The sequence below is a fragment of the Bradyrhizobium sp. WBOS08 genome (assembly GCF_024585125.1).
Taxonomy (GTDB): Bacteria; Pseudomonadota; Alphaproteobacteria; order Rhizobiales; family Xanthobacteraceae; genus Bradyrhizobium; species Bradyrhizobium japonicum_B.
On sequence record NZ_CP028988.1, the window covers coordinates 2490909 to 2946461 of the forward strand.

Below are 455553 nucleotides of genomic sequence, written 5' to 3' on the forward strand. Positions count from 1 at the left end.
TGACGCGCGCCGCCGAGCTCGGTCGTGGCGCTTTCACCCATATCGGCTCGGTCGAGCAGGTGGAGGAGCGCATGCGCGGCCTGTTCGCCAAGCTCGAAAACCCGGCCGTGACCGGCCTCGCCGCGAAATTCTCCGAGGCCAACGCCGACGTCACCCCGGCGATCATCCCGGACGTCTATCGCGACGAGCCGCTGGTGCTGGCGGCAAAGCTCGACAAGCTCGCAGGCGCGCTCGAGATCAGGGGACGGGTCGGCGACCGTCCATGGTCGGTGACGCTGCCGCTGCAACAAGCCGCCGAAGGCAAGGGCCTGTCGAAACTCTGGGCCAAGCGCAAGATCGGCGACGCCGAAGTGGCGCGCGCCATGCGGGAGCTCGCCCCCGAGGAGGCGGACAAGGCGATCCTGGCGCTGGCGCTCGACCATCAGATCGTCACGCGCCTGACCAGCCTGGTCGCCGTCGACAAGACGCCGAGCCGCCCCGAAGGCGCGCCGCTCAAGCTCAGCGAATTGCCGATCAACCTGCCGGCCGGCTGGGATTTCGAGAAGGTGTTTGGCGAACGGCCGCAGATCCCGGCGCAGTTGCGCGAGCGCCATGCCGATGCAGCCGCCTCACCGGCCGCGCGGCGCCCGACGCCCGCAGCGCCCGATGCGATCCGCCTGCCCAAGACCGCGACCTCGGCCGAGCTGAAAATGATCGCGGGCCTGATCCTGATCGTGCTCGCCCTTGTCCTGTTCGTGTTCAACCGGCGTCGGCTCTTGCTCACCAACACCGCTTGAGAGAGGAGCTCCCCGACTCCTCTGTTAGCGCGCGCGGCTGCCTGTCCCGTCACCAACGGCCGCGCGCGCCTTTTTCTCAAGGTCATTGCGAGCGCAGCGAAGCAATCCAGGCTGCCTCCGCGGAAAGTCTCTGGATTGGTTCGCTTCGCTCGCAATGACGAGTGTAGAAACAATGCCCCGACTCATATCTCCTCTGGTTCTGGCCCTGATCGGCCTCTTCCTGTTCGGTGATGGCGCCTACATCCACGCCAAGGCGTGGCTCGCACAGGTGCTGCTGGCGCGGGCGTTCGACCGAAGCGTTGCGACGGGACAGGCAGTGAAGCCATGGTCCTGGGCCGACACCTGGCCGGTGGCGCGGATCGAGGTCAGGCGAATCGGCGCCAGCGCCATCGTGCTGGAAGGCGCGAGCGGACAGGCGCTGGCTTTTGGCCCCGGTCATGTTCAGCACACGGCCGATGCGGGTGAGCGCGGGACCGCCGTCTACGCCGCCCATCGCGACACTCATTTCCGCTTCCTGCGCAATGTCGTCCTTGGCGACGTCATCGATGTCACGCGTCGCGACGGTCGACATTTCCGCTATCGCGCGGATTCTGCGGATGTGGTCCGTTTCGATGCATCGGGCATCGAGGCCACCACACAGGATTTCGAGCTTGTTCTCGCGACCTGCTGGCCATTCGACGCGGTCACCCCCGGTCCCGAGCGCTACGTCCTCCATGCAACATTGATCGGGGCCGACACTTCGCCTGCCGCGCCGACGACACGCGGCAGCATCGCTCATTCCACCACGCGGCATACCCCCGTGGTTGCCAGTCCAACGGACTCGCCATAGAACGGAGTGGCACTCGACCAAGAAGAACAACAGGTGAGGTCACGGCATGGAAGCCCAGGTGTCCGCTGCGTCCGCGTTCCATCCATGGTCTCCGCCGTCCGATGCCAGCGACATCGTCAAGGGCATCCACGCGATGCTGCACCCGCGCAACATCGTGCTGGTGGGCGCGACCGACAAGCCTGGCAATTATGCCGAGCGCATCTGGAACAATCTGGTCAAGTACGGCTACGAGGGCGGTCTCTATCCTGTCAACGCCAAGCGCGACACCATCTGGGGCGTTCCCTGCTACAAGGACTTTGCGAGCCTCCCGGAGAAGCCCGATCACGTTCTGGTGCTGGTGCCGGCGCGTTTTGCGGTCCAGGTGATCCGCGACGCCGCGGCGGCCGGCGCGCGCTCGGCCACGATCGTCACCTCCGGCTTCAGCGAGCTGCAGGATGAGGAAAGCCAGAAGCTCGCCGCCGAATTGCAGGCGGCCGTGCGCGAGACGGGGCTTGCGGTCACGGGCCCGAACTGCCTCGGCAATCTGAGTGCCGGCGAAAAGCTCTTCACCAACATCGACGACCGTGTCGTGACCATGGAACAGGGCACGGTGGCGATCGCCGGCCAATCGGGCGCGATCGTCATGGCGATCCGCCAGGCGCTGGAGGATCGCGGCGTCGGGGTCGGCTACATGGTGACGACAGGCAACGAGGCCGGGCTCGAGACGCCCGACCTGATGCGCTATTTCGCAGAGGATCCGAGCGTCAAGGTGATCGTCGTCTACCTCGAAGGCGTGCGCAACACCAGGGCGTTCCGCGATGCTTGCAAGGCGGCGCGCGCCGCGAGCAAGCCCGTCATCGCGCTCAAGCTCGGCGCCTCCGAAGGCGGCCGCGCCGCCGCAATGGCGCACACCGGCGCACTCGCGGGCTCGATCGAGACGTTCGACGCCGTTGCAACGCGCGAAGGCGTGATCCGGGTCGGCGGGCTCGACGAGCTGATCGAGACCACCGAATGCTTCGTCCACGCGGCCGTGCCCAAAGGCGACCGGCTCGCCGCCGTCACGCTCTCGGGCGGCAAGCGCGGCATGCTGATCGACGCCTTCGACGCAGAAGGCCTGAAGTTCGCGCCGCTGAGCCCGCATGTCAGCTCGGAGCTGGCGAAGATGCTCGGGCCGGGCTCGATCGTCGGCAATCCGCTCGATGCCGGCTTTGCCGCGGTCGTCGATCCCTCCGTCTATATGAAGTCGATCAAGCTGATGATCGACGATCCCGATATCGACATCGTCATCATCGATGCCGAGCTGCCGAAGGCGCCGCACGAGCTGCGCGAGCGCAATTTGCGCATCGTCAACGAGATGGCGAGCAAGGGCGGCAAGCCCGTGATCTATATCAGCGCGATGTCGATCGGCTTCACCGAATTCACCAAATCCCTGCGCAAGTCGCTGCCGCATCTCGCGGTGATGCAGGGCATGGACCGGGCGGTGACCGCGATCAAGTCGCTGCTCGCCTACGCCAAGCTGCGCAAGGAGGTGCCCGACATCGTCTCGAGCTCGAAGCCCGCCGCCCGCGCCGTGCTGGAGAAGGCGCTGAAATCGGCAAGCGGTGCGGCGCTCGACGAGATCGCCTCGAAGAAGCTCCTGAAGGCGTATGGCATACCGGTCTCGAAGGAGGCGATCGCACAGACGGCGACGGAAGCCGCAGAGATCGCCAAGCAGATCGGCTTTCCGGTCGTGGCCAAGGTCGTCAGCGCTGAGATCCTGCACAAGTCCGACATCGGCGGCGTGGTGTTGAACCTGAACAGCGCGGCCGAGGTGAAGAAGGCGTTCGCCGATATCACGGCCCGGGTGAGCAAGTTGAAAGGCAAGCCGAGGCTCGATGGTGTCCTGATCGCGCAGCAGGTCAAGGCCGAGCTCGAGCTCGTGGTCGGCGCCTCCCTCGATGCCGAGATGGGGCCTGTGGTGCTGTTCGGCACCGGTGGCATCGACATCGAACTGATGAAGGACGTTGCGCTCGCCGGCGCGCCTTTGGACGAGGCCGAGGCGCGGCTCCTGATCGGCCGTACCAAGGCCGGCATCAAGATGCGGGGCTATCGCGGCAAACCGGCCCTGCACGAAGCCTCGGTGGTGAAGGCGCTGGTCGGCCTGTCCAATTTGATTGCGGATGCCGGCGACCGGATCGCCTCGATCGACGTCAACCCGTTCCTGATCAACACCAGGACGGGCGTAGCCGTCGATGCCTTGATCGTGCTGAACAATGCCGCGGCAAGGCGCGCGGCCGGGCATTGAGGCTGTAGGGCGGATTAGCGCCAGCGCAATCCGCCAAATGGCAGGGCTAATGAGGCGAACATGGCGGGTTACGCTTCGCTAACCCGCCCTACGTACCATCATAGCCTCCTTCCAACTTCCCTGCTTTGGCCGTAAAACCTCCCCGTATGGCACGTGCGAGCAATCTGGTGATCGGAACGGCGACGCTGGCGGTGATCGCCGTAGCGCTCGGCGGCGTGCTCGGCGTGCAGAAATGGCGCACCATCCAGAGCCGCAGCCAGCTGCGTGTGGTGTTCGAAGGCGGCTCCGCCAGCGGCCTGCGCCGCGGCGGGCCGGTCAATTTCGACGGCGTGCCAGCCGGCCAGATCCGCTCGATCAAGCTGGAGAGTCCGCGCCGGATCGTGGCGCTGGTGATGCTCGACAACACCGCACCGATCCGCAAGGACACTGTGGCGGGCATCGAGTTCCAGGGCCTGACCGGCGTCGCTGCGATCTCACTGATCGGTGGCGCGCCCTCCGCGCCACCGGTGCCGCTGGACTCGGACGGCGTCCCCGTCCTGACCGCCGATCTCAGCGACGCCGAAACCATCGTCGAAACCCTGCACAGCGTCGACCGCGCGATCGTCAGCAATGCCCCCGCAATCAAGGAGGGCCTGAGCACGTTCGAAAATTATACCGCCGATCTCAGGAGCAAGGGCACCGAGATCGATTCCGTCATGGCCAAGGTCGACAGCGCCTTCGCGGGCTTCGACAAGGCGGTCACGAAGATCGAGGGCGTGGTGCCCGGCTTCGTCGACGGCAAGGCCGACGAGCTGTTCGAGAAAATCAAGGGACTGCACGAGCTTGCCGACACCATGAAGAAGAAGTCGGCGGGTTATCTCGAGGACATCCGTCGCTCGCTGCTCGATGTCAGCGAAGCCGCCAACAAGATGAGCGGGACGCCGGCGCCGCCGCGGCCCCCGCGCAGGCCCACGGAGCAGAAGCGGTAATTCCTCTTTCTTACCCTGCCCTGGAGGGCAGGGCTATCGCATATGAGTTTTCGGAAGTGCCTGAGCAAGCGCCTCGTCCTTCGAGACGACCGCTTCGCGGTCTCCTCAGGATGAGGCTAAGTGGCACCGCGCTCGCCGAAGCTGTTGCCGCGCAAATGGTCCTCATCCTGAGGGCCCGCCGAAGGCGGGCGTCTCGAAGGATGGCTGCAGACGAGTTTCCCGCCGCGTTTCCTTATACGCGATTGCGCTGCCCTGGAGGGGGAGGGTGGCAGTCCCCGCTTAGCGACGTTCGAGGGACTCACACTCCAAGATCACCGACGCGGAATCCGTCAACAGCTCAGTAGTTGCTGGCCGCCGCGCCGTTCGGAATGCCGTCGATCGGACATTCGTCAGTGCCCGGCGTCGCGCGGGTCATCGCCTCGACCATGTCCCGCGTGCCTTCGGGATCCCTGATCCAGTTCTTGTAGAAATCATAGGGGCACGCCGCGACGCCGCGCGGGCTGTCGCCGGAATTGATCATGCCGGTGTAGCCGCGGTGGACCAGCTTGTAGAGATGGTTCTGCGACTGGCCGTTGCGGCGCGCATCGCGGATCAGGTGTTTCGACAGCTGGGCATATTGGATGCCGTAATCCTCCTCGCCGCATTCGCCGAGGGTGCGACCGTCGAAGCCGATGATGGCGGAGTGGCCGAAATAGGAATAGACGCCGTCGAAGCCGGCGGCATTGGCGACGGCGACATAGACGTTGTTGGCCCAGGCCATCGCCTTGGAGATCATGACCTGCTGCTCCTTGGCCGGATACATGTAGCCCTGGCAGCGCACGATCAGTTCGGCACCCTTCATGGCGCAGTCGCGCCAGATCTCCGGATAATTGCCGTCGTCGCAGATGATCAGGCTGACCTTGAGCCCTTTCGGCCCCTCGGACACATAGGTGCAATTGCCGGGATACCAGCCCTCGATCGGCACCCAGGGCATGATCTTGCGGTACTTCTGCACGATCTCGCCCTTGTCGTTCATCAGGATCAAAGTGTTGTAGGGCGCCTTGTGCGGATGCTCCTCGTGGCGCTCGCCGGTCAGCGAGAACACGCCCCAGACCTTGGCCTTACGACAGGCCTCGGCGAAGATCGCGGTCTCCTCGCCGGGTACCATGGATGCCGTCTCGTACATCTCCTTGGAATCGTACATGATGCCTTGCGTGGAATATTCCGGGAAGATCACGAGGTCCATGCCGGGCAGGCCGAGCTTCATGCCGACGATCATATCGGCGATCTTGCGGGCGTTCTCGAGCACCTCGGCCTTGGTGTGCAGGCGGGGCATCTTGTAATTGACGACCGTGACGCCGACCGTGTCGTTGCTGCTGGAGATGTCACCGTGAAGCATGTTGAGCGCTCCTGTACCTTGTCTGCTTGATGCTGGCGTGTCGCGTTAGTGGCTGATCATCCAGGGGCGCGCCGTCGGAAAGCCCTTGGCGCCGCTTCTGGACTTGGTCATCAGCCGCGCCGGTTTCTTCTTGTCCGACGAGCCCTTGTCCTTCACCGTCTTGCCCGACGAGCAGCAACCGCAGCCGGGCCCGTGCGAGGCCTTGTATTGCGCCAGCGTCTGCGGCGCGTGCGAACTGCGCTCGTTGACGGCATGCGCCTTGCGCTTGTCGGCCGGCATGCAGAAGAAATTCGGGGCGGTCAGGATGACGCGGGGCGCCATGGTCTCGCAGTGCGGGCAGCTCTGCGGATCGTCGCATTCGGCCATCGGGCGCAGGTCCTTGAAGGGACCGCAATCGTCACAGAGATATTCGTAGACCGGCATCGCATCACCTACGCTGTTGCCTGTTCACACAACTCGCTGCCGCCGCGCGTGTGGAGACAGCCCCTCACCCCAACCCTCTCCCCGTAAGAGCGGGGAGAGGGAGCGCAAGCGTCACTTGTCCGGCGAGATCGGCATCTGGATGTCGCCGGTGATGTGCTTGATGGGCCCTGCCGCCGACGGCATCACGTCGAAGTCGAAGATCTCCGTCGGCAGCCACAGCGTGGCGCAGGCGTTGGGCACGTCGACCACGCCGGAGATATGGCCCTGGCACGGCGCGGTGCCGAGGATCGAATAGGCCTGGGCGCCGGAATAGCCGAACTTCTTGAGGTATTCGATGGCGTTGAGGCAGGCCTGGCGATAAGCGATGTGGACGTCGAGATAATGCTGCTTGCCGGCTTCGTCGACCGAGATGCCTTCGAAGATCAGATAGTCCTTGTAGTTCGGCGTGATCGGCGACGGCTTGAAGATCGGGTTCTTGATGCCGTACTTCGACATGCCGTCCTTGATCACTTCCACCTTCAGGTGCAGCCAGCCGGCCATCTCGATGGCGCCGCAGAAGGTGATCTCGCCGTCGCCCTGGCTGAAGTGCAGATCGCCCATGGAGAGACCTGCGCCCGGCACATAGACCGGGAAGTAGATCTTCGAGCCGCGCGAGAGATCCTTGATGTCGCAATTGCCGCCATGCTCGCGCGGCGGCACCGTGCGCGCGCCCTCCGCACCGATCTTGGCCTTGACGTCACCCTTGGCGCGGCCGCCATGGGCGGTCGGCGCGAACGGCGGATTGGCAAGGCCGGGAACACGGGTCGGGTTGGTCGAGATCAGCTCGGCCTCGCGCTTGTTCCAGGTCTCCAGCATCTTTGGATCGGGCAGGCAGCCGATCAGGCCGGGATGGATGAGGCCTGCGAAGTTCACGCCGGGCACGTGGCGCGACGAGGTGTAGAGGCCCTTGATGTCCCAGATCGACTTCTGCGCCAGCGGGAAATGGTCGGTGAGGAAGCCGCCGCCGTTCTGCTTGGAGAAAAAGCCGTTGAAGCCCCACAGGCTTTCCTTAAGCGGACCGACGTCGAGCAGATCGACGACGAGGAGGTCGCCGGGCTCGGCGCCCTTGACGCCGATCGGTCCGGACAGGAAGTGCACGATCGACAGGTCGATGTCGCGCACGTCGTCGGCGGAATCGTTGTTCTTGATGAAACCGCCGGTCCAGTCATAGGTCTCGATGATGAAATCGTCGCCTGGATTGACCCAGGCCACGATCGGGATGTCGGGGTGCCAGCGGTTGTGCACCATGTCGTTGTCATAGGCCGACTTGGTGAGATCGACCTTGATCAGTGTCTCTGGCATCGAGAGGCTCCCCTTTTGCACGGTTGGTTAGACGGACAGATATTTCGAGACCTGTGCGGCATCGACGGCATCGCGCGGATCGTCGCGCACGATCTCGCCGTTCTCGATCACCAGCACGCGGTCGGCGATGTCGAGTGCGAAGCTCAGGACCTGCTCGGACACGACGATCGAGAGTCCCTTCTCGTCGCGGATGCGCTTCAGGGTGCGCGCCATCTCCTTGATGATCGAGGGCTGGATGCCTTCGGTCGGCTCGTCCAGCAGCAGAACCTTCGGCTTGGTCGCGAGCGCACGCGCGATCGCCAATTGTTGTTGTTGCCCGCCGGAGAGATTGCCGCCGCGGCGGCCCTTCATCTCCAGCAGCACCGGGAACAATTCATAGATGTCGCCGGGCACCTCGGAGCCGCCGGAGACGACGAGCCCGGTCTCGATGTTCTCCTTCACCGTCATGGTCGAGAAGATCATGCGGCCCTGCGGCACATAGGCGAGGCCCTTGGCAACGCGCTCAAAGCTCTTGAGGTTGCCGAGCTCGGCGCCGTCCATGGTCACCGAGCCGCTTTTGGCGGGCAAAATGCCCATCAGCGACTTCATCAGCGTGGTCTTGCCCATGCCGTTGCGGCCCATGATCGCCACGATCTCGTTGGGCGCGACCTTGACGTTGAGCCCGTGCAGCACCTCGCTCTGGCCATAGGCGACGTGGAGATCGGAAATTGCCAGCATCGATTGCTCCTAGGCTCGCTGTTGCTTCACCTCTCCCCACCGGGGAGAGGTCGGCGCGTAGCGCCGGGTGAGGGGGCGCAGGCCTGATGAGAAAGCGAAACCCCTCACCCGAATTGCTGCGCAATTCGACCTCTCCCTATGGGAGAGGTGGACCGCCGTCGCCGCGCTCGGATCGATCGACATCGTCATCTCAATGCCCCAGGTACACTTCGACGACCTTGGGGTCGTTCTTCACCTTCTCCATCGTCCCTTCCGAGAGGATCTGGCCCTGGTGCAGCACGGTGACCTTGTGCGCGATGTCTTCGACGAACTTCATGTCGTGCTCGATCACCAGCACCGAGCGGTTCTTGATGATGCGGTTGAGCAATTCGGCGGTCTTGGCGCGCTCGGACACGCTCATGCCGGCGACGGGCTCATCGAGCATCAGGAGGTCAGGGTCCTGGATCAGCAGCATGCCGATCTCGAGCCACTGCTTCTGGCCGTGGCTGAGCTCGTCGGCGTAGGTGTTGAGCTTGTCCTTGAGGAAAATCATCTCCGCGACCTCCTCGACCCGGTCCTTCACCAGCTGATCGCGCTGGAAGGTCAGCGAGCCGAACACGGTGCGGCCGCGCGGGAACGAGATCTCGAGGTTCTCGAACACGGTGAGGTCCTCGAACACCGACGGCGTCTGGAATTTGCGCCCGACGCCGGTCTGCACGATCTCGTTCTCCTTCATTTTCGTGAGCTCCTTGCCACGAAACTGGATCGAGCCCGAGGTCGCCTTGGTCTTGCCGCAGATCAGGTCGAGCACCGTGGTCTTGCCGGCGCCGTTGGGACCGATGATGACCCGGATCTCGTTCTCCTCGACATAGAAGGAGAGATCGTTGACCGCCTTGAACCCGTCGAACGAGACGGTCAGTCCGGAGACGGCGAGCAGGAAGTCCTTGGGCTGGTGTCCAACGAGCATGATTGATCCCCTCACTCTGCCGGCGCGCCGTCGGCGACCGAATTGTCGCTCCAGCCCGGCTTTGCCTTGCGCGAACCGAACAGCCGATCGATGCGCGGCTGCACGTAGTCGGCCCAGAGTCCGGACAGGCCGTTCGGGAAGGCGAGCACGACCGCGATGAACAGCGCGCCGAGACCGAACAGCCAGAGTTGCGGAAAGGATTCCGACAGGCTGGTCTTGGCAAAATTCACCAGGATGGCGCCCCAGATCGCGCCGAAAATCGACATCCGCCCGCCGACCGCGGTGTAGATCACCATCTCGATCGACGGCACGATGCCGACGAAGGACGGCGACATGAAACCGACATTGAGCGCGAACATGGCGCCGCCGATCGCGGCGAAGACCGCCGCCATGCAGAAGGCGAAGATCTTGAAGTTGGCGACGCTGTAGCCGGAGAAGCGGACGCGGTCCTCCTGCTCGCGCATGGCGACCAGGATGCGGCCGAGCTTGGTCAGGCGGATGAACTGCGCGATGCCGATGCAGGCGAACAGCAGCACCACTTCGACGAAGTACAGGATGACCTTGGCGTGGTCGGGCCGGATGTCCCAGCCCTTGAGCGTGCGCAGGTCGGTCATGCCGTTGATGCCGCCGGTATAGCCCTGTTGCCCGACGATCAGGATGGTGAGGATGGCGGCGACGGCCTGGGTGATGATGGCGAAATAGGTGCCGCCGACACGACGCTTGAACATCGCAGTGCCGATGATCAGGGCGAACAGGCCGGGCACCAGGATGATGGCGAGGATGGTGAAGGTGAGGCTGTGGAACGGCTGCCAGAACAGCGGCAGTGACGTGATCTGATTCCAGTCCATGAAATCGGGGATGCCGGGCGTCGACTGGATCTTGGTGTTCTCGACGCTCGAGGCCTCGAGCTTGAGGAACATCGCCATGCAATAGCCGCCGAGGCCGAAGAACACGCCCTGCCCCAGGCTCAGGATGCCGCCATAGCCCCAGCACAGCACGAGGCCGAGCGCGACAAAGGCGTAGGTGAGGTATTTCGCGACCAGATTGAGGCGGAATACATCCAGCGTCAGCGGCAGGATCACGAACAGCACGGCGGCCAGCGCGATGAAGCCCATCAGTTCGGATCGGTTGAAGAAGCGTGAGTTGATGATCATGACTTGCCTGCTTCTTGTTATTTGCGGACTTTGAGGGCGAAGAGGCCCTGGGGCCGCAGCATCAGGATGCCGACGACCGCGAGCAGCGTGAGCACCTTGGCCATCGAGCCCGACATGAAGAATTCGAGCGTCGATTGCGTCTGCGAGATCGAGAAGGCGGAGGCGATGGTGCCGAGCAGGCTGGCGGCGCCGCCGAACACGACGACCAGGAACGTATCGACGATGTAGAGCTGCCCCGACGTCGGCCCGGTCGAGCCGATCATGGTGAAGGCACTGCCGGCGATTCCGGCGATGCCGCAGCCGAGGCCGAAGGTGTAGCGGTCGACCTTCTCGGTGTTGATGCCGACGGCGCCGGCCATGATGCGGTTCTGCACCACGGCACGGACCTGGCGGCCCCAGCGCGACATGTAGAGCACGTAGGCGACCGAGACAGTGATCAGCACGGTGAGGCACATCACGAAGATGCCGTTGATCGGCACCTCGATGCTGTCGGTGACCTGGAGCGAACCGAGCATCCATTGCGGCAGCTCGACGCCGACCTCGCGGGCGCCGAACACGGAGCGATAGGCCTGCTGCAGCATCAAGCTGAGGCCCCAGGTGGCGAGCAGCGTATCCAGCGGACGCTTGTAGAGGTGCCGTATCAGCACCCACTCCACCACCATCCCCAGCGCGCCGGAGGCGAAGAAGGCGAGGATCATGGCGAGGAAGAAGTAGCCGCTGAACAGGCCCGGCAAATAGGCCTGAAAGAAATTCGAGGTCATCCAGGTGACGTAGGCCCCGAGGATCATGAACTCGCCATGGGCCATGTTGATGACGCCCATCTGGCCGAAGATGATGGCAAGCCCGAGCGCCATCAGGACGTAGACCGAGAACAGGATCAGCCCGGCAAAGCCCTGCATGACGAAGATGGAGCCGAGATCACCAAGCGAATAGTCGCCGAACATCGATGTCCTCCGTCGGGGATAAGGGTCCCGCGTCGCGATGCAGAGTCGCGACGCGGGGTCTTGCGGCATGGACTTGCGATCCACGCCAGGGAGCGGCTTGGCCTGTGGGAGAAGCGCGACGGATGTCGTCGCTTATTGATAGCCCTTCGGGAACGGATCCGGCTCGACGAGATCGGCGGTCTCGTAGATCAGCTCGAACTGGCCATCGAGCTTGGCGCGCCCCACCCGGGTCTTCGACCACAAATGATGGTTCTCGTGGATGCGCACATAGCCTTCCGGCGCGCCCTTGAACTCGACGCCCGGGGAGGCCGCCGCGATCTTGTCGACGTCGAAGGAGCCGGCCTTCTCGACCGTCAACTTCCACAGCCACGGGCCGAGATAGGCAGCCTGGGTGACGTCCCCGATCACGGTCTTCTCGCCCCACATCTTCTTGAACGCCGAGACGAAAGCCTTGTTGTTCGCATTGTCGAGCGACTGGAAGTACTTCATGCAGGCATAGGCGCCCGCGATGTTCTCGCCGCCGATGCCGTCGATCTCGTCTTCGGTCACCGAGATCGTCAGCAGCGCCTGCTTGGAGAGATCGATGCCGGCCGCCTTGAGCTGCTTGTAGAACGCGACGTTGGAGCCGCCGACGACGTCGGTGAAGATCACGTCCGGCTTGGTCAGCTTGATCTTGTTGATGACCGAGTTGAACTGGGTCGAGCCCAGCGCGTAATATTCCTCGCCGACGACCTTGCCCTTCAGCACGTTCTCGACGTGCTTGCGCGCGATCTTGTTCGAGGTGCGCGGCCAGATGTAGTCCGAGCCGATGAAGAAGAAGGACTTGGCGCCCTTCTCCTTGGCGATCCAGTTGAGGCCCGCCAGAATCTGCTGCGTCGCTTCCTGGCCGGTGTAGATCACGTTCTTGGACTGCTCGAGGCCTTCGTAGAACGTCGGGTAGTAGAGCATGCCGTTATATTGTTCGACGACCGGCAGCACGGCCTTGCGGGAGGCCGAGGTCCAGCAACCCATGATCGCCGCAACCTTGTCGTTGACCAGGAGCTTCTTCGCCTTCTCGGCGAAGGTCGGCCAGTCCGACGCACCGTCCTCCTGGATGAACTTGATCTTGCGGCCGAGCACGCCGCCCGCCGCGTTGATCTGCTCGATGGCGAGCTTTTCGGCCTGGATCGAGCCGGTCTCGGAGATGGCCATGGTGCCGGTCGCCGAGTGCAGGATGCCGACCGTCACCTCGGTGTCGGTGACGGCAAGACCCGTGGTGTTGACCGCCGAGGTCGCCGGCGCCTGGGCGAATGATCCCCGCGGCAGCATCGTCATGGCCGGCACGGCGGCCATTCCCATCAATAATTTGCGCCGAAACGGCGATAACAGGCCCTTGTTTCCTTCGTCCGACATGAGCACCCCACTTTTTGTTCGAGACCACGCGATTGGTGCGGTGAGGATGGCGCGGATTGGGGCAGCGGGCGCATACGCAAGATCGCGTATACTGCACCGCAAAATGCCGACGTAGGCTCTTGGTACGGAATTTGCGAGGGGTTCCGGGTCCGTATCGGCAGTGGGGTAGAGCGTGGCAGGGCGGCAGCGAATAGACCGCGTCAGGCGCCAGTACAACCAATGGGTCGCCAACCAGACGCTGGAAGACTACGCGCTGCGCTTCACCGCGAAGAGCGCGCGCCGCTGGTCCGCCGCCCGGGTCGCCAACACCGCGCTGGGCGCGATCTCGTTTCTGGCGATGGAGGCGATCGGCGGCACCATCACGCTGAACTACGGCGTTACCAACGCCACTGCCGCCATTCTCGTCGTTTCCCTCATCATCTTCTGCTGCGGCGTTCCGATCGCCTATTATGCCGCCAAATGCGGCATCGACATCGACCTGCTGACGCGCGGTGCCGGGTTCGGCTACATCGGCTCGACCGTCACCTCGCTGATCTACGCGTCCTTCACCTTCATCTTCTTCGCAATTGAAGCGGTGATCCTCGCGTCCGCGCTGGAGATGTGCTTCGGGATTCCGCGGCCGATCGGTTATCTCATCAGCGCCGTCGTCATCATCCCGCTGGTGGCTTACGGCATCACGCTGATCAGCCGCTTCCAATTGTGGACGCAGCCGCTGTGGATCGTGCTGCACATCATCCCGTTCGCGGCGATTGCCTGGCACAACCCGCATTCCTTTACGGAATGGCGCAAGTTTTCGGGCGAGCACGGCGATCTCAACGGGCATTTCGATCTGCTGCTGTTCGGTGTCGCGGCCTCGGTGGTGTTCTCGCTGGTGGCGCAGATCGGCGAGCAGGTCGATTTCCTGCGCTTCCTGCCGCGCGACCGCCGCGCGTCCAGGGCCTCCTGGTGGATGGCGCTGATGAGCGCAGGCCCCGGCTGGATCGTGCTGGGCGCGCTGAAGCTGCTGGCGGGCTCGTTCCTCGCCTTCTTCGCGCTGAGCCACGGAGTGCCGCCCGAGGGGGCCGCCGAGCCCGCGCACATGTATCTCGAAGCGTTCCGCTACGTGCTGTCGCAGCCCGATCTTGCGCTGGCCTTGACCGGAACGTTCGTGATCCTGTCGCAGGTGAAGATCAACGTCACCAACGCCTATGCCGGCTCGATCGCCTGGTCGAACTTCTTCTCGCGTCTGACCCACAGCCATCCCGGCCGCGTCGTCTGGCTGGTCTTCAACGTCATCGTGGCGCTGCTGCTGATGGAGATCGGCGTCTACAAGGCGCTGGAGCAGACGCTGGCGCTTTATTCCAATGTCGCGATCGCCTGGGTCGGTGCGCTGGTCGCCGACCTCGTCGTCAACAAGCCGCTGGGCTTGCGGCCGCAGCAGATCGAGTTCAAGCGTGCGCATCTCTACGACGTCAATCCGGTCGGCGTCGGCGCGATGACGATCGCGACCATCGTCTCCATCAGCGCCTTTTACGGACTGTTCGGCCCCACCGCGAAGGCGTTGTCGGCCTTCATCGCGCTCGCCGTCGCCTTCATCGCCGCACCATTGATCGCATGGGCCACGGACGGCAAGTACTACATCGCACGCAAGCCGAAGCGGAGCTGGCAGAACATCGAATCGATCCAGTGCTGTATCTGCGAGCACGCGTTCGAGCCGGAGGACATGGCCTCCTGCCCCGCCTACGCCGGGCCGATCTGCTCGCTGTGCTGTTCGCTGGACGCCCGTTGCCACGATCTCTGCAAGCCGCACGCGCGGATCCAGGCGCAGGTGTCGGAGACGCTGGGCAAGCTGATGCCGCAGCCGATCTACGCCCGGATCAACTCGCAGCTCGGCCACTATATCGGCGTGTTCGTGGTCTCGGCGGGTCTCGTCGCGCTGGTGCTCGGGCTGATCTATCTGCAGACATCGGCGAGTGTGCATGGCGAAGATGCACTCGTCTCCGACGTGCTGTGGAAGGTGTTCTTCTCGCTCAGCATCATCATCGGCGTGGTCGCCTGGCTGTTCGTGCTGGCGCAGCAGAGCCGCCGCGCGGCCGAAGCCGAGACGCGGCGGCAGACCACGCTGCTGATCCAGGAGATCGACGCCCACAAGCGCACCGACGCCGAGCTCCAGCGCGCCAAGGAAGTCGCCGAATCCGCCAACCTCGCCAAGAGCCGCTACGTGGTGGGCCTGAGCCATGAGCTGCGCTCGCCGCTGAACGCGATCAGCGGCTATGCCCAGCTGCTGGAGCAGGATGCGACGCTGAGCGCCAAGCCGCGCGACCAGGTCCGCGTCGTCCGCCGCAGCGCCGACCACCTCTCCGGCCTGATCGACGGCATTCTGGACATCTCCAAGATCGAGGCAGGGCGGCTGTATCTGTCGCGCGACGAGGTGCGCCTCGGCGAATTCCTCGACCAGCTCGTCGGCATGTTCCGTTTGCAGGCCGCGGCCAAGGGCATCGACTTCGTGTTCCGGCGGCCTCCGCACCTGCCTCTGGTGGTCTATGCCGACGAGAAACGGCTGCGCCAGGTGTTGATCAATTTGCTCTCCAACGCCATCAAGTTCACCCAGAGCGGCAGTGTGCAGTTCGTCGTGCACTATCGCAGCCCCGTGGCCGAGTTCGAAGTGATCGACACCGGCCCGGGCATCCGGGCCGACGACCTCGAACGCATCTTTGCGCCCTTCGAACGCGGAGCGCTCGGCGTCTCGCAGCCGCAGACCGGCACCGGGCTCGGCCTGACCATCAGCCGCCTGCTGGCCGGGGTGATGGGCGGCGACATCAAGGTGACGAGCACGGTCGGCACCGGCTCGACCTTCAAGGTCAAGCTTCTGCTCTCGGAGGTCACCAATCCGCAGCGCATCGCGCCGGTGGAAGCGCCGGTCTCCGGCTATCACGGTGCGCGCAAGACCATCCTCGTCACCGACGATGATCCCGTGCATCGCGACTTGTTGCGCGAGGTGCTGACGCCGCTCGGCTTCATCCTGCTCAGCGCACCCGATGGGCCTGGCTGCCTCGCACTGGCGCAACATTGCCGGCCCGATCTGTTCCTGCTCGACATCTCGATGCCGGCCATGGACGGCTGGGCCGTGGCGGAGGCCTTGCGCGCGAGCGGCCATCACCAGGCGCGGATCCTGATGGTGTCGGCAAGCGCACTCGAGGCCCACGGCGCGCCGCTGGCGCTGCCCTTCCACGACGGCTACCTGATGAAGCCGATCGACATCCCTCGGCTATTGGAGACGATCCGCCAGCTGCTCAAGATCGAGTGGCAGTACGGTTCGAACGAGATCGCGGTGCCGTTCTGGCGTCCCGAGACCGGTTCAAGACCGCCGGCGCGGCACATCGAGGCGCTGATCGGACTCGGCCAGATCGGCTACGTCAAGGGCATCCAGTTGAAGCTGGACGAGATCGGCAGCGAACATCCGGAGCATGCCGACTTCGTCGCGCAGATGCGGTCTTTGGTCGACCGCTTCGATCTCGATCAGTACATGGACACATTGAAGACATTGCATGCGCATGAGCATTGAACCGAAGAAGCGCGACGTCGCGCTCGTTGTCGATGACTCTCCGGAGACGCTGCGGCTGCTGACGGACGCGCTCGACGGCGCCGGCATGACGGTGATGGTGGCGCTCGACGGCGCAGCCGCGATGCGCATCGTCGACCAGATCACGCCCGACATCGTGCTGCTCGATGCCGTGATGCCCGGGATCGACGGCTTCGAGACCTGCCGCCGGCTCAAGCGCGATGCGGACCTTGCCAATGTCCCTGTCATCTTCATGACGGGCCTCGCGGAAACCGAGCACATCGTGCGCGGGCTCGAGGCCGGCGGCGTCGACTACGTGACCAAGCCGATCGTGATCGAGGAGATGCTGGCGCGGATCCGCGTCCATCTCGGCAATGCCCGGCTGACGCAGAGCGCGCGCGCCGCGCTCGACGTCTCCGGCCGTTTCCTGTTCGCGGTCGACCGCCAGGGCAAGGTGCTGTGGGCGACGCCGCAGGCGCAGAAGCTGATGTCCGACCACCAGGGCACACAGGCCGACGACTTCGTGCTGCCGCCATCACTGCTGCAATGGCTCGATCAAGCCAAGGCCAAGGGCAGCTCGAAGTCGCAGGCGACCTCGTTACCCGACAATCCGCAGCTCCGGCTCTATTACATGGGCGAAACGGCGCCGAACGAGTTTCTGCTGCGGCTCTCCCGGGAGTCCGGCACCGCGCTGCCTCCCGAGTTCACCAGCGAGCTCGGCCTCACCACCCGCGAAGGCGAGGTGCTCGCCTGGCTCAGCAAGGGCAAGACCAACCGCGACATCGCGCAGATCCTGGGCCTGAGCCCGCGCACCGTCGACAAGCATCTGGAGCAGATCTACGCCAAGCTCGGCGTGGAGAACCGGACGGCGGCGGCGGCGATCGCGTCGAATGCGACGAGGCGGAATTCGTGAGAGGCTCTGCAGGTGAGTTGGTGCGCCCCTTCACCCAATGACCGGTGTCGTCCCGGACAAGCGCGCCTCAAGCGCGCGCCGATCCGGGACGACAGCGGAGTGTGTGGCGAGCGTCGCCGGCTCCTACAGAGACAACCCCTCACCCGTACACGAACGCCTTGTCGTCAAGATCGGTCTTCGGAATCTCGTCCTTCTCGGTCCAGTAATCCTGGCTGTGCTGCCATTCCGGCTTGTCGCCGCGCTTGGGCAACAGGTCCATGTTGCGCATCATGTAGCCGGGATTGAAGTTTTCCGGATCGATCCAGGGCAGGATCGGCATGTTGTGGTCTTCGGGACGCAGCTTGACCTCGACCTTCCTGGCGCCCTTGGCCTTCATGTGCCCCAGCAGCCGGCAGACGAAATCCGCGACGAGGTCGACGCGCAGCGTCCAGCTGGCGCGGAAATAGCCGAACACCCAGACCATGTTGGGAACGCCCGTGAACATCATGCCGCGATAGGTAACGGTGTCGCCGAAGGCGAGCGGCTTGCCGTCGATCTCGAACGCAATATCGCCGAGCGCCGCGAGATTGAAGCCCGTCGCGGTGACGATGACGTCGGCTTCGAGCAGCTTGCCCGATTTCAGCTGGATGCCGTTCTCGACGAAGCACTCGATCTCGTCGGTGACGACAGAGGCCTTGCCGCTGGCGATGCCCTTGAACAGGTCGGCATCCGGCACGAAGGCGATGCGCTGGCGCCACGGTCGGTAGGTCGGCGTGAAATGCGTCTCGACATCGTAATCGGGACCGAGAACGGCGCTGATCTGGCCGATCAGCTCCTTCTTCACCTGCTCGGGCTTGGATACGCAGAGCTTGGTGAAGGCGTCCTGCTCGAACAGGATCTTGCGCCGCACGATCTCGTGGATCCAGGCTTCGTCGACCTGAAGCCGGCGCAACTCCTCGGCGATCTCGATGGCGTTGCGGCCGAGCCGGAAATAGGTCGGCGAGCGCTGCAGCATGGTGACATGCGCGCATTTGTCCGCGATGTTCGGCACCAGCGTCGCCGCAGTGGCGCCCGAGCCGATCACGACCACTTTCTTGTTCGTGAGGTCGATGTCGTCAGGCCAGGTCTGGGGATGGACGATGCGACCCTTGAAGCGGTCCATGCCCTTCCATTCCGGGGTATAGCCTTCCGAATGGCGGTAATAGCCCTGGCACATCCAGAGAAAGTTCGCGGTGAACGTCCTTGCTTCGCCGGTGTCGGTCGTCACCGCCTCGATGGTCCAGAGATTCTGCTCGCTCGACCAGCTCGCGGAATTGATCTTGTGCTTGTAGCGGATGTGCTTGGCGATATCGTTCTCGTCGATCACCTCCTTCATATAGGAAAGTATCTCATCGGCGGTCGCAATCGGCGGGCCGACCCACGGCTTGAAGCTGTAACCGAAGGTATGGAGATCGCTGTCGGAGCGAATGCCGGGATAGCGATGTGTGCTCCATGTGCCGCCGAATGTCTCCTGCGTCTCCAGGATGACGTAGCTCGTGCCCGGAAGCTGCTTCTGGATGTGATAGGCGCTGCCGATGCCGGAGATGCCGGCACCGACGATCAGCACGTCGAAATGTTCCGAGGCTTGCTTGTTTGTGGCGTGACTGCGAACAGCGACATTCATTGTTGCTTCTATGCCTTGCTTGTTTTTGTGGCCGCCCTTGACGGGCGACGCGTTTCCTCCGCGACCGGCATGATCACCCGGCGCTCTTCCGCTTCAAAATGACATAGATCAAGTCGCGGTCAAATCACAGCGCCGCGCCCCAGCCCCGCGCGGTCTGCAAGATCCAGTCGCGGTACAGCGTGAGCGGCGTGACGCCGGTCATTCCGCCGCAACCGGCCGCACCGTTCGGCCCCGTGGACCAGCTGACGAGCCCGACGAGGAAGGCGCCATTCGGCTTGTCCTCGAACACAGGACCGCCGGAATCGCCGGTGCAAGCGCCGATTCCCCCGCGAACACCGTTGGTTACGGGATCGACCAGCCTAATCTGGAGCGTGCCGGGCTGGCCCGTGGCAACGAGCCCGGCCACACGCGTGATGCCGCCACTCTTGCCGTCACCGTGGACCGTGACGCCAATGCCGGCGATGACGAATCGGCTGCCGACCCGGATTGGGATCGTCGGCGTGCCGACCGTCACTGTGGATTTTCCCTTGAGTGGAATTTCCAATTGCAGCAACGCCACGTCGGCGGTGGCGCGGTGCGACTGCATCGCCTGCATGTTGAAGTTCGGATGGATCGCGACCGTGCGCACGTTCAGCAATTGCGGCGTACCGTCGGCGCCGCGATCGACCACCTTGTAGTCCGCGCCAGGCTGCACGCAATGCGCGACCGTCAAGACCACGCGCGGTGCAATCAGGCTGCCGGTGCAGAAATTGCCGCGCGAGCCGACGATGGTGACGATCGCGCGCGCGACACCATCGGCCTGCGGCGTGCCGCCGCCGACGATGGCATGAGCTGAGCCGACGGTCAGCAGCGCAGCGATGACGAGAGTTGCAAGCTTCTTCATGGGAACACGCTTCGGCGTCGTTGACGGCGGGAGATGGCTTCGGACTGGCCCTTGCCGATAGCGCATGCTAGCCGTCTTGGAAAGGAATTGACGAGGGCAGGACATTGGCGATCGAGGCTGTGATCTTTGATTTTGGCGGCGTGCTGACGAGCTCGCCCTTCGAGGCGTTCGCGCGGTTCGAGACGGCGCGCGGCCTGCCCGTCGACATCATCCGGCGCACCAACGCCGCCAACCACCTGGAAAACGCCTGGGCCAAGTTCGAGCGGGCCGAGGTCGACATCGAGACGTTCGATCGATTGTTCGCCGAGGAATCTCGCGCGCTTGGCGCCGAGGTGCGCGGCCGCGAGGTGCTGCCGCTGCTGCAGGGCGAGCTGCGCCCGGAGATGGTCGAGGCCCTGAAGCGCATCAAGGCGCAGTTCAAGACCGGTTGCATCACCAACAACCTTCCGGCCAATGCGATCGGCAGCCTGACCGGGCGCTCGCTCTACATTGCCGAGGTGATGGTGCTGTTCGACCATGTGATCGAATCCGCCAAGATCGGCCTGCGCAAGCCCGACCCGCGCATCTACGCGCAGATGGTAGACACATTGAAGGTCGATCCAAAGAACTGCGTCTATCTCGACGATCTCGGCGTCAACCTCAAGCCCGCGCGCGAGATGGGCATGACCACGATCAAGGTGACGAGCGGCGCACAGGCGATTGCGGAGCTGGAGAAGGCGACGGGGCTGACGCTGGGGTAGGCCACAAATACTGTAGGGTGGGCAAAGCGCAGCGTGCCCACCACTGGCAAATCGTGGGCACGGCGCAAGAGCGCCTTTGCCCATCCTACGAGAGCTATTCCGCCGCGGCGGCGATCCGCTCCGGGAATGCTGCCGCGAGCGAGGCTCGATCCGGCTTCAGCACGCCGCGCTCGGTGATGAGACCTGTCACAAGGCGCGCCGGCGTCACGTCGAAGGCGTAGTTCGCGACCGGCGAACCCTCCGGCACGATCCGCACCGTCTCCAGCCGGCCGTCGGCGGTGCGGCCGGTCATGTCGGTGACCTCGACGCCGCTGCGCTGCTCGATCGGGATGTCGCGGATGCCGTCATGGACGGCGAAATCGATCGTGGGCGATGGCAGCGCGACGTAGAACGGCACGTTGTTGTCGTGGGCGGCGAGCGCCTTCAGATAGGTGCCGATCTTGTTGCAGACGTCGCCATTTGCGGCGACGCGGTCGGTGCCGACGATGGCGAGATCGACCATGCCGTGCTGCATCAGGTGGCCGCCGGTATTGTCGGGGATCACGGTGTGCGGCACGCCGTGATGGCCGAGTTCCCATGCGGTGAGCGAGGCGCCCTGGTTGCGCGGACGCGTCTCGTCGACCCAGACATGGATCTTGATGCCGCGCTCATGCGCAAGATAGATCGGCGCCGTCGCGGTGCCCCAGTCGACGGTGGCAAGCCAGCCGGCGTTGCAATGGGTCAGCACGTTGACCGCCTCGCCCGGCTTCTTTGCCGCAATCGCCTCGATCAGCTTCAGACCGTTGCCGGCGATGCCGCGATTGATCTCGACATCCTGCTCGACGATCTCGTCGGCGCGCGCATAGGCGGCCTCTGCCCGTTCATCGGGATCGATCGGCGTCAGCGTCGCACGCATCTCGTCCAGCGCCCATTTCAGATTGATCGCCGTCGGCCGCGCCACGACGAGCGTGTCATAGGCCCGTTTCAGCCCTGCGTCGGAGGCATCCTCGCGCATCGCGAGCGCCATGCCATAAGCCGCGGTGGCGCCGATCAACGGCGCGCCGCGCACCAGCATGTCGCGGATCGCGACGGCCGCGTCTTCGCACGAGGTCAGCTTCGCGACGACGAACTCATGCGGCAGCCGGCGCTGATCGATCGCGCCGACCGACCAGCCGTCACGCTCACGCCAGATGCTGCGGAAGTGCTTGCCGTCGACCTTCATGGCATTCTGCCTTTCGTATCACGCCCGCAGCACGCGTCCCGCCACCGCGTCGAGCTTCTTGAGCAGCTCCGGATCGCGCGCCTCGGGCGCGGTGATCAGTGCGGTGTCGAGCGCGCGGTCCGAGCCGATCGGGCACGGCTCGTGCTCGCGCGGGAAATCCCTTGCCAGCCGCGCCACCAGCGCCTTCGCCTTGTCGGCGTTGGAGCTCAGCACGCGAATGATGTCCTGCACCGTGACGGCATCGTGGTCGGGATGCCAGCAATCGAAATCCGTCACCATCGCGACCGTGGCGTAGCAGATCTCCGCCTCTCGCGCGAGCTTCACCTCGGGCATGTTGGTCATGCCGATCACGGAATAGCCCAGCGTCTTGTAGGTCATGCTCTCGGCATAGGTGGAGAATTGCGGCCCCTCCATGCAGACATAGGTTCCGCCGCGCGCAATCGCGATATTCTCGGCTTCGGCCGCCGCCGCAAGGTGGATGCGCAACCGCGGCGAGACCGGATGGGCCATCGACACATGCGCGACGCAGCCCTTGCCGAAGAATGAGCTCTCGCGCTTGTGGGTACGATCCACGAACTGGTCGACGAGGACGAAGGTGCCGGGTGGAAGTTCCTCCTTGAACGAACCGCAGGCCGACAGCGAGATCAGGTCGGTGACCCCGGCGCGCTTGAGCACGTCGATATTGGCGCGATAGTTGATATCGGAGGGCGACAGCCGATGGCCCTTGTCGTGCCGCGGCAGGAACACGATCGGCAGGCCGGCGATAGCGCCGCGCCGCAAGGGAGCCGAGGGCTCGCCCCAGGGACTTCCGATCACCTCTTCGCGCGCATCCTCGAGGCCCGGCAGGTCATAGATGCCTGAACCGCCGATGATGCCCAATACCGCCTGCGCCATGCCTGCTCCACACTGTTCGCCACGTGCGACATGGTTAAGCTATGCCAGTTTTGCGGCGGCTTTGGAACGGGCTGGTGCAGTGATCCCGGCGTCGTGAGGAGCGCGGGTGCCGCTTCCCACGCAGTGCGCCCGGCCTAAGCCGCGTTCGCCAGCTGCAGCTGCGCCGCCACCATCCGCTCCAGGGTCTCGACGGACTGGAAATTCTCCGGCGTGATCTCCGACTGCGGGATCGTGAAGTCGAACTCGGCTTCGACCCCGAGCATCAGATTGACCATGTCCATCGAGGTCAGGCCGGCGTCGACCAGCTTGGCCGATGGCGTGAGGTCGGCGCTGAGCGAATTCTGCTCGAGGATGCCCTTCACCAGCTTGATGATGCGGTTGCGCAATTCGGTATCAAAGGCCTGCATCGGCAAATTCCCGTCTGTCGTCGGAGGTGGACCAGCTCCGGCTACGATGGGCGCGGCCCGCCGGTCCTGCAATGGGAGGCACCAATACTTCGCGTTTGTTAGTAAACGATGACTCAGATTGTCTGGAATTCGAGCTTCTTCCAGAATCCTAACGCAATGCTCGAAAAGCGGGAGGTGCAAACAACCCGACCTTAACTGTTCGTTCGGAATTTGGCTTTGTTTACCCTCTATTTGATCGACGAATTTGAATTAAATCCGTAGCCTCGTCTCACAAGCAAAGATGACCGGAGGATCGCTTTCAGCGGCGTCGCAATGACGCCGGCGATCTCGAACGGCAACCGGAGGCGGACGAGTATGAACGTGCGTGAAGCAATCCTCACTGTCGACGAAGCACAGACGAGCTTCCTCGAGCAGGGTCCCTCCCTGATCGAGCGCGCCGCCCGAACCGCCGCTGCTGCGGCGGCCGACGCCGACGAGGTCGATCGCGACGCCCGTTTCCCGCACAAGGCTTTCGAGGCCGCCCGCGAGCAGAAGCTGCTCGGCGTCATGATCCCGGTCGAGTTCGGCGGCTTCGGCGCTTCCATCTACGACGTCACCGATATCTGCTACACGCTCGGCCGCGCCTGCGCCTCGACCGCGATGATCTACGCGATGCACCAGACCAAGGTCGCCTGCGTGATCAGGCACGGCCACGGCATTCCCTGGATGGAGACCATGATGCGCCGGGTCGCCCGCGACCAGTGGCTGCTCGCCTCCTCGACCACCGAGGGCCAGAACGGCGGCAACATCCGCGCCAGCGCCGCCGCCGTCGACCACGCCGGCGACACCATCTCGCTGGTGCGCGACGCCACCGTGATTTCCTACGGCGCCGAGGCCGACGGCCTCGTCACCATCGCCCGTCGCGCCACCGATGCGGCAGCCTCCGACCAGGTGCTGCTGGCACTCGCCAAGGACGATTATTCGCTGAAGCGGACGCTTGGCTGGGAGACGCTGGGCATGCGCGGCACCTGCTCGACCGGTTTCGAGCTGAAGGTCGACTGCCCCGCCGATCGCGTCTTCCCGGAATCCTATGACAAGATCCACGCCCAGACCATGACGCCCTTCGCACATCTGTGCTGGTCGTCGGCCTGGGCCGGGATCGCCGCAGCAGCCGTGACCCGCGCACAGGCCTTCATCCGCAAGGCAGCCCGCAGCTCCGGCGGCCAGATGCCGCCCGCCGCGGCACATTTCACCGCCGCCAAGATGTCGCTGGCAAGACTGCGCGCGCTGCTGTCGGCCAATATCGACGCCTTTGCCCGCGCCGAGCACGACGAGCGCGCCCTCGGCTCGCTCGACTTCCAGTCCTCGATCACGCTTCTGAAGGTGCAGGCCTCCGAGCTGGCGGTCGAGACCGTGATGCATGCGATGCGCACGGCGGGCCTCTCCGGCTACCGCAACGACGGCGAATTCACCATGGGCCGGCACCTGCGCGACGTGCTGTCGGCTCCGATCATGATCAACAACGACCGCATTCTCGCCAATGCCGCGACATCGACGCTGATGAGCGGCGTGCCAACAAGCCTTCGTGACTAAGTCCTCGGCGACCGAACCAACAAGAACAATTTTGAGATAGCAGGATACCGGACCATGAACATTGCCATCCTCCCCGATTCGCCGACGACCGCGCCGCAGGCGATCGATCCGCTCGATCATCTCGCCGACAAGCTGTTCCATCGCATGGGCGCCGACGGAGTCTACGCCCGCACCGCGCTCTATGAAGGCGTCGTCGAGAAGCTGGCCGCGCTGATCACGGGCCATCGCGAATCCGGCACCGAAGTGATGCGCTTCCCGCCAGTGATGAGCCGGGCTCAGCTGGAGAAATCCGGCTACCTCAAGAGCTTTCCGAACCTGCTCGGCTGCGTCTGCGGCCTGCACGGGACCGAGCGCGAGATCAACGCCGCGGTGAGCCGCTTCGATGCCGGCGGCGACTGGACCACCTCGCTGTCGCCCGCCGACCTCGTGCTGTCGCCAGCAGCCTGCTATCCGGTCTATCCGATCGCGGCGAGCCGCGGGCCCCTGCCGAAGGGCGGCCTGCGCTTCGACGTCGCCGCGGATTGCTTCCGCCGCGAGCCGTCGAAGCATCTCGACCGGCTGCAATCGTTCCGGATGCGCGAATATGTCTGCATCGGCAGCCCCGACGACGTCGCCGATTTCCGCGAGCGCTGGATGGTGCGCGCGCAGGCGATCGCCCGCGACCTCGGCCTCACCTTCCGCGTCGACTATGCCAGCGACCCCTTCTTCGGCCGCGTCGGCCAGATGAAGGCGGTGAGCCAGAAGCAGCAGCAGCTCAAGTTCGAGCTTCTCATTCCGCTGCGCTCGGAAGAGCAGCCGACAGCCTGCATGAGCTTCAACTATCACCGCGAGCATTTCGGCACGACCTGGGGAATCCAGGATGCCACCGGCGAGCCAGCCCACACCGGCTGCGTTGCCTTCGGCATGGACCGACTCGCGGTCGCCATGTTCCACACTCACGGCACCGACCTTGCGGCCTGGCCCGCCAAGGTTCGGGGCGTGCTGGGCCTGCAGCCGCTGGCACCGGCCGATGCCCATGTCGCTGCCCATGTCGAAGGCTGGCGCTAACCGAACGAGGCCTGTCATTTCCACGGGTAAGACGAGCGTGATCCACACCAAGGTCCGATGCCGCGAGATCACCGAGTCCGACGCAGACGCGATCGCGGACTTGCTGACGCGCGGCTTCGTGGGCCGCTCGCGCAACTACTGGATCCAGGGCCTGCGCCGACAGGCCTTCCGGCCCGTGCCGGAGGGCTATCCGCGCTTCGGCTACATGCTCGACAATGACGGCACGCCGGTCGGCGTGCTGCTGCTGATCTATACGGCACGCAGGAATGGCGAAGAGACCGCCATTCAGTGCAACCTGTCCAGCTGGTATGTCGATCCGGCCTATCGCAACTATGCTCCGCTGCTGACCAAGATCGCCCAGCGGCACAAGGACGTGACTTACTTCAACATCAGCCCGGCGCCGTGGACCTGGCCGATCATCGAAACCCAGGGCTTTCGTGCCTATTGCCGCGGCATATTCTTCTCGGTGCCGGCTCTGGCGCGTGTCCCGCGCTGGACCGAGATCGAGGTCATCTCGCCTCACGCCAAGGCGATCGAGGGGCTTTCCGAAGCTGAAACCGAGCTGCTGATCCAGCATGCCCGGTACAATTGCCTCAGCCTGGTCTGCCGCACGCCACAGGGAACGTTTCCCTTCATTCTGCAACCCGTGCGCATCCGCCGCGGCTTCATCGCGCCGCCCGCGATGAAGCTGATCTATTGCCGTAACGCCGCGGAATACGCCGCCTGCGCCGGCCGGATCGGCCGGCTGCTGCTTCGGCTCGGCAAGATCGCGGTCGCGGTCGATGCCAACGGGCCGATTCCCGGTCTTGTCGGTATTTATACCGAACGGCGCGGTCGCAAGTACTTCAAGGGCCCGCACCGGCCGCAGCTCGGCGATCTCACGGACACGGAACTCGTGTTGTACGGGCCCTAGGGAAGGCGCTTCGGACCAAGCCACCGCTGTCGTCTCTGCGCAGCGACGACAGCGGAATTTGCGACGCGATGGCGGCCAAATCTCGGCGGCCAAGTCTCGCCTGCGCCTGTTCATTTCCGACACTCTCTCCATCGCCGGTCACCCTCCGTAAACTACCGTGCTTAAGGGAATTTTCCGGCCTCTTCGCTACGCTCAGTGGTTGAATTAGGTTGCGTTAATTGCTCGCCGAGATCCCGCCAATCCCATGACGTCGACCTGCGACAACGAGCTTGGTGCACGCCGCGAGCTGGTCCCGGAGGCCCTGGTCGCGCTGAGCCAGCTTGCGCTCGACCACATGGAGCAGGGCGTCTGCGTTTACGACGCGGACAACCGGGTCGTGCTGGTCAACCAGCGTTACCTCTCCCTGTTCGATATGTCGGCCGACGTCGTGCGGGTGGGCACGAGCTACCGCGAGGTGCTCGCGCACAGCGCCGGGCGCGGCAACTTCCCGCCAAGCGAGCTCGACGCGCTCTACTCGGCGCGGATCGCACGGATCGCAGCGGGAAAGCCGTTCCGGACCGAGCAGCGGCTCGCGACCGGCTTCGTCATGTCGCTCGAGTTGAAGCCGCTTCCCGGCGGCGGCTGGATGACGATCTGCGACGATGTCACCCGCCTCGCCCGGCTCGAAGCGGAATTGCGCGTGCAGACCGAGCGCAGCCAGCACGCGCTCGCCAACATGTCGCACGGCCTCATCATGTACGACGCCGACAGCCGCGTCGTCGTCTGCAACGAGCGTTTCCTGAACCTCTACAACCTCGATCCCGGGGTCGTGAAGCCGGGGGTCCCCCATCGTACGGTGCTCGACCATTGGGTGTCGCGCGGCAATTTGTCAGGCATGCCGGCCGACGAATTCCACGATTCCAGATTGGCGGACGTGCGTCTCAGACGGACGAAATCGCTGCTCGTGATGCGTTACGACGGCCGCATGGTGCAGACGATCTCCCGCTTCCTGCCCGACGGCGGCTGGGTGACCGTGCACGAGGACGTCACGGAGCGGCTGCAATACGAGGAAACGCTGCGGCAACAGAACGTCATGCTCGATGCGGCGCTGGAGAACATGGCGCACGGGCTTGCTTTCTACGACAGCGACATGCGGCTTCGGATCTGCAACACCACCTACCGCAAGCTCTACCGATTATCGCCGGAGGAAACCAGGCCCGGCACGCATCTGGCCGAGCTGATCGAGCGTTCGATGGCGAACGGCGCGTTCTCGTCCGAGTACAGCCCCCAGCAGATCCTGGAAGACGCCCGCACGCGGATCGCGAGTCACGATTCCTCGCCGATGCGTCGGCGCATGTCGAACGACACCGTGGTCTCGGTACGCTATTGCGCCCTGACCGAGGGCGGGTTCGTCGCCACCTATGAGGATATCACCGAGCGGGAACATGCGATCGGGGAGCTGAGCGAGCAGTACCGCCGCTTCGACGCGGCGCTCAACAACATGAGCCAGGGCCTGTGCATGCTCGATGCGAACCTGCGCGTGATCGTCTGCAATCGCCGCTATATCGAGATGTTCGGCCTGTCGCCTGACGTCGTGAAGCCGGGCGTCTCGATGCGCGAGATCATGGAGCACAGCTGCGAGCTGGGCCTCCATCCTGACATGACGGGAGCCAGGCTTTATGCCGATTACGTCGAACGGCTGCGCGAAGGCGAGCACACGCTGCACCGGCATTTGAACGACGGCCGCATCATCAAGCTCAACCACAAGCGCATGGAGCAAGGCGGCTGGGTCGTCACCTATGAGGACGTCACCGAGCGTCACAAGGCCCAGGCCCGCGTGGCGCACATGGCACGGCACGATTCGCTCACCGACCTGCCCAATCGCCTGCTATTCCGCGAGAAGATGAGCGAGGGGCTGAACCAGGTCGCGATCGCCGGCGGCGCGATGGCGGTGCTGTGCTTCGACCTCGACAATTTCAAGACCGTCAACGACCGCCTCGGCCACGCCGCGGGCGACCGCCTGCTGCGCTGGGTCGCGGCGCGCCTCACGGAGAATGTCGGCGAGCACGACACCGTCGCACGTCTCGGCGGCGACGAATTCGCCGTCCTGCAGCGCGGACCGCAGCCGCAATCGGCGGAGAAGCTCGCCAGACGCCTGGTCGAGGTCATCGGCCGCCCGCCGCCGCTGGAGAACCAGTCGATCCATGTCGGCGCCTCCGTCGGCATCGCGATCGCGCCCGACCACGGGCTCGATGCGGACGAGCTGATGAAGTGCGCCGACCTCGCGCTCTACCAGGCCAAGGCCAAGGGGCGCGGCGCCTATCAGCTGTTCGAGCCCGAGATGGAAGAGGAGGCACGCAGCCGTCACGCGCTGGAGCAGGATCTGCGCGGTGCGCTGGAGGCGCGCGAATTCCACCTGGTGTTCCAGCCGCAGATGCGGCTCGATTCGTCGGAGCTCACCGGCTTCGAGGCACTGCTGCGCTGGAAACATCCCTCGCGCGGTCTGGTCTCGCCGGCCGAATTCATTCCGATCGCGGAAGAGAACGGGCTGATCGTTCCGATCGGCGAATGGGTGCTGCGCAGCGCCTGTGCGACTGCGGCGTCCTGGCCCGACGTCAGCGTCGCGGTGAACCTGTCGCCGGTGCAGTTTCGCTCGCGCGGATTGGTGGCAATGGTCACGAGCGCGCTCGCTGAAGCCGGCCTGCCGCCGCAGCGGCTCGAGCTCGAAGTCACCGAAACGGCCCTGCTCGACGATAGCGAAGCGACGATCGAGATCCTGCACCAGCTTCGGGCGCTGGGAGTGCGCGTCAGCCTCGACGATTTCGGCGTCGGCTATTCCTCGCTGAGCTACTTACGCAAGTTTCCGTTCGACCGCATCAAGATCGACCGCTCCTTCGTCGGCACGCTCGGCGAGAGCCCGGAGAGTGTTGCCATCGTCCGCACCATCGCAAGCCTCGGCTCCGTGCTCGGCGTCGAGACGACGGCCGAGGGTGTGGAGACCGAGGAGCAGCTCGATTTCGTCCGCGAATGCGGCTGCACCGCGGTGCAGGGCTATTATTTCGGCAAGCCGTGCCTCGCATCGGAGGTCGGCCGCACGATCGAGACGCTGAACACGGTCCGAAAGGTCGCCTGAGCCGCGCGCCGTCCGCCGACGGCGCAAATTCCGTGTCTCGGCAAGCGCCGGAACGACGGATTGTCGCACGCCCCGTTTCCGGCATGATTGGCTCCCCGACTGTGCACCGCGACCGCGCAATGCGCTTTTCTTCTCCCGTGAATTCGAGGACAATCCCGTCGCAACAATGAGAAACTGCGGCCCGAACGGGCCGCTGCGAGGGAGGTGTTCCGATGTCGGGGTATGGGCTGAGGGCGGCTGCATTTGCCGCTATGCATGTCGTCATGGGTGCGTTGGCCGCAACCAGCGCTGGGGCGCAAGACTATCCGACCAAGCCGATCACGCTGATCGTGCCGTGGCCGGCCGGCGGATCGACCGATATCTCGATGCGCGCAATCGCCGACAGCGCCTCGAAGGTGCTGGGGCAGCCGATCGTGATCGACAACAAGGCCGGCGGCGGCGGCACGGTCGGTCCCGCGACCATGGCAGCGGCGGCGAAGCCGGACGGCTACACCATCTCGCAGATCCCGATCACGGTCTTCCGCCTGCCCTTGATGCAGGAGGTGTCGTGGGATCCGGCCAAGGACTTCAGCTACATCGTCCATCTCACCGGCTACACCTTCGGTGTGACCACCAGCGCAGAGTCGCAGTTCAAGAGCTGGAAGGACGTGGTGGAGTTCGCGAAGGCGAATCCGGGCAAGGTGACCTACGCCACGCCGGGCGCCGGCACTTCGCTGCATATCGGGATGGAGCAGATCGCGGGAATGGCCGGCATCAAGCTGACGCAGGTGCCGTTCAAGGGAGGTGCAGAGACCAATGCCGCCGTGCTCGGTCAGCACACCATGCTTCAGGCTGATTCCACGGGATGGCGACCGCTGGTCGATGCCGGCAAGCTCCGACTCCTGATGGTGTGGACCGGCGCCCGCTCGCCGAATTATCCTGATGTGCCGACACTGAAGGAACTCGGCTACCCCATGGTCTATGATTCCCCGTTCGGCATCGCCGGGCCGAAGGGGATGGATCCCAAGATCGTCGCCAAGTTGCACGATGCCTTCAAGAAGGCGCTCGAGGACCCCGCGGTGATCGCGACGCTCGCCAAGTACGACATGGTGCCGAACTACAAGAACACCGAGGATTACAAGAAGTTCGTTGTCGAGGTCACCGAGTCCGAGCGCAAGGTGATCGACAAGCTCGGGCTTGCGAAGAAGTAGGGCCGAGCTGCTTGTGTCCCGGACGCGCTGCAGCGTGCAACGCTGCTGCGCAGAGCCGGGACCCATCTTCTTCGGCGGCACCGATGGGCCCCGGCTCTGCAGCGCACCGCTTCGCGCTGCGCTGCGTCCGGGGCACGTGAGAGAATCGATGAACAATCAAACCAACGTCAAGCTCCGCCTCAACAATTCCGAGCTCTGGGGCGGGCTGATCGGGCTCGCGCTCGGCGGCTTCGTGATCTGGTCGGGCATGAAGCTCAAGCTCGGCACCATCAACGATCCCGGCTCCGGCTACGTGCTGTTCTACACCGGCATCCTGATGTGCGTGTTCGCAGGCGCCATCATCGTCTCCGCGGTCACCGACGGCGGCCCGACGCTGGCCTCGCGCTGGGAGAACGTGCGCTGGAGCAAGCCGCTCCTGCTGATCGGCTGCCTGGTGGCATTCTCCGTTGCGCTGGAGCCGCTCGGCTTCCTGCTGTCGTCGATCCCCTTGATGCTACTGTTGTTGCGGCTGATCGATCCCGTGCGCTGGATACTGGCGATTCCGGTCGCCATGCTGACGCCCATGGGCATGTGGTGGGTGCTCAAGCGGCTGCTGCTGATCCAGCTGCCCTCTGGCATGTTCGGAATCGGCTGACCTCATGGATACGCTTCTCAACGTCGCCCACGGATTCGGCGTCGCGGTGCTGCCGATCAATTTGCTCTATTGTTTCATCGGCGTCTTCATCGGCACGCTGGTCGGCGTGCTGCCGGGCATCGGACCGATCTCGGCGATGTCGCTGCTGCTGCCCGTGACGCTGTCGGGCACGCCGGAATCCGGCATCATCATGATGGCCGGCATCTATTACGGCTCGATGTATGGCGGCTCGACCACCTCGATCCTGGTCAACATCCCCGGCGAAGCCGCTTCCGTCGTCACCTGTATCGACGGTCACCAGATGGCGAAACAGGGCCGCGCGGGCCCGGCGCTCGGCATCGCCGCTTTCGGCTCCTTCGCCGCCGGCACGTTTGCGCTGGTCGCCTTGATGCTGGTGGCACCGAAGCTTGCCAGCATTGCCATCGCCTTCGGCCCGGCCGAGTATTTCAGCCTGATGGTGCTCGGCCTCGTCGTGCTCACCTTCCTCACGCAGGGATCGATGCCGAAGGCGCTGCTGATGGCGTGCATCGGCGTCGTACTCGGGCTGGTCGGGCTCGACAGCATCACCGCGCAGCCGCGCCTGACCTTCGGCCGCATGGAGCTGATCGACGGCATCGGCCTCGTCCCCGTCGTGATGGGCCTGTTCGGCGTTGCCGAGGTTCTGCTCAACACCGAGCAGGCCATCAAGCGTGACATCATCAGCACCAGGATCACTCATCTCCTGCCCAACAAAGAGGACTGGAAAGCGAGCGCGGGTCCGATCGGCCGCGGCACGATCCTCGGCTTTTTCCTCGGCATCCTGCCGGGCGGCGGCGCGGTGGTGTCGTCATTCGCCTCCTACGCGCTGGAGAAGCGGCTGTCGAAGACGCCCGAGCGGTTCGGGCATGGCGCGATCGAAGGCGTCGCGGGGCCGGAAGCGGCGAACAACGCCGCGGCGGGCGGGGCCTTCATTCCGCTGATGACGCTCGGCATCCCCCCGAACGTGGTGATGGCGCTGCTGTTGGGCGCCTTCGTCATTCACGGCCTGCAGCCGGGACCGCTGCTGATCACGCAAAACCCCGGCCTGTTCTGGGGCATCGTTGCCAGCATGTATATCGGCAACGTCATGCTGCTGATCCTGAACCTGCCGATGATCGGCATGTGGGTGCAGCTGCTCAAGCTGCCCTACAACATCCTGTTTCCGCTGATCATCCTGTTCACGATCCTCGGCGTCTACTGCTCCAGCAACAACGTGTTCGACGTCTATGTGATGATCGCGTTCGGGATCATCGGCTATTTCATGCGCAAGCTCGGCTACGAGCCGGCACCGCTGGTGCTGGCCTTCGTGCTCGGACCGATGATGGAGAACAACCTGCGCAAGTCGCTGATCCTGTCGCAGGGCGACCTGTGGACCTTCGTGCAGCGGCCGATCTCGGGCGTCTGCCTTGCGTTCGCAATGGTGCTGCTGATCGCGCCGCTCCTGCCGTCGCTGCGCAAGAAGCGCGAGCTGGTGGCGCTGGACGAGGGGGCGTGATTTCGTAGGGTGGGCAAAGCCCACGCGTCTGTTGCCGTATCGAAAAGAGCGTGGGCACGGCGCAAGTGCGCCTTTGCCCACCCTACGACATCTCAGCTCGCCGCAGGCAGCGCGCTCTCCGTTGAAACGCCCCACGGCCGCTCGGCCGAGGCAAGCCCGATCAGGCGGCCCTGGATGTAATCGCAGCCCCAGTCGCGCAGCATGCTTGCGGCTTCCTCGTCCTGCACCCATTCGGCGACGGTCTTGATGTCGAGGCGGCGGGCGAGGTCGATCAGGGTCTGCACGAAGGCGCGGTCGTCGGCGGAATGGGTGATGTTCTGCACGAAGGCGCCGTCGATCTTGACGATATCGACGCCGAGCTTGCGCAGGTTTCGAAACGAGGTGTAGCCGGCGCCGAAATCGTCGATGGCGATGCGGCTGCCGAAATTCTTCAGCCGCGTGACGAAGCCGCGGACGTCGTCGATGTCCTGGATCGCGACCGTCTCAGTGATCTCGACGATCAGCCGCTCGGCGACGCCGGGATGGGACAGCATCAGCGACTCGATCCCCGCCCACCAGTCCGGGTCCATCGTCGTATCCGGCGAGATGTTGAGGCTGAGGCTGACATCGGGCGCGGCGGCGAGCTCAGCGACCACGAGCTCGAGCACGCGATGATCGACCAGGCGGATCAGGCCGAGCCGTTCGGCGACCGGCACGATGTCGGGCGCGAGCAGCACATGGCCGTCACCCTGGTCCATCCGCACCAGGCATTCGTGGAACGCGCGCTCGCGCGAAGCGGCGGACACCACCGGCTCATAGGCGAGCCTGATGCGGCGCTCGTTCAGCGCGGTGACGATCTCGTCGGTCACGCGGATATTGACGCGGCGCTGCGCGTCGCGCGCGGCGTCCGGACGCCACGCAGCGAACGAGCCGGCGCGGCGGCGCTTGGCGGCGTCCAGCGTCTCGTGGGCGCGGTTGACGGCCTCGTCGGTGTTGCGGGCATAGCGCGGCAGGCTGACCGCGCCGATCGAGGCGGTGACCGAGACCGGGCCGGATTTAGTCGGCACCACCTCGTCGCGGATGCCGGCGAGGAATCGCTCGGCGGCGACGTTCATGTCGTCGACGGTGCAGTTCTTCAGGATCAGGCCGAACTTGTTGCCGGAAAAACGGCCGAGCACGTCGCCGCCACGCAGCCGCGCGCGGATGCGCCTGGCGACGTCGAGGATCACCGCGTCGGCAACGTCGAAACCGAAAGCGTCGTTGACGCGGGCGAGGTGATCGATGCCGACCAGCATGAAGGCGGCGGTGGAGCGGAAGCGGGTCGTCTCCTCGATCGCCTCGGCTAGCGCCGCGATCAGATGCGCGCGGTTGAGCTCGCCGGTCAGCGGATCGAGCCGGGCCAGCTTCGTCAGCTCCTCGTCACGGGCATGACGCTCGTTGTTGATGCGGACCGAGCCGATCGCGCGCGTGGGGCGGCCGTCGGGACCGGCGAACCAGCGGCCGGTTTCCTCGATCCAGATCACGGGATCGGCGGCGCTCATGCGGACGCCGTACTCGATGCGGTAGGGCGTGCCGTCCGCGCCATGCACGGCGGACGTCTGCGCCAGCGCGGCGGTCCGCAGCGCCGGCCCGGGCTCGATCAGCTTGGCGAATTCGGCGCCGGTCGCCAGCCGCTCGGCAGGAATGCCGGGAAAAACGCTGGCGACCTGGTCACCCCAGACCATGGCATCGCTGGCGATGTCCCAGGCGAACACGGCCTGACCGAGCGCGGCCAGAATGTCGGAGGCTTGCGGCAATGCAGGGGTCAAAATCGCCTCGTTTCGGGACAGCGGGAAGTCCTGAGTCGGCACAGGATAGAGCCAGATTCGCTGCCGACCCTAGGCAAAGTTCATAAACAATTTGGAAACCACGTTCCCAAAGCACCCAGGAACCAATTAAGCTCGACCGGCATAGGCCTTGCGAGACCATCACATGCCCCGGCGCCAATGTCCCAGAACGCGCCAGTTCGAGCAGATGAACGGTGTTGCGATGGTGAACGCGGACGGATTGGAAGAGACGGAGCGGCAAGCCGGCACGGCCCTCGTGCCGCTGATGCCGACCTTGCGCTGGGTCCGCAAGGCGCCGCTGCCACGTCCCGATCCGAGCTTCGTCGCCCAGCTCATCGCCAATGCCGAGCAGCTGCCCCAGACGAGCCGGTTCCGCCGCGCCTCTTCTGAAGACGCGCAGATGGCCTATGGCAGCAAACGCCCGCTGCAAAGCGTCAGCGCACGGACACGTCAGGTGGCTTAAAGGCTGGTCAGCGCGGCGGCGTGTCGGAGGACGGCGGCGTGCCGTTACCCGGCTGAAGCTGCGGCGAGGCAATTTCCGGCGAAGACGCGCCCTGCACGGGCTTGGGCGCAGGATGATCCATCAGCACGGATTCGGCGACGGATTGCGCCGAGGCTGCGGGAGGCTCGACCGGTGCCGGCTGCGGTGCAATCACCGGCTCGAACTTGCGTTCGGACGCCACATCCTCCGCCGGCGCGTCGGCCTGCCGCTTGGCCTTGCGCGGCGCCGGTACCGCGGTCTCGGCGACATAGGTGACGCGGCGGCGCGTGCGCTGGGCAATGCCAGCGAAGAAGTCCGCCATCGCCAGCAGCACCAGCAGGAAAAAGGTGGAGTTGCCGAATTTGGGCCACATCACGAATTCGGCTGCCGCCGCGCCGAAGACGATCAGCGACAGCAGATGGTCCATCAGGAATTTCGATCCGGGCCGCGCACCCTTGACCACTTCCAGCAGCAGCAGAACCACGCCGAGCGCGAGCAGGAGATCGGCAAGCGTGACCGGCCAGGTCTCGCCCGTGATCATCGGTACCCTGAACAACACGTCCGTGAAGGACACGGTCGGCATCAGGAAGGCGATGATGTTGTAGACCGCGAGCGGAATCAGAAGCAGCGGGAAACCGACCATCGGCAAAACGCCTCTCGATCATGATATCCGGACAGAACAATGCAGCGGCGAAGCATTCGCTCCGCCGCCGTCACCGTCTATCTCGTGGATGGGCCGAAACCAGGCAAGCCAGATCATCCTGCCCGAAGAAGGATCCTGACCTCAGGACTCTTTCTTCTTCAGGACCTGCCGGCCCTTGTACATACCGGTCTTGAGGTCGAGATGGTGCGGACGACGGAGCTCGCCGGAGTCCTTGTCTTCCACATAGGTCGGCTTCTTGATGGCGTCTGCCGAGCGGCGCATGCCACGGCGCGACGGCGAGGTTTTTCTTCTCGGAACGGCCATTTCAATATCCTCTAGGGATTGGTGTCATCAGGGCATCGTCCGGAGGGGACGGCTCAGCACCCGCAATACGAGGCGAGCTGAATGCCGATCAAGGCCGGGCTTATAGAGGAAGGCTGGCCGTAAAGCTAGGCTCTTGGGCCGGAAAATAAGCCCGGAACGGGCTCAAAATCAGCGATTTTCGCGCCAGCAGGTCGCGAGCGAACTCGCCTGGCCCCGCGCCATGTAGGTGGCCGCTAGCCGCCGGACGCCAGGGCCCGGAGTTTTAGCGCTGCGTTTGACGGGATTCGGCAGGATCGAGGCCAGGAGCGCCGCCTCCCGGGGTGAAAGGTCCTCCGCCGACTTGCCAAAGGCATGGGCGCTGCCAGCCTCGACGCCAAACTGGCCCTGCGGACCGAGCTCGGCGATGTTGAGGTAAATTTCCAGGATCCGCGGCTTGGGCAGGACGAGGTCGATCCAAAGGGCCAGCGGGAATTCCAGTGCCTTGCGGACGAAATCCCGCCCCTGCCAGAGGAACAGGTTTTTTGCGACCTGCTGGGTGATGGTGGAGGCGCCCCGGAACGGCGTACCGTCCTCCTGCGCATCATCGATCGCCTCGCGCAACGCGCCCCAATCGATGCCGTGATGCTTGCAGAAATGCGCGTCCTCGGCTGCTACCACTGCCCGCGGCAGATAGGGCGACATCGCGGCCAGATCGATCCATTCCCGCTGCATCGGCGCGCCGCGAAGCGAGCGCCAGGCCATCAGCGTCGAGACGGGATGGCCAGCGCGGTAGAATGGCGCGATCACATAGGGCGCGAGCAGCGCAACCGCGAGCACCAGAAGAAGGATTTTGACGACGCGCAAATCGACCTTTCCGGCGCAAGCTGAACCACGGCCACGGGCTGGAGCATTAAGTCTGTGATAATTCGGGCCTTTTCCAGCACTTTTTAGGCCTTCCAAACGATTGACTGAGGCGGGCGCATAAAGGATTGTCCCGCCGAATTTTAGTTCTGGAGCCCTCCTTGATGACCGGCACGTCCCCGTCCGATTTCGCCAAACGTCTGGACAAGACCGCTGATGATACCGAGGCCCTGCTCGGGCGCCTGCTGTCGGACGATATCCTGCACGATGAGATCGCCCGGCCCAAGCGACTGATGGACGCAATGCGCTATTCGAGCCTGAACGGCGGCAAGCGTTTGCGGCCGTTCCTGGTGGTCGAGAGCGCGGCAATATTCGGCGTTCCGCGCGAAGCGGCGCTGCTCGTGGGCGCGGCGCTCGAATGCATCCACTGCTATTCGCTGATCCATGACGACCTGCCGGCCATGGACAATTCGGACCTGCGCCGCGGCCGCCCCACGCTGCACAAGAAGACCGATGACGCCACCGCGATCCTCGCCGGCGACGGTCTCCTGACGCTCGCCTTCGACATCGTCACCCGCGACGAGATCCATCGCGACGCCAACGTGCGCCTGCTGCTGACGCGCGCGCTGGCGCGCTGCGCCGGCATCGGCGGCATGGTCGGCGGCCAGATCCTCGATCTCGCCGGCGAGGGCCGCTTCGGCGGCAACGAGCCGATCGATGTCGCCCGTATCCAGCAGATGAAGACCGGCGCCCTGCTGCGCTACGGCTGCATCGCGGGCGCGATCCTCGGCCAGGCCTCGCAGAAGGAATATCAGGCGCTCGACGATTACGGCCGCGCGCTCGGCGAAGCCTTCCAGATCGCGGACGATCTGCTCGACGTCGAGGGCGATGCGGCAGCGCTCGGCAAGCCGGCCGGCGCCGATGCCGCGCTCGGCAAGACCACGTTCGTCACCCAGCTCGGCATCGAAGGCGCCAAGCAGCGCGTGCGCGACCTGCTCGCCCGCGCCGACAGCGCCGTCTCGATCTTCGGCGACCGTGCCGCCGTGCTGCAGGCCGCCGCGCGCTTCGTCGCCGAGCGGAAGAACTAGCAATTCCGGGCTCCTTCACCTCTCCCGCTTGTGGGAGAGGTCGGCGCGAAGCGCCGGGTGAGGGCTCCCTCTTCTTGGGGGTTCTCGGTTGTGGAGACACCCTCTCCCCCGCCCTCCCCCGCAAGCGAGGGAGGGAGCGCACCGCCACTGTGGCGACAACGAGAGTTGAGCGAGAGGGCAGAAGCCATCATGGCCAACGGCAAGGAAGACCCTGTCCTCGCCCGCTTCCGCAAGATGTCGCGGCCGGTGCGGCTGATCTATGCGCGGCCGCGGACCTTCATCGCGGTCGGGGCCGGGATCCTGGTCGGCCTGCTGCTGCCGGGCTCGTACCGGCTGGTGACGCGGCTCCTGTTCGGCTGGGACGCGCTGATCGCGGTCTATCTCGTGCTGGTCTATGCGATGATGCTGTGCAACGACCACCACCACATCCGCCGCGCCGCCGCGATGCAGGACGACGGCCGCTTCGTGATCCTGCTGGTGACGGCGATCGGCGCCTTCGCCAGCATCGCGGCAATCGTCTCCGAACTCGGCACGCCCCACCGCGGCGTGCTGGAGTTGAGTATCGCCATCACCACCATCGCTTTGTCGTGGGCCGCCGTGCACACGACCTTCGCGCTGCATTACGCGCATGACTATTACCGCAGCACCACGCCGGGCGGCCTGCAATTCCCAAGCGGCGACAAGGAAGACCACGCCGATTATTGGGACTTCGTCTATTTCTCGTTCGTGATCGGCATGACCGCGCAGGTCTCCGACGTCGGCATCACCGACAAGACGATCCGCCGCACGGCCACCGCGCACGGGATCGTTTCGTTCATCTATAACACAGCCTTGCTGGCCCTGACGGTGAACATCGCAGCGAGCGCTATCTCGGCCTGACGTCGTCCGAGCTTTGCCGGACGACGCTCTCGACCACGCATGCCCATGCCCCTCAGCGACACACCTCGACATTGGCGTCGACGTGGGGGCCACCGCCGCCGCGATATTCGAGATGGCAGCCGCGGTTGACGGGACGGCAACCGAGGCTGTTGCAGAATATCTGCCCGCCGCCGGACGGACGGCTTGCACCAGCCGCCGCAGTCATGCCGGCCGCGGCACCATAGCCGCCCGCCGTGCCAGCGGCCGCACCGCCGGCCTGACGACGCTGCCGGGCGGGGCGCTCGTCACCGACGTCGCGCTTCGCCGTCGCCGGCTTGGCCGGCTTTGCCGCGCGCTGCTTCTCGCACTCATTGTCGTCGTTGACCGCATAGCCCTCGCGGCAGACGATCTTCGTGCATTTGTCGCCGTCGGCCTTAAAGCCGTGCTCGCAAACCAGCGGACAGACCCGCGCCGGCTTGGCCTTGACGGCATCGAGCGCGTCGGTGCTCGCGACCTTCACGTCGAGCTTGGTGCCGGCATAGCGATTGAACTGCGACAGCGAGCGCTGCGAGGACGTATTCCAGTTGCCGTCGGCCGAGCCCGAGAAGCAGCCGACGCGGCCGAGCTCGGTCTGTACCGACCGGTTGAGATCGGCCGGCGCGGTCGGCGGCGTCAGCGAGGCGACATTGGTGCCGGCCGGGCTCGCCGTGCTGGCCGGCGCGGCGCTCGGGGCCGCGGCGGCAAGGTTGACGCGTTGCTGCTCGGCGGCGGCCGCCTGCTGCTGCGCCTGCTCCTTCGCCTTCTGCGCGGCAAGCTGGGCCTGCTCGGCGGCTTTGGCGTCGGCCGTAGCCTTGGCCTGCGCGTCCTTCTGGGCGCCGAGGGCCGCGAGGCGATCGCGCTCGGCCTCGGCCTGCTTCGCCTTCGCGATGGCCGCTGCGTGGGCCTGCTCGGCACCGAGCTTTTCGACCTGGAGCTTGGCGAGATTCGCATAGAAGCCATCGGGGTGCTGGGCGAGGAAGGCGTCCCATGCCGCCTTGTTGCCAACCTGCAGCGCGAGCTCATAGTCGCGGCGGATATCGGCCTGCGGGTTCGCCACCGGCGCGACGGGCGCAGCGGCCACCACCTTGACCGGAACCAGCGGCACGTCCTCGCCGCCGAGCGAGCCGTAGACGAACGGCTCCTGCTTGTTGGCGGTCGACTTGAGCACCTCGTCGCGCACGAAACCGAAGGCGCGGCGGACATCGAGGCCCGGCGTCGTCAGATATTTCGACAGTGCCACCGTAAAGGGGCTATTGGCGCCGTCGCCGTCCTGGGCGGTGAAGCCGGCCTTCGCCGAATAGGCGATCAGCGTGTTGGGGCTGGTCGGCTCGACTTGTGCGAGGCCGCGACCCATGGCGCGCGAGGCAATCGTGCGCTTCATCCTCTTGGCGAACGGATTGTCGCGGCAGGCGTCCAGGATCACCAGGCGGAGCTGCTTGGCGGGCTCGACGGCGACGAGAACGCGGTCGAGCGAGAGCGCCTCGTCATAGACGTCGGTGTCGCGCTCGAGCTTGGCGTCGACCGGGATCAGATAGTTCGAGCCCTCGACCTCGATGCCGTGGCCGGCATAGTAAACCACGGCGATGTCGGCCGTGCGGGTCGCGTCGGCAAAATCGCGCAGCACGCGCCGGGTGTCCTGCGCGGACAAATCGTGCCGGGAATCGACGATATCGAAACCGGCCTCCTTCAGCGTCTTGGCTATCACCGCACCGTCATTGACGGGGTTGGTGAGCGACGGCGCGTGCTGATACGCCGAGTTGGCGAGCACCAGCGCGACGCGCTTTCCGGCGAACGCGGGATCCGCGCCGAACAGCAGCGCGGCGGCGAGGAGAAGCGGGTAGAGTCTGAGCAGATTGCGCATGACACGACTTCCGAAGTTCGGGGCGTCTCGAGCCCTCTTTGGGACCGCTTTAGCAGGATCTGGTGGCGATGCTTGTGATGGAGGTCACGAAGACCGCACCGACCAGCTGCCCGACGCCCCCTATGTTTGTCGCGCCAGACCGGCCGGGGTTCGCTGCCAGGCCGGCGTTCCGGCCGAGTTCCCTCAGCCGTCACCGATATGCCCCCGATATTGCGGCAGATTGTCCGTAATTTCGTGCCAGGGCGCCTTCGAGCCTACGAAAATATGGGCGCTCGGCTGGATCGAAGGGGCATCGACCAGGGCTCCCATGGCGACGTGAACCCATTGTCCGTCGCGCACCCGGGAGTAAAGCAGCGAGCCGCATCGCCGACAATGGGCGTCATGGGCGGTGGCGTCGCCGAAAATGAGGCGCTGGTCGTCACCCCTGACGATGCGGAGCTCGTCCTGCGGGATGCCGGCGAACGGCTTGAAGGCCGAGCCGGTGGTGCGGCGGCAATTGGAACAGTGACAGTTCATCGCATAGGAGAACGCGTCGGCCACCTCGAAGCGGACGGTGCGGCAGTAGCATTCGCCGATCAAGATACGCGCGTTCGAATTTTCTGATCCGGTCATGGCAAGCCTTGGCGCAAATGGCTGACACACCCATAGCGCATTTTGATGTCTACGACTAAGTTCGCCGCAAGCCATCATGCAAAAGGGTGATCCATGAGCCAGAACCGTTCGAGCGTCGAAGCCGTCGTGCAATCCTATTTTGACGGCCTTTACGAGGGCGACGCCGAAAAGCTCGGCGCCATCTTCCATCCCTCGGCTGACTTGCGCTGGGTCGAGAAGGGCGAGTTGCAGGTGCTGACTGTGCCCGACTGGCTCGATCGCGTGCGCAAGCGCCCCTCCGCCAAGGCCGAGGGCAAGCCGCGCGAGGATTTCATCGTCACCATCGACCGTTCGGACGAGAAGACTGCCTTCATCAAGGTCCGGTGCCAATTGCCGCCGCGCTACTTCACCGATTATTTGGTGGCGATGAAGCTCGCCGACGGCTGGCAGATCGTGTCGAAATCATATCGGTACGACCTGAGGGAGTGAGGGAGTCTTCCCCCGTCTAACTCGCGAGGCACTCGCCTCCACGTTCATCAGTACGAGCCCAACTCTCGCCACACGTCATTGCGAGGAGCTCTTGCGACAAAATTGCGTGGCAATTTTGCGCAGATGCGACGAAGCAGTCCAGAATCCCTCCGCGGATCTATTCTGGATTGCTTCGCTGCGCTCGCAATGACGACGCGGATGATGCGTGCGTCATCTCTTCCCTCCCCGCTGACCCGAAAGTCTCCCATGCCGCTCGATCGCCGTTCTCTGCTCGCCTCGCTCTGCTGGATGGCTGCGTCTCCCGCGCTTGCCGCGGAGGCGCCGCCCGAGTTCGGAGCCTACGAGCGCGAGAGCGGCGGGCGGGTCGGGCTCCATGCGGAGAACCTTGCGACCGGCGCAAAGCTCAGCTGGCGCGCCGATGAGCGCTTCGTCATGTGCTCGACCTTCAAGGCCTCGCTCGCCGCCTGCGTGATGGCGCGGGTCGATCGCGGCGAGGAGCAACTCGCGGCCATGATCCGCTACGGCAAGGCAGACCTGCTGGACTATGCGCCGGTCGCCAAGCAGAATCTCGCGGCCGGCACGATGTCGGTCGCCGACATGTGCAAGGCGATCGTCGAGCTCAGCGACAATACCTGCGCCAATCTGCTGCTGGCACGGATCGGCGGGCCGGCTGCCCTCACCGCATTCTGGCGGTCGATTGGCGATACCACCTCGCGGCTCGATCATGACGAGCCGGAACTCAACCGCTCGCTTCCCGGCAATCCCCAGGATACCACGACGCCGGCGGCGATGGCGGGCAATTTGCGCCGCCTGGTGGTCGGCGAAGCGCTGTCGCCGGCCTCGCGTGCCCTGCTCATGGAGTGGATGGTGAACTGCAAGACCGGCGCGAACCGGCTGCGCGGCGGCCTGCCCGCAAGCTGGACCATCGGCGACAAGACCGGCAACAACGGCAAGGATGCTGCGGGCGACATCGCGGTCGTCTGGCCCAAACCCGACACGCCGATCCTGATCACGGCCTACGTCCAGGGCGGCGCGCCGAATGCGGCGCAGATCGAGGCCGTGTTCGCGCGGATCGGCCGGACGGTGGCTGAGCGGCTGGCGTAAGCCGCGCATTGACGCAGCGATCGCTTCCGGGTCAAGACAGATTGTCATGGAAGCGAAGTTTCAGATTTTCCTCATCCTGCTTGCCGTATTGGCAGGCGTGGCGTTGGCCGCACGCCGCTTCAACATCGCGCCCGCGATCCTGCTGATGCTGGCAGGCGTCGGCCTCGCCTTCGTGCCTGGCATGCCCCAGGTGGAATTGCCGCCGGAACTGGTGCTGCTGATGGTGCTGCCGCCGCTGATCTACTCGGCGAGCGTCGCCATGAGCTGGCGCGAGTTCAGGAAGAATCTGCGCCCCATCGTACTGCTTGCGGTCGGCGCCGTGGTCTTCACCGCGGCGATGGTGGCCGCCGCGACGCATTACATCATCGGCCTGCCCTGGACCATCGGCTTCCTGCTCGGCGCCATCGTCGCGCCGCCCGACGTGGTGGCGCCGCTCGCGATCGCGCGCCGGCTCAACATGCCGCGGCGGCTCCTGGTCATCCTCGAGGGTGAAGGGCTTGCCAACGACGCCACCGCGCTGATCCTCTACCGCTTTGCGCTAGCAGCAATCATGGTCGGGCACTTCTCGCTGCCGCTTGCGGCCGGCGAATTCCTCCTCATCGTCGCCAGCGAGATCGCCTTCGGGATCGGCGTCGGCTGGCTCTCCCTTCGCTTCCGCAAATGGTCGAGCGATCCGCAGGTCGAGCTGACGCTGTCCTTGATCACGCCCTACGTCTCCTACTGGCTGCCCGAGCATATCGGCGGCTCCGGCGTGATCGCAACCGTCGCCTGCGGGCTCTATGTGAGCTGGAACGGCCCGCTGCTGATCTCGTCCGCGACGCGGCTGCAAGGCATCTTCTTCTGGGACCTTGTGATCTACCTGATCGAAGGCGTGCTGTTCCTGCTCACCGGCTTCCAGCTACGCGCGCTCTACGAGAAATCGAAGTCATTTCCGCTCGACGACATCCTGATCGCAACCGCCTTGGTCCTGATGATCGTCGTGATCGCGCGCTTCGCCTGGCTCTATCCGGCTACCTATCTGCCGCGGATGCTCAGCAAGCCGCTGCGCCAGCGCGATCCGGCGCCACCATGGCAATGGCCGTTCGTGCTCGCCTTCACCGGCGTGCGCGGCGCGGTCTCGCTCGCGGCCGCGCTGGCGCTGCCGTTCACGTTGCCCAACGGCGAGGCCTTTCCCTATCGCGACCTGATCCTGTTCGTCGCCTTCGGCGTCATCTTCGTCACGCTGATCGGCATCGGCCTCACGCTGCCGCCGGTGGTGCGCTGGCTCGGTGTCGCGCAGGCCGGCCGCAACGAGCACGCCGCCGAGCACGAGGCCGAGATCGCCGCGCGCCGCCAGGCCCTCGACGCCGCACTGAAGTCGCTCGAGGCCATGGCAGCGGGACAGGAAGTCTCCGACGAGGTGATGCGGCTGCTGCGTGCACGTCACGAGATCCGCGTCAACCAGCTGCCGGATTCACTCGACCCCGGCCACCACGACGTGTCCACCGCCGGCACCGCGTTGACTCGCGACTTGATCGCCGCCGAACGCAAGTTCATTCACAACCTGCTGCGCGACGGCCAGATCACCGACGAAACGCGGCGGCGGATCGAGCGCGACCTGGATCTGGAGGAGGCAAGTTTGGCGAACCGGGAATATCGGGGCGGGCCACTGTAGCTTTTCGTCATTGCGAGCGCGGCGAAGCAATCTGCCGCCTCTCGCAGAACTGCCTCATCGCGGCCGCGACGGCTCCCGCGACGGCCTCGTGCCGTTCCGGCGAGTTCATCTCCATTTCCTCGTCGCGGTTGATGATCGAGCCCGCCTCCAGCAGCACCGCGGCGCTTCGCGTCCGCGACAGCACGACGAGCCCGTCATAGCGGTAGACACCGACATCCTTGTCGAGCAACTGGCGGCGATAGCGGCCCATCACCGGCAATGTGTACTGGCTGGCATAGTGCAGGCCCTGCTCCTTCAGCTGCCCGCCGATCATCCGGGCCAGCATCAGGCTGGTCGCAAAGTGCGGATTCTGCCGCGACACGAACAGCGAGTGGCCCGAAAAGCGGTCGCTGAAATAGCTCTTTGCGCCGTCGAATTCCCAGGTCTCGAGCAGCTTGTCCGGCACCGAATCGTGGTGAACCGAGAGGAACAGATCGGCCCGGCCGTCATTCGCGGCACTGACCCGCTTGAACAGGCTCGGCCGCGCCTTGCCGTCCGTGACGAGCAGGCGCGTCTCGGCAAAACCTTCAGACTGGAGCTTCGCTGTTATCAAACTGGCGAGGCGGAAGTTGAAGCCGAACTCCGGATCATTGCGCGCGCTGAGCGCGCCGTAAGAGTCCGGCGTGTGCCCGACATCCACGACGATCCTGAATCTCGGCATCTCGCATCTGGCCGGTTGCGACGGTCTCGGCTTGGGTCTGGCTATCTTTCGCGCGGCAGCCGCCTCGCTGGCGTCGACAAGGACGAGCGGCGACAGCAGGATCGACGCGACCAGCCCGGCGATGATGCTGCGCGATTGCCCCAAGCCCTGCTCCGCCCCTGCGATCCGCGGGCGACCGACGAAGCCCGCGATTTGGCTTCGGGAAGTTTGGCGCGGGAATCGGGGCGGGTCAACGCAAGATAGCGCGCGTGTCACGAAGAGCGATCAAACCGGCCGCTCGCCCTTCACTGTCACGCGCGTGCCGGAGCGGGTGTGCGGCCAGTAGTCCCACATCGCGCGGTGCTGGGTGCAGCGGTTGTCCCAGAACGCGATCGCGTTCTCGGTCCAGCGGAAGCGGCACTGGAACAGCGGGTTTTCGGCATGCTGGTACAGATAGGCAAGCATCGCGTCGCTCTCGTCGCGGGGAATGCCGTTGATGTGGCGGGTGAAGCCGCGGTTGACGTAAAGCGCCTTCTTGCCGGTGACCGGATGCGTGCGCACCACGGGATGCTCGGCGTGCGGATAGCTCGGTCTGTCGGCAACGCCGTAATTGGCGTAGAGCCCGCGATAGATCGGCTCGCCGTCATGCAGGGCGGTGAGGCCGTCGAGATAGGCCTTCATGCGGTCCGACAAGGCGTCGTAGGCCGCGTACATATTGGCGAACAGCGTGTCGCCGCCGCGCGGCGGACATTGCTTGATGTAGAGGATCGAGCCCATCGGCGGCTCGAGATCGCAGGACACGTCGGAGTGCCAACCCTCGCCGTTGGCCCGCGGCGAGTTCCTGTCGGCGTAGATCTTCATCAGGGCCGGGTCTTCGTCCTCATGCGGCGCGGCGGGATGAAAGTGCAGCTCTCCGAACTTGCGGCCGAAGGCGAGATGCTGCTGCGGGGTAATGTGTTGGTCGCGGAAGAAGATGACGAGATTTTCGGCCAGCGCGCGGTGGATCTCGTCCATCTGCCGGTTGGAGCGTGCGTCGCCCTCGACGAGCGCACCGATGTCGATGCCGAAGATTTCCGCGCCGATGATCGGCGTAAGCTTTTCGACCGCGATGGTCTCATACGGCGCGCCGTCTTCAGCGGTGTGGCGATAGCGCGGGCCCTGCTTGCCGGCGAGTGAGCTCATGGCGTGTCTCCCGATCTGTTCTTCGTTGGTGTTGATCCTAGGCTCTGAATGAGCAAAGGCGAAACGCGCCTTGACACACTTCTAAAGCTTTAATAGTGTTCTGACCGATGGAGGTCGTCCGATGGGTAAATATGAGCGTCTGGGTGAATTCCTGAAGTCGCAAAGGACCAAGGAGGTACCTTTGACCTTTGCCGAAATCGAACGGATCATCGGTAGCAAGCTGCCCCCCAGCTCTCCTCAATATCCGGCCTGGTGGAGCAATAACCCCACCAACAACGTGATGACGAAGGTGTGGCTGGCCGCGGGCTTTCGTACCGAGCAGGTTGACACGAAGGCTCGCAAGGTCGTGTTTCGGCGGGTTGAATTGAGTTCTGCAGAACCGCCGCCTTCGCGTGCCAAGAAGCCCGGCCGCCATCCGCTGTTCGGCGCCCTCAAAGGATTGGCACACATCCCATCGGGCGTGGATTTGACCCAGCCGGCCGATCCAGATTGGGGCAAGGTCTATGAGTGAACCTGCGCCTCTGCTGCTCGATACGCATGCCGCGGTTTGGATTGCAGAAGACAAGCCCATCGCCTCGGAGGCGAGCGAGGCGATCGAAGCCGCCTATCGCGCGGGAACTGCAATCTTCGTGTCCGCAATTACCGCATGGGAAATCGGCTTGCTCGTTGCACGCAACAGGCTGGGCCTCTCCACGAGACCAGAACTCTGGTTTCAGCGGCTGCTTGCCGTCGAAGGAGTCCAGCTCGCCGAACTCACGCCCGATATCCTGATCGCGTCATCATTCTTGCCGGGCGAGCCGCCACGCGACCCTGCGGATCGCATTATCATTGCGACCGCTCGCGACCTTGGCGCGAGCGTGATTACGCGGGACGGATTGCTGCTGAGATATGGCGAAACAGGACAGGTCAGCACGATTACATGCTGACCTGAACGCCTACTCCGCCGCGGTCACCGGCAGCTTGGCGCCCTGGCCGTAACGCTGCTCGATATAGTCGATCACCAGCGCCTTGAAGTCGGCGGAGATGGTGGGGCCGCGCAGCGTGCGGAACTTCTTGCCGTCGACGAAGACGGGCGCGGCCGGCGCTTCGCCGGTGCCGGGCAGCGAGATGCCGATATTGGCGTGCTTGGATTCGCCGGGGCCGTTGACGATGCAGCCCATCACCGCGACGTTGAGCTCCTCGACGCCCGGATATTTCGTCTTCCAGTTCGGCATCTCGTCGCGGATGAAATCCTGGATCGAGCGCGCCAGCTCCTGGAACGTGGTCGAGGTGGTGCGGCCGCAGCCGGGGCACGCCGCGACCAGTGGCACGAAGGTGCGGAAGCCCATGGTCTGCAGCAGTTCCTGGCCGACCTGCACTTCACGGGTGCGGTCGCCGCCGGGCTCAGGCGTCAGCGAGATGCGGATGGTGTCGCCGATGCCCTGCTGCAACAGGATGCCGAGCGCGGCCGAGGACGCCACGATGCCCTTCGAGCCCATGCCGGCCTCGGTCAGGCCGAGATGGATGGCGTAATCGGAACGGCTGGCGAGGTCCTGATAGACCGCGATCAGATCCTGCACCGCCGAGACTTTTGCGGACAGGATGATGCGGTTCTTCGGCATGCCGAGCTCTTCGGCGCGCGCGGCCGAGAGCAGCGCCGACTGCACCATGGCCTCGCGCGTCACGGCGCGCACGTCGCGCGGATTGGCGGAGGCTGCGTTCTCGTCCATCAGCCTGGTCAGGAGCTCCTGGTCGAGCGAGCCCCAATTGGCGCCGATGCGCACCGGCTTGTTGTTCTTGTTGGCGATCTCGATGATGTCGGCGAACTGGGTGTCGCGCTTGTCCTTGAAGCCGACATTGCCGGGATTGATGCGATACTTGGCTAGCGCCTCGGCGCAGGCCGGGTAGGCCGCGAGCAGCTTGTGGCCGATATAGTGGAAGTCGCCGATCAGCGGCGTATTGATACCGCGCTTGGCGAGGCCGTCGCGAATATGCGGAACGGCGGCCGCGGCTTCCTCGCGGTCCACCGTGATGCGGACCATCTCGGAGCCGGCGCGCGCGAGCGCTGCGACCTGGGCGATGGTACCGTCGATGTCGGCGGTATCGGTGTTGGTCATCGACTGCACGACGATCGGCGCACCGCCGCCGACGGCGACGTCGCCGACCTTGACCTGGGTGGTACGATGGCGCGGCGCAGGCCCCGCGATGTCGGAATCGATGCTGGTTTCGGGCGTGTTCATGGGGTCCAAATATCAGGTTTTGGTGACGTTCAGCAATGCATCAGCTGGCGCCGCAGCCGTTGAGCTCGGACGGTTAACCAGAAAAAGCCCAGCAATTACAAGGAGGGCGGCCGCCCCGAATGCCAGGCTTAGGGTGTCGTGCATGATGAAATAGCTACCCACCACGCCAAACAAAGGGGTGATGAAGGTAAAAGCCGACAATTTGCTGGCCGAATAGGTCTTCACCAGCGCGAACCAAAGCGTGAACGTGGTTCCAACGACCCAGATCGCCTGGAACGCCATCAGGCCGAGCGACAGCGGCGACGGCGTGTGCGTGATGCTCTCATCGAACAGCCAGGCCGCGAGCCCCAGGATCGGGATCGAGATGGCGACCTGATAGCCCAGCGCCTTCTCGGGCGCGGCAAACCGCAGCCGCGTGCCCTTGGCCACCAGCGTGGTTGCCGCCCACAGCGCCGCGCCGCCGACGATCATGAGGTCGCCGAGCAGGACATGCGAATCGACATTGGCCTGCGGCACGCCGATCGCAAGCGCGACGCCGGCAAAGCTGATGGCGAGGCCCAGCCATTGCGAGGCACCGAGCCGCTCGCCGAGCACCTGATAGGAGCCGAGCGCAACGAAGAACGGCGCGGTGTAGAGGAACACCACCGCGCGCGAGGCCGAGGTGAGGCGCAGCCCCTGGAAGATCAGCACGAATTCGATGCCGAACATCAGGCCGGCGATCAGGCCCGGCTTCCAGGTGTGATCGTTCTCGAAGAATTTGACGCCGCGAAACGTGCCGATGATGAAAAGCACCGGCAGCGCGCCCGCCGAGCGGATCGTGGCCTGGAGCATCGGCGGGATGTCCGGCAGCACCAGCTTCACCGCGATCTGGTTGAACCCCCAGGTCAGGCACAGCATGAGCATCAGGGCGATGGCGCCGGCACTGAGGGGACGTGCGGCGGAGTGATTGGCTTGTGGTGAGGACATGTCTTCCCGAAAAACCGGCTTTGCGCCGTTGTTGCTCTATGCAGCTTTCTGGCAATGGGTGCAGACGCCCGTGATCTCCACCACGGACAGCTTCGGAGCAAAGCCCGAGCTGCGTGCCGCGGCATTGAGATCCCCGGCGAATGAGGCCGACGGGATCTCGCCGACCAGGCCGCAGCGCTCGCAAATCAGGAACGCGACCGCCGAGGTCGCGTCGTGGTCGTGGGCGGCACAGGCGAGGTAGGCGTTGCGGCTTTCGATGCGGTGGACGAGACCGTTGGCCATCAGGAAATCGAGCGCGCGATAGACCGTGATCGGCGCCGGCCGCGACATCGACTTGGCGAGTTCGTCAATCACCTCATAGGCGCCGAGGGGGCGGTGGCTGGAGAGCAGCGCTCCCAGCACCTGGCGGCGGATCGGCGTGAATTTCTGCGCGCGCTGCTCGCAAACTTCCTCGGCATGCGCCAGCGCATCCGCGGTGCAGCGGCCATGATCGTGATCGGGCGCGGGAAATGCCGGCTTGGCGAGGGTCATGCAGCGATAATCTTAGCATCCGGGCGGGGGAACCCAAAGCGCGACCATGCAAACGGCTGCCAGCCATGCTGATGCTGCGGGGCAGCCCCTCCGAACCCGCCATGGGAATAATCATAAGCTTGCTTATTATATTCCGAGCTTATTGGAGACCAAGCTCATGAGCCGCGGGTCCGTCGACCAGAACTTCCTGTTCACGCTGGGCGAGCTTTACCGCCTGTTGCGGGTCTATGCCGACAAGGAGGCAAGGCGGTTCGGCATCACCCGCGCGCAATGGGCAGTGCTGGCCAAGGTCGAGCGCAGCGAGGGCATGAAGCAATCGGAACTCGCCGAGCTGCTTGAGATGCAGCCGATCACGCTGACCCGCATGATCGACAAGCTCTGCGACAATGACTGGATCGAGCGCCGCAGCGACGCTTCGGACCGCCGCGTCAAGCGCCTCTATCTCAGGAAGGCCGGCCGGCAATTGCTGGGGCGGATGAGCGGGTTGAAGTCGGAGCTGACCGCCAACGCGCTCGATGGCATCACACCGGCGGACGCCCACCGCCTCGTGATCCAACTCGAGACCATCAAGGAAAACGTGCGCACCGCGATCCAGGCATCCGGCGCTGAGCAGGCACGCAAGGAGCAGCGTTATGGCTGACCAAGTCCTCAAGTTCCAGCCCGAGCAGAAGACTGACGGCGGCAAGCCTACCAAGAAAGCCGGCACCGACCCGCGCCGCCGCCTGGTCGCAGGCCTGCGCCGCTATCGCCGCTTCCTGCTCCTGGTCGTGTTGCCTGTTGCCGCCGCGATCGGCGGCCTCACCTTCTACCTGCATGGCGGCCGCTATGTCGGGACCGACGACGCCTATGTCGGCGCCCAGAAGGTGCTGGTGACGCCCGACATCTCCGGCAAGATTTTGAAGGTGATCGTGAAGGAAGGCCAGTCGGTCAAGCGCGGCGACGAGCTGTTCGAGATCGACCCCGTCCCGTTCCGCCTCGCGGTGGACGAGGCCAAGGCGCAGCTCGCGCAGGCCCGCACGACGTATGACAACCTGGTCGCCAACATCAAGATCTATGGCGATATGCTCGATCTGGCCCAGCAGGGCATCGATCTGAAGAAACGCGATGTCGAGCGCAAGCAGGCGCTGGTAAAGAACAATTTTGGCTCGCAGCTCGACCTCGACAACGCCTCGACTGCGCTGGTCACCGCCGGCGGGCAGGCCCAATACATCAAGCAGCAACTCTCCAACGCCAAGACGCAGCTGCTCGGCGACCCCGAATTGCCGCTGGAGCGATTTCCGCCCTACGCGCAGGCGAAGGCCAAGCTGGACGACGCCCAGCGCAACCTCGACCACACCGTGCTTCGCGCTCCGATGGAAGGCGTGGCGACGCAGGTCGAGCAGATCCAGCTCGGACGCTACGTCGCGGCGGGCACACCGGTGTTCTCCATCATCGACGTCGCCCATCCCTGGGTCGACGCCAATCCGAAGGAGAGCGACCTCACCCATGTCACCGAGGGGCAACCCGTCACGCTCGAGGTCGACGCGTTCCCGAACCATGTCTTCAAGGGCAAGATCGGCTCGCTCTCGCCCGGCACCGGCGCGCAATTCGCGATCCTGCCGCCGCAGAACGCCACCGGCAATTTCGTCAAGGTGGTGCAGCGCGTGCCGATCCGCATCTATTTCGACGAGACCGACAAATACGTGCGGAAGCTGAAGGCCGGGATGAGCGTCTATGCCACCATCGACACCGGCCATCGGCGCTCGCTCGCCGGCCTCTTCGGCCTGTCTGCGACCGCGAGCCAGGACAAAGACTAAACCAACAAGACAAAGACTGATCCGATGTCCGGTCCCAACGCCAATCTGATGGTCCCCGGCCTGCGCCGGAACATGGTGACGATCTGCGCCATGACCGCGACCATCATGCAGGCGCTGGACACCACCATCGCCAACGTCGCCCTGCCCTACATGCAGGGCACGCTGTCGGCCTCGCAGGACCAGATCAACTGGGTGCTGACCTCCTACATCGTCGCCGCCGCAATCATGACGGCGCCGGTGGGATGGATCGCCAACCGGTTCGGCCGCAAGCGCATCTTCATCATCTGCTCGGCCGGCTTCACCATGGCGTCGGTGCTGTGCGGCCTCGCGCAAGACATCAACCAGATGGTGCTATTCCGGCTACTGCAGGGTGTGTTCGGCGCCGCGCTGGTGCCGCTGTCGCAATCGGTGATGCTCGACTATTACACGCTGCAGGAACGCGCCAAGGCGATGTCGATCTGGGGCATGGGCGTGATGATGGGCCCGATCATGGGACCCTCGCTCGGCGCATGGCTGACCGAGACCTATTCTTGGCACTGGGTGTTCTTCGTCAACCTTCCGTTCGGTGCCATCACGGTGCTCGGGCTGATCGTCTTCATGGACGAGACCGAGACGAACATCAGCCTCAAATTCGACTGGTTCGGTTTCGCCGCCTTGGCGGTCGCGATCGGCGCGCTGCAGCTCGCCCTCGACCGCGGCGAGCAATTGGGCTGGCTGGAATCGAACGAGATCCTCGCCGAGTTCATCGTGTCGGCCGTCGCGTTCTACTTCTTCCTTGCGCATTCCTTCACGACTTCGACCCCGTTCATCCGCTTCGCGCTGTTCCGGGACCGCAACTTCGTCACCGGCTGCATGTTCATGATCGTGATGGGGCTCGTGCTGTTCTCGACCATGGCGCTGGCCTCGCCCTACATGCAGAACGTGATCGGTTATCCCATCATCACCGCCGGCCTGCTGTTGGCGACCCGCGGTATCGGCACCTTCTTCGCCATGATGCTGGTCGGTCGCATGATGCGCTATTTCGAGGCGCGCACGCTGATCATCGCCGGGCTGGCACTGACGGCCGCCTCGCTACTCCAGATGACCGGCTGGACGGAACTGACCCAGGTGCCGGAAATCGTGATCGTCAGCGTCGTCCAGGGATTTGGCTTCGGCCTCGTCTTCGTTCCGCTCTCGACCGTGGCGTTCCTGACATTGTCGAACGAGCTGCGCACCGACGGCACTGCGATGCTGACCCTGATGCGAAACGTCGCCAGTTCGGTCGGCATTTCCGTCGTGATCGCGCAATTGACGCAGGGCACGCGATGGACCTACGCGATCCTCTCCGAGCACATCAATCCCTTCAATCACGCGCTGCAGATGCCCGGCGTCAGCGGCCTGATCAATCTGTCGACCGACGCCGGCCGCGCCATGGCGGACAGGATGGTCAACGTGCAGGCGCAGATCATCGCCTTCTCCCACGATTACCAGCTGGTGATGATCTTCGTGCTCTGCACCATCCCGCTCGCGCTCCTGATCGGCTCGACCAAGGCCACGCTGCGCAAGCAGGCGGCCGGGCCGGAACATGCGGTGATGGAGTAATTGGCAGATCTCCTGCCCCGGACGCCATCAGCGCGTTTACGCGCGTCTTCGCCGCGCTATGGCAGCACACAAGTGATGCGCTGCTGAGCCGGGGTCCATGCCACGCGGCACGCTGGGTCCCGGTTCTGCGGCGCACCGCTACGCGCTGCACGGCGCCCGGGACACGAGAGCCTTACAACAATTCCTCGCAGCCCAAATCGTCCACCGCCGCCATCACCCGCTCCAGGTTATTCCACCAGATCACCGGCGGGATATCGATGCTCCATTGCCAGACCGGCCGCGTGATCTGCCAGAGCACCGCCCAGCGATAGTCGCGATCGAGCGCGCCGCGCGTGTAGCCGGTGATGCCACCCTCGATCAGCGCGCCGTGGTAGAGATTGAGCAGCGGGCGTTCGAGCGCCTGCCGGCGCTCCGGATACCAATGCATCGCCATCATGTAGGCGAGGTCGTGGGTTGGAACGTTGATGTTCCACAGATCGAAATCGAAGATCCGCACGGTGTCGGCGACGCCCGCGCGCGGCAGCAGGAAATTCCAGACATGGGCATCGCCATGGGTGATGCTGAGGTGGCGGCGTGAATGGTAGCGCTGGGACAGCCGATCCGATTGATCGATCAGGCGCCGATAGAGCGTGCGCCGCTCCTCGCTGAGGCGATCACCGAGATAATCGGCAAAGCGGTCGTAATGTCCGGCGAACGTCTCCATGCGCTCCGCGCTGTCCTCGGGGCTGGCGAAGGTGCCGACGGCATCGCCGAGGCCCGGATGGTCCCACCACGCCGCGTGCCAGCGCGCGAGCGTCGTCACGATCGCGATCGCCTGATCGCGCGATGGCGGCAGCGGCCAGGCCGCCGCGATGGCGTGGCTGTCGGTGAGGTCCTCGAGCAGAAGATGCCAGGCGAGGCTGTCCTCGTCGAAATGTCCGTCGAAGCAGCGGGGCACGAGGCCTGGCGGCATGCTCGGCGTCAGCTGCGTGTAGTATTCCACCTCGCGCCGGCCGCCATTGGCAAGTTTCTCGGCGAAGGCGGAATTCGCGGTCTTCAGGATCAGCGATTGCGGGGCGCCGGCGGATTCGCCGACATAGCGCAGGCCAAGCCGGATGATGTGCGACACCAGGGTGTCGCGCTGGTGCAGCACCTTGACCTCGCGCACCGCGCCGGCGTCCAGCACGCCGCCGCGGCGCAGGGCGGCTGTCAGTCGGGCGGGCTCAACGACCGCCGGCAATTGTGGAGATGTCATGAACCACGATGCCCCTGTCCCGCGCCATCCTGCACGATTCGCACTCCCGGGCACCAGCAGCCGAAATGCCGCCGGGCTCAGGCTGCCGCGGTCGAGTCGCGCACGGTCCGTACCACGACCGAGCGCAGCTGTTCGAGATTGGCCGCCATGCCGGCGATAGCCTGCCTGACCTCCGCTGCGCGCTCGTTCACGGAGGCGGCGTCGCGGCTGACATCGCCGATCTTGGCCGAGACCTCCTTCGCCGCAGACGCCGATTCGGAAATCGACCGCGTGATCTCCCGCGTCGCGGCGTCCTGCTCTTCCATCGCAGCGGCAACAGAGGTCGCCACGCCGTCGATCTCGACGATGTGGCCTCCCATCGTCTCGACGGCATCGACCGCGGCCTGCGTCGAAGCCTGGATCTCGGCAATCAGCCGCGCGATCTCCTCGGTGGATTTGGCGGTCTGGTCCGACAGGGATTTCACCTCGGCGGCGACCACGGCGAAGCCGCGGCCGGCCTCGCCGGCGCGCGCCGCCTCGATCGTGGCGTTGAGCGCCAGCAGGTTGGTCTGGCCGGCAATGCCGCCGATGAGGTCGGAGACCTCGGCGATCTTCTTCACCGATCCGGCCAGCGCCTGGATGGTCGAACGCGCCTGCTCGCGGCCGGCGACCGCCGATTTCGTGACCGTGCTGGTCCGTGCGACCTGGCTTGCGATTTCGCGGATCGAGGCGCTCAGTTCCTCGGCCGCGGCCGAGACGGTCTGCGAACTTCCGAGGGCCTGGGTGGAGGCTGCGGCGACGGCCTGCGACTGCGCCGAGAGCGAACTTGCAATCTCGGACAGGCTGGTGGCAGCCCGCTCCACGCCTTGGCTCGCCGCGCTGGCGGTGTCGACCGAGCGGCCGGTCTCACGCTCGACGGTCTCCGCCATCTGTTGCAGCGCACCACGCTTGGCCAGCGCCGCCTCCTGCTCCTGCCGCAACTGTTCCTCGCGCAGGCGGGAGTTCTCGACCGCGGCCTGCTTGAACACCACGAGCGCACCCGCCATCGAGCCGACCTCGTCCTGGCGGTGGGCAAACGGAATGTCGGCGGCGAGATCTCCGGTCGAAAGCTTCTGCATCGTGGCCGTCATGCGCACGATCGGGCGCACCACGCCGACGGCAACACCGAGCAGGCCGGCGGCAACAAAGGCCAGGACGGCGGCGGCGACGCCGAGGAGGATCCAAAGCATCGAGCTGTCGCGGTCCGCGGCCAGCTTCTCCATGGCGGCATTCTGCTTGTTGGCGCTCTCGACGATGCTGTCGATCACGGCGCGATGCGCGGTATAGGCCTCCTTGACCTGGGCATAGGCGCGCTCGGAGGCGGCCGTGTCCTTGGCCTTGAGGGCCGGCAGGAGCTGGTCGGACGCCTTCCAGAACTTCTGCACTTCGGCGTCGGATTTCGACACCAGCGCCGTCTTCAGGTCGGCCGCGAGGCTGGAGGAGACCCAGAAGGCCTTGCGCTCGTCGTAGTCCTTGCGGAGCTGAACCAGGCGCTCGCCGTGGGCCGCCAGCTGATCCGGCTCGCGCATGGCCAGGGTCGCCTCGAGATAGGCCTCGATGATATATTCCGGCGGCGGCAGGATGTCCGCGATGAGGTCGTTGCCCAGCTTGATGTCGGAATAGAGCGGCCCCCCGACCTTGAGCTCACGGAGCGTATAGAGGCTGGTGGAGACCACCGCCGCAAAGCCGATCGCGAGAACGATTCCGAATGCGATGATCGCGGAAGACAGCGACAAACGAATTTTCATGAAATAATCCAGGGCGCGCGCCGAAACCACGTGCAGCCTAGATCAATGTGGTAAATACGGACTTGCACCCCGGGGCGGTGCTGAAAGAAAGGCTCCGCAAGACTACGGCAATTGGTCGCCGGTCAGTCGGTTTTAGGTCAACGGGACTGACGCACCGGTAACCAGCGAGACGCCTGCGGCCGGAGACCAAGGCCGCTTGCGCTGGATGAGAACTGCGGTGCCGGCGATCTGGCGTCAGCGGCACCGTTGGCCTCACACGTCGAAGAACACCGTCTCGTTGTCGCCCTGAAGCCGGAGGTCGAGCCGGTAGACCGGCTTGCCAACCTCCCGCACGGCAATCAGCGTGGCGCGGCGATCGGCGGGCACCAGCGCCAGCACGGGATCGGCGGCGTTGCCGGACTCGTCGCTGAAATAGATGCGGGTGTAGAGATGCCGCAGCATGCCGCGGCCGAACACCGCGAGCAGGATGTGCGGCGCCTGCGGCTTGCCGTCGGGATCCGGCACCGCGCCCGGCTTGATGGTCTCGAAAGCGTAATTGCCGTCCTTGTCGGTGCCACAGCGGGCGAAGCCGCGGAAGCTCGCATTCGGCAGCGCGCGCTTGTCCTGCGGGTCGGCGAAGCGGCCTTGCGCGTCCGCCTGCCAGATCTCCAGCATGCAATCCGGCACGGCGACGCCGTCGCCGTCGAACACGCGGCCTTCGATCCGGACGCGATCGCCCGTGACGTCGGGGGTCAGCGTCGAGTTGGTGAATGCGTCGTTCCAGGCGTATTCGCCGGCCGGTGTCAGGCCGTATTTGAAGAACGGACCGACCGTTTGCGAGGGCGTGATCCCGTCGGGCTTCACAGAGTCTTGCACTTAGTGGTTCTCCATGGGGGTGGCGTTCTTGCCGCGCAGCACGATGTCGAAGCGGTAGCACAGCGCCCATTCGGGCTGGGTGTTCTCGAGATCGAACGAGGAGACCATGCGCGCCCGCGCCTTCTCGTCCGGCACCGAGTTGAAGATCGGGTCGAACGGAAACAGCGGATCGTTCGGAAAGTACATCTGCGTCACGAGGCGCGTGACGAAGGAATGGCCGAACACCGAGAGATGAATGTGGGCCGGCCGCCAGGCGTTGTGGTGATTGCCCCAGGGATAGGCGCCGGGCTTGATGCTGACGAAGCGGTAGTAGCCGCCGGCATCGCTCACGGTGCGGCCTGCGCCGGTGAAGTTCGGATCGAGCGGCGCCGGATGCTGGTCGCGGACGTGAACGTAGCGGCCGCAGGAATTGGCCTGCCAGATCTCGACCAGCGAGTTCGGCACGCCGCGGCCGTCCTCGTCGCGCACGTGGCCGTGGACGATGATGCGCTCACCGAGCGGCTCGCCGCTGTGCTGGCGGGTGAGATCGTTGTCGCCCTCGCGCACGGTCTCATGGCCGTAGACCGGACCGGTGAGCTCCGACAAGGTATGACGCATCGGGATCAAGGGCTTGTTCGGCGCACGCTTGATCGAGCTCTTGTAGTCGGGCGACAGCGGCAACGGATGCGCCTTGTTGCTGTCGGTGGGATAGATGAACGTCATCGGCGAACTCCTCCCCGGCCATGTTGCTCCGGCCGGTCGGTCAATGAATACCGCCGATCATTATAGGATATAACTAATTTGGGGAAGCCGGTTTCGCGGGCTTTCCGAAGCTGTCATTGCGGGCCAGCCCGCAGGGCTGAACCCGGAATCTCGAGATCCCGGGTTCAGCCCTGACGGGCTGCCCCGGGATGACGGAACGCTGCGCGCCCGGTCAGTTCAGCTTCTCGATCGCGACCGCGACGCCCTGGCCGACGCCGACGCACATGGTGGCGAGTGCGAGCTTGCCGCCACGCTTTTCCATGCCGTGGACGGCGGTGAGCGCGAGGCGCGCGCCGCTCATGCCGAGCGGATGACCGAGCGCGATGGCCCCGCCATGCGGATTGACGAAATCGGCATCATCGGCGACGCCGAGCTGGCGCATGCAGGCGATGCCCTGGGAGGCGAAGGCCTCGTTGAGCTCGATCAGGTCGAAATCGCTGATCTTCTTGCCGAGGCGTTCCATCAGCTTGCGGGTCGCGGGCACCGGGCCAATGCCCATGATGCGCGGCGGCACGCCGGCCGAGGCCAGGCCCAGGATGCGGGCGCGGGGCGTCAGGCCATGCTTCTTCACAGCGGCCTCCGAGGCCAGGATCATCGCGGCAGCGCCGTCATTGACGCCGGAGGCGTTGCCGGCGGTGACGGTGCCCGGATTGCGCACGATCGGCTTCAGCTTGGCGAGGCCCTCCAGCGTGGTCTCGGGACGCGGATGCTCGTCCTTGTCGACGGTGATGGGGCCGGCCTTGCCGCCGGGAATGGTGATCGGCGTGATCTCTTCCGCAAAATAGCCGGAGGCGATCGCCTTGCCGGCGCGCTGCTGCGAGCGGATCGCGAAGGCGTCCTGGTCGGCGCGCGAGACCTGGAATTCCTCGGCGACGTTCTCGCCGGTCTCGGGCATGGCGTCGACGCCGTACTGCGCCTTGAGCAGCGGATTGATGAAGCGCCAGCCGATCGTGGTGTCGAAGATCTCGGCCGAACGCGAGAAGGCCTCCTGCGCCTTGCCCATCACGAACGGCGCGCGGGTCATCGACTCGACGCCGCCGGCAATGGCGAGCTCGATCTCGCCGGAGCGGATGCCGCGGCCCGCGGCGCCGACCGCATCGAGGCCGGAGGCGCAGAGCCGGTTCAGGGTCTGGCCGGGAACCGAATCCGGCAGACCTGCGAGCAGGAGCGCCATGCGCGCGACGTTGCGGTTGTCCTCGCCCGCCTGATTGGCGCAGCCGAAGAAGACCTCGTCCACCTGCGCCCAGTCGAGATTGGGGTGCTTGGCCATCAGCGCCTTGATCGGGGCGGCGGCGAGATCGTCGGCGCGCACCTTGGCGAGCGAGCCGCCGAAGCGGCCGATCGGAGTCCGCACGGCATCGCAGATAAAGACGTCACGCATCGTTGTTCTCCCTGAATGCCGCGGTTCGGCCCAAATTCTTCAATGACGGCGGAGTTTTAGGAGGGCGCCCGCGGCAGGTCAATTGACGGATTCGCAGGTGGCGTATTCGGAACTCCCTGTCATTCCGGGGCGCGCCATTTGGCGCGAACCCGGAATCCATTTGTCCGCGCGACCTGCGGCCCGATGGATTCCGGGCCTGCGCCTGGCGGCGCATCCCGGAATGACGACCGAGAATGTGGCAACCGCGTGCAATACACGGACAACGTGGAAAACCTGCTCTCTCCGGCCAAAGCGATAGGAGCAGGTGCCGAAATTTTGTAGGTTGCGCCGCCCATGACGATGCAGCAGCCGATACAAGTTCCGCCCCCCGACGAAGCGCCCGCACCGCCGGCGGAAGCCGCCGCGCGCGTCACGCCGATGATGGAACAGTATCTGGAGATCAAGGCGGCGCATCAGGGCCTGCTGCTGTTCTACCGGATGGGTGATTTCTACGAATTGTTCTTCGAGGACGCCGAGATCGCCTCCAAGACGCTCGGCATCGTCTTGACCAAGCGCGGCAAGCATCAGGGCGCCGACATCCCGATGTGCGGCGTGCCGGTCGAGCGCTCCGAGGATTATCTGCACCGCCTGATCTCGGCCGGTCACCGCGTCGCGGTCTGCGAGCAGACCGAAGATCCTGCCGCCGCGAAGGCGCGCGGCAACAAGAGCGTGGTGCGCCGCGGCGTGGTGCGGCTGGTGACGCCGGGCACGCTGACCGAGGACACGCTGCTCGACGCCCGCGCCAACAATTACCTGCTGGCGATCGCGCGCGCCCGCGCCTCCGGCGGTGGCGATCGCTTCGGCCTTGCCTGGATCGACATCTCGACCGCCGAGTTCATGGTCACCGAATGCGCGATCGGCGAGCTCGCCGCGACGCTGGCGCGCATCAACCCGAACGAGGCGATCGTCACCGACGCGCTCTATAACGACAGCGAGCTCGGACAGACCCTGCGCGAGCTGCCGGCGGTGACGCCGCTGACCCGCGACGTCTTCGACGGCGCCACCGCCGAGAAGCGGCTGTGCGACTACTTTGCCGTCGCGACCATGGACGGGCTGGCGCAGCTCACGCGGCTCGAGGCAACCGCCGCGGCCGCCGCAATCACCTATGTCGACCGCACCCAGGTCGGCAAGCATCCGCCGCTGTCGCCGCCCGCGCGCGAGGCCTCCGGCGCGACCATGGCGATCGATCCGGCCACCCGTGCCAATCTCGAGCTGACGCGGACGCTCGCCGGCGAGCGGCGGGGATCGCTGCTCGATGCGATCGACTGCACCGTGACCTCGGCAGGCTCGCGCCTGCTGGCGCAGCGGCTGGCGGCGCCGCTGACGGATGCGCCCGCCATTGCGCGCCGGCTCGATGCGGTCAGCACCTTCGTCACCGATTCGGCCGCGCGCGAGGACATCCGCAGCATCCTGCGCGGCGCGCCGGACATGTCGCGGGCGCTGGCCCGTCTCTCGGTCGGTCGCGGCGGGCCGCGCGATCTCGCCGGCATCCGCGACGGCATCATCGCCGCGGACCAGGTGCTGACGCGGCTCTCCGAACTGGATGAGCCGCCGCACGAGATCGCGGCGGTCATGGCAGCGCTGCAGAGGCCGTCGCGCGAGCTCGCGGCGGAATTCGCCGGCGCGCTCGACGAGCAGCTGCCGCTGATCAAACGCGACGGCGGCTTCGTCCGACAGGGCTATGAGCCCGCCCTCGACGAAGCGCGAAACCTGCGCGACGCCTCGCGCCTGGTGGTCGCCTCGATGCAGGCCCGCTACGCCGACGCGACCGCCGTCAAAGGCCTCAAGATTCGCCACAACAACGTGCTCGGCTATTTCGTCGAGGTCACGGCGCAGCACGGCGACAAGCTGATGTCGGCGCCGCTGAACGCGACCTTCATCCATCGCCAGACGCTGGCGGGCCAGGTGCGCTTCACGACCTCCGAGCTCGGCGAGATCGAGGCCAAGATCGCCAATGCCGGCGACCGTGCGCTCGGACTGGAGCTCGAGATCTTCGAGCGGCTGTCGGCGAAGGCGATGGCGATCAGCGACGATCTGCGCGCCGCGGCGCACGCCTTCGCCCTGCTCGACGTTGCGACATCGCTCGCAAAGCTCGCGGTCGACGATCATTACGTGCGGCCGGACGTGGACGATTCCCTCGGCTTTGCGATCGAGGCCGGCCGCCATCCCGTGGTCGAGCAGGCCCTGAAGCGCAATGGCGAGCCGTTCATCGCCAATGCCTGCGATCTTTCGCCCGCGCCCGGCCAGAAATCCGGCCAGCTCTGGCTGCTGACCGGTCCCAACATGGCCGGCAAGTCGACTTTCCTGCGCCAGAACGCGCTGATCGCGCTGCTCGCCCAGATCGGCAGCTTCGTGCCGGCCACGCGCGCGCGGATCGGCATCGTCGACCGCCTGTTCTCGCGCGTTGGCGCCGCCGACGATCTCGCCCGCGGCCGTTCCACCTTCATGGTGGAGATGGTCGAGACAGCGGCGATCCTCAATCAAGCCGGCGAGCGCTCGCTGGTCATCCTCGACGAGATCGGCCGCGGCACCGCGACGTTCGACGGCCTCTCGATCGCCTGGGCCGCGATCGAGCATCTGCACGAGAGCAACCGTTGCCGCACCCTGTTCGCTACGCATTATCACGAGCTGACCGCGCTCTCGGCCAAGCTGCCGCGGATGTTCAATGCCACCGTGCGGGTGAAGGAATGGCAGGGCAATGTCGTGTTCCTGCACGAGGTGCTGCCGGGCTCGGCCGACCGCTCCTACGGCATCCAGGTGGCCAAACTCGCCGGGCTGCCGCCGGCGGTGATCACGCGCGCGAAGTCGGTTCTCTCCAAGCTGGAGGCACAGGACCGCGGCCAGACCGCGCGCGCGCTGGTGGACGACCTCCCGCTGTTCGCCGTGCCCTCGCGCGCCGCCGCGGAAGCCGCCCCGCCGAGCGAAGCCGAGCTGTTGATGGACGCGGTGAAGGCGCTACATCCCGATGAGATGTCGCCACGCGAGGCGCTCGAAGCGCTCTATGCATTGAAGGCCAAGCTGCCGAAGCAGTGACGGTGCCGCAGGGTGGGCAAAGCGAAGCGTGCCCACGCGCATCTGCTGGATCGCGAAGAGATGGTGGGCACGGCGCGCGAGCGCGCGCCTTTGCCCATCCTATTGTCTATCCTATGCCCGATTGGCCATCGCGGCGGCTTCCGCCGCAGCGCGCTGCATGCTGGTCGACATCTCGTTCGTCACGGTGCTCTGCTCCTCGATCGCCGCGGCCGTCGACGTCACGTATTCGCTGACGTTGTTGATGGCCTGCTTGATCGAGCCGAGCGCGCTGACGACGTCGCCGGAAATGCCGTTGAGGCTGCCGATCTCCGCGCCGATCTTGTCGGTGGCCTGCTTGGCCTGGTTGGCGAGGCTCTTGACCTCCGAGGCGACCACCGCGAAGCCGCGGCCGGCTTCGCCCGCGCGCGCCGATTCGATCGTGGCGTTGAGCGCGAGCAGGTTGATCTGTCCGGTGATGTTGTTGATCAGCTCGACGATGCCGCTCATTGCCTGCGCCGCTTCCGTGAGGCGCTGCGCCTGCGCGTCGGCGGTGGCGACCTGATCCACCGCGCTCATCGCGGTCTCGCGCGATTTGGTCATCGCCTCGGAGATCTCCCGCACCGAGGCGTTGAGCTCCTCCGAACCCGCGGCGACCGATTCCATCATGCCCCGCACCCGCTCGTTGCCCATGCGGACCAGCACCTGCCTGGTGACGTCGGTGGCGTATTTGACGACCTTGAACGGCTTGCCGTTGAGATCCATGATCGGATTGTAGGAGGCCTGGATGTAGACTTCCTTGCCGCCCTTGCCGATGCGCTTGTATTCCGCCGCCTGGTATTCGCCGCGGTTGAGCGCCGCCCAGAACTCGCGATAGGCGCTGCTGTCGCGCTCGCCGGGCTCGACGAACATGCTGTGATGATGGCCCTTGATCTCGGCCAGTGAATAGCCGAGCGCGCCGAGGAAGTTGGCGTTCGCGGTGATGATCGTGCCGTCCATGTTGAACTCGATCACGGCCTGGGCCTTGTCGATCGCCGCGATCTGGCCGGCGAGATCGGCGTTCTTCAGCTTCTCCGCGGTCACGTCGGTCGCGAACTTGACGACGCCGTAGGGCTTGCCGTTCTCGTCGAGCAGCGGGTTGTAGGAGGCGAGGATCCAGACCTCGCGGCCGCCCTTGCCGATGCGCTTGAACTCGCCGGCCTGGTAGTCGCCGCGGTTGAGCTTGGCCCAGAACTCGCGATAGGCGGCGCCGTTGCGCTCGGCCTCGGCGACGAACAGGCTGTGGTGCCTGCCCTCGATCTCGGACAACGAATAGCCGAGCGCCTTGCAGAAATTCTCGTTGGCCGTGACGATGGTGCCGTCGAGCCTGAACTCGATCACGGCCTGGGCGCGGCCGATGGCGGCGATCTTCGAAGCATCCGTCATGCTGCGGATCTTCTTCGCGGTGATGTCGGTCGCAATCTTGGCGACCATCACCGTCTTGCCGTTGCCGTCGAGCACCGGATTGTAGGATGCCTCGATCCAGACCTCGTGGCCATCCTTCGCGATCCGCTTGAACTCCCGCGCCTGATACTCGCCACGGTTCAATGCCGCCCAGAACGCCTTGTACTCGGCGCTGTCGCGCTGGTCGGCCGGCACAAACATGGAATGATGCTTGCCCTGGATCTCGTCGAGACGATAGCCGAGGGCGTCGAGGAAGTTCTTGTTGGCCGTGACGATCGTGCCATCAAGGTTGAACTCGATCATGGCCTGCGAGCGGCCGATCGCATCGAGCCGTGCTTGGGCATCAACCTGGGACTTGCGACCGAACATCAGGGAATCTCCATCTCGAAATTACGTGTACAGCTCGTAAGGGAAGTGACCGCGGCGGCGAAACAGCCGTACTCAAATCTACAATTCCCGCGAGTCCCCTGCACTCGGATGCAGCTCGGACGAGTTCACGCCGATGACGGCGGAAGCGGATACGCGATCATTCGTAAGGCAAAAGCTCGAACAAAGTTCTAATAGACGTATCGGAAATCGGCGGTGCCGTAACGACTCTGCCTACGTCGCGATCACCGCGACGGACGGCGCAGTTTGAAATGACGCATCTCATTCAACGGCTTACGAAGTTGCCGCGCTGCATGCCGGACACGGACTTTTCGCAACCGGCGGCGCGCCGATCCGTAGTCTTACGGCTGCGACGTCTTGTGCTTCGCTCGCCGATTGATGCCCCACAGCGTCAGATTCCAAGCAACGCAGGTGCCGAGCGCGAGGCACAGGCCGACGGCTGATCCGAACGACACCACCGCCACGTGCAGGACGGCGATTGCCGTACCGAATCCGAGCAGGCCCCACGCGGAGTTGGCGAGCACGGCGGCTGTCGGCGGGCCGCCAATGCGCGGATGCAGGATCACCATGATGCTGGAGAACACGACGGGATACAGCGCGATGATACCGCTGATGCGAGGTCCGACCCAGCCCGAGGTCGAGACCACGATGGCGACGAGCGTCGCCACCAGCGCAGCCCGCATCGGAACGTCATACCAGCGGCGCGTCACCAGCGGCATCTTCACGTGGCGGTAGCCGGCCAGCAGCGGAATGCAGATGCCGAAGGCGATCAGGTTCGCGGCCAGCCCGGCGGTGAGCGACCATTCGAACTGACGGACGATCGACGCAAGCACGATCCAGACCGCGACCGCGCTGCCACAACTCACCACGAGATCGTACCGCTGGGCCAGCACGACATAGGTGAGGCACATGAAGATGGTCGCCGCATTGATCGGAAGACTCGCCAGCGCGCCCTGCGCGACGAAGGCGGCGTCGTGATCGAGCGCGAGGAAGACGTAGGACGGACCGGCTGAGATCGGCAGAGTCGCGACCAGCGCGCCGATCACCGGCCCCGCGCGTTCGGTGATGATCGACGCCGTCACGACGAACGTCGCCGCGATCGCCATGCGCAGGAGCAGGAGGAGGATGAAATGGAGGTCGGGGGACATTCTGTCTGTCATTCCGGGGCGCGCAAAGCGCGAGCTCTGGTGCGAAATTGCGCACCTGAGAATCCATAACCACAGCCGGAGTGGTTTATGAGCTGAAGCTACGGCCGTCTGAAATCACGACGGCCTGGGGTTATGGTTCCCGGGCTCGCGCCAGGCGGCGCGCCCCGGGACGACACCGATGTTGTGCTGCGTCTCGCGCCTCACATCCGCTGCATCGACACCGAGACCTTCGGGCCGTTCTTGATGGTCTGGTAGACCACGCAATAGCGCTCGGTCAGCTTGAGCAGGAGATCGAGCTTGTCCTGCGGCGCGTCGGTGTCGACCTCGAAGCGCAGACGGATCTCGGCGAAGCCGACCGGGGTCTCCTTGTCGATGCCGAGCGTGCCGCGAAAATCGAGATCGCCCTCGGCATAGACGTTGCCGGTCTTCATGGGCACCTCGATCGCGGTCGCAACCGATTTAAGCGTGACGCCGGCACAGGCGACCAGGGCTTCGAGCAGCATGTCGCCGGAGCAGAGTTCGAGACCGGAGCCGCCGGTGGCCGGATGCAGGCCTGCCATCGCGATGGTGCGGCCGGTCTCAACCTTGCACGCGATGCCTTCGCTGTCGGTGGAGCCCTTGGCTTTCAGTGTGATCAGCGCGGTCTTGGGATCGGTCTTGTAGCGCTCCTTGATCGGAGCCTGCATCTGGCGCAGTTGGACGGCGTCCATCTTATTCTCTCCCGGAAAAATTACCCTTCGATGTACCGGCTCGAAGCGAAATTGTCACCACCACATGGCCTGACCGGGACCCTGGGTTGCGTCACGGTCGGGCACGCTGCGGTCGAGCGAGCGATCGAGTGACGTCAGCACACTCCGCTTGAAATTCTCGAACAGCGGCGAATTGCGGTCGCGCGGCCGGCCCAGATTGACCTCGATCCGGTCGAACAGCCGCCCGGGACGTGGCCGCATCACCAGGACGCGGTCGGCCAGCACCACGGCTTCGTCGACGTCGTGTGTGACGAGAACGAGCGTCGGCCGCGTGTCGGCCCAGAGATCGAGCAGATGATCCTGGAGATCCCTGCGGGTAAAGGCATCGAGCGCGGAGAACGGCTCGTCGAGCAAGAGCACCTCGGGCTGCGGAACCAGCGCGCGTGCGATCGCGACGCGTTGCGCCTGCCCGCCCGAGAGCTCGCGCGGCCAGGCCTGCGCCTTGTCGGCGAGTCCCACGCGTTCGAGCGCGCGCGTCACCTTCTCGCGCCGCTTCGCCGCCGGCAGATCGGCAAGTCCAAAAGCGATATTGTCGGCGACGCTGAGCCAGGGCAAAAGCCGCGGCTCCTGGAAGATGATGCCGATCTTGGCATGCGGCGAATTGATCGCCTCATTGTCGAGCGCCACCGTGCCCGAGCTGGCGCGATCAAGGCCGGCGATGGCGCGCAGCAATGTCGACTTGCCGCAGCCGGAGCCGCCGATGATGGCGATGATCTCGCCTTGCCTGATCTCGGCGGAGAAGCGCGCCAGCGCCTCGACGCCGTTGGGATAGGTCTTGCTGACCCGATCGAGCGCCAGCATCGCGTCACGCTCCCTTGGTGCGGCCGAACGCGTCCTGCCAGCGCAGGAAGGGCGCGGCCGCGACCTCGATCAGCCAGTCGGTGAGCTTGCCGAGGATGGCGAAGATCACGATGGCGGCGAGGATCTGCGCGGGCTTGCCGAGCTGCTGGCCGTCGAGCAGGAGATAGCCGAGGCCCTCGGAGGCGCCGATCAGTTCGGCCGCAACCACGAACATCCAGCCGAGACCAAGCCCGACGCGCAAGGATACGACATAGGCCGGCAGCACGGCGGGCAACAGGATGCGGCGGATCATCGCGAAGCCGGAAAGGCGGAAGGTGCGTCCGACCTCGACGATCTTGCGATCGACCGAGAGGATCGCTCCCATCACGCCGAGATAGACCGGGAAGAACACGCCGACCGCAATCAGCGCGACCTTCGAGGTCTCGAAGATGCCGAGCCAGAGGATGAACAGCGGCACCCAGGCCAGCGACGGGATGGCGCGCAGCGCCTGCACGGTCGGATCGAGCAGCCGCCGCGCCAGCGACCAATAGCCGGAGATGGCGCCGAGCAGCGTGCCTGCGACCACGCCTAACGCGAAGCCGAGCGAGACCCGCCACAGCGTCGCTGCGATGTGGCGGACCAGCTCGCCGGAGCGGGCAAGCTCAGCGATGGTGGCAAAGACGCGCGAGGGCGGCGGCACCAGCCGCCCGTTGGACCAGCCGAGCCAGACCACGAGCTCCCAGCCGAGCGCGAGCGTCAGCGGCAGCAATATCCCAAGCAGCGGCCGCGCATAGCGCGACAGCCGTGAGGGCGCATCGCTCTCGGCCGGTTCCGAGGTTTGTTGCAAAGCTGGCGCGTCGGAGATCATGGTCATTAGCAAGCGCGTCTGGTCGGGGAATGCAAGGGCGTGCGGCCATCTCCGCTGTCGCCCCGGACAAGCGAAGCGCCGATCCGGGGCCCATAACCGCAGGGAGATGTGGTTACGGGGACTCGGAGTGACCATCTTCGCGCAACAACCACGCCCTGTGGTTTTGGGTCCCGGGTTCGCTTCGCCCCCCGGGACGACAGCGGAGTTTGTTGCGCGCGGCTTGCCCTTTCCCTGCGAACTAATTCGTCGGCAGCGGGACCTGGTCGTCGATCAGGGCATCCAGCGTCGCCTTCACGTCGACCTTGGCGTCGACGACGCCGGCCTGCTGCAGCGCGAGGCCGGCGGCAAGGATCGACTCGCGCTGCGGCGCGCCGATGCGGCTGTGGGTGAGCTCGGTGCGTTCCTTCAGCTGCTTGTCGACGACGGCCTCGGGAAGCCTGGTCACGGCGATGAAGGTCTTCTTCAGCTCGTCGTAGTTCGCCAGCGAATACTTTCGCGCTTCCTCGTACACGGCGAGCACCCGGCGGACGGCATCGGGATGGTCCTTCAAGAATTGCTCGCGCACATTGAGGATGCCCCAGGTGTTGGCGTCGGCCTTGCGGTAGAACAGCTTTGCGCCTTCCCCGACCTCGGCCTGCGCCATCATCGGATCGAGGCCGGCCCAGGCGTCGACGTCACCGCGGATCAGCGCCGTCTTGCCATCGGCGTGCTGCAGCAACACCGGCGTGATGTCCTTCTCGGTGAGACCGGCACCAAGCAGCGCACGCACCAGGAAGATGTGCGGATCGGTGCCGCGCGTCACGGCGACGCGCTTGCCCTTGAGGTCGGCGACGCCGGCGATCTTGGAATCCTTCGACGTCACCAGCGCAGTCCATTCAGGGCGCGAATAGACATAGATCGACTTGATCGGGTTGCCGTTGATCTTGGCTACCAGCGCCGCCGAGCCCGCGGTCGAGCCGAAATCGATCGAGCCGGCATTGAGGAATTCGAGCGCTTTGTTGGAGCCGGCCGACTGCACCCAGGTGACCGTGATCCCGTCCTTGGCGAACTCCTTCTCGAGCAGTCCCTTCTGCTTCAAGACCATCGACACCGGATTGTAGGTCGCCCAGTCGATGCGGATTTCCTTGAGCGGATCCGCCGCCTTGGCCGCAGGTGTCACGGCGAGCGCAAACGCTCCCGCCAGCAGAATGCGTCGTGTCATCCAGATCATGCCCAGCCTCCTCCAAAACTTGATTGTTTTTCAAGGAGTTATATCTGAAAATCAACGAGAAAATACGTCCTCCGAAGGCCCGCCGGCCGAGAACAGTCTTGCCCGAAGCCGCGGCTTTCCAGCATGGAACGACTATTGCCAGAGAATGGCGGGTGACAGCGCCCGTCACCTCTTATATCCGGTGAGACATGGACAGCATCGCGACTGAGCAGAAGACCGGGGTGGACGATCGATTCGACACCGCGCGGATCACCGCCGCGGTCGATGCGCTTGCCGAAAAGCATCAGGGGCGCGAAGACGCGTTCCGCACCGCCATGGCGCAATTGCTCAAGGCCGAGCTGATCGCGGCGCGCGCCGCGGCACAGGAAATCCTTTTGAAGGACCGCCACGGCCGCCGCTGTGCCGAGCGGCTGTGTCACGTCCAGGACGAGATCATCCGCATCCTGTATTCGGCGGCGACCCGTCATCTCTACCGCTCGCCGATCCCGAGCGGCGCCGAGCGCATGGCGGTGGTTGCGACCGGCGGCTACGGCCGCGGCCTGATGGCACCCGAATCCGACATCGATCTGCTGTTCATCCTGCCCTACAAGCAGACCGCCTGGGGCGAGCAGGTGGCGGAGGCCATCCTCTATTGTCTCTGGGACATGGGGCTGAAGGTCGGCCACGCCACGCGCTCGGTCGACGAATCGATCCGGCAGGCGCGCGGCGACATGACCATCCGCACCGCGATCCTGGAGACGCGCTTCCTCACCGGCGACAGGCCGCTTTATGACGAGCTGGTCGCGCGCTTCGACAAGGAGGTGGTGCAGGGCACCGCCTCGGAATTCGTCACCGCAAAGCTCGCCGAACGCGAGGAGCGGCATCGCCGCGGCGGCCAGTCGCGCTATCTGGTCGAGCCCAACGTCAAGGACGGCAAGGGCGCCCTGCGCGACCTGCACACGCTGTTCTGGATCGCCAAATACGTCTACCGCGTGCGCGACACCAGCGAGCTGGTCGAGCGCGGCGTGTTCGACGCGCAGGAATATCGCAGCTTCCGCCGCTGCGCCGATTTCCTCTGGTCGGTGCGCTGCAATCTGCATTTCTACTGCAACCGCGCCGAAGAGCGCCTCTCCTTCGACCTCCAGCGCGAGATCGCGGTGCGGCTCGGCTACACCTCGCATCCCGGCATGCAGGACGTCGAGCGCTTCATGAAGCACTACTTCCTGGTCGCCAAGGAAGTCGGCAACCTCACCGCCATCCTCTGCGCCAAGCTCGAGGATCAGCAGGCCAAGCCTGCGCCGGTGCTGAGCCGGATGATGGCGCGGCTGCGGCCGAGCACGGTGAAGCGGCGCGTCCCCGACAGCGACGATTTCATCGTCGACAACAACCGCATCAACGTCGCCGCGCCCGACGTCTTCAAGCACGATCCGGTCAATCTGATCCGCATCTTCCGTCTCGCGCAGAAGAACAATCTCGCCTTCCATCCGGATGCGATGCGCGGCGTGACGCGTTCGCTGGGCCTGATCAACGCAGGCTTGCGCGAAAATCCCGAGGCCAACCGGCTGTTCATGGAGATCCTGACCTCCGACAACGCCGAGATCGTGCTGCGGCGGATGAACGAGACCGGCGTGCTCGGCCATTTCATCCGCGCCTTCGGCAAGATCGTGTCGATGATGCAGTTCAACATGTATCATCACTACACCGTCGACGAACACCTGATCCGCTGCATCGGCTTCCTCCAGGACATCGAGCGCGGCGGCGTCGAGGAGTTCGCGCTCGCCAGCGATCTCATGCGCAAGACGAGGCCCGAGCACCGCGCGGTGATCTATATCGCCACGTTGCTGCACGACGTCGCCAAGGGCCGGCCCGAGGATCACTCGATCGCCGGCGCCAAGGTGGCGCGCCGGCTCTGTCCGCGGCTCGGCTTCAGTCCGGCCGACACCGAGCTGATCGCCTGGCTGATCGAGGAACATCTGACCATGTCCACGGTCGCGCAGTCGCGCGACCTGTCGGATCGCAAGACCATCGAGAATTTCGCCGCCGTGGTGCAGTCGGTCGAGCAGATGAAGCTCCTGACCATCCTGACCACGGCCGACATCCGCGGCGTCGGTCCCGGGGTCTGGAACGGCTGGAAGGCGCAGCTCTTGCGCTCGCTGTACTACGAGACCGAGCCGGTGCTCACCGGCGGCTTCTCGGAGGTCGATCGCGGCAAGCGCCTCGCGGCCGCCTATGCCGAATTCCGCATGGCCTTTGCCGAATGGCCGGCGGACGAGCTCGATGCCTATATCGGCCGGCACTATCCGGCCTATTGGCTCAAGGTCGAGTTGCCGCGCAAGATCCGCCACGCCCGCTTCGTCCGCTCGAGCGAGCAGGCCGGCCACAAGCTCGCGATCAATGTCGGCTTCGACGAGGTGCGCGGCGTCACCGAGCTGACGATCTTCGCGGCCGACCATCCCTGGCTGCTCTCGATCATCGCCGGCGCCTGCGCCTCGGCCGGCGCCAACATCGTCGACGCCCAGATCTATACCACGACCGACGGCCGCGCGCTCGACACCATCTCGATCTCCCGGGAATACGACCGCGACGAGGACGAGGGACGGCGCGCCACCCGCATCGGCGAGATGATCGAGGACGTGCTGGAAGGCAAGCTGCGGCTGCCGGAGGTGGTGGCGCGGCGCACCGTGCGCAGCAAGGCGCGGCCCTTCGTGATCGAGCCGGAAGTGACCATCAACAACCAATGGTCCGACCGCTACACGGTGATCGAGGTCTCCGGCCTCGATCGCCCCGGCCTGCTCTACGAGCTGACCACCGCGATCTCGAAACTGAACCTCAACATCGCCTCAGCCCACGTCGCGACCTTCGGCGAGCGCGCGCGTGACGTGTTCTATGTCACCGACCTCCTGGGCGCCCAGATCAACGCGCCGACCCGCCAGGCCGCGATCAAGAGCGCGCTGACCCACGTGATGGCCGGCGACAAGGCGGTTCAACCGGCGGCGTAGACTTTTGTCATTCCGGGCGCCGCGCAGCGGCGAGCCCGGAATGACGCGGAGAGAAGACCTAAAGCTCCACCCCCTCGTGCCTTAGCAGCCACCTCTTCCGCTGCAGCCCGCCGCCATACTTCACCAGCGAGCCATCCGCACCGATCAGCCGGTGGCATGGCAGCACCACACTGATGGGATTGGAGCCGTTGGCATGGCCGACGGCGCGAATGGCTTTTGGCGTCTCGATCCTTGCGGCGAGCGCGCCGTAGCTCATCGTGGTGCCGGCAGGGATTTGCGCGAGCGCGGTCCAGACCTTCTGCTGGAACTCGGTGCCGGCGATGCGCCATGCGATGCCCGAGAGCTGGCCGAGATCGCCGTCAAAATAGCCCGACAGCGCGATCCGCATGGCCGCGGGCGCGGGCTGGTCGCTCAGATCCACCACACCGTAATGCAGGCGCAGAAGCTCGCGCATGCGGTGCTCGTAGTCCTCCCAGTCGAGGGCGCGCAGGGCGCCTTCGGCATCGGTGACGAGCAGGGCGATCCCGATCGGCGTCGTCAGGCGATCGAGGCCGAAGCTCACGGAAGGTTTGGTTGATCGACTGGCCATTGCGTCACCATTGCATCGAAACGCGCCCGCCCATCGCACTTGCCATGCCGGCCGTGCTAACGTCCACCCGAAAGCTGACGCTTTTGGGGGAGCTTATCTTGATCCTGATCGCCAATGTCCTGGTGGCGCTGGTCGCCGCGCTGCACGTCTTCTTCCTGATCCTGGAGATGTTTCTCTGGGACAAGCCGCAGGGCTTGAAGGTATTTCGCAACACGCCGGAGAAGGCCGAGATCACGAAGGTGCTGGCCGCCAATCAGGGCCTCTATAACGGCTTCCTCGCCGCCGGCCTGATCTGGGGCCTCGTCCACGGCAATCCGACCTTCGCATTCCAGATCAAGACGTTCTTCCTGCTTTGCGTGATCGTGGCCGGCGCCTATGGCGCTGCGACCGTCAGTTCACGCATCCTGATGGTGCAGGCGCTGCCGGCGGTGATCGCGCTGGCTGCGTTGTTCCTGGCTTAGTCTGTCGCCTGAGACGCTGCGGCGCGGCGTCGCGATCCTTGCGCGGCGCTGCGCCTTCCTCCACAATCTTCGGCAGCGATGGCGACCGTTGCAATCAACGGACAAAGACCATCGGCCGAAAATTCCGTCAGGAGGAACGTTCCGATATGAATAATCGCAGAGCCTTCATGGCTGCCACGGCGGCATTCGCCCTCGCAGTCTCGACCAGCCAGGCCCTCGCCCAGAAGAAATACGACACCGGCGCAACTGACACCGAGATCAAGATCGGCCAGACCGTGCCGTTCTCCGGCCCCTACTCCGTCTATGCCAATATCGGCAAGACCCAGGCCGCCTATTTCAAGATGATCAACGATCAGGGCGGCATCAACGGCCGCAAGATCAACCTGATCCAGTATGACGACGCCTACTCGCCGCCGAAGACGGTGGAGCAGGTGCGCAAGCTCGTCGAGGGCGACGAGGTGTTGTTCACCTTCCAGCTGATCGGCACCGCCGCCAATGCCGCCGTGCAAAAATACCTCAACGGCAAGAAGGTGCCGCAGCTGCTGGCCTCGACCGGCGCCGCGCGCTTCAACGATCCCAAGAACTATCCCTGGACCATCGCCTACAATCCTAACTACGTGTCCGAGGGACGGATCTACGCCAAGTACATTCTCAAGGAGCATCCGAACGCCAAGATCGGCGTGCTCTACCAGAACGACGACATGGGCCGCGACTATCTCGCGGGGCTCAAGAGCGGCCTCGGCGACAAGGCCGCCAGCATGGTCGTCGGCGAGGTCTCCTACGAGGTCACCGACCCGACCGTCGACTCCCAGGTGGTCAAGCTGAAGTCGATGGGGATTGATCTGTTGTTCGACGCCTCGACGCCGAAATTCGCGGCGCAGGCGATCAAGAAGCTTGCCGATCTCGGCTGGACCCCCGTGCACATCCTCGACATCAATGCGAGCCCGGTGTCGGCGACACTCAAGCCCGCCGGGCTCGACATCTCCAAGGGCATCATTTCGACCAATTACGGCAAGGATCCCGGCGATCCCCAGTGGAAGGACGATCCGGGCGTGAAGGCCTTCTTCGCCTTCATGGAGAAGTATTTCCCGGAAGGCGACAAGCTCAACACTATCAACACCTACGCCTATTCGGTGGCCGAGTTGCTGGTGCAGGTGCTGAAGCAATGCGGCGACGACCTCTCGCGCGAGAACGTCATGAAGCAGGTCGCCAACATCAAGGGCTACACGCCGAGCCTGGCGCTGCCCGGAATCAAGATCAACACCGGGCCGAACGACTTCCGCGTCAACAAGCAGATGCAGATGATGAAGTTCAACGGCGAACGCTGGGAGCTGTTCGGACCGATCATCGAGGACACGGGGCCGTCGGGCTAGCAGCGGTTTCGTAGGCCCACCGTCTCTCCAAGAGAGAATCGGTGGGCACGCCCCGGGATGCGCATTCGCGCATTCCGGGGCTTTGCCCACGCTACGAGCTAGGAAGGTATCTCCCCGAAATTCTTTCCGACCGGCAGCACGGCGTGCCGGATCAATCGCGAATCCTCCACCGCTGCCTGCCGATGCTTCACCGCCTCGCGATAGACGGGGTCGCGGATCATCTCGACGAAGGCGGCGACGCTTGGATATTCGGCGATGAAGCAATGGTCCCAGCGTTCCTCCGCTGGGCCGATCAGCATCAGCTCGAACTTGCCCTGCCAGACGATGCGGCCGCCGAGGCGCTCGAACACCGGGCCGCTCTCGCGGCCATAGGCCGCGTAGGCTTCCGCGCCGCTCGCCTTGCGGCCGTCCGGATAGGCCGCCTCCTTGCGCAACCGCACCAGGTTGAGCATGTGGATCGGGCCGGGACGGTCGTTGTCCCGGAACTGCGCGAAGATCTCCTTGGTCGGATCGATATGGCCCATGCGTGCTCCCTCTTTTTTGTGGCAACGATCCTAGCTCCGGCGCCAAGTGAGCGGAACTGCGGGGTGCGAATGCCCCACCTCCTAATCGCGCGTTAACGCCGGGGTAACCGGGCCTTAAACAGCGACCGCTAGCGTCTCGGCGGGGCAGGCTGACCGGGCGTTTTGCGTATGGCGTGGGGAAAGAAAAAGGGTGGGCGGAAGGAGCCGCTGTTCGGCTTGCCCGCGGCGCTCGCCGATCTGCGCCTGACCCCGGCGGACCGCGTCCCCGGCGGCGACGATAAGCCGAAGAAATCAGCGAAATTATCACCCAAGCGCAAGAGCGAGGATTCCGGCGACGAGCCGCCGCGCGAGCGCAAGGCAGCCGGCAGCCGCAGCGGTGCCAAGCGCCGCGCGAAGTCACGCGGCAGGTTCGGCCTCGGCCGCCTCGTCTATTGGGGCGCGGTGCTGAGCCTGTGGGGCGCAATCGCGGTGGTCGGCGTCGTGATCTATGTCGGCGCCCATCTGCCGCCGATCCAATCGCTGGAGATTCCAAAGCGCCCGCCGACGATCCAGATCGTTGGCATCGACGGCAGCATGCTGGCGCAGCGCGGCGAGATGGCCGGCGCCAATGTCGCGCTGAAGGACCTGCCGCCTTATCTGCCGAAGGCGTTCATCGCCATCGAGGACCGCCGCTTCTATGCGCATTTCGGCATCGATCCCGTCGGCATCGCGCGCGCCCTCGTCACCAATTTGCTCCATCGCGGCGTCTCGCAGGGCGGCTCGACGCTGACCCAGCAGCTCGCGAAAAACCTGTTCCTGACCCAGGAGCGCACCATCCAGCGCAAGCTGCAGGAGGCGGAGCTCGCGATCTGGCTGGAGCGCAAGCATTCCAAGGACGAGATTCTGGAGCTGTACCTCAACCGCGTCTATTTCGGCTCGGGCGCCTACGGCGTCGAAGCCGCGGCGCAGAAATATTTCGGCAAGTCGGCCAAGAACGTCACAATCGCCGAAGCGGCAATGCTCGCCGGCCTCGTCAAATCGCCCTCGCGCCTCGCACCGAACCGTAATCCCGAAGGCGCAGAGGCGCGCGCGCAGATCGTGCTAGCGGCGATGGCCGATGCAAAGTTCATCACCGACGCGCAGGCCAAGGCCTCGATCGGCCATCCCTCCTACAACGTGAAACCGGCCGGCGCCGGCACCGTCAACTACGTCGCCGACTGGATCGGCGAAGTGCTGGACGACCTGGTCGGCCAGATCGACGAGAGCATCAAGGTCGAGACCACGATCGATCCCAAGCTCCAGAGCGTGGCGGAAGCCGCCATCATCGACGAACTCGCGGCCAAGAGCCTGAAGTTCAACGTCAGCCAGGGCGCGCTGGTGGCGATGACGCCCGATGGCGCCGTCCGCGCCATGGTCGGCGGGCGGAACTATTCCGACAGCCAATACAATCGCGCGGTCACGGCAAAACGCCAGCCGGGATCCGCGTTCAAGCCGTTCGTGTATCTCACCGCGCTGGAACAGGGCCTGACGCCCGACACGATGCGACAGGACGCGCCGATCGAGGTCAAGGGCTGGAAGCCTGAGAACTACACCCATGAATATTTCGGCGCAGTGACGCTGACGCAGGCGCTGGCGATGTCGCTCAACACCGTCGCGATCCGTCTCGGCCTCGAGGTCGGGCCGAAGAACGTGGTGCGCACCGCGCACCGGCTCGGCATCTCGTCCAAGCTCGAGCCCAACGCCTCGATCGCGCTCGGCACGTCCGAAGTCTCGATGGTCGAGCTGGTCGGCGCCTACGCGCCGTTTGCCAATGGCGGCTTCGCGGTGGCGCCGCATGTCGTGACGCGGATCAGGACGCAGAGCGGCAAGCTGCTCTACATGCGCCAGCCGGAAGAGCGCAATCCGGTGATCGATCCCCGCTATGTCGGCATGATGAACGCGATGATGCGGGAGACGCTTGTTTCGGGCACCGCCAAGAAGGCGGAGATCCCGGGCTGGCCGGCGGCTGGCAAGACCGGCACCAGCCAGGATTATCGCGACGCCTGGTTCATCGGCTACACCGCCAATCTCGTCACCGGCGTCTGGCTCGGCAACGACGACAACTCGCCGACCAAGAAGGCCACCGGCGGCGGCCTGCCGGTGGAAGTCTGGTCGCGCTTCATGAAGACCGCGCACGAAGGCGTGCCGGTGGCCAACTTGCCGAGCGCACCGGGCGGCTGGGGCCTGTCGAACCTGGCGCAGGCGGCATCGCAGGTGTCGCCGCCGACAGCCCCCGCACCGGCAGCGGCCAACAATGGCGGCTATCGCCCGCCGCCGACGCGCGCCAATGCGCGGCCGGAGGCTGCGGCCGGGCTCGATGGCTGGCTGATGGACCGGTTGTTTGGCGGAAATCGATAGTCGCAGGCCGAGGGCGTTCGGGCCTCAGAACTAAAAACTGCGAAAACAACCCCATGCACAGTAGCCGGTGATAGCAAAATCAACGGCTTGCGTGGGCGGCGCTGCGAGGAACGAACCTCGCGCTGCGAGCCCGCTGTCATTCCCCGCGAAGGCGGGGAATCCAGTACGCTGCGGCTTTTCGGTTCAATAACAACCGCCTCGGATTACTGGATCGCCCGGTCAAGTCGGGCGATGACACCTTTCAAGACGCTAGCAGCCGCGCCCTAATCCTCGACGCCGTAGCGATGCAGATCGTTGCCGTAGGTGTCGAGCCACTTCTTGGCGCGCTCCATCGACGGGCAGACCTTGCCGCAGACGCGCCAGAATCGCGCCGAATGGTTCATCTCGACGAGATGGGCGACCTCGTGGGCGGCGAGATAGTCCAGCACGAAGGGCGGCGCGAGGATCAGGCGCCAGGAGAACGACAGCGAGCCGGCCGAGGTGCAGGAGCCCCAGCGGCTGGACTGATCGCGGATCGAGAGGCGCTTGACCCTGACACCGAGCTCGGCGGCATAGGCTTCCGACGAGCGTTGCAGATCCTTGCGCGCTTCGCGCTTGAGGAAGTCGCTGACGCGGCGATCGACATGCTCGAGCCCACCGGCGACGCAGAGGATGCGTTCACCGCTATCGCGCAGCTCGGTCCACACCGTGCCGCGCGTGCCGGCGCGATGAACGATGCGATGCGGCGTGCCGCGGAGCGGTATCACCGTGCCCGGCTGGAACGGTGCGGCCTTCGGCAAGCGACCGAGGCGCGCGGCAATCCACGCACCGTGGCGCTGCGCGAAGTCCTTCGCTTCGGCGAGCGTGCCGCGCGGCGGGATGGTGAGGATGGCTTCGCGATCGCTCGGATGAATTCTGAGCGTGTAGCGGCGCGCGCGCCTGTGCCGGCGCAATCGGATGGCAAAAAATTGCGATCCGTGGGTGATGACGAGGGTCTTCGGTTCGTGGGGCCGCCGATAAAGGAGTGCGCGAGTGGCCATGTCTGTCAGTCCGGGGGGCAGGAGGGCGCCCGGATTCTGCCATAACCGCCGCCATGGGAAGCGCTCGGCGCAAAAACAAATCATTTGCCCAATATACAGCGGTCAGGCGTCCGGGAGACCCTACAGACTGGGGTTGGAACCGGCTTTTTTCGCCCGCGCTGGATGCATGCGACACCCCCAAGAGGTGAGCGCTGACTCACTCCTATAAAGCTACCTAAATACCGCGAATCTGGCGGAAACTCAGGCTCGCCGGAGCCATCAGCCAGGCCTGGATTCGCGACGGGAAAGCCGAAAACGCGACTTATTCGGCGGCGCGCGCCTGCAATGAGGACGGATTTGCCGCCGAGACCATGAAATCATGAATCCGCGGCACGATTTCCGACTTGAAGCGTGAGCCGTTGAACACGCCGTAATGTCCGACGCCCTTCTGGACGTAATGAACGCGGCGATGATCGGGGATCGAGCTGCACAAATTGTGCGTCGCTTCGGTCTGACCGAGGCCGGAGATGTCGTCGTTCTCACCTTCCACCGTCATCAACGCAACGCGCGTGACCTTGGAGGGATCGACGCGTGTTCCGCGATGGCTCATCTCACCCTTCGGCAGCGAGTGCTTCACGAACACGGTGTCGACCGTCTGCAGGTAATATTCGGCCGAGAGATCCATCACCGCGAGGTATTCGTCGTAGAACTCACGGTGCTTGTCGACGAGGTCGCCGTCACCCTTCACCAGATTGGCGAAGAGCTGCTTGTGGGCGTCCATGTGCCGGTCGAGATTCATGCTGATGAAGCCGTTGAGCTGCAAGAATCCCGGATAGACGTCGCGCATCATGCCCGGATGCGGAAACGGCACCTTGGTGATGACGTGGTTTCGGAACCAGTCGATGCCGCGCTCCTGGGCAAGGTTGTTCACCGCGGTCGGATTGCGACGGGTATCGATCGGCCCGCCCATCAACGTCATCGAGGTCGGCACGAACGGATCGCGCCGCGCTTCCATGATCGAAACCGCGGCGACCACGGGCACCGAGGGCTGGCACACCGCCATGACGTGGGTGTTGCCGCCGAGCACGTGCAGCATCTCGATGACGTAATCGATGTAATCATCGAGATCGAAGCGGCCGTCGCTGAGCGGAACCATGCGGGCATCGGCCCAGTCGGTGATGTAGACTTCATGCGCCGGTAGGAAGGCCTCGACCGTTCCGCGCAGCAGCGTCGCGTAGTGACCGGACATCGGCGCCACGATCAGCACGCGCGGCTGCGGGCTGCGCAAGGGCCGTGCGAACTTGCGATCGAAGTACAGCAGCCGGCAGAAAGGTTTTTCCCAGACCGAGCGGATCTCGACCGGAACGCGGATGCCGTTGACCTCGGTGTCGTTGAGGCCCCATTCCGGCTTGCCGTAGCGGCGCGTGGTGCGCTCGAACAATTCGCAGGCCGCGGCGACCGACTTGCCGACCTCGGTGCGCGCCCAGGGATTGAGCGGATTCTGAAACAGCAGTTTGGTCGCGTCAGTGACGGCGCGCGCCGGATTGAGAGAGGCGTGCGCCATCTCGTACATCCAGTACATCGGCGTCGTCAGGACCGGACTGCCTTCAGCCGCCAGGGGCGGCGCGCCGCCAAACTCACCAATGGGCATCGCTATATTCCTCTTCGCATCGCAGCATACTGCCGAATGCGTAATATTGCGTCAATGCATGGTTCCGTACATCTACGTAGCCGAAGCGGGCAAACCAGCCTAAATCCACGAGAAAGTGACGCTATTCGCCGCCCGACAGCAGCGAGCCGTGTTTTTTGGCGCTGCGCAGAAGAGCAAGGAATGCCCCAAAAGATGCAACCAGAAGCACGGCATTGATGGCCAGTGCGTCCAGCATCAGGTCGGCGCGCAAGGTGTTCTCGATCAGCAGCGCGCGCATTCCCTCGAACACGTAAGTCGGCGGCAGCGTCCAGGCGACGTATTGCAGCCAGGTCGGCAGCACGCTGACCGGATAATAGACGCAGGTGAGCGGCAAGATCGCGAACATGAGGGTCCAAACGATGCTCTCGGCGCCAAGGCCGTTTCGCAGCACCAGGCCCGAGACGAAGATGCCGACCGACCAGCTCGTGAAGATCAGGTTGCAGAAGAACGCGATCAGCGGCAGGCCGAGCGCATAGACGTTGAAGTGAAACAGGAACAGCGCCAGCAGCGTCATCGGGATCACCCCGATCGCGAGCCGGATCAGGCTCATGACCATCAGCGAGAGCAGAAATTCGATCGGCTTGAGCGGGCTCATCATGAGGTTGCCGAGATTGCGCGCCCACATCTCTTCCAGAAACGAGATCGAGAAGCCGAGCTGGCCGCGGAACAGGATGTCCCAGAGGATGACGGCGCCGATCAGCGTGCCGCCGGCGCGCGCGAAGAAATTGGCGTTCTCGGCGATGTAGAGCTGGAGGAAACCCCAGGTGATGACCTGGAGCGCCGGCCAGTACAACAGCTCGAGCAGCCGCGGCCAGGACGACAGCAGCAGGTACCAGTAGCGCAGGATCATCGCACCGATGCGGTGCGCGGAGATGCCGTGGTGGAGGGAGGCGTCGGTCATGGCGGGCTGCCGTAGCTCGCAAGAAATCTCGTCATTCCGGGGCGCGCGGAGCGCGAGCCCGGAGTCCATAACCCCGAGCGGCAGTTATGGAGCGGGACAGGCAACTCCGAGTCTTCGCCGAATTCAATCCTGTGGTTATGGATCCCGGGCTCGCGACTGCGTCGCGCCCCGGGATGACAGCATTGGTCGAGACGCGAGAGTTTCCTCACCTCACCGCCTCCTTCACCCCGTTCACCCGGCCGCGCGCGACGTCGAGAAACACCTCCTCCAGCGTGGTGCGGTTGTAGCGGGCCATGATCGCCGCGGGCGTGTCGTCGTCCTCGATACGGCCGCGCTTCATGATGATGACGCGGTCGCAGAGCCGCTCGACCTCGAACATGTTGTGCGACGCCAAGAGGATGGTGGCGTTGTTGTCCTTGCGATAGCGCTCCAGGTGCGCCCGCACCCAGTCGGCGGTGTCAGGATCGAGCGAGGCGGTCGGCTCGTCCAGCAGCAGGAGCTCGGGCTGGTTGATCAACGCCTTGGCAAGCGCGACGCGGGTCTTCTGCCCGGCGGACAGCTTGCCGTTGGCGCGATCGATGAAGTCGGTGAGATCGAGATCGTCGGCGAGCTCCCTGATGCGGCCGGCGAGGTTCTTCACCGCATAAAGCTTGCCGAACACGGTGAGGTTCTGCCGCACCGTGAGCCGCATCGGCATGTCGACATAGGGGCTTTCGAAGTTCATCCGGCCCAGCACCGCGGCGCTCTCCTCGGGCATCCGATGGCCCAGCACCTGGACGCGGCCGGAGGTCGGCAGCACCAGGCCCATGATCATCGCGATGGTCGTGGTCTTGCCGGCGCCGTTGCCGCCCAGAAGCCCGGTGATGCTGCCGCGCGGCAGCGAAAAGGAGATGTCGTCGACGGCACGGGTCTGCTTGTAGACCTTGACGAGATGATCGACCGCGATCGCCGCGGACGGGCTGCGATCCGCGACAGTCGGCCGGCTTGAAGCCTCGTCATTCTCGGTCATGCTGACCGTTCTTCTGCTATTGCGGCAGGGAGCGCAAGGCTTGTAATCCGGTGGTTCCGCGAGCCCCGCGTTTGTGACTTTGGAAGGCGCCGCCACATTGGCCGACATGACCGAAATTGCCGCTTCGAACTTCCGCCACCCGCAGCGGCATATCCGCCTGGACACGATCCTGCGGCTGCGCTGGCTCGCGGTGCTGGGCCAGCTCGCTGCGATCTTCATCGTGGCGCAGGGGCTGGAGTTCGACGTCGAGATCTTCCCCTGCGTCAGCATCATCGCCTTGTCGGCGGCGGTGAACCTGGGGCTCCAGACCGCGGTCAACCCGATGCGGCGGCTGGAGCCGGTGCAGGCGGCCGGCCTGCTCGCGCTGAACATCGTGGAACTTGCCGGTTTGTTGTACTTCACGGGCGGCTTGCAGAACCCGTTCTCGTTCCTGTTCCTCGCGCCGGTGCTGATCTCGGCCACGGCGCTGCCGGCGCGCTTCACCTTCGGCCTCGGCCTGCTCGCGGTCGCCTGCGCCTCAGTGCTGTTCTTCTTCCACCTGCCGCTGCCATGGGATTCAGACGATCCGCTGGTGCTGCCGCCGATCTATCTGGTCGGCGTCTGGCTCTCCATCGCGCTCGCGATCGGCGTCACCAGCCTCTACTCCTTCCAGGTGACCGAGGAGGCGCGCAAGCTCGCGGACGCGCTGGCCGCGACCGAGCTGGTGCTGTCGCGCGAGCAGCATCTGACCCAGCTCGACGGCCTTGCCGCTGCCGCCGCACACGAGCTCGGCACGCCGCTCGCCACGATCTTCCTGATCTCGCGCGAGCTGGAAAAGACGGTGAAGGACGCCAGCATCGCCGCCGACCTGAAGACGCTGCGCGAGCAAACCCAGCGCTGTCGCGACATCCTGAGCAAGATCACCCAGCTCTCCTCCATCGGCGCGCCGTTCGACCGCATGAAGCTGTCGGAGTTGATCGAGGAGGTGGTGGCCCCGCACCGCGATTTCGGCGTCGAGATCAAGGTGCGGATCGCGGTCGCCGTCGTGGCCGAGCCGGTCGGCTCCCGCAATCCGGCGATCCTCTACGGCGTCGGCAACATCGTCGAGAACGCGGTCGATTTCGCTCGCACCACCGTCGAGGTCAACGCGTGGTGGAACAAGGACATCATCGACCTCGTAATTTCGGACGACGGTCCCGGCATCCCCCCTGACATCCTGAACCGCATCGGCGAGCCCTATCTGTCGCGGCGGCGAACCGTGGACGAGGGCGGCGGTGAACGACGCGGCCTCGGATTGGGCGTGTTCATCGCGCGCACATTGCTCGAACGCACCGGCGCCAAGGTCTCGTTTACCAACCGGACCTTTCCAGAACACGGTGCCGTGGTCCAGATCAGTTGGCCGCGAGAACGATTTGAGGCGATTGAGGCTATCGAGACCCTCGAAGAAACAATAGGGTAGGGTATGATCCGGAAGCGCCTTCAGCACGTTTCCGACATGATCACGCTGAAACCGGGAATCGCTGGCGCGATGAGCATCAACCGCGCTTGTGTCCGCGACCTTGCGTCGCACAACGGGGCCGATCGACTATCGGCGGCCTTGGCACCGCCCGATAGCAAGGCCATATGTCAACGCGTTGGAGAGAGGACGAAACCTTGAACGCCATCGCCGAACTGAACGAACAGGCCGACCGCTCGCTGCTCATCGTGGAGGACGACAAGCCATTCCTGGAGCGCCTGTCGCGCGCCATGGAAACGCGCGGCTTCACGGTGACCTCCTGCGATACCGTCTCGGACGGTCTTGCGCAGATCGGCAGGGCTGCGCCCGCATTCGCCGTGGTGGATCTGCGGCTGGGCGACGGCAACGGCCTCGACGTGGTCTCGGCGCTGAAGAAGAAGCGTCCGGATGCGCGCGCGATCGTGCTGACCGGCTACGGCAACATCGCCACCGCCGTCACCGCGGTGAAGATGGGCGCGGTCGATTATCTCTCCAAGCCCGCCGATGCCGATGACGTGGTCGCGGCGCTGCTGTCGACCAATGCGGAGAAATCCGAGCTGCCGGCCAACCCGATGTCGGCGGACCGCGTGCGCTGGGAGCACATCCAGCGCATCTACGAGATGTGCAACCGCAACGTCTCGGAAACGGCGCGCCGGCTCAACATGCACCGCCGCACCCTGCAGCGCATCCTGGCCAAGCGCGCGCCGAGGTAACGGTGCCGCAGGTAACGGTGTCGTAGGGTGGGCAAAGGCGCTCTTGCGCCGTGCCCACCATTCTTCTCCGCATTCAGGAAAGACGTGGGCACGCTTCCGCCTTCGCTCTTCGAGCTACGGCGGACAAGTCGCTTTGCCCACCCTACGGCAGCCGCGTTTGCGGTGCCGCTACTCCCAAAACTCCGCATGGCCTTGCGGATCGACCAGCCGGTTGAGCCGCAAGCCTGCCGCCATTGCGAACCGCACCGTCATCTGCTTGCGCGTGGCGGCGGCGAGCTTGTGCTCGGGCGCCTCGCAATGCAGGTGCGCGCCATAGGCGTCGGCGACGATCAGGCCGGTGTCCTGCGGAAAGATCTCGCACGGCAGGTCCTGCGTGAAGGCAAAGAACAGCCGGTCGCAATGGGCGCGGTATTCGTGCCACTTCTGGTCGGCACGCAGATCCTCCACCGACGATTTGATCTCGACGATCCAGATCTCGCCGCGCTCGTTGAGCGCCACGAGATCAGCGCGCCGGCCCGAGGGCAGCGGCAATTCGCTGATGCAGGAGAAGCCGAGCGACCGTAAGAGCCGCGACGTGCCGCGCGCGATCGCGAGCGCCGTCTCGGATTGGCGGCGATCGGGCGGTGGAACGAGGGAGAGGTTGCGGGCGGTGCTGTCCATAGGCCGGAGGATAGCCGATTCCGCTTGGGGCGGACACTGTTCGATTGGGGGCGCGCTGTTGCCGCACATTCGGTGTCATCCCCGCGAATGCGGAGACCCGGGACGACAGCTAGGGTGGAGCGACGATCACGCCCTCATTGCCGCGCAAATCCAGCACGCCTTCGATCTGCTCGCCCTCGCGATCCAGGAAGGTCGACAGCAGGATCCTGCTGCCGAAGCGGACTGCGCTGGTCGTCACGGTGACCGGTTCCGCACCGAGATTGAGCGCCACGATCACCGCCTTGCCCTCGGTCTGCCGGCGGTAGATCAGCAGATCGCCTTGCGCGGCGATCGGCTCATAATCGCCCGCGACCAGCGGCGGGCAACTCTGCCGCAGGCCGATCAGGCGCTTGTAGAGGTTGAGGATCGAATGCGCATCGGCTTCGAGATTGGCGACATTGTCACGCACATGGTGCTCGGGCAGCGGCAGCCACGGCCGCACGGCGGAGAAGCCGGCGAATTCGGAGGCGTCCCATTGCATCGGCGTACGGCAGCCGTCGCGGCCGACGCCGATGCCGGGCACGTTCTTCTCGAAGGGATCGCGGACATCCTCCGGCGCGATGGCCACCTGGTGCATGCCGATCTCGTCGCCGTAATAGAGCGTCGGCGTGCCGCGCAGCGTCAGCAGCAACATTGCGGCGACACGCGCCTGCTCCGTGCCGACGCGGCTTGCAACGCGAGGTCGATCGTGATTGCCCAGCACCCAGTTCGGCCAGGCGCCGCGCGGCAGCGCCTTCTCATAGTCCTCGATGATCTTCTCGATCGATCGCGCGCTCCAGAAGGTCGAGAGCAGCGCGAAGTTGAACGGCATCTGCGCGCCGGTGAGGTCGTTGCCGTAATAGGCCATCAGGCGGTGGAGCGGCAGATAGATTTCGCCGATCAAGACGCGCGCGCCGTAGGCATCCGTGACGCGGCGCATTTCGGCGATGACATCGTGCACCTCCGGCTGGTCGGTCGAATATTGCGTCAGGATCTTCTCGTTGGGCGGCCGGCCCTCGACGTAATGCGGGTTCGGAGGATTGTCGCGAAACTCGGCGTCCTTGACGAGATGCCAGATCACGTCGACGCGGAAGCCGTCGACGCCCTTCTCCAGCCAGAACCGCATCACGTCGTAGATCGCGTTGCGGACGTCCGGATTGCGCCAGTTCAGGTCCGGCTGCTGGGCGAGGAAGGCGTGGTAGTAATATTGGCCCGTGGCCTCGTCGAATTGCCACGCGCTGCCGCCGAACTCGGACAGCCAATTGTTCGGCACGCCGCCGTCATGCGCGGGATCGCGCCAGATGTACCAATCGCGCTTGGGATTGTCGCGCGAGGCGCGGCTCAGGGCGAACCAGGGATGCTGGTCCGAGGTATGGTTCGGCACGAGATCGAGGATCAGCTTCAGGCCGTTGTCGTGAACCGCCGCGATCAGCGCATCGAAATCGGCCATCGTGCCGAACAGCGGCTCGATGCCGGTATAGTCCGAGATGTCGTAGCCGAAATCGGCCATCGGCGACGGAAAGATCGGCGACAGCCAGATCGCGTCGACACCGAGCGATTTGACATAAGGCAGCCGCCGCAAGATGCCGGCGAGATCGCCGACCCCGTCACCGTTCGAATCTTGGAACGAGCGCGGGTAGATCTGATAGAAGATGCCGTCGCGCCACCAATTCTCGTTGTCGTGAGCCATGCCGGAAGACCACCCAAAATCTGCCTCTCGCGCGGGAGAACGCGACAACGCCGCCCCGGTTCAAATTGGCAGGCCAATTGGGACGGCGATGTGACTATTGTTCCGCGGTCCGGCACGAATCTTTTGCTTGGCGGCCTGGCAAAAATCGGCATTGTGGCGCCATGACCGAGCAAAATGACACGACAGCCAAGGCCGGCGCGATCATCGTCCCCGTGACGCTGTTCGAGCAGAACTGCACCATCATCTGGAGTGAGCCGTCCAAGAAGGCCGTGGTGATCGATCCCGGCGGGGACGTGCCGAAGATCCTGGACGCGATCAAGCAGACCGGCGTCACCGTGGAGAAGATCTGGCTGACCCACGGCCATATCGATCATGTCGGCGGCGCAGCCGATTTGCGCGACGCGCTGAAGGTGCCGATCGAGGGTCCGCATGAGGCGGACAAATTCCTGCTCGACAACGTGGTCGAAAGCGGCGCGCGCTTCGGCATGACCGGCGTGCGCAACTTCGCGCCGGACCGCTGGCTCGACGAGGGCGACACCGTGTCGATCGGCGATCTCAACTTCGACATCTTCCACTGCCCCGGCCACTCGCCGGGCAGCGTGGTGTTCTTCAACAAGGAATTACGGTTCGCCCATGTCGGCGACGTGCTGTTCGCGGGCTCGGTCGGGCGCACCGATTTGCCCGGCGGCAGTCACGCGACCCTGATCAATTCGATCATGACAAAGCTGCTGCCGCTCGGCGACGACGTCGGCTTCATCTGCGGCCACGGCGCCGGCTCCAGCATCGGCCAGGAGCGGATGACCAATCCGTTCATCACCAGGGAGATGTGAACGTCGCGGCAAACTCCCCGTCATTCCGGGGCGCGCGACAGCGCGAGCCCGGAATCCATAACCACAGGACAACGTGGTTGCGGGGACTCGGAGCGACGCTTGCGCGTCTCATTTCGTCCTGTGGCTATGGGTCCCGGGCTCGCGACTACGTCGCGCCCCGGGACGACCCGCGGGGCTACTTCATCAACCCCGCGGCGGTCAGTGCGCGCGTGATGATCTGGCTGAGATCGAAGCCGCGGGCGCGCTCGCGCTTCGGTTCGGCCGGCTGCTCGGCGATCGCGGCGCGGATCGTGCGGGCGAGATGCGGCGCGGGCGAGAGCGCGGGCTTGGTGTCCGCAGGCTTGGCGTCCGCCTTGGCGGCGTCCGCGATCCAGGCGGTGAGGCCGAAGAACTTGGCGATGTGGTAGGACGAGGAAATGCCGGCCTCGATCAGGAACGCGCCTTCGGCGCCATAGCGCTGGTCATTGTCGGCGAGCCCCAGCGGCGTGCCGTGCGCCATGTCGGTGATGGCGTAACACTCGACCAGCGTCTCGCCGTCCTTGCCCCACCAGGCCTGCCGCGGATGACCGTCGACGATGGTCTCCGCCATCGGCGCGTCCGGCAGATCGTGCAGATCGAGCCATTGCTTGACGATCTCGTTGGCATTGCCGGGATTGACGGTGCGGTCGGCACTGCCGTGCCACACCGAGATTTTCGGCCAGGGACCGCGATGATCGGAAGCGTTGCGCACGAGATCGCCGAGCTCGCGCGCCGGACGCACCGGGGAATGAAACATGCCCTCGAGCGCCTCGCGCAGGTTCGAGGCGATGCCATAGGGCAGTCCCGCGATGACCGCGCCGGCCGCGAAGACCTCCGGATAGGTCGCGAGCATCACCGACGTCATGCCGCCGCCGGCGGACAGGCCGGTGATGAAGACGCGCGCGGGATCGATGCGATGTGCCCCGACCATGTGCGCGATCATCTCGCGGATCGAATGCGCCTCGCCGCTGCCTCGCGCCGTGTCTTCCGGGTTGAACCAGTTGAAGCAGGTATTGCCGTTGTTGATGCGCTGCTGCTCGGGCATCAGAAGCGCGAAGCCATAATGCTGGGCCAGCGTCGACCAGCCGGCGCCAAGATCGTAAGCCGCCGCGGTCTGCCCGCAGCCATGCAGCACGACGACCAGCGCGCGCGGCTTCTGCAATCGCGCCGGCACGAAGGCGAACATGCGCAAGGCGCCGGGATTGTCGCCGAAGCCGGTGACCTCCTGCAACGGACTTGATGTATCCGCGCCGCGACCGAACTCGGCAAAGCGCAGACCGTCCAGCCTCGGCAGACGTCTCAATAGATCGATATTCTTGGCGAGCGACACGGCAACTTCCTGGTGGGCGACGTTTAACGTCCAGCCAAACCAGATAGTTGCTGCATTGCAAAATAAAAAGACCGTGCGCTGTCAATTCACCGGGAATCACGGGAAATGCTGCGGAAATCGGCACGCATTAACCGCATTGGCGCAACTTCATGCCGATGCGCGGCGCAGCCACGCCAGAAATGCGGCGCAAATCATGATTAATGTCACAAACAGTCCGAGCGAAGCAGCAGCGCCGCGTCGACCGCGATGGTGGGAATGGCGCCGTTCACGATCAAGGCAGCGACGCCGAACATGAACCGGGCGGCCGCGACGATTCGCCAATCCAGGTACGGTTCGTGCGCTCGTCATCTCTCTCCGCACGCGATGAGAGGAAGACGAAGCATCTCGCTTCGCTCAACCGCATGCCTGCATTCCGCAGCACGGGACATGGCGCGATTGCGTTTGCTCCCTCCGGCACGTAGCCTTGCCGGCTCAACAAACAGAAAATCAAAGCCGGAGAAACGCCATGGCGCGCCTCAAGTTCGGAGCCTTTCTTGCCCCGCATCACCCGATCGGGGAGCATCCGATGCTCCAGTTCCGGCGCGACCTCGACCTCGTCGAGCAGCTCGATGCGCTCGGCTATGACGAGTTCTGGTGCGGCGAGCACCATTCATCCGGCTGGGAGATGATCGCCTCGCCCGAGATGTTCCTGGCCGCGGCCGGCGAGCGCACCAAGCGGATCAAGCTCGGCACCGGCGTGGTGTCGCTGCCCTATCATCATCCCTACAACGTCGCCCAGCGCATGGTGCAGCTCGACCACATGACCGGCGGCCGCGCCATCTTCGGCTCCGGCCCCGGCGCGCTCGCCTCCGACGCCCACACGCTCGGCATCGACCCGATGACGCAGCGCGACCGCCAGGACGAGGCCATCGGCATCATCCGCCGGCTCTTCAACGGCGAGCGCGTCACCGCCAAGAGCGACTGGTTCACCATGAACGACGCCGCGCTGCAGATCCTTCCTTTGCAGGAGGAGATGCCGTTCGTCGTGGCTTCGCAGATCTCGCCGTCGGGCATGACGCTGGCCGGCAAGTACGGCATCGGCATCATCTCGCTGGGCTCGATGACGACGCAGGGGCTGATGTCGCTGCAGCAGCAATGGCAGTTCGCCGAGGATGCCGCCAAGAAGCACGGCACCGAGGTGAACCGTGCCGACTGGCGCGTGCTGCTGACCTTCCACATCGCCGAGACCCGCGAGCAGGCGCGCAAGGAGGCCGGCGCCGGCCTGATGCGCTGGCACAACGAATATAATGTCGGCACGCTGCAGCGGCCGGGCCTCACTGCGTTCTCCTCGCCCGACGAGGCCGTAGACAAGACCGCCTTCGTCGAGGGCGCGGCCTCCACCATCGGCACGCCCGACGATCTCGTCAAGACCATCAAGAACGTGATGCAGGTGTCCGGCGGCGTCGGTGCCATCATCGGTTTCGTGCATGACTGGGCCAATCCGGAAGCGACGCGCCGGAGCTGGGACATGGTGGCGCGCTACGTCGTGCCGGAGATCAACGGCTATATCGACGGCCTGCGCAGGTCGCAGAAATTCGTGATCGAGAACCGCGCCATCTTCGAGCGCGCGGGCCAGGCGGTGATGGCCAAGATCATGGAGAACGAGAAGGCCGCCGAGGCGCTCAAGGTGACCGGCCCGGGCCGTGTCGCCATCCCCGCCGTCAACGCCCCGGACCTGCAGAAGGAGGCGGCGAAGCGGTAGTGTGACGATCTCGTGCGCTAGACGACCGCAGCCCATCGCGGCCGGATCGTGCTATGTTCGCGGAGCTTGGCTTAACCGGAGCAATCGTCATGTCGATGCAGAATGTGGCCGCAGCAGCGCCCGACTACACCGCGCCCAAGCGCAACGCCTTGACGCACATTCCCGGCGATGAAGGCTGGCCGATCATCGGCAAGACCCTCCAGGTGCTGGCCGATCCAAAAGGCCATGTCGAGGCGAATGGCGTCAAATACGGTCCGGTCTACCGCACCCATGTTTTCGGCGAGACCAATGTCGTGCTGCTCGGGCCTGAGGCCAACGAGCTCGTGATGTTCGACCAGCAGAAGCTGTTCTCCTCGACCCACGGCTGGAACAAGGTGCTCGGCCTGCTGTTTCCGCGCGGATTGATGCTGCTCGATTTCGACGAGCATCGGCTGCACCGCAAGACGCTGTCGGTCGCCTTCAAGTCCGGCCCGATGAAATCCTACCTCGCCGATCTCGACCGCGGCATCGCCGCGCGGGTCGCGCAGTGGAAGGCCAAGCCCGGCGAGATGCAGCTCTACCCGGCGATGAAGCAGCTCACGCTCGATCTCGCCGCAGCCTCGTTCCTCGGCGCCGACATTGGGCCTGAGGTCGACGAGATCAACCGCGCCTTCGTCGACATGGTCGCCGCTGCCGTCGCCCCGATCCGCCGCCCCCTGCCCGGCACGCAGATGGCGGCCGGCGTCAGAGGGCGCAAGCGCATCGTCGCCTATTTCCGCGAGCAGATTCCGCTGCGACGCGGCAATCACGGCGGCGACGATCTGTTCTCGCAGCTCTGCCGCGCCACCCACGAGGACGGCGCGCTGCTGACGGAGCAGGACATCATCGACCATATGAGCTTCCTGATGATGGCGGCGCACGACACGCTGACCTCGTCGCTGACCTCCTTCGTCGGCGAGCTCGCCGCCAACCCGGACTGGCAGGACAGGCTGCGCGCGGAAGTTCTCGCGCTCGGGCTGGCGCCGGGCGCGCCCAGCAGTTTCGACGACCTCGAGAAGATGCCGCTGTCAGAGATGGCGTTCAAGGAAGCATTGCGGATCAAGCCGCCGGTGCCCTCGATGCCGCGCCGCGCGATGCGCGATTTCACCTTCAAGGGTTTTACGATCCCCGCCGGCACTGCGGTCGGCGTCAACCCGCTCTATACCCACCACATGAAGGAGATATGGCCGGAGCCGGACCGCTTCGATCCCATGCGCTTCACCGAGCAGGCCCAGCGCGGCCGCCATCGCTTCGCATGGGTCCCGTTCGGCGGTGGCGCGCATATGTGCCTCGGCCTGCACTTCGCCTACATGCAGGCGAAATGCTTCGCGCGGCACTTTTTGCAGAACATCGAGGTGTCGCTGGAAGAGGGCTACAAGCCGGACTGGCAGATGTGGCCGATCCCCAAGCCGCGCGACGGCTTGCGGGTGCGGGTGAAGGCGATCTAGCTTTTTCGTGTCCCGGACGCGCGAAGCGCGAGCCGGGACCCAGGATCGAACGGCACATTCCAGAATGGAAAAATGGGCCCCGGCTCTGCAGCGCATCGCTGAAGAAGCGCTGCGCTGCGTCCGGGGCACGAGGTCTCGTAGGGTGGGCAAAGGCGCGAAGCGCCGTGCCCACGTCTCGTCGCGTTGGAAGGGATAGGTGGGCACGGCGCGCGCCTTTGCCCACCCTACGGCACCGTCATCTGCCGCTCCTACGCCCCCTGATCGAACGCCTTGCGCAAGGCCACATAGCCCTGCTGCTGCTGGCTCCAGTTGCGGCCGCCGGTCATGGCGCCGTCGACGACGAGATCGTGGCCGTTGATGAAGCTGGATTCGTCGCTGGCCAGGAACACCGCCGCATGGGCGATGTCGTCAGGGAGGCCGGCGCGCGGGATCGGCTGCGCGGTCTTGTAGACCTCGCGCATCACCGCCGGGGTCTTCTCTGCGGCATCGGTCGAGAGCCCCAGCGCCTTGCCGAAGATGCCGGTCGCGATCGCGCCGGGCGAGATCGAGTTGACGCGCACATTGGACTCGCCGAGCTCCATCGCCACGCATTTGGTGAGATGGATCACCGCCGCCTTGGCCGCGCTATAGACCATCGAGGACGAGAAGCCGGCGAGGCGGCCGGCGATGCTGCCGTTGTTGATGATGCTGCCTGCCCCCTGCTTCTTCATGTAGGGCGCGGCGTGCTTCATGCCGAGCATGACGCTGCGCACCAGCGTCGCCATGGCCGCGTCGAACCGCTCGGCCTCGAGGCCCTCGATTCCGCCGGTCTGCGCCGGCCCGCCGGCATTGTTGAACAGGCAGTCGATCCGACCGAATTTGTCCACCGCGAGCGCGAGCAACGCCTGCATCTGCGCTTCGACCGTGACGTCGGTCTGGCGGAAGATGCAGTTGGCCCCAAGCTGCTTTGCCAGCGCCTCGCCTTCCAGTACACGCCGGCCCGCGATCACAATTTTGGCACCTTCGGCAACGAAGACTTCCGCAGTGCGCAATCCGATCCCGCTCGTCGCTCCCGTGATCACCGCAACCTTGCCGTCCAGCCTGCCCATGGAATGTTCCTGTTTTCAAACGATTTGACGCCAAATGGCGAAGCCCGGCCGCTGCCATGGCCGGAGCCGCCACTATTCCTGCCCGCTTCCGCCGAGGCAAGCTATGCTTGCGCGCGCGGCATGCGTAACATCCTGGTGGGCCGCGCGCCTTTCGAATGCCTATCGCAACTGGGCCGCGCATGGGGAAGCTGATCGACGAGTTCCGCAAAGGCTGGCAGGGGACGGCGCCGCCCTCGCTCGGTCTCAGCATCTCCTTTGCCGTCCTCTGCCTGTTGGCCGCGACCCTGGTGCGCTGGGGACTCGCCCATGTGCGCCCCGACATCTACTTCACGCCGTACTTCCCGGCCGTATTCTTTGCCGCCGCACTCGGAGGTTTCCGGATCGGGATCGTGACCGCGCTGGTCGGCGGCGTACTGGGCGTGGTCGTGAATTTCGGCGATGCCTTTGCCGATCGTGCACGGTTTGCCCTGCTCGCGCTCTATTGGGCAGTCTGCGCGCTCACCATCTGGGGCGTCGAGCATTATCGCACCATGCTGGCGGAGCAGCGCCGGATCTCCAAGCGCCTGATCGAGGAAGAAGAGTATCGCAAGCTGCTGGTCGACGAGCTCCAGCACCGGTTGAAGAACAAGCTGTCGACGGTTCACGCGGTGCTGCACCAGGTGCTGCATGACCAGCCGCAGGTCTGGGCCCGGGTCGATCCGCGGCTGCGCTCGCTGGCTGCGACCGACGATCTGATCTCGCGGGTCGACAAGTCCGGCTGCGACATCCGCGATCTCCTGATCTCGGAGCTCGGGCCTTACGGCCATGTCCGCTTCACCCTCAATGGCGAGCGACTGTTCCTGCCGCCGAGGCTCGCGGTCACGCTGTCCTTGATGTTTCACGAGCTCGCCACCAATGCCGGCAAGTATGGTGCGTTCTCCGCACCGCGCGGCCTGTTGCAGGTGTCGTGGACCGTCAGCGACGACCGCCTGACCATCACCTGGGACGAGACCGAGGGGCCGAGCGTGGACAAGGTCTCGGAGCCCGGTTTCGGCACCAAGCTGCTGAAATCGGCCCTGTCGGCGTTCGACGGCAGGACCGAGATCTCCTACCTGAAGACCGGGCTGCATTGCATCATGCAGTGCCGAATTCCGCGAAGCGAATAGCAGCGCGCGCCAAGCGAAACTGCATCCGCGCCCTTCGCCGGCTTTTCGCAGGCGCCATTGACGCTCTGTTAATGACGATCGTCAGCGCACCCCGCAACGCCGCAAGTTTCCGCCAAAACAGACCCGTATTTCTCCGGACCCCTTAACCAAACTTAAGAGGGAACCGCGCAAGATCGCGGCCATTGCAAAGCGCGCTGAAACAACAAGATTCATGACATCTATGAACGACAACGAATATTCCGGCGCGACTGAAGCCGAGCTCGGTTTTCTCAAGGAAATCGTTAGAATGCTGCCGGCCGGCCTGACCGTGCAGGATGCGGATGGCGAGCTGCTGCTGGTCAACGACGCCGCGGCCGCGCAGCTCGGCATCGACGGCAGCCGTCCTTCACCTGATCTGGCACCGCGCCGCGAGGCCTGTCGCCGCGCCCTAGGCGCCGGTCAGGCCGTCGTCATGGAGGAAGCGCTGCACGGCGGCGCCGCACGCCAGGTACTGCTCACGACCCATCGCCCCGTTCGCCTCGCCGGACGCGAGCTCCTGATCTCGGCGTCCTCCGACATCACCGAGCAGAAGAATTTCGAGGACCAGCTGTTCCGCTCGGCCTATTTCGACGAGCTGACGGGGCTGCCCTCGCGGCGCGTGATCGAGCATCGCGCCAACAGCCTGCTTGCGGAGAATGGCGGCGGCGGGCGTTTCGCGCTGGCCTTCCTCGACGTCGACAATTTCAAGCATATCAACGACTATTACGGCCACGCCGTCGGCGACGCGCTGCTGGTCGAATTGTCGAAGCGGCTCGGACGGGACCTGCGCGATTCCGACATGCTCTCGCGCATCTCGGGCGACGAATTCCTGCTGCTGCTGTCGCCGATCCAGAGCGTGGAGGAGGTGGCCGAATTCATGCAATCGACGCTGGAGCGGCTGACGGCGCCGTTCTTCATCGACAATTCGGAGGTGTTCGCCTCCACCTCCGTCGGCATCAGCCTCTATCCCGATCACGGAAGCAGCTTCGAGGCGCTGCGCCAGAACGCCGACATCGCGATGTACCGCGTCAAGAACGACGGCAAGGGATCGGCGGCCTTCTTCGACTCCAGCATGGAGCGCGAGGCATTGGCACGGATGAAGATCGAGCAATCGCTGCGACTGGCCATCCTCGAGAAGCGCTTCTGCTGCGCTTTCCAGTCCAAGGTCGACATCCGCACCGAGGCCGTGAAGGGCATCGAGGCCCTGGTCCGCCTGCGCGACGACGAGGGCGTGATCCAGGCGCCCGGCTCGTTCATCAATCTCGCCGGCGAGCTCGGCCTGATCGACGAGCTGACCCATCTCGTGCTCGCCGAGATCGTCAAGTCGATCGACGCGATCAACGCGACGTTCGGCGCCGACGCGACCATCAGCATCAACGTCGCCGCCAAGCAGGCCGGCAACCCCGAATTCATGCGCAGCTTTGCGCGGGCGCTGGAAGAGACCGGCTTTCCACAGCGCTTCATGATCGAGGTGACGGAAGACGCCTTCGTCGCCAAGAATCATTTCCAGGCCGAGATCCTGCCGATGTTCCGCAAGCTCGGCGTCGGCATCTCGATCGACGATTTCGGCACCGGCTATTCCTCGCTCTCGGCGCTGGCCGACATCACCGCGGACGAGATCAAGATCGACCGCTCCTTCATCACCGACATTCACAAGCGTCCGCGCAGCCAGGGCATCCTGCGCGCGATCGAATCCTTGAGCGAAGCGCTCGGTATGACCGTGATCGCCGAAGGCCTCGAATCCTACGAGGAGCTCGCCTATCTCCAGGCCGCGACCAAGATCCGCTACGCGCAGGGCTATTACTTCTCGCGGCCGATCTTCCTGGAGGAGCTGAAGCTCGCAACTCCGCTCTCCAGCGAGGCGCGGGCCAACGTCGCGAGCCGCCCGACCCAGCAGAACCGCCAGGGCTATTCGCGGGCGAGCGGGTATCGGCGGTAGGGGCGCAAGCGCCGCTCCATCTCGGTGTCGTCGCCCGGCTTGACCGGGCGACCCAGTATTCCAGAGACAGTCGTTGTTGAATCGATAGGCCGCGGCGTACTGGATGCCCCGGTCAAGCCGGGGCATGACAGTGGCGGGTGTGGCCCGCACCTCAACCCCACCATTTCCTCCTTTGAAATTGCTGGCCTTTTGCTAATACACAGGCGGACTTCCCGTGGGATTTGTCATGTCCGCTTCGTCCTCGATCAGCAATCCTGCCTATCTCCGTGCGCGCGCGATGGAGACGCTGTTCGAACGGCTGGAAAAGCTTTGCGAGGGCGCCATCGCGATCGACCGCGGCGGGCGGGTCGTCTACGTCAACGAAAAATATCTCGCAGCGCTCGGCCTCGATCGCACCAGCGAGGCCATCGGCCGGCCGATCGAGGAGGTCATCCCCAACAGCCTGATGCGGAAGGTGGCCGAGACCGGGGAGCCGATCCTGCTCGACATCATGGAACTCGGCGGCGAGCAGTTGGTCGTCACGCGGATGCCGATCGAGGACGAGAGCGGGACGGTGATCGGCGCGATCGGCTTCGTGCTCTATGACCACCTCGAAAGCCTGAAGCCGCTGCTCGCCCGCGTCGCCCAGCTCGAGAGCGATCTGCGCCTGGCGCGCCGGCAATTGTCGAACGCGCGCGCGGCGCGCTTCACCTTCGCCGACTTCGTCGGCACCACGGCTGGCATCGCACAGGCCAAGGCGCTGGCAGGCCGCGCCGCGCGGCAGAGCGTCACCGTGCTCCTCACCGGCGAGACCGGGACCGGCAAGGAGATGCTGGCCCAGGCGATCCACAATGCCTCCTCGCGCGCAGACAAGCCGTTCGTCAGCGTCAATGTCGCCGCGATTCCGGAGACGCTGATCGAATCGGAATTCTTCGGCACCGCACCGGGCGCCTACACCGGCGCCGATCGCAGAGGACGCGAAGGCAAGTTCCGCATCGCCGACGGCGGCACGCTGTTCCTCGACGAGATCGGCGAGATGCCGCTACAATTGCAGGCCAAGCTGCTGCGCGTGCTGCAGGAGCGCGAGATCGAGCCGCTCGGCTCGGACAAGATCTCCAGGGTCGACGTGCGCGTGGTCGCGGCGACCAATGTGGACCTGCGCAAGCGCGTCAGCGACGGCGCGTTCCGGCCAGACCTTTATTATCGGCTGAACGTGCTCTCGATCGACCTGCCGCCGCTGCGCCAATGCCTCGACGATCTCCCTGACATCTGCGCCCGGCTGCTCGAGGACATCAGCGCCTCCGGCGACTACGTCAAGGCGAAGATCACGCCGAGCGCGCTCGCCGCGCTCGCACGCTACGATTGGCCCGGCAACGTCCGCGAACTCCGCAACATCCTGGAGCGCGCGTTGATCCTCAGCGATTCCGGCCGGCTGACCGGCGAGGACGTCGCGCGCATACTTCCGGTCGGCACCGAGGTCAGGCCCGCGCCATCCGAGCGACCGGCCGGCCTCGTCGTGCCCTATGCCGAAGCCGAGGCGGAGTTCGAGAAGCACACGCTCGAACAGGCGCTCGCCGCCAGCAACGGCCATATCTCCGAGGCCGCCAGGATGCTGCGGATCTCGCGCGCGACCTTCTACAAGAAGCTCGCCAAGTTCGGCCTCGCCTCAGGGCAGGCCTCCGTCTGAGTTTCGAGACACGGACCCGTCCGGAGTCTCGGATTCCTGACACGGTGCCCGGCTACTCTTTCGGCTCCAACCATGCCGCAATTGCCTGGATTCGACAGCCTTTCGCGGGCCAAAGGTATCTGGCGCAAACCTTGCTCGTTGCTGCCCGCTCTCGCGGGAGCACGCTGTTCCAGGGCCGGTCCCTGCGATAGAATCAACGCAAAACAATATCGGCATACGGTCGAAGGATCGGGAGGACCACCGTGAGCCATCATCCAGCTCTGCCCTATTTGCGCAATTCCGAGAAAGGCAAGGTCGTCACGGCGACTGAGGCGGTCATGCTGATCCGCGACGGCGACACGGTGGCGACCGGCGGCTTCGTCGGCATCGGCTTTGCCGAGGAGATCGCGATCGCGCTGGAGGAGCTCTATCTCTCCAATGAGGGCGATCCGCCCTATACGCAGGGCAAGCCGCGCAATCTGACGCTGGTCTATGCAGCGGGCCAGGGCGACGGAAAGCTGCGGGGTCTCAACCATTTCGCGCATGACGGCCTGGTCCGGCGCGTGATCGGGGGGCATTGGGGGCTGGCGCCGAAATTGCAGCAGCTCGCGGTCACCGGCCAGATCGAGGCCTACAACCTGCCGCAGGGCGTCATCACGCATCTGTTCCGCGACATCGCCGCGCACCGGCCCGGCCACATCACCCGCGTCGGCATGGGCACGTTCGTCGACCCCCGGCAGGGCGGCGGCAAGCTGAACGCGCGCACCACCGAGGATCTGGTGGAGCTGATCACGCTGCGCGGCGAGGAGTGCCTGCTCTACAAGACCTTTCCGATCAACGTCGGCATCATCCGCGCCACCACCGGCGATCCCGACGGCAACCTCACGATGGAGAAGGAGGCGCTGACGCTGGAGGCGCTGGCCATTGCCATGGCCGCGCATAATTCCGGCGGCATCGTCATTGCCCAGGTCGAACGGGTGGCGGAGGCCGGCAGCCTCAATCCGCGCCAGGTCAAGATCCCCGGGATCCTGGTCGACTGCGTCGTGGTGGCGAGGCCGGAGAATCACTGGCAGACCTTCGGCACCCAGTACAACCCGGCGTTCTCGAGCGAGATCCGCGTCCGTGCCGCCTCGCTGCCGGTAATGCCGGTCAGCGAGCGCAAGATCATCGCGCGGCGCGCGGCGCTCGAGCTCAAGGCCAACAGCGTCGTCAATCTCGGCATCGGCATGCCCGAGGGCATCGCCTCGGTCGCCAACGAGGAGCGGATCATCGACCTCATCACGCTGACGGCGGAGCCCGGCGTGATCGGCGGCATCCCGGCGAGCGGCATCGATTTCGGCGCGGCGATCAACACGCAGGCCGTGATCGACCAGCCCTATCAGTTCGACTTCTACGATGGCGGCGGGCTCGATGCCGCCTTCCTCGGGCTCGCCCAGGTCGATCGCGCCGGCAACCTCAATGTCAGCAAGTTCGGGCCGAAGCTCGCGGGCGCCGGCGGCTTCATCAACATCAGCCAGAACGCCAAGGAGGTCATCTTCGTCGGCACCTTCGGCGCAGGCAAGCAACGTATTGCAGTGGAGAACGGGAAGCTCGTCATCGTCGACGAGGCCAAGTCGCGCAAATTCGTAGGCAATGTCGAGCATGTCACCTTCAGCGGCCCGTTCGCCGCAGCCCGCAAGCAGCGCACGCTGTATGTCACCGAGCGCTGCGTGTTCGAGCTCAGGCCCGACGGCCTCGCACTCACCGAGGTCGCGCCCGGCATCGACGTCGAGCGCGACATCCTGCGCCTGATGGATTTCAAGCCGCTGATCCCGCGCGACCCCGCGTTGATGGACGAGCGCATCTTCCGCGAGGGCATGATGGACCTGCGCGAGCGCCTGCTCACCATTCCGCTCGACCAGCGCTTCACGCTGGACGAGCAGCAAAACCTGTTCTTCGTCAATCTGGAGCGCCATCCGCTGCGCAGCAGAGCCGAGATCGACACCATCGCTGCGATCGTCGAGGCGAGGCTCGCGCCGCTCGGCCGCCGGGTCTACGCCATCGTCAATTATGACAATTTTTCCATCCTGCCGGAGCTGATGGACGATTATTCGGCCATGGTGCGCCGCCTCGTCGACCGCTTCTATTCAGGCGTGTCGCGCTACACCACGTCCGGCTTCCTGCGCATCAAGCTCGGCGAAGCCCTGGAGAAGCGCGGCGTCGCGCCGCATATTTTCGAAAGCGCGGAAGAAGCGCAGTCCGACTGGCGCCACGTCGAAGGCGCCGGCACCGCGCGCGGCATGCAGCAGGCCCAGACATGATGCATGCTCGCGCGGCTGTTCCGCGTCGCCGGAAGGTTCGATTGCAATGTTCGTAGCGTTGTGCAAATCGCTGTTGCCAGAAGCTTACCATCAGGAGGAACCATCGTGCGTCGATCACTCATCCTAACAACAACCATTCTCGCGCTCGCCGCGGGCACCGCCGCACGGGCCGACGATCTCAAGATCGGACTGATCTACGGCAAGACCGGCCCGCTCGAGGCCTATGCCAAGCAGACCGAGACCGGCCTGAAGATGGGTTTCGAATACGCCACCAAGGGCAGCATGACGCTCGACGGCCGCAAGATCGTCATCATCACCAAGGACGACCAGGGCAAGCCGGACCTTGCCAAGGCCGCGCTCGCCGAAGCCTATCAGGACGACAAGGTCGATATCGCTATCGGCACGACCTCGTCGGCCGCCGCGCTGGCGATTCTGCCCGTCGCCGAAGAGAACAAGAAGATCCTGATCGTCGAGCCCGCGGTCGCGGACCAGATTACCGGGGAGAAGTGGAATCGCTACATCTTCCGCACCGGGCGCAACTCCTCGCAGGACGCGATCTCCAACGCGGTCGCGATCGGCAAGCAGGGCGTCACCGTCGCAACGCTGGCGCAGGACTACGCGTTCGGCCGTGACGGCGTCGCCGCCTTCAAGGACGCGCTCGCCAAGACCGGCGCGACGCTTGCCGCCGAGGAATATGCCCCGACCTCGACCACCGACTTCACCGCGGTCGGCCAGCGCCTGTTCGACGCGCTGAAGGACAAGCCGGGCCGCAAGGTGATCTGGGTGATCTGGGCCGGCGCCGGCAATCCGCTGGCCAAGCTGCAGGACATGGACCCGAAGCGCTACGGCATCGAGCTCTCCACCGGCGGCAACATCCTGCCGGCGCTCGCGGCCTATAAGGGCCTGCCCGGCATGGAAGGCGCGACCTATTATTTCTACGACATCCCGAAGAATCCGGTGAACGACTGGCTGGTCGCCGAGCACCAGAAGCGCTTCAACGCGCCGCCGGACTTCTTCACCGCCGGCGGATTCGCCGCCGCGATGTCCGTCGTCGCCGCCGTCACCAAGGCGAAGTCGACCGATACCGAGAAGCTGATCACGGCGATGGAGGGCCTGGAGTTCGACACGCCGAAGGGCAAGATGGTGTTCCGGAAGGAGGACCATCAGGCGCTGCAGAGCATGTATCACTTCAAGGTCAAAGTCGATCCGAACGTCGCCTGGGCCGTGCTCGAACCGGTGCGCGAGCTGAAGATCGAGGACATGCAAGTTCCGGTCAAGAACAAGCGCTGATTTTTCTTGCTTCACCTCTCCCGCTTGCGGGAGAGGCCGGGAGAGGGCTCTCACCTCTTGGGGGTTCTCGCCTGCGGAGATAGCCCTCTCCCCAGCCCTCCCCCGCAAGCGGGGGACGGAGCGCACCGCGCCCGCGGATATATCGCCGTTTCCTCATTTGTAGATTCTGAATGCCGCTCACCCTCGAAACCCGCGACCTCACCATCCGTTTCGGCGGTCATGTCGCGGTCAACAACGTCTCCTGCACGTTTCGTCCGGGCGAGCTCACCGCGATCGTCGGGCCGAACGGCGCCGGCAAGACCACTTATTTCAACCTGATCTCGGGCCAGCTGCGCGCTTCGCACGGCAGCATCCTGTTCGACGGTGCCGACATCACTCAGCTTTCCGCGCCGCTGCGCACCCGCGCCGGACTCGGACGGGCTTTCCAGCTCACCAATCTGTTTCCGAACCTCACCGTGGAAGAGAACGTCCGCCTGGCGGTGCAGGCGGCCAACGGCACCCATTACGACATGCTGCGGCCATGGATGGTGCGCCGCGACCTGATCGCGCGCGCCGATGCCATCCTCGACCAGGTCGCGCTCGGCAGCCGCCGCGGCGTCGCCGCGACTGCGCTGTCACATGGCGACCAGCGCAAGCTCGAGGTCGCGCTGATGATCGCGCTCGAGCCCAAGGTTTTCATGTTCGACGAGCCGACCGCCGGCATGAGCATCGACGAAGTGCCTGTCGTCCTCAACCTGATCGCGCAGCTCAAGCAGGACAAGAGCAAGATCATCCTCCTGGTCGAGCACAAGATGGACGTGGTGCGCTCGCTCGCCGACCGCATCATCGTGCTGCATAACGGCCAGCTGGTCGCCGACGGCCCGCCGGCCGAGGTGATCGCCTCGCCGATCGTGCAGGAGGCCTATCTCGGCGTTGCGCCCAAGAGCGCTGCAGAGAGTGTCGCATGACCGATTTGCTCAAACTCTCCGGCGTCCACACCCATATCGGCCGCTACCACATCCTCCAGGGCATCGATCTCACCGTCCCGCAAGGACAGGTCACGATGCTGCTCGGCCGCAACGGTGCCGGCAAGACCACGACGCTGCGCACCATCATGGGGCTGTGGCAGGCCTCGAGCGGCGAGATCAGCCTCGGCGGCGAGCGCATCGAGGGCCGCGCCACGCCCGACATCGCGCGGCTCGGCGTCGGCTACGTGCCGGAGAGCATGGCGGTGTTCTCCGATCTCACGGTGAAGGAGAACCTCGTGCTGGCGGCGCGCGACGGCCCGCTCGACGACAGCCGGCTCGACTGGATCTTCGGCTTCTTTCCGGCGCTGCGCCGGTTCTGGCTGTCGCGCGCGGGAAGTCTCTCGGGCGGTCAGAAGCAGATGTTGTCGATCGCGCGCGCCATCATCGAGCCGCGCCGGCTGCTCCTGATCGACGAGCCGACCAAGGGCCTGGCGCCCGCGATCGTGATGGCGCTGATCGAGTGCCTGAAGGAAATCAAGCGCAAGGGCGCGACCATCCTGCTGGTCGAACAGAACTTCTTCGCCGCCCGCGAGCTCGGCGACAACGTGCTGGTGATGGACAACGGCACCATCGTCCATCGTGGCGAGATGGCGGCGCTCGCCGCCGACGTGCCGCTGCAGGAGCGGCTGCTCGGCCTGAGCCTGGAGACACATCAGTGACCGAACTTGCCGCAAACGATCCCCTGCCGAAACCGAAGCGCGATCTCGCGCCGATCCTGCTGCCGGTCGCGCTCGCGCTGCTCATGATCCCGTTTGTAGGCTCGACCTCGACCTGGCTGACGCTGACCGCGGCGAGCCTTGCGATGGGCATGATGATCTTCATCATGGCCTCCGGGCTGACGCTGGTGTTCGGCCTGATGGACGTGCTCAATTTCGGCCACGGCGCCTTCATCGCCGTCGGCGCCTATGTCGCGACCCTGGTGCTGGCCCCGTTCGCGGCTTCGATTCAGGCCGATTCGCTGTGGATGAACCTCGCGGTGCTGGCACCGGCCGCGCTGCTGTCGATGGCGGTGTCGGGCGCCCTCGGCCTCGTCGTCGAGCGCGTGCTGATCCTCCCCGTCTACGGCCAGCACCTGAAGCAGATCCTGATGACGACGGGCGGCCTCATCGTCGCCGAGCAGACGCTCTATGCGCTGTGGGGACCGCAGATCATTCCGATGCCGCTGCCGGCCTCGCTGCGCGGCTCCTTCATCATCGGCGATGTCGCGATTGCCAAGTACCGCGTGCTGGCGATGCTGATCGGCCTCGGCATCTTCATCGCGATCCAGCTCGTGCTCAATCGCAGCAAGCTCGGCCTTCTGATCCGGGCCGGCGTCGAGAACCGCGAGATGGTGGAGGCGCTCGGCTATCGCATCCGCCGCCTCTTCCTCGGCGTGTTCATGACCGGATCGGCGCTCGCCGGCCTCGGCGGCGTGATGTGGGCGCTCTACCGCGAGCAGGTCCACGCCTCGATGAGCGACGACCTCACCGTGCTGATCTTCATCGTCGTCATCATCGGCGGCCTGGGATCGATCGGCGGCTGCTTCATCGGTGCGATCCTGGTGGCCATGGTCGCCAATTACGGCGGCTTCCTGGTGCCGAAACTCGCCCTCGTCTCCAACATCCTGCTGATGGTCGCCATTCTGATGTGGCGGCCGCGCGGCCTCTATGCGGTGACCAGCCGATGATGATCCTCTCCGGCGATCCGCCGCGCAGCCGTGTCCTCACGCTCGTCCTCGTCGTCATCATCCTGGCGCTGGCGGCGACGCCGTTCCTGTTTCCGGGCGCCAAGGCGCTGAACGTCGCGGCCAAGATCTGCGTCTTCGCCGCGCTGGTCGCCTCCTATGACCTCCTGCTCGGCTATACCGGCTCAGTGTCGTTCGCCCACACCATGTTTTACGGCATCGGCAGCTACGCCATCGCCATCGCGCTCTACGGGATGGGCCCGAATTGGGCCGCGGTCGCAACCGGCATCGTCACCGGCCTGCCACTCGCAGCCCTGCTCGCGCTCGCCATCGGGCTGTTCTCGCTGCGGGTTGCGGCGATCTTCTTTGCCATGATCACGCTCGCGGTCGCCTCCGCGTTCCAGGTGCTGGCCTCGCAGCTGTCCTGGCTTACCGGCGGCGAGGACGGGCGCAGCTTCCGACTGCCGGAATTGCTTCGGCCGGGCACGGTGCTGATCCCCAAGGACATGTTCGGCCTCGAAATCAACGGCCGCATCCTGACCTATTACCTCGTGTTCGCCGGCTCCGCGTTGATGATCCTCGCTTTGCTCCGTGTCGTGAACTCGCCGTTCGGGCGTGTGCTGCAGGCGATCCGCGAGAACCGCTTTCGCGCCGAGGCACTCGGCTTCCGCACGGTGTTTCACCTGACATACGCCAATTGCCTCGCCGCCCTCGTCGCCGCCGGCGCCGGCATCCTGAACGCGCTGTGGCTGCGCTATGCCGGCCCCGATACCTCGCTCAGCTTCTCGATCATGCTGGACATCCTGCTGATGGTCGTGATCGGCGGCATGGGCACGATCTACGGCGCGATCATCGGCGCCAGCATCTTCATCCTCGCCCAGAACTATTTGCAGTCGCTGATGGGCGTCGCCTCCAACGCGGCCTCGGAGGCCGGCCTGCCGCTGCTGCCCGGGCTGCTGCATCCCGACCGCTGGCTGCTGTGGCTCGGACTATTGTTCATCGCCAGCGTCTACTTCTTCCCGACCGGCGTGGTCGGACGGCTGCGCAATCCCGCGGGCGGCAAGAGCGCCGGCAGTTCGCATTAACGCACGATTCATGATGCAGCGCGGCGATTGCCGTGCGCGCAGCACAACCGCGAGGCGATTCCCGCCCGGCTAGGCATGACTGCGGTCGCGCAACTCGATTAATGCTTAGGTAACTGGCTTTCCTAAGGTTTAGGCCATTTGTGCGGTGTATTCGTGTTCCTCCAGGGAGGGGGAATGCGCCAGGTCTTTTCCACGGTGGCCGCCGGAACGTCTCTAGCCGCAAGGAACGGCTGGGAGGCCTTGATGCGCCGTGGTCCCGTCCTGTGGTTGACCCTGTGCGGCGTGTTGCTGGTCGCGGGCATCTTCGGCGTGACGGCCATGGCCGTCGGCGAGTTTCGCGAGCGCACGCTGTCCAATCGCGAGCGCGAGCTCGAAAACACGGTGCAGCTGATCGCGCGGCACTTCGACCAGCAATTCGAGGATTCCGACGTCGTCGCCGCCGATCTGATCGCGCAGATGAACCTGGCGGAGATCAACTCCCCGGAGACGTTCCGCGAGCGCATGTCCGGGCCTGCGGCGCACCAGATGCTGCGCGGCAAGATCAGCCCGGTGTCCTATCTCGGCGATATCGCGATCTACGATGCCGACGGCGAGCTGATCAACTGGTCGCGGGCCCAGCCGCTGCCCAAGGTCAACGTTTCATCCCGGGCCTACTTTCAGACATTCAAGACGAACCCGCGGTCCGAACCGGTGCTGCTAAAATCCGTCCGCAGCTTCATCATCAACAAATGGACCACGATCGTCGCACGCCGCTTGAACGGCGCGGACGGCACTTTCCTCGGCGCGATGGTCCGCCGGATCGACCCGGACAGCTACCAGAACTATTTCGCATCCGTCGCGCTTGCCGAGGGCACGGCCATCTCGCTGTTCGATCGCGAGGGCAAGATGCTGGCGCGCTATCCGCATCGCGAGGAGCTGATCGGGCGGAACTTCAAGGACGCGCCGCTGATGCAGAAGGTGCTGGCCGAGGGCGGTCTGCAGACGCTGCGGGGCAACAGCCCGATCGACGGCGAGGCGCGACTCGGCTCGGCCGCGTCGCTGACGCATTTCCCACTCGTTATCCTCGCCACCAACACCACGGCGGCGGCCCTGACAGATTGGCGGCAGCAGACCAGTTTCATGGTGGCCACCGCCGCAATTTCGGCCACCATCATCGCGCTGATCCTCTACCTGATCATTCGCCAGATCAATCGGCAGAACCGCGAAGCGCAGGAACGGCTGGAAGCGGAGCGGCTGCGGCTCGACACCGCCCTGAACAACATGACGCAGGGGCTGATCCTGTATGACGCGGGCGGCACCATCGTCACCTGCAACCGCCGCTATGCCGACATGTTCGGTCTCTCTCACGACGTCATCAAGCCCGGCTGCCACATCCGCGAGGCGATGTATCATCGCAAGGAGTGCGGCGCCTTCGACGGCGACGTCGAGGCGTTTTGCGCCGACGTGATGCGGGTGGTCGCCGAAGGCACGGTATCCACGAGAACGCATCAGCTGGCCAACGGCCGCGCCTTCCAGGTCATCAACACCCCGCTGGCGCAGGGCGGATGGGTCGCCACGATCGAAGACATCACCGAGCGTCGCCACCTGGAACAGGAACGCGATCGCAACCACACCTTCCTGCGGGAGATCATCGACCATATCCCGTCCCGGATCACCGTGAAGGACGCCCGGACGCGACGCTATCTCCTGGCGAACCAGGTGGCCGAGGAACAGCTCGACGAAACTGCGGAGACGATCGTCGGCAAGAGCGCATTCGACCTTTACCCGACGGAAGCCGCCGAAATCATCACCCGGGACGACGACAAGGTGCTGCAGTCGCCGAACGGGCTGTTTCTGGACGAGCACGTCTGGCACACGCCGGCTGTCGGACCGCGCTATATCACCTCGACCCGGATCGGCATCCGCGACAAGTCCGGCGAGCCGCGCTACATCATCAATGTCGTCGACGACGTCACCGAGCGGCGCCGGGCCGACGAGAAGATCGCGCATATGGCGCATTACGATGCGCTGACCGACCTGCCGAACCGCACGTTGTTCCGCGAGCAGATCGAGCGTGAGCTGGCGAAGGTCGCGGGCGGGGATCAGTTCGCACTGCTCTACATCGACGTCGACGAGTTCAAGGGCATCAACGATTCGCTCGGTCATCACGTCGGCGACGAGCTCTTGAAGGCGATCGCAAGCCGTCTGCGCGGCTGTCTCAAGGAGGGCGATCTGATCGCACGGCTGGGCGGCGACGAGTTTGCGGTGATCCAGACCGGGATCCAATCCTCCGCCGAGGTGCTGGCCTTCGTGACCCATATCTACCAGGCGATCCGGCAGCCCTATCATTGTCTCGGCCATCAGCTCTCCACCGACGCGAGCATCGGCATCGCGCTGGCGCCGCAGGACGGCACCGATCTCGACCAGCTCGTCAAGAACGCCGACCTCGCGATGTACGGTGCCAAGGCCGAAGGGCGCCGCACCCATCGCTTCTTCGAGCCGGCAATGGATGCCTGCGCCAGGGCGCGCCTGAGCATGGAGCAGGATTTGCGCCAGGCGCTGGTGGACGGCGGCTTCGAGATTCACTATCAGCCGCTGGTCGATCTGCGCTCAGGCGAGGTCACGGGCTGCGAGGCGCTGCTGCGCTGGCGCCATCCCGAGCGCGGCATGGTGTCGCCGGCGGAGTTCATTCCGGTCGCCGAGGACACCGGCCTGATCACCGAGCTCGGCGACTGGGTGCTGCGCATGGCCTGCAACGAGGCCGCGACCTGGCCGACGCATATCCGCGTCGCGGTCAACGTGTCGCCGGTGCAGCTCAAATGCGACACGCTGGCGCTCCGGATCGCAGGCGCACTCGCCGCCTCCGGCCTCGACCCGCGCCGGCTCGAGCTCGAGATCACCGAGGCCGTGCTGATCCGCGACGACGAGGCTGCGCTCTCGATCCTGCACCAACTCCGCTCGATCGGCGTGCGCATCGCGCTCGACGATTTCGGCACCGGCTATTCCTCGCTCAGCTATCTCAAGCGCTTCCCGTTCGACAAGATCAAGATCGACCGCTGCTTCGTCGCCGACATCGCGGAGGCGAGCGGTTCGCCCGTGATCGTGCAGGCGGTGGTGAACATCGCCGCCGCGAGCAGCATGACCACGGTTGCCGAGGGCGTCGAGACCGAGGCTCAGCGTGAGATGCTGCGCACACTCGGCTGCACGCAGATGCAGGGCTATCTGTTCAGCGCGCCGAAGCCGGCCGCCGAGGTGCGCAAGCTGTTCGGTCCCGGCGATGGCTTGCCTGGAGCCGTGCCGGTGGCGGCGGTGGCCTGATCGCGAAGCGATCGAGGCCGCCGAGCAGGACATCTGAACGAACTTCGGGCGAGACGTCGGCCAAGTCCTCGACCCGAACGGGTGCTGGCCAGAGCTCGCCAGCCTCGGCCGCCAAGCTACAGCGGTTCCGGGCGCTTTCCGGCGCAAGACGGCTCAAGGCCCATTGCGGCGAGAAGCGGTTGCTCCCCCTTCGGCAATCGGCTAAATGAACCTCGACTAGCACCCGTAGCTCAGCTGGATAGAGCGTTGCCCTCCGAAGGCAAAGGTCACACGTTCGAATCGTGTCGGGTGCGCCAGATAACCGGTTGTAGAAACTGGTGTTTCGCTCGACGCTCTTCGCCTCATCTCGCGCGAAAATCAATTCGTCACAGCCCTGTCACGGCTGGCGAAAGTCATGCCAACCATCCGAAAGAGAAGCGAGACTCGGCAAGCTGAGGTGGGCCGAGTGGTTTATCCCGCGCTGTCCAAGAAGGAACGATCGACAGACCGCGCTGCGCACCGACATCAACGAGCCTGAAGCGTCTAACGATTGCCGACCTGCTGAGACGCTGCGAGCAGGACATCACACCAAGAATGCGGGGGCGCGGTGTTCGAACGTTCGCGCATTGGGCAGCTGCTCGTCATCGAATGCCGGGTCTGTTGCCCTCCCCTTCCTGCGCGAGCGCGCCTTCCGTCTTTGACCCAAATCAACAGGGTGCCAGCCTGAGTGCGGCAATCTTCATGAGCGTCACGGAGGTGCATTATGTCCATCACCCAGCCGGATATGACCCAATTTCCCAGCCCCAACAGCGCCCGTCAAATCGATTCCGCCGCGTGGGCAGTGTTCTTCATCTGGGTGGGCGTTGTCATGCTCGCCGGTGTTCCTTGGGCTTGGTTTCTCATTGTCAGCAGCTTTGTGGTGCTTGGCGCACAGGTGATGCGGCGGATGTCCGGCCTAGAGATAGAGGCGTTTGGCATCTCAGTTGGGCTGATCCTTTTCGCAGCGGGCGTATGGGAGCTTCTTTCGCTGCAATGGCCGCTTATGCCAATCATGATGATCTTGTTAGGTGTATACTTGTTGCGGAAAGCACTTTCGCCAAGGTCGGCGTGAGCGCGAGCGCCGCAGCCAAATCGGAGGTCTGCCACGGGTCAACGCGACTCACCAATATAGCGGCCGGTGCAGTTCTCAGTTCAACCGCCAGATCGCCGCGTTGAGCACGCCGGCAAAACCGACCCAGGCCGCATAAGGCACGAACAACGCCGCCGCCAGTCTGTCACGTGACAGCTCGAGGCCGATATAGGTGACGATCGCGACGAACAGGCAGATCAGGATGGCGAGCGCGGCGCCGATCTGGTGCATCGTGAACATGACAGGAGACCAGGCGAAATTGAGCGCCAGTTGCATCGCCCAGGCCAGCATCGCTTTGCCGGAGGGGTCACGCCGAAAGGTCCGCCAGCCCGCGATGGCGATCATGACGTAGAAAATGGTCCAGGCCACCGGAAACGCCCAGTTCGGCGGCACGAAGCCCGGCTTGGCGAGGCCGGCATACCAGTCGCCCGGCGGATTGGTCGCGCCGATCAGCCAGCCCATGCCGACCACGCCCACCACGAAGACCAACAGCTGCAGCATCCCTCGCCTCGCGCTTCTCATGGTGCAATTGTATCATGTTTCCATGAGCGAATCCGACACGGTAGCCGGCGAGGCCTCGCCGGTGCGCAAGATCATCCACATCGACATGGATGCCTTCTACGCGTCGGTGGAACAACGCGACAATCCGGAGCTGCGCGGAAAGCCGGTTGCGGTCGGAGGCTCGGCGGAGCGCGGCGTGGTCGCGGCCGCCAGCTACGAGGCGCGCAAGTTCGGCGTTCGCTCCGCCATGCCGTCGGTGACGGCGAAGCGGCTATGTCCCGATTTGATCTTCGTCAGGCCGCGCTTCGAGGTCTACAAGGCGATCTCCAAGCAGATCCGCGACATCTTCGCCGAGCACACGCCGACCATCGAACCGTTGTCGCTCGACGAGGCCTATCTCGACGTGACGGAAAATCTGCAAGGCATCCCGCTGGCGCGGGACATCGCGCTGCGGATCCGCGAGAAGATCAAGGCCGAAACTGGCCTCAACGCGTCGGCCGGCATCTCCTACAACAAGTTTCTGGCCAAGCTCGCTTCCGATCATCGCAAGCCCAACGGACAGTTCGTGATCGCGCCGGAGATGGGACCGGCTTTCGTCGAAACGCTGCCGGTCGGCAAGTTTCACGGCATCGGGCCGGCGACTGCCGCGAAGATGAATTCACTCGGCCTGTTCACCGGCCTCGACATCCGCAACCAGACGCTGGAATTCATGAATGCGAATTTCGGCAAGTCGGGCGCCTATTATTACTGGATCTCGCGCGGCGTCGACGAACGGCCGGTTCGGGCCAACCGGATTCGCAAGTCCATCGGCGCGGAGAACACGTTCTCGACCGATCTGGCCGAATATGACGCGCTGGCCGCCGAGCTCAGACCTCTCGTCGACAAGGTCTGGCGCCATTGCGAGGCGACCGGCAATCGCGGCCGCACCGTCACGCTGAAGATCAAGTTCGCCGACTTCGAGATCATCACGCGCAGCAGGTCCGTCCCGGCCGCGGTCAGGGGCCGGGACGATCTGGAGCGGCTGGCCTGCGGCCTGCTCGAGGCCGAGATGCCGCTGGGAAAGCGCGTCAGGCTGCTGGGTGTCTCGCTGTCCGCCCTCCAGGCCGGTGACGACGCGGAGCCGCAGCTGACGCTCGGCATTTGAGCGAGGCCGCTCACCGGAAACGCAAGGTGATCGAGAACAACTGAGGACGTCCCTGCGTGGCGAGAGCCCTCACCCGCCGCGCTCTGCGAGCGCGTCGGCCTCTCCCGCAAGCGGGAGAGGCCGAGCAAGCCTGGGCAGCACCCGTGTCACACTCAATGCCGCATGTGCTCGAACACCACGATCACGCCGGTCGGCTCGGGCTCGTGCGCCATCAGGCGGGTCAGGTCGGAATCGCCCCAATCGGCGAGGCTGACGACCTCGCCGCTCTGGCGATCGGCGCTGGGCGACGCAGTGGGCTCGAGCACCTTGAGGCCCATCTCGTCGACGAAGAAGGTGTGCTCGCCGAACATGCTGTTGAGCTGCGGCATGGCGGGATGTTCGTCAGGCAGCACCTGGGCGCCGAGCTGGTTGACGGTCTGCTTCACCTGTTCGGATGTGAGCTTCATGAGCTGCTCCGTTCTGTCTCCGGTTTCATTGGCCTCGGCGGGAGCGCACGTTCCCTGCGCCTTTGTCCGCCTGGCTCAAGCCCGAACAGGTGCTCGGGACAAATGTTCCGGCGAAATGCATTTTGTGATCCCGCATTCGCATCTGCCGCGCTCACGGCACGAGATCGCCACAGGATGCACACGATCTGTCGGTGAGCTATGCTCACAGACTATTCGCTGCGGTTCTCGCCCACCGACAGCGCGCAGATGCGCGATAGATAAGTGTAGGGCAGGCCGGTTTCCTCGGCCCAGGCGTTGAATTGCGCCTGCACCTTGGCGAGATCGCCCTTCGACTTGACCTCTTCTGCAATGTCGAGACCGGCATCGCGCAGGCAGACGACGACGTCCTTGGACGTCACAAAGCCGTCCCAGCCGACGAAGCGCAGCAACATCTGGCCGGTGTTGCCGCCGAGACGGCTGCCGCGCCTGGTCAGGAGATCGAGCAGGCCGATCTGGTTGGACGGCGGCCATTTCGCCAGAAACTTGCCGAAGCTGCCATGCTCCTTCGCGATCTCCTGGACGAACGCGGCGTTGTCGCGCACCGACATGATCTTGGCGCCGTTGCGCACGATGCGCGCATCGCGCAACAGGCCTTCCCAATAATCTTCCGGCTGGAAGCTGAGCTTGGCCGGCTGGAAGTGCAGGAAGGCCTCTTCAAAGCCATCCCATTTCGAATCGATCACGCTCCAGGCGAAGCCGGCGCAGAACACGCGCTTGGTCATCTCGGCCAGGATGCGATCGTCGCCGAGCTTGGCCAGACGCTTCAGGTCGGGCCTTTCCGGCATCAGCTTTTCCAGGGCCTTGGGCCCGCCCTTGCGTTTCTCGGCACGGGCGCGAATGGTCTTGAATGAGGGCATGCGGACACGAGCGGTTGAGGGCCCGTCACGACATCAGAATTCGCGTCACAGGTCCAGCACCGCGGAGGTGAAGTGCGTGATGATGATGCGCCCAGGGCGCAGATTGTCGGGTGTGCGTCCCAGGGGCGCACCCTCCGAGAGCCCGCGCACGGCCGAAACGGTTGATTTCGCCTCAAAGTTGCTATTGGATGTTGCAGTAGTAAACTGGCATTAGTCGCCGCTTTCCCTGGACTGTGATCGATTGCGCGATCCGGTTGCACCTCCGCCCGTATCGTTTTCCGACGGAGCGGAACGACGAGCGGTGTCGCAGCCCAATAATGTGACTTATTCCTGCAATGTCCTTTGTCTCCGTCGCGTTCCTCTGTCTCGTCCCCGCGACCTTCCTGCTATACCACGCGACTTCCAGGCTCCCGGTCCAGAATCTCATCATATTGGCGGCAAGCTACGTATTTTACGGCTGGTGGGACTGGCGCTTTCTGCCCTTGCTGATCGGAATTTCCATCGTCAATTACGCTGCGGCGATCCTGATCGCCGCGACCCCTCACGAACACACCCGAAAGCTTCTGGTTTTTGCCGCGGTCGCGGCGGCGATGCTCGTTCTCGCGATATTCAAATATTTCAATTTCTTCGTCGATTCGTTCGCGACGCTTGCGCAGCGCGCGGGGCTCCGTGCGAACCTGCCGACATTGCACATCGTCTTGCCGCTCGGCATCTCCTTCATCACCTTCCAAGGCATCGCCTATGTGGTGGACGTCTATCGCGGCAGACACGTCGCGGAGAGAAGCCTCGTCAAGTTTCTCGCCTTCAAGGCGTTCTTCCCGCAGCTCGTGGCGGGACCGATCGAAAGAGCCAGCAATCTCCTCGATCAATTTTCCAAGCCGCGCCAATTCACGGCCGACCACGCCGAGCGCGCGCTCTGGCTCCTGATTTACGGCTATGCCATGAAGATCGTGGTGGCGGACAGCCTGGCGGTGATCGTCGACACGCTCTTCATTCCGGATCAGCCCTTTGGCTGGTCGGTCGTGCTCGCCACGATCGCATTCGGCATCCAGATCTATGCCGATTTCAACGGATACAGCCTGATCGCAAAAGGCGTTGCACTGCTGTTCGGCTTCGAGCTGATTTGGAATTTCCGCTACCCTTATTGGTCGGTTTCGATCAGTGAGTTCTGGCGACGCTGGCACATCAGCCTCAGCACATGGCTGCGGGACTATCTGTATATCCCGCTCGGGGGCAACCGCCACGGCGCGGCGATCACGAACCGGAATCTGATGCTGACCATGGCATTGGGAGGCCTCTGGCACGGCGCATCCTGGACTTTCGTTCTTTGGGGCCTGCTTCATGGCGCCGCTCTCGCGCTATGGCGCAGGGTACCGGGCGGAGACGCGCCGTCGTCTAAGGTGGCTCGCGCCGCTGGCTGGGCCGTGACGATGCTGGTCGTGTTTGTCGGCTGGTTTCTCTTTCGAGCCGCCAATTGGACTTTGCTGGTCGGCATGCTGAGCGCTCTCGCGAACTGGGAATGGGCGCCGGTGCACAGCGCCATCGTGCTGGCAATTCTGTCGTTGGCCGGCCCGCTGATGCTCCTGGAGTGGCAGCTGCAGTTGCGCGGTGACTATTTCCTGCTTCACCGACCTGCGTGGATGAGATATCCGCTGTTTGCGGCTCTGGCGGCCCTGACGATCGCGGCGTCCGGGCACGTCAACGCGACCTTCATCTACTTTCAGTTCTAGCCATGCTGAAGCGCACGATCCAGGCGATCGAAAAATGGCCGCTGAGCAGCGCGGTGCAGACCGTGGCACGCGAATTTGTTCCGGTCGCTGTGTTGACTGCACTCATCCTCGGTAGCGCGCACTACATCTATCAGCAGAGCAGGCATCAATGGTCGCGCGGGATCGAGACCTATATCGTCCTCGAACAGATCAGGCGTTCGGAGCGGCTGCCGACCTCCGACCTCGCTTTTCTCGGCGACAGCTCGTGCCTTTTCGGAGTTCACGTCCCGACCCTCTTGCAGGCGTTTCCGGGATCGAACGTCGAATCGTTCTGCACCATCGGGTTCGTCGGCCCGGATGGCTACGCTGCCATGCTCGACAAGATGATCGCCCGAGGACGCCAACCGAGGAAGCTCGTTCTGGTTTTCAGTCCGGTCCAGTTCGAGCGCGATCCAAGATGGAACGAGTGGCCGGCGTTCATCAGGACGGACCATTTCGAAGCTCCTTCCGTCCTGACCTTTCCGGCCGGCGGGCTCGAATATATCCGGCTGCTGATGGAGCGAGCGGTGTACAACCCGCTCCCGGGCGCTTATGCGGTCTACTACGGCGGCAAGGACCAGTTCATTTCGACCATTTGGCGCGAGCACGGCAGCGCCATTGAGCCCAACCGGATGCTCAATGAACCTTCGCTGAAAGCTTTCAGGGCCACGCTGGCCGGTCACACTCTTCTCAGGCCGCTACCCGACTCAAAACCGTTCGTGATGAACGCGGAATTCGAAAAGGCACTCGACTCTCTGTCCGCAACGCTTTCGAAGCTCGATCGCTCAAAGGTCTATCTCGTGATCGCGCCGGTCAATTCGGTCAATGCCCAGGGCGGCCCGCAGAGCTTCCACACCGACGCCGGAAGGAGAATTGCGCATCGGCTTGGCCTTGATCCATCGCAGTTCCTGGATACCCCGGCCGTCATGCTGGATATCCTCTTTGCGCATTATCCGTCGCATTTTCACCGGTGGGGACGGATCATCTACACCGAGCAGCTTGCCAGGACACTGGCCGATCGGGGAATCCTGGAATCCGCCGGCAACTGACCGTCTGCGCCGCTGAAAGCGCGTCACACACGGGAGAGTGACGGCACCTCCTCCGGCAGGATCGCCTGGAGGCCGCCAAAGCGGCGCTCGCGGCCGTGGAAGGAGGCCAGTGCCGCGGCGAGATCGCCGGCGTCGAACTCGGGCCACATCCGCTCGGTGAAGTGCAGCTCGGCATAGGCCCCTTCCCAGAGCAGGAAGTCCGAGAGCCGCTTCTCGCCCGAGGTGCGGATGATGAGATCGACGTCGCGCAGGCCCGCTTCGCCGGTGACGAGCTGCGAGAAGGCTTCGCGGGTGAGGCTGGTCAGCGCCGCCGTCGCCGCCGCGGCATTGAGGATGGCATCACGCGCGGAATAATCGACCGCGATGCGCAAATGCAGCGTGGCGCCGCCGGCGGTGGCCTGTTCGGCCTGCGCGATCGCGCTGGCGATGCCTTCAGGCAGGCGATCGCGGCGGCCGATCACGGTGAGCCGCACGCCGTTCTTGACCAGGCTCTGCACCTCGTTGGCGAGATAGAACCGCAGCAAGGTCATCAATGCGGCCACCTCGGCCTTCGGCCTCCGCCAATTGTCGGTGGAGAAGGCGTAGAGCGTCAGCGTGCCGATGCCCTGCTTGGGCGCGGCCTCGACGATGCGGCGGATGGTTTCGACGCCGGCCTCGTGGCCGCGCACGCGCGACAGGCCGCGCCGTGTCGCCCATCTCCCGTTGCCGTCCATGATGATACCGACATGAAGCTTCTCGCTATGGGACGCATCACTTTGCATTGCAAAGTCTCCGGTCAAAAAAGGGGAAGGATCAGGTCGAGACGATGCCGAGGCGGCCGAGCGGCGGCGCCTCGCGGCCGGCGGCCCTGGCGGCGTCGCGCACCAGGCGTTCCAGCACGGCGAGATAATCGAGGAAACGGCGGCGCCCGGACTTGGTGAGGCGGCAGGTGGTGTGCGGACGGTTGCCCTCGTAGCCCTTGGTCACGTCGACGAGGCCGGCCTCCTGGAGCACGGCAAGGTGCCGGCTGAGATTGCCGTCGGTGAGGCCGCACAGCTGCTTGAGGTCGGCAAAGGCCAGCCCCTTGGGATGCGCCATCAGCGAGGTCAGAAGCCCGAGCCTCGCCTTCTCGTGGATCACGCGGTCGAGCCCTTCGTAGGAGAAGGGTGCGCTGTCAGTCTTCGACATCATGGTCTCCGGATGCGACATGCAGAATGGCCGCCATCAGCGACTGCCCGATCAGGAAGGGCAGGCCCATGGTCCATGGCGACAGCGTGTGGGTCTGGCTCGCGATCACCACCACCGAAAAGCCGGACACGAAATACCAGGCGCCGGCGAGCGCCACGGGGCGCGGCAGCGAGCGGACGGAGGCGAAAATGCCGATCGACACCAGGATCTGCCACAGGCCCGGCAGCAGCCACAACGTCTCGGCCGCGAACTTCCACATCACCACCGCGAGCAGCACGCCGGCAACGCCCGCGGGCAGGAACTGCTCTACCGCCTGGTGGATCATGGCGTCGGCGAGGCCGGAATGATGGCGGCGCGAACGTGCCCGCATCTCGATCCCGATCATCAGGACGGACAGCGCGGCGGCGACGAACCAGCCGGCGAAGAAGCCGAGCGGCTCACCCGTGGGATCGCCGAGCAGCCAGAATTGCAGCACCGCCGTGATGAGCGCGACGGCACCGGTCGCGGCCATCGTCGCCGGGCCGTAGCCGCGGAACGCCGTGCCGGCCGCGATCTGGCTGCGGATCGCCACGATGTCAGCCAGGGCCTTGTCGAGATCGCGCATTGGCAACGCCGAAGCCTCGTTCCGCTCACGCCTCACGGGACTGCAGCCCCGTCACTTTGTATTGCAAAGCTTACGGCATCGCAAAGTAAATGCAAGTCCGAAAGTTGCGGGTAGAATGATGAAAGTCGGAGCGAACAACTGACGGTTGCGCCTCACCTGCGCTCACGGATAAGATGGGTGCAAGGACGTTCCCGGGGGCTGGTATGTGGTTGAGGTCGCTTGTCGTTGCGTTGTTGTCACAATTGGCTCTCGCCGGCACCGCCGATGCGAAAGGCCCCTTTGGCAGCCTCAAGATCGGCAACTGGATCGGGGGCGCCTTCAGCAACGATGAGACCGGCGCCTTCTCGCATTGCGCCGCCACGTCGCCCTATGCGAACGGCGTCATCCTGGTCGTGAGCCAGAATTCCGCCGGCACCTGGTTGCTGGCCTTTGCAAGCCCCGGCTACAACTTCAACAAGGGCGAGAACGCTGCCATCGACGTGACCTTCGATGGCCAGGAGCAAGCCAGGCTGTACGCGACGGCGTATCAGCCCAACATGCTCACGGCCGTCATGCCGCTCAACGTCGTGCGGACGTTCCAGAAGGCGAGCCTGATGGTGGCGACCGCCGGCCGCACCGTTCTGAACTTCGATCTGACCTCGACCGGCCCGGTGATCGCGGCATTGGCCAATTGCGTGACCAGGGTGAAAGCCGACGGGCTCGACAAGGCCGGCGACTTCACCAAGGGTGCCGCGAAGCCCGCAGCCACGGCGGAGAAGCAGGGCACCCCGCCGGTCAAGTCCGCCAAGTCCAGGAGCGGCACCGGCTTCGTGGTCAGCGCCAACGGGCACATCGTCACGAACCACCATGTGATCGAGGGCTGCGGCGACATCAAAGGCAATCTCACCGGCGAGGCCGCGACGGCGCTGCGCGTCGTATCCAGCGATGCGAACAACGATCTCGCCCTCCTGCAGGCGCCATCGACAGCGACGTTCAAGGAGTTTGCCCGCATCCGTGACCGTTCGATCCGCTCCGGCGATTCCGTCGTCGCGATCGGCTTTCCCTATCGCGGGCTGCTGAGCTCGGATTTCACGGTGACAACCGGTATCGTGAGCTCGCTCAGCGGCATGCGCAACGATTCGCGCTTCCTGCAGATCAGCGCGCCGGTGCAGCCGGGGAACAGCGGAGGACCGTTGTTCGACACCGGCGGCCAGGTCGTCGGCGTAGTGACCGGAAAGCTCGACAATCTGCGCATCGCGGTCGCAACCGGCAATATCCCCGAAAACATCAACTTCGCCATCAAGACCGGCGCGCTGCGGGACTTCCTCGACAATTCCGTGGTGCCTTACCAGACCGGTGAACCCAAGGGCGAGCTGAAGACGACGGACATCGCCGCCAACGCCCGCGCCTATACGATGCTGATCTCGTGTATCGGCACGGAACAGGCGGACGCGAAGCGGTAGACGGTCCACGCCCGGTATCGCGCGACGGGGCGGCCGCGGGTGCCCATCCCGGATCGAGGAAACGAAGCGCGCAAGAAAAAAGCCCTGCCGAACGGCAGGGCTTCATTCCCGGTCGTCACGGGATCGCTACTCGACCTTGAGGCCGGCGAACTCGACCACCTTCCGCCACTTCTCGGTCTCGGCCTTGATCTCCTCGCCGAACGCTTCCGGAGTCTGCGGCCGCGGCTCGCCGCCGAGCTCGACCAGACGCTTGGCCATGTCGGGCTCCCTCAGCACCGCGTTGACCTCGGCGTTCAGCTTGGCGATGATGTCCTTCGGCGTGTTCTTCGGTGCACCCATGCCGAACAGCGCGCTGGCCTCGTAGCCCTTCACGGTCTCGGCGACCGTCTGCACGTCGGGCAATTGCGGCGAGCGCTCCGCCGTGGTGACGCCGATCGCACGAAGCGAGCCGGAGCGGATGTGCTGGATGATCGAGGGCATGTTGTCGAAGATCACCTGCACCTGACCGGCGAGCATGTCGGTGATCGCCGGCGCCGCACCGCGATAGGGCACGTGCTGCATCTTGCAGCCGGTCATGGCCATGAACATCTCGCCGGAGAGGTGCACCGAGGTGCCGTTGCCGGACGAGGCCATGTTCACCTTGCCGGGATTGGCCTTCACATATTCGATGAACTCGGCGACGTTCTTGGCCGGCACGTCCTTGCCAACGGTCATCACGTTCGGCACACGCTGGAACGAGGCGACCGGCGCCATGTCGTTGACGAAATTGAACTTGAGATTCTTGTAGAGCGAGGCGTTGATGTAATTGGCCGGGTTGACCAGCTGCAGCGTGTAGCCGTCGGGCTCGGCATTGATGACCGATTCGGTGGCGATGTTGTTGCCGGCGCCCGGCTTGTTCTCGACCACGAATTGCTGGCCGAGCTTCTCCGAAAGCCGCTGGCCGATCAGCCGCGCCAGGATGTCGGTGGCGCCGCCCGGCGGATAGCCGACCACCCATTTCACGGGCCGGGCCGGATAATCGGCGGCAAGGGCCTTCGACAGCGGGGTGGCTGCAAGCGGACTGGCGGCGAGCAGGCCCAGCGCGGTACGGCGAGTGATCATCTCAAGGGTTCTCCCAGTGTTGTTCTTGAAGGTCGAATAGCTTGTAGGTCGAGCCGATCGGGTTGTAACAAAGGTCGTCGCGGGCGGAAAGTGCGCGGGACGCATCATGACGAAAGGATGAGAGATGACGGTCAAGGTTCATGCCCTGGATCATCTCGTGATCAATGTCAGCGATGTTGCGGCGACAGCGGAGTGGTACCGCAAGATTCTCGGCATGGAAGTCAAGGTATTCGATCCCGGCGGCGGCAAAGCGCCGCGGACTTTCCTTCAATTCGGTAACCAGAGGATCAACGTGCGCCAGCGCGATGCCGACAGGGTGGAGTGGTTCACCGCCGACCAACCGACCGCCGGCAGCGAGGATCTGTGTTTCCTTACCTCGGCCACACCGGACGAGGTGGTGGCGCATCTGGATGCACACGGCGTCGCGATCGAGGCCGGTCCAGGCCCGCGGCAAGGCGCCCGCGGCACGCTGCGCTCGGTCTATTGCCGGGATCCCGACGGCAGCCTGATCGAGATTTCGTCGTACGAGGATTGAGGCCGACAGGACCGCACCCGCCCCAAACACCGTCGTTGCGAGGAGCGAAGCGACGAAGCAATCCAGACCGACTCGGTGGAGACAGTCTGGATCGCTTCGCTCGCAATGACGGCCGAGGGAACGCGGACGACATACGCCTCCCGATTTGCACCCCGCCTCATCCGATGGCAGGAAGACGCAATAATCGCATGACAGCCGCCATCAAGATGCAGGCTGCACGGGGAGGAGCCATGCCGCTTCAACAAACCACTGCCGGAATCGTAGGCCCGTTCGACGGGCTCGACGTGCCCTGGTTGCTCAAGATGCGCGCCGAGGTCCGGCGCGATCATCCGTTCCTGATCTGGGCGCCGTTCGATGCGCCGGCGCGGCGCTGGAGCTATGGCGAGTTTCACGAGCGGGTCGGCGCGCTGGCGGCGGGGCTGGCACGGCGCGGCGTGAGGCCGGGCGAATATGTCCTCATTCATCTCGACAATTGCATCGAGGCGATGCTGGCCTGGTTTGCCTGTGTCGAGCTCGGGGCCATCGCGGTCACCACCAACACGCGCTCGGCACCGGCCGAGATCGCGTATTTCGCAGATCATTGCGGCGCGGTTGCCGCGATCACCCAGCCCGCCTATGCGGAACTCGTCGCGCAGAACTGCCGCAACATTCGCTGGATGGCGGTGACCTCACATGATGCCGGAGCGGCGCCTGCGCAGGCGGTCTCCCGCGGCGACAGGTTTGAGTCGCTGTTCGCCGACAGCGCCGATCGCCCCAGGCGCCCGACCGATCCGCTGGCGCCATGCAGCGTGCAATACACGTCGGGCACGACATCGCGACCCAAAGCGGTGCTGTGGACCCACGCCAACGCGCTGTGGGGCGCCAAGATCAACGCCGCGCACGAGGACCTGCATGCGAGCGACGTGCACCAGACCTACCTGCCGCTGTTCCACACCAATGCGCTGGCCTATTCCATGCTGGCCACGCTGTGGGTCGGCGCCACTTGCGTGATCCAGCCGCGCTTCTCCGCGAGCCGGTTCTGGGGCGTCGCGCGCGAGCACGGCGCGACCTGGACCTCGACCATTCCGTTCTGCATGAAGGCGCTGCTCGAGCAGGAGATCCCGAAAGACCACAAATTCCGCCTGTGGGGCACCGCGATCAACGAGCCGCCGGCCTTCGCCGCCTTCGGCATCAAGATGATCGGCTGGTGGGGCATGACCGAGACCATCACCCACGGCATCGTCGGCGAGGTCGACCAACCCAACGTCCCGATGTCGATCGGCCGGGCCGCGCCCGAATACCAGATCCGCATCACCGGCGACGACGGGCGGCCGACCGAGGTCGGCGGCACCGGCAATCTGTCGATCAAGGGCATTCCCGGCCTGTCGCTGTTCGCCGAATATCTCCACAATGAGAAAGCCACGCGCGAGAGCTTCGACGAGCACGGCTTCTTCCTCACCGGCGACCGCGTCGAGCGGCTCCCGAACGGCTCCATCAAGTTCGGCGACCGCGCCAAGGACATGCTGAAGGTCGGCGGCGAGAACGTCGCGGCCTCCGAGATCGAGCAGGTGATCGCGCTGGTAGCGGGCGTGCGCGAGGCCGCCGTGGTGGCGAAGCCGCACCCGATGCTGGACGAGGTGCCGGTGGTCTTCATCATCCCCTTGGGCGGTGTCGCCGGCGCCGCGCCCGACCTGCATGACCGGGTGATGGAAGCCTGCCGCAAAGGCCTTGCCGACTTCAAGGTGCCGCGCGAGATCAGGCTGGTCGACGACATGCCGCGCTCGACGCTGGAGAAGGTCGCGAAGGCGGAGCTAAGGAAGATGGTGGGGTAGCGACGTCGCCGAACGGCACACTGCGTAGGGTGGGCAAAGCGAAGCGTGCCCACGCATTTTTCGCGATCGAGAGAGATGGTGGGCACGGCGCTACGCGCCTTTGCCCACCCTACGGCAGCCGAGAATGCCGAACTAGAACGACCCCAGCGCCACCGGGCGGAACGCCTGCAGCAGCTGCTGGTCGAGCTTGCCGCTCATGCCTTCCATCATGGCGAACGCACGCGAATGCGTGAATGGCATGCGATAGGCGCGTTTCTCGACCAGCGCGGCGTAGATGTCGACGATCGTCGTCAGGCGCACGATGTCGCTGATCTGGTTCGACGACAGCCCGTTCGGATAGCCGCTGCCGTCGAGAAATTCGTGGTGATGCAGGATCACGTCGAGCATCTCCGGCGGGAAGCCGCCCTGGGCGGCAAGCGCGTCATAGCCGCGGCGCGGATGCTGGCGCACCTCGGCCATCTCCTCGTCGGTGAGCTTGCCCGGCTTGTCGAGCAGCGCGGAGGGAACGAAGGCCTTGCCGACGTCGTGAAGCAGCGCGGCGCGGACGAGGCGGCGCTGATCGTCCTCGCGCATGCCGAGATGCTGTGCGAAGGCGACCGCGAAACCGGTGACGAACAGGCAGTGGCGATAGCTGCCGACATGATGGCAGCCGACCGTGGTGAGCCATTCGCGCAGCGAGGAATGCTTGATCGCCTTCAGGATCTTGCTTTCCGCCGCGATGACGTCGTCGAAGGTCAGGGGCACGCCGAGCGGCAGCTTCTCGAACATCTTCGCCAGCACCGCATGCGCCGCCTCGACGCCGCGGTTGAGCGTCTTGCCGCGATCGGTCGCGTCATAGGCCGCGGTGTCCGGGAAGGCGGCGCGAATGCGCTGCAGGATGGCCTCGGCCTGCAGCGGCCGCGAGATGGTGTCGGTGGCGCCCAGCGCCCAGGCCTGCATGGTGCCGTGATGGAGGGCGTCCGCGAGTACGAACAGCCGCGGCATCGAGCGATAGGCATCGCCGCGCAGCTTGTTGCGCACCCGCTGCACGCTTTCGGGCGAGCGCAGGTTGATGTCGACCACGAGGCCGGAGAGATCGCGCGAGGGCTTTTCGGGGATGTCCTGCGTCGTCACCGTCGAGACGTCGCCGACCGCCTTCAGGATGCTGGCGAGCTCGGAACTCTCGTCGCTCCGGTCGGAGGCGAGCAGAAGCCGGCGTTTGGCGGCGGATTTGGCTGGCGCGTTCATGGCTTCCCCAAAGCATGGGATCGGGATTTGGCATCAGCCTAAGCCGGATCAGGTTCTCCGGCCCTTAAGAGGCGTGCTCAATGGAACCTTGGGGAATTCGGTGCAATTTTACGGGTTTTGGTTCCGATACGGGGCCTGAAATCCGCAAAAACAACCCCATGCACAGTAGAATGGCATTGAAAACAAAGGGCAATTTCTCGCGCTTTCGCGCCCCCTACGCTGCCATTCGCCGCTAGAGTGAGCAAGAGACAAGAGGGACGGAAACCATGCCGGGGATCAATCGGGACGGCGTCAATATCTATTACGAGGTTCACGGCGAGGGACCGCCGCTGCTGCTCACCCATGGTTATTCCTCGACGTCGGCGATGTGGCATGGCCAGGTCGATGCGCTCGCCAGGGAGCACAAGCTGATCCTGTGGGACATGCGCGGCCACGGCCGGTCCGACTATCCCGACGATCCCCGCGCGTACAGCGAGGCCCTCACGGTCGGTGACATGGCGGCGATCCTCGATGCGGTCGGTGCGGAGCGCGCGATCATCGGCGGATTGTCGCTCGGCGGCTACATGTCGCTCGCGTTCTATCGCGCCCATCCGGAGCGGACCCGCGCGCTGCTGATCATCGACACCGGGCCCGGTTTCAAGAAGGACGAGGCGCGCGAGGCCTGGAATGCGCGGGCGCTCGCCACCGCCGACCGGCTCGATCGCGAGGGCCTCGAGGTCCTGAAATCGGCAACGCCCGAGCGCGCGGCCGCCAGTCATCGCAACGCCAAGGGACACTCGCTCGCCGCACGCGGCATGCTGACCCAGCGCGATGCCCGCGTGATCGAGCTGCTGCCCGACATCAAGGTGCCCTCGCTGATCGTGGTCGGCGCCGACGACACGCCGTTCCTGGCCGCGTCCGACTACATGGCCGCAAAAATCCCCGGGGCACAAAAGGTCGTGATCCCCGCGGCCGGTCACGCCGTCAACATCGATCAGCCCAAGGCTTTTCTTGACGCCGTCTCGGCTTTCCTGAAGAACTTGCCTGAAGAACCTGCGGCATAGGCTAGGCAATCCGGGACGCAAGACATGATGCGAGCGATCTTCGCGGCCGTCGCAACGACTGCGATGCTGTCGTCGTCGGCGCAGGCCGAGCCGTTCGGCGCGGCGCCGCCGCGCCGGCCCTTCGTCGCGACCTTGTCCAACAACGTTCCGCTCGCCTTCGGCATGGATACCGAAGAGACCGCGCGCGCCCTCGGACAGAAGCTGCAATATGTGCGCGGGCGTCCCGGCAACGAGATCTATCTCGCGCTGCGCAACATCGGCGGCAGCGGCCTGATTCCCTACCGTCACCGCCTATTCCTGCAATTCCGCCAGGGGCGTCTGGCGGGATGGAAGGAGGATTACGGCGAGAACTGGATGTGGGAGTAGGTGTTGCCCGCTGCGGCATCTCGGCCTTCCATCCTTCGAGACGCGCGCGAAGGGCGCGCTCCTCAGGATGAGGGGAGAGACTGAGTTCGTAACAACCCAAAAGGACAACCCGCGTGGGACAGGACATCAAGCTGACGGCCTCCGACAATTTCCAGATCGGCGCCTATCGCGCTGATCCCTCAGGCACGCCAAAGGGCGCGGTGGTGGTGATCCAGGAGATCTTTGGCGTCAATCACCACATCCGCGCGGTCTGCGACCGCCTCGCCGGGGAAGGCTATGTCGCGATCGCGCCGTCGATCTTCGACCGCACGACACCGAACTTCCAGTCGGGCTATTCGCCCGATGAGGTCGCCGAAGCGCGCAAGTTCGTTGCCAATCCGGACTGGGCCGCGATGCTGCGCGACACGCAGGCGGCGATCGACGCGGTGAAGAGCATCGGCCCGGTCGGCATCATCGGCTTTTGCCTGGGCGGCAGCATCGCCTTCGTCGCGGCGACGCGATTGACCGGCCTGAAGGCCGCGATCGGCTATTACGGCGGCGCCGTCGTTCGCTTTGCCGAGGAGACGCCGAAGGTGCCGACCCAATTGCATTTCGGCGAGAAGGATGCGGGCATCCCCCTGACCGACGTCGAGACCATCAAGTCGAAACGGCCGGAGGTCGAGGTCTTCGTCTATCCGGGCGCGCAGCACGGCTTCCATTGCGACGAGCGCGCCAGCTACGACAAGGCCAGCGCCGACATCGCCTGGCCGCGCAGCATGGAGTTCTTTGCGAAGCATTTGAGATAGGACTTGCGTTTCTCTTCTGTCATCCGGGATGCGCCGCGAAGCGGTGAAGGCCCGCAATCCATGCTCCCGATCGTGGTTATGGAGTCCGGGCTCGCGCTGCGCGCACCCCGGAATGACGTGAGGAGAGCGGGAATCGGGTGGCTGCAGCGCGGCGCGCGGCGATAGAGCTGGCGGATCAAAGCCAACTCACGCCGGGAGATCGCCATGCAGCAAGCCATCACGCATCTCGTCATTCGCAATCCGTTCGGAACCATGGATGTCCCTTCTCCCGACGATTCCGAGGTGATGGATTATGCCGCGACGGCCTCGCTGCCCGGCGATGCCGCGGACGACAATGCGGCGTCGTGGGCAGCGATCGCAGCGCGATCCGATCCGCTCGAAGGCATATGGGCGAGCCGCTGGAACGGCGGGGCCGATCCGACCATTGCCGGCGATACGCCGGACAAGTGGAAACAGGGGCGTGCGGACATTCGCATCGCGGCCGGCCGGGTCTATCTGCGCTTCGACTGGGACAATGGCCGCCGGCACGGGCTGATCGACGCCGCGCGCGAAGGCGCAGCTCGCCTGGTCGGAAAATACATCAACATGACCACGCCGGCGATCACGCGGCCATGGGTCGGCCTGGTGATCGACGCTAGCCGGATCGACGGATGTTTTCCGAACGGCCGGCTGGATTTTCGAAGGTAGGAATCTGGTGACGTCCCCCGCCGTCATTCCGGGATGCGCCGACAGGCGCAGGCCCGGAAACCATCGTGAGGCAGCGTCGGTGGAGAAATGGATTCCGGGTTCGCGCTTTTGCGCGCCCCGGAATGACGAGAAGAGAGAGTTCGGCTGAAACCTAGAACCAGCGCTCGCCGACGAACACGGTGTCGCCGGGGTTCAAGGGCGTGCCGAGCGGCACCACGGCGCGCATGGATCCGCCGCGCTCGGTGTGGGTGACGGTGACCACGTCGCGCTTGGCGCGGGGCGAGAAGCCGCCGGCGATCGCGACCGCGCTCTCGACCGTCATGTTCGGCACGTAAGGATATTGGCCGGGCGCGGTGACTTCGCCGAGGATGAAGAAGGGACGATAGGACTCGATCTCCACCGCGACCGAAGGCTCGCGGATGTAGCCGTTGCGCAGGCGCGCGGCGATCTCGCCGGCAAGTCCGGCGGTGGTGCGGCCGCGGGCCGGCACCGCGCCGATCAGCGGCATGGTGATGGAGCCGCCGGCATCGATGGCGTAGCTGTTGGTGAGACCTTCCTGGCCGTAGACCACGACGCGGAGCTTGTCGCCGGCGTCGAGATGGTAGGAGGCATCATAGCGCACCGGCGCCGCCATCGGCACAGCATAGCCGACCGGCATGGGGGCGGGCGACGAAGCGAAGGAGTTGCGCAGCGCGCCGATGGCGCCGCCGCCGTCGGCGACAACAACCGGCTGCGGCGCATTGTAGGGCTGGCCATAGGCCATGGAATCGAGGTCGGCGCGCGGTGGCATGACCGCGACGGGGCCCCCGGTCTGCATGCAGCCGCCAAGGGTCAGCGCGGCGGACGCTGTCAGGACCACTGCCGAGATCGACGATCGAAACGCGCGTGCAACTGGCACCGGACCTATCCCTCGAAACGAGACAGCTCCAGTGATGCACCGGTTATGGTTAATAAAGCGTTTGCGGGGAGCGCTGTGACGCGACGCGGCTCGATGCAGACACGATACGCCCTCTCTCCCGCTTGCAAACGGAAGAAGTGCACCGAGCTTGCGCTTGCCTTAAGCGCCTACGCCGACACCGATCGGGCGGGACACGCCGGTGCCGCCAAAGATCAATCCCGGGAATAGCCGATCAGCGGCTTCCGCGGCCGGAACAGGATCATCAGCAGGATGCCGAGAATGCCGAGGACGGCGAAGACCGGCTGATCCAGCAGCAGGCGGATCACCGAAGTCCAGAGCCAGGGCGCCTTGGCCTCGACCCAGGTGCGGAAGGCCGACTGGCTGGCCTGGTTGATGTCGTTCCAGAACTGGCCGAACCGGGTGAACCTGAGGGTCTGATCGGCCACCCAGCGGGCGCCGTCATAGACCATGAAGATGAACCCGCCGGCGAGCAGCAACAGCCCAATCAGTCGGAAAAAGCCGCGGATCATGCCTCACCTTATTTGGTCGTCCGATCGGAGGACCTGGACAAGACGCCGCCAGCCAATAACCGGGCGACGGCAGAAATTCAACCTCTTCAGGGCGTTACAGTGCCTCCTGGGGCGCCATGGGGCCGCTTTTCCAGCCCGGAAAGCGTTGACGGTGCCGAAGAGCCTCTCTATAAGGGCGCCAACTGGCGGTGGGCGCAATCCTGCCGCCGCTGTTCTTTGAGCAGTTGCAGGCCACTTGAGCTTAGGGCTCCTTGAGGCCTCATGTTCCCGGGACAGCCCAGCAACCGAACACCCTAAATCCGAGCGTCGATTCCGCGGTCAAGCAAGCCGGCGCTACCCGACCAAGACGCGACCGGTACCCGCAAAGGATATTGAGACCATGGCCAATACCACTTCCGCCAAGAAAGCGACGCGCAAGATCGCCCGCCGCACCGCCGTCAACAAGTCGCGCCGTACCCAGATGCGCGGTGCCGTGCGGACCGTCGAGGAAGCCATCGCGACCGGCGACCGCGCCGCGGCCGTGAAGGCACTGGCGAATGCCGAGCCGGCCTTGATGCGTGCCGCGCAGCGCAACATCATTCACAAGAACAACGCCAGCCGCAAAGTCTCGCGCCTCACCGCGCAGATCGCCAAGCTCGCCAAGTAAATTCGTCAAGTAAGCTCGGCAAGCAAGCTCGTCAGGTCAGCCTGCAAGTCACGGCTGGCCGACCGGTCGACGGATCGATCGCACATCGCACGCGTCAAACAGCCCGGCACCGCGCCGGGCTTTTTTGTTGCCTGTCATGATACACGGAAAGCGGACACGCACGATCGACGCTCGACCGGCGGGCTCGCAGCGCCTGCACCATTCTTCGTTCCGTAGTTCTACCTGCCGATGTTCTGCAACAGCAGTCTTGCAACCGCGCAGACCTTCACCGCGTTGCGAAAACCACTGTGCCGCGGGCTCGAATTGAATCCGCAAGCAACGAAAGTTCTACACACCGTAGATTCACCGGAACACACACAGCGTGGGAGTTACCCTGCGAAACGAGACTCAAAAAACGATGTCTCGCTAATCACTTATCGACATAGCGACCGCAAGCATTTGGAAAATTCGTCCGCGCGTCGGGCGCATGAAGATTTTGTTAAAAAATTTTGGCGGTGGCGGAGAATTGTCACATGAGGTGCGGCGTTCTCGATTCTGCGCACGAATCCAAAAACTTGCTCCGAAGCCTGTGCACAAGTCGCGCGCGACGTTAACCGACGTCAAGTTTTTTTGGTGGCTCAAGTGTGAATCAATTCGTTGCGAGTCTTTCCGCTTAGTGTATTCCTTAGGTCGTCAGCGGCGCCCACGATCTTCAGACCAGCGCGGTTTAGGAAACGGGGCGAGCGTGCAAATCGGCGGCGGTGTGCACGTAGGCGACGCTTCAAAAAGCGATGTCGGTTCACAACCCATAGCAATATGGGAATGGTAGCTGTTTGTCTGAATGTCTCCAAGCGGGATCTTCCCGCCTTGTGCCAGGCGCATATGAGGGACATCGCAAAGCTATCCCGGCACGCAAGGTGGCGAAGTCGAGCGGACATTCGAACGGGCAGGCATCCGCGACATCGTACGCCGCGGCTGTCTTTTGGACACGCAGGACCTTGTCGTGAGCAATCACGGCAGGACGGGGAGGTATCATGTCTTACGGACTCAACGCGGTATTGAAACACGTCTTCTCTTCGAACGATGCCGGTTTAGATCAGTCCGACCTCCAGCCTCCCGCGTGTGACGGAGCGCCGAGTACGCGCTGACCTCGCGAACCCTCCATCTCTGACATCGCTGACCGGACGCGGCGTTCGCGCCGAACGGCGGAGCCATGTCTGACGATGGACTCGCTCTGAGGTCGCCCCATGACAGAACCCCTGACGGCAGGAACTCTGCATGGCGCTCACCACGCAACTAAATCTCTCAAGAGAAGTTTTCTGACGATGACAATGGAACAGGATCGCTGGTCACGCGTGAAGGGTCGGCTGCGCTCGAGCGTTGGCGAAGACGTCTACACGAGCTGGTTTGCACGCATGGATCTGGAAGGCGTGCAGGAGGAGAGCGTGCGGCTCTCGGTGCCGACGCGCTTCCTGAAGAGCTGGATCCAGGCCCATTACGCCGAGCGCGTGCTGTCGTGCTGGCAGGCCGAGATGCCGGAAGTTCATCGCATCGACCTCACGGTGCGTTCGGCCGTGCGCCCGGTGACGCAGCCGAAGGACGCGCCGGCGCCGGTCGAGACGCGGCGCGTGCCCGCGCCGGAGCTGCGCTCGACCGCAACCGCGCCGGTCTCGGCCAATCACGACGCGCTCGGCGGCTCGCCGCTCGATCCGCGCCTGACCTTCGCGAGCTTCGTGGTCGGCCGCTCCAACACGCTGGCGCATGCGGCTGCGCGTCAGGTCGCGGAAGGCCGCCGCGGCGATCCCGTCATGTTCAACCCGCTCTACATCCATGCCGGCGTCGGCCTCGGCAAGACGCATCTGCTGCAGGCCGTGACCTGGGCCGGCAATTCCGGTAACGAGCGCAAGGTGCTGTACCTGACTGCGGAAAAATTCATGTACGGCTTCGTCGCCGCGCTGAAGACGCAGACGGCGCTGGCCTTCAAGGAGGCGCTGCGCGGCATCGACGTGCTCGTGATCGACGATCTCCAGTTCCTGCAGGGCAAGTCGACCCAGGCCGAGTTCTGTCACACGCTGAACGCGCTGATCGACGCCGGCCGCCAGGTCGTGATCGCGGCCGACCGTCCGCCGTCCGACCTCGAAAGCCTCGACGATCGCGTGCGCTCGCGGCTCGCCGGCGGCCTCGTGGTCGAGATGGGCTCGCTCGGCGAGGAGCTCCGCCACGGCATCCTCAAGTCGCGCGTCGCGGCCGCCCGCACCCATCATGCGACGTTCGAGGTGCCCGAGGAGGTGCTGCATTATCTGGCGCGCACCATCACCCATAACGGCCGCGACCTCGAAGGCGCGATCAACCGTCTGCTCGCGCACTCCAAGCTCAACAACCGGCCGGTGACGCTGGAGATGGCGGAGCACGAGGTGCGTGACCTGGTGCGGCCGCAGGAGCCGAAGCGGATCAAGATCGAGGACATCCAGCGCGTGGTGGCGCGGCAATACAATGTCAGCCGCTCCGACCTCTTGTCCTCGCGCCGCACCGCCAACGTGGTCCGGCCACGGCAGGTGGCGATGTATCTCGCCAAGACGCTGACCCTGCGCTCGCTCCCGGAAATCGGCCGCCGCTTCGGCGGGCGCGACCACACCACCGTGCTGCACGCCGTGCGCAAGATCGAGGCGCTGGTCTCCAAGGACACCGCGCTGTCGGAGGAAGTGGAGTCGCTGAAGCGCCAGCTCCAGGAATAAACGCCTAAGGCGATCCTGCCACCCTGCCGCCGCCCCGGCCTCGCCCGTGCGGCGGTTTTCGTCTGGGCGGTAAATCGTGGGAATCGTGCGGAACTGGCCCCCAATCCCTTGAATCGGATGGCTTTCCGCGCCACCTTGCGCGACCCTGACAGCTTTGGTCATATCGGCTGGATGATCCGGCTTTTCGGGGTCTTCGGTGCCGTGGCGCGCGTCCCGCCGCCCGGCGTTTTCCAACGTTGTTTCCTTGGGGATCGGGCGAGTAGTGCAATGAAGGTTACGGTCGAACGCGCGCAACTGCTGAAGTCGCTGGGCCATGTCCACCGCGTCGTCGAGCGCCGCAACACGATTCCGATCCTCGGCAACGTGCTGGTCCGGGCCGAGAACGCCAAGCTGTCGCTGAAGGCGACCGACCTCGACCTCGAGGTGACGGAGACGCTGCCTGCGGAAACCGCAACGGCCGGCTCCACCACCGTGCCGGCCCACATGTTCTACGACATCGTGCGCAAGCTGCCGGATGGTTCGCAGATCGTGCTGGAGGCCGACGGCGACCGCGCCGTGCTGGCGATCCGCGCCGGCCGCTCGCGCTTCACGCTGCAGACGCTGCCGGAGAACGACTTCCCGGATCTGGCCGCCGGCGAGATGTCGCATTCCTTCTCGCTCGCCGCCAAGGACATCAAGCGGCTGATCGACCGCACCCAGTTCGCGATCTCCACCGAGGAGACGCGCTATTACCTCAACGGCATCTATCTGCACGCCGCCGGCACGGCGAAGGCCGCCACCCTGCGCGGCGTCGCCACCGACGGCCACCGCCTCGCCCAGCTCGACCTGGTGCAGCCCAAGGGCGCCGAGGGCATGCCCGGCGTGATCGTGCCGCGCAAGACCGTCGGCGAGGTGCAGCGCCTGATCGAGGACACCGACGCAGAGATGACGATCGAACTGTCGCAGGCAAAAATCCGCTTCACGATCGGCAACGTCGTGCTGACCTCGAAACTGATCGACGGCACCTTCCCCGATTACGGCCGCGTCATCCCGCAAGGCAACGACAAGGAGCTCGTCGTCGACAAGAAGGATTTCGAGAACGCGGTCGACCGCGTCTCCACCATCTCCAGCGAACGCGGGCGCGCCGTCAAGCTGTCGCTGTCGCCGGGCAAGCTGGTGCTGTCGGTGACCAATCCGGATTCCGGCAGCGCGACCGAAGAGCTCGAGGTCGAATACGCCTCCGACGCCCTCGATATCGGCTTCAACTCCCGCTACCTGCTCGACATCGCCGCCCAGATCGAAGGCGACGTCGCAACGCTCCGCCTCGCCGACCCCGGCTCGCCGACCCTGGTGCAGGACCGCGACGACAAGAGCGCGCTGTACGTGCTGATGCCGATGCGGGTGTGAGGATGAAGCAGCGGCTTTTCCTCTCAACAAGAGCGCGATCCGCATTGCTGTGCCCTCTCCCCTTGTGGGAGAGGGCAGTTCCGCTGGAGGACATAGACTCGGTCGGGTGAGGGGTTAGTGCCGCAAGATCCATCCCATCGGCCGGTCCCCAAAAATCTCCGCCAGTTCGCGAAGAACATGCGGCACGCGCCGACGGATGCCGAAGCGGCGATGTGGCGTCTGCTCAGAGACCGCCGCATGTCGGCATACAAGTTTCGCCGGCAAGTCCCGTTCGGAAACTACATTCTCGACTTCGTCTGCTTCGACAAGCGGCTCGTGATCGAAGTCGACGGAAGCCAGCACGCAGAATCACGAAGCGATGCGGATCGTGACGTAGCTCTGTCTACTGAAGACTTTGCCATCGCGCGCTACTGGAACAATGACGTGCTTCAGCGGTCCACTTCCGTGTTGGAGGATATCCTTGCAAAGCTTGCCGGGCGGTAAGATACCCCTCACCCGTCGCCTCACTGCGTGAGGCGCCACCCTCCCCCACAAGGGGGGAGGGAAGTAAAGCCCGGCAATGACAGAAGCCACATGACCCCCTCCCGCATTCATCGCCTGACGCTGACGCATTTTCGCAATTATCGGGCGGCGGGGCTCGAGACGGCGGCTGACCTGGTGGCGCTGGTCGGGCCGAACGGGGCGGGCAAGACCAATTGCATCGAGGCGATCTCGTTCCTGTCGCCGGGACGCGGCCTGCGGCGTGCCCCGCTGGAAGACGTCGCCGACAACCAGGGCGACGGCTCCTGGGCGGTGTCGGCGCAGGTCGAGGGCGCGCTGGGGCTGGCCACGCTCGGCACCGGCATCGATGCACCGCGGCCCGACAGCGCGGTGAGCCGGCGCTGCCGCATCGACCGCGAGCCGGTGGGTTCGGCGGCAGCCTTCGGCGACCACATCCGCATGGTGTGGCTGACGCCGGCGATGGACGGGCTGTTCATGGGCGCGGCGTCCGAGCGGCGGCGCTTCTTCGACCGCCTGGTGCTCGCCATCGACAGCGAGCATTCCAGCCGTATCAACGCGCTGGAGCGCTCCCTGCGATCGCGCAACCGCCTGCTGGAGACCCGCAATTACGACGACCATTGGTGTGACGCGATCGAGCGCGAGACCGCGGAGCTTGCGGTCGCGGTCGCGGCCACGCGCGGCCAGACTGCTGCGCGTCTCACCGGCATGCTCAACGCGCGCGCGCAGGCCTCCGCCTTCCCCTCGGCGCAGATCGCGCTCGACGGCTGGATGGAGAATGCGCTGCTTCACGAGACCGCGACCTCGGTCGAGGACCGCTATCGCCAGATCCTGCGCGACAACCGCCCGCGCGATGCCATCGCCGGCCGCACCACCGACGGCCCGCATCTCACCGACCTGCAGGTGATCTACGCGCCGAAGAGCATGCCGGCGCGCGACGCCTCGACCGGCGAGCAGAAGGCGCTGCTGATCGGCCTCGTGCTGGCGCATGCGAGCCTGGTCGCCGAGATGACCGGCATCGTGCCGCTGCTGCTGCTCGACGAGGTCGTGGCGCATCTCGACCCCAGCAGGCGTGCCGCGCTGTTCGGCGAGCTGAAGAAGCTTGGCGCGCAGGTGTGGCTGACCGGCGCGGACCCTGCGGCCTTCGCCGAGATCGGCGCCGGAGGCGAAGTGTTTGACGTCGAGAGCGGACGAGTCTCGGCCAGAGGCTAGGCCGCCGCGTTGAACCCGCCCGTTTCCGTCAGCGACTAGCTGCTTGAGGCCGCAACACGCGGCCATCGCGCGAATATCTCGGACAGGCGCGATATCCTTGGAGCATGGGCATGACGACGGTGAGGCATGGGGCGCAAGCTCCGGCACGATGGCAGCTGTTCGCGTGCGGTCTTGCGCTCATCGCAAGCTGCTTGCTCGCGGCAAGCGCCGGCGCCTTCGTGTCGAATCTGCCGCCGCTGTTCTCGGCCGCGCTCACGCCGGATCCCGATGCTAGGCTGCCCGCGCCGACCCGCTACCTCTATCGCGGCATCCACACCACCATGATGCCGGGCCTCGAGGCTCCGCTCCGGATCAAGCTCGAAGCGCGCGTGCCCGCAGCGCTCGGCGATGTTCTCGCCTTCTATCGTACCGAGCTTCAAAAGCTCGGCTGGCAGGAACAACAGCATGATTCTGCGATCGAGGCCGATCACGCGCGCCTCGCCTACGTCTCGCCGGTCGGACCTGCGGCGCTGGCGCTCGCCCGCAACCGCGACAGCACCTCGGTCCAGCTCGTGCAGAAGAATCTGGATGTCGCGACACGCGCGAACGTCCTGCCCGAGCCTGGTCAGTCGAAGCTGGTCTTCAGCAATATCAGCGCGAGCGAGGCCGTCCTCACCATCAACGAGCGAAGCATTGCGCGCCCCGCCGGTGCCGGCGCCATCGCGCTGGATCTGATGCCCGGCAAATATTCCTACGGATTGAGCATGCCCGGCCGTCGAGCCACCACGAACATGCTCACCGTCGCAGCCGGCGATACCTGGGAGCTCACGGTCGGGCCCGACGGAGAGGCGTGGCCACCGCTTCAGCTGTACTGAGCGCCGCTTCACATTCCGGCATCGGCGCCTGTTGAACCTCTCGGGTTCCCGCCGCGACTTCTGGTCTGAAGCCGCGCGCCGACGGCGCCGCAGCCTGCTGCGCAGGGCATGGCGGCCCGCGCGATATCCAGGAGTTTTGACCATGCCGATGATCCCGCTTGGGGCGCAAGTCCCGGCCAGATGGCTGCTGCTGACCTGCGGCATTCTCGCAATGGCGGGCATTGCGCGTCCTGCGGGCGCGGCCGACGAGGGCATCGTCGACGTCCATACGCTACCGCGGCTCGATGGCGCGATGGAGGACACCTCGCGCCCCGACACCCATCGCGTGGTCTATACGGTGCCGAGCGCCGTTAGCGCAGCGTCGGACGCCGCCAGGAAGCTGCTCAGCGCCGACGGCTGGGTGCCCTATGTCTATCCGCTGGATGAGAGGAGCGCCGCGCTGACCTTCAAGAAGGGACGGCAGGGGCTGCGCGTCTCCTTCACCCAGGCGCGCGGGCGCCCCGATCAATCCGCGGTGTCCTACACGCCGAACCGGATCTATGCGAACGTCCCCTTTCCGGACGGCGCGACGAACCTCGTGTTCGACGAGACCCGGCCCTATCTCGGCTGCATCGCGCCCGGCGCGCTCGATGCGACGTCGGAATTGTTCGCCAAGGAGATGGCGGCGATCGGCTGGCGCAAGCTCACGCCCGACACGGCGGCGCGCTGGCCGAATGCCGATCTCGGCGAGACGGTGCCGAACGGCCTGCGTGTCTTCTTCGATCATCCCGGCGGCGACACGACGCAGTTCTACAAGCAGAAGCCGGTCATGCTGACCTTGACGCGCCGCGACGACGGCCGCACCAACGTCGAGATCAGGGTGGCGCCGTTCGCGCTGCCTCAAGAGCTCAAGGCCGACGATGACATGGCCGGGTTGCCGCGGCCCAAGCCGACCAGATCGGCAAGGAGCCTCGGCAGCGCCAGCTCCAACACGCGCGAGATGTCGGCCGCCGCGATAGCCGAGCTGCCCGCCGTGCTCGCCTTCTATCAGCGCGAGCTCGCCGCGCGCGGCTGGCGAGAGGATGGCAACGCGCCGCTCGCCGCCGGCGACGACGTCGCGATCAGGATCTCCAACGCCGAGGAAAGCGGCGTGCTGCGGCTTGGCCGCAAGTATGATTTCACCATGGTCAGCCTGACCGCGCAGGTGAAGGAATCCGCGCTTGCCGCCCGCGCCAAGGCGAAGAAGGAGGCAGACGCAAGGTTCCTCGGCGATGCCTTGGGGGCGGCCCAGCAGCTCATTGCTGCCGATGAAGCCCGGCGAAAAGCCCAGGCCGCCTCCCTCCCGGACACACCGCTCAGAGCGCTTGCCGACGGCACGACGCCGGTGCCGCTGCCCGAAAACGCCGAAGGCGTGAAATTCGAAGGCGGCGACGGCCGGCTGGAATTCTCCTCGGCGTCGAGCGTGAAGGCGCTCACCGCGTTCTATCGCGCATCGCTCAAGCCCGTCGGCTGGAAGGAGCAGCCCTCCGTGATCAACCAGCCCAACATGGCGGTGATGGAATTCGCCAGGGGTGGCAAGTCGATCTCGATGACCGTGATGCAGATGGGCCCGAAGGTGAACGTGAGCGCCAGCGGATCGGGCCTGGTGATCGCCACGGCGAAGCCGGCGGCCATCCCGGAGGTGCAGGCCCCATCCTCCGAGCCGCTCAAGCTCGACACCGAATCCCAGCTGCCCGTGCCGACGCAGCGTTCGTCGAAATCGCTTGCCACCACCAAGATCCCCGGCGGCGAGGCCCCGCTCCGCCGCGAGCTGACGGCCAGCATCCCCGCTCCGCTCCAGGACGTCCTCGCCTTCTACCGCGCGGAGCTGTCCAAGCTCGGCTGGCAGGAAAAGACCGACGGCGCGGCGGTGTCCGCAGACCGCGCGCAGATCGATTTCACCTGGCCGCAAGGCCCGGCCGTGCTCAAGCTCGGCCGGACCAAGGGCGAGACCACGGTCAGTCTGGAGCAGAAGAACGCGGATGTCGCCGTGAAGGCCGACATCATGCCGAAGGCAGGGCAGGCCCGGGTGATGCTCGGCAACATGGGCCCGAAGGAAGCCTCGCTGACGATCAACAAGCAGGCGGTGAAGATCGCGGCCGGTGCCGGCGGCCCGCAAGCGCCGAAAGGCCCGATGCTCGATCTGCCACCAGGCAAGTACCAATACGCGGTGCGCACGCAGGGGCAGCCCACCCGCACCGACACGCTCACCGTGGCCGCCGGCGACATCTGGGGCCTCATGGTGGGCCCGAGCGGCGACGTGCTGCCGCTGCAGATGTATTGAGCGCCACAAAGGCGCCGCGTCCCTGTCCCGCTTGCGAGCGGGAGTGGGCGCGGGTCGTGCCAAGAACTTCGCCAAGAGAGATGCTCCGACCGGCACCTGGGACGACGTCACGCCCCCGCAAAATCCACGCCTTTCAGGGCCCCAAAACGACCCCTCGAATCGCTTTTTTGCAGGGCCCCAAATCGGCCTTCTGAAGGCTTGAAAACCGACCGAAAAACCCTATCTAGTCAAAGGGTTGCGGCAGCATACTTTGCGCTAGGCGCTAGCCCGCTTTCATGGCACAAATAGCCTCGCAAATCAGCGCCTTCTGCGCCGCTGATTCGGGCGACATTCGAAGGCCTCTCATGACAGAACCAGCTCGGCAGCCCGCTGCCGAAAACGAGCCCTCCAATCCGAGCGAATACGGTGCGGAATCGATCCGCGTGCTCAAGGGTCTCGATGCCGTCCGCAAGCGCCCGGGCATGTATATCGGCGACACCGACGACGGCTCGGGTCTGCACCACATGGTCTACGAGGTCGTCGACAACGCGATCGACGAAGCGCTGGCGGGCCACGCCACGCGCGTTGACGTGATCCTCAATGCCGACAATTCCGTCACCGTGCGCGACGACGGCCGCGGCATTCCGGTCGACATCCACAAGGGCGAAGGCATCTCGGCGGCCGAGGTCATCATGACCCAGCTCCATGCCGGCGGTAAGTTCGACCAGAACTCCTACAAGGTTTCCGGCGGCCTGCACGGCGTCGGCGTCTCCGTCGTCAACGCGCTGTCGAGCAAGCTGGAGCTTCGCATCTGGCGCGACGACAAGGAGCACTACATCGAGTTCGCCCATGGCGACGCCGTGGCGCCGCTCAAGGTCGTCGGCGACGCGCCGGGCAAGCGCGGCACCGAGGTGACGTTCCACGCCTCGACCGACACGTTCAAGAACGTCGAATATGATTTCGCGACGCTGGAGCATCGCCTGCGCGAGCTCGCCTTCCTCAATTCGGGCGTCAACATCGCCCTCTCCGACATGCGCCATGCGGTCGAGAAGCGCGAGGAGATGCACTATTCCGGCGGCGTCGAGGAATTCGTCAAATATCTCGACCGCAACAAGAGCCCGATCGTGCCGGCGCCGATCATGGTGCGCGCGGAAGCCAACGGCATCGGTGTCGAGGCGGCGCTGTGGTGGAACGACAGCTACCACGAGAACGTGCTGTGCTTCACCAACAACATCCCGCAGCGCGACGGCGGTACCCATCTCGCCGGTTTCCGCGGCGCGCTGACGCGCCAGGTCAACGGCTATGCCGAGGCCAACGCCAAGAAAGAGAAGATCGCGCTGACCGGCGACGATTGCCGCGAGGGCCTCACCGCCGTCTTGTCGGTGAAGGTGCCCGATCCGAAGTTCTCGTCGCAGACCAAGGACAAGCTGGTGTCCTCGGAGGTGCGTCCCGTGGTCGAGAACGTGCTCAACGAGGCGCTCCAGGCCTGGTTCGAGGAGCACCCCTCCGAGGCCAAGATGATCGTCGGCAAGGTGATCCAGGCCGCCGCCGCGCGCGAAGCCGCGCGAAAGGCGCGCGAGCTGACCCGCAAGGGTCCGCTCTCGGTCTCCTCGCTCCCCGGCAAGCTCGCCGACTGCCAGGAGAAGGATCCGGCCAAGTCGGAGCTCTTCATCGTCGAGGGCGATTCGGCAGGCGGCAGCGCCAAGCAGGGCCGCAACCGCGAGTTCCAGGCCGTCTTGCCGCTCCGCGGCAAGATCTTGAACGTCGAACGCGTTCGTCCCGACAAGATGCTGTCGAGCGAGCAGATCGGCACGCTGATCACCGCGCTCGGCACCGGCATCAGCGACGAGTTCTCGATCGAGAAGCTGCGCTATCACAAGATCATCGTGATGACGGACGCCGACGTCGACGGCGCCCACATCCGCACGCTGCTGCTGACCTTCTTCTACCGGCAGATGCGGGACATCATCGACGGCGGCTATCTCTATATCGCCCAGCCGCCGCTCTATAAGGTCTCACGCGGCAAGTCCGAGCAGTACCTGAAGGACGAGCGGGCGCTGGAAGACTATCTGATCGACGCCGGGCTCGACGATTGCGTCTTCATTCCCGGCAGCGGCGGCGACCGCACCGGCCGCGACCTGCGCTCGCTGGTCGACGACGCCCGCGTGGTCCGCAGCATCCTGCGCAATCTGCACAGCCGCTATAACCGCAAGGTGATCGAGCAGGCCGCCATCACCGGCGTGCTGAACAAGGCGATCTACGGCGACCCCGAGAAAGCCGCGGCCGCGGCACAATACATCGCAGGCCGGCTGGACAACCAGGCCGAGGAGGTCGAGCGCGGCTGGATCGGGCAATATGTGGAAGGCCAGGGCTTCCAGTTCGAGCGCACCGTGCGCGGCGTCAAGGAAGCCGCTGTCATCGACGACGCTTTCCTGGGGTCCGCCGAGGCCCGCAAGCTCGACGAGTACACGGTGAAGCTTCAGGATGTTTACGCCCGCCCCGGCAAGCTGCGGCGCAGGGATGTCGAGCACATGGTCTACGGCCCGGCCGACCTGTTCGAGGCGGTCACCGACGCCGGCCGCAAGGGCATCACGCTGCAGCGCTACAAAGGCCTCGGCGAGATGAACCCGGAGCAGCTCTGGGAGACGACGCTCAACACCGACGTGCGCTCGCTGCTGCAGGTGAAGGTCAAGGAGGTCGACGAGGCCGACGACATCTTCACCAAGCTGATGGGCGACGTGGTCGAGCCGCGCCGCGACTTCATCCAGGAACACTCGCTCAGCGCGACGATCGATATTTGAGGCCGGTTGGGCTTAGCCCGATCTGTCAGCCAAGCACTCGCTGCACCTCTCCCGCTTGCGGGAGAGGTCGACGCGCTCGCAGAGCGTGGCGGGTGAGGGCTTTATCCTCGAGGGGACTGTCCCGTTGTGGAGACACCCTCTCCCCCGCCCTCCCCCGCAAGCGGGGGAGGGAGCGCACCACCAGCATGGCGGCACTGCCCTGAACCTCACCACGCGCCATCGCGACGAAGTGGCATGAACCCGTTGGCCAATTCCGGCCGGGACGCCTCACGTCATGATCGCCTCTGCAACGCCCAGTTCCACTGCACCCTCACGCCGCCTCGGTATCATCGGCAGCATTGTCGGCGTGCTGGCGCTGATTGCCGCCGTGTTGCCGCATTGGGTGGTGCCGATCGTGTTTCCGCCGCCGCCGGCAGACAAGGTGATCGTCGACACCGGCCATCGCATCAAGGACCGCATCGTCGCGAAGGTGAAAGGAGTGGAATATCAGGCTCCGAAGGTCGAAAAGTCGGCTGGACGAAGCTGGAGTGAAACCGCCTCGGTCGCCGCAATCTCGCTCGGCCTGATCGCTATCCTGTTCTCGGTTCTCTCGCTGATCTTCCGGGAGGAGCGGCTGCTTGCCGCCGTCGCCGCCACACTCGGCACCGGCGCCATCGCGATCGAGATCTCGTTCTTCATGATGGGTGTGCTGATCCTGATCGCAATCCTGTATGTGATCGGGAATATCATCGGGCTGTTCTAGCGGCCGTTCGTCACAAGCTCCGACCTCATCCCGAGGAGCCCGCGCCACGGGCGTCTCGTGGGGATGGCCGCGGCGACATACGGGCCTTCACGGTTCGAGACGCGCGTTCCGCGCTCCTCACCATGAGGTCTTGCAGTTGCATCCGAACGACCCCGAACCGCGCCCCGGCACAATTGCTCCCGCGCTCAATTCTCTGTAGTTTCCGCCGAAACAGCCCGCCCACCAACAGGACAGCGAGAACCACGTGGCGCCCATCCAATACATCGTCGAGGGCGGTCACCGGCTCTCGGGGTCGATCGAGCCGTCCGGCAACAAGAATTCGGCGCTGCCGATCATCGCCGCGGCGCTGCTCACCGAGCACCCGGTGACGCTGGAGAACGTGCCGCGCATCCGCGACACGGAGACGCTGGTCGAACTGATCCGCTCGGTCGGTGCCACGGCGGAATGGACCGCCCGCAATACGCTCAATATCCACGCCAAGAGCATCCGCGCCGCCGATCTCGACCCCGAACTGTGCGTGCGGATCCGCGCCTCGATCCTGCTCGCCGGCCCCCTGCTCGCCCGCTGCGGCGAAGTGATGCTGCCGCCGCCGGGAGGCGATGTGATCGGCCGCCGCCGGCTCGACACCCACGTGCTGGCGCTGGAGCAACTGGGAGCAAGGGTCACGGCGACCGACCGGCTCGAGTTCCGCGCGCCCAAGCTTGCCGGTGCCGACGTGTTCCTGGACGAGCCGAGCGTCACCGCGACCGAGAACGCGCTGGTGGCCGCGGTCGCCGCAGACGGCGTCACGTACTTGCGCAATGCGGCCTCGGAGCCGCACGTGCAGGATCTCGCCAACTTCCTGGTCGCACTCGGCGCCAGGATCGAGGGCATCGGTACCAATACCATGATCGTGCACGGGCCGGCGACGCTGGGCGAAGCGACCTACCGGATCCAGCCCGACCATATCGAGGTCGGCTCGCTGATCGGGCTTGCCGCGGTGACGCGCTCTCCGTTGCGCATCACACGCGCCGGCGTCGAGCATCTGCGCTCGATCCGCATGGGCTTCGAGCGGCTCGGCATCGTCTGCCGCGTCGAGGGCGACGATCTCATCGTGCCGTCCAATCAGACATTGAAGATCCAGGACGATTTCGGCGGGCACGTGCCGAAGCTGGAGGACCAGCCCTGGCCGGCCTTCCCGGCCGACCTGATGTCGATCGCGATCGTCACCGCCACGCAATGCGAGGGCGTCATCCTGATGTTCGAGAAGATGTTCGAATCCAGGATGTTCTTCGTCGACAAGCTGATCGCGATGGGCGCGCGCATCGTGCTGTGCGACCCGCACCGCGCGATCATCGCCGGCCCCAGCCGCCTGCACGGCGCGACCATGACCTCGCCCGACATCCGCGCCGGCATGGCGATGCTGCTGGCGGCCGTGTGCGCCCAGGGCACCTCCACCATCAACAACGCCGACCAGATCGAGCGCGGCTACGAGCGCATCGAGGAACGGCTGAACGCGCTCGGCGCCAAGATCAAGCGCGTGCCGGACAGGAAGGGCTGAGGCCCTTTCTTCTCCCCGTGCGGGAGAAGGTGGCGCGAAGCGCACAGTATCGTCAGGTGGGCAAAGCGACTTGTCCGCCGTAGCTCGCAGAGCGAAGGCGGAAGCGTGCCCACGCGTCTGCTGCAATATTGGAGAGGTGGTGGGCACGGCGCAAATGCGCCTTTGCCCACCCTACGGCACCGAGCTGTTGGCTGAGGCCATGTTTTCGTCGCGCGGCCGTGCTATGAGCGGTCATGCTCGACACCGTGCAACATCAAGCGCAGCCGCAAGCCGGCGTGCCGCCGAACCATCTCGCTCAGGAATTCGTCGAGACGCTGCGCCTGGCCGTGCCGCTGATGCTGACGCAGCTCGGGCAGATCGCGATGATCACGACCGATCTCGCGCTGATCGGGCGGCTCGGCGAGGATGCGGTGGCGGCGGCGGCGCTGGCGCACACGGTCTATTTCGTCAGCTTCACCTTCGGGCTCGGCCTGATGTCGGCGGTGTCGCCGCTGGCGGCGCAGGCCTTCGGCGCCGGTGACGTCAGGCTGATCCGGCGCTCCTTGCGCGTCGGATTGTGGGTCGCATTCCTGATCTCGCTGCCGATGATGGCTTCGCCGCTCTACGGCGAGCAGATCCTGCTCGCGCTCGGTCAAGTGCCGCAATCGGCCGCGCTGGCGCAGCGCTATCTCAACGGCCTCGCCTGGGGCATCGCACCGGCGCTCGGATTCATCGCGCTGCGCAGCATGATGAGCGCGGTGAACCGGCCGCAGCCGCCGCTGTGGATCACGGTCGCGGCGATCCCGGTCAATGCCCTGCTGGTCTACGCCCTGATCCACGGCCTGTTCGGCCTGCCCGAGCTCGGCCTGTTCGGGGCGGGACTTGCGACCACGATCGTCAACCTCGGCACTTTCGCCGCCGTGCTCGCGATTGCCGCGTGGCGGAAGCCATTTGCGGACTATCATCCGCTCGCCCATCTGTGGCGGATCGACTGGCCGTTGATGCGCCAGCTGATTGCGATCGGCGCGCCGATCTCGTTCTCACTGCTGATGGAGTACGGCCTGTTTTCCTCGGCGGCGCTGCTGATGGGACTGATCTCGACCACCGCGATTGCCGCGCACCAGATCGCGCTCCAGGTCACGGCCGTGCTGTTCATGGTGCCGCTCGGCATCGGCATGGCGGCGACGGTGCGGGTCGGCCATGCCTTCGGCCGCAATGATCCGGCCGCGGTGAGGCGCGCAGGGCTCGCCGCGGGCGTGCTTGGAGCAGCTCTCGTCTCGGCCCTGACCGTCGCGATCATCCTCGGTCGCTACGAACTGGGCCGACTGTTTTTCGGCAGCAGCGGGGCGAGCGCAGCGACCGTCGAGCTGACAGCGACGCTGCTGGTGGTCGGCGCGACCTTCTTCATCGCCGACGGCCTCCAGACCATCGTGGGCGGCGCGCTGCGCGGCATCAACGACACCAGGATGACGCTGGTGTTCGCGGTGATCGGCTATTGGTGCGTCGCCTTTCCCGTCGGCTGGATTCTTGCCTTCCACACCGGCCTGGGCGCCGTTGGCGTCTGGGTCGGGTTCTCGGTGGGGACCTTCGTCTATGCCGGGCTGCTGATCTTGCGCTTCCGGATGCTGACGCGCAGATTGGCGGGATGATGGCAACAGTCCGCGAAGTGCCTCCCGAAGTCGATGCCAATGCGCTGCTGGCCGGCGCACAGTTCATCGACGCGTTCCGCGTGCAGATCGGGGCGACCGCGATCGATGCCCGCGAGGCCTGCACTCGGATGGTGCTGCACGGTCCGAGCTGGATCGACACGCTGCTGCGCCTGCGCAACATCCTGGTGACGCCGTTCGGGCTGAAGACATCGGGCGAAGGCGCCCCGGCGCCGCACGGCCTGATCGGGCTGTTTCCGGTGATCGACGAGACGCCCGAGCGCCTGGTCGCGGGCTTCGACGACTATCATCTCGACTTCCGCATCGTGGTCGACGTTTCAGGCGATGCCGCGGACCGCGAGGTAACCTCGACCACGCTGGTGCGGACCAACAACCTCCTCGGACGGACCTACCTCAGGCTCATCACGCCCTTCCACAAGCTGGTCGTCCGCGGCATGATGGGACGGATCGTGGAGCGGGCCGATGACCCTGTCAGTTGATCTTTTCTTCTCCTTCCGCAGTCCGTTCAGCTACCTGGCGCTGCCGAAGACGCTCAAGCTCGTGGAGGACTACGATCTCGCGGTGAACCTGCGGCCGGTCTACCCGCTCGCGGTGCGCGTGCCCGGCTTCTTCAAGAAGGCCAGCCCGAATTTCATTCGCTATGTCGTGCTCGACAGCACACGCGTGGCGCAGCACGAGGGCATTCCGTTCCGCTTTCCCCGGCCCGATCCGATCGTGCAGGACAAGACGACGTTCGATGTCGCGGCCGAGCAGCCCTACATCCACCGCCTGACCCGGCTCGGCGCCATGGCGCAGCTCGAGGGACGCGGGCTCGCATTCACCGATGCGATCGCGCGCGTGCTGTGGGACGGTTCGGTCGCCGGATGGAACGAGGGCGACCATCTCGCACGCGCGGCCGGGAAGGCCGGCTTCGATCTCGCCGCGATGGATGCCGCGATCACCGCGGATCCGGATCGCTACGAGCAGGTGATCGCGGCGAACGAGAGGGACCATGCCGCCTCCGGCCATTGGGGCGTGCCGACCTTCGTGTTCGAGAACGAGCCGTTCTTCGGCCAGGACCGCATCGATCTGCTGGTCTGGCGCATGGCGGCGAGAGGCCTGACGAAGCGTCAGGCCTGAACCGGTTTCTCCGATCCGGCGACTGAGACATGGCGCCCCGATACCGGCGGCGCGTTCGGAGGTCGCATGTATCTGGCAAAGTTCTTCCATCGCGCGCCCGGCGACGACGACCGCGAGTTGATGCTGATCCCGGGCAGCGAGCCCATGGTGATGGGCGTCCGCATGAACTGGGAGGGCGAGCCCGGCGAGGATCAATATTTGCGCGAGGAATTTGGCGAGATCTCCGACGCCGCCGCGGCATTCCGCCGGCATGTCGCCGAGCTCGTCGCGGGCGGCTATGTCGAGACGGATCATACCAAGCATTCGCTGCGCGACCTCGGCCCCGATCCGAAGGCCAAGCCGGACTGGCAGAAAGGGCTGGACGAGCTGATGATCCTGGCGCTCAGCGCGCCGATGACCGAGCAGGCAAAGCAGATCGAGGCGCTCAAGGGCTCGCCGGCCGAGCGAGAGCCGCTCTATCTCTGGCACGCTGCTCGCCGCGATTACGCCGAAGACCACCCGGCCCTGGCGGTGCGTTTTGCCGAACAGGCGCGCGACACGATACGCGCTCGTCGGGCTGCGGGACAGCCCCACTATGCGTGGTCGCTCTACGAGAACGATCTCGAAGGGCGTATCCTGGAATTGTTGAGCGACGCCTATCTCGCCGCCGACGATCCCGAGGCCTCGTTGAAGACGATCGAGCATCTCTGCAAGAACGCCCCGAACCACGACCGCTTCCTCAAGCGCGCCGAGCTGCTCTGCGGCTATTTCCCCGAGCGGCGGGAGGAAGCGTTCGATGACGCCTATCAATGGTCGCGCTTCGGCGGCTATGAGGACATCATGGCGTTTCCGGGCTATGAGGAATACGCGGCCCGGCGCAAGGCGGGAACGTCCGAAAAGGGCTGGCGCTGGAAGCCGGGCACGCGGGCGAGCGAAGCCGATGTGAGCGCGGCGGAGCAGGCGCTTGGTGCCCGCCTGCCCGACGACTATCGCAATTTCCTGCTGACGCGCGGCGAGACCGAGCTCTTGGTGCGACTGCCCGAAGCGTCCTCCGAGCTCCGCTTCTACGCACCGGGCGAGCTGGCAACGCAGCTTCGCAATGTCCTCGACTTCATCGCGCATTCCGACGACGAGCTGGAAGAGGCCTGCGCCTATTTCCGAAAGGAGTTTGGCGTCTCGCTGAAGCATCTGGTGCCGGTTGCCGAACCGTCACAGCTCAGCCGCTGCCTGCTGCTCCATGTCGAGCCCGGCGCGGGCTATGGTCAGTGTTTTCAGTGGGACCATGACGGCGCGTGGGAGCTGGATCAGAAGCAGCCCAGCTTCGACGTCGCGCTCAGGAGGCTGACGGATGGAATCGAGCAGCGCGATGCGGCCCAGCTCGCGTTCTTCGATCTCTGAAGACTCTATTCCGCCACACGCACCGACTTGTTGCTCGCCGCCTCCGACCATTCGCCGACGACGCGGTCGAGGTCGCAGAGATTCTGGTGCATCTGCTCCAGCGAGAAGCCGAGCGCGAAGAAGCGCTCGGCGGTGTCGCTCGCATGGCCGCGAATCAGCCCGTCCTGGCGCACGGCGGCAACCGCGTCGGAATAATGCTGGAGCGCGACGTGGACGGGATGGATCGGCGGCGCGCCGGCGCCTTCCCGCAAGGCGCTGGCTGCCGAACGCAAGAAGCGGGCGATCGCGGTCGACACCTCCGTCAGCGGAGCAGCAAGGCGCATCTGCACCTCGACCGGCAGCGGCACCACGGTGGCGCGGCCGATCATCACGACGTCATGGCGCAGGCGCAGGACGGTGCGCAACAGCGGGCCGGTGTCGGGCCCGCTCGACAGAAGCGCGGCGCGCTCGCGTTCGGCCTCAGCGCCGATCGCATTCATGCCGACCATCGCGGTGCCGATGCCGTCCTGGATCCGGTGCAGCGCGTCATTGTCGCGGCCGCGGGTGAGACCCGCGAGCAGCTCGGTGAAGGCGTCCGCAATCAGCTCGAGCAATTGTGCCGCCGCGGCGCGAATCTGGCGCACCGCACGCGAGGGCAGCACCAGGAACGACACCAGCAATCCCGTGACCGCGCCGACACCGACCTCGCTGACGCGGTCGATCGCCGACGCCATCGGATCGGAATGATGCATGGTCGGGACCAGCAGCACGATCACGGCCGTCACCGTGGCCGCGCTGAGGCTCGGATTGATCGCGGCGATGAAGGCGAGCGGGGCGACCGACAGCACCAGGAGGCCCAACAGCCCCGCTTCGCCGGAATAGGGGATCAGGATCGCGATGGCGCCGCCATAGATCGCGCCGCCGATGGTGCCGAGCATGTAATCGCGCGTCGCCTTCAGCGAGCGGCCGACGCTCATCTGGGTCACGATCAGCGCGGTCAGGACCGCCCAAAGCGGCAGCATCAGATGCAGCGCGGTGGCGAGCGCATAGGCCGCGGTCGCCGCGACCGTGACCCGGATCGCGAGCCCCAGTTGCGTTCGCCGCGACCTGATCCGGTCAAGCAGCTCCTTTGCGAATGTCATCGTCTGAAGTCCCGATCCGCTCGAGGCCGGGCAAAAGCATGGCTGATGCCCGCGGCCGCAAGGCCGCTTGAAAGGCCAAATCAGCCCGCCTAACTTGCGCGCCAAAACGAGGAAACACGATGGCTCACGAAACCGCAACGCTCGCCGCCTATGTCTTCAATCTGAAATACCAGGATATTCCGGCGGAGGTGCTGGAGCGCGCCAAAGTGCTGACGCTGGACTTCCTCGGCAGCGCGATCCGGGCACGGCGCGAGGCCGAATCGACCCCGTCGATGCTGAAGATGCTGGAAGCGCTGGCGCTCGACACCAAGGGCGAATCCACCGTGTTCGGCGATGCCAAGACCTGGACGCCGGCGGTCGCGGCGCTGCTCAACGGCGCGCTCGGCCATTCCCTCGATTTCGACGACACCCACGCCGATTCCTCGCTGCATCCGAGCGCGCCGGTGATCCCGGCCGCCTTCGCCGTCGGCGAGATGGTCGGCGCCTCGGGCCGCGACGTGCTGACCGCGATCGTGGCGGGCTATGAGGTCTGCTGCCGGCTCGGCAACGCGCTCGACCCGACCTCGCATTACGCGCGCGGCTTCCACCCGACGGCGACCGCCGGCACCTACGGCGCGGCCGCGGCGGCCGGCAAGCTGTTCGGCCTGTCCGAGCAGCAGCTCATTTCAGCCTTCGGCGTCTCCGGCAGCCAGGCGGCGGGCTCGCTGCAATTCCTGGTCAACGGCGCCTGGAACAAGCGCTACCAGGTCGGCGCCGCCGCGATGAACGGCGTGATCGCCGCGACGCTGGCGCGCAACGATTTCGTCGGCGCGACGGAATCGGTCGAAGGCAAGCACGGCCTGCTCGCCGGCTACACCGACGACGCGCATCCCGACAAGGCGGTCGCCGAGCTCGGCAAGAGCTACGAAACCATGAAGATCGGTGTCAAACCTTATCCGAGCTGCCGCTACACCCATGCGGCGATCGACGCGCTGATCGCGATGCGCCGCGAGCACAATCTGACGCCGGACCAGGTCAAGCGCGTCGAGATCGGCCTGCATCGCAACGGCATCACGCTGACCGGCGATGCCGCCACCAAGCGGCATCCGCGCTCGATCGTCGGCGGCCAGTTCTCGATGTTCTTCACCGGCGCGCTCGCGCTCGACCAGGGCTCGTTCGGCTGGGACGACTACAATCGCCTGGGCGATGCCGCGATCGACGCCCTCGCCGACAAGTTCGACGTGGTGCAGGACGACCGGCTCGAGATCGGCCGCACCCATCCGTTCGGCGCCCGCGTCAGCATCACCACCGATGACGGCGTGCACGAGCGGCTCTATGCCGATCCCTCGGGCGAGCCAACCTCGTTCCCGGATGCGGCGGCGATGCAGCAGAAGTTCCTGACGCTGGCGCGCCCGGTGCTGAACGCGCGCGCGGAGAAGTTTGCGGACGCGATCATGACGCTGGAGCGGTTCGACCGCGTCGCGCAGGCGACGGAATTGGGAAGGTAGTAAACTATCGCCGCGATGGCGGTGCACCCTCGCCCCTTGTGGGAGAGGGTGGATGCGCGAAGCGCAGCCGGGTGAGGGGTTCTCTCCGCGAGTCCCACTCTCGTTTGAATGCGCGAAGAGAACCCCTCATCCGGCGCTTCGCGCCACCTTCTCCCACAAGGGGAGAAGGAAGAGGAGCTCGCGGCTCAATCCACGCCCGCCAGCTTCCCTTTCTCGCGCATCGCCGCCACCACATCGCGCACGAGATCGAACACGCCGTCCGCTTCCGGCGGCCCATTCGGCGAGCGGCCGAGCCGCACGATCACCAGCTGCTCTGACGGGATCACGATGGTGTATTGCCCGATCGTGCCCTTGGCAAAGAAGGCATCGCGCGGCCAGCCATGGGCGACGCGGAAGTTCGCGCCAAAGCTGTCGCCCTGGTTGGTCCAGAAGCCGGCGCCGATGCCGACCCAGGCATTTGGCGTCGCCGTCGCCGAATATTTCACCCAACCCTCCGGCAGGATGCGTTTGCCGCCGGCGAGGCCGTCATTGAGATAAAGCTGGCCGAAGCGCGCCCAGTCGCGCGCGGATGCGAGCATCTCGCTCGACCCTTCGATCGTGCCCGAGCCATCGAGCTGCAGCGTGACATGGCCCATGCCGAGCGGGGCGAACAACTCGCGGCGCGCAAAGCGGAGCGCGCCTTCCGCCGTGCCGCCGGCCGCATCGCGGATCAGATGCGAGAGGACCAGCATGTTGCCGTCGTGATAGTTCCACGCCGCACCGGGCGCGGTAGCAAGCGGGATGCTCTCGGCATAGGCCGCCATGTCCGATTCCATGAACTTCATCCGGTTGACCGGCTCGAAGGCCGAGCCGAGCGAGGCCTGCAGCGAGCTGCCAAGTGCAAGGCCGGCGGTGTGACGCAGCAGCTGATCGACGGTGATGGCATGACGCGGATCATCAGGATCCTTCCAGGCCGCGACCGGCGCGGGTCCGTCGAGCTTCAGCTTGCCCTGGCGCACCAGCACGCCGATCAGGGCCGAGACCACCGATTTCGTCATGGAGAAGCCGAGCAGCGGCGTCTCCGGTCCAATGCCGTCGGCATAACGCTCCGCGACGATGCGGCCCGACCTCATCACGACCACCGCACGGGTGCGCCGATAGGGCGGCTGCGCCGGCTCGGCGAAAGCGCGGTCGAGCGCAGCGGCAAGCGCGGGGCTTTGCGGCGGCACGATCGCGGGGCCGGCGATCTCGGGCAGCAGTGCGGGCTGCCTGTCGGTCGCGGGCGGGTCGACGGGGACGATTCCCGCGCCATGGTCGAGCGTGCAGCCCAGCCCTTCGCGATAGACGGCACGGCTGCGGCCGATGCCGAACAACGTCACCGTGACATCCTTGCGAACGCGGTCGACCCGGGTGTCCATCGCCCATGTGATCAGCCCGGTCCCGGGCATCGCGTCATTGGTCTCGGCAAAGTTGCGCCGCGGATCGAGGCCGGAGACGAACGTCTCCGCGCACAGGACGTCGGCGACGAAGCCGGTGGCGATCTTCGGGACGTCACGGGCCCGCGCGACTCCGAGCGCGAGGCCGGCGCAGGCGATGGTGGCGGCGAGGAGGACGATGTTGCGGCGGCGGGTCACTGGCTCTCTCTGGCTTAGGATGCGTGCCGGGAGGAAGCAGGAGCAGGCGGCGAAGGGCTCGCCGGATTTGGAAAGCGGCCTGCTCGGAATTGGACAAGAGCTGGCCGATTCCGGAATAGCGCTGTTATTTCAAGGTGCTACGGCAATGCCCGGCGCAACGCCGGCCTTCAGCCGCCGATACTCGGTCGGCGTCACGCCCGTGACCGCCTTGAAGGCGCGGTTGAACGGGCCGAGCGACTGGAAGCCGGCGTCCATGGCGATGGTGATGACGGGGACCTCGGCCTGGGCGGGATCGGCGAGCGCCGCCTTGGCCTCCTCGATGCGGTGATTGTTCAGGAACACATTGAAGTTGCGATAGCCGAGGCGCTGATTGATCAGCCGGCGCAACCGGTATTCCGGAATCTTCAGCCGGCCTGCCAGCACGCCGATCGTGATGTTCTCCTGGCGATAGATCCGCTCGTCCGCCATCAGCCGCATCAGGGCATCGATCAGCCTCTGGTCGGCGGATTCGTCGACCGGTGCGGGCTGGGCCAGAACCGCCGGCGCGGCCACCGACGCCTGAAACAGATCGGCGCCATCGACGCGCAACATCGTAGCGGCAATGGCCGCGATGACGCCGGCAAGCACGCCCGTATTGATCGCATCGGCGACAGCGCCGACGTCGCTGCCGGCGACGGCGATCTGGAGAACCGCATTCAACCCGCCATAGAGCGCGGCTGCGCAGACGATGAAGATGCGAACGCGCCGGCGGCGCTCGACCAAATCAGCCGGCCACGAGGCAATCGTCTGCCCGATCGCAAGCGCGATGAAGCCGAGCACGATCAGATTGACGATCGTCACGGAAAACCGCGCGTGGCCGCCCGGCGCGATCCAGACGCAGCCCGCGAAGCTGAAGGCCGTCACCAGCGCCCACACCGATCCGTGCCACCTGCGCAGGCGAAATTCATCGTCGAACAGCGCGCGCGTGAACAACCAGAACACCACGATGTTGCCGGTCGACAGCGCGATCAGCGGCGCGTGCCAGGCGGGAATCAGCGACGTGACGCCGACCGAATAGCTCGCCGCATGCGCGGCCGAGCCGAGCGCGAAGGCCGCGCCAAGGCGAGCCGCCAGCACGTGGCGGAAGCCGGAGAGCAACGACGCCACCAGAACCAGCAGCAGCGCGACGCTGGCGGCGCGAAAGGCGAGCTCTGTTGCGGCAAGGGTCATCGGCTGCTGCGATCAGTCGCGGTTGGAAGCATCCGAACATCCTTTGTTGCGCCGGCTTTTTCAAGGACCAACCGTCCATCTGGGTTAGCGGCGTTCGCCGCGACGGCACCACAGAATCCTGCTACGATCGGCACAACAAGACCAAAAGGAGTCCCTCATGAGCTGGCAGCCCTCGAACGATCCCGTGCTCGGCGATCCCATGTCCTGCGACGCGCTCGATCTCGTCATCGTGCCGCGCACGCGCGATCTCGGCGACGGCTTCGCGGTCCGGCGCGCGCTGCCGCACGGCAAGCGGCAGATGGTCGGCCCGTTCATCTTCTTCGACCATTTCGGGCCGGTGCAGTTCGTCTCCGGCAAGGGCATGGACGTGCGACCGCATCCGCATATCGGGCTTGCCACCGTCACTTACCTGTTCGACGGCGCGATCATGCATCGCGACAGTGAGGGCAATGTCCAGGAGATCGCGCCGGGGGCGATGAACCTGATGACGGCCGGACGCGGCATCGCGCATTCCGAGCGCACGCCGGATGCGCAGCGCGCCTCGGGCCAGCAGATGCTGGGCCTGCAGAGCTGGATCGCGCTGCCGACCGGGTCGGAGGAGATCGCGCCCTCGTTCCAGCATTACGGCGCGGGCGATCTGCCGATGATCTCCGAGCGCGATTTCACCGCACGCGTGATCGCGGGCTCCGCCTTCGGCATTGCCTCGCCGGTATCGATGGTCTCCCCGTGGTTCTACACCGAGGTCACGGCAGTCGCGGGCGCCACCGTGCCGCTCGATCCTGATCATGAGGAGCGCGCGATTTACGTGGTGGAGGGCGAGGTCGAGATCGCGAACGAGCGCTATGAGGGGCCGCGGCTCCTGATCTTCCGGCCCGGCGACCGCATCACCGTGAAGGCGCTGAAGGCGACGCGGATGATGTTTCTCGGCGGCGATGCGCTGGAGGGGCCGCGCCATATCTGGTGGAATTTCGTCTCCTCCAGCAAGGAGCGGATCGAGCAGGCCAAGCAGGACTGGAAAACCGGCCGTTTCGCCGCAGTTCCGCAGGAACATGAGTTCATTCCGCTGCCGGAATAGGCTAATCCGGTTTCCGGCCGCGCCATCAGGTGCGGCCGGATGCTCTGCCTGAAGGCCTTGTCCGCGAAAGCTTTACCGATGACCACCATGCTCTCCAGCGACCTGCCCCTGACCAAGATCGGACGCGGCAAGGTGCGCGATATCTACGCCGTCGACGACGACCGACTGCTGCTCGTCACCACCGACCGCATCAGCGCCTTCGACGTGGTGATGGGCGAGACCATCCCGATGAAGGGCGCAGTGCTGACGCAGATCAGCGCGTTCTGGTTCAACGAGCTCGAAGGCGTGGTGCCGCATCACATGATCAGCGCGGACACCGACGAGATCATCGCGGCCGTGCCGGCGTTGAAATCGCACCGCGCCGAGATCCTCGGCCGCGCCATGCTGTGCAAGCGCACCACCGTATTCCCGATCGAATGCGTGATCCGCGGTTATCTCTCGGGCTCGGCCTGGAAGGAGTACGCGGCCTCAGGCACGCTCGCCGGCGAGAAGCTCAAGGCCGGCCTGGTCGAGAGCGAAAAGCTGGAGCCGGCGATCTTCAGCCCGGCGACCAAGGCCGAGACCGGCCATGACGAGAACATCACCATCGCAAAGATGCGCGCGGTCGTCGGTGACGAGGACGCCTACACGCTGGAGAGCATGACGCGCGCGATCTACACGCTCGGCGAGGAGCTGGCGCGCGAGCAGGGCATCATCATCGCCGACACCAAGTTCGAGTTCGGCCGCGACAAGGACGGCCGCATCATCCTGATCGACGAAGTCATGACGCCGGATTCGTCGCGCTTCTGGGCGGTCGATTCCTACAAGCCCGGCCAGCCGCAGGCGAGCTTCGACAAGCAGCCCTTGCGCGACTATCTCGACGTCGAGCGCCGCGCCGGCCGCTGGAACGGCGACGCTCCGCCGCCGCCGCTGCCGGCAAGCGTGGTGGAAGCGACCAGCAAGCGATATCTGGAAGCGTATCGGCGCGTGACCGGAACGGAGCTGAAGATTTAGCTTTCACGCAGCCGTCGCGGCGCAACGCGCGTGGTCTCAAGCGTCCGACGACACGGTGTGTTGGGCAAGGATCGATCGATGACCGGCCTCAGCGCCGGGGCGTGCGATCGGCATCCAGAGCCAGTAGCAACTCGGCAACCCGGTTGGCGGACGCCGTCCATTCCGCGAGCTTGGCATAATTGTCCGTGAACCAGTTGAAGGCGGTCTGGACAACGACGAATGCTGCCGACGCCTGAACCACTTCGCCGAGCGTCATGGTGTCGTCGAGGTACTTGGGCAGGCAAAGCAGCAGGCCGACCACCGGCGTCACCAGCAGACCCGAATAAGTGACCAACGTCATCCGCATCAATTGCCAGCAGTAGATCCGCCAGATCGCAATCACGGCTTTCAAGGCGGCGCCGACGGCGTGGCGGCTATTTATGCCGGCCTCCGGCACCACCTTGCCTTCGCGGGTCTCGCGCACATGGGTTCCGATCGCCCGCAACTCGGCTTCCATGCGCTTGTTCTCCTCGATGACCCGGGTCAGCCGCCCGGCTGTCAGCCAGATGCCGATCGCCAGCAGCGCGGAATACGCGATCACCGCGAGGACGAGGTAACCGGGAATCGCAAAGGCGATGCCGTCGAACGCAATCTCGAGGCTGCCACCGACCGACCATAGCAACCCGACGAAGGTTGCGATCGTAAGCACCGATTGAAGCAGGCCGGTGACCAGATCGATCGGGAGGTCGGTCGCAACCCTGGCGTCTTCGGCAATGCGATATTCCGGCGCCTCGTGATGTCCCTCGATGGCGCTGCGCCCCGGACCACGATCGTCCGTCAGCCAGTCGCTATAGAGGCAATTGCTCAGCCACTCGCGCCACGAACGCTGCAGGGTCATCCGCGCCCACACCGAGAACACGGTCAAAGCGATGCTCGCCGCGGCCAGCGGCACAAACCGAACTGCCTGGTACAGCAGCTCAGCCTGATCCTTCCGGCCGATGGCGTTGAAGAAATCCCGGTTCCAGAAGTTCAACCCGTACTGCGTCAGGAGTTGCAGGACGACGTTGACGATCAACGCGACCACCAAGAGCCACGCTGTCCAGGCGGTTGGTCCGCGCCAGTATCCCGAGGCGCTCTGCCAGAAGCGGCCGAGAAGTTGCTTTTCACCCCGGGCTAAAGAGGTACTCATCAGCATGAGCTGAGCCGCAAATCCTGCGCGCGCGCCACCCCTATGGTGCCGCACGCGCCAAATTAGGCGGTCTTGCCCGAAGCCGTTTGACCTGCGTCAAGCGATGCTGGCGGCTACACCCCCGCCATCATCACGTATTTGATCTCGACATATTCTTCCATGCCGTGACGCGAGCCCTCACGGCCGAGGCCGCTTTCCTTGACGCCGCCGAACGGCGCGACCTCGGTGGTGATCAGGCCGGTGTTGACGCCGACCATGCCCGATTCCAGCGCTTCGGCGACGCGCCAGACGCGGCCGATATCGCGGGAGTAGAAATACGAGGCCAGGCCGAACGGCGAGGCGTTGCACATCGCGATGACGTCGGCCTCGTCCTTGAAGCGGATCACCGGCGCGAGCGGACCGAAGGTCTCCTCCTGCGACACCAGCGAATCCGGCTTGACGTCGGCCAGCACGGTCGGCTCGAAGAACGAGCGGCCGAGCTCGCTGCGCTTGCCGCCGGTCACGACCTTGGCACCGCGCTTGACGGCGTCGGCGATGTGGCGCTCAACCTTGTCGATCGCCTTCATGTTGATCAGCGGGCCTTGCGTGACGCCGCTCTCGGTGCCGTCGCCGACTTTCATCGCCGCGACCTTTGCCGACAGCTTCTTCACGAACTCGTCGTAGATCTTGTCCTGGGCGTAGATGCGGTTGGCGCAGACGCAGGTCTGGCCCATGTTGCGATATTTCGAGACGATGGCGCCCTCGACCGCGGCGTCGATGTCGGCGTCGTCGAACACCACGAAGGGCGCGTTGCCGCCGAGCTCGAGGCCAAGCCGCTTCACGCCGACTGAGGCCTGCTGGTAGAGGATCTTGCCGACCGCGGTCGAGCCGGTGAAGCCGACGAAGCGCACCGCCGGATGCTCGCACAGCACCTTGCCGATCGGCGGCGCGTCACCGGTGACGATGTTGAGCACGCCCTTGGGGATGCCGGCCTTCTCGGCCAGCACCGCGAGCGCCAGCGCCGACAGCGGCGTCTCGTTGGCGGGCTTGAGCACCACGGTGCAACCGGCCGCGAGCGCCGGGGACACCTTGCGCGTGATCATCGAGTTCGGGAAATTCCACGGGGTGATGGCGCCGCAGACGCCGATCGGCTGCTTGATCGCGAGCAGCCGCGCATCGGGCCGCTGGCTCGGAATGGTCTCGCCATAGACGCGCCTCGCTTCCTCGGCGAAGAATTCAATATAGGCAGCGCCGATATCGACCTCACCAAGCGCCTCCGAGAGCGGCTTGCCCTGCTCCGAGGTGAGGATCAGCGCGAGGTCCTCGCGGTTGGCGATGATCAGCTCGAACCATTTGCGCAGGATGTTGGAGCGCTGTTTGGCGGTGTGCTTGGCCCAGGCCGGAAACGCGCGCTGAGCGGCTTCGACCGCCCTGGTGGTCTCGTCCGCACCGAGCTGCGGGACCTTTGCCAGCTCGACACCGGTCGCGGGATTGTTGACGGCGAACACCGGCGTGCCGACCCAGGCCCCGTCGATGTAGCAGGCCTCCTTCAGGAGCGAGGGGTCCTTCAGCCGGTCGCGCAGGGTGGCGGTGGCTTGCGGGGCGCGTGCGGCGGCGGTCGGTGTCATGGCGTACTCCCTTAGGCAATCGGACTTGGGGCGATCGGATCGGCCCGGAATATAGGGGCAAGCGGTACCGAATGCACCGCCCCGTAACGCACATCTGCTGATAGCCAAGTCGGGAGCGGCTGGTTCTTCACCTCTCCCGAGGGGAGAGTTCGATTTGCGCAGCAAATCGGGTGAGGGGGTGTGGTCCCACGAGAGAGCGTAACCCCTCACCCGCGCCTGCGGCGCGACCTCTCCCGATGGGAGAGGTGGCCACCGCGAACGCGGAAGCAGATACTGTCAGCGGTTACGCCGCGCCGCTCATATAAGTCTCACGGCGGCCGATCATGCGCTCCGCGGCCGCCTTGGCGTCGGCCTTCGTGGACGTCGCGCAGGTCCGGTATTCGAGATCCGGGACATGAGACGTGTCGCGGCGGCCGAACCATGACTTCGAGCCAACCGGCAGCAGCGCCAGCGCCTGCGCCAGATTGTCCACCGCCCCGAAGGAGTAGAGTGCGCCGGTGCCGGCTACGCGGACCTCGTAGATCCCAGGCGAAATCGGCGCCTCCAGGTTCTCGCCCCGTCCGGGACGGGGATAGCGCTTCCATTCGCTCCAGGTCGAAATCATCTAAGGTCCCCCTCGCCGCCCATCCACGGCCGGCAACATTTGCATCAAGTCTTATCGGCTCGTCGATCGGGCCGAGTGCTGAACGCGGCAGCTCACGAAATGTTTCAAGGGCTCGAGAACCGCGAAGCCATCGCGTGAAACCCATCCAAGGTGAAGCGAGGCACGTCGATCCACCGCAGATTGCAAAAGAGCGTAGGCGCTCAGCCGCGTTGTCGTCCTGCGCTAGATCAAGATCGTCAAGTCACGACATCGCGACCGGTGCCGGTCCACAGATGCGCTTGCCGCGCCGGACATCCGGGAGGACAATTGATCGCTTCCAACAATAATCAAACCCGAGGAAACGCCATGCAAAGCAAAGCTGAGATCGATGAGATCCTGCGTCAGAAAAGCGAGGCCAAGGAGATCCCTGGCGTCGTCGCCATCGCCGCCAGCGGTAACGACGTGCTGTATCAGGGCGCGTTCGGAAAGCGCGATCTGTCCAAGCCCGATCCGATGACCGCCGACAGCGTGTTCTGGATCGCCTCGATGACGAAGGCGGTGACGACAGCGGGCGCGATGCAGCTGGTCGAGCAGGGCAAGCTGTCCCTGGATGCGCCAATCGGTGAGGTATTGCCCGATCTTGCCAATCCGCAAGTGCTTGAAGGCTTCGATGCCAAGGGCGAGGCGAAGCTGCGGGCGGCCAAGGGGCCGATCACGCTGCGCCAGCTCATGACCCACACCGCCGGCTTCTGCTACAATATGTGGAACGGCGATCTCGCGGTCTATCTGGACAAGCACGGCATTCCCGCCATCACCACCTGCCAGAACGCGGCGCTGAAGACCCCTGTCATGACCGACCCCGGCACGCGCTGGGAGTACGGCACCAACATCGATTTCGTCGGCAAGGCGGTGGAAGCCGTCAGCGGCAAGCGGCTGGACGCCTATTTGCGCGACAATCTGTTCAACCCGCTCGGCATGAGCGACACGGCGTTCAAGATCACCGAGAGCATGCGCAAGCGCCTCGTCGGCATGCATGCGCGCGGCGAGGACGGCCAGCTGGCATCGATTCCGTTCGAGCTCGAGCAGGAGCCGGAATTCCACATGGGTGGCGGCGGCCTGTACTCGACCGCGGCGGACTACATCAAGTTCACCCAGATGATCCTCAACAAGGGACGCGGCAACGGGAACCAGGTGCTGAAGGCCGAAACCGTCGCGACGATGGGGCAGAACCACATCGGCGATCTCGCCATGGGCAAGATGACCACGGCGGCGCCGATGTACACCAACGACGTCGATCTCTACCCGGAGCAGGTGAAGAAGTGGGGCCTCAGCTTCATGATCAACACCGCCAAGACCGCCGAAGGCCGCAGCGCCGGCAGCCTCGCCTGGGCGGGCCTTGCCAACACCTATTACTGGATCGATCCTGCCCGCGACGTCACCGGCGTGATCCTGATGCAGTTGCTCCCGTTCGCCGATGCGAAATGCCTGGAGGCGTTCGCGGGATTCGAGCGCGGCGTCTATGCCGGGCTCGATGCTGCCGGAAGCGGGCAGAAGGCGGCGTGAGTGAGGGCTCTCACCACCCGTCATGGCCGGGCTTGTCCCGGCCATCCACGCCTCGCCCCACGACACGTAGAACGTGGATGCCCGGGCCTTCGCCGCGCCGAAGCGGCTTCGGCCGCGCAGGCGGGACAAGCCCGGGTATGACGACCGAGGGTGCCGCGCCGACTATTTTTGACGAGGGGGTTTAGATTTGATGGACGACTTGACTGACCAAGCGGACAGTTACGTTTGCGGCATCTCGGACACGCCGCTGCTCGGCGACACCATCGGTCGCAGCCTCGACCGTGCGGTCCGGCGCTGGGGCAATCGCGAGGCGCTGGTCTCGCCCAGCCACGGCGTTAGATGGACCTGGAGAGAATTCGCCGAGCGGGTCGACGCGCTCGCCGCGGGCTTTCTCGCGCTGGGGCTCGAACGCGGGATGCGGATCGGCATCTGGTCGCTGAACCGGCCGGAATGGACGCTGACCCAGTTCGCCGCAGCCAAGGCCGGCCTGATCCTGGTGACGATCAATCCGGCCTACCGCCTCAGCGAGCTGGAATTCGCGCTGAAGAAGGTCGGCTGCGCGGCGATCGTCACCGCCACCGCGTTCAAGACCAGCAATTACATGGAGATGCTCAACACGCTGCTGCCGGAGCTGGCGGGTGCCACGCCCGGACACTTGCGGGCGGCGCGATTGCCGGCGCTGCGGATGGTGATCCAGATCGGCGGCCCGGCGGCGTCAGGCACGATCCCGTTCGACGAGATCGCGGGGATGGGCCGGGCCGCGCATCGCAAACGGCTTGCCCAGCTCGGCGCTGTCCTGCAATTCGACGACCCCGTCAACATCCAGTTCACCAGCGGTACCACGGGATCGCCGAAGGGCGTCACGCTGACCCACCACAACATCCTCAACAACGGCTATTTCACCGGACGCGCCATGCGCCTGACCGAACAGGACCGCATCTGCATTCCGGTGCCGCTCTATCATTGCTTCGGCATGGTGATGGGCAACCTCGCCTCGGTCACGCTCGGCGCAACCATGGTCTACCCGGGCGAGGGCTTCGATCCGCTCGCGACGCTGCGCGCGGTCGAACAGGAGAAATGCACCGCGCTGTACGGCGTGCCGACCATGTTCATCGCCGAGCTCGACCACCCCGAGTTCAAGACATTCGATTTGAAGTCGCTGCGCACCGGCATCATGGCCGGCGCGCCCTGCCCGATCGAGGTGATGAAGCGCGTCAACACCGAGATGAACATGCGTGAGGTCACCATCGCCTATGGCATGACCGAGACCAGCCCGGTCAGCTTCCAGAGCGCAACCGACGATCCGCTCGAGCGGCGCGTCTCCACCGTCGGCCGCATTCACCCGCATGTCGAGGTCAAGGTCGTCGACCTCGAAGGCCGGATCGTCAAGCGGGGCGAACGCGGCGAGCTCTGCACCCGCGGCTACAGCGTCATGCTCGGTTATTGGGAGGAGAAGGAAAAGACCGCCGACGTGCTCGACGCCAATGGCTGGATGCACACCGGCGATCTCGCCACCATCGACTCCGCCGGCTATTGCAACATCGTGGGCCGCATCAAGGATCTGGTGATCCGCGGCGGCGAGAACCTTTATCCGCGCGAGATCGAGGAGTTTCTGTACCGCCACCCCAAGATCCAGGACGTGCAGATCTTTGGCGTCGCGGACACCCGTTACGGCGAGGAGCTCTGCGCCTGGATCCGCGTCAGGCCGGGCGAGACGCTGACCGCCGAAGAGGTGCGCGCCTTCTGCGACGGCCAGATCGCCCACAACAAGATCCCGCGCTACGTCGAGTTCGTCGACGAGTTTCCGATGACCGTGACGGGCAAGATCCAGAAATTCGTGATGCGCGATGCGGTGGAGCAGCGGCTGGGGCTAAAGGCGGCGAAGACGGCGTGAGGGGTTGAGTGCTCTCCCTACACGATGGCTGTCATTCCCCGCGCAGGCGGGGAATCCAGTACGCCGCGGCTTCTCGATCGATCACAGCCTGCTCGGAGTACTGGATCGCCCGGTCTTCGCCGGGCGATGACAGCTGAGGATGGCGACTTCGTCTATGCCGTCAGCCCGCGCTGCTGCGCCAGCTCCTTCAGCGACACCAGCGGACGGGCGCCGATGTGCTGGATCACTTCTGCAGCGGCGAGCGCACCGAGCTCGCCGCACTGCTTGTAGGCCAGATTGCGCGCCAGGCCATACAGGAAGCCCGCGGCGAACAGATCGCCGGCGCCGGTGGTATCGACCACCTTGTCGACCGGGAAGGCCGGCGCGGCGACGGCATCTTCAGACGAGACCACCATGCAGCCCTTCTCGCTGCGGGTGACCACGCCGAGATTGACGTCGTTGCGCAGCTGCTTCAGCGCGGTGTCGAAGTCCGAGGTCATGTAGAGCGAATGCAGCTCGGACTCGTTGGCAAAGACGATGTCGACGGTGCCGCCCCGCATCAACGAGAGAAACTCGTCGCGATAGCGGTCGACGCAGAACGAATCCGACAGCGTCAACGCCACCTTGCGCTTGGCATCATGGGCGATCTGGGCCGCCTTGACGAAGGCGTCCTTGGCGTTCTTGGGGTCCCAGAGATAGCCCTCGAGATAGACGATCCCGGCGCCGGCGATCTCGGCCGGGTCGATGTCGGCAGGCGACAGGTCCTGCGCCGCGCCGAGATAGGTGTTCATGGTGCGCTCGCCGTCATCCGTGACGAGGATGTAGGAGCAGCCGGTAGCGGGACCGTCCTTGGCGGCGGGCGTGTTGAAGGCGACGCCGGCGGCGCGGATGTCGTGGACATAGAGCTTGCCGATCTGGTCGTCCTTGACCTTGCCGACATAGGCGGCGCGCGCCCCCAGGCTGCCGATGCCGACGATGGTGTTGGCCGCCGAGCCGCCCGAGACTTCCGTGGCCGGCCCCATGTCCTTGTAGATGGCCGCCGCCCGCGCCTCATCGATCAGGGACATGCTGCCTTTGGCCATGCCGTGCTTGACCAGAAAAGCCTCGTCGGTCCTGACCAGCACGTCGAACAGCGCGTTGCCGATGCCGAGAACGTCATATTTCACGTCAGCCATTCACCTTGATCCTGTTTGGCGGATTGCGAACCCTGCGGAAATCCGCTTCCTGTCAGCCTGAAATCCGGCTTGCGGCCTATCACGCCGGGCCGTGCGCGAGCAAGCAACGGGATGAACTAAAGAGCAATGATCCGCTCCTTCCTGACCGTCTCGACGGGAACACTGGCCTCGCGGCTGCTGGGTTTTGCGCGCGACTCCATGATTGCCGCCCTGTTGGGCACCGGCGCCGTGGCGGACGCGTTCCTGGCGGCCTTCCAGCTCGTCAACGTGGTGCGCCGGCTGCTCAGCGAGGGAGCCCTGAACGCGGCGCTGATCCCGGCCTGGCTGCGGGTGCGCGAGCGCGATGGCGAGACGGCCGCCGCCGCATTCGCCGGACGCATGCTTGGCACGGTCAGCGCAGCCCTGGTCGCGATCTCGATCGTGATCGCGCTGGTGATGCCGCTGATCATCACGGTGATCGCGCCCGGCTTTCTCGGCAGCGCAACGCTCGATCTGGCCGTCGCCAACGCGCGGCTGATGCTGCCCTATCTCGCCTTCGCCGGACCCGTCACGGTGCTGATGGGCCTGCTGAACGCGCAAGGGCGATTTGCCCTCACGGCGTTCTCGCCGCTGCTGTTCAACATCGCGCTGATCGCGGCGATCGCGATGCTGCTCGTCTGGCATGCCGACGCGGGTGTCGCCGCCTGGCTGCTGGCGGCCAGCGTCGGCGTCGCCGGACTGCTGCAACTCGCGATGCTGCTCTCGCAGCGAAGCGCGCGCCTCGCAACGCCGCTGCGCGTCAGCTTCGACGAGGAGATGCGCGGCTTCTTCGCCAAGGCCATCCCCGGCATGATCGCAAGCTCGGGTCCGCAATGGCTGATGGTGGCCGGCGCCATCATCGCATCCGCGACGCCGTCCGCGGTATCCTGGCTCTATTTCGCCAACCGGCTGATCGAGCTGCCGCTCGGCATCGTCGGCGTCGCCATGGGCACCGTGCTGGTGCCGGAGCTGACGCGCGCCGTCGCCAGCTCCGACAGGGAGGCGGTGGTGCATGCCGAATCGCGCGCGCTCGAGCTGGCGGCCGGGCTGGCGCTGCCTGCGACGCTCGGCCTGATGGTGCTGGCCGAGCCGATCGTGCGGCTGCTGTTCGAGCACGGCGCTTTCAGCACTGAAGACAGCATGGCGACCGCGCATGCGCTGATGTGGCTGGCGCTGGGCCTGCCGGCGCACGTGCTGATCAAGGCCCTGTCGCCGGCCTTCTATGCCCGCAGCGACACGATGACGCCGCTTCTCGCCACCGCCAAGGGTTTTGCGGTCGCCGTCGTGCTGGCCGTGCTGCTCGGCCATTTCTTCGGCGCGAGCGGGATCGCGGCGAGCATCGCGGCCGGCGCCTGGAGCAGCGCGCTCTCGCTGCTGCGGAAAGGTGCGGCCGAGTTCGGCTTCTCGGTGGATGCGGCCGCCCGCAACCGGCTGCCGCGGATCGTGCTGGCGGCGGCTGCGATGGGCGCCCTGCTCTGGCTGACCACGGGTCTCGTGCCTTCGGAGGCGCACGGCCTCGTCCGCTTCGTCGTGCTGGGCCTGCAGATCGGGGCCGGCATCGCCGTCTACGGCCTGATGCTGCAGATCCTGGGGGCGGCCTCGTGGCGCGAGGCCGTCAACGCGTTGAAGCAACCCGCTCATTGAATGCGCGCTGACGGCTCTTCACCTCTCCCATCGGGAGAGGTCGATTTGCGCAGCAAATCGGGTGAGGGGAGTAGGTCCCTCGATGGAGCCCACCCCCTTACCCGCGCCTTCGGCGCGACCTCTCCCGATGGAAGAGGTGGAATTGCCCTTGACGGGGCAGCGCCGCTGTTGGAAACGACGGCCGAATACCTATGGGAAGGCTGACCATGCCATTCGTTGAACGGGTCTTTTCGGGCGTCCAGCCGACGGGCAATCTGCACCTCGGCAACTATCTCGGCGCGATCGTCAACTTCGTGAAGATGCAGGAAACCCACAACTGCATCTATTGCGTCGTCGACATGCACGCGATCACGCAGGGCGTCGACGTCTGGGGCGGACCGGCCGAGCTCACGCGCAACACCCGCGAGGTCACCGCGGCGTTCATCGCCGCCGGCATCGATCCCAAGAAGCACATCGTGTTCAACCAGAGCCAGGTCTCGGGCCATGCCGAGCTTGCCTGGATCTTCAATTGCGTCGCGCGCATGGGCTGGCTCGGCCGCATGACCCAGTTCAAGGAGAAGGCCGGCAAGGACCGCGAGAACGCCTCGGTCGGGCTGTTCGACTATCCCGTGCTGATGGCCGCCGACATCCTTTTGTACCGGGCCACACACGTGCCGGTCGGCGAGGACCAGAAGCAGCATCTCGAGCTCTCGCGCGACATCGCGCAGAAGTTCAACAACGACTTCGGCGATTCCATCCGCGCCCAGGGCACCAACGACGGCCTTTTCTTCCCGCTGCCGGAACCTCTGATCACGGGCCCGGCAACGCGCGTGATGAGCTTGCGTGACGGCACCAAGAAGATGTCGAAGTCCGATGCGTCGGACAATTCGCGCATCAATCTGACAGACGATGCCGACACTATCGCGCAGAAGATCCGCAAGGCGAAGACCGATCCGGAGCCGCTGCCGACCGAAGAAAAGGGCCTGGAAGCCCGACCCGAAGCCGACAACCTCGTCGGCATCTTCGCCGCGCTGTCCGGACGCTCCAAGGCCGACGTGCTGCGCGAATTCGGCGCTGGCCAGTTCTCCAGCTTCAAGAACGCGCTGGCGGAGCTGTGCGTGACCAAGCTAGCGCCGATCGCCGGCGAGATGAAGCGCCTCGTCGCCGACCCCGGCCATATCGACGCGATCCTGATCGACGGCTCCGACCGCGCCCGCGCCATCGCCGACGAGACGATGAAGCTGTCCAAGGACATCGTCGGCTTCATCCGCCGGCGCTGAAGACGGTCGGCGCTTGAGCGCCGACCCGCATCTCCCCTCCCCAAGCTTGCGGGAGTGTGGCAGCATGCGCGCCATGCACTCGTCGGGACATGCATGACCAGCAAGCGACTTTGCTTCGAGCCGGGTCACAAGCCCAAATGCCTCGTCGTCGTCGACGACACCGCCGAATGGGATCGCGCGGTCTACTATGCCAGCCGCTGGGCGATTCGCGCCGGCGGCGGCGTGGTGATGCTGCGCATCGTCGAGCCGGAGCAGCAGAGCCAGGAATGGCTGGGGGTCGCCGACATCATGCGCGCCGAGGCCCAGGAAGCCGCCGAAGCCGCGCTCGACCGCGCCGCGGGCCGCGCCAACGGCATCGCCGCGATCACCCCGGAGCGGGTGATCCGCGAGGGCGTGCCGATGGAACAATTGCTCGCCGTGATCGACGAGGACCCCGACATCGCCATGCTGGTGCTCGCCGCCAATCCCGGCGCGGAGGGGCCGGGGCCGCTGGTCGCGCTGCTCGCGCATGCCGTGGGGACGTTCCCAATCCCCGTGACCATCATTTCCGGCGCACTGAGCGACGAAAGCGTGGATTCGCTGTCGTAGCTCGTTTCTTACCCTCCCCTGGAGGGTTAAGATCAACCCACTGATTCTTAAGAACTAATACCTCACTTCCCCTTGATCGTGCGTTCCCCGTCGCCATCTGCTAGGGAAGAGGCAACGCGCCGGCCTTGAACCGGCGACGTCTGGAGAAAACCATGTTCATTCAAACCGAAGCCACCCCCAATCCCGCCACGCTGAAATTCATTCCCGGCCGCGTCGTGGTCGACGGCAGCCCGATGGAATTTTCGAGCCGCGAGGCCGCGACGCGCTCGCCGCTAGCCGAAAAGCTGTTCGAGGTGCCCGGCGTCACCGGCGTGTTCTATGGATCGGATTTCATCACCGTGACCAAGGCGAACGGTGAATGGCAGCAGCTCAAGCCCGCGATCCTCGGTGCCATCATGGAGCACTACATGTCCGGCGCGCCGCTGCTCGCCGACGGCTCGGCGCAAGGCGATGCCGATCTCGACGACGAGGACGAGTTCTTCGACGAGGCCGATGCCGAAACGGTCGACATGATCAAGGACCTGATCGAGACCCGCGTGCGGCCGGCGGTCGCCAATGACGGCGGCGACATCACCTTCCGCGGCTTCAAGGACGGCATCGTCTATCTCAACATGAAGGGCGCCTGCTCCGGCTGCCCGTCATCGACCGCGACGCTGCAGCACGGCATCCAGAACCTGCTCAAGCACTTCGTGCCCGACGTGGTCGAAGTCCGGCCGATGTAAGCGAGCTGCTGTAGGGTGGGCAAAGCGAAGCGTGCCCACCTACTCTCTCGGCGAGAAAGTGGTGGGCACGGCGCAAGAGCGCCTTTGCCCACCCTACGAAATCGGCGCTATCAGAGGCTACGAATCGTGAATGACGAATGGCGGATCGGCGCGTGGTTCGCTAAACTGTCCGCCACTCGCCACTCGCCATTCGCTTTTCCATGCTGATCCTCGCCATCGATACTGCGCTCGACGCCTGCTCCGTCGCGGTGCTCGACACCGAAGCCACCGAGCTCCTTGCGCAGGAGCAGCTGCTGATGAAGCGCGGCCACGCCGAGGCCTTGATGCCGATGATCGCGCGCGTCATGCAATCGGCCAATGTCACCTTCACCACCCTCGACCGCATCGCGGTCACCGTCGGCCCCGGAAGCTTCACCGGCCTGCGCGTCGGCATTTCGGCGGCGCGCGGCCTTGCGCTCGCGGCCGCGCGGCCGGCGATCGGCCTCACCACCTTGTCGGCGTACGCTGCCGCCGTCGTCGGCCAGAGCAAATCCGCGCCGGTGATCTCCGCAATCGATGCGCGGCACGACCATGTCTATTTCCAGATCGTCGCCGGCGACGGCAGCCAGCTGGTGCGGCCGCGCGTTGCTGCCATCGACGAGGCGATCGCGGCCTCGCAGTTCGGCGCGCCGCATCTGGTCGGCAATGCCGCGAACATCCTCGCCGAGCGCTGGCCGAAAGATGGCGAGCAACCGGTCGCGGTCGACACGCAGGCAGCGCCCGATATCGGCTGGGTTGCCTGGCTCGGCGCCGCGGCCGATCCCGCGACAAATCCGGCGCGGCCATTCTACCTGAAGGCCCCCGACGCAAAGCCCGCCGCAGCTCCGCCGTTCGCCGCACACGCTGCAACCCCATGATGGGATGGCTGTCGCAATGGTGGCGCGGCGGCACCGCCGCCGTCGAGCCCGCATCCATGCGCGACGCCGCGCGGCTGGCGCAGCTGCACGGCGCTTCCTTCGCGCGCGGCTGGGGCGAAGGCGAATTCGAGAGCATGCTCAGCGAGCGCAACACGCTGGTGCACCGCTTGCGCCTGGGACGCCGGACCATCGGCTTCGCAATATCCCGGATCGGGGCGGATGAAGCTGAAATCCTCTCGATCGCGGTGGACGAGGCCTATCGCGGCCGCGGCCTCTCCCGCACGCTGCTGATGACCCATCTCGGCCACCTCGCCGGGCGCGGCGTCCGCACAATATTTCTCGAGGTCGAGGAAAACAACCAGCCGGCGCGGCGGCTCTACGCCGGGTGCGGATTCGTGGTGGTCGGACGCCGCGAACGCTACTATAAGCAGCCGAACGGGGAACAATTGAACGCCCTTCTGATGCGGCGTGACTTGTCGTAACATCGGTGGCAGAAAGCGCCCCCTGCCAGGCAGACAAACAATGACCGCACTGAAACCTTCTTCCGCATCCAAGGCGTCCGGCATCGAGGCGCGCTGCGCCGCCACCGGCATGCGCATGACCGAGCAGCGCCGTGTCATTGCCCGCGTGCTCGCGGAAGCGATCGACCACCCCGACGTCGAGGAATTGTACCGGCGTTGCGTCGCCGTCGACGACAAGATCTCGATCTCGACCGTGTATCGCACCGTCAAGCTGTTCGAGGATGCCGGCATCATCGAGCGCCATGACTTCCGCGAGGGCCGCGCGCGCTACGAGACCATGCGCGACAGCCATCACGACCACCTCATCAATCTGCGCGACGGCAAGGTGATCGAGTTCACCTCCGAGGAGATCGAGAAGCTGCAGGCCGAGATCGCCCGCAAGCTCGGCTACAAGCTGGTCGACCACCGGCTCGAGCTCTATTGCGTCCCGCTCGACGACGACAAGCCGACGAATTGATGCACAGTTCTTTCTGCAATCTTTCTTCACCTCTCCCCAACGGGGAGAGGTCGATTTGCGCAGCAAATCGGGTGAGGGGGCACAGGTCCCACGAGAGAGCGAAACCCCTCACCCGGCGCTTCGCCATGGCCGAAGCTTTGCTTCAGCGTATTTCAGTACGGCCGCCAAAGGCGGCCTACGCCTCTCCCGATGGGAGAGGTTGCACCGCCCGTGCGATGAACTGAATGCCCATCGATCTCATCATCTTCGATTGCGACGGCGTGCTGGTGGACAGCGAGGTGATCTCCTGCCGCGCCCATGCCGACGTGCTGACGCGGCACGGCTATCCGATCACCTCGGAGCAAGTGTTCGACCGCTTCCTCGGCCGCTCGACCAAGCAGGCCAATCTTGAGATCGAGACCGAGCTCGGCCGCAAGCTACCCGAGGCCTATCACGGCGATCTCCAGGACGAGCTGTTCCGCGCGTTCGAGGCCGACCTCGAGGCGGTCCGAGGCATCCATGCCGTGCTCGATGTCGTCACGCAACGCGTCTGCGTCGCATCGAGCGGCTCGCACCAACGCATGCGTGTGAGCCTCGGCAGCACCGGACTGTATGAGCGCCTCACGCCGAACATTTTCTCCGCCTCGCAGGTGAAGAACGGCAAGCCTGCGCCGGACCTGTTCCTGTTCGCGGCCAGGGAAATGGGCGTGCCGCCCCAGCGCTGCGTCGTGATCGAGGACAGCCTGGCCGGGATAGCCGGCGCCCGGGCGGCCGGCATGACGGTGTTCGGCTTTTACGGAGGCAGCCATTGCCGCGACGGCTATGCCGAAACGCTGCGCGAGGCCGGCGCCGACCTGCTCTTCGCCGACATGCATCAGTTGCCGGAGCTGGTCCGGCGGGTCGAGGCCGACGCTTTGGCAGGCTGATTCTTGCAGTCGTTCCGGGGCGATGCACAGCATCGAACCCGGACTCTCGCGCGAAATCCCTCGGGATTCCGGGTTCGCGACGGCGTCGCGCCCCGGAATGACGGTTTGGATGACCCATTCGCTGGATTTTCGGCGCTCCAGCCTCTATGTGAAGGCCGTCTCCACCGCCATTTTCGGGTTCCATGACGCCGCCGCGCAAGCTGCACATCAAATCATATGGCTGCCAGATGAACGTCTACGATGCCCAGCGCATGGTGGACACGCTGGCGCCGGAGGGATTCGTGGAGACCGCGAGCGCCGAGGAGGCCGATCTCGTCATCCTCAACACCTGCCATATCCGCGAGAAGGCCTCGGAAAAGGTCTATTCCGAGCTCGGGCGCCTGCGCGTCGCCAAGCAGGAGGCCGCGCGCGGCGGCCGCGCGATGCAGATCGCGGTCGCCGGCTGCGTCGCGCAGGCGGAGGGCGAGGAGATCGTGCGCCGCGCGCCGGTCGTGGACGTCGTGGTGGGGCCGCAGAGCTATCATCATCTGCCGGAGCTCTTGAAGCGCGCCGGCAACGAAGGCCGCGCGATCGAGACCGAATTTCCGGCCGCCGACAAATTCGGCTTCCTGGCCCAGCCGAAGCCCGACGCGATCCGGGCGCGCGGCATTTCCGCGTTCGTCACCGTGCAGGAAGGTTGCGACAAATTCTGCACCTTCTGCGTCGTGCCTTATACGCGGGGCTCGGAAGTCTCGCGCCCCGTCGCCAAGATCGTCGACGACGTGAAGCGGCTCGCCGACAACGGCGTACGCGAGCTCACGCTGATCGGGCAGAACGTCAACGCCTATCACGGCGAGGGGCCCGACGGAAAAACCTGGCCGCTCGGCCGATTGCTCGAGCATCTGGCCAAGATTGCCGGCATCGCGCGGCTGCGCTACTCCACCAGCCATCCCCGCGACGTCGATGACAGCCTGATTGCGGCCCATCGCGATCTCGGTGCCCTGATGCCGTTCGTGCACCTGCCGGTGCAGTCGGGCTCGGACCGGATTCTGGCGGCCATGAACCGCAAGCATACCGCCGCTGATTACCTCAGGGTCATCGACCGTTTCCGCACCGCGCGCCAAGACATTGCTTTTTCATCAGATTTTATCGTCGGCTTCCCCGGCGAGACCGAGCAAGATTTTCTCGCCACCCTCGCGCTTGTCACGCAAATCGGCTACGCTGCGGCTTATTCGTTCAAATATTCCGCCCGGCCGGGAACGCCGGCCGCGGACATGCAGGAGACGGTGTCCCCCGCCGAGATGGACCAGCGATTGGAGCGGCTCCAGGAACTGATCGACAGCCAGCAATCGGCCTTCAACAAGGCCGCGATTGGCTCAACGGTCGACGTGCTGTTCGAACGTCCGGCGCGCAAGGACGGCCAGATCGTCGGCCGCACCGCCTTCCTCCAGCCCGCTCACGTGATGGCCTCGACCGACATCATCGGACAGATCCTGCCGGTGCGGATCGAGAGCCTCGAGCGCTACAGCTTTCTCGGCGAGCTCGCCATTCCGCCCAGCGCGGGCGAGCCCGCTTTATCGCAAGCCAGTGGAGCCTGAACCCTTGCCAAAAAGCGCATCGGATTCGTCTTCGTTCGCTCCCAGCCGCAAATTTGACCGCGACATGCAAGTTCCGCCCGAGACCCAGGTCGTCATCGACTTCGACGACAATCGCGCCGCTTCCGCGCTGGTCGGCCCTTACGGCCAGCATCTGGCGCAGCTCGAGCGGCGGCTCGGCGTCGTCGTCGATTCCAAGGGCAACCACATCACGATCGGCGGCAGCCGCGACGGCTGCGACGCCGCGCGCCGCGTGCTGGAGATGCTCTACGCGCAAGCCGTGAAGGGACAGGATCTCGACCAGGGCGAGGTCGAAGGCGCGATCCGCGCCGTGATCGCCCAAGGCTCGCTGTTCGAGTTCGACGCCAAATCGGCCAAATCGGCCTTCGACAGCATCAACTTGCGCAAGCGCCCGGTGCGCGCGCGCACCGCCGCGCAGGACTCCTACATCCGCGCGCTGAAGCGCCACGAACTGGTGTTCGGCATTGGCCCGGCCGGCACCGGCAAGACCTGGCTCGCAGTGGCGCATGCCGCGCAGCTGTTCGAGCGCAAGGAGGTCGACAAGATCATCCTGTCGCGTCCGGCGGTGGAAGCCGGCGAGCGGCTCGGCTTCCTGCCGGGCGATCTCCGCGAGAAGGTCGATCCTTATCTTCGCCCGATCTACGATGCGCTCTACGACCTCATGGATGCACGCATCGTCGAGCGCGCGCTGCAGACCGGCGAGATCGAGATCGCGCCGCTCGCCTTCATGCGCGGACGCACCCTCACCAACGCCGCCATCATCCTGGACGAGGCGCAGAACACCACGTCGATGCAGATGAAGATGTTCCTGACCCGTCTCGGCGAGAACAGCCGCATGATCGTCACCGGCGATCCGTCGCAGATCGATCTGCCGAACGGCCAGACCTCGGGCCTCGCCGAAGCGACCCGGCTGTTGAACGGCGTCGAGGGCATTGCCCAAGTTCATTTCAAGGCCGAGGACGTGATCCGCCACGAACTCGTGGCGCGGATCGTTGCCGCCTACGAAGGTTCGCCGCAGCGGCCGGCCACCGGCCAATCCTGACGAGGCAACAGCTGGACCCCGGAGGGCGCGGACATTGCGCCTTTTCGTCCCAGACAACATGATGTCCCATCCCAACCTTCCCATGACCGAAGTCCTCGTCGTCGCCGATTGCTGGCAACACGAGCCCGATTCCGAAGCCGTGATCCAGCGCGCGGTCGCGGCCGCCGCCGAGAGCGTCGACGAAGACGTTGCCGCCGCCGAAGTGGCGGTGATGCTGACCGATGACGCCGGCATCCGCACCCTCAACAGCAACTGGCGGGGCATCGACAAACCCACCAACGTGCTGTCGTTTCCCGCACTTCAGCCGGAGGGCGAATGGAAGCCGGGCGATGCGCCGCGCATGCTCGGCGACATCGCGATCGCCTACGAGACCATGCGGCGCGAGGCGGACGAGGAACAAAAGCCGTTCGACCACCATTTGAGCCATCTCGCCGTGCATGGTTTCCTGCACCTGATCGGCTACGATCACGAGAACGACGGCGACGCCGAGGAGATGGAAGCGCTGGAGACCCAGATCCTGGCGCAGCTTGGAATTCCCGATCCCTATGCAGATCGCGCGGGGACGCACTGAGATGCCCGATTCCGACCCGGTCCAGGACAACCCGCGCAACACGGCCAATTTGCCGGCCGTGGTGACGCCGGGCGAGGTGATGCGCCCGGCCGCCGATGGCTGGCTGCTGCGCGCCATCCGCACGCTGTTCGGCTGGAAGGCGGGATCGGTGCGCGACGACCTCCAGGTCGTGCTCGATGCGACGACGCCCGGCGATTCCGGTTTCTCCGCGGTCGAGCGCACCATGCTGCGCAACATCCTCGGCCTGCACGAGCGCCGCATCGCCGATGTCATGGTGCACCGCGCCGACGTCGTCGCGGTGAAGCGGGACATCCCGCTCGGCGAGTTGATGGACCGCTTCGAGAGCGCCGGCCATTCGCGCCTCGTGGTCTACAACGAGACGCTCGACGATCCCGTCGGCATCGTCCACATCCGCGACCTGCTCGCCTTCATGACTGCGCGCGCCCGGGTCTCGGAAGCCACCAAGACCAAGCGCAAGAAGCCGCTGCCGGCCGGGCTCGACCTGCGCGCCGTCGATCTCGCGATGCCGCTCGAGGAAGCCCACATCATCCGCAAGCTGCTCTACGTGCCGCCGTCGATGCGGGCGATCGACCTGCTCGCGCAGATGCAGGCCACGCGCATTCACCTCGCGCTGGTGGTCGACGAATATGGCGGCAGCGACGGGCTGGTGTCGCTCGAGGACATCGTCGAGCAGATCGTCGGCGAGATCGACGACGAGCACGATAGCGACGAGCCGCCTTCGATCGTGCGCCTGCCCGACAACGCCTTCATCGCCGATGCCCGCGCCAGCCTCGACGACGTCCGCTCGGTGATCGGCGAGGATTTCGTCACCGGAGAAGCCGGCGAGGAGGTGGAGACGCTGGGCGGCTATCTCGTCAGCTTCGTCGGGCGCCTGCCGGTGCGCGGCGAGGTGATCTCGGGCCCCGGCACCTACGAGGTCGAGGTGCTCGATGCCGATCCGCGTCGCGTCAAGCGGCTGCGCATCTCGACGCGGAAGGAGCGTCCCACGCCGCGGACCCAGCGCGAGAGAAGCCGCCGCGAGGCCGCGCCGGACAGCAGCCAGCCGCCGGCCGGCGACACGCCCAGCCCGCCGCCGAGCGACGGGACCAGCCAGCAGTGAGTCCGTTCCAACGACTTCGGCAGATCGCGCTTGCCATCATCCTCGCCTGGGGCTGGAAGCGCGCGGTCATCGCCATGGGATGCGGAGCGCTGTCGGTGCTGGCACTGGCGCCGTTCAACCTCTTCCCCGTGCTGTTCATCACCTTCCCGGTGCTGGTCTGGCTGATCGACGGCGCCGGCGCCGGCCGATATGGCGGCGTCCCCGCCGCCGCGTTGACCGGCTATTGGTTCGGGCTCGGCTATTTCGTGCCCGGGCTCTACTGGATCGGCTACGCCTTCTTCGTCGACGCCGATATATTCGCCTGGCTGACGCCGTTCGCCGTGCTCGGCCTGCCGGCCTATCTGTCCATCTTCACGGCGATCGGCTTTGCGCTGGCGCGCCTGCTCTGGACCAAGAACGCCACGCGCGTGCTTGCGCTCGCAGCAAGCCTCACCGTCAGCGAGTGGCTGCGCGGCCACGCGCTGACCGGCTTCCCCTGGAACGCGTTCGGCTATGCATTGTCCGAGCCGGCGCCGCTGGCGCAGACGGCGTCGCTGATCGGCCTGTGGGGCATGACGTTCCTGGCGGTTGCGATCTTCGCGAGCCCGGCGACGCTGATCGACCGCACGCCCGATCGCCGCCTGCCATGGCGCGTGCCGGCGGCGGCCATTGGGCTCCTGCTTGTGATGAGCGTTTTCGGCGCGATCCGCCTGTCGCTGCATCCGACCACGATGGTCGCGGGCGCCAAGCTGCGCCTGATGCAGCCGAACCTGCAGCAGGACGCGAAGTTCAACTACGCCGCCAAGACGGAGGTGATGAAGAAATATCTGGCGCTGTCGGACCGCGCCTCGGGCCCGCAATCGACCGGGGTGCGCGACGCCACCATCCTGATCTGGCCGGAATCCGCCTTTCCGTTCTTCCTGACCCGCGAAGCCGACGCGATGGCGCAGATCGCCGATCTTCTTCCGAAAGGCACCGTGCTGATCACGGGCTCGGTCCGCGCGCCCGACCTGCCGCCCGGCAAGCCGATCACGCGTGCCTACAATTCGATCTATGTCATCGACCACGACGGCAGCGTGCTGGCCGTGTACGACAAGTTGCATCTGGTGCCTTTCGGCGAATTTCTTCCCTACCAGTCGTTGATGGAGAAGCTCGGATTCGAGCAACTGACGCGTGTGCGCGGCGGCTTCATTCCCGGCACGGTACGGCATGCGCTGCAGGTCCCCGGCGCACCGCCCGCTCTGCCGCTGATCTGCTACGAAGCGATCTTTCCCGGCGAAGTGGCCGGTCGCAGCGAACGTCCCGGCTGGATCGTGAACCTCACCAATGACGGCTGGTTCGGCATCTCGACCGGCCCCTATCAGCATCTGGAGCAGTCGCGCATGCGCGCGATCGAACTCGGATTGCCGCTGGTCCGCTCCGCCAATACCGGCATCTCCGCGGTGGTCGATCCTGTGGGCCGCATCGTTTCCAGCCTCGGACTTGGAATCGAGGGCATTTTGGATGCAAATCTGCCCGCCGCGATCCCGCCGACCGTCTACGCGCGGGTGGGCGATGCGCCCGCAGCCATGCTCGTCGCGCTGGCCGTGTTTCTGGCCCTCCGCCGACGCGTCAGCAAGCGGCAGAGCTGATCGCGCCGTCGCTGCGGAGGTAGCCGGAAACTTTTGACAACCGTAGTCCCACGGTTGACAGACTGCATGCGGGCTCCCCATTCTGCCCCGGCTGCAAAAAGACAGCGGTGCGTTGCTAAATTTCTCCGCAATGTTTCCCAATAACAGGGTTTGATTTGACGTTGCTTGCACCTGAGGCACTGCGATTGATTGCGCTGAAGGTGGTGTTTGGAGGGCTGAGGAAATGTCGAAAGCGCCCAACCCTGTTGACAAATATGTCGGCAGTCGCGTGCGTATGCGCCGCATCATGTTGGGCATGAGCCAGGAAAAGCTCGGTGACGCTTTGGGCCTGACTTTCCAGCAGATCCAGAAATACGAGAAGGGCACCAACCGGGTCGGCGCGAGCCGCATCCAGCAGATCGCCGAAATTCTGCAGGTGCCGGTGTCGTTTCTGTTCGAGGGCGGTCCGAGCGGCGTGCCGGGGCCGGATGGCTTCAGCGAAGGCGCCTCGCCCTCTTACGTCTCGGATTTTCTCGCGACCTCCGAGGGCCTCGCCTTGACCAAGGCGTTCACGCGAATCACCGATTCGAAGATGCGCCGCTCGATCGTCGATCTCGTCGAGCAGATCGCGGCCCGGGAAGGTCCCGACAAGCGCTGACGCGCCGTCGCGATGGCGATTTGAGACCGCGTGAAATCTGGCCTATGTCGTCATTTGTGGCCGCGCTTTGTCGTGCGTCCGCTTCGATGATGCGATTCAAGGGCACAGATGCAGTCATGGCCAGCACCAATTGGTTCGATTCCCAAACTATCCTCGACGGCATCCGCCGCTGGGTCGAGATCGAGACACCGACGGAAGCGCCTGAGCAGGTCAACAAGCTGGTCTCCGTCGTCGCGGAGCAATATCGCGACTTGCCCGTCAGGCTCGAGCGCGTCGCCGGTGTCGGCGGCTGCGGAGACCATCTCCTGGCGCGTTCGACCTGGGGCCAGGACCAGCCGGGCATTCTGGTGCTGAGCCACCTCGATACGGTCCATCCCATGGGATTCATCGAACGCCTGCCGTTCAAGGTCGAAGGCGACGTCGCCTTCGGCCCCGGCATCTACGACATGAAGGGTGGCGCCTACATCGCCCATCACGCGTTCGGCGCGCTGTGTGCGACGGCCGATCGCTCGCCGCTCGGCATCACGCACCTGTTCACCTCCGACGAGGAGATCGGCAGCCCGACCTCGCGTGCGCTGATCGAGCAGGAAGGACGCAAGGCCAGATACGTGCTGGTGACGGAGCCGGCGCGCGACGGCGGCAAGATCGTCACCGGACGGAAGGGCGTCGGCCGCTTCCGCGTGTTCGTCAAGGGCGTGCCGGCGCATGCCGGCTCGCGGCCCGAAGACGGCCGCAGCGCCGTCCGCGAGCTCGCCAACGTCATCCTGGCGCTGGAAGGGATGAACGACCTCGCCCGTGGCGTCTCCGTCAATGTCGGCGTGGTGCGCGGCGGCACGCGCCCCAACGTCACGCCGGAAGAGGCCTATGCCGAAGTCGACCTGCGCGTGCTGAGCCTCGCGGACGCTGACGAGTTCGTCGGCAGGATCCTCGCGCTGACCTCGAAAACCGACGGCGTCACCGTCACCGTCACAGGCGAGCTCAACCGTCCGCCCTACGAAAAGAGCAATGCGGGCGCCGCGCTGTTCGAGCACGCGAAGACGCTCGCCGGCGAGATCGGCTTCGAGCTGATCGATACGCACACCGGCGGCGGCTCGGACGGCAATTTCACCGCCCCGCATACCGCAACGCTGGACGGGCTCGGCGTCGACGGCAAGGGCGCCCATACCCATTATGAGCAGCTCTACGTCTCCTCGCTTGCGCCGCGCGCGCGGCTGCTCCATCGCCTGTATCAGACGCTGCGATGAGCGAACGCAAATCAGATCCCGGTCGCGACGACAGCGAGCGCGCCTTCTTCGGGCGCCGCAAGGGCCACAAGCTCAGGCAGCACCAGGCCGAGCTGGTCGATCATCTGCTGCCGCATCTCGCGCTCGACATCCACACTGAGACGCCGGCGGACGTCCGCGCGATCTTTGGCGCCGGGACCGAAGATGCGCGGCTCGAGATCGGCTTCGGCGGCGGCGAGCATCTTGCGGCCGAGGCGCAGAAATTCGCCACGACCGGCTTCGTCGGCTGCGAGCCCTATGTCAACGGCATGGCGAAGATCCTCGCGCAGATCGAGGCCGCCAATATCGGCAATATCCGCCTGTTCGCGGGCGATGCCGCCGAGCTGCTGGCCTGGTTGCCCGAGGCATCGCTGTCGCGGATCGACCTGATCCACCCCGATCCCTGGCCGAAGCGGCGGCACTGGAAGCGGCGCTTCGTCCAGGACCGCACCATCGCGGCGATGGCGCGCGTGCTGAAGCGAGGCGGCGAATTCCGCTTCGTCTGCGATATCGACGATTACTGCGCCTGGACGCTGTCGCATCTTGCGCGCTCGCAGGACTTCGTCTGGCTTGCCGAACGCGCCGACGACTTCAGGCAGCCATGGGCCGGCTACACCATGACGCGCTACGGCCGCAAGGCCGCGCGCGAGGGACGCAAGGCGGCCTACCTGCGGTTCAAGCGAGTTTAGATCGTCTGCCGGTTGCGCCAGAAATTCACGACGCGCTCGGCGGTCGTCGGCATCAGGCGCGTGAAGTTCGCGCGCGCGGCCTCGATGTCGGCATCCGCCGGAATACGATGCGGACCGTACCAGAGCAGGATGAGCGCGCGCACCGTGGGCCAGCCCAGATTCAGCACGCGTCCAACGATGAGAATCGGATCGTAGCGGTCGCCCGAGATCAGGCGGTCGAGAATCGCGAGGCGGACGCCGGACATCGCCGAGAGCGTTGCGATCGATTCCTCGTATTTGTTCGCCTTGGCGAAGCCGAGCAGCGCGCTTTCGCCGAGATGGCCCTCGCGATGCAGGGAGAGCACCGTGCGCTGGGCCGCCGAGAAATCGCGCCGGGGTCCGGGCGGCAGCGCGGCTTCCTCGATCGCCGCCATTGCGCGCTTGATCTCGGCCTGGCGTGCGAGATCGACCACGGTGGAAAGGCGCCGGCGGATGACGTCGAGCGTCCCGCCGAGAAGCTCCTTCAGGTTCTCGCCCGAAAGGTCGGTGCGCTGGCCGATCTTGAGCGTCAGCACGCCGTCCCGCGCCGCGCGCTTGATCATCTCGGAATAGCTGCCGGGCGAGAATGCCGCGCCGGCATTGCCGGCGGCGCGGCGCACCACATCGCGATCGCCGCGCTCGACCAGCACATCGGTGATTGCAGGCGACAATGTCGGGCGTTCCGTCATCGCCAGCAGATGGCTCTGGCCCTTCAGGCGCGCGATCTCGACCAGGGCGGTGTCATCGAGCACGGGCGAGCGGCGCAGCACGGGACCCGCCACCATGATTTCGTTTTCGCGCGCGAGCTGGTTGATCAGATGCGGCGGCGCGTTGTTCAAATGCGAGAAGCGCTCGGCGAGGTCGGCGCGCGAGGCAAGCTCCGCATGCGGGACGAGATCGATCAGGAGGTTGTCGAAGAGATCGATGAGCTCGGGACGAAGATTGGCGGAATCCTGGAAGAACAATTCGGAGATGGCGCGCGCAATCTCGCCGCGCCGCCGCGGATCGCCGCGTTTGACGATATCGTCCAGTCCGGGAATGAGCGACGTGGCAACGGTCATGAAAACGCAACTCGATCAGGGCACGCCGCGGGTGCGCCCTTGGTCCAAGCCGCCCCACAATCGGGGAATTTAGCCGCCCCGGGTGAAGGAAGCGTTGCCGCAGGACGGTCGCGGAACGGCGCAAAAAGGCCCCGTTCCCCCGCAATGGGCCTTGTCCGGGCGGGGGGAAAGCGCTATATCAGCGCCAATTCATCTTCTCATACGATCCGCGTAGTGAGAGTGGGCCCGAAAGGACCCGCTCTTTTTTATTACCGGAACGCGGCGTGGCGGAAGATGCGGCCCGACCCGTGTCGGGGACATTCCGAAGCGGGCTTTGAAATCTTAACCAAGCCTTAACCATCGAGCGCCTGATCCTGGACATGACCGAACCGAACCCTGGTTCCACGGACGCCGAATTGCTGGCCGAGCCGAGACTCGTGGTCGAGCCGGGCGTGGCGGCACGGGTGTCCGCGGTCGCAGCGCCCGTGCTGGAAGGCATGGGATATCGCCTGGTGCGGATCCGCATTTCCGGCGAGGCCGGCTGCACCGTGCAGATCATGGCCGAGCGGCCGGACGGCTCGATGCAGCTCGAAGATTGCGAGGCGATCTCGCGGGCGCTCTCCCCCGTGCTCGATGTCGCCGACCCCATCGATCGCGCCTACCGGCTGGAAATTTCATCGCCGGGGATCGACCGTCCGCTGGTCCGCCGCTCCGATTTCGAACGCTATGGCGGCCATCTGGTGAAGATCGAGATGGCGGTTGCCCATGAGGGACGCAAGCGGTTCCGCGGCACGCTCGGCGCCGTCGAGGGCGACCGCGTGCATCTGCGTCGCGACGACGTCAAGCCGGGCGACAATCCCGACGTGCTCCTGACCATGGAGGATATCGGCGAGGCCCGGCTGGTGCTGACCGACGAGCTGATCGCCGAATCCATGCGCCGCGGCAAGGCCGAGGAGCGCAAGATGCGCAGGGATCTCGGCCTGGAGCCGCCGGCTCCTCCGCATGCCGAGATCAGCGCGAAGATCACCAAGAACACCAAGCCGAAAAAGAAACCGGCTCCGACCAACACGAAGAAACATCGCCTTGCCGCCGAACGCGCGCGGCGCGGCGAGACCGATCCTGACCAAGGAGACTAGCCATGGCAGTCAGCGCCAATCGACTTGAATTGCTCCAGATCGCCGACGCCGTTGCGCGCGAGAAATCGATCGACCGCGGTATCGTCATCGCGGCGATGGAGGACGCCATCGCCAAGGCCGCGCGCGCCCGCTACGGCAGCGAGACCGACGTTCACGCCGAGATCGACCCGAAGAAGGGCGAGCTGCGGCTGTCGCGCCACATGCTGGTGGTCGACAAGGTCGAAAATCATTCCAACCAGATCTCGCTGGTCGACGCGCAGCGCGCCAATCCCGGCGCCCAGGTCGGCGACACCATCGCCGACACCCTGCCGCCGCTGGAATATGGCCGCATTGCCGCGCAATCGGCCAAGCAGGTGATCGTGCAGAAGGTGCGCGAGGCCGAGCGCGACCGGCAATACCAGGAATTCAAGGACCGCATCGGCGACATCGTCAACGGCGTCGTCAAGCGCGTCGAATATGGCAGCGTGATCGTCGATCTCGGCCGCGGCGAAGCCATCATCCGCCGCGACGAGATGCTGCCGCGCGAAGTGTTCCGCAACGGCGACCGCGTCCGCGCCTACATCTTCGACGTCCGCCGCGAAACCCGCGGTCCGCAGATCTTCCTCTCCCGCACCCATCCGCAGTTCATGGCGAAGCTGTTCGCGCAGGAAGTGCCGGAGATCTACGACGGCATCGTCGAGATCAAGGCGGTCGCCCGCGATCCGGGCTCGCGCGCGAAAATCGGCGTGATTTCCCGCGATTCCTCGGTCGATCCGGTCGGCGCCTGCGTCGGCATGCGCGGCTCGCGCGTGCAGGCCGTGGTGAACGAATTGCAGGGCGAGAAGATCGACATCATCCCCTGGTCGCCTGACATCGCGACCTTCGTGGTCAACGCGCTGGCGCCGGCCGAAGTGTCCAAGGTCGTCATCGACGAGGACCGCGAGCGCATCGAGGTCGTCGTGCCCGACACCAACAACCAGCTTTCGCTGGCGATCGGCCGCCGCGGCCAAAACGTGCGTCTGGCCTCGCAGCTCACCGGCTGGGACATCGACATCCTGACCGAGCAGGAGGAATCGGAGCGCCGCCAGGCCGACTTCGAGAACTCCACCCGCGTCTTCATGGAATCGCTCAACGTCGACGAAGTGGTCGGCCAGCTGCTGGCGTCCGAGGGCTTCACCTCGGTCGAGGAACTCGCCATGGTGGACCTCAAGGAGCTCGCCAGCATCGAGGGCTTCGACGAGGAGACCGCGCAGGAGCTCCAGAGCCGTGCCCGCGAATATCTCGAGCAGCAGGAAGCCGAGATCGAGGCGAGGCGCAAGGAGCTCGGTGTCGAGGACGCCGTCAAGGACGTGCCCGGCGTCACCTCCAAGATGCTGGTGAAGTTCGGCGAGAACGACATCAAGACGGTCGAGGACCTCGCCGGCTGCGCCACCGACGATCTGGTCGGCTGGACCGAGCGCAAGGAAGGCGGCGAGCCCACCAAACATCCGGGCGCGCTCGACGGCATCGATATCTCCCGCGACGATGCCGAAGCCATGATCATGCAGGCCCGCGTCAAGGCCGGCTGGATCACCGAGGCCGATCTCGCCAAGCCCACCGAGGAGGCTGAGGCGACCGAAGATCAGCCGGCTTAAGGGCAAGGAGAATGTCGCCCGGATGCTTGCAGACACTGACCTCGAACTTGACCATGGCCCGCGGACCGAAAGGTCCGCGACCATGCGGATGTGCGCTGTCAGTCGGCAAGTCCGGCCGATCGACGAGCTGATCCGTTTCGTCGTTTCGCCGCAGGGTGAGGTAGTTCCGGATCTCAAGCGCAAGCTGCCCGGACGCGGCATGTGGCTCACCGCCTCCCGCGGGGTGGTTGCGGAAGCGGTACGGCGTCACCAATTTAGCAAGGCCTTCAAGCGCGAGCTGCGGCCCCCTCAGACGCTTCCTGCCGACATCGAGACGCTTCTGGTTCGGAGCGTGACGGAAGCCCTTGGGATCGCCGCCAAGGCCGGCCAGATCGTGACCGGCTTCGGCAAAGTCGAGAGCGCCCTGAGGGAAGGCACGGTCGAGGTCCTGATCCACGCCAGCGACGGGGCCGCGGACGGAATCCGCAAATTGGACATGCTGGCACGTCAAAATGCCGGGAATCGCGGCGCCAAGCCGCAGATTCCCGTCGTCACCGCGCTGAAATCGGTAGAATTGGATTTGGCACTGACCCGGTCAAATGTGATACATGCTGCCGTGCTCGCGGGCCCGGCGAGCAAGTCATTCCTGTCACGTAGCCAGATGCTGGTCCGATACCGGATGGCGGACGATGACAAGACTGCCGAAGAGCACGGCCAGGATTTCTGAGCGACAACGACGACCCGATTGGACGGTGCGGCAACGCACAACACTGATAAATCAGGATTAGGACTGCTGAATGGTTGATACCAAGACCCCTGGCGACAAGAAGCTGAGCGTTCCGAGCAAGACGCTATCGCTCAAGCCGCGCGTCGAAACGGGCACTGTGCGCCAGAGCTTCAGCCATGGCCGCAGCAAGCAGGTCGTGGTCGAGAAGCGCGGCAAGCGCCGCATCGACGGCACCCCCGAGCCGCAGGCTGCCGAGGTGGCAAAGCCCGCGCCGGCCGCGCCCACGCCCGCCCCGTCGCGTCCCGCGCCGCCGCGCAACGCCGGCTCCGGCGTGGTGCTGCGCACGCTGACCGAGGACGAACGCTCCGCCCGCGCCAGCGCGCTGGCCGATGCCAAGGTGCGCGAAGTCGAGGAGCGCCGCCAGGCCGAGGAAGAGGCCCAGCGCCGCGCGGTTCGCGAAGCCGCCGAACGCGCCGAGCGCGAGGCCGCCGAATCCCGCCGCAAGGCCGAGGAAGAGCGCCACCGCCACGAGGACGAGGCCAAGCGCAAGGCCGAGACCGAGGCCAAGAAGCGTTTCGGCGAAGGCGAGCAGCCGCAATCCGCCCCGCGCGCCGCCGCGGCGGCCCCGGCCGCGGCAACATCGCGGCCCGGAGCGCCCGCAGCGCGAACCGGAACCGCGCCAGCACGCCCGGGAGCGACGACAACGCGTCCCGGAACCAGCACGCAGCGGCCGGCCGGCGGACCGCTCGGTCGCGCACCCGCGGTCGCGGCCGGACCCGACGAGGACGACGGTCCGCGCCAGATCCGTCGTGGTCCCGGCGGCGCCGCGCGTCCTGCGGCGGCTCCCAAGACCACCCACAAGCCCGGCCCGCAGAAAGAGCGCGGCCGCCTGACGGTCGTCACCGCGCTCAATGCCGACGAAGTCCGCGAGCGTTCGATCGCCTCGTTCCGCCGCCGCACCCAGCGCCTGAAGGGCCACGCCTCGAACGAGCCCAAGGAGAAGCTGATCCGCGAGGTGGTCATCCCGGAAGCGATCACCATCCAGGAACTCGCCAACCGCATGGCCGAACGCGCGGTCGACGTCATCCGCATGCTGATGAAGCAGGGCGCGATGCACAAGATCACCGACGTGATCGACGCCGACACCGCACAGCTGATCGCCGAAGAGCTCGGCCACACCGTCAAGCGCGTTGCCGCATCGGACGTCGAGGAAGGCCTGTTCGACACCGTCGACGATTCCACCGACACCGAGACGCGCTCGCCGGTGGTGACCGTGATGGGTCACGTCGACCACGGCAAGACCTCGCTGCTCGATGCGCTCCGTCACGCCAACGTGGTCTCCGGCGAAGCCGGCGGCATCACCCAGCATATCGGCGCCTATCAGGTGGTATCGCCCGAGAGCGGCAAGAAGATCACCTTCATCGACACGCCCGGCCACGCCGCGTTCACCGCGATGCGCGCCCGCGGCGCCAAGGTCACCGACATCGTCGTGCTGGTGGTCGCGGCCGATGACGGCGTGATGCCGCAGACGGTCGAAGCCATCAATCACGCCAAGGCCGCGCGTGTGCCGATCATCGTTGCCATCAACAAGATCGACAAGCCCGACGCCAAGCCCGAGCGCGTGCGCACCGAGCTGCTCCAGCACGAGGTGCAGGTCGAATCCTTCGGCGGCGACGTCGTCGACGTCGAAGTGTCCGCCAAGAACAAGACCAATCTCGACAAGCTGCTCGAGATGATCGCGCTCCAGGCCGACATCCTCGACCTCAAGACCAATTCGGAGCGCCCGGCCGAGGGCACCGTGATCGAGGCCAAGCTCGACCGCGGCCGCGGCCCGGTCGCGACCGTGCTGGTCCAGCGCGGCACGCTTCGCGTCGGCGACATCATCGTCGCAGGCGCCGAGATGGGCCGCGTCCGCGCGCTGATCTCCGATCAGGGCGAGACCGTGCAGGAGGCAGGTCCGTCGGTGCCGGTCGAAGTGCTCGGCTTCAACGGTCCGCCGGAAGCCGGCGATCGTCTCGCCGTGGTCGAGAACGAAGCCCGCGCCCGCCAGGTCACCAGCTACCGCGCGCACCAGAAGCGCGAGAACGCGGCGGCCTCGATCTCCGGCATGCGCGGCTCGCTCGAGCAGATGATGTCGCAATTGAAGACCGCGGGCCGCAAGGAATTCCCGCTGATCATCAAGGCCGACGTGCAGGGCTCGCTGGAAGCGATCCTCGGCTCGCTGGAGAAGCTCGGCACCGACGAAGTCGCAGCCCGCATCCTGCATGCCGGCGTCGGCGGCATCTCGGAATCCGACGTGACGCTGGCCGAAGGCTTCAACGCCGCGATCATCGGCTTCTCGGTTCGCGCCAACAAGGAAGCCGCTGCGGCCGCCAAGCGCAACGGCATCGAGATCCGCTACTACAACATCATCTACGATCTCGTGGACGACGTGAAGAAGGCGATGAGCGGCCTGCTCGCGCCGACCTTGCGCGAAACCATGCTCGGCAATGCCGCCATCCTGGAGATCTTCAACATCTCCAAGGTCGGCAAGGTCGCCGGCTGCCGCGTCACCGACGGTACCGTGGAACGCGGCGCCAATGTGCGCCTGATCCGCGACAACGTCGTCGTGCACGAGGGCAAGCTGTCGACGCTGAAGCGCTTCAAGGACGAGGTGAAGGAAGTCCAGTCCGGTCAGGAATGCGGCATGGCCTTCGAGAACTACCACGACATGCGTGCCGGTGACGTGATCGAGTGTTACCGCGTGGAGACGATCCAGCGCTCCCTGTAAGTCCAAATCTTACCGAAGCGCCCGGATCTTTTTGAACTGAAATTGCGGGAGTGCGATGGCCGGATTTTTTCCGGCCATCCACCCCTCTTCGTTTCAACAGGACAGATGACGATGCCCGTGTCCCGAGCACGGGCATGACGAGGTGATTTCGAGAATGCCACGCCATCATCAGAAAAAGAGTTCCGCACCCGGCGGCGGCTCGCAGCGCCAGTTGCGCGTCGGCGAGCAGGTTCGCCACGCGATGGCCGATATTCTGGCGCAAGGCAACGTGCATGATGCGGATCTCGAAGGTCACATCATCACCGTGCCGGAGGTGCGGATGTCGCCCGACCTGAAGCTCGCGACGGTCTACGTGATGCCGCTCGGTGGCCGCGACACCGAGGTCGTCCTCGCTGCGCTCGCACGCAACAAGAAGTTCCTGCGCGGCGAAGTCGCGCGGCGCGTTAACCTCAAATTTGCACCCGACATTCGCTTCCGCGTCGACGAACGATTCGACGAAGCGGAACGGATCGAGAAGCTTTTGCGAACACCTGCGGTGCAGAAGGATCTGGAACAGGATCCGGAGACGGATCGGGAAGAAGAACGATGACGATGGACCCGGCTCACGACACGATCAGCGGCGAACAGGCCGATCAGCGCGACGTGCAGAAAAATAATCTTGCGGACGACAATTTCGCAGGCTTGGGCGGCAATTCGGAGCCGCATCACGAGCCGCGCCGTGTCAACAACGATCCGCGCGCCAAGCAGCAGAAGGGCAACCAGGTCCGCCGCGACCGGCGCGACGTCCACGGCTGGGTCGTGCTCGACAAGCCGATCGGCATGACCTCGACGCAGGCGGTTGCGGTGCTCAAGCGCCTGTTCAACGCCAAGCGTGCCGGCCACGCCGGCACGCTCGATCCGCTCGCCTCGGGGGGCTTGCCGATCGCGCTCGGGGAGGCCACCAAGACCGTTCCCTTCGTCATGGACGGGCGCAAGCGCTATCAGTTCACGGTGTGCTGGGGCGAGGAGCGCGACACCGACGACATCGAGGGCCGGGTGACCGCGACCTCCGAGCAGCGCCCGACCCGGGAGGCCATCCTGGCCCTGCTGCCCCGCTTCACCGGGGTGATCGAGCAGATCCCGCCGCGCTATTCCGCAATCAAGGTCCAGGGCGAGCGCGCCTACGACCTCGCCCGCGACGGCGAGGTCGTGGAACTGCCCCCCCGTCCGGTCGAGATTCACCATTTAACCCTTGTAGATCAACCGGATAGCGACCATGCCGTGTTCGAGGCCGAATGCGGCAAGGGCACCTATGTCCGCGCGCTGGCCCGCGATATGGGCCGGATTCTCGGCACTTTTGGCCATATCTGCGCGCTCAGGCGGACCCTGGTCGGCCCATTTGGCGAAAACGACATGATTCCGCTGGATCAGCTGGAGGCTTTGTGCGATAGAGCCGCGTCCGGCGAGGGCAGCCTCGCCGACGCGCTTTTGCCCGTTGAGACCGCGCTGGACGACATCCCGGCACTGGCCGTCACTCGGGCTGATGCGGCAAGGCTCCATCGGGGCCAGGCCGTTTTGTTGCGCGGACGGGATGCGCCCACTTGTAGCGGCACAGTCTATGTCACGGTGGCAGGCCGGCTTCTCGCGCTTGCTGAAGTCGGCAATGGCGAAATCATCCCCAAGCGTGTGTTCAACCTGACCGGCCTGACTGCCAGCCCCGGTCGCAACGAGAGAAATTGACGATGTCGATTGCCGCAGAACGCAAAGCGGAAGTCATCAAGACGAATGCCACCAAGGCCGGCGACACCGGCTCGCCCGAGGTTCAGGTCGCGATCCTGTCGGAACGCATCAACAACCTCACCAGCCATTTCAAGACCCACGTGAAGGACAACCATTCGCGTCGCGGCCTCTTGAAGCTGGTCTCGACCCGCCGCTCGCTCCTCGACTATCTCAAGAAGAAGGACGAGGCGCGGTACAAGGCGCTGCTCGAGAAGCACAATATTCGTCGTTAAGAGTTCCTGCGCGCGCCCTTGGCGCGCGTTTTCGCACGCGGTTTCGAACGAAGGCGCTTATTTTGAGCTTTTTTTGATCGAGGCTGCGCGCGCGTCGAATGCGGGCCCAAAGCGCGATAAGAATCGCACTTTGGTTGGTTGTTTGAGCATGATCTTTACGGAAAACCGCTTCACACTTTTCCGGATCATGCTCGAGTGACGGCCGGCATCCGGGGCATGAAGGGCGAAGACCGAAGGTTCGGTGTTCGCGTTCGTGCCGACTGACAGTCCAGCAGCAATCCGGCGGCTGGGCACAACGGGCAAGGCGCCCGTATGACCCGAAAGGATGGACGCCATCCGACATCCAAAAACCATGGCAGGATCGCAGGACGCTGATCATCCGCTCAGATCAGCGTCCCGCAATCTTGCGCATGGTTTTTGTTTTTCGAGAGCCGTCCCCTCTTTCGAGAACCCATGAAAGAAGACCTCTATGTTCAATAAGCATTCAGTCGAGATCGACTGGGGCGGACGCCCTCTCAAGCTGGAAACCGGCAAGATCGCCCGCCAGGCCGACGGCGCCGTCGTCGCCACCTATGGCGAGACCGTGGTGCTTGCCACCGTCGTCGCGGCGAAGGCGCCGCGCGAAGGCGTCGACTTCCTGCCCCTGACCGTCGACTACCAGGAGAAGACCTACGCCGCGGGCCGCATTCCCGGCGGCTATTTCAAGCGCGAGGGCCGTCCGACCGAGAAGGAGACGCTGGTCTCCCGCCTCATCGACCGCCCGATCCGCCCGCTGTTCGTCGACGGCTGGCGCAACGAGACCCAGGTGATCGCCACCGTGCTGTCGCACGACATGGAGAACGATCCCGATATCGTCGCGCTGGTGGCCTCGTCCGCCGCGCTGACCCTGTCCGGCGCGCCGTTCAAGGGCCCGATCGGCGCAGCCCGCGTCGGCTTCGTCAATGACGAATATGTGCTCAACCCGACGCTCGACGAGATGGTCGACACCCAGCTCGACCTCGTCGTCGCCGGCACCGCCGACGCCGTCCTGATGGTGGAATCGGAGGCCAAGGAGCTGAACGAAGACATCATGCTCGGCGCGGTGATGTTCGGTCACCGTCACTTCCAGCCGGTGATCAACGCCATCATCGAGCTGGCCGAGAAGGCCGCCAAGGAGCCGCGCGAAGTCACGGTCATCGACAATGCCGCGCTCGAGAAGGAAATGCTCGGCCTGGTCGAGCAGGAGCTGCGCGCCGCCTACGCCATTCCGATCAAGCAGGATCGCTACGCCGCGGTCGGCAAGGTCAAGGAAAAGGTGATCGCCCACTACTTCCCCGAAGGGCAGGAGCCGAAATACGACAAGCTGCGCATCGGCGCCGTGTTCAAGGAGCTCGAGGCCAAGATCGTTCGCTGGAACATCCTCGACACCGGCAAGCGCATCGACGGCCGCGACAGCAAAACCGTTCGCAACATCGTCGCCGAAGTCGGCGTGCTGCCCCGTGCCCACGGCTCGGCGCTGTTCACCCGCGGCGAGACCCAGGGCCTGGTCGTCACCACGCTCGGCACCGGCGAGGACGAGCAGTACATCGACGCGCTGTCGGGAACGTACAAGGAGACGTTCCTGCTGCACTACAACTTCCCTCCCTATTCGGTCGGTGAGACCGGCCGCCTCGGCGGCACCAAGCGCCGCGAGATCGGCCACGGCAAGCTGGCGTGGCGCGCGATCCACCCGGTGCTGCCGCCGCATCACGAGTTCCCCTACACGATCCGCGTGGTCTCGGAGATCACCGAATCCAACGGCTCCTCGTCGATGGCTTCGGTCTGCGGCGCCTCGCTCGCGCTGATGGACGCCGGCGTGCCGTTGAAGCGGCCGACCGCGGGCATCGCGATGGGCCTGATCCTCGAAGACAAGCGCTTTGCGGTTCTCTCCGACATCCTCGGTGACGAAGACCATCTCGGCGACATGGACTTCAAGGTGGCCGGCACCGAAGCGGGCATCACCTCGCTGCAGATGGACATCAAGATCGAGGGCATCACCGAAGAGATCATGAAGGTGGCGCTCGGACAGGCCAAGGAAGGTCGTATCCACATCCTCGGCGAGATGGCGAAGGCGCTCACCAACGCGCGCGCCGAGCTCGGCGAATACGCGCCGCGCATCGAGACCTTCAAGATCGCCACCGACAAGATCCGTGAAGTGATCGGCACCGGCGGCAAGGTGATCCGCGAGATCGTCGAGAAGACCGGCGCCAAGGTCAACATCGAGGACGACGGCACCGTGAAGGTCGCCTCCAGCGACGGAGAGGCGATGAAGGCCGCGATCAAGTGGATCAAGTCGATCGCGTCCGATCCGGAAGTCGGCCAGATCTACGACGGCACCGTGGTCAAGGTGATGGAGTTCGGCGCCTTCGTGAACTTCTTCGGCTCCAAGGACGGCCTCGTTCACATCAGCCAGCTCGCTTCCAACCGCGTGCAGAAGACCTCCGACGTCGTCAAGGAAGGCGATAAGGTCAAGGTCAAGCTGCTCGGCTTCGACGATCGCGGCAAGACCCGCCTGTCGATGAAGGTGGTCGATCAGACCACCGGCGAAGACCTCGAGGGCAAGGGCGGCGAGGGCGAGAAGGCCCCGCGCGAAGCCGCCGGCGAGTAAGCCTCGCTACTTATCAATCAGAAGCACGAAGGGCGGCCGAGAGGCCGCCCTTTTTGTTCGTGTTCGCTCCGGGCGATCTGCGCTCCCTCTCCTGCTTGCGGGCAGGGCTATCGCATATGGCACTTTGCGAGACCTGAGCACGCGCCTCGTCCTTCGAGACGACCGCTTCGCGGTCTCCTCAGGATGAGGCTAAGCAGCATTGGTGCTCCTTGAAACTGGTGCCGCGCACCCGCATCCTCATCCTGAGGGCCCGCCAACGGCGAGCGTCTCGAAGGATGGCCACAGGCGAAATAGCTCCCATATGCGATTCCCCTGCGCTTGCGGGAGTGGGTCGGGGAGAGGGCTGCTTCCTCAGGGAGATTCCCAATGAGGTGAGAGCCCTCACCCGGATCGCTGCGCGATCCGACCTCTCCCGCAAGCGGGAGAGGTGAACCACCCTCACGCCACGATGTCGTAGCGGTCGAGGTTCATCACTTTCGTCCACGCCTTGGCGAAGTCCCTGACGAACTGCTCCTTGGAGTCCGAGGTGGCATAGACCTCGGCATAGGCGCGGAGCTGCGAGTGCGCGCCGAAGATCAGATCGACGCGAGTTCCCGTCCACTTCACCGCGTTGGTCTTGCGGTCGCGGGCCTCGTAGCTGCCGTCGGCGACCGGCGTCCACTGCGCGCTCATGTCGAGCAGGTTGACGAAGAAGTCGTTGCTGAGCGTGCCCACCTTCGAGGTGAAGACGCCATGCTTCGAACCGTTCGCATTGGCGCCGAGCACGCGCAGGCCGCCGAGCAGCACGGTCATCTCCGGACCGGTCAGCCTCAGGAGCTGTGCACGATCGACCAGCGCCTCTTCCTGCTGCATGAACTGATGCCGCTTGCCGATGTAATTGCGGAAGCCATCGGCTCGCGGCTCGAGCGGTGCGAAAGATTCCGCATCGGTCTGCTCCTGCGACGCATCCATGCGGCCCGGCGTGAAGCCGACCTTGACGTCGACGCCGGCATCCTTCGCCGCCTTCTCGACCGCAGCGGTGCCGCCGAGGACGATGAGGTCCGCCAGCGAAACCTTCTTCGCGCCCGAGGAGGCGTTGAAGTCCTTCTGGATCGCCTCGAGCTTGCCGAGCACCTTCGAGAGCTGCGCCGGCTCGTTCACCTCCCAGTCCTTCTGCGGAGACAGGCGAATGCGCGCGCCATTGGCGCCGCCGCGCTTGTCCGAGCCGCGGAACGTCGAGGCCGACGACCAGGCGGTCGAGACCAGCTCGGACACCGACAGGCCCGACGCCAGGATCTTGCTCTTCAACGCAGCGATATCCTGCTCACTGACGAGCTCGTGGTTCACGGCCGGAATCGGATCCTGCCAGATCAGCGTCTCCTTCGGCACCAGCGGGCCGAGATAGCGCTGGATCGGACCCATGTCGCGATGGGTAAGCTTGAACCAGGCGCGGGCAAAGGCGTCCGCGAACTGATCCGGGTGCTCGAGGAAGCGACGCGAGATCTTCTCGTACACCGGGTCGAAGCGCAGCGAGAGGTCGGTGGTCAGCATCGTCGGCCGATGCTTCTTCGACGGATCGAACGCGTCCGGGATGATCGCCTCGGCGTTCTTGGCGGTCCATTGCTGCGCACCGGCGGGGCTCTTCGTCAGCTCCCATTCGAAGTTGAACAGGTTCTCGAAGAAATTGTTGCTCCACTTCGTCGGCGTCGTCGTCCAAGTCACTTCGAGGCCGCTGGTGATGGCATCGCCGGAGTGGCCCGACGCGTGCTTGCTCTTCCAGCCGAGACCTTGATCTTCTAGCGCGCCCGCTTCCGGCTCCGGTCCGACCAGTGAGGGATCGCCCGCGCCGTGGGTCTTGCCGAAGCTGTGGCCGCCGGCGATCAGCGCGACGGTCTCCTCGTCGTTCATCGCCATGCGAGCGAAGGTCTCGCGGATGTCCTTGGCCGCGGCGACCGGATCCGGCTTGCCGTTGGGGCCTTCCGGATTGACGTAGATCAAGCCCATCTGCACCGCGCCGAGCGGCTCGGCGAGCTGGCGTTCGCCGCTGTAGCGCTCATCGCCGAGCCAGGTGCCCTCGGGACCCCAATACAGCTCTTCCGGCTCCCAGACGTCGACGCGGCCGCCGGCGAAACCGAAGGTCTTGAAGCCCATCGATTCCAGCGCGACGTTGCCGGCGAGCACCATCAGATCGGCCCAGGACAGCTTGCGGCCGTATTTCTGCTTGATCGGCCACAGCAGACGGCGCGCCTTGTCGAGATTGGCATTATCGGGCCAGCTGTTGAGCGGTGCAAAACGCTGCTGACCGGCGCCGGCGCCACCGCGGCCGTCGGTGATGCGATAGGTGCCCGCGCTGTGCCAGGCCATGCGGATCATGAGGCCGCCGTAATGACCGAAATCGGCCGGCCACCATTCCTGCGAATCCGTCATCAGCGCAGTGAGATCCTTGATCACTGCGTTGAGATCGAGCGACTTGAACTCCTTGGCGTAATCGAAGTCCTTCCCCATCGGATCGGACTTGTCGGAATTCTTGTGCAGCACCTCGATATTGAGCTGCGTCGGCCACCAGTCGCGGTTCACGCGCGTGGGTTTTCCGCCCGAAAACGGGCACTTCGAAGTGTCGTCCATGAATACCTCCTCTGGTGGCGTCGAACTCGCGCCGTTGTCCAGGTAGAATCACTCTAAGCGTCGCGTTCGATCAGGGGAAGTTGACTTTAATGATCGCTGCAATAAGATTTGCTGATGCTGAACGTGACGCTCCGCCAGCTCCGGTATTTCGATGCGCTGGCGCGTCATGGCCATTTTGGCCGCGCGGCCGAGGCCTGCTCCATCTCGCAGCCGGCCTTGTCGATGCAGATCAAGGAGTTGGAGGAGGCGCTGGGCGGGCTGCTGCTGGAGCGCAGCGCGCGCCAGGTGGCGCTGACCCGGTTCGGCGAGGAGCTCTCCCAGCGCGTCCGCGAAATCCTGCGCTCGGTCGATGAGCTCGGCGACTTCGCCCGCGCCTCGCAGGACCGGTTTGCCGGCCGCTTGCGCATCGGCATGATCCCGACCATCGCGCCTTACCTGCTGCCCACGATCACCAAGAATCTCACGCGCCTGCATCCAGAGCTCGATATCCGCGTGCGCGAGACCATGACGCCGCGGCTGATCCAGGAGCTGGTGGAGGGGCGGCTCGACACCGCCATCGTCGCGTTGCCGGTGTCGGAGCCCTCGCTCACCGAGGTCGCCCTGTTCGAGGAAAAATTCCTGCTAGTCCGGCCGGGCTCCGATGAGGGGACGCCGGCCCCTTCGCGCGAGATGATGCGCGAGATGCGGCTATTGCTGCTCGAAGAGGGTCACTGCTTCCGCGATCAGGCGCTGTCGTTCTGCAACATGCAGTCGGCGCCGCCGCGCGAGATGCTCGATGCCAATTCGCTGTCGACGCTGGTGCAGATGGTCAGCGCCGGCATCGGCGTGACGCTGATCCCGGAGATGGCAGTGCCGGTGGAGACGCGATCGGCCTCGGTCTCGCTCGCGCGCTTCCGCGATCCGCAGCCATCCCGCACCATCGGCATGGTCTGGCGCAAGACCAGCCCGTTGGCCCGGCAGCTGCTGCAGATCTCCGAAGTGGTGTGCCTGTCGGCCGGCAAGGTGCGCGCGCGGCAATCCGTGCGCAGCCTAAGAGCCTGACGTCCCGATGCCGCCTCCGGTCATCCGTCCCGCCGATGCAGGCGAATATGATGAGGTCGGCCGCGTCTGGATGGAAAGCTGGGTCTCGACCGGGCTCGGCGAGGCCAGCGACTTCCTGCTGGCAAACCTGCGCGCGCGCATCCGGCGCGAGATCGCGGACGGCTGGAGCCTGTTCGTCGCCGACGATCGGGGCGCCATCGCCGCCATGCTGGCGCTGCATGTGCCGAGGCGCTATCTCGACATGCTCTTCGTCGCGCCCGCCTATCAGGGCCAATCGCTCGGCCGGCAATTGCTCGCCTTCACCCGCACGCAAATGCCGGATGAGATGTATCTGCGTTGCGTCCGCGAGAACGAAAAAGCCTGGCGCTGGTACGAACGCGAAGGCTTCGTGTTCGAGAAGGAGGAGATCGAGCCGTCGAACGGATTCACGATGAAGTATTATCGATGGAAGCGGATGACATAGGTCGTGCTTGCGAAGGTGGCTCCACACACTGGTTAGCAAGTCGCATCCCGGGTTGCGATTCCGGTGTTGCGATCACATACTAATTCATTCGGGTTGACCAAGATATTGCGCGCCGAACGCGGCCTCCTCCCATGCGTAGCGAGTTGCGGATTCCAGGCAGACACGCGATGAATTAGGCTGGTCTCTCGCACATTGGAAGGTCCGCGCCATGATCAAGCTCTATTGGTCGCCCCGCTCGCGCTCATTCACGACGCTCTGGCTGATGGAGGAGAGCGGCCTGCCCTATGAGCGGGTGCTGACGGACATCTCGACCGGCGCACAGAAGGCGCCGGATTATTTGAAGATCAATCCGATGGGCAAGGTGCCGGCGCTGACCGACGGCGATGCCGCGCTCGGCGAGGCCGCGGCGATCTGTGCCTACATTGCCGACCGCTATCCGGAGACGAAGCTCGCGCCGGGGGTGACCGATCCACGCCGCGCGCGCTATCTGCAATGGCTGTTCTTCTCGCCGGGCTGCATCGAGCCCGCCATCATCCAGATCTTCACCAAGATCGAGATTCCGACCTCGACCGCGGCCTGGGGCAGCGCCACGCAGGTGTTCGACGTGCTGGAAGCCGCGCTCGCCCAGGGACCGTGGATTCTCGGCGAGGACTTTTCCGCGGCCGACATCGTGGTCGGCTCGGGTCTGAACTTCGCGGTGCGCCTGTTCAAGATGGTGCCGACGCGCCCCGCCTTCGATGCCTATCTGGCGCGCTGCACCGCGCGGCCGGCGTTCCAGCGCGCGGAGAAGATCGCGGCAGGGTGAGACGGCGCGCTTACAATTTGATCTTGAGGACGGCGAGCCCGGACTGCTGAAGCAGTCCGGAGGATGTCGCCGCAAAGCCGTAGCGGATGCCGAGGTCGAAACCCTTGCCGTCGGCCGCGACGAGACCCAGCGCGGTCGAGTAGATCCAGGGTGACAACGCAAGGCCATTGGTGACGAAACTATCGCCGCCGCCGGCGAACGCCGATTTGATCTGCAGTCCCTGGTTCAACGTGTTGTAGCCGACCCCGACATCGCCAGTGAGATAGACCTGCTTCGTGACCTGGTACGCGCTCTTCAGCCCCGCCGTCAGCGTCAGCTCGCGATAGGTTTGCGCCTCCACGTTGAGGCTGAAGCCGCCCGCGCCGCCCTCCTGATAGGCGGATGAGCCGACATGGCCATAGTCCAGCCGCAGCGACGGCGCGATGGTAAGCCCCGGCTCGACCGGGATCAGCTTGCGGAGGCCGGCGCCCGCGTGACCGCTGTAGGAGCGATAGCCGGCGCCGGCCGTGCCGTTGATAAAGGTGAGCGAGCGGCTCTCGCCATTGTCATTCAGCGCGCCGTCGATCTGGCCATCGACCTGAAGGCCGTGGCCGAGCGCATAGGCCCCGTAGAGACCCCCCTGATAGGAATCGATGGCGAGCCGGTGCGGGACGGCAGCCTCGCTGCCGGTGACGGCTTGATGCGAGTAGGCGAACACGCCGCCGAGCATCGCGCGCGGCGAGATCGCCCCGTCCGCGCCGACGGCAATGCCGCCGCCCGACGCGCTATAGCCGGGGATGCCGTCGACGCCGCCCTGCCGGATGCTGCCGCCGAGCGGCTTCATCCAGACATTCCGCTCAGGCGTGACGCCTGTGTTCAGCCCGAGCACATGGTCCAGTCGCCCCGTCATCGCCTGCTGAAACATTCGCTGCGTGGCATAGGTCGCCTGCGATGCGGCGCCGGTGAGGACGGGCAAGGTCTGGTTGACCGCGTCGACGAGACCGGAGCCGCTGAGATTGTCGAGCGCGGCGAAGCCGGTCGCCATGCTCCCGCTCCAGCCGAGCGATGTCGCCGACAGGCGATAGAGCATGTCGGCCGCGCCTAGGCCCGCGCGGCTGTTCTGCGCCTGAAGCGTCTCGGCATAGGGGCGCACCAGGGAGATATAGGCGACGCCGCCGGTCGGGTTGCCCGAGAGATCGTAGGTGCTGACGAGCATCTGCGCGCCCGAGCCGTCGCCGCTGGCGGTGCCATAGAGACTGGCGAGCGTGCCGCGCGAGAGCGTGTTGAACAGGACATTGCCCTCCGGAGTCACGGATCCCAGCAGCGTGAAGTTGGCGGCAGAGCTGCCTGCGGGCGCGACGCCCGCGCCCCAGAAATATCCGTTCTGGTAATTCGTGATGACGAAGCGGCCGGGCGCGGAGGTGCCGAACAACGAATTGCTGGTGATCCGCCACGGCGTGCCTGGCATCCACGCCCATTGCGGGACGGAGTTGGCGGGAACGGGCTGCGAGGCCGGCGGCGTGAAGGTCGCGGGATCGTAGGGCAACATGTAGGCCCAATGAGTCACGAGCACGCTGTCGCCCGTGATCATCTGCATCTCCATCGAGGTCACGCCGCCAATGGTTCTCATGTGGCCGAGACCAACGGTCACCGCGCCGCCGGACGTCGGCGTAAACTGCATCGTGATCTGGCCCCCCGTCGTGACAAACCCCTGGATGGTCGAGTTATCGGTGAGAAGCGCGGGACCTATCTTGAGCTGCGCCACGCTTGTTCCCGTGAACGAGCCGTTGGTCGCGGTCGCCAGCGACCACAGCGTCTGGTCGCCGATCGGGATCGGATTGGAGAAGCCGGTCCTCGGCGCGGCATAGGCCAGCAGCTGCGCCGTCGGCACGTACCAGTTGGTGTTGGAGAGGGTCGTGTCCCAGATCGCCGATTGTGCCAGGGCTCGCGAACCGCCGCAGAGCAGCATCACGCCCGCTACGGACGCCAGCGCGCTCGCGCGACCTATCGCATGCAGCCTTGTCGCATGCAGCCTTGGCACGATCACTCCTCCCGGACCGCAGGAGATACGACCCTACGGCGCCACCACGGCAGCATGCATAATTTGGTGATCGAGTCAGCCCCATGATCGTGGGGCGGGAGGAGTAGGATTCGGTAGGGTGGGCAAAGGAGCGTTAGCGCCGTGCCCACGTCTTTCAAATGGTGGGCACGCTTCGCTTTGCCCACCCTACGAAAGCATCCTACTCCGGAGCCTTCAGATCGTCGGGCCGCGGCATCAGCACGATGTTGTAGCCGGAATCGACATAGTGGATCTCGCCGGTGACGCCGCCGGACAGATCCGACAGCAGGTAGAGCGCCGAGCCGCCGAGCTCGTCGAGCGTGACGCCGCGGCGGAGCGGCGAATGCTTCTGCATGAAGGCGAACATCGCGCGCGCCTCGCCGATGCCGGAGCCCGCGAGCGTGCGGATCGGACCTGCGGAGATCGCGTTGACGCGGATACCGCGCGGTCCGAAATCCGAGGCGAGATAGCGCACGGAGGCTTCCAGCGCCGCCTTGGCGACGCCCATCACGTTGTAGTTCGGCATCGCGCGCTCCGAGGCGCCGAAGGTCAGCGTGATCATGCTGCCGCCGTCGGTCATCAGCTCGGCGGCGCGCTTTGCGACCTCCGTGAACGAGAAGCAGGAGATCACCATCGTGCGCGAAAAGTTCTCGCGGCTGGTGTCGGCATAGCGGCCCTTCAACTCGTTCTTGTCGGCGAAGCCGATCGCGTGAATGACGAAATCGAGCTTGCCCCACTTTTCGCGCAGCGCGGCGAAGGTGGCGTCGACGCTGGCGATGTCCTCGACGTCGCAAGGCAGCACCAGATCGACACCGAGCTGCTCCGCCAGCGGCTTGACGCGCTTGCCCAGGGCGTCGCCCTGGAAGGTGAAGGCGAGCTCGGCGCCGTGGGCATGCAGCGTCTTCGCCATGCCCCAGGCGATCGAATGATCATTGGCGATGCCCATGATCAGACCGCGCTTGCCTTTCATCAGACCTTCCATTGCCCGGCGGCTCCTATCATTCCGACGTCATCGCCCGCGAAGGCGGGCGATCCAGTATTCCGAGATAGCTGTTTTTAACCGCGAAGGCGCGGCGTACTGGATGCCCCGCCTTCGCGGGGCATGACAACGTGCTGGCGTCACACATCCATCCGGCTGAACACCAGCGTGGCGTTAGTGCCGCCGAAGCCGAAGGAGTTCGACAGCACGGTGCCGATCTTGACGTTGTCGATGCGCTTGCGCACGATCGGCATGTCGGCAAACACGGGATCGAGCTCCTGGATGTGGGCGCTCTCGCAGATGAAGCCGTTGTTCATCATCAGCAGCGAGTAGATCGCCTCCTGCACGCCGGTGGCGCCCAGCGAGTGGCCGGTCAGCGCCTTGGTCGCCGAGATCGGCGGGCACTTCTCGCCGCTGCCGAACACCCGGCGAAGCGCGTCGATCTCCGGAGGATCGCCGGCCGGTGTCGAGGTCGCATGCGGATTGATGTAGTCGACCTTGGTCTTCACCGTCGACATCGCCATGCGCATGCAGCGCTCGGCGCCTTCGCCCGACGGCGCGACCATGTCGTAACCGTCCGAGGTCGCACCGTAGCCGACGATCTCGCCGTAGATGCGGGCGCCGCGCGCCTTGGCATGCTCGAGCTCTTCCAGCACCAGCACGCCGGCACCGCCGGCGATGACGAAGCCGTCGCGGTTGACGTCGTAAGGGCGCGAGGCCGTGGCGGGCGTGTCGTTATACTTCGAGGACATCGCGCCCATGGCGTCGAACAGCACCGACAGCGACCAATCCAGCTCCTCGCAGCCGCCTGCGAAGATGACGTCCTGCTTGCCGATCTGGATCGTCTCATAGGCATTGCCGACGCAATGATTCGAGGTCGCGCAGGCGGAGGAGATCGAGTAGTTCACGCCCTTGATCTTGAACCAGGTCGCAAGCGTCGCGGACGCCGTGGACGACATCGCCTTCGGCACTGCAAACGGTCCGACGCGCTTCGGTCCCTTGGTGCGGGTGATGTCGGCGGCCTCGACGATGGTACGGGCGGACGGGCCGCCGGAGCCCATGATGATGCCCGTGCGGATGTTGGAGACCTCGTCCGGCGACAGTCCGGAATCCTGGATCGCCTGCTCCATCGCGATGTGATTCCACGCCGCGCCCTGACCGAGGAAACGCATGGCGCGGCGGTCGACCACCGTCGCAGGATCGAGCGTCGGTGCGCCCTGCACCTGCGAACGGAAGCCGAGCTCGGCATATTTCTCAGCCCGAGAAATGCCCGACTTCGCCTCGTGAAGGCTCGCAAGCACTTCCTGGGTGTTGTTTCCGATCGACGAGACGATGCCCATCCCGGTGACCACAACCCGCCTCATGACAGCCTCGCCCTGCTCGTTGTCTTCTCGTTCTCTTCGTGGTGATGCGCGTTAGCCCAGGCTCGTGCCCTGCTTGAACAGGCCGACCTTCAGGTCCTTGGCGCGATAAATAATCTGATCATCGACCGAAAGCCACCCGTCGGCGATACCGAGCACCAGCTTTGCGCGCATCACGCGCTTGATGTCGACCTGGTACACGACCTTGCGCGCCTCCGGCAGCACCTGGCCGCTGAACTTGAGTTCGTTCAGGCCGAGCGCGCGACCGCGGCCTTCGCCCCCGATCCAGCCCAGATAGAAGCCGACCATTTGCCAGAGCGCGTCGAGGCCGAGGCAGCCGGGCATCACCGGATCGTTCTTGAAATGGCAGCCGAAGAACCAGAGATCGGGCTTCACGTCCAATTCGGCGCGCACCAGACCCTTGCCGAACTCGCCGCCGTTGTCGTTGATCTCGGTGATGCGGTCGAACATCAGCATCGGCGGCAACGGCAGCTGGGCATTGCCCGGGCCGAACATCTCGCCGCGGGCACAGGCCAGCAGATCTTCGTATTCGTAACCGTTGCGCCTGTTCAGCATGCACGAGCCTCTGTTTGAATTCCGATAGCGGCGTTTTGGCGAAATGGGCCCCGTCGGTCGGAGAGCAACGCCAATTGCCACCGTCAGGCGCGGCTCCCGCATGCCCCGGATGGATTGCCGGCCGAGCCCCCATGCCCGGCTGCGCCAAAATCGGCTAAGCGGAACCGCGCGCTCTCTAACACAGGCCCATCGGGTGGCAAAGTGCATCCATGAAGGTAAAATGACGCGATACCGGCCCCGGTTCCAAGACTGACCGGACCTTCAAGCCTGATTAGAACCTCTCTAGTTGCGAGAAACTTGCATCTGCATCTTTCTCTTCTTATATTGCAGAGAGATATTGTTCACGCGTGCCTGAAATCTGGAAATGACCGAGAACACCTCGTCCCATCACGACGACGACGTCCACGCCGCGGCCCTCTTGTCCGGCCGCCAGCCGGCCTTGACCGGCTGCCCCTGGCACGACGTCAATGAAATGCTCCAGTCCGCCGGGCTCCGTCCGACACGCCAGCGCATGGCGCTGGGCTGGCTGCTGTTCGGCAAGGGTGCACGCCATCTGACGGCCGAAATGCTTTACGAGGAAGCGACGCTGGCCAAGGTTCCGGTGTCGTTGGCGACCGTCTACAACACGCTGAACCAGCTCACCGATGCCGGCCTGCTCCGCCAGGTTAGTGTCGACGGCACCAAGACCTATTTCGACACCAACGTCACCACCCACCACCATTATTACCTCGAGAACAGCCATGAGCTGGTCGACATCGAGGATCCGCATCTGGCGCTGTCCAAGATGCCGGAGGTGCCGGAGGGTTACGAAATCGCCCGCATCGACATGGTCGTGCGCCTGCGCAAGAAGCGCTGAACTCGTCCTAACACCGAACCGAGATCGTCATGGCCGGGCTCGTCCCGGCCATCCACGTTTTTGGACCAGGCGTGAAAGGGCGTGGATGCCCGGGACAAGCCCGGGCATGACGTTGGAGCAACACTTCGCTCTGTGGCGTCAGTTCAACTGCTCGTCCGAATAGACGCCCCAGAGGCGCTCTTGCTGGATCCAGCCGTCGAAGCCGTTGCCGGTGACGCGGCACCAGTTTGCAGCGCACTTCTTCACCTGCGTGACGACGCCCGCCTGGAGCCTTGCTGCAACCGCACTGTCGGGATCGGCCCGATCGTAGATCGGGGCGAGTTCGTCCTTGTGCTTCATGGTGACCACCGCGGTGCGGCGGCCCGAGAGCAGCGAGTGGTAGACCCAGCCTTCGGCGCCCTCGGAATCGCGCACCCGGCGCCAATTCTCGAACTCGGCGGTAATTTCGACCGGCAGGCCGGCGCGGGTATAGACCCAGGCCACGTCATTGTCCTTGGTCGGGCCGGCGCGAACATTGACGTGATCCGACTTGAGGCTGACGTAACGCGGCACCGGCAGGCCGCTGGAGGTCTGCGGGGTATCCTTGGCCGAATGCGAGGGACCGACCGAGGCGCTCCACCAGGTGCAGACAAGCGCCATCACCGAACAAAAACGCCCCAACGCCATCAACCCGTCTCCTGTCGAGGACCCGGCCTTGTCGGACCCTCACCCCGAAATTCCAAATCCTGCCGCGTCGATCCCGACCCACCCCACGCGGGTGTTCCCCAGGCCTGGCCCGTGGTTCTTGTCTTGGCCCGGCCTTCTGCTAGAGAGGACGGGCACTTGAACAACCAGTTTGCCCCGATTTTCCGGCCGGAAATCTCGGGAGAGCTTGAAGGAAACGCCGGGGACGGACACGGCAAGGGCAGTGTCGAACAACCGGGTTAATGAGACCTCAACGGCCTGCCTTTGGCGACAGAGGCGGCCGGCGACGTCTCATGAGAGCAGGACATGTCGGTGAAGAAGAAGCCCCTCGTCGTGGTGACGCGCAAGCTGCCGGATTCGATCGAGACGCGGATGCGCGAATTGTTCGACGCGCGGATCAATCTCGAGGACACACCGATGTCCACCGAGCAGCTTGCCGAAGCCGCGCGCACCGCCGACGTCCTGGTTCCCACGGTCACCGATCATGTCAGCGCCGACATCGTCAACCAGCCCGACTGCAAGCTGCGGCTGATCGCCAATTTCGGCAACGGCGTCGACAATATCGACGTCGCGGCCGCGCACGCCCGCGGCATCACTGTCACCAACACGCCGAAGGTCCTGACCGAGGACACCGCCGACATGACCATGGCGCTGATCCTCGCCGTGCCCCGGCGGATGATCGAGGGCGCCTCGATCCTGACCGAAGGCAAGCCCTGGGCGGGCTGGTCGCCGACCTGGATGCTCGGCCACCGCATCGGGGGAAAACGCCTCGGCATCATCGGCATGGGCCGCATCGGCCAGGCGGTGGCGCGCCGCGCCCGCGCCTTCGGCCTGCAGATCCACTATCACAACCGCCGTCCCGTCGCGCCCGTCATCGCCGAGGAGCTTGGCGCGACCTATTGGGAAAGCCTCGACCAGATGCTGGCGCGGATGGACATCATCTCGGTGAACTGCCCGCATACGCCGGCGACCTATCATCTGCTCTCGGCACGGCGGCTGAAGCTGATCCGCAAAGACGCCTATATCGTCAACACCGCGCGCGGCGAGGTCACCGACGAGGACACGCTGATCAAGTTGATCGAAGGCGGCGAGATCGCCGGCGCCGGCCTCGACGTCTACGAGCACGAGCCCGCGGTCAACCCCAAGCTGGTGCGGCTCGCCAGGGCCGGCAAGGTGACGCTGCTGCCGCATATGGGCTCGGCCACGATCGAAGGCCGCGTCGAGATGGGCGAGAAGGTGATCATCAACATCCGCACCTTCCTCGACGCCCACAAGCCGCCGGACCGCGTGCTGCCGAGCATGCTGTGAGATCGATCAGCTGCGGTGGGCGCTGAGGTCGGCGACGACAGGCCCGTCGCCGTTGAGCGGATTGGCGGGATCGCGGCCGTAGCGCAGCGTCTCGAAGCGCATCGCGCGCGCATCGATCATCAGGAGGCGGCCGACCAGGCCCTCGCCGAAGCCGACGATCTCGCGGATCGCCTCCAGCGCCATCATCGAGCCGAGCACACCCGCCAGCGCGCCCATGACGCCGGCTTCGGCGCAGGCCGGAACGGTGCCGGGCGGCGGCGCCTCCGGAAACAGGCAGCGATAGGTCGGGTTGAATTCGCCCTGCCCGTTCCGCTCATGCGCGCGGATGGTGGTGAGCGAGCCGTCGAAGGTGCCGAGCGCCGCCGTGATCAGCGGCCGCTTGGCAAAGAAGCAGGCGTCCGAGACCAGATAGCGCGTGGCGAAATTGTCGGAGCCGTCGAGCACGAGATCGTAGGCGCCGATCAGACCGAGCGCATTGTCGGCATTGAGCCAGGTGGCGTGGCCGACGAAGCGGACATGGGGATTGAGCGCTGCGATCCGCTCGGCGGCGCTCTCGACCTTGTGCCGGCCGATATCGGGCGTGGTGTGGATCACCTGGCGCTGCAGGTTCGACAGCGACACCACGTCGTCGTCGACCACGCCGAGCGTGCCCACGCCGGCAGCGGCCAGATACATCAGGGCCGGCGCGCCGAGGCCGCCGGCGCCGATCACCAGCACGGAGGACCGCTTCAGCGCGGCCTGGCCCGGTCCGCCGACATCGCGCAGCACGATATGGCGGGCGTAGCGTTCGAGTTCGTCCGGGCCCAGCATCGTCTTTCGTCTCTCCTCCCGAGCCATCGCTCTCTCCCCTCATGGTGAGGAGCGCGGAACGCGCGTCTCGAACCATGCAGGCCGGGATCTCGCCCGCGGCCATCCTTCGAGACGCGGCCTTCGGCCGCTCCTCAGGATGAAGGTCTGAGTTCGCTGCCTCTACGGCACCTGAACCAGCCCAATAGTGTTCGCGACCAACGAGATGTGCTTCAATGGCATGCTTTTCAATGTATTGGCGTTCAATGGGCTGGCTGGATTTGTCATGAGATCGATGCTTGCGGCAACCTTGATGTTTGCGGCCACGGCTGCGAACGCCCAGATGACGGCGCCGCAGATCCCCGGCACCAAGCCGAAGACGGTCCAGACCGTGCCGATCCAGCCTCCGGCGATGCAGACGCCGTCGGCGACGGCGGATGCCATGGCGAAAGCCGAGCGGCTGGCGCTGCAATCTGACCTCGCCTGGGTCGGCCAGTACAACGGCGCCATCACCGGCGACGTCAGTGAGCGCATGGTCAACGCCATCAAGGAATACCAGAAGGCCAAGGGCGGCAAGCCGACCGGCGTGCTCAATCCGCAGGAGCGCGCGGCGCTCGCCGAGACGGCACGAAAGAAGCAGGACAGCGTCGGCTGGAAGATCGTGACGGAGCCGACCAGCGGCGCCCGGCTCGGCATCCCCTCCAAGCTGGTGCCGCAGCAGGCGAGCGACGCCAACGGCTCGAAATGGACCTCGCCGACCGGCACCGTGCAGGTGGTTCTCAGCCGCCGCAAGGAGGCGAACCCGACCGCGGCAAAGCTCGCCGATCTCGAGAAGGAGCCGTCCGGGCGCAAGGTCGATTACACCGTGGTGAAGCCCGACTTCTTCGTGCTGTCGGGCTTGCAGGGCCTGAAGAAGTTTTACGTCCGCGGCACCTTCAAGGGTGACGAGGTCCGCACCATGACGATCCTCTACGACCAGGCCACGGAGAACACGGTAGAGCCGGTTGTGATCGCGATGTCGAGTGCGTTCAATGCATTCCCATCAGGGCCGCAGGCCAGGCCGCCACCCCGCAAGACCGTCGAATACGGCACCGGCATCGTCATCAGCGACGACGGTGCGATCGTCACCGATCGCCTCGTCACCGATGGCTGCCTTGCAATCACCATCGCTGGCCACGGCAATGCCGACCGGCTCGCCGAGGACAAGGAGCACGATCTCGCGCTGCTGCGCCTCTACGGCGCACGCGGCCTGAAACCGCTGAGCCTCGCCGGCGCGGCAGCGAAGACGAATGTCGATGTCGTCGGCATCGCCGATCCGCAGAGTCAGGGCGGCGCGGGCGGCGTGTCGAGCCTCAAGACTGCGCTGGCACCGGTGTCGAGCAGCAATTCCGCGCTGTCGCCACCGCCGGCGGTCGGGTTCTCCGGTGCTGCGGCGATCGATGCCGACGGCAAGTTCGCAGGGATCGCGTTGCTGAAGCCCGCGACGGTTGCGGGGCCGGCGACGTCGGTGCCGGCATCACAGGCGATGATGGTCTCCGCGGAGACGGTGCGCGGATTCCTCAAGGCGCACGGCGTCGCCACGAATGGCACGTCGACGGACGCCAAAGCCGCGGTCGTGCGCGTGATCTGCGTGCGGAAGTAAGTCCCGTGTCCCGGACGCGGCGCAACGCTGTCGCGCTGCGCCTTGTCCGGGGCACGGTAGCGAGGACCAGCTTACGTACGATTACTGGTCCAGTAATGGTACGGATTCGCTGGCATTCCCTATTTCGCCATCATCGTTACTGCTGATTCGGACCTCCGCGATCCCCCTTTGGATCGGGCCGGCACGTCCTGAGCGAGAAGAGCTCAGCATCGAGATCGATGCACGTTCGCGTGGCGTATTCCTGACCCAAGCACTCCAAAGGATTGATCTCACATGCACACGATCGTACTGGCCACCCAAAAGGGTGGCAGCGGCAAGAGCACGCTTGCCATCGGCCTCGCGCTCGCAGCCAAGCAGGCCGGCTTCACCGTCCGCCTGATCGAGACCGACCCGCAGGGCACCCTGTCCAACTGGCAACGCCGCCGCAGCGCCGATGATCTCGTCGTCGAGCCGATCTACCATGCCGCCGACATCGCGCCGCGCCTGAAGATGCTGGCTGACAGCGGCCTGCAGCTCGCGATCGTCGACACCGCCGCCGGCCTTAGCGCCGCCACCACCGCTGCGATCCGCCATTCCAATCTCTGCCTGATCCCGGCCCGCCCGAGCGTCGCCGACATCGAGGCGACGGCCTCGACGCTCAGCGTCGCGCGTGCCTGGAAGCGGCCCTTTGGCTTCGTGCTCAACCAGACGCCGATCCGCGGCCAGCGCATCGACAACGCCGCGGGCGCGCTCGCCGAGGAAGCTTCGCTCGATCTGGCTGAGGTGCTCGCGCGCCCGCTGATCGCGATGCGCAATGATCACCAGGACGCGCTCGCCAGCGGCCTTTCCGTGAGCGAGTTCGCGCCGAGCGGCAAGTCGGCGGACGAGATCCGCGGCCTGTGGCGCTGGATCGCGGCCCGGCTCGAGCTCGAAGCCACGACCAATGTTTTGATCGACCAGGTGATGTCGGCCGCGGACGACATGCTGCATGTCGCCGTCGATCTTGCGGCGGACGAGACCACGACACTGGCGTCCTGAGCGGGGCATCGCTCGGATGACAGGCGGCCCTTCACCATCCGGAAGGGCCCCAGCGACGAAGCAATCCGGTCACCAGCCCGGCCGGATTGCTTCGCTTCGCGTTTTTGGGAAGACGTCTTCGTGCCCGATCATCACTTCTGACATTTCGGACACCAGAAGGTCGACCGGCCGTTCTGGGTGAAGCGCTTGATGGTGCCGCCGCAGCCCGGCGTCGTGCATGTCTCGCCCTCGCGGTCGTAAACCCTGAACGAATGCTGGAAATAGCCGAGCTCGCCGGAGGTCTGGCGATGATCGCGCAGTGACGAGCCGCCGGCCTTGATGGCGTCGTTCAGCACGGTGTGGATCGCGCCGACCAGTCGCTTCGCATGATCGGTCGGCTCGCCTCCGCCGACGCCCTTGCGGCCCTTGGTCGCGAGCGTCGCGGCGATCCGGCGCGGCGACAGATGCGAACGATGCAGTGCCTCGCAAACATAGATGTTGCCGAGCCCGGCCACCACGCGCTGGTCGAGCAATGCCGCCTTCAGGCTGGTGGTCTTGCCGGCGCAGGCGCGCGCCAGAATCGCGGCGTCGAATTCGTTGCCGAGCGGCTCGGGACCGAGCCCACGCAGCAACGGCTCGTCTTCGAGTGCATTGCGCGCGATCACTTTCATGTAGCCGAAGCGGCGCGGATCGTTGAACACGATGTCGGCGCCGGAGGACATCCGAAACAGCACATGGTCGTGCGCGGAGTCCTTGCCCCGCGGATAGTGAAATTCGCCAGGCACGGCGTCGTTGTCCGGCTTGATGACACGGAACGAGCCCGACATGCCCAGATGCATCAGGAGCACATCGCCCGAGGCAAGGTCCGCCATGAGATATTTTGCCCGGCGGCCGAGCCCCGTGACGACCTGCCCCTGCAGCCGGGCCACGAAATCCGGCTGGAACGGAAAGCGCAGGTCCGGCCGGCGAGCCTCCGCCTTGAGGATCTTCGCGCCCTCCATGACGGGCTGAAGGCCGCGGCGGACGGTCTCGACTTCGGGCAATTCAGGCATGGTCAGGCATTCACCTTATGAGGGCGGTGTGATAGCGCCATTGCGGCGGGCGCGCTATGGTCCGCCCAGTGGAGTAGAGTAATGGATCGGCCGGGCGAAACCACGCATTTTGGCTTCAAGGATGTCCCGCTCGGGGACAAGCAGACGCTGGTGAACGACGTGTTTCACAGCGTGGCGTCGCGCTATGATCTGATGAACGACCTGATGTCCGGCGGCCTGCACCGGGTCTGGAAGGACATCATGATCACCGCGCTCGACCCGCCGAGAAGCGACCGGCCGTTCGCGCTGCTCGACGTCGCCGGCGGCACCGGAGACATCGCGTTCCGCGCCGCCAAGGCGGCCGGCCCCGGCTTCCATGCCACCGTCTGCGACATCAACGCGGACATGCTCGCCGTCGGCCGCGAGCGCGCCGTCAAGCGGAATCTCGACACCCGGGTGGATTTCGTCGAGGGCAATGCCGAGGCGCTTGGCTTCGCCGATCGCAGCTTCGACGCCTATACGATCGCTTTCGGCATTCGCAACGTGCCGCGGATCGACCTGGCGCTGCGTGAGGCCTATCGCGTGCTCAAGCCCGGCAGCCGCTTCCTCTGCCTGGAATTCTCCACCGTCGAGATGCCCGGTCTCGATCGTCTTTATGACCTGTTCTCGTTCAAGGTCATCCCGCCGCTCGGCCGCATGGTCACGGGCGATGCCGAATCCTACCAATATCTCGTCGAATCGATCCGCAAGTTTCCCAAGCCTGCCGCCTTCGCCGACATGATCCGCGACGCCGGCTTTGCCCGCGTCGGCTGGCAGACACTCTCCGGCGGCATCGTCGCACTGCATTCGGGCTGGCGTTTGTGATCTCTGCCTTCACCCACATTTCGCGCCTGATCCGCGCCGCGTTCGTGTTCGCGCGCGAGGGCGTGTTCGGTTCGGTCGATCCGAGCCTGGTGCCGCCGCCGGGACAGCTCGCGCTGAAGCTGGCCCGCCTCGTCGAGCGCCGCGGCGCCAAGCACGGCCCGCGAATCTCGCGTGCGCTGACGCGGATGGGCCCGGCCTATCTCAAGCTCGGGCAATTCCTGGCCACGCGCCCCGACGTCGTCGGCGTCATGATGGCCCGCGACCTCGAAAGCCTGCAGGATCGCCTGCCGCCGTTTCCGCAGGACGAAGCCGAGGCCGCCATCGCGACGTCGCTGGAGCGGCCGCTGAAGGACATCTTCGTGACATTCGGCCCGCCGGTTGCGGCGGCCTCGATCGCGCAGGTGCATCGCGGCGAAGTCCTGCAAGACGGGATCCGCAAGTCGGTCGCCGTCAAGGTGCTTCGGCCGAACGTCGCCGCGCGCTTCCGCCGCGATCTCTCCGACTTCTTCTTCGTCGCACACAAGGCCGAGACCTACTCGGCGGAAGCGCGGCGGCTGCGCCTCATCGAGGTCATCAACACCATGTCGCGCTCGGTCGCCATGGAGATGGACCTGCGGCTGGAGGCGGCCGCGCTGTCGGAGATGGCGGAGAACACGCGCGACGATCCCGACTTCCGCGTGCCGACCGTCGACTGGGACCGCACCACGCACAACGTGTTGACGATGGAGTGGATCGACGGCATCGCGCTGAACGATCACAAGCGGCTGGAAGAGGCGCGCGTCGACCTGCCCGATCTCGGCCGCAAGGTGATCCAGAGCTTCCTGCGCCATGCGCTGCGCGACGGCTTCTTCCACGCCGACATGCATCCGGGCAATCTGTTCCTCGATGACGCCGGCCGTCTGGTCGCGGTCGATTTCGGCATCATGGGCCGGCTCGGCATGAAGGAGCGGCGCTTCCTCGCCGAAATCCTGCTCGGCTTCATCACCCGCGATTATCGCCGCGTCGCCGAGGTGCACTTCGAGGCGGGCTACGTGCCCGCGCATCACTCGGTCGAGAATTTCGCGCAGGCCATCCGTGCCATCGGCGAGCCGATCCACAACCGCACGGCGGAAGAGATCTCGATGGCGCGGCTGCTGGCGCTGCTGCTCGAGGTCACCGGCCTGTTCGACATGAGAACGCGGCCCGAGCTGATCCTGCTCCAGAAGACCATGGTCGTGGTTGAAGGCGTGGCGCGCGGCTTCGATCCCAAGCTCGACATCTGGAAGGTCGCCGATCCCGTCGTGCGCGAATGGATCGAGCGCAATCTCGGACCCGTCGGTCGGGTGCAGGGTGCGCTTGCCGGGACCGGAGACCTGGCGCGCGTGCTGATGCGCCTGCCTGAGATCGCCGAGCGGTCGGTGAAGGTGCTCGAGCAGCTCGAAGCCATGACGCGGGACGGCATCAGGCTGTCGCCGGAGAGCATCGCCGCGATGGGCCGTAGCGAGGGCCGCAAGAACCGTTGGCGCACCGTGGCGCTCTGGATCATCGCCGCGACCTTCATTGGAATCCTGATCGCCGTCCGGAATCTGTGATTGCATTGCAATCACTTGAATGATAGCATCGCTATCATTTCGTGCTGGAGGGCGCCGTGGCAAGCCTGACCATCCGCAAGCTCGACGACACCGTCAAAACCTATTTGCGGCTGCGCTCGGCCAAGAACCGCAGATCGGTCGAGGAGGAGGTCCGGGTCATCCTGCGGGAGCTGATCGAGGGCCGCGAGGAGCCGCTGACGCCGTTTTCGGCGCCGCCGGCCGCATCCGCCGCCCCGACGCCGCAGCGCACCGGCGCCGTTCCCGAAGCCAGCGTCACCCTGATCATCGGCGGCGGCATCGCCGCCTATAAATCACTGGACCTGATCCGCCGGCTGAAGGAGCGCCGCATCGAGGTGCGCTGCGTGCTGACCAAGGCGGCGCACCAGTTCGTCACGCCGCTGGCGGTGAGCGCGCTGTCGCATGAGCGCGTCTATACCGATCTGTTCGACCCGCAGAGCGAGTTCGACGCCGGGCACATTCGCCTCGCGCGCGACTGCGACCTGATCGTGGTGGCACCGGCCACCGCCGACCTGATGGCGAAGATGGCCAATGGCCATGCCGACGATCTCGCCAGCGCCATCCTGCTCGCGACCAGCCGCAAGGTGCTGCTGGCACCGGCGATGAATCCGCTGATGTGGAGCAATGCGGCCACGCGCCGCAATGTCACGCAGCTTCAGCGCGACGGCGTGGTGCTGTGTGGGCCCAATTCCGGCGAGATGGCGGAGGCGGGCGAGGCCGGCATCGGCCGGATGTCCGAGGCGATCGAGATCGCCAATGCCGCCGAACGGCTGCTGCGTCCGCCGGTGCCAAAGCCGCTCGCCGGCAAGCGCGTACTGATCACCGCAGGCCCCACGCACGAGCCGATCGATCCGGTGCGCTACATCGCCAACCGCTCCTCGGGAAAACAGGGCTTTGCCATTGCCGCGGCCGCGCAGGCGGCCGGCGCCGAGGTGATCCTGGTGAGCGGCCCGGTCGATCTCGACGATCCCGCAGGCGTCACGGTGAAGCATGTCGAATCGGCGCGGCAGATGCTGGAGCAGGTGCAGGCCGCGTTGCCCGCCGACATCGCGATCTTCGCCGCCGCTGTCGCCGATTGGCGTGTCGCCAACGAGGGCGAGCAGAAGCTGAAGAAGACTTCCGCCGGCATGCCGCCGCTGCAACTGGTCGAGAACCCCGACATCCTCGCCACGATCTCCAAGCTGACCGACAAGCGCCCGCCACTGGTGATCGGCTTTGCCGCCGAGACCGAGCACCTCATCGACAACGCCAAAGCCAAATTCGCGCGCAAGGGCTGCGACTGGATCGTCGCTAACGACGTCTCCCCCACGACCGGCGTCATGGGCGGCGATCGCAACACGGTCCACCTGCTCAGCCGCAAGAACGGTGCGAAGGACGGCGAGATTGCGGTTGATTCCTGGCCGGTGATGACCAAGGAACAGGTCGCCATCGAGCTGGTCGCGCATATCGCGAAAAGCGTGACCGACAAATCCCGGGAGCCGGCATCTTGAGCACTGAGGTCACCGTCGAACTGCAGCAGCTGGCCCATGCCGAAGGCCTGCCGCTGCCGGCCTATCAGACCGCGGAAGCCGCCGGGCTCGATTTGATGGCGGCGGTGGCGGACGGCGCGCCGCTGACGCTCGCACCGGGCCAATACGCGCTGGTGCCGACCGGGCTTGCGATCGCCTTGCCGCCCGGGCACGAGGCGCAGGTGCGGCCGCGCTCGGGACTGGCCGCCAAGCACGGCGTCACCGTGCTGAACTCGCCGGGCACGATCGACGCGGATTATCGCGGCGAGATCAAGGTGATCCTGATCAATCACGGCGCGGCACCGTTCGTGATCAAGCGCGGCGAGCGCATCGCCCAGCTGGTGATCGCGCCCGTGGTGCAGGCCGCGCTGGTTCCGGTCGCCACCTTGTCGGCCACCGATCGCGGCGCCGGCGGCTTCGGCTCGACCGGCCGCTAGCTTTCTTGCCTCTCCCGCTTGCGGGAGAGGCCGTCGCGCTCGTAGAGCGCGGCGGGTGAGGGTTTTCTCCTCTGGGGGACAATCCCATTGCGGAGATACCCTCTCCCCAGCCCTCCCCCGCAAGCGGGGGAGGGAGCGCACCGCCATCGTGGGGGCTATTCGCATCACTCGCTAAGGCGCGGCGATCTCAGCCGAATCATCCCGAAGACTGACGTGCGCTGGAACAGCACAGCCGGCATTTTTTCGGGACCGCTTTTACGTTCACGATCTGGACTCTTACCGGCGGAGTCACGGTGGGGGTATTGTCTTTTGATTCGCGCGCGACGGGGGTCGCCGCGCGCAAATTCGTGCGGTCTTGAACTCCGCGGTCTTGGGGCAACTATGTCAGGCGTGATCGGGTCGATGCGTCGGACGCTGCTGTCGTGCACATCGCTTGCGCGCAACGGCCTGTTGGGAGGCGCTCTCGCAGCGCTGCTGCCGGCTGCGCCGGCTGAGGCCGCCGACCTCATCGAGACCCTCTCCATCATGCTGGATTTCAACCGGCAGGAACTCGCGGTGCTCGCCACCGCGCTGGCGCTGCTCGGCTTCTCGGTGATGGCCGCGATCCTGCTGATGCGTACGCGGGTGCGCACGGCGAAGAATGAGGCGCGGCTGCGCGCCCGGATCGGGGAACTTCAGCTCCAGGCCGACCGCTTCGGCGCGCTGCTGTTCGCCGAGCCGCAGATTCTGATCTCCTGGCCGGCCGGCGACCATCGTGCCCAGATCTCCGGCGACATCTCCATGGTGCTGCCGCGCGATTCCTCGCCGCAACGCGTGCTTGCATTCGGAACCTGGCTGCCGCCGGAACCCGCGCTGCAGATGGACCACGCCGTCGAGGCCCTGCGTGACCGCGGCGACGGGTTCCAGCTGACGCTGAGCACCGCGCACGGCCATACGCTGGAAGCGATCGGCCGCGCCATCGGCGGCCAGGCCATCGTCCGGATCCGCGAGCTCTCGGGGCTGCGGCGTGAGCTCGCCGAGACCAATCTGCGCTACAACGCGCTTTCCGACGAGACCGAGATGCTGCGCGGCTTTGCCGCCGCCGCACCCTGGCCGATCTGGGCCAAGGGCGAGAACGGCGCGCTGACCTACGCCAATCCGGCCTATGTCCGTGCGACCGAGGCGAACAGCGTCACTGATGCACAGGAGCGCAAGCTCGAGCTGCTCGACAGTGCCGACCGCAGCGCGATGGAGCGGGGCCTGAAGGAGGCGACCAATTTCAACGCGCGGCTGCCGATCGTGATCGGCGGCGAGCGCCGCATTTACGACGTGCGCGCCGTCAACGTCGGCAGCGGCAGCGTCGGCGTCGCCATCGATGCCAGCGAGGCGGATGGGCTCAGCGCGGCGCTGGTGCGGATGGCGGAGGCGCATCGGCGCACGCTCGACCAGCTCTCCTCCGGCGTTGCCGTGTTCGACGGCCAGCGCCGCCTTGCCTTCTACAACGATTCCTATCGCCGGCTGTGGGACCTCGACCGCAGCTTCCTCGACGCCAACCCTGACGATTCCAGCGTGCTCGACCAGCTTCGTGCCGCGCGCAAGCTGCCGGAGCAGCCGGACTTCCGGGCCTGGAAGGCCAAGCTGCACGAAGCCTATCGCGCGGTCGAGACCGCGAAGGAGACCTGGTATCTCCCCGACGGCCGCGCGCTCTCGGTCGTCACCACGCCGAACCCGGAAGGCGGCGTCACCTATCTGTTCGACGACGTCACAGAGAGCCTCGACCTCGCCCGCCGCTTCGACGGCCTGATCCGCGTCCAGCGCGAAACGCTGGACAGCCTCGCCGAGGGCGTCGCGGTGTTCGGCAGCAACGGCAAGGCGCAGCTGTTCAACCCGGCTTTCGTCCGGATGTGGAAGCTGTCGAGCGATGCCATGCGCGACGAGCCGCATGTCCAGACCGTGGAAGCCTGGTGCCATCAGCTGTTCGACGACCCCGCGGTCTGGCGCCAGATTCGCGAGGCCATCACCTCGATCGAAAACCGCGCCGACGTCCCGCTCAAGCTGGAGCGCAAGGACGGCAGCGTGCTCGATGGCATGATCCGGCCGCTGCCCGACGGCGCCACCATGCTGACGTTCCAGGACATCACCGACACCGAGAACGTCGAGCGCGCGCTACGCGAGCGCAACGAGGCGCTGGAGGCCGCCGACCAGATGAAGGTGGATTTCGTCCACCACGTCTCCTACGAGCTGCGCGCGCCGCTCACCACCATCATCGGCTTCGCGCATTTCCTCAGCGATCCCTCGACCGGGCCGCTGACGCCGAAGCAGGCCGAATATCTCGACTACGTCACCAAATCGACCAATGCGCTGCTCGCGCTCACCAACAACATCCTCGATCTCGCCACCATCGACGCCGGCGCGATGAAGCTGGAACTCGGGCAAGTCGACGTCAGCAAGGCCATCGAGCTCGCTGCCGAGGGCATCCAGGACCGGCTCGCCACCGACCGCATCCGCCTCAAGGTCGAGATCGCGCCCGATGTCGGCAGCTTCGTCGGCGACGAGAAGCGCGTGGTGCAGGTGCTCTATAACCTCCTCGCCAACGCGGTCGGGTTTTCTCCACAGGATTCCACCGTCGGCATCAGCGCGCGGCGCACCGAGCGCAGCGTGGTCTTCACCGTGACAGATTCCGGCCCTGGAATACCTGCCGACATGAAGGACAAGGTGTTCAACTGGTTCGAAAGCCGCTCGCAGGGCTCGCGTCATCGCGGTGCCGGGCTCGGCCTGTCGCTGGTGCGCTCCTTCGTCGAGCTGCATGGCGGCAAGGTGCGGGTGGATTCGATCGTCGGCCGCGGCACGGTCGTGATCTGCGATTTCCCGACCGACCAGGCGGCGCATCGCGACGCCGCCGAATGACAGAACCCACCAAGCTCTCCGTCGCGCTCCACAACGAGACGGCCACCGCGCAGTTGATGGCCGACCTCGCGCTGCTGGTCGGCCCCGGCGACGTCATCACGCTCACCGGCGATCTCGGCGCCGGCAAGACTGCGGCGGCGCGCAGCCTGATCCGCTACCTCGCCGGCGACGAAGAGCTGGAGGTGCCGAGCCCGACCTTCACGCTGGTGCAAGGCTACGAGCTGCCGCCCTTCCCGGTGCTGCATGCCGATCTCTACCGGGTCGAGGACGAGAGCGAGCTGGAGGAGATCGGGCTGTCGCCGCTGCCCGATGCCACGCTGGTCCTGATCGAATGGCCGGAGCGCGCGCCATCGGCGATGCCGCAGGACCGCATCGACATCGCGCTGACGCACCGGCCTGCGCTGGGATCGAACGCACGCGCCGCCGACATCACCGGCTCCGGCAAGGGTGCGGCCGTCGTCGCGCGGCTGAAGGCGTTGCGCGAATTCCTCGACACGTCCGGCTACATGGATGCGACGCGCAGGCGCATGGCCGGCGATGCCTCGACCCGCTCCTACGCGCGGCTGCTACGCGACGACGAGAGCGTCATCCTCATGAACTCCCCGCAGCGCCCCGATGGCGCTGCGCTCTACAACGGAAAATCCTACAGCGCCGCCGTGCATCTCGCCGAGAACGTCACGCCCTTCGTCGCCGTCGACGAAGGCCTGCGTGCGCAGGGACTCTCGGCGCCCGCGATCCACCATTTCGACCTCGACCATGGCTTCCTGATCTCGGAGGATTTCGGCAGCGAAGGCGTGATCGAAGGCGATCCGCCGCGCCCGATCGTCGAGCGCTACGAGGCCGCGGCCGACGTGCTGGCGGCGCTGCACGGCAAGACGCTGCCGGAGACGCTGCCGCTCGACGGGCAGACCTATGCCATTCCCGTGTTCGACATCGAGGCGATGCTGATCGAGATCGGGTTGATGCCGGAATGGTATCTGCCCGACCGCAACGCAGCGCTGAGCGAGGCGGCGCGCGCGGAGTTCTTCGCGATGTGGCGCGAGCTCTTGAAGAAGCCGCTGGCGGCACCGCGGACCTGGATCATCCGCGATTATCATTCGCCCAATCTGATCTGGCTCGGCAATCGCACCGGCATCGCGCGCGTCGGCGTGATCGATTTCCAGGACGCCGTGCTCGGGCCGCAATCCTACGACGTGGTGTCGCTGCTCCAGGACGCCCGCATCGACGTCCCCGAAAACATCGAGCTGACGCTGCTGTCGCGTTACATCAAGGCGCGCCGCGCAGCCGATGCCGGTTTTGATGCGGCCGGCTTCGCCGAGCTCTACGCGATCATGTCGGCGCAGCGCAACACGCGCCTGCTCGGCACCTTCGCCCGCCTCAACCGCCGCGACGGCAAGCCGCATTATTTGCGCCACCAGCCGCGGATCTGGACCTATCTCCAGCGCTCGCTGGCCCATCCCGCGCTGGGCGCCTTGCGCGACTGGTATCTCGCCAACGTCCCGCCGCCCCAAAGTCCGCCACAGGTCTAATTCGTGGCCCGATTTACCGGCCGTTAGCCAAGATGTCGCTATTCTGGCGCCGAGGGAGCCGGGAAACTACGGGCTGGAGCAAGGCAGATGGCGGCGAAAGCGGATCAGCGCGGAAATAGCCGGGTGATTTTCGAGCGCGGGATTCCAGCCCAGATGATGGGGATCGACGGGACCTGGCGGCGCGAATGCACCATGGAGGACGTCTCCGACAGCGGCGCCAAGCTGACCATCGACGGCTCGGTCGAGGGCCTGCATCTGAAAGAGTTCTTTCTGCTGCTGTCGTCGACCGGCCTGGCCTACCGGCGCTGCGAGCTTGCCTGGCTCAATGGCGACCAGATCGGCGTCAATTTCCTCAAGGTGGGTGAGAAGAAGAAAAAGGTCCGTTCCACAGCCGTCGGGGCATGACGGCAACACCCGTCGTACAACCGTCACGGCCGGTGGCTAAGGCGGTCGAGATGCGGTGCGGCCGATCGAACCTCGTGTTAGGATTGCTGCGAACGCGAAAGCTCTGAGAAAGCGAAGGATGTCCGTCAAACCGACCAAAGCCATGGTGCTCGCCGCGGGATTCGGCCTGCGCATGCGTCCGTTGACGGACAAGATGCCGAAGCCGATGGTGCCGGTGGCCGGCCAGCCGCTGCTCGACCACGTGCTCGACAAGCTCGGCCAGGCCGGCGTGACCGAGGCCGTGGTCAACGTGCATTATCTGCCGGACCAGATCATCGATCACGTCGCATCGCGCCAGCATCCGCGCGTGACCATCTCGGACGAGCGCGACCAGGTGCTCGGCACCGGCGGCGGCGTGGTCAAGGCGCTGCCGCTGCTGGGCGACGCCCCTTTCTTCCACGTCAATTCCGACACGCTCTGGATCGATGGCGTGCGCTCGAACCTGACGCGGCTCGCTGAAAATTTCGACCCCGCGCGCATGGACATCCTGCTGCTGATGGCGCCGACCGCGACCAGCATCGGCTATAGCGGCCGCGGCGATTACGGCATGCTGGCCGATGGCGCCTTGCGCAAGCGCAAGGAAAAAGAGGTCGTTCCGTTCGTCTATGCCGGCGCGGCGATCCTGTCGCCATCGATCTTCGAAGGCGCGCCGAAGGGCGAGTTCTCACTGACCAGGATGTTCGACCGCGCCAACGAGCAGGAGCGGTTGTTCGGCCTCCGCCTCGACGGCGTCTGGATGCATGTCGGCACCCCCGATGCCGTGCATGCCGCGGAAGAGGCGTTTCTGGAGAGCGTGGCCTAGAGCCACACAAATGGTGCCGTAGGGCGGGCAAAGGCGCCCTTGCGCCGTGCCCACCATCTCTCTCGATCGTCAAAAAACGTGGGCACGCTTCCGCCTTCGCTCTTTGAGCTACGGCGGACAAGTCGCTTTGCTCAACCTACGAGACTGTCATGCCCCGCGAAGGCGGGGCATCCAGTACGCCGCGGCCTCTCGGGTCAAATTCCATCGCTTGGAGTACTGGATCATCCGCCTTCGCGGATGATGACACCTGGCCAGCCTCGCGAACAGCGGGGACTACTCGCGCGAGCCCATGACCATTTGATCCCGCCTCCTTATATTGCCTGATCTTCCGAATCAGGCAGCTCATGCGCGTCTTCAGCGTTCCCATCTCAGTTCCGTTCCTGCGCACGGTCGTCACGGCCCTGCTCGAGGGTCGCCTGGTCGAGGGGTTCGAGGCGCGCAAGGAACCGGCGCGGCTGGCCGATGCCACGCTGTACCTGCCGACCCGGCGCGCCATGCGCGTGGTCCGCGAGATCTTCCTCGACGAGATGAAGGCCGACGCGGTGGTGCTGCCGCGCATCGTCGCGCTCGGCGACATCGACGAGGACGAGCTCGCGTTTGCCGGTGAAGGCGAGCAGTTCTCCGGCACGATGCCGCTCGACATTCCGCCGCGGCTCGGCGAGCTCGAACGGCGACTGACATTGGCGCAACTGGTCGCCGCCTGGGCCAAGGGCCCGGTGCTGGCGCCGCTGGTGGTCGGCGGCCCCGCCTCGACGCTTGCGCTCGCCGGCGACCTCGCCCGCCTGATCGACGACATGGTCACGCGCGGCGTCGACTGGAACGCGCTCGACGGCCTCGTGCCTGATAACCTCGATCGCTACTGGCAGCACTCGCTCGAGTTCCTGCGCATCGCACGGATCGCCTGGCCCGGTCATCTCGCCGAAATCAACCGGATCGAGCCGGCGGCACGGCGCGATCTCCTGATCGCGGCGGAAGCGAAACGGCTGACCGCACATCCGAACGGGCCTGTCATCGCGGCCGGCTCGACCGGCTCGATGCCGGCCACTGCGAAGTTCCTGCACGCCGTTGCCTCGCTGCCGCATGGCGCCGTGGTGCTGCCCGGCCTCGACACCGATCTCGACGAGGATTCCTGGCGGACCATCGGCGGCGTGCGCGATGCGCTCGGCAAGTTCGCGGAGCCTCCGGCCTCGAACCATCCGCAATATGCCATGAATGCGCTGCTGCAGCGCTTCGGCATCAAGCGCAGCGACGTCGAGATCCTTCAGCCGCCGGTCGAAGGCGGCCGCGACCTGCTCGCCTCCGAATCGATGCGCCCCTCCGCCAAAACGGAAGTCTGGCACGACCGGCTGAAACAGCCGGATGTCGCCGCGAAGATCGCCGGCGGCATGACGAGGCTCGCGGTCGTCGAAGCCCCCAATCCCGAAATGGAAGCCCTCGCCATCGCAATTGCCATGCGCGAAGCGCGGCATCTCGACAAGACGGCGGCACTGGTGACGCCCGACCGCGCGCTGGCGCGACGGGTGATGGCCGCGCTCAGCCGATGGGGCCTCAGTTTCGACGATTCCGGCGGCGACGTCCTGATGGAAACCTCCGCCGGCATCTTCGCGCGCCTTGCGGCAGAAGCGGCGACGAAAGGATTGGAGCCGCCGACGCTGCTGGCGCTGCTGAAGCATCCGCTCTGCCGGCTCGGCCGCGCGCCCGGCGCGTGGAAGGCGGCGATCGAAGGCCTCGAGCTGGCGGTCTTGCGCGGCACGCGGCCGCCTGCGGGCACCGCCGGCCTCCTGCGCGAATTCAACCGCTTCCGCGAGGAGCTCGCAAAATTGTGGCGTAGCGAGCCCTCCGCGCTGCACCGCGCCGAGCCGCGCGCACGTCTCAAGGCCGAGGATCTCGATCGCATCCAAGGCCTGATCGATGCCCTGCAAAAAGCGCTGGCGCCGATCGAGAGCATGGCGTCATCGAAGCCACACGATTTCGCCGAGCTCGCGCACCGGCATCGCGAGATCATGATCGAGCTGGCGCGCGACGAGCAGACCATCCCGCTCGCCTTCGAGGACCGCGAGGGCCTCGCGCTCGCCAGCGCCTTCGACGATCTCCTGCGCGGCGGCACGACCAGCGGATTGATGGTGCAGCTAGCGGACTATCCGGACGTCTTCCAGACCGCGTTCAGCGACCGCGCGGTGCGACGGCCGGACAGACCGGGCGCACGGCTGCAGATCTACGGTCCGCTGGAATCGCGCCTGATGCAGGCCGACCGCATCATCATCGGCGGCCTGATCGAAGGCGTCTGGCCGCCGGCGCCGCGCATCGATCCCTGGCTGAGCCGGCCGATGCGACATGAGCTTGGGCTCGACCTGCCGGAGCGCCGCATCGGCCTCTCCGCGCACGACTTCGCGCAACTGCTCGGCGGCGACGAGGTGATCCTCACCCATTCCGCCAAGGCCGGCGGCGCGCCGGCGGTGGCTTCGCGTTTCCTGCACCGGCTGGAGGCGGTCGCGGGAGACGATCTCTGGACCACGGCGATCCAGGCCGGTGAAAAATACGTGCAGTTTGCGGGCGCGCTGGACCAGCCTGCCGAGGTCAAGCCGATCAAGCAGCCCGAGCCCCGGCCGCCGCGCGCGACGCGGCCGCTCAAGATGTCGGTGACCGCGATCGAGGACTGGCTGCGCGATCCCTACACGATCTACGCAAAGCACATTCTGCGGCTGGATGCACTCGATCCGGTCGACATGCCACTGTCGGCAGCCGACCGCGGTTCGGCGATCCACGAGGCGATCGGCGAGTTCACGGAACACTACGTCACGCGCCTGCCCGATGATCCCGCCCGGGTGCTGCGGGCGATCGGCGAGAAGCATTTCGCACCGTTGATGGAGCGCCCCGAGGCGCGGGCGTTGTGGTGGCCGCGCTTCCAGCGCATCGCACGCTGGTTCGGCGAATGGGAGACGGCGCGACGGGATGTGATCGAGGCGATCATGGCCGAGACCCGCGGCGAGATCTCGATCCGGCTCGACAATGCGCGCACCTTCCATCTGTCCGCGCGCGCCGATCGCATCGAGCGGCGCCAGGGCGGCGGCTATGCCATCCTCGACTACAAGACCGGACAGCCGCCGACCGGCAAGCAGGTGCGCATGGGCCTGTCGCCGCAGCTGACGCTGGAGGCGGCGATCCTGCGCGAAGGCGGTTTTCCCGAGATCGACGCGGGCTCGTCGGTGAGCCAGCTCGTCTATGTCCGCCTCAGCGGCAACAACCCGCCGGGCGAGGAGCGCATCCTCGAGCTCAAGTACAAGCAGGGCGACGAGCCGCAGCCGCCGGATACGGCCGCCGCGGAAGCGCGAGCCAAGCTGGAGGCGCTGGTCCGTGCTTTCGAGGATGAGAACCAGCCCTACACCTCGCTGAACCTGCCGATGTGGGCGAACCGCTACGGCACCTATGACGACCTCGCCCGGATCAAGGAATGGTCCGCGGCCGGCGGATTGGGGATCGAGGAATGGTGAAGGCGCCCCGCCCCATCCCGGATGAAGTGCGCGCGCGGCAGGCGCGCGCCTCGGACCCGACCGCCTCGGCGTTCGTGTCGGCCAATGCCGGCTCGGGCAAGACGCACGTGCTGGTGCAGCGCGTGATCCGCCTGCTGCTCTCAGGCGTGCCGCCGGAAAAGATCCTCTGCATCACCTTCACCAAGGCCGCCGCTGCCAACATGGCCGAGCGCGTGTTCACTACGCTCGGGCATTGGGTGACCCTGGATGACATCGCGCTCGACGCGGCGATCCGCGCCGTCGGCATCCCGCATCCCAATGCAAAGCTGCGCCGCGACGCACGAAAACTGTTCGCCTGCGCGCTGGAGACGCCGGGCGGCTTGAAGGTGCAGACCATCCACGCGCTGTGCACGCGCCTGCTGCAGCAATTTCCGTTCGAGGCCAACGTGCCGGCGCGCTTCGCCGTGATCGACGAGCGCGACCAGAACGACATGATGGAACGCGCCAATCTGAAGGTCTTGCTGGAGGCCGCGCGCGATCCGGACAGCGTCACCGGCCGCGCCTTGTTGACCGCGATGGCGAGCGCCGCGGACGTCACCTTCAAGGAAGTCGTGCGCGAGGCCTGTCTCAGCCGCGATCATTTCATGGCCTGGACCGACGAGGCCGGCAACGCGGAAGCCGCCGCCGCGCAGATGGCTGCGGTTCTGGGCGTCGATGCAAGCGACCGCATCGAGGATGTCGAGACCGGGATTCTCGATGGGCCTTACCTCCCGCGCTCGCGCTGGGACGACATCGCGCTTGCGCTGGAGGACGGCAGCAAGTCCGACAACGATCAGGCCGGCCGGCTGCGCGAGGCCAAGGTGTTTTCCGGCAGCGCGCAGGTCGATGCTTATCTGTGCGTCTTCCTCACGGACGAGAAGCTGCCGCGCAAGGCGGTGCTGACCAAGAAATTCTGCGATCACAATCCGTCCGTCGCCCGCCTCTTCGAGAACGAGGCGCAGCGCGTCGGCGGATTGGTCGAGAAGCGCCGCGCGGTGACCATGCGCGACCGCACCGCGGCTCTGCTGCATATCGCAACCGCCGCTGCCGCGAACTACCGCCGCGAGAAGCAGGAACGTGGGCTGCTCGACTACGACGATCTGATCGACAAGACGCTCGCGATGCTCGACCGCGTCGCGTCGGGCTGGGTGCACTACAAGCTCGATCGCGGCGTCGACCACGTTCTGATCGACGAAGCCCAGGACACCAGCCCGCGGCAATGGGACATCGTCGCGCACATCATCTCGGAGTTCACCGCCGGCGAAGGCGCGCGCGAGGGGCTGAACCGCACCATCTTCGCGGTCGGCGACGAGAAGCAGTCGATCTTCTCGTTCCAGGGCGCGGCGCCGCACGAATTCGACGCGCGCAGGCGCGAACTGCATCGCAGGTTCACCGCCGCCGGTCTTAAATTCGATCCCGTCGCCTTCACCTATTCGTTCCGCTCGGGCGCCACGATCCTGCACTCGGTCGACCACGTCTTCCGCGATCCCACGATCTACAAGAGCATTCATTCGGTCGAGATCGGCCATCCCCTGCATCACGCGCTCGCCGACGCCGGTCCCAGCGTGATCGAGCTGTGGGATCTTGCCGAGGCCGACGACCGGCAGGACATCGAGGGCTGGCGCGCGCCGTTCGACGGCGTCGCCGTCACCAGCCCCGAGGTCAAGCTCGCGCGCCGCATCCAGGCCGAGATCAAGCGGCTGGTCGAAAGCGGCACGCTGACGGGACACGAAGGCGAGCGCCGGCCGCTGCGGTACGGCGACATGTTGATCCTGGTGCGCCGGCGCGGCAATGCCTTCGACGCCGTGATCCAGGCGCTGAAGCACGCAGGCGTCCCGGTCGCCGGCGCCGACCGGCTCAAGCTCACCGAACATATTGGCATCATCGACCTGATGAACTTGGCCGATGCGCTGCTGCTGCCGCAGGACGATCTTGCACTGGCGGTGGCCCTGAAGAGCCCGCTGTTCGGGCTCGACGACGACGACCTGTTCCAGCTGGCCCATGGCCGCAAGGGATCGCTGCGCCGCGCGCTCGGCGATCACGCGGCCGAAAATGAGAAGTTCGCGACCGTGTTGCGCCGCCTCGAAGCCTGCGAGATGCGTGCGCGCGATGAGACGCCGTTCGCGTTCTACGCCTGGCTGCTCGGGGGTGACGGCGGCCGCGCCCGCATCCTGCGCCGGCTCGGTCACGAGGCCAACGACGCGCTCGACGAATTCCTGGAGCTGGCGCTGAACTACGAGCGCAAGGCGCCGGCCTCGCTGCAAGGCTTCATGGCTTGGCTGCGCTCGGCTGACACCGAGGTGAAGCGCGACATGGAGATCTCGCGCGACGAGGTGCGGGTGATGACGGTGCACGGCGCCAAGGGTCTGGAGGCCTCGGTCGTGTTCATGGTCGACACCACGTCGTCGCCCGCGGACTCCCAGCGTCTGCGCCTGATTCAGGTGCCGCGCGGCAATGGCGGCGAGGTGGTGGTCTGGGCCGGACGCAAGGCTGATGATCCCAAGCCAGTCGCCGAGGCGCGCAAGGCGATGGTCGAGGAGACCGAGGACGAATATCGCCGCCTGCTCTATGTCGCGATGACGCGCGCGGCCGACCGCCTGGTCGTCGGCGGCTGCATGCCGGGCAACATGAAGACGGTCCGCAAGCTCAGCTGGTACGACCTGGTCCACACCGGGCTCGCCGGATCGGGCCTGGACAAGCAGGTGGTCGAGACGCCGCTCGGCAAGGTCACCCGCTTCGCCCGCCCGGAAGATGTCGCGGCCTTGGGCATGCCGGCGGCGTCCGTGCAGCAGACGATCGCGCTGCCCGACTGGCTGCGGACGCCGGCCCCGCGCGAGACCGTCGACGATGACCTGGTCCGCCCGTCCGGTCAGCCGGCCGAGGACGGCCGCAGCGTACGCTCTGGCGAATCGGTGCAGTCCCGCGCACTGGCGCTGCAACGCGGCACGCTGGTGCACCGTCTCCTGCAATCCCTGCCCGATATCGCCACCGAGCGCCGGCGCGAGGCGGCACTCGGCTTCATGGCGCGCAATGCCTCGGACTGGACCGAGGCCGACCGCGCCGCGCTGGCCGACAAGGTGCTCGCTTTGATCACCGAGCCGCGCTTTGCGCCGGTCTTTGCCCCTGGCAGCCGGGCGGAGGTCGCCATCGCCGGCAGGCTGGAGCGGCCGGGCCGCCCGCCGGCCTTGGTGTCCGGGCAGATCGACCGGCTGGTCGTCCGCCCGGATGAGGTCTTGATCGTCGATTTCAAGACCAACCAGGCCGCGCCTGGGAGCGCCAGCGAGGCGCCCGCGGCCTATGTCCGGCAGTTGGCGCTGTACCGGGCGGTGCTCTCGCGGCTTTATCCCCAGACTCCGATCCGGGCCGTCCTGCTTTGGACCGAGGCCCTTGAATATATGGAGATTTCTGCCCCCGCGCTGGACGCGGCGCTGGCATCCCTTCATCTCGGCGTGAGCGTCCTTGACCCGGCAAGGGGCCGTTCATAGGTTGACGCCATGATCCCCGGCGCGATTCCAGGTCGCGCCGATTCTCTTTCAACCGAACGAGGTAGTCCCATGGCCGTTGGCAAGGTTTCCGACACTGATTTCGAAGCCGAAGTGCTCAAGGCGAACGGCCCTGTCGTCGTCGATTTCTGGGCCGAGTGGTGCGGCCCGTGCCGCATGATCGCGCCCGCCCTCGACGAGATCGCCGGCGCGATGGGCGACAAGGTCAAGATCGTCAAGCTCAACGTCGACGAGAGCCCGAAGACCGCCTCGAAGTACGGCGTGATGTCGATTCCCACCCTGATGATCTTCAAGGGCGGCGAGATGGCCTCCCGCCAGGTCGGCGCGGCGCCGAAGGCGAAGCTGCAGCAGTGGATCACCTCGGCGGTCTGACCCACCTGCGATTAAGAATTTTTTCGACAACGGCCGGCGAAATGCCGGCCGTTCTGCGTTGATGGGACGTGTTCAGCGTATGACGAGTCCCGCCCTTGCCTGCTCCTTCCGCAAAGCGCGCCCGACGATCGACCTCTCTTGTCGCGATGGAGGCGCGGTCGGTCGACGAAATCCCGCGCGGCAAGGAGTGGCAGTACGAGCCGAAATGGGATGGCTTTCGCTGCCTGCTCTCGCGCAATGGCCGCGATGTCGACCTGCGCTCGAAATCTGGCGAGGACCTCGCGCGCTATTTTCCGGAAGTCGTTTCCGCTGCGCTGCAGCTGAAAGCGGATCGTTTCACGCTCGACGGTGAGCTCGTCGTGCCGCACGGCAAGGGCTTTTCCTTCGACGCGCTGCTGCAGCGGATTCATCCTGCGGCAAGCCGCGTGAAGAAGCTCGCGCAGGAGACCCCGGCGCTCTATCTGGTCTTCGATCTGCTCGCTAGCGCTCGGGAGAAGCAGCTCGCCGAAAAGCCGCTCAGCGAACGCCGGCCGGCGCTGGATGCCTTTGCGAAAGCCAATCTCAAGGGCAGCCCCTTCCGTCTTTCGCCGGCGACGACGAGCTACGCAACCGCCCAAAAATGGCTGGCGCAATCCGGCGGCGGCTCGGACGGCGTCATCGCCAAGCGCATCGACCTGCCCTACCAGGCCGGTAATCGCGACGGCATGCAGAAGATCAAGAAATTCCGCAGCGCCGATTGCGTGGTCGGCGGCTTCCGCTATGCCACCAACAAGATCGCGGGCCGCAAGGTGGTCGGATCGCTGCTGCTCGGGCTCTACGACGCCAAGGGCCTGCTGCACCATGTCGGCTTCACCTCGGCGATCAAGGCGGAGGCGAAGCCTGATCTGACCGACCGGCTGGAGGCGCTGATCGGCGAGCCTGGCTTCACCGGCAATGCGCCAGGCGGGCCGAGCCGCTGGTCCACCGAGCGCTCGGCGAAATGGTGCCCGCTGAAGCCGAAGCTGGTGATCGAAATCTGCTACGACCATTTCAGCGGCGAGCGCTTCCGCCACGGCACCTCGATCCTGCGCTGGCGTCCCGACAAGGCCCCGCGACAATGCACATTCGAGCAGCTGAAGCAGAAAGCGGCGGATCCGATGAAGCTGCTGAAGTGAATTGGTCTCGTGCCCCGGACGCAGCGCAGCGCCTCTTCAGCGATGCGCTGCAGAGCCGGGGCCCATCACGTGCTGGGTCCCGGCTCTGCGTCGCGTCATTGCATGCCGCGCCGCGTCCGGGACACGAGAGGAGCTACCCGATCCATCCCGTTGCCAGCGCGTTCGCCAGCTCAGGCTGCCCATTGCGGCGCGCCAACGCCGCCATCGTCTCGTGATCATACGCGACGTGCCGGAACATGACCTGCCAGGCACCGTCCACCAGCTCGAGGATCGCATAACGCGCGTGCGGCGTGCCGGCTTCGACGACATGTGGATACGGATGCTTGTCGCGAAAGCCGGGACAGCCGACGCTGCCGGGATTGACGATCAGCCGGCCGTCGCGCAGGCGCACGGCACGAGCGAGATGGGTGTGGGCGCAGAGGATCAGCGATTGCGTGAGTCCCGACGCGAATGGCTCGATCCGATCCAGCGGCGACAGCGCCACTGCGCCATCGGGATGCACAATGTCGAGCCAGTACACCTCGTCATTGCCGGGGGTCGCGTGACAGAGGAACACCTGGTCGCGGAATACCCGCGTCATGGGCTGCGCGCGCAGCCAGTCGAGCTGCGCGGCATCGAGCGCTTCAAAGGCGGGACGATCCCACGAGCCCATCTTCTCCGGCGGACGGTCGAGCAGATAGCGGTCGTGGTTGCCGAGCACATGTACGGCGTCGAGATTCATCAGGATCTCGATGGTGCGGCGCGCATCGAGCGGGCCGCTCAGCATGTCGCCGAGATTGACGATGGCGGTGATGTCAAGCGCGCGGATGTCGGCGAGCACCGCCTCGAGCGCGAGGTAGTTTCCGTGAACGTCGGCGATGGCGGCGAAACGCATTTTTGTTATCCCTGCTCTCGTGCCCCGGACGCAGCGCAGCGCGTCTTCCGCGGTGCGCTGCAGAGCCGGGGCCCATGTTTGCGGCATTCTGGGTCCCGGCTCGCGCTTCGCGCGTCCGGGACAGAAAAACTCACGCAGGCGGCGTGCCGTTGATGGCGAGCACATGGCCGGCCAGATATAGCGAGCCGGTGATCAGGATACGCGGCGGCACCTCGTAGGCCAGTTTCGACAGGGCCCGCAGCGCGGCTTCGATTCCGGGCGCGATCTCGACGCGCATGCCGAGGCTGCGCGCGGCATCCGCGAGGCGGTCCACCGGCATCGCGTTCTCGGTGTCGGGGATCGGCACCGCGATGATGTGACGGGTCAGGCCGGCGAAATTGGCCAAAAATCCGTGCGCATCCTTGTTGGCCATCATGCCGGCGATGACGACCAGGGGCCGCGACACCCGCTCTTCGAGATCGCCGAGCGCGGCAGCCGCGACGCGGCCGCCCTCGGCATTGTGGCCGCCGTCGAGCCAGATTTCCGAGCCCTGCGGACCCCAGGACAGCAGCTCGCCCGAGGTGATGCGCTGCATCCGCGCCGGCCATTCGGCGCCGACAATGCCGGCCTCGAACGCGGCGTGGCTCACCTTGAGATCCGGGATCGCGCGCAGCGTCGCGATGGCGAGCCCGGCATTGGCGAATTGGTGGCGGCCGAACAGACGCGGCGCCGGGAGATCCATCAGGCCGCGGTCGTCGGAATAGACCAGACGGCCGCGCTCGACATTGACGTGCCAGCTCTCGTTCGCGGCAAACAGCGGCGCACGCATGCGTTTGGCTTGCGCCTCGATCACGGCCATCGCGTCCGGCGCCTGCTCCGCAGAGATCACCGGCACGCCGCGCTTGATGATCGCGGCCTTCTCGCCGGCGATCGAGGTCAACGTATCGCCGAGAAAATCCATGTGATCCATGCTGACGGGCGTGATCACGCAGGCCGCCGGAGCGTCGATGACGTTGGTCGAGTCGAGCCGGCCGCCAAGGCCGACTTCGAGCAGCACCACGTCGGCCGCGTTCTGCGCGAACAAATGAAAGGCGGCTGCCGTCTTCAGCTCGAACAAGGTCGCGGCTTCGCCGGCATTGACGCGCTCGACCTCTTCCAGCGCCGCGCGCAACTCGTCGTCGCCGACCAGAACGCCGCCACCGAGGCGGCCGAGCCGAAAACACTCGTTGATGCGGACAAGATAGGGCGAGGTATAGGCGTGGACGCGCAGGCTAGCTGCCTCCAGCGTTGCGCGCAGATAAGCCAGCGTCGAGCCCTTGCCATTGGTGCCGGCGATATGGATCACCGGCGCAAGCTTGCGTTCGGGATGCCCGAGCCCTTCGAGCAGCCGGTGCATCCGCTCGAGGCCCAGATCGATGCGTTTCTGATGCAGGACCGACAGCCGCCCGATCAACGCGCCGAGCGGCGTCTTCGTGCTGTCCGGAGACGCGTTCACGCGTGGGGCGCAGCCGGCGCCGTCTCAGCGGCCGATACGATCTGTGCCGGGCCGGTAGCGGCCTGCGCTGGCTTCGATGCGCCATCCTGCGCCGGCGCCTTGGTCAGCAGGCGGCAGAGCCGCGCCAGGGTCGGGCGCAGCTCGTGGCGATGCACGACCATGTCGACCATGCCGTGCTCCTTGAGGTACTCGGCGCGCTGGAAACCCTCGGGAAGCTTTTCACGAATGGTCTGCTCGATCACGCGCGCGCCGGCAAAGCCGATCAGCGCGCCGGGCTCGGCGATCTGCACGTCGCCCAGCATCGCGTAGGACGCGGTGACGCCGCCGGTGGTCGGATTGGTCAGCACGACGATATAGGGCAGCTTGGCCTCGCGCAGCATCTGCACCGCGACGGTCGTGCGCGGCATCTGCATCAGCGACAGGATGCCCTCCTGCATGCGCGCACCGCCGGATGCGGCGAACACGATGAACGGCGAGCTCTTCTCGACCGCAAGCTCCATCCCGCGCACGATGGCCTCGCCCGCGGCCATGCCGAGCGAGCCGCCCATGAAGTCGAAATCCTGCACGGCGACGACGACGGCCGAGCCTTCGAGCTTGCCGTAGCCGACCTTGATCGCGTCGTTGAGATTGGTCCGCGCCCGCGCATCCTTGATGCGGTCGACGTATTTCTTCTCGTCGCGGAACTTGAGCGGGTCGGGTGTCACCTCGGGCAACGCGACGTCGAACCAGGTCTCGTTGTCGAAGATCGACTTCAAGCGCGCCACGGCGCCCATGCGCATGTGGTAGTTCGAGCCGGGGATGACGAACTGGTTGGCCTCGACGTCCTTGTAGAACACGAGCTGTCCGGAATCCGGGCACTTGATCCACAGATTCTCCGGCGTCTCCCGCCGCAGCATGTTGCGGATCTTCGGCCGGACCACATTGGTAAGCCAGTTCATGGTTTGCTCCGATGTGCGACCCCGTGGAGGGCCGCCTGAAAGGATATATGGCGGCCGGACCTGCGCCCGGCAAGCCGCCGTGTCGTCCGCGTTAGAGCATGATCCGGACCCGAAGGGCCGCGTTAGCGCAACGTGTGAAGCGGTTTTCCGACAAGATCATGCTCAAACTAAAGGGCTGAAGCGGAATTATGGCCTATTCCGCCGCCTGTTGCGCGCCCCTGACGCCCTGGGCCAGGGCCGCCGTCAACTCGGCGACGGCGTTAACGGTTTTGGCGGTCGCCCGTCCCTCGGCATCGAGGCTGTTCTTGAGCGCATCGACCAGCGCGGTGCCGACCACGGCGCCGTTGGCATGGGAAGCAATGGCACGCGCGGTCTCCGGCGTGCGGATGCCGAAGCCGACGCAGACCGGCAGCTTGGTGTGCCGCTTGATGCGAGCCACAGCCTCGCTGACTGCCGTAGAGTCCGCGGCCGCAGCACCGGTGATGCCGGTGATGGAGACGTAGTAGACGAAGCCGGACGTGTTGGCGAGCACCGCCGGCAGGCGCTTGTCGTCGGTGGTCGGCGTCGCCAGGCGGATGAAGTTGAGACCCGCCTTCATCGCGGGCAGGCAGAGCTCCTCGTCTTCCTCCGGCGGCAGATCGACGATGATGAGGCCGTCGACACCGGCGGCCTTGGCATCGACGAGGAATTTGTCGACGCCGTAAATGTAGATCGGGTTGTAATAGCCCATCAGCACGATCGGCGTGGCATTGTCGTCCTTGCGGAAGCCGCGCACCAGCTCCAGCGTCTTCTTCAGCGTCATGCCGGCCTTCAGCGCACGCAGGCCTGCGGCCTGGATCGACGGGCCGTCGGCCATCGGATCGGTGAAGGGCATGCCGATCTCGATCACGTCGGCGCCTGATTTCGGCAACGCCTTGATGATCTCGAGCGAGGTCGCGGGATCGGGATCGCCGGCCATCAGGAAGGTCACGAAGGCCGCGCGGCCCTGCTTTTTCAGCTCGGCAAAGCGAGTGTCGATACGCGTGGTCATGTTTCCGCGGCCGCTGTGCTATACCTCTCCCCGTCGGGGAGAGGTCGGCTGCGAAGCAGCCGGGTGAGGGGGATGGAGAGGTTCAAGTCCAGAGCGCGAAGACTCCGCGAGTCACAGACGAGCGCCGAAGCGAAGCTTTGGCAAGCGCTGCGCAACCGGCAGCTCGCGCGATGGAAGTTTCGCCGCCAACATCCGGTTGATAGATATGTGGTCGACTTCGTTACCTTGGACGGGAAGCTCATCGTTGAAGTCGATGGCGTCACGCATTCCCGTCCAACGGAAGTCGAGCGCGATGAAGCCAGGACCAAAGTGCTGGAAACCTGTGGCTTTCTCGTCCTTCGCGTTTCGAACACGGATGTATACGAAAATCTTGATGGCGTCCTTGAGCTCATCCGGACCTCGCTGAGGTTCGAATGAGTGGAAAGGCCCCTCACCCGGCTGCTTCGCAGCCGACCTCTCCCCGACGGGGAGAGGTGAAGAGAGTGCGACACGTCCGTCACTTGCTCTTGCCCCTCAGGATGTCGCCGACTTGCGGGACGTCCTTGTCGCCGCGGCCGGAGAGGTTGACGACCATCAGGTGGTCCTGCGGCCGCTTCGGCGCGAGCTCCATCACCTTGGCGATGGCGTGCGCGGGTTCGAGCGCGGGGATGATGCCTTCGAGCTTCGAGAGCAGCTGGAACGCGGCGAGCGCCTCATCGTCGGTCGCGGACAGATAATTCACGCGGCCGACCTCGTGCAGCCAGGAATGCTCGGGTCCGATGCCGGGATAGTCGAGACCGGCCGAGATCGAATGCGCGTCCTGGATCTGGCCGTCGGCATCCATCAGGAGATAAGTGCGGTTGCCGTGCAGCACGCCGGGTCGGCCGCCCGCGATCGAGGCCGCGTGCAATTGCGTCAGCCCATGGCCGGCGGCCTCGACGCCGAAGATTTCGACAGAGGGATCGTCGAGGAACGGATGGAACAGGCCCATCGCGTTGGAGCCGCCGCCGATGCAGGCGACCAGCGAGTCCGGCAGGCGGCCCTCGACCTCCTGCATCTGCGCCTTGGTCTCGTTGCCGATGATCGACTGGAAATCGCGCACCAGGGTCGGATAGGGATGCGGGCCCGCCACCGTGCCGATGCAGTAGAACGTGTTGTGCACGTTGGTGACCCAGTCGCGCAGCGCCTCGTTCATGGCGTCCTTCAGCGTGCGCGTGCCCGACTGCACCGGCATCACCGTGGCGCCCAGCATCTCCATGCGGATGACGTTGGGCTGCTGCCGCTCGACGTCGACGGCGCCCATATAGACCACGCATTCCAGCCCGAAGCGCGCGCACAGCGTCGCGGTGGCGACGCCGTGCTGGCCCGCGCCGGTCTCGGCGATGATGCGCTTCTTGCCCATGCGCCGCGCCAGCATGATCTGGCCGAGCACGTTGTTCACCTTGTGCGAGCCGGTGTGGTTGAGCTCTTCGCGCTTGAGGTAGATCTTGGCGCCGCCGAGATGCTCCGTCAGGCGTTCGGCGAAATAGAGCGGCGAGGGCCGGCCGACATAGTTCTTGAGATAGCCGTTCATCTCGGCCTGGAACGCCGGATCGGCCTTGGCCTCGGTATAGGCCTTCTCCAGGTCAAGGATCAGCGGCATCAGCGTTTCAGCGACGAAGCGTCCGCCGAAAATGCCGAAATGGCCGCGATCGTCGGGGCCGCTGCGGTAGGAATTTGGCTTGGCGATGTTCATCGGACGCTCAACTCTTGAGTAGCGCGCGCGGCGCGAATGAAAGCTTTGATCATCTCCGGATCCTTCACGCCGGGAGCGCTCTCCACCCCGGAGGACACGTCGACGCCGCCGGCGCCGGTCAGGCGAACGGCTTCGGCGATGTTCCCGGCATGCAGGCCGCCCGAAACCATATACGGCAGCGCGAGCTCGAGGTTTTGCAGCAGGTGCCAATCGAACGGCGCGCCGAGCCCGCCCGGCCGCGTCGCGTCTTTCGGAGGCCTCGCATCGAACAGGATGCGGTCGGCGACCGCGGCATAGCCCGGCAACACGGCGAGATCGGCCGCCGTCTCGACCGGCAACGCCTTCATCACCGGGCGGCCGAACCGCTGCTTGATGTCGCGCAGCCGCGCGACGCTCTCCTTGCCGTGGAGCTGGAAAATGTCCGGCGACAGCGCGTCCATGATGTTGTCGAGCGTGGCATCATCGGCATCGACGGTGAGCGCCACCTTGAGCGCGCGCCCCTCGACCTGGCGACCAAGCTCGCGGCCGAGCTCGATGGACAGGTGCCGCGGCGACGGCGGGAAGAACACGAAGCCCACCATGTCCGCACCCGCCGCGAGCGCCGTTTGAAGCGTCTCGCGCGTGGACAGGCCGCAGATCTTGACGAGCAGGGACATGATCTCAAGGCAAATGGAGACCGCGGGCTGGCGGCCGGAAAAAGGGTTTTGCGTTGCGGCCGCTTCTACAACGTCGCGCGCTGCTTGTCTCGCCCGATGGGCCCGTAGAGCCCCACCCCGATCGGGGCCGGAAGGCGCTGGGATTCGGGCCTCGCCGCGGCCGCCTGGGCCCGCAGATCGGCCAGTTCGCCCCTGGCGGCCCTGGCGTCCGCCTCATGCCGGCGCGCGGAGCGCCGCCAGTGCCGTTGGCCGAACCAAACGGCACAGCCGCCCGCGAAGACCCCGATGGCCGCCACCAGGATCAGCAGCAGGAACAGCGGCAAGGTGATCGACAATGACGGATCGTCCGCAATGAAGGGATCGAACGAGACCGTGACGAAATGCCGGTTGGCGACGGCAAACGCCACAAGGATCAGGCCCAGCGGAATGACGATCAGCGCGGTCAGGAACTTTCGCATCTCGCTTCGCTCGCCTTGAATCAAGCTCGCGGCCGCGTCATGCGCGACCGCAGACAAACCCCGGCCTGCTCAGTCCGCCGCGCCGGGATCCGGATGGTCGCGGTTCAGCCGCTCGCGCATTTCCTTGCCGGTCTTGAAGAACGGAACGCTCTTCTGATCGACGGGCACATGAGCGCCGGTGCGCGGATTACGCCCCGCGCGTGCGGGGCGATGCTTGACCGAGAAGGCACCGAAGCCGCGCAGCTCGACGCGATCGCCGCGCGCGAGGGCCGCTACGATCTCTTCGAGAATCGCATTCACAATGTTCTCGACATCCCGCTGGTACAGATGCGGGTTGTGCTCGGCGATACGCTGAACAAGTTCGGATTTGATCATCGAGAGATAGGACCCGGGAGCGTGCGGATGACCATTTCCGTGAAAATACCTTGATCTGTCAAGACGCTAAATCAAGGTTGAGCGTCGTGAAAATGCGTGACAAATGCCGAAAAAGCGAGCTGTCCCTATGCCCGTCAGACGGGAAAACCTTGGGAAGCTCGCCTAGACCACCTCAGTTCGAGGTGGCCGGTTGCCACAGGGCCAGCATTCCGTCCATTCCGAACCGATCGACCGCCTGCGCGACGCCGGTTTGCCCGATTTGATGCGCAATCGAGCTCAAACCAAGCGCTTCCAGCGTGACGGCGGCCGCCGTCTTGAGGAACGTCAGGTCGCCAAAACGCGGCTGGAGCTTGTAGTCGCGCACCGGCAGACCCTTCTTGACGCTCTTGTGCTCGACAAGCCAGGACACCGCCGTTTTCTCGTCGCCGATCTGGTCGATCAGCTTGAGGGCGATCGCCTGGCGTCCGGTGAAGACGCGGCCGTCGGCCACTTTCTCGAGCTGCGTGTCATCCATGCCACGCCGATCCTTCACCAATCCCCTGAACCAGGCGTAGGAATCCTTCACCAGCGCATCGAGGGCGGCCCGCGCTTCGGGGCTGGTCGGCTCGAAACCGTTGGGCGCGGCCTTCAGCGGCGACGACTTCACCTCCTCGACCTTGACGCCGATCGTCTTCAGCAGCTCGCTGACGTTGGGGTACTGGAACAGCACGCCGATCGATCCGACCAGCGAGCTCTGCTGGGCGATGATGTGATCGCTCGCGATCGCCGTGATGTAGCCGCCGGAGGCAGCCAGGCCTTCGACCACCACGACGAGCGGCTTCTTCGCCTTCAGCCGGACCAGCGAGTCGTAGAGCTGCTCGGAGCCGGCGGTGGTGCCGCCCGGCGAGTTGATGTGAACGATGACGGCGGCGGCCTGCGAATTCTCCAGCCGCTCCAGCGCCTGCGTGCGATCGGAATCGCTGCGGATCAGGCCCTCGATGTGAACCCGCGCGATCGAGCCGGCGGATGCGAAGCTACCCCGCGCACCGGGTGTCGCAATCAGCGCGGCGCTTGCGATCGCCGCGATCGCGATCAGCGCGGCCACGACGCGCCAGAACGTCAGCTTGCGACGGATCCGGCGGCGATCGACGATGATGTCCGAATCGAGCGACATCGGAATATCTCCAAATGAAAGACGGGACGCGTTGTGCCGTCACGGCGTGACCAACGGCTTATCTGGATACATCAATTGCGGCGCAATTTGAAGAAAACAAGGCCTGCGACTGCGTAGCCCGGATGAAGCGCAGCGTAATCCGGGATTCGTGCCACGTTTGAAGCGCCCCGGGTTTCGCTGCTCTCCATCCGGGCTACAAGAACGACGAGCCCAACAAAAAAGCCCCGGCTCGCGCCGGGGCTTCGATGTCAGCGAAAGAACGTTCCGCTTACTTGCTGTCGCGGTTCTTGAGCGCGGTGCCCAGGATGTCGCCGAGCGTCGCACCCGAATCGGAGGAGCCGTATTGCGCGATGGCTTCCTTCTCTTCGGCGACTTCGAGCGCCTTGATCGACACCTGGACCTTGCGGGCCTTCTTGTCGAACTGGATCACGCGGGCGTCGACCTTCTCGCCGACGGCGAAGCGTTCGGCGCGCTGGTCGTTGCGGTCACGGGCAAGCTCGGAGCGCTTGATGAAGGTCGAGAAGTCGGTACCGGCGATCTTCACCTCGATACCGCTTTCCTTCACTTCGAGCACTTCGCAGGTCACGACCGCGCCCTTCTTGACATCGCCCGGCTCGGCGAAGGGGTCGCCTTCGAGCTGCTTGATGCCGAGCGAGATGCGCTCCTTCTCGACGTCCACATCGAGCACCACGGCCTTCACCATGTCGCCCTTCTTGTAGTTGTCGATCACCTGCTCGCCCGGAAGCTTCCAGTCGAGATCGGAGAGATGGACCATGCCGTCGACGTCGCCCTCGAGGCCCAGGAACAGACCGAACTCGGTCTTGTTCTTGACTTCGCCCTCAACCACCGAACCGGTCGGGTGACCTTCGACGAAGACCTCCCAGGGGTTGCGCATGGTCTGCTTGAGGCCGAGCGAGATGCGGCGCTTGACGGAATCGACTTCCAGCACCTGCACTTCGACTTCCTGCGAGGTCGAAACGATCTTGCCGGGGTGCATGTTCTTCTTGGTCCACGACATCTCGGAGACGTGGATCAGGCCTTCGATGCCCGGCTCGAGCTCGACGAACGCACCGTAGTCGGTGATGTTGGTGACGCGGCCGGTGAAGCGGGCACCCAGCGGGTACTTGGCTTCGATGCCCTGCCACGGATCGTCCAGCAGCTGCTTCATGCCCAGCGAGATGCGGTGCGTCTCGTGGTTGATCTTGATGATCTTGACCTTCACGGTCTGGCCGATCGAGAGCACCTCGGTCGGATGGTTGACGCGGCGCCACGCGATGTCGGTGACGTGCAGCAGGCCATCGATGCCGCCGAGATCGACGAACGCACCGTAATCGGTGATGTTCTTGACCACGCCGTCGATGACCTGACCCTCTTCGAGGTTCTGCACCAGCTCCTGGCGCTGCTCGGCGCGGGTCTCTTCGAGAACCGTGCGGCGCGAAACCACGATGTTGCCGCGGCGGCGATCCATCTTGAGGATCTGGAACGGCTGCGAGTTGTTCATCAGCGGCGCGACGTCGCGGATCGGACGGATGTCGACCTGCGAGCGCGGCAGGAAGGCCACGGCACCGTCGAGGTCGACGGTGAAGCCGCCCTTGACCTGGTTGAAGATGACGCCGTTGACCTTCTCGTTGTTCTGGAACGCCTTCTCGAGCTTGCCCCAGCTCTCTTCGCGGCGCGCCTTGTCGCGCGACAGCACGGCTTCGCCGAGGGCGTTCTCGATGCGATCGAGGAACACTTCGACCTCGTCGCCGACCTTCAGTTCACTGTCACGGCCGGGGCCGGAAAATTCGCGCAGGGCGACGCGGCCCTCGGTCTTCAGGCCGACGTCGATGACGGCCATGTCCTTTTCAATTGCAACCACCTTGCCCTTGATGACGGAGCTTTCCTGCAGGTTGCCGCCTGCGAAGGACTCGTCGAGCATCGCAGCGAAATCGTCGCGCGACGGGCTATAGGTATCAGCAGAAGTCGAAGCCATTTGTTCTCCAGTTGCGGAAGCATGCCGGCCGTTGGGTTCATGGGCGTATCGCACGCGCAGTGTCGGAAGGTCCGCAGAACCTTCGAGCGACCGCTCGCTGCCCCGGCTCGACGCCGAAACAGCGGAAGCGGGCCGGCTGAGGCCCGCGCGTTCGATACGTGGAAATCTTGTGTCCGGAGCCTGGATCGTGCCGGTCCCGAAACGAGGGGCCTGACGTATCGACCTCAAAGAGCGGGAGCGGGCGCTTCCTCCAATGACGGCTGCGGCTTAACCCCGCGACCGGCCCGCTCGGACGGCCTCGATAATGTCGATGGCGGCCCGGACGCCGCCTTCTATATCCAGTTGGGAGTTATCTAGCAAGTAAGCATCCGGGGCCGGTTTCAAGGGCGCGATCGGCCGGTTCTGGTCGCGTTCGTCGCGCTGGATAATGTCGGCGAGAACGGCGGCCTCGTCGGCCTCCTCGCCCCTCGCCCTGGCCTCCATGGTGCGGCGGCGGGCGCGGACCTTGGGGTCGGCGACGACGAAGATCTTCACGTCGGCGTCCGGGCAGATCACGGTTCCAATGTCGCGGCCGTCCAGCACCGCGCCGGGCGGATCGGCGGCGAATTGCCGCTGGAAATTGACCAGGACCTCGCGAACCCTGGGGATCGCCGAGACGATGGAGGCCCCCTCGCCGGCCTTCTGGGTCTTCAGCGCGGGATTGCCGAACTTTTCGGGATCGAGCTCCAGCGCGGCCTGCACCGCGGCCGCCTCGTCACGGAGATCATGACCGGATTGCATCAGGGCGTAGGCCACCGCGCGGTAGATCACGCCGGTATCGAGATGACGATAGCCGTAATGGTGGGCGAGGCGCTTGCCGAGCGTCCCCTTGCCCGAGGCGGCGGGCCCGTCGATGGCGATGATCATGTCACTCAAACCTTGGCTGTCTGGGGCCCGCGTGCGCGTCGCAATGGCCGCTCTTCGGTAAAGATATTGCGAGACGCGAACTCCGCGGGACTCGCAAAGGTGAGATATTCGCGCATGGCGTCGGAGGGCGACGACGCAGTGAACCATGGCTCGGCAAGGCGTCGGGCCGGATCGCAGACCCAGGCCGGCACCCGGCCAAGACGACGTTGTTTGGCCAGATATTCGGCGATGGCACCGACCAAGGCGTCGAGCCGCTCGTTCTGCGTCAACGCCGGCTCGTCCTCGATGGTCTGGTACTGAGCGAGGCTGGTCCCGGCCAGATCGAACGTGTCTACGAATTCGGCCAACGTCGCATCCTGCGGCGCGCCGGCGCGAATACGATCGACGGCTTCAGCGAGGGTATTTGGGCGCATCCGCTCCTCCCTCAAGATCCATGTTTTTCAGCAAGAAGCGCTGCTTCTCCGAGGAAGCTGCGCTCACCGGAAAATATCGGCCGAGCAAAGCGATGGCTTCGTCGACGGTCGAGATCCCGACGACTTTCATCAAGTTCATGTCCAGCCGCTCCATCTCCCCGCGAATGGGATCCGTGATGCGGAACGCCTTCAATTTCAAGGCCAAAAGATATGCGGCGGTTGGCACCGAAACCTCAAGCCCCGGTGATGTGCCATCGCGTGGGAAGGTGCCGAATTCGAGGTGATCCGCGGCGCGATCAGCCAGCGGGCTGAGATGAAACACGACGTGATCGTTGAACCAATCGGCATCCCATCCATTCCGCGCGGCAATTTCGGCCGTTATTCTCTTTAGCCAATCCGGCAGCGGATGCTCGAGCTTGGAGACGTCGACATCTTCCGTCGCAAAGCGGAAATTGCTGGCTAGCATGAGGGCTGAGCCGCCGTAGACTGCGATCTGAAGCTTGGTTCCGGCGTTGGCCGCAGCACGGCCGATCGAATCGAAAGCATCCAGCAGAGCTTCGCGGTCGAGGGCTGCGCTCATGGCCGCGGCCTCATGAAAACTCGGCCCCTAGCGAACGCATCATCGGAATGAAATCCGGAAAGCTGGTGGCGATGAAGGCGGTGTCGTCGACGGTCACGGGCTGGTCGGCGGCGCAGCCCATCACCAGCGCGGACATCGCGATGCGATGGTCCATGTGGGTGGCGACGGTGCCGCCGCCGGGAACATGACCGCGGCCTTCGACGGTCAGATCGTCGCCGGAGATCTCGACCTTCACGCCGTTGACGCGCAGCATGGCGGCGGTGGCCTCCAGCCGATCGGATTCCTTGACGCGCAGCTCGTGCAGGCCGCGCATGATGGTGGTGCCTTCGGCGAAGGCGGCCGCCACCGCCAGCACCAGATATTCGTCGATCATCGAGGGCGCGCGCTCCGGCGGCACCTCGACCCCGCGCAGCTTCGAGGCCCGCACCCGCAGTTTCGCCATCGGCTCGCCGGCATCGCCGCGCGCCTCGCTTTCCTCGATGGAGGCACCCATTTCGCGCAGCGTGGTGAACAGGCCGGTGCGCAGCGGATTGGTCATGACGTCGGACAGGACGACATCGGAGCCCTCGACGATCAGCGCCGCGACCATCGGGAAAGCCGCCGAGGAGGGATCGGCAGGCACCACCACGGTGGCGCCGTGCAGCTCGGGCTGGCCCTTGAGCGTGATGCGGCGGCCATGCACGCCCTCCGGCGCCGAGGCGATGTCGGCGCCGAAATGCTTCAGCATCAGCTCGGTGTGGTCGCGGCTGGCTTCGGTCTCGATGACAGTGGTGGTGCCGGGGGCGGCAAGGCCCGCCAGCAGCACCGCCGACTTGATCTGGGCCGAGGCGACCGGGGTCGTGTAGGTGATCGGCAGCGGATCGCGCGCGCCCTGCAGGGTCAGGGGCAGACGACCGCCCTCACCCCCGGAGATCACCTTCGCGCCCATCTTTTCCAGGGGATCGAGGATCCGGCGCATCGGGCGGCTGCGCAGCGAGGCGTCTCCGTCGAAGATCGCCGAGATCGGGCAGCCGGCGACGGCGCCCATCACCAGCCGGCAACCGGTGCCGGAATTGCCGAAATCCAGAGCCGCCTTGGGCGCGGCGAAGCCCGCGACGCCCACCCCGTTCACCTTCCAGGCGAAATCGCCGGTGCGCTCGACCCTGGCGCCCAGCGCCTGCATGGACTTGGCGGTGTTGAGGACGTCCTCGCCCTCCAGCAGGCCCGAAATCCTGGTCTCGCCGACCGCCAGCGCGCCCAGGATCAGCGCACGGTGAGAGATCGACTTATCGCCGGGCACCCGTACTTTCCCGGTCAGGGGTCCGCTGGCGCGAGACTGCAGCGGCCTCGGATGGTCGGAATGAGTCAAGATTGTGTCCTTGGATGAGCCCTGAGGGGACTGCGGCGCAGGTACCACATGGTCCGCGCGCCGTCACGGGCATGTCGTTCTCCCGTAATGCGCTATTGACAGCGGGCCGCCAACTAGCCAAGTGAAACACCGCTTTTCAGACATTCCCAGGATTCCTGCCGTGGCCAAGTCCGAACTCGGAACCAAACGTATTTGCCCGACCACGGGCAAAAAGTTCTATGACCTCAACAAGAATCCGGTGATCTCGCCCTATACCGGCGAAGTTGTGCCGATCGCCCCGGTGGCGCCGGCGCGCATGTCCCGCGGCGCCGAGGCCCGGCACGCGGCGACAGCGGATGCTGCGCCCGAGCCGGCAGAGGTCGAAGAGGTTTCGCTCGAGGAAGCCGATGCCGAGGAGAACACCGGCAAGGTCAAGGCCGTGGTGCCCGAGTCGGAGGACGATATCGAGGTCGACGAGACCCTCGATGACGACGATGACGATGATTCGACCTTCATTGCCGACGAGGAAGAGGGCGATGAGGACGTGACCGACATCATTGGTGATGTCGGAGGTGATGAAGAGACTTGAGATCAGTCCTGATCTGTGAAAAAGGGTGCACCGCGCGAGTCGCCAGGACTCGCCGGTTGGGGTGATCCACCAGATTCACCCAGTCGAGGACTAAGGGGCCATAGCTCAGCTGGGAGAGCGCTTGCATGGCATGCAAGAGGTCGGCGGTTCGATCCCGCCTGGCTCCACCAGCCTTCGCTCGCTTCGCGAGCTACGGCTCGGCAAGCCATCCTCGCTCCATCGTAGCGAAGTGAGCGAAGGCTGCCGCGGCGTAGCCCGAAGGGCGAAGCCGGGCTTCATTGGATCAAAACCGGATGTAAGCTCCTCCCCCGACAACCGGGGAGCGTGCCGTGAAGTACGTCTATATCCTTGAGAGCCTCGATTCTCTCCACTTCTACGTCGGTATCACCGACGACCTCCGCGCTCGACTGACAAAGCACAATGCTGGCGAGGTGCCACACACCTCGAAATATGGGCCCTGGCGGCTCAAAACTTACGTTGCATTCAGCAACGAGAAGCAGGCCGCCGCATTCGAGAAATACTTGAAATCGGCGTCCGGTCGCGCCTTTGCCAAGAAGCGGCTTCCTAGAACCCCCTACTCCCCGATCGCCGCATTCAGCCGATCCCGCAACGCCACGATCTCGTCCTTCATCGCGACCAGTTCCGGCACCGAGCAGTGCGAGGCCGCCAGGACCGACTGTGGCACGCTGCGGGCTTTGTCCTTCAAGCCATGGCCCTGCGGCGTCAGTGCGATCAAGACTTGGCGCTCGTCCTCGCTGGAGCGGGTGCGCTTGACGAGATGCGCCGCTTCGAGACGCTTCAGCAGCGGCGTCAGCGTGCCCGAATCCAGGAACAGGCGCTCGCCGATGTCCTTGACCGGCACGTCGTCGCGCTCCCACAACACCAGCATCACCAGATATTGCGGATAGGTCAGGCCGAGCCGGTCCAGCAGCGGCTTGTAGATGCGGTTGAAGGCATGCGCGGCCGAATAGATCGCGAAGCAGATCTGGTTATCGAGCCGCAGTGGCGCGTCCGCTGCCGATGATTTTCGGGGCATGGCGAATCTCCCGGGGTTTGGCCTCATTGTGCCGCCCGGCGGCGGCATATTCAATTGCGAACAATTAAATGTGAGGCACCGCAATTTCAATTGCACACAATCAAATTGCTTGCAATAAACACCGCACCCATCGAAACCATGGAGACGACAATGTCCGTGAACGTGCTCTACAAGACCAGCGCCAAGGCCACCGGCGGCCGCGACGGCCATGCTGCAACCCTCGACGGCGCGCTCGACGTCAAGCTGGCCACGCCCAAGGAGCTCGGCGGCGGCGGCGGCGCCGGCAACAATCCCGAGCAGCTGTTCGCGGCCGGCTATGCCGCCTGCTTCATCGGCGCGATGAAGTTCGTGGCCTCGCAGGGCGGCCCGAAGGTTCCGAATGACGCCTCCGTCACCTCGACCGTCGGCATCGGCCCGCGCTCCGCAGGCGGCTTCGGCCTCGATATCGACCTCGCGGTCTCGCTGCCGGGCCTTGCCCGCGCCGAGGCCGAGGCGCTGGTCGCAAAGGCTCACCAGGTCTGCCCCTATTCCAACGCTACCCGCGGCAATGTCGACGTTCGCCTGACGGTCGTCTGATCGAACGGCGGATTGGCTGGCCCGGGATCCCCCTCGGGCCGGCCGCTTCCCCCAGAATCCGCATTTGCCACGCCGCGGGATTGCCGCAATGGCGGGCGCATGCGGCCCTACGCCGGGAGCCATTGCTGCTCGCTGCAAACCTCGCTAGGCCTGTGACCAAACGTCGACACAGGGGAAGCGAAGGCATGAGTTCTGAAGCCGCCACAGGTGCCATGAGCGGACTGCGCGTCATCGATCTCACGCGCGTGCTCGGCGGCCCCTATTGCACCCAGATCCTCGCCGACCATGGCGCCGACGTGATCAAGGTCGAGCCGCCCGCCGGCGACGAGGTTCGTGAGTGGGGTCCCCCCTTCCATGAGGAGGACGCGGCCTATTTCGTCGGCATCAACCGCAACAAGCGCTCGATCGGCCTCGACCTCGCCTCGGAGGGCGGCCGCATCGTGCTGCTGAAGATGCTGGAGACCGCCGACGTCCTGATCGAGAATTTCAAGCCTGGCACGCTGGAGAAATGGGGCATCGGCAACGACGTCCTCAGCGGGAAATTCCCGCGCCTCGTGCATTGCCGGATCTGCGGCTTCGGCGCCGACGGTCCGCGCGGCGGCAATCCCGGCTACGACGCCATCATCCAGGCCATGACCGGCATGATCGCCGCGACCGGCTCGCCCGAGAGCGGGCCGATGCGGATCGGCGTGCCCTTGGTCGACATCGGCACCGGCCTCTATGCCGCGATCGGAATCCTGATGGCGCTGTCGGAGCGGCAGCGCTCCGGCAAGGGCCAGTTCCTGGAGACGACTCTGTACGAGACCGGCCTTGCCATCATGCATCCGCACACCGCGAATTACTTCATGCATGGCAAGCCGCCTGGTCTCACCGGCAACGAGCATCCGAACCTCGTGCCTTACGCGATCTTCCCGACAAAAACCGACAACATCTTCATCGGCGTCGGCAATGACGGCACCTTCCGCAAGCTCGCCAAGGAGATCGGCAAGCCCGAGCTCGGCACTGACCCGCGTTTTGCCCGCAACAAGGACCGCATCGCCAACCGCGAAGCGCTGCGCGCCGAGCTCGCCGCGGTGTTCAGCCAGCACGAGGCCGAGCCGCTCTGCAACCGCCTGCTCGCCGCGGGCCTGCCGGCAGGGCCGGTGCAGAAGATCGACCAGGCGCTGACCAACCCGCACACGATCGCGCGCGGCGATATCATCGAGAAGGACTGGTACAAGGGCGTGGCCTCGCCGATCCGGCTCGACCGCAGCAAGCCGAGCCTGCGCCTTCTGCCGCCGAAATTCAGCCAGCACGCAGCCGAGGTGCTGGGCGAGTTCGGCTACTCCAAGGCCGAGATCGACGCGATGGTCGAAAACGGCACGGTCTGCGGCCCTGAGCGCAAGCGCTAGAGGCCTCCACCTCCATCCGACGAACGATGCCGCAGTGCGGCGCGGGCACGATAGTGCAGCGCGAACGGCTGCGGCTGTCCGCGTACTTCTTCGCCTATTTTCCGGCTTCCCTTTTCCAGCGCTTGCCGCTTTCGTTTCGGCCGCTTACACAGTCATGTGAACGTCATACGGCGCTGCTAGCGCAAGCGCTTCTTTAGTGACGGGCAAGGGAGGTTTTCTTGATGGCTCTTCGACATTTTGGTGCGGCGGCGGCTGTTGCACTCACGGTTGGTCTCGGCGCCTCACCGGCGCTGGCCGTGACCGAAATCCAGTGGTGGCACGCGATGACGGGCGCCAACAACGACGTCATCGTCAAGCTCGCAAGCGACTTCAACGGTGCCCAGAGCGACTACAAGGTGATTCCGACCTACAAGGGCAACTACGCCGACACGATGAACGCCGGCATCGCCGCGTTCCGCGCCGGCAACGCCCCGCACATCATGCAGGTGTTCGAGGTCGGCACCGCCACCATGATGGCGGCGACCGGCGCCGTGAAACCGGTCTACAAGCTGATGGCCGAGACCGGCGAGAAGTTCGATCCGAAGGCCTATCTGCCCGCGATCACCGGCTACTACTCGACCTCGAAGGGCGAGATGCTGTCCTTCCCCTTCAACTCGTCGTCGACCGTCATGTGGGTCAATCTCGACGCGCTGAAGAAGGCGAATGTCGAGATCCCGAAGACCTGGCCCGAGGTGTTCGACGCCGCCAAGAAGCTGAAGGCGGCCGGGCACGCCACCTGCGGCTTCTCCAACTCCTGGGTCACCTGGGTCAATCTCGAGCAGCTCTCCGCCTGGCACAACGTGCCGCTCGCCAGCAAGGCCAACGGCCTCGACGGCTTCGACACCGTGCTGTCCTTCAACGGCCCGCTCCAGGTCAAGCATCTCGAGAACCTGGTCGAGCTCCAGAAGGACAAGACCTACGATTACGCCGGCCGCACCAACACCGGCGAAGGCCGCTTCACGTCGGGCGAATGTCCGCTCTACCTGACCTCGTCGGCATTCTTCGGCAACGTCAAGGCGCAGGCCAAGTTCGCCTTCACCGCGGTGCCGATGCCTTATTATCCGGACGCCAAGGGCGCGCCGCAGAACTCGATCATCGGCGGCGCATCGCTCTGGATCATGGGCGGCAAGTCGGCCGACGAGTACAAGGGCGTGGCGAAGTTCCTGACGTTCCTCTCCGATACCGATCGGCAGGTCTACATTCACAAATCGTCGGGCTATCTGCCGATCACCAAGGCGGCCTATGACAAGGCCAAGGCAGAGGGCTTCTACAAGGACCAGCCCTATCTCGAGACCCCGCTGCTCGAGCTGACCAACAAGGAGCCGACCGAGAATTCGCGCGGTCTGCGTCTCGGCAACATGGTGCAGCTCCGCGACGTCTGGGCGGAAGAGATCGAGCAGGCGCTGGCCGGCAAGAAGACTGCCAAGCAGGCGCTGGACGCGGCCGTCGAACGCGGCAACACCATGCTGCGGCAGTTCGAAAAGACCGCCGTGAAGTAAGGCGACAAGCGGCAGGCCGGTCGCCCGGCCTGCCGCGCTGGGGCATCATGCAGAAGCAAGCCATTTTCCAGTCGAAGCTGTTGCCCTATGCGCTGGTTGCGCCGCAGCTCGCGATCGTCCTGATATTCTTCTATTGGCCCGCCTTGCAGGCGATGATCCAGTCGTTCCTGCTCCAGGACGCCTTCGGCCTGTCGACCACGTTCGTCTGGTTCGAGAACTATATCGACCTGTTCAAGGACCCCGCCTATTTCGAGGCGATCCTGCGCACCTTCTTCTTTTCGTTCGCGATCGCGGTGTCGTCGCTGTCGTTCGCGCTGCTGCTCGCCGTGATGGCGGACAAGCCGCTGCGCGGCTCGATGCTCTACCGCACCCTGCTGATCTGGCCCTATGCGGTGGCGCCGCCGGTCGTCGGCGTGCTCTGGATCTTCATGCTGCATCCCTCGCTCGGCGTGCTCTCGCGCTACCTGCGCGCCCTCGGCGTCGACTGGAATCCGCTGCTCGACGGCAACCAGGCCGCAACCCTGATCATCCTCGCCGCCGCCTGGAAGCAGATCTCCTACAATTTCCTGTTCTTCCTCGCCGGCCTGCAGAGCATCCCCAAGAGTGTGATCGAGGCCGCCGCGATCGACGGCGCCCGCCCGATGCGGCGGTTCTGGACCGTGATTTTCCCGCTGTTGTCGCCGACCATCTTCTTCCTTCTGGTCGTCAACATCGTCTACGCCTTCTTCGACACGTTCGGCATCATCGACACCATGACCCGGGGCGGTCCGGGCAAGTCGACCGAGACGCTGGTCTACAAGGTCTATACCGACGGCCTGCTCGGGGGGAACCTCGGCAGCTCCGCGGCGCAGTCGGTGATCCTGATGATCATGGTGATCGTGCTGACGGGCATCCAGTTCCGCTTCGTCGAACGCAAGGTGACCTACTGATATGGTCGAGGAAGAAGGCTTTCGGCGCTACATCGCCCACATCATCCTCTGGATCGGGATCGCGATCGTCGCCTTCCCGGTCTACCTCGCCTTCGTCGCGTCGACGCAGGATAACGCGGTGATCGCGAACGGCCAGATGTCGCTGCTGCCCGGCGGCCATTTCCTCCAGACTTATTACCAGACCATCTTCGTCGGCACGAGCGGCTCGACCCGCGAGCCGGTCGGCAACATGATGCTGAACTCGCTGGTGATGGCGCTGCTGATCGCGGTCGGCAAGATCGCGATCTCGATCATCTCGGCCTATGCGATCGTGTATTTCCGCTTTCCGTTCCGGATGGCGCTGTTCTGGCTGATCTTCATCACGCTGATGCTGCCGGTCGAGGTGCGCATCTATCCGACCTACAAGATCGTCGCCGACCTGCACATGCTCGACAGCTATGCGGGCTTGTCGCTGCCGTTGATCGCCTCGGCCACCGCGACGCTGCTGTTCCGCCAGTTCTTCATGACCGTGCCGGACGAACTGCTGGAAGCCTCCCGTATCGACGGCGCCGGCCCCTTCCGTTTCTTCTGGGATACGCTGCTGCCGCTGTCGCGCACCAACATGGCAGCGCTGTTCGTGATCCTGTTCATCCTCGGCTGGAATCAATATCTCTGGCCGCTCTTGATCACCACGCGCGACGACATGCAGACCATCCAGATCGGCATCCGCAAGATGATCACCACCACCGACGCACTGACCGAATGGCCGATCGTGATGGCAACCGCCGTGCTGGCCATGCTGCCGCCGGTGCTCGTCGTCGTCGTCATGCAGAAGCTGTTCGTGCGCGGACTGGTCGAGACGGAAAAGTAACAAGCGAGTTTTTGATGGCTAACGTCACCCTCCGCAACGTCCGCAAGACCTATCCCGGCGGCTTCGAGGCCATCAAGGGCGTCGACGTCGATGTCGGCGACGGACAGTTCTGCGTGCTGGTCGGGCCGAGCGGCTGCGGCAAGTCCACGCTGCTGCGCATGGTCGCGGGGCTGGAGACCGTCACCGGCGGCGAGATCGACATCGGCGGCCGCATCGTCAACGGGATCGAGCCCGCCGATCGCGACATCGCGATGGTGTTCCAGAACTACGCGCTCTATCCGCATATGAGCGTGTACAACAACATGGCCTACGGCCTGCGCAACCGCGGCATGGCGGAGGCCGAGATCAGGACCCGCGTCGAGCAAGCCGCGCGCGTGCTCGAGCTCACATCGATGCTGGAGCGCAAGCCGCGGCAGCTCTCCGGCGGCCAGCGCCAGCGCGTCGCCATGGGCCGCGCCATCGTGCGCCAGCCGAAGGTGTTTTTGTTCGACGAGCCACTGTCGAATCTCGACGCCAAGCTGCGCATCGCCATGCGGGTCGAGATCCGCAAATTGCAGCGCCGGCTCAACACGACGTCGATCTACGTCACCCACGACCAGCTCGAGGCGATGACGCTCGCCGACATCCTCGTCGTGATGAACGGCGGCCAGGTCGAGCAGGTCGGTAATCCCCTTGCGATCTACGAGAAGCCGGCGACCACCTTCGTCGCCTCCTTCATCGGCGCACCGCCGATGAACTTGATGTCGACGCGGCCCGAGGAGATCCGCTCGCAGCTCGCCGGCAGCGCGGCGGCCGACGCCGGCATTCTCGGCATCCGCCCGGAAGATTTCGTCATCACCGACCAGACCCCGGCCGGCGGCGTCGCCTTGCCGCTGACCGTGGAAGCGATCGAGCATGTCGGCGCCGAAACCTTCGTCTATGGCCGCCGCGAGCAGGAAGAGCAGCACGTCGCCGCCACCCCCGGCGAGCTGCCGCCCGGCGAGATCATCGTCCGCATCCCCGGAACCGAGGCTCCCGCCATCGGCGCGAAAATCCGGGTCGCGGCGGTGCGCAACAAGCTGCATTTGTTCAGCGGCGACGGGCGCAAGCGGTTCGAAGCCTGAACCGGTTCCGAAGGGCCGGTACCAAAAAGTGCGAAAACAACCCCATGCACAGTAGAAGGGGTTTTGTTTTCGTTCGAGAAATTCATTCGCAAATTCGTCATGCCCGGGCTTGTCCGCATGCACGGCCGAAGCCGCTTCGGCGCGACGAAGGCCCGGGCGTCCAGGTTATTGGCGCAACGAGCAAGGTCGTGGATGGCCGGGACAAGCCCGGCCATGATGATCCGGAAGCATCTCGTTCGATATCGGCCGGAGCCACGGGCTGAATCGCTCATCCACAGCGTTCCGGCTACCTGCTTGAACCCACACGGGAACATGCCCATATTGCTGATCAAGGGGTGCCAGTACGGGCCCCGACACACCAAAGTCGCTTCTGCGAGGACTTTGTAAACTATGTCTCGTGTTCCCACGTTATCCAGTCCGTTCCTTCTGGGCTTCGACGAGATCGAGCGCGTGCTCGACCGCGTCGTCAAAGGCGCCGACGGCTACCCTCCCTACAATATCGAGAGGTGCGGCGGCGCGGATGGCCAGCCCGAGCGTTTGCGCATCACGCTGGCGGTCGCCGGATTTACGCGCGACCAACTCGATGTAACCATTGAGGAAAACCAGCTCGTGATCCGCGGGCGTCAGCAGGACGACAAGTCCCGGCAATACATCCATCGCGGCATCGCCGCGCGCCACTTCCAGCGCACCTTCGTGCTGGCGGAGGGGATGCTGGTGCTGGGTGCGGATCTGAAGAACGGGCTGTTGTCGATCGATCTGGCCCGGCCTGAACCGGAGAGGATCGTTAAGACAATCGCTATCAATGAGCACGAATAATGGAACGAGTAGCGGACTCGACCGCTTAGTGTTCCAGAGGAGTCGAGACCATGAGTGAAGGTCACGTTGCGTTCGAATACGAAGCCAAGAACGTCTCGCCGGAGACGCTGGCAACCCTCGGCGAAGGCCACATCGCCTATGTGAAGCAGATCCGCTCGGAAGACGTGCCGGGCCTGTTTCCCGAAGCGCCGAAAATCGCGCCGGGCCTCAAGCTCTTCGCGCTCCACGCCGCCGACGGCACGCCGATCATGCTGACCGACAGCCGCGAAGCCGCGGTCGCCAACGCCTGGAGCAACGAGCTGCAAGCGGTGAGCGTGCACTAAAGCGCGCGTTGCACGAATAGGGTTTTGGCGGGCATGCCTTCGCAAGAGGGCGTGCCCGTTTTCGTTTGAGAGGTGACGTTCTCGCGCCGCCCGCCAGCCAACGGGAATTCGGCGATGTCCCGCCCGCGTGCGGAGCTATCGCATATGACTTGTGGCGGCGGGTTGCGCGCACGCCTCGTCCTTCGAGACGGCGCTGACGCGCCTCCTCAGGATGAGGCTAATCAGCATCAGCGCCCGTCGAGACTGCTGCCCCACGTCCGACCTCATCCTGAGGAGCCCGCCTCAAGCGGGCGTCTCGAAGGATGGCCGCGGGAAAGAACTCTCAAATGCGATTCCTCTGCGCGTCGGGCGGCTCTTGGCTCATGCGCGCAGAAGACCCTCATCAATCCGTGATTTGACAGTTCATTCGAACTTGTCAAATCTGACAAAATGCAGGCCAAGGCCCCTCCCCAGGACCGGATCCTCGACGCCGCCTTGCGCGTGTTCCGGCGCCACGGCTTCCGTCGCTCCTCGATCGAGCAGGCGGCGGAGGAGGCCGGACTGACGCGGCAGGCGCTCTATCATCACTTCGCCTCCAAGGAGGCGCTGTTTCGCGCCGTGCTCGAGCGGATCTACGCGCAGGGGCTCGCCGCCGAAATCGCGGCGGCGAAGGCGGCGGAAGAAGCGGGCCTCGATCTTGCCGACATCCTGGTCGCCGAGATCGGCGCGCGAATGCAGTCGCTGCTCGCTTCGCTCAAGGACTCGCCCCATACCGAGGAGCTGTTTTCCGAGCACCTCGCGCAGGCGCGCGACCTCTACCAGAGCTATTCCAACCGTTTCGCCGAGGAGATCGCAACCACGATCGCGCGGGTGTGCCGCAAGCGAAAGCTCAAGCTCGAAAGCGGCGTCAGTGCGCGCGAGCTCGCGCGCTGCGTCGAGATGGCGATCCACGGCACCAAATCCGCTTTCCCTTCCATGCAGCCGGTCGACGCGTTCCTGAAGCAGCTCGAGACCATGCTGCGCATGCTGATCGCCGGCGCGATGGCGCCGTCCGCAAAGAGGTCCCACCGCAAAACGGGAGTTCGAACATGACCAGCACGACGATCAATGGACGGCCTCTGGTGCTGCCCGACGATCCCGATGCGCTCCTGATCGACGTGATCCGCGACGGCGGCCTCACCGGCACCAAACTCGTCTGCGGCTCCGGCGTCTGCGGCGCCTGCACCGTGCTGCTCGACGGCACGCCGGTCGTGAGCTGCCTGTTGCCGGCGCAGGCGGCCGCCGACAAATCGCTGACGACCATCGAGGGCGTCGGAGCAGCCGGATTGCATCCGGTGCAGAAGGCGTTCATGGCGCACGATGCCCTGCAATGCGGCTTCTGCACGCCCGGCTTCGTGGTCGAAGCCACCGCCTTCCATGACAGCTGGCGCGCGACCAAGGGCGCGGCGACACCTTCGCGCGAGGAGATCGCCGCCGCGCTCTCGGGACATCTCTGCCGCTGCGGCGCCTATGAAGGCATTTTTCGCGCGGTGGCGGAGGCTTGTTCGGGTCGCTTCGACGGCAGCGAACCCATCGCGCCGCGGCTGGAAGCCCGCGACAAGGTGACGGGAATGGCCCGCTATACAGTCGACATCCACCATGACGGCCAGCTCGAAGGCGTCATCCTGCGCGCGCACGTCGCGCATGCGAGGATCACCGGGCTCGATCTGGCGCCGGCGCGCGCCATTGCCGGTGTCGCCGCGGTCGTTCCGCTGCTCGACGACGACAACATGGTCCGCTTCGTCGGCGCGCCGATCGCAGCCGTCGCGGCCAGGGATCGCCGCACCGCACTGAAGGCCATCGCCGCGATCAGCTTCAAGGCCGAGCCCTTGCCCGCGGTGATCGGGCTCGATGCAGCGCGACGCGACGATGCGCCCGTCGTGTTCGAAAAGAAGGACCGCAAACGCGCCGGCAACGTGTCCGAGGGCGCCGGCGGCGCTCCGGTGTCGTGGAAGGGCAATGTGCGCGGGCCTTCGGCGCCGTTCTCGCAAAAGGCCAAGCAGGCCAAGAGCTGGCTCGACGAGGCGCGGGCGCAACGCAATCCGCTGCTGGTCGAGGAGACCTTCCGCGTCTCGACGCAACAGCACGCCAGCCTCGAACCACATGCCGCCGTGGCCAGGTTCGATGGCGATCAGCTCATTGTGCACATCTCGACCCAGGCCATTCACGAGAGCATGGAGAAGATCGCCAAGCGTTACGGCCTTTCGCACGACAAGGTACGTGTGATCGCCGATCATGTCGGCGGCGGGTTCGGCTCCAAGGGCAGCGTTGGGCTGGAGACCATCGCCGCGATCGAGCTCGCGCGCGCCGCGAAAGCGCCGGTGCGTGTCGCCTTCGACCGCGAAGAGGAGCTTTCCGTCACAGGCTATCGTCCGGCCGCCGAGCTGAAGCTGTCCTTGCTGCCTTCGGCGGAAGGCCGCCTCAAGGCGCTGTCGCTCACCGCCCATGCCGATACCGGCGCCGCCGTGAACTCGCTGATCGCGGGCCTCGCGCGGCTGATCTATCCGGCCGAAGCCAAGGAGCTCGTCGATTTCGACGTGCTCAGCAATCTGCCGCCCGGCGCGCCGTTCCGCGGCCCCGGCGGTCCGCCGATGTCGTTTGCGCTGGAGCAGGCGGTCGACGAAGCGGCGCTGCGCATGAAGGTCGATCCGATTGCCCTGCGCAAGCTCTGGGATCCCGATCCCAACCGTCAGCGATTGTACGACTGGGCTGCCGGCCTCGAGGTCTGGAAGAACCGCAAGTCGGCGGCATCGCAAACCGGCCGCTACCGGCGCGGCGTCGGCGTCGCCACCGGCTACTGGCTCTATCTCTGGCAGACCGGCTCCTCGGTCGAACTCGCAATCAAGGGCGGCCGCATCGTCGCAAGCTGCGCGGTGCAGGATATCGGCACGGGCACCCGCAGCGTGATCGCCAACACCGTCGCGAAGGCGTTCGATCTGGAGCCGCAGGATGTGGACGTTCGCATCGGCCGCTCCAACCTGCCCCCCGGGCCGGGCTCCGGCGGCAGCCGCGTCACCGCCTCGGTGGTGCCGCCGACCTTGCTCGCCATCGACAAGCTGAAAGCGGAAATCAAGCGCTCCGCGTCTCGCACACCTGCTCCCGGCTCGAACGCGCCGTGGCGCGAGATGATCGCGGCTTCCCCCGATATCGCCGTGTCGGCGAAACGCCAGGAGGACGGCAAACCGCCGACCGGCGTCAGGCCCGCGCTGCACGAGGCGGGCATCATGGGCCGGGTGTTCGGTTGGGTGCTGCGTCTGATGAACCACATGGTGGTCGGCGCCGGCGTGCCGAGCTCGGTGCAGATTATGGAGGTCGAGGTCGATACCTGGCTCGGCCATGTGCGCGTGCTCAACGCCTATACGGGCCTCGCGATCGGCAAGCTCGCCGCGCCGACGCTGGCGCGAAGCCAGGCCGCGGGCGCGGTGATCCAGGGCATCGGCTACGCGCTCTATGAGGCGCGGGAGACCGATCCTTCGAGCGGCCACATCCTGAGCGGCAGCATGGAGGATTACCGCATTCCGGGGATTGCCGACATGCCAAAACTGGAGGTGCATTTCGACGAGGCCGGTTTCGAGCATGTGCCCGGCGGCAGCGTCGGCATCGGCGAAGTCGCCACCGTGCCGACCTCGCCCGCGATCGCCAACGCCATCCGCGATGCGATCGGCGTCAGATTGACCGAAATTCCGTTCCGGCCCGATCGTCTGCTGGCCGCGCTGAAAGGGAGGGATGCAGCATGAGTGTCGCCGTCACGACTGCCAATCCCGCGCCTGAATTCCGCGCCGGAGGCACCGACTTCAGCGAACGCCGCCGCAGCGGGGTGTCGCAGGGAATGCCGATCGATATCACGGCCACCGGCGACAAGACGATCACCTGGGACGCCGACGGAGCCGCCCGGATCGGCGCGCTGACCACCATCGCCACGATCGCGACCGACGCGCGCATCGCCGCTGCCTATCCCGGACTTGCGGCGAGCGCGCAAGGCCTCGCCACGCCACAGGTGCGCCAGGTTGCAACGCTCGGCGGCAATCTCGCGCAGCGATCACGCTGCTGGTATTTCCGCCGGGCCGACATCGATTGCCTGAAGAAAGGCGGCAGCACCTGCCCTGCCCGGTCAGGCAATCATCTCTATGGCGTTGCCTTCGATCTCGGCGACTGCGTCGCGCCGCATCCCTCGACCATGGCGGCGGCTTTGCTCGCCTATGATGCGACCATCACCACGGACCGGCGCAGCGGATTGACGATTGCCAGCCTGCTCGGCGACGGCTCGGTCTCGCACGCCGATCATACACTCGCGGCCGGCGAGATGATCGAGAGCATTGCGCTTCCTGCCCCGCTCGAGGACGAGCGCGCTGCCTACAAGCGCGCGATCAGCCGGACCCATGCGGAATGGCCGCTGGTGGAGCTCTGCGCCCGCGTCGTTATCGCCGATGGCAAATTCCAGCTCGTGCGTCTCGCTGCCGGCGGCGTCGCGCCCGTGCCGCTTCGCCTCACCGCGGTCGAAGCCCAGCTCAGCGGCAAGATTGTCGATCCGGCATCGATTGAAGAAGCGGCGAAAGCGGCGAGCGCGGGTGCCAAGCCATTGCCGATGACGACCTACAAGCTCGACCTTCTGCAAGGGCTGGTGCGCGACGTGCTGGAGCGGCTTTCGGACCAACTAACCGCCTGAGCGATTCGACAGCCGGGCACGGATCTCCGGCTTCAGCACCTTGCCGACCTTGGAGCGCGGCAGATCGTTCCAGACTTCGATCTGCTTCGGTGCCTTGACGCTGCCGATTCGCTGCTTGACGAAGCTCGCCAGCGCCGTCGGATCGACGCTTTGGCCGGCGCGGGGCTGCACCACGGCGACGATCCGCTCGCCCCATTTCTCGTCCGCCAGCCCGATCACGGCGCAATCCTGTACCGTCTCATGAGCCCGCAGTGCGTTCTCGACCTCGATCGAGTACACGTTGAATCCGCCGGTGATGATCATGTCCTTGGCGCGATCGACGATGTACAGGTAACCCTCGTCGTCGAGGTAACCGACGTCGCCGGTGTGGTGCCAGCCATGCGCGGAGGCCTCCGCCGTAGCCTCGGCATCCTTGTAGTAGCCCTCCATCACCAGCGAGCCGCGGACCACGATCTCGCCGCGTGCGCCGGTCGGCAGCAAATTGCCGTCGCCATCCATGATACCGGCCTGCACCAGCGGGCTTATTCGCCCGGCCGAGGCGAGACGCTCCATCGCGATCGTGCCGTCGGCATTGTAATGTTCCTCCGGCGCCATCATCGCGATCATCATGGGCGCCTCGGTTTGACCGAACAACTGCGCCATCGGCCCGATCCGCCGGAGCGCCTCCGCAAGCCGTGCGGCCGAGATCGGCGCCGCGCCGTACCAGAAGCATTGCAGCGACTCGCATTTCGCCGAGTCGAGCTTCGGATGATCGAGCAGCATGTATATCACGGTCGGCGGCAGGAAGGTGTGCGTGACGCGATAGCGCTCGATCAGATCGAGGAACTCGGCGATGTCGGGGTGATGCATGATCACGACGCGGCCGCCCAGCGTCATGATCGGGAAGCACAGCACGCCGGCGGCATGCGTCAGCGGCGCCAGCGCGAGATAGACTGGACGGCCTTTGAAGGGATAGCCCATCAAGGTCAGCGCCGTCATGGTCTCGATGTTGCGGCCCGACAGCATCACACCCTTCGGTTTGCCGGTGGTGCCGCCGGTACCCGGGATCATCGCGAGATCGTCGATCGTCTCGCGGTGATAAGGCTCGTCTGCGAGGCCGGCGAGCCAGTCGTCGAATGATGGCGCAAAAGGCAGTTCGGCGTCGAGGCAGACGAGGGCGCGCAGCTTTGTCAGCTCTGCACGGACCGCCTCGACCATCGGTGCGAAGCTCGAGTGAAACAGCAGCATGCTGCAATCGAACTGGTCGAGGATGAGCCGATTTTCGGCGGCTTCGTTGCGAGGGTTGACCGGGCACCAGACCGCCCCTGCACGGGAGATGCCGAACACGCAGGCGAAGGCGACCGGATCATTGCCGGACAGAATCGCGACCTTGGCGCCGGGCGCGATCCCCGATCGGTCGAGCCCCCGCGCGATGCGATAGCTGAGCCGCTGCACCTCGCCATAGCTGAGATCGCGTCCATCCATGGTCAGGCACGGCGCATCGACGCCGAGCGAGGCACCCTTGTCGAGATAATCGATGAAGCGCATGTTCGATCTCGCGATGAGACGGGTGGCGCATGGGTGCACCACCCGCGATCGTTTTAGTCGTGCACCGTCAGAACCGGCTTGCTGACCAGCCCGAAGCTGCGCAATTGGCCGAGCAACTCGTGGTGGCCGAACGCCTGGCAGCCGGAGGCAAACCCCACGCGCTTGGGCGGCTGCTGCAACAGGTGCGCCGCGGCATAGGCCTGCAGCAAGCCGGTCTGCTTGTAGTTGCTGTTGCCGTAGATGACGCAGTGCGCGCGCCCGAGCGGGCCGGTGGCATGCACCGAATCCAGCGACTTGTTGATGCGCGGGTTCTCGCGCGGCGGCATGGTGTTCATCACGCCGGCGGCGGTCTGCGCCAACGCGGCGTAACGATCGTCGGGGTTCATGTCCTTGGTCGCTTCCAGTGCGCCGGCGACGATCTGCGGCACGCCCAGCATCAGCGCGCGATTGAACACGCCCCCCAGCACCTTCACGTTGGCCACGCGCGGATCGCGCTTGAACCACACCGGGTGCGAGGTGCCACCCCACGGCAACGCCAGCGCCAGCTCGTGCTGGCCGGGGATGGCGAGGTTGTAGAGGCCCGCGTCGGGCTGATGCTCGACGTATTTGTTTTGCTCCAGGTAGTAGGCCTTGGCCATCGCGGCGTTGACCAGGATGGTCTGCGTCGATGCGATGGTCGGGCTGCCACCCCAGAACACGGCGATATCAAGCGTGTCGAGGCCGGGCGTCTCCAGGCACAGCTGCGCGGCGATCTCGCCGGTGGTGTACATCTGCGCAATGCCCGGCGCGAGCAGCAGGCCGGCATTGGCGAACTTCGTGCCCCATTCCTGCTCGAGCGTGATCAGCCAGTCCTGCTCGCCGGTGGTGTCGGTGTAGTGGCATCGGGAAGCCCAACAGGCCTGCACCACCTCGGCGCCGAACCTGGAGAACGGGCCCACGGTGTTGAGCACCACCGAGGCGCCCTTGAACAATTCGGTCAGCGCGGCCACGGTGTGAGGCACCGCAACCACCTCGTAGTCCGCGGTCTCGATGCCGGCGACATTCGACTTCATCGCAGCGTCGAGCTTCTCCGCGCTGCGGCCGGCGGCGATGAAGGGGATGTTGTACTCGCGCAAGTATTCGCAGACCAGCCGGCCGGTGTAGCCGGACGCGCCATAGACGATGACGGGTTTCTTCGCGCTCATTCTCGTTCCTCCGAAATGCTTGTTGTCGGGTTGCAGCTCACATTCCCATGCCGCCATCGACCGGCAATCCGATGCCGGTGATGAAGCGCGCCTCGTTCGAGCACAGGAACACCGCGGCGTCGGCGATGTCGCCGACCTCCGCGAGCTTGCCGAGAGGCGTCTGCTCCACCACCGAGCCAACCGCGGCATTGACGTCGGGCGCGAGACCGATCTTCACGATGTCGTTGGCCAGCTGCAGGCCCATGTCGGTCGGGATCAAGCCGGGATAGATGCAGTTGACGCGGACGCCATAGCCGAGCTTGCCGGCCTCCATCGCCGCAACCCGGGTCATGCGGTCGACCGCGGATTTCGTGCCGGAATAGACCGCGATGCTCGGGAAGGCGATCGTCGCCGCGACGGAAGCGATGTTGACGATCGCGCCACCTTTGCCTGCCGCTCCGCCCGGCCGCATTGCGCGGAACGCGTGCTTCATGCCGAGCACGGTGCCGACGATGTTGACGTCGCACATCCGCCGCGCGTCCTCGGCGCTGATCTCGCTGACGAGGGACGTGATCTCGATGCCGGCATTGTTGATGAGGATATCGTAGCCGCCGAGGGTGGCGATCGTCGCAGCTGCCGCTTTCTCCCACTGCGCATCGTCGGCGACATCGAGATGCACGAAGCCGGTCTTCACACCGAGCCTGGCGATCTTGCCGGCAGTGTCCTTGCCGACGTCATCGAGAATGTCGCCGATCATGACCGCCGCACCGGAGCGCGCCAGTGCTTCTGCAATGGCGGCTCCTATCCCGCGGGCTCCGCCGGTGACCAAGGCTTTGCGGCCATCAAGACTTTTCTCACTCATCGCACGTCCTCCCTTTGCCTGGACTGATCTGTTGGACTGATCTGTTCGCTGATGATCGGTGCGAGCTGCGATTAGCAGCACGGTGCCGGCGCAGTTGCGCAACGGCATGCGAGTCCGGCCGGCGGCGCTGCGCCGGCGGGTGCATTTCCTCCATTTGCTGGCGTCTTGACGACTGTCCAAATTCCTGGCGCGCACACTCCGCCCGGAACTTGACAGTTGTCAAGAAGAAAATTTGACAGTTGTCAAAGAGGATGGTCTGTAGAGGATGACGAACGATGGGACGATCGTGGCGGCCAAGCGGCGGGAGACAGCGCGACAATGGCGCGGCAAGCGACAGGAGCGGCCAAGCGAGGGGCCGTGGCGGAGATCGTGCGGGACGACAAGTTCAACGCGCGGCGCATCGAGCTGGCCGAGGCCGCGCTCGAAACGCTTGGAGAGCTGGGCTTCGCGCGGACCAGCCTGCGGGAGATCGCGCAGAACTCGGCGTTCACGCACGGCGTGTTCCACTATTATTTCAGCGACAAGCTCGACCTGATCTGCTGCTGCGTGCGCCACTACAAGGCGAAGTGCGTGACGCGATATGACGAGGTCGTCGCGACGGCAACGAGCCGCGACGAATTGATGGAAGGTTTCCTCGCCAAGCTCGCAGCGACGCTGCAGAACGAAGCCGGCATGCACCGCCTTTGGTACGACCTGCGCTCGCAGGCGATGTTCGAGGCGGCGTTTCGCAAGGATGTCATCGAGATCGACAAGAGCCTGAAGGCGATGATCTGGCGCATTGCCTCCCGCTATGCCGAGTTGGGGGGCAAGCGGCCGGCGTCGTCGCCGGCCGCGCTCTATGCGCTGTTCGACGGACTATTCCAGAGTGCGCTGCTCAGGCACCTTGCCGGTGACGAGACGGCAATTCCCGAACTGCTCGACGAAGTCAGGCACCTGCTGCCGACGGTCTGCTGAGGCGCACGGGCCGCGCCCGTGATCCGCGGACGTCGAGCTATGCTACCCGCTCCCTCGCAATCAGCAAATGACGATTACGCCGCGGTCGCCGGCGGCAGGGCCAGCACCGAATAGATCGCCTGGGCATCGCGCGAGGCGCGGAGCTTCTTGGCGATGTCCTGGTCGCGGAGCAGGCGGGCGATGCGCGCGAGCGCCTTGAGGTGATCGGCGCCGGCGCCTTCGGGGGCGAGCAGCAGGAAGACCAGATCGACCGGCTGGCCGTCCATGGCCTCGAAATCGATCGGGCGGTCGAGCCGCGCGAACAGGCCAAAGATCTTTTCGAGCTTGGGCAGCTTGCCGTGGGGGATGGCGACGCCATAACCGACCGCGGTGGTGCCGAGCTTCTCACGCTGCAGCAGCACCTCGAACACCGAGCGCTCGTTCTGCCCGGTCAGCTCGGCGGCCTTGGCCGCGAGCTCCTGCAAGGCCTGCTTCTTGCTGTTGACCTTCAATGCCGGGAGAATCGCCTCGGGTGCGACCAGATCGGTAATCGGCATGGAGGCTTTCCGAGGTGAATTAAACCGTCAGGTTCCGATTTGGCCCCGCTTGATAGACCAAGCCGGGCCGGCGTCAATAACATGAAGCAGGAGGCGGACTTAGCCCGATCCAGATGTGGGGGGCTTCTACTCCAACGCAATCCCGGTGCCAACTCCCGCGTGCGGCTTTGCCGCGGTCATTGTTAAGGTCCGGAATCGTACGGACGTCCGCCCTGGCCTAACCGCCCGGCTTGCCGTCGACCTTGCCGTCCACCTTGGCCCCCGGTGGATCAATCCAGCCGACATTGCCGTCCGCCCGGCGGTAAATGATGTTCACCCGGCCCGAGGAGCCATGCTGGAATACCAGGCAAGGTGCGCCGCTGAGGTCGAGTTCCATGACGGCCTCGCTGACCGAGAGCTGCTTCAACGACGTGGTTTGCTCCGCAATGATCACGGGGCTGTAGCCGGTGACTTCCTCTTCGTCCTCGCCGGGCGCCTCGAGCACGTAAGCCGTCGCGTCGAGCGCAGCCATGGCCTCGGAGGCGACATGGGCCTTGCGGGCGGAGCGGTCCTTGAGCCGGTTCTTGTAGCGCCGCAGCCGCTTCTCGATCATCAGCAGCGCCTGGTCGGCGCTGGCATAGGCATCCGGCGCGTTCGAATCGGCTTCCAGCGTGATGCCCGAATCGAGGTGCAGGGCGCAATCGGTGCGGAAGCCGAAGCCGTCCTTGCTGAGCGTGATGTGGCCGGAATAATTGCCGTCGAAATATTTGCGCAGCACCTCGTCGGTACGATCGGCAACGCGGCCGCGCAGGGCCTCCCCGACGCTGATGCTCTTGCCCGAAATCCGAAGGGTCATGGATGCCTCGCTTGGTTTGCTCCTCGGCTGCGACGACGTCACCGCAGCCGAAGTCGTTCCCTGCGCATGATCTCCCCACGAACACTTTCCGCGTTGGTCGGGAGAGGAGACCGCCGTGCACTTTCCCGGATCATGCGCGTGCCTGGATCGGTTGCAAAGGGGAGCCGAGAGTAGCGCGATTTCGCGCCAGCGCAATCAGGCCGGTTCGGGGTTGCGCGAGCGATCGGACAAGGCGGTGGAGAGAACGTTACCAAGGGCGCTCTGCTTGTCGCGGCGGCGTTGCACCGAGGAAGGGATGCGCATGGCTTCGCGGTACTTCGCGACCGTGCGGCGGGCAATATCAATGCCCGAGGCGCGCAAGCGTTCCACGATGGTGTCGTCGGACAGGATCGCGCTGGGCTCCTCCGCATCGATCAGCTGCTTGATGTGATGGCGCACGGCTTCGGCGGAATGCGCCTCGCCGCCGTCGGCCGAGGCGATCGAGGCCGTGAAGAAATATTTCAGCTCGAAGGTGCCGCGATTGGTCGCCATGTACTTGTTGGCGGTGACGCGCGACACTGTGGATTCATGCATCTGGATGGCGTCGGCGACGGCCTTCAGATTGAGCGGCCGCAGATGCGCCACGCCGTGGGTGAAGAAGCCGTCCTGCTGGCGCACGATCTCGGTTGCAACTTTCAGGATGGTGCGGGCGCGCTGGTCGAGCGCGCGCACCAGCCAGGTCGCGTTCTGCAGCGCGTCGGTGAAATAGGACTTGTCGCCGTCCTTGCCGATCTTCTTCGACAGCTCGGAATAATAGGTCTGGTTGACCAGCACGCGCGGCAAGGTGTCGCTGTTGAGCTCGACATGCCAGCCGCCGTCGGGACCCGGACGGACATAGACGTCGGGCACCATGGTCTGCATGCGCGCCGAGCCGAACTTCATGCCGGGCTTGGGATTGAGGCGGCGGATCTCGCCGATCATGTCGGCGATGTCCTCGTCGTCGACGCCGCAGATCTTGCGCAAGGCCACGATGTCGCGCTTGGCGAGCAGATCGAGATGCTCGACGAGAGCCTGCATCGCGGGGTCGTAGCGGTCGAGCTCGCGGAGCTGGATCGCGAGGCATTCGCTTAAGCTCCGCGCGCAGATGCCGGGCGGATCGAACTTCTGCAGCACGGCGAGGACGCCCTCGACGTCGGCTTGCGATGCGCCAAGGCGCTCGGCGGCCTGGCCGAGATCGGGCGGCAGATAGCCGGCCTCGTCGACGAGGTCGATCAGGTACTGGCCGATCATGCGCTGCGCCGGCGCGGTGAAGGCCACCGAGAGCTGCTCGGCGAGATGGTCCGAGAGCGTCATCTCCGCGGCCACGAAGGCTTCGAGATTGTAATCCTCGTCGCCGGAGGCGCCGCCGCCCCATTCGGTGTAGGTGGTCGGCGCGGCGTCCTGGGCGTTGCGCGCCGCAGCCTCGGCGGGCTCCTCGGAGAAAACGTTGTCCAGCCCCGTATCCAGGGTCTGCTCGATCTCGGCGCGGGTGCCGAGATCCTTGCTCATCCATTCGTCCTGGCCCGGCTCGAAGCCGTCCGCGCTGCCGCCAAAGCCGTCGTCAGCAAGACCGTCGCCGTGGCCTTCTCCCTGGCCGCCGGCCTCCTCGCCCGCGCCGTACTGGCTGGCCTCGCCGGGGGTCTCGCCCGCGGGGGCCTCGTCATTGGCCCGTTCCAGCAGCGGGTTCCGCTCCAGCTCCTCTTCCACGAAGGTGGTGAGATCGAGATTGGACAATTGCAGCAGCTTGATCGCCTGCATCAGCTGCGGCGTCATCACCAGCGACTGCGATTGCCGAAACTCTAATCTCTGCGTGAGGGCCATGAAGCAAGAACCGTTCCCAAAAGTTGGTCCGATTTTTGCTTATCTTAGTCCGGGCCCGATGTACATGTCTTGACGAAACGCAAAAACGGGCTAGAGGCGGAATTCCTCGCCAAGGTAAAGGCGGCGCACGTCCGGATCGGCGACGATCTCATCCGGAGTTCCCTCGGTCAAGATTTCCCCGGCATAGACGATATAGGCGCGATCGGTGAGGCCGAGCGTCTCGCGCACATTGTGGTCGGTGATGAGCACGCCGATGCCGCGATTGGTGAGATGGCGGACGAGGTCCTGGATGTCGCCGACGGCGATCGGGTCGATGCCGGCGAAGGGCTCGTCGAGCAGCATGTAATTCGGACGCGTCGCCAGCGCCCGCGCGATCTCGACGCGGCGGCGCTCGCCGCCCGACAGCGCGATCGACGGCGATTTGCGCAGCCGCGTAATGTTGAATTCGTCGAGCAGGGAATCCAGCTGCTGCTCGCGCTTCTTGCGCGAGGGCTCGACCACTTCGAGCACGGCGCGAATGTTCTGCTCGACGGTGAGGCCGCGAAAGATCGAGGCTTCCTGCGGCAGATAGCCGATGCCGAGCCGCGCGCGCTGATACATCGGCAGTTTGGTGACGTCGTGACCGTCGAGCTCGATCGCGCCGCGATCGGCCTTGATCAGGCCGGTGATCATGTAGAACACGGTGGTCTTGCCGGCGCCGTTCGGGCCGAGCAGGCCGACCGCTTCGCCGCGGCGCACATAGATGCTGACGCCGCGCACCACCTGGCGGCTGCCGAAGGCCTTTTCCACGCTATGCACCGCCAGGAAACCCGGCCGCTTCAGCAGCTGCGGCGCGCCGGCGCCATTGGACCTGCCGGCAGCCCTGACGGGGTGAACCGGCTGCGGACGCGGCTCGGGTTGATAGTCGGCTTCGTAGCCGCCCTGATAGTCAGCCTGGAACTGATCGGGCGCTCGCGCCGGGTCGCGGGCGAGCGGCGGCGCGTCGCGGATCGGGCTGGCCACGAGCCCGCCGACGCTGTCACCGAGTGCCGTGATGTCCTGCCGCGCAAATCCTGGCCGGCCGCGCTTGGCGGGGCGCCGACGGAACATGCTGAAGAGATCGACCATCCCCGCCTTCCAGCCTTTCGCGACGATCCTGCGCGGAACTCGCGCGATCTGCCGCAACGGCCTTCGATTCGCCGATGCAGCATGAGTGAAGGGATGTCTCATGCCCAGTGAAACACGCCCGAAAAGCGGTGGACCCCGCCTCGAAACCTTGTGCGCTAGATACAGTCTCGCCGGCCAAGCTTCAACCTCGGTTCGGCCGTCCCCGAACCAAGCCGTTGAATTATTTCGGTTTACTTGCACCGGGCAATTGCAGAGGTGGCGCCCCGCCGGGCTTGCTCCCCTGGCCGCAATCGCTGCCGCCGCCCTGCGGCAGCAGGGCCTGAACCCGGCCATTGTCGGATTCCACCCGCGACACGCCTGTCGTCATGTCGACCATCAAGCGGTCGCCGCGCAGCACGTTCTTGCACTGCGTCAGGACCACCTGACCGGAGCCGCCGAGCATGGTGATGAGATTGGTCCTGGTGTCGAACACGGCAGTATCGCCGGTCACCACCTGGTCCTTCTGGGTGACCACGACATTGCCGCGCGCCTCCAGCCGCTTGATCGAGGAACTGCCGCCCGGACCCGGCTGCGCCGACTGCATCGGCGCGGACTTCGCGCCTTTCGCAGGTGCGGGCTGCGGCGTGGCGGGCTTGTCGCCGCCGGATTCGTAGAACACCACCAGCGTCTTCGAGGTCATGGTGGTGTCGCCCTGGACCACCTTGACGTTGCCGGCGAAGGTCGCCTCCTTCTTCTTGTCGCGCATCTCCAGCGAGGCGGCCTCGATCTGGATCGGCTGGTCGCGGTTCTGCGAAAAGCCCTGCATCGCGTTGGGCACGCCCTGCATCGTGCTCTGCGCGATGGCGGCGCTGCCCGCGACCAGCGCGATGCCGGCTGCAAGTGCAGCCGCGCCGATGATGGCGCACCGCTTGTGGCCGCTACGCGAGAAGATCCTGGTCATGAAAATCATCTTGAGTTGGCAGACTTGTTCTGAGGCGTACGTGTCTTTGCCGACGACGCAGGCTCGACCGGCGCAGTCTGTGCGGCGGCAGGCTCGTCCAGCTTGTCCAGATGCATCACCACGTTGCCTTCGAAACGGATGACGTCGCCGCCTTCCGTAATTCGCAAGCGATCGGCGCTCAGCGTGCCGTTGGTCAGCTTGACGTCGACACGCTCGTCCGATGAGACCGTGCCCTTGTTCATGTCGACGAAGGCCGAGTTCAGCCGCGCCTCATAGCCGGTGGAGGTGCGCAGGAAGATATCCTTGTGCAGGTCGAGCTGCTGCTGCTTGTTGTCGAAGCGGCCGGTGCGGGCATCGAGCAACAGGGTGGATTGATCCTCCATCAGCACTTTCGCGCGCAGGTCGTTGAGATCGACATGGTCAGGGTCGGTGATGTCCTGCGTCGCGGTCTTGGCCCAGAGCTCGTAGGGCCGCCGATCCGGCGTGAAGCCGGACAGATGCGGCGATTCCATCGTGATCTTGGTGCCCGACACCACCATGTTCTCGACCGTGAGCGGCAGCTCCGGAATCCTGAACTTGTTGAAGAACGCGATGTAGATGATCACGGCCATGGCCACGACCACCGTCGCGGGGACCCCAACCCGCAGAATCCGCACCAGACGGCTGTGGCGCGCCGCGCTGGCAAACTTTGCCGCGAGCGCGGCGTCGTAGGTGGGATTGTGGGCCGAATTCACCTGAGCTCCTGAGGTGTCGCACGCCAAGCCGGGTCGAGCGCGCCCCCATTGTACCCGTCACCGCCGCAAGATGCAGCCGCGGACGTAAACCTTGGACTAAGCCTTGGCACATAAGCCTTGACGTATCAGGCTTGGACAGGCCGCAGGAAAGTGTCCGAAACGGGGCGCAGACCGGAGTCTACCCGGCGTTCGAGGGCTCAGGAATGCGCGAAAATGTCCTCTTCCGCCCAGCCCTGGAGGTCGAGCAGGGCCCGGGTCGGCAGGAAGTCGAAACAGGACCTTGCGAGCTGCGCGCGGCCTTCCCGGACCAGCATGGCATCCAGCCGCTCGCGTAAAGCGTGCAGGTGCAGCACGTCGGAGGCGGCGTAGGCGAGCTGCGGCTCGGTCAGGCTGTCGGAACCCCAGTCGCTGGATTGCTGCTGCTTGGAGAGGTCGACATTGAGCACCTCGCGGACGAGGTCTTTCAGGCCGTGGCGGTCGGTGTAGGTCCGGGTCAGGCGCGAGGCAATCTTGGTGCAATAAATCGGCCCGGTCATGACGCCGAAGGTCTGGTACAGCACCGCGACGTCGAACCGCGCGAAGTGGAAGATTTTGGTGATGGCGGGATTGGCCAGCAGCGCCTTCAGGTTCGGCGCGTCGGTGTGGCCCTTGGGGATCTGCACCACGTCGGCGCTGCCGTCGCCGGGCGAGAGCTGCACCACGCAGAGCCGGTCACGGTGCGGGTTCAGCCCCATGGTCTCGGTGTCGATCGCCACCGCATTGGTGTAGCGCGTGAGGTCGGGCAGGTCGCCGCGGTGCAGGCGTACGGTCATGGCGTTTCAAAACCTCGGGTCGAATCGGTTGCGTCGGCACAATAGCGAATTCGGATTGCCGGCGGTGTAGCCATTGCCGGCGGGCCGCGCAAGCACGCGGTTCGGTCAGGTCGTTGCCGGCATGATGCAGATCGACGCCCGCGCAACCCTTCAGGGCGTCTTCTTCTGCGCAGGCACGGCCGGCCTGTCGGGCGTCGCCCGGGCTTGCGGCTGTGCCGATGCAGCTTCCGGCGTCGCGATCGCGATCGCGAACAGGCGCCACTGCCCGGCCACGACCTGAAACGTCAGATCGAACTGGATCTGCTGCGGGCGGGTCGGAATGTAACCTGCAAGGCGCAGCATTCCGCGCTGATCGAGCGCGGGCGCATCGCTGAACTGAGGCGCCAGCAATGCCGCCGCATAGAGATCGAAATTGCGGCGCCGCAGGTCGAGAAAATTCAGCGCGAGATCTGCGGCGGTGTTGCGCGCCTGGAAGTCGGGCGCCGCGAGGTCGCGCAGCACCGTGTAATTGCCCGTGCGGTTAGCATCATTGAGCGTGAGCAGCGTCGAGCGGATCAGATAGAGTGCCTTCTCCAGCGTAACAGGCAGCGAGGACTGCGCCGGGGCCGGCTCAGGCGTCTTCTGCTGGGCCATGGCCCAGTCGCTGCCGCAGCACAGCAGCAACGCCAGGGCAATCGCGGCGCGCGCAATCAATCGCATGGAACGGCCCTGTGCATGCAACGGCTCTGCTGCATTTACCAGCCGACGCGCATGCCGACGCGGCCGCCCAAGCCGCCGCCATTCGTGCCGTAGGTCAGACCGCCGCTGGCCTGCACGTGCTCGCTGACGCGCAGCGCCGCACTCATGGAGAGCGCATTGGTATTCTGAAGCGTCCCCCAGTTCATGCTCATCGCGATCTTCTCGGACGGCATCAGCCAGGGCGAGCCGGACATCGCAAAGGCCATCGCGACACCGTTGACCGCCTTGCCGGTCCTGCCGTCGAGGTCGTTGAGGCGAGCATTGATGCCTGCGAGCTGGCTGTTGATGCCAGCGATATCCGCGGGGCTCGCAAACCCGAGCGCGCTGAGCGAGGTGGATGCGAGATTGCCGGCCGCATCGGTGGTGACGAGCTGCACAGGCCCGGACTGCGCGGCCGTGCTCGCGGCCGAGGTGACGCCTGACATCGTGTAGGTATTGCTCGCCGTCCCGTAAACTTGCTGGTTCGCGCGCGTCGCGGTTGCGCCGTTGCCGATCGCGGTGGAATTCCCGAAAGTTGCCGATGCACCATTGCCGAAGGCCGACGAATTCGCGCCGGTGGCGTTGGCGCCGTTGCCCACGGCCGTGTTTGCCACACCGTTTCCGCTCGCATTGGCGCCGTTTCCGACGGCGATGTTGAAGCTGCCGGTCCCGCTGGCATTGGATTGCGTGCCGTTCGCGATATTCGCCGAATTGGCGCCGTTGGCATTCGCCAGATAGCCGGCCGCCGCGTTGGAGCTGTTGGCGCCAGATGCGTTGGCGGCGTTGCCGGTGGCGACATTATTGCTTCCGGACCCGCTCGCGTTGGCATTCACGCCGGTCGCGATATTGAAGCTGTTGTCGCCGGTCGCGTTGGAGTTGGGCCTGTCGCGATGTTGCCGCTGCCGTTGCCGTAGGCGTTGGCGTTGGTCCCGGTCGCGGTGTTGAAGCTGGAGTCGCCGTAAGCCCTGGCGACAAACCCGGTCGCAACATTTCTGCTGTTGTTGCCGGAGGCATTGGAACTGCGCCCGGTCGCAACGTTCCTGCTGTTGTCGCCGTTGGCCAGGGCGGTGAGCCCGGACGCGAGATTGCCGCTGTTGTTGCCGCTGGCATTGGCTCCGGCGCCGGTCGCGATATTGTTGCTGTTGTCACCGCTGGCTTGCGCGTTGTTTCCGGACGCCATGTTTTTGCTGCCTTCACCGCTGGCGATGGCTCCCGCTCCCATCGCGTTGTTGAAGCTGTTGTTGCCGCTGGCGTTGGCATTGTTTCCCGTCGCAAGATTGGAGCTGCTGTGGCCGCTGGCGTTGGCGGAACCGACGGCAACATTGCTGCTGGCATTTCCGTCAGCGTAAGCGCCGCTCCCGATCGCGGAGTTGTTGCTGCCCGCACCCGGAGCGGAGGCGGAGGGCCCGCAGGCAAAATTGCCTCCAGAGCCGGCCGCACTGGCGCCTTGATCGGATAAGGCACCATCCACGCAGATGAACTGGGCCCGGGCTTGCGGCGCTCCGGCGCAGGCCGCGATCACGGCAAGCAGCGCCGTCGCGAGACAAGCAGTGATTCGCGCGCGCGATGAAATCATCATGTCGGTCCCCACCCCGTCCTCCAACTTTGCGACCGGCAAGTGGCGCACGACGAACGAAGACCGCCGGTACGTCCAACCCTAGGTCGCCACCACGTCAACGCGATTGACGTTGGCACGCCACTCAAAGCACGCAGGTCATGGCTTTGGAAGACGCCGGAGGCGCGGGGGACCGCGCGACATTCCGTCCCCCCATATTCATGGGGTGCGGGCCAGCGCCCCGGCTTTTCGTCCCGCGCACGCCTTTGGCGAAGAAGCCGGACGGCTGGTCGGATCGCGGGCTGTTGCACGGATCCCACAACCCGGCGCGAGCTTCAGATTCCAGCAGGAATGAGGGCCGTGCGCCCCGTGAAAATCACATAGGCCCACCCCATCTTCCGCTTTCTCTCCCCGCCCCCGACGAAATCGAGATCCATGACCGAACAGAGGCTCGCTGCGCCTATCGACACCCCATCGGAACGCCCGCGCGGCTTCTCGCGCTATCAGGCGCTTCTCATCGCGCTGCTCGCGTTCACGCAGTTCACCATCATCCTCGACTTCATCATCATGTCGCCGCTCGGCGCCATCCTGATGCCCGCGCTCGACATCACGGCCGCCCAGTTCGGCGTCGCGGTGTCGGCCTACGCGTTCAGTGCCGGCATCTCCGGCGTGCTGGCCGCCGGCTTTGCCGATCGCTTCGATCGCAAGCGCCTGCTGTTGTTCTTCTATGTCGGCTTCACGCTCGGCACCGCGCTCTGCGCGGCTGCGCCGAACTTCCATGTGCTGCTGCTCGGCCGGATCGTGACCGGATTGTTCGGCGGCGTGATCGGCGCGGTCGTGCTCGCCATCATCACCGATCTGTTCCCTCTTCATATCCGCGGCCGCGCGATGGGAATCATCCAGACCGCGTTTGCGGCGAGCCAGGTGCTCGGCATTCCCGCCGGGCTGTTTCTCGCCAATCGCTGGAGCTGGCATGTCTGCTTCATCGCGATCGTCGTGGTGTCGATTGCGGCCATCGCCGTCATCGCCTTCGCCATGAGGCCGGTCGATGCGCATCTGAAGCTGAAGCAGGACAGAAGCCCGTTCCACCATCTGATCGCGACGCTCGCGCAGCCGCGCTATACGCTGGCGTTCGCGGTCACGACGCTGCTGGCGACCGGCGGATACATGCTGATGCCGTTCTCCAGCGCCTTCACCGTGAACAATCTCGGCATCGACATCACGCATCTGCCCACGATCTATCTCGTCTCCGGCCTGTTCAGCATCGTCACCGGGCCGCTGGTCGGCCGCGCCAGCGACGCGTTCGGCAAGTATCCGACCTTCGTGTTCGGCAGCGCGGTGTCGGTGATCATGGTGCTGATCTACACCCATCTCGGCCACGTCACGCTCGCGACCGCGATCCTCGTCAACGTGCTGATGTTCGTCGGCATCTTCTCGCGCATGATCCCGTCGCAGGCGCTGATGTCGGCGATCCCCGATCCCGACCAACGCGGCTCGTTCAGCGCCATCAGCGCCTCGCTGCAGCAGCTCTCCGGCGGTCTCGGCTCGGTGCTCGCCGGCGCGATCATCGCGCAGGCGCCCGACGGCGCGCTGCTGCATTTCGACCGGATCGGCTACGTCGTCGTCGCCACGACGCTCATCGCGCTGGTGGCGATGTACTTCGTGCAGAAGGCGGTGGCGGAAAGGGTGGGGAAGACGGTGGTGTGAGGGGACGGTCCACTGATACCTGCCCCGAGCGCAGGCCCGAGCGCCACCTCTCTCGATCCAAGGCAGATCGAATCCTATGCCATACCCAGGTGAACCAATGCTCGGCCTTCGATGACCAAAGCTTCGATGCGCCGAACGGAGATCTCCAATGAAGCTCAAACTTGCCGCCGCGATGCTCGCCGCAAGCCTCCCGCTCGCATCGATGGCTTTCGCCCAAGGCACCGCCCAAGGCACCGCGCCGGCCGACCTTGCAGTGATCGATGCCTGCCTGAAGACCGCGGAGAAAACCGGCGGTTTTGGCGGCGCGTGCGTCGGGCTCGTCGCCGACCCCTGCATCAAGGCGGCAGACGGCGCGAATGACGACGTCGCCAAATGGAAAGCCTGTGCGGCGCGCGAACTCGCGGTTTGGACGCAGAAAACCAGCGAGGCGCTGAAGAAGGTCAAGGCCGGCGGGTTCACCGATGTGATCAAGGCCGCCGAGGAATCTCAGAAAACTTTCGCCGCCTCGCGTGATCGCTTCTGCGCGGCCTTCGATAAAGTCGATCCCGGCATGTACAAGGGCGGCGCGAGCTACTGCCGCCTGCGCGAGACCGCGAACCACGCGCTGAGCCTGATCAAGCTCGGCGCTGCGGTGAACGAGCACTGAGAGCCGCTGGTCGTCATCAGCTTTGCCGGCCTTTTGCCCCATCGCAACGAGGGCTTCGGCCGCGAGCGCGGTGGACGTCGTTCAGGGATGACCGGGCATCCGGGCAACGGCTGTGGGCGCGTAGCGCTTGCCGAGCGATCGACCAAGCCAGCCGCCCCCCAGTTCGCCTGCGATCTGAGTCGGACCGACCGAGCGGCGGAGGCGATTCGGTACACATCAGCGCTGTGTCCCGGTTTTGGCACCGGTCAGCGGCTCAAATCCCATGCAAATGAGCGATTTCAAGCGCTTGAACAGGATGTGGTGCCCAGGAAAGGACTCGAACCTTCACGGCCGTTAAGCCACTGGCACCTGAAGCCAGCGCGTCTACCAATTCCACCACCTGGGCATGCCGTTGGGGCACGGAGGCGGTTACTACGGTTCGGTGACGCCGTTGTCAATTCATGCTTGAAGGGCGGTTCGGGATGCCGATTGCGCATCGCAAACCGGCCCGATACAAGCCTGACAAGACGCACTCTTTTCCGCAGGAATGGCTCCCATGGCATCGAATCTGGACACGCTGGTCACGGTTTTCGGCGGTTCGGGATTTTTGGGCCGGAATGTCGTCCGTGCCTTGTGCAAGCGCGATTACCGGGTCCGGGTCGCGGTGCGGCGGCCGGAACTGGCCGGATACCTCCAGCCCTCCGGCCGGGTCGGGCAGGTCCACACCGTGCAGGCGAATCTGCGCTATCCGGCCTCGGTCGAGGCGGCGCTGCGCGATTCGCACGTCGTGATCAATCTGGTCGGCATCCTCGCCGAGGGCGGCGAGCAGACCTTCGAGGCGGTCCAGGCCAGGGGCGCCGAAACGGTCGCCAAGGCGGCGGCCGCGGCCGGCGCCGGCCTGGTGCATGTCTCCGCCATCGGAGCCGATGCCGAATCGCCCTCGCACTATGCCAGGGCCAAGGCGGCCGGCGAGGCGGCGGTCTTGGCCGCGGTGCCCTCGGCGACGATCTTCCGCCCCTCCGTGATGTTCGGCCCCGAGGACCAGTTCACCAACCGCTTCGCCGCGCTGGCCCGGATGTCGCCGGTGCTGCCGCTGATCGGCGGCGAGACCAGGATGCAGCCGGTCTATGTCGGCGACGTCGCCACCGCGATCGCGGACGCCGTCGACGGCAAGGCCAAGGCGGGCGCGACGTACGAGCTCGGCGGGCCCGAGGTGCTGACCATGCGCGAGATCATCGAGACCATCCTCGAGATCACCGACCGCGAGCGGATGCTGGTGCCGCTGCCGTTCGGCCTCGCCCGCTTCAAGGCCGCCTTCCTGCAATTCGCGCCGGGCGCGTTCAAGTTGACGCCGGACCAGGTCACGCTGCTCGAGCGCGACAACGTCGTGTCGGAGGCGGCAAAGGCCGCCGGCCTGACGCTGGAAGGGCTCGGCATCGCCGCCGATTCGCTGGAAGCGATCGCCCCGCAATACCTCTGGCGGTTCCGCGCAGCCGGGCAATTCCAGCGCAAGAGCGCGTAAGCTCTCTCTTTCACCTCTCCCGCTTGCGGGAGAGGTCGCCGCGTAGCGGCGGGTGAGGGCTTTCTCCTCTTGGGGAGTCCCTCGGCGGCGACACCCCCACCCCACAACCCTCCCCCGCAAGCGGGAGAGGGAGCGCAGCCTCGCCGGAGTTGGCTTCAAAACTTCAGCGGCTTCTATTGCCCGAGCGCCAGCGCGATCAGGCCGAGCGTGCCGACGATGACACGCCACCAAGCGAACACCACGAAGCCGTGGCGGGTGACGTAGGTCAGGAACGTCTTCACCACGATGATGGCGGTGATGAACGACACCACGAAGCCGATCGCGACGATGCCCATATGGTCCATCGTCATCTCGGCGCGGCTCTTGTAGAAGTCGTAGGCGAAGGCGCCGATCATGGTGGGGATGGCGAGGAAGAACGAGAACTCCGCCGCCGCACGCTTGTCGGCCCCGAGCAGCATCGCAGCGACGATGCTGGCGCCGGAGCGCGATACGCCCGGGATCATCGCCACGCACTGCGCGATGCCGATATAGAGATACATCAGAAGCGGAAACCTGGTGGCGTCGTGCTCCCGCGGCTTCAGCTCGAGCTTGTCGATCCAGAGCAGGATGGCGCCGCCGACGATCAGCGTGAAGCAGATGACCCAAGGATTGAACAGCAAGGCCTTGATGTACTTGCCGGCGACAAGGCCGACGATCACGGCCGGCAGGAACGCCACCAGCACGCCGATCACGAAGCGGCGCGCATCGGCATCGCCCGTGAACATGCCGATCACGACGTCCCAGAGCTTCCTGAAGTAGAGCCCGACGATGGCGAGGATCGCGCCGAGCTGAATCAGAACCGTGAACGAATCCCAGAACGCGCCTTCGCCGAGATGGAAGAAGCGCTCAGCGAGCAGCAAATGGCCGGTCGAGGATACGGGAAGGAACTCGGTCACACCCTCGATGATGCCGAGGATCACTGCCCGTAGCGCGTCTGACATATTTACGGTCCATTTCGGCTTGAAAAGCGGGGCTCTTCTCGCCTATTCGCCCCCATGCCGCAATCGCAAAATGCGAAATCACGCCCTTGCCTCGCGGTTATGAAGGACTAGTGTGGCGCCGCACAAACATTGATGGATTCTTAAGCACCATCAAATAGTCAAAGGCTTCATGTTTACGTTGTTTCATCATCCGTTCTGTCCGCATTCGCGCTTCATCCGCCTGATCGCGGGCGAATATGGGCTCGACCTCAAGCTGGTCGAAGAACGCAGCTGGGAACGGCGCGAGGCATTTCTGCTGCTCAACGCCGCCGGCACGACGCCCGTCCTGGTGGACGACGAGCAGCCGCCCGTGCCGGGCGCGGCGATCATCGCCGAATATGTCGACGAGGCCTATGGCGCCGAGATGGGCGTGAAGCGCCTGATGCCGGAGACGCTTGCCGAGCGCGTCGAGGTGCGCCGGTTGATGGCCTGGTTCAACGAGAAATTCTTCGAGGAGGTCTCGCATCCCCTCGTCACCGAGCGCATCTACAAGCGCTTCATGAGCGAGGAGAACGGCGGCGGGCCGCCGTCGGCCGACGTGATGCGCGCCGCCAAGGCCAATGTGCGCTATCATCTGGCCTATATCGGCTGGCTGGCGCAGACCCGCAATTTCCTCGCCGGCGACCGGCTCACTTACGCGGATCTCGCCGCCGCGGCGCATCTCTCGGCGATCGACTATCTGGGCGACGTGCCATGGAGCGAGGACGACGCAGCAAAGGCGTGGTACGCGCGGGTGAAATCCCGCCCCTCGTTCCGTCCGCTGCTCAGCGAATGGCTGGCCGGCGTGCCGGCATCGCGGACTTACGTGGACCTGGATTTCTGAACTCCGATCCGACTGAACTGAAGACGGCGCTCAAGCGCGAAGCCCTCGCGCTCGGCTTCGACTGCATCGGCATCACCGCACCGGGCACGATCGAGAGCGCCGGCAAACACTTCCTCGAATTCATCGCATCCGGCGGCCATGGCGACATGGACTGGCTGGCCGCGCAGCCGGAGCGCCGCGTCGATCCGCGCGGACTGTGGCGCGACGTGCGCAGCGTGATCATGCTCGGCGTCAATTACGGTCCCGACTCCGATCCGCTCGCAATCCTGAAGCAGCGCACGCGCGCGGCGATCTCGGTCTATGCGCAGGGCGACGATTATCACGACCTCATCAAGAAGAGGCTGAAGGCGCTGGCGCGCTGGCTGGTCGCGACCGCGCCGTCGGACGTGAAGGTGTTCGTCGACACCGCGGCGGTGATGGAGAAGCCGTTGGCGCAGACTGCGGGTCTCGGCTGGCAAGGCAAGCACACCAATCTCGTCTCGCGCGAATTCGGCTCCTGGCTGTTCCTCGGCGCGATCTACACCACGCTGGAGCTGCCGCGCGACGCCGCCGAGATCGATCATTGCGGCTCGTGCCGGGCCTGCCTCGACATCTGCCCGACCGCGGCCTTCCCAGCGCCGTACAAGCTCGATGCGCGGCGCTGCATCTCGTATCTCACGATCGAGAACAAGGGACCGATCCCGCGCGAATTCCGCAAAGCCATCGGCAATCGCATCTACGGCTGCGACGATTGTCTCGCCGCCTGCCCCTGGAACAAGTTCGCGCAGGAGGGACGCGAAGCCAAGCTCGCCGCGCGTGACGAATTGCGCGCGCCGTCGCTTGCCGAACTGGCACGGCTCGACGATGCCACCTTTCGTGCGCTGTTCACGAAGTCACCGGTGAAGCGCATCGGCCGCGACCGCTTCTTGCGCAACGTGCTGATCGCGATCGGCAACTCCGGCGAAGCCGCGCTGGCGAGCGAGGCGCGGCGATTGCTGGACGATGAGAGTCCGCTGGTGCGTGGGGCGGCGGTGTGGGCGCTGGGGCAGTTGCTGGAGCGGGAGGAGTTTGAGGCGATGAAGCTAGATAGGCTCAAGCACGAGTCGGACGAGGCCGTGCGCGAGGAGTGGCAAGGCGCTTCCTAACCCTCCGCTGTCATGCCCCGGCTTGACCGGGGCATCCAGTACGTCGCGGCTTCTCGATTCCATCACTGCAGTCTCTGGAATACTGGATCGCCCGATCAAGTCGGGCGATGACAGCGGTTGTTATGGCGACGACGTTCGGCCTCACCACACTTGATTTCCCTCCCCAATCCCGCAATCTCGCGCGCATGACAAACATGCCTTTCTTTACCCGCGACGGCGATACATTCCATCCGACGGAAGTGGCCAATGGTCCCTGGGATCCGAAATCGCTGCACGGTCGCGTCATCGTCGGCCTGCTCGGCTTTGCCATCGAGGAGCGCCATTCCGGTCCCGACTTCGTGCCGGCGCGGCTCACCGTCGACATGTTTCGGCTGCCGACCATCGACAAGCCGATCGACGTGACAACGCGCCTCGTGCGCGACGGTCTGCGCATCCGCGTTGTGGAAGCGGAATTCGTCTCCGGCGGCGTCAGCATGGCGCGCGCCTCCTGCCAGCTGCTGCGCAAGACGCAAAATCCCGAAGGCAACGTCTGGTCGCCGCCGAACTGGGAGGTGCCGAGGCCGGACGACATTCCGAAGCCGACCGATCCGAGGCTCGGCATGAACGGCAAATGGACGACGCGTCCGATCGTCGGACACATGGGCTCGCTCGGGCCGCGCCGGCTCTGGATGAGCGAGGTGCGCGAGCTCGTTGCCGGCGTGCCGATGACGCCGTTCGTGCATGTCGCAACCGGCGCCGATTTCGCCAGCCCGTTTGCCAATGCCGGCGACAAGGGCCTCGGCTACATCAACAGCGACGTCACGATCTATCTGCACCGACTGCCGGTGACGAAGTGGATCGGCTTCGAGGTGGTGAACCACCACGCCACCGATGGCGTCGCGATCGGCGAATGCTGGCTCTATGACGAGCAGGGCCCGATCGGCACCGCGACGGTCGCCGCGCTGGCGCAGCGCAAGCCGATGGCAAATCCGTCGAAACGGTAGGAGCGCGCCTCTCTCCGTCATTCCGGGCTCGCGCCAAGTGGCGCGCCCCGGAATGACGAGAGGAGAGAGCTGCGCGCTCTATCCCAAATGCCGCTGCATCTCCGGCCGCCCCTTGAGCTCGGCGCCCTGCTTGGCGACGATCTTGGCGATGCGTTCCGGCGCGAAGTTCAGATCGACGAACGCCGGCGCGGTGTTGGCGACCTCGTGATAGCTCGCGATCTTTCCGGCCTTCAGCGTCATGATCGCGACGCCCTCGAACATCGCCCGCGCGCCGTTCGCTTCCGGCAGCGTCGAGCGATAGCTGAAGGTGTAGCGCGCATAGAGCGTGGTGCCGTCCGAGACGGGATCATGCATGTCCCAGCGGAAATCGGTCGCGGTGCGGTAGAACCAGTCGTCGATCATCGCGGCGATTTTCTCGCGGCCTGCGAAGGCGCCGTAGAAGACGTCGTGATAGACGCCGTCCTCGGTGAACAACTCGGCGAAGGCGCGGCCGTTGCGCTGCTCGACGGCAGCGCAGAACGCGCGCAGCATGGCGGTGGTGTCTGTCATTGGCGCTTCTCCCTCCCTCGTTCTCCGTCATGCCCCGCGCAGGCGGGGCATCCAGTACGCCACGGCCTTTCGGTTCTATCGCTGCCGTCTCTGGAATACTGGATTGCCCGCCTTCGCGGGCAATGACAGCGAGTTACACTCTCACCCGATCTCGGCGACCGCTGCAAGAATGCGGGCGATGTCCTGCGGGCGGGAGAGGCGGTGGTCGCCGTCCTGGATCATGGTCAGCACGACGTCGTCGGCCGGCAGACGGTGCGTCAGCGCGAAGGCGTGCTGCCAGGGCACGTCGGGATCTTTCGCACCTTGCAGGATGCGGACCGGGCAGCCGAGATCGATGGCGCTGCCGAGCACGAGATGGTTGCGGCCCTCCACGATCAGGTTCCGCGTGATCGGATAGGGCGAGCCGTCGCCATAGTCCGACGGCCTCATCCAGACGCCCTTGGTCTCGATCTCCTGCTTCACCGCCGGCGAAAAATTCTTCCACATCAGCTCTTCGGTGAAATCGGGTGCCGGCGCGATCAGGACGAGCCCGGCAAGCGAGGCCTTGGCTTGTTGCTTCTCCTCCTGTTGCTGTTGCCGCTTCTTGATCTCGCGCGCCAGCAGCAGCGCCATCCAGCCGCCCATGGACGAGCCGATCAGAACCTGCGGGCCGTCGCAGAAGCGTTCGAATACCGCAACGCTGTCCTCCAGCCAGCGGCCGATGGTTCCATCGGCGAAATCGCTGCCGGATTCGCCGTGACCGGAATAGTCGAACCGGACCATGGCGCGGCCATGATCCCGGGCCCAGCCGTCCAGCGCGACGGCCTTGCCGCCCTGCATGTCCGACTTGAATCCGCCCAGCCAGACCAGGCCAGGGCCGCTGCCTGCACGATGGCGGACCGCGATCCTGCGTGCGGACGGCCCCTCGCCCACATCGATGAAGTCGAGCACGGCATCGGGAATTGGATCGGTCATGGAACGTTTACTCTGACTGTGCGGTTTGAGCTGTCGGGGGCGCCTTCTGCGGCGCCATCGGGTGCGGCATTGGCCCTTTGGGACGCTTGCGGAACAGAGGCAAGGTGTCTATGTCGATCAGCGTGCCCGGGCGTGACCAAAATGCCTCGCATTTGAGGGTTTTTCGCTTCCCGCACGAGCGACTTGCTTGCCGGCAACCGCATCTTCCTTCAAGATAGCCGCTTCTTTCACAACTTTGGAGAACCACCCATTCGCCGTCCTAATAAAGCTCCGCCCGCTGCCAGCAAAGACGGGCCGCGCATCAATGATGATATCCGCAATGCGCAGATCCAGCTGATCGACGCGGCCGGTGACAACAAAGGCACCGTCGAGACAGTTATGGCAATCCGCATGGCTCAGGAAGCCGGCATGGATCTGGTCGAGATCTCGCCGAATGTCAGCCCTCCCGTCTGCAAAATTATGGACTACGGGAAGTACAAGTATTCGGCACAGAAGAAGGCCGCCGAAGCCCGCAAGCGGCAGAAGACCGTCGAGATCAAGGAGATCAAGCTCCGTCCGATGATCGACGATCACGATTACGACGTGAAGATGCGCGCGATGCAGCGGTTCTTCGAAGAGGGCGACAAGGTCAAGATTACGCTGCGCTATCGCGGCCGCGAAATGGCGCACCAGGAGATCGGCACCAAGCTTCTGGACAAGATCAAGACCGACGTGGCCGAGCTCGCCAAGGTCGAGCAGGACGCGCGCTTCGAAGGCCGCCAGGTCGTCATGGTGCTGGCGCCGCGCTGATCGCGACTGGTTGGGACCATAGCAAGTTTGACGGCCCGTCCGGATCTCCGGCGGGCCGTTTTGTTTTGGTCGAGGTGCAGGCCACGAGCGCTGCTACACCCTCGCCCGCTTGCGGGAGTGGGAGCGCACCGGGGCTGTGGCGATCAATCGAACCTTCAGGTCCGCGTCGCCTGCCAGGTGCCGCTGCAGGGATCGCCGGAGATGATGCCTTTCCACGAGCCGGCGCCGTTCACGCCGGCGAGCCGGCCGCCGCCGCTGGCATGGGACGCGCCGACCGAGACATGGACCGCGACGGCGCCGCCGCGGTTGACCGTGCCGGAGACCCGGCCCCCGCCGGCGGACGAGACCCGGCGGCCGGTGACGGTGAAGGGCACGCTGTAGCCGGAGCTGCAATTGCCCCGGGTGGTGGCGAAGGTGACATTCCAGATGCCGTCATAGCTGCCGACGCGGGCGTCGGCAGTCGAGGGCAGGACGGCCGTGGCGAGCACGGCGAACAGCGCCAGATGGCGCGGGCGGGCGAAACCGGTCAAAAACGAAGGCGATCGGGAAAAACGAGCCATTTTGGTCCTGCTCCGGGCGACACGGCTGGGACATGGGGGTGGCAACATCGGATAGTCGCCGGCCAGGTTCCGTCGGTTCATCGTTGCCAATTGGCTTGTCCTCTGCCATAAGCCCAGCCTTCATCGCCCGGCTGATTAAGGGCTGCCGTGGCGGTGTTCGTGCGGGTTTCGCGCTAGTTCGTAAAACCTGAGCACAATCAACGCTCTAACGAGCATTTTTGACGGCCAGCCGCCTTCGCGGGCGGATCTCTGTGGCCATTAGGAGAGCCAAATGCCCAAGCTGAAGACCAAATCGGGCGCTAAAAAGCGCTTCAAGGTGACTGCCACCGGCAAAGTGATGCACGCCCAGCGCGGCAAGCGTCACGGCATGATCAAGCGGACGAAGAAGCAGATCCGTCAGCTCCGCGGCACCCGCGTGCTGTTCAAGACCGACGGCGACAACGTCAAGAAGTACTTCTTGCCGAACGCCTGATCGCGTCCACGATCACTGCCGAACGTGCCGCGCCTTTGCGCGGCAATCCGATAACCAAAGTCATCTCTGAAGGATTTCGTCATGTCTCGCGTCAAACGCGGTGTGACCGCCCACGCCAAGCACAAGAAAGTCTACAAGGCCGCCAAGGGCTTCTACGGCCGCCGCAAGAACACCATCCGCGCCGCCAAGCCGGCGGTCGAGAAGGCGATGCAATACGCCTTCCGCGACCGTAAGCGTAAGAAGCGGACGTTCCGCGCGCTCTGGATCCAGCGCATCAACGCTGCCGTCCGTCCGTTCGGCCTGACCTACAGCCGATTTATCGACGGCATGGCCAAGTCCGGGATCACCGTGGACCGCAAGGTGCTGTCGGATCTCGCGATCAACGAGCCCGCCGCGTTCCAGGCCATCGCCGAGAAGGCCAAGGCTGCGCTGGCAGCGTAAGGCTTGCGCTAGCGGGCCTTCCGGCCCGCAGCCTGCAGCGCGCGTTGCGAGTAACGCTGGGCGACCTCCGCCCGGCAGAATGCCGTAAACGACTGATACATGGTGCCGGACTTGTTCCGGTACTTGACGTCGCATGCGTGCATCTCGCGCTTGTAGGCCTGCGCCTGCGCGGCACTGAGACCGGGCTTGAAGTCCGCCTCGCACTTTTGCTCGACGGCCGCGCCGAGCTCGACATCGCCGCTCGCGGTCAGCTGGCAATCCCTGAAGACCTTCATCGCGCTTGCGCAGCTCTTCTGGCTGCTGATGGCGGCCGCGACCTCGTCCAGCGTCATGGATTGGTCCATGCAGACCATGGCGCGCGCCGGGGTACCGGCGATGGAGAGAACAGCGGCCAGAGCGGCCCAACAGCATTTCGACGGCATCGCGAAGGTCTCCTCGTATCCTCCCTTGGTGGCCCGCCCCCGCACGAGGTTCAACCCAGCCGGGCGGGAGCCCGAAAACGCCGGCTTTTCGCTTGACGTTACGCCCTCCCGGCGGCGACAACCCAGCCGAATTTGGAGCCAAGGATTTGACTGTGTCCGACCTCGCAACGCTCGAAACATCCATCCTCGACCAGATCGCCGCCGCCGGCGATGAAGCCGCGCTCGAAGCGGTGCGCGTCGCAGCCCTCGGCAAGAAGGGCTCGATCTCGGCGCTGCTCGCCACGCTCGGCAAGATGTCGCCCGACGAGCGCAAGACGCAAGGCGCGGCGATCAACCAGGCCAAGGACAAGGTCGGCGAGGCGCTCGCCGCACGACGCGATGTCCTGAAGTCCGCGGCACTCGATGCGCGACTGGCGTCCGAGACCGTCGACGTCACGCTGCCGCTGCGCGAGGCTCAGGCCGAGGCCGGCCGCATCCATCCGCTGAGCCAGGTCTGGGACGAGCTGACCACGATCTTCGCCGACATGGGTTTCTCGGTGGCCGAAGGTCCCGACATCGAGACCGACGATTACAATTTCACCAAGCTGAACTTCCCGGAAGGCCATCCCGCGCGCGAGATGCACGACACGTTCTTCTTCAACCCGAAGGAGGACGGCTCGCGCGTGCTGCTGCGAACCCACACCTCGCCGGTGCAGGTGCGCACCATGCTGAGCCAGAAGCCGCCGATCCGCGTGATCTGCCCGGGCCGTACCTACCGCATCGATTCGGACGCGACCCACACGCCGCAATTCCACCAGGTCGAAGGCCTCGTCATCGACAAGACCTCGCATCTCGGCCACCTCAAATGGATCCTGCACGAGTTCTGCAAGGCGTTCTTCGAGGTCGACCACATCAACATGCGCTTCCGTCCCTCGTTCTTCCCGTTCACCGAGCCGTCGCTGGAAGTCGACATCCAGTGCCGCCGCGACAAGGGCGAGATCCGCTTCGGCGAAGGCGAGGACTGGCTCGAGATTCTCGGCTGCGGCATGGTGCATCCGAACGTGCTGCGCGCCTGCGGCATCGATCCCGACGAGTACCAGGGCTTCGCCTGGGGCATGGGCATCGACCGCATCGCCATGCTGAAATACGGCATCGCCGACCTGCGCCAGCTGTTCGACAGCGACGTGCGCTGGCTGAGCCATTACGGCTTCAAGCCGCTGGAAGTGCCGACGCTAGCGGGGGGATTGAGTTCGTGATGCTTGCTTTCGGCCATACGAAAACTCTCTCCGTTCCCGCTGTTGAGACAACCCTCTCCCCGCCCCTCCCCCGCAAGCGGGGGAGGGAGTCGATGGTTCGAGGGTGGACCCTTCATTTCAACGGCATGTATTCTCCGCCCACCCGACAGGTCGGACTCCCTCCCCCGCTTGCGGGGGAGGGTTGGGGAGAGGGTTTCTCCGCGATGGGGCTGCCAATGGTCGATCCCGAGCATCCGGATTGGAAAGTATCGCCCAAGCTGCGCGCCAATGCGCGCGCGCTCAGGCGCAATTCGACTGACGCGGAACGGATCCTCTGGTCAGAGCTGCGCGCCGGCCGATTGAACTGCGTGGTCTTTCGCCGCCAAGTGCCGATCGAGAATTACATCGCCGATTTCATCTGCTATGCCGCCAAGCTCGTCATCGAACTCGATGGCGGCCAACATTTCTCGGATGCAGGCGAACGCGCCGATGCGCGTCGCTCTGCCGTGATTGAGGCGAAGGGCTTCAAGGTGCTCCGCTTCAGCAATCTCGATGTCATGACCAATCGCAGCGGCGTTCTCGAAACAATCGCGACCACCGTCGCGGAGAGAACCCTCTCCCCAGCCCTCCCCCGCGAGCGGGGGAGGGAGCAGACCGTCTCCGTGGAGAAAGAGCAGCCATGAAATTCACCCTCTCCTGGCTGAAGGATCATCTCGACACCGACGAGCCGCTCGAAAGGCTTGCCGACAAGCTCACCATGATCGGGCTCGAGGTCGAGAACATCGAGGACAAGGCGAAGGCGCTCAAGCCTTTCACCATCGCGAAGGTGATCTCGGCCGAACAGCATCCGAATGCCGACCGCCTGCGCGTCTGCATGGTCGACACCGGTGACGGTGGCGCGCCGGTGCAGGTGGTGTGCGGCGCGCCGAATGCGCGTGCGGGCCTCGTCAGCGTGTTCTCGCCGCCCGGCACCTACATTCCCGGCAAGGACATCACGCTCGGTGTCGGCACCATCCGCGGCGTCGAGAGTCGCGGCATGTTGTGCTCGGCGGCCGAGCTGCAGATCTCCAACGACCATGACGGCATCATGGAATTGCCGGCGGATGCACCGATCGGCGCCGGATACGCCGAATGGGCCGCGCTCGGCGATCCCGTGATCGAGATCAATCTGACCCCGAACCGGCAGGACTGCACCGGCGTGCACGGCATCGCGCGCGACCTCGCCGCCGCCGACATGGGCAAGTTCGTCGATCACACCATCAAGCCGATCAAGGGCGAATTCCCGTGCCCGGTAAAGGTCACGGTGGAGGACGCCGCGCTCTGCCCGGGCTTCGCGCTTCGTCTCGTGCGCGGCGTCAAGAACGGGCCGTCGCCGGAATGGCTGCAGAAGCGGCTGACCGCGATCGGCCTGCGTCCGATCAACGCGCTGGTCGACATCACCAACTTCATGACCTACGACCGCGCGCGGCCGCTGCACGTGTTCGACGCCAAGAAGGTGAAGGGCAATCTCGTCGTGCGCCGCGCCCGCGACGGCGAAAGCTTGCTCGCGCTCGACGGCCGCACCTACAATCTCGATCCTGCGATCTGCGTGATCGCGGACGAGCACGGCGTCGAATCGCTGGCCGGCATCATGGGCGGCGAAGCCTCGGGCTGCGACGAGACCACCACCGACGTGCTGATCGAATCGGCGTTGTGGAACGAGATCAACATCGCCCAGACCGGCCGCAAGCTCGGCATCAATTCCGACGCGCGCTACCGCTTCGAGCGCGGCGTCGATCCGGCCTTCATGGTGCCCGGGCTGGAGCTCGCGACCAAGCTGGTGATGGAAATGTGCGGCGGCACGCCGTCCGAGAATGTCGTGGTCGGCAAGGCCTTCGGCGACGATCGCCTGATCGAGTTCCCGATCACCGAGGTCAAGCGCCTGTCGGGCATCGAGGTGCCCCAAGCCGAGATGAAGCGCATCCTGACCCATCTCGGCTTCATGATGGCGGGCCCGGGCCCGGTGGTGAAGGTCGCGGTGCCCTCGTGGCGCTCAGATGTCCACGGCAAGGCCGACATCGTCGAGGAGATCGTCCGCATCTTCGGCGTCGACAAGGTGCCGATGACGCCGTTCGAGCGCGGCGAGGACGCCCGCAAACCGGTGCTGACGCCGCTTCAGCTGCGCACCCGCCGCGCCAGGCGGGCGCTGGCAAGCCGCGGCATCATCGAAGCGGTGACCTGGTCGTTCATCACGAAGGCCGCCGCAGAATTGTTCGGTGGCGGCCAGCGCGAGCTCGAAGTCGCCAACCCGATCGCGTCGGATCTCTCCGACATGCGTCCGACGCTGCTCGCGGGCCTGATCGCGGCGGCACAGGCGAACGCCAATCGCGGCATGAGCGATGTCGCGCTGTTCGAGGTCGGCCAGATCTTCAGGGGCGATCGCCCGCAGGACCAGTTCATGGCCGCAAGCGGCGTTCGCCGCGGCTTTGCCTCGTCCGAAGGTCTGGGCCGGCACTGGTCGGGCTCGGCGCAGGCCGACGTGTTTGACGCGAAGGCCGACGCGCTGGCCGTTCTGGCCGCGGCCGGTGCGCCGATGCAGGCGCTGCAGATCGTCGCGGGTGGACCGTCGTGGTTGCATCCGGGCCGCTCCGGCACGATCCAGATCGGGCCGCAGAACGTGCTGGGATATTTCGGCGAAGTGCATCCCCGCGCGCTGGAGGCCCTCGGCGCCGACGGCCCGCTTGTCGTGTTCGAGGTGATCCTCGACCGCATCCCCGAGGCAAAGAAGAAGCCGACCCGCGCCAAGCCCGTGATCGAGCTCTCGGCGTTCCAGCCGGTGTCGCGCGATTTCGCCTTCATCGTCGATCGCACCGTGAAGACGGGCGACATCGTGCGCGCCGCGCAAGGCGTCGACAAGAAGCTGATCACCGGCGTCAACGTCTTCGACGTCTATGAGGGCAAGGGCATCGATGACGGCAAGAAGTCGATCGCGATCGCGGTCACGCTCCAGCCGCGCGAGAAGACGCTGACCGATCAGGAGATCGACGCCGTCGCCGCCAAGATCGTGGCCGAGGTGACGAAGAAGACGGGCGGCACTCTGCGAGCATGATGCCGAAAGGCGTGAAGCGGTTCTCGGACGACATCATGCTCCAGAATGGAAAACATGACCCTTGCTGACTTTCTCCCGAAGGACGTCAGCCTCGGCATCGCGATGGCGCTTTGCACCGTCGCTTTCGTTTCGGGCACCGCGCGCGGCTTCTCCGGCTTCGGCGCGGCGCTGATCTTCATGCCGCTGGCGAGCAGCATTGCCGCGCCGCGGCTGGTCGCGGCACTCCTGCTCGTCATCGATTTCGTCTCGGCCGCGCCGCTCCTGCCCGACGCGTGGCGCAAGGCCGACCGCAAGGCCACCGCGGTGATCGTGCTGGGCGCGCTGGTCGGCGTACCCGCCGGCACCTATTTCCTCAGCGTGCTCGAGCCCGTCACCACGCGCTGGATCATCTCCTGCTTCGTCGCTGCGCTGCTGCTTCTGCTGCTGTCGGGCTGGCGCTATCGCGGCAAGGACCACGCCTGGCTCTCGGTCGGCATCGGCGGGCTCTCCGGCTTCTGCAGCGGCCTCGCCCAGACCGGCGGCCCGCCGATCGTCGGCTACTGGCTCGGTCGTCCGATCGCGCCGATGGTCGCACGCGCCAACATCGTGCTGTTCTTCGGCGCCTCCGATTTGTTCTCGATGACCAGTTACGCGGCCACCGGACTGATCAGCCGCGAATCGCTCGCGCTGGCGCTGATCGTCGGCCCGGTCTATGCGGTCGGCGTCGCATTCGGCGCCTCGCTGTTCGGACGCGCCAGCGAAAAAGTGTTTCGCGGCATCTGCTACGCGCTGATCGCGATGGCGGTGATTTTTGGATTGCCCGCATTGGATGGGGTGTTGCGCCGATAAGCTCCGCCGTAGCGGGCTTAATTGCCCTGCTGCCGCGGCGCTCTGCGCTTCTTCGTCGACTGCGTCGGCACGTCGGCGGGGTCGTCCTTGAGCGCGCCGATCTTGCGCAAGGCCGCGTCCGCGGCGCGCTCGCCGCTGTCCCAGGCGCCGTCGACAGTGCCCCACAGCGTCTCATGGGTGGCTTCGCCGGCAAGGAATACGTTGCCGATCGGCTCCGCCAAAACCTTTCGCGAGAGCTGACCGCCGGGGGAGGCCGCCGACATCGCGCCCATCACGTAAGGCGATGCGTTCCAGCGCGTGGCGCTGGTCTTTTGCACCGCAGAAGCAGCTTCGCTGCCGAACAGTTTTGTGATCCATTCCCTGGCAAAGGCCTCCATCGCCTTCTCGCCCTGCTCGGAAAGCTCGCGGCCGAACGCGCCACCGACATCGATGGAGCAGAGCGAGGAACCGCCGATATTGGCGAACATTAGCCCCGTGCGCGTCGAGCTGCTTTGCTCGATCAGGATATCGTCGCGCGACAGGCCGAGCGGGTTGCCCGGCAACTGCAGCATGATGCGATCGTAGCTGCCAAGGCCGAGCTTTGCCGCCGCGTCCAGCGTGCGCTTGGGAATGTCGGGGGTGAACTTGATCGCGCCCGATGTCAGCACGTTGGTCGAGACCGTGACGACGACGGCGCGCGCGGCGATCTTGCCGGCTTGCGTCTCCACGCTGACGTCACGGTTGCTCCAGGCGATTCGGCTCGCCGGCGTCGACAGCGCCACCGGCGCCTGCTCGCCGAGCTTGGCGATCAGCGTGCCGAGGCCCTGACGGCAGGCGATCGCCGCGTTGCGGTCCTGCGCGCGCCCCTTGTCGATCGCCGACAGCTCCTTCAGGTCTTTGCCGGCGAAGCCTGCGCCCAGCAAGAACTCGGCCGCGCCCGCCCAGTCGCCGAGATCCTTCGGCAACACCGACGCGCAGGACGTATCCAGCTTGCCGCGCGCCGCCTCGTCGATGGCGCGGTTGGCACGCACCAGCGCCGCCAGGAATTGCTCGGTTTCGCCCGCACGCGCGTTGCGGCGGCCGATGCGCATCTTCTGGCCGGACGGCGCCGGCAGCACATCGAGCCCGGCATTGCGCGCCAGCCGGATCATCGGATTGGTATCTGGATTGTACATCCAGCGTGCACCGCGGTCGAACGGCGTGTCGAAAGTGGTGGTATCGGTGAGACAGCGGCCGCCGATCCGGGACGCCGCTTCGAGCACGACCACCTTGCGGCCCGTCGCCATGATGCGCCGCGCCGCAGCGATTCCCGCAGCCCCGGCCCCGACCACGACGATGTCGGCCTCGCGCGGCAGGCTGGCCGCGTTGGCGCGCAGGGCCGGCACCGTGGCAAGAGCCGCCGACGCGACAAGGAAACCGCGGCGCGTGATTGTCATGTCATGGTTTCCGAGGACTTGCGGCGGACGGGAACAGTCAGCGAACCTTGCCGCATCTGATGTTGCACGGCAACCATCATGGTGAATCAATCGTGCTTGACCTCACGGAGTGATGAACCGAATTGCAAGACGTTTCGACCATGATAGAGAAGGGAAAAAGACGGCCGGGAAAGGCCGTGGGGGGAGTTCGACATGGGGACGGTCCTGGATTCAGTCGGCAAGTTGATTGCCGCGTACCTCTCCAAGGAGGTGCCGGGCTACGAGCCGTTCACGCCGAGCGACCCGGAGCACCTGCGCGGCGTCATCGAGGCCGGTGACGTGCTGCTGGTCGAGGGCAACAACCGCATCTCCGGCATCATCAAGTATCTGACCCAGTCGACCTGGTCGCATGCCGCGCTCTATGTCGGCCCGGTCGAAGGCGCCGCGGAGCCCGACGGCGAGCCGCATGTGCTGATCGAGGCCAATATCGGCGAAGGCGTCACCTCTGCGCCACTGTCGAAGTATTTCCCGTATCACACCCGCCTCTGCCGACCGGTCGGGCTGTCCTATGAGGATCGCACCACGGTGTGCCGCTATGCGATCAACCGAATCGGCTTCGGCTACGACACCAAGAACATCGTCGACTTGATGCGTTATCTGTTCCCGATGCCGATACCGCAGCGCTGGCGGCGACGCATGATCGCGATCGGCTCGGGCGATCCGACCAAGATCATCTGCTCGGCGCTGATCGCGCAGGCGTTCGATGCCGTGCGCTACCCGATCCTGCCGAAGATCACCAAGGCCGGCAGCCGCGCCGCGCGCCGCGAGATCCTGCACATCCGCGATTCATCGCTCTACATGCCCCGCGACTTCGACATCTCGCCCTATTTCGAGGTCGTCAAACCCACCATCGTGCACGGGTTCGACTACACCGCGCTGCACTGGGCCGACAAGCAGAAGCCGCTCGAGGAGGTAGCGGGCTCATTCGGTGTGTTTCCAGAAACGCTCTTGGCGCCGCCGCTCGTTCCTGAAGCGATTGACGAAGAGGCGTCGGCTGAAATTCCCGTTGAAGAAGTGAGCGCGCAGCCTGCGCAAGCCAGTGTGACCTTCTCGGAACATTTCGTGCAGCTCAGCGAACTCGCGACCTACCGTGCGCGGGTGCGGGCGATGGCGGCTTAGGTCCACCGGCATCCCGGCGAGGCTGGGACAACTTGCGAAGAAATTTCGCTCTCTCCACCGTCATTGCGAGGAGCTCTTGCGACGAAGCATTCCAGACTGCCTCCGCGGTAGAAGTCTGGATTGCTTCGCTGCGCTCGCAATGACGATGGAGAGAGCGCGATCTACCGCTCCGCCCGTCCGATCACCGCCATCAGCTCCGCGATCTTCGCGCGTTGATCGGCCTTGTCGCCGCTCGCGATGGCGTGCTCGACGCAATGGGCGACGTGATCCTTCAGGATCTCCTCCTCGACCCGGCGCAGCGCGGCCCGCACGGCCGAAATCTGCGTCACGATGTCGATGCAGTAGCGGTCTTCCTCTACCATTTTCGAGAGGCCGCGAACCTGGCCCTCGATCCGGCCGAGGCGTTTTTCGACAGATGCCTTGATGTCCTTGCGCATGGGGTCTATATACCCCTACCGGGTATGGGTTGCAAGACCCGGATACAGGCGCCGGAGCAGGGCTATGAACGAACACGGGCATCATCACGACGCGGGCGGACATTCCGGATGCGGGTGCTCAGCCAAGACGGAAGCGGCCAAGACGGAAGCGGCCAAGCCGGCGGCGTCCTCCTGCTGCGGCGGGCACGGCGGCCACGCTCATCATCACGCGCATGACGCTGGCGAGGGCGCGACGAAGGTCAAAGATCCCGTCTGCGGCATGAGCGTCGACCCCGCGACCTCGAAGCACCAGCTCACCCATCACGGCGAGACCTTCCATTTCTGCTCGGCCGGCTGCCGCACCAAGTTCGCGGCCGATCCCGCCAAATATCTCGCCAAGGAAAAGGCACCCGAACCCGAGATGCCCGCGGGCACGATCTACACCTGCCCGATGCACCCGGAGATCCGCCAGGTCGGCCCCGGCAGCTGCCCGATCTGCGGCATGGCGCTGGAACCGGAGCTTGCGAGCCTGGAGACCGGCCCCAATCCCGAGCTCGCCGACATGACCCGGCGGTTCTGGATCGGCGGCGTGCTGTCGCTGCCGGCTGTGGTGCTGGAGATGGGCGGCCATCTCGCCGGTCCGCACAATTGGATCGACCCGACGCTGTCGAACTGGATCCAGCTCGCCTTCGCCACGCCGGTGGTGCTGTGGGCCGGCTGGCCGTTCTTCGTCCGCGGCTGGCAATCGCTGCTGACGCGCAACCTCAACATGTTCACGCTGATCGCGATGGGCACGGGCGTTGCCTATGTCTACAGCGTCCTCGGCACCGTCACGCCGCAGATCTTCCCCGCCACGTTCCGCGCCCATGGAGGTGCGGTCGCAGTCTATTTCGAAGCCGCCGCCGTCATCACCGTGCTGGTGCTGCTCGGCCAGGTGCTGGAGCTGCGTGCACGTGACGCCACCTCGGGCGCGATCAAGGCGCTGCTGCAGCTGGCGCCGAAGACCGCACGCCGCATCGACGCCGATGGCAGCGAGCACGAGGTCGAGATCGACACGCTTCATGCCGGCGACCGCCTGCGCGTTCGGCCCGGCGAGAAGGTGCCGGTCGACGGCATCATCCTCGAGGGACGCTCCTCGCTCGACGAATCCCTGGTGACAGGGGAATCCATGCCCGTCACCAAGGAAACCGGTGCAAAGGTCATTGCCGGCACACTGAATCAGTCGGGCAGCTTCGTGATGCGCGCCGACAAGGTCGGCCGCGAGACGCTGCTGTCGCAGATCGTGCAGATGGTCGCGGACGCGCAGCGCTCGCGCGCGCCGATCCAGCGCTTGGCCGATCAGGTCGCCGGCTGGTTCGTGCCCGCCGTGATCGTCGTCGCGCTCGCGGCCTTCGCCGCCTGGGCCTGGTTCGGGCCGGAGCCGCGGCTCGCTTTCGGTCTCGTCGCCGCCGTCAGCGTGCTGATCATCGCCTGCCCCTGTGCGCTCGGCCTGGCGACGCCGATGTCGATCATGGTCGGCGTCGGCCGCGGTGCGCAGGGCGGCGTGCTGATCAAGAACGCCGAGGCGCTGGAGCGGATGGAGAAGATCGACACGCTGGTGGTCGACAAAACAGGCACGCTGACCGAGGGCAAGCCCAAGGTAGTCGCGATCGTGCCGGCAGCCGGCTTTGCGGAAAACGACATCCTGCGGCTTGCGGCCAGCGTCGAGCGCGCCAGCGAGCATCCCTTGGCTGACGCGATCATGCGTGCCGCCAAGGAGAAGCAGCTTGCGCTCGGCCAGGTCGAGCACTTCGACTCGCCGACCGGCAAGGGCGCCACCGGCAAGGTCGAGGACAAGACCATCGTGCTCGGCAACGCCAGATATCTCGTCTCGATCGGAATCGACACCAATGCGCTCGACGCCGAGGCCGAGCGGCTGCGCCAGGACGGAGCCACCGTGATCAACATGGCCGTCGACGGCCGGCTTGCCGGCCTGTTCGCGATCGCCGATCCGGTCAAGGCTTCGACCCCGGAGGCATTGAAAGCGCTGGCCGCCGAAGGCATCAAGGTGATCATGCTGACCGGCGACAACCGCACCACGGCCGTGGCGGTGGCGCGCCGGCTCGGCATCGCCGAGGTCGAGGCCGAGGTGCTGCCGGATCAGAAGAGCGCGGTGGTGAGCAAGCTGCAAAAGGCAGGCCGCATCGTCGCGATGGCCGGCGATGGTGTCAACGACGCGCCGGCGCTGGCCGCCGCCGAAGTCGGCATCGCCATGGGCACCGGCACGGATGTCGCGATGGAAAGCGCCGGCGTGACTCTGCTCAAGGGCGATCTCGTCGGCATCGTCCGCGCCCGAAAGCTGTCGCAGGCGACCATGAGCAACATCCGCCAGAACCTGTTCTTCGCCTTCATCTACAATGCCGCCGGCATTCCGATCGCGGCCGGTATCCTTTACCCGGCCTTCGGCCTGCTGCTCTCGCCGATCATCGCCGCGGCGGCGATGGCGCTGTCCTCGGTGAGTGTGGTCGGCAATGCGCTGCGCTTGCGCGCAACGCAGCTGTGACGCAAGCTCGCCAGATCGTCCCGGATGGCGCTACGCTCCATCCGGGCTATGCAGGAGCGGTTTGAGCTAGACGCGCGAGAGGGCCCGATGCAGCGGATAACGATCACGATCGAGGACGATCTGTTGGCGGAGATCGACGCGGCGGCGGCAGCGCGCGGCTATCAGAATCGCTCCGAGATCATCCGCGACCTCGCGCGCGCCGGGCTGCAGCAGAGCACCGAGGACACCGCGCAGACCGGTCAATGCGTCGCCGGTCTCGTCTATGTCTACGACCACGCCGCCCGCGATCTGTCGAAACGGCTGGTGCAAGAATTCCACGGCCATCACGACCTCGCGCTGGCGACCCTGCACGTCCATCTCGACGACAACAATTGCATGGAGATGACGGCGCTGAAGGGCTCGGCGGATGAGGTCAAGCATTTCGCCGACCACATCATCGCCGAACGCGGCGTCCGCTACGGTCGCGTGGTGATGATCCCGACCGGGGATGGGAAGCCGGCGAAGGGACGGAAGCACGCGCACGGTCATCGGCATGGTTAGGTTAGACTAGCCGCGCTGCACTTTCCCCTCTCCCCTTGTGGGAGGGTGGCTCGCCGCGTAGCGGCGAGACGGGTGAGGGGTACTTCCCCACGCGCTCGATCGAAGTTGGATGCGCGGAAAGAGACCCCTCATCCGGCGCTTCGCGCCACCTTCTCCCACAAGGGGAGAAGGGACGACGACCACCCCTCCCTTGCCGAAACCGCGTCGGGTGTCTACCTCTCGCAGGTCGTTTCGTGAAAGGGTCCCCCATGCTGGATGCCGCCATCAAGGCGTTGTCGCAAATGATCTCGCCGCCGATGCGCTCGATCCTGTGGCGATCGATCGGGCTGGCGCTGGTGCTGATCATCGTGCTGGCGATTGGCCTGCAGCGGCTGCTCAGCTGGTTCGCAACCTCCGGGGCGGTCTGGCTGGAGGAATTGCTCGGACCCGGCTGGCATTCGTCCATCGAAATCCTCTCCTGGATCGTTTCGATCGCAGCGGGCCTCGGCGTCGTGTTCGGTGGCATCTTCCTGATGCCCGCGATCACCTCGCTGGTGGCGAGCCTGTTCGTCGACGACGTCGCCGACATCGTCGAGCGCGAGCATTACCCCGCCGAACAACCGGGCGTCGCGCTGCCCATCAGCCAGGCCATGCTCGAGGGCATCAAGACCGCGCTGCTGACGATTTTGATCTATCTCGCCGCGCTGCCGCTGGTGCTGTTCGCCGGTGCCGGCTTCCTGATCTTCTTCCTCGCCACGGCCTGGCTCCTGGGCCGCGAATATTTCGAGCTCGCGGCAATGCGCTTCCGCCCGCCGGAGGAAGCCAAGGCGATGCGGCGCGACAATGCCGCGACCATCTTCACCGCCGGCCTGTTCATCGCCGCCTTCGTCTCGATCCCGATCGTCAATCTGGCGACGCCGATCTTCGCCATGGCGTTCATGGTCCACATGCACAAGCGGCTGTCGGGCCCGCGGCCGGAGCTGATCGCGCCGGCGCGGCAGATGCGGTGACGGCGCCGCCGCTCAGACCGTCTTCTCCGGCCAGCGGCAGAGATCGTTGATCAGGCAGACCTCGCAGCGCGGCGTGCGCGCGAGGCAGGTATAACGGCCGTGCAGGATCAGCCAATGATGGGCATGGAGCATGAACGCGGCCGGGATCACCTTTTCCAGACCAAGCTCGACCTCCAGCGGCGTCTTGCCGGGCGCCAGCCCCGTGCGGTTGCCGACGCGGAAGACATGCGTGTCGACCGCCATGGTGTGCTCGCCGAAGGCCATGTTGAGCACGACGTTGGCGGTCTTGCGGCCGGCGCCGGGCAGCGACTCGATCCCGGCGCGCGTGCGCGGCACCTCGCCGCCGAACTCGCTGAGCAGCTTTGCCGACAACGCGATCACATTTCTCGCCTTGGTGCGGTAGAGACCGATGGTCTTGATGTAGTCGCGCAAGCGCTCCTCGCCGAGGTCGAGCATCTTCTGCGGCGTATCAGCAACCTCGAACAAGGCGCGCGTCGCCTTGTTGACGCCGGCATCGGTGGCCTGTGCCGACAGCACCACGGCGACCAGCAGCGTGAACGGATTGACGTGCTCGAGCTCCCCTTTTGGCTCCGGGTTGGCTTTGCGGAAGCGGCTGAAGGCGTCGTAGACCTCGGCCGGCGTCCAGGGTCTTGAGGAATTGGGCTTGGCGGCCTTGAGCGGTTTTTTCGCCGGAGCCGATGTCTTGTCGGACTTGGTCTTGACGGGCTTGGTCTTGACGGGCTTGGGCTTCGCTACGACGGCCCTTGCCTTCTTGTTCGGCACAGGCGCTCTGCGCAGCGCCGGCTTGCGGGTGATTTTCGCCATGATCGGGATATACTGACGGACCATGAGCGCAGGCAACGAAATTGAGCACAGCGATCCCGATCCGCGCGAGGTGCAGATCTTCTCTGCGCTGCTGACGCCGCACCGCTCGCTGAACCGCACCGGCTTCCTCGCCGTGATGCTGTTCCTGAGCGTGGTCAGCTTTGCCACCGGCCTCGCCTTCCTGATGAAGGGGGCCTGGCCGGTGCTCGGCTTCTTCGGCCTCGACGTGCTCGTGGTATGGTGGGCCTTCAAGGCCAATTTCCGCACCGCCCGCGCCCGCGAGGAGATTACGGTCACCAGCTCCGAACTGCGCGTGAAGCGCATCAGCCACCGCGGCCAGGTCGCCGAATGGACGTTCAATCCGCTCTGGGTCCGGATCGATCTGGAGGTCGACGAGGACTTCGGCATCGAGCATCTCTATCTGATCTCGCGCGGCCGTCAGATCCAGATCGCGAAATTTCTGGGGCCGAAGGAAAAGGCAAGTTTTTACAAAGGCTTGATTGAAGCGCTCAACGCCGCCAAGCGCGGGCCGACCTACAATCCGATCACCTGATGCCGCATCGGAAATCGGGTGGTTTCCCACGCGTCCCTCTCCTACATTTCCGGCCATGATGACACTCGCCATACATGACCAGCGCTTGACCAAGCCGGGGCCCCAGCACGCCGCGTTGCGCGACTACGATTCGGTGCGCCGGGCGATCGCCTTCATCTCGGAAAACTGGCGCGCCCAGCCGACCATCGAGGCGATGGCCGATGCGGCCGGCGTCACGCCGGATGAGTTGCACCATCTGTTCCGCCGCTGGGCCTCGATCACGCCAAAGGCCTTCATGCAGGCGCTGACGCTCGACCACGCCAAGGGCCTGCTGCGCGACTCCGCCAGCATTCTCGACGCCGCGCTCGATTCCGGCCTGTCGGGACCGGGCCGGCTGCACGATCTCTTCGTCACGCACGAAGCGATGTCGCCGGGCGAATGGAAGAACGGCGGCGCCGGCCTCACCTTGCGCTACGGCTTTCATCCCTCCCCGTTCGGCACCGCGATCGTGATTGCGACCGATCGCGGCTTGTCGGGGCTTGCCTTTGCCGACCACGGTGAGGAGAAGATCGCGCTCGCCGACATGACGCGGCGCTGGCCGAACGCCACCTATGTCGAAGACCACGAGGGCACGGCGCCGCTCGCCGCCCGCATCTTCGACACCAGGCTGTGGCGGCCGGACCAGCCGCTGCGCGTGGTGATGATCGGCACCGACTTCGAGGTGCGGGTGTGGGAGACGCTGCTGAAAATCCCAATGGGCCGCGCGGTGTCCTATTCCGACATCGCCTGCAACATCAACAGCCCAAAGGCCTCGCGCGCCGTCGGTGCGGCGGTCGGCAAGAACCCGGTCTCGTTCGTCGTGCCCTGCCACCGCGCGCTCGGCAAGAGCGGCACCCTCACCGGCTATCACTGGGGCATCACCCGCAAGCAGGCGATGCTGGGCTGGGAAGCCGGGCAATTGGGAATGCAGTAGACGAGATGCCGTAGGGTGGGCAAAGGCGCTCTTGCGCCGTGCCCACCATCTCTCTTGGTTGAAAGAGTGCGTGGGCACGCTGCGCTTTGCCCACGCTACGGCAGCGTGCTCGCGACGAAGGCTAACCCGCCAGATCCAGCTTCGAGGCCACGGTCGAATCCGCATTGAGGCGGTAGATGATCGGCACGCCGGTGGCGAGCTCGCGCTTCAGGATGCCTTCGGGCGAGAGCTTCTCCAGCACCATGATCAGCGCGCGCAGCGAATTGCCATGGGCGGCGACCAGCGTGCGCTTGCCGTTGAGGACGCCGGGCAGGATTTCCTGCACGTAGTACGGCAGCGCGCGCGCCAGCGTGTCCTTCAGGCTTTCGCCGCCGGGCGGCGGCACGTCGTAGGAGCGGCGCCAGATCAGCACCTGCTCCTCCCCCCATTTCTTGCGGGCGTCGTCCTTGTTGAGGCCGGAGAGATCGCCGTAATCGCGCTCGTTCAGCGCGAGGTTCTTCGAGGTCGGCAAACCGGTCTGGCCGAGCTCACCGAGGATGATGTCGAGCGTGTGTTGCGCGCGCGTGAGCACCGAGGTGAAGGCCACATCGAACACGAGGCCTTGTGCCTTCAGCTTGCGGCCGGCTTCCGTGGCTTCCTTCACGCCGAGCTCGGTGAGATCGGGATCCTTCCAGCCCGTGAACAGGTTCTTCAGATTCCATTCGCTCTGGCCGTGGCGCACGAGCACGAGAAGACGTTCGCTCATTGACTGCTTTTCCGTGTTGTTCAGATGTCGGACAGGCCGAGCACGTCGGCCATGGAGTAATGCCCCGGCGCCTTGCCATGCGCCCACAGCGCTGCCTTCAGCGCGCCGTGGGCGAACAGCATGCGGTCCTCGGCCTGATGCGACAGCGTCAGGCGCTCGAAGGATCCAAGGAAGGTGACGCTGTGATCGCCGGCGACGGTGCCGCCGCGCAAGGAGGCGAAACCGATATTGCCCGGCCTGCGCGCGCCGGTGATGCCGTCGCGGCCACGCTCGGAATGCTCGTCGAGGCTGACGCCGCGGCCGCTGGCTGCGGCCTGGCCCAGCATCAGCGCGGTGCCGGAGGGGGCATCGACCTTCATGCGGTGATGGGTCTCGACGATCTCGATGTCAAAACTCTGGTCGAGCGCCTTGGCGACGCGCTTGACCACGGCGGCCAGCAGGTTGACGCCGAGGCTCATATTGCCCGACTGCACCACCACGGCGCGGTTGGTGACGCTCTTGATCACGGCGTTGTCGGACATCGACAGCCCGGTGGTGCCGACGACATGGACGATTCCCCGCTCGGCGGCGATCGCGACATTGGCGATGGTCGCGGCCGGCACGGTAAAATCGAGGATTCCGTCGGCCTCCTTCGACATCGCCCAGAGATCGGCCGAGAGCTTGATGTCGTTGGCCGGCAGGCCGGCGAGCACGCCGGAATCCTTGCCGAGCAGCTCCGAGCCCGGGGCCTCCAGCGCGCCGGCCAGCACCGCGCCTTTGCTCTCGGAAATGGCCCGCACCAGCGCACGGCCCATCCGGCCGCCGGCCCCAGCAACAATCAAGCGCATGTCCGACATGGTGTGATCCTCTTCGCCGCACTTGTAGCGGGGGGAGGCAGTTCCGGCAACCGAGAGGGTCAGGCAGGTCGCCTGCGGCCATCCTTCGAGACGCCCGCCTCCGGCGGGCCCTCACGATGAGGTCTCGTTTCGCGGCGAGATATCAGACCCTCATGGTGAGGAGCCCGCGTGAGCGGGCGTCTCGAACCATGCAGGCCCCGAGGGCGCCTCAGCCGTCCTGCGGCTGCGGGCCGTCGTAGCCTTCGATGATGATGAGATCGGCGACCGAGTGCGGCTGGCGTACCTTGATGTTGGCCTGGTATTCCGGCGAGTTGTAGCAGGCGAGCGCGGTCTCGTAGTCCGGGAATTCGATCACGACGTTGCGGGTGCGGCTGGCGCCTTCGACGGTGGTGAACTTGCCGGCGCGGACGACGAAGCGGCCGCCCCATTTCTTGAAGATCGGACCGTTGGCGACGGCGTAGGGCTTGTAGCCCTCGTCGCTGCTCACATCGACGCGCCCGATCCAGTAGCCCTTTGCCATTGGTTCTTCTCCCTGTGTTGTTGGGGTCATTTCTATCTCAGCATGGTCTGATCGGAAAACCGCTTCACACGTTGCGCTAACGCGGCCCTTCGGGGCCGGATCATGCTCCGAGCGCCTGTGCAATCTCGGCCTGGATGGCGTCCGCGACGGCCCTGGGATCGGCGGCTTCCACGATCGGCCGTCCGACGACGAGGTAATCGGCGCCGGCGGCGATCGCGCGGCCCGGCGTCATGATGCGCTTCTGGTCGCCGCTCGCCGAACCTGCCGGCCGGATGCCCGGCGTGACGAGGTGCATCTGGTGGCCGACGATCTTGCGCAACGCACCGGCCTCCTCCGGCGAGGACACCAGGCCGTCGATGCCGAGCACCTGCGCCTGCTGCGCGCGGGCCTCGACCAGCTCGGAGACGCCGAGCCGATAGCCGGCTGCATGCAGGTCGTCCTCGTTGTAGGAGGTCAGCACCGTGACCGCGAGAATCTTCAGGCTCGAATTGCCGCGGCCTTCGACCGCGCCCTTCATGGTCTGCGGATAGGCGTGCACGGTCAGGAAGGTGGCGCCAAGCCTGCTGATGCTCTCGACTCCCTGCATCACGGTGTTGCCGATGTCGTGCAGCTTGAGATCGAGAAAGACCTTCTTGCCTTTGTCGGCAAGCTTGCCGACGAGCGGCAATCCGCCGGCATAAGCGAGCCGATAGCCGATCTTGTAGAAGGTGACGCTGTCGCCGAGACGGTCGACGATGGCCTGCGCGGCATCGACGCTGGGCAGATCGAGCGCGACGATCAGGCGGTCCTTCGGGGCGATCTCGGCTGGCGTCATGTCACCTCACATCATGCGTTGGGAAATGTCGATCAATTGCGCGACCAGCTCCTTCAACGCGGCGATATCGCCCTCGTTCTTGAGCCTGTCCATATCGTCATAGGCCTGATCGGCAAAGGCGAGCGTGAGCTGGCTGGCGATCACATTGGCATGGCAGGAGGTCAGGATCAGCCTGAGCGCCTGCAATGCGCGCGCCGCACCGAGCCGGCTCTGCGAGGCGCCGGCGAGCGCGAAGGCGCGGTTGCGGAACACCTCGCCGCGCGCCTCGTGCAGCTCGTGCACGCGGCTGACCCAGTCGATCGCGTTCTTGAGCAACGGCGGCACCGAGGCGTTGTACTCGGGCGTGACGAACAGCACGCCGTGATGCGCGCCGATCATGCGCTTGAGATTGATCGCGTGCTTGGGCACGCCCGATCTGGCCTGGAGATCGCCATCGTAGATCGGCAGCGGAAAATCGGCGAGCGAGATGCGGGTGACGTCGACGCCGGCCCTGGCGACTTCATGGGCGATGACCGCCGCCAGCTTCGCATTGTGCGATCCGGTGCGCAGCGAACCGGGAATGATCAGGATCCTGGGTGCGGACATCCGCTTCCATACGTTCGGCGAAACCAGCCCGCCGCGCAGAGAAGGAAGCCGGCGGAATTAGTCCTTGCGATACACCCAGACGCGGGCCGGCGGAAGGTTCATCCAGATCCGTTCCGAAGCCTCTGTGGACACGCCGGGCAGCGATTTCGGGATCGGCGGCACCACCGCATAGGTGAACTGGATGAACGGCGCGCCGGGCGCCAGCGCCGTGAAGGCATCGCGGATCAGCCGCAGCCGCGTCAGCATCGGCTTTGTCACGAGCGGCAGGCCGGAGACGACCGCGGAGGCCGGCGCGCTCAGCACGTTCCAGAGCGTGTCACGCAGGCGATAGGCATCGCCCTGCACCACCTTGGCCTGCGGATAGCGGTCGCGTAGCAGCGCGCAGAAGCCGGGATTGTATTCGACGAGAACGAGCCGCTTCTGGTCGATACCGCGCTCGATCAGGGCGGAGGTGATGGCACCGGTGCCGGGCCCGAGCTCGACCACGGGCGCGTCGGAATCGGGATCGACATAGTGAGCCATGGTCCGGGCCAGCAGCTTGCCCGACGGCATCACCGCGCCCATGTGCAGCGGCTTTTCGATCCATGATCTGAGAAAGCGCACCTCGTCGTCGAGACGAGGCTTCTTCAACGCACGCGCGGACGATGGCAATGGCATGTCTGGACCGGACGGGACCGCGGGGCGCGGCGTGTCAGAAAATGGTCATAAAGACGTATAGGCCGAAGGCGATACGGTCAAGCCAAGTCAACCTGCCCGACTGCCGAAGAAATCCTTGACCTTGGCGAAGAAGCCCTCGGATTCCGGCTGGGTGTTGCCGGACGACAGCTTCTCGAACTCGGCCAGCAATTCCTGCTGCTTCTTGGTGAGGTTCTGCGGCGTCTCGACCACGACCTGAACATACATGTCGCCCATCTGGCGCGAGCGCAGCACCGGCATGCCTTTTGATGCAATGCGGAATCGGCGGTTGGACTGGGTCCCCGCCGGCACCTTCACCTTGGCCTTGGCCTTGTCGATGGTCGGCACCTCGAACTCGCCGCCGAGGGCGGCCGTCACCATCGAGATCGGCACACGGCAATGCAGATCGGCGCCGTCGCGCTGGAAGAACTGGTGCTGGGCCAGCGACAGGAAGATGTAGAGGTCGCCGGGCGGGCCGCCGCGGACCCCAGCCTCGCCTTCGCCGGCAAGCCTGATCCTGGTGCCATCCTCGACGCCCTGGGGGATGTTGACCGACAAGGTGCGTTCGCGGGTGACGCGACCTTGGCCCGAGCAGGACGGACAGGCATCCTCGATCATCTGGCCGCGGCCCTGGCAACCCGGACAGGTCCGCTCCAGCGTGAAGAAGCCCTGCGACTGCCGCACGCGGCCGGCGCCGCCACAGGTCGAGCAGGTCTTCGGCTTGGTGCCGGCCTTGGCGCCGATGCCGGAGCAGGCCTCGCAGGTGACCGAGACCGGAATCTCGATCTGCGCGGTCTTGCCGCCAAAGGCTTCCTCGAGCGTGATTTCCATGTTGTAGCGCAGGTCGGCGCCGCGCTCGCGGCCGCCGCGGCCGCGCTGCCCGGCCATGCCGAACAGGTCTTCGAAAATATCGGAGAAAGAGGAAGCGAAGCCCGCGCCGAACCCGGCGCCGCCGCCGCCCTGCTCGAACGCGGCATGACCGTAGCGGTCATAGGCGGCGCGCTTGTCCTTGTCCTTCAGGACCTCGTAGGCCTCGTTGATTTCCTTGAACTTGATCTCGCTGGTGTCGTCCCCGGGATTGCGATCGGGGTGAAACTTCATCGCCAGCTTGCGAAACGACGATTTCAGCTTGGATTCGTCGGCGTCACGCTCGACTTCGAGAGTCTCGTAATAGCAGCGCTTCGTGGACGTGGACATGATGAGCTCGGTCTATCCAATCGCGAATCAAGTCGGAGCGAAACGATGCCGCTGCGCGACGACATAAGCGCCCTTCCGCCTCGCGGCGGAAGCCGGCACGGCGGCGTTCAGCATAACGGCTGGGAATTGATCGATCGTTGCGGGTCTCGGTCCCGCAGAGCCCGACACCGTGGCCTCCCCCACGAGGGAGGAGGCCGTTGGTGCGCGTGGGGTCCAAGTCGCCCGCATCATCACCCTCTCGGGGCTTAAGCGGACTTCTTGCTGTTCTTGTCGTCGTCGACCTCGGTGAATTCCGCGTCGACGACGTCGTCCTTGGCCGCGTCCTTCTTGGCGTCGGCCTCGGCCTGCTGCTTGTACATGGCCTCACCGAGCTTCATCGAAGCCTGGGCCAGCGTGTTGGTCTTGGCCTTGATCGCCTCGGCGTCGTCGCCCTTCAGCGCTTCCTTGAGGTCGCTGACTGCGTCCTCGATGGCGCGGCGCTCGCTCTCGGCCACCTTCGAGCCGTGCTCGGCCAGGGCCTTCTCGGTCGAATGCACCAGGCCATCCGCCTCGTTCTTGGCAGTGACGGCCTCGCGGCGCTTCTTGTCCGCCTCGGCATTGGCCTCAGCGTCCTTGACCATCTTCTCGATGTCGGCTTCCGACAGGCCGCCGGAGGCCTGGATGCGGATCTGCTGCTCCTTGCCCGTGGCCTTGTCCTTGGCCGAGACGTTGACGATGCCGTTGGCGTCGATGTCGAAGGTCACCTCGATCTGCGGCATGCCGCGCGGAGCCGGCGGAATGCCCATCAGGTCGAACTGACCGAGCATCTTGTTGTCGGCCGCCATTTCACGCTCGCCCTGGAAGACGCGGATGGTGACCGCGTTCTGGTTGTCCTCGGCGGTCGAGAACACCTGGCTCTTCTTGGTCGGGATCGTGGTGTTGCGGTCGATGATGCGGGTGAACACGCCGCCCAGCGTCTCGATGCCCAGCGACAGCGGGGTCACGTCGAGCAGCAGCACGTCCTTGACGTCGCCCTGGAGCACGCCGGCCTGGATCGCAGCGCCGATCGCCACGACTTCGTCCGGGTTGACGCCCTTGTGCGGCTCCTTGCCGAACAGCTGCTTGACGACTTCCTGGACCTTCGGCATGCGCGACATGCCGCCGACCAGCACGACTTCGCCGATCTCACCGGCGGTCACGCCGGCATCCTTCAGCGCCTTGCGGCAGGGCTCGACGGTCTTCTGCACGAGGTCGTCGACCAGCGCCTCGAACTTGGCGCGCGTGAGCTTCATCGTCAGATGCTTCGGACCGGTCTGGTCCGCGGTGATGAACGGCAGGTTGATCTCGGTCTGCGTCGTCGAGGACAGCTCGATCTTGGCCTTCTCGGCGGCTTCCTTCAGGCGCTGCAACGCGAGCTTGTCGTTGCGCAGGTTGATGCCCTGCTCCTTCTGGAATTCGTCGGCGAGATAACCCACGAGGCGCATGTCGAAGTCTTCGCCGCCGAGGAAGGTGTCGCCGTTGGTGGACTTCACCTCGAACACGCCGTCGCCGATTTCGAGAATGGAGATATCGAACGTGCCGCCGCCGAGGTCGTAGACGGCGATCGTGCCGGCCTTGGTCTTGTCGAGGCCGTAGGCGAGCGCGGCCGCGGTCGGCTCGTTGATGATGCGCAGCACTTCGAGGCCCGCGATCTTGCCGGCGTCCTTGGTCGCCTGGCGCTGGGCGTCGTTGAAGTAGGCGGGAACGGTGATGACGGCCTGGTCGACCTTCTGGCCGAGATGGGCTTCCGCGGTCTCCTTCATCTTCTGCAAGATGAACGCCGAGACCTGCGAGGGCGAGTAGGTCTGGCCGTCGGCCTCGACCCAGGCGTCGCCGTTGGAAGCCTTCACGATCTTGTAGGGAACGAGCTTCTTGTCCTTCTCGACCATCGGGTCGTCGTAGCGGCGGCCGATGAGGCGCTTCACTGCGAAGAAGGTGCGCTCGGGATTGGTGACGGCCTGGCGCTTGGCCGGCTGGCCGACGAGACGCTCACCGTCGTCCGTGACGGCGACGATCGAGGGCGTCGTGCGCATGCCTTCGGAATTCTCGATGACTTTGGCGTTCTTGCCGTCCATCACGGCGACGCACGAATTCGTGGTGCCGAGGTCGATCCCAATGACCTTTCCCATGGTCCTGATATCCTTCTTTTTGCGGCAGGTTGGCTGGGCCCAGAAGGCACCCAAACCGAAACCCCCTAAGATCAAACATCCGCGATATTGCGATGATTGAGGCTCATATAGGAGGGGGGGAGGGGCCCGCAAGGACCGAAGCTACGTTTCTGCGGCTAAAACATCCGGTTCTGGAAGATCATATCCGGTCTTCACCGCACTTGCGGGTGAGGAATTATTAACAGGTTCGGGCTTCGGCAAGCCCCCGCTACCGCGGGCCCGTCCGCCCTGTCGCCGCAAGCCCAAACCCGCTAAAAGGCGACCGGCCCGGCAGCCGCCAATGCCGCCCCGCGCGACAAAGCGGCCCGGCGGCCGACCATCGAACGGCCTCAATGTGAACCAATCAGAGTGCCCATGAAGCTGATCCGCCCCCTCGCCGCGCTCGCCCTTCTCGCCGCTTCCGCGCTTCCGGTCCTCGCCGCCGACGCCGTGTTTCCGCCCGGCTTGCGTCTTGGCATGGTGCCGCTGGTCGGCCTCAACACGGCCAAGACCTTTCCGGGCTTCGAAAGCGAGGACGGCAGCGTCAAGGTGCTGGTCACCGAGCTGCCGCCGGCCGCCTATGGCGAGGTCGTGAGCGCCTTCAATTCCAATCCGGCCGGAGCGAACGGCGTCAAGCAGGACAAGGTCGAGACCCCCGCCGGCCTTGCCTATTTCACCACCGAGACCGGCAAGGCCGGCGACACCCCGGTGAAGCGCTATTCGATGATCGTGCCGGGCGCCGGCTTCTCGGGCTATGTCGCGGTCCAGGTCCCGGAGAATGCGACCAAGATCTACACCGACGAGGCGGTGCGGCAGATGTTTGCGACCGCCACCACCCGCAGGCAGGTCTCGGCCGAAGAGCAGATCGCGCTGATGCCGTTCAAGATCACCGATCTCGCCGACTTCAAGGACATCCGCACGCTGGCGCCGGGCGCCAGCATTATCCTCGCCGACGGCAATGAGAGCGCAGGCTATGAGTCGAAGCCGTTCATGATCCTCGGCCTGATCGGCGCCACTCCGCAAGCCGCCGAGGACCGCGCCCGCTTCGCCCAGGAGGCCGCGCTGCAGATTCCCGGCGTGCGCGAATCCCGCGTCACCATGTCGGAGCCGATCCGCATCAACGGCCAGCAAGGTTTCGAGACCCGGATCGACGGCGTCATCGGCAAGGACAAGACGCCGGTGACCGTGGTGCAGTGGATCCGTTTCTCGAGCGGCGGCGCTTCGCTGCGCATCATCGCCAGCGCCCCGCGCGACCAGTGGCAGGCCGCCTTCACCCGCTTCCGCGCCGTGCGCGACGGGATTCAGCCGAAGGGTTGAGGCGGTCCCACAGATTCGCTGTCGTCCCTGCGAACGCAAGGGACGACAGTGAGTTTAGGTTCGCCAGCCCAACCCCTCACCAGTCCCGGCCGCATTTTCGGGCTTCTGTTCGTATACGAACGGAACTAGGCTTCGCTCCCGTTGGATCACCTTTAGGGGAGGCGAACGATGCTGGATCGGCGACAAATCTTGGCAATGCTTGGGACGACGGCGCTGGCGACGCTGGCGCCGAGTGCACTCTTTGCAACGGCACCGATCAAACCTGACGACAGCTCCGCGCTGCTCGTGATCGACGTGCAGAACTGCTTCCTGCCGGGCGGCAGCCTCGCCGTGAAGGACGGCGAGCAGGTGGTGCCCGTCATCAACAAGATCTCGAAGGCGTTCGCGAACGTGGTGATGACGCAGGACTGGCACACGCCGGGCCACGTCTCGTTTGCCTCGGTCCACTCCGGCAAGAAGCCGTTCGAGACCGTCGACCTTCCCTACGGCAAGCAGGTGCTGTGGCCCGACCATTGCGTGCAGGGCACCGACGGCGCGGCGCTGTCCAAGGACCTTGCGATCCCGCACGCCGAGCTCATCATCCGCAAGGGTTTTCACAAGAACGTCGACAGCTATTCGGCCTTCCTCGAGGCCGACGGCAAGACCTCGACGGGCCTTGCCGGATATCTGAAGGGACGCAAGATCAAGCGCGTCTTCGTCGCAGGGCTCGCGACGGATTTCTGCGTCGCCTGGACCGCGCTCGATGCGCGCAAGGCGGGCTTCGAGGTCTATGTGGTGGAAGACGCCTGCCGCGGCATCGACACCCAGGGCTCGCTCGCCAAGGCCTGGGCCGATATGGCCAAGGCCCGCGTGAAGCGGATTCAGTCGAGCGATATTGCGGTGAGCGCGTAAAGCAGCGCGCTATCCTTCCGTCATTCCGGGGCGCGCGTCAGCGCGAGCCCGGAATCCATTGCGCGGTTGTCTCTGCTGCTTGATGGATTCCGGGCTCGCGACTTCGTCGCGCCCCGGAATGACAGCAACAATCAGTTCGGCGCCCCGCTCGATTCGTTGTTGTTCGCCGCGGCCGCTGGCTTTGCGCCGCCCTTGGCGACGCCGACCAGCGCCGGGCGCAGCACGCGCTCGCCGATCGTGTAGCCGGCCTGCATGATCTGCACCACGGTGCCCGACGGCACCGACGGATCGGGCACTTCGTACATCGCCTGGTGGAAGTTCGGGTCGAACTTCTGGCCCTGCGGATCGAGCTTCTTCACGCCGTGCTTTTCCAGCGCGCTATGCAGCGCGCGCTCGGTGAGCTCGACGCCCTCGATCAGCGAGGTCAGGCCGGGATCGGCGGTGGCACGCGCCTCGGCCGGGACGGCGTCGAGCGCGCGTTGAAGATTGTCGGCGATGTCGAGCACGTCGCGGGCAAAGCCGGTGATGCCGTAGAGGCGGGCGTCGGCGACTTCCTTGGTGGTGCGCTTGCGCAGATTCTCCATCTCGGCCAGCGTCCGCAGCATGCGATCGCGCGCCTCGGCGACTTCCTTCTGCAGGGTCTCGACCGAGCCGGGCTCGGGATCGTCGGGCATGATGTAGGGCTTTGACGCCACGGGCTCGCCAGTCGGCGCGGCCGCGTCTTCGGGTTGCCGGTCTCGATCGGTCATCGGCTCTCTTCTCGAACTCGTCTGGACTCAAGGTGGTCTGGGATTGTTGGCCCGCATATCGTGCTTTGAGCCGCGAAAATCAAGCGCCCGTGATCGGCGGAAAGGCCGGTCAGCCCCCCAAAAGGCGGCTGACGATGCGGGCGGCATAGTCCACCGTCGGGATTACACGGGCATAATTCAGCCGCGTCGGGCCGATCACCCCGAGGACGCCGACGATGTGACCGGCGGCATCCCGATAGGGCGCAATGATGGTGGAGGACCCCGACAGCGAGAACAGCTTGTTCTCGCTGCCGATGAAGATGCGCACGCCCTCGGCCGTCTCGGCCCGGCCGAGCAGATCGATCACGCCGCGCTTGGTCTCGAGATCGTCGAACAACAGGCGCACCCGCTCCAGATCCTCCAGCGCGTGGAGATCTTCGAGCAGATTGGCATGGCCGCGCACGATGAGCTGGCGGTCCTCGTTCTCGCCGCCGGACCAGCTGGCGATTCCGGCGGAAATCACCTTCTGTGCGAGCTGGTCGAGCTCGGCGCGGGCCTCGCCCAGCGCCGTCTCGAGCTCGAGCCGCGCCTCGGCCAGGGTGCGGCCGCGGATTCGCGCATTGAGGAAATTGCCGGCTTCGGTGATCGCCGAGGAGGGAACTCCAGGGGGCAGCGTCAGCACACGGTTCTCGACCTGACCGTCCTCGCCGACGAGGATGACCAGGGCTTTCTCCGGTTCCAGGCGGACGAATTCGATGTGCTTGAGCCGCGCATTGGACTTTGGCGTCAGCACCACCGCCGCGGCCCGCGTCAGTCCGGACAGCCGCGTCAGCGCCTGGTCCAGCGCCGCCTCGACCGAGTGGGCCTGGCCTACGGACGTGAGCTGGCTCTGGATCGACTGCCGTTCGGCCTCGTTGAGGTCGCCGACCTGCATCAAGGCATCGACGAAGAAGCGCAGACCGAGTTCCGTCGGCAGCCGGCCGGCGGAGGTGTGCGGCGCATAGATCAGGCCGAGCTGTTCCAGATCGGCCATGACGTTGCGGACCGAGGCCGGCGACAGCGGCATCGCGATCAGGCGCGAGATATTGCGCGAGCCCACGGGCTCACCGGTCGCGAGGTAACTTTCGACAATTTGACGAAAGATATCGCGGGAACGCTCGTTGAGCTGGGCGAGGCCTGCGCGCGGCGCGATCAGATGAATCGGATCGTGATGGGCCACAGCGGTAACTCCTCTCAGATCCTCATAATTTGTCCATCCCGGGCGCTTCTGACAAGCGTGGCGTTTGCCGGCCCGGAATCAGGGGCCGAATAAGCCCTTGCCGCCCACCTTCGCCCCACCTACAAGCACCGCCAACAGCCATACCCCGCGAGTTTTGGAGGATTTCCCATGCGGCCAAGCCGCCGTGCGCCCGACGAATTGCGCCCCGTGACGCTGGAGCGCGGCGTGGTCAAATATGCGGAAGGCTCCTGCCTGGTGAAATTCGGCGACACCCATGTGCTGGTCACCGCCACGCTGGAGGACCGCCTGCCGCCGTGGCTGAAGGGCCAGGGCCGCGGCTGGGTCACCGCCGAATACGGCATGCTGCCGCGCGCCACCTCCGAACGCACCCGCCGCGAGGCCGCCGCCGGCAAGCAGAGCGGCCGCACCGTCGAGATCCAGCGCCTGATCGGCCGCTCGCTGCGCACCATCGTCGACCTCGAGGCCCTCGGCGAGCGCCAGATCACGGTCGATTGCGACGTGCTGCAGGCCGACGGCGGCACGCGCACGGCCTCGATTACCGGCGCCTGGGTCGCACTGGCCGACTGCATCAATTGGATGAAGGCGCGCAACATGATCAAGGCCAACGTCATGCGCGACAACGTCGCCGCGATCTCCTGCGGCATCTACAACGGCACGCCGGTGCTCGATCTCGACTACGCCGAGGATTCGGAAGCCCAGACCGACGCCAATTTCGTCATGACCGGCGACGGCCGCATCATCGAGGTGCAGGGCACGGCGGAACGCGAACCGTTCACGGAAGCCGAGTTCCTGGCGCTGATGGCATTGGCGCGCAAGGGCGTCGCGCGCCTCGTGGACTTGCAGAAACTGGCCGTGGCGTAGTCAATAGGCCCATGCACCGCCGAATCACCGGAAAGCTCGTCATCGCCACCCACAATCCCGGCAAGCTGGCCGAGATGCGGGAGCTGCTCGCGCCCCACGGCGTCGAGGCGGTGTCGGCCGGTGAGCTCGGCCTCGCCGAGCCGGAGGAGACCGGCAACGATTTCCGCAGCAACGCCGCGATCAAGGCGATCGCGGCGGCACAGGCGACCAAACTTCCCGCCTTCGCCGACGATTCCGGCATCGTGGTCGACGCGCTCGACGGCGCGCCCGGCATCTACAGCGCGCGCTGGGCCGGCCCGGCCAAGGACTTCAACGCGGCGATGGCGCAGATCGAGCGCCTGTTGCAAGAGCGCGGCGCCACCACGGCGGACCGCCGCAGAGCGCATTTCGTCTCCGCGCTCTGCGTGGCCTGGCCCGACCATCACCTCGAACAGGTCGAGGCGCGCGTTGACGGCACCCTGGTCTGGCCTCCGCGCGGCAATGCCGGCTTCGGCTACGATCCGATGTTCCTGCCCGATGGCCACGACCGCACCTTCGGCGAGATGGAGAGCATCGAGAAGCACGGCCTGCCGCCACTCGGTCTCGGCCTGTCGCACCGCGCCCGCGCCTTCGTGAAACTGGCGGAGATCTGCCTTGAGCCGCGCTAGAGCGTTTTCGAGCGAAGTGGATACCGGTTCGCGCCAGGAAAACGCGTCAAAACAAGAATCTGAAGCCTTCGGCGTCTACGTGCACTGGCCGTTCTGCCTGTCGAAGTGTCCTTATTGCGACTTCAACAGCCATGTCCGCCACGCCGCAATCGACGAAGCGCGCTTTGCCTCCGCGTTCGCGCGCGAGATCGCAACGACTGCGGCGCGTGCGCCCGGGCGCGAGGTCACCTCGATCTTCCTCGGCGGCGGCACGCCGTCCCTGATGCAGCCCGCAACGGTCGGCGCGGTGCTCGATGCGATCGGCAAGCACTGGACCGTCGCACACGACGTCGAAGTCACGCTCGAAGCCAACCCGACCAGCGTCGAGGCCACGCGCTTTGCCGGCTATCGCTCAGCCGGCGTCAACCGCGTCTCGCTCGGCGTGCAGGCGCTCGATGACGCCTCGCTGAAGGCGCTGGGACGTCTGCACAGCGCGCGCGAGGCGCTCGATGCCGTCGCCATCGCACGCCGTTCGTTCGACCGTTATTCGTTCGACCTGATCTATGCCCGCCCCGACCAGACGCCGGTGATGTGGGCCGATGAGCTGCGCCTCGCCATCGATGAAGCGGCCGAGCATCTGTCGCTTTATCAACTGACGATCGAGGAAGGCACGCCGTTCTTCGGCCTGCACCAGGCCGGCAAGTTGAAGACGCCGGATGAGGCGGTCGCGCGCGCGCTTTACGACGTCACGCAGGAGACCTGCGACAGGCTCGGGCTGCCCGCCTACGAGATCTCCAACCACGCGCGGCGCGGCGCCGAGTGCCGGCACAATCTGGTGTATTGGCGCGGCGAGGAATATGCCGGCATCGGCCCCGGCGCGCACGGCCGCCTCGACATCGACGGTGTCAGGCACGCGACTGCCACCGAGAAACGTCCCGAGGCCTGGCTGATGCGGGTCGAGACCAATGGCCATGGCATCGTCACCGACGAGCCGCTCAACAGCGAGGAACGCGCGGACGAATTTTTGCTGATGGGACTGCGTTTGGCGGAGGGTATCGATCCCGAGCGCTACAAAGCACTCTCCGGTCGTCCGCTCGATCCCAAGCGCATCGCGCTGCTGCGCGAAGAAGGTGCGATCATTGTTGATGCGACCGGCCGCCTGCGCGTGACCAGCAGCGGCTTTCCAGTGCTGGATGCGGTGGTTGCGGATCTCGCGGCATAGCGAGATCTCGTAGGGTGGGCAAAGCGAAGCGTGCCCACGCATGTTTCGCGATCGAGAGAGATCGTGGGCACGGCGCAAGAGCGCCTTTGCCCACCCTACCGCACCGTCGTCCGGAGCTACGCTCCAAAGCTCTTCGGCGAGCCTGCGACCGCAACGCCGCCGCCTTGCGTCACTTTCATCACCGCAAGACCGCGTTCGTTGGTGCCGTCGGCGCGGAAGCGGAACAGGCCGTCGATGCCGGCAAAGCCGGAAGGGTTGGTGAGCACGTCGGTCGAGAACCGTGTCGTGCCTTGCGTGCGCGCGAGTGCGGCGACGAGAGCGACGGCGTCGTAGGCGAGCGTCGCGGTGCGGATCGGCTCGGCGCCGTATTTGGTGCGGTAGCGGCCGGAGAAAGCGCGGAAGCCGGCCGGGTCGGGCGCAGCGTAAAGGCCCCCCTGAAGCGCGGCGCTGGCATAGACGCGCGGATTGTCCCACAGGCCGGTGCCGAGCAGCTGGATGTTGCGCAGGTTCGCGCCCGCGGCCGTCATGGCATCCGCGACTGACACGACGGCATCGCCGTCATCGGCAATGAACAGCGCGTCCGCGCTGCCGAGCTGCTGTGCCACGGTGCGCGCCGGCGTGGCGCGGTCGGCGCCGTATCGCTCGAACGCGACGATGCGTCCGCCACGGCGCGGCGCCGCCGCCTTCACCGCGGCCTCGACGACATTGCCATAGGCGTTGTCGGGCACCATCACCGCGAAGGAGCGCTTTCCGATGCTGGCGGAATATTCGACGATGCGATTGACGTCGGATTCCGGCAGGAAGGAGAGCAGATAGACGCCGCGGCCGGCGATGCTGGAATCGGTCGAGAATGCGATCACGGAAATGCCGCGCGTGCGCGCGACCTGCGCCACCGCCGGAACCGATTGCGCGAACAGCGGCCCGAGGATGATCTCGGCGCCTTCGTCGACCGCCTGCTGCGCACCGGCCTGGGCGCCCTGCGGGCTGCCGTTGTCGTCCTTGATCAGGAGCTGGATGTTCGGGTTCTGGAACTCGGCCAGCGCCATCTCGGCGGCGTTGCGCATGGATTGCGCGGCAAGGCCGGCATTGCCGGCCGCGGAGAGCGGCAGGATCAGCCCGACCTTCACGCCGCCGGTGCCGGCGGTCGTCGCCTGTTGCTGCGGACCCGCCGGCTGGGCCGGCGGTGCCGAGCTCGAGAACGGGTTGGAGAACTGGCTGAGGCTCTGCTGCACGCCGGCACAGGCCGACAGCAGGGGCGCGCCGAGCAACAGGCCGAGCGCGCTCCGGCGGGTCGCCCCCGACATCAGGGACCCCGGAATGGGAGACTTAGGAAAACGCGGGCCCACCATGGCAGCTTCTCTTCTGACCCGCCGTCGCCGGCCGGTCATGATCTTCCTTCCACGGCGCAGACCGCGGATTCAGGCATATTGTCGGCAAATAGTTAACCAAAACAAAAGGATAATAGCCGCTTAACGCGGCCGCCTTCCTGTCCCGGCAGCTGTTCGCCGTCGCTCACCCAGCATCAAGGCGGAGTTTCCGTCGCGAATATGGCGCGCGGCCCCTCACCCCCTCCCGACGTGATCCTGACCGATCACATTCCCGTCCGTTCCCAGCCCCTCACCTCGGCATGATCTTTGGGCACGATCTTTTTCGGCGAGCCGGTTCCCAGCCTCAGCGATCGTGCCTAAGTTGACCTCATTATGCGCGCAAAGCCGGCCCCGATAAATACGTCTGAAGCTCAAGAGGCCGCCTCGCGCGGTTTCTCCATCGATGCACATCGGCTCACGGCGCCGAAGGCGGCACCGGGCCTGCATCTGGTCGCAACCCCGATCGGCAATCTCGGCGACATCACGCTGCGAGCGCTGCAGACCCTCGCCGGCGTCGATGTCATCGCCTGCGAGGACACAAGAATCACCCGGCGCCTGACCGAGCGCTACGCCATCGCGGCGCAGCTCAAGCAGTATCACGAGCACAATGCGGAAGCCGCCCGTCCAAAAATCCTGGAGGCGCTCGCGGCCGGCGGCTCGGTCGCGCTGGTCTCGGATGCCGGCACGCCGCTGATCTCCGATCCCGGCTTCAAGCTGGTGCGCGAGGTCTGCGCCGCCGGCCACTCCGTGCACGCGCTGCCGGGCCCGTCCTCCGTCCTCGCCGCGCTGTCGGTGGCGGCGCTGCCGACCGACCGCTTCTTCTTCGAGGGTTTCCTGCCGGCGAAGTCCGCCGCGCGCCGCGCCCGCCTGGCCGAGCTCGCGCGCATCGACGCGACGCTGGTGATGTTCGAGTCCGGAAACCGGATGCAGGCCACCTTGACCGATCTCGCCGAGATCATGGGTGAGCGGGACGCCGCAATCTGCCGCGAGCTGACCAAGCTGCACGAGGAGGTCAGACGCGCCCCCCTCGCCGAGCTGGCGCGGCAGGCGGACGCGCCGGAGACGCGCGGCGAGTTCGTCCTGGTGATCGGCCCGCCGCCCGCGGATGCCGAGGTGCTGACGATGGATGCGCTCGATGGTCTCCTGCGCGAGCAGCTGGCCGCGCACAGCGTCAAGGATGCCGTGGCGCATGCCGTCGCGCTCTCGGGCCGGCCGCGCCGCGAGGTCTATGCCCGCGCGCTCGAGCTCGCCAGGACTCCGCACAAGCATTCGCGAGGCGGCGATGGCGAAGACTGAGATCCCGAAGACTGAGATTCCAAGGGCACCAAAGGCCGCCTCGCCCGAGCGCGTCGCCGCATTCCACACCGGCATCTCCGCGGAAAGCCGCGCCGCCGCCTATCTCATGGCCAAGGGCTATCGCATTCTCGCCAAGCGCTACCGCACGGCGCATGGCGAGATCGACATCGTGGCGCGCCGCCGCAACCTGATCGCGTTCGTCGAGGTCAAGGCGCGCGCGACGCTGGACGATGCCGCCTTTGCCGTGACGCCGCGCCAGCAGCAGCGCATCATCGATGCCGCGCAAGGCTGGCTCGCAGCGCATCCCGAGCATGCCGAATTCGAATTGCGATTCGACGCCATGCTGATTGCGCCGCGCTCACTTCCGCGCCATGTGTTGGCGGCATTCGACGCCTCGACCTGAAAGGCAGACCATGAAACTGAACGTCGCCGTCCAGATGGATCCCATCGCCCGCATCAACATCAAGGGCGATTCCACTTTTGCGCTGCTGCTGGAGGCGCAGAAGCGCGGCCATGGCCTGTCCTATTACACGCCCGACAAGCTCTCGATGGTCGGCGAGGAGATCGTGGCCCCCGTTCACCTCCTGACCGTGCGCGACGAGCCCGGCAACCATTTTACGCTCGGGGAGCCGAGGCGCGAGGCGCTGAACGGCTTCGACGTGGTGCTGCTGCGCCAGGATCCGCCGTTCGACCTCGCCTACATCACCTCGACGCATCTTCTGGAGCGCATCCATCCGAAGACCCTGGTGGTCAACGATCCCGCCTCGGTCCGCAACGCGCCGGAAAAGCTGTTCGTGATGAACTTTCCGCAGCTGATGCCGCCGACGCTGATCTCCCGCGACGTCGATGAGATCAACGCGTTTCGCGACAAGCATGGTGCCGTCGTGATGAAGCCGCTGCACGGCCATGGCGGCGCGGCGGTGTTCCGCGTGATGCCGCAGGACATGAATTTCGGCTCGCTGTTCGACATGTTCTCCGTGACGTTCAGGGAGCCGTGGGTGATCCAGCAATTCATCCCGGAGGTGAAGCACGGCGACAAGCGCATCATCCTGGTCAACGGCGAGTTCGCCGGCGCGGTGAACCGCGTGCCGGCCGCCGACGACCTCCGCTCCAACATGGTGCGCGGCGGCGCGGCGCAGGAGACCGAGCTCACCCCGCGCGAGCGCGAGATCTGCGCCACCCTCGGCCCGGCCTTGCGCGAACGCGGCCTGTTGTTCGTCGGCATCGACGTCATCAACGGCAACCTCACCGAGATCAACGTGACCTCCCCCACCGGCATCCGCGCCATCGCGCGGCTCGGCGGTCCTGACGTCGCAGCGAAGATCTGGGACGTGATCGAAGAGAAGCGAGCGAGGACTTGACGTTCTATCACCTCTGGTGGAGTTTAACTGCTAGCTTGCGATTGGGATTTCTTCTCGGCAAACCTTTTTAGATAACGATGTCTCATACATACGTCGCCTACATTGATGAGTCTGGTGACGATGGTCTAAACCGACCATTTCGTGAGCTTGGAAACTCGGGCGGCTCATCGAAGTGGCTAGTTATCTCTGCATGTCTTTTCCGTAAGACTCACTCGTTAGACGCCGTGAGGTGGCGCGACGAGATCTCATCGAAGATGCCGGAGCGCAATTCGCGTCTTCTGCATTTTGCCAAATTAAATCATGGGCAGAAACTAGCAGCGGTCCAAACGATTGCGAGTAAGCCACTGCGTGCGATCAGCGTTCTCGCCGCGAAGGAGCCGATTCCAGAAAACATCTACACAGAAAAGAATCAGCTTTATTTCTATATGACCCGGTACTTAATCGAGCGCCTGTCTTGGTTATGTCGAGATCACAGACCAAACGCGCCGGAGGGTGATGGCAGAGTTGCAATAACGTTCTCCCGTCGCGGTGGCATGCAGTATGATTCGTTTCGAGAGTATCTTGAAAAGCTGAAGACAGATAAAAGTGGCGAAGTTCGAATTCACTGGCCAGTAATTGATATCGATGCAGTGACTGCGGCCGATCACAGCCGCAATGCGAGCTTGCAACTCGCTGACGCAGTTGCGTCAGCCTTTGCAGCGGGTTTTGAGCCTGACCGATACGGAAATTGTGAACCGCGTTATGCAGAGACACTCAAGCCAGTCACATACAACCGGCACAAAAACTACCTGAGTTACGGGGTCAAGATTGTGCCGAGCTACGAATCCTGCAACTTGGACCCTCAGCAACTTAAGATGGTCGAAATCTGGAAATAAAGCGGCAGCCCCCCGGCCCATAATTGCTTTTCAGCCTGCAATCTTGCGACTGCTCTGGGTTAGTCCGGCGCATGGCTGCCTTAATTCAAGATAGCCATTCCCATAAGAAAAGTCAATATGAATCATGCGGTTAGATCATATTCCTGTTAAGTTGTTGTTTCGAATCGGATAAATCGCCGTTCTGAACGCTCAAATTTGTTCCCTAAATGTTCTCAAGCGAATGCAGGCCAGTCAACCGAGTTTACGCCGGCAGCTGGGGATACGCAGGGCGCAAGGAGGGAATCGTTAGAGCTGTGGTATTCTCCGACATCAACCGGAGATTCGTGCATGAACGATAGTCGGTCACTCATTTTACGTGGAGCAAGAATTGCCGAAGATCAGTTCGGGCATCTCCGCCTTGATGACATTTGGCGTCTTGCGAAATCTAAACCATCCAAGCTCCCGAAACATTGGCGGACGACCGTTCTCGCCAAGGCGCTAATCGGGGAGCTGCAAAAAAAGGTAACCACTAACGACATTAAGCAAAATGCGCCAATGGTTCCAGTTATTTACTCTAAGGTGGGGAGGGGCAATGATGGCACTTTCGCTCATCCGGTTCTTGCTGCTGCGTATGCAGGCTACTTAAGCGCCAAGCTGGAAATTGAGGTCAGAGAAGTTTGGCTCCGCTACCGGAAGGGCGACGCTACTCTTGCGGACGAGATCCTTCAGCGCGCGACAGCGGAAGAGAACAAGTGGGCCGGCGCTCGGGCCCTCGCGCGCGGCGAACGTATCTCGTACACGGGCGTCCTGAAGAAGCATGGAGTGGAAGGCAAGGGGTATATGCGCTGTACGGAGGCAGTGTATGTCAACCTACTCGGCGGAAAATCCTTTGAGCTTAGGAATCGGCGAGGATTGGCTCCAAAAGTGAACTTGCGCGATAACTTGGACGTTGCGGAGCTATCGTATGTGATGGCCGCAGAAGCCCTTTCGTCGGAGCGCATTATTGAAGAGAATAGGCAAGGTAACGAGGCTTGCGAGGAGGCGTCCGGAATCAGCGCAAGCGCGATCCGACGTGCTATCGAAGAAGATAGGCGGAATCGTCAACGTCCGTTGGTCTAAGTACACTTCACCCAATTCAATCAATATTCAGCGGGCCGCATCTTCGAGGTGAGTGCACAGACACGGGACCTATGTTTGTGGGTTGCGACCGTTTTGCAGCCATACGATTATCGTTCTATTGGCATGCGAAGGCCACGAAGTCGCTGCTCGCTTAGATGCGCACACCAGCTCGTTGCGACTACAACCGCGCGATTCATTCATCACTAACCACCCATTCACCATGACGCCGCGCGCCTCGTGCGAACGCACGAGCGGAATTACGTGAATCTACGGGGCCGCTGGCCGACCTAATAACGCCGCGTTCACCATCTGCCGAGAACCAGCATCGCGGCCGCTCATCGCATTCGGCCTCGCAACACCCCTTATACTTTTACTCCCTACTCATCGACACGGGGGAACCCGCCAGGTGCGGTTCGAGTGCCCCGCGTATGAGTAAAGCGTATGAACACCGCACGCATTGTCGTTCTCGTCATCGCGCTGGCCGCCGGCGGCGTCGCTGCGTATCTGGCGAGCGGCTATCAGAATGCCCCCGCGCCCGTTGAGGCCGTCGTCGAGAAGCTGCCGACGGTCGAGGTCCTCATCGCCAAGAACGACATCCAGCTCGGCCAGGCGCTCAAGCCCGAGGATCTGCAATGGCAGACCTGGCCGGCGGCGACCGCGAGCAGCGCCTTCATCCGGCGTGACAACAGGCCCGAGGCGCCGAGCCAGATCGCCGGCTCGATCGCGCGCGTCCCCCTGATGCAGGGCGAGCCGATCCGCGAGCAGAAGCTGGTCAGGGCCGAAGGCTCCGGCTTCATGGCCGCGATCCTGCCTTCCGGCATGCGTGCCGTCTCGACCGAGATCTCCGCCGAGACCGGCGCCGGCGGCTTCATCCTGCCGAACGACCGCGTCGACATCGTGCTGACGCGTCGCCTGAAGAATCCCGATACCAACGGCCCGACCGCCGGCAACGACCTCATCGTGTCCGAAGTCATCCTGACCAACATCCGCGTGCTCGCGATCGATCAGGCGCCGAAGGAAAAGGACGGTCAGAACGCCGTGGTCGGCAAGACCGTCACGCTCGAGCTCAAGCCCGACCAGGTCGCCACGCTTTCGGCCGCGCGCCAGGGCGGCACGCTCCAGCTTGCGCTGCGAAGCATCGTCGATGCCAACGCGACGGAAGTCACCGTCGAGGACCAGGGGGCAAAGCGCTCCGCAGGCATCGACGTCATCCGCTACGGCGTGCAGACGCGGCAACTGACGTCACAGAAGTGATGGGGACATGATGAATTACGGGGATGATCGGACGGGCCTGCGCATTCGGGGGAAGCGCGCGCGCTCGTTCTTTGCGGGGACGATGCTGATGCTGGGGCTGCTCGCAGCGCCCGGCTGCGTCGACGCCGCCGACGCGCCGGTCGGCGATCAGGCGCCGATCCAGGCGCCGGATCTCGGTGTGTCGCCGGTCGCGACGATCGCGCCGGCGCGGACGCGCTTTCTCTCGCTCGGCATCGGCAAATCCGTCGTCATCGACCTGCCCCGCGAGGTCAAGGACGTGCTGGTGGCCGATCCCAAGATCGCCAATGCGGTGATTCGCTCGGCCCAGCGTGCCTATATCATCGGTGGTCAGGTCGGTCAGACCAACGTCGTCTTCTTCGCCGCCGACGGCCAGCAGGTCGCCTCCTATGACATCGCGGTCAAGCGCGATCTCAACGGCATGCGCACGGCCCTGCGCCAGTCGCTGCCGGGCGTGCAGATCGAAGGCGTCGGCGACAGCGTGATGCTGACCGGATCGGTGTCGAGCCCGGTCGAGGCGCAGCAGGCCGGCGACGTCGCCGCAAAGCTGGTCGGCGGATCGGACAAGGTCGTCAACAACATCGTCGTGCGCGGCCGCGACCAGGTGATGCTCAAGGTCGTCGTCGGCGAAGTGCGCCGCGACATCGTCAAGCAGCTCGGCGTCGATCTCAGCGCCAGCCTGAATGCCGGCACGGCCGTGGTGAATTTCAACAATTCCAACCCGTTCTCGGTCTCGGGCGGACCGATCGTCGGCAGCAACGGGCTCGGCGTCGCCGGCCTCGCCAAGGGCGTCGCCACCGTCAGCGCCACCATGCGCGCGATGGAAAGCGCCGGCGTGATGCGGACGCTCGCCGAACCGAGCCTGACCGCGATCTCGGGCGAATCCGCCACCTTCATCGCCGGCGGCGAATTCCCGATCCCCGCAGGCTATTCCTGCGACCCGGTCACCCACGTCTGTACCACCCAGGTCACCTATAAGAAGTTCGGCATTTCCCTGAACTTCACCCCGGTCGTGCTCAGCGAAGGCCGCATCAGCCTGCGCGTGATGACCGAGGTGTCGGAGCTGTCGAACACCAACTCGATCACGTTGACGCAGGCGGTGTCCTCGACCTCGAGCAACTCGATCACCATTCCCTCGATCCAGACCCGCCGCGCCGAGACCACGCTCGAGATTCCCTCGGGCGGCTCGATGGCGATGGCCGGCCTGATCCAGCAGCAGACCAAGCAGGCGATCAACGGCCTGCCCGGCGTTGACCAGGTGCCGATCATCGGCGCGCTGTTCCGCAGCCAGGACTTCGTCAACAACGAGACCGAGCTGATGGTGATCGTGACACCCTATGTGGTGCGCGCGGTCGCCCAGAAGGAATTGTCGCGGCCCGACGACGGCTTCGCGCCGGCCTCCGATGCGCAGACGGCGCTGCTCGGCCGCATGAACCGGCTCTATGGCACCACGCGGCGCGTCGATCCGATCAACGGCGCGCCAGGCGATTTCGGCTTCATCATCGACTGAGGCGAACGGTTTGGGGACCGCGGCAAGGAATGGGGCAAGGAACGGTGCAAGAGGGGACCGGGCGATGACGACAACATCTGCCGATCGACGTCGCAGCTTTGGGATCGCGCTGGCATTGACCGGGCTGTCCGTCATGCTCGGCGCCTGCAACACCAGCGGCGACATCACTCAGACGGTACCAACCGACTACCGCCAGCGTCATCCGATCGCGGTGCAGGAGGGCAGGAAGTCGATCGTGATCTTCGTCGGCACGGCGCGCGGCGGCCTGTCGGCCGCGCAGCATTCGGATGTCGCCGGCGTTGCGCGGGACTGGATGCGCGAAGGCACCGGCTCCGTCGTCGTCGACGTCCCCGTCGACAGCGCAAATTCACGCGCGGCGGCCGCGACCTATCGTGAGATCCGCTCGGTGCTCACATCCGGCGGTGTGCCGGCGCGCGCCATCGTGCAGCATCCCTATCGTCCTGAAGACCCCGGCCTGCTGCCCACCATCCGCCTCAGCTATTCGAAGATCACTGCGGTCGCGGGTCCCTGCGGTCTGTGGCCGGAAGACATCGGCCCCTCCATCCTCGATCCCGGCTACAACGAGAACCGGCCCTATTTCAATCTGGGCTGCGCCAGCCAGCGCAACCTCGCGGCGATGATCGACAACCCCGCCGACCTCGAGCAGCCGCGATCCGAGACGCCGGCCTACACCGCGCGGCGCGACATCGCCTTCGAGCGCTATCGCAAGGGCACCGCGGTTTCGACACCCAATCCCGACGCCGACAAGGCCAAGCTCAGCGATACCGGCAAATGACACGGCTCCACGACGAAGATTTGGACGACCTAGGGCATCCCGAGGAACACATTGCGCCGGTTCCTCGCATCTCCGTGCAGGCCTTTTGCGAGACCGAGCAGACGCTGCAAGCGGTGACCGCGGCGGGGCAGGACCGCCGGCTCGCCAAGGCGCACCTCACCGCCAAGGACGGCGGCCTCGCCGCGGCGATCGAAGTCTATGAATCGATGCCGACGCCGAACGTGATCGTGATCGAATCCGACGGCACGCGCGACATCCTCGAGGGATTGGACGACCTTGCCGGCGTCTGCGACCCCGGCACCCGCGTGGTCGTGATCGGCAATCCCAACGACACGGCGCCCTATCGCGAGCTGGTGCGCCGCGGCGTCAACGATTATGTGATCGGACCGGTCGAGACCCTCGACGTCGTCCGCTCGATCTGCAGCCTGTTCTCGGCCTCCGAGGCCATCATCACCGGCCGCGTCATCGCAGTGGTCGGCGCCAAGGGCGGCGTCGGCGCCTCCACCGTCGCGCACAATGTGGCCTGGACGATCGCCCGCGACCTTTCGCTCGATTCGGTCGTGATCGACCTCGACCTCGCCTTCGGCACCGCGAGCCTCGACTACAACCAGGATCCGGTCCAGGGCATCGCCAACGCGGTGCTGTCGCAGGACCGCCCGGACACGGCGCTGATGGAGCGCCTCCTCGCCAAATGCACCGAGCGCCTCAGCCTCCTCGCTGCGCCGGCCTCTCTCGACCGCGTCTACGATTTCGGCGCCGAAGCGTTCGACGCCGTATTCGACACGCTGCGCATGACCACGCCCTGCATCGTGCTCGACGTTCCCCACCAATGGTCCGGCTGGACGCGGCGCGCGCTGGTAAACGCCGACGACATCGTGATCGTCGCCGAGCCCGATCTCGCCAACTTGCGCAACACCAAGAACATGCTGACCGTGTTGAAGGCGGCACGACCGAACGACCGGCCGCCGCTGTACTGCATCAACCAGGTCGGCATGCACAAGCGCGCGGAGATCGACGTCAAGGCTTTCGCCAAGACCATGGAGAGCCAGCCGATCGCGGTGATCCCGTTCGATTCGAAGCTGTTCTCGACCGCGGCCAATAACGGCCAGATGATCGCGGAAGTCGCCAAGAATCACCGCACCACCGCGCTGTTTCAGACCATGGCGAACCGCCTCGCCGGTCGCGGCGAGGTGAAGAAGCCGAAGCGCTCGCTGCTGGAGCCGCTGCTGAAGAAGCTGAAGGGCCGGTCGGGTCGCCCATCGGCTCCGCACCGCAAGGCGTCGTAGCCGCGACAACGTTTTCGCCTCGCGAGGACGCGACGAGCAGGAATGCAATCGGACGCCGGGTTACTTCTCGGCCTGCTGCTGCTTCTTCGCCAGCATTTGCCGCAGCGCCGTGACTTTGGCCGCCGCCTGGTCCGGCGGCAGATCCGCCTTGACCAGGATTTCAGCCTCGGCCTGGCGGCCCTGCAAGCCCAGCACGAGCGCGAGGTTGGCACGAATCCGCGGATTGTTCTGATTGCGCTGATGGGCGCGGCCGAGGATCTGCTCGGCGCGCGGCAAATTATTCTGGAGCATGTAGGAGAGGCCGAGATTGGACAGGACCTGCGGCTCGTCGGGCACGATCTTCAGGGCGCTCGCGTAATATTGCTGCGCCTCCTCGTGGCGGCCGAGCTGATCGAGCGCCGCGCCTTGCGCCGACAGGATGCGCCAGTCGGGATCCTCCGGCGAATGCGCGCGGCTGAGAACGTCGAAGGCCTGCTGGAAATTGCCGCTGTCGGCGAGCGCGCGGCCATAGCCGGCGAGCAGAGCCTTGTTGCTGGGATGGGCGAGCACGGCCTGCTCGAGCACCGCGACCGCCTGGGCGCGCTGGCCGGTCTCGCGCAGCGCCTTGCCGTATTCGATCGCCATTGCGGGATCGCCGGGCTTGGCGCGGTAACGCGCGCGCAAGGCGTCCATGTCCGGCTTGGAATCCGCCTTGACGGCCGTTTCCGACCTGGTGCCGAGCGCGCCGGTGACATCCTCGATGCCGGCAGTCTGACAGCCGCCGAGGGCCAGCACCAGCAGTGCGGGAGACAGCAATCTCGCCGGCGGAAAGGCGAGGGACGAACGCTTGGACATACTCTGATCACTCGGCAACTGATCAGAGATGCTTACCGATTAACGCTAAAGTCCCGTTAAGGACGCGGGTCCTCGCCTCTCAGTCGACGAATTCAGCGCCGAACTCGCAGCCGATGCGCCAGCGCAGGCGGCATTGCCGGGAATAATCCGGCGCGAAGATGATGGTGAATTGCGGCGGCACTTCCAGAAATTCCGCCACCACTTTCACGCCACCATCCGAAATGTCGGTGATCGTGCAGTCCCGCGGCAGCGAGCCCGCACCAAAATGGATCTTGGCGAGGCGGCTGCACACCCGACGTTCGCTTCTGCGGCGATTTGCAAGCATTTGAATTGTTCACCCGTTAGACCACGGCCCATCCCGCAGCCCCAGGAGTAGCGGACATTCGTTGGAATGTGCTGAGGGCAGAAGCTCGCATTCGAGGCGTAGTGTCGGCTCGGTGTTTACGATCGGTTAGGGCTTGTCCGCCCCTGAGGGATGTTCCCGTATTGTTCTTGCGGAAGGAGCCGCGCTCTGCTACCCCTAATTGCGCGAGAGGGGCAGGCTGGTTTGAGCATGGTTCAGCGGGTTTCCACCGTCGCTTTTGAGGGGATCGAGGCCCGCGCGGTCGACGTGCAGGTGCAGGTCGCGCCGGGACTGCCGGCCTTCGCCATCGTCGGCCTGCCAGACAAGGCGGTGTCGGAGGCGCGCGAGCGGGTGCGCTCGGCGCTGATCGCCTCGGGGCTGGCGCTGCCGGCGCGCCGGATCATCGTCAATCTGGCGCCGGCTGACCTGCCCAAAGAGGGCAGCCATTACGACCTGCCGATCGCGCTCGGGCTGATGGCGGCGATCGGGGCGATACCGCCGGATGCGCTGACCGGCTTCACCGTGCTCGGCGAGCTCGGCCTTGACGGCTCGATCGCGCCGGTGGCCGGCGTCCTTCCCGCCGCGATCGGCGCCAATGCACGCGAGGAGGGGCTGATCTGCCCGGCGGCCTGCGGCTCCGAAGCGGCCTGGGCGAGCCCGGACATCCAGATCATCGCAGCAAGCTCGCTGATCCAGATCGCCAACCACTTCAAGGGCACACAGGTGCTGTCGCGGCCCTCGCCGAAGGTGCACGAAGCCGCGGCCTCCACGCTCGACCTGCGCGACATCAAGGGCCAGGAAAGCGCCAAGCGGGCGCTGGAGATCGCGGCCGCGGGCGGGCATCATCTGCTCATGTCATCTTCCCAATGACCACGACCTAGCCTATCTCAGGCTTGGCGCTGGGGCAGGAAGGGAAGAGTATGACGACATTCAAGCACACCGGCATCACCTTGGCGCTCACCGGGCGCGCGTGGTTGGCGTGGGCACTGGCGGACCTCGGGAGGGCCGTGGAGCGCATAGGGGAGCGCTGGCTGGCGGAGACCGACCAGATTGCAGAGCGCTGCGGCGTGACTCCGGAGGCCGTCCTGGCACCTCTTGGGACGGCGCGGGGGCGCGCGTAACCATGACGACCGGCCGCCCACACGACGCAGCCAAGGCGTACAGCTACACGCGGTTTAGCACCCCCGAACAGGCCAAAGGCGACAGCCTGCGCAGGCAAACCGCGATGGCGCAGGCGTGGGCGGCCAAGCATGCCATTGAGCTTGATGAAAAGTTGAAGTTTAGCGACCAGGGCATTTCCGCCTACAGCGGGGACAACTTCGCCGTGGGCGCGCTGGGGGCCTTCCTACAGGCCGTGCGCGAGGGCGACGTGCCCAAAGGCTCTTATCTGCTGGTGGAGAGCCTGGACCGGATCAGCCGAGAAAACGCGTTCGATGCGTCCTACACTATGCAGAGCATCGTGAGAGAGGGCGTCACCGTAGTCGATTTGTCGGACGGCGGCAGGGAGTACAATCTGGAGACACTGCGCTCTGAGCCGATGGCCCTCATGGTCATGGTGATGGTGTTCTCGCGGGCCAATAACGAGAGCGTGCAGAAGGCTATTCGGAGCGCGAGCAACTTCGAGAGCAAGAGAAAGAAGTTTGCCAGTGGGGACGCGCTGGACAAGCCGTATACGCGGCGCCTGCCTGCCTGGATCAGGTGGAACACCACCACGAAGGGCTATGAGCTGATCCCGGAGCGCGCGGACATTGTCCGTCAAATATTTGAACTCACCGAACAGGGCTGGGGGCAGCACCGCGTAGCCAAGTGGCTGAATGACACGGGGGCTGACACCTGGGGCGGCGGCGGGTGGAAGGGAAAGTATTGGCACCGCAGCTACGTCCGCAAGATTTTGAGCAACCCTGCCACGGTCGGGACCTTCACGCCCCACCGGATCACGCGCGCGGCTGCTGGCCGAAAGAAGGTGCGAACGCCCCTTGAACCGATCCACCACCGCCTCCCGGCCGCAATTGACCGGGAGACCTTCACGCGTGTCGCGGACATCCTCTCCACGAGGGGCACAAGGGGACGCAACGCGGGCCGGGCGGCACGCTCGATATTCGCGGGGGTGCTGAGCTGCCAGCACTGCGGAGGCACCGTGACGCGCGTCGCCAAGGGGCAACATGTGTATCTCGTGTGCTCCGCCGCGAACGCGCGGGCGGGGACTTGCAAGTATGAGTCGGTGCCGTACCAGGAGGCGGAAGACGCGCTCCGGCTGAATATCAGGCAGATCATTGAAGACGCGCCACGCGGGGCCGACACGAGCGGAATGCAGCAAGAGATTGACCGGCAGGTTGCGGCGGTGGACGCGGCGGAGGCGCAAGTCCGTGCGCTGTTGAGCCTCACAATTGCGGACAAGAGCACGGCCGCGAAGCGTCAATTGCAAACGGCGGAGCGCGAACACGAGGCGGCGGAGCGCGCCCTAATGGAGCTACGGGAGCGGCTGGACCGGATGACAAGTGCAAACGTTGCAAATCGGCTCCGCGCAGTGGAGCAGGCGCTTTGTGCCGAGAGCCTGGACGTTGTGAGCGTGAACCGCACCCTGCGGCAGGCGATTAAGACGATGGTGATGAAACCCGCGAGCGGCGCGCTGCTGATCTACTGGCACCATGCGGAGGCGCCGCAGGAAATCCCGTTCCATACACGGCGCTTCAAGTGGGACCGAGAACAGCCGTGGGAAGCGGCGGAAGAGACGACGAATGGCTAAACAACTGAGACGACTAACGCGACGGGACATTGTGATGCCTGCCGACACCGGGGAGAACGTTGCGGACCTGGAGAGGAAGCTTACGAACATGAAGGCCCCACGGGTGTCCAAGGGGAAACTGAAGCTGGCGCGCGAGAACATCCGAGTTGCGGAGCGCGTGTTTCAATGGCGACTACCCGGCCGGGACGCATTCGAGCGCACCGACCACATCCTCGACATGGCGAAGAGTATCAGGAACACTGGTGATCCTCTTGTGGAAATCCTCGTGTATCCCTGTGGGGACGCGTTCTACGTCATAGACGGCCACCACCGCTTGGCGGCTTACGATACGGCAAAGTGGAGCAGCACTATTCCGGCGAAGGTGTTTGACGGCACCTTCACTGCTGCGCGCGTGCTCGCCCTGACGGCCAATAGCAAAAACAAACTGCGGCTTTCGGCAGAAGAGAAGTCAGAGGCTGCGTGGCGGCTGGTTCGCGAGATGGGATATTCCCTCACCGTCTCCGAAATCGCGAGCGCTTCCACGGTCGGGCCGCGCACCGTGCACACAATGCGGACGGTCTGGAGAGAGGTTCAAGAATTGGCCCGACGTGAGGCCAAGCCCCTGCCGGACGACCTCTCGTGGCGTGCAGCAAGAGCACTGCGCAAGGGGGAAGAGCCCGGCTTTGACCGAGATGAATGGATTGAGACGGAAGCACAGAAGCTGGTGGAACTGCTGCGCAAAGCTAACCTAGGGGTCAACTTGACCAAGGACGTTGAAATCACCGCGCGGGCACTTCGCTTGATCAGTTCTGGTTTGCCGAGAGCGCTGATCGAGGAGTGGAGCGTGGAGGAAGCTGAGGCCATCTCGGAGCTTGCGGAGCGGCACGCCAACCCCCCTGCATTCTGAGCCTCCCCTGCAAACACAGGGACCTGCAAATTGCAGGGCTGTCAGCCTACTCAGGACGGCCGCGTTTTGAAGGGCTTTAGCCCGATTTACTGTGACTAAGCGCGTGAGGGGAGCGGGGAGGGCCGTTCCAGCTCGGGAACACATGGGAAGCACACATGGAACACGTGATTGCAGGCGGTATCCTGGAGGCGTTTACGGCGCTCGCGCTCGGGGCCGTCGTCCTGGGCGCTCTTTCCGCCACCCTGGAATACTTGAGGGACCACCGGTGGCCCCTGTGGCTCCTAGTGGGTCTGGTGGGGCCGCTGGTGTACGTCACGCACGCGGGGCTTTGGGGATACGTGTGGGACCACGTGGGGCTGATCGTGCTGGGCCTCTTCCTGGGCGCGCCGGTGGCTCTGGCGGCGGTAACGGAGCTGGAGGCGCGCGCGCAGCGCAGGCACAAGGAAGCCCGCAATCTTGCAAGAGCGCGTCGCGGGACAGCAAAGCTGAGGCTCTAGTCGTCCCAAACGAGTTCGCCGCACGCGCACTTATAGACCCGGACTTCTCGGCCTTGCCTAGGGTCAAACATCTTGACCAACAGCCTGGGTTTCTTCCCACATCGGGAGCAGGCGCGGTCCTGCACTTCGTCCTTCATCATGACCGCGGACATAGCACCCGCAGCGCTGGGCCGAAATAAACTGGGATAATCCAGGGCGAGCACACCGCGCCGTGAGCTGAGCAGCAGCGCGGGGCTTTACTCGGTGTGTCGAAATCCAGCGCGCGGAGATTTCGCCCAAATGGGACCCGAAGAATATGGGACCCGTTGAGGCTGCTAGTCGCTGATGCGCGTGAGCACGGCCTGGAAGGTTAGGCCCGGCGCCTGCGCAGCGGTGCCCGTGCAGTTGGCGCTGTCCCCCACCGTCTTGCCGGACAGGCTGATGGTGACGGTATCGACGCCGAACACGGACGGCAGGCCCTGAGCGTGACGGCTTGTGGTCACGGAAGCGGTAAAGGCGTCCCCATCCTGTTTGAAGGTGCCGGAATAGGCGAGGGCAGAGTCTCCGCCGCGCAGTTGGCCGTTCGCCAGAACGACAACTCCCGCGCCCTCCCCTTTCGGGGTCTTAAACTTCACGCCATAGAAACCATCGCGCAACATTGGGTATCCATTCAGTTGAGTTGACCGATGCAGGCCAACCTATCCGAGTCGCGGGGCGCGCAACACAGCCGGACACGGCCTTGTGAACAAATTGGGAACAAACCCCGCGCGCGTGCTACTTGTGGGGATAACTCGCGGGGCTGAACGGCCATTTGGTCCCGCGATGGTACAAGGGCGGGTCGGAAAGACCTGAGTCGGCGAGTCGGCGATCAGTTTCGGGCACTAGGCGCACAAGCGGGGGCGCAATGGTGCGGCCGGGGACCTGGGGCCCAATCCCCACGGGATCGCCAGCATGACCCGACTCATGTGTCCGATCCAGCAGCCCGTTTCGGTGCGAGACTATGTCCGCGTCCGCTTCGGAAGGCTGGAGTACGTGCGTGCACATTGCCGGAGCCTCCCGCGCCGATGAGGCAGGGGAAAGCTCCAGCAAGCTTCTGTGAGAAGGCTCCCTAACGGGGCCGTTTGGGGCCATCCGGTTGCTGCTGGGTGGCCCCCTTCCGCTTTCGCGGCACCCCCGCAAGGTAAAGTTACCGTACGCTGATTTGCGGTTGGAGCAAAATCGTCTCATTATGCACCGCAAGGCCTTGATACTGCTGTGCTATCCCTTAACGGCCCCGTGACCCTTCCACAGGATTATTGCATATCGCCTATGCAAACGCGCGGGAGCTGTTGTCATTGAGCATATCACCTCCTCATGATCGGCGCGCCCGGCGCCGGCAAGTCGATGCTGGCCGCGCGGCTGCCCTCGATCCTGCCGCCGCTGTCGCCGGGCGAGCTGCTCGAGGTCTCGATGATCGCCTCCGTGGCCGGCGAGATCGAAGGGGGCGCGCTGACGGCGCGGCGGCCGTTCCGCTCACCGCATCATTCCGCCAGCATGGCCGCGCTCACCGGCGGCGGCATGCGCGCCAAGCCCGGCGAGATCTCGCTGGCGCATCAGGGCGTGCTGTTCCTCGACGAGCTGCCCGAATTCGATCCGCGCGTGCTGGATTCGCTGCGGCAGCCGCTGGAGAACGGCGAGGTCGCGGTGTCGCGCGCCAATCATCGCGTCACCTACCCTGCCCGCTTCATGCTGGTCGCGGCGATGAATCCGTGTCGCTGCGGCAATGCGTTCGAGCCCGGCTATGCCTGCAAGCGCGGCCGCATCGACCGCTGCACCGGCGATTACCAGGCGCGCATCTCCGGCCCGTTGATGGACCGCATCGATCTGCGCATCGAGGTGCCGGCGGTGACCGCGGCGGATCTGATCCTGCCGCCGCCGGCGGAAGGATCGGCCGAGGTCGCCGCGCGCGTGGCGGCAGCGCGCGACATCCAGCTGGCGCGCTATGCCGATGCCGGCCTGCCGCATGTTCGAACCAATGCCGAGGCGCCCGCCTCGGTGCTGGAGGAGATCGCCAAGCCGGATGCGCAGGGCGCCAAGCTGTTGCGCGACGCCGCCGAGACCATGCGGCTGTCGGCGCGCGGCTATCATCGCGTGCTGCGGGTGGCGCGCACGCTGGCCGACCTCGACCATGCCGACAAGATCGGCCGGCTGCACCTCGCCGAAGCGCTGTCCTATCGCGCACTCGCGGAGGATGTGCGGCAGATGGCGTGATGATACCGCGCGTCAACCCGGCGGTAACGAGTTTCCTTTACGCTCTGCAAACCATAGGGCCCGCTGATTTCGGCTGCGAGTTCCCCGAGGGCCCGGCGAGTAGAGTGTCATGTTGCGTTTCAAGATCCTGGCCTCCGTTATTCCCTTGCTGGCGGCTGCGGTGTTTGCTCGGGCCGAGATCGGATCGGTCTCGCATCCCTGCATCGCGGTGGGCGAGACCTCGGTCGAGCTCACCTCGCTGTTCTGGACCGCCGGCGTTCATGTCGCCTTCACCGAAGATCCCACGCGCGCCACGGTCCGGGTTCAGGTCACCGAGGAGTCAGACGCCGCGGACTTCGCCCTGGTCGACGACGGCCTCGGGTCCGAGCCGGAGACCTGTCAGGCCAATCCTTCGACGCGCCTCGTCTCGATCGCCGCTCAGCCTGTCGATGGCGGCGAGGTGATCTATCTCTCCAGCGAAGGGCCGGCGGATTACCGCATCTATGTGCGCTCGAAGTCGGTCTCGCTGCGCGAGGCGGCGGCGCTGATCGTCGGCGCCCGCGGCAGCCATCGCCAGCTCCAGGCGGCCTCGCTCTGAAGCGTTAACATTTCGGCAACCCTGTTCGGAGGCGGAGCCGAAGCCTCAAACTGTTCGCAAGGTGGACGCGACATCGTCGCACACGGCGGCGGGTTTCAGACAAGGGTCGGTGGCGATGGGTCGGACGTTCCGGATCAAGGTGCGCATGCGCCGTTTCAGGCGGCAGCACCCCCGCATCGCCTTCGCGATCCGCTCCTTCATGATCTTCTCGGCGACCTTCGGCGGCGCCTATGGCTTCGTGTCAGGCAGCCGGTCCGACACCTCCGGCTACGATCCCCACATCTTTGCGATCGGCGCGAGCTTCCTGTTCGCGCTCGCCTGCCTCGGGCTTGCGACTCTGAGCATGCGCCTGCGCTTCGTCGGCAAGCGGCTGCGTACGCTTGCCGCCCACAACGAAGCCCTGATCGACCGCAATTGGGAGCTGAAGGAAGCGGAAGAACGCGCCCGCAGCCTGTTCGAGCAGCAGGGCGACCTCATCGTGCTGCGCGACACCGATGGCCGCATCACCTTCGCCAACGAGGCCTATTGCGCGCTCGCGGGACAGACGCGCGCCGCGCTGGTCGGCACGCGTTTCGATTTCGACGTGCTGGAGCAGGGCGACAGCGCGCGCGAGAGCAACGGCACGCGGATCCACGACCAGAAGATCGTAACCCCGCTCGGCCCGCGCTGGATCGCCTGGCGCGAGGGCTATGTCCGCCTCGATGCCGGCCAGCCCGCCGAATTGCAGAGCGTGGGGCGCGACGTCACCGATCGCACCGAAACCGAACGCGCCTTGTCCGAGGCGCGCGACCAGGCCGACGCCGCCAACCGCGCCAAATCGCGCTTCCTGGCGATGGCCTCGCACGAGATCCGCACGCCGCTCAACGGCATCATCGGCATGGGCGGCCTCCTGCTCGACACCCATCTGACGCCGGAGCAGGCGACCTATGCCAAGGCAGTCAAGACCTCGGGCGAAGCCTTGATGGCGCTGATCGAGGAATTGCTCGACTATTCCAAGATCGAGGCCGGCAAGCTCGATCTCGAGCAGCGTCCCTTCGCGCTCTCCGTCCTGATCGAGGAGATCACCGAGCTGCTGGCTCCGCGCGCGCAGGCGAAGTCGCTCGAGATCGCCGCCTATGTCGACGAGCGCCTGCCGCTGGAGGTGGTCGGCGATTCCGCACGGCTGCGCCAGGTGCTGCTCAACCTCGCCGGCAACGCCATCAAGTTCACCGCTCAGGGCGGCGTCGCGCTGATCGTCGAGCCCGGCATCTGGCCGAACGAGATCAGCTTCCTGGTCCGCGACACCGGCATCGGCATCGCGCCGGAGGCGCGGCAGCGGATCTTCCGCGAATTCGAGCAGGCCGACGAGCGCGTCGCCCGCACCTATGGCGGCACCGGGCTCGGCCTTGCCATCAGCGAGCGCATCGTCAAGCGCATGGGCGGCCGCATCACGCTCGAAAGCGCGCCGGGCAAAGGCTCGACCTTCGAGATCGCAGTGCCGCTTCCGGCCCCACAAGCCAGCGCGGGACAGACGGTCTTTCCGAGCCCCGACCTTGCCGGCAAATCGATCCTCCTCGTCGCCGACGGCATCGAAGCCGCGCTGATCGCGCGGCGGCTGGAGCGCTGGGGCGGCCAGACCTGCCTGGTTGCGGACGCGGCGGTTGCCGAGGCGCTGCTGCCGGAACGCTCTTGGCACGCGGTGCTGATCGATCGCGCGATCGGTCCTGCCATGGCCGACCATTTGGGTGAAATGGCCCGCGCACATGCACCGCAGCGCCTCGTGCTGCTGACGTCGAGCTCGCGCCACGAAGAGCTGTCGCCTGATTTCACCGGGTTCCTGGTGAAGCCGCTGCGGGCGGCCTCGCTCGCCGCGCGTCTTACGCTGACGCCGGAGATCGCATCGCCCGAGCTCGCGCCGGAACCGGCGGCTGAAGCTGCCGGCGCCACGCAAGCGAAGGGCCTCTCGATTCTCGTCGCCGAGGACAACGAGATCAACGCGCTGCTGATGCGCTCGCTGCTGACGAAACTCGGCCATCGCGTCGTCATCGCCGTCGACGGCGAGGCCGCGCTGGAATCGTGGCTCGCCGCTGCATCGGCCGGCACGCCCTATGATCTCGTGCTGATGGATATCCAGATGCCGCAGCTCGACGGCATCGAGGCGACGAAGCGAATTCGCGCGCATGAGGCCGCCGCGGGCAGCCATCGCACCCCGATCCTCGCGCTCACCGCCAATACGCTGGTGGAGGACCGCTATGCCTGCTTCGAGGCGGGCATGACCGGATTTCTGATCAAGCCGCTCGATCGCGACAAGCTCGACGAAGCGCTGGCCGGGCTCGCGGCGTCACAACGGCTGCCCGTCTAGTCGGGAACTCACGGGAACCCGGGTCGGGCCGGGCAATGGACAATTGAAATCCACCGCGTTGCGCGTCACCATCCTCGGGGGCTATTTTTGCAATAGAGGATTTTGCGCATGAACGTGCTTTGCCGCCTCGCATTGATTGTTGTTCTCGCCGGTTTCTCCCGACACGCCGCGGCCGATACGCCGGAGCTCGTCGCCTCGCTCAAGCAAGGCGGCTTCGTGCTGATCTTTCGGCACACCGCCACCGACGACAGCCAAAAGGATATCTACCCATTCAAGTTCGACGATATGAGCGCCCAGCGTCAGCTCAGCGACAAGGGCAGGGACATGGCGCGCCAGATCGGGGCGGCGGTCAAGGAACTCGCGATCCCCGTCGGCGATGTCTACACCAGCCGGCTGAACCGCGCGATCGAGGCCGGCAAGCTGATCTCCGGCCGCGAGGTCAAGCCGGTCGATGCGTTGACGGACAGCAGCAATGCCAGCGCGTCGGGAATGGCAAACCCGACCGGCGCCAATGCGAAGGCCGGCCAGGCCGTGCGTCAGCTGGTCGACGCGCCGCCGAAGGCGGGCACCAACACGTTACTGGTCACTCACAAGACCAACATCGCCGATGCCTTTGGCAAGGAGGCCGGCAACGTCGAGGAAGGCGAGGCCTTCGTCTACAAGACCAACGGCTCCGGGCCCGCCACGTTCGCGGGGCGCATCAAGATCGCGGATTGGACTGCGAAGAGCGGCAAGTGACGGACTGACACCCAATCCGCCGCCGGCGCGACGGCGGCGGGACGGGACTTGCCGCTCCGTTACGATCCTGTGCTACCAACGTGCCGTAAGGTGCGACTGGAGACCGGCGACACGTGAGAACATCGGAAGACCGCTCATTCCTCGTCTGGCTCGGAATCATCACCCTCGCGTTCGGATGGCTGCTTTGGCCGTTCTCCGGCGCCTTGCTGTGGGCTACGCTGCTGGCGATCATCTTCGCGCCGGTCTATCGCCGCTTTCTGGAAGGGCTTCCGGAATGGCGCAATCTTGCCGCGCTTTCCACCGTCATCGTGGTGGTCGTCCTGGTCCTGATCCCGGTCGGGATCGTGATCGCTTCGCTCATCGACCAGGGCGGCGAGCTGTATCAGCGCATTCAGGCCGGCGAGATCGATCTGACTCATCCCCTGCAGCAACTGAAAGCCGCGCTGCCGGGCTGGGCCACGTCCATCTCGGATCGCCTGGCTGGCATTGATCTCTCGGCGCTGAAAGAACGCCTGTCCGGCCTGGTGGTCCCGGCCGGCCAGCAATTGGCCGGGCATGCGATCAACATCGGCCAGTTGACGCTGGAGTTCGTCGCGAGCCTGCTGGTGATGCTGTATCTGCTGTTCTTCTTCCTGCGCGACGGCGAGGAGCTAAACTTGCGCATCCGCGGCGCACTGCCGCTGCGCGCGGGCCAAACCGCCGAGATTCTGGACGCGTTCATCCTGGCAGTTCGCGGGACCATCAAGGGGATTATATTGGTTGCGCTAATCCAAGGCGCGCTTGGCGGACTGATCTTCTGGCTGCTCGGCCTGACTGCACCGCTGCTGGCCGGCGCCATCATGGCGCTGCTGTCGCTTCTGCCCGTGCTCGGCTCCGCGCTGGTCTGGGTTCCGGCCGGCCTCTATTTGCTGGTGTCAGGCGCCGTGACCAAGGGAATCATCCTGCTCGCTTTCGGAACCTTCGTCATCGGCCTCGCCGATAATTTTCTGCGCCCGGTCCTGGTCGGCCAGTCGATCCGGATGCCGAGCTATGTCGTCCTGCTGGCGACGCTGGGCGGTCTTGCGACCTTCGGCGCCAACGGTTTCGTCATCGGCCCGCTCGTTGCCGCCATGTTCCTGACGGCGTGGAGTATCTACGGCGGCTCGAAAGAACGATTGAAGGTCCGGGAATGAACTGTCACGCGGCGTAAACAAGGAACCGCGGCGCGGAGAGCTTGTCCGGCTTCACCTGGCTTGCCTTGAAGACCGTATCGGTCTTGGCGGCGCGCTTGCAATGCGGGCACACGAAGAGATGCGCGATGATCGGAACAGGCTCGTCCGCGAGCAGTTCCGAGCGGAACCATTTCATCTCGATATGGCAGTCCGGGCAGCTCGGCGCTTCGAGCAGCTCGGCAGCACTTCTGAGACGATCAACCATGGCGCCCTCGCGTTTCGTACGCTCATAGTCGAATACCTTTTGCCGGTCTGCAACAAAAGACACTCTGCCGGACGACCCTGGATCTCGCCAACCGGCGCGCTTACAGCCGCCGCAACGCCACGCTCTCCACGGTGTGGTCGGCGCCCTTCTTCAGGATCAGCGTCGCGCGAGGGCGGGTCGGCAGGATGTTGTCCTCGAGATTGGCGAGGTTGGTACGTTCCCAGATCGCGATCGCGGTGGCGGTGGCCTCGTCGTCCGACAGCAGGGCGTAGCGGTTGAAGTAGGATTTCGGGTTGGTGAACGCGGTGTCGCGCAGCGCCAGGAAGCGCTTGATGTACCATTGCCGTAGCGCCGCCTCGTCGGCGTCGATATAGACCGAGAAGTCGAAAAAGTCGGAGACCACAGGCACCGCCTTGCCGTCGCGCGGCAGCTTGCCGGTCTGCAGCACGTTGACGCCCTCGACGATCAGGATGTCGGGCTGATCGACCTCTGCCCACTGGTTCGGCACGATGTCGTAGGTCAGATGCGAATAGACCGGCGCGCGCACATGGCCGCGGCCGGACTTGATATCGGAGAGGAAGCTGAGCAGCAGCGGCAGGTCGTAGCTCTCGGGAAAACCCTTCTTCTGCATGATGCCCTGCCGATCGAGCACGGCGTTGGGATAGAGAAACCCGTCGGTGGTGATCAGCTCGACCTTCGGGCGCGGCGACCAGCGCGCCAGCAGGGCCTGGAGCACGCGGGCCGTGGTGGACTTCCCGACGGCGACCGATCCGGCGACGCCGATGATGTAGGGCACCTTGCGGTCGCGGATGTTGAGGAACTGGCGCTCGGCGTAATACAGGCGCTGCATCGCATCGACATAGATCGAGAGCAGGCGCGACAGCGGCAGGTAAATGTCCTCGACCTCCTGAAAGTCGAGGCGATCGTGCAGTGAGCGCAGCCGGTCGAACTCGCCCGGCTCCAGCGTCATCGGCGTGTCGTCGCGCAGACGTGCCCATTCCTCGCGCGTATAGACCCGGTAGGGATTATACTGCTGCTCGGGTGCGCGGATATCCATGACGCCGCCTTTCCGTTGCGCTAGAGCATGATCCGGAAAAGTGTGAAGCAGTTTTCCGAAACGATCATGCTCAAACAATAATCTCAATCGCTCTTGCGCGAAGCCTTTTCTTCCAACCCTGACATCGAAGTGCGCTTAGCCAGCACCGCCTCGACCTCTTCCAGCTTTATGCCGCGTGCCTTCAGCAGCACAAGGAAATGATAGAGCAGGTCGGCACTTTCAGCGACCAGATGCGCGCGGTCGTTTTCGACTGCTGCGATTACGGTTTCGACTGCCTCTTCGCCGAACTTCTTGGCGCAATGCTCGGCGCCCTTGTCCAGCAGCTTGCGGGTATAGGACGCCTCGCCGCCGGCCGCCGCGCGGACGTCGATGGTCTCGGCCAGATCGTGGATCGTGAAACGCGGCATCGGATTACTCAAAGACACATGGGGCCAAGGAGACCGGCGCCCACCTGGATGTGTAGCATTTTTGCAGGCGGGAGTCGTCAGGCATCGAGGCGCATCGGCAGCCCGCGGCGGGCCATGTGCTCCTTGGCTTCGCGGATGGTGAATTCCCCGAAATGGAAGATCGAGGCCGCCAGCACGGCCGTGGCGTGTCCGTCGCGGATACCATCGACGAGATGATCGAGATTGCCGACGCCGCCCGAAGCGATCACCGGAACGGGCACGCTGTCGGCGATCGCCCGGGTCAGGGGGATGTCGAATCCCTGCCTGGTGCCGTCGCGGTCCATCGAGGTGAGCAGGATTTCACCAGCGCCGAGCGCGACGACTTCCTGGGCATATTCGATCGCGTCGATGCCGGTCGAGTTGCGGCCGCCATGGGTGAAGATCTCCCAGCGCTCGCCGCCCGGACGCTTCACCCGCTTGGCGTCGATCGCAACCACGACGCATTGTTCGCCGAATTTCTCGGCCGCTTCCTTGACGAACTCGCGCCGGGAGACCGCGGCGCTGTTGATCGAGACCTTGTCGGCACCGGCGCGCAGCAGCGTCTTGATGTCGGTGACCTCGCGCACCCCGCCGCCGACGGTGACGGGCATGAAGCAGGCTTCCGCGGTGCGCCGGACCACGTCCAGCATGATGCCGCGGTTCTCGTGGGTCGCCGTGATGTCGAGGAAGGTGAGCTCGTCGGCCCCGGCGGCGTCATAGGCAATCGCGGCCTCGACGGGGTCGCCGGCATCCCTGAGATCGACGAAGTTGACGCCCTTGACGACACGACCGTCCTTGACGTCGAGGCAGGGGATCACACGCACCTTGAACATGTGTCAGCTCCTGCGCGCGTCGCGGATCAAAGTGAGGGCGGCGGAGGGATCGAACCGGCCGTCATAGAGCGCGCGGCCGGCGATCGCGCCGGCGAGCTTTTTCGCGCGCGGCGCCAGCATCGCCTTGACGTCCTCGATCGAGGCGAGGCCGCCCGAGGCGATCACTGGGATTGAGATGGCGTCCGCGAGCGCAATGGTCGCATCCAGGTTCAGACCCTTGAGCAGGCCGTCGCGCGCGATGTCGGTGAAGATGATGGCGGCGACGCCGGCGTCCTCGAACCGCTGTGCGATCTCCAGCACCGTGACCTGGGAGGTCTCGGCCCAGCCTTCGACCGCGACCTTGCCGTCGCGGGCATCGAGCCCGACCGCGACGCGGCCGGGAAATGTCTTCGCGGCGGATTTCACCAGTTCGGGATCACGCACCGCCGCCGTGCCGATGATGACGCGGGTGATGCCCTTGTCGAGCCAGGCTTCGACGGTCTTGAGATCGCGAATGCCGCCGCCGAGCTGCACCGGGATCTTGATCGTCTTCAGCATCGCCTCGACGGCCTCTGCATTCACCGGCTTGCCGGCAAAGGCGCCGTCGAGGTCGACGACGTGGAGGTATTCAAAGCCCTGCTCGACGAAGCTCTGCGCCTGCGCCGCCGGATTGAGGTTGAACACGGTTGCGCGCGCCATGTCGCCTTGCTCGAGGCGCACGCACTGGCCGTTCTTGAGGTCGATCGCGGGGAAGAGAATCACGGTTTCCATCGCAAGAAGTTCGAGATCAGGGCGAGGCCGAAGCGCTGGCTCTTCTCGGGGTGAAATTGCGTGCCGATGGCGGTGTCCCTGCCCACGATCGCGGTGACGGGCCCGCCGTAATCGGCGCGCGCGAGCACGTCCGCCTCGCTGGCCGCGTTGAGGTGATAGGAGTGCACGAAATAAGCGTGCTGGCCCTTGGGGCCGAGCGGCAGCTTGTTCAGCACCGGATGCTCCTGCAGCAGGTCGAGCGTGTTCCAGCCCATGTGCGGGATCTTCAAGCTCTCGTCGCGCGGCGTGATCTTCTCGACGTCGCCGCCGATCCAGTTCAGGCCCTCGGTGATGACATGCTCCTTGCCGCGGCTCGCCATCAGCTGCATGCCGACGCAGATGCCGAAGAACGGCCGCGCCTTGACGCGCACCGCTTCGGTGATCGCCTCGACCATGCCGTTAACGGCATCGAGCCCGCGCCGGCAATCGGCGAACGCGCCGACGCCGGGCAGCACCAGGCGGTCGGCCTCGTAAGCCTGGTCCGGATCGCTGGTGACAAAGACCTTTTGCGGGTTGTCCAGGCTGCGCGCGGCGCGCTCGAACGCCTTTGCGGCGGAATGCAGATTGCCGGAACCGTAATCGATGATGGCGACGCTCATCTTGACCCTCCCGGTTCTGGAAACAACCCGATGATGCCGCCGGCCGGAAGCGGCGGCGGGTTCGAGAATTGCTGGCCCGGCACGCTGCGGGTCGGCGGCGGGCCGCCGCGGTCGACGGCCCATTGATCATTGACGATGCCGTGCTGCTTCTGGCTCCAGCGCTCGAAGAAGCGGCGCTCGGCGGTGTCTCCGTCGTCGGCCACCACCACGTCGAGCTGGCGCCATTTGCCGCGCGACAAAGTCCAGCGCCGCAGGCTCGAGGCCTCCAGGCCCATCAGCAGCGCGACGACGAGATCGGCGAAGAAGATCGACGAGCGTCCGATCCCGAGGCTCGACAGCCCCGCATTGAACGCGGCGATGAAGATCAGATAGCCGATCAGCGCCAGCCACAGCCGATTCCACAGCAGCCAGAACGGGCCGAAGATCATCGCCCAGAAATGGAAACCGTCGCGCACGAACACGAACTTGTCGGTCGCGCGCAAATCGGCTCCGGCGGGAGAGGGTGCATGAACTGTGTAGACAGGCATGGTGATGCCTCGTTCCTCGGAAGTCAGAGATACCGCAAGCGGCGCATGCCGCCGGGAGAGACGTCAGCCGCCGAGCGAGCCCTTGGTGGACGGGATTTCGCCCACAGCCTTCGGATCGATCGCGACCGCCGTGCGCAGCGCCCGCGCCAGACCCTTGAAGCAGGATTCGGCGATATGGTGGCTGTTATCGCCATATAGGGTCTCGACGTGCAGAGTCACGCCGGCGTTGATGGCAAAGGCCTGGAACCATTCCCGCACCAGTTCGGTGTCGAACTCGCCGATCTTGTCGCGGGGGAAGTCGGCCTTGAACACCAGGAACGGTCGGCCCGAGATGTCGATCACCACGCGCGTCAGCGTCTCGTCCATGGGCATGTGCACGCCGGCATAGCGGGTGATGCCCGCCATGTTGCCGAGCGCCTGCTTGACCGCCTGGCCGAGCGCGATGCCGGTGTCCTCGGTGGTATGGTGATAATCAATGTGCAGATCGCCCACCGCCTTGACCGTGAGGTCGATGCGGGAATGGCGAGCGAGGAGATCGAGCATATGGTCGAAAAAGCCGATGCCGGTCGCGATATTGGCCACGCCTGATCCATCGAGGTTCACGGAGACCTCGATCTCGGTTTCCTTGGTCTTGCGCTTGATCGTCGCGGTGCGCATTGAAGGCTTTCGCTTCTCTTTGAGCCTGATCCTTCCCGGAAAACCGGTACCCACTTTTCCGGGATCATGCTCGGGGCCGAAAACGCCAGTCTCTTAACAGCCAAATGACGCCTTCGCTACTGCGGGAGCGGCCGGTCGGGCCTCTACTTCTGCCTATGGTGAGCGAAATTCGGCCCGGAACGGCCCGTTGTGCCCAGGTTGTCCCGTTGTCCCTGACCGCCTAAATCAGGCCGGACAACGAGGATCATTCATGCAGGACTCCCAGAACAGCTCGCCGGGCTGGCACGGCACTACGATCTTGACGGTTCGCAAGGGCGGCAGGGTGGTGGTTGGCGGCGACGGCCAGGTTTCGATCGGCCAGACCGTGATCAAGTCCAACGCCAAGAAGGTCCGAAAGCTCGGCAAGGGCGACGTGATCGGCGGCTTTGCCGGCGCAACCGCCGACGCCTTCACCCTGTTCGAGCGGCTGGAAGCCAAGCTCGAGCAATATCCGGGGCAGCTGACCCGGGCCGCGGTGGAGCTCGCCAAGGACTGGCGCACCGACCGCTATTTGCGGCGGCTGGAGGCCATGATGATCGTGGCCGACAAGGACGTCTCCCTGGTCCTGACGGGCACCGGCGACGTGCTGGAGCCCGAGGCCGGCGTGATGGCGATCGGCTCCGGCGGCAATTACGCGCTGGCGGCGGCACGGGCCCTGCTCGACACCGACAAGGACGCCGAGACCATCGTCCGCCGCGCCATGGACATCGCCGCCGACATCTGCGTCTACACCAACCGCAGTCTGACCATCGAGAGCCTGGCGACCGGGTAGGGCTGTGGCTGTGTTTGGACGGTGGCGTTCCGAACTCGGTGCAACCTCTCCCGCTTGCGGGGGAGGTCGGCGCAGCGCGCCGGGTGGGGGCTCTCTCATCTTGGGGGCTGTCCCATTGTGGAGAAACCCTCTCCCCAGCCCTCCCCCGCAAGCGGGGGAGGGAGCACAGTGCCGCCGTGGCCGATAGAATGGCTCAACGCTACACCTTCCGCCCGATGACATCGGGCGACATGCCGCTGATCCGGCGCTGGCTCGATGCGCCCCATGTCGCCGAATGGTGGCACGATCCGGAGACGCTCGAATTGGTCGGCGGCGATCTCGATCATCCGGATCTGGCGCAGTTCATCGTCAGCCATGACGAGATGCCCTTCGCCTATCTGCAGTGCTACCAGATCGGCGATTGGCACGTCAGCTTCGGTCCGCAGCCGGTGGGCACACGCGGCCTCGATCAGTTCATCGGCGAGCCAGACATGCTCGGATGCGGCCACGGCTCCGCTTTCATCCGCGCCTTCATCGACCAGCTCTTCGCGCGCGGCGTGCCGCGCATCGTGATCGATCCTGCTCCGGCCAATGGCCGCGCCATTCGGGCCTATGAGAAAGCCGGATTTGTGCCGCAGCATGTTATCGTCACGCCCGACGGTCCCGCACTCCTGATGATCCGAGACTCATGACGCTCACCGCGACCCCCGCCGCAAAGACTGCCAAGCCCGCATTTCCGCCGCTCGGCTGGGTCGGCATCGCGTTATTGCTGTTGGCGCTGCAGGCCGCGATCCTGCTCGCGATGGGCCGGGTGCCGATCTGCAGTTGCGGCACCGTCAAGCTGTGGCACGGCGTGGTCAACAGCTCGGAGAATTCCCAGCAGATCGCCGACTGGTACAGCTTCTCGCACGTCCTGCACGGCTTCCTGTTCTACGGCCTGACCTGGCTGCTGTTCGTGCGCCTGCCGTTGCTGCCCCTCCCTCTTCCAAGTTTATCTTGGCCGGCCCGCCTGATCGTCGCCATGCTGATCGAAGGCGCCTGGGAGATCGTCGAGAACTCGCCCTTCATCATCGAGCGTTACCGCGCCGGCACGATCTCGCTGGATTATTTCGGCGACAGCATCGTCAACTCGGTCTCCGACAATCTGGCCATGGTGCTCGGGTTCCTGGCCGCGCGTGCGCTGCCCGTGACTGCGACCGTCCTGCTCGGGCTCGCCTTCGAGATCATGCTGGCGCTTCACATTCGCGACAATCTGACGCTCAACATCCTGATGCTGATCCATCCGATCGAGGCCGTGAAGCATTGGCAATCCGGCCCGCCGATCATCTGACGACCGAAAAAGCGGCTTGTCCAACCTCGCAAACGACCCTAGCTAAGGTCCCATGACAGACTTCTCTCCGCGTGAAATCGTTTCCGAACTCGACCGTTTCATCGTCGGCCAGGCCGACGCCAAGCGCGCCGTCTCGATCGCGCTGCGCAACCGCTGGCGGCGGCAACAGCTGTCCGGCTCGTTGCGCGAAGAGGTGCTGCCGAAGAACATCCTGATGATCGGCCCGACCGGCGTCGGAAAGACCGAGATCGCGCGGCGGCTCGCCAGGCTCGCGAATGCACCGTTCCTGAAGGTGGAAGCGACCAAGTTCACCGAGGTCGGCTATGTCGGCCGCGACGTCGAGCAGATCGTGCGCGACCTCGTCGAGGTCGCGATCGCCCAGGTCCGCGAGAAGAAGCGCAAGGACGTGCATGCCCGGGCGCAGCTCGCCGCCGAGGAGCGCGTGCTCGACGCGCTGGTCGGCGCCAATGCCTCGTCCACGACCCGCGAATCCTTTCGCAAGAAGCTGCGCGCCGGCGAGCTCAACGACAAGGAGATCGAGATCGAGACGCAGTCCTCGGGCGGCGGCATGCCGATGTTCGAGATCCCGGGCATGCCCGGCGCGCAGATGGGCGCGATCTCGATCGGCGACATCTTCGGCAAGCTCGGCGGTCGCAGCAAGACGCGGCGGCTCACGGTCGAGGGCTCGCACGAGATCCTGGTCAACGAGGAATCCGACAAGCTGCTGGACACCGATCAGCTGACGCTGGAGGCGATCAGCGCGGTCGAGAACAACGGCATCGTGTTCCTCGACGAGATCGACAAGATCTGCGCGCGCGACGGCCGCGTCGGCGGCGACGTCTCCCGCGAGGGCGTGCAGCGCGATCTGCTGCCGCTGATCGAGGGCACCACGGTCTCGACCAAGCACGGCGCGGTGAAGACCGACCACATCCTGTTCATCGCCTCCGGCGCGTTCCACGTCGCCAAGCCGTCGGACCTGCTGCCGGAATTGCAGGGCCGCCTTCCGATTCGCGTCGAGCTGCAGGCGCTGACCCGCGACGACATGCGCCGCATCCTGACCGAGCCCGAGGCCTCGCTGATCAAGCAATATGTCGCCTTGATGCAGACCGAGGGCGTGACGCTCGACATCACCGACGACGCGATCGACGCGCTCGCCGATGTCGCGGTCGCCGTCAATTCCACCGTCGAGAACATCGGCGCGCGGCGGCTGCAGACCGTGATGGAGCGGGTGCTGGACGAGATCTCCTTCACCGCCCCCGACCGCAGCGGCGAGACCGTCAAAGTCGACGCCGATTTCGTGCAGAAGCACGTCGGCGACCTCGCCAAGAACGCGGATCTGAGCCGGTTCATTTTGTAATTTGGGGCTACCGCGTTATCAATCGGTTGTCGTCCCTGCGAAAGCAGGGACCCATAACCACCGGCGGTTCTTGTTGCAAAAGATAGCGGCTGCAGCTTTGGCTCAAACAACGTCCTGTGGTTATGGGTCCCGGGTCGCGCTTCGCTTGCCCGGGACGACAGCGAAGCTTGACGCACCTTCGGTGCCACGTGCTCGCTGACATCCAAAGAAACCCCTGGCGTCTTCTGCTCGCGATCAACGCGGCGGTCATCGTCGGCGTCTTCATCCACAAGATCCAGCTGCCGCCTTACGTCCCCTACATCCACCTCCTGGTCGACTATCATTTCGGCTTCATCAAGCGCGCACTGATCGGGGCAATCGTCGCGATGGTGACGGCCAAGGTGCCGGTCTGGCTGGTGTTCGCGCTCGGCGGCGTGACCTGGCTGGTGACGCTCGGGTTGTTCTCGAGGCTCTTTCAGACAACGTTCGGCTTTTCCGCGAAGACGTTGCCGCTGTTCGTCTTCATGGCGGGCTCGCCGTTCTTCCTGAAGAACTTCATGCACACGCTTGGCCATTTCGACATCTACGGCTGTGCGCTCGCGCTCGTGCTGCTGCTGATGCCGGCGCGCTCGCTGCTGTTCGTCGCCACGGCCGCGCTGTTCGCGATCGTGCTCGTGCTGATCCACCACATTCACCTGCTGATGTACGTGCCGACGATCGTCACCATCGTCTTGGTCAGGCACTATCTCGCTTACGGACTCAATCGCGGCAACGTCGCCTTCGGCATCGTCGCCTTGCTCATCGTCTCCACGCTGTTCTTCGCCGCGCAATTCTGGGGAACGATGCCGATCCCGGAAGCGGATTTCGTCGCCTATTTGAAGACGCGCATGGCCGATCCGTCGCGCACCGACCTGCTGCAATTCGCCTATATCTGGTACCAGCCGCTGGCGAAGGAGGTTTTGGACACCTGGGGCCGCCTGCCGCACAACATCCTCGGCATACCGGTGTTCGCACTGCTGATCTGGCTGCACACGCCGCTGTGGCGTTTCTTCGCGAACCTGATCGGCGCACTCGATAGCGAGATGCACCGCCGCCTCATCATCGCGGCGCTGATCGGAATCAGCCTCGCCTATGTCGTGATGTTCGCGATGGTGTTCGACTATTCGCGCTGGATCTCGAACTGGGCGGTCTGCATGTTCCTGATCCTGCATGCCGTGAAGACGCTGCCGGCAGCGCGTGATACGCCGCTGATCCCGGCGGAGAATCGCAACACCAACATCTTCGGCCTGATCATCACACTGATCCCGCGCGTCGGCATCATCCGGCCGTTTTGAAGCTTCGCTTGCAGCTGCAGCGGCGGTGCGCCCCCTCGCCCGCTTGCGGGAGAGGGTTGGGGAGAGGGCTGTCTCCGCATAGGGACTCCCCAGGAGGAGAGAACCCTCACCCGCCGCACCGTGGCTTCCGGCTAACCCCTCGCCCGCCTGATCCGCACATACAGCGCGCCCTCGCCGCCGTGGCCGATATGCGCCGTCTCGAAGCCGACGACGAAGGAGCGGAATTCCGGCAGGCTCAGCCATTCCGGCACCTGGCGGCGCAGCACGCCGCTTTCGCCGCCGCTGCGGCCCTTGCCGGTGATGACGAGCACGAAGGTCAGGCCGTCGTGGTGAGCGCGATGCAGAAAGCCGGTCAGCGCGCGATGGGCGCGCGTCTGCGTCATGCCGTGCAGATCGAGCCGCGCCTCGATCTCGCTGCGGCCGCGCGACAGTTTTGTCCGCTCACGCTTGCCGAGCGGCGCCAGGGGCGGGACGGCCGGTTTTGCGGCTCGCGGCGCCGGTGCAGCGGCCACCGGCCGTGGCGATGAAGCAGTCCGCGAGACGGATGCTGCGGGCAACGGCTCGGTGCGCGGCGCAGCATGCGTTTTTGCCGCGCGCTGCTTTCGCAGCGGCTTGACCTGTTTGGCAACAATATCCCACAGCTCGCGCTCCTCCTCGCTCAGCGCGCGGCGGCGCGGCGAGGGCCGAGGCTCAAGCACGGGCGGACGGGACGATCGCTTCATTGCTGCCGAGGGGGACGTTTCTTCACCGGCCGCTGCGGCTCCGGGGCAGGCTCGATCGCGGGGCGCGGCACCGGCAGCGGAACCGGACCTGCGAAGGCAACGGCTTCGTTCTTGTTGTCCATTGCGCCGGCGACAGCGGCCGGCTTGGCTGCCGCCTTTCCCGGATCGGTTTGCGGAAACAGCTTTGCGATCTTCTCCGAGGGCCGCGGATCCGGCACCGGCAGCTTCGCGGCGCGCGGGGCGGGATCGAGGCTCTTGGGTACCAGCATCACGAATTGCATGGGATGGCGCAGCCGCCCGGAGACCCGGCCGGCCTCCTGGCCCGCGCCGAAGAACAGATCGGCGCGCGCGGGGCCGATGATGGCCGAGCCGGTATCCTGCGCGATCATCAGCCGCCGGAACGGCGTCTTGGCCCGTTCGGAGTCGATCGGCAGCTCGCCCTCGATGAAGAACGGGGTGCCGTAGACGTGGAGCGACTTGTCGACCGCGATCGAGCGGCCGGCCGTCAACGGAATGCCCTGCGCGCCCACCGCCTCGTCCTTGTCGGACAGGTTGACCTCGCGGAAGAAGATGTAGGCGCGGTTGGCGCGACGCAGCTCCTTGGCGCCGTCAGGATTCTGCGCCATCCATTCCCTGATCTTCTGCATCGACATCTCTTCCTTCGGAATGATGCCGCGCTCGATCAGGATGCGGCCGACGGCGGTGTAGGGATAGCCGTTATAGGCGTCGTAATTGAGCCGGACCGAGCTGCCGTCGTCGAACTTGATCCGTGCCGAGCCCTGGATCTGGGCGAACAACAGATCGGTCGGATCCTTGAGCCAGGCAATCTCCAGCCCGCGGCCGGCGATCTTGCCGTCCTCGATCTCGCCGCGGTCATAATAGGGCACCAGCTTGCGGCGGCCGATCTTGCGATAGACCGGGCCCTTGTTGGGCAGGCTGAGCGAATCCTGCTTGTAGCCGCGCACGAACAGATTCGACGGGCGACGGTAGACCGGAACGTTGTAGATTTCGGTCTGGGTGCGCGACCCCTCCAGCACGGGCTCGTAATAGCCGGTGACGAACCCGGCGGGCTCTCCGAGGCGCGAGATGCGCAGCGGAGTGAAATTCTCCTCGAAGAAGGACTTCGCTTTGGCCTCGTCAGTGAGGTCGAGCGTTTTGGCCGCCCGGCACGGCTCGCTCAGAGACCCGGCCAAGGCCTTGGTCTCGCCGTTCTTGGCCTCGCCGTTCTTGACCTCGGCTGCGCCGTTCTGCGCGTTGATCGAGCGGCAGCTGGCGCGGAATGTCTTGTACGCGGCGAGGTGATTGTCGTCGTCCCAGCCCTTCACGTCCGCCCAGGCGAGCGGCAGATATTGCGCGCCGGAAATTTCGAACGGCAGGGGGAGCTGCGGGTAGGGCAAGGCCCGCAATGGCGCAGCAGGCAATTGCGGCGGATGGTGACGATGATGATGGTGATGGTTGCGATAATGGCGTCGCGCCGCCTCGGCGCCGAGCGAAAACGATGACAGCGCGACGGCGCCTGCGCAAAGCGCGGTCGCGCTGGTCTTCAGGAAGGTCTTAATTCGCGCTTCCGGTGCCAACCAGCTTCCAGTTCGGATCGCGAGAGGTGACGTCGCGGGCGAAAGTCCAGATGTCGGTGATGTCGGCGACCGTGTCGGCGCTGCCGTCGACGATGTTGCCGGCCTTGTCGCGGGTGGCCGAGATCATCTGCGAGACGAAACGGATCGTGAGCTGGGCGGTCCGGTCGCGCTGCTCGGCGCCGACGAGCTCGGCCTTGTCGATCGAGACGAAGCGGGTCTCGGTCTTCTGCTCGTTCTTCTCGCGCTCCTTGATCGCGGCGTCGAAGCTTTCGTAGACCTCCGACGACAGCAGGTCGCGCAGCGCGCGGCGGTCGCCATTGGCAAAGGCCAGCACGATCATCTCATAGGCGCCGCGGGCGCCCGAGATGAAATGACGCGGGTCGAACGTGGAATCCTTCTCGACGATGGCGTCCAGGCCCTGCGCCAGCGCGGTGCCGGGTTCGGCCAGGCCCTTCCAGCGGTCGGCGGGCGGGGTCGGGTCGGCCGACGGCGCCAACGGGGCCTGGTCGATCACCTTGCCCGGCATGGTCACGACGTTGTTGTCCTGGGCGCCTCCCAGCGCATTGCGGGCGGCGGTCCGGTCGAACGGCGGCCGTTCGTTGCCGGTACGCTGTCCGAGCACGCTGCGCAGCCGCAGAAAGATGAAGACCGCCAGCGCCAGGAAGATGATGGTGTAGATGTCCACGTCGGATTCGCTTTCTGGTCTTTGCTCTGGGTCTTCGCTTTTGGCGTCGTCGCCGGGAAAATCAATCCGGCCAGTCAACCGTTCCCTACGGAAACGGCAAGTCTACGTCGCCAATTTGGGTCCACATCAGGTCAGTGGGATGTAGGCACGAAATCTTGCCCGGCCAATGGCGCCTTTTGGCACAGCACGGAGTGTAGCGCGTTTTATGCTTAAGGGGAAACCCGATCCTGCCCGGAAATCGCGTATCTTCAATCGTTTAAGGCGCAATTTTAGCGAAAAGGCAGGGCGACCGTCGCACTTGGCGGCGCGGACCTAATCCCCGCCCCCGGGACCGTTCGTCCTTGTGGAACGAGGCGGCCCTATGTTAGCCAACCGCCGCGAAATTCAGCCCAAATCGGGTAAGGAGAGACTCTCATGACCAACGGTAACGGCACCCCTCCCGAGGCGGCCCAGGCTCCCCAGCTCAACGTGCTGGCGCAATATACCAAGGACCTGTCGTTCGAAAATCCGAACGCGCCGGGCTCGCTCCAGCAGCAGAGCCAGCCGCCCCAGATCAACATCCAGATCAATGTCAGCGCCAACAATCTCAGCGAACAGGAGTTCGAGGTGACGCTGTCGGTCGAGGGCAAGGCCGACACCGCGGGCAAGATCATGTTCTCATTCGAGCTCGCCTATGCCGGCGTGTTCCGCATCGCCAACGTGCCGAAGGAGAATCTGCATCCGCTGGTCATGATCGAGTGCCCGCGCCTGCTGTTCCCGTTCGCGCGCGAGATCATCGCGACCGCGGTGCGCGACGGCGGGTTCCCGCCCCTGATGCTGGATCCGGTCGACTTCGTCGGTCTCTACCGCCAGAACATGGAGCGGCAAATGGCCACCCAGGGCGGTGGCCAGACCGGCCAGGCCTAACTGGCAGTCCTAACCGGCCGCGGCGACTGGAGCGGCGAGATACTCGTTCCAGATCGCCTTTTCGCCCATCGTTGCGATGAAGGCCCGATGGGCCTCTCTTTCGGCATCCGAAACCCGCGGCGCGAGCGGCACCAGGCGCTGCCGCCGCGGCGTATCGCCCGCCGCGTTGACGCGAATCTCTTCCCTCTCCGACGCCAGAAGCAGCTGCGACTGCCGGGCTCCGACCAGGTCGACATAGACCTCGGCCAGCAGCTCGGCGTCCAGCAGCGCGCCGTGCTTGGTGCGGTGTGAATTGTCGATCGCATAGCGCGAGCAGAGATCATCGAGCCGGTTCGACACGCCCGGATGCTTGCGCCGCGCAAGCAGCAGCGTATCGACCAGACGCTCCCGCGGGATCGCCGCGCGCTTGATCCGATCGAGCTCGGCATTGATGAAGCTGATATCGAACGAGGCGTTGTGGATCACCAGCGGGTCGTCGCCGATGAACTCCAGGAACGCATCGACGACCTCGTGGAACAGCGGCTTGGTTGACAGGAATTCGGCCGACAGCCCGTGCACCGCGAAGGCTTCCGCCGGCATGTCCCGCTCGGGATTGATATAGACGTGATAGGTCTGGCCCGTCGGCATGCGGTTCAGGATCTCGACGCAGCCGATTTCGACCAGACGATCGCCGCGAAGCGGATCGAGGCCGGTGGTTTCGGTGTCGAGGACGATTTCGCGCATGGCTTGAGATCAGCGTCTTGAGATCAGGGTCGTGAGAGCCGTATCAGGCGGCGAATCAGGTTCGCCGCTGCGGCATCTTAACGACCTCGGCCAGGATGTGCGCGATTTGCGCCCGCACCGGCTCCAGTCCGTGCGAGGTATCCACCACGAAATCCGCCCGCTTGCGCTTCTCGGCATCGGGCGTCTGCTTGGCGATGATGGCATCGAGCTTGGCTTCGTCCATCGTGCCCCGCGCCAGCACCCGCTCGCGCTGGAGTTCCGGCGACGTCGACACCACGACCACGGCATCCACCCGCTTCTCGCCGCCGGTCTCGAACAGCAGCGGGATGTCGAGCACCACGACCGGTGCCTTGACCGCCTCGGCCTCGGCGAAGAATTTTTGCCGGGAGGCGCCGAGCATCGGATGCACGATCTGCTCGAGCTGCTTGATCGCGGCGGGATCATGCACGACGCGCGCCGACAGCTTGGGACGGTCCACCTTGCCGTTCACAGTGGTGCCGGGAAAGGCAGCCTCGATCGCCGGGGCTGCTTCGCCCTCATACAGCTGATGCACGGCGGCATCAGCGTCGTAGACGGGCACACCGGCCTCCGCGAACAGTTTCGCGGTGGTGGATTTACCCATCCCGATCGAGCCGGTCAGTCCCAGGATCCGCATCGGCCCGCAGCCATCTCCGTCAGTCACACCGCAACTAGCCGCTCACGCCGCAGGAACGCAAGCAGCGGCAGCAGCGGCAGGCCGAGAATGGTGAAATGGTCGCCCTCGATGCGCTCGAACAGATGCACGCCCAGCCCCTCGAGCTGATAGGCCCCGACGCTGGTCGTGACGACGTCGCCGGCCGCATCCAGATAGGCCGACAGCTCCGCATCGGTCATTCCGCGCATGGTCATGCGGGCGGTCGAGACATCTTCGAAGACAATCTTGCCGTCATGCGCCACGGCCACCGCTGAATTCAGCTCATGGCTGTTGCCGGTGAGATCGCGCAATTGCGCCAAGGCCTGGTCACGGCCGGCCGGCTTGTTGAAGAGGCGGTTACCAAGCGCCAGGGTCTGATCGGCGCCGATCACGTAGCTTCCGGGATGACGGGCAGAGACCGCCTTGGCCTTTTCTCGCGCCAGCAGCAGAGCGATCTCGCGCGGATTTGACAGCGCCGAGGCGGCCTGAATATCGCGTTCGTCGATATCGGCGGTAATTGCCATGAATTCCAGCCCGGCATTGGCCAGCAGCATTTTTCGCGCGCTGCTCTGCGAGGCCAGGATCAACGGAGATGTGCCGAGCCACAGACCCATCGCGACAACTATTCGGATGGCCGGTTGCGTTGGCGATCGCTGTAGAGCTTCATGATCGCGGCCGCGGTTTCCTCGATCGAGCGGCGGGTGACGTCGAGCAGCGGCCAATCGTGCTTGGCGCTCAGCTTGCGCGCAAACGCGACCTCCTCGGTGACCGATTGCTTGTCGGTGTAGGTGTCGCTGCCGGACTCCGCGCCCATCGAGAGCAGGCGATTCTGACGGATCTGGATCAGGCGTTCAGGCGTCGCGTGCAGGCTGACGACCAGCGGCCGCGTCAGCGTTTCCAATTGCGAGGGCACCGGAATGCCCGGAACCAGCGGCACGTTGGCGGTGCGGATGCCGCGATTGGCGAGATAGATCGATGTCGGCGTCTTCGAGGTGCGGGAGACGCCGACCAGGACGACGTCGGCATCGTTGAGACCGTCGACATGCTGGCCGTCGTCGTGGATCATGGTGTAGTTCAGCGCATCGATGCGCTTGAAATATTCCGCGTTGAGGACGTGCTGGGCGCCGACGCGGCCCGTGGTCGCAGCCCCGAGATAGGCTTCGAACAGCTGCATCACCGGGCCGATGATCGACAGGCTCGGAACATTGATCTCCTTGCACTTGTCCTCGAGCCTGGAGACCAGATCCTTCTCCAGCAGCGTGAACAGCACGATTCCCGGGGCTTCCTCGATCTCGTCGAGCACACGATCGAGCTGCTTCTGGCTGCGCACCAGCGGATAGACATGCTCGACCGGCGTGACGTTGGCGTATTGGGCCGCGACCGCGCGCGCCACGGTGATCAGCGTCTCGCCGGTGGAGTCGGACACGAGGTGCAGATGGAAATAATTGTTCGAGGTCGGCACAAAAACTCTTTGGATGAGGACGGGGCGGATTGTGGATTTCTGTGGAGCTTAACCCCTCGGAAAGGGTTGCGCGACACCGGGGGCGGGACAAGTGCCAATTTTGTTCACACCGCTGCCCCTCAGAACAAGTCTGCCGCCCCATCGGGCCGGAAATGGGATTGCGCGGACAAATGCCTTGATAAGCTGCCGACAGAATCGCGCAAGTCTTTGCAGCCGGCTGACTTATCGGAAGTCGGCAGGCCTCGCCGGGATATGTGGATGGATGTGAACAAGCGCGCGCGAACTCGCGGATGGAATTGCATGAGTCCAATCCACGGTCACATAGACTCAAACCTTAAGAATCTAAGATTCTAGATTTGAGGAAGGCACATCGGACGGATATGTGTGCACGGTGAGACCTTAACGAGTTCTTACTATCCCCAGTTCCCCGCACTGGGCAGAAAGCCGGACCCGCGAAAATGTTCGAAGACGTCTATCTCTGGATCAAGGCGCTGCACGTCATCGCCGTCATCGCCTGGATGGCCGGCATGCTCTATCTGCCGCGGCTGTTCGTCTATCATTCCGAGGCCGAGATCGGCTCGAAGCAGTCGGAAACGTTCAAGGTCATGGAACGCCGGCTCCTGAAGGCCATCATCAATCCTGCCATGATGGTCACCTGGCTCGCCGGGCTCTATCTCGCCTGGTCCGGCCATTGGTTCTCGTTCGGCTGGCTGCACGTAAAACTTGCACTCGTCCTGGCGATGTCTGCGGTCCACGGCTATTTTTCCCGCTGGCTGAAGGATTTCGCCGCCGACCGACGCCCGCGCACCCAGAAATTCTATCGCATTATCAATGAGGTGCCGACCGTGCTGATGATTTTCATCGTCATCATGGTGATCGTGAAGCCGTTCTAGGCAAGGGCCGTGACGATAAGCCCAGCGCTTCGGCTTGCGGAGCAGGAAGCGATTTTCTATATTGGCGACATCCCACCCAACGCAGGCGGATGTGGTTGTGTCTGAGCTTTCCAGAGGCCGGACACCGCATCAGGTTTGAAGCCTCACCGGCACTTAACCTTGCCAGACCTGCGGACCTTACCTTGTCACGTCCGCATTTCAGAGCCTCCTCGCACCCCCCTTCCAAGGTTACCCCACAGGACCACCCCAATGCGGGAAATTAAACTTCAGGACCTCAAGTCGAAGACGCCGGCCGAGCTCGTCTCGTTCGCGGAAGAGCATGGGGTCGAGAACGCCAGCACGATGCGCAAGCAGGAGCTGCTGTTCGCCATTCTCAAGCAGCTTGCGCTCGCCGAAACCGACATCGTCGGCGAGGGCGTCGTTGAGGTTCTCTCCGACGGCTTCGGCTTCCTCCGTTCGCCCGATGCGAATTATCTGCCGGGCCCGGACGACATCTACGTTTCGCCGTCGCAGATCCGCCGTTTCGGCCTGCGCACCGGCGACACCATCGAAGGCCACATCCGCAGCCCGAAAGAGGGCGAGCGCTATTTCGCGCTGCTGAAGGTCAACACGCTTAATTTCGAGGATCCGGAAAAGGCCAAGCACAAGGTCAATTTCGACAACCTCACGCCGCTGTTTCCGAATCAGCGCTTCCGCATGGAGATCGACGATCCCACGCGGAAAGACTTGTCTGCACGGGTGATCGACATCGTCGCGCCCATCGGAAAGGGCCAGCGCGCCCTGATCGTGGCGCCGCCGCGCACCGGCAAGACCGTGCTGATGCAGAACATCGCGCACTCGATCACGCACAATCATCCCGAGTGCTACCTGATCGTTTTGTTGATCGACGAACGTCCGGAAGAAGTCACGGACATGCAGCGCTCGGTGAAGGGCGAAGTGGTGTCCTCGACCTTTGACGAACCGGCGGTGCGCCACGTCCAGGTCGCCGAGATGGTGATCGAGAAGGCAAAGCGCCTGGTCGAGCATGGCCGCGACGTCGTGATCCTGCTCGATTCGATCACGCGCCTCGGCCGCGCCTACAACACCGTGGTGCCGTCTTCCGGCAAGGTGCTGACCGGCGGTGTCGACGCCAACGCGCTGCAGCGCCCGAAGCGGTTCTTCGGTGCCGCTCGCAACATCGAGGAGGGCGGCTCGCTGACCATCATCGCGACCGCCCTGGTCGATACCGGCAGCCGCATGGACGAGGTCATCTTCGAAGAGTTCAAGGGCACCGGTAACTCGGAACTGATCCTGGACCGCAAGGTCTCGGACAAGCGCACCTTTCCGGCCATCGACATCTCGCGTTCCGGCACCCGCAAGGAGGAGCTCATCACCGATCCGCAGGTGCTCAAGAAGATGTACGTGCTCCGCCGCATCCTCAACCCGATGGGCACGATGGACGCGATCGACTTCCTGCTCGACAAGCTGCGCTCGACCAAGAGCAATTCGGAGTTCTTCGACTCCATGAACACCTGAGTGCAGTGCAACATAAGTTGCTTGAGTTCAAAGGGCGCCTCCGGGCGCCCTTTTTATTGTGCAGACTTGTTGCAGCAGAATCGCAGCATGGATGGCGACGCAATCCAGGAGCGTAGATGCACGTAATACATTGATTTACCTGCTGAGTATTTTGAATCCCGCCGTCCTTAGGACCCGCCGCGGCGGATAATTGCAGCAAAATTATCCTACTATGTTGCATCGCAATATCGATTTTGCTGCGGCAAACAACGCAGCAAAACATGTTGCCTCGTCACCGGAACAGACATTTGCCTTTTGATCGGCAGCCGGACAAATAGGCCATGCATCCACGGGACCAGACCATCTTTGCATTGTCGTCCGGACGGGCACCGAGCGCGATCGCTGTCGTGCGCGTGTCGGGATCTCAGGCTGGCCAGGTTCTGAACACGCTTGCCGGCCAATTACCGGCTCCGCGCGTGGCCAGCCGTCGGCTGCTCCGTGACGGGGCGGGCCAGCCGATCGACGATGCGGTCGTGCTCTGGTTTCCAGGGCCGGCCAGCGCGACCGGCGAGGACGTCGCCGAGTTCCACGTCCATGGCGGACGCGCGGTGCTGGCGGCGCTCCTTGCCTCTATTTCTGAAGTTCAGAATACACGCGCAGCCGAGCCGGGTGAGTTCACGCGGCGGGCCTTCGAGAACGGCAAGCTCGACCTCACGGAAGCCGAGGGTCTCGACGATCTCATTCACGCCGACACCGACCGACAGCGGCGCCAGGCGCTGCGGCAGTTGCAGGGTCTGCTCGGCGATCGTGCGCGCGACTGGCGCGAGCGGATCATCGAGGCGTCGGCGCTGATCGAAGCCGGCATCGATTTCTCCGACGAAGGCGATGTTCCCGCCGAATTGACGGCGCCGGCCGTCACGGCGATCAAGGCGCTGCATGGTGAAATTGCAGAAGTCCTTGCGGCACAGGGACATTCTGAGCGTCTGCGTGACGGGCTGGTGGTGGCGATCGCGGGCGAGCCGAATGTCGGCAAGTCGACGCTGATGAATCAGCTGGCGCGGCGCGAGGTCGCGATCGTCTCGCCACATGCCGGCACCACGCGCGACGTGATCGAGGTCCAGCTCGACCTCGACGGCTATCCCGTCACGATCATCGACACCGCCGGTATCCGCGACACCGACGATCCGGTCGAGCAGGAGGGCGTGCGCCGGGCGCGGGCGCGGGCCGGGGATGCCGACCTGGTGTTGTGGCTGGTCGAGTCCGGCCAAGCCGCCGATCCCGAGACGATGCGATCGCTTCGGGATTCCGGCAAGGATGCTGATCGGTCCGGGGGCCCGGTCTGGGTTGTCCGCAACAAGATCGATCTGGGTGGGGCCGGGAGCGCCGCGGTGCGCGGCGAGTTTGCGATATCGGCACGTGATGGCGTCGGCATCCCGGAACTAATTCAGGCCCTCGTCGAATTCGCCGCCGAGTTCTTCGGGGCCGGCGAGGGCGCCATTGTGACCCGGGCGCGCCAGCGCGAGCTGTTGAGCCAAGCCTCGGACAGCTTGCGCCGGAGCCTCGAGCTTGTCAAAGAAGGCGAGGAGCTGGCCGCCGAGGAATTGCGCGCCGCCGCTTTTGCTCTCGGCCGGCTGCTGGGCCGGGTGGACGTCGAGGATGTCCTCGGAGCGATCTTCCAGAAGTTTTGCATCGGAAAGTAAGTCTAGTTCTTCATTGTAGAATTAGCACTTGTTCCATTTCTTGGTGTTTCACGTGAAACATGGGAACCGCTATTTCATGTGAGATGCGGTGCCACTGCGCAGCAACGCGCGCGTTGCTGCTTGTCCGGGACACGGTGGATGCACCGGTCCTCCGCAGTATGGTCGCCGCTGGCTGATCTCACCATCGGCTTCTCTAATACCGGCGGCCCTCCGAGCCTCAGCCTGTTTCACGTGAAACGTGGTCGAACTGCCGTTGTTGCAGTTAAAAATAGCAGTCAGAACAATGCCATTCTACAGTGCATGGGGTTGTTTTTCGCAAATCAGTTTTGTCTTTCCCGCCTGTTTCACGTGAAACACGCCTCAGTTTCCGCTTCCGGCTTTTCCGCCTCTGAGCTAGAAGTCCTCCCATGCGAACAGAGCGAGAGAGCTTCGACGTCATCGTGATTGGCGGCGGCCATGCCGGCTGTGAAGCCGCGGCTGCGGCCGCCCGGATGGGCGCAACAACCGCGCTGGTCACGCACCGTTTCTCGACCGTCGGCGCCATGTCCTGCAATCCCGCTATCGGCGGTCTCGGCAAGGGCCATCTGGTGCGCGAGATCGATGCGCTCGATGGCCTGATGGGCCGCGTCGGCGACGCCGGCGGCATCCAGTTTCGCGTGCTCAATCGCCGCAAAGGTCCGGCTGTTCGTGGTCCTCGGGCCCAGGCCGACCGGAAGCTCTATGCAGCGGCGATGCAGGCCGCGATCCGTGAGACAGAGGGACTGTCCGTCATCGAAGGCGAGGCGGATGAGCTGATCGTGGCCGAGGGGCGGGTCACCGGTCTGCGTTTGGCCGATGGCAGCGAGCTTCGGGCAGGGGCGGTGGTGGTCACCACCGGCACGTTCCTACGTGGTCTCATTCACCTCGGCGAGCGGAATTGGCCCGCTGGCCGCGTTGGCGAGGCCCCCGCCATGGGTCTTTCCGCCTCGTTTGAGCGTGCCGGCTTCACCCTGGGACGGCTCAAGACCGGCACGCCGCCGCGTCTGGACGGCACCACGATCGACTGGGCCGCGGTCGAGATGCAGCCCGGAGACGAGCCGCCGGAGCCATTCTCGGTCATGACCGAGCGTATCACGACCCCGCAGATCCAGTGCGGGATCACCCGGACCACGGCTGCGACCCATGAGGTGATCCGAGCCAATGTCCATCGCTCGCCGATGTACTCCGGCCAGATCAAGAGCTCCGGACCGCGCTATTGCCCGTCGATCGAGGACAAGATCGTCCGCTTCGGCGACCGCGACGGCCACCAGATTTTCCTGGAGCCGGAAGGGCTCGACGACAGCACGGTCTATCCCAACGGCATCTCGACCTCGCTTCCCGAGGAGGTCCAGCTCGCCATCCTCGCCAGCATCCCTGGCTTGGAGCGGGTCAAGATGGTGCGTCCGGGCTATGCCATCGAATACGACCACATCGACCCCCGCGAGCTCGATCCGACCCTGCAGACCAAGCGCCTGCGCGGTCTGTTCCTGGCCGGGCAGATCAACGGCACCACCGGATATGAAGAGGCCGCCGGGCAGGGCATCGTTGCCGGCCTGAATGCGGCGCTTGCCGCGAGCGGGGCGGCCCTGACGGTATTCGACCGGGCCGACGGCTACCTCGGTGTCATGATCGATGATCTCGTCACCCGCGGGATCAGCGAGCCGTATCGGATGTTCACCTCGCGGGCCGAGTACCGGCTCACGCTGCGGGCTGACAATGCGGATCAGCGTCTGACCGAGAAGGGCATTGCGCTCGGGTGTGTCGGAAACGCCCGGACCCTGCACCACCGCGCCAAGATGGACGCCCTGAATGCGGCCCGGACGCTGTCGAAGTCGCTGACGATCACCCCAAACGAGGCGATCAAGCACGGATTGTCCCTGAACCGGGACGGCCAGCGCCGGTCGGCCTTCGAGCTGATGGCCTATCCGGAGATCGGCTGGAGCCAAGTTCGGGCGATCTGGCCGGAGCTGGCGGGGATCGATCCAGTGATCGCGACCCACCTCGAGATCGACGCCAAGTACGATGTCTATCTCGAGCGCCAGGGCGCCGACGTCGAGGCCTTCCGGCGCGACGAGGGGATGGTGCTGTCAGAAGTCGATTACAGCCTCGTCCCGGGTCTTTCCAACGAGGTGCGGGCCAAGCTGGAGAAGGCGCGGCCGTTCACCGTCGGCCAGGCGGGCCGGATCGACGGCATGACACCGGCAGCGCTCGGCATCCTTGCGGCCTATCTCCGCCGTGAGGCACGGAAGAGCTCCAGAGCCATTGCATAAGCCAATCGCATAGGCGTTTCACGTGAAACAACGCGGACCGGGCGGCGACAGACCGCTATCACGACGACCCGCTACGGGTGAGGGCGCGGGCCGCCGATCGGACCCCGCGCCGGCTAAACCGAAGATCGACAAGGCCGGCGCCAACGATGCGACGCTGGATTCCATCATCGCCGCGGACAAGCGCGTAGCCCTGAAGCTCGCGCCGGTTTCACATGAAACGGAGGCGCGGCTTGATCGCTACATCGCGCTGCTGCGGGAGTGGCAGGCCAAGACCAATCTGGTCGCGCCCTCGACCTTGCCGCACCTTTGGACCCGGCACATCGCGGACTCGCTCCAGCTCATCGACCTCGCGCCCACGGCAAAACGCTGGGCCGACCTCGGCAGTGGCGGCGGCTTTCCCGGCGTCGTGCTGGCCTGCGCCATGGCGGGGATCCCGGGTGCCCGCGTCCATCTCGTCGAGCGGATCGCCAAGAAGGCGGCATTCCTGCGCGAAGCCGTTCGCATCACCACATCGCCGGGAGTCGTACATCTCGCTGAGATCGGGGATAATGTGGATAGAATCACCGGCCCGGTCGATTGCGTGACCGCGCGTGCGCTGGCTCCGCTACACCAACTCATCGGCTTTGCGGAGCCGCTGATGCGCCAGGGCGCGAAGGCGCTGTTTCTCAAGGGCCAAGATGTAGAGGCTGAATTGACCGAAGCCGCTAAATATTGGAATATTGAGCCTCAGCTGCACCAGAGCCGCACGGGTGACGGCTGGATCGTGGAGCTCAATGCCGCCGAACCGCGTAGCTGAGGCGCTCAGGGGTTGAGTGGGGAAATTTCGATGACCGTGATTGACGAGCCGCAACAGGACAAGACGCAAGAGCCCACCGCGGAGGTGCCGCATGGCCATCCGCGCATCCTGGCGCTGGCGAATCAGAAGGGTGGCGTGGGAAAAACAACCACAGCGATTAACCTGGGCACGGCGCTCGCGGCGATCGGCGAGCGCGTCCTGATCGTCGATCTGGATCCCCAGGGCAACGCCTCGACCGGCCTCGGCATCGATCGCCGCAACCGCTCCTGCTCGACCTACGACGTGCTGGTCGGCGAAGCCGCCTTGCGCGAGGCGGTTGTCTCGACCGCGGTGCCGCGGCTGCACATCGCGCCCTCGACCATGGATCTCTCCGGCCTCGAGCTCGAGCTTGGGACCACGCCCGGCCGCGCCTTCAAGCTGCGCGACGCCATAGGCGCGCTCAACAACAACGTCTCGCCGGACGCCGACTACACCTATGTGCTGATCGACTGCCCGCCCTCGCTGAACCTGCTCACGGTGAACGCGATGGCGGCGTCCGACGCGATCCTGGTGCCGCTGCAATGCGAGTTCTTCGCGCTCGAAGGCCTGTCGCAATTGCTGCAGACCGTCGAGCAGGTGCGCTCGACGCTGAATCCGAACCTGTCGATCCACGGCATCGTGCTGACCATGTTCGACTCGCGCAACAACCTGTCCAACCAGGTCGTCGCCGACGTCCGCCAGTTCATGGGCGAGAAGGTCTACAAGACCATGATCCCGCGCAACGTGCGCATCTCGGAGGCGCCGTCCTACGGCAAGCCGGTGCTGGTCTACGATCTCAAATGCGTCGGCAGCGAAGCCTATTTGCGGCTCGCCACCGAAGTGATCCAGCGCGAGCGCGAGCTGCGCACGACGCATTGAAGATGCCGTAGGGTGGGTTAGCCGAAGGCGTAACCCACCACGGTCTATCTCCGTGGAAACAGAGGAGGTGGGTTACGCTTCGCTAACCCACCCTACGTTCGAAATTCAGTTCTGGAGTGCTGCACCGTGAATCCAAGGGAGCTGGCGATGGCCGATGAAGCGCGTTCGCGACTGGGCCGGGGACTTGCAAGTCTGATCGGTGACGTCGGCGGCGAGGCTCAGCATGTCGACCGTCCGCGCGCGCAGCGCAAGGTGCCGATCGAATTCATCAAGGCCAATCCGCGCAATCCGCGCCGCACCTTTGCGGACGCCGAGCTGAAGGAGCTCAGCGAATCCATCAAGCAGCATGGCGTGATCCAGCCGATCGTGGTGCGCCCGGTGAAGGGCGCGCAGGACCGCTACGAGATCATCGCCGGCGAGCGGCGCTGGCGCGCTTCGCAGATGGCCGGCCTGCACGAGGTGCCGATCGTCCCGGTCGACATCAGCGACAGCGATGCGCTGGAGTTCGCAATCGTCGAGAACGTGCAGCGCGAGGACCTCAACCCGATGGAGGAAGCGCAGGGCTATCACGCGCTTGCCAACGAGTTCAAACGCAGCCAGGAGGAGATCGCGAAGGTCGTCGGCAAGAGCCGCAGCCACGTCGCCAACATGATGCGGCTGACCAGGCTGCCGGCCGAGGTGCAGGCTTTCATCGCGACCGGTGAGCTGACCGCCGGTCATGCCCGTGCGTTGATCGGCGTGCCCGATCCGCTCGCCGCCGCCAAGCGCATCGTCGAGGAGGGCCTCAACGTCCGCCAGGCCGAAGCGCTGGCGCATGAAGAGGGCGTGCCGGAGCGCAAGCCGCAAAAGGCGCGCGCGACCGGGGGGAAGGAGAAGGACCCCGATACGATCGACCTGGAGAAGCGCGTCAGCGATGCGCTCGGCCTCAAGGTCACTGTCAACCACCGCGACCCCGGCGGCTCGGTCCAGATCAACTATCGCAACCTCGATCAGCTCGACGAGGTGATGAAGCGGCTGGCCAAGGGCGCGCTGTAGGCCAGTCGCGTGTCCCGGACGCGCTGCAACGCGTCGCCTTGCTGCGCAGAGCCGGGACCCAAAGGCCGAGAATCAGATCGTAGAGGCATGGGCCCCGGCTCTGCAGCGCACCGCTAAGAAGCGCTGCGCTGCGTCCGGGGCACAAGAGCGGAGGCCTAACCCCGCCGCTTCGCGTTCGCGGCGATCGCCATCAGCGTGCGCTGGGCGATGGCGGCGGCGAGCGTCGATTGCTTGCGGGTGTCGAGCGCCGCGGTCGCGAGCTGCTCGATCACGGCGGCGAGCTTCGTCACGCTGAAATTGCGCAGCGCCGTTTCGACCGCGGGCTTTCGTGAGAAATGCAGGCGCGGAAAGCCGCCATCGAGCACGGCGGAGGTGGGCTGGCCGTCGGCGATGGCGAGCGCGGATTTGTGCAGCCATGCCGCCTGGCGCTGCGCGGCGGAGATGATCACGCCGGGATAGGTGCCCGCGATCATGGCTTTTGCGAACTCGGTCTCGACGATGTCGGGCCGCCCGGCAAAGGCGCCGTCGACGATCGGGTCGAGCTTCAGCTCGGAGGCGTCGGCGACCACGGCCATCACGTCGTCCAGCGTGACCTCGCCCTTGCCGTGGGCATAGAGGGTGAGCTTGCGCAGCTCGTTGCGCGAGGCCTGGCGGTCGCCGCCGAGGAACGACATCAGCGCCGCGCGGGCGTCCTGCGCGATACGCAGATTCGCGATGCGCAGCTCGTCGTCCATCAGCTTGGCGAGGTCGCGCTCGGTGTCGGGATAGCAGCCGATCGCCACAGCGGTCTTGGCGCGCTCGCAGGCCTTGCGCAGCGGCGATTCCGGCCGGAGCTCGCCGGCCTCGATCACGATGCGGCAATCCTTCACGTTCATCTCGGCCAGGGTGTCGATGCCGCCGGCAAAGCTGCGCGAGCCGGCGCGAACGCGAATGGCGCGGCGGCCGCCGAACAGCGGCACCGTCATCGCCTCGTCGACAAGGCGGGAGGGTTCGGCGGAAAGCTCGTCGCCATCGAGCCTGACCAGCGAGAACGGATCGTTGGGATCATCGACCGCCGATGCGATCAACGCATCGGCGCGCTCGCGCACGAGGCCGGCGTCGGGACCGTAGAGCAGGATGATCGGACGGCCCGCATCGGGGCGGGCCAGGAAACTGTCGATCTCTTTTCCGCGCAGCGCGACCATGGTCCAGATCGTCATTCCGGGCGCGCACAGCGCGAACCCGGAATCCAGAGGTTTGGGATCGAGATTCTCGGGTGCGCAATTGCGCACCAAAGTTCACGCTTCGCGTGCCCCGAATGACGCAAGGGTATTACGTGCCCGCGGTAAAGAACGAGGCGAGCCGGGTCGTGATGTTCTCGGCAATCTCGTTGGCGGCACGGTCCTCCGCATCGCGCACGGCGCGGGTGCGGGAGAAGCGCTGATAGGACCCCGGCATATCATAGGACACGCGCGAGAAGGTCGAGCCTGATACGACGGACTTGCCGGTTACGACGTCGACCAGATTGTACTGGGCGTCGATGCCGAGATTTTCGCTGGTCGGCAATCCCGTCATGGTGCTGACAATCAGCGAGGAGCGGCTGGTGGTGAAGCGGATGTCCAGCCGGTGGGTCGGCGGCATGCCCGTCGCCGAGCCGTAGAGCTTGAAGGCGAGCGCGTTGCGGATCTCGACGCCGACGCGGGCCTCGCGAGAGGCATTGGGCTTGATGATCGGCGGCAGCTCGATGCCCATCAGCTTCTCGCGCAGGCCGGGGGTGCCGTCATTTCGTTCGGCATACATCGGCTGGAAGCAGCCGGCCGTCAACGCGGCCAGGGCGGCGACCGCCAGCAAGCGGGCTGCGATGCGGATCCTAGCCGACAACATTTACGATCCTCTTGGGGACGATGATCACCTTGCGGACGGGCTTGCCGTCCAGGGCCAGCTTTACCGCATCGAGGGCCAAAACGGCAGCCTCGATTTCCGGATTCTGGGCCGCTGTTGCAACTGTGACCTCACCCCGCTTCTTGCCATTGACCTGGACCACCAGGGTCACGCTGTCCTCAACCAGCAAATCGCGTTCGATTTGGGGCCAATTGGCCTCCGAAACCAGCCCGCTCTGGCCCAGAACCTGCCAGCACTCCTCGGCGAGGTGCGGCATCATCGGGGAGAACAGCTGGACCAGGATCTGGCCGGCTTCCCGGATCGCCCAAGCCAGGTCAGGAGCGAGGTCAGCGGACGGTTGCCCGGGGCGCTGCAGGATCTCCGAGAAGGTATTGGCGAATTCGCGGATATGGGCGAGGCAGACGTTGAAGTGCAGCCGCTCGACGCCTGACGTGACCTTGTCCAGCGCACCATGGGCGGCCTTGCGCAAGAGGGTGGCGTCCGGGCCGAAGCTGGCCGGCCGGGCCGTCGGCGCACCCTTGCCGAGTTCGACGGAATCGTTCACCAGCCGCCACAGCCGCTGCACGAAGCGCGAGGCGCCCTGGACGCGCTCGTCGCTCCAGATCACATCGCGGTCGGGCGGGGAGTCCGACAGCATGAACCAGCGAGCCACGTCGGCGCCGTAGGTCTCGATGATGTCGTCGGGGTCGACCGTGTTCTTCTTCGACTTCGACATCTTCTCGATCGGGCCGATCGTGATGTCCTCGCCCGTGCTGAGCAGGGTCGCGCGGCGCCCATTGCCGCCAACCTCGACCCTCACGTCGGCCGGCTGCACATAGGTACCGTCGGCCTTCTGGTAGGTCTCGTGCACCACCATGCCTTGCGTGAACATGCCGGCGAACGGCTCGTCCAGCGCGATGTGCCCGGTCGCCTTCATGGCACGGGTGAAGAAGCGGCTGTAGAGCAGATGCAGGATGGCGTGCTCGACGCCGCCGATATACTGGTCGACCGGCAGCATCCGGTTGGCGACCGCAGGCGTGGTCGGCGCGTTCTCGTTCCAGGGATCGGTGAAGCGCGCAAAATACCAGGACGAATCCACGAAGGTGTCCATGGTGTCGGTTTCGCGCTGGGCTTTGCCGCCGCATTTGGGGCAGGTGACGTGCTTCCAGGTCGGGTGGTGATCGAGCGCGTTGCCCGGCTTGTCGAAGCTCACATCCTCCGGCAGCACCACCGGCAGATCGGCATCCGGCACAGGCACCACGTCGCACTTGGGACAGTGGATGACGGGGATCGGGCAGCCCCAATAACGCTGGCGCGAGATGCCCCAGTCGCGCAGGCGGAAATTGACCTGGCGCTCGCCGACCGGCGCGTTGCCGCGCAGCTCGCCCTCCAACCGCTTTGCGACCTCCTCCTTCGCTGCATCGATCGTCATGCCGTCGAGGAAGCGCGAATTGATCATGCGGCCGTCGCCGTCATAGGCGGTGTCGGTGATGACGAACGATTTCGGGTCCTGGCCCTCCGGACACACTACGGGCGTGTTGCCGAGACTGTACTTGTTGACGAAATCGAGGTCGCGCTGGTCGTGCGCCGGGCAGCCGAAGATGGCGCCGGTGCCGTATTCCATCAGCACGAAATTGGCGACATAGACCGGCAGCTTCCAGGAGGGATCGAACGGATGCACCGCGCGGATACCGGTGTCGTATCCCTGCTTCTCCGCGGTGTCGATGATCGACTGTGCCGTGCCGATTTTCTTGATGTCGGAGATGAACTCCGCGAGTTCAGGGTTTTTCGCAGCCGCCGCCTGCGCCAGCGGATGATCCGCCGAGATCGCCATGAATTTTGCGCCGAACAGCGTGTCGGGGCGCGTGGTGAAGATCTTCAGCTCGGTCTCGCCGGCGGGCGTCGTCGCCGCGTCCAGCGCGAAACGGATCAAGAGGCCCTCGGAACGGCCGATCCAGTTGCGCTGCATCAGACGCACCTTGTCGGGCCAGCGGTCCAGCCCATCCAGTGCCGACAGCAGTTCCTGCGAGTACTTCGTGATCTTGAAGACCCACTGGCTCATCTCGCGCTGCTCGACGATCGCACCTGAGCGCCAGCCGCGGCCATCGATGACCTGCTCGTTGGCAAGCACGGTCATGTCGACCGGATCCCAGTTCAGCTTGCGCTTCTCGCGCTCGGCGAGGCCGGCGGCGAGCATGTCCAGAAACATCTTCTGCTGATGCTTGTAATAGCTGGGGTCACAGGTCGCGAATTCGCGGCTCCAGTCCAGCGACAGCCCGATCGAGCGGAGCTGCTTCTTCATCGCGGCGATGTTGTCGTAGGTCCAGGCCTTGGGCGCGACCTTGCGTTCGATCGCGGCATTCTCGGCCGGCAGCCCGAACGCGTCCCAACCCATCGGGTGCAGCACGTTGAACCCCTTGGCGCGCATGAAGCGGGCCAGCACGTCACCGAGCGTGTAATTCCGGACATGCCCGATATGGATGCGCCCGGACGGGTAGGGGAACATCTCGAGCACATAATATTTCGGCCGCGAATCATCGTTCTTGGAGACGAAGATCGCCTGCTCGTCCCAGAGGCGTTGCCAGCGCGGTTCGGCGTCGCGGGCGTTGTAGCGTTCGGAGGTCATGGAATCGTTGGGGTTTTTGTGGGTCCGGCCGTCTCAAGACGGCGGACTAGGCCATAGAAGACCTCGGGGGGTCAATGGGTTGCCGCGATCTGGAACTTTGTCCGCTCCTCCGCATAACTACGAGGGCCGATGTTGGGACGCGATTAAGGGCTCGATGCCAATTTGCGGCCTGACAGGACCGCATGACAGCGATGGATTCAAGCTTCGACGATCCCGATTACGACTATGCCGCCTCCATCGCCGGACGGGCGATGCGCAGCATGGCCGAACAGCGGATCGCGCCGACGCCGGCTAATTTTGCGGTCTGGTACCAATATTTCGCGGGTAGCCACGAAGATCTGCGCAACGCGATCGATCTTTTGATCGACCACAATCGTCCGTTCGACGCCCGAACCAATCAGGACCTGTTCGAGACCTATGTCGCACCCCAGGTGAGCGCCATCGCCGTCGACACCTCCGAGCGGCTGCATGGGCTGATGGGTACGGCGAGGGAATTCCTGTCGACCGCAATTGCTGACAACCATTCGCAGATGCGGGTCATCAGCGAGGTGGCAGACCAGGGCAAGGCCGGCGTCGATCCGAAGGCGCTGGTCGCCCAGCTCATGAACGAGCTGGCCCGGGCCGCCACGAAGGCGACCCAGCTCGAGGCCGGCTTTGCCGAGAAGACCCGCGAGCTCGACCAAATCAGGGATTCGCTCACGAGGTCCGAGCAGCGCGCGCGGACCGACACGCTGACGGGCCTCGCCAATCGGCGGGCGCTCGACGAATTCCTGCGCAAGGCGCAGGCGACTGCGGATTGGGGCGAGCCGCTCAGCGTGCTGATGCTCGACATCGACCACTTCAAGTCTTTCAACGACAATTTCGGCCACGGCGTCGGCGACCAGGTGCTGCGCCTGATGGCGAAGGTGTTGCGCGAGAAGGTTCGCCCGCAGGATCTGCCGGCCCGCTACGGCGGCGAGGAGCTGATCGCGGTACTGCCGGCCGCCGATCTCGCCGATTGCGCCGAGATCGCCGAGCGCATCAGGCGCGCGCTCGCCGAATGCACGATCACGCGCCGCTCGACCGGCGAGACCCTGCCCAATATCAGCGTGTCGATCGGCGTGGCGCAATACCGGCCCGGCGAAGCGATCACCGATCTCATCGAGCGCTGCGACCGCGCGCTCTATCTCGCCAAGGGCAGCGGCCGCAACCGCGTGGTGACGGAAGCCGAGCTCGATCGCAGGGGCGCTGCAGGCTAGGTGCGGGCGAGACGATGACGGTCGCTCCCTCTCCCCGCAAGCGGGGCGAGGTGAAGCAACGGCCCGCTAGGCGCTGGCCGCCATCATCATGTCAGGCGTGCCGCTCTCGATGGCCTGGATGCCGTGCTCGACGACATTGTTGCGGCCGCGGTGCTTGGCGGCATAGAGCGCGGCGTCGGCGGCTTCGATCAGGTCGCCGGGACGCAGGCTTTCGTTCGGCTTTGTCGCGGCAACGCCGATAGAGACGGTGACGATCATATGGGCCGAGGTGATGTGCGGCAGACACAGCTTCAGCACCGTCGCGCGCACCTGCTCGCCGATCGCCACGGCGCGAGCCACATCGGTGTTCGGCAGCAACAGGCAGAATTCCTCGCCGCCATAGCGCGCTGCGAACCCCATCGTGTCGGCGGCGATGCCGGACAGCGATTCGCCGAGCCTGGTCAGGCAGGAATCGCCTTCGAGATGACCATAGGTGTCGTTGAACAGCTTGAAATGATCGACGTCGATCATCAGCAGCGCAAGGTCGCTGCCATATTGCTGCGCGCGCATCCATTCGAAGTCGAGCCGGCTCTGGAAGCCGCGGCGGTTGGCGAGGCCGGATAGCATGTCGATCGAAGCCATCACGGTCAGCCGGTCGTTGCTCGCGATCAGCTCGCGTTCGCGCTGGCTCAGTTGCGCGGCCATCGCGTTGAAGGCGCGGGCCAGCGGCACGAACTCGGCCGGCAGGTGATTGCGCGCCGCGCGGGCCGACAGATCGCCCTCGCCGAGGCGCTTGGCCATGTCGACCAGCATCTCGATCGGCTTGATGACGAGCTTTTCGGCAGCGATCAGCGCGCCGAGCAGGACGAACACGACGACGAAAGCGAGCTGGAGATAGGCGGTGCGGATGTCGCGGCTGACCGCCGCGGAGACCTTGTCTTCGTCGATGCTGGCGATCAGACGGGCGTTGGTGCCGGCGATGCGGATGTAGCTGACCGCGCGGCGTGAGCCGTCGGCGGCGAGGAAGGACAGTGAGCCCTCGTCCTGGTTCGACCGCAGCGCCCGGTCGGCGATGGCCGCCATCAGCGGCATGCTGTCGAGGGGACGGCCGATCACGCCGTGCTGATCGGCCGGAGCGGCCAGCACGGTGCCTGCGCTGTCGACCAGCACGGCGGTGATGCCGGCGCGGCTGCCGAGGTTGTTCATCACCTTCGACATCCAGTCGAGGTTGACCGTGGCGAGCACGACGGCGTCGGCGACACCGCTGAACACGGACACCGGGTAGACCGCCATGACGGTCGGCGTCTGGACCGGCCGCGACAGGATGAAATCGCTCAAGACGAAGCGGCCGCTCTCCTGGGCCTGCTGAAAGTAAGGCCGGTCGCTGAGGTCGAGGCCGACATAGGTGTTGTTGGTGGCGCATTGGATGCGTCCGTCCTGGCCCGCGATCATGAGCGTGCGGATCCACGGCAGATTCGACGGCAGGCTTGCGCGCAGCACGTCGCAGCTCTTGCTGATGCCGCCGGCGGAGGCGCGAATGAAAGCTTCCGCTTTCAGGATGGTCTCGACCGAGGAGATCACCTCGCGTTGCGCGTCGGCGCTATGTCTTGCGATGGTGGTGAATTCAACCGTGGCCTGCGCGATCTGCCGCACGCGGGTGTCTTCGAGCGAGCGGATCCGCTCGAACATCAAGGGTGCCACCAGGATCACCGCGAGCAGCGCGAGCCGCGCCCGGATTCCGAGAACCCGCTTGAGTTTCGCTCGCTTGCGGTTGAGACTAATGCTTGTCATCTTCGTTACCCACCCCGCCGGGCAAGGTAAAGCGAAGGGTTCAAAAACTCTTTCTTGAACTCGGTAAAATTGGACTTACCTCGGTTAGAACCATAGCCAATCGACGTCATGACAGAAGCCAACGCCGCGCCGGTAACCGGCCATTCACCAAACGCGCTCGCCGCGGTCGAAGCCGAAATCGCCCGCGCCTGCAAGGATGCGCGGCGCGATCGCGCCTCCGTGACGCTGATTGCCGTGTCGAAGACTTTCGCCGCGGATGCCATTGTCCCGGTCATCGAGGCCGGACAGCGTGTATTCGGCGAGAATCGGGTGCAGGAGGCCAAAGGCAAGTGGCCCGCATTAACGTCTGTTTACCCCGGCATCGCGCTGCATCTGATCGGACCGCTGCAATCCAACAAGGCGAAAGAGGCGGTCGCGTTGTTCGATGCCATCCACTCGGTGGACCGTCCGAGCATTTGCCAAGCGTTAGCCAAGGAAATCGAATCCCAGAACAAGCACCCGCAGCTCTTCGTCCAGATCAACACCGGCGAAGAGCCGCAGAAGGCCGGCGTCGCGCCGGGCGAGGCCGACGCCTTCCTCGCCAGCTGCCGCGACACCTATGGGCTGACGATCTCCGGGTTGATGTGCATCCCGCCGGTCGACGAACCACCGGCGGCGCATTTCGCACTGACCGCCAAGATCGCCGCGCGCAACGGATTGACGAATCTCTCGATGGGCATGAGCGCGGATTTTGCGACCGCGATCATGCTGGGTGCCACTCATGTGCGGGTCGGGAGCGCGATCTTCGGGCATCGGTGAGAGTCGTTGGCGAGGGCCGTGCCCCAACCGAGTCCTTGAGTTCGTCATTGCGAGCGTAGCGAAGCAATCCAGAATCCCACCGCAGAGAGACTCTGGATTGCTTCGTCGCAAGAGCTCCTCGCAATGACGTGGAGAGGGATGGGCGCGCGATGACGGCCGAGCTGACTACACGAACCCCACCGACACCTTGCCCAGCACCCCGAAGTCCACGGCAAGATGATCGCCGGCCGCGATCGGCAGCGGCGGATGGCAGGTGCCTGTGGTCACCACCTGCCCTGCCCGCAAGGTGATGCCGAGTCCGGAGAGCTCATTGGCAAGCCAGGCCAGTGCGGCGCGGGGATCGCCGAGCACGTTCCTGCCGTGGCCGACATAGCGCTCGCCGCGCAACGTGATCGTCGGCCGCTCCTCGACGAGATCCATCGCACGCCAATCTGCAGGCGTCGCCGCGCCGAGCACGAATAAATGCGCGCAGGCATTGTCGGCGATCAGCTGCGCCTCGCCGGCTCGGACGAAATCGGCAAAGCGCGAGTCCGGAATCTCGATCGCGGGATGGAAGCTGTCGACGGCCGCCAGCACCTCGTCGATCGTATACGACGATGCGCGCGGGGGCAGATCGCGTCCCATCCGGAAGGCGAATTCAGGCTCGCCGACGCGCATCTCGTTGCCTTTCATCGACGCGGTCCCGCCGTCGGCAATGACCGTGTCGCTCATGATGCGGCCGGCCAGCGGTCCCGTGACATTGATGTGCTTCTGTCCTGATATGCTGGTGGCGGCGATCTTCCAGCCGAACAGCTGTCCAAGCGGCTGGGTTTCGAGCGCAGCCTGGATGGCGTAGCCCTCAGTGCGGCTTTGCGGCCGCAAATCCGCTTCCAGCGCGTCAAGCTTGGTGCCGTCGTGCCAATGCTGAACGAGCATGCGCGAAGCCGCCGCGATCTGATCCTTGTCGAGCATCTGTCTCACCCGATGATGATTCTCGTTCGCGGGCCCAGGCGCCGCAGCAATTGCAGCATCGCCGATTTCGTCATCGAGACGCAGCCCGCGGTCGGACCGAAATTGTCGCGGGCCAAGTGCAGGAATACCGCGCTGCCACGGCCGGCGATCCGTGGCCGCGTGTTGTGGTCGATTTCGACGATGAAGTCATAGAGATGGTCGGCGCGCTTGAGCCGGTCGCCGCCCTGCCCCTCGCCGAGCCGGATCCCCTGGTTGTAATGGCGGTCGCGGGGATCCTCGCACCAGGCGTCTTCGCCGGTGATGATCCGAGCCGGCAGGAAGCTCTGCGGGCGGCTGTGGCGGTCGCCCCGCCACCACAATCGCCGGGGGCGGAAGCTGCCTCTGGGGGTGCCGCCGTCGCCCTCGCGCTTGTTGGCGAGGATGCCGCCCCGCCCCAGCGCAACCGGGATGGTCAGCGATCCCGCCGTCAGCCAGCCTCGCCTGGGATTCCCGGCGGCAGGCTTAACGCGGATCGTTCGAAGCGGTCCGGCCCTTCGATTCATGGTGTAACCGACTGAAGCAGCTTTGTTTTTCATGTGAACGTGCAATGTCGAATTCATTACAGGACATTCATCAAATCGCCCTGCTATTCTGGGTTAGAGTGGTTCTGGCTTGTGAATCGGTGACAGCCCACTACTTCAACACGAACAACAATAACAACAGCGACCCCTAAACTTCCCCTCACGGCTGGGTGCGGCATGGATGCGCGCCGAGCCGGACCCCAAAAGGATGACCCCCTATGGCCAATGCCCGCAAGATCCTCATCGTGGATGACGATACCGATCTGCGCGATACGTTGGTGGAGCAATTATCGCTACACGAAGAATTCGAAGCCTCCGCCGTCGATACCGGCGCCAAGGGCGCGAGCGCCGCCAAGGCCAATGCCCCCGATCTCGTTCTGATGGATGTCGGCCTGCCCGACACCGACGGCCGTGAGGTGGTCCGCTCCTTGCGTAAGGGCGGCTTCAAGGCCCCGATCATCATGCTGACCGGGCACGACACCGATTCCGATACGATTTTGGGGCTGGAATCCGGCGCCAACGATTATGTGGCCAAGCCCTTCCGCTTCGCCGTCCTGCTGGCCCGCATCCGCGCCCAGCTCCGCCAGCACGAGGCCAGCGAGGACGCGGTGTTCTCGGTCGGCCCCTATTCCTTCCGTCCCGGCTCGAAAATGCTCACCGCGGCCAATGCGCGCAAGGTGCGGCTGACGGAGAAGGAAACCGCCATCCTCCGCTTCCTCTACCGGGCCGGCCAGATGCCGGTCTCGCGCGAGACCCTGCTCCAGGAGGTCTGGGGCTATAATTCCGGCGTCACCACCCACACGCTGGAGACCCACATCTACCGCCTGCGCCAGAAGATCGAGAAGGATGCCGCCAACCCGGAAATCCTGGTGACGGAAGCCGGTGGCTACAAGCTGGTGCCGTGATACGCTCGAAGGGCGTGCGAATCGTTTGAGATCGCATGCCCTTGAGCCTCGGATCTGAATGTCGATCGACGACGACGTAGCGCTTCTCGAGCGGGTCCCGACACTGCGCCTGTTGGGCGACGCCTCGTTGCGCATGCTGGCGATCGGCTCCGAGCAGCGCGACTTCGTCCGCGGCGACACCCTGTTCAATCTCGGCGATGACGCCGATGCCGGCTTCGTGGTCCAGCGCGGCGCCTTCCGGGTCGAGGACGGCGCCGGCGCCGAAATGATCGCCGGTCCCGGCGCGCTGATCGGCGAGCTCGCGCTGGTGGTGCCGATGAAGCGGCCGTCGAGCGCGATCGCGCTGGAGCATTCCTCCGTCATCCGCGTCGCCCGCAGCCTGTTCCAGCGCGTGCTGGAAAGCGACCCCGCCGCCGCCGTGCGCCTGCGCGACGAATTCGCGGTGCGCTCCAGCCAGATCGCCAGCGACATATTGATGGCGGGCGCGAAGCTGACGAGCTGAGCTCTCTCCGTCATTCCGGGGCGCGACGAAGTCGCGAGCCCGGAATCCATCGTGCGTCAGCGACGGTGGAGGAATGGATTCCGGGTTCGCGCTCCGCGCGCCCCGGAATGACAAGGGTGGATCACACCTCCAGCGTCACCGTCACGGGCACGTGGTCCGACGGCCGCTCCCAGCTCCGCGCATCGCGCAGGATCTTGAAATCGCTGACCGCGTCCTTCAACGCGCGCGAGACCCAGATGTGGTCGAGCCTGCGGCCGCGGTCGCCGACGGTCCAGTCGGGCGAGCGGTAGCTCCACCAGGTATAGACTTTCTCCGACATCGGAATGCGGTCGCGCGCGACGTCGACCCATTCGCCGGCTTCGAGCGCGGCCTTGAGCTTCTCGGTTTCCACCGGCGTATGCGAGACCACCTTCAGCAGTTGCTTGTGCGACCACACGTCGTTCTCGTGCGGGGCGACGTTGAGATCGCCGACCAGGATGTGGCGATCCTCCCCGCGCGGATGCAGCGGCTCGCACGCCTTCATCTCGTCGAGGAAGCGGAGCTTGTGGTCGAACTTCTCGTTCAGCGCGGGATCGGGGATGTCGCCGCCGGCGGGCACGTAGAAGTTATGCAGCACCAGCGGCTTTGCGATATTGGCCTTCTCGCCGAACGACACCGAGATATGGCGCGAATCCACCTTGTCGCAGAAGGTGCGGATGTCCTTCGAGTCGAACGGGATCTTCGAGACGATGGCGACGCCGTGATAGCCCTTCTGCCCGTTCAGCGCGACGTGCTCGTAGCCGAGCCGCTTGAAGCGCTTCAGCGGAAAGGCATCGTCGATGCACTTGGTCTCCTGCAGGCACAGCACGTCCGGCCGCGCGTTCTTGAGGAATTTCGCGACCAGATCGATGCGCAGCCGCACCGAATTGATGTTCCAGGTTGTCAGGGAAAGACGCATGAGGGATGCGTCTTAGCATGGATCGGCGCGGAGAAAATGCTTGTCCACAACGAGCTCTCGTAGGGTGGGCAAAGCGACTTGTCCGCCGTAGCTTGAAAAGCGAAGGCGGAAGCGTGCCCACGTGCCTGCCATGAGACGAGAGATGGTGGGCACGGCGCAAGCGCGCCTTTGCCCACCCTACGGCAACGGAGCGGTCAGCCCGGCGACGGCGTGCTGTAATTGGTGAAATCGATCTTGAACATGCTGGGATCGAGCTTCTTGCTCGAATCCAGATTGTAGACCGCGATCGTGGTGTCGTAGCCCTGCGGGTCGGTGACGGTCCACTGCTTGAGCTGGCCGTCCTTGGCGCCGAACATCAGCAGCAAGCGACTGGTGCCGACCAGCGCCTGCTTCTCCTCGATGGTGACGCTGACGAAGACGTCGTCGGCGGAGACGTTGACGACGTTGGTGTCCTTCATCAGGTCGATGCGGTCGGACAACAGGAAGCGCAGCGGCGTCTGCGACAGCGGATAGACGTCCTGCGTCGCGAGCTTGCGATCGCGCACCACCAGGGACGATCCGTCGGCGACGATGTCGATCGGGCTCGGCGCGTCGTATTCGAAGCGCACCTTGCCCGGCTTCTGAATGTAGAAATCGCCCTGCGTCTTGCTGCCGTCGGGGCCGACCTGGACGAAATTTCCGACCAGCGTCTGCAGCGACGACAGATAGGCGCTGACCTTGGCCGCCTGCGCCTTCTGGTTGGCATCGAAGGTCTGGAAGATGCTGCTCGGCACGTTGCGGCGCGGATCCGGGATCACCGGAACGGGTGGCGTCTGCGTCGCGCCGGTGACAGCGGGGCCACCGCCTCCGGACCCCGCACCGTCACGGCCCTTCGGCGCGGGTTTCGGCACCGGCACGGACTGCGCGAGCGACGTCGCGGTCATCATCGCGGCAGCGACGAGCAGCACGCCGGCCACGCGCGCGCTTCGCGCGGCGATATCGGCAGCGAATCGAATGTCCGGATGTCTGATCAACGCGTCGTCCTGTATGGCTAGGCGCCTTTTAGCGTGATTTCGGGCAAAAGCAGATATCGATTTTGCGTGAAATGATGTTTCGAGGCGACCGCCTCACATATGGCTGTCTTCTTCCTCGACCAGAATCTCGCGCTTGCCGGCGTGGTTGGCGGGTCCGACGATGCCTTCCAGTTCCATGCGCTCCATCAGCGATGCGGCGCGGTTGTAGCCGATTTGCAGGCGGCGCTGGATATAGCTGGTCGAGGCCTTGCGGTCGCGTTTGACGATCGCAACGGCCTGCTGGAACAGATCGCCGCCGCCGTCCGCGCCCATGCCGCTGGCGTCGAACACGGCACCGCCGTCCTCGTCCTCTGCAGGCTCTTCGGCGGTGACGGCCTCGAGATATTCCGGCTGCCCCTGCGTCTTGAGGTGACGCACCACCTTCTCGACTTCCTCGTCGGAGGCAAAGGGGCCGTGCACGCGGCTGATGCGGCCGCCGCCGGCCATGTAGAGCATGTCGCCTTGGCCGAGCAGCTGCTCGGCGCCCATCTCGCCCAGGATCGTGCGGCTGTCGATCTTGGACGTCACCTGGAAGGCGATGCGGGTCGGGAAGTTCGCCTTGATGGTGCCGGTGATGACGTCGACCGACGGACGCTGCGTCGCCAGGATCACGTGCAGGCCGGCGGCGCGCGCCATCTGCGCCAGGCGCTGCACCGCGCCTTCGATGTCCTTGCCGGCAACCATCATAAGGTCCGCCATTTCGTCGACGATGATCACGATGTAAGGCAGCGGGTCGAGCGAGAGCTTCTCTTCCTCGTAGATCGCCTTGCCGGTCTCCTTGTCGAAGCCGGTGTGCACCGTGCGCGTCGGCTCCTCGCCCTTGGCCTTCAGTTCGAGCAGGCGCGTGTTGTAGCCGTCGATGTTGCGCACACCGAGCTTGGCCATGTTCTTGTAGCGCTCTTCCATCTCGCGCACGGCCCATTTCAGCGCGACCACCGCCTTCTTCGGGTCGGTCACGACGGGCGTGAGCAGATGCGGAATGCCGTCATAGACGGAGAGCTCGAGCATCTTCGGATCGACCATGATCAGCCGGCACTGGTCCGGGCGCAGCCGGTAGACCAGGCTGAGGATCATGGTGTTGATGGCAACCGACTTGCCCGAGCCGGTGGTGCCGGCGATCAACATGTGCGGCGTGCGCGCGAGGTCGATGATGACGGGATCGCCGCCGATGGTCTTGCCGAGGCAGAGCGGCAGCTTGGCAACCGTATCGGCGGCCTCCTTCGCGACCAGCAGTTCGCGCAAATAGACCTTCTCGCGATGCGCGTTCGGCAACTCGATGCCGATGGCGTTGCGGCCCGGCACGACGGCGACGCGCGCCGACAGCGCGCTCATCGAACGCGCGATGTCGTCGGCAAGCCCGATCACGCGCGACGATTTGATGCCGGGCGCGGGCTCCAGCTCGTACAGCGTGACGACGGGGCCCGGATTGGCTTTGACGATCTCGCCGCGCACGCCGAAATCCTGCAGCACGCCTTCGAGCGAGCGCGAATTGGTCTCCAGCTCGGCCTTGCTGAGCGGCTGGCGATCGCCGGCCTTCGGCGCGGCCAGCATGGAGACGGAGGGAAGGTCGAACTTGTCGGAGGATTTCTTGGCAGGAGCCTTCGGCGCAGCCTTCTTGCGCGGGGCACGCGCGACCGGCTCCTCCTCCTCTTCTTCTTCCTCGTCCTCGTGTTGATCCTCGTCGTCCTCGTCCTCGGATTGCGGCGAGATCGGGGGCGCCGCACGGCCGCCGCCGAGATTCGGCTCCTGGCGGCTGAACGCCACGGCCTTGGTCTTCGGTGCGCTCGAGACCAGCGAGCGGTAGGCGGCACCACACAGCCAGATCAGCCGCGCCTTGGTGCTCATCAGCGCATGGAACAGCCAGCCCAGCGACACCGAACCGCGATCGCCCTCCTCGTCTTCGTCGAGCGGCTTGTCGTCGTCCTCGATCTCGCTGTGCTCCTCGTCGTGCTCACGGGCGCCAAGACCGCAGGCGATCAGGAAGGTCGTGGCCATTGCGGCGAACAGGATCGTGCCGAGCACGATGCGGTAGATCGTGCCGGCGGGCCCGAAAATCACCGCGGGCGCGCGCACCAGAGCGTCGCCGACCACCCCGCCGAGGCCGGTTGGCAGCGGCCACGCGCCGCCATGCGGCCAGCAGCTGACGAAGCCGGCCGCGAGCACCGCGCAGAGAACCCAGGAGCCGAGCCGCAGCGCTTCGCGGTCGAACGGGCGATGCGTCATCATGCGCCAGCCCCAGACCGCGACGGTCAGCACCAGCATGATGGCGCCGAGCCCGAGGATCTGCATCGCAAGATCGGCGCCGATCGCGCCGGCATAGCCGAGGATGTTGCGGATCGGCCGCGAGGTGGCGTGGCTGAGGCTGGGATCCTGCACCGACCAGGTCATCAGCGCGGCCGAGGCAACGCCCGCCAGCCCAATCAGGCCGAGGCCGGTCAGCTCACGCATGCGCCGCGCCAAACCCTCGCGGATCGATGGCGGCAGATGGCCGACCAGTGGAATGACGCGTTCGATTGCCGACATGCTCATGGGCCCGCCTAACCCAGAGTCTCGACCAGGCGATGCAGCGCCTGCGCCGTGGTCTCGCTGTCCTGCACCAGTGCGAGACGAATGTAGCCTGCGCCGGGATTGAATCCGTCAGGCTGCTGCCGCGCCAGGAAGCTGCCGGGCACCACGCGCACGCCGGCTTCCCGGAAAAGCTTGAGCGTCACGGCGACGTCGTCGCCGATCCCTGACGTATTGAGCCAGACGCAGAAGCCGGCATCGGGGCGGCGATAGCCGTAACGATTGCCGATGATCTGGTCGGCGAGATCGAACTTGATCCGGTAGAGCCTGCGGTTCTCCTCGACATGCGCTTCGTCGCCGTAGGCAAAGGTCGCGACATGCTGCAGCGGCACCGGCACCTGGGGCGCTGCGATGTTGCGCAGCTCCAGGAACATGCCGATGAACGTCTTGTCGCCGGCGGCGAAGCCGACCCGCAGGCCCGGCAGGTTCGAGCGCTTCGACAACGATTGGAACGCGGCCACGCGGGTGAAATCGGGGCCGGCACATTCGAGCGCGCTGCCCGGTGCTTCGCGGGTATAGATCTCCGAATAGCACTCGTCGCTGAGGATCATGAAGCCGTAGCGGTCGGCGAGGCGCTTCAGCCGCGTGAAGTACTCGCGCGAGGCGACCGAGCCCTGCGGGTTGGCCGGCGAGGCCAGGTAGAACGCCACGGTGCGCGCCAGCGTCGCTTCGTCGATGGCTTCGAGATCGGGCAGGAAGCCGTTGTCGATCGTGGTCGGCAGATAGACCGGCTCGCAGGCTGCAGCCAGGGCGCCGGCGCCATAGACCGGATAGAACGGGTTCGGCATCAGGATCGCGGGCTTGCCGGGGCGCGGGCCGACATAGCGCGCCGCCGCGATCGCGGCGAGGAACAGCCCCTCGCGGCTGCCATTGAGGACGAGAATCTCGGCTTTGGGGTCGAGCGGCCGCGGCAGCTTGAAGCGCGACGACAGCCAGGCGCTTGCGGCCTGGCGGAACGGGTCGGTGCCCTGGTTCATCGGGTAGCGGCCGAAATCGGCGATATGCTTGGCCAGGACGGGGCCGACGAAATCAGGCACGGGGTGCTGCGGTTCGCCGACCGCGAGCGAAATCAAGGGCTTGCCGGGCTGATGCGGCGCCAGCAGCTCGTTCAGCCGGACGAAGGGCGAGCGTTCGTTGGGGCTTCCACCGGCCTGCGGCGCGCGGGATGAAGCGGTCATGACCATTCTGGGCGCCAGTACTCTTGGAACGGCCGGTCGCGCACCACGGCGCCGGCGGGAAGCGGTTCAGTTCACCATAGATAGGGCGAGGTTAAGACGCGATTAACCATCGGCCGCCGCCTCCGTCCAGAGCAGGAATATTGAGGCCGGATAACAACGGGATGCGGCTGCCGTTGGGGCTGGTTGCTCACCGCTCCCGCCGGTGCGGCATGGCAATCCCTTTCTTCGCTGCGAAACAAAAACAACCCTGACCAAAAGAAAGGGGCTCCAGCTTGCGCTGGAGCCCCTCGACGGTCAGGGCATTGCCGGGTATGTGCCCGAACCGTAGGTCGGGGCGCGATCCCCGAAGGAGCCGCGCCCGGGAGGAGTTACATGTTGTAGGCGCGCTCGGTGTGCTCGGTGATGTCGAGACCTTCACGCTCGCTTTCGACATTGGTGCGCAGACCGACGATCACGTCGACGACCTTGTAGAGGATCGCCGAGCCGACGCCCGACCACACCAGCGTGGTCACGACGGCCTTGATCTGGGCCAGCATCTGCACGGCGAAGTCGTAATCGGCAACCTTGGGCGGGATCGCGGTGTAGTCGACGATGCCGGCGCCGCCGAGGGCGGGGTTGACGAGAATGCCGGTGCCGATGGCGCCGACGATGCCGCCGACGCAGTGCACGCCGAACACGTCGAGGCTGTCGTCATAGCCGAGCGCGTTCTTCACGACGGTGCAGAAGAACAGGCAGACCACGCCGACCACGAGACCGAGGACGATTGCGCCCATGACACCGGAGAAGCCGGCGGCAGGGGTGACGGCCACGAGGCCCGCGACAGCGCCGGAGATGACGCCGAGCACCGAGGGGTGACCCTTGATGATCCACTCCGCGAACATCCACGACAGCGCGGCGGCCGCGGTGGCGACGAAGGAGTTGGTCATGGCGAGCGCAGCGCCGCCGCTGGCTTCGAGGTTGGAGCCGGCGTTGAAGCCGAACCAGCCGACCCAGAGCAGCGAGGCGCCGATCATCGACATGGTCAGCGAGTGCGGAGCCATCAGCTCCTTGCCGTAACCGACGCGCTTGCCGATCAGCAGAGCGCCGACGAGGCCCGCGATGCCGGCGTTGATGTGCACCACGGTGCCGCCGGCGAAGTCGATCGCGCCCATCTTGAAGATCCAGCCGGCGTCGGCATTGAGCTCGTCGAGCTTGGCCTGCGCCGCGGTCTTGGCCGCCGCGTCAGTGGCCGCCGCGAGCGCCTTGGCCGCGTCCTGGATCAGATCCGGACCCTGCCAGTACCAGACCATGTGCGCGATCGGGAAATACACCAGCGTGACCCAGAGCGGGACGAACAGCGCGATCGCCGCGAACTTCATGCGCTCGGCGAAGGCGCCGACGATGAGGGCGGGCGTGATCGCCGCGAAGGTCATCTGGAAGCACACATAGATGAGCTCCGAGATGTTGGCGTCGACCGAGAAGGTCGCGGCCTTGGTGTCGGTGGTGACGCCCATCATGAAGGCCTTGGAGAAGCCGCCGATGAAGTCCGAGCCGCCGGTGAAGGTGAGGCTGTAGCCGTACACGGCCCAGATCACGGTGACGACGCAGACGGTGTAGAACACCTGCATCAGGACGGAGAGCATGTTCTTGGAGCGGACGAGACCGCCGTAGAACAGGGCGAGGCCGGGGATCGTCATCAACAGCACAAGCACTGTCGATGTCATCATCCAGGCGTTGTCTCCCTTGTTGATTGTTGGCTCGGCGTAGGCTGCGGTCGCAGCGAACAGGCCGACTGCGAGAGCCGCCAATCCCGCGCCATAGGGACGCTTGAACGTCATAATATTCACTCCTGCTTGGATAAGGTTGAGCGCGAAATCAGAGGGCCGCGGCATCGGCCTCGCCGGTGCGGATGCGCACCGCGTGGTCGAGGTTGATGACGAAGATCTTGCCGTCGCCGATCTGTCCGGTTTTCGCGGCGGACGTGATGGCGTCGATGGTCTTGTCGACCTGGTCGGAGGCGACAGCGACCTCGATCTTGATCTTGGGCAGGAAGCTCACGGCATATTCGGCGCCGCGATAGATTTCCGTATGGCCCTTCTGGCGGCCATATCCCTTGACTTCCGTCACCGTGAGACCATGAACGCCGATGGCGGTCAGGGCGTCACGGACTTCTTCCAGCTTGAATGGCTTAATGATCGCCATAACAATTTTCATGGGTCCTATCCCCGCTTGGGCCCGGTCCGGACATGGCCGGGCGTTCTCGACTGGTTCGCCACGAGGGAGAAGTTCACTACGCGGGCACAGCCAGGACCCCTAGAATCAAATGCCGTGCCAGATCGGGCGTGTTGCCTAATGGACTATGAAAACGGGGGTTTTCGCGTCTGACGGGTATTGCAGTGCGGTGCGCTATTCCGTCGCGCCCAAAACGTGGTCATGCCTGCTCAAAACGCGAGCACGACAGGCTGCCGACACAATGTTGCTCATGTGTCGGGCAGCGAAAAGGTAATTTTGTAGCGTCGGCGCTTATTGCAGGGCTTCGCCGTGCTGCGAAATATCCAGCCCCTCGAGTTCCTGCTCACGGGATACGCGCAAGGGCACGAACAGGCCGACCAGCTTGAGCAGGATGAAGCTCACGCCTGCCGACCAGACGAAGGTAATGGCGATCCCATAGAGTTGGATCAGCAATTGCTGCGGATGGCCCTCGAAAAGGCCGGCGGTGCCGCCGATGGCGCTGGTTGCGAACACGCCGGCGAGCAGGGTCCCGGTCAGGCCGCCGATGCCGTGGACGCCGAACACGTCCAGGGAATCGTCATAGTTGAAGCGGTGCTTCAGCCAGGTGCAGGCCCAATAGCAGACCGCGCCGGCAATGATGCCGATGACGATGCCGTGCCAGGGCGCCACGAATCCGGAGGCCGGCGTGATGGTGCCGAGCCCGGCCACCGCGCCGGAGATCATGCCGAGCACGGAGGGCTTGCGCCGCGTCGACCATTCGATCGCGCCCCAGGTCAGCGCGCCGGCGCAGGCGGCGAGGTGCGTCGCGATGATCGCCATCACCGCGCGTGAATTGGCCGCGCCCGCCGAGCCGCCGTTGAAGCCGAACCAGCCGACCCACAACAGGCCGGTGCCCATCACCGCAAGCGAAAGATCGAACGGCGAGAGATTTTCGCTGCCGTAGCCGTGGCGCCGCCCCATCACCCTCGCCGCAACGAGGCCGCCGGTGCCTGCCGACAGGTGCACCACGAGGCCGCCGGCGAAATCGAGCACGCCCATGCTGCTGAGGAAGCCGCCGCCCCACACCCAATGCGCCAGCGGAATGTAGACGAAGATGAACCAGGCGACGGAGAACAGGAGATAGGCGGAGAACCGCATCCGGTCGGCGACCGAACCCGCGACCAGCGCCACCGTGATGATGGCAAAGGTCATCTGGTACAGCATGAACAGCGCTTCCGGGATGGTCTTCGCCGCCGGATTGACGCTGTCCATGGTCATGCCGGCGAGAAACCAGCGGTCGAGCGTGCCGATCCACGGGCCATCGCCGACGAAGCACAGCGAATAGCCGAACGCGACCCAGAGAATGGAGATCAGCGCGACGGAGGCGAGGCTCTGCGCCATGGTGGCGAGCACGTTCTTCTTGCGCACCATGCCGGCATAGAACAGCGCGAGGCCCGGGATCGTCATCATCAGCACCAGCGCGGTGGCGACGGTCATCCAGGCGGTGTCGGCGGCGTTGATCTCGCTTGCCGCGGCTTGCGCGGGCGCAGCCATGAGCAGCGCAATTCCGATCGGCGCAGCCATTGCGGCTGCGCGGCGCAACAATCCCGCCATATCGTTCCCCCCGGCATCAATTGGCGTCGCACCTCTGGCGTCTTTGCCCGGTGCGATCGAAGAAGCAATATCAGAGCGTTCTCGCGCGAAGTGGATCCCGGCTCGCGCGAAGAAGACGCGTCAAGACAAAATCCTAGAGCGCGTCGCTGTCGGTTTCTCCGGTGCGGATACGCAGCGCGTGATCAATCGGCGTGACGAAGATCTTGCCGTCGCCGATCTGCCCGGTGCGCGCGGAGGCGGTGATCACACCCACGGCCTTGTCGGCGATGTCGGAGGCGACCGCGATCTCGATGCGCAGCTTGGGCAGGAAGTTCACGACATATTCGGCGCCGCGATAAATCTCGGTGTGGCCCTTCTGGCGGCCATAGCCCTTCACCTCGGTCACGGTCATGCCGTGGACGCCGATCGCCGTCAGGGCCTGGCGGACCTCGTCGAGCTTGAAGGGTTTGATGATCGCGACGACGAGTTTCATGGTCAGGCCTATTCCCCGGGGTGCGGCGCGCCGTATGTCCCCGGCGCTGCGTCAATCTGGCATCTTTCCGGGCAAATGGCACAAAAAACTTGCAGATTGAAGCGGAAAAACGTTTGGCCAAGGGCGGTCATGTGAATGGCCGCCCCTGTACAGGGCAAGTGTTCATCCTTCACAATGCATTTTTGGCATGGATGCGGTGAACCCGGGCCTGCCAGGCGGGACATAAGTATTTTGAGGGGGACGCTTCATGGCGAGTTGGTTCTACGCATCCGAGGGCAAGCAGCAGGGGCCCTTCCCGGAAGGGCAATTCCGCGATCTCGTCGCCCAGGGGGTGGTGCGTCCGGACACGCTGGTGTGGACCGAGGGCATGGCCGGCTGGCAGAAGGCCGCCGAAATTCCCGGCCTGGTCGGGGGCGGCGGCGCGCCGCCGATGATGCCGGCGGGCGGCCCGCCGATGATGGGTGCCGGTGGCTATGCCGGCGGCGGAAGCGGTGGATCGCTGGCCGTCGATTTCAGCATCCTCGAATTCACCTGGCGCACGCTCGTGCTGGTGATCGGCTCGTGCTTCATCATCCCGGTGCCGTGGCTGTTCGTCTGGTACACGAACTGGATCGTGCCCTGCTTCAAAGTCCCGGGACGACCCAATCTCAGCTTCACCGGCAGCGCGATGACGCTGGTGCCCTGGTTCTTCGGCTTCATCGGTCTGGCGATCGCCCTCGGCTTCGTCGGCAGCGAGATCCTGAGCAACCTGCTGTTCGTCGTGCAGATCGTGCTCTACTGGCTGCTGATCAAATGGATGATCGCGAACCTCGCCTCCAACGGGCAGCCGCTGGGCCTCAGCTTCACCGGCTCGGTCTGGGCCTATATCGGCTGGAATCTGCTGTTCGCGATTTCGATCATCACCATCATCGGCTGGGCCTGGGTCGCCGCAGCGCAGATGCGCTGGTTCTGCCGCAACATCGAAGGTACGCGGCGCGAGATCGTGTTCACTGGCTCTGGTCTCGACATCCTCTGGCGCGGCATCGTCGCTGCGATCCTGTGCAGCCTGATCATCCCGATCCCGTGGGTCTATCGCTGGATCATGAACTGGTTTGCCTCGCAGACCGTGCTCGCGCCGCGCGGCGCTCAAGCAGCCTGATCCGGAAAGCCTCGAACGCGAGACCTCGCGTTCGAGGTGATCACCCCTTGCGCTCGCGCACCGAGCCTTCCTGCGCGACGGAGGCGACCAGCGTGCCGTCGGGCTTGAAGATCGAGCCCCGCGTCAGGCCGCGGCCGCCGCGCGCGCTCGGCGAATCCTGCGCGTAGAGCAGCCATTCGTCGGCGCGGAACGGGCGGTGAAACCACATCGCGTGGTCGAGGCTCGCCGGCATCATGCGCTTGTCGAACAGAGTGCGGCCATAGCGCGCCATGATCGCGTCCAGCAGCGAGAAATCCGAGGCGTAGGCGAGCGCACACATGTGCAGCGCCGGATCGTCAGGCAGCGTCGCCGCGGTCTTGATCCAGACATGGATGCGGCCGTCGTCGATCTTCTGGCCGAAATAGCGGCCGAGCTCGACCGGGCGCAGCTCGATCGGACGATCGGATTCATAATAGCGGCGGATGAACTCCGGCATCTCCTTGAACATCGGCTGCTTCGCCACCTCCTCCGCCGTGAGCTTCTCCGGCGGTGGCACGTCGGGCATCTTGTCCTGATGGTCGAACGCGCTCTCCTCCTCGGCATGGAACGAGACCATGATCGAGAAGATCGCGTTGCCGTGCTGGATCGCGGTGACGCGGCGGGTCGAATAGCTCTTGCCGTCGCGCAGGCGTTCGACCTGGTAGATGATCGGAATCTGCGGATCGCCCGGCAGGATGAAATAGCAATGCAGCGAATGCGGCAGGCGCCCCTCGACGGTGCGGCAGGCCGCGACCATCGCCTGCCCGATCACCTGACCGCCGAACACGCGCTGCCAGCTGGTCTTCGGACTGTTGCCGCGGAACAGGTTCACCTCGAGCTGCTCGAGGTCGAGGATCGAAATCAGGTCGATCAGGCTTTTGGACATGGACACAGCTCTCTGAGTCGTCATTCCGGGATGCGCCGGAACGGCGCAGGCCCGGAATGACACGATGGGGGCCGTTCCGCCCTCGTTTCACCGCACTGTTTCGCCCAGCTCAAGTCTGCTAGCAAGACCGAGAATTGACCGGGAATTTGGGTATGTCGGTACAGGGTAGCATTGTCATTGGTGGCGGCGCGTTTGCTGGCCTCGCGCTGGCCCTGGCCCTGCGCCAGGGGCTCGGGCCCGAGATTCCCGTCATCGTGGCCGATCCCGCGCTTGGCACCCGGCCGAGCCGCGATCCCCGCGCCACCGCGATCGTGGCCGCCTGCCGCCGCCTGTTCGAGGCGCTCGGCGCCTGGGACGAGGTCAAGAGCGAGGCGCAGCCGATCCTCGACATGGTCGTCACCGATTCCAAGCTGGAGGACGCCACCCGTCCGGTGTTCCTCAACTTCGCCGGCGACGTCGCGCCGGGCGAGCCCTTTGCGCATATGGTCGAGAACCGCCGCCTGATCGACGCGCTGACGGCGCGTGCGGAAGCCGAGGGCATCGATCTTCGGGCCACCACCGTCGCCTCCTACGACGCGCGTCCCGAAGGCATCGATGTGACGCTCGGCGATGGCAGCGTGATTGCGGCCAGCCTGCTAGTCGCCGCCGACGGCGCGCGGTCGAGGTTGCGCGAGCGCGCCGGCATTCCAACCCATGGCTGGGAGTACGACCAGGCCGGCATCGTCGTCACCGTCGGCCACGAGCGCGACCACGAGGGCCGCGCCGAGGAGCACTTCCTGCCGGCAGGCCCGTTCGCGATCCTGCCGCTCTCGGGCAAGCGCTCCTCGCTGGTGTGGACCGAGCGCCGGGCCGAGGCCGCGCGCATCGTGGAGCTCGGCGAGGAGGAGTTTCACGCCGAGCTCGAGCAGCGCTTCGGGCTGCATCTCGGCGAGGTGAAGGCGCTCGACAAGCCGCGCGCGTTCCCGCTGTCCTATTTCGTCGCGCGCTCCTTCATCGCCACCCGCCTCGCGCTGGTCGGCGATGCCGCCCACGTCATCCACCCCATTGCGGGCCAGGGCCTCAACATGGGGCTGAAGGATGTCGCGGCGCTGGCCGAGGTCGTCGTCGATGCCGCGCGGCTCGGCATGGATATCGGCGCAGCCGACGTGCTCGAGCGCTACCAGCGCTGGCGCCGCTTCGACACCATGGCAATGGGCGTTGCCACCAACTCGCTGAACTTGCTGTTCTCGAACCAATCGACGCTGCTGCGCACGGTCCGCGACATCGGCCTCGGCCTCGTCGACCGCGCCCCGCCGCTGAAGAACCTGTTCATCCGCCAGGCCGCCGGACTCACCGGCGAGGTGCCAAGATTGTTGAAGGGCGAGGCGTTGTAGCGGCGAATCGCGAGTAGCGATTGGCGAGTAGGTCCATTCGCTATTCGCTACCCCCTATTCGCTCACATTCAATCGATCTTGCGCGCCTCTTCCGGCAGCATGATCGGGATGCCGTCGCGAATCGGATAGGCGAGCTTGGCGCTGCGCGAGATCAGCTCTTGCCTTGCAGCATCGAACTCCAGCGGGCCCTTGGTCAGCGGGCAGACGAGAATCTCCAGCAATTTGGGATCGACGCTGGCTTCGGGACGTTCGGTGGGCGCGTTCATTGGGGTCTCCGGCGATCGGCTGCCTCTAGCACAGAATTTCCCGCCCGCCCATCGCGGGGCTCAAGCCGTGACCATCGTGAAGACCTCGTCGAGCAGGGCCTGGAGCCGGGCTGCCGGGATTGGCGCGCCCGACAGGGCAAAGCCGAGAAACGTCCAGTAGAGAATCTGTGCGCGGGCCTGCGCCGTCGCCGCCCCGAGCCCACGCTTCGCCAGCAGCTGTTCGATATAGTCGAGCCTGCGGCGGTCGATTGCGCGCACGGCTGCTTGCGCCGCCGCGTCGAAGGCCGCCCAGTTGCGCACCGCGCGTTCGAGATCGAGCCGCGCGCCGAACGAGCGCCGCAGCAGCGCCTGCAGCGGCTCGTCGCCGGCGGCCTCGACGTCGGCGATGATCTGCTCCGCCGCGATCTCGCGCCAGCGCTTCAGCACGGCGGCGTGGAACGCACCGAGGTCGGCGAAATGCCAATAGAAGCTGCCGCGCGACACTCCCATGGCCCTTGCCAGCGGGTCGGCCTTGAGCGCGGTGAAGCCGCTCTTGGCGAGCGCCTTGAGGCCTTCCTTGATCCAGTCGTCGGCGGAGAGCTGGTCGGTCATGTCGGGGTCCCGGGATTTGACCATACACTAATGTATTGACAGCCCGACGCAAGCGGGTGCATGACCGTACATCACTGTATGGAGATATGCCCATGCGCGACCTGCTCCTGCAATGTTCCGGCCTCGCGGCGATCGCGATCGCGCTGATCCACGGCATGCTCGGCGAGACCAAGGTGTTCACGCATGCCCGCATCGAGCCGCCGCGCCTGCGCGTGTTGATCCGCCTGGTGTGGCAGGCCGGCACGGTGGCGTGGATCGGCGGCGGCGTGCTGCTGCTCGCCGCGCCCGGGATGGAGTCGAACCCTGCCCGGCACTGGATCGTCGCCACCTTCGCGGTCGTGTTCGGCTTTGCGGCCTTGGCCAACGCCCTTGCGACGCGCGGTCGGCATTTCGGCTGGGTTGGCATGAGCTTCGTCGTGGCGCTCGCCGTGGCCGGCTACTAGCGGCCGTACCTGGACCGCGAGGCTGCAGCGGCGGTCTAGGCCGCGTTGCGCCCGGACAGCGTTCGCTCACATTAGAACCGATCTAAGGCGACCGATTAGAACTTATCTAAGATCATCGACGCGCATACCGGATTGACTTCATCTCCCCCTTTGCTTCCTTCGACGCGGCTCGCGTAGCGCGCACGGCAGAGGAGAAGATGTTCGTGAAGGTCATTCGTGTTGTTGCCATCGCACTGACGATCGGGATGGGCATGGGGTCGGCGGCCATGGCCGACGGATTCAAGAACTGCACAAAGCTCGACAAGGCGTCGTGGAAGCCGGCCAGCGAAGCCGAAGCCAAGGCCAAGGCCCTGGGCTACGAGGTGCGGCGCTCCAAGATCGAAGGCTCATGTTACGAGGTCTACGGCGTCAAGGAAGGCAAGCTCTACGAGCTGTTCTACAGCCCCGAAGACCTCAGCCTGAAGCACACGATCGCCAAGTAAACAGGCAAGCAAATTGTCAAGCAGGCCGTGAAAGAGGCTGCGCGGATTGATCTGCCCAAGGCAGGGCTCGAGGATGGTCTTCGCTTGATTGAGGAAGCGATCCCGCAAGCGCGCGGGGCGTCCGACAGGGCCCCTGCGGATCGAACCGCTTCGCGGACGGTTTTGGTCTGGGACCTGCCGCTGCGCCTTTGGCACTGGAGCCTCGCGGCCTGCGTTCTGACCGCGTGGTTCACGCCGACCGTCCATGATCGGCTTCACCGCTTCGTCGGCTATGCGGTGCTTGGGCTCCTCGCCTTCCGGCTCGTCTGGGGCTTCTGGGGAAGCCGCTATTCGCGTTTCCGCATGATGAGGGCCAGGCTGCGGGCCGCGCCAAGCTATCTCTGGAATTTGCGCCGCGGCATCACCGGCCGCTATATCGGGCTCAATCCGGCCGGCACGGTGATGCTGGTGGCGCTGCTGGTCTCGCTGGCCGTTTCGGCGATCACCGGCGCGATGTCGGTCACCGTCACGTTCTTCGGCGTCTGGTGGGTCGAGGACACCCACCATTATTCGTCGGACGCGGTCATCGTCCTGGTCGTGCTGCATGTGGTGGGCGTGCTGCTGATGGGGATTCTCCAGCGCGAGAATCTGACCCGCGCGATGCTCACCGGCCGCAAGCACATTCGCAATCGTCCCTAGAGATTCCCCTCCACTCATTCCGTGGCGCTTTCCGGCGCGGCGCCGTCGCGCGCCGGTGGTCGGCAAAGTTCAAATTGCGCCGATGAGCTTAATGCGTCGATAAGCATCCAATCAGTCACGGCACAAAATCAACGCGATTGGCCCGTTTCTAAATCGGCGATGTTGCCGAGGGAGCGGCTTGGATGTTTCGCGTCTTGTCTTGTCTTACGGTCGAGCATGATCTTCGGCTCGTCGTGCTCGCTGGTCTGGTCTGCTTCGTCGCCAGCATCGTCGCGGTCAGTATCTTCCATCGTGCGATCGCGGCGCGCGCAAGAACGCGCCTGATCTGGATCGCGATCGCCGGGGCCGCCATCGGCTACGGCATCTGGGCAACGCATTTCGTCGCCATGCTCGCCTACGAGCCGGGCGTTGCGACCGGCTACGGCATCGTGCTGACGTCACTTTCGCTGGCCACCGCAATGTTTCTGACGTCGGTCGGCTTCGGCGTCGCGGCCGGCGATTCCGGCCGGTGGCGCCCGGGGACAGGCGGCATCATCGTCGGCGGCGGCATTGCCAGCATGCACTATCTCGGAATGTGGGCGCTCGAAGTGCCCGGCCGCGTCGCGTGGTCGCTGGATCTCGTGCTCGTCTCGATCGTTCTCGGCATGTGCTTCGGCCATGCCGCCCTGGCTGTCGCGATCAAGTATCGGAACTACCAGGGCACGCTCGCGGCGGCCGTCCTGCTGACGCTTGCCATCATGTCGCATCACTTCACGGCGATGGGTGCGGTGCATATCACGCCGGATCCCACGCGCGCGACCAGCGCCCTGTCGCTGTCTCCGGCCGTTCTCGCGCTTGCGATCGCCGGTGTCGCGCTGTCCGTGCTGGGGATGAGCCTGATCGGCGTGCTGGCCGATCGCCGCCTGGCAAGCAGAACCGCCAAGTTCGAAGAGATCATCAGCCAGCTTTCGGTCGCCCGTCAGCAGCTCGAAGATTCCCAGCGGGAATTGCAGGAGCAGACGCTGAGGCTCGACACGGCCATCAACCACATGGTCGAGGGCCTTTGCATGTTCGATGCCGAGAAGCGGCTCGTCATATGCAACGAGCGCTACGCCCGACTGTACCGGCTGCCGCCGGAGCTGTTGCGCGCGGGAACCGCGCACCGCGACATCATCCGGCATCGCATCATGAACGGCATACTCGACGGCGATGCCAGCGATTTGGCCGCCGAACGGCAGATCGCCAAGCTCGATGCATTGCCGGTCCATGCGGTTTCGAGCCGGATCGACGCGTTCGCCGACGGCCGGCTGATCTGCGTGACGCGGCAGCCGATGGCCGGCGGCGGCTGGGTGGCCACGCATCTCGACGTCACGGAGCAGCGCCGGTCCGAAGCCAAGATCACCTATATGGCGCAACACGACGCCCTGACGGAGCTGCCGAACCGCGTCCTGCTCAGAGCGCGCTTGGAGCATGCTCTGGCCGACACGCGTGACGGAAATCTCCATTTGGCGGTCCTGATGCTCGACCTCGATCGATTCAAGGAGATCAATGACACGCTCGGACATCCGGCAGGCGACTCGCTGCTGCGTTCAGTCGCGGCCCGTTTGCAGGATTGCGGCAGGGAGACCACGTTCATCGCTCGACTGGGCGGCGACGAATTCGCCGTCGTCGACTACGTGACAAGCCCGGCCATGGACGCGGCGGCCTTGGCCGAGGCGATCAAAGGCGCGCTCTGCGAACCGTTTGATCTCGGCGATCACCAGGTCATCGTGGGCACCAGCATCGGAATCGCCATTGCGCCCCGCGACGGGACCGATTCAGACACGATCCTCAAGAGCGCCGATCTCGCCCTCTACGCGGCGAAGGGCGGCGGACGCGGCGCATTCCGTTTCTTCGAGCCGGAGCTCGATCAGCGCATGCACGTCCGCCGCAACCTGGAAAAGGATCTGCGCAAGGCGCTGGCGCGGGGCGAATTCGAGCTCCATTACCAGCCGTTCGTGGCTGTGGAGAGCGGACGAATCTGCGGCTATGAGGCGTTGTTGCGGTGGCATCACCCCGAGCGCGGTCCGGTGTTGCCGGGCGAGTTCATTCCGCTCGCGGAGGAAACCGGCCTGATCCTGCCCATCGGCGAATGGGTCCTGAGGACCGCCTGCGCCGAAGCAGCCAAGTGGCCCTCCGATCTGAAGATCGCGATAAACCTGTCTCCCGCGCAATTCAGAGGCAGGGAGCTCGTCGCCTCGATTGTCGGCGCATTGGCAAATTCGGGAATTGCCTCGAACAGGCTTGAGCTCGAGGTCACCGAGACCGTCATCATGCACGACAGCGGGGCTGTATTCGCCGCGCTCGGCCAATTGCGCAAGCTCGGCGTGCGGATCGCCCTCGACGATTTCGGCACCGGCTATTCGTCGCTGAGCTTCCTGCAGAAGTTCCCGTTCGACAAGGTCAAGATTGATCGCAGCTTCGTCAGCGAGCTCGCCAGCACGACGGAAGAATCCCATCGGATCGCGCGCGCAGTGGTCAGATTCGCCACCAGCCTCGGCAAGACATCCACGGCCGAGGGCGTCGAAACCGCCGAGCAGCTGGCCATCCTGCGCGAGGAGGGCTGCGCCGAGGCGCAGGGCTATTATTTCAGCCGGCCGCTGCAGGCCTCCAGGATCGCGCCACCGGCGCAGCGCAAGGCGGAAGCGGCCATCCACGCAGCCTGAAGCGCACTGCGGTCAGGCTGAACGCCGTCCCCTCACTGCAGCGGCGGATCGCCGCTGGTGCGCTTCTTGGCGAGATCCATCTCGGTGACGGCGATCAGGATCTCGGCGCGGGTCTTCAGGTCGGGCGCTTCCAGCATGGCCTGCTTCTCGGCGGGGCCATAGGGCGACATCATCGCCAGCGCGTTGACGAGCGCCTCGTTGGGCGCGCTTTCCACGCCCTCCCAGTCGACCTTGAGATTGTTGGCTTTCAGGAAATCCGCCAGCACGGCCAGCAGTGCCTCGCGGTCGACCTCCTCCTCGCCCATGCGCGCTGTGAAGTCGTTGGCGAAGGCGAAGAAGTCCACCTTGCACTGCCGGTAGGCGGTGAGCACGTCGAGCTCCTCGATCACCTTGAAGCGCGAGACGCCGGTGAGCTCGAGGATGTAGCGGCCGTCGCCGGATTCGGCGAGCTGGGTGATGCGGCCGACGCAGCCGACCCGGAACAGCGTCGGCTTGTCGGAATCCTTCGGCGAGTGCGCGACGTCGGGCTGGATCATGCCGATCAGGCGATGGCCGTCGCGGAAGGAATCATCGACCATCGCGAGGTAGCGCGGCTCGAAGATGTTGAGCGGCATCTGGCCGCGCGGCAGCAGCAGCGCACCCGGCAGCGGAAACACCGGAATGATCTCCGGGAGGTCGGCGGGGCCGCGATATTCGATATTGATCGGCATCTGCCCGGTCCCCCTGCCCTTGCTAGTGCATGATCCGGATCCGGAGGACCCCGTCGGCGCGAAGTGTGCAGCGGTTTTCCGAACAGATCATGCTCAAAACAGGGCCTTACGAAAACAGGATCGTCGACAAGCGCTTGCGCCCCTCGACGGTTGCATCATCCGTGCCGCCCCACGCCTCGAAGAACTGCACCAGCTGCTTGCGGGCACCGTCATCGTTCCATTTGCGGTCACGCTTGACGATCTCGAGCAGCTGCGCGGTGGCAGCAGTGCGGTCGCCTTTCGCGTTGAGCGCGGTCGCCAGGTCGAATCGGGCCTGATGATCGAGCGGGTTTGCGGCGACTTTCTGTTCCAGCTCGGCGACCGGTCCGAGCGACTGCGCCTGCTCGGCGAGATCAATCGTGGTCTGCACGGCCTTCACCGCCGGGTCGTTGCGCTTGGATTCCGGCACCATGGCCAGCGTCTGCTTGGCCTGCTCCATCGCGCCGGAGACGGCGTAGCACTTCGCAAGGCCGGCCAGCGCTGCGATATTGGTCGAATCGTGCTGGAGCGCTTCGGCATAGATCTGCGCTGCCGCAGCGACGTCGCCCTCGGCGAGCACCGCCTCGGCCTCCTGCACGATCTCGGCGACGTTGACCTCGCCCGGCGCGACGACGCCCTTCGTGAGCTTTTCGATGAAGGCATTGAGCTGGCTCTCGGGCACCGCACCCATGAAGCCGTCGGCCGGCTGGCCGTTGACGAAGGCGATCACGGCCGGGATCGACTGGATGCCCATCTGGCCGGGGATCGCCGGGTGCTGGTCGATGTTCATCTTGACCAGCTTGACCTTGCCCTTGGCCGCCCTGACGGCCTTTTCCAGCACGGGGGTGAGCTGCTTGCAGGGGCCGCACCATTCCGCCCAGAAATCGATCAGCACCGGCTGGCGCTTCGATTCCTCGATGACGTCCTTCACGAAGGTCTGGGTGGTGGTGTCCTTGATCAGATCGGCGGCGGCCGGGTTTGCGGCTCCGTTACCCTGGTCGATGATCGTCACGGGATCCCCTTGTCTGATGTCCGGAATGGCGGTTCTTTAGCACGCCGCCGCTTCCTCTGCTGCGCTGTCGGCTCCTAGATTGGGCCGAATGGGCCGAATTTCAATCCATCGCGGCTGATTCGGCGGTTCCGGAGCGTTTTCGGGCTGTTTGGCCGCATCAGGGGTCGATATTGGGCCCCCGGATTGCGCATCTAGGCCGCCGGTAGCTGTTGCATTCCCCTCCCGCTTTTGGCATACGACAGCCGTTGCCGGCGCGTCACGCGACCGACACAGGATGCGGGTGTAGCTCAGTGGTAGAGCACGACCTTGCCAAGGTCGGGGTCGAGGGTTCGAGCCCCTTCGCCCGCTCCAATTTTTCCCAGAGCATCCAGCTGATCCGGACAGAAACGTGGTTCGCCACGCCGCCGGGGGCTGACTTGGGTTTGCAATGACGATCCTGGTTACGGCAGCGCGGGTCCCCTCGGAGGGGCCTTCTCCGGCGCCGCGGGTTGCGGAATCGACCCCGCTAAGTTTCTCAAATTTGCAAAAGTGGGTTCAGACTGTTGACGATTTGCCTATATCGATGGTGCTGTGGACTGCTGAAGCGAAGTGAGCATCCGGACGCCCCATAATGGCCAGAAGCGCTGAAGCATTAGTAGAAGCTCCCCTTCTGAGATGGGCGAGGGAAACCGCCGGCCTAACCAGGGAGGAGGCGGCGCGGTCGCTGCAAACGACCGACAAAAAGGTCTTGGCCTGGGAAGGCGGCGACGAGCGTCCCAGCATGCCGCAGCTCCGCAAGATGGCCGCTGTGTACAAGCGGCAACTCAGCGATTTCTATTTGCCTACGCCGCCTGAAGAAGGTGCGCTACCCCACGACTTCAGGCGGCTGCCCGGTGACGGGGTCTTCCACTACGGCCGCGCGATCCGCTTTCAGCTTAGGCAGGCGCGCATTCGCCGAGAACTGGCTCTTGATTTTGCGGAAGAGCAGGACATACCGGTCGCGGAGCTGCCCAAGGTGGCCAAGACTGTTGACGCCGAAGGCTTGGGCAGCGAAATACGTAAGTTGCTAAAGGTTTCTGAGGCGGAGCAGCGCTCATGGCGAGACCCGCGCAAGAGCTACAACGCTTGGCGTTCGCGCGTTGAGGATGCCGGCGTTCTCGTGTTTCAGGTGACGGGTGTGTTGCCGTCGGAAATGCTTGGGTTCTCGTTAACAGAGCGCCCACTTCCGATCATAGGCATCAATCGCAAGCTCGCCCCGAACGGGCGCACCTTCACTCTTTTGCACGAATTTGTTCACGTTCTGCTCGGGGAGAGCAGTCTGTGCGACATTGAGGAGAATTTTGCGCGGCCTCCTCAAGAGCAGGCCATGGAAGTTTTCTGCAATGCCGTAGCGGCGGCGACCCTTGTGCCGCGAGACGCGCTCTTGGCTGATGCACTAGTGAAGACGCACACGCAGCCCCGCGAATGGGATGACGAAGAGCTGGACTCCATCGCGCGGAACTTCGGCGTCAGCAAACACGTGGTATTGCGCCGGCTGCTGACTTTTGGCCGAACCACTCGGACGTTCTATGCATCGCGCGCCGTGTCTTGGCGAGTGTACGAGCCTACCTCGGTTAAGGAAGATGCAGACTTTAAGCGAAACATGCCGCAGGAGGTCGTCAGCGATCTGGGGCGACCGCTCGTCAAAATGATTGTTGAGAGCTATTTGAACGCGAACCTTTCTCTGAGCGATGCCTCCCGGTATTTGGGCTTACGGGCAGGACAAGTAGCGAGGGTTCGAGAGCTTGTTTTTCGGAGCTAAGCATTGGCCGGTCCGAAAACGATCTATGTCATCGATACGAGCTCAATAATCAAATGGCATGTGGAGGAGTATCCGCCGTCGATCTTCGAGAAGCTTGTCTATCGTATTGAAGAGCTAATCGTCCAAGGACGTCTGAAGTCGCCGCGGGCGGTTTTCGACGAGGCCCGTCCTGGTGACGATTGCCACGATTGGTGTAAGAATCAAACAGATCTTTTTGTCGAGGAATCCACGTCCGTACAGACGATTGTTCGGGAGCTGATGAAGACGCACCATAACACTAAAAAACCACATAAGGGAATAAGCGGAGCGGACCCGTTCGTCATCGCAATGGCTAAGGACGGCGGTCAGCATTGGAAGGTCGTCGCGGACGAGCACCCCGGTAGCGCAGAGAACCGGAAGATTCCCTATGTCTGCAATGCGGAAAGTGTCGAGTGCATCACCTTCAAGGGAATGATCCTCTCTGAAGGTTGGAAATTCTAGCGGACGTCTTGTAGACGAAGCCTACTTTGGTTGGCTCGCCTTCGCTACGTCGACAAATGCAGAAGATGCGAGGGATGCAGCATCATCTGCTGTGCCGCCGCCGAACATCCAACGATCAATGATGTTCTGTTCGGCGTTGACTTGCCGGATCATCGCATAGGCAATACGGAAAAGTTGCGCCCAATCGGATTGAGCGCTCATCCGTCACGCCGCGAGTGGGTAGGATTGTCCCGAAAATTCGGCAAAGGCCTTCGCTGCGGCAACCAGTTGGTCGTGGCTGATGCCATATGTCTCCGCGAATGCGATTTGCAGTTCGGGTTCAACGTCCCCGAAAAACGACGACATGGGACCGCAGGCCGCCTTCGCCGAAGCAGGGTCCAGCAGACAATGGACAAGCTCCTGCGCGTCTAGCTTCTTGCTATAGGGCGCATTCACAGTCGACAGAACTAGAACAGGGCTCTTCATCTGCGTCACTATCTCGGTACCCTGTCAATATAGGAGCGACTTGGGTGCATCACATTCCCCCCGATGGCCTTCGCAGTCAATTTGTTCTTTTTCCATTCGATCTGCACGGATAGATTTGCGGTAACGCCTCAATCGAATGGGCGTTTGCCGCCGGTGGGCGGGTGGGTTCAAATTGGTCTCAAATGGCAACTCTGGTCACCGGCAGTGCCGGCCATCTCGGTGAAGCCGTCATCCGCACCCTGCGTGGGCGCGGGTCGCCCGTGCGCGGGATCGATTTGAAGCCTTCGCCCTTCACCGATGCGGTGGGCTCGATCGTCGATGCCGGCTTCGTGCGGCGCCAGATGGACGGCGTCACGGCGGTGATCCACACCGCGACCCTGCACAAGCCGCATGTGGCGACCCACAGCAAGCAGGACTTTGTCGACACCAACGTATCAGGCACGCTCAATCTGCTTGAGGCGGCCGCCGCGGCCGGGGTGAAGAGTTTCGTCTTCACCAGCACGACCAGCGCGTTCGGCTCGCAGCTTCGGCCGGCGGCGGGACAGGCGGCGGTGTGGGTCACCGAGGACCTGCCGTCCGTTCCGAAAAATATCTATGGCACGACCAAGCTGATGGCGGAGACGCTGTGCGAGCTGTTCTTCCGTGAGCGTGGACTTCCGGTCGTGGTGTTGCGGACCTCGCGCTTCTTTCCGGAGGACGACGACGATCCCGCGATGCGGTCAGCCTATGCGCTGGACAACGCGCAGGCCAACGAGCTGCTCTATCGCCGGCTGGATATCGCGGACGCGGTGAGCGCCCATCTGCTCGCCGTCGAGCGCGCGCCCAACGTCGGTTTCGCCCGCTACATCATTTCGGCGACCAGCCCGTTCGAGCAGCGTCATCTCGCGGCGCTGGCGCGCGATGCTGCCGTGGTCGTGCGCGAACTCTATCCGGATTGCGCCCAGCTCTATGCGGCGCGCGGCTGGAGGCTCTTCCCCGAGATCGACCGCGTCTATGTCAACGAACGCGCGCGGCGCGAGCTGGGCTGGCGGCCCGAATTCGATTTCGCGCATGTGCTGCACAGCCTGCGCGCGGGGCGCGATTTTCGCAGTGCGCTGGCGCGCGAGATCGGGGCCAAGGGCTATCACGACACGGCGTTCGACGATGGACCCTACCCCGTCGCCGGTTGAGCGCCGCGATCGATATTTTGCTCGACGAGTCAAGCGCCTGCCGGGTCTCCCCTGAGCGGAGCGACTTGCGCCGTTCTACTGTGCATGGGGTTGTTTTCGCATTTTTTGTAGCGCCGCTCGCCTGGGCCGCGAACGAGGCGCGCGCCGCCTTGATTCCGCATCGCAGCGACAGCGCCCCCGCCTCGCGCTTGGCCTCGTTGACATTCCGTCTCAATTTTTGCGCGGCGCAACCGCGGTGAACGCGCCGCGCTTCTCAGCGCCCGCAGATGTGCTAACCTTTTTGCGTCTGTCGTTCCGACCGACCCAAAACTTCGCCTCTCGACTAGCAAAAGAAAATAATGCGCAGCTCCTAGGGGCTGCCTTAGGGGAGTGACGCGATGAGATTCCACCGATCCGTCTTTCAATCCGTTCTGGCGCTTGCAGCGGCTGCTCTCCTCGCGGGGACCAGCGCCGGCAACGCGCAGCAGCAGGACAAGAACCGGGCACTGAAGAAATACGAATCCGGCACCAAGGAGTTTTGGACCCATCCGCCGGATGACTGGTTCCTGGGCGATGAGACCGAGGCGCAGAAGGGCCTTGCGCCGCCCTCGGGTCCGCCGACCGGCGCCTCCGATGCCGAGCTCGCCAACATCGTCAAGAAGATCAAGCTGCCTCAGGGCTTCAAGATCGAGGTCTACGCCTCGGGCGTGCTCGCGGCGCGGCAGATGGCCTGGGGTAACAAGGGCACCCTGTTCGTCGGCTCGTTCGGCCTCGGCAACGTCTATGCCATCAAGGACAATGGCGGGAAGAAGGAGGTCAAGACCATCCTCAAGGGGCTGAACATGCCCACCGGGCTCGCCGTCAGGGACGGCGCGCTCTACGTCATCGCGGTCGACAAGCTGATCCGCTACGACGACATCGAGAACAAGCTCGACAATCCCGGCGACGGCAAGGTCGTCTATGACGACATGCCGTCCTATGCCGCGCATGGCTGGAAGTACATCGCGGTCGACAAGGAAGGCTGGTTCTTCCTGCCGTTCGGGCCGCCCTTCAACATCGGCATCCCGCCGACCAGCGTCTCGCAGATCCGGCGCGTCGATCCCAAGACCGGCAACGCCGAAATCTGGGCGCTCGGCGTGCGCAACTCGGTCGGCGGCGACGTCGATCCGCGCACCGGCAAGCTCTGGTTCACCGAGAATGCCCGCGACTGGATCAGCGATGACCTGCCCTCGGACAAGCTGAACATGATCAACCGGATCGGCGAGCATTTCGGCTATCCCTATTGCCACCAGGGCAATCTGCCCGACGACAAGTTCGCGATGGGCCACAAGTGCTCCGAGTTCACGCCGCCCGTGCTGAATCTCGGCGCCCATGTCGCCCCGCTCGGCATGAAGTTCTATACCGGCGATCAATTCCCCGCCGAGTACAAGAACAACATCCTGATCGCCGAGCACGGCTCCTGGAATCGGCACAAGTACCAGGGCGCGCGCATCGTGCGCGTGATCGTCGGGCCCGATGGCAAGAACCCGAAGCGGGAGATCTTCGCCTCCGGTTGGCTCGAGGGCGACCAGGGCTATCTCGGGCGACCCAACGACATCATCCTCGCCAAGGACGGATCGATCCTCGTCGCCGACGATTGGGCCGGCGCGATCTATCGCATCAGCTACAGCAAGAAGTAGCGCGCATACGACACGAGGCTGCGGTGCCGGAAGGGCCGCAGCCTCGTTTGCTTCAAGCCCATCCCATCGTTCCGGATTGCGCGCCAGCGCAAGTCCGGAACCCATGACCCCGAGCCGTGGTTATGGATCCAGGGCGCGTGCTCCGCACGCGCCGGAAGCGACGCACTTGATCAGATCGGAATTCCCTCATGCGCCGGCCGTTCATCTCGCACGCAATCAGCGCGCTTGCACTCCTGACGCTCGGTGCCGTGCCGGCAGGTGCTGCCGATAATTCCGCGATCAAGGCGAAGGCCTCCGCCTGCGCCGGCTGTCACGGCGAGAACGGCATTTCGCAGACCGAGAACGTCCCCTCGCTCGCCGGGCAGCCCGATCAGTTCATCCAGTGGCAGCTCGTGTTCTTCCGCGCCGGCGCGCGCAAGAACGAGCAGATGAAGCCGATCGCGGAGGAGATCACCAACGAGGACATCCGCAGTTTCGGTGCCTATTTCTCGCAAATGGCGCCGCCGAAGGGTCCGGAGGACAAGGATCCGGATCTGTCGGAGAAGGGCGCGCAGGTTGCCGCCGGCCGCCGCTGTGCCTCGTGCCACACGGACAGCTATGCCGGCACCAAGGCCGTGGCGCGGCTCGCGGGCCAGCGCGAGGAATATCTGGTCAAGGCGCTGCACGACTACAAGGCCGGCCAGCGCATCGGCAACGGCGTCGCTGCGATGGTCGATGTTGCCTATCGCATGAGCGACGAGGAGATCACCGCGGTCTCGCACTATCTCGCGCATTTGAAGTAGCGCGGGGCTGGTTGCGGCAAACGCAGCTCGTCATCCCCGGGGCGCGCAAAGCGCGAGCCCGGGATACCGAGTGTGTAGCTGCAGCTACCCCGCCCGCTGCTTCTCATACGCCTTCAAATGCGTGTAGGCGATGCGCAACTTGGGCACCGGCACCTTGGCGGCGTCGGCGCGCGCGATGAGGTCGCCGATGACGTGATCGGCCTCGACCGGCAGGCCGGCCTTGATGTCGCGGAACATCGAGGCCGTCATGGGCGAGCCCTCGGTGGTGAGGTTGCCCTTCACACGCTCGAAGAACGGGCCGCCCGGCGGATAGCCCGAGGCCGCCGCGATCGCGCTGGTCTCATCCAGCATGCCGAGCAGGAAATCTCGGCCGCCGGGCGCTGCGAGGATGTTGCCGACGGAGGTCCGCATCAGGCTGGTGGATGCCGCCAGCGAGGCGAGGAACACCCACTTCTCCCACATGTCCTGCATGATGTTCTGGCTGGCGGCGGCGCCGGTAATGCCGCTCTTGAAGGCCTCGTCGATCGCCTTGACGCGATCGGACAGCTTTCCGTCGCGCTCGCCGTAGCTGATCGCCTGCATCGGCTGGAGCTGCACCACCTCACGCTGCTCGTTCAAGGTCGCGGCGATCGCGCAGAGGCCGCCGAGCACGCGCTCCTTGCCGAACTTGGCGTCGAGGATGTCGAGATGCTTCATGCCGTTCAGCATCGGGATGATCGCGGTGTTCGGCCCGACGGCGGCCGCGAACGACTTGATGGCATCGTCGAGATCGAACGCCTTGCAGCTGAGCAGCACGACGTCGAACTTGTCCTTGAGCGCGTCGGCCTGCACGGTCGGCGGATTCTTCAGGGTCACGTCGCCATTCGGGCTCTTGATGACGAGCCCGGCGCTGGCGAGCTCGCCGGCCCGGCGCGGCCGGACCAGGAAGGTGACGTCGCGGCCGGCCTGCAACAGCCTGCCACCAAAATAGCCGCCGATGGCGCCGGCGCCGACCACGAGGATACGCATGCGAGAGCTCCGTTGAACGAGGCGAATGGCGGGTACGGAATAGCGAATAGGGTGAGAGGCCGCAAATCACGAGTCACAGTTTCACGACTCGCTATTCGCCATTCCCTATTTGCCCCGTTCCAGCACCATCTCCTCGACCTCGCGGAGCTGTTCCTTGCCAAAGAACATCTCGTTGCCGACAAAGAAGGTCGGCGAGCCGAACGCGCCGCGCACGACCGCCTCCTCGGTGTTCTTGATCAGCTTGGCCTTCACCTCGGGTTCCTGCGCGCGGGTCAACAGCTTCTGGACATCGAGGCCGGAGGACGCCAGCGCCTTCGCCGCGACTTCAGGATCGTCCATCTTCTTCGGCTCGCGCCACATGTGGTGGAAGGCGGCCTCGACATAGGCCTCAAACACGCCTTCCGCTTGCGCCGCGATCGCCATGCGCATCAGATTCAGCGTGTTGACGGGAAAGTGCGGATTCCAGACATAAGGCTGGACCTTGAAGCGCCTGATGAAGCGCTCGGTCTCGACCTGCTGGAATTCACGCTTGTTCTTGATGCCGGCGAGGGTCTCGGCCGGCGACCTGTTGTTAGTCGACTTGAAGATGCCGCCGAGCAGGATCGGGACGTATTCGAACCTGACGCCGATGCGCTGCTCGATCGCGGGAATCGCGAGATGGCTGAGATAGGCGTTCGGGCTGCCGAAATCGAACAGGAACTGCGGGGCAATGCGGGTCAAACTCACTCTCCCTGATCTAACTTCTTGATCTGGCTTTTTTCTATTGTGGCGCAGGGCGCGCCACAGGTCTACCGTTTAATGATGATCATAATACTTTGAGCGTCAGATCAGACGCCGGATCGCGCGCTTGCGCCAGACCGTGAGGTAATAGCCCATCTGCAAGACGAACATGGCGCAGAACACGATGGGATAGGCGGCCCATACGCCCTCAAGGCCGATCGTGCGGCTCAGGATCACCGCGGCGGGCAGCTCAATCGCGACGATGGCGAAGATCGAGAGCAGCATCGGCGTCAGCGCGACGCCCGCTGCACGCATGGCCCCGGAATACACAATGGCCAGGCCGAACGGCACCGAACTCCACAGGGCGATGTCGAGCAGGTCTTTCGCCAGATCGAGCACGGCGGCGTCGGTGATGAAGATGCCGAGGATGGCACGCGGCGCCAGATAGATCAGCGCCACCAGCCCGCCGGTCAGGACGAGGTTGAAAGCGAGCCCGGTGCGCACGATGCTGTCGAGCCGGGTTCTGTCGCCGCCGCCGACAGCCTGCGCGCCGAGGATCGAGACGGCGATCGAAATCGACATCGCCGTGAACTGCGTGTAGCCCATCACCTGGTTGACGGCGCCATAGGCCGCCGTGGCGTCCGACCCGAAGCCGTTGACCAGGCCGAGCAGGACCAGCTCCGCGATCGCCATCACCACCATGCCGATGGCGCTCGGCAATCCGATGCCGAGAATCTTGCCGAGCATGGCGCGGTTGAGCCGCAGCTGACGCAGCAGGGCCGCGTCCGGCGCGAGCGCGTGCTTCTTCCGCAGCAGATAGACCGCGAGTGCAATCAAGGTGAGCGCGTTCGCGATCGCGGCCGCCCATGCCGGGCTGGCGACGCCGGCCGGCGGCAATCCGAACGACCCGCGGATCAGCATCGGGGTCAGGATCAGGCCGATCGCAGTCGACAGCGCCAGCGCCAGCAGCGGGGTCAGTGCGTCGCCGACGCCGCGGATCATCGCCGTCATCAGCAGGAAGACGAACCCGAGCGGCATGGTGAGCAGCATGATCCGCGCATAGGTGCTGGCAGAATCGAGGATGTCCGCGGGCGTGGCGAGCGCCATCATCAATTGACGGCTGAAGAGGCCGCCGATCAGCGCAACCGAAGTGGAGAGCAGAAGGCCGATCGCGAGCGTCGCGCCTGCGATGCTTCTGATCTTGTCGGGCTCGCCCGCGCCGAAGGCCTGGCCGATCAGGACGGTCGCCCCGGTGCTGAGGCCCATGACGAAGGCGAACAGGAAGAACATCACGGGAAAGAAACCCGAGACCGCCGCCAGCGCGTCGATGCCGATCATCTGGCCGAGATAGACGTTGCTGACGGTGCCGAACAGCGATTGCAGCGCGTTGCTCAGCATCAACGGCGCGAGGAAGCGGAGGAATGTCGTCCAGAGCGGTTTTGGGGCGGACATGGATCGGCCTTTCATCAGGGCGTACGAAGCCGTTGCCGCGCAAGGTGTGCGGCTCGGCCGTCGATGGAGGTTGTGAAGAGCGCCGCGCGGTTTACGCGCGGTCGCTGTAGGCGAGCTTGACGATGTGGTCGCGGATGTCGGCCGGCCAGTCGGCGATCAGTGCGGTGAAGCGCCGCCGGTCGTCTGCGAACAGCGCCCGCGACGCTTCCTCGAACCGCGGCAGATTGCCGGCCATGGTCGACATGAAGTGATAGGCCGCATCGCGCGCCTGCCGCTCGCGGTCCTTGTCGCCGCTGGCGCGCCTCGCCTCGTCGACGAGCTTGCGCAGCGCGACCGAGGCGCCGCCCGGCTGCGCGCCGAGCCACTCCCAGTGCCGCGGCAACAGCGTCACCTCGCGCGCGACGACGCCGAGCTTGGGCCGGCCGCGCCCGCGGGGCTCGCTCGGCGGCGTGCTCTCCTCGACCGGCGGCGGGACGAGCTTGGCCAGCCGCGCCAGCACCTCGCGATCGCCGCCACGCAGATCGAAATCGATCGATCGGCCCGTGGCATCCTCGAAGATGATGATGGCTTCATCCGGCCGAGGCGCCACCCGCTTGACGACAAGCGCGACTTCGCCGGCGGGTCCGGACACCAGGCGACGTGGTCCCTGGAAGGCGGTGAAAGTCCTATGCATTGAAATCATTGCCATATTGATGAGGCCAGGACCATTTAATACCCGGGTAAATTATAAAGGTCAATATACCCGGGTGAAAATATCCGCACCCCGGCTCGACATTGCGCCCCCGGGCTGGCACCAAAAGCGCCGCCGCACGACCGCGCCTCGCCACCATGCCTAGCCCTGGGGACCTCACCGATGCTGACCGTTCATCACCTCAATAATTCCCGCTCGCAGCGCGTGCTGTGGCTGCTCGAGGAGCTGGGCGTCCCCTACGAGATCGTGCGCTACCAACGCCAGCCCGACATGCGTGCGCCGAAGGAGCTGCGCGCCATCCACCCGCTCGGCAAATCGCCCGTCGTCACCGAGAACGGCAACACCATCGCCGAGTCGGGTGCGATCATCGAATATATCCTCGCGACCTACGGCAATGGCCGACTGATTCCGCCGCCTGATACACCGGAGCGGCTGCGCTTCACCTATTGGCTGCATTATGCCGAGGGGTCGGCGATGCAGCCGCTGCTGCTGAAGCTGCTGTTCACGCTGATGCCGAAGCGCGCGCCCGCGCTGCTTCGTCCGCTGGTGCGCAAGGTCTCGAACCAGGCGCTGACCACGGTGGTCAATCCGCAGCTCAAGCAGCACATGGACTATTGGGAAGGCGAGCTTGCCAAGAGCGAATGGTTCGCCGGCAACGAATTCACCGCGGCCGACATCCAGATGAGCTTTCCGCTCGAAGCTGCGCAAGCGCGCGGCGGGCTCGAACAGGGCCATCCCAAGGCAATGGCATTCCTCGAACGCATCCACGCACGGCCGGCCTATGCGCGTGCGCTGGAAAAGGGTGGGCCGTACGAGGTGGGGCGGTAAGCGAAGCGGTTACTGGCCGGCCGCTTCTGCGCCCCGCGTGCGGGGATCGGGCGCGCCAAGCGGCCCGTTCGGCGACACGAGAATCGAATTGGCCGATGTCTGCCCCATCGGCTCGACGATCGCATGGCCTCTCGCCTTCAGTTCGAGCAGCACATCCTCGGCAAAGCCGCGCTCGATCCGCACTTCGTCGGGCAACCATTGGTGATGCAGCCGTGGCGCCGCGACGGCGGCCGCGACATCCATCTTGTAGTCCAGGACGTTCACGATCACCTGCAGCACGCTGGAAATGATGCGGCTGCCGCCGGGCGAGCCCGTCACCAGCACCGGCTTGCCGTCCTTGAGCACGATGGTCGGCGACATCGACGAGAGCGGACGTTTGCCGGGTCCTGGCAGATTGGCCTCGAAGCCGACGAGGCCGTAGGCATTGGAGGCGCCGACCGCGGCGGTGAAATCGTCGAGCTCGTTGTTGAGCAGCACGCCGGTGCCGTCGGCAACGAGGCCGACGCCGTAGCTGAAGTTCAGCGTGTAGGTGTTACTGACCGCGTTGCCGCGGGAATCCACCACGGAGAAATGCGTGGTGTTGCTGCCCTCGCGCGGCGAAGGAGCCGCGGCTGCGAGCTCTTTCGACGGCGTGGCGCGATCGACCGCGATGCCGGAGCGCAGTTTGGCGGCGTAGTCCTTCGCGGTGAGCGTCTCGATCGGTGCGTTGACGAAGGCGGGATCGCCGAGATAGCGCGCGCGGTCCGCATAGGCACGCTTCATGGCCTCAATCAAGAGATGCAGGGATGCCGGCGATCCCTGCTTCAAATCGCCAAGCTGAAAGCCCTCGAGGATGTTGAGCGTTTCCACCAAGACGGTGCCACCGGACGAGGGCAGCGGCATCGACACGATGTCGTAGCCGCGATAGGTGCCGCGCACCGGCGCGCGGATCACGGCCTGATAGGCCTTCAAATCGGCCGGCGTCATGATGCCGCCGGCATCAGTCACGGCTTTGGCGAGCTTTTCCGCGACCGGTCCCTCATAGAAGCCGCGCGGTCCCTGTGCCGCGACGGCCGACAGCGTTTCGGCAAGGTCGCCCTGCATCAACCTGTCGCCCTCGCGAAGCGGCGTGCCGTCGGCCCGCGAGAAGATCTTGGCGGTCGACGGCCAGCGTGCCAGCCGCCGGTGCCAACCCGGCAGCGTATCGGCGATGTCGTCGCTAACGACGAAACCGTCGCGAGCGAGCGCAATCGCAGGCTCGAGCAATTGCGCCAGCGTGAACCGGCCCGAGCCGTACTTCTCCAGTGCCAGATTGAGTCCCGCGACCGTGCCGGGCACGCCGATGCCAAGGGCGGAATCCCGTGACTTCGCCGGATCGGGCTTGCCGTCGGCGCCGAGAAAGATCTGCGGCGTGGTCGCCGCCGGCGCCGTCTCGCGGTAGTCGATCGTGATGTCTTCGTTGCGGTCGGCGGAATGGATCACCATGAAGCCGCCGCCGCCGATATTGCCGGCACGCGGATAGGTCACGGCCATCGCAAAGCCGGTCGCGACGGCCGCATCGACCGCATTGCCGCCGCGCCGCAGGATCTCGGCGCCGACCTGCGCGGATATCTTCTCCTGCGCGACCACCATGCCGTGTTCGGCGGCAATGGCGCGCACCGTGCCGGGCGCGGCTGGAACATAGGCCTGTCGCGCATCCTGGGCAGTCGCGGCTGCGAGACCGAACGCCAGAGCGGCTATGACGGCGAAAAATGTCCGCCGTGTCGAATATGACGACATTATCAAACTTCCGCCGGGGCTTCGGACCGGTTCACACGCCTCGCCGCAATGCTATACGGTTTGGCCCAAGAGAGGCAAAACTGTTCGTGATGAGGCCTGCGTGATGACGACGATCGCCCCGGATGCGCGCATGGCCGATGCGCCGCGGACTTATCCGCCACGCGCCGCCGTCGTCAGCTGGATCTTCTTCGATTGGGCCGCGCAGCCCTATTTCACGTTGATCACGACCTTCGTGTTCGCACCCTATTTCGCCACCAGCGTTGCGCCGAATCCCGCCACCGGCCAGTCGCTATGGGCGTTTGCGATGGCATCGGCGGGCCTTGCAATCGCGCTGCTGTCGCCGGTGTTGGGAGCCATCGCCGACGCCGCGGGCCGCAGGAAACCATGGATAGCGGGATTCGGCACCGTGCTGGTGCTGGCATCGTGCACGCTTTGGATCGGCAGGCCCGGCGATGTCGCCGTCATTCCGTTGCTGCTCACCGCGGTTGCGCTCGCCAGCGTCGGTGCCGAGTTCGCCACCGTCTTCAACAATGCGATGATGCCGACCCTGGTGCCGCCGGAGCGGATCGGCCGGCTCTCCGGCACCGGCTGGGCGACCGGCTATGTCGGCGGCATCGTCAGCCTGATCATCGTGCTCGGCCTGCTCGCCGCCAATCCCGAGACCGGCCGCACGCTGCTCGGCCTCACGCCATTGTTCGGGCTCGATCCCGTGACGCATCAGGGCGATCGCGCCGCCGGGCCGCTGACCGGGCTGTGGTTCATCATCTTCGTGACGCCGATGTTCCTGTTCACGCCGGACTATCCGGCCAAGCGCCCGCTGCGCGAGGCGCTGCGCCAGGGCCTGTCGGAGCTCAGGCAATCGATCAAGCATCTGCCGAGGCAGAAATCGCTCGCGGCATTCCTGCTCGCCAACATGATCTACACCGACGGTCTGGTGTCGCTGTTCGCCTTCGGCGGCATCTATGCCGCCGGCACTTTCGGCTGGCACACGATCCAGATCGGCACCTTCGGCATCATGCTCGCGATCGCCGGCGCATTCGGCGCATGGTTCGGCGGTAAGCTGGATGATCGTCTGGGGCCGAAGCGCGTCATTGCCGGCAGCCTGCTGCTTCTCTTGCTGTCCGTGGCGGCGATCCTGCTGGTCGACAAGGACAGCGTGTTGTTCGTCAAGGTCGCGCCGCCGCAAGCGGGCGCGGGCTTGTTCTCGAGCGCGGCCGAGCGCGCCTATCTCGTGCTGGGCTGCTTTATCGGCGCGGCCGGCGGTCCGCTCCAGGCCGCCTCCCGCACGCTGCTGATCCACCTCGCACCGAAAGACCGCATCGCGCAGTATTTTGGACTGTTCGCGCTGACCGGAAAGGTGACGTCCTTCATCGGACCGCTCCTGATCGGAATGATCACGGCGGTGACCGCGAGCCAGAAGGCCGGCATGGCCGTGCTGGTGGTGTTCTTCGTCGCAGGTCTGGGATTGTTGATGCGGGTGCGGGATTAGTCGCACGACGCGCTCTACTTTCGTCATTGCGAGGAGCGAAGCGACGAAGCAATCCAGACTGCCTCTGCGGAAAGATCCTGGATTGCTTCGCTACGCTCGCAATGACGGCCCTGATGGGATCGTCGACGTTCTTGCTAGCGGCTCAATGCCTGAAGTGCCGCGTGCCCGTGAACACCATGGCAATGCCGTGCTCGTCCGCGGCCTTGATCACCTCGTCGTCGCGCATCGAGCCGCCGGGCTGCACCACGGCGGTGGCGCCGGCCTCGATGCAGGCGAGCATGCCGTCGGCGAAGGGGAAGAAGGCATCCGACGCCACAACCGAACCCTTGGTGAGCGGCTCGGCGAGCTTCAGCTCAGCTGCCGCGTCCTGCGCCTTGCGCGCGGCGATACGGGCTGAATCCACCCGGCTCATCTGCCCCGCGCCGATGCCGACGGTGGCGAGATCCCTCGCGTAGATGATGGTGTTGGACTTGACGTGCTTGGCGACGCGGAACGCGAATTTGAGGTCGCGCATCTCGGCCTCGGTCGGCGCCCGCTTGGTCACGACCTTGAACGTCATGTCGTCGACCACGGCATTGTCGCGGCTCTGCACAAGAAGGCCGCCTGCCACCGTCTTGGCGGTGAGGCCCGGCGCACGGGGGTCGGGCAGGCTGCCGGCGAGCAGCAGGCGCAGGTTCTTCTTGCCGCCGATGATGGCGATCGCTTCCTCGGTCGCATCCGGCGCTATGATGACCTCGGTGAAGATCTTGGTGATCTCGCGCGCGGTGTCGGCGTCGAGCGGACGGTTCATCGCGATGATGCCGCCGAACGCGGACGTGGAATCGCAGGCCAGCGCCCTGCGATAAGCCTCGACGAGGTTCGATCCCTCGGCGACGCCGCAGGGGTTGGCGTGCTTGACGATGACGCAGGCCGCGGTGCGCTTGGCGTCGAACTCGCCGATGCATTCATAGGCCGCATCGGTGTCGTTGATGTTGTTGTAGGAGAGCTCCTTGCCCTGGAGCTGCCGCGCGGTCGAGACGCCCGGGCGCTTGTCCGGCGTCGCATAGAACGCCGCGGTCTGGTGCGGGTTCTCGCCATAGCGCAACGACTGGATCAACCTGCCGCCGAAGGCGCGGAAGTCGGGTGCGTCGATCTCGAGCTGCCGGTTGAACCAGTTCGAGATCGCGGCGTCATAGGCCGCGGTGCGCGCATAGGCCTTTGCCGCAAGCCGCCGGCGCAGCTTCAGCGTGGTCGCGCCGTTGTTGGCGGCGAGCTCGTCGAGCACGGCCTTGTAGTCTTCGGCCTCGACCACGACGGCGACGTCGTCGTGGTTCTTGGCGGCGGCGCGGATCATGGCGGGGCCGCCGATGTCGATGTTCTCGATGCAATCCTCGAAGCCCGCACCTTTGTCGACAGTCGCTTCGAACGGATAGAGGTTGACGACGAGCAGGTCGATCGGCGCGATGCCGTGGGCCTTCATCGCCTCCGCATGCTCCTTGTTGTCGCGGATCGCGAGCAGGCCGCCATGCACCTTCGGATGCAGCGTCTTGACGCGGCCGTCCATCATCTCGGGGAAGCCGGTCAGGTCGGAGACGTCCTTCACCTTGAGACCGGCCGCGGCGATCGCCTTCGCGGTGCCGCCGGTCGAGACCAGCTCGACGTCATGCGCGGCCAGCGCCTTGGCGAACTCGATCAGGCCGGACTTGTCGGAGACGGAGAGAAGGGCGCGGGTGACGCGGCGGGGACGGTCAGTCATGAGCAAGATCCTCTGTCTTAAGGAGTGTCTATGCCCAGGCGCGCGGCGGCTACGGCCCGCGCTTCCCGATGGTGCTCCATCCCAGGTCGCCAGTCGCGCGAGCGAGGGCTCGATAGCAGTTTTCGGCTGTTTTCACAACGACCGGATCGGGCTGAATCGCACGTTTACAGCGGTAGTTCCGGCTCGCGCCGCGCATTTCTCCGGGCGTTGGTGACCGCCGGTGAGGCGGTGGACCGCACAAAGCTCCAGCGGATCGAGGGCGCCTGCCGCGCATCCTGCCGGATCACGATCTGCGCGGTGCGGCGGGGGCCGTCATTGCCGGCCAGGAACACGCTGTCCTCGAGATCGACCTTGTCGTCCAACGCTTCAAAGGTCCAGACGTCGCGGTTCGGCAGCACCAGCATGACGCCGCGGGCGTCCGACAGCCGACTGGCCTTCACGGCCGGATGCAGATGGAAGCGCAGCGCGAAATCGGCATCCGCGCCCTTGAAGCGTCCGCCTTGCGGCGGCGACAGCGTGTCCTCGCCGTCGATGCGCGCGCCGTCATTGGCGATCATCAGCACGCGGCGGTGGATCGCGCCGAACTTGGCGAGGTAACCGTCATGCGACGTCGTCAGCAGCGTGCCGTTCTGCACGATCTCGCGATAGCTCTCGACCTCGACGGGTCCGCTGGTGACGGGTGAGCCGTGCAGCAGCCGCTTCATCGCCGACATCTCGACGAACTGACAGGACGAGGTGTCGTGGTAGGTCAGGGTGGAATGGGCTGCGGTGCCGCGTGCGAACGGTCGCCAATTGTCGCGTCCCGTGGTCGGCATGCCGCAATTGGTGACGATGCGGCTGATGCCGGAGGACAGCTCGAACGACAGGCAGCCGGCATGGGCGTCGTGACTGACGCTGGCCGGCGGCGGCGGGCCGGTGTCGATGATCACAGTGGTCTGGCCGGCATCGAGGCGCTGAAAGCCGGTATGCGGCATGTTGGCCATCGGCGCGCCGTGAGTGTCGTCATAGGCGAGCAGCGTGGCGAGCAGGTCCGAAGATGTCGCGCTCATGCCGTTGAACAGCGCGAAATTGCCGTCGCCGTGCCGGAAGAAGCGCAGCATCGGCATCATGCGGTCGATCGCATTCAGCAGCGCCGGCGGCGGCGCGATGTTGCGCGCGGCGAAGGTCTGCCGCAGCGGCAAGAGGTCGATCAGAAGCTCGATCAGCGCGCCCGGATTGCGGGAGATGTGGCCGCCATCGGGCAGGATCTGCCGCTGCAACTCGTCCGACAGCTTCTTCGATGCGCTGCGGATGTGCCGCGTCTGGTTGGCAAGGCACAGCGCCGCATAACACAGCGCGATCAGCACCTGGAGCTTCGGCACTCCGTCCGGAATGTCGACCATGGTGTAGCGCAGGAAGCGGATCTCGCGGGCGAGTGCGCGCAAGTAACGGCGGTAGAATTTGTTGTCGGTCTCGCTCAGCACCAGCGGTGCCTGCGACAGCAGCGAGATCACGCGCCTCGCCAGCACGTCGGCGCGCCGCGCGACCGGGCGTCGCTTGTTGGCGGGGTTGGCGATCCAGTCCTCGATCAGAGCGCGCGCATTCGCCCGTGTCAGCGCGGTGTCGGCGGCGCGCAGATGGCGCAGCCAGCCGAAGCCGAGCAGCGCAACCTCCCAGTCCTCCGACGGCGGCTCGAGATCGAAGATCGAGCGGCCGTGGCAATTGACGATCTTGCCGGCGAAGACGAAGCGGCCGGCATAGATCTCGGCGGCGCGGGTCGCATCCGCGGTGCGCAGATCGTGCGGCGCGATGATCAGCCGGTCGGTGCGGCTGGGCCAGACCCGCGACAGCGCAACCGAGCCGCCGCTCGCGCGCGCAAGCATGTTCCGCGCGAAGCGGTTCATGACCAGCGTCGAGATATGTCTGCGTTGAGCGACCGACACGCCGTGCCTTGAAGGGGGAGAGAATTAGCGACGAATCCCTATTAATCCCAAAATCGGCCGTCTGACACCACCTTGAACGGCGCGAATCAGCGCCGGTCGCAAAATCCAGTGCAAAATCAGGATTTAACCAGCCGGGCCGCGAAAAATCCGTCGAGTCCGCCGAGCTTGGGATCGGCATGCGGCAGGTGGCAGGGCAGGGTGCGCAGATCGCCCTCCGGGTTGAGGATTTCGTCGAGGCCCGCGACCTCCGCCGCCGCGATCGGGACGCGGCGAAGCGCCGGCTCGGCCGCCAGCAGCGTTGCCACGGCCTGCTCGCCTTCTTCGGGTTCCAGCGAACAGGTGCAGTAGATCAGCGTGCCGCCCGGCTTGAGCAGCGACACCGATTTTCGTAGCAGTCGTTGCTGGAGCGCGGTCAGGGGCGCGATGTCGGATTCCTGCCGCAGCCAGGCCACGTCGGGATGGCGGCGGATCGTGCCGGTCGAGGTGCAGGGCGCATCGATCAGGACACCGTCGAAGCCCTCGGCCGGGCCGGCCCATTCCAGGGCGTCGGCGACGACGGTCTCGGCCTGGAGCGACAGCCGCGCCAGGTTTTCGCGCAGTCGTGCCACCCGGGCCGGCGAGCGGTCGATCGCCGTGACCTGCGCGCCCGCCAGCGCCAGTTGTGCGGTCTTGCCGCCAGGGGCGGCGCAGAGATCTGCAATGGACTTGCCATTGACGTCGCCGAACAGCCGGGCCGGCAGTGCGGCGGCGGCGTCCTGCACCCACCATTGTCCCTCGGTGAAGCCGGGCAGCATCGTCACCGAGCCGTGCAGCAGCATCCGTACCGTCCCGGTCGGCAGCATCTCGCCGTGCAGGCGGCTCGCCCATTGCGCGGGATCCGACTTCACGGTGAGATCGAGCGAGGGCTCGTGGCCGAGCGCCAGCGCCATCTCGCGTGCGGTCGCGTCGTCATAATGCGCGCTCCAGCGCGCGAGCAGCCATGGCGGAAGGTCGAGCGATTGCGTGGCGACCTCCTCGACCAGCGCCTTGCCCTCGCGCGCGCAGCGGCGCAGCACGGCATTGACGAGGCCGGCATAGCGCGCGGCACGGCGGTCGGATTGCACCAGGCGAACGGAGAGATCGACGGCGGCGTGATCCGGCACGTCCATCCAGAGGATCTGCGCCGCGCCGATCAGCAGCGCGCTCTGCGCGCGCGGCGCGTCGGAAGGAATGCCCTTGTCGAGCAGGCGCGACAGCACATGGCCGAGCGTGCCGAGCCGGCGCAGCACGGTGGCAACCAGCCGCCGCATCAACGCCCGGTCGCGGTCGGCCAGCGACTTCAGTCCGGGATGGGCACCGCTGCCGTCGAGCTGGTCGTCGAGCGTGCGGCGCTTGTGCAGCACGCCGTCGACGATGTCGGCGGCAATCCGACGTGCCGCAAGGCCTGGCACTTCGGGCGGAGGAGCAAAACGTTGAGAGGGCATGCGGAAGCAAGGTTCTGAGCGAGCGGCAGTTCCGCCGCGATGGGCGCATGCCTTGAGAAGGCGATCTCTGGCACGCGAATATGCCAAATGTAAGAATCGCTTCCGGCTTTTTCAGCCCTTTCGGGCCTGATTTCAGGAATGCGTTATTGCACGTCGCATTGCGGCCCGTCCTGCGCTAGAAGACCGGACGATGAGTGACCAGCCTCCTGTTCCCGATCGCAAGCCGCTCACGCCGGCAGCCCAGCGCGCGCTGGCCGAAGCCGAGGCACGCCGGCAGGCTGCTGCCGCGGAAGCCGGCAGCGAGGCCAAGGCGAAGGAATTGCAGGGGCCGAAAGGACCCGAACCCACACGTTATGGCGATTGGGAGCGCAAGGGTATCGCTTCGGACTTCTGAGGCGACGTCTCTCGCTCTTGCCGGTTCAGCCGACTCAGTCCTAGCGTGCGCGGGATGTCGCGCTTCGATCCCAACCATTCCTACCGACCCTCTTACAGCGGCTCGCCGTTGGGCCGCCGCTTCTCCGGTTTGCTGCCGTGGATGTTCGTCGTCGGCATCGTGACGGCGATCGTGCTGGGCTACCGTCATGGAACGACGTGGCCGATTCCACATGCGGATGATGGGCAGACGCGCGATGCTGAGATCATCCTGCAGCACTCCAGCAATTCCGATCTGCGTCAGCCGGTCGATGTTGTCAGGACCGTGGACGGCGATACTTTCCTTGCGCGTGTGCACCAGCCCAACGGCCGCGATCTCGTAGCGCGCGTTCGCCTGCGCGGCATCGATGCACCCGAGATCAAGGCATCCTGCCAGGCCGAACTCGACAAGGCCGAGGCCGCGAGCGATGCGTTGCGCAATCTGCTCGGCCAGGGCGGCGTTACGATCTTCAATCTCGGCCAGGACAAATATGGCCGCGTGCTCGCCGACGTCGCGACGCGGCGGACTGCGAACGTTTCCGCGGCGTTGCTCGCCGGCGGCTTCGTGCGCAGCTACAACGGCGGCCATCGCGACGGCTGGTGCGCACGCGGCTGGCGATTCTGGTAACAAAAAAGCCGCGTCCGAAGACGCGGCTCGTTGTTGTCGCGGCCGATTGCGGGATCAGCGTGTCACGACCACCGTCGTGCCGACGGAGACGCGTCCATAGAGATCGGAGATGTCGTCGTTGAGCATGCGGATGCAGCCATAGGAGACGAAGCCGCCGATCGAGCCCGGCACGTTGGTGCCGTGGATGGCGTATTCGCCGCCGGCCAGCGTCATCGCCGCGACGCCCATCGGGTTACGCGGCGAGCCACCGGGAATCATGTCGGGAATGTTGGGCTTGTCGCGCTTGACCTCGGCCGGCGGCGCCCAGGCCGGGTTGCGATACTTGCCGTCGATGCGAGTGGTGCCGGCCCATTGCTTGCCGGACTTGCCGACGCCGACCGGATAGCGCACGGCGTGGCCGTTATCGAGAATGAGATAGAGCCGCCGCTCGCTGGTTTTGACCACGATGGTGCCCGGCGAATAATCGGCCAGGTGCGTCCCAACCAGCTCCGGCCGCGCCTGCGCCGCCGTCGACATCAAAACCCCAGCCCCGATGGTGGCAGCCAGCGCCGCCGCAATCCTCATCGACATCGATGCTTCCCCTTGCCCCAAACGAATCGTCCAAAATGACGCAGAACCCGGAAATAGCTGCGGACCCGGACATTCTTGATCGCGCCCGTTAACCGGATGGTTTCCACGCGCGGCCGCCAAGGGTCGTCAGCAGGGGAAACAAAGGAAATGTTCGAAATAAAGTAAATGACCTGAAAACAACACTCGGCGGGAAATATGCGCTGCGCGCTGACAAGCGCGTGAGGGCTGTGAACGGCTGTTGGTTGGAGGCGAGCTCAACACCCGCTCTCGTGTCCCGGACAAGCGCAGCGAAGCGGAGCGCAGAGCCGGGACCCAGTTCTTCACGTTTGGATGGATAGATGGACCCCCGCTCTGCAGCGCACCGCCAAAGAGGCGCTGCGCTGCGTCCGAGGCACGGGCCTGCCTTACGCCGGCTTCCGGTTCTGCCGGTTCTTGACGAGGTCGTCGACCACGGCGGGATCGGCCAGGGTCGAGGTGTCGCCCAGGCTGCCCGGCTCGTCCTCGGCGATCTTGCGCAGGATGCGGCGCATGATCTTGCCGGAGCGGGTCTTGGGCAGGCCCGGCGCGAACTGGATCTGGTCGGGCGAGGCGATCGGGCCGATCTCCTTGCGCACCCAAGTGACGAGCTCCTTGCGCAGATCCTCGGTCGGCTCGATGCCGGCCATCAGGGTGACATAGGCGTAGATGCCCTGGCCCTTGATGTCGTGCGGGAAGCCGACCACCGCGGCCTCCGAGACCTTCTCATGCGCCACCAGCGCGCTCTCGACTTCCGCGGTGCCCATGCGATGTCCGGAGACGTTGATGACGTCGTCGACGCGACCGGTGATCCAGTAATAGCCGTCGGCGTCGCGGCGGCAGCCGTCGCCGGTGAAGTACTTGCCCTTGTAGGTCGAGAAATAGGTCTGCTCGAAGCGGGCATGGTCGCCGTAGACGGTGCGCATCTGGCCCGGCCACGAGCGGGTGAGGCAGAGATTGCCCGAGGTTTCGCCCTCCAGCACCTTGCCGTCGGCATCGACGATCTCCGGCACCACGCCAAAGAACGGCTGGGTCGCCGAGCCGGGCTTGAGCTTGGTCGCGCCCGGCAGCGGCGTGATCAGGATGCCGCCCGTCTCGGTCTGCCACCAGGTGTCGACGATCGGGCAGCGGTCGTCGCCGACGACGCGGTGATACCATTCCCATGCTTCCGGATTGATGGGCTCGCCGACCGAGCCGAGCAGGCGCAGGCTCGCGCGCGAGGTCTTCTTCACCGGCTCGTCGCCCGACTGCATCAGCGCGCGGATCGCGGTCGGCGCGGTGTAGAAGATGTTGACCTTGTGCTTGTCGATGACGTTCCAGAATCTCGAATTGTCCGGGTAATTCGGCACGCCTTCGAACATCAGCGTGGTCGCGCCGTTCGCGAGCGGCCCGTAGAGGATGTAGCTGTGGCCGGTGACCCAGCCGACATCCGCGGTGCACCAGTAGATGTCGCCCTCGTGATAGTCGAAGACGTATTGATGCGTCATCGAGGCGAACACGAGATAGCCGGCGGAGGTGTGCAGCACACCCTTGGGCTGGCCGGTAGAGCCCGACGTGTAGAGGATGAACAGCGGGTCCTCGGCGTGCATGTGCTCGACCGGGCATTCCGTCGTCACCATGGCCGCCGCCTCGTGATACCAGAGGTCGCGCGTCGGATTCATGTCGATCTTGCCGCCGGTGCGCTTGACCACGACGACCCAGTCGACGCCGTCGGCCTTGGCGAGCGCTGCGTCGACATTGGCCTTCAGCGGCACCTTCTTGCCGCCGCGCAGGCCTTCGTCCGCGGTGATGATGACCTTGGATTTGCAGTCGTTGATGCGCTGGGCGAGGCTGTCCGGCGAGAAGCCCGCGAACACCACGGAGTGGATCGCACCGATGCGCGCGCAGGCGAGCATCGCATAGGCCGCTTCCGGAATCATCGGCAGGTAGATGGTGACGCGGTCGCCTTTCCCGACATTGCGGGTGCGCAGGATGTTGGCCATCCGGCAGACCTCGTCATGCAGCTCCTGGTAGGTGATGTGCTTGGACTGCGAGGGATCGTCGCCTTCCCAGATGATCGCGGTCTGGTTGCCGCGCTTGGCGAGATGCCGGTCGATGCAATTGTGGGCGACGTTGAGGATGCCGTCCTCGAACCACTTGATCGAGATGTTACCGGGTGCGAACGAGACGTTCTCGATCTTCGTCGGTGCGTGCATCCAGTCGATGCGCTTGGCCTGCTCCGCCCAGAAACCGTTCGGGTCCGAGATCGAGCGAGCGTACATCTCCTTGTACTTGGCCTGATCGACCCAGGCGCGCTTTGCCCACTCCGCAGGGACGTCGTAGATCTTCTCGGACATGCTTTCCCTCCACATACGGCAGGCCGAACGCTAGCGACCGGCGAGCCGACTTGATCATTGACTGATTATGCGTCGGGCTAACCGGACCCGACAAGGAGCACAAGCTGTACCTTCGGCGGGCTGCCCGCCATGCGGAGGATCAAGCCCACCTGCGGTAGCTGTCGCAGATCTGAAACAGGCCCCACGGGCGGCGTTCAGGCTTTGACCCGACCCTAAGGAATGGGCCGGTGCAGAGCGCCCATGCGACGCAGCCGGTATTTGGCAACCTCCTGTCACCGATTCGGGACTCGCAATGCGGTTCGGAACACCCTAAATGGCCAACCCGGGTTCGAAGAGACCCTTCGGAACAAAAATCAGAATTGCGGCATTGACCGATAACAGACAGGGCTAAGGCATAAGACTATGATGGATCAGCAGAATCTCGGGACGATACGGCCCGCTTCAGCCGATCCTGCGGCCATTGCGCTGGCCAAGGCCCTCGGACAATGGCCCAAATCGGCCCCTTTCAGGCGTCCCAGCCCCAAAAAGACCTTTGACGCGGCGCCAGCGACGGTCGAAGCGCTTGCCAAGGAGCTCGGCCTTCGGCTCGGCGACCAGAACGAGCTGACCATTCGCCGCATCAGGCGCGGCAAGGGCTATTCCTTCGTCCGTCCCAACGGCGCCCACATCCGCGACGCCCGCACCATCCGTCGGCTGCACGCCATGGCGGTGCCGCCGGCCTATCGCGAGGTGCGCTACTCGGCCGATCCGAGTTCGCATCTTCAGGCCGTGGGCCGTGATGCCGCGGGCCGGCTGCAATATCGCTATCACGCCGATTGGGAGAAGGTCCGCGAGCATCGCAAGGCGCATCGCCTGGAAAAGCTCGTCGGCGCGCTGCCCAAGATCCGGCGCAAGGTCTCGGCGTTCCTGTCGGGCGACGCGCCGACGCGCGAGTTCGCGCTCTCGGCCGTGATCGAGCTGATCGCGCGCACCGCGATCCGCCCCGGCAACGAATCCTACGCCCGCCTCAACGGCACCCGCGGCGCCACCACGCTGCTGAAGTCCAACGTCACGCTGGAAGACGATTGCTTCGTGCTGACCTTCAAAGCGAAGGGCGGCAAGGCGGTGCGCAAGGAATGCGACGCGGCCAAGCTGGTGCGCGCCATCGGCATCTTGCAGGGCGTCCCCGGCAAACGCATGTTCCAGTATCGCGACGCCAACGGCATCGTGCGCGCGGTCAGCACCACGCAGGTGAATGCGTTCCTGCGCGAGATCGCCGGCATCAAGATCTCGCTCAAGGATTTTCGCACGCTGATGGCCTCTGCCGTGGTCGTCGAATCCTTGTCACGCATCACGCCGGCGACCAGCCAGCGCGGCCGCAACAAGCAGGTGCTGGACGCGATCCGCGCCGCCGCCGACAAGCTCTCCAACACGCCGGCGATCTGCCGCAAGAGCTACGTCCACGACACTATCGTCACCGCCTTCGAGGAGGGCATCCTCGAACGCTTTGCCGCGACCATGAAGGGCCAGCGCTCCCAGGCGCGGCGCGAGCAGCTGCTGGCGCAAGTGGTGGCGACCGCGGCGGTGTAACGCCGGTGCCGTAGAATGGGCAAAGCGAAGCGTGCCCACCATTTCTAACCAATATCGAGAGAATTCGTGGGCACGGCGCGGAGTGCGCCTTTGCACACCCTACGAGAGCTATACGTGCGGCGACTAAACCCCGCCCATCTTGCAGACGAGCTTCCACTCCTCCGCCGTCACCGGCTGCACCGAGAGGCGCGAATATTTCACCAGTGCCATGTCCGCAAGCTTCTTCTCGGCCTTGATCGCGGCCATCGTCACCGGATTCTTCAAGGGCTTGTCGGCCTTGATGTCGACGCAGACGAATTTGCCGGTCTTGTCGGTCGGATCGGGATAGGCCTCCTTGATGACCTCCGCGATGCCGACGATCTCCTTGCCCTCGTTCGAATGATAATAGAACGCCTTGTCGCCCTTCTTCATGGCGACGAGGTTCTGGCGCGCGGTGTAATTGCGTACGCCGGTCCAAGCCTCGCCCTTGGCGCCCTTCGCCACCTGCTGGTCCCAGGACCACACCGACGGTTCGGATTTCACCAGCCAGTACGCCATGTTCATTCCTCAGACTTGAAGGGGCGCGTCAGCAGCCCCGAAATCGCCGCGTCGATCGTGCTCCGGCCGCTCAGGATCGACGCGACCGCTTCCGAGACCGGCATTTCGATGTTTCGCGAAGCTGCGAGCTCGATCAAGACCGGCGCGGTGAACTCGCCCTCGGCGAGCTTGCCGGCGGGCGACGGCTCGCCGCGTCCGAGCGCGAGCCCCAGCGCGAAGTTGCGCGATTGCGGGCTCGCGCAGGTCAGGATGAGGTCGCCGAGACCGGAGAGTCCCGCGAGCGTCTCGCTGCGTGCCCCGAGCGCGCGGCCGAGGCGGGTCAGCTCGGCAAAGCCGCGCGTCGTCAGCGCGGCCTGGGCGGAGGCGCCGAGCTTGCGCCCGACCGCGATGCCGACTGCGATCGCCAGCACGTTCTTGGCGGCGCCGCCGATCTCGACGCCGCGGATGTCGGTGGAGTGATAGGGGCGGAATGTCGGCGAGCCCAGTGCCTGCACCAGCGCGCTCGCCAGCCGCTCATCGCCGGCCGCCAGCGTCACCGCGGTCGGCAGGCCCCGCGCGACGTCGTCGGCGAAGCTCGGTCCCGACAGGATCGCCGGCTGCGCGCTGGGGGCGGCTTCCGCAATCACGTCGGTCATGAATTTATGGGTGCCGTGCTCGATGCCCTTGGCGCACGCCACGATCGGCGCGGGCCTTGTCAGATGCGAGGCCAGCATGTTGACCGCGCCGCGCAGATGCTGCGCCGGCGTCGCGATCAGCAGCATGTCGGCGCGCGCAGCGAGCGTCAGGTCGCTCGTGACCAAGATCTCAGGAGCGATGCGCACGCCGGGCAGCCGCGGATTGTCGCGGGTCGATGCGATCCGCGCGGCATGTTCGGCATTGCGCGCCCACAGCGTCACGGCGCGCCCGGCCCGTGCGGCCACGGTCGCCAGCGCCGTGCCCCAGGCGCCCGCGCCGATCACCGCGACGGATTGGAGCGCGGTCATTCTAGTATCCCGCCCGCGTCTTGCCGTAGCCTGCCGGCGCCGTCGCGTTGGCGTCGAGCAGCCAGCGCGCCCGCGGCTGCGCGTCCATCGTGTCGGTCATGCCGAGCGCGAGGCGCTCGGCGCCGGCCCAGGCGATCATCGCGCCGTTGTCGGTACAGAGCGCGGGGGGCGGCATGATCAATTGCGTCCCGGCTTGCCGTGCGACCTCGTCGAGGGCGCCGCGGATCGCCTGATTGGCGGCGACGCCGCCGGCGGCCACGAGCGCGCAGGGCGCGCCGAATTTCTCGCGGAACAGTCTCAAGCCAACGTTCAACCGGTCGGCCGTCGATTCGAGCACCGCAGCCTGAAAGCTCGCGCAGAGATCGCCGATGTCCTGCGGCGTGATCTCGGGCAACCGGCTCGCTTCGGTGCGCACCGCCGTTTTCAAGCCCGACAGCGAGAAGTTCGCATCGGGTCTGCCTTGCATCGGCCGCGGGAACGCAAAGCGCGTGGCATCGCCGCTCGCCGCCGCGCGCTCGACCTGCGGGCCGCCGGGATAGGGCAAGCCCAGCATCTTCGCGACCTTGTCGAAGGCCTCGCCGATCGCGTCGTCGACGGTGGTGCCGAGCCGCACATATTGGCCGACGCCGGTGACGGCGACGATCTGGGTGTGGCCGCCGGAGGCGAGAAACAGGCAATAGGGAAACGCGATGCCATCGGTGAGGCGCGGCGTCAGCGCATGCGCCTCCAGATGGTTCACTGCGACCAGCGGCGTGTCGTGCACCATCGCGATCGCCTTCGCGGTGGTGAGGCCGACGATGACGCCGCCGATCAGGCCCGGCCCCGCGGCGGCCGCGACGCCGCCGAGCTCGCCGAAGCCGATGCCGGCCTCGCGCATGGCGCGATCGACGATGCCGTCGAGCAGGTCGACATGGGCGCGGGCGGCGATCTCCGGCACCACGCCGCCGAAGCGGGCGTGCTCCTCGATCTGCGACCGGACGATGTTGGACAGGATCCTGCCGCTGCCGTCAGAGGCGCGTTCGATCACCGCCGCGGCGGTCTCGTCGCAGGTGGTTTCGATGCCCAGCACCAGCATTGGCGAATTGTTATCCAATTTGCGCCCTTGCGCTCATCCATAAAGCAGAGTTCTGGTACGTCCGGTAGCATTCCGGGACCAGATTGCGCAATCGTCACGAAGCAAGCCGTCCGGGTCGTGCGTCACCGCCAATTGGTTCGGGAACAGCAGCGATGTCCATTCTTGTTACACGGCCGCATCCCGACAATGAAGCGACCGCGGCAAGTCTGCGCGCGCGGGGGCATGCGGTGCTGCTTGCGCCGGCGCTCAAGTTCGAGCCGGTCGCCTTCCATGACAAAGGTGAAGCTCCCTACGGCGCCGTCCTCGTCACGTCGGCCAACGCGATCCGTGCCATCGCGCCGCAATTGCGCGACCATGGCCTGCTGGAGCTGCCGTTGTTTGCGGTCGGCGAGCATACGGCCACTGCTGCGCGCGATGCCGGCTTTGCCCGGGTGATCGTCGCCGGCGGCGATGCCGCGTCCTTGCGCGACAAGGTGATGCAGAGCGCGCGCGACAAGGTGCTGAAGAAAAAGAGCACGCTGCTGTATCTCGCGGGCGCGGATCTGTCGCGCGACCTCGGCGGTGAGCTCGATGCGGAGGGTTTCTCCGTGGTCACGCAGACCACCTATCGGATGACGCCGGTCAAGCATCTGCCGCGCGAGGTCTGCGAGGGCTTTGCCGCGCACGGGGTCGAGGCGGTGCTGCACTACTCCCGGCGCAGCGCCCGGGCGTTCCTGGATGCGGCGCGGGACGAGGGCGTCGAAATCTCGGCGCTGGCGATACCGCAATGCTGTCTGTCCGAGGCGGTCGCGGGCGCGCTGCGCGAGGCCGGCGCGTCGCAGGTTCTGGTTGCCGCGACACCGGACGAAAATGCCTTATTTGCCACCTTGGAGCGTGCTTTGCAGACCCGTTTGGCGTAAGAGGTCGGGCCGAATCCGACGCAATCTAGTTCACCTTGATATGGAAGTGTGAGGAACCGTCACGATGGCCGACGACAAGCCTGAAGACGCAGGATTGGCGCCCGACAGCGGTCGTGCCAAGCGCACTCCGCCCACCATTGATCTCGAAGCCACCGAAGTCGCGACCCAGCCGCAGGAGACGGCGGCCGAGCCCGAGGCCCCACCGGCGCCGGAGCACGCCGCGCCTGAACAGGCAGAATCCGACCAGGTTGACGCAGAGCCGGAGCGCATCGAAGCCCAGGCTCCGGCGCCGTCGATTTCGCCCTGGGTCATTGCGCCGTTCTCCGGGGCTGCCGCGGCGGCAATCGTGATCGCGGTCGGCTGGATGCTGGGCTGGCCGGCGGTGCAGGCCCCGCCCGCCGCGCCGCAAGTCACGAGCGCGACGGTCGATGCGCTGAGCGGTCGCGTCAGCGCGGTCGAGGCCAAGGCCGGCAGGCCCGCGACCGATCCGGCCATGGCGGCGCGGATCGACGCGATCGACAAATCGATCGGGAGTTTGCGGAGCGACGTCGCCAATCTGCGTACGCAGGCCGACAAGACGGCGAGCGCATTGAACGACGTGAAGTCGGCGCCAGGTGCTGCCGCGCCCGATCTTTCCGCGCTCAACGAACGCATCGCGCAGCTCGAGCGCGCCAGCAGGGCCGAACGGGCGGAGCTCGCGCAACAGGGCGAGAAGATCGCCGATGCCACGAAGGACGACAAGCCGCTGCGTAGCGTGGTGGCGGCGGCTTTGCTCGACGTCGCTGTTCGCCATGGCGATCCCTATCAGCAGCAACTGGCCGCGGCGCGGTCGCTGGCAGCCAAGCCCGACACGCTGAAGCCGCTCGACACGTTCGCGTCGTCGGGCATCCCAACGCCGGTCGCGCTGAGCCGCGAGCTGCTCACCATCGTGCCGAAGCTGTCGCCGCCGGCGGAAGCCCCGGCCGCGAGTGCCGGCATCGTCGAGCGTCTTCAGGCCGGAGCCTCAAAACTCGTCCGCATCGAGCGCACCGACGGCGTGGGCAACGACCGCGGCGCGATCGTCGCGCGGGTGACGGCAGCGGCGCTGCGCAACGACTTCGGGGAGGCACGGCGCGAGCTGAAGTCGCTGCCGGAGGCCGATCGCGCTGCGGCGCAGGCCTGGCTCGACAAGGCCGATGCCCGCGACGCTGCGCTCGCCGCGTCCCGCAAGTTCGCCGACGATGCGATGGCGGATCTCGCCAAATCTGATCCGGCCAAGCCTGCTCAATAAGATTCGCGCAACAATCGGCGCGTAATAGGGATCGTCATGCTTCGCATCGTCCTCTTTCTCGTCCTGATCGCGCTGGCGGCGGCCGGCGCGGCCTGGGTTGCCGACCAGCCCGGCGATCTCGTCCTGACCGCAGGTAGTTTCCGGATCTCGACGACGCTTCCCAGATTCGTGTTCCTGCTCGGCCTATTTGCCGCGGCTGTCGTGCTGGTCTGGAGCATCCTGACGATGGTCTGGCGCACGCCGAAGCGCCTGCGCCGCCGCCGCCTCGACAAGCGCCACGCCAAGGGCCGCCACGCCATCACTCACGGCCTGCTCGCGATCGGCCATGGCGATACCGCGCTCGCCCGACGTCACGCCGAAGCGGCGCGGCGGCATGCACCGAACGATCCGCTCGCGCTGCTGCTGCACGCGCAGTCGGCGCAGCTCGAAGGCAATCGCGAGGAGGCGCAGCGCGTTTTCCGCGTCATGGCCGAACGCGAGGACACGCGCCTGCTCGGCCTGCGCGGCCTGTTCATCGAGGCGCAGCGCGCCGACGATGCGGTCGGCGCGGTGATGATCGCGGAGGAAGCGATCAAGCTGTCGCCGTCCTCGACCTGGGCCTCGCACGCGGTGCTCGGCTTCCGCTGCGCGCGCGGCGACTGGAGCGGTGCGCTCGCGATCCTCGACTCGAATCTGCGCGCAGGGCAGATCGACAAGCAGACCTATCGCCGGCAGCGCGGCGTGCTGCTGACGGCGCGCGCGCTGGAGCTGGAGACGATGGACCGCGACGTCGCGCGCGAGAGCGCGATGGAAGCGGTCAAGCTCGCGCCGACCCTGGTGCCAGCCGCGGTGCTCGCGGCGAAATTCGAGAGCGAGGCGCATCAGGTGCGCCGCGCCATGAAGCTGGTGGAAGCCGCCTGGCTCGCCAATCCGCATCCCGATCTTGCCGATGCCTATGCGCATGTGAAGCTCGGCGATACCGCCTGGCACCGCTTGCAGCGGATCGAGACCCTCGCCGCGAAGACGCCGGCCGACAAGCCCGGCCATGTCGAGGGTCAGCTCGCGATCGCACGTGCCGCGATCGACGCCTCCGAATTCGCCCGTGCACGCGAGGTGCTCGCGCCCTATCTCAACGATCCGACCCAGCGCGTCGCGCTGCTGATGGCCGAGATCGAGCGCGCCGAGCATGGCGATAGTGGCCGCGCCCGGGCCTGGACCCTGCGCGCGGTGCGCGCCCGCCTTGATCCGGCCTGGACCGCGGACGGTTACGTCAGCGACACTTGGCGCCCGGTCTCTCCGGTCACCGGCCGCCTCGATGCGTTCCAGTGGCAGACACCGGTCGCCAGCCTGCCCTCGGACAGGAGCTCAACGATCGAATCTTCGGCCTTCGAGGAAGCCATGCTGGCGGCGCCGCCACCGAAGCGCGTGACGGCGCCGGTCAGTGAAGCCCCGACGGAACCGCCCGCGCCGGAGGCTCCGGCGCCCGCCGCCCAGGACAATACGCCGCCTGAGACCAAGGAAGCCAAAGAAACCATCGAGGAAACGATGAAGGCCGAGCCGGCGGTCACGCCCGCCGAACCGGTCCAGGCGGCCCCCGAGCCCGCCGAATCATCGCCGCCGGCGGCCACTCCGGTGTTCCGGACACGTGCCGACCTCGGCAAGCCCGCTCCAGCGCCGATTCCCGCGGTGATCCCCCTCGTCCGGGCCCCCGACGATCCCGGGATCGACGATGAGGGTCCAAGCGATGAATTCACGGAACAAATCGGCACACCGAAGGCCCAGGCCGGGGGCTGGCGCGGATTCTGGTCCCGCTGGGGCGCGTGAGGCGCGTTTCGGAGCCGGCTTGTCCTTGCCAATTCGGGCCATGCCCGATATCAGGAGCGCGCGTATCGGGGCCGGCATCGCCAGGGTCCCGACAGGGTTCGCCGCAATAGCTCAGTCGGTAGAGCACGTCATTCGTAATGACGGGGTCGGGGGTTCGAATCCCTCTTGCGGCACCAGCTCTCAGATTTCCTCGATCCCCCTCCGATTGAGCAGGGCATCAGCCTGCCTCAGGGCTCATTCGGCTGAGTGATCGCGATCACATAATCTCGGACATGGCTCCCCTATCGTCCCCGTCACCAAACACGGGGAGACTTCACATGCGCAAGATCGTTCTGGTTGCCGCCATGCTGCTGGCTTCTGCCTCCGCCCAGGCAGGCGGATCCCGCGGTCTGTCCTTGGCCGCGGCGGGCGAGCAGGCCTCCGCTCCGCAAACCACGACATCGGCGAGCACGGGGATGACGCAGCTCAGCGAAGCCGCGCCAGCCACCGAGGCTCCGAAATACTCCGATCGTCCGCCGGCGGTGTCGCTCCCTGCGCCGGCCGCTCCGACCGCGACCGCACCCACGACGGCCTCCGCGCCGGTCACGACGGCCAAGCCTGCCACCAAGACCACGGCAAAGGCGGACAAGCCGAAGCCCAAGCGCAGCTGGACCGAGCGCCGCATCATCAGCGAGCTGCATCGGCACGGCATTTATTGGTGAGCCTCTCGTCCAACGCAAAACGGCCGGGCGAAAGCCCGGCCGTAGCGTTGTCGACGTGATGGTCGCGCTTTACTGCGAAATCGTCTGCACGACACTCGCGATCGGACGCGCATTCGTGCCTGCCGTCGGCACCTTCATGTCCTTCATCAGCGCCTCGTCATATTCCGGCAGCGTCTGCATCGTGGTCTTGGCCTTCATCTGCACGACCTTGTAACCGCCGGCCTTGAGGCGCGCGAGCAGCGCCGGCAGGGCTATGCCGGTGTTCTTCTGGAAATCGTGCATCAGGATGATGCCCTTGCCGAGCTTGTCGAGCCGCGTCATCACCGTCTCGATGATCTTCTCCGGCGTGGCGCCCTTGCGGAAATCGAAGGAATCGACGTCGGTCGAGAACATCGCGACGTTGCGGGTGCCGAAATAGCTCACGATCGCCGGATTGTGCTGAAGCTGCGGGAAGCGGAAGAACGGAGCCGGGTTGGCACCGAGCGCGAACTTCACCGCGCTGACGCCCTTCTCGACCTCGTCCTTGGCCATCTGCTCTGTCATCTTCTTGCCGTTGAGATTGACGTGCGACCAGGTGTGCGTGCCGACGGTGTGACCCTGGGCCAGCACCTGCTTCAGGATCTCCGGATGGTAAGTCGCGTGCTTGCCGACCGAGAAGAACAGGCCCTTGGTGCATTCGTCCGCCAGCGCCTTCAGCACCGCGGGCGTGTTCACCGGCCAGGGACCGTCGTCGAAGGTCAGCACGACCTCCCTCTCGGTGAGGAAGTCGAACTGCTTGAAATGATCGAAGCCGAAGCCTGGGCCGCCGGTCGTGTCGATCTCGACCACGCGGGAGACGCCGAGCGCGTTCGGATTGGCGCAGGCCTGCTTCGGCTGCGCCGGCATGGGAGCGGGCGCCGGGGCGGCTGCCGCCGGCTTGGCCGCGACGGTCGCGGTGGTCTCGACGTCATCTTTGGCGACGAGCTTTGCCGGTGCCGGCAATGGATCGGCGGCACGGGCAGCAATTGTCTTGGGAGCGCCCTGATCGGCGCGCGCGGAATAATAAAACCAACCGCCGGCGGCGATCACGACCGCCGCAACTACACTGGCCAGCATCAGGCCCAACGCATTACGCATCGCTACTCTTTCCAATTACGCAACCAAACCTGCGGAATTTCCCGCGCGACACGCCATTAATGCGAAGTAACAGTTAACGTGACACCAACGCGACGGCGGTTGTGCAGGAATTTCAGGGCGGTGCGCCAACGTGACCGACGTCACAGTCGAGGTGGGTCGCGTGACGGTCATCACGGTGGAAACTGTTTTGCCGGAGCATCGTCGTTCCCATCAACAACGGGCCCGCTCTGCGCGGTGCCAATGGGAGCTTCAAATGACCAAGTCTTCGAGCACCAAGTCCTTCTCTGCCAGTCTCCGCGACGCCAGCCTGGCGCTGGGCATTGCCGCCATCGTCTCGATCGCTTCGACGAGCTCGAGCTTCGCCTTCTCGGCCGAGGCGCAGCAGATGTGCACTGGCGATGCCTTCCGCCTGTGCTCGTCGGAAATCCCCAACATCCCGAAGATCACGGCCTGCATGATCAAGCATCGTTCGGACCTGAGCGCCGGCTGCCGCGCGGTGATGGACAAGAACCTCGCCAAGGGCGCCTCGCGCAAGGTCGCTGACGCCCAGGACAGCCAGTAACAACGACAGCCAGTAACAACGCGCGACGACAACGCTCGTCGCGCCCGTCAGCTCCCCGCCCGCAATGGACCCCGGCGTCATGCCGGGGCTCCGCGGCGGCACTCTTCCGCCCGGCAATAAAGCCGTTGCAGGTGCGGGATCGTCGCACTAGCTTCCCCCGCACATCTTTCCGGGTAAGAGGCATCACGCGATGACCAGATTTCTTTTCATCATTCCTTTGCTCCTGTGCGCCTCGGTCGCATCCGCGCAGCAGCAGCCCGGCCACGATGCCTGCGCGCGCGACGTCACCCGCTTCTGCCGCGCCGTGATGAACAACGGCGACGGCGCCGTGCTCGCTTGCCTGAAGCAGAATCGAACGCGGCTGAGCAAAGGCTGCGACAAGGTGCTGACCGACCACGGGCAGTAGCAGCACTTGTAGCCCGGATGAAGCGCAGCGAATCCGGGAAAGTGGGGCGACGGACAGACTGCCCCGGAGCGCGCTTCGCTCCATCCGGGCTACCGACCGACAAAACCTACGTGCTGCTCCCCGCCGCCGTCGCCACCACCGGCAGCACCTCGCCGCTGGCGCGATCCGGCGTCTCTTCCTGCCAGCGCACCGAGCCGAACGGCCGCTCCAGCATGCGGCGGATCCGCACCGGCTCGGGGCCGACGTGGAAACCGATCGCTTGCTGATGCAGCGCGCGTTCCGACTGGGTCGAGCGGTTGCGCTGGCGCAGGTAGTCGAACCAGGTCGGGCAGTGGTAGCGCTCCGTCCACAATTCAGGGTCGGCGATGTCGCGGGCGATCGACCAGCCATAGGCGCCGTTGCGCTGGCGTGAGAGCTGCACGTCCTGCATCACGTTGTGGAACGCGCGCGCGTTCTCCTGCGCGACGCGATATTCGATCTCGACCACGAGCGGCCCGCTGCGGCCTGTCAGCGACAGCTTCACCTCGGGATCGGCCAGCATGTCCGCATCCTCGTTGCGGGCGCCGACGCGCGGCATCGTGAGCCAGATGCCGAGCAGCGGCGAGATCAGCATCAGGCCGGCTGCGGTCAGCAGCGCGACCTCGACACCGGCGTAGTCGGTGAGATGACCCCAGCCCCAGGCGCCGATCGCGATGCCGCCGGCGATCGCGGCCTGGAACGCAGCGAGCGAGCGGCCGGCGACCCAGCGCGGCGCCGAGAGCTGCACGCCGATGTTGAACAGCGCAATCGCGGCCATCCAGACCGCGCCGGCCAGCACCAGCGCCGCTGCCGTCAGCACCGGCTCCGTGCTCAGGGCCAGCGCGGCCATCGCGAACGCCATCGAGATGGTGCAGGCACGGATCGCAGCCTCGCCGCTCATGCGCTTGCGCAGTTCGTGGATGTTGAGCGCGCCGATCACGGCGCCCATGCCGAAGGCACCGAGCATGATGCCGTAGGTCTGCGCACCGCCGTGCAGCAGGTCGCGCGCGACCAGCGGCATCAACGCCATGATGGCGCCGCCAATCAGGCCCATCACCAGCGTGCGCAACAGCACGATCTTGATCGGCGGCGAATTGGTGATGTAGCGGAAGCCCGAGACCATGGCGCGATTGAGCTTTTCCCGCGGCAGCCTTGAAGGTTCGACCGAGCGGCGCCAGAGCAGCAGCACCACCAGCAGCGGAAGATAGAGGATCGCGTTGCAGGCGAACGCCGCAACCGCGCCAAGCGCGGCGACGATGACGCCGCCGACCGCGGGACCGAAACTTCGCGCGATATTGTAGCTGATGCCGTTCAACGCGACGGCCGAAGGCAGCGCGTCGGGTGGCACCTGTTCGTTGACCGAAGATTGCCACGCCGGGCCGAACAACGCGTTGCCGCTGCCGACCACGAAGCAGAAGGCCAGCAATGTTTCGGGGGTGATGAGATTGAATCCGGCCAGCACGGTGAGCGCGCTGGCGCCGACCAACGCGATCGACAATGAGATCAGCGCAACGATGCGGCGGTCATACATGTCGGCGATGGCGCCGGCCGGCATCGAGATCAGCATGATCGGCAGCATCAGGGCGGTCTGCACCAGCGCCACCTGGTCGGCCGATGCCGACATCTGTGTCATCGCCCAGGCTGCGCCGACGCCCTGAATCAGCAGGCCGAGATTGGAGAGCAGGCTGGCGAGCCAGATGCGCCGGAACACGGTGTAGCGCAGCGGCGCGGTGATGCCGTCGGCGGCCATCTTCTGACGGTTTGGCTGCTCGGTCATATCCCCTTCCATATGGGCTGGCAGAAGCGGTCCTGGGCGATCTTAGGCAATTCCGGCAAATTCTTTGATGCCTGCGAAAGTCCTTCGCTGTCCAGTGGTTAGGCCGCTATAAGCGGTGCAAAGAGACGGTTTGCCGGGGAGGAACAGATGAAGCTGTCGCGACGGATGATCTTGCTGGGGGCCGGCAGCTTGCCCTTCGCAAGTGCGAGCTTGGGGACGGGCGCAATCGCCCAGACCATTTCTGCCGCGCCGGGCAATGAGGTGCCGCCGATCCTGTTCGTGCACGGCAATGGCGACTATGACGCGCTCTGGATGACGACCTTGTGGCGGATGGAATCCAACGGCGTCGCGCGCGAGCGCATGGCGGCGATCAATTTCACCGATCCCAATGCGCGCACCGACGACAAGGTCGAGCAGGCGAACCGCTCCTCGACCGAGGACCAGCGCCGCGAGCTCACGGCTGCCATCGCCGAGCTCAAGCGCCGGACCGGCGCGGCGCGGGTCGCGCTGGTCGGCAGCTCGCGCGGCGGCTATGCCATTCGCAACGTGATCAAGAATGGCGGTGCCGGCGACGTCAGCCACGCCGTTTTGTGCGGCACGCCCAACCACGGCGTGTTTGCAACCGACGACCAGCCCAACAGCGAGTTCAACGGCCGCGGTGCGTTCCTGCGTGCGCTCAACGAGGGCGAGAGCGAGGTGACGCCGGGCGTCGCCTTCCTGACGCTGCGCAGCGACGGCATGGACAAATACGCCCAGGCCGACGGCCGTTTCATCGGCAAGCCCGGCACGCCGACCGGCGTCACCAACGAAGGGCCGGAGCTGAAGGGCGCCACCAACCTCGTGCTCGGTGCGCTCGACCATCGCGAAGTGGCCTTTCACCCCAGGGCATTCCGCGAGATCTACAAGTTCATCGCCGGCCGGGAACCCGCGCGCATCGCAATCGTGCCAGAGCCGGTCGTCAGGCTGAGCGGCCTCGTCACCGGCACGCCCGGCGGCGTGCCGACCAATCGGCCGGTGGCGGGCGCAACCGTCGATATCTTCCGCGTCGATCCTGATACCGGTGAGCGCAAGAGCGGCGCCGTGCACAGCGCGACCACGGGCGCCGACGGCCGCTGGGGGCCGGCGCAGGTCGAGCCGTCCTGGCCGCTCGAATTCGTTCTGACGTCGCCGGGCGCACCGATCACGCACATCTATCGCTCGCCCTTCCCGCGCTCGTCGGACGTCGTCCATTTGCGCGCCGCACGGCCGCTCGGGCCGGCCGACAAGGACGCCGGCGCGGTCGTCATCATGTCGCGGCCGCGCGGCTATTTCGGCCGGCCACGGGACGTGGTGCTGCTGGACGGCAAGGAGCCCGCCGACGTCAAGCCGGGCGTGCCGACCGATTCGGCGGCAACATTGCGGCTTGCAGCCGGCGAGGTTGGACGTAACATCGTGGCTCAATTCGGCGAAGAACGGATTGTGGCGCGGGCCTGGGCCGCCCAGGAGAACAGGATTGCGATTGTCGAGCTGACTTACTAGCTGTTTGCCTGCGTACCCCCTGCGGGAGAGAGCCATGAATATCGCCAGCGTGCGTCGGCCCATCATCCCTCCGGCTCCTCCGCGTGCGCCCGACGACATGTCGTTCTTCGGCCGTCTCGCCGTGATCCGGCGCAACATGATCGCGACCTGGGGCCAGCCCGCCTATGAGGAAGACGTCATCAAGGGCCGCTTCTTCTTCCGCAACAGTTTCATCCTGAACCAGCCGGAGGCGATCCGGCACGTCCTGCTGACCAATTACGAGAATTACACGCGCACGCCGGCGGGCATCCGCATGCTGCGTCCGGTGCTGGGGGACGGGCTCCTGATCGCGGAGGGGCATTCCTGGACGTTCCAGCGCCGCACCCTCGCGCCGGCCTTCACGCCGCGCGCCACCGCGAACCTCGTTCCGCACATGACGGCGGTGCTCGACGAGACCATCGCCAAGCTGGATGCGCGCGTGGGGGAAGACATCGACCTGCGCGAGATCATGCAGCGCATGACGCTGGAGATCGCCGGGCGCACGATGTTCTCGTTCGGCATGGACCGGCATGGCGCGACCCTGCGCAACTTCATCATGGAATATGCCGCCCGGCTGGGGCGGCCGTATCTCCTCGACATGGTGCTGCCGGTGTCCTGGCCGAGCCCGATGGATTTCGCCCGCGCCCGCTTCCGCAAGCGCTGGACCGAGTTCGTCGCCATGCTGATTGCCGAGCGGCGTGCGGCCGGCAAGAAGGACGGCGCGCCACCGCGGGACCTGTTCGATCTCATGGACGCGGCGCGCGATCCTGAGACCGGCAGGGGTTTTTCCGACGAGCAGCTCGTCGACGAGGTCGCGACCATGATCCTCGCCGGTCACGAGACCACGGCGACGGCGCTGTTCTGGGCGCTGTATCTGCTCGCGCTCGATCCCGACACGCAGGAGGAGGTCGCCTCCGAGACGCGAGGCGAGCATCTCGACAGCATGGCCGACATCGACCGGCAAAAGCTCACCCGGGCGGTGATCGACGAGACCATGCGGCTCTATCCGCCGGCGTTCCTTGTCGCGCGCGCCGCGCGCGACAAGGACAATGCGGCCGGAATCGAGATCGGCAAGGGCGACATCATCATGATCGCACCCTGGCTGCTGCACCGGCACGAGAAGCTGTGGGATCAGCCGAACGCGTTCATTCCAAAACGCTTCCTGTCGAACGAGGCACCCGACCGCTTCGCCTACCTGCCGTTCGGCGCGGGACCGCGCGTCTGCGTCGGCGCGCCGTTCGCGCAAGCCGAATCCGTGCTGGCGCTGGCCCGGCTGATCGGCGCCTTCCGGGTCGAGCTCGCCGATACCGCAAATCCGGTGGTCCCGCTCGGCGTCGTCACGACCCAGCCGGACCATTCCCCCATGTTCCGCATCACGCGCCGGTGACAGGCTCTTTGCCTGGCCGGCGGCGTGATCGATCCGAGATAGAGTCCCGCCATGAGCGACATCCAGGCCCACTTTTCCGTTCTGAAGCAGACCGCCGATCCGAAGGTGGTCGACGCGATCGTGCGCCTCATCGAGAATGGCGAGGATCACGAGCTCAACCGCGTCAACGTCCTCGATTTCTCCACGCAGCACGGCCTCGATGAGGAGCGCGCGATCTCCGCCTTCCTGCATTCGGCGCGGCTCGGGCTGTTCGATCTCGGCTGGAACGTGCTGTGCCCGGGATGCGGCGGCGTGCTCGGCGCGCATTCGACACTGAAGGCGCTCAAGCCCGACGACTATCATTGCGCACTCTGCGCCTGCGGCTACAAGGCCTCCGTCGACGATCAGGTCGAGGTCTCCTTCACCGTCAACCCGCGCGTCCGGCGCATCGCGGCGCACGCCCCCGATACGCTTCCGGTGTGGGACTATTTCAAGCAGGTGTTCTGGAGCTCCGGCGTCGACTTCAACAAGGAATCGTTCGCAACGCTTGCCAACGAGGTGACGCTCGACACGATGGAGCTGCCGGCAGGCGAGAAGGCGACCATGTCGCTGCAGCTGCCGAGCGACTTCGTCATCATCTTCGAGCCGGTGACACACGCCGCCCATTTCATCGACGTTCAGGGCGAGCCGACCAAGGACCGGCAGCAACTTGCCATCATGTACAACAAGGTGCAGGCCCCGACCGGGACCACGACCATGCGGCCCGGCCCGCTGCGGCTGTCGCTGGAGAACCAGGCCGGCGTGCGCGTGCTGCCGTCGGTGTTCATCGCTGCCGAAGCGCTCCACCATCTCATCGGCAAGCGCAAGCCGTTCCTGACCGCCAAGCGGATGCTGTCGAACCAGACCTTCCGCGACGTGTTCAAGGCGGACAATCTCAGTCTCGATCAGCGACTCCAGATCACCTCGCTCACCTTCCTGTTCACCGACCTGAAGGGCTCGACCGCGCTTTATGAACGGGTCGGCGATCTCGCCGCCTTCGACCTCGTGCGCGCGCATTTCCATGCGCTGCTCGGGATCATCTCCTCCGAGAAGGGCGCGGTGGTGAAGACCATCGGCGATGCCGTGATGGCGACCTTCGTCCGTCCCGAGCACGCCATCGTCGCGGGCTTGCGGATGCGCGCGGCCATGGACGAGCTCAACAAGCAGCGCGGCACCGACGATCTCATCGTCAAGATCGGCATCCATGAGGGTCCTTGCCTCGCGGTGATGCTCAATGAGCGGCAGGATTATTTCGGCCAGACCGTCAACATCGCCGCCCGCGTGCAGAGCCTGTCGACAGCGCAGGAAATCCACATCACCGGCCCGGTGCTCGACGCGCCCGCGGTCGCGGAAGTGCTGGAGCAGCGCGCGATCAAGCCGATCCAGAAACAGGCGGCGCTGCGCGGCATCGCCGACAAGATAGTGGTGTACGAGATTCCGTGAGTCGCGGTCGTCCCTTGCGAACGCAGGGACGATACCTGAAGGCCTGGCGCACTACTCGCGCCCGATGCGTAGCGGTCATATTGCCGAAACGTAATGCAGTGCGGGGAACTGACGCACGTTGCGCCGGTTGAGTTTCCTGCTCATATAATGCTGTAACGGCCCGCGCTCCTCGCGGCTGGATCGATTTCGGTAAGGACCATTATGCTCGACGGCCTGCGCCAATTCATCGCCGACATTGTCGCCCCCCATGACCAGAGCCGCACCTTCGCTGACAGCGACTATCGGTTGGCGGCGACCGCGCTGCTGGTCCACGTGGTCTCGCTGGACGGCCAGCCGACGGCCGCCGAGCGGCGCAAGCTGCACAGCCTGATCGAAAGCCATTTCGGGCTCGATCACGGCGCTGCGGATCGCCTGATCGCCGACGCCACCGAGGTCGAGGGCGAAGCGGTGGACCTCTATCACTTCACCAGCATCATCATGCGCTCGCTCGACGAGGAGGGTCGCAAGCGCATCGTTCGAATGATGTGGGAGCTGGTCTTTGCCGACGGCCAGGTCAGCGAGTTCGAGGACAATGTCGTCTGGCGCGCCTCCGATCTGCTCGGGATTTCCCAGCGAGACCGGATCGAGCTGAAGCATATCGTGGCCGAGCGCGTCGGGGGCCAGGGGAAGGACGCGCCGTCGGCGGCTGATCCCATTCCGCCTGGTGGATTGCTTCCCACGCGAGCCACATGACGAAACTTTAATGTGGGCCGGGCAGCCCTGCTTGGCTGATTCGCCCGCGAATACCTGTCCTTCCTGCTCCCCCTGTCGCCCGCTCAAGCCGCCATTCCGCCGGTGCCGCTTGCCTGTCGCGCTCGGCTTATGCTCTCGTTCGGTCATTGCGGGGCCAAAGACTTCCATTCAAGAGACTTCGATCGTGACTGAGCGGGTAACGTTGATCACCGGGGCCTCGGCGGGCATAGGGACGGAGCTGGCGCGCGTATTCGCTGCCAACGGACATCGCCTGGCATTGACGGCGCGGCGCGCGGATCGATTGGAGACGCTCGCGCGCGAGCTCGCGGCCAAGGGCGGCAAGAAGCCGATCGTGATCGCCTGCGATCTCGAGGACCCCGCCGCCGGCGAGACGATCGCGGCGGCGCTCGCCGCCGAGGGCGTCGAGCTCGACCACCTCGTCAACAATGCCGGCTTCGGCGTGTTCGGCGATGCCATCGAGCGCGACCGCGACGAGCAGATCGGGATCGTCGATGTCAACGTGCGGGCCCTGACGGATCTGTCGCTGCGCTTTGCCGATCAGCTGATCAGGAACAAGGGCGGTCTTCTCAACGTGGGCTCGGTCGCGGGCTTCCTGCCCGGTCCCGGCATGGCGGTCTATTATGCCTCCAAGGCCTACGTGATTTCGTTCACCGAGGCGCTCCGGGCCGAGCTCGCGCCGCGCGGCGTTCGCGTCACCGTGCTTTGCCCGGGCCCCGTGCCCACCGAATTCCAGGCGCGCGCCGGCGTCGGATCCCAACACGATACCGCCCTTCTCAATGTTTCAGCCGCCGATGTCGCGCAGGAGGCGTACCGTGGTCTGATGGCCAACAAACGGGCAGTGCTGCCCGGTCTCGGCATCAAGATTGTGCCGTTGGCGCTGCGTTTCTTCCCGCGCGGCTTCATCCTGGCCGCGACCAGCAGGTTCCAGAGGCGCAGGCATTAGAGAATCTTGGAGCTCCCGTAATGGCCCGGAGCTTGCTTCACCTTCGATGTGTGCGCGAACTCACACGATGTTAACCGTCGCTTAGCTATGCTGGCGGTCTGAACCGATAGCACTCGCAGAGGCCATGTCGTTACGGACGGACAGGTTTTGTGGCGCAGAACTGGTGCCCTTCCGAAAGAAGGCGCCGAGCGCTGCCGCCTCCGAAAGCCGGTTGCCGGTCTTGATCGTCCTGCATCAGGAATGCTCGACTCCCGGCCGGGTCGGCAATGCGCTCCGCGCGCTTGGCCACGCCCTGGACATTCGCCGTCCCCGCTTCGGCGATCCGCTGCCGGAGACGCTCGACGAGCATGCCGGCGCCGTCTTCTTCGGCGGCCCGATGAGCGCCAACGATTCCGACGATTACATCCGGCGCGAGATCGACTGGCTCGAGATTCCGCTGCGCGAGCAGCGGCCGTTCCTCGGCATCTGCCTTGGCGCCCAGATGCTCGCGATGCAGCTCGGGGCCCGCGTCGCGCCGCATGCCGATGCGCTGACCCAGATCGGTTACTATCCGATCCGCCCGACCGCCGCGGGCCGCGCGCTCTGCCCGGCCTGGCCGGCTCAGGTCTATCACTGGCACCGCGAGGGATTCGAGCTGCCTGCCGGTGCCGAGCTGCTCGCGGAGGGCGACGATTTTCCGGTGCAGGCGTTCCGTGCCGGCAATGCCTTCGGCGTGCAGTTTCATCCTGACGTGACCTACGCGATGATGCATCGCTGGACCACGCGTGGCTACGACGGCTTCAGCGCGCCCGGTGCGCGGCAGCGCCACCATCATTTCGCGGATCGTGCGGTCTACGATGCCGCCGAGCGCGCCTGGCTCGATCATTTCATCGACGGCTGGCTGGCGCGGCGGCCGGTGCTGGCCCAAGCCGCCGAGTAACCGGCGCCCTTCGCGCAGGCTCTTGGCGCAAGTCCTCGCGCCGCCCCCTGATATGCTAGGCTCTCCGCCAACGAGCGCGCACCAATGCGTGCCGGCAAACGAGGGAGAGCGTCATGGCCTACGATCACATTCTCTATGAGGTGAGCGACAAGATCGCGACCATCACGCTCAATCGCCCTGATCGCATGAATGCGTGGACGCCGACCATGGAGCGCGACGTGCGTCATGCGATGGAAGCGTCAAGCGCCGACGACAATGTCCGCGTCATCGTGCTCACCGGCGCGGGCCGCGCGTTCTGCGCCGGCGCCGACATGGATGCGTTGAAGGGACTCGACCCTGACGACGTCAGGCGCGCCTCGAACCTGCCGCCCTTCGACATGAACCGCCGTCCGGACTGGCAGACGCGCTACGGCTATTATCCCTCGATCAGGAAGCCGGTCATCGCCATGCTCAACGGCGCCACCGCGGGCATCGGCCTCGTCCACGCGCTCTACTGCGACCTGCGCTTTGCCGCCGACAATACGGTGTTCACCACAGCCTTCGCGCGGCGCGGACTGATCGCCGAGCACGGCATCAGCTGGATGCTGCCGCGCATCGTCGGTCACGCCAATGCGATGGACCTCTTGCTTTCGGCGCGGCGCGTGTCGAGCGAGGAAGCCCTTCGGATCGGGCTGGTCAACCGGCTCTGCCCGCCTGAGAAGTTGCGCGAGGAGACCTATGCTTATGCCCGCGATCTCGCCGATTTCGTCTCGCCGAGTGCGATGGCCGTGATCAAGCGCCAGCTCTACGAGGTGCCGTTCCAGACCTTGGCCGAGGCGACGATCGAAGCCAACCGGGAGATGATGGTGGCGCTGGCCGGCAGCGATTTCCGGGAGGGGGTGGCGAGCTTCATGGAAAAGCGGCCGCCGAGGTTTACGGGGAGGTGAGGAGAGTATTTGTGAGCCGTCCGTCTTCGCCCTGCGGGCTTCGCCGGACACCACGCTTCGCCCTGCGGGCTCCGTCGTGGCTGCGCCGCGCGTAGCCCGGAAAGATTTGGCTGGACATGTTGGATTTGCTGAGCCGGTCCGTCTTCGCCCTGCGGGCTTCGCCGGACACCACGCTTCGCCCTGCGGGCTCCGACGTGGCTGCGCCACGCGTAGCCCGAAGGGCGAAGCGTGGTGGAGCCAGGCGGGATCGAACCGCCGACCTCGTCATTGCGAACGACGCGCTCTCCCAGCTGAGCTATGGCCCCTTTGCTGGCCGCTCTGGTCAACGCGGCCGACAACCGGGCGCCATTTAAGTCCCCGCCAAGGTCAAGTCAAGGACGGGTGTCACCCGGTTTTAGCCATTCGGGGCGTGACTCCCTTGTTTGGGCGGGGGGGAACCGATATCTAGCAAAGGCGTCAATCCGACCGCCGCCCGAATTATCAAAAGCCAGAGTCTTCAAACGCCATGCGTGCCGTTCTCGACATCGTCATCATCGTGCTCGACCTCTACGTCTGGCTGCTGATCGCCTCCGCGATCCTGTCCTGGCTGATCGCCTTCAACGTCGTGAACACGCGCAACCAGTTCGTGTCGGCGGTGGCGGAGTTCCTGTACCGGATCACCGAGCCGGTGCTGGCACCGATTCGCAATTTCCTGCCCAGCCTCGGCGGCCTCGACATCTCGCCGATCATCCTGATCCTGATCATCATGTTCATCGAGCGGGTGATCCTGTACTACATCTACCCCAACGTGGTCTGAGCGGGCTGGAGCGCCTTGGTTGCCCGAGAAGCCGGCAAGGAGCCTTGGCGCTACGCGGCCGCAGGAATCAGCATCGCATTGCGGGTGACGCCGCGCGGCGGCCGCGACGACATCGACGGGATCGAGCAGCTGGCCGATGGCCGCAGCGTGCTCAAGGTGCGGGTGCGCGCCATCGCCGATGGCGGCGAGGCCAACAAGGCCGTGCTGGTCCTGCTGGCGAAATCGCTCGGCGTTCCCAAGGCCAGCGTGAGACTGCTGTCCGGTGCCACCTCGCGGCTGAAGCAGATCGCGGTCGACGGCGATCCGGCACGGCTCGGCGAAGCCCTACGCCAGCTCGTCGCGGCCAAATCGAAGGACTGAGGGAACTGACATGACCGCCAAGATTATCGATGGAAAAATCATCGCCGCCGAGCTGCGCGCCCGCGTCGCCGACGAGGTCGCCCGGGTCAGGCGCGAGCACAATCTGGTGCCGGGTCTTGCGGTGGTTCTGGTCGGCAACGATCCCGCCAGCGAGGTCTATGTCCGCTCCAAGCACACCCAGACCCAAGCCGCCGGCATGGCCTCCTTCGAGCACAAGCTGCCGGCCGACGTTTCGCAAGCAGACCTCCTGGCGCTGGTCGAAAAGCTCAACCGCGATCCCGCCGTGCACGGCATCCTGGTGCAGCTGCCGCTGCCGAAGGGCCTGAACACGGAAGCCGTCATCAACGCCATCGATCCCGCCAAGGACGTCGACGGCCTGCATCCGAACAATGCCGGCCGGCTCGCCGGCGGCTTCGAGGCGCTGTCGCCATGCACGCCGCTCGGCTGCATCATCCTGACCAAGAGCGTGCATCCGTCACTGGAGGGCATGAACGCCATCGTCATCGGCCGCTCCAATCTGGTCGGCCGTCCGCTGGTGCAATTGCTGCTGAACGAGAACGCCACGGTGACGATCGCGCATTCGCGCTCGCGCGACCTGCCTGGGCTCGTGAAGCAGGCCGATCTCGTCTATGCCGCGGTCGGCAGGCCCGAGATGGTGCGCGGCGACTGGCTGAAGCCGGGCGCGACCGTGATCGATGTCGGCATCAATCGCATCCCGAAGGAGGACGGCAAGACGCGCCTCGTCGGCGACGTCGCCTATCAGGAAGCGCTTGGGGTGGCCGGCGCCATCACGCCGGTGCCGGGCGGCGTCGGTCAGATGACGGTAGCCTGCCTGCTGGTGAATACGCTGCGCGCGGCCTGCGCAATCGCGGGGCTGCCGAAGCCTGCGGTGTAGCGGAACTCGCGTGTCCCGGACGCGGCGCGGCATGAAATGCCGCGACGCTGAGCCGGGACCCATGGCGCCACAGTACTGGGCCCCGGCTCGGCAGCGCATCGCTTTACGCTGCGCTGCGTCCGGGGCACAGAAACTCAGCCCTTCTTCTTCTTCTCGCGGTCCATGCCTTCGAGGATCAGCTTGTGCGCCTCCTCAGGGCCGCCCCAGCGCAGGATCTTCACCCATTTGCCCTTCTCGAGATCCTTGTAGTGCTCGAAGAAGTGCTGGATCTGCTGCAGCGTGATGTCGGGCAGGTCGGAGTACGACTTCACCTTGTCGTAGCGCTGCGTGAGCTTCGACGACGGCACCGCCAGAATCTTCTCATCGCCGCCGGCTTCATCCTCCATGAACAGCACGCCGACCGGGCGCACGCTCATGACGGCACCGGGAATGATGGCGCGGGTGTTGACGATCAGGACGTCGCAGGGGTCGCCGTCATCCGACAGGGTGTGCGGGATGAAACCATAATTACCGGGGTAACGCATCGGCGTGTAAAGGAAGCGGTCGACCACCAGCGTGCCGGCCTCCTTGTCCATCTCGTATTTGATCGGTTCGCCGCCCACGGGGACTTCGATGAGGACGTTGACTTCGTGCGGTACGTTTTTCCCGATCGAGATCGCATCGATACGCATTCAAGGCTCCGTTGTTGCCGAGGTAAAATCGCGCCCGGCAGCCGATTTTGGCGCTGTCATACGCGGGCTTGGCCCGCTGATCCATCGCGTTTTTATGAAATAATGAATCCCGAAATCACCGGCTCAACGGCAGCGGTATCGACGGACGGGAAACGCTGCCGCTTCGGCCTTCAGCAGCTCAATTGGTCCAAATCTAGTTGGTCCAAGTCTAGTTAGTCCAGGCGAAGGCAACCTTGTCGAGCGCCTTCGGCCCGAAACGCTCCGACGAGCGCGCCACCATACGGCCCCCGAGCGCCCGGTAGAACTCGGTCGCGGGGTCGTTATCCGAGAGCGCCCACACCACCATGCTCTTCAGCCCGCTCTGCATCAGGTCGCGGCGGGCGGCGGCGAACAGGCGACGGCCGAAGCCGAGGCCCTGGAATTCCGGGCGCAGATAAAGCTCGTAGATCTCGCCGTCGAAATGCAGGCTGCGGGCGCGGTTGCGACCGTAATTGGCGTAACCGGCGATCTTGTCGCCGAACACCAGCACGCTGACGCGGCTGCCCTTGCGGATCGCACTGTCCCACCATTGCGGGCCGCGGCGGTTGATCAGCTTTTCCAGCTCGGCGCCGGGAATGATGCCCTGATAGGCGGAGCGCCAGGCTTCGTCATGCGTGGACGCCACCGCAGTTGCATCTGCAGCTTTGGCCGGCCGGACCTCGATCAGGGTTGTGCTCATGGAGACAATCAAACCAAGTCGCCGCCTCGGCGGCAAGTCCTATCGTTAATTATCGGTTAACGTGTGGACTTTGTGCATCAGTGTCTTAACCATGTTGTGCCGAAAAAAGACAGGATGCCGACTCAAATCGTCTCGGCACGCCATGCGTCGGTGCAAAACTCGTTCTGCGGCAATGAATGAACGACAATGGCAGGGCAAAAAGTCCGCCCAGAGTGATTCGTTCCAACTAGTGTGGCGGTCGCTTCTCGTGTCGCCCTCGGCCATTCATGCGGCTCCTCAAGACCATCGCGCTCCTGCCTCTGCTGGCCTTGCTGGCTGCGTCGCCTCTGTGCGCCCAGGTCAGGTCTGGCCCGTCCGGCGAAGAGGGCGAGCCGCTTCGCCGACAGAAATGGCTTGTGCCGTCGCTGGATACCGGCATCGCCACCCATGCCGTGCTGTTTCGTCCCGCCGGCGCAGGTCCGTTCCGGCTTGCGGTCATCGCGCACGCCTCGACGCAGAACGGCTTGCGTCGAGCGCAAATGCCGCAGCCGGAATACCGTCCGCTTGCCGCCTATCTCGTCGCGCGCGGCTATGCCGTGCTGGTGCCGGAGCGGCTCGGCCATGGCGCGACCGGCGGCCGCTATGTCGAGGATCAGGGCGGATGTGACGAGGCCGACTATGCGCGTTCTGGCCGCGCAACGGCCGAGCAGATACGGCTCGCGCTGGAGCATTTGCGAAAGCAGGATTTCATTCGCAAGGAGGCCGCGATCGTGATCGGCCATTCCGCCGGCGGCTGGGGCGCGCTCGCGCTCGCAGATGCCGACCCGCAGACGATCTCCGCCATCGCGGTGTTCGCGCCGGGGCGCGGCGGCCATGCCGATGACGAGCCGAACCGGATCTGCGCACCAGCCAAGCTGCTTGCCGCTGCCGCGGAGTTCGGCAGAGGCGCGCGTATCCCCGTCACATGGCTCGTTGCGGGCAATGACAGCTACTTCGCGCCGGCATTTTCGAACAGCCTGGCCGACGCGTTTCGCGGCGGTGGCGGCAAGGTGGACTTCCGCATCCTGCCGGCCGTCGGCAGCGAGGGGCATTGGATGATCGAGAGCGAAGCCGGGGTCAAAGCCGCAAGCGGCGATCTCGCGCGTGCGCTGAACCCTGACCGGCCAAAGGCGACCAAGAAGCCATGACGCCGTATGTTCTGGTCAAGTTCCTGCATGTGCTCGGCGCCATCGTCATCCTCGGCACAGGCACCGGCATCGCCTTCTTCATGCTGATGGCGCATCGTACCAACGATGTGGCGTTCATCGCGCGCACGGCCTCGGTGGTGGTGATCGCGGATACGATCTTCACGTTCTCCGCCGTGCTGCTCCAGCCGGTCACGGGCGGCCTATTGATGATGCTCTCGGCGATACCGATCACGGAGCACTGGCTGCTCGCCTCGCTGGCACTTTACGCCGTCGCCGGCCTGTTCTGGATTCCCGTCGTCTTCATGCAGATCGAGATGCGGGATCTTGCGCGCAAAGCGACCGATCAGCGCAGCGCGCTGCCGCAGCGCTACTTCATGCTGTTCCGCCGCTGGTTCGCATTCGGCTTTCCCGGTTTCGGCGCGACCATGCTGATCCTCTGGCTGATGATCGCAAAACCGTTTTGAGGGACGTGATGTGTGAGCGAACCATTTTGGTGCTCGGCGCCTCCGGCCTGATCGGCCGCTTCGTCACCGACGATCTCCGCGCGCGGGGATTCCGCGTCGTCGGCGTGGCGCGCAGCCTGTCGCCGTCGCAAAGAATGAGCGCGTTGGACGTCGAGCTGCCGATCCTCTCGCTGGATGCAGCTGCGCTGGCGCGGCTCCTGCGCGAGCACGCCGTCGACGTCGTCGTAAATTGCCTCGGCGTGCTTCAGGACGGGCCAGGCAGCGATACGGGCGCCGTGCATCGCGATTTCGTCGCGCGGCTCCTTGCCGCGATCGGTGACAGCGGTCGCGCGATCCGCCTGGTGCACATCTCAATTCCGGGAGCGGCGGAGGCCGACCGCACCGCGTTTGCGACGACCAAACGCGAGGCGGAGCGCCTGATCGCGGCGTCCGGCATTCCCCATGCCGTCCTGCGGCCGGGCTTCGTCGTTGCACCGTCAGCCTACGGCGGCAACGCCTTGCTCCGCGCGCTCGCGGCCTTTCCGTTGGATCTTCCGGGTAAGGAGATGGCAACACCGTTCCAGCCTGTTGCGGTGGAGGACATCTCGGCCACCATCGCGTGGCTCGCCGCGCGGGACATCGACGACGCGTCCGTGCACGCGGTGAGCTGGGATCTGATGCAGGCAGAGCCGGTCACGATGGCCGGCGTCATCGAGCAATTTAGTCGCGCGTTCGGCACGTCCGGCTGGCCGCGCATCGCGATGCCGACGATCCTGCTCGATCTCGGCGCCAGGATCGGCGATCTCGCCAGCTATCTCGGCTGGACGCCGCCGATGCGCTCCACCGCCATCGCCGAATTGCGCCGCGGCGTGCGCGGTGATCCCTCGGCCTGGATCACGGCCACCGGTATCACGCCGAAGACGCTTGCTGAGACGATCGGCCGTCATCCCGCCACCATCCAGGACAAATGGTTCGCGCGCCTGTTCCTGATCAAGGCGCTGATCTTCGCGAGCCTGGTCGCGTTCTGGCTCGTCTCCGGCTTCATCGCGCTGTTCGTGTCCTATCGGGCCGCCGCCGGCATCCTGACCGCGCACGATTTTCCGCCGGCGCTGGTTGATCCCATCACTGTCGGAACCAGCCTGATGGACATGAGCATCGGCGTGCTGATCGCCTTCCGCCGCACCGCGGCGATCGGTCTCGTTGCGGGCATCGTCGCTTCGCTCGGTTATATGGCCGGCGCCGCGATCCTGACGCCGGACCTCTGGATCGAGCCGCTCGGCGCGCTGGTCAAGACCGGTCCAGCGATCGTGCTGATGCTGGTCGGCCTCCTGATGTTGGATAATCGCTGATGCCCCAATGGCCCGACGACGACGTCATCCTGTTCGACGGCGTCTGCATCTTCTGCTCGCGCTGGGTCCGCTTCGTGGCCAAGCGCGACACCGGCAAGCGGTTTCGCTTCACGCCGATCCAGTCGGATTATGGCGCACGTCTGGCGCGCACATTCGGCATCGACCCCGCTGATCCCGACACCAACGCCGTTGTTCATGGCGGCGAGGTCTTCATGAAGTCCGACGCCGCACTGACGGTGCTGTCGCAGCTTCCCGGTTGGCGCTGGGTGCGGGCGCTTTTCGCGGTGCCGAAGCCGCTGCGCGACGTCGTCTACAGCCTCGTCGCGCGCAACCGCTACCGCATCTTCGGCAAGTATGAGGCATGCTTCATCCCTGACGCTGATTTGCGCGCGCGGGTGATCGAGTAGCCACGTCATTGCGAGGAGCTCTTGCGACGAAGCAATGCAGATTGCCCCCGCGGAAAGTTTCTGGATTGCTTCGCTGCGCTCGCAATGACGGAGTCTGCGGCTAAAGCGTCCCAATCGCTGCCAGCACTTCCCCAGCCGCCCGCTCCCCGCTGTCCCGTGCGCCGTGCGCCGTCGTGAAGAAGGTCGGCGACGTCGCCTCGCCGGCAAAGAACAGCCGCCCGTCCACCGGCGCGGCCAGCACGGCACGATCCCCGGCGTGGCCGGGCAGGGCGTGCGAATACGAACCCTGCGCGAACGGATCGCGCGCCCAGCGTGACGCGTAGAGCGGCTTCAGCTTGCGCCGGATATCGTTGCCGAGGAAGCCCGCGATCTCGCTGATGGCTTGCGCGGCGATGGCACCCTCGCCGGAATCCTCCAGCGCGCGGGCAAAGCTGCCGCCGAAAAAGCCTTCGATGCAGGGCTGGCCGAACGGACGGATGTGGTAGGTGCCCATCTCGGTGCGCATGGTGGCGCCGCGCAGATTGGCTTCCTTCGGGAAGGCTTCGGCGCCCTCGAGCGCCAGCGTCACCTTGTCGTCGACGCCGAGCGGCAGGCCGGCGGCGGCATCGACTTTGGACGGCAGCGGCGGTGAAAAGCGCAACGTCGCATCGGCGATCAGGTTGGTCGGCACGGTGACGATCGCTTTGTCCGCGGTCAGCGTGCCCTGCGATGTCTCGATGCGGATGCGCTTGCCGGAATGATCGATCAGGGCGACGTTGCAATTCAGGACCACCGGGCAGGGTGCGCCATAGGCCGAAACAAGCGCGCCATAGCCGCGGCGGACGCGCCAGTTCAGCTCGGTGTCCTCATAGGCGTCCCAGTCGAGCGTGGACATGTCCTTCAGCTCGCAGCCGTTGATGTAGGTCGAGATCGCGTCGATCATGGGATTCCAGCGATTGCCCACTTCGAGGCTCAGGCTCGCGGGCTCGTCCTGGCGCTTTTGCGCGGCCTGCCAGAGGCGCTCGTAGAACGCGTCCATCGCGCGCATGAAATCGTCGCGCTCGCTTGGCGGAAACGCGTTGCCATAGGCGCGCTCGCGCCAGGGCGGCAGGTCCTTGTTGAGCTCGAAGCCAAGCTGCCTTGCGATCGCGACGAAGGAGTTCTTGTCGGCCGAGTGCAGCCAGCCGCAGCCGACGTCGAAGGTGACCTCGGGCGAGGCCTGCACCGTCCAGGCCCGGCCGCCGAGCCTGTCACGCGCCTCCAGCACGATCGCCGAGAGGCCGGAGCCCGCCAGCGCATGCGCCGCGCCGAGGCCGGCGGCACCGGCGCCGATGATCGCGACGTCGACGGAGGAGGGGAGGGAGCTCATGGGCGGGCTCTAGCACGTTCGGGATACGCGCTAAAGGCATCACACACCAGGTGTCATCACCCGCGAAAGCGGGTGATCCAGTATTCCAGAGGCAGTCGTTATAGGGCCGAGAGAGCGCGGCGTACTGGATGCCCCGGTCAAGCCGGGGCATGACAGTGAATGAAAGCGGCAGCCTTAAGCCACCGCTTCCTTGGCCTTTTCGGCGCGCTTGCGCTCGTTCGGGTCGAGGTGCTTCTTGCGCAGGCGGATCGACTTCGGGGTGACCTCCACCAGCTCGTCGTCCTCGATATAGGCGAGCGCCTTCTCCAGCGTCATGCGGATCGGCGGGGTCAGGCGCACGGCTTCGTCCTTCGAGGTCGTGCGGATGTTGGTGAGCTGCTTGCCCTTGAGCACGTTGATCTCGAGATCGTTGTCGCGGGTGTGCTCGCCGACGATCATGCCCTTGTAGACCTTCCAGCCCGGCTCGATCATCATCGGGCCGCGATCTTCCAGCTTGAACATGGCGTAAGCCACCGCTTCGCCCTGATCGTTGGAGATCAGCACGCCGTTGCGGCGGCCCTGGATCTCGCCCTTGTACGGCGCGTAGCCGTGGAACAGGCGGTTCATGATCGCGGTGCCGCGGGTATCGGTGAGCAATTCGCCCTGGTAGCCGATCAGGCCGCGCGTCGGCGCGTAGAACACCAGGCGCTGACGGTTGCCGCCCGACGGCTTCATCTCGATCAGCTCGGACTTGCGCTCGCTCATCTTCTGCACGACGACGCCGGAATGCTCCTCGTCGACGTCGATCACGACCTCCTCGATCGGCTCCAGGGTGGCGCCGGTGGCCTCGTCCTTCTGGAACACGACGCGCGGCCGCGACACCGAGAGCTCGAAGCCCTCGCGGCGCATGGTCTCGATCAGGATCGCGAGCTGCAATTCGCCGCGGCCCGAGACTTCCATCGCATCCTTGTCCGCGGCTTCGACCACGCGCAACGCGACATTGCCTTCGGCCTCGCGCAGCAGGCGGTCGCGGATCATGCGGCTCGTGACCTTGTCGCCTTCGGTGCCGGCGAGCGGGGAGTTGTTGACGATGAAGGACATCGACACGGTCGGCGGATCGATCGGCTGCGCCGGCAGCGGCACCTCGACGGTCGGATCGCAGAAGGTGTCGGCGACGGTGCCCTTGGTCAGGCCGGCAATGGCGACGATGTCGCCGGCTTCGGCTTCATCGAGCGGGGTGCGCTCGAGGCCGCGGAAGGCCAGGATCTTGGTGATGCGTCCGGACTCGACCAGCTTGCCGTCGGCGTTCAGCACCTTGACCTGCTGGTTCGGCTTGAGCACGCCGGAGGAGATGCGGCCGGTGATGATGCGGCCGAGATAGGGATTGGCTTCCAGGATGGTGCCGATCATCCTGAACGGACCTTCCTCGACCTTCGGCGGCGCGACGTGGCGCAGGATCAGGTCGAACAGCGGCTCCATGCCCTTGTCCTTCGGACCCTCCGGGCTGTCGGCCATCCAGCCCTGCTTGGCCGACCCGTAGAGGATCGGGAAGTCGAGCTGCTCCTCGCTGGCGTCGAGCGCCGCGAACAGATCGAACACCTCGTTGATGACTTCGGTCGGGCGCGCGTCGGGGCGGTCGACCTTGTTGATGACGACGATCGGCTTCAGGCCGACCTTGAGCGCCTTGGAGACCACGAACTTGGTTTGCGGCAGCGGGCCTTCGGCGGCGTCGACCAGCACCAGGGCGCCGTCCACCATGTTGAGGATGCGCTCGACCTCGCCGCCGAAATCGGCGTGGCCGGGGGTGTCGACGATGTTGATGCGGGTGTCCTTCCACTGCACCGAGGCCGCCTTGGCCAGGATGGTGATGCCGCGCTCGCGCTCCAGATCGTTGGAATCCATGGCGCGATCCGTCACCTTCTGGTTCTCGCGGAACGTGCCGGACTGCTGGAGGAGCTTGTCGACCAGGGTCGTCTTGCCGTGGTCGACGTGGGCGATGATGGCAACGTTACGAAGATTCATGAGTGAGCTTCTTTGCGGTCGAACAATGGGTTAAGCGCGATCTCGCCGGTCAGACCGGGACCTCTTCTCGAAACAACGCTGGAAGACTGGAAACGGGGCGCTTTCCGCCCAAAAAGGAAGCCCGGCCATCTTGACCGGGCGCCCTGCGCGTTGCGGCGCAATATATGCAAAAACCGCCAAAAAACAATGTGTTCTTTGGGCCTTGGTTGACTGAATTTTGCCCGGGAATCTCCGGGGCTTAGCGATCGTTGCGGGCCGGCGGGGCCTTGCGGCCCACGATGGCCGCCCAGATCAGGACGACGCCCCCGATGCCGATGACCAGCCCCAAGAACACCAGCGACGCCATGTCGGAAGGGATCCGGCCACCGTCGACCACCGCCATTCCGCCGAACAGGAGCGCGCACAGCCCCGGCAACAGCATGAAGATCCCGGCGATCGCCATCAACGCGGTCAGGCAACCGCTGCGCGGTTGCTGGATCTGCGGAGGCAGGGCCGGTGGGGTTTGGTTGGACTCGCTCATGGTCTCTTTCTCGCGGCCCTGATCAGCATCACGCCGGCAAACGCCACCAGCAGTGCGAGGGCAAGGATGGGGATAAAGCGGGTGTCGAAGTGGGACGACTGGGTCTGGTCGAAGGCAAAGATCAGAGCGCAGATGCCGGGCAGCAGCAGGATCACCCCGAACATCACCATGATCGCGGTGACGCACCCGCTTCGCGGCGATGGAGGTGAGGGCGTCTCGCTCAACGCGGCACCTCCTCGCGCGCCTTGGTTTCTCGATAAGTCTCGTCGGCCAGTTCGGCGCGGATGCCGTCGATCTTGCCGTTGCGGTAGAACAAATTGTAGGTGTCGAACGGAATGATCGCGCCCTGCTCCGTCACGAAATGGATGCAGCTGCGCTTGACGTTGCCGACGCAGAAATTGAAGCGGTCGAGAAACTGCACGATGGTGACGCGGAAGACGTTCTCGTAGGAGAGCCCGTCCGGCACCTGAAAGCTCGGCAGGCAGCACAGCAATTCGCAGACCCGTTCGGACGTGTTGAGCGGCCCCGACGACAGCGAGAACAGATCGACGAATTTTTCCCGCAGCATCGGATATTTCTCCGGGCTGATGGTGTTGGGCATCACGGCGACCAGCTGTTCCTGCGGGATCAACGAGGTCAGCGGCAGCACCTTCTCGCCGTTGCGCAGGCCATAGCCGATCGAGATGCTTTCGGGATTGCAGGGCAGCGGGATCATGTCCTTGTCGCCGAACACGCCGGTCTGGATCACGCGCTTGCGGATCTCCGACAGCATGATGCGGTCGGTCTTGCCATCGAAATTGTCGTTGCGGCCGGCGTCCTGCACCGGCTGCAGCGTGACGCCGCGCACGCATTTCCAGGTGAGGGCGTGGCGGACGATGTCGCCGATCTCGGCATCGTTGACGCCGCGCTTGATGGTCGCGACCAGCGTGGTCGACACGCCGTAATGCTCGAGATTTTCCAGCGCCTGCTGCCGGATCCTGCGCAAATCCGCGCCGCGCAGATCGACCAGCGCGTCGCGCTGCAGCGAATCGAACTGGAGATAGACCTCCAGCCCGCGCTTGTTCTCGGCCAGCCTCGCCACGAAATCCTTGTCGCGCGCGATGCGCAGGCCGTTGGTGTTGATCATGACGTGGCGGATCGGACGGGCGCGTACCGCGTCCAGGATCTCGAAGAAATCCGGATGCAGCGTCGGCTCGCCGCCGGAGATCTGCACGAGATCGGGCTCGCCCTCGCTTGCGACCAGCGCGTCCAGCATCTTCTCCACGGTTGCGAGCGGGGTGAATTTGGTTCGTGCCGGCGAGGATTCCGCGAAGCAGACCGGGCAGGTCAGATTGCAATGCTCGGTGATCTCGATCAGCGCCAGGCAGGAGTGCTGCTCGTGGTCGGCACAGAGACCGCAATCATAGGGGCAACCGAATTCGGTGCGCTGCTGGAATTGCAGCGGCCGGTCGCCGGGCTTGATGAAATCCTTGCACAAGCGCCAATAGGCGGCATCGGTCGACACCAGCGTGGACTGGACGCCGTGCTCCCTGCAACGCTTTTCGTACCAGACCTCGTTGTCCAGGATCTGGATCTTGGCCGGCACCAGCTTCAGGCAGGTTTCGCAGAGAGATTGGGTCTGGCCCCAGAAAATATAGGGACGCGACTTACGCAACGGCGCGTTCATGCAAGTAACTCATTTTGCAGGCGTCTCGCTCTGGGTGCCGTCGCCAGCATGACGCCGGCGTAGAGCAGGATGGACAGCGACAGCAGGTGAAACAGGGTGAAGGGGCCGATCAGCGTGCCGTAGGGCTTGAGGAATTCCCACAGGAAGCGCTGCCCTCCATAATAGGCGAGCGCCAGGTAGAAACCATTGGTGATCGTGAACGCGTTCCGGTTCAAGACCGCCAGCACATAGACGAGCGCGAACACGGCCATGGCCGCGCTCTCGTAGAGCTGGACGGGATGGCGCAGAACGCCGTCGCCGAAATCATGGCCAAAAGGCAGCGTGGTCGGCGTGCCATAGGTGAAGTCGTCGAGACCTGCGAAATAGCAGCCGAGCCGGCCGATCGCGATACCGACGGCCAGCGGCAGCGCGAACCGCGCGCCGGTGCGCAAGGTGATGCCGGCGGTCCATTTGTAGAGCTCGATCGCCACGATGCCGCCGGCCAGCGCGCCCTCGACCGAGCGCGCAATGCCGCTCTGACCCGACAGCCACAGATTGGCGGAGCCGAACAGATAGGCGCCGAGGCCGGCACCGAACACCAAGGCGGCGATGTAGGGCAGCGCCGAGGATTGCGCCGGAAACCGCAAACCCCGTCGCGCCAGCCCGTAGGCGGCCGCGGCCGCCCCCAGCCACGCCAAGACGTCGAAGATGGTGTGAAGCAAAGCCCCGCTCATGCCGGGGATACTAGCCAGGTTCCGGCCGCGCGGGATAGTGCGCCCGCGCGTCTTGTGCCGGGGAAGAACTCGCTACCCCGCCTCCCGCTCTTCGGTCGGGTAGACGCCGCGCAGCACCTCTTCGAAGTGCATCTTCACCGCGTCGTTGCAGAGGCAGGCGCGAAGCTTCAGGCCGTCACGGCTGCGAACCAGGATCGATCCGCGCCGCGTGTCGAGAATCCGTTCTGCCTTGAACGATTGAAGCACGCGGCTGGCATAGGAGCGGCCCACGCCGAGCAGCGTCGCGAGCTGCTCGTGGGTCAGCGGCACGCTGCTCTCGTCGCCGGTCCGCTCCATCGCCGCCAGGATCCATTTGGCGGTCCGCTGCTCGATCGAATGGATCGCGTTGCAGGCGGTCGACTGGAATATCTGAGCCAGCATGCAATCGGCATAGCGGGCAAAGATGTTGCGCAGCGATGCCGAGCGCAGCTTGGCCGCTTCCAGCTTGGCGACATGAACGCGCGCGAACGGCCCGCCGAATTTCACGCAGATTCGGGTATAGGCCGGCAGGTAGCCCTCGCTGACGATACCGCCCACCGCGCCTTCGCGGCCGACCAGGATGGTTTCGACGTCGCGGCCGTCCTCGTTCGGAACGAGAAAGGTCGCGAGCGACGGTCCGCAGGGGAAGTGGACGACCTGGACGTCATCGCCGGGATTGTAGAGCAGCTCGCTTGCCGCGCAGTCCTCGACGGAGACGTGAGGTGCGAGCAGAGCGTAGTCGGCTTGGCTCAAACGCCGCAGCAGATTGTTGGCCGGCCGGCTTTCGACCTCGATCGTCTTGTTGATGCGCGCGTCCATCGTGGACCCCCTTCTCCTCCCGATCTTAGCGAGTTCCGTCGCGTTCCTGCGTGCACAAGTGAACAGACTGGAGAACGGCGATATGGTGGGTTTCGTTCCGGGAACCCCCCGATGCGCTGCAGGCAGGCATCGTGTCGCGGCAGTCCTGATCCAAAACCCCCACCACCTCCAAGATCTGATCATGGCACTCCTAGTTCCCGATGGCACAGGCCGGCCGGCCGACGTCCTGATTGTCGAAGACGACCCCATCATCGCGATCGATTTCGAGGATCGCCTGCTTGGATTTGGCGTCGCCGTTGTGCGGACCGTCGGGTCGGTGGCTCAGGCGCTGGGCGCTATTGTCGAGCGTGCGCCCGACTTCGCGCTGCTCGATGTCGAGCTGATCCGCGAGACCAGCTTTGCGGTCGCCGAACGGCTTCTTGCCCTGAATATCCCGTTCGTGTTCGTCACCGGCTATGGCGCCGAGGCGCGCATTCCGCCGCAATTCTCCGGTCAGCCACGGTTGCAGAAACCGTGTTCGAGCGATGCGTTGGAGGCGGCGTTGCGCTCGCGCGACGCCGATTAGACCCGTTTTGAGGGCTCTGGCCGTCAGCTCTGCTTCGGATCGAGCGTCGTCGACCACAGCGCGACATCGGCGCGGTCGCGCAACGTCACAATCATCTGGCCGGAGGCGCCGTCGATCTTGACGTGACCGAAGAACTGCATGCCCGCTGAGGGCGGCAGGTTCTGGCTGTTCTTGCCCGGCGCCTTGACGAAGCGCACCTCGGGTCCAAAGGTGTTGTCGAGCGCGTTCGGACCGAACGTGCCGGCATGCAGCGGCCCCGACACGAATTCCCAGAACGGCTCGAAATCCTGGAACTGCGCCTTGTTCGGATCGTAATAATGCGCGGCGGCGTAGTGCACGTCGGCGGTCAGCCACACAATGTTGCTGATCGGCGCCATCTTGATGAAGCGCAGGATGTCGGCGATCTCGAGCTCGCGCCCGCGCACCGGACCGTCGCCTTGCGCGATCGCTTCCGAGCCGCCCTTCGCCGTGTCCGATACGATCAGGCTCAGCGGCATGTCGGAGGCGATCACCTTCCAGGTCGCGCGCGAATTGAGCAGGCCGCGCTTGAGCCAGGCAATCTGGTCCGGGCCAAGGAAATGGCTGGCGGGGCCGTAAGCGGTTTCGAGATTGGGGCCGTTCGCGCCGCGATAGCTGCGCTCGTCGAGCATGAACACGTCGAGATGCGGGCCGTAGGAGATCTGGCGATAGACCCGGCCGGGCTCATGGATGCTTTCGCGCAGCGGATACATCTCGTGGAAGGCGCGCGCCCCGCGCGCGGCGAGCAGCGCGATGTCGCGCTCCTTGTAGGCCGCCGGCAGCTCTTTCGAGGGCGACCAATTGTTGGTCACTTCGTGATCGTCCCACTGCACGAAGATCGGCACCTCGGCATTGAAGGCGCGCAGATTGTCGTCGGTGAGATTGTATTTGTGCGCGGCGCGGTACTCGTCGAGCGTCTCGGCGACCTTGGCCTTCTCGGGGATGGTGACGTTCTTCCAGATCTTGCCGTCGGCGAGCTTCACCTCGGATGCAATCGGGCCGTCGGCGTAGATGGTGTCGCCGGAATGCAGGAAGAAGTCCGGCCGGTGCTTGCGCATCGTCGCGAAGGTAACCATGCCACCGTCGTCGGGGTTGATGCCCCAGCCCTGGCCGGCGACGTCTCCGCCCCAGACGAAGCTAACGTCGCGGCGGTCGGCCGGCGCGGTGCGGAGACGGCCGACGACCGCCTCGCCCTCGACCGCGCTGTGCGCGAGATCGCGGAAGCGGGCACGGTAAAAGATGTCCTGGCCGCCCGGCAGGTTCTCGATCAGCATCTTTGCGGTGAAGTCGCTTTCGGGGAGCGCCGCGATCGGCGGCAGCGCGCGGGCATCCCTGAACGTGTCGGTCGTCGCCACCTCGACCAGCATCTGCGCCGGCCGGTCGGTGCGCGCCCACACCACGCCGCCATCGGCCGTGACGTCGCCTGACTGTACGCCGTGAGTGACCCTTGGCCGATCGGCCGCGCGAGACAGGTAAGGCATCGCGATGGTGCCGAGCGCACCCGCGCCGGTGGCGAGGAAGCGGCGACGGGAGAATTTGATGTTCATGGCTGGCTCGCGGATCTCTCGCTGTTATTCCGGAGCGCGCGAAGCGCGAATCCGGATCTCGAGATTCCGGGTCTGGTCCTTCGGACCAGCCCGGAATGACGGCAAACCAATATCGAGGCAATGTGACGCAGCGACTACGCGCGCCGGAGCTCAGGCGTTGCCGGCGGCCCGGAACTGCGTGCCCGCACGCTGCAGGTTCGGCGGCAGGCTGAACAGCACCGCCTTGCGGTCGGCAACGGCGGAGTGGAACTGATCCAGCGCGATGTTGAAGGCGGTGAGCGCGCCTTCCTCGATCGCGCCGTGATCGTAGCAGCGCAGCGTGTCGCGCAGGATGTCGTCGGCTTCGGCCTGCATTTGGTCGAGCTCTTCGGTCGTCTCGCACTTGCGCGCGGCCGCGATCATGTCGAGCAGGCGCTCGCGCTGATGATTGTTGCTGTCGCGCTCATCCTTTTTCAGGTAGCCCGCGAACCAGGCGCCGACCGAGCCCATGGCCGACAGCGCCATCAGGCTCCACCAGATGTAGTCGCTGTATTTGTCGAGGAACGTCTTTTCCTCGCCGTCGACGAAGGCGGCCGCACCCGGATGCACCGGGATCACGGCATCCTTGTCGGTATCGGGCGTTTCGATCTTCGCCGCGAGCGGGAATTCGGTCACCAATTGCTGACGCACGGCGAACAGCTGGCGCGTGAACGCCGCAATGGTGGTTTCGGACACGCCTTTGCGCGCCACGACGTGGTGCGAGAAGCCGATGGTCTTGATCTCGTCCTCCGGGCGGGCGGGCGAGCCGCCATAGGTGCCGGCGGGAATCTCGGACGCCTCGTAGATCGGGTGGTTCTGCGCGATGGCATCCGCCGAATCGATCGCGATGAAGCTGGGCGCGCCGAAATCCTTGCTGGAGGCGGCGATCGCATCCGCCGTGATCTTGCTGTTGACGGGGCCCGCCGCGAGATAGACGTCGGCCTTCTGGCCCTTGATCGCCTCGGCCACCTCGTTGGCGGGGAATTGCACGATCTCGACCCTGGCGGGATCGACGCCGTATTGCTGCAGGATCACCTTGAGCAGATTGACGTTGGCCTGGGTGCGGCCGACCACGCCGACACGATGGCCGGCGAGCTGCGAGATCCTGGTGATCTTCGCGCCCCGCTTCTTGCCTTTGCCGGGGACGGACCACAGCACCACGACGTTCTTGCGCAGGGTCGCGACCGCTTGCGCGTTCTTGGGCACATCGACGTCGCCGCGCACGATGGCGAGATCGACCTTGCCTTCCGCGAGCGCATGGGCGCTGGCCGTGGCGCCGTCGGTCTGGATCGGCCGCAGTCGCACCTGGCCCTTGCTCTGACTGAACGCCTGCGTCAGCGCCTGCACGACCTTGACGTCGTCGCTGTTGGCGGGGCCGACCGCGATCTTCAGCGTCACCGGCCGCATCGCGAAGTAATAGCCGCCGGCGAGCGTGCCGACGATCGCAAGCACGAATGCGAGAGACACCAGGGCCGTCTTCCGCGCCGCAGATCGCGGCGAAGGCGGAGGGGGCGCTTCGGCCAGGTCCAATCCCCCGGTCATCGATCTCCCAAACAGGCGCTTGAGGCTCAGTTTCATCTTGGCCGGCGATTTACGCCGGTAATTGTAGCAAATTTCTTGTCCGGCGGGGTTACATCTCCGTCATGGTTAGCGGATGGCCGAAATCCCCGTATGAACCCGGGCCGTACGCAAGGTGTTAGGGTAAAGTTCCCCTGAAGGACGGAGATGATCATGGCAGAACGGCTCTCGGCGGAGGCGCGCAAGCAGGCGCTCGGCGGACTTCCGGGCTGGACCGACGTTCAGGGCCGGGATGCCATCGGGAAGACCTTTATCTTCAAGGATTTCAACGAGGCGTTCGGTTTCATGACCCGCGCCGCGCTGGTCGCCGAGAAGATGGATCACCACCCCGAATGGCGCAACGTCTACAAGACGGTGGAGGTGGTGCTGTCGACCCACGACGCCGGCGGCCTCACGGCGCTCGACGTCGCGTTGGCCAAGGCGATGAACGCGATCGCGGGCTGAGACCTTGCCGACGTCTTGCAGGGACAGCCGACATCCCCATCTTGTGATCAGCCAGGATGCGGCGGTTCGCCGCCTTGGACTAAATCGCCTGGGCTGAACGGGGAGTTTGTCGAACATGGCTGCCGAACACAGCGTCGGTTTCGAGCCGGCCGATCGGCTCGCGGAAGATCGCGAAGGCGTGCGCCGCCGCTTCTGGCGCAAGCTGAAGCGTGTCGCCGCGCATCTGCCCTTCGCAGAGGACCTGCTTGCGGCATATTACTGCGCGTTCGACCGGCAGACCCCGCGCCACGTCCAGGCCTCGCTGCTGGGTGCGATCGCCTATTTCGTCCTGCCGTTCGACTTCGTCGCCGACGTGATGCCGATCCTCGGCTTCGCCGATGACGCCGCCGTGCTCGCCACCGCCATCCGCATGGTCGCCGGCCACATCACGAACGAGCATCGCGAGGCCGCCCGCGCCGTGCTGCGGCGTGGGGTGGATGAGGCGGACGGCAAAGCAGAAGTCGCGTAGCCTACGCGACTTCAACCACCTGCATCAGCTCACGGATGCAGGATGACTTTGCCCATCGCCTGGCGTCCCGCCAGTACCTTCAGCGCGTCCGCGGTCTGGGCCAGCGGGAAGGTGCGATCGACATGCGATGAGATCTTTCCTTCCGCGGTCCACTTCACGAGCTTCTCCAGATTGGCGCGGTTCTTTTCCGGATTCTGCCGGGTCCAGGCGCCCCAGAACACGCCGCGGATGTCGCAGCCCTTCAAGAGCGCGAGGTTCAGCGGCATCTTCGGGATGTCGCCGGCGGCAAAGCCGATGACGAGGAAGCGGCCCTCCCAAGCGATCGAGCGCAGCGCCTGCTCGGCATAGGCACCGCCGACCGGATCGAAGATGATGTCGACGCCCTTGCCGCCGGTGAGCTTGCGCAGGCCTTCCTTCAGATCCTCCTTGGCGTAGTTCAGCGTCAGCTCGGCGCCATGCGCCTTGGCGAATTCGAGCTTCTCGTCCGACGAGGCGCAGGCGATCACCTTCAATCCCATCAGCTCGCCGAGCTCGCAGGCGGCAAGGCCGGTGCCGCCGGCCGCACCCAGCACCGCGAGCGTCTCGCCCGGCTTCGGGCTGGCGCGATCCTCCAGCGCATGCAGCGCGGTGCCGTAGATGATGATGATGCCGGCCGCGCGGTCGTAGTCGAGATTATCAGGGATCTTCACGATGGATGCCGCCGGCAGCGCGATCTTCTCGCGCGCGCCGTTGTGGCCGCAGGAGGCGACGACGCGATCGCCGACTTTCAGATCGGTGACGCCAGGACCGATGCTCTCGATCACGCCCGCGACCTCCGCGGCCGGCGAGAACGGGAACGGCGGCTTGATCTGGTACTTGCCCTGAATCATCAGGATGTCGAAGAAGTTCAGCGCCGCGGCCTTGATCGCGATCACCGCTTCGCCGGGGCCCGCCACCGGATCCGGCACCTCGGCGAGCACGAGGTCGTCGGGCTGGCAATATTGCGAGCAGAGGATGGCTTTCATGGCGGCACCTGGGGGCGTTTCGAGTGGAATTATAGTTGGGCCGTTTCTGCCGGATTTAGACACGGGCGACAATCCGGATTCTTTGTCTGAGGCCACGCCTCGGCCTATCCTCGTGATTGCGAGCAAAGCGAAGCAATCCAGGCAATTTCCGCGGCGCGGACTCTGGATTGCTCGCTGCGTTCGCAATGACGGCGTATGTGGACACAGAGAGGATTCAAACGATGTTTGAAACAGGCCTGCTCAGGGACAAGCGCATCCTCGTCACCGGCGGCGGCTCGGGTCTTGGCGCCGCGATGGGACACCGCTTCCTCACGCTCGGCGCCGAACTCGTCATTTGCGGCCGCAAGCTCGACCGGCTGGAAGGGACGGCCGCGGAGATGCGCGCGCAGAGCGGCGGCAAGGTCACGACGATCGCCTGCGATATCCGCGACGGGGTCGCGGTCGACGCCATGATGGACCGGATCTGGCGCGATGCGCCGCTCGATATCCTCGTCAACAACGCCGCCGCCACGTTCATCGCACAGAGCGAGCATCTGTCGTTCCGGGCGGCCGATGCGATCCTGGCGCCGACGCTGCATGGCGCGATGTACTGCACGCTCGCGGCCGGCAGGCGCTGGATCGAGGACAAGCATCGCGGCGTCGTGCTCTCGATTCTCTCGACCTCGACCGTCACCGGCCGCGCCTTCACGGTGCCGTCGGCGATGGCGAAGTCGGCGCTGCTGGCGATGACCAGGAGCCTTGCGGTGGAATGGGGGCCGAAAGGCATCCGCACCGTCGCCATTGCGCCGGGTCCATTCCCGACCGCGGGTGCCTCGGGGCAGCTCCGTCCCGAAGGCCGAGACGAGGGCTGGACCGCGCGCAATCCGCTGGGCCGCACCGGAGAGCATGGCGAATTGGCCGATCTCGCCAGCTTCCTGGTCTCGGATCGTGCCGCCTACATCAACGGCGAGATGGTCGTCATCGACGGTGGCGCGCATCTGCGCAGTTCCGGCGCCGAGGATTTGCTTCTTTGGACCGAGGCGCAATGGGCCGCCCAGCGCGCCGCGCGATCCAAAGGCTGATATTGCTAACTGCCTTCCCAAATTGGGCTTTCCCCGCTATCCCTGCCACGGGGACAAAGCGCGGCCGGGCCATCTTCCAGTCACAATATTGAGGGAACCACTCCAGCATGTGGCGGGTGCTGATTTTAGCTTTGATGACTGGCGTGGCGGCCGGGGGAATCGCTGTCTCCGCGCAGGCGCAGACGGCGCAACCGACGCCGAAATCCGCGCCACATCCAAAAGAGGCACCGAAACCGGTGGCGCCGGCGGCCCCGACGAATGGGAAGTCGGCCGCAAAGCCGGAGAGCAAAGCGGCGGCCCCGCCCGCTTCGGTTGCAGGTGGCGCGGAGCCGACCCTGATCGGTCAGTTCGGCACCTGGGGGGCCTATTCGGCGACGCCCAACGGCAAGAAGGTGTGCTTCGCGCTGGCCAAGCCGTCCTCGTCGAAGACCAATCCGCCGAATCGGCCGCGCGATCCCGCCTATGCCTTCGTCTCGACCCGGCCGGCCGAGAAGGTGAACAACGAAGTCTCGGTGATGATCGGCTACGCGCTGAAGCCGGGCTCGGAATCGACCGTCGAGGTCGGCGGTGCCGCTTTCGCGATGTACACGCAGGGCGACGGCCTCTGGATCAAGAATGCGGCCGAGGAGGAGCGGATGGTCGAGGCCATGCGCAAATCCGCCGAGCTCGTGGTCAAGGGTGTCTCGGCCAAGGGCACCGAGACGACCGACACGTTTTCGCTGAAGGGCCTCGCCCAGGCACTCGACAAGATCGCGCAGGATTGCAAGCGGTAAGAGCGCAGGCGTTAAGGCTGCGGGCGAGAAGGTCGCAATCGGTCGGTCCGGTTGCTATATAGAGCCGGTTCCACAATTTCAGTCGTCATGGCCGGGCCGTCTCGGCTAGCCACGTGCTAACTCAGGCGACAAGAACGTGGATGCCCGGGACAAGCCCGGGCATGACGAGACAGCAACTACTTTGGGCAACCGATGCACCCGACGACCGAGCCGCACAACGCAATCCCAGTGGAGAAGACGCCACTCGAAACCTATGTGCCGCCGGCAAAGCCGTCGCTGATCGGCCTGTCGCGCACCGAGCTTGCCGATCGGCTCGGCGAGATCGGGGTCGCGCCTGCGCAGCGCAAGATGCGGGTGCAGCAGCTGTGGCACTGGCTCTATTTCCGCGGCGCCCAGAGCTTCGACGACATGACCTCGATCTCGAAGGGCATCCGCGCCGAGCTCGCGCAGCATTTCACGGTCGATCGTCCCGACGTCGTGGCCGAGCAGATCTCCAACGACGGCACCCGCAAATGGCTGCTGCGGCTGCCGAGCGGCGATAACCTTCAGAAGGCGCATGAAGTCGAGTGCGTCTACATTCCCGAAACCGATCGCGGCACGCTTTGCGTCTCCTCGCAGGTCGGCTGCACCTTGAATTGCTCGTTCTGCCACACCGGCACGCAGCGCCTGGTGCGCAATCTCACCGCCGGCGAGATCGTCGGACAGGTGATGGTCGCGCGCGACCGCCTCAACGATTGGGCCGATCGCGAGGACGGCACGCGCCGCGTCACCAACATCGTGATGATGGGCATGGGCGAGCCGCTCTACAATTTCGACGCGGTGCGCGATGCACTGCTGATCGCCGGCGACAATGAAGGCATCGGCATCTCGCGCCGCCGCATCACGCTATCGACCTCGGGCGTGGTGCCCAACATCGTGCGCGCCGGCGAGGAGATCGGCGTCATGCTCGCGATCTCGCTGCACGCGGTGCGCGACGAGCTGCGCAACGAGCTGGTGCCGCTCAACCGCAAATACCCGATCAAGGAGCTCTTGCAGGCCTGCCGCGACTATCCCGGCGCCTCGAACGCGCGGCGCATCACCTTCGAATATGTGATGCTCAAGGGTGTCAACGATTCGCTCGACGACGCGAAATTGCTGGTGAAGCTGCTCAAGGGCATTCCCGCCAAGATCAACCTGATCCCGTTCAATCCCTGGCCCGGTACCGCCTATGAGTGCTCGGACTGGGACCAGATCGAAAAATTCTCCGAATACATCTTCAACGCCGGCTATTCCTCGCCGGTACGCACCCCGCGCGGCCGCGACATCCTCGCCGCCTGCGGCCAGCTGAAGTCGGAGACCGAGAAGCTCAGCGCACGCGAGCGCCAGGCGCTGCGCGCCATGGCGATGACAGACTAGGTTGTCATGCCCGCGCTCTCGCCTCCTCGTCATTGCGAGCGAAGCGAAGCAATCCAGAGCCTTTCCGCCGCGGCAGTCTGGATTGCTTCGTCGCACCAGCGCAAAATTGCTTCGCAATTTTGTCGCGGGCTCCTCGCAATGACGGTGAGGGTGGCGCAATGTCCCTGATCGGCCGCCTCATCGTCATCTTTATCGGCTTTCTCGCCGCCTGTTTCGTCGGCGGCATGATCGTCGTCGTTGCGCTGCTGTTTCCGGAATTCGCCGATCTCGGCGCCGGTCCCGTCGACCAGGGCACGATCGACATCCTGCTCGGCTTCGGCTTCGTCTTCGTCTCGGGCTTTGCGCTGGTGCCGGCGGCGGTGATCGTCGCCATCACCGAGGCGCTCTACATCCGCAGCGCGCTTGCCTACGCTGTCGGCGGCGGCCTCGTCGGGCTCGCCTGCTATCTCGGCC

At 65.2% G+C, this 455553-nt stretch carries 416 protein-coding genes, 6 tRNA genes, 4 pseudogenes and 1 riboswitch (2 of these 427 running past the window's edge); of the genes and pseudogenes, 240 read left to right on the plus strand and 186 right to left on the minus strand.

Annotated features, from left to right (window positions below; all coding sequences use genetic code 11):
• The 4 genes and pseudogenes from DCM80_RS11900 to DCM80_RS11915 all read left to right on the plus strand — a co-directional run.
• Positions 1-776 carry the end of a marine proteobacterial sortase target protein gene (locus tag DCM80_RS11900; RefSeq protein WP_257197132.1) on the plus strand. The gene continues 1486 nt to the left of window position 1, outside the view, so the window shows 776 of its 2262 coding nt (coding positions 1487-2262); its start codon lies beyond the left edge, outside the window; its stop codon occupies positions 774-776.
• Between the two features lie 172 nt (positions 777-948).
• A pseudogene (locus DCM80_RS11905) lies at positions 949-1509 on the plus strand (class GN sortase); the annotation flags it as partial.
• A gap of 142 nt (positions 1510-1651) precedes the next feature.
• On the plus strand, positions 1652-3868 hold the full coding sequence (locus tag DCM80_RS11910; RefSeq protein ID WP_257197133.1) for an acetate--CoA ligase family protein: 2217 nt from the start codon (positions 1652-1654) through the stop codon (positions 3866-3868).
• A 146-nt stretch (positions 3869-4014) separates the two neighbouring features.
• A complete protein-coding gene (locus DCM80_RS11915; RefSeq protein WP_257197135.1) occupies positions 4015-4836 on the plus strand; it encodes an MlaD family protein in 822 nt (273 codons plus the stop codon).
• A gap of 337 nt (positions 4837-5173) precedes the next feature.
• On the opposite strand, the gene DCM80_RS11920 is transcribed toward DCM80_RS11915, so the two are convergent.
• From DCM80_RS11920 to urtA, 8 genes are all read right to left on the minus strand, one after another.
• Positions 5174-6214, minus strand: a complete 1041-nt coding sequence (locus DCM80_RS11920; protein WP_257197136.1) for an aliphatic amidase — start codon at positions 6212-6214, stop codon at positions 5174-5176.
• A 45-nt stretch (positions 6215-6259) separates the two neighbouring features.
• Positions 6260-6637, minus strand: a complete 378-nt coding sequence (locus DCM80_RS11925) for a zinc ribbon domain-containing protein (protein ID WP_257197137.1) — start codon at positions 6635-6637, stop codon at positions 6260-6262.
• Between the two features lie 111 nt (positions 6638-6748).
• A complete protein-coding gene (gene fmdA / locus DCM80_RS11930) occupies positions 6749-7978 on the minus strand; it encodes a formamidase (RefSeq protein WP_257197139.1) in 1230 nt (409 codons plus the stop codon).
• A gap of 27 nt (positions 7979-8005) precedes the next feature.
• Positions 8006-8695, minus strand: coding sequence for an urea ABC transporter ATP-binding subunit UrtE (urtE, locus tag DCM80_RS11935; protein ID WP_257197140.1), 690 nt, complete (start codon positions 8693-8695; stop codon positions 8006-8008).
• Positions 8696-8885: 190 nt separating this feature from the next.
• Positions 8886-9641 carry an urea ABC transporter ATP-binding protein UrtD gene (urtD, locus tag DCM80_RS11940; protein ID WP_028133833.1) on the minus strand — a complete coding sequence of 252 codons (756 nt, stop codon included), beginning with the start codon at positions 9639-9641 and terminating at the stop codon, positions 8886-8888.
• An 11-nt stretch (positions 9642-9652) separates the two neighbouring features.
• Positions 9653-10795 carry an urea ABC transporter permease subunit UrtC gene (urtC, locus tag DCM80_RS11945; RefSeq protein WP_257197141.1) on the minus strand — a complete coding sequence of 381 codons (1143 nt, stop codon included), beginning with the start codon at positions 10793-10795 and terminating at the stop codon, positions 9653-9655.
• Positions 10796-10812: 17 nt separating this feature from the next.
• Positions 10813-11739, minus strand: coding sequence for an urea ABC transporter permease subunit UrtB (gene urtB, locus DCM80_RS11950; protein ID WP_257197143.1), 927 nt, complete (start codon positions 11737-11739; stop codon positions 10813-10815).
• A gap of 132 nt (positions 11740-11871) precedes the next feature.
• Positions 11872-13131: an urea ABC transporter substrate-binding protein gene (urtA, locus tag DCM80_RS11955; protein ID WP_257197144.1), complete on the minus strand. Its 1260-nt coding sequence runs from the start codon at positions 13129-13131 to the stop codon at positions 11872-11874.
• Between the two features lie 172 nt (positions 13132-13303).
• On the opposite strand from urtA, the gene DCM80_RS11960 reads away from it, so the two are divergent.
• Both DCM80_RS11960 and DCM80_RS11965 read left to right on the plus strand, forming a co-directional pair.
• A complete protein-coding gene (locus DCM80_RS11960; RefSeq protein WP_257197146.1) occupies positions 13304-16675 on the plus strand; it encodes an ATP-binding protein in 3372 nt (1123 codons plus the stop codon).
• Entirely contained in the window at positions 16659-17585 is a 927-nt protein-coding gene (locus DCM80_RS11965; protein ID WP_373569401.1) for a response regulator, read from the plus strand. The genes DCM80_RS11960 and DCM80_RS11965 overlap by 17 nt, the downstream gene beginning before the upstream one ends.
• 139 nt (positions 17586-17724) lie before the next feature.
• Here the strand turns inward: DCM80_RS11965 and DCM80_RS11970 are convergent, their stop codons facing one another.
• Entirely contained in the window at positions 17725-19227 is a 1503-nt protein-coding gene (locus DCM80_RS11970) for an NAD(P)/FAD-dependent oxidoreductase (RefSeq protein WP_257197148.1), read from the minus strand.
• Positions 19228-19351: 124 nt separating this feature from the next.
• On the minus strand, positions 19352-20110 hold the full coding sequence (locus DCM80_RS11975; RefSeq protein WP_257197149.1) for a trypsin-like serine protease: 759 nt from the start codon (positions 20108-20110) through the stop codon (positions 19352-19354).
• A 104-nt stretch (positions 20111-20214) separates the two neighbouring features.
• Between DCM80_RS11975 and DCM80_RS11980 the strand changes: the two genes are divergently transcribed.
• Entirely contained in the window at positions 20215-20850 is a 636-nt protein-coding gene (locus DCM80_RS11980; protein WP_257197150.1) for an HAD-IA family hydrolase, read from the plus strand.
• Between the two features lie 94 nt (positions 20851-20944).
• Here the strand turns inward: DCM80_RS11980 and mtnA are convergent, their stop codons facing one another.
• The 3 genes from mtnA to DCM80_RS11995 form a co-directional block, all read right to left on the minus strand.
• Positions 20945-22051, minus strand: a complete 1107-nt coding sequence (gene mtnA, locus DCM80_RS11985) for an S-methyl-5-thioribose-1-phosphate isomerase (RefSeq protein ID WP_257179277.1) — start codon at positions 22049-22051, stop codon at positions 20945-20947.
• An 18-nt stretch (positions 22052-22069) separates the two neighbouring features.
• The gene (locus tag DCM80_RS11990) at positions 22070-22945 is read right to left on the minus strand and encodes an S-methyl-5'-thioadenosine phosphorylase (protein WP_257197151.1); all 876 of its coding nucleotides are present in this window, start codon (positions 22943-22945) and stop codon (positions 22070-22072) included.
• A 134-nt stretch (positions 22946-23079) separates the two neighbouring features.
• Entirely contained in the window at positions 23080-23352 is a 273-nt protein-coding gene (locus DCM80_RS11995; RefSeq protein WP_028133822.1) for a phosphopantetheine-binding protein, read from the minus strand.
• A gap of 354 nt (positions 23353-23706) precedes the next feature.
• Here DCM80_RS11995 and DCM80_RS12000 point away from each other — a divergent pair, with 354 nt between their 5' ends.
• The 7 genes from DCM80_RS12000 (at position 23707) to DCM80_RS12030 (ending at position 33333) form a co-directional block, all read left to right on the plus strand.
• Positions 23707-24924, plus strand: coding sequence for an acyl-CoA dehydrogenase family protein (locus tag DCM80_RS12000; RefSeq protein ID WP_028133821.1), 1218 nt, complete (start codon positions 23707-23709; stop codon positions 24922-24924).
• 54 nt (positions 24925-24978) lie between these two features.
• Positions 24979-25971 (plus strand): amino acid--[acyl-carrier-protein] ligase, encoded by a 993-nt coding sequence (locus DCM80_RS12005; protein ID WP_257197152.1) that lies wholly within the window; start codon positions 24979-24981, stop codon positions 25969-25971.
• Positions 25972-26008: 37 nt separating this feature from the next.
• Positions 26009-26884 carry an acyl-CoA acyltransferase gene (locus tag DCM80_RS12010; protein ID WP_257197153.1) on the plus strand — a complete coding sequence of 292 codons (876 nt, stop codon included), beginning with the start codon at positions 26009-26011 and terminating at the stop codon, positions 26882-26884.
• Positions 26885-27128: 244 nt separating this feature from the next.
• Positions 27129-29996, plus strand: coding sequence for a PAS-domain containing protein (locus DCM80_RS12015; protein WP_257197154.1), 2868 nt, complete (start codon positions 27129-27131; stop codon positions 29994-29996).
• 212 nt (positions 29997-30208) lie between these two features.
• Positions 30209-31186, plus strand: a complete 978-nt coding sequence (locus DCM80_RS12020; protein ID WP_257197155.1) for a tripartite tricarboxylate transporter substrate binding protein — start codon at positions 30209-30211, stop codon at positions 31184-31186.
• A gap of 148 nt (positions 31187-31334) precedes the next feature.
• Positions 31335-31820, plus strand: a complete 486-nt coding sequence (locus DCM80_RS12025; protein ID WP_257197156.1) for a tripartite tricarboxylate transporter TctB family protein — start codon at positions 31335-31337, stop codon at positions 31818-31820.
• Positions 31821-31824: 4 nt separating this feature from the next.
• Positions 31825-33333, plus strand: a complete 1509-nt coding sequence (locus DCM80_RS12030; RefSeq protein ID WP_257197157.1) for a tripartite tricarboxylate transporter permease — start codon at positions 31825-31827, stop codon at positions 33331-33333.
• Between the two features lie 92 nt (positions 33334-33425).
• Here DCM80_RS12030 and DCM80_RS12035 read toward each other — a convergent pair whose 3' ends face one another.
• Positions 33426-35120 (minus strand): bifunctional diguanylate cyclase/phosphodiesterase, encoded by a 1695-nt coding sequence (locus DCM80_RS12035; protein WP_257197158.1) that lies wholly within the window; start codon positions 35118-35120, stop codon positions 33426-33428.
• Positions 35121-35340: 220 nt separating this feature from the next.
• Here DCM80_RS12035 and DCM80_RS12040 point away from each other — a divergent pair, with 220 nt between their 5' ends.
• Entirely contained in the window at positions 35341-35601 is a 261-nt protein-coding gene (locus DCM80_RS12040) for a hypothetical protein (protein ID WP_028133813.1), read from the plus strand.
• 7 nt (positions 35602-35608) lie between these two features.
• Here DCM80_RS12040 and DCM80_RS12045 read toward each other — a convergent pair whose 3' ends face one another.
• The 3 genes from DCM80_RS12045 to mtgA all read right to left on the minus strand — a co-directional run bounded on the left by DCM80_RS12045 (position 35609) and on the right by mtgA (position 37429).
• Positions 35609-36262 (minus strand): hypothetical protein, encoded by a 654-nt coding sequence (locus tag DCM80_RS12045; protein WP_257197159.1) that lies wholly within the window; start codon positions 36260-36262, stop codon positions 35609-35611.
• A gap of 141 nt (positions 36263-36403) precedes the next feature.
• The gene (gene rpmF, locus DCM80_RS12050) at positions 36404-36586 is read right to left on the minus strand and encodes a 50S ribosomal protein L32 (protein WP_007598106.1); all 183 of its coding nucleotides are present in this window, start codon (positions 36584-36586) and stop codon (positions 36404-36406) included.
• A 168-nt stretch (positions 36587-36754) separates the two neighbouring features.
• Positions 36755-37429 carry a monofunctional biosynthetic peptidoglycan transglycosylase gene (mtgA, locus tag DCM80_RS12055; RefSeq protein ID WP_257197160.1) on the minus strand — a complete coding sequence of 225 codons (675 nt, stop codon included), beginning with the start codon at positions 37427-37429 and terminating at the stop codon, positions 36755-36757.
• A gap of 161 nt (positions 37430-37590) precedes the next feature.
• On the opposite strand from mtgA, the gene DCM80_RS12060 reads away from it, so the two are divergent.
• Both DCM80_RS12060 and DCM80_RS12065 read left to right on the plus strand, forming a co-directional pair.
• The gene (locus DCM80_RS12060) at positions 37591-38514 is read left to right on the plus strand and encodes a polyprenyl synthetase family protein (RefSeq protein ID WP_028133810.1); all 924 of its coding nucleotides are present in this window, start codon (positions 37591-37593) and stop codon (positions 38512-38514) included.
• A 189-nt stretch (positions 38515-38703) separates the two neighbouring features.
• On the plus strand, positions 38704-39393 hold the full coding sequence (locus DCM80_RS12065; RefSeq protein WP_028133809.1) for a DUF1345 domain-containing protein: 690 nt from the start codon (positions 38704-38706) through the stop codon (positions 39391-39393).
• Between the two features lie 52 nt (positions 39394-39445).
• Here the strand turns inward: DCM80_RS12065 and DCM80_RS12070 are convergent, their stop codons facing one another.
• Both DCM80_RS12070 and DCM80_RS12075 read right to left on the minus strand, forming a co-directional pair.
• Positions 39446-41272, minus strand: coding sequence for a caspase family protein (locus DCM80_RS12070; RefSeq protein ID WP_257197161.1), 1827 nt, complete (start codon positions 41270-41272; stop codon positions 39446-39448).
• Positions 41273-41455: 183 nt separating this feature from the next.
• A complete protein-coding gene (locus tag DCM80_RS12075) occupies positions 41456-41884 on the minus strand; it encodes a GFA family protein (RefSeq protein WP_257197162.1) in 429 nt (142 codons plus the stop codon).
• A 93-nt stretch (positions 41885-41977) separates the two neighbouring features.
• Here DCM80_RS12075 and DCM80_RS12080 point away from each other — a divergent pair, with 93 nt between their 5' ends.
• The 3 genes from DCM80_RS12080 to DCM80_RS12090 all read left to right on the plus strand — a co-directional run bounded on the left by DCM80_RS12080 (position 41978) and on the right by DCM80_RS12090 (position 45110).
• Positions 41978-42352: a nuclear transport factor 2 family protein gene (locus DCM80_RS12080; RefSeq protein ID WP_028133806.1), complete on the plus strand. Its 375-nt coding sequence runs from the start codon at positions 41978-41980 to the stop codon at positions 42350-42352.
• Between the two features lie 246 nt (positions 42353-42598).
• Complete coding sequence (gene bla / locus DCM80_RS12085; protein WP_257197163.1) at positions 42599-43456, plus strand: class A beta-lactamase; 858 nt, start codon at positions 42599-42601, stop codon at positions 43454-43456.
• Positions 43457-43502: 46 nt separating this feature from the next.
• Positions 43503-45110, plus strand: a complete 1608-nt coding sequence (locus DCM80_RS12090; RefSeq protein ID WP_257197165.1) for a Na+/H+ antiporter — start codon at positions 43503-43505, stop codon at positions 45108-45110.
• A 7-nt stretch (positions 45111-45117) separates the two neighbouring features.
• Here the strand turns inward: DCM80_RS12090 and DCM80_RS12095 are convergent, their stop codons facing one another.
• On the minus strand, positions 45118-45954 hold the full coding sequence (locus tag DCM80_RS12095; RefSeq protein ID WP_257197166.1) for an N-acetylmuramoyl-L-alanine amidase: 837 nt from the start codon (positions 45952-45954) through the stop codon (positions 45118-45120).
• Between the two features lie 120 nt (positions 45955-46074).
• Positions 46075-46971, minus strand: a complete 897-nt coding sequence (locus tag DCM80_RS12100) for a TauD/TfdA family dioxygenase (RefSeq protein WP_257197167.1) — start codon at positions 46969-46971, stop codon at positions 46075-46077.
• A 121-nt stretch (positions 46972-47092) separates the two neighbouring features.
• Between DCM80_RS12100 and DCM80_RS12105 the strand changes: the two genes are divergently transcribed.
• Positions 47093-47482, plus strand: coding sequence for a hypothetical protein (locus tag DCM80_RS12105; protein ID WP_257197168.1), 390 nt, complete (start codon positions 47093-47095; stop codon positions 47480-47482).
• The gene (locus tag DCM80_RS12110) at positions 47475-47897 is read left to right on the plus strand and encodes a type II toxin-antitoxin system VapC family toxin (protein ID WP_257197170.1); all 423 of its coding nucleotides are present in this window, start codon (positions 47475-47477) and stop codon (positions 47895-47897) included. Before DCM80_RS12105 ends, DCM80_RS12110 begins: the two co-directional genes overlap by 8 nt.
• A gap of 9 nt (positions 47898-47906) precedes the next feature.
• Here the strand turns inward: DCM80_RS12110 and ispG are convergent, their stop codons facing one another.
• From ispG to DCM80_RS12125, 3 genes are read right to left on the minus strand one after another with little or no spacing between them, the layout of a single operon-like run.
• Positions 47907-49190 carry a flavodoxin-dependent (E)-4-hydroxy-3-methylbut-2-enyl-diphosphate synthase gene (gene ispG / locus DCM80_RS12115; RefSeq protein ID WP_257197171.1) on the minus strand — a complete coding sequence of 428 codons (1284 nt, stop codon included), beginning with the start codon at positions 49188-49190 and terminating at the stop codon, positions 47907-47909.
• Between the two features lie 12 nt (positions 49191-49202).
• Positions 49203-50156 (minus strand): DMT family transporter, encoded by a 954-nt coding sequence (locus tag DCM80_RS12120; protein ID WP_257197173.1) that lies wholly within the window; start codon positions 50154-50156, stop codon positions 49203-49205.
• Positions 50157-50192: 36 nt separating this feature from the next.
• On the minus strand, positions 50193-50687 hold the full coding sequence (locus tag DCM80_RS12125; protein ID WP_257179258.1) for a Fur family transcriptional regulator: 495 nt from the start codon (positions 50685-50687) through the stop codon (positions 50193-50195).
• A gap of 157 nt (positions 50688-50844) precedes the next feature.
• Here DCM80_RS12125 and DCM80_RS12130 point away from each other — a divergent pair, with 157 nt between their 5' ends.
• The 3 genes from DCM80_RS12130 to DCM80_RS12140 are packed head-to-tail and all read left to right on the plus strand — an operon-like array spanning position 50845 to position 54064.
• Positions 50845-51327, plus strand: coding sequence for a MarR family winged helix-turn-helix transcriptional regulator (locus DCM80_RS12130; protein WP_257197174.1), 483 nt, complete (start codon positions 50845-50847; stop codon positions 51325-51327).
• Positions 51320-52483: an HlyD family secretion protein gene (locus DCM80_RS12135; RefSeq protein WP_257197175.1), complete on the plus strand. Its 1164-nt coding sequence runs from the start codon at positions 51320-51322 to the stop codon at positions 52481-52483. Before DCM80_RS12130 ends, DCM80_RS12135 begins: the two co-directional genes overlap by 8 nt.
• Positions 52484-52507: 24 nt before the next feature.
• A complete protein-coding gene (locus DCM80_RS12140) occupies positions 52508-54064 on the plus strand; it encodes an MDR family MFS transporter (RefSeq protein ID WP_257197176.1) in 1557 nt (518 codons plus the stop codon).
• A 172-nt stretch (positions 54065-54236) separates the two neighbouring features.
• Here the strand turns inward: DCM80_RS12140 and DCM80_RS12145 are convergent, their stop codons facing one another.
• The 5 genes from DCM80_RS12145 to pcaF form a co-directional block, all read right to left on the minus strand.
• Positions 54237-55298 (minus strand): ecdysteroid 22-kinase family protein, encoded by a 1062-nt coding sequence (locus DCM80_RS12145; protein ID WP_257197177.1) that lies wholly within the window; start codon positions 55296-55298, stop codon positions 54237-54239.
• Between the two features lie 77 nt (positions 55299-55375).
• Positions 55376-57064, minus strand: coding sequence for a methyl-accepting chemotaxis protein (locus DCM80_RS12150; RefSeq protein ID WP_257197178.1), 1689 nt, complete (start codon positions 57062-57064; stop codon positions 55376-55378).
• 252 nt (positions 57065-57316) lie between these two features.
• A complete protein-coding gene (gene pcaG / locus DCM80_RS12155) occupies positions 57317-57919 on the minus strand; it encodes a protocatechuate 3,4-dioxygenase subunit alpha (RefSeq protein WP_257197179.1) in 603 nt (200 codons plus the stop codon).
• Positions 57920-58621 carry a protocatechuate 3,4-dioxygenase subunit beta gene (gene pcaH, locus DCM80_RS12160; RefSeq protein WP_257197180.1) on the minus strand — a complete coding sequence of 234 codons (702 nt, stop codon included), beginning with the start codon at positions 58619-58621 and terminating at the stop codon, positions 57920-57922.
• A 211-nt stretch (positions 58622-58832) separates the two neighbouring features.
• Complete coding sequence (gene pcaF, locus DCM80_RS12165) at positions 58833-60041, minus strand: 3-oxoadipyl-CoA thiolase (RefSeq protein WP_257197181.1); 1209 nt, start codon at positions 60039-60041, stop codon at positions 58833-58835.
• 333 nt (positions 60042-60374) lie between these two features.
• Here pcaF and mutS point away from each other — a divergent pair, with 333 nt between their 5' ends.
• Entirely contained in the window at positions 60375-63113 is a 2739-nt protein-coding gene (gene mutS / locus DCM80_RS12170) for a DNA mismatch repair protein MutS (protein ID WP_257197183.1), read from the plus strand.
• Between the two features lie 111 nt (positions 63114-63224).
• Here the strand turns inward: mutS and DCM80_RS12175 are convergent, their stop codons facing one another.
• The 6 genes from DCM80_RS12175 to DCM80_RS12200 form a co-directional block, all read right to left on the minus strand.
• Entirely contained in the window at positions 63225-64901 is a 1677-nt protein-coding gene (locus DCM80_RS12175; RefSeq protein ID WP_257197184.1) for a PAS domain-containing methyl-accepting chemotaxis protein, read from the minus strand.
• Between the two features lie 359 nt (positions 64902-65260).
• Positions 65261-66067, minus strand: a complete 807-nt coding sequence (locus tag DCM80_RS12180; RefSeq protein WP_257197185.1) for a hypothetical protein — start codon at positions 66065-66067, stop codon at positions 65261-65263.
• 200 nt (positions 66068-66267) lie between these two features.
• The gene (locus DCM80_RS12185; protein WP_257197186.1) at positions 66268-66777 is read right to left on the minus strand and encodes an OsmC family protein; all 510 of its coding nucleotides are present in this window, start codon (positions 66775-66777) and stop codon (positions 66268-66270) included.
• Between the two features lie 54 nt (positions 66778-66831).
• A complete protein-coding gene (locus tag DCM80_RS12190; protein WP_257197187.1) occupies positions 66832-67617 on the minus strand; it encodes an ABC transporter ATP-binding protein in 786 nt (261 codons plus the stop codon).
• A 4-nt stretch (positions 67618-67621) separates the two neighbouring features.
• Positions 67622-68464 carry an ABC transporter permease gene (locus DCM80_RS12195; protein WP_257197932.1) on the minus strand — a complete coding sequence of 281 codons (843 nt, stop codon included), beginning with the start codon at positions 68462-68464 and terminating at the stop codon, positions 67622-67624.
• A 238-nt stretch (positions 68465-68702) separates the two neighbouring features.
• Positions 68703-69674: an aliphatic sulfonate ABC transporter substrate-binding protein gene (locus DCM80_RS12200; protein ID WP_257197188.1), complete on the minus strand. Its 972-nt coding sequence runs from the start codon at positions 69672-69674 to the stop codon at positions 68703-68705.
• A 188-nt stretch (positions 69675-69862) separates the two neighbouring features.
• Here DCM80_RS12200 and DCM80_RS12205 point away from each other — a divergent pair, with 188 nt between their 5' ends.
• Positions 69863-72652, plus strand: coding sequence for a [protein-PII] uridylyltransferase (locus tag DCM80_RS12205; RefSeq protein WP_257197189.1), 2790 nt, complete (start codon positions 69863-69865; stop codon positions 72650-72652).
• Between the two features lie 58 nt (positions 72653-72710).
• On the opposite strand, the gene DCM80_RS12210 is transcribed toward DCM80_RS12205, so the two are convergent.
• Positions 72711-73241, minus strand: a complete 531-nt coding sequence (locus tag DCM80_RS12210) for a methylated-DNA--[protein]-cysteine S-methyltransferase (protein ID WP_257197190.1) — start codon at positions 73239-73241, stop codon at positions 72711-72713.
• A 44-nt stretch (positions 73242-73285) separates the two neighbouring features.
• Between DCM80_RS12210 and DCM80_RS12215 the strand changes: the two genes are divergently transcribed.
• On the plus strand, positions 73286-73702 hold the full coding sequence (locus tag DCM80_RS12215; protein ID WP_373569402.1) for a DUF1304 domain-containing protein: 417 nt from the start codon (positions 73286-73288) through the stop codon (positions 73700-73702).
• Between the two features lie 146 nt (positions 73703-73848).
• Positions 73849-75075 (plus strand): ABC transporter substrate-binding protein, encoded by a 1227-nt coding sequence (locus DCM80_RS12220; RefSeq protein ID WP_257197191.1) that lies wholly within the window; start codon positions 73849-73851, stop codon positions 75073-75075.
• 98 nt (positions 75076-75173) lie between these two features.
• Here the strand turns inward: DCM80_RS12220 and DCM80_RS12225 are convergent, their stop codons facing one another.
• Entirely contained in the window at positions 75174-75599 is a 426-nt protein-coding gene (locus DCM80_RS12225; RefSeq protein WP_257197192.1) for a DUF1330 domain-containing protein, read from the minus strand.
• A 168-nt stretch (positions 75600-75767) separates the two neighbouring features.
• Between DCM80_RS12225 and DCM80_RS12230 the strand changes: the two genes are divergently transcribed.
• Positions 75768-77975 (plus strand): transglycosylase domain-containing protein, encoded by a 2208-nt coding sequence (locus DCM80_RS12230; protein WP_257197193.1) that lies wholly within the window; start codon positions 75768-75770, stop codon positions 77973-77975.
• 263 nt (positions 77976-78238) lie between these two features.
• Here DCM80_RS12230 and DCM80_RS12235 read toward each other — a convergent pair whose 3' ends face one another.
• The 4 genes from DCM80_RS12235 to DCM80_RS12250 form a co-directional block, all read right to left on the minus strand.
• Entirely contained in the window at positions 78239-79078 is an 840-nt protein-coding gene (locus tag DCM80_RS12235) for a M48 family metallopeptidase (protein WP_257178920.1), read from the minus strand.
• A gap of 217 nt (positions 79079-79295) precedes the next feature.
• Complete coding sequence (locus tag DCM80_RS12240; protein ID WP_257197194.1) at positions 79296-80624, minus strand: polyhydroxyalkanoate depolymerase; 1329 nt, start codon at positions 80622-80624, stop codon at positions 79296-79298.
• Positions 80625-80745: 121 nt separating this feature from the next.
• Entirely contained in the window at positions 80746-81564 is an 819-nt protein-coding gene (locus tag DCM80_RS12245; RefSeq protein ID WP_257197195.1) for an ABC transporter permease, read from the minus strand.
• A gap of 205 nt (positions 81565-81769) precedes the next feature.
• Positions 81770-82573 carry an ABC transporter ATP-binding protein gene (locus DCM80_RS12250; protein WP_257197196.1) on the minus strand — a complete coding sequence of 268 codons (804 nt, stop codon included), beginning with the start codon at positions 82571-82573 and terminating at the stop codon, positions 81770-81772.
• A 106-nt stretch (positions 82574-82679) separates the two neighbouring features.
• Here DCM80_RS12250 and DCM80_RS12255 point away from each other — a divergent pair, with 106 nt between their 5' ends.
• Together DCM80_RS12255 and DCM80_RS12260 are read left to right on the plus strand one after the other, a co-directional pair.
• Complete coding sequence (locus DCM80_RS12255) at positions 82680-84011, plus strand: ActS/PrrB/RegB family redox-sensitive histidine kinase (protein WP_257197197.1); 1332 nt, start codon at positions 82680-82682, stop codon at positions 84009-84011.
• A 194-nt stretch (positions 84012-84205) separates the two neighbouring features.
• The gene (locus DCM80_RS12260) at positions 84206-84760 is read left to right on the plus strand and encodes an ActR/PrrA/RegA family redox response regulator transcription factor (RefSeq protein ID WP_028133772.1); all 555 of its coding nucleotides are present in this window, start codon (positions 84206-84208) and stop codon (positions 84758-84760) included.
• Positions 84761-84928: 168 nt separating this feature from the next.
• On the opposite strand, the gene DCM80_RS12265 is transcribed toward DCM80_RS12260, so the two are convergent.
• Both DCM80_RS12265 and DCM80_RS12270 read right to left on the minus strand, forming a co-directional pair.
• Positions 84929-85420 (minus strand): MmcB family DNA repair protein, encoded by a 492-nt coding sequence (locus DCM80_RS12265; RefSeq protein ID WP_257197198.1) that lies wholly within the window; start codon positions 85418-85420, stop codon positions 84929-84931.
• Between the two features lie 109 nt (positions 85421-85529).
• Entirely contained in the window at positions 85530-87128 is a 1599-nt protein-coding gene (locus DCM80_RS12270) for an alpha-amylase family glycosyl hydrolase (RefSeq protein ID WP_257197199.1), read from the minus strand.
• A 161-nt stretch (positions 87129-87289) separates the two neighbouring features.
• Here DCM80_RS12270 and DCM80_RS12275 point away from each other — a divergent pair, with 161 nt between their 5' ends.
• Entirely contained in the window at positions 87290-87958 is a 669-nt protein-coding gene (locus DCM80_RS12275) for an MBL fold metallo-hydrolase (protein ID WP_257197200.1), read from the plus strand.
• A 175-nt stretch (positions 87959-88133) separates the two neighbouring features.
• On the opposite strand, the gene DCM80_RS12280 is transcribed toward DCM80_RS12275, so the two are convergent.
• Entirely contained in the window at positions 88134-89306 is a 1173-nt protein-coding gene (locus DCM80_RS12280; protein WP_257197201.1) for a PHB depolymerase family esterase, read from the minus strand.
• 505 nt (positions 89307-89811) lie between these two features.
• Here DCM80_RS12280 and DCM80_RS12285 point away from each other — a divergent pair.
• Together DCM80_RS12285 and DCM80_RS12290 are read left to right on the plus strand one after the other, a co-directional pair.
• Positions 89812-91047: an LLM class flavin-dependent oxidoreductase gene (locus tag DCM80_RS12285; RefSeq protein WP_257197202.1), complete on the plus strand. Its 1236-nt coding sequence runs from the start codon at positions 89812-89814 to the stop codon at positions 91045-91047.
• An 89-nt stretch (positions 91048-91136) separates the two neighbouring features.
• Positions 91137-92513, plus strand: a complete 1377-nt coding sequence (locus DCM80_RS12290; RefSeq protein ID WP_257197203.1) for a cytochrome P450 — start codon at positions 91137-91139, stop codon at positions 92511-92513.
• 248 nt (positions 92514-92761) lie between these two features.
• Here the strand turns inward: DCM80_RS12290 and DCM80_RS12295 are convergent, their stop codons facing one another.
• Positions 92762-93601, minus strand: a complete 840-nt coding sequence (locus DCM80_RS12295; protein ID WP_257197204.1) for an SDR family NAD(P)-dependent oxidoreductase — start codon at positions 93599-93601, stop codon at positions 92762-92764.
• Positions 93602-93780: 179 nt separating this feature from the next.
• On the opposite strand from DCM80_RS12295, the gene DCM80_RS12300 reads away from it, so the two are divergent.
• From DCM80_RS12300 to DCM80_RS12355, 12 genes are all read left to right on the plus strand, one after another.
• Positions 93781-94746, plus strand: coding sequence for a sensor histidine kinase (locus DCM80_RS12300; RefSeq protein ID WP_257197205.1), 966 nt, complete (start codon positions 93781-93783; stop codon positions 94744-94746).
• A 220-nt stretch (positions 94747-94966) separates the two neighbouring features.
• Positions 94967-96703, plus strand: coding sequence for a bifunctional diguanylate cyclase/phosphodiesterase (locus tag DCM80_RS12305; RefSeq protein ID WP_257197934.1), 1737 nt, complete (start codon positions 94967-94969; stop codon positions 96701-96703).
• A 226-nt stretch (positions 96704-96929) separates the two neighbouring features.
• Positions 96930-98369 carry a sigma-54-dependent Fis family transcriptional regulator gene (locus tag DCM80_RS12310; protein ID WP_257197206.1) on the plus strand — a complete coding sequence of 480 codons (1440 nt, stop codon included), beginning with the start codon at positions 96930-96932 and terminating at the stop codon, positions 98367-98369.
• 242 nt (positions 98370-98611) lie between these two features.
• Positions 98612-100648 (plus strand): acyl CoA:acetate/3-ketoacid CoA transferase, encoded by a 2037-nt coding sequence (locus DCM80_RS12315; RefSeq protein ID WP_257197207.1) that lies wholly within the window; start codon positions 98612-98614, stop codon positions 100646-100648.
• A 105-nt stretch (positions 100649-100753) separates the two neighbouring features.
• A complete protein-coding gene (locus tag DCM80_RS12320) occupies positions 100754-101938 on the plus strand; it encodes a substrate-binding domain-containing protein (RefSeq protein ID WP_028133759.1) in 1185 nt (394 codons plus the stop codon).
• A gap of 170 nt (positions 101939-102108) precedes the next feature.
• Entirely contained in the window at positions 102109-102885 is a 777-nt protein-coding gene (locus tag DCM80_RS12325) for an ABC transporter ATP-binding protein (protein ID WP_257197208.1), read from the plus strand.
• Positions 102882-103604 (plus strand): ABC transporter ATP-binding protein, encoded by a 723-nt coding sequence (locus tag DCM80_RS12330; protein WP_257197209.1) that lies wholly within the window; start codon positions 102882-102884, stop codon positions 103602-103604. The genes DCM80_RS12325 and DCM80_RS12330 overlap by 4 nt, the downstream gene beginning before the upstream one ends.
• Positions 103601-104611 (plus strand): branched-chain amino acid ABC transporter permease, encoded by a 1011-nt coding sequence (locus tag DCM80_RS12335; RefSeq protein WP_257197210.1) that lies wholly within the window; start codon positions 103601-103603, stop codon positions 104609-104611. The genes DCM80_RS12330 and DCM80_RS12335 overlap by 4 nt, the downstream gene beginning before the upstream one ends.
• Positions 104608-105693: a branched-chain amino acid ABC transporter permease gene (locus DCM80_RS12340; RefSeq protein WP_257197211.1), complete on the plus strand. Its 1086-nt coding sequence runs from the start codon at positions 104608-104610 to the stop codon at positions 105691-105693. The genes DCM80_RS12335 and DCM80_RS12340 overlap by 4 nt, the downstream gene beginning before the upstream one ends.
• Before the next feature lie 174 nt (positions 105694-105867).
• The gene (locus tag DCM80_RS12345; RefSeq protein ID WP_257197212.1) at positions 105868-108990 is read left to right on the plus strand and encodes an EAL domain-containing protein; all 3123 of its coding nucleotides are present in this window, start codon (positions 105868-105870) and stop codon (positions 108988-108990) included.
• A 219-nt stretch (positions 108991-109209) separates the two neighbouring features.
• A tRNA-Arg gene (locus DCM80_RS12350) sits at positions 109210-109286 on the plus strand.
• Between the two features lie 446 nt (positions 109287-109732).
• Positions 109733-110080, plus strand: coding sequence for a hypothetical protein (locus DCM80_RS12355; RefSeq protein ID WP_257197213.1), 348 nt, complete (start codon positions 109733-109735; stop codon positions 110078-110080).
• A 75-nt stretch (positions 110081-110155) separates the two neighbouring features.
• Here DCM80_RS12355 and DCM80_RS12360 read toward each other — a convergent pair whose 3' ends face one another.
• The gene (locus DCM80_RS12360; protein ID WP_257197214.1) at positions 110156-110599 is read right to left on the minus strand and encodes a TspO/MBR family protein; all 444 of its coding nucleotides are present in this window, start codon (positions 110597-110599) and stop codon (positions 110156-110158) included.
• Positions 110600-110642: 43 nt separating this feature from the next.
• Here DCM80_RS12360 and dinB point away from each other — a divergent pair, with 43 nt between their 5' ends.
• On the plus strand, positions 110643-111743 hold the full coding sequence (dinB, locus tag DCM80_RS12365) for a DNA polymerase IV (protein WP_257197215.1): 1101 nt from the start codon (positions 110643-110645) through the stop codon (positions 111741-111743).
• A gap of 152 nt (positions 111744-111895) precedes the next feature.
• Here the strand turns inward: dinB and DCM80_RS12370 are convergent, their stop codons facing one another.
• Positions 111896-112189, minus strand: a complete 294-nt coding sequence (locus DCM80_RS12370) for a hypothetical protein (protein WP_028133706.1) — start codon at positions 112187-112189, stop codon at positions 111896-111898.
• Positions 112190-112398: 209 nt separating this feature from the next.
• Positions 112399-113085: a DNA-3-methyladenine glycosylase I gene (locus tag DCM80_RS12375; RefSeq protein ID WP_257197216.1), complete on the minus strand. Its 687-nt coding sequence runs from the start codon at positions 113083-113085 to the stop codon at positions 112399-112401.
• A gap of 335 nt (positions 113086-113420) precedes the next feature.
• Between DCM80_RS12375 and DCM80_RS12380 the strand changes: the two genes are divergently transcribed.
• Positions 113421-114815 carry an MBOAT family protein gene (locus DCM80_RS12380; protein WP_257197217.1) on the plus strand — a complete coding sequence of 465 codons (1395 nt, stop codon included), beginning with the start codon at positions 113421-113423 and terminating at the stop codon, positions 114813-114815.
• 2 nt (positions 114816-114817) lie between these two features.
• On the plus strand, positions 114818-115882 hold the full coding sequence (locus DCM80_RS12385; RefSeq protein WP_257197218.1) for a hypothetical protein: 1065 nt from the start codon (positions 114818-114820) through the stop codon (positions 115880-115882).
• Positions 115883-115905: 23 nt separating this feature from the next.
• Here DCM80_RS12385 and DCM80_RS12390 read toward each other — a convergent pair whose 3' ends face one another.
• The 3 genes from DCM80_RS12390 to DCM80_RS12400 are packed head-to-tail and all read right to left on the minus strand — an operon-like array spanning position 115906 to position 117653.
• The gene (locus DCM80_RS12390; protein ID WP_257197219.1) at positions 115906-116643 is read right to left on the minus strand and encodes a di-trans,poly-cis-decaprenylcistransferase; all 738 of its coding nucleotides are present in this window, start codon (positions 116641-116643) and stop codon (positions 115906-115908) included.
• A gap of 31 nt (positions 116644-116674) precedes the next feature.
• Positions 116675-117049: a transcriptional regulator gene (locus DCM80_RS12395; RefSeq protein WP_257197220.1), complete on the minus strand. Its 375-nt coding sequence runs from the start codon at positions 117047-117049 to the stop codon at positions 116675-116677.
• Positions 117036-117653: a hypothetical protein gene (locus DCM80_RS12400; protein ID WP_257197222.1), complete on the minus strand. Its 618-nt coding sequence runs from the start codon at positions 117651-117653 to the stop codon at positions 117036-117038. Before DCM80_RS12400 ends, DCM80_RS12395 begins: the two co-directional genes overlap by 14 nt.
• Before the next feature lie 203 nt (positions 117654-117856).
• Between DCM80_RS12400 and DCM80_RS12405 the strand changes: the two genes are divergently transcribed.
• Positions 117857-119095, plus strand: coding sequence for a S1C family serine protease (locus tag DCM80_RS12405; protein WP_257197223.1), 1239 nt, complete (start codon positions 117857-117859; stop codon positions 119093-119095).
• A gap of 126 nt (positions 119096-119221) precedes the next feature.
• Here DCM80_RS12405 and DCM80_RS12410 read toward each other — a convergent pair whose 3' ends face one another.
• On the minus strand, positions 119222-120196 hold the full coding sequence (locus DCM80_RS12410; RefSeq protein WP_257197224.1) for a tripartite tricarboxylate transporter substrate binding protein: 975 nt from the start codon (positions 120194-120196) through the stop codon (positions 119222-119224).
• Positions 120197-120320: 124 nt separating this feature from the next.
• On the opposite strand from DCM80_RS12410, the gene DCM80_RS12415 reads away from it, so the two are divergent.
• Both DCM80_RS12415 and DCM80_RS12420 read left to right on the plus strand, forming a co-directional pair.
• On the plus strand, positions 120321-120731 hold the full coding sequence (locus DCM80_RS12415; protein WP_257197225.1) for a VOC family protein: 411 nt from the start codon (positions 120321-120323) through the stop codon (positions 120729-120731).
• Positions 120732-120961: 230 nt separating this feature from the next.
• Complete coding sequence (locus DCM80_RS12420; protein ID WP_257197226.1) at positions 120962-122542, plus strand: AMP-binding protein; 1581 nt, start codon at positions 120962-120964, stop codon at positions 122540-122542.
• 132 nt (positions 122543-122674) lie between these two features.
• On the opposite strand, the gene DCM80_RS12425 is transcribed toward DCM80_RS12420, so the two are convergent.
• Positions 122675-123769: an HD-GYP domain-containing protein gene (locus DCM80_RS12425; RefSeq protein ID WP_028133695.1), complete on the minus strand. Its 1095-nt coding sequence runs from the start codon at positions 123767-123769 to the stop codon at positions 122675-122677.
• A gap of 266 nt (positions 123770-124035) precedes the next feature.
• On the opposite strand from DCM80_RS12425, the gene DCM80_RS12430 reads away from it, so the two are divergent.
• From DCM80_RS12430 to DCM80_RS12445, 4 genes are all read left to right on the plus strand, one after another.
• Positions 124036-124812: an alpha/beta fold hydrolase gene (locus tag DCM80_RS12430; RefSeq protein ID WP_257197227.1), complete on the plus strand. Its 777-nt coding sequence runs from the start codon at positions 124036-124038 to the stop codon at positions 124810-124812.
• 24 nt (positions 124813-124836) lie between these two features.
• Entirely contained in the window at positions 124837-125178 is a 342-nt protein-coding gene (locus DCM80_RS12435) for a hypothetical protein (protein WP_257197228.1), read from the plus strand.
• A 113-nt stretch (positions 125179-125291) separates the two neighbouring features.
• Positions 125292-125963, plus strand: coding sequence for a dienelactone hydrolase family protein (locus DCM80_RS12440; RefSeq protein WP_257197229.1), 672 nt, complete (start codon positions 125292-125294; stop codon positions 125961-125963).
• A gap of 204 nt (positions 125964-126167) precedes the next feature.
• Positions 126168-126650 carry a hypothetical protein gene (locus DCM80_RS12445; protein WP_257197230.1) on the plus strand — a complete coding sequence of 161 codons (483 nt, stop codon included), beginning with the start codon at positions 126168-126170 and terminating at the stop codon, positions 126648-126650.
• A 151-nt stretch (positions 126651-126801) separates the two neighbouring features.
• Here DCM80_RS12445 and DCM80_RS12450 read toward each other — a convergent pair whose 3' ends face one another.
• Both DCM80_RS12450 and DCM80_RS12455 read right to left on the minus strand, forming a co-directional pair.
• On the minus strand, positions 126802-127548 hold the full coding sequence (locus DCM80_RS12450) for a polysaccharide biosynthesis/export family protein (protein ID WP_257197231.1): 747 nt from the start codon (positions 127546-127548) through the stop codon (positions 126802-126804).
• A gap of 212 nt (positions 127549-127760) precedes the next feature.
• Positions 127761-128078: a hypothetical protein gene (locus DCM80_RS12455; RefSeq protein ID WP_028133689.1), complete on the minus strand. Its 318-nt coding sequence runs from the start codon at positions 128076-128078 to the stop codon at positions 127761-127763.
• A gap of 379 nt (positions 128079-128457) precedes the next feature.
• Between DCM80_RS12455 and rpsT the strand changes: the two genes are divergently transcribed.
• The 14 genes from rpsT to DCM80_RS12525 all read left to right on the plus strand — a co-directional run bounded on the left by rpsT (position 128458) and on the right by DCM80_RS12525 (position 146894).
• Positions 128458-128724, plus strand: a complete 267-nt coding sequence (gene rpsT, locus DCM80_RS12460; protein WP_027563963.1) for a 30S ribosomal protein S20 — start codon at positions 128458-128460, stop codon at positions 128722-128724.
• Positions 128725-130028: 1304 nt separating this feature from the next.
• Positions 130029-131438, plus strand: a complete 1410-nt coding sequence (gene dnaA, locus DCM80_RS12465; RefSeq protein ID WP_257197232.1) for a chromosomal replication initiator protein DnaA — start codon at positions 130029-130031, stop codon at positions 131436-131438.
• A gap of 267 nt (positions 131439-131705) precedes the next feature.
• Positions 131706-132824 carry a DNA polymerase III subunit beta gene (gene dnaN, locus DCM80_RS12470; RefSeq protein ID WP_257197233.1) on the plus strand — a complete coding sequence of 373 codons (1119 nt, stop codon included), beginning with the start codon at positions 131706-131708 and terminating at the stop codon, positions 132822-132824.
• A 117-nt stretch (positions 132825-132941) separates the two neighbouring features.
• On the plus strand, positions 132942-133307 hold the full coding sequence (locus DCM80_RS12475; protein ID WP_257197234.1) for an endonuclease domain-containing protein: 366 nt from the start codon (positions 132942-132944) through the stop codon (positions 133305-133307).
• A 90-nt stretch (positions 133308-133397) separates the two neighbouring features.
• Positions 133398-134534, plus strand: a complete 1137-nt coding sequence (gene recF, locus DCM80_RS12480) for a DNA replication/repair protein RecF (RefSeq protein ID WP_257197235.1) — start codon at positions 133398-133400, stop codon at positions 134532-134534.
• A gap of 110 nt (positions 134535-134644) precedes the next feature.
• Positions 134645-135388: a hypothetical protein gene (locus DCM80_RS12485; protein ID WP_257197236.1), complete on the plus strand. Its 744-nt coding sequence runs from the start codon at positions 134645-134647 to the stop codon at positions 135386-135388.
• 142 nt (positions 135389-135530) lie between these two features.
• A complete protein-coding gene (locus tag DCM80_RS12490) occupies positions 135531-137690 on the plus strand; it encodes a hypothetical protein (protein ID WP_257197237.1) in 2160 nt (719 codons plus the stop codon).
• Between the two features lie 344 nt (positions 137691-138034).
• A complete protein-coding gene (gene gyrB, locus DCM80_RS12495) occupies positions 138035-140470 on the plus strand; it encodes a DNA topoisomerase (ATP-hydrolyzing) subunit B (protein ID WP_257197238.1) in 2436 nt (811 codons plus the stop codon).
• Between the two features lie 274 nt (positions 140471-140744).
• Positions 140745-141212 (plus strand): hypothetical protein, encoded by a 468-nt coding sequence (locus DCM80_RS12500; RefSeq protein WP_257197239.1) that lies wholly within the window; start codon positions 140745-140747, stop codon positions 141210-141212.
• Positions 141213-141456: 244 nt separating this feature from the next.
• Complete coding sequence (murA, locus tag DCM80_RS12505) at positions 141457-142752, plus strand: UDP-N-acetylglucosamine 1-carboxyvinyltransferase (RefSeq protein ID WP_257197240.1); 1296 nt, start codon at positions 141457-141459, stop codon at positions 142750-142752.
• Positions 142753-142985: 233 nt separating this feature from the next.
• A complete protein-coding gene (locus DCM80_RS12510; protein ID WP_257178961.1) occupies positions 142986-144380 on the plus strand; it encodes an MATE family efflux transporter in 1395 nt (464 codons plus the stop codon).
• Positions 144377-144877 (plus strand): DUF2867 domain-containing protein, encoded by a 501-nt coding sequence (locus DCM80_RS12515; protein ID WP_257197241.1) that lies wholly within the window; start codon positions 144377-144379, stop codon positions 144875-144877. Before DCM80_RS12510 ends, DCM80_RS12515 begins: the two co-directional genes overlap by 4 nt.
• Positions 144861-145517, plus strand: coding sequence for a 2-hydroxychromene-2-carboxylate isomerase (locus tag DCM80_RS12520; RefSeq protein WP_257197242.1), 657 nt, complete (start codon positions 144861-144863; stop codon positions 145515-145517). Before DCM80_RS12515 ends, DCM80_RS12520 begins: the two co-directional genes overlap by 17 nt.
• Before the next feature lie 66 nt (positions 145518-145583).
• The gene (locus DCM80_RS12525) at positions 145584-146894 is read left to right on the plus strand and encodes an SMI1/KNR4 family protein (protein ID WP_257197243.1); all 1311 of its coding nucleotides are present in this window, start codon (positions 145584-145586) and stop codon (positions 146892-146894) included.
• 5 nt (positions 146895-146899) lie between these two features.
• On the opposite strand, the gene DCM80_RS12530 is transcribed toward DCM80_RS12525, so the two are convergent.
• Positions 146900-148015 (minus strand): aromatic acid exporter family protein, encoded by a 1116-nt coding sequence (locus tag DCM80_RS12530; protein ID WP_257197244.1) that lies wholly within the window; start codon positions 148013-148015, stop codon positions 146900-146902.
• Between the two features lie 119 nt (positions 148016-148134).
• Here DCM80_RS12530 and DCM80_RS12535 point away from each other — a divergent pair, with 119 nt between their 5' ends.
• Positions 148135-149502, plus strand: a complete 1368-nt coding sequence (locus tag DCM80_RS12535) for an MmgE/PrpD family protein (protein ID WP_257197245.1) — start codon at positions 148135-148137, stop codon at positions 149500-149502.
• Positions 149503-149687: 185 nt separating this feature from the next.
• On the opposite strand, the gene DCM80_RS12540 is transcribed toward DCM80_RS12535, so the two are convergent.
• Together DCM80_RS12540 and DCM80_RS12545 are read right to left on the minus strand one after the other, a co-directional pair.
• A complete protein-coding gene (locus DCM80_RS12540; RefSeq protein WP_257197246.1) occupies positions 149688-151115 on the minus strand; it encodes a serine hydrolase in 1428 nt (475 codons plus the stop codon).
• A gap of 129 nt (positions 151116-151244) precedes the next feature.
• Complete coding sequence (locus tag DCM80_RS12545; protein WP_257197247.1) at positions 151245-152324, minus strand: helix-turn-helix domain-containing protein; 1080 nt, start codon at positions 152322-152324, stop codon at positions 151245-151247.
• Between the two features lie 157 nt (positions 152325-152481).
• On the opposite strand from DCM80_RS12545, the gene DCM80_RS12550 reads away from it, so the two are divergent.
• Together DCM80_RS12550 and DCM80_RS12555 are read left to right on the plus strand one after the other, a co-directional pair.
• Positions 152482-153399 carry a pirin family protein gene (locus tag DCM80_RS12550; RefSeq protein ID WP_257197248.1) on the plus strand — a complete coding sequence of 306 codons (918 nt, stop codon included), beginning with the start codon at positions 152482-152484 and terminating at the stop codon, positions 153397-153399.
• Positions 153400-153477: 78 nt separating this feature from the next.
• Positions 153478-154392, plus strand: a complete 915-nt coding sequence (locus DCM80_RS12555; RefSeq protein ID WP_257178970.1) for a phosphoribosylaminoimidazolesuccinocarboxamide synthase — start codon at positions 153478-153480, stop codon at positions 154390-154392.
• Between the two features lie 88 nt (positions 154393-154480).
• Here the strand turns inward: DCM80_RS12555 and DCM80_RS12560 are convergent, their stop codons facing one another.
• The 3 genes from DCM80_RS12560 to DCM80_RS12570 all read right to left on the minus strand — a co-directional run bounded on the left by DCM80_RS12560 (position 154481) and on the right by DCM80_RS12570 (position 157771).
• On the minus strand, positions 154481-155566 hold the full coding sequence (locus DCM80_RS12560) for an SbmA/BacA-like family transporter (protein ID WP_257197249.1): 1086 nt from the start codon (positions 155564-155566) through the stop codon (positions 154481-154483).
• 107 nt (positions 155567-155673) lie between these two features.
• Entirely contained in the window at positions 155674-157167 is a 1494-nt protein-coding gene (locus tag DCM80_RS12565) for an NAD-dependent succinate-semialdehyde dehydrogenase (RefSeq protein ID WP_257197250.1), read from the minus strand.
• Between the two features lie 283 nt (positions 157168-157450).
• Positions 157451-157771: a hypothetical protein gene (locus tag DCM80_RS12570; protein ID WP_027572396.1), complete on the minus strand. Its 321-nt coding sequence runs from the start codon at positions 157769-157771 to the stop codon at positions 157451-157453.
• Between the two features lie 345 nt (positions 157772-158116).
• On the opposite strand from DCM80_RS12570, the gene DCM80_RS12575 reads away from it, so the two are divergent.
• Together DCM80_RS12575 and DCM80_RS12580 are read left to right on the plus strand one after the other, a co-directional pair.
• Positions 158117-159313 (plus strand): serine hydrolase, encoded by a 1197-nt coding sequence (locus DCM80_RS12575; RefSeq protein WP_257197251.1) that lies wholly within the window; start codon positions 158117-158119, stop codon positions 159311-159313.
• A 199-nt stretch (positions 159314-159512) separates the two neighbouring features.
• On the plus strand, positions 159513-161207 hold the full coding sequence (locus DCM80_RS12580) for an AMP-binding protein (protein WP_274069667.1): 1695 nt from the start codon (positions 159513-159515) through the stop codon (positions 161205-161207).
• Positions 161208-161359: 152 nt separating this feature from the next.
• On the opposite strand, the gene DCM80_RS12585 is transcribed toward DCM80_RS12580, so the two are convergent.
• On the minus strand, positions 161360-162361 hold the full coding sequence (locus DCM80_RS12585; RefSeq protein ID WP_257197254.1) for an adenosine kinase: 1002 nt from the start codon (positions 162359-162361) through the stop codon (positions 161360-161362).
• A 126-nt stretch (positions 162362-162487) separates the two neighbouring features.
• Here DCM80_RS12585 and murJ point away from each other — a divergent pair, with 126 nt between their 5' ends.
• The 16 genes from murJ (at position 162488) to trmB (ending at position 177897) form a co-directional block, all read left to right on the plus strand.
• Positions 162488-164023 (plus strand): murein biosynthesis integral membrane protein MurJ, encoded by a 1536-nt coding sequence (gene murJ, locus DCM80_RS12590; RefSeq protein ID WP_257197255.1) that lies wholly within the window; start codon positions 162488-162490, stop codon positions 164021-164023.
• Between the two features lie 206 nt (positions 164024-164229).
• Positions 164230-165282, plus strand: a complete 1053-nt coding sequence (gene trpS, locus DCM80_RS12595; protein ID WP_028133663.1) for a tryptophan--tRNA ligase — start codon at positions 164230-164232, stop codon at positions 165280-165282.
• A 93-nt stretch (positions 165283-165375) separates the two neighbouring features.
• Positions 165376-165870: a universal stress protein gene (locus DCM80_RS12600; protein ID WP_257178977.1), complete on the plus strand. Its 495-nt coding sequence runs from the start codon at positions 165376-165378 to the stop codon at positions 165868-165870.
• A gap of 152 nt (positions 165871-166022) precedes the next feature.
• Complete coding sequence (locus DCM80_RS12605) at positions 166023-166592, plus strand: NifU family protein (RefSeq protein WP_257197256.1); 570 nt, start codon at positions 166023-166025, stop codon at positions 166590-166592.
• Positions 166593-166792: 200 nt separating this feature from the next.
• Complete coding sequence (tsaB, locus tag DCM80_RS12610) at positions 166793-167488, plus strand: tRNA (adenosine(37)-N6)-threonylcarbamoyltransferase complex dimerization subunit type 1 TsaB (protein WP_257197257.1); 696 nt, start codon at positions 166793-166795, stop codon at positions 167486-167488.
• Positions 167485-167970 (plus strand): ribosomal protein S18-alanine N-acetyltransferase, encoded by a 486-nt coding sequence (gene rimI / locus DCM80_RS12615; protein ID WP_257197258.1) that lies wholly within the window; start codon positions 167485-167487, stop codon positions 167968-167970. The genes tsaB and rimI overlap by 4 nt, the downstream gene beginning before the upstream one ends.
• Positions 167971-168010: 40 nt before the next feature.
• Positions 168011-168466, plus strand: a complete 456-nt coding sequence (locus tag DCM80_RS12620; protein ID WP_028133658.1) for a Fur family transcriptional regulator — start codon at positions 168011-168013, stop codon at positions 168464-168466.
• Between the two features lie 224 nt (positions 168467-168690).
• Complete coding sequence (locus DCM80_RS12625; protein WP_257197259.1) at positions 168691-169371, plus strand: HAD family hydrolase; 681 nt, start codon at positions 168691-168693, stop codon at positions 169369-169371.
• A 182-nt stretch (positions 169372-169553) separates the two neighbouring features.
• Positions 169554-170948 carry a tRNA (N6-isopentenyl adenosine(37)-C2)-methylthiotransferase MiaB gene (gene miaB, locus DCM80_RS12630; RefSeq protein WP_257197260.1) on the plus strand — a complete coding sequence of 465 codons (1395 nt, stop codon included), beginning with the start codon at positions 169554-169556 and terminating at the stop codon, positions 170946-170948.
• Between the two features lie 64 nt (positions 170949-171012).
• Complete coding sequence (locus DCM80_RS12635; RefSeq protein WP_257178983.1) at positions 171013-172008, plus strand: PhoH family protein; 996 nt, start codon at positions 171013-171015, stop codon at positions 172006-172008.
• Positions 172009-172090: 82 nt separating this feature from the next.
• Positions 172091-172579 (plus strand): rRNA maturation RNase YbeY, encoded by a 489-nt coding sequence (gene ybeY / locus DCM80_RS12640; protein ID WP_257197261.1) that lies wholly within the window; start codon positions 172091-172093, stop codon positions 172577-172579.
• A gap of 1 nt (position 172580) precedes the next feature.
• Entirely contained in the window at positions 172581-173699 is a 1119-nt protein-coding gene (locus DCM80_RS12645) for a hemolysin family protein (RefSeq protein ID WP_257197262.1), read from the plus strand.
• Positions 173696-175309, plus strand: coding sequence for an apolipoprotein N-acyltransferase (lnt, locus tag DCM80_RS12650; RefSeq protein ID WP_257197263.1), 1614 nt, complete (start codon positions 173696-173698; stop codon positions 175307-175309). The genes DCM80_RS12645 and lnt overlap by 4 nt, the downstream gene beginning before the upstream one ends.
• 223 nt (positions 175310-175532) lie before the next feature.
• Entirely contained in the window at positions 175533-175946 is a 414-nt protein-coding gene (locus tag DCM80_RS12655) for a helix-turn-helix domain-containing protein (protein ID WP_028133651.1), read from the plus strand.
• An 86-nt stretch (positions 175947-176032) separates the two neighbouring features.
• Entirely contained in the window at positions 176033-177190 is a 1158-nt protein-coding gene (locus DCM80_RS12660) for a M20 family metallopeptidase (RefSeq protein ID WP_257197264.1), read from the plus strand.
• On the plus strand, positions 177187-177897 hold the full coding sequence (gene trmB, locus DCM80_RS12665; protein ID WP_257197265.1) for a tRNA (guanosine(46)-N7)-methyltransferase TrmB: 711 nt from the start codon (positions 177187-177189) through the stop codon (positions 177895-177897). The genes DCM80_RS12660 and trmB overlap by 4 nt, the downstream gene beginning before the upstream one ends.
• Here the strand turns inward: trmB and DCM80_RS12670 are convergent.
• Entirely contained in the window at positions 177894-178976 is a 1083-nt protein-coding gene (locus tag DCM80_RS12670) for a DUF2336 domain-containing protein (protein WP_257197266.1), read from the minus strand. The genes trmB and DCM80_RS12670 overlap by 4 nt on opposite strands.
• Before the next feature lie 359 nt (positions 178977-179335).
• On the opposite strand from DCM80_RS12670, the gene rimP reads away from it, so the two are divergent.
• The 8 genes from rimP to pnp all read left to right on the plus strand — a co-directional run bounded on the left by rimP (position 179336) and on the right by pnp (position 189797).
• Positions 179336-180091 carry a ribosome maturation factor RimP gene (gene rimP / locus DCM80_RS12675; RefSeq protein ID WP_257178990.1) on the plus strand — a complete coding sequence of 252 codons (756 nt, stop codon included), beginning with the start codon at positions 179336-179338 and terminating at the stop codon, positions 180089-180091.
• Positions 180092-180093: 2 nt separating this feature from the next.
• Entirely contained in the window at positions 180094-181704 is a 1611-nt protein-coding gene (gene nusA / locus DCM80_RS12680) for a transcription termination factor NusA (RefSeq protein ID WP_028133646.1), read from the plus strand.
• A 22-nt stretch (positions 181705-181726) separates the two neighbouring features.
• Positions 181727-182410, plus strand: coding sequence for an RNA-binding protein (locus DCM80_RS12685; RefSeq protein ID WP_257197269.1), 684 nt, complete (start codon positions 181727-181729; stop codon positions 182408-182410).
• Positions 182411-182480: 70 nt separating this feature from the next.
• Positions 182481-185180, plus strand: coding sequence for a translation initiation factor IF-2 (gene infB, locus DCM80_RS12690; RefSeq protein WP_257197270.1), 2700 nt, complete (start codon positions 182481-182483; stop codon positions 185178-185180).
• Positions 185181-185334: 154 nt separating this feature from the next.
• Positions 185335-185769: a 30S ribosome-binding factor RbfA gene (gene rbfA, locus DCM80_RS12695; RefSeq protein ID WP_257197272.1), complete on the plus strand. Its 435-nt coding sequence runs from the start codon at positions 185335-185337 to the stop codon at positions 185767-185769.
• The gene (gene truB / locus DCM80_RS12700) at positions 185766-186899 is read left to right on the plus strand and encodes a tRNA pseudouridine(55) synthase TruB (RefSeq protein WP_257197274.1); all 1134 of its coding nucleotides are present in this window, start codon (positions 185766-185768) and stop codon (positions 186897-186899) included. The genes rbfA and truB overlap by 4 nt, the downstream gene beginning before the upstream one ends.
• 2 nt (positions 186900-186901) lie before the next feature.
• Positions 186902-187171, plus strand: a complete 270-nt coding sequence (gene rpsO / locus DCM80_RS12705; RefSeq protein WP_028133641.1) for a 30S ribosomal protein S15 — start codon at positions 186902-186904, stop codon at positions 187169-187171.
• Positions 187172-187640: 469 nt separating this feature from the next.
• Complete coding sequence (gene pnp / locus DCM80_RS12710) at positions 187641-189797, plus strand: polyribonucleotide nucleotidyltransferase (protein ID WP_257197275.1); 2157 nt, start codon at positions 187641-187643, stop codon at positions 189795-189797.
• Between the two features lie 438 nt (positions 189798-190235).
• On the opposite strand, the gene katG is transcribed toward pnp, so the two are convergent.
• Positions 190236-192401: a catalase/peroxidase HPI gene (katG, locus tag DCM80_RS12715; RefSeq protein WP_257197276.1), complete on the minus strand. Its 2166-nt coding sequence runs from the start codon at positions 192399-192401 to the stop codon at positions 190236-190238.
• A gap of 114 nt (positions 192402-192515) precedes the next feature.
• Between katG and DCM80_RS12720 the strand changes: the two genes are divergently transcribed.
• The 3 genes from DCM80_RS12720 (at position 192516) to DCM80_RS12730 (ending at position 194710) form a co-directional block, all read left to right on the plus strand.
• The gene (locus DCM80_RS12720; protein ID WP_257197277.1) at positions 192516-193442 is read left to right on the plus strand and encodes a hydrogen peroxide-inducible genes activator; all 927 of its coding nucleotides are present in this window, start codon (positions 192516-192518) and stop codon (positions 193440-193442) included.
• A 7-nt stretch (positions 193443-193449) separates the two neighbouring features.
• Positions 193450-193905, plus strand: a complete 456-nt coding sequence (locus DCM80_RS12725; protein ID WP_257197278.1) for a GNAT family N-acetyltransferase — start codon at positions 193450-193452, stop codon at positions 193903-193905.
• A 208-nt stretch (positions 193906-194113) separates the two neighbouring features.
• Positions 194114-194710 (plus strand): glutathione S-transferase family protein, encoded by a 597-nt coding sequence (locus DCM80_RS12730; protein WP_257197279.1) that lies wholly within the window; start codon positions 194114-194116, stop codon positions 194708-194710.
• Between the two features lie 10 nt (positions 194711-194720).
• Here the strand turns inward: DCM80_RS12730 and DCM80_RS12735 are convergent, their stop codons facing one another.
• The 4 genes from DCM80_RS12735 to fabA form a co-directional block, all read right to left on the minus strand.
• Positions 194721-196730, minus strand: coding sequence for an autotransporter outer membrane beta-barrel domain-containing protein (locus DCM80_RS12735; protein WP_373569403.1), 2010 nt, complete (start codon positions 196728-196730; stop codon positions 194721-194723).
• Positions 196731-196929: 199 nt separating this feature from the next.
• A complete protein-coding gene (gene fabI / locus DCM80_RS12740; RefSeq protein ID WP_257197281.1) occupies positions 196930-197730 on the minus strand; it encodes an enoyl-ACP reductase FabI in 801 nt (266 codons plus the stop codon).
• 137 nt (positions 197731-197867) lie between these two features.
• Positions 197868-199091, minus strand: coding sequence for a beta-ketoacyl-ACP synthase I (gene fabB, locus DCM80_RS12745; protein WP_028133633.1), 1224 nt, complete (start codon positions 199089-199091; stop codon positions 197868-197870).
• A gap of 51 nt (positions 199092-199142) precedes the next feature.
• A complete protein-coding gene (gene fabA / locus DCM80_RS12750) occupies positions 199143-199664 on the minus strand; it encodes a 3-hydroxyacyl-[acyl-carrier-protein] dehydratase FabA (protein ID WP_257179004.1) in 522 nt (173 codons plus the stop codon).
• A gap of 364 nt (positions 199665-200028) precedes the next feature.
• Between fabA and irrA the strand changes: the two genes are divergently transcribed.
• Positions 200029-200520, plus strand: coding sequence for an iron response transcriptional regulator IrrA (irrA, locus tag DCM80_RS12755; RefSeq protein WP_257179005.1), 492 nt, complete (start codon positions 200029-200031; stop codon positions 200518-200520).
• A 138-nt stretch (positions 200521-200658) separates the two neighbouring features.
• On the opposite strand, the gene DCM80_RS12760 is transcribed toward irrA, so the two are convergent.
• Positions 200659-201186 carry an SH3 domain-containing protein gene (locus DCM80_RS12760; protein ID WP_257197282.1) on the minus strand — a complete coding sequence of 176 codons (528 nt, stop codon included), beginning with the start codon at positions 201184-201186 and terminating at the stop codon, positions 200659-200661.
• Positions 201187-201510: 324 nt separating this feature from the next.
• Between DCM80_RS12760 and DCM80_RS12765 the strand changes: the two genes are divergently transcribed.
• A complete protein-coding gene (locus tag DCM80_RS12765; RefSeq protein ID WP_257197283.1) occupies positions 201511-202512 on the plus strand; it encodes a D-glycerate dehydrogenase in 1002 nt (333 codons plus the stop codon).
• A gap of 6 nt (positions 202513-202518) precedes the next feature.
• On the opposite strand, the gene DCM80_RS12770 is transcribed toward DCM80_RS12765, so the two are convergent.
• Positions 202519-203322 (minus strand): molybdopterin-synthase adenylyltransferase MoeB, encoded by an 804-nt coding sequence (locus DCM80_RS12770; RefSeq protein WP_257197285.1) that lies wholly within the window; start codon positions 203320-203322, stop codon positions 202519-202521.
• Positions 203323-203584: 262 nt separating this feature from the next.
• Here DCM80_RS12770 and DCM80_RS12775 point away from each other — a divergent pair, with 262 nt between their 5' ends.
• Positions 203585-204940, plus strand: a complete 1356-nt coding sequence (locus DCM80_RS12775) for a serine protease (RefSeq protein WP_257197286.1) — start codon at positions 203585-203587, stop codon at positions 204938-204940.
• A 273-nt stretch (positions 204941-205213) separates the two neighbouring features.
• Positions 205214-205957, plus strand: a complete 744-nt coding sequence (locus DCM80_RS12780) for a ParA family protein (RefSeq protein WP_257197288.1) — start codon at positions 205214-205216, stop codon at positions 205955-205957.
• 131 nt (positions 205958-206088) lie between these two features.
• Here the strand turns inward: DCM80_RS12780 and mutM are convergent, their stop codons facing one another.
• Positions 206089-206988 carry a bifunctional DNA-formamidopyrimidine glycosylase/DNA-(apurinic or apyrimidinic site) lyase gene (mutM, locus tag DCM80_RS12785; RefSeq protein ID WP_257197289.1) on the minus strand — a complete coding sequence of 300 codons (900 nt, stop codon included), beginning with the start codon at positions 206986-206988 and terminating at the stop codon, positions 206089-206091.
• 81 nt (positions 206989-207069) lie between these two features.
• Here mutM and ubiE point away from each other — a divergent pair, with 81 nt between their 5' ends.
• The 12 genes from ubiE (at position 207070) to DCM80_RS12845 (ending at position 225564) form a co-directional block, all read left to right on the plus strand.
• On the plus strand, positions 207070-207831 hold the full coding sequence (gene ubiE, locus DCM80_RS12790) for a bifunctional demethylmenaquinone methyltransferase/2-methoxy-6-polyprenyl-1,4-benzoquinol methylase UbiE (RefSeq protein WP_257197290.1): 762 nt from the start codon (positions 207070-207072) through the stop codon (positions 207829-207831).
• A complete protein-coding gene (ubiB, locus tag DCM80_RS12795) occupies positions 207828-209402 on the plus strand; it encodes a 2-polyprenylphenol 6-hydroxylase (RefSeq protein WP_257197291.1) in 1575 nt (524 codons plus the stop codon). Before ubiE ends, ubiB begins: the two co-directional genes overlap by 4 nt.
• A gap of 56 nt (positions 209403-209458) precedes the next feature.
• Positions 209459-210910: a bifunctional phosphopantothenoylcysteine decarboxylase/phosphopantothenate--cysteine ligase CoaBC gene (gene coaBC, locus DCM80_RS12800; RefSeq protein ID WP_257197292.1), complete on the plus strand. Its 1452-nt coding sequence runs from the start codon at positions 209459-209461 to the stop codon at positions 210908-210910.
• The gene (dut, locus tag DCM80_RS12805; RefSeq protein ID WP_257197293.1) at positions 210907-211365 is read left to right on the plus strand and encodes a dUTP diphosphatase; all 459 of its coding nucleotides are present in this window, start codon (positions 210907-210909) and stop codon (positions 211363-211365) included. Before coaBC ends, dut begins: the two co-directional genes overlap by 4 nt.
• 381 nt (positions 211366-211746) lie before the next feature.
• Complete coding sequence (locus tag DCM80_RS12810) at positions 211747-214251, plus strand: PAS domain-containing sensor histidine kinase (RefSeq protein ID WP_257197294.1); 2505 nt, start codon at positions 211747-211749, stop codon at positions 214249-214251.
• Positions 214248-215780 carry a tRNA (adenosine(37)-N6)-threonylcarbamoyltransferase complex ATPase subunit type 1 TsaE gene (tsaE, locus tag DCM80_RS12815; protein WP_257197295.1) on the plus strand — a complete coding sequence of 511 codons (1533 nt, stop codon included), beginning with the start codon at positions 214248-214250 and terminating at the stop codon, positions 215778-215780. Before DCM80_RS12810 ends, tsaE begins: the two co-directional genes overlap by 4 nt.
• Positions 215781-215867: 87 nt before the next feature.
• The gene (locus DCM80_RS12820; RefSeq protein ID WP_257179018.1) at positions 215868-216185 is read left to right on the plus strand and encodes a PilZ domain-containing protein; all 318 of its coding nucleotides are present in this window, start codon (positions 215868-215870) and stop codon (positions 216183-216185) included.
• 118 nt (positions 216186-216303) lie between these two features.
• On the plus strand, positions 216304-217026 hold the full coding sequence (locus DCM80_RS12825) for a nucleotidyltransferase family protein (protein ID WP_257197296.1): 723 nt from the start codon (positions 216304-216306) through the stop codon (positions 217024-217026).
• Between the two features lie 344 nt (positions 217027-217370).
• Complete coding sequence (gene addB / locus DCM80_RS12830; RefSeq protein WP_257197297.1) at positions 217371-220517, plus strand: double-strand break repair protein AddB; 3147 nt, start codon at positions 217371-217373, stop codon at positions 220515-220517.
• Positions 220511-224020: a double-strand break repair helicase AddA gene (addA, locus tag DCM80_RS12835; protein WP_257197298.1), complete on the plus strand. Its 3510-nt coding sequence runs from the start codon at positions 220511-220513 to the stop codon at positions 224018-224020. Before addB ends, addA begins: the two co-directional genes overlap by 7 nt.
• 69 nt (positions 224021-224089) lie before the next feature.
• Positions 224090-224410, plus strand: coding sequence for a thioredoxin (gene trxA / locus DCM80_RS12840; protein WP_007598398.1), 321 nt, complete (start codon positions 224090-224092; stop codon positions 224408-224410).
• 146 nt (positions 224411-224556) lie between these two features.
• Positions 224557-225564: an ATP-dependent DNA ligase gene (locus tag DCM80_RS12845; protein WP_257197936.1), complete on the plus strand. Its 1008-nt coding sequence runs from the start codon at positions 224557-224559 to the stop codon at positions 225562-225564.
• Between the two features lie 133 nt (positions 225565-225697).
• Here DCM80_RS12845 and DCM80_RS12850 read toward each other — a convergent pair whose 3' ends face one another.
• The 4 genes from DCM80_RS12850 to trpA form a co-directional block, all read right to left on the minus strand.
• Positions 225698-226438 carry a metallophosphoesterase gene (locus DCM80_RS12850; RefSeq protein WP_257197299.1) on the minus strand — a complete coding sequence of 247 codons (741 nt, stop codon included), beginning with the start codon at positions 226436-226438 and terminating at the stop codon, positions 225698-225700.
• Between the two features lie 130 nt (positions 226439-226568).
• On the minus strand, positions 226569-227912 hold the full coding sequence (locus DCM80_RS12855; protein ID WP_257197300.1) for a folylpolyglutamate synthase/dihydrofolate synthase family protein: 1344 nt from the start codon (positions 227910-227912) through the stop codon (positions 226569-226571).
• A complete protein-coding gene (gene accD / locus DCM80_RS12860; RefSeq protein WP_257197301.1) occupies positions 227909-228850 on the minus strand; it encodes an acetyl-CoA carboxylase, carboxyltransferase subunit beta in 942 nt (313 codons plus the stop codon). Before accD ends, DCM80_RS12855 begins: the two co-directional genes overlap by 4 nt.
• A gap of 193 nt (positions 228851-229043) precedes the next feature.
• Positions 229044-229880 carry a tryptophan synthase subunit alpha gene (gene trpA / locus DCM80_RS12865; protein WP_257197302.1) on the minus strand — a complete coding sequence of 279 codons (837 nt, stop codon included), beginning with the start codon at positions 229878-229880 and terminating at the stop codon, positions 229044-229046.
• A 72-nt stretch (positions 229881-229952) separates the two neighbouring features.
• Between trpA and DCM80_RS12870 the strand changes: the two genes are divergently transcribed.
• Positions 229953-230297, plus strand: a complete 345-nt coding sequence (locus tag DCM80_RS12870) for an endonuclease domain-containing protein (RefSeq protein ID WP_257197303.1) — start codon at positions 229953-229955, stop codon at positions 230295-230297.
• A gap of 79 nt (positions 230298-230376) precedes the next feature.
• On the opposite strand, the gene trpB is transcribed toward DCM80_RS12870, so the two are convergent.
• The 10 genes from trpB to aroA form a co-directional block, all read right to left on the minus strand.
• Positions 230377-231594, minus strand: a complete 1218-nt coding sequence (trpB, locus tag DCM80_RS12875; RefSeq protein WP_257197304.1) for a tryptophan synthase subunit beta — start codon at positions 231592-231594, stop codon at positions 230377-230379.
• Positions 231591-232250, minus strand: coding sequence for a phosphoribosylanthranilate isomerase (locus DCM80_RS12880; protein ID WP_257197305.1), 660 nt, complete (start codon positions 232248-232250; stop codon positions 231591-231593). The genes trpB and DCM80_RS12880 overlap by 4 nt, the downstream gene beginning before the upstream one ends.
• Positions 232251-232315: 65 nt before the next feature.
• Positions 232316-232708, minus strand: a complete 393-nt coding sequence (locus DCM80_RS12885) for a lipopolysaccharide assembly protein LapA domain-containing protein (protein WP_257197306.1) — start codon at positions 232706-232708, stop codon at positions 232316-232318.
• A 69-nt stretch (positions 232709-232777) separates the two neighbouring features.
• On the minus strand, positions 232778-233083 hold the full coding sequence (locus tag DCM80_RS12890) for an integration host factor subunit beta (protein WP_008539997.1): 306 nt from the start codon (positions 233081-233083) through the stop codon (positions 232778-232780).
• Positions 233084-233255: 172 nt separating this feature from the next.
• Positions 233256-234236 carry a signal peptide peptidase SppA gene (gene sppA, locus DCM80_RS12895; RefSeq protein WP_257179028.1) on the minus strand — a complete coding sequence of 327 codons (981 nt, stop codon included), beginning with the start codon at positions 234234-234236 and terminating at the stop codon, positions 233256-233258.
• Between the two features lie 268 nt (positions 234237-234504).
• Complete coding sequence (rpsA, locus tag DCM80_RS12900) at positions 234505-236211, minus strand: 30S ribosomal protein S1 (RefSeq protein WP_257179029.1); 1707 nt, start codon at positions 236209-236211, stop codon at positions 234505-234507.
• Between the two features lie 267 nt (positions 236212-236478).
• Positions 236479-237117, minus strand: coding sequence for a (d)CMP kinase (gene cmk, locus DCM80_RS12905; RefSeq protein ID WP_028133604.1), 639 nt, complete (start codon positions 237115-237117; stop codon positions 236479-236481).
• A gap of 5 nt (positions 237118-237122) precedes the next feature.
• Positions 237123-237530, minus strand: a complete 408-nt coding sequence (locus tag DCM80_RS12910; RefSeq protein ID WP_257197307.1) for a hypothetical protein — start codon at positions 237528-237530, stop codon at positions 237123-237125.
• Positions 237508-238110, minus strand: a complete 603-nt coding sequence (locus DCM80_RS12915; RefSeq protein WP_257197308.1) for a hypothetical protein — start codon at positions 238108-238110, stop codon at positions 237508-237510. Before DCM80_RS12915 ends, DCM80_RS12910 begins: the two co-directional genes overlap by 23 nt.
• 10 nt (positions 238111-238120) lie before the next feature.
• The gene (gene aroA / locus DCM80_RS12920) at positions 238121-239458 is read right to left on the minus strand and encodes a 3-phosphoshikimate 1-carboxyvinyltransferase (RefSeq protein ID WP_257197309.1); all 1338 of its coding nucleotides are present in this window, start codon (positions 239456-239458) and stop codon (positions 238121-238123) included.
• A 160-nt stretch (positions 239459-239618) separates the two neighbouring features.
• Between aroA and DCM80_RS12925 the strand changes: the two genes are divergently transcribed.
• From DCM80_RS12925 to DCM80_RS12935, 3 genes and pseudogenes are all read left to right on the plus strand, one after another.
• On the plus strand, positions 239619-240026 hold the full coding sequence (locus DCM80_RS12925; protein WP_257197310.1) for a TIGR02300 family protein: 408 nt from the start codon (positions 239619-239621) through the stop codon (positions 240024-240026).
• A 94-nt stretch (positions 240027-240120) separates the two neighbouring features.
• Positions 240121-240196: transfer RNA gene (locus tag DCM80_RS12930), tRNA-Ala, on the plus strand.
• 159 nt (positions 240197-240355) lie between these two features.
• Positions 240356-240589, plus strand: a pseudogene (locus DCM80_RS12935) (GIY-YIG nuclease family protein); the annotation flags it as partial.
• 11 nt (positions 240590-240600) lie between these two features.
• On the opposite strand, the gene DCM80_RS12940 reads toward DCM80_RS12935, so the two are convergent.
• Positions 240601-241062, minus strand: a complete 462-nt coding sequence (locus DCM80_RS12940; RefSeq protein WP_257197311.1) for a MarR family winged helix-turn-helix transcriptional regulator — start codon at positions 241060-241062, stop codon at positions 240601-240603.
• Between the two features lie 150 nt (positions 241063-241212).
• Here DCM80_RS12940 and DCM80_RS12945 point away from each other — a divergent pair, with 150 nt between their 5' ends.
• The 11 genes from DCM80_RS12945 (at position 241213) to DCM80_RS12995 (ending at position 253272) form a co-directional block, all read left to right on the plus strand.
• Positions 241213-241638, plus strand: coding sequence for an organic hydroperoxide resistance protein (locus DCM80_RS12945; RefSeq protein ID WP_257197312.1), 426 nt, complete (start codon positions 241213-241215; stop codon positions 241636-241638).
• Between the two features lie 185 nt (positions 241639-241823).
• On the plus strand, positions 241824-243029 hold the full coding sequence (locus DCM80_RS12950; RefSeq protein WP_257197313.1) for a CaiB/BaiF CoA-transferase family protein: 1206 nt from the start codon (positions 241824-241826) through the stop codon (positions 243027-243029).
• A gap of 221 nt (positions 243030-243250) precedes the next feature.
• Positions 243251-244567, plus strand: coding sequence for a sn-glycerol-3-phosphate ABC transporter substrate-binding protein UgpB (gene ugpB, locus DCM80_RS12955; protein WP_257197314.1), 1317 nt, complete (start codon positions 243251-243253; stop codon positions 244565-244567).
• A gap of 47 nt (positions 244568-244614) precedes the next feature.
• A complete protein-coding gene (ugpA, locus tag DCM80_RS12960; RefSeq protein WP_257179037.1) occupies positions 244615-245496 on the plus strand; it encodes a sn-glycerol-3-phosphate ABC transporter permease UgpA in 882 nt (293 codons plus the stop codon).
• 1 nt (position 245497) lies between these two features.
• Positions 245498-246346 (plus strand): sn-glycerol-3-phosphate ABC transporter permease UgpE, encoded by an 849-nt coding sequence (gene ugpE / locus DCM80_RS12965; protein ID WP_257179038.1) that lies wholly within the window; start codon positions 245498-245500, stop codon positions 246344-246346.
• A gap of 14 nt (positions 246347-246360) precedes the next feature.
• Positions 246361-247449 carry a sn-glycerol-3-phosphate import ATP-binding protein UgpC gene (locus DCM80_RS12970; protein WP_257197315.1) on the plus strand — a complete coding sequence of 363 codons (1089 nt, stop codon included), beginning with the start codon at positions 246361-246363 and terminating at the stop codon, positions 247447-247449.
• A 390-nt stretch (positions 247450-247839) separates the two neighbouring features.
• Entirely contained in the window at positions 247840-248265 is a 426-nt protein-coding gene (locus DCM80_RS12975) for an Hsp20 family protein (protein ID WP_018323442.1), read from the plus strand.
• A gap of 50 nt (positions 248266-248315) precedes the next feature.
• Positions 248316-248588: a DUF1150 domain-containing protein gene (locus tag DCM80_RS12980; protein ID WP_011083553.1), complete on the plus strand. Its 273-nt coding sequence runs from the start codon at positions 248316-248318 to the stop codon at positions 248586-248588.
• A gap of 429 nt (positions 248589-249017) precedes the next feature.
• Complete coding sequence (locus tag DCM80_RS12985; RefSeq protein ID WP_257197316.1) at positions 249018-249659, plus strand: TetR/AcrR family transcriptional regulator; 642 nt, start codon at positions 249018-249020, stop codon at positions 249657-249659.
• Positions 249656-252343, plus strand: coding sequence for a molybdopterin-dependent oxidoreductase (locus DCM80_RS12990; protein WP_257197317.1), 2688 nt, complete (start codon positions 249656-249658; stop codon positions 252341-252343). Before DCM80_RS12985 ends, DCM80_RS12990 begins: the two co-directional genes overlap by 4 nt.
• Positions 252340-253272 (plus strand): xanthine dehydrogenase family protein subunit M, encoded by a 933-nt coding sequence (locus tag DCM80_RS12995; RefSeq protein ID WP_257197318.1) that lies wholly within the window; start codon positions 252340-252342, stop codon positions 253270-253272. Before DCM80_RS12990 ends, DCM80_RS12995 begins: the two co-directional genes overlap by 4 nt.
• Here the strand turns inward: DCM80_RS12995 and DCM80_RS13000 are convergent.
• From DCM80_RS13000 to DCM80_RS13010, 3 genes are read right to left on the minus strand one after another with little or no spacing between them, the layout of a single operon-like run.
• On the minus strand, positions 253261-254799 hold the full coding sequence (locus DCM80_RS13000; RefSeq protein WP_257197319.1) for an AMP-binding protein: 1539 nt from the start codon (positions 254797-254799) through the stop codon (positions 253261-253263). The genes DCM80_RS12995 and DCM80_RS13000 overlap by 12 nt on opposite strands.
• 53 nt (positions 254800-254852) lie before the next feature.
• Positions 254853-255983, minus strand: a complete 1131-nt coding sequence (locus DCM80_RS13005) for a DUF5938 domain-containing protein (RefSeq protein ID WP_257197320.1) — start codon at positions 255981-255983, stop codon at positions 254853-254855.
• Between the two features lie 37 nt (positions 255984-256020).
• The gene (locus DCM80_RS13010; RefSeq protein ID WP_257197321.1) at positions 256021-256824 is read right to left on the minus strand and encodes an SDR family NAD(P)-dependent oxidoreductase; all 804 of its coding nucleotides are present in this window, start codon (positions 256822-256824) and stop codon (positions 256021-256023) included.
• A 318-nt stretch (positions 256825-257142) separates the two neighbouring features.
• Between DCM80_RS13010 and DCM80_RS13015 the strand changes: the two genes are divergently transcribed.
• A complete protein-coding gene (locus DCM80_RS13015) occupies positions 257143-257778 on the plus strand; it encodes a TetR/AcrR family transcriptional regulator (RefSeq protein WP_257197322.1) in 636 nt (211 codons plus the stop codon).
• A 74-nt stretch (positions 257779-257852) separates the two neighbouring features.
• On the opposite strand, the gene ptsN is transcribed toward DCM80_RS13015, so the two are convergent.
• From ptsN to DCM80_RS13065, 10 genes are all read right to left on the minus strand, one after another.
• Positions 257853-258314, minus strand: a complete 462-nt coding sequence (gene ptsN / locus DCM80_RS13020) for a PTS IIA-like nitrogen regulatory protein PtsN (RefSeq protein ID WP_008141251.1) — start codon at positions 258312-258314, stop codon at positions 257853-257855.
• A gap of 217 nt (positions 258315-258531) precedes the next feature.
• Entirely contained in the window at positions 258532-259149 is a 618-nt protein-coding gene (gene hpf / locus DCM80_RS13025; protein ID WP_257179043.1) for a ribosome hibernation-promoting factor, HPF/YfiA family, read from the minus strand.
• A gap of 195 nt (positions 259150-259344) precedes the next feature.
• Positions 259345-260988 carry an RNA polymerase factor sigma-54 gene (gene rpoN, locus DCM80_RS13030; RefSeq protein WP_257197323.1) on the minus strand — a complete coding sequence of 548 codons (1644 nt, stop codon included), beginning with the start codon at positions 260986-260988 and terminating at the stop codon, positions 259345-259347.
• Between the two features lie 90 nt (positions 260989-261078).
• Positions 261079-262095 carry an LPS export ABC transporter ATP-binding protein gene (gene lptB / locus DCM80_RS13035; protein ID WP_257197324.1) on the minus strand — a complete coding sequence of 339 codons (1017 nt, stop codon included), beginning with the start codon at positions 262093-262095 and terminating at the stop codon, positions 261079-261081.
• Between the two features lie 220 nt (positions 262096-262315).
• The gene (locus DCM80_RS13040; protein ID WP_373569404.1) at positions 262316-263044 is read right to left on the minus strand and encodes an LptA/OstA family protein; all 729 of its coding nucleotides are present in this window, start codon (positions 263042-263044) and stop codon (positions 262316-262318) included.
• Positions 263041-263769, minus strand: coding sequence for an LPS export ABC transporter periplasmic protein LptC (gene lptC, locus DCM80_RS13045; protein WP_257197326.1), 729 nt, complete (start codon positions 263767-263769; stop codon positions 263041-263043). Before lptC ends, DCM80_RS13040 begins: the two co-directional genes overlap by 4 nt.
• A 197-nt stretch (positions 263770-263966) precedes the next feature.
• Positions 263967-264581, minus strand: coding sequence for a ribonuclease D (locus tag DCM80_RS13050; protein ID WP_257179048.1), 615 nt, complete (start codon positions 264579-264581; stop codon positions 263967-263969).
• Between the two features lie 150 nt (positions 264582-264731).
• Complete coding sequence (locus DCM80_RS13055) at positions 264732-265280, minus strand: hypothetical protein (protein WP_257197328.1); 549 nt, start codon at positions 265278-265280, stop codon at positions 264732-264734.
• Between the two features lie 35 nt (positions 265281-265315).
• Complete coding sequence (locus DCM80_RS13060) at positions 265316-266131, minus strand: hypothetical protein (RefSeq protein ID WP_257197329.1); 816 nt, start codon at positions 266129-266131, stop codon at positions 265316-265318.
• The gene (locus tag DCM80_RS13065) at positions 266128-266877 is read right to left on the minus strand and encodes a hypothetical protein (RefSeq protein ID WP_257197330.1); all 750 of its coding nucleotides are present in this window, start codon (positions 266875-266877) and stop codon (positions 266128-266130) included. Before DCM80_RS13065 ends, DCM80_RS13060 begins: the two co-directional genes overlap by 4 nt.
• 411 nt (positions 266878-267288) lie before the next feature.
• Here DCM80_RS13065 and DCM80_RS13070 point away from each other — a divergent pair, with 411 nt between their 5' ends.
• A complete protein-coding gene (locus DCM80_RS13070) occupies positions 267289-268560 on the plus strand; it encodes an MFS transporter (RefSeq protein ID WP_257197331.1) in 1272 nt (423 codons plus the stop codon).
• Between the two features lie 172 nt (positions 268561-268732).
• Complete coding sequence (locus tag DCM80_RS13075) at positions 268733-269206, plus strand: lysozyme inhibitor LprI family protein (RefSeq protein ID WP_257179055.1); 474 nt, start codon at positions 268733-268735, stop codon at positions 269204-269206.
• Between the two features lie 298 nt (positions 269207-269504).
• Here DCM80_RS13075 and DCM80_RS13080 read toward each other — a convergent pair.
• Positions 269505-269591, minus strand: a tRNA-Leu gene (locus DCM80_RS13080).
• Between the two features lie 150 nt (positions 269592-269741).
• Here DCM80_RS13080 and DCM80_RS13085 point away from each other — a divergent pair.
• On the plus strand, positions 269742-270707 hold the full coding sequence (locus DCM80_RS13085) for a complex I NDUFA9 subunit family protein (protein ID WP_257197332.1): 966 nt from the start codon (positions 269742-269744) through the stop codon (positions 270705-270707).
• 173 nt (positions 270708-270880) lie between these two features.
• Here the strand turns inward: DCM80_RS13085 and DCM80_RS13090 are convergent, their stop codons facing one another.
• Entirely contained in the window at positions 270881-271687 is an 807-nt protein-coding gene (locus DCM80_RS13090; protein WP_257197333.1) for an undecaprenyl-diphosphate phosphatase, read from the minus strand.
• A 169-nt stretch (positions 271688-271856) separates the two neighbouring features.
• Between DCM80_RS13090 and DCM80_RS13095 the strand changes: the two genes are divergently transcribed.
• The 3 genes from DCM80_RS13095 (at position 271857) to DCM80_RS13105 (ending at position 274656) form a co-directional block, all read left to right on the plus strand.
• The gene (locus tag DCM80_RS13095) at positions 271857-272549 is read left to right on the plus strand and encodes a glutathione S-transferase family protein (RefSeq protein WP_257197334.1); all 693 of its coding nucleotides are present in this window, start codon (positions 271857-271859) and stop codon (positions 272547-272549) included.
• Positions 272498-273673, plus strand: a complete 1176-nt coding sequence (queG, locus tag DCM80_RS13100) for a tRNA epoxyqueuosine(34) reductase QueG (protein WP_257197335.1) — start codon at positions 272498-272500, stop codon at positions 273671-273673. The genes DCM80_RS13095 and queG overlap by 52 nt, the downstream gene beginning before the upstream one ends.
• Positions 273674-273858: 185 nt before the next feature.
• The gene (locus DCM80_RS13105) at positions 273859-274656 is read left to right on the plus strand and encodes a thioesterase family protein (RefSeq protein WP_257197336.1); all 798 of its coding nucleotides are present in this window, start codon (positions 273859-273861) and stop codon (positions 274654-274656) included.
• 78 nt (positions 274657-274734) lie between these two features.
• On the opposite strand, the gene DCM80_RS13110 is transcribed toward DCM80_RS13105, so the two are convergent.
• Together DCM80_RS13110 and DCM80_RS13115 are read right to left on the minus strand one after the other, a co-directional pair.
• Positions 274735-275205: a nuclear transport factor 2 family protein gene (locus tag DCM80_RS13110; RefSeq protein ID WP_257197337.1), complete on the minus strand. Its 471-nt coding sequence runs from the start codon at positions 275203-275205 to the stop codon at positions 274735-274737.
• A gap of 141 nt (positions 275206-275346) precedes the next feature.
• Complete coding sequence (locus DCM80_RS13115) at positions 275347-276159, minus strand: carboxylesterase (protein WP_257197338.1); 813 nt, start codon at positions 276157-276159, stop codon at positions 275347-275349.
• A 249-nt stretch (positions 276160-276408) separates the two neighbouring features.
• Here DCM80_RS13115 and infC point away from each other — a divergent pair, with 249 nt between their 5' ends.
• On the plus strand, positions 276409-276948 hold the full coding sequence (gene infC, locus DCM80_RS13120; RefSeq protein ID WP_080672213.1) for a translation initiation factor IF-3: 540 nt from the start codon (positions 276409-276411) through the stop codon (positions 276946-276948).
• Between the two features lie 155 nt (positions 276949-277103).
• On the opposite strand, the gene DCM80_RS13125 is transcribed toward infC, so the two are convergent.
• Positions 277104-277508: a hypothetical protein gene (locus tag DCM80_RS13125; protein WP_257197340.1), complete on the minus strand. Its 405-nt coding sequence runs from the start codon at positions 277506-277508 to the stop codon at positions 277104-277106.
• Positions 277509-277779: 271 nt separating this feature from the next.
• Here DCM80_RS13125 and rpmI point away from each other — a divergent pair, with 271 nt between their 5' ends.
• Both rpmI and rplT read left to right on the plus strand, forming a co-directional pair.
• Positions 277780-277980 (plus strand): 50S ribosomal protein L35, encoded by a 201-nt coding sequence (rpmI, locus tag DCM80_RS13130; RefSeq protein WP_008539890.1) that lies wholly within the window; start codon positions 277780-277782, stop codon positions 277978-277980.
• An 81-nt stretch (positions 277981-278061) separates the two neighbouring features.
• Positions 278062-278421 (plus strand): 50S ribosomal protein L20, encoded by a 360-nt coding sequence (gene rplT, locus DCM80_RS13135; RefSeq protein ID WP_028133567.1) that lies wholly within the window; start codon positions 278062-278064, stop codon positions 278419-278421.
• A gap of 8 nt (positions 278422-278429) precedes the next feature.
• On the opposite strand, the gene DCM80_RS13140 is transcribed toward rplT, so the two are convergent.
• Entirely contained in the window at positions 278430-278843 is a 414-nt protein-coding gene (locus DCM80_RS13140; protein WP_257197341.1) for a hypothetical protein, read from the minus strand.
• Between the two features lie 152 nt (positions 278844-278995).
• Between DCM80_RS13140 and pheS the strand changes: the two genes are divergently transcribed.
• The 4 genes from pheS to DCM80_RS13160 all read left to right on the plus strand — a co-directional run bounded on the left by pheS (position 278996) and on the right by DCM80_RS13160 (position 283973).
• Positions 278996-280078: a phenylalanine--tRNA ligase subunit alpha gene (pheS, locus tag DCM80_RS13145; RefSeq protein WP_257197342.1), complete on the plus strand. Its 1083-nt coding sequence runs from the start codon at positions 278996-278998 to the stop codon at positions 280076-280078.
• A gap of 215 nt (positions 280079-280293) precedes the next feature.
• Positions 280294-280740 carry an endonuclease domain-containing protein gene (locus DCM80_RS13150; protein WP_257197343.1) on the plus strand — a complete coding sequence of 149 codons (447 nt, stop codon included), beginning with the start codon at positions 280294-280296 and terminating at the stop codon, positions 280738-280740.
• Positions 280737-283145, plus strand: coding sequence for a phenylalanine--tRNA ligase subunit beta (gene pheT, locus DCM80_RS13155; protein ID WP_257197344.1), 2409 nt, complete (start codon positions 280737-280739; stop codon positions 283143-283145). Before DCM80_RS13150 ends, pheT begins: the two co-directional genes overlap by 4 nt.
• A 54-nt stretch (positions 283146-283199) precedes the next feature.
• The gene (locus DCM80_RS13160; RefSeq protein ID WP_257197345.1) at positions 283200-283973 is read left to right on the plus strand and encodes a sulfite exporter TauE/SafE family protein; all 774 of its coding nucleotides are present in this window, start codon (positions 283200-283202) and stop codon (positions 283971-283973) included.
• Positions 283974-283990: 17 nt separating this feature from the next.
• Here DCM80_RS13160 and DCM80_RS13165 read toward each other — a convergent pair whose 3' ends face one another.
• The gene (locus DCM80_RS13165; RefSeq protein ID WP_257197348.1) at positions 283991-285388 is read right to left on the minus strand and encodes an NAD(P)/FAD-dependent oxidoreductase; all 1398 of its coding nucleotides are present in this window, start codon (positions 285386-285388) and stop codon (positions 283991-283993) included.
• Positions 285389-285580: 192 nt separating this feature from the next.
• Here DCM80_RS13165 and DCM80_RS13170 point away from each other — a divergent pair, with 192 nt between their 5' ends.
• Positions 285581-286546: a YiiX/YebB-like N1pC/P60 family cysteine hydrolase gene (locus DCM80_RS13170; protein WP_257197349.1), complete on the plus strand. Its 966-nt coding sequence runs from the start codon at positions 285581-285583 to the stop codon at positions 286544-286546.
• A 161-nt stretch (positions 286547-286707) separates the two neighbouring features.
• Here the strand turns inward: DCM80_RS13170 and DCM80_RS13175 are convergent, their stop codons facing one another.
• Entirely contained in the window at positions 286708-286983 is a 276-nt protein-coding gene (locus DCM80_RS13175; RefSeq protein ID WP_257197350.1) for a metal-sensitive transcriptional regulator, read from the minus strand.
• Between the two features lie 64 nt (positions 286984-287047).
• Here DCM80_RS13175 and DCM80_RS13180 point away from each other — a divergent pair, with 64 nt between their 5' ends.
• The 3 genes from DCM80_RS13180 (at position 287048) to DCM80_RS13190 (ending at position 291033) form a co-directional block, all read left to right on the plus strand.
• The gene (locus tag DCM80_RS13180) at positions 287048-289504 is read left to right on the plus strand and encodes a heavy metal translocating P-type ATPase (RefSeq protein ID WP_257197351.1); all 2457 of its coding nucleotides are present in this window, start codon (positions 287048-287050) and stop codon (positions 289502-289504) included.
• Between the two features lie 87 nt (positions 289505-289591).
• The gene (gene nikR / locus DCM80_RS13185) at positions 289592-290044 is read left to right on the plus strand and encodes a nickel-responsive transcriptional regulator NikR (RefSeq protein WP_257197352.1); all 453 of its coding nucleotides are present in this window, start codon (positions 289592-289594) and stop codon (positions 290042-290044) included.
• A gap of 248 nt (positions 290045-290292) precedes the next feature.
• Positions 290293-291033 carry a sulfate transporter family protein gene (locus tag DCM80_RS13190; protein ID WP_028133557.1) on the plus strand — a complete coding sequence of 247 codons (741 nt, stop codon included), beginning with the start codon at positions 290293-290295 and terminating at the stop codon, positions 291031-291033.
• 12 nt (positions 291034-291045) lie between these two features.
• On the opposite strand, the gene nth is transcribed toward DCM80_RS13190, so the two are convergent.
• On the minus strand, positions 291046-291858 hold the full coding sequence (nth, locus tag DCM80_RS13195) for an endonuclease III (protein ID WP_257197354.1): 813 nt from the start codon (positions 291856-291858) through the stop codon (positions 291046-291048).
• Between the two features lie 22 nt (positions 291859-291880).
• Here nth and DCM80_RS13200 point away from each other — a divergent pair, with 22 nt between their 5' ends.
• The gene (locus DCM80_RS13200) at positions 291881-292411 is read left to right on the plus strand and encodes a DUF2244 domain-containing protein (protein WP_257197356.1); all 531 of its coding nucleotides are present in this window, start codon (positions 291881-291883) and stop codon (positions 292409-292411) included.
• 55 nt (positions 292412-292466) lie between these two features.
• A complete protein-coding gene (locus tag DCM80_RS13205) occupies positions 292467-293363 on the plus strand; it encodes a bifunctional helix-turn-helix domain-containing protein/methylated-DNA--[protein]-cysteine S-methyltransferase (protein ID WP_257197357.1) in 897 nt (298 codons plus the stop codon).
• A gap of 121 nt (positions 293364-293484) precedes the next feature.
• On the opposite strand, the gene DCM80_RS13210 is transcribed toward DCM80_RS13205, so the two are convergent.
• From DCM80_RS13210 to dnaK, 8 genes are all read right to left on the minus strand, one after another.
• Positions 293485-294108 carry a 2,3-bisphosphoglycerate-dependent phosphoglycerate mutase gene (locus DCM80_RS13210; RefSeq protein ID WP_257197358.1) on the minus strand — a complete coding sequence of 208 codons (624 nt, stop codon included), beginning with the start codon at positions 294106-294108 and terminating at the stop codon, positions 293485-293487.
• 20 nt (positions 294109-294128) lie between these two features.
• Positions 294129-294944 (minus strand): 4-hydroxy-tetrahydrodipicolinate reductase, encoded by an 816-nt coding sequence (gene dapB / locus DCM80_RS13215; RefSeq protein WP_257197359.1) that lies wholly within the window; start codon positions 294942-294944, stop codon positions 294129-294131.
• Positions 294945-295152: 208 nt separating this feature from the next.
• Positions 295153-295464 (minus strand): DUF1330 domain-containing protein, encoded by a 312-nt coding sequence (locus tag DCM80_RS13220; protein ID WP_028133551.1) that lies wholly within the window; start codon positions 295462-295464, stop codon positions 295153-295155.
• 100 nt (positions 295465-295564) lie between these two features.
• Positions 295565-296278 carry an orotidine-5'-phosphate decarboxylase gene (gene pyrF / locus DCM80_RS13225; protein ID WP_257197360.1) on the minus strand — a complete coding sequence of 238 codons (714 nt, stop codon included), beginning with the start codon at positions 296276-296278 and terminating at the stop codon, positions 295565-295567.
• A 6-nt stretch (positions 296279-296284) separates the two neighbouring features.
• Positions 296285-296863, minus strand: a complete 579-nt coding sequence (locus DCM80_RS13230; protein WP_257197361.1) for an NADPH-dependent FMN reductase — start codon at positions 296861-296863, stop codon at positions 296285-296287.
• Between the two features lie 57 nt (positions 296864-296920).
• A complete protein-coding gene (locus tag DCM80_RS13235) occupies positions 296921-297520 on the minus strand; it encodes a class I SAM-dependent methyltransferase (RefSeq protein ID WP_028133548.1) in 600 nt (199 codons plus the stop codon).
• Positions 297521-297607: 87 nt separating this feature from the next.
• Positions 297608-298735: a molecular chaperone DnaJ gene (gene dnaJ, locus DCM80_RS13240; RefSeq protein WP_028133547.1), complete on the minus strand. Its 1128-nt coding sequence runs from the start codon at positions 298733-298735 to the stop codon at positions 297608-297610.
• Positions 298736-298980: 245 nt separating this feature from the next.
• Positions 298981-300882: a molecular chaperone DnaK gene (gene dnaK, locus DCM80_RS13245; RefSeq protein ID WP_257179082.1), complete on the minus strand. Its 1902-nt coding sequence runs from the start codon at positions 300880-300882 to the stop codon at positions 298981-298983.
• Between the two features lie 393 nt (positions 300883-301275).
• Between dnaK and DCM80_RS13250 the strand changes: the two genes are divergently transcribed.
• Together DCM80_RS13250 and pncA are read left to right on the plus strand one after the other, a co-directional pair.
• Complete coding sequence (locus tag DCM80_RS13250) at positions 301276-302217, plus strand: hypothetical protein (protein ID WP_028133545.1); 942 nt, start codon at positions 301276-301278, stop codon at positions 302215-302217.
• Between the two features lie 168 nt (positions 302218-302385).
• Positions 302386-303108, plus strand: a complete 723-nt coding sequence (gene pncA / locus DCM80_RS13255) for a bifunctional nicotinamidase/pyrazinamidase (RefSeq protein WP_257197363.1) — start codon at positions 302386-302388, stop codon at positions 303106-303108.
• Between the two features lie 131 nt (positions 303109-303239).
• On the opposite strand, the gene grpE is transcribed toward pncA, so the two are convergent.
• Both grpE and hrcA read right to left on the minus strand, forming a co-directional pair.
• Complete coding sequence (gene grpE / locus DCM80_RS13260; RefSeq protein ID WP_257197364.1) at positions 303240-303857, minus strand: nucleotide exchange factor GrpE; 618 nt, start codon at positions 303855-303857, stop codon at positions 303240-303242.
• 109 nt (positions 303858-303966) lie between these two features.
• Positions 303967-305055: a heat-inducible transcriptional repressor HrcA gene (gene hrcA / locus DCM80_RS13265; protein WP_126256906.1), complete on the minus strand. Its 1089-nt coding sequence runs from the start codon at positions 305053-305055 to the stop codon at positions 303967-303969.
• A 168-nt stretch (positions 305056-305223) separates the two neighbouring features.
• On the opposite strand from hrcA, the gene rph reads away from it, so the two are divergent.
• From rph to hemW, 3 genes are read left to right on the plus strand one after another with little or no spacing between them, the layout of a single operon-like run.
• Positions 305224-305937 carry a ribonuclease PH gene (gene rph / locus DCM80_RS13270; protein ID WP_128921128.1) on the plus strand — a complete coding sequence of 238 codons (714 nt, stop codon included), beginning with the start codon at positions 305224-305226 and terminating at the stop codon, positions 305935-305937.
• 11 nt (positions 305938-305948) lie between these two features.
• Positions 305949-306584 (plus strand): RdgB/HAM1 family non-canonical purine NTP pyrophosphatase, encoded by a 636-nt coding sequence (gene rdgB / locus DCM80_RS13275; RefSeq protein WP_257197367.1) that lies wholly within the window; start codon positions 305949-305951, stop codon positions 306582-306584.
• A gap of 16 nt (positions 306585-306600) precedes the next feature.
• Positions 306601-307785: a radical SAM family heme chaperone HemW gene (gene hemW, locus DCM80_RS13280; protein ID WP_257197937.1), complete on the plus strand. Its 1185-nt coding sequence runs from the start codon at positions 306601-306603 to the stop codon at positions 307783-307785.
• Positions 307786-307901: 116 nt separating this feature from the next.
• On the opposite strand, the gene DCM80_RS13285 is transcribed toward hemW, so the two are convergent.
• On the minus strand, positions 307902-309134 hold the full coding sequence (locus DCM80_RS13285) for a penicillin-binding protein activator (protein ID WP_257197368.1): 1233 nt from the start codon (positions 309132-309134) through the stop codon (positions 307902-307904).
• A gap of 351 nt (positions 309135-309485) precedes the next feature.
• On the opposite strand from DCM80_RS13285, the gene rsmI reads away from it, so the two are divergent.
• From rsmI to DCM80_RS13330, 9 genes are all read left to right on the plus strand, one after another.
• Positions 309486-310448, plus strand: a complete 963-nt coding sequence (gene rsmI / locus DCM80_RS13290; protein WP_257197369.1) for a 16S rRNA (cytidine(1402)-2'-O)-methyltransferase — start codon at positions 309486-309488, stop codon at positions 310446-310448.
• A complete protein-coding gene (locus DCM80_RS13295) occupies positions 310435-310851 on the plus strand; it encodes a YraN family protein (protein WP_257197370.1) in 417 nt (138 codons plus the stop codon). Before rsmI ends, DCM80_RS13295 begins: the two co-directional genes overlap by 14 nt.
• A gap of 10 nt (positions 310852-310861) precedes the next feature.
• Complete coding sequence (gene gshB, locus DCM80_RS13300) at positions 310862-311809, plus strand: glutathione synthase (protein ID WP_257197371.1); 948 nt, start codon at positions 310862-310864, stop codon at positions 311807-311809.
• A 77-nt stretch (positions 311810-311886) separates the two neighbouring features.
• On the plus strand, positions 311887-312684 hold the full coding sequence (locus DCM80_RS13305) for a DUF3800 domain-containing protein (protein WP_257197372.1): 798 nt from the start codon (positions 311887-311889) through the stop codon (positions 312682-312684).
• Positions 312685-313011: 327 nt separating this feature from the next.
• On the plus strand, positions 313012-313782 hold the full coding sequence (locus DCM80_RS13310) for a KilA-N domain-containing protein (RefSeq protein ID WP_257197373.1): 771 nt from the start codon (positions 313012-313014) through the stop codon (positions 313780-313782).
• A gap of 441 nt (positions 313783-314223) precedes the next feature.
• Positions 314224-315036, plus strand: a complete 813-nt coding sequence (gene cpaB / locus DCM80_RS13315; protein ID WP_257197374.1) for a Flp pilus assembly protein CpaB — start codon at positions 314224-314226, stop codon at positions 315034-315036.
• 10 nt (positions 315037-315046) lie between these two features.
• On the plus strand, positions 315047-316564 hold the full coding sequence (locus tag DCM80_RS13320) for a type II and III secretion system protein family protein (protein WP_257180706.1): 1518 nt from the start codon (positions 315047-315049) through the stop codon (positions 316562-316564).
• Positions 316565-316628: 64 nt separating this feature from the next.
• Complete coding sequence (locus DCM80_RS13325) at positions 316629-317360, plus strand: CpaD family pilus assembly protein (RefSeq protein ID WP_257197375.1); 732 nt, start codon at positions 316629-316631, stop codon at positions 317358-317360.
• Positions 317357-318646: an AAA family ATPase gene (locus DCM80_RS13330; RefSeq protein ID WP_257197376.1), complete on the plus strand. Its 1290-nt coding sequence runs from the start codon at positions 317357-317359 to the stop codon at positions 318644-318646. Before DCM80_RS13325 ends, DCM80_RS13330 begins: the two co-directional genes overlap by 4 nt.
• Positions 318647-318706: 60 nt before the next feature.
• On the opposite strand, the gene DCM80_RS13335 is transcribed toward DCM80_RS13330, so the two are convergent.
• Complete coding sequence (locus DCM80_RS13335; RefSeq protein WP_257197378.1) at positions 318707-319480, minus strand: tetratricopeptide repeat protein; 774 nt, start codon at positions 319478-319480, stop codon at positions 318707-318709.
• A gap of 79 nt (positions 319481-319559) precedes the next feature.
• Positions 319560-319805 carry a PilZ domain-containing protein gene (locus tag DCM80_RS13340; RefSeq protein ID WP_018644993.1) on the minus strand — a complete coding sequence of 82 codons (246 nt, stop codon included), beginning with the start codon at positions 319803-319805 and terminating at the stop codon, positions 319560-319562.
• Positions 319806-320033: 228 nt separating this feature from the next.
• On the opposite strand from DCM80_RS13340, the pseudogene DCM80_RS13345 reads away from it, so the two are divergent.
• From DCM80_RS13345 to DCM80_RS13365, 5 genes and pseudogenes are all read left to right on the plus strand, one after another.
• Positions 320034-320687: pseudogene (locus DCM80_RS13345) on the plus strand (magnesium chelatase domain-containing protein); the annotation flags it as partial.
• Positions 320688-320743: 56 nt separating this feature from the next.
• Positions 320744-320944: a hypothetical protein gene (locus DCM80_RS13350; protein WP_257197379.1), complete on the plus strand. Its 201-nt coding sequence runs from the start codon at positions 320744-320746 to the stop codon at positions 320942-320944.
• Positions 320945-320946: 2 nt separating this feature from the next.
• The gene (locus tag DCM80_RS13355) at positions 320947-322569 is read left to right on the plus strand and encodes a recombinase family protein (protein ID WP_257197381.1); all 1623 of its coding nucleotides are present in this window, start codon (positions 320947-320949) and stop codon (positions 322567-322569) included.
• Positions 322570-322603: 34 nt separating this feature from the next.
• A complete protein-coding gene (locus tag DCM80_RS13360) occupies positions 322604-323455 on the plus strand; it encodes a ParB/RepB/Spo0J family partition protein (protein WP_257197383.1) in 852 nt (283 codons plus the stop codon).
• Positions 323456-323610: 155 nt separating this feature from the next.
• Positions 323611-323952, plus strand: a complete 342-nt coding sequence (locus tag DCM80_RS13365; protein ID WP_257197384.1) for a hypothetical protein — start codon at positions 323611-323613, stop codon at positions 323950-323952.
• A 314-nt stretch (positions 323953-324266) separates the two neighbouring features.
• On the opposite strand, the gene DCM80_RS13370 is transcribed toward DCM80_RS13365, so the two are convergent.
• Complete coding sequence (locus DCM80_RS13370; RefSeq protein WP_257197386.1) at positions 324267-324590, minus strand: GrlR family regulatory protein; 324 nt, start codon at positions 324588-324590, stop codon at positions 324267-324269.
• A 682-nt stretch (positions 324591-325272) separates the two neighbouring features.
• On the opposite strand from DCM80_RS13370, the pseudogene DCM80_RS13375 reads away from it, so the two are divergent.
• The 5 genes and pseudogenes from DCM80_RS13375 to DCM80_RS13395 form a co-directional block, all read left to right on the plus strand.
• Positions 325273-326181: pseudogene (locus DCM80_RS13375) on the plus strand (YifB family Mg chelatase-like AAA ATPase); the annotation flags it as partial.
• Between the two features lie 109 nt (positions 326182-326290).
• Positions 326291-326758 (plus strand): hypothetical protein, encoded by a 468-nt coding sequence (locus DCM80_RS13380; RefSeq protein ID WP_257197387.1) that lies wholly within the window; start codon positions 326291-326293, stop codon positions 326756-326758.
• A gap of 115 nt (positions 326759-326873) precedes the next feature.
• Positions 326874-329099: an ATP-binding protein gene (locus DCM80_RS13385; protein ID WP_257197388.1), complete on the plus strand. Its 2226-nt coding sequence runs from the start codon at positions 326874-326876 to the stop codon at positions 329097-329099.
• A 108-nt stretch (positions 329100-329207) separates the two neighbouring features.
• A complete protein-coding gene (locus tag DCM80_RS13390) occupies positions 329208-329837 on the plus strand; it encodes a histidine phosphatase family protein (protein ID WP_257197389.1) in 630 nt (209 codons plus the stop codon).
• A 113-nt stretch (positions 329838-329950) separates the two neighbouring features.
• Positions 329951-331009 carry an AI-2E family transporter gene (locus DCM80_RS13395; protein WP_257197390.1) on the plus strand — a complete coding sequence of 353 codons (1059 nt, stop codon included), beginning with the start codon at positions 329951-329953 and terminating at the stop codon, positions 331007-331009.
• Positions 331010-331013: 4 nt separating this feature from the next.
• Here DCM80_RS13395 and DCM80_RS13400 read toward each other — a convergent pair whose 3' ends face one another.
• The 8 genes from DCM80_RS13400 to hisB all read right to left on the minus strand — a co-directional run bounded on the left by DCM80_RS13400 (position 331014) and on the right by hisB (position 336140).
• On the minus strand, positions 331014-331253 hold the full coding sequence (locus DCM80_RS13400) for a hypothetical protein (protein WP_257197391.1): 240 nt from the start codon (positions 331251-331253) through the stop codon (positions 331014-331016).
• Between the two features lie 100 nt (positions 331254-331353).
• Positions 331354-332310: a type I pantothenate kinase gene (gene coaA / locus DCM80_RS13405; RefSeq protein ID WP_257197392.1), complete on the minus strand. Its 957-nt coding sequence runs from the start codon at positions 332308-332310 to the stop codon at positions 331354-331356.
• Positions 332311-332393: 83 nt separating this feature from the next.
• Positions 332394-332717 (minus strand): phosphoribosyl-ATP diphosphatase, encoded by a 324-nt coding sequence (locus DCM80_RS13410; RefSeq protein ID WP_257197393.1) that lies wholly within the window; start codon positions 332715-332717, stop codon positions 332394-332396.
• A 77-nt stretch (positions 332718-332794) separates the two neighbouring features.
• Positions 332795-333568, minus strand: coding sequence for an imidazole glycerol phosphate synthase subunit HisF (gene hisF, locus DCM80_RS13415; protein ID WP_257197394.1), 774 nt, complete (start codon positions 333566-333568; stop codon positions 332795-332797).
• 3 nt (positions 333569-333571) lie between these two features.
• Positions 333572-334318, minus strand: coding sequence for a 1-(5-phosphoribosyl)-5-[(5-phosphoribosylamino)methylideneamino]imidazole-4-carboxamide isomerase (gene hisA / locus DCM80_RS13420; protein WP_257197395.1), 747 nt, complete (start codon positions 334316-334318; stop codon positions 333572-333574).
• Positions 334306-334956: an imidazole glycerol phosphate synthase subunit HisH gene (gene hisH, locus DCM80_RS13425; protein WP_028133459.1), complete on the minus strand. Its 651-nt coding sequence runs from the start codon at positions 334954-334956 to the stop codon at positions 334306-334308. Before hisH ends, hisA begins: the two co-directional genes overlap by 13 nt.
• On the minus strand, positions 334953-335483 hold the full coding sequence (locus DCM80_RS13430) for a DUF2628 domain-containing protein (RefSeq protein ID WP_257197396.1): 531 nt from the start codon (positions 335481-335483) through the stop codon (positions 334953-334955). Before DCM80_RS13430 ends, hisH begins: the two co-directional genes overlap by 4 nt.
• A gap of 63 nt (positions 335484-335546) precedes the next feature.
• Complete coding sequence (gene hisB / locus DCM80_RS13435) at positions 335547-336140, minus strand: imidazoleglycerol-phosphate dehydratase HisB (RefSeq protein ID WP_257197397.1); 594 nt, start codon at positions 336138-336140, stop codon at positions 335547-335549.
• 250 nt (positions 336141-336390) lie between these two features.
• Here hisB and hslV point away from each other — a divergent pair, with 250 nt between their 5' ends.
• The 5 genes from hslV to DCM80_RS13460 all read left to right on the plus strand — a co-directional run bounded on the left by hslV (position 336391) and on the right by DCM80_RS13460 (position 340930).
• Positions 336391-336951 carry an ATP-dependent protease subunit HslV gene (gene hslV / locus DCM80_RS13440; protein WP_028133456.1) on the plus strand — a complete coding sequence of 187 codons (561 nt, stop codon included), beginning with the start codon at positions 336391-336393 and terminating at the stop codon, positions 336949-336951.
• Positions 336952-337139: 188 nt separating this feature from the next.
• Positions 337140-337622 (plus strand): GNAT family N-acetyltransferase, encoded by a 483-nt coding sequence (locus DCM80_RS13445; RefSeq protein ID WP_257197398.1) that lies wholly within the window; start codon positions 337140-337142, stop codon positions 337620-337622.
• On the plus strand, positions 337619-338260 hold the full coding sequence (locus DCM80_RS13450) for a DUF2585 domain-containing protein (protein ID WP_257197399.1): 642 nt from the start codon (positions 337619-337621) through the stop codon (positions 338258-338260). Before DCM80_RS13445 ends, DCM80_RS13450 begins: the two co-directional genes overlap by 4 nt.
• A 52-nt stretch (positions 338261-338312) precedes the next feature.
• A complete protein-coding gene (gene hslU, locus DCM80_RS13455) occupies positions 338313-339617 on the plus strand; it encodes an ATP-dependent protease ATPase subunit HslU (RefSeq protein ID WP_257197400.1) in 1305 nt (434 codons plus the stop codon).
• 188 nt (positions 339618-339805) lie between these two features.
• Positions 339806-340930, plus strand: coding sequence for a hypothetical protein (locus tag DCM80_RS13460; RefSeq protein ID WP_257197401.1), 1125 nt, complete (start codon positions 339806-339808; stop codon positions 340928-340930).
• A 131-nt stretch (positions 340931-341061) separates the two neighbouring features.
• On the opposite strand, the gene DCM80_RS13465 is transcribed toward DCM80_RS13460, so the two are convergent.
• Genes DCM80_RS13465 through DCM80_RS13475 form a run of 3 tightly spaced genes read right to left on the minus strand, consistent with a single transcriptional unit; the run spans position 341062 to position 343914 of the window.
• Positions 341062-341652 (minus strand): Smr/MutS family protein, encoded by a 591-nt coding sequence (locus tag DCM80_RS13465; RefSeq protein ID WP_257197402.1) that lies wholly within the window; start codon positions 341650-341652, stop codon positions 341062-341064.
• Positions 341649-343229, minus strand: coding sequence for a murein transglycosylase A (locus DCM80_RS13470; protein ID WP_257197403.1), 1581 nt, complete (start codon positions 343227-343229; stop codon positions 341649-341651). Before DCM80_RS13470 ends, DCM80_RS13465 begins: the two co-directional genes overlap by 4 nt.
• Entirely contained in the window at positions 343207-343914 is a 708-nt protein-coding gene (locus DCM80_RS13475; protein ID WP_257179115.1) for a Tim44/TimA family putative adaptor protein, read from the minus strand. The genes DCM80_RS13470 and DCM80_RS13475 overlap by 23 nt, the downstream gene beginning before the upstream one ends.
• 414 nt (positions 343915-344328) lie before the next feature.
• On the opposite strand from DCM80_RS13475, the gene secB reads away from it, so the two are divergent.
• Positions 344329-344820, plus strand: a complete 492-nt coding sequence (gene secB / locus DCM80_RS13480) for a protein-export chaperone SecB (RefSeq protein WP_257197404.1) — start codon at positions 344329-344331, stop codon at positions 344818-344820.
• A 9-nt stretch (positions 344821-344829) separates the two neighbouring features.
• Here secB and dnaQ read toward each other — a convergent pair whose 3' ends face one another.
• From dnaQ to DCM80_RS13500, 4 genes are read right to left on the minus strand one after another with little or no spacing between them, the layout of a single operon-like run.
• Positions 344830-345543 carry a DNA polymerase III subunit epsilon gene (gene dnaQ / locus DCM80_RS13485; RefSeq protein ID WP_257197405.1) on the minus strand — a complete coding sequence of 238 codons (714 nt, stop codon included), beginning with the start codon at positions 345541-345543 and terminating at the stop codon, positions 344830-344832.
• A gap of 55 nt (positions 345544-345598) precedes the next feature.
• The gene (coaE, locus tag DCM80_RS13490; protein ID WP_257197406.1) at positions 345599-346198 is read right to left on the minus strand and encodes a dephospho-CoA kinase; all 600 of its coding nucleotides are present in this window, start codon (positions 346196-346198) and stop codon (positions 345599-345601) included.
• Positions 346199-346221: 23 nt separating this feature from the next.
• Entirely contained in the window at positions 346222-346830 is a 609-nt protein-coding gene (locus DCM80_RS13495; RefSeq protein WP_257197407.1) for a Maf family nucleotide pyrophosphatase, read from the minus strand.
• Positions 346831-346838: 8 nt separating this feature from the next.
• On the minus strand, positions 346839-347678 hold the full coding sequence (locus DCM80_RS13500; protein WP_128921096.1) for a pyruvate, water dikinase regulatory protein: 840 nt from the start codon (positions 347676-347678) through the stop codon (positions 346839-346841).
• A 458-nt stretch (positions 347679-348136) separates the two neighbouring features.
• On the opposite strand from DCM80_RS13500, the gene hemJ reads away from it, so the two are divergent.
• The 7 genes from hemJ (at position 348137) to DCM80_RS13535 (ending at position 356781) form a co-directional block, all read left to right on the plus strand.
• Positions 348137-348571 carry a protoporphyrinogen oxidase HemJ gene (gene hemJ, locus DCM80_RS13505; RefSeq protein WP_257197408.1) on the plus strand — a complete coding sequence of 145 codons (435 nt, stop codon included), beginning with the start codon at positions 348137-348139 and terminating at the stop codon, positions 348569-348571.
• A gap of 249 nt (positions 348572-348820) precedes the next feature.
• Positions 348821-350086 (plus strand): transcription termination factor Rho, encoded by a 1266-nt coding sequence (gene rho, locus DCM80_RS13510; protein WP_028133442.1) that lies wholly within the window; start codon positions 348821-348823, stop codon positions 350084-350086.
• Between the two features lie 320 nt (positions 350087-350406).
• Positions 350407-351765 (plus strand): tRNA uridine-5-carboxymethylaminomethyl(34) synthesis GTPase MnmE, encoded by a 1359-nt coding sequence (gene mnmE / locus DCM80_RS13515; RefSeq protein ID WP_257197409.1) that lies wholly within the window; start codon positions 350407-350409, stop codon positions 351763-351765.
• A gap of 407 nt (positions 351766-352172) precedes the next feature.
• Positions 352173-354053 (plus strand): tRNA uridine-5-carboxymethylaminomethyl(34) synthesis enzyme MnmG, encoded by a 1881-nt coding sequence (gene mnmG, locus DCM80_RS13520; protein WP_257197410.1) that lies wholly within the window; start codon positions 352173-352175, stop codon positions 354051-354053.
• Between the two features lie 22 nt (positions 354054-354075).
• Positions 354076-354849: a 16S rRNA (guanine(527)-N(7))-methyltransferase RsmG gene (gene rsmG, locus DCM80_RS13525; protein ID WP_373569405.1), complete on the plus strand. Its 774-nt coding sequence runs from the start codon at positions 354076-354078 to the stop codon at positions 354847-354849.
• Positions 354850-354879: 30 nt separating this feature from the next.
• Positions 354880-355746 (plus strand): ParA family protein, encoded by an 867-nt coding sequence (locus DCM80_RS13530; RefSeq protein ID WP_028133438.1) that lies wholly within the window; start codon positions 354880-354882, stop codon positions 355744-355746.
• A 147-nt stretch (positions 355747-355893) separates the two neighbouring features.
• Positions 355894-356781 (plus strand): ParB/RepB/Spo0J family partition protein, encoded by an 888-nt coding sequence (locus tag DCM80_RS13535; protein ID WP_257197411.1) that lies wholly within the window; start codon positions 355894-355896, stop codon positions 356779-356781.
• Between the two features lie 155 nt (positions 356782-356936).
• On the opposite strand, the gene holA is transcribed toward DCM80_RS13535, so the two are convergent.
• The 3 genes from holA to leuS form a co-directional block, all read right to left on the minus strand.
• Positions 356937-357965, minus strand: coding sequence for a DNA polymerase III subunit delta (holA, locus tag DCM80_RS13540; protein ID WP_257197939.1), 1029 nt, complete (start codon positions 357963-357965; stop codon positions 356937-356939).
• Positions 357966-358092: 127 nt separating this feature from the next.
• Positions 358093-358644, minus strand: coding sequence for an LPS assembly lipoprotein LptE (gene lptE / locus DCM80_RS13545; RefSeq protein WP_028133435.1), 552 nt, complete (start codon positions 358642-358644; stop codon positions 358093-358095).
• Entirely contained in the window at positions 358631-361267 is a 2637-nt protein-coding gene (gene leuS, locus DCM80_RS13550; protein WP_257197413.1) for a leucine--tRNA ligase, read from the minus strand. Before leuS ends, lptE begins: the two co-directional genes overlap by 14 nt.
• Before the next feature lie 191 nt (positions 361268-361458).
• On the opposite strand from leuS, the gene DCM80_RS13555 reads away from it, so the two are divergent.
• A complete protein-coding gene (locus DCM80_RS13555) occupies positions 361459-362505 on the plus strand; it encodes a GGDEF domain-containing protein (protein WP_257197414.1) in 1047 nt (348 codons plus the stop codon).
• A gap of 66 nt (positions 362506-362571) precedes the next feature.
• Here the strand turns inward: DCM80_RS13555 and DCM80_RS13560 are convergent, their stop codons facing one another.
• On the minus strand, positions 362572-364275 hold the full coding sequence (locus DCM80_RS13560) for a diguanylate cyclase domain-containing protein (RefSeq protein ID WP_257197415.1): 1704 nt from the start codon (positions 364273-364275) through the stop codon (positions 362572-362574).
• A gap of 108 nt (positions 364276-364383) precedes the next feature.
• Between DCM80_RS13560 and DCM80_RS13565 the strand changes: the two genes are divergently transcribed.
• Complete coding sequence (locus tag DCM80_RS13565) at positions 364384-365073, plus strand: YggS family pyridoxal phosphate-dependent enzyme (protein WP_257197416.1); 690 nt, start codon at positions 364384-364386, stop codon at positions 365071-365073.
• A gap of 165 nt (positions 365074-365238) precedes the next feature.
• On the opposite strand, the gene DCM80_RS13570 is transcribed toward DCM80_RS13565, so the two are convergent.
• Both DCM80_RS13570 and DCM80_RS13575 read right to left on the minus strand, forming a co-directional pair.
• The gene (locus DCM80_RS13570; RefSeq protein WP_257197417.1) at positions 365239-366024 is read right to left on the minus strand and encodes a 2-keto-4-pentenoate hydratase; all 786 of its coding nucleotides are present in this window, start codon (positions 366022-366024) and stop codon (positions 365239-365241) included.
• A gap of 5 nt (positions 366025-366029) precedes the next feature.
• Positions 366030-366566, minus strand: coding sequence for a L,D-transpeptidase (locus tag DCM80_RS13575; RefSeq protein WP_257197418.1), 537 nt, complete (start codon positions 366564-366566; stop codon positions 366030-366032).
• A 236-nt stretch (positions 366567-366802) separates the two neighbouring features.
• On the opposite strand from DCM80_RS13575, the gene DCM80_RS13580 reads away from it, so the two are divergent.
• On the plus strand, positions 366803-367489 hold the full coding sequence (locus DCM80_RS13580; RefSeq protein ID WP_007598630.1) for a response regulator transcription factor: 687 nt from the start codon (positions 366803-366805) through the stop codon (positions 367487-367489).
• A gap of 58 nt (positions 367490-367547) precedes the next feature.
• Positions 367548-367991, plus strand: coding sequence for a cyclic nucleotide-binding domain-containing protein (locus tag DCM80_RS13585; protein ID WP_028133428.1), 444 nt, complete (start codon positions 367548-367550; stop codon positions 367989-367991).
• 121 nt (positions 367992-368112) lie between these two features.
• Here DCM80_RS13585 and xth read toward each other — a convergent pair whose 3' ends face one another.
• The 8 genes from xth to DCM80_RS13625 form a co-directional block, all read right to left on the minus strand.
• Positions 368113-368928 (minus strand): exodeoxyribonuclease III, encoded by an 816-nt coding sequence (xth, locus tag DCM80_RS13590; protein ID WP_257197419.1) that lies wholly within the window; start codon positions 368926-368928, stop codon positions 368113-368115.
• A 194-nt stretch (positions 368929-369122) separates the two neighbouring features.
• Complete coding sequence (locus tag DCM80_RS13595; protein ID WP_028133426.1) at positions 369123-369884, minus strand: outer membrane lipoprotein carrier protein LolA; 762 nt, start codon at positions 369882-369884, stop codon at positions 369123-369125.
• A 150-nt stretch (positions 369885-370034) separates the two neighbouring features.
• Positions 370035-372509, minus strand: a complete 2475-nt coding sequence (locus DCM80_RS13600; RefSeq protein ID WP_257197420.1) for a DNA translocase FtsK — start codon at positions 372507-372509, stop codon at positions 370035-370037.
• 8 nt (positions 372510-372517) lie between these two features.
• Entirely contained in the window at positions 372518-373729 is a 1212-nt protein-coding gene (locus DCM80_RS13605) for an aminotransferase class I/II-fold pyridoxal phosphate-dependent enzyme (protein ID WP_257197421.1), read from the minus strand.
• A 362-nt stretch (positions 373730-374091) separates the two neighbouring features.
• A complete protein-coding gene (locus DCM80_RS13610; RefSeq protein ID WP_257179133.1) occupies positions 374092-375540 on the minus strand; it encodes an ammonium transporter in 1449 nt (482 codons plus the stop codon).
• A gap of 37 nt (positions 375541-375577) precedes the next feature.
• Complete coding sequence (locus tag DCM80_RS13615) at positions 375578-375916, minus strand: P-II family nitrogen regulator (RefSeq protein WP_008142813.1); 339 nt, start codon at positions 375914-375916, stop codon at positions 375578-375580.
• 309 nt (positions 375917-376225) lie between these two features.
• Complete coding sequence (locus DCM80_RS13620) at positions 376226-377527, minus strand: ammonium transporter (protein ID WP_257197422.1); 1302 nt, start codon at positions 377525-377527, stop codon at positions 376226-376228.
• 133 nt (positions 377528-377660) lie between these two features.
• On the minus strand, positions 377661-377999 hold the full coding sequence (locus tag DCM80_RS13625) for a P-II family nitrogen regulator (protein WP_027535359.1): 339 nt from the start codon (positions 377997-377999) through the stop codon (positions 377661-377663).
• Between the two features lie 247 nt (positions 378000-378246).
• Here DCM80_RS13625 and DCM80_RS13630 point away from each other — a divergent pair, with 247 nt between their 5' ends.
• Entirely contained in the window at positions 378247-379137 is an 891-nt protein-coding gene (locus tag DCM80_RS13630) for a DUF4339 domain-containing protein (protein WP_257197423.1), read from the plus strand.
• A gap of 40 nt (positions 379138-379177) precedes the next feature.
• Here DCM80_RS13630 and tesB read toward each other — a convergent pair whose 3' ends face one another.
• Positions 379178-380041 carry an acyl-CoA thioesterase II gene (tesB, locus tag DCM80_RS13635; RefSeq protein WP_028133420.1) on the minus strand — a complete coding sequence of 288 codons (864 nt, stop codon included), beginning with the start codon at positions 380039-380041 and terminating at the stop codon, positions 379178-379180.
• A 152-nt stretch (positions 380042-380193) separates the two neighbouring features.
• Between tesB and DCM80_RS13640 the strand changes: the two genes are divergently transcribed.
• Positions 380194-381414: a ubiquinone biosynthesis hydroxylase gene (locus DCM80_RS13640; protein ID WP_257197424.1), complete on the plus strand. Its 1221-nt coding sequence runs from the start codon at positions 380194-380196 to the stop codon at positions 381412-381414.
• Positions 381415-381482: 68 nt separating this feature from the next.
• On the opposite strand, the gene DCM80_RS13645 is transcribed toward DCM80_RS13640, so the two are convergent.
• Together DCM80_RS13645 and DCM80_RS13650 are read right to left on the minus strand one after the other, a co-directional pair.
• Entirely contained in the window at positions 381483-381680 is a 198-nt protein-coding gene (locus DCM80_RS13645) for a Trm112 family protein (RefSeq protein ID WP_028133418.1), read from the minus strand.
• 60 nt (positions 381681-381740) lie between these two features.
• Positions 381741-382271 carry a TetR/AcrR family transcriptional regulator gene (locus DCM80_RS13650; RefSeq protein WP_257197425.1) on the minus strand — a complete coding sequence of 177 codons (531 nt, stop codon included), beginning with the start codon at positions 382269-382271 and terminating at the stop codon, positions 381741-381743.
• Between the two features lie 92 nt (positions 382272-382363).
• Here DCM80_RS13650 and DCM80_RS13655 point away from each other — a divergent pair, with 92 nt between their 5' ends.
• From DCM80_RS13655 to DCM80_RS13670, 4 genes are all read left to right on the plus strand, one after another.
• Positions 382364-382714 (plus strand): hypothetical protein, encoded by a 351-nt coding sequence (locus DCM80_RS13655; RefSeq protein ID WP_257197426.1) that lies wholly within the window; start codon positions 382364-382366, stop codon positions 382712-382714.
• 203 nt (positions 382715-382917) lie between these two features.
• On the plus strand, positions 382918-383196 hold the full coding sequence (locus tag DCM80_RS13660; protein WP_028133416.1) for a PepSY domain-containing protein: 279 nt from the start codon (positions 382918-382920) through the stop codon (positions 383194-383196).
• Positions 383197-383280: 84 nt separating this feature from the next.
• Positions 383281-383874, plus strand: a complete 594-nt coding sequence (locus DCM80_RS13665) for a cytochrome b/b6 domain-containing protein (RefSeq protein ID WP_257197427.1) — start codon at positions 383281-383283, stop codon at positions 383872-383874.
• A 182-nt stretch (positions 383875-384056) separates the two neighbouring features.
• On the plus strand, positions 384057-386558 hold the full coding sequence (locus tag DCM80_RS13670) for an EAL domain-containing protein (RefSeq protein ID WP_257197428.1): 2502 nt from the start codon (positions 384057-384059) through the stop codon (positions 386556-386558).
• A gap of 32 nt (positions 386559-386590) precedes the next feature.
• Here the strand turns inward: DCM80_RS13670 and DCM80_RS13675 are convergent, their stop codons facing one another.
• Together DCM80_RS13675 and trxA (DCM80_RS13680) are read right to left on the minus strand one after the other, a co-directional pair.
• The gene (locus tag DCM80_RS13675) at positions 386591-387268 is read right to left on the minus strand and encodes an LON peptidase substrate-binding domain-containing protein (protein ID WP_257197429.1); all 678 of its coding nucleotides are present in this window, start codon (positions 387266-387268) and stop codon (positions 386591-386593) included.
• Positions 387269-387374: 106 nt separating this feature from the next.
• Entirely contained in the window at positions 387375-388298 is a 924-nt protein-coding gene (gene trxA / locus DCM80_RS13680) for a thioredoxin (protein WP_257197430.1), read from the minus strand.
• Positions 388299-388574: 276 nt separating this feature from the next.
• Between trxA (DCM80_RS13680) and DCM80_RS13685 the strand changes: the two genes are divergently transcribed.
• The 3 genes from DCM80_RS13685 (at position 388575) to DCM80_RS13695 (ending at position 390558) form a co-directional block, all read left to right on the plus strand.
• Positions 388575-388649: transfer RNA gene (locus tag DCM80_RS13685), tRNA-Gly, on the plus strand.
• Between the two features lie 259 nt (positions 388650-388908).
• Complete coding sequence (locus DCM80_RS13690) at positions 388909-390078, plus strand: XRE family transcriptional regulator (RefSeq protein WP_257197431.1); 1170 nt, start codon at positions 388909-388911, stop codon at positions 390076-390078.
• Positions 390079-390081: 3 nt separating this feature from the next.
• Positions 390082-390558: a DUF4411 family protein gene (locus DCM80_RS13695; RefSeq protein ID WP_257197432.1), complete on the plus strand. Its 477-nt coding sequence runs from the start codon at positions 390082-390084 to the stop codon at positions 390556-390558.
• Between the two features lie 21 nt (positions 390559-390579).
• Here the strand turns inward: DCM80_RS13695 and DCM80_RS13700 are convergent, their stop codons facing one another.
• Both DCM80_RS13700 and DCM80_RS13705 read right to left on the minus strand, forming a co-directional pair.
• On the minus strand, positions 390580-390759 hold the full coding sequence (locus tag DCM80_RS13700; protein ID WP_257197433.1) for a hypothetical protein: 180 nt from the start codon (positions 390757-390759) through the stop codon (positions 390580-390582).
• 3 nt (positions 390760-390762) lie between these two features.
• A complete protein-coding gene (locus DCM80_RS13705; RefSeq protein WP_257179144.1) occupies positions 390763-391023 on the minus strand; it encodes a hypothetical protein in 261 nt (86 codons plus the stop codon).
• A 182-nt stretch (positions 391024-391205) separates the two neighbouring features.
• On the opposite strand from DCM80_RS13705, the gene DCM80_RS13710 reads away from it, so the two are divergent.
• The 3 genes from DCM80_RS13710 (at position 391206) to DCM80_RS13720 (ending at position 394632) form a co-directional block, all read left to right on the plus strand.
• Entirely contained in the window at positions 391206-392192 is a 987-nt protein-coding gene (locus DCM80_RS13710; protein ID WP_257197434.1) for an NAD(P)-dependent oxidoreductase, read from the plus strand.
• A 377-nt stretch (positions 392193-392569) separates the two neighbouring features.
• The gene (locus DCM80_RS13715) at positions 392570-393850 is read left to right on the plus strand and encodes a sorbosone dehydrogenase family protein (RefSeq protein ID WP_257197435.1); all 1281 of its coding nucleotides are present in this window, start codon (positions 392570-392572) and stop codon (positions 393848-393850) included.
• Positions 393851-394038: 188 nt separating this feature from the next.
• Entirely contained in the window at positions 394039-394632 is a 594-nt protein-coding gene (locus DCM80_RS13720) for a cytochrome c (RefSeq protein ID WP_257197436.1), read from the plus strand.
• Between the two features lie 84 nt (positions 394633-394716).
• Here the strand turns inward: DCM80_RS13720 and panE are convergent, their stop codons facing one another.
• The 4 genes from panE to DCM80_RS13740 all read right to left on the minus strand — a co-directional run bounded on the left by panE (position 394717) and on the right by DCM80_RS13740 (position 398500).
• On the minus strand, positions 394717-395640 hold the full coding sequence (panE, locus tag DCM80_RS13725) for a 2-dehydropantoate 2-reductase (protein WP_257197437.1): 924 nt from the start codon (positions 395638-395640) through the stop codon (positions 394717-394719).
• A 105-nt stretch (positions 395641-395745) separates the two neighbouring features.
• On the minus strand, positions 395746-396360 hold the full coding sequence (locus tag DCM80_RS13730) for a 2-hydroxychromene-2-carboxylate isomerase (RefSeq protein WP_257197438.1): 615 nt from the start codon (positions 396358-396360) through the stop codon (positions 395746-395748).
• A 102-nt stretch (positions 396361-396462) separates the two neighbouring features.
• Complete coding sequence (locus DCM80_RS13735; RefSeq protein ID WP_257197440.1) at positions 396463-397812, minus strand: MATE family efflux transporter; 1350 nt, start codon at positions 397810-397812, stop codon at positions 396463-396465.
• Between the two features lie 91 nt (positions 397813-397903).
• Positions 397904-398500, minus strand: coding sequence for a DUF2239 family protein (locus tag DCM80_RS13740; RefSeq protein ID WP_257197441.1), 597 nt, complete (start codon positions 398498-398500; stop codon positions 397904-397906).
• Between the two features lie 165 nt (positions 398501-398665).
• On the opposite strand from DCM80_RS13740, the gene DCM80_RS13745 reads away from it, so the two are divergent.
• Positions 398666-399331 (plus strand): glutathione S-transferase family protein, encoded by a 666-nt coding sequence (locus tag DCM80_RS13745; protein ID WP_257197442.1) that lies wholly within the window; start codon positions 398666-398668, stop codon positions 399329-399331.
• 9 nt (positions 399332-399340) lie between these two features.
• Here DCM80_RS13745 and ggt read toward each other — a convergent pair whose 3' ends face one another.
• Positions 399341-401089, minus strand: a complete 1749-nt coding sequence (gene ggt / locus DCM80_RS13750; protein WP_257197443.1) for a gamma-glutamyltransferase — start codon at positions 401087-401089, stop codon at positions 399341-399343.
• Positions 401090-401192: 103 nt separating this feature from the next.
• On the opposite strand from ggt, the gene DCM80_RS13755 reads away from it, so the two are divergent.
• Complete coding sequence (locus tag DCM80_RS13755; protein ID WP_257197444.1) at positions 401193-402578, plus strand: MFS transporter; 1386 nt, start codon at positions 401193-401195, stop codon at positions 402576-402578.
• A 142-nt stretch (positions 402579-402720) separates the two neighbouring features.
• Here DCM80_RS13755 and purH read toward each other — a convergent pair whose 3' ends face one another.
• The 3 genes from purH to DCM80_RS13770 form a co-directional block, all read right to left on the minus strand.
• On the minus strand, positions 402721-404313 hold the full coding sequence (gene purH, locus DCM80_RS13760; protein WP_257197445.1) for a bifunctional phosphoribosylaminoimidazolecarboxamide formyltransferase/IMP cyclohydrolase: 1593 nt from the start codon (positions 404311-404313) through the stop codon (positions 402721-402723).
• A gap of 25 nt (positions 404314-404338) precedes the next feature.
• A riboswitch (ZMP/ZTP riboswitch) is annotated at positions 404339-404420 on the minus strand.
• A gap of 57 nt (positions 404421-404477) precedes the next feature.
• Positions 404478-406196 (minus strand): heparinase II/III family protein, encoded by a 1719-nt coding sequence (locus DCM80_RS13765; RefSeq protein WP_257179157.1) that lies wholly within the window; start codon positions 406194-406196, stop codon positions 404478-404480.
• A gap of 155 nt (positions 406197-406351) precedes the next feature.
• Positions 406352-407698 (minus strand): RsmB/NOP family class I SAM-dependent RNA methyltransferase, encoded by a 1347-nt coding sequence (locus DCM80_RS13770; RefSeq protein ID WP_257197446.1) that lies wholly within the window; start codon positions 407696-407698, stop codon positions 406352-406354.
• 190 nt (positions 407699-407888) lie between these two features.
• Between DCM80_RS13770 and DCM80_RS13775 the strand changes: the two genes are divergently transcribed.
• Both DCM80_RS13775 and DCM80_RS13780 read left to right on the plus strand, forming a co-directional pair.
• Positions 407889-408092 (plus strand): DUF1674 domain-containing protein, encoded by a 204-nt coding sequence (locus DCM80_RS13775; RefSeq protein WP_257197447.1) that lies wholly within the window; start codon positions 407889-407891, stop codon positions 408090-408092.
• 54 nt (positions 408093-408146) lie between these two features.
• Positions 408147-408737 (plus strand): thermonuclease family protein, encoded by a 591-nt coding sequence (locus DCM80_RS13780; RefSeq protein ID WP_257197448.1) that lies wholly within the window; start codon positions 408147-408149, stop codon positions 408735-408737.
• Positions 408738-408791: 54 nt separating this feature from the next.
• Here DCM80_RS13780 and DCM80_RS13785 read toward each other — a convergent pair whose 3' ends face one another.
• Together DCM80_RS13785 and acs are read right to left on the minus strand one after the other, a co-directional pair.
• On the minus strand, positions 408792-409307 hold the full coding sequence (locus DCM80_RS13785; RefSeq protein WP_257197449.1) for a L,D-transpeptidase: 516 nt from the start codon (positions 409305-409307) through the stop codon (positions 408792-408794).
• A gap of 404 nt (positions 409308-409711) precedes the next feature.
• On the minus strand, positions 409712-411658 hold the full coding sequence (acs, locus tag DCM80_RS13790) for an acetate--CoA ligase (RefSeq protein ID WP_257197450.1): 1947 nt from the start codon (positions 411656-411658) through the stop codon (positions 409712-409714).
• A gap of 402 nt (positions 411659-412060) precedes the next feature.
• Here acs and DCM80_RS13795 point away from each other — a divergent pair, with 402 nt between their 5' ends.
• Positions 412061-413227: a DNA topoisomerase IB gene (locus DCM80_RS13795; protein ID WP_257197451.1), complete on the plus strand. Its 1167-nt coding sequence runs from the start codon at positions 412061-412063 to the stop codon at positions 413225-413227.
• A gap of 123 nt (positions 413228-413350) precedes the next feature.
• Here the strand turns inward: DCM80_RS13795 and DCM80_RS13800 are convergent, their stop codons facing one another.
• Genes DCM80_RS13800 through tsaD form a run of 3 tightly spaced genes read right to left on the minus strand, consistent with a single transcriptional unit; the run spans position 413351 to position 415816 of the window.
• Positions 413351-413764, minus strand: a complete 414-nt coding sequence (locus DCM80_RS13800) for an EVE domain-containing protein (protein WP_257197452.1) — start codon at positions 413762-413764, stop codon at positions 413351-413353.
• A gap of 2 nt (positions 413765-413766) precedes the next feature.
• Entirely contained in the window at positions 413767-414747 is a 981-nt protein-coding gene (locus DCM80_RS13805) for an NAD(P)H-dependent glycerol-3-phosphate dehydrogenase (RefSeq protein WP_257197453.1), read from the minus strand.
• 1 nt (position 414748) lies between these two features.
• Positions 414749-415816, minus strand: coding sequence for a tRNA (adenosine(37)-N6)-threonylcarbamoyltransferase complex transferase subunit TsaD (gene tsaD, locus DCM80_RS13810; protein WP_257197940.1), 1068 nt, complete (start codon positions 415814-415816; stop codon positions 414749-414751).
• 158 nt (positions 415817-415974) lie between these two features.
• Between tsaD and DCM80_RS13815 the strand changes: the two genes are divergently transcribed.
• The 5 genes from DCM80_RS13815 (at position 415975) to DCM80_RS13835 (ending at position 420495) form a co-directional block, all read left to right on the plus strand.
• Positions 415975-416721 (plus strand): uroporphyrinogen-III synthase, encoded by a 747-nt coding sequence (locus DCM80_RS13815; RefSeq protein ID WP_257197941.1) that lies wholly within the window; start codon positions 415975-415977, stop codon positions 416719-416721.
• Between the two features lie 64 nt (positions 416722-416785).
• Entirely contained in the window at positions 416786-417991 is a 1206-nt protein-coding gene (locus tag DCM80_RS13820) for a COG4223 family protein (protein WP_257197454.1), read from the plus strand.
• 36 nt (positions 417992-418027) lie between these two features.
• Positions 418028-419794, plus strand: a complete 1767-nt coding sequence (locus tag DCM80_RS13825; RefSeq protein WP_257197455.1) for a heme biosynthesis protein HemY — start codon at positions 418028-418030, stop codon at positions 419792-419794.
• Between the two features lie 100 nt (positions 419795-419894).
• Positions 419895-419970, plus strand: a tRNA-Thr gene (locus DCM80_RS13830).
• A gap of 141 nt (positions 419971-420111) precedes the next feature.
• Positions 420112-420495 (plus strand): hypothetical protein, encoded by a 384-nt coding sequence (locus DCM80_RS13835; protein ID WP_257197457.1) that lies wholly within the window; start codon positions 420112-420114, stop codon positions 420493-420495.
• A gap of 69 nt (positions 420496-420564) precedes the next feature.
• Here DCM80_RS13835 and DCM80_RS13840 read toward each other — a convergent pair whose 3' ends face one another.
• A complete protein-coding gene (locus tag DCM80_RS13840) occupies positions 420565-421611 on the minus strand; it encodes a polysaccharide deacetylase family protein (protein ID WP_257197458.1) in 1047 nt (348 codons plus the stop codon).
• Positions 421612-421864: 253 nt separating this feature from the next.
• On the opposite strand from DCM80_RS13840, the gene DCM80_RS13845 reads away from it, so the two are divergent.
• Positions 421865-422173, plus strand: a complete 309-nt coding sequence (locus DCM80_RS13845; RefSeq protein WP_257179192.1) for a hypothetical protein — start codon at positions 421865-421867, stop codon at positions 422171-422173.
• A gap of 190 nt (positions 422174-422363) precedes the next feature.
• Entirely contained in the window at positions 422364-422579 is a 216-nt protein-coding gene (locus DCM80_RS13850; RefSeq protein WP_257179193.1) for a cysteine rich repeat-containing protein, read from the plus strand.
• A gap of 106 nt (positions 422580-422685) precedes the next feature.
• Here DCM80_RS13850 and DCM80_RS13855 read toward each other — a convergent pair whose 3' ends face one another.
• A complete protein-coding gene (locus tag DCM80_RS13855) occupies positions 422686-424374 on the minus strand; it encodes an MFS transporter (RefSeq protein WP_257197459.1) in 1689 nt (562 codons plus the stop codon).
• A 147-nt stretch (positions 424375-424521) separates the two neighbouring features.
• Here DCM80_RS13855 and DCM80_RS13860 point away from each other — a divergent pair, with 147 nt between their 5' ends.
• From DCM80_RS13860 to DCM80_RS13890, 7 genes are all read left to right on the plus strand, one after another.
• Positions 424522-425892, plus strand: a complete 1371-nt coding sequence (locus DCM80_RS13860; RefSeq protein ID WP_257197460.1) for a hydrolase — start codon at positions 424522-424524, stop codon at positions 425890-425892.
• A gap of 34 nt (positions 425893-425926) precedes the next feature.
• Entirely contained in the window at positions 425927-427297 is a 1371-nt protein-coding gene (locus DCM80_RS13865; RefSeq protein WP_257197461.1) for a cytochrome P450, read from the plus strand.
• A 51-nt stretch (positions 427298-427348) separates the two neighbouring features.
• Positions 427349-428758 (plus strand): adenylate/guanylate cyclase domain-containing protein, encoded by a 1410-nt coding sequence (locus tag DCM80_RS13870; RefSeq protein ID WP_257197462.1) that lies wholly within the window; start codon positions 427349-427351, stop codon positions 428756-428758.
• 201 nt (positions 428759-428959) lie between these two features.
• Entirely contained in the window at positions 428960-429490 is a 531-nt protein-coding gene (locus DCM80_RS13875; protein ID WP_049819904.1) for a TerB family tellurite resistance protein, read from the plus strand.
• A 184-nt stretch (positions 429491-429674) separates the two neighbouring features.
• Positions 429675-430454 (plus strand): SDR family oxidoreductase, encoded by a 780-nt coding sequence (locus tag DCM80_RS13880; RefSeq protein ID WP_257197942.1) that lies wholly within the window; start codon positions 429675-429677, stop codon positions 430452-430454.
• Positions 430455-430578: 124 nt separating this feature from the next.
• On the plus strand, positions 430579-431373 hold the full coding sequence (locus DCM80_RS13885; RefSeq protein ID WP_257197463.1) for a glutamine amidotransferase: 795 nt from the start codon (positions 430579-430581) through the stop codon (positions 431371-431373).
• Between the two features lie 113 nt (positions 431374-431486).
• Positions 431487-432299, plus strand: a complete 813-nt coding sequence (locus DCM80_RS13890) for an enoyl-CoA hydratase (protein ID WP_257197464.1) — start codon at positions 431487-431489, stop codon at positions 432297-432299.
• 229 nt (positions 432300-432528) lie between these two features.
• Here DCM80_RS13890 and DCM80_RS13895 read toward each other — a convergent pair.
• A tRNA-Ala gene (locus DCM80_RS13895) sits at positions 432529-432604 on the minus strand.
• Between the two features lie 200 nt (positions 432605-432804).
• Between DCM80_RS13895 and DCM80_RS13900 the strand changes: the two genes are divergently transcribed.
• From DCM80_RS13900 to folD, 3 genes are read left to right on the plus strand one after another with little or no spacing between them, the layout of a single operon-like run.
• Positions 432805-433095: a YggT family protein gene (locus DCM80_RS13900; protein ID WP_028133372.1), complete on the plus strand. Its 291-nt coding sequence runs from the start codon at positions 432805-432807 to the stop codon at positions 433093-433095.
• A gap of 15 nt (positions 433096-433110) precedes the next feature.
• Positions 433111-433455, plus strand: coding sequence for a DUF167 domain-containing protein (locus tag DCM80_RS13905; protein ID WP_257197465.1), 345 nt, complete (start codon positions 433111-433113; stop codon positions 433453-433455).
• A 10-nt stretch (positions 433456-433465) separates the two neighbouring features.
• Positions 433466-434350 carry a bifunctional methylenetetrahydrofolate dehydrogenase/methenyltetrahydrofolate cyclohydrolase FolD gene (gene folD / locus DCM80_RS13910; RefSeq protein ID WP_257197466.1) on the plus strand — a complete coding sequence of 295 codons (885 nt, stop codon included), beginning with the start codon at positions 433466-433468 and terminating at the stop codon, positions 434348-434350.
• Positions 434351-434484: 134 nt separating this feature from the next.
• Here the strand turns inward: folD and ppa are convergent, their stop codons facing one another.
• Both ppa and DCM80_RS13920 read right to left on the minus strand, forming a co-directional pair.
• Positions 434485-435021: an inorganic diphosphatase gene (gene ppa, locus DCM80_RS13915; protein ID WP_194405349.1), complete on the minus strand. Its 537-nt coding sequence runs from the start codon at positions 435019-435021 to the stop codon at positions 434485-434487.
• Positions 435022-435229: 208 nt separating this feature from the next.
• A complete protein-coding gene (locus DCM80_RS13920) occupies positions 435230-435739 on the minus strand; it encodes a GNAT family N-acetyltransferase (protein ID WP_024338772.1) in 510 nt (169 codons plus the stop codon).
• Positions 435740-436005: 266 nt separating this feature from the next.
• Between DCM80_RS13920 and DCM80_RS13925 the strand changes: the two genes are divergently transcribed.
• Genes DCM80_RS13925 through DCM80_RS13940 form a run of 4 tightly spaced genes read left to right on the plus strand, consistent with a single transcriptional unit; the run spans position 436006 to position 439104 of the window.
• Positions 436006-436905 carry a dienelactone hydrolase family protein gene (locus tag DCM80_RS13925; protein ID WP_257197467.1) on the plus strand — a complete coding sequence of 300 codons (900 nt, stop codon included), beginning with the start codon at positions 436006-436008 and terminating at the stop codon, positions 436903-436905.
• The gene (locus DCM80_RS13930) at positions 436902-437369 is read left to right on the plus strand and encodes a DUF2269 domain-containing protein (protein WP_257197468.1); all 468 of its coding nucleotides are present in this window, start codon (positions 436902-436904) and stop codon (positions 437367-437369) included. Before DCM80_RS13925 ends, DCM80_RS13930 begins: the two co-directional genes overlap by 4 nt.
• 8 nt (positions 437370-437377) lie before the next feature.
• A complete protein-coding gene (locus DCM80_RS13935) occupies positions 437378-438697 on the plus strand; it encodes an SDR family oxidoreductase (protein WP_257197469.1) in 1320 nt (439 codons plus the stop codon).
• Positions 438697-439104, plus strand: a complete 408-nt coding sequence (locus DCM80_RS13940) for a thiol-disulfide oxidoreductase DCC family protein (RefSeq protein ID WP_257197470.1) — start codon at positions 438697-438699, stop codon at positions 439102-439104. Before DCM80_RS13935 ends, DCM80_RS13940 begins: the two co-directional genes overlap by 1 nt.
• 100 nt (positions 439105-439204) lie before the next feature.
• Here the strand turns inward: DCM80_RS13940 and DCM80_RS13945 are convergent, their stop codons facing one another.
• The 7 genes from DCM80_RS13945 to DCM80_RS13975 form a co-directional block, all read right to left on the minus strand.
• Positions 439205-440452: an NAD(P)/FAD-dependent oxidoreductase gene (locus tag DCM80_RS13945; RefSeq protein WP_257197471.1), complete on the minus strand. Its 1248-nt coding sequence runs from the start codon at positions 440450-440452 to the stop codon at positions 439205-439207.
• A gap of 174 nt (positions 440453-440626) precedes the next feature.
• The gene (gene typA / locus DCM80_RS13950) at positions 440627-442453 is read right to left on the minus strand and encodes a translational GTPase TypA (RefSeq protein WP_257197472.1); all 1827 of its coding nucleotides are present in this window, start codon (positions 442451-442453) and stop codon (positions 440627-440629) included.
• 238 nt (positions 442454-442691) lie between these two features.
• Entirely contained in the window at positions 442692-442973 is a 282-nt protein-coding gene (locus DCM80_RS13955; RefSeq protein ID WP_257197473.1) for a hypothetical protein, read from the minus strand.
• A complete protein-coding gene (locus DCM80_RS13960; protein WP_257197474.1) occupies positions 442970-443197 on the minus strand; it encodes a hypothetical protein in 228 nt (75 codons plus the stop codon). Before DCM80_RS13960 ends, DCM80_RS13955 begins: the two co-directional genes overlap by 4 nt.
• Positions 443194-444639: a radical SAM protein gene (locus DCM80_RS13965; protein ID WP_257197475.1), complete on the minus strand. Its 1446-nt coding sequence runs from the start codon at positions 444637-444639 to the stop codon at positions 443194-443196. Before DCM80_RS13965 ends, DCM80_RS13960 begins: the two co-directional genes overlap by 4 nt.
• Positions 444636-445352 (minus strand): prolipoprotein diacylglyceryl transferase family protein, encoded by a 717-nt coding sequence (locus DCM80_RS13970; RefSeq protein WP_257197476.1) that lies wholly within the window; start codon positions 445350-445352, stop codon positions 444636-444638. The genes DCM80_RS13965 and DCM80_RS13970 overlap by 4 nt, the downstream gene beginning before the upstream one ends.
• 72 nt (positions 445353-445424) lie before the next feature.
• Complete coding sequence (locus DCM80_RS13975) at positions 445425-446189, minus strand: Crp/Fnr family transcriptional regulator (protein ID WP_257197477.1); 765 nt, start codon at positions 446187-446189, stop codon at positions 445425-445427.
• A 181-nt stretch (positions 446190-446370) separates the two neighbouring features.
• On the opposite strand from DCM80_RS13975, the gene DCM80_RS13980 reads away from it, so the two are divergent.
• Entirely contained in the window at positions 446371-446754 is a 384-nt protein-coding gene (locus DCM80_RS13980; RefSeq protein ID WP_257197943.1) for a response regulator, read from the plus strand.
• A gap of 23 nt (positions 446755-446777) precedes the next feature.
• Here DCM80_RS13980 and DCM80_RS13985 read toward each other — a convergent pair whose 3' ends face one another.
• Together DCM80_RS13985 and DCM80_RS13990 are read right to left on the minus strand one after the other, a co-directional pair.
• Positions 446778-448319, minus strand: a complete 1542-nt coding sequence (locus tag DCM80_RS13985) for an alkaline phosphatase (protein ID WP_257197478.1) — start codon at positions 448317-448319, stop codon at positions 446778-446780.
• 150 nt (positions 448320-448469) lie between these two features.
• The gene (locus DCM80_RS13990) at positions 448470-449915 is read right to left on the minus strand and encodes a TAXI family TRAP transporter solute-binding subunit (protein ID WP_257197479.1); all 1446 of its coding nucleotides are present in this window, start codon (positions 449913-449915) and stop codon (positions 448470-448472) included.
• Between the two features lie 153 nt (positions 449916-450068).
• Here DCM80_RS13990 and DCM80_RS13995 point away from each other — a divergent pair, with 153 nt between their 5' ends.
• Together DCM80_RS13995 and DCM80_RS14000 are read left to right on the plus strand one after the other, a co-directional pair.
• Positions 450069-450359, plus strand: a complete 291-nt coding sequence (locus DCM80_RS13995; protein ID WP_257197480.1) for a 4a-hydroxytetrahydrobiopterin dehydratase — start codon at positions 450069-450071, stop codon at positions 450357-450359.
• A 115-nt stretch (positions 450360-450474) separates the two neighbouring features.
• The gene (locus DCM80_RS14000; protein ID WP_257197481.1) at positions 450475-450867 is read left to right on the plus strand and encodes a YkvA family protein; all 393 of its coding nucleotides are present in this window, start codon (positions 450475-450477) and stop codon (positions 450865-450867) included.
• Between the two features lie 29 nt (positions 450868-450896).
• On the opposite strand, the gene DCM80_RS14005 is transcribed toward DCM80_RS14000, so the two are convergent.
• Positions 450897-451871: an NADPH:quinone oxidoreductase family protein gene (locus DCM80_RS14005; protein ID WP_257197482.1), complete on the minus strand. Its 975-nt coding sequence runs from the start codon at positions 451869-451871 to the stop codon at positions 450897-450899.
• A gap of 221 nt (positions 451872-452092) precedes the next feature.
• Here DCM80_RS14005 and DCM80_RS14010 point away from each other — a divergent pair, with 221 nt between their 5' ends.
• From DCM80_RS14010 to DCM80_RS14025, 4 genes are all read left to right on the plus strand, one after another.
• Positions 452093-452932 (plus strand): SDR family oxidoreductase, encoded by an 840-nt coding sequence (locus DCM80_RS14010; RefSeq protein ID WP_257197483.1) that lies wholly within the window; start codon positions 452093-452095, stop codon positions 452930-452932.
• 107 nt (positions 452933-453039) lie between these two features.
• Entirely contained in the window at positions 453040-453705 is a 666-nt protein-coding gene (locus DCM80_RS14015; RefSeq protein ID WP_257197484.1) for an invasion associated locus B family protein, read from the plus strand.
• A 192-nt stretch (positions 453706-453897) separates the two neighbouring features.
• The gene (rlmN, locus tag DCM80_RS14020; RefSeq protein ID WP_257197485.1) at positions 453898-455100 is read left to right on the plus strand and encodes a 23S rRNA (adenine(2503)-C(2))-methyltransferase RlmN; all 1203 of its coding nucleotides are present in this window, start codon (positions 453898-453900) and stop codon (positions 455098-455100) included.
• 158 nt (positions 455101-455258) lie between these two features.
• Positions 455259-455553, plus strand: the 5' portion of a protein-coding gene (locus DCM80_RS14025) for a hypothetical protein (RefSeq protein ID WP_257197486.1). The gene runs 200 nt beyond the window's last position; 295 of the gene's 495 nt are visible here — the first part of the coding sequence; it begins with the start codon at positions 455259-455261; its stop codon lies beyond the right edge, outside the window.

Coding starts and splice junctions, on each gene's coding strand:
- DCM80_RS11910 (WP_257197133.1), top strand. CDS start 1,652: ATGGAAGCCCAGGTGTCCGCTGCGTCCGCGTTCCATCCATGGTCTCCG.
- DCM80_RS11915 (WP_257197135.1), top strand. CDS start 4,015: ATGGCACGTGCGAGCAATCTGGTGATCGGAACGGCGACGCTGGCGGTG.
- DCM80_RS11920 (WP_257197136.1), bottom strand. CDS start 6,214: ATGCTTCACGGTGACATCTCCAGCAGCAACGACACGGTCGGCGTCACG.
- DCM80_RS11925 (WP_257197137.1), bottom strand. CDS start 6,637: ATGCCGGTCTACGAATATCTCTGTGACGATTGCGGTCCCTTCAAGGAC.
- fmdA (WP_257197139.1), bottom strand. CDS start 7,978: ATGCCAGAGACACTGATCAAGGTCGATCTCACCAAGTCGGCCTATGAC.
- urtE (WP_257197140.1), bottom strand. CDS start 8,695: ATGCTGGCAATTTCCGATCTCCACGTCGCCTATGGCCAGAGCGAGGTG.
- urtD (WP_028133833.1), bottom strand. CDS start 9,641: ATGCTCGTTGGACACCAGCCCAAGGACTTCCTGCTCGCCGTCTCCGGA.
- urtC (WP_257197141.1), bottom strand. CDS start 10,795: ATGATCATCAACTCACGCTTCTTCAACCGATCCGAACTGATGGGCTTC.
- urtB (WP_257197143.1), bottom strand. CDS start 11,739: ATGTTCGGCGACTATTCGCTTGGTGATCTCGGCTCCATCTTCGTCATG.
- urtA (WP_257197144.1), bottom strand. CDS start 13,131: ATGTCGGACGAAGGAAACAAGGGCCTGTTATCGCCGTTTCGGCGCAAA.
- DCM80_RS11965 (WP_373569401.1), top strand. CDS start 16,659: ATGCGCATGAGCATTGAACCGAAGAAGCGCGACGTCGCGCTCGTTGTC.
- DCM80_RS11970 (WP_257197148.1), bottom strand. CDS start 19,227: ATGAATGTCGCTGTTCGCAGTCACGCCACAAACAAGCAAGCCTCGGAA.
- DCM80_RS11975 (WP_257197149.1), bottom strand. CDS start 20,110: ATGAAGAAGCTTGCAACTCTCGTCATCGCTGCGCTGCTGACCGTCGGC.
- mtnA (WP_257179277.1), bottom strand. CDS start 22,051: ATGAAGGTCGACGGCAAGCACTTCCGCAGCATCTGGCGTGAGCGTGAC.
- DCM80_RS11990 (WP_257197151.1), bottom strand. CDS start 22,945: ATGGCGCAGGCGGTATTGGGCATCATCGGCGGTTCAGGCATCTATGAC.
- DCM80_RS11995 (WP_028133822.1), bottom strand. CDS start 23,352: ATGCAGGCCTTTGATACCGAATTGCGCAACCGCATCATCAAGCTGGTG.
- DCM80_RS12000 (WP_028133821.1), top strand. CDS start 23,707: ATGAACGTGCGTGAAGCAATCCTCACTGTCGACGAAGCACAGACGAGC.
- DCM80_RS12005 (WP_257197152.1), top strand. CDS start 24,979: ATGAACATTGCCATCCTCCCCGATTCGCCGACGACCGCGCCGCAGGCG.
- DCM80_RS12015 (WP_257197154.1), top strand. CDS start 27,129: ATGACGTCGACCTGCGACAACGAGCTTGGTGCACGCCGCGAGCTGGTC.
- DCM80_RS12020 (WP_257197155.1), top strand. CDS start 30,209: ATGTCGGGGTATGGGCTGAGGGCGGCTGCATTTGCCGCTATGCATGTC.
- DCM80_RS12025 (WP_257197156.1), top strand. CDS start 31,335: ATGAACAATCAAACCAACGTCAAGCTCCGCCTCAACAATTCCGAGCTC.
- DCM80_RS12030 (WP_257197157.1), top strand. CDS start 31,825: ATGGATACGCTTCTCAACGTCGCCCACGGATTCGGCGTCGCGGTGCTG.
- DCM80_RS12040 (WP_028133813.1), top strand. CDS start 35,341: ATGGTGAACGCGGACGGATTGGAAGAGACGGAGCGGCAAGCCGGCACG.
- DCM80_RS12045 (WP_257197159.1), bottom strand. CDS start 36,262: ATGGTCGGTTTCCCGCTGCTTCTGATTCCGCTCGCGGTCTACAACATC.
- rpmF (WP_007598106.1), bottom strand. CDS start 36,586: ATGGCCGTTCCGAGAAGAAAAACCTCGCCGTCGCGCCGTGGCATGCGC.
- DCM80_RS12060 (WP_028133810.1), top strand. CDS start 37,591: ATGACCGGCACGTCCCCGTCCGATTTCGCCAAACGTCTGGACAAGACC.
- DCM80_RS12065 (WP_028133809.1), top strand. CDS start 38,704: ATGGCCAACGGCAAGGAAGACCCTGTCCTCGCCCGCTTCCGCAAGATG.
- DCM80_RS12070 (WP_257197161.1), bottom strand. CDS start 41,272: ATGCGCAATCTGCTCAGACTCTACCCGCTTCTCCTCGCCGCCGCGCTG.
- DCM80_RS12075 (WP_257197162.1), bottom strand. CDS start 41,884: ATGACCGGATCAGAAAATTCGAACGCGCGTATCTTGATCGGCGAATGC.
- DCM80_RS12080 (WP_028133806.1), top strand. CDS start 41,978: ATGAGCCAGAACCGTTCGAGCGTCGAAGCCGTCGTGCAATCCTATTTT.
- bla (WP_257197163.1), top strand. CDS start 42,599: ATGCCGCTCGATCGCCGTTCTCTGCTCGCCTCGCTCTGCTGGATGGCT.
- DCM80_RS12090 (WP_257197165.1), top strand. CDS start 43,503: ATGGAAGCGAAGTTTCAGATTTTCCTCATCCTGCTTGCCGTATTGGCA.
- DCM80_RS12100 (WP_257197167.1), bottom strand. CDS start 46,971: ATGAGCTCACTCGCCGGCAAGCAGGGCCCGCGCTATCGCCACACCGCT.
- DCM80_RS12105 (WP_257197168.1), top strand. CDS start 47,093: ATGGGTAAATATGAGCGTCTGGGTGAATTCCTGAAGTCGCAAAGGACC.
- DCM80_RS12110 (WP_257197170.1), top strand. CDS start 47,475: ATGAGTGAACCTGCGCCTCTGCTGCTCGATACGCATGCCGCGGTTTGG.
- ispG (WP_257197171.1), bottom strand. CDS start 49,190: ATGAACACGCCCGAAACCAGCATCGATTCCGACATCGCGGGGCCTGCG.
- DCM80_RS12120 (WP_257197173.1), bottom strand. CDS start 50,156: ATGTCCTCACCACAAGCCAATCACTCCGCCGCACGTCCCCTCAGTGCC.
- DCM80_RS12125 (WP_257179258.1), bottom strand. CDS start 50,687: ATGACCCTCGCCAAGCCGGCATTTCCCGCGCCCGATCACGATCATGGC.
- DCM80_RS12130 (WP_257197174.1), top strand. CDS start 50,845: ATGAGCCGCGGGTCCGTCGACCAGAACTTCCTGTTCACGCTGGGCGAG.
- DCM80_RS12135 (WP_257197175.1), top strand. CDS start 51,320: ATGGCTGACCAAGTCCTCAAGTTCCAGCCCGAGCAGAAGACTGACGGC.
- DCM80_RS12140 (WP_257197176.1), top strand. CDS start 52,508: ATGTCCGGTCCCAACGCCAATCTGATGGTCCCCGGCCTGCGCCGGAAC.
- DCM80_RS12145 (WP_257197177.1), bottom strand. CDS start 55,298: ATGACATCTCCACAATTGCCGGCGGTCGTTGAGCCCGCCCGACTGACA.
- DCM80_RS12150 (WP_257197178.1), bottom strand. CDS start 57,064: ATGAAAATTCGTTTGTCGCTGTCTTCCGCGATCATCGCATTCGGAATC.
- pcaH (WP_257197180.1), bottom strand. CDS start 58,621: ATGACGTTCATCTATCCCACCGACAGCAACAAGGCGCATCCGTTGCCG.
- pcaF (WP_257197181.1), bottom strand. CDS start 60,041: ATGCGTGACGTCTTTATCTGCGATGCCGTGCGGACTCCGATCGGCCGC.
- mutS (WP_257197183.1), top strand. CDS start 60,375: ATGACGATGCAGCAGCCGATACAAGTTCCGCCCCCCGACGAAGCGCCC.
- DCM80_RS12175 (WP_257197184.1), bottom strand. CDS start 64,901: ATGTTCGGTCGCAAGTCCCAGGTTGATGCCCAAGCACGGCTCGATGCG.
- DCM80_RS12180 (WP_257197185.1), bottom strand. CDS start 66,067: ATGTCCCCCGACCTCCATTTCATCCTCCTCCTGCTCCTGCGCATGGCG.
- DCM80_RS12185 (WP_257197186.1), bottom strand. CDS start 66,777: ATGGACGCCGTCCAACTGCGCCAGATGCAGGCTCCGATCAAGGAGCGC.
- DCM80_RS12190 (WP_257197187.1), bottom strand. CDS start 67,617: ATGCTGGCGCTCGATCGGGTCAGCAAGACCTATCCCAACGGCGTCGAG.
- DCM80_RS12195 (WP_257197932.1), bottom strand. CDS start 68,464: ATGATCTCCGACGCGCCAGCTTTGCAACAAACCTCGGAACCGGCCGAG.
- DCM80_RS12200 (WP_257197188.1), bottom strand. CDS start 69,674: ATGATCTGGATGACACGACGCATTCTGCTGGCGGGAGCGTTTGCGCTC.
- DCM80_RS12205 (WP_257197189.1), top strand. CDS start 69,863: ATGGACAGCATCGCGACTGAGCAGAAGACCGGGGTGGACGATCGATTC.
- DCM80_RS12210 (WP_257197190.1), bottom strand. CDS start 73,241: ATGGCCAGTCGATCAACCAAACCTTCCGTGAGCTTCGGCCTCGATCGC.
- DCM80_RS12215 (WP_373569402.1), top strand. CDS start 73,286: ATGCCGGCCGTGCTAACGTCCACCCGAAAGCTGACGCTTTTGGGGGAG.
- DCM80_RS12220 (WP_257197191.1), top strand. CDS start 73,849: ATGAATAATCGCAGAGCCTTCATGGCTGCCACGGCGGCATTCGCCCTC.
- DCM80_RS12225 (WP_257197192.1), bottom strand. CDS start 75,599: ATGGGCCATATCGATCCGACCAAGGAGATCTTCGCGCAGTTCCGGGAC.
- DCM80_RS12230 (WP_257197193.1), top strand. CDS start 75,768: ATGGCGTGGGGAAAGAAAAAGGGTGGGCGGAAGGAGCCGCTGTTCGGC.
- DCM80_RS12235 (WP_257178920.1), bottom strand. CDS start 79,078: ATGATTTGTTTTTGCGCCGAGCGCTTCCCATGGCGGCGGTTATGGCAG.
- DCM80_RS12240 (WP_257197194.1), bottom strand. CDS start 80,624: ATGCCCATTGGTGAGTTTGGCGGCGCGCCGCCCCTGGCGGCTGAAGGC.
- DCM80_RS12245 (WP_257197195.1), bottom strand. CDS start 81,564: ATGACCGACGCCTCCCTCCACCACGGCATCTCCGCGCACCGCATCGGT.
- DCM80_RS12250 (WP_257197196.1), bottom strand. CDS start 82,573: ATGACCGAGAATGACGAGGCTTCAAGCCGGCCGACTGTCGCGGATCGC.
- DCM80_RS12255 (WP_257197197.1), top strand. CDS start 82,680: ATGACCGAAATTGCCGCTTCGAACTTCCGCCACCCGCAGCGGCATATC.
- DCM80_RS12265 (WP_257197198.1), bottom strand. CDS start 85,420: ATGGACAGCACCGCCCGCAACCTCTCCCTCGTTCCACCGCCCGATCGC.
- DCM80_RS12270 (WP_257197199.1), bottom strand. CDS start 87,128: ATGGCTCACGACAACGAGAATTGGTGGCGCGACGGCATCTTCTATCAG.
- DCM80_RS12275 (WP_257197200.1), top strand. CDS start 87,290: ATGACCGAGCAAAATGACACGACAGCCAAGGCCGGCGCGATCATCGTC.
- DCM80_RS12285 (WP_257197202.1), top strand. CDS start 89,812: ATGGCGCGCCTCAAGTTCGGAGCCTTTCTTGCCCCGCATCACCCGATC.
- DCM80_RS12290 (WP_257197203.1), top strand. CDS start 91,137: ATGTCGATGCAGAATGTGGCCGCAGCAGCGCCCGACTACACCGCGCCC.
- DCM80_RS12295 (WP_257197204.1), bottom strand. CDS start 93,601: ATGGGCAGGCTGGACGGCAAGGTTGCGGTGATCACGGGAGCGACGAGC.
- DCM80_RS12300 (WP_257197205.1), top strand. CDS start 93,781: ATGGGGAAGCTGATCGACGAGTTCCGCAAAGGCTGGCAGGGGACGGCG.
- DCM80_RS12305 (WP_257197934.1), top strand. CDS start 94,967: ATGAACGACAACGAATATTCCGGCGCGACTGAAGCCGAGCTCGGTTTT.
- DCM80_RS12310 (WP_257197206.1), top strand. CDS start 96,930: ATGTCCGCTTCGTCCTCGATCAGCAATCCTGCCTATCTCCGTGCGCGC.
- DCM80_RS12325 (WP_257197208.1), top strand. CDS start 102,109: ATGCCGCTCACCCTCGAAACCCGCGACCTCACCATCCGTTTCGGCGGT.
- DCM80_RS12330 (WP_257197209.1), top strand. CDS start 102,882: ATGACCGATTTGCTCAAACTCTCCGGCGTCCACACCCATATCGGCCGC.
- DCM80_RS12340 (WP_257197211.1), top strand. CDS start 104,608: ATGATGATCCTCTCCGGCGATCCGCCGCGCAGCCGTGTCCTCACGCTC.
- DCM80_RS12345 (WP_257197212.1), top strand. CDS start 105,868: ATGCGCCAGGTCTTTTCCACGGTGGCCGCCGGAACGTCTCTAGCCGCA.
- DCM80_RS12355 (WP_257197213.1), top strand. CDS start 109,733: ATGTCCATCACCCAGCCGGATATGACCCAATTTCCCAGCCCCAACAGC.
- DCM80_RS12360 (WP_257197214.1), bottom strand. CDS start 110,599: ATGCTGCAGCTGTTGGTCTTCGTGGTGGGCGTGGTCGGCATGGGCTGG.
- dinB (WP_257197215.1), top strand. CDS start 110,643: ATGAGCGAATCCGACACGGTAGCCGGCGAGGCCTCGCCGGTGCGCAAG.
- DCM80_RS12370 (WP_028133706.1), bottom strand. CDS start 112,189: ATGAAGCTCACATCCGAACAGGTGAAGCAGACCGTCAACCAGCTCGGC.
- DCM80_RS12375 (WP_257197216.1), bottom strand. CDS start 113,085: ATGCCCTCATTCAAGACCATTCGCGCCCGTGCCGAGAAACGCAAGGGC.
- DCM80_RS12380 (WP_257197217.1), top strand. CDS start 113,421: ATGTCCTTTGTCTCCGTCGCGTTCCTCTGTCTCGTCCCCGCGACCTTC.
- DCM80_RS12385 (WP_257197218.1), top strand. CDS start 114,818: ATGCTGAAGCGCACGATCCAGGCGATCGAAAAATGGCCGCTGAGCAGC.
- DCM80_RS12390 (WP_257197219.1), bottom strand. CDS start 116,643: ATGCAAAGTGATGCGTCCCATAGCGAGAAGCTTCATGTCGGTATCATC.
- DCM80_RS12395 (WP_257197220.1), bottom strand. CDS start 117,049: ATGTCGAAGACTGACAGCGCACCCTTCTCCTACGAAGGGCTCGACCGC.
- DCM80_RS12400 (WP_257197222.1), bottom strand. CDS start 117,653: ATGCGCGATCTCGACAAGGCCCTGGCTGACATCGTGGCGATCCGCAGC.
- DCM80_RS12405 (WP_257197223.1), top strand. CDS start 117,857: ATGTGGTTGAGGTCGCTTGTCGTTGCGTTGTTGTCACAATTGGCTCTC.
- DCM80_RS12410 (WP_257197224.1), bottom strand. CDS start 120,196: ATGATCACTCGCCGTACCGCGCTGGGCCTGCTCGCCGCCAGTCCGCTT.
- DCM80_RS12415 (WP_257197225.1), top strand. CDS start 120,321: ATGACGGTCAAGGTTCATGCCCTGGATCATCTCGTGATCAATGTCAGC.
- DCM80_RS12420 (WP_257197226.1), top strand. CDS start 120,962: ATGCCGCTTCAACAAACCACTGCCGGAATCGTAGGCCCGTTCGACGGG.
- DCM80_RS12425 (WP_028133695.1), bottom strand. CDS start 123,769: ATGAACGCGCCAGCCAAATCCGCCGCCAAACGCCGGCTTCTGCTCGCC.
- DCM80_RS12430 (WP_257197227.1), top strand. CDS start 124,036: ATGCCGGGGATCAATCGGGACGGCGTCAATATCTATTACGAGGTTCAC.
- DCM80_RS12435 (WP_257197228.1), top strand. CDS start 124,837: ATGATGCGAGCGATCTTCGCGGCCGTCGCAACGACTGCGATGCTGTCG.
- DCM80_RS12445 (WP_257197230.1), top strand. CDS start 126,168: ATGCAGCAAGCCATCACGCATCTCGTCATTCGCAATCCGTTCGGAACC.
- DCM80_RS12455 (WP_028133689.1), bottom strand. CDS start 128,078: ATGATCCGCGGCTTTTTCCGACTGATTGGGCTGTTGCTGCTCGCCGGC.
- rpsT (WP_027563963.1), top strand. CDS start 128,458: ATGGCCAATACCACTTCCGCCAAGAAAGCGACGCGCAAGATCGCCCGC.
- dnaA (WP_257197232.1), top strand. CDS start 130,029: ATGACAATGGAACAGGATCGCTGGTCACGCGTGAAGGGTCGGCTGCGC.
- dnaN (WP_257197233.1), top strand. CDS start 131,706: ATGAAGGTTACGGTCGAACGCGCGCAACTGCTGAAGTCGCTGGGCCAT.
- recF (WP_257197235.1), top strand. CDS start 133,398: ATGACCCCCTCCCGCATTCATCGCCTGACGCTGACGCATTTTCGCAAT.
- DCM80_RS12485 (WP_257197236.1), top strand. CDS start 134,645: ATGACGACGGTGAGGCATGGGGCGCAAGCTCCGGCACGATGGCAGCTG.
- DCM80_RS12490 (WP_257197237.1), top strand. CDS start 135,531: ATGCCGATGATCCCGCTTGGGGCGCAAGTCCCGGCCAGATGGCTGCTG.
- gyrB (WP_257197238.1), top strand. CDS start 138,035: ATGACAGAACCAGCTCGGCAGCCCGCTGCCGAAAACGAGCCCTCCAAT.
- DCM80_RS12500 (WP_257197239.1), top strand. CDS start 140,745: ATGATCGCCTCTGCAACGCCCAGTTCCACTGCACCCTCACGCCGCCTC.
- DCM80_RS12510 (WP_257178961.1), top strand. CDS start 142,986: ATGCTCGACACCGTGCAACATCAAGCGCAGCCGCAAGCCGGCGTGCCG.
- DCM80_RS12515 (WP_257197241.1), top strand. CDS start 144,377: ATGATGGCAACAGTCCGCGAAGTGCCTCCCGAAGTCGATGCCAATGCG.
- DCM80_RS12520 (WP_257197242.1), top strand. CDS start 144,861: ATGACCCTGTCAGTTGATCTTTTCTTCTCCTTCCGCAGTCCGTTCAGC.
- DCM80_RS12525 (WP_257197243.1), top strand. CDS start 145,584: ATGTATCTGGCAAAGTTCTTCCATCGCGCGCCCGGCGACGACGACCGC.
- DCM80_RS12530 (WP_257197244.1), bottom strand. CDS start 148,015: ATGACATTCGCAAAGGAGCTGCTTGACCGGATCAGGTCGCGGCGAACG.
- DCM80_RS12535 (WP_257197245.1), top strand. CDS start 148,135: ATGGCTCACGAAACCGCAACGCTCGCCGCCTATGTCTTCAATCTGAAA.
- DCM80_RS12545 (WP_257197247.1), bottom strand. CDS start 152,324: ATGACCCTTGCCGCAACAGAGCTCGCCTTTCGCGCCGCCAGCGTCGCG.
- DCM80_RS12550 (WP_257197248.1), top strand. CDS start 152,482: ATGAGCTGGCAGCCCTCGAACGATCCCGTGCTCGGCGATCCCATGTCC.
- DCM80_RS12555 (WP_257178970.1), top strand. CDS start 153,478: ATGACCACCATGCTCTCCAGCGACCTGCCCCTGACCAAGATCGGACGC.
- DCM80_RS12560 (WP_257197249.1), bottom strand. CDS start 155,566: ATGCTGATGAGTACCTCTTTAGCCCGGGGTGAAAAGCAACTTCTCGGC.
- DCM80_RS12565 (WP_257197250.1), bottom strand. CDS start 157,167: ATGACACCGACCGCCGCCGCACGCGCCCCGCAAGCCACCGCCACCCTG.
- DCM80_RS12570 (WP_027572396.1), bottom strand. CDS start 157,771: ATGATTTCGACCTGGAGCGAATGGAAGCGCTATCCCCGTCCCGGACGG.
- DCM80_RS12575 (WP_257197251.1), top strand. CDS start 158,117: ATGCAAAGCAAAGCTGAGATCGATGAGATCCTGCGTCAGAAAAGCGAG.
- DCM80_RS12585 (WP_257197254.1), bottom strand. CDS start 162,361: ATGGCTGACGTGAAATATGACGTTCTCGGCATCGGCAACGCGCTGTTC.
- murJ (WP_257197255.1), top strand. CDS start 162,488: ATGATCCGCTCCTTCCTGACCGTCTCGACGGGAACACTGGCCTCGCGG.
- trpS (WP_028133663.1), top strand. CDS start 164,230: ATGCCATTCGTTGAACGGGTCTTTTCGGGCGTCCAGCCGACGGGCAAT.
- DCM80_RS12600 (WP_257178977.1), top strand. CDS start 165,376: ATGACCAGCAAGCGACTTTGCTTCGAGCCGGGTCACAAGCCCAAATGC.
- DCM80_RS12605 (WP_257197256.1), top strand. CDS start 166,023: ATGTTCATTCAAACCGAAGCCACCCCCAATCCCGCCACGCTGAAATTC.
- tsaB (WP_257197257.1), top strand. CDS start 166,793: ATGCTGATCCTCGCCATCGATACTGCGCTCGACGCCTGCTCCGTCGCG.
- rimI (WP_257197258.1), top strand. CDS start 167,485: ATGATGGGATGGCTGTCGCAATGGTGGCGCGGCGGCACCGCCGCCGTC.
- DCM80_RS12620 (WP_028133658.1), top strand. CDS start 168,011: ATGACCGCACTGAAACCTTCTTCCGCATCCAAGGCGTCCGGCATCGAG.
- DCM80_RS12625 (WP_257197259.1), top strand. CDS start 168,691: ATGCCCATCGATCTCATCATCTTCGATTGCGACGGCGTGCTGGTGGAC.
- miaB (WP_257197260.1), top strand. CDS start 169,554: ATGACGCCGCCGCGCAAGCTGCACATCAAATCATATGGCTGCCAGATG.
- DCM80_RS12635 (WP_257178983.1), top strand. CDS start 171,013: ATGCAAGTTCCGCCCGAGACCCAGGTCGTCATCGACTTCGACGACAAT.
- ybeY (WP_257197261.1), top strand. CDS start 172,091: ATGACCGAAGTCCTCGTCGTCGCCGATTGCTGGCAACACGAGCCCGAT.
- DCM80_RS12645 (WP_257197262.1), top strand. CDS start 172,581: ATGCCCGATTCCGACCCGGTCCAGGACAACCCGCGCAACACGGCCAAT.
- DCM80_RS12655 (WP_028133651.1), top strand. CDS start 175,533: ATGTCGAAAGCGCCCAACCCTGTTGACAAATATGTCGGCAGTCGCGTG.
- DCM80_RS12660 (WP_257197264.1), top strand. CDS start 176,033: ATGATGCGATTCAAGGGCACAGATGCAGTCATGGCCAGCACCAATTGG.
- trmB (WP_257197265.1), top strand. CDS start 177,187: ATGAGCGAACGCAAATCAGATCCCGGTCGCGACGACAGCGAGCGCGCC.
- DCM80_RS12670 (WP_257197266.1), bottom strand. CDS start 178,976: ATGACCGTTGCCACGTCGCTCATTCCCGGACTGGACGATATCGTCAAA.
- rimP (WP_257178990.1), top strand. CDS start 179,336: ATGACCGAACCGAACCCTGGTTCCACGGACGCCGAATTGCTGGCCGAG.
- nusA (WP_028133646.1), top strand. CDS start 180,094: ATGGCAGTCAGCGCCAATCGACTTGAATTGCTCCAGATCGCCGACGCC.
- DCM80_RS12685 (WP_257197269.1), top strand. CDS start 181,727: ATGCTTGCAGACACTGACCTCGAACTTGACCATGGCCCGCGGACCGAA.
- infB (WP_257197270.1), top strand. CDS start 182,481: ATGGTTGATACCAAGACCCCTGGCGACAAGAAGCTGAGCGTTCCGAGC.
- rbfA (WP_257197272.1), top strand. CDS start 185,335: ATGCCACGCCATCATCAGAAAAAGAGTTCCGCACCCGGCGGCGGCTCG.
- truB (WP_257197274.1), top strand. CDS start 185,766: ATGACGATGGACCCGGCTCACGACACGATCAGCGGCGAACAGGCCGAT.
- rpsO (WP_028133641.1), top strand. CDS start 186,902: ATGTCGATTGCCGCAGAACGCAAAGCGGAAGTCATCAAGACGAATGCC.
- pnp (WP_257197275.1), top strand. CDS start 187,641: ATGTTCAATAAGCATTCAGTCGAGATCGACTGGGGCGGACGCCCTCTC.
- katG (WP_257197276.1), bottom strand. CDS start 192,401: ATGGACGACACTTCGAAGTGCCCGTTTTCGGGCGGAAAACCCACGCGC.
- DCM80_RS12720 (WP_257197277.1), top strand. CDS start 192,516: ATGCTGAACGTGACGCTCCGCCAGCTCCGGTATTTCGATGCGCTGGCG.
- DCM80_RS12725 (WP_257197278.1), top strand. CDS start 193,450: ATGCCGCCTCCGGTCATCCGTCCCGCCGATGCAGGCGAATATGATGAG.
- DCM80_RS12730 (WP_257197279.1), top strand. CDS start 194,114: ATGATCAAGCTCTATTGGTCGCCCCGCTCGCGCTCATTCACGACGCTC.
- fabI (WP_257197281.1), bottom strand. CDS start 197,730: ATGGAAGGTCTGATGAAAGGCAAGCGCGGTCTGATCATGGGCATCGCC.
- fabB (WP_028133633.1), bottom strand. CDS start 199,091: ATGAGGCGGGTTGTGGTCACCGGGATGGGCATCGTCTCGTCGATCGGA.
- fabA (WP_257179004.1), bottom strand. CDS start 199,664: ATGCTGAACAGGCGCAACGGTTACGAATACGAAGATCTGCTGGCCTGT.
- irrA (WP_257179005.1), top strand. CDS start 200,029: ATGACCGAGAACACCTCGTCCCATCACGACGACGACGTCCACGCCGCG.
- DCM80_RS12760 (WP_257197282.1), bottom strand. CDS start 201,186: ATGGCGTTGGGGCGTTTTTGTTCGGTGATGGCGCTTGTCTGCACCTGG.
- DCM80_RS12765 (WP_257197283.1), top strand. CDS start 201,511: ATGTCGGTGAAGAAGAAGCCCCTCGTCGTGGTGACGCGCAAGCTGCCG.
- DCM80_RS12770 (WP_257197285.1), bottom strand. CDS start 203,322: ATGCTGGGCCCGGACGAACTCGAACGCTACGCCCGCCATATCGTGCTG.
- DCM80_RS12775 (WP_257197286.1), top strand. CDS start 203,585: ATGAGATCGATGCTTGCGGCAACCTTGATGTTTGCGGCCACGGCTGCG.
- DCM80_RS12780 (WP_257197288.1), top strand. CDS start 205,214: ATGCACACGATCGTACTGGCCACCCAAAAGGGTGGCAGCGGCAAGAGC.
- mutM (WP_257197289.1), bottom strand. CDS start 206,988: ATGCCTGAATTGCCCGAAGTCGAGACCGTCCGCCGCGGCCTTCAGCCC.
- ubiE (WP_257197290.1), top strand. CDS start 207,070: ATGGATCGGCCGGGCGAAACCACGCATTTTGGCTTCAAGGATGTCCCG.
- DCM80_RS12810 (WP_257197294.1), top strand. CDS start 211,747: ATGTCAGGCGTGATCGGGTCGATGCGTCGGACGCTGCTGTCGTGCACA.
- tsaE (WP_257197295.1), top strand. CDS start 214,248: ATGACAGAACCCACCAAGCTCTCCGTCGCGCTCCACAACGAGACGGCC.
- DCM80_RS12820 (WP_257179018.1), top strand. CDS start 215,868: ATGGCGGCGAAAGCGGATCAGCGCGGAAATAGCCGGGTGATTTTCGAG.
- DCM80_RS12825 (WP_257197296.1), top strand. CDS start 216,304: ATGTCCGTCAAACCGACCAAAGCCATGGTGCTCGCCGCGGGATTCGGC.
- addB (WP_257197297.1), top strand. CDS start 217,371: ATGCGCGTCTTCAGCGTTCCCATCTCAGTTCCGTTCCTGCGCACGGTC.
- addA (WP_257197298.1), top strand. CDS start 220,511: ATGGTGAAGGCGCCCCGCCCCATCCCGGATGAAGTGCGCGCGCGGCAG.
- trxA (WP_007598398.1), top strand. CDS start 224,090: ATGGCCGTTGGCAAGGTTTCCGACACTGATTTCGAAGCCGAAGTGCTC.
- DCM80_RS12845 (WP_257197936.1), top strand. CDS start 224,557: ATGGAGGCGCGGTCGGTCGACGAAATCCCGCGCGGCAAGGAGTGGCAG.
- DCM80_RS12850 (WP_257197299.1), bottom strand. CDS start 226,438: ATGCGTTTCGCCGCCATCGCCGACGTTCACGGAAACTACCTCGCGCTC.
- accD (WP_257197301.1), bottom strand. CDS start 228,850: ATGAACTGGCTTACCAATGTGGTCCGGCCGAAGATCCGCAACATGCTG.
- trpA (WP_257197302.1), bottom strand. CDS start 229,880: ATGACCACGCGTATCGACACTCGCTTTGCCGAGCTGAAAAAGCAGGGC.
- DCM80_RS12870 (WP_257197303.1), top strand. CDS start 229,953: ATGGAGAGGTTCAAGTCCAGAGCGCGAAGACTCCGCGAGTCACAGACG.
- trpB (WP_257197304.1), bottom strand. CDS start 231,594: ATGAACATCGCCAAGCCAAATTCCTACCGCAGCGGCCCCGACGATCGC.
- DCM80_RS12880 (WP_257197305.1), bottom strand. CDS start 232,250: ATGTCCCTGCTCGTCAAGATCTGCGGCCTGTCCACGCGCGAGACGCTT.
- DCM80_RS12885 (WP_257197306.1), bottom strand. CDS start 232,708: ATGCGAAAGTTCCTGACCGCGCTGATCGTCATTCCGCTGGGCCTGATC.
- DCM80_RS12890 (WP_008539997.1), bottom strand. CDS start 233,083: ATGATCAAATCCGAACTTGTTCAGCGTATCGCCGAGCACAACCCGCAT.
- sppA (WP_257179028.1), bottom strand. CDS start 234,236: ATGTCGCTCGATTCGGACATCATCGTCGATCGCCGCCGGATCCGTCGC.
- rpsA (WP_257179029.1), bottom strand. CDS start 236,211: ATGGCTTCGACTTCTGCTGATACCTATAGCCCGTCGCGCGACGATTTC.
- cmk (WP_028133604.1), bottom strand. CDS start 237,117: ATGATCATCGCCATCGACGGGCCCGCCGCCTCGGGCAAGGGGACGCTC.
- DCM80_RS12910 (WP_257197307.1), bottom strand. CDS start 237,530: ATGCGCCCAAATACCCTCGCTGAAGCCGTCGATCGTATTCGCGCCGGC.
- DCM80_RS12915 (WP_257197308.1), bottom strand. CDS start 238,110: ATGAGCGCAGCCCTCGACCGCGAAGCTCTGCTGGATGCTTTCGATTCG.
- DCM80_RS12940 (WP_257197311.1), bottom strand. CDS start 241,062: ATGCCCCGAAAATCATCGGCAGCGGACGCGCCACTGCGGCTCGATAAC.
- DCM80_RS12945 (WP_257197312.1), top strand. CDS start 241,213: ATGTCCGTGAACGTGCTCTACAAGACCAGCGCCAAGGCCACCGGCGGC.
- DCM80_RS12950 (WP_257197313.1), top strand. CDS start 241,824: ATGAGTTCTGAAGCCGCCACAGGTGCCATGAGCGGACTGCGCGTCATC.
- ugpB (WP_257197314.1), top strand. CDS start 243,251: ATGGCTCTTCGACATTTTGGTGCGGCGGCGGCTGTTGCACTCACGGTT.
- ugpA (WP_257179037.1), top strand. CDS start 244,615: ATGCAGAAGCAAGCCATTTTCCAGTCGAAGCTGTTGCCCTATGCGCTG.
- ugpE (WP_257179038.1), top strand. CDS start 245,498: ATGGTCGAGGAAGAAGGCTTTCGGCGCTACATCGCCCACATCATCCTC.
- DCM80_RS12970 (WP_257197315.1), top strand. CDS start 246,361: ATGGCTAACGTCACCCTCCGCAACGTCCGCAAGACCTATCCCGGCGGC.
- DCM80_RS12975 (WP_018323442.1), top strand. CDS start 247,840: ATGTCTCGTGTTCCCACGTTATCCAGTCCGTTCCTTCTGGGCTTCGAC.
- DCM80_RS12980 (WP_011083553.1), top strand. CDS start 248,316: ATGAGTGAAGGTCACGTTGCGTTCGAATACGAAGCCAAGAACGTCTCG.
- DCM80_RS12985 (WP_257197316.1), top strand. CDS start 249,018: ATGCAGGCCAAGGCCCCTCCCCAGGACCGGATCCTCGACGCCGCCTTG.
- DCM80_RS12990 (WP_257197317.1), top strand. CDS start 249,656: ATGACCAGCACGACGATCAATGGACGGCCTCTGGTGCTGCCCGACGAT.
- DCM80_RS12995 (WP_257197318.1), top strand. CDS start 252,340: ATGAGTGTCGCCGTCACGACTGCCAATCCCGCGCCTGAATTCCGCGCC.
- DCM80_RS13000 (WP_257197319.1), bottom strand. CDS start 254,799: ATGCGCTTCATCGATTATCTCGACAAGGGTGCCTCGCTCGGCGTCGAT.
- DCM80_RS13005 (WP_257197320.1), bottom strand. CDS start 255,983: ATGAGCGCGAAGAAACCCGTCATCGTCTATGGCGCGTCCGGCTACACC.
- DCM80_RS13010 (WP_257197321.1), bottom strand. CDS start 256,824: ATGAGTGAGAAAAGTCTTGATGGCCGCAAAGCCTTGGTCACCGGCGGA.
- DCM80_RS13015 (WP_257197322.1), top strand. CDS start 257,143: ATGGCGCGGCAAGCGACAGGAGCGGCCAAGCGAGGGGCCGTGGCGGAG.
- ptsN (WP_008141251.1), bottom strand. CDS start 258,314: ATGCCGATTACCGATCTGGTCGCACCCGAGGCGATTCTCCCGGCATTG.
- hpf (WP_257179043.1), bottom strand. CDS start 259,149: ATGACCCTTCGGATTTCGGGCAAGAGCATCAGCGTCGGGGAGGCCCTG.
- rpoN (WP_257197323.1), bottom strand. CDS start 260,988: ATGGCCCTCACGCAGAGATTAGAGTTTCGGCAATCGCAGTCGCTGGTG.
- lptB (WP_257197324.1), bottom strand. CDS start 262,095: ATGGTCGATCTCTTCAGCATGTTCCGTCGGCGCCCCGCCAAGCGCGGC.
- DCM80_RS13040 (WP_373569404.1), bottom strand. CDS start 263,044: ATGATTTTCATGACCAGGATCTTCTCGCGTAGCGGCCACAAGCGGTGC.
- DCM80_RS13050 (WP_257179048.1), bottom strand. CDS start 264,581: ATGACCGTACGCCTGCACCGCGGCGACCTGCCCGACCTCACGCGCTAC.
- DCM80_RS13055 (WP_257197328.1), bottom strand. CDS start 265,280: ATGCGATTGATTGCGCGCGCCGCGATTGCCCTGGCGTTGCTGCTGTGC.
- DCM80_RS13065 (WP_257197330.1), bottom strand. CDS start 266,877: ATGATGATTTCATCGCGCGCGCGAATCACTGCTTGTCTCGCGACGGCG.
- DCM80_RS13070 (WP_257197331.1), top strand. CDS start 267,289: ATGACCGAACAGAGGCTCGCTGCGCCTATCGACACCCCATCGGAACGC.
- DCM80_RS13075 (WP_257179055.1), top strand. CDS start 268,733: ATGCTCGCCGCAAGCCTCCCGCTCGCATCGATGGCTTTCGCCCAAGGC.
- DCM80_RS13085 (WP_257197332.1), top strand. CDS start 269,742: ATGGCATCGAATCTGGACACGCTGGTCACGGTTTTCGGCGGTTCGGGA.
- DCM80_RS13090 (WP_257197333.1), bottom strand. CDS start 271,687: ATGTCAGACGCGCTACGGGCAGTGATCCTCGGCATCATCGAGGGTGTG.
- DCM80_RS13095 (WP_257197334.1), top strand. CDS start 271,857: ATGTTTACGTTGTTTCATCATCCGTTCTGTCCGCATTCGCGCTTCATC.
- queG (WP_257197335.1), top strand. CDS start 272,498: ATGGCTGGCCGGCGTGCCGGCATCGCGGACTTACGTGGACCTGGATTT.
- DCM80_RS13105 (WP_257197336.1), top strand. CDS start 273,859: ATGACAAACATGCCTTTCTTTACCCGCGACGGCGATACATTCCATCCG.
- DCM80_RS13110 (WP_257197337.1), bottom strand. CDS start 275,205: ATGACAGACACCACCGCCATGCTGCGCGCGTTCTGCGCTGCCGTCGAG.
- DCM80_RS13115 (WP_257197338.1), bottom strand. CDS start 276,159: ATGACCGATCCAATTCCCGATGCCGTGCTCGACTTCATCGATGTGGGC.
- DCM80_RS13125 (WP_257197340.1), bottom strand. CDS start 277,508: ATGGCTCGTTTTTCCCGATCGCCTTCGTTTTTGACCGGTTTCGCCCGC.
- rpmI (WP_008539890.1), top strand. CDS start 277,780: ATGCCCAAGCTGAAGACCAAATCGGGCGCTAAAAAGCGCTTCAAGGTG.
- rplT (WP_028133567.1), top strand. CDS start 278,062: ATGTCTCGCGTCAAACGCGGTGTGACCGCCCACGCCAAGCACAAGAAA.
- DCM80_RS13140 (WP_257197341.1), bottom strand. CDS start 278,843: ATGCCGTCGAAATGCTGTTGGGCCGCTCTGGCCGCTGTTCTCTCCATC.
- DCM80_RS13150 (WP_257197343.1), top strand. CDS start 280,294: ATGGTCGATCCCGAGCATCCGGATTGGAAAGTATCGCCCAAGCTGCGC.
- pheT (WP_257197344.1), top strand. CDS start 280,737: ATGAAATTCACCCTCTCCTGGCTGAAGGATCATCTCGACACCGACGAG.
- DCM80_RS13160 (WP_257197345.1), top strand. CDS start 283,200: ATGACCCTTGCTGACTTTCTCCCGAAGGACGTCAGCCTCGGCATCGCG.
- DCM80_RS13165 (WP_257197348.1), bottom strand. CDS start 285,388: ATGACAATCACGCGCCGCGGTTTCCTTGTCGCGTCGGCGGCTCTTGCC.
- DCM80_RS13170 (WP_257197349.1), top strand. CDS start 285,581: ATGGGGACGGTCCTGGATTCAGTCGGCAAGTTGATTGCCGCGTACCTC.
- DCM80_RS13175 (WP_257197350.1), bottom strand. CDS start 286,983: ATGCGCAAGGACATCAAGGCATCTGTCGAAAAACGCCTCGGCCGGATC.
- DCM80_RS13180 (WP_257197351.1), top strand. CDS start 287,048: ATGAACGAACACGGGCATCATCACGACGCGGGCGGACATTCCGGATGC.
- nikR (WP_257197352.1), top strand. CDS start 289,592: ATGCAGCGGATAACGATCACGATCGAGGACGATCTGTTGGCGGAGATC.
- DCM80_RS13190 (WP_028133557.1), top strand. CDS start 290,293: ATGCTGGATGCCGCCATCAAGGCGTTGTCGCAAATGATCTCGCCGCCG.
- nth (WP_257197354.1), bottom strand. CDS start 291,858: ATGGCGAAAATCACCCGCAAGCCGGCGCTGCGCAGAGCGCCTGTGCCG.
- DCM80_RS13200 (WP_257197356.1), top strand. CDS start 291,881: ATGAGCGCAGGCAACGAAATTGAGCACAGCGATCCCGATCCGCGCGAG.
- DCM80_RS13205 (WP_257197357.1), top strand. CDS start 292,467: ATGATGACACTCGCCATACATGACCAGCGCTTGACCAAGCCGGGGCCC.
- DCM80_RS13210 (WP_257197358.1), bottom strand. CDS start 294,108: ATGAGCGAACGTCTTCTCGTGCTCGTGCGCCACGGCCAGAGCGAATGG.
- dapB (WP_257197359.1), bottom strand. CDS start 294,944: ATGTCGGACATGCGCTTGATTGTTGCTGGGGCCGGCGGCCGGATGGGC.
- DCM80_RS13220 (WP_028133551.1), bottom strand. CDS start 295,464: ATGGCAAAGGGCTACTGGATCGGGCGCGTCGATGTGAGCAGCGACGAG.
- pyrF (WP_257197360.1), bottom strand. CDS start 296,278: ATGACGCCAGCCGAGATCGCCCCGAAGGACCGCCTGATCGTCGCGCTC.
- DCM80_RS13230 (WP_257197361.1), bottom strand. CDS start 296,863: ATGTCCGCACCCAGGATCCTGATCATTCCCGGTTCGCTGCGCACCGGA.
- DCM80_RS13235 (WP_028133548.1), bottom strand. CDS start 297,520: ATGCCATTGCCATCGTCCGCGCGTGCGTTGAAGAAGCCTCGTCTCGAC.
- dnaJ (WP_028133547.1), bottom strand. CDS start 298,735: ATGTCCACGTCCACGAAGCGCTGCTATTACGAGACTCTCGAAGTCGAG.
- dnaK (WP_257179082.1), bottom strand. CDS start 300,882: ATGGGAAAGGTCATTGGGATCGACCTCGGCACCACGAATTCGTGCGTC.
- DCM80_RS13250 (WP_028133545.1), top strand. CDS start 301,276: ATGAAGCTGATCCGCCCCCTCGCCGCGCTCGCCCTTCTCGCCGCTTCC.
- pncA (WP_257197363.1), top strand. CDS start 302,386: ATGCTGGATCGGCGACAAATCTTGGCAATGCTTGGGACGACGGCGCTG.
- grpE (WP_257197364.1), bottom strand. CDS start 303,857: ATGACCGATCGAGACCGGCAACCCGAAGACGCGGCCGCGCCGACTGGC.
- rph (WP_128921128.1), top strand. CDS start 305,224: ATGCGGCCAAGCCGCCGTGCGCCCGACGAATTGCGCCCCGTGACGCTG.
- rdgB (WP_257197367.1), top strand. CDS start 305,949: ATGCACCGCCGAATCACCGGAAAGCTCGTCATCGCCACCCACAATCCC.
- DCM80_RS13285 (WP_257197368.1), bottom strand. CDS start 309,134: ATGGTGGGCCCGCGTTTTCCTAAGTCTCCCATTCCGGGGTCCCTGATG.
- rsmI (WP_257197369.1), top strand. CDS start 309,486: ATGCGCGCAAAGCCGGCCCCGATAAATACGTCTGAAGCTCAAGAGGCC.
- DCM80_RS13295 (WP_257197370.1), top strand. CDS start 310,435: ATGGCGAAGACTGAGATCCCGAAGACTGAGATTCCAAGGGCACCAAAG.
- gshB (WP_257197371.1), top strand. CDS start 310,862: ATGAAACTGAACGTCGCCGTCCAGATGGATCCCATCGCCCGCATCAAC.
- DCM80_RS13305 (WP_257197372.1), top strand. CDS start 311,887: ATGTCTCATACATACGTCGCCTACATTGATGAGTCTGGTGACGATGGT.
- DCM80_RS13310 (WP_257197373.1), top strand. CDS start 313,012: ATGAACGATAGTCGGTCACTCATTTTACGTGGAGCAAGAATTGCCGAA.
- cpaB (WP_257197374.1), top strand. CDS start 314,224: ATGAACACCGCACGCATTGTCGTTCTCGTCATCGCGCTGGCCGCCGGC.
- DCM80_RS13320 (WP_257180706.1), top strand. CDS start 315,047: ATGAATTACGGGGATGATCGGACGGGCCTGCGCATTCGGGGGAAGCGC.
- DCM80_RS13325 (WP_257197375.1), top strand. CDS start 316,629: ATGACGACAACATCTGCCGATCGACGTCGCAGCTTTGGGATCGCGCTG.
- DCM80_RS13330 (WP_257197376.1), top strand. CDS start 317,357: ATGACACGGCTCCACGACGAAGATTTGGACGACCTAGGGCATCCCGAG.
- DCM80_RS13335 (WP_257197378.1), bottom strand. CDS start 319,480: ATGTCCAAGCGTTCGTCCCTCGCCTTTCCGCCGGCGAGATTGCTGTCT.
- DCM80_RS13340 (WP_018644993.1), bottom strand. CDS start 319,805: ATGCTTGCAAATCGCCGCAGAAGCGAACGTCGGGTGTGCAGCCGCCTC.
- DCM80_RS13350 (WP_257197379.1), top strand. CDS start 320,744: ATGACGACATTCAAGCACACCGGCATCACCTTGGCGCTCACCGGGCGC.
- DCM80_RS13355 (WP_257197381.1), top strand. CDS start 320,947: ATGACGACCGGCCGCCCACACGACGCAGCCAAGGCGTACAGCTACACG.
- DCM80_RS13360 (WP_257197383.1), top strand. CDS start 322,604: ATGCCTGCCGACACCGGGGAGAACGTTGCGGACCTGGAGAGGAAGCTT.
- DCM80_RS13365 (WP_257197384.1), top strand. CDS start 323,611: ATGGAACACGTGATTGCAGGCGGTATCCTGGAGGCGTTTACGGCGCTC.
- DCM80_RS13370 (WP_257197386.1), bottom strand. CDS start 324,590: ATGTTGCGCGATGGTTTCTATGGCGTGAAGTTTAAGACCCCGAAAGGG.
- DCM80_RS13380 (WP_257197387.1), top strand. CDS start 326,291: ATGTTGCGTTTCAAGATCCTGGCCTCCGTTATTCCCTTGCTGGCGGCT.
- DCM80_RS13385 (WP_257197388.1), top strand. CDS start 326,874: ATGGGTCGGACGTTCCGGATCAAGGTGCGCATGCGCCGTTTCAGGCGG.
- DCM80_RS13390 (WP_257197389.1), top strand. CDS start 329,208: ATGAACGTGCTTTGCCGCCTCGCATTGATTGTTGTTCTCGCCGGTTTC.
- DCM80_RS13400 (WP_257197391.1), bottom strand. CDS start 331,253: ATGGTTGATCGTCTCAGAAGTGCTGCCGAGCTGCTCGAAGCGCCGAGC.
- coaA (WP_257197392.1), bottom strand. CDS start 332,310: ATGGATATCCGCGCACCCGAGCAGCAGTATAATCCCTACCGGGTCTAT.
- DCM80_RS13410 (WP_257197393.1), bottom strand. CDS start 332,717: ATGCCGCGTTTCACGATCCACGATCTGGCCGAGACCATCGACGTCCGC.
- hisF (WP_257197394.1), bottom strand. CDS start 333,568: ATGTTCAAGGTGCGTGTGATCCCCTGCCTCGACGTCAAGGACGGTCGT.
- hisA (WP_257197395.1), bottom strand. CDS start 334,318: ATGGAAACCGTGATTCTCTTCCCCGCGATCGACCTCAAGAACGGCCAG.
- hisH (WP_028133459.1), bottom strand. CDS start 334,956: ATGAGCGTCGCCATCATCGATTACGGTTCCGGCAATCTGCATTCCGCC.
- DCM80_RS13430 (WP_257197396.1), bottom strand. CDS start 335,483: ATGCCTGTCTACACAGTTCATGCACCCTCTCCCGCCGGAGCCGATTTG.
- hisB (WP_257197397.1), bottom strand. CDS start 336,140: ATGCGCACCGCGACGATCAAGCGCAAGACCAAGGAAACCGAGATCGAG.
- hslV (WP_028133456.1), top strand. CDS start 336,391: ATGCAGGACTCCCAGAACAGCTCGCCGGGCTGGCACGGCACTACGATC.
- DCM80_RS13445 (WP_257197398.1), top strand. CDS start 337,140: ATGGCTCAACGCTACACCTTCCGCCCGATGACATCGGGCGACATGCCG.
- DCM80_RS13450 (WP_257197399.1), top strand. CDS start 337,619: ATGACGCTCACCGCGACCCCCGCCGCAAAGACTGCCAAGCCCGCATTT.
- hslU (WP_257197400.1), top strand. CDS start 338,313: ATGACAGACTTCTCTCCGCGTGAAATCGTTTCCGAACTCGACCGTTTC.
- DCM80_RS13465 (WP_257197402.1), bottom strand. CDS start 341,652: ATGAAGCGATCGTCCCGTCCGCCCGTGCTTGAGCCTCGGCCCTCGCCG.
- secB (WP_257197404.1), top strand. CDS start 344,329: ATGACCAACGGTAACGGCACCCCTCCCGAGGCGGCCCAGGCTCCCCAG.
- dnaQ (WP_257197405.1), bottom strand. CDS start 345,543: ATGCGCGAAATCGTCCTCGACACCGAAACCACCGGCCTCGATCCGCTT.
- coaE (WP_257197406.1), bottom strand. CDS start 346,198: ATGCGGATCCTGGGACTGACCGGCTCGATCGGGATGGGTAAATCCACC.
- DCM80_RS13495 (WP_257197407.1), bottom strand. CDS start 346,830: ATGGGTCTGTGGCTCGGCACATCTCCGTTGATCCTGGCCTCGCAGAGC.
- hemJ (WP_257197408.1), top strand. CDS start 348,137: ATGTTCGAAGACGTCTATCTCTGGATCAAGGCGCTGCACGTCATCGCC.
- rho (WP_028133442.1), top strand. CDS start 348,821: ATGCGGGAAATTAAACTTCAGGACCTCAAGTCGAAGACGCCGGCCGAG.
- mnmE (WP_257197409.1), top strand. CDS start 350,407: ATGCATCCACGGGACCAGACCATCTTTGCATTGTCGTCCGGACGGGCA.
- mnmG (WP_257197410.1), top strand. CDS start 352,173: ATGCGAACAGAGCGAGAGAGCTTCGACGTCATCGTGATTGGCGGCGGC.
- DCM80_RS13530 (WP_028133438.1), top strand. CDS start 354,880: ATGACCGTGATTGACGAGCCGCAACAGGACAAGACGCAAGAGCCCACC.
- DCM80_RS13535 (WP_257197411.1), top strand. CDS start 355,894: ATGGCCGATGAAGCGCGTTCGCGACTGGGCCGGGGACTTGCAAGTCTG.
- holA (WP_257197939.1), bottom strand. CDS start 357,965: ATGGTCGCGCTGCGCGGAAAAGAGATCGACAGTTTCCTGGCCCGCCCC.
- lptE (WP_028133435.1), bottom strand. CDS start 358,644: ATGTTGTCGGCTAGGATCCGCATCGCAGCCCGCTTGCTGGCGGTCGCC.
- leuS (WP_257197413.1), bottom strand. CDS start 361,267: ATGACCTCCGAACGCTACAACGCCCGCGACGCCGAACCGCGCTGGCAA.
- DCM80_RS13555 (WP_257197414.1), top strand. CDS start 361,459: ATGGATTCAAGCTTCGACGATCCCGATTACGACTATGCCGCCTCCATC.
- DCM80_RS13560 (WP_257197415.1), bottom strand. CDS start 364,275: ATGACAAGCATTAGTCTCAACCGCAAGCGAGCGAAACTCAAGCGGGTT.
- DCM80_RS13565 (WP_257197416.1), top strand. CDS start 364,384: ATGACAGAAGCCAACGCCGCGCCGGTAACCGGCCATTCACCAAACGCG.
- DCM80_RS13570 (WP_257197417.1), bottom strand. CDS start 366,024: ATGCTCGACAAGGATCAGATCGCGGCGGCTTCGCGCATGCTCGTTCAG.
- DCM80_RS13575 (WP_257197418.1), bottom strand. CDS start 366,566: ATGAATCGAAGGGCCGGACCGCTTCGAACGATCCGCGTTAAGCCTGCC.
- DCM80_RS13580 (WP_007598630.1), top strand. CDS start 366,803: ATGGCCAATGCCCGCAAGATCCTCATCGTGGATGACGATACCGATCTG.
- DCM80_RS13585 (WP_028133428.1), top strand. CDS start 367,548: ATGTCGATCGACGACGACGTAGCGCTTCTCGAGCGGGTCCCGACACTG.
- xth (WP_257197419.1), bottom strand. CDS start 368,928: ATGCGTCTTTCCCTGACAACCTGGAACATCAATTCGGTGCGGCTGCGC.
- DCM80_RS13600 (WP_257197420.1), bottom strand. CDS start 372,509: ATGAGCATGTCGGCAATCGAACGCGTCATTCCACTGGTCGGCCATCTG.
- DCM80_RS13605 (WP_257197421.1), bottom strand. CDS start 373,729: ATGGTCATGACCGCTTCATCCCGCGCGCCGCAGGCCGGTGGAAGCCCC.
- DCM80_RS13610 (WP_257179133.1), bottom strand. CDS start 375,540: ATGACGTTCAAGCGTCCCTATGGCGCGGGATTGGCGGCTCTCGCAGTC.
- DCM80_RS13615 (WP_008142813.1), bottom strand. CDS start 375,916: ATGAAAATTGTTATGGCGATCATTAAGCCATTCAAGCTGGAAGAAGTC.
- DCM80_RS13620 (WP_257197422.1), bottom strand. CDS start 377,527: ATGGCGGGATTGTTGCGCCGCGCAGCCGCAATGGCTGCGCCGATCGGA.
- DCM80_RS13625 (WP_027535359.1), bottom strand. CDS start 377,999: ATGAAACTCGTCGTCGCGATCATCAAACCCTTCAAGCTCGACGAGGTC.
- DCM80_RS13630 (WP_257197423.1), top strand. CDS start 378,247: ATGGCGAGTTGGTTCTACGCATCCGAGGGCAAGCAGCAGGGGCCCTTC.
- tesB (WP_028133420.1), bottom strand. CDS start 380,041: ATGTCCAAAAGCCTGATCGACCTGATTTCGATCCTCGACCTCGAGCAG.
- DCM80_RS13640 (WP_257197424.1), top strand. CDS start 380,194: ATGTCGGTACAGGGTAGCATTGTCATTGGTGGCGGCGCGTTTGCTGGC.
- DCM80_RS13645 (WP_028133418.1), bottom strand. CDS start 381,680: ATGAACGCGCCCACCGAACGTCCCGAAGCCAGCGTCGATCCCAAATTG.
- DCM80_RS13650 (WP_257197425.1), bottom strand. CDS start 382,271: ATGACCGACCAGCTCTCCGCCGACGACTGGATCAAGGAAGGCCTCAAG.
- DCM80_RS13655 (WP_257197426.1), top strand. CDS start 382,364: ATGCGCGACCTGCTCCTGCAATGTTCCGGCCTCGCGGCGATCGCGATC.
- DCM80_RS13670 (WP_257197428.1), top strand. CDS start 384,057: ATGTTTCGCGTCTTGTCTTGTCTTACGGTCGAGCATGATCTTCGGCTC.
- DCM80_RS13675 (WP_257197429.1), bottom strand. CDS start 387,268: ATGCCGATCAATATCGAATATCGCGGCCCCGCCGACCTCCCGGAGATC.
- DCM80_RS13690 (WP_257197431.1), top strand. CDS start 388,909: ATGGCCAGAAGCGCTGAAGCATTAGTAGAAGCTCCCCTTCTGAGATGG.
- DCM80_RS13700 (WP_257197433.1), bottom strand. CDS start 390,759: ATGAGCGCTCAATCCGATTGGGCGCAACTTTTCCGTATTGCCTATGCG.
- DCM80_RS13705 (WP_257179144.1), bottom strand. CDS start 391,023: ATGAAGAGCCCTGTTCTAGTTCTGTCGACTGTGAATGCGCCCTATAGC.
- DCM80_RS13710 (WP_257197434.1), top strand. CDS start 391,206: ATGGCAACTCTGGTCACCGGCAGTGCCGGCCATCTCGGTGAAGCCGTC.
- DCM80_RS13715 (WP_257197435.1), top strand. CDS start 392,570: ATGAGATTCCACCGATCCGTCTTTCAATCCGTTCTGGCGCTTGCAGCG.
- DCM80_RS13720 (WP_257197436.1), top strand. CDS start 394,039: ATGCGCCGGCCGTTCATCTCGCACGCAATCAGCGCGCTTGCACTCCTG.
- panE (WP_257197437.1), bottom strand. CDS start 395,640: ATGCGTATCCTCGTGGTCGGCGCCGGCGCCATCGGCGGCTATTTTGGT.
- DCM80_RS13735 (WP_257197440.1), bottom strand. CDS start 397,812: ATGTCCGCCCCAAAACCGCTCTGGACGACATTCCTCCGCTTCCTCGCG.
- DCM80_RS13740 (WP_257197441.1), bottom strand. CDS start 398,500: ATGGCAATGATTTCAATGCATAGGACTTTCACCGCCTTCCAGGGACCA.
- DCM80_RS13745 (WP_257197442.1), top strand. CDS start 398,666: ATGCTGACCGTTCATCACCTCAATAATTCCCGCTCGCAGCGCGTGCTG.
- ggt (WP_257197443.1), bottom strand. CDS start 401,089: ATGTCGTCATATTCGACACGGCGGACATTTTTCGCCGTCATAGCCGCT.
- DCM80_RS13755 (WP_257197444.1), top strand. CDS start 401,193: ATGACGACGATCGCCCCGGATGCGCGCATGGCCGATGCGCCGCGGACT.
- purH (WP_257197445.1), bottom strand. CDS start 404,313: ATGACTGACCGTCCCCGCCGCGTCACCCGCGCCCTTCTCTCCGTCTCC.
- DCM80_RS13765 (WP_257179157.1), bottom strand. CDS start 406,196: ATGAACCGCTTCGCGCGGAACATGCTTGCGCGCGCGAGCGGCGGCTCG.
- DCM80_RS13770 (WP_257197446.1), bottom strand. CDS start 407,698: ATGCCCTCTCAACGTTTTGCTCCTCCGCCCGAAGTGCCAGGCCTTGCG.
- DCM80_RS13775 (WP_257197447.1), top strand. CDS start 407,889: ATGAGTGACCAGCCTCCTGTTCCCGATCGCAAGCCGCTCACGCCGGCA.
- DCM80_RS13780 (WP_257197448.1), top strand. CDS start 408,147: ATGTCGCGCTTCGATCCCAACCATTCCTACCGACCCTCTTACAGCGGC.
- DCM80_RS13785 (WP_257197449.1), bottom strand. CDS start 409,307: ATGTCGATGAGGATTGCGGCGGCGCTGGCTGCCACCATCGGGGCTGGG.
- acs (WP_257197450.1), bottom strand. CDS start 411,658: ATGTCCGAGAAGATCTACGACGTCCCTGCGGAGTGGGCAAAGCGCGCC.
- DCM80_RS13795 (WP_257197451.1), top strand. CDS start 412,061: ATGATGGATCAGCAGAATCTCGGGACGATACGGCCCGCTTCAGCCGAT.
- DCM80_RS13800 (WP_257197452.1), bottom strand. CDS start 413,764: ATGGCGTACTGGCTGGTGAAATCCGAACCGTCGGTGTGGTCCTGGGAC.
- DCM80_RS13805 (WP_257197453.1), bottom strand. CDS start 414,747: ATGACCGCGCTCCAATCCGTCGCGGTGATCGGCGCGGGCGCCTGGGGC.
- DCM80_RS13815 (WP_257197941.1), top strand. CDS start 415,975: ATGTCCATTCTTGTTACACGGCCGCATCCCGACAATGAAGCGACCGCG.
- DCM80_RS13820 (WP_257197454.1), top strand. CDS start 416,786: ATGGCCGACGACAAGCCTGAAGACGCAGGATTGGCGCCCGACAGCGGT.
- DCM80_RS13825 (WP_257197455.1), top strand. CDS start 418,028: ATGCTTCGCATCGTCCTCTTTCTCGTCCTGATCGCGCTGGCGGCGGCC.
- DCM80_RS13835 (WP_257197457.1), top strand. CDS start 420,112: ATGCGCAAGATCGTTCTGGTTGCCGCCATGCTGCTGGCTTCTGCCTCC.
- DCM80_RS13840 (WP_257197458.1), bottom strand. CDS start 421,611: ATGCGTAATGCGTTGGGCCTGATGCTGGCCAGTGTAGTTGCGGCGGTC.
- DCM80_RS13845 (WP_257179192.1), top strand. CDS start 421,865: ATGACCAAGTCTTCGAGCACCAAGTCCTTCTCTGCCAGTCTCCGCGAC.
- DCM80_RS13850 (WP_257179193.1), top strand. CDS start 422,364: ATGACCAGATTTCTTTTCATCATTCCTTTGCTCCTGTGCGCCTCGGTC.
- DCM80_RS13855 (WP_257197459.1), bottom strand. CDS start 424,374: ATGACCGAGCAGCCAAACCGTCAGAAGATGGCCGCCGACGGCATCACC.
- DCM80_RS13860 (WP_257197460.1), top strand. CDS start 424,522: ATGAAGCTGTCGCGACGGATGATCTTGCTGGGGGCCGGCAGCTTGCCC.
- DCM80_RS13865 (WP_257197461.1), top strand. CDS start 425,927: ATGAATATCGCCAGCGTGCGTCGGCCCATCATCCCTCCGGCTCCTCCG.
- DCM80_RS13870 (WP_257197462.1), top strand. CDS start 427,349: ATGAGCGACATCCAGGCCCACTTTTCCGTTCTGAAGCAGACCGCCGAT.
- DCM80_RS13875 (WP_049819904.1), top strand. CDS start 428,960: ATGCTCGACGGCCTGCGCCAATTCATCGCCGACATTGTCGCCCCCCAT.
- DCM80_RS13885 (WP_257197463.1), top strand. CDS start 430,579: ATGTCGTTACGGACGGACAGGTTTTGTGGCGCAGAACTGGTGCCCTTC.
- DCM80_RS13890 (WP_257197464.1), top strand. CDS start 431,487: ATGGCCTACGATCACATTCTCTATGAGGTGAGCGACAAGATCGCGACC.
- DCM80_RS13900 (WP_028133372.1), top strand. CDS start 432,805: ATGCGTGCCGTTCTCGACATCGTCATCATCGTGCTCGACCTCTACGTC.
- folD (WP_257197466.1), top strand. CDS start 433,466: ATGACCGCCAAGATTATCGATGGAAAAATCATCGCCGCCGAGCTGCGC.
- ppa (WP_194405349.1), bottom strand. CDS start 435,021: ATGCGTATCGATGCGATCTCGATCGGGAAAAACGTACCGCACGAAGTC.
- DCM80_RS13920 (WP_024338772.1), bottom strand. CDS start 435,739: ATGAGCACAACCCTGATCGAGGTCCGGCCGGCCAAAGCTGCAGATGCA.
- DCM80_RS13925 (WP_257197467.1), top strand. CDS start 436,006: ATGCGGCTCCTCAAGACCATCGCGCTCCTGCCTCTGCTGGCCTTGCTG.
- DCM80_RS13930 (WP_257197468.1), top strand. CDS start 436,902: ATGACGCCGTATGTTCTGGTCAAGTTCCTGCATGTGCTCGGCGCCATC.
- DCM80_RS13935 (WP_257197469.1), top strand. CDS start 437,378: ATGTGTGAGCGAACCATTTTGGTGCTCGGCGCCTCCGGCCTGATCGGC.
- DCM80_RS13940 (WP_257197470.1), top strand. CDS start 438,697: ATGCCCCAATGGCCCGACGACGACGTCATCCTGTTCGACGGCGTCTGC.
- DCM80_RS13945 (WP_257197471.1), bottom strand. CDS start 440,452: ATGAGCTCCCTCCCCTCCTCCGTCGACGTCGCGATCATCGGCGCCGGT.
- typA (WP_257197472.1), bottom strand. CDS start 442,453: ATGAATCTTCGTAACGTTGCCATCATCGCCCACGTCGACCACGGCAAG.
- DCM80_RS13955 (WP_257197473.1), bottom strand. CDS start 442,973: ATGAGCGAGTCCAACCAAACCCCACCGGCCCTGCCTCCGCAGATCCAG.
- DCM80_RS13965 (WP_257197475.1), bottom strand. CDS start 444,639: ATGAACGCGCCGTTGCGTAAGTCGCGTCCCTATATTTTCTGGGGCCAG.
- DCM80_RS13970 (WP_257197476.1), bottom strand. CDS start 445,352: ATGAGCGGGGCTTTGCTTCACACCATCTTCGACGTCTTGGCGTGGCTG.
- DCM80_RS13975 (WP_257197477.1), bottom strand. CDS start 446,189: ATGGACGCGCGCATCAACAAGACGATCGAGGTCGAAAGCCGGCCGGCC.
- DCM80_RS13980 (WP_257197943.1), top strand. CDS start 446,371: ATGGCACTCCTAGTTCCCGATGGCACAGGCCGGCCGGCCGACGTCCTG.
- DCM80_RS13985 (WP_257197478.1), bottom strand. CDS start 448,319: ATGAACATCAAATTCTCCCGTCGCCGCTTCCTCGCCACCGGCGCGGGT.
- DCM80_RS13990 (WP_257197479.1), bottom strand. CDS start 449,915: ATGAAACTGAGCCTCAAGCGCCTGTTTGGGAGATCGATGACCGGGGGA.
- DCM80_RS13995 (WP_257197480.1), top strand. CDS start 450,069: ATGGCAGAACGGCTCTCGGCGGAGGCGCGCAAGCAGGCGCTCGGCGGA.
- DCM80_RS14000 (WP_257197481.1), top strand. CDS start 450,475: ATGGCTGCCGAACACAGCGTCGGTTTCGAGCCGGCCGATCGGCTCGCG.
- DCM80_RS14005 (WP_257197482.1), bottom strand. CDS start 451,871: ATGAAAGCCATCCTCTGCTCGCAATATTGCCAGCCCGACGACCTCGTG.
- DCM80_RS14010 (WP_257197483.1), top strand. CDS start 452,093: ATGTTTGAAACAGGCCTGCTCAGGGACAAGCGCATCCTCGTCACCGGC.
- DCM80_RS14015 (WP_257197484.1), top strand. CDS start 453,040: ATGTGGCGGGTGCTGATTTTAGCTTTGATGACTGGCGTGGCGGCCGGG.
- rlmN (WP_257197485.1), top strand. CDS start 453,898: ATGCACCCGACGACCGAGCCGCACAACGCAATCCCAGTGGAGAAGACG.